This window comes from Neorhizobium populisoli, assembly GCF_019430945.1.
GTDB classification, from domain to species: Bacteria; Pseudomonadota; Alphaproteobacteria; order Rhizobiales; family Rhizobiaceae; genus Neorhizobium; species Neorhizobium populisoli.
The window spans coordinates 1-459,591 of sequence record NZ_JAHYCB010000005.1; the positions used below are offsets into that span (position 1 = coordinate 1).

At 60.9% G+C, this 459,591-nt stretch carries 426 protein-coding genes, 1 tRNA gene, 2 other RNA genes, 2 pseudogenes and 1 riboswitch (1 of these 432 only partly in view); of the genes and pseudogenes, 207 read left to right on the forward strand and 224 right to left on the reverse strand.

The window, feature by feature from the left end:
- Positions 1-282: 282 nt before the first annotated feature.
- The 3 genes from KX729_RS14245 to KX729_RS14255 form a co-directional block, all read right to left on the reverse strand.
- Complete coding sequence (locus KX729_RS14245; RefSeq protein WP_219743148.1) at positions 283-1,200, reverse strand: PhzF family protein; 918 nt, start codon at positions 1,198-1,200, stop codon at positions 283-285.
- A gap of 69 nt (positions 1,201-1,269) precedes the next feature.
- On the reverse strand, positions 1,270-1,941 hold the full coding sequence (locus KX729_RS14250) for an NUDIX hydrolase (protein WP_376775984.1): 672 nt from the start codon (positions 1,939-1,941) through the stop codon (positions 1,270-1,272).
- Between the two features lie 53 nt (positions 1,942-1,994).
- Positions 1,995-3,098 (reverse strand): endonuclease/exonuclease/phosphatase family protein, encoded by a 1,104-nt coding sequence (locus tag KX729_RS14255; protein ID WP_219743150.1) that lies wholly within the window; start codon positions 3,096-3,098, stop codon positions 1,995-1,997.
- 185 nt (positions 3,099-3,283) lie between these two features.
- Here KX729_RS14255 and KX729_RS14260 point away from each other — a divergent pair, with 185 nt between their 5' ends.
- On the forward strand, positions 3,284-3,649 hold the full coding sequence (locus tag KX729_RS14260) for a DUF4189 domain-containing protein (protein WP_219743151.1): 366 nt from the start codon (positions 3,284-3,286) through the stop codon (positions 3,647-3,649).
- Between the two features lie 4 nt (positions 3,650-3,653).
- Here KX729_RS14260 and KX729_RS14265 read toward each other — a convergent pair whose 3' ends face one another.
- The 3 genes from KX729_RS14265 to KX729_RS14275 are packed head-to-tail and all read right to left on the reverse strand — an operon-like array spanning position 3,654 to position 7,360.
- Positions 3,654-4,682, reverse strand: a complete 1,029-nt coding sequence (locus KX729_RS14265; protein ID WP_219743152.1) for an ABC transporter ATP-binding protein — start codon at positions 4,680-4,682, stop codon at positions 3,654-3,656.
- Positions 4,670-6,364, reverse strand: coding sequence for an ABC transporter permease (locus tag KX729_RS14270; protein WP_219743153.1), 1,695 nt, complete (start codon positions 6,362-6,364; stop codon positions 4,670-4,672). The genes KX729_RS14265 and KX729_RS14270 overlap by 13 nt, the downstream gene beginning before the upstream one ends.
- A gap of 12 nt (positions 6,365-6,376) precedes the next feature.
- On the reverse strand, positions 6,377-7,360 hold the full coding sequence (locus KX729_RS14275; RefSeq protein WP_219743154.1) for an ABC transporter substrate-binding protein: 984 nt from the start codon (positions 7,358-7,360) through the stop codon (positions 6,377-6,379).
- A 260-nt stretch (positions 7,361-7,620) separates the two neighbouring features.
- Between KX729_RS14275 and KX729_RS14280 the strand changes: the two genes are divergently transcribed.
- On the forward strand, positions 7,621-9,522 hold the full coding sequence (locus KX729_RS14280) for a CASTOR/POLLUX-related putative ion channel (RefSeq protein ID WP_219743155.1): 1,902 nt from the start codon (positions 7,621-7,623) through the stop codon (positions 9,520-9,522).
- Positions 9,523-9,602: 80 nt separating this feature from the next.
- Here the strand turns inward: KX729_RS14280 and KX729_RS14285 are convergent, their stop codons facing one another.
- A complete protein-coding gene (locus tag KX729_RS14285; RefSeq protein ID WP_219743156.1) occupies positions 9,603-10,832 on the reverse strand; it encodes an aminotransferase-like domain-containing protein in 1,230 nt (409 codons plus the stop codon).
- 1,007 nt (positions 10,833-11,839) lie between these two features.
- Between KX729_RS14285 and KX729_RS14290 the strand changes: the two genes are divergently transcribed.
- Complete coding sequence (locus tag KX729_RS14290; protein ID WP_219743157.1) at positions 11,840-14,866, forward strand: calcium-binding protein; 3,027 nt, start codon at positions 11,840-11,842, stop codon at positions 14,864-14,866.
- A gap of 150 nt (positions 14,867-15,016) precedes the next feature.
- Positions 15,017-15,622 carry a hypothetical protein gene (locus tag KX729_RS14295; RefSeq protein ID WP_219743158.1) on the forward strand — a complete coding sequence of 202 codons (606 nt, stop codon included), beginning with the start codon at positions 15,017-15,019 and terminating at the stop codon, positions 15,620-15,622.
- Positions 15,623-15,666: 44 nt separating this feature from the next.
- Here KX729_RS14295 and ilvC read toward each other — a convergent pair whose 3' ends face one another.
- Together ilvC and KX729_RS14305 are read right to left on the reverse strand one after the other, a co-directional pair.
- Entirely contained in the window at positions 15,667-16,686 is a 1,020-nt protein-coding gene (ilvC, locus tag KX729_RS14300; RefSeq protein ID WP_219743159.1) for a ketol-acid reductoisomerase, read from the reverse strand.
- 36 nt (positions 16,687-16,722) lie between these two features.
- Positions 16,723-17,361: a TetR/AcrR family transcriptional regulator gene (locus KX729_RS14305; RefSeq protein ID WP_219743708.1), complete on the reverse strand. Its 639-nt coding sequence runs from the start codon at positions 17,359-17,361 to the stop codon at positions 16,723-16,725.
- A 176-nt stretch (positions 17,362-17,537) separates the two neighbouring features.
- Between KX729_RS14305 and KX729_RS14310 the strand changes: the two genes are divergently transcribed.
- Positions 17,538-17,897 (forward strand): DUF4087 domain-containing protein, encoded by a 360-nt coding sequence (locus KX729_RS14310; protein ID WP_219743160.1) that lies wholly within the window; start codon positions 17,538-17,540, stop codon positions 17,895-17,897.
- Here the strand turns inward: KX729_RS14310 and KX729_RS14315 are convergent, their stop codons facing one another.
- A complete protein-coding gene (locus KX729_RS14315; RefSeq protein WP_219743161.1) occupies positions 17,898-18,803 on the reverse strand; it encodes an AraC family transcriptional regulator in 906 nt (301 codons plus the stop codon).
- 189 nt (positions 18,804-18,992) lie between these two features.
- Here KX729_RS14315 and KX729_RS14320 point away from each other — a divergent pair, with 189 nt between their 5' ends.
- Positions 18,993-20,036 (forward strand): NAD(P)-dependent alcohol dehydrogenase, encoded by a 1,044-nt coding sequence (locus KX729_RS14320; RefSeq protein ID WP_219743162.1) that lies wholly within the window; start codon positions 18,993-18,995, stop codon positions 20,034-20,036.
- Between the two features lie 27 nt (positions 20,037-20,063).
- Here the strand turns inward: KX729_RS14320 and KX729_RS14325 are convergent, their stop codons facing one another.
- Positions 20,064-20,654, reverse strand: coding sequence for an AAA family ATPase (locus KX729_RS14325; protein WP_219743709.1), 591 nt, complete (start codon positions 20,652-20,654; stop codon positions 20,064-20,066).
- Positions 20,655-20,661: 7 nt separating this feature from the next.
- Entirely contained in the window at positions 20,662-21,057 is a 396-nt protein-coding gene (locus tag KX729_RS14330) for a winged helix-turn-helix transcriptional regulator (protein WP_246617637.1), read from the reverse strand.
- A 161-nt stretch (positions 21,058-21,218) separates the two neighbouring features.
- Between KX729_RS14330 and KX729_RS14335 the strand changes: the two genes are divergently transcribed.
- The 3 genes from KX729_RS14335 to KX729_RS14345 all read left to right on the forward strand — a co-directional run bounded on the left by KX729_RS14335 (position 21,219) and on the right by KX729_RS14345 (position 23,916).
- Positions 21,219-22,103 carry an SDR family oxidoreductase gene (locus tag KX729_RS14335; protein WP_219743164.1) on the forward strand — a complete coding sequence of 295 codons (885 nt, stop codon included), beginning with the start codon at positions 21,219-21,221 and terminating at the stop codon, positions 22,101-22,103.
- Positions 22,104-22,182: 79 nt separating this feature from the next.
- Entirely contained in the window at positions 22,183-22,896 is a 714-nt protein-coding gene (locus KX729_RS14340; RefSeq protein ID WP_219743165.1) for an aspartate/glutamate racemase family protein, read from the forward strand.
- A gap of 66 nt (positions 22,897-22,962) precedes the next feature.
- Positions 22,963-23,916 carry a bifunctional helix-turn-helix transcriptional regulator/GNAT family N-acetyltransferase gene (locus tag KX729_RS14345; protein WP_219743710.1) on the forward strand — a complete coding sequence of 318 codons (954 nt, stop codon included), beginning with the start codon at positions 22,963-22,965 and terminating at the stop codon, positions 23,914-23,916.
- A gap of 9 nt (positions 23,917-23,925) precedes the next feature.
- On the opposite strand, the gene KX729_RS14350 is transcribed toward KX729_RS14345, so the two are convergent.
- On the reverse strand, positions 23,926-25,197 hold the full coding sequence (locus KX729_RS14350; protein ID WP_219743166.1) for an NAD(P)/FAD-dependent oxidoreductase: 1,272 nt from the start codon (positions 25,195-25,197) through the stop codon (positions 23,926-23,928).
- A gap of 68 nt (positions 25,198-25,265) precedes the next feature.
- On the reverse strand, positions 25,266-26,018 hold the full coding sequence (locus KX729_RS14355) for a pyridoxine 5'-phosphate synthase (RefSeq protein WP_219743167.1): 753 nt from the start codon (positions 26,016-26,018) through the stop codon (positions 25,266-25,268).
- A 351-nt stretch (positions 26,019-26,369) separates the two neighbouring features.
- Between KX729_RS14355 and KX729_RS14360 the strand changes: the two genes are divergently transcribed.
- Positions 26,370-27,041 carry a MerR family transcriptional regulator gene (locus KX729_RS14360; protein ID WP_246617613.1) on the forward strand — a complete coding sequence of 224 codons (672 nt, stop codon included), beginning with the start codon at positions 26,370-26,372 and terminating at the stop codon, positions 27,039-27,041.
- Positions 27,042-27,091: 50 nt separating this feature from the next.
- Here KX729_RS14360 and KX729_RS14365 read toward each other — a convergent pair whose 3' ends face one another.
- Complete coding sequence (locus KX729_RS14365) at positions 27,092-28,213, reverse strand: ATP-dependent DNA helicase (protein ID WP_219743169.1); 1,122 nt, start codon at positions 28,211-28,213, stop codon at positions 27,092-27,094.
- Positions 28,214-28,382: 169 nt separating this feature from the next.
- On the opposite strand from KX729_RS14365, the gene KX729_RS14370 reads away from it, so the two are divergent.
- Both KX729_RS14370 and KX729_RS14375 read left to right on the forward strand, forming a co-directional pair.
- Positions 28,383-29,663 carry an SDR family oxidoreductase gene (locus tag KX729_RS14370; RefSeq protein WP_219743711.1) on the forward strand — a complete coding sequence of 427 codons (1,281 nt, stop codon included), beginning with the start codon at positions 28,383-28,385 and terminating at the stop codon, positions 29,661-29,663.
- Positions 29,663-30,163 carry a DUF2269 family protein gene (locus tag KX729_RS14375; RefSeq protein WP_219743170.1) on the forward strand — a complete coding sequence of 167 codons (501 nt, stop codon included), beginning with the start codon at positions 29,663-29,665 and terminating at the stop codon, positions 30,161-30,163. The genes KX729_RS14370 and KX729_RS14375 overlap by 1 nt, the downstream gene beginning before the upstream one ends.
- Here the strand turns inward: KX729_RS14375 and KX729_RS14380 are convergent.
- Positions 30,144-30,620, reverse strand: coding sequence for an SRPBCC family protein (locus tag KX729_RS14380; protein WP_219743171.1), 477 nt, complete (start codon positions 30,618-30,620; stop codon positions 30,144-30,146). The genes KX729_RS14375 and KX729_RS14380 overlap by 20 nt on opposite strands.
- Positions 30,617-30,982, reverse strand: coding sequence for an ArsR/SmtB family transcription factor (locus KX729_RS14385; protein WP_219743172.1), 366 nt, complete (start codon positions 30,980-30,982; stop codon positions 30,617-30,619). Before KX729_RS14385 ends, KX729_RS14380 begins: the two co-directional genes overlap by 4 nt.
- 147 nt (positions 30,983-31,129) lie before the next feature.
- On the opposite strand from KX729_RS14385, the gene KX729_RS14390 reads away from it, so the two are divergent.
- The 3 genes from KX729_RS14390 to KX729_RS14400 are packed head-to-tail and all read left to right on the forward strand — an operon-like array spanning position 31,130 to position 32,842.
- Positions 31,130-31,504: a COG4315 family predicted lipoprotein gene (locus KX729_RS14390; RefSeq protein WP_219743173.1), complete on the forward strand. Its 375-nt coding sequence runs from the start codon at positions 31,130-31,132 to the stop codon at positions 31,502-31,504.
- Between the two features lie 25 nt (positions 31,505-31,529).
- The gene (locus KX729_RS14395) at positions 31,530-32,060 is read left to right on the forward strand and encodes an RNA polymerase sigma factor (RefSeq protein WP_219743712.1); all 531 of its coding nucleotides are present in this window, start codon (positions 31,530-31,532) and stop codon (positions 32,058-32,060) included.
- On the forward strand, positions 32,057-32,842 hold the full coding sequence (locus KX729_RS14400; RefSeq protein WP_219743174.1) for an anti-sigma factor family protein: 786 nt from the start codon (positions 32,057-32,059) through the stop codon (positions 32,840-32,842). The genes KX729_RS14395 and KX729_RS14400 overlap by 4 nt, the downstream gene beginning before the upstream one ends.
- Positions 32,843-32,878: 36 nt before the next feature.
- Here the strand turns inward: KX729_RS14400 and KX729_RS14405 are convergent, their stop codons facing one another.
- The 6 genes from KX729_RS14405 to KX729_RS14430 form a co-directional block, all read right to left on the reverse strand.
- A complete protein-coding gene (locus KX729_RS14405; protein ID WP_219743175.1) occupies positions 32,879-33,664 on the reverse strand; it encodes an IPT/TIG domain-containing protein in 786 nt (261 codons plus the stop codon).
- A 154-nt stretch (positions 33,665-33,818) separates the two neighbouring features.
- Positions 33,819-34,190: a nitrile hydratase accessory protein gene (locus KX729_RS14410; protein WP_219743176.1), complete on the reverse strand. Its 372-nt coding sequence runs from the start codon at positions 34,188-34,190 to the stop codon at positions 33,819-33,821.
- The gene (gene nthB, locus KX729_RS14415; RefSeq protein WP_219743177.1) at positions 34,177-34,836 is read right to left on the reverse strand and encodes a nitrile hydratase subunit beta; all 660 of its coding nucleotides are present in this window, start codon (positions 34,834-34,836) and stop codon (positions 34,177-34,179) included. Before nthB ends, KX729_RS14410 begins: the two co-directional genes overlap by 14 nt.
- Positions 34,833-35,474 (reverse strand): nitrile hydratase subunit alpha, encoded by a 642-nt coding sequence (gene nthA / locus KX729_RS14420; RefSeq protein WP_219743178.1) that lies wholly within the window; start codon positions 35,472-35,474, stop codon positions 34,833-34,835. Before nthA ends, nthB begins: the two co-directional genes overlap by 4 nt.
- 9 nt (positions 35,475-35,483) lie before the next feature.
- Positions 35,484-36,293, reverse strand: coding sequence for a bestrophin-like domain (locus KX729_RS14425; RefSeq protein WP_246617614.1), 810 nt, complete (start codon positions 36,291-36,293; stop codon positions 35,484-35,486).
- A 35-nt stretch (positions 36,294-36,328) separates the two neighbouring features.
- On the reverse strand, positions 36,329-36,922 hold the full coding sequence (locus KX729_RS14430; protein ID WP_219743714.1) for a LysE family translocator: 594 nt from the start codon (positions 36,920-36,922) through the stop codon (positions 36,329-36,331).
- A 168-nt stretch (positions 36,923-37,090) separates the two neighbouring features.
- On the opposite strand from KX729_RS14430, the gene KX729_RS14435 reads away from it, so the two are divergent.
- Positions 37,091-37,933, forward strand: coding sequence for an aldo/keto reductase (locus KX729_RS14435; RefSeq protein ID WP_219743179.1), 843 nt, complete (start codon positions 37,091-37,093; stop codon positions 37,931-37,933).
- On the opposite strand, the gene KX729_RS14440 is transcribed toward KX729_RS14435, so the two are convergent.
- Genes KX729_RS14440 through KX729_RS14450 form a run of 3 tightly spaced genes read right to left on the reverse strand, consistent with a single transcriptional unit; the run spans position 37,930 to position 41,377 of the window.
- A complete protein-coding gene (locus KX729_RS14440) occupies positions 37,930-38,940 on the reverse strand; it encodes a capsular polysaccharide export protein, LipB/KpsS family (RefSeq protein ID WP_312991027.1) in 1,011 nt (336 codons plus the stop codon). The genes KX729_RS14435 and KX729_RS14440 overlap by 4 nt on opposite strands.
- A gap of 18 nt (positions 38,941-38,958) precedes the next feature.
- Entirely contained in the window at positions 38,959-39,531 is a 573-nt protein-coding gene (gene ilvN / locus KX729_RS14445) for an acetolactate synthase small subunit (protein ID WP_219743181.1), read from the reverse strand.
- Positions 39,532-39,580: 49 nt separating this feature from the next.
- Positions 39,581-41,377: an acetolactate synthase 3 large subunit gene (locus tag KX729_RS14450; RefSeq protein ID WP_219743182.1), complete on the reverse strand. Its 1,797-nt coding sequence runs from the start codon at positions 41,375-41,377 to the stop codon at positions 39,581-39,583.
- A 397-nt stretch (positions 41,378-41,774) separates the two neighbouring features.
- On the opposite strand from KX729_RS14450, the gene KX729_RS14455 reads away from it, so the two are divergent.
- Positions 41,775-43,919 carry an ATP-binding protein gene (locus KX729_RS14455; protein WP_219743183.1) on the forward strand — a complete coding sequence of 715 codons (2,145 nt, stop codon included), beginning with the start codon at positions 41,775-41,777 and terminating at the stop codon, positions 43,917-43,919.
- Between the two features lie 3 nt (positions 43,920-43,922).
- On the opposite strand, the gene KX729_RS14460 is transcribed toward KX729_RS14455, so the two are convergent.
- Both KX729_RS14460 and miaA read right to left on the reverse strand, forming a co-directional pair.
- A complete protein-coding gene (locus KX729_RS14460; protein WP_219743184.1) occupies positions 43,923-44,171 on the reverse strand; it encodes a hypothetical protein in 249 nt (82 codons plus the stop codon).
- Between the two features lie 90 nt (positions 44,172-44,261).
- Positions 44,262-45,152, reverse strand: a complete 891-nt coding sequence (gene miaA / locus KX729_RS14465) for a tRNA (adenosine(37)-N6)-dimethylallyltransferase MiaA (protein WP_219743185.1) — start codon at positions 45,150-45,152, stop codon at positions 44,262-44,264.
- Between miaA and serB the strand changes: the two genes are divergently transcribed.
- The 3 genes from serB to KX729_RS14485 are packed head-to-tail and all read left to right on the forward strand — an operon-like array spanning position 45,153 to position 47,248.
- Positions 45,153-46,043 carry a phosphoserine phosphatase SerB gene (gene serB / locus KX729_RS14470; protein WP_219743186.1) on the forward strand — a complete coding sequence of 297 codons (891 nt, stop codon included), beginning with the start codon at positions 45,153-45,155 and terminating at the stop codon, positions 46,041-46,043. It begins immediately after the preceding gene.
- 50 nt (positions 46,044-46,093) lie between these two features.
- Complete coding sequence (locus tag KX729_RS33500; RefSeq protein ID WP_312991029.1) at positions 46,094-46,645, forward strand: BrnA antitoxin family protein; 552 nt, start codon at positions 46,094-46,096, stop codon at positions 46,643-46,645.
- A 15-nt stretch (positions 46,646-46,660) separates the two neighbouring features.
- Positions 46,661-47,248 (forward strand): GNAT family N-acetyltransferase, encoded by a 588-nt coding sequence (locus KX729_RS14485; RefSeq protein ID WP_219743188.1) that lies wholly within the window; start codon positions 46,661-46,663, stop codon positions 47,246-47,248.
- A 63-nt stretch (positions 47,249-47,311) separates the two neighbouring features.
- Here KX729_RS14485 and KX729_RS14490 read toward each other — a convergent pair whose 3' ends face one another.
- From KX729_RS14490 to KX729_RS14520, 7 genes are all read right to left on the reverse strand, one after another.
- The gene (locus tag KX729_RS14490; protein ID WP_219743189.1) at positions 47,312-49,006 is read right to left on the reverse strand and encodes a Do family serine endopeptidase; all 1,695 of its coding nucleotides are present in this window, start codon (positions 49,004-49,006) and stop codon (positions 47,312-47,314) included.
- Between the two features lie 220 nt (positions 49,007-49,226).
- The gene (gene hflC / locus KX729_RS14495) at positions 49,227-50,219 is read right to left on the reverse strand and encodes a protease modulator HflC (RefSeq protein WP_219743190.1); all 993 of its coding nucleotides are present in this window, start codon (positions 50,217-50,219) and stop codon (positions 49,227-49,229) included.
- Complete coding sequence (gene hflK / locus KX729_RS14500; RefSeq protein WP_219743191.1) at positions 50,216-51,331, reverse strand: FtsH protease activity modulator HflK; 1,116 nt, start codon at positions 51,329-51,331, stop codon at positions 50,216-50,218. Before hflK ends, hflC begins: the two co-directional genes overlap by 4 nt.
- 137 nt (positions 51,332-51,468) lie before the next feature.
- Positions 51,469-52,011 carry a dihydrofolate reductase gene (locus KX729_RS14505; protein WP_219743192.1) on the reverse strand — a complete coding sequence of 181 codons (543 nt, stop codon included), beginning with the start codon at positions 52,009-52,011 and terminating at the stop codon, positions 51,469-51,471.
- Positions 52,008-52,802: a thymidylate synthase gene (locus KX729_RS14510; protein ID WP_219743193.1), complete on the reverse strand. Its 795-nt coding sequence runs from the start codon at positions 52,800-52,802 to the stop codon at positions 52,008-52,010. Before KX729_RS14510 ends, KX729_RS14505 begins: the two co-directional genes overlap by 4 nt.
- A 111-nt stretch (positions 52,803-52,913) precedes the next feature.
- A complete protein-coding gene (locus KX729_RS14515) occupies positions 52,914-53,807 on the reverse strand; it encodes an NAD-dependent epimerase/dehydratase family protein (protein WP_219743194.1) in 894 nt (297 codons plus the stop codon).
- A 140-nt stretch (positions 53,808-53,947) separates the two neighbouring features.
- The gene (locus KX729_RS14520; RefSeq protein WP_219743195.1) at positions 53,948-54,256 is read right to left on the reverse strand and encodes a DUF2853 family protein; all 309 of its coding nucleotides are present in this window, start codon (positions 54,254-54,256) and stop codon (positions 53,948-53,950) included.
- Between the two features lie 86 nt (positions 54,257-54,342).
- Here KX729_RS14520 and ssrA point away from each other — a divergent pair.
- The 5 genes from ssrA (at position 54,343) to KX729_RS14545 (ending at position 56,454) form a co-directional block, all read left to right on the forward strand.
- Positions 54,343-54,716: a transfer-messenger RNA gene (gene ssrA / locus KX729_RS14525) on the forward strand.
- A gap of 145 nt (positions 54,717-54,861) precedes the next feature.
- The gene (locus KX729_RS14530) at positions 54,862-55,374 is read left to right on the forward strand and encodes an SspB family protein (RefSeq protein WP_219743196.1); all 513 of its coding nucleotides are present in this window, start codon (positions 54,862-54,864) and stop codon (positions 55,372-55,374) included.
- Positions 55,375-55,389: 15 nt separating this feature from the next.
- Positions 55,390-55,608: a DUF4169 family protein gene (locus KX729_RS14535; RefSeq protein WP_219743197.1), complete on the forward strand. Its 219-nt coding sequence runs from the start codon at positions 55,390-55,392 to the stop codon at positions 55,606-55,608.
- Positions 55,609-55,740: 132 nt separating this feature from the next.
- Entirely contained in the window at positions 55,741-55,950 is a 210-nt protein-coding gene (locus tag KX729_RS14540) for a ribbon-helix-helix domain-containing protein (protein WP_219743198.1), read from the forward strand.
- 153 nt (positions 55,951-56,103) lie between these two features.
- Positions 56,104-56,454: a hypothetical protein gene (locus KX729_RS14545; RefSeq protein ID WP_219743199.1), complete on the forward strand. Its 351-nt coding sequence runs from the start codon at positions 56,104-56,106 to the stop codon at positions 56,452-56,454.
- Between the two features lie 8 nt (positions 56,455-56,462).
- On the opposite strand, the gene KX729_RS14550 is transcribed toward KX729_RS14545, so the two are convergent.
- Together KX729_RS14550 and KX729_RS14555 are read right to left on the reverse strand one after the other, a co-directional pair.
- Positions 56,463-60,170, reverse strand: a complete 3,708-nt coding sequence (locus KX729_RS14550; protein WP_219743200.1) for an AsmA family protein — start codon at positions 60,168-60,170, stop codon at positions 56,463-56,465.
- A 73-nt stretch (positions 60,171-60,243) separates the two neighbouring features.
- Positions 60,244-61,659 (reverse strand): FAD-binding oxidoreductase, encoded by a 1,416-nt coding sequence (locus tag KX729_RS14555; protein WP_219743201.1) that lies wholly within the window; start codon positions 61,657-61,659, stop codon positions 60,244-60,246.
- Between the two features lie 780 nt (positions 61,660-62,439).
- Here KX729_RS14555 and KX729_RS14560 point away from each other — a divergent pair.
- Together KX729_RS14560 and KX729_RS14565 are read left to right on the forward strand one after the other, a co-directional pair.
- Positions 62,440-63,270: an NAD(P)-dependent oxidoreductase gene (locus tag KX729_RS14560; protein WP_219743202.1), complete on the forward strand. Its 831-nt coding sequence runs from the start codon at positions 62,440-62,442 to the stop codon at positions 63,268-63,270.
- Positions 63,271-63,420: 150 nt separating this feature from the next.
- On the forward strand, positions 63,421-64,137 hold the full coding sequence (locus KX729_RS14565; RefSeq protein ID WP_219743203.1) for an FkbM family methyltransferase: 717 nt from the start codon (positions 63,421-63,423) through the stop codon (positions 64,135-64,137).
- Between the two features lie 52 nt (positions 64,138-64,189).
- On the opposite strand, the gene KX729_RS14570 is transcribed toward KX729_RS14565, so the two are convergent.
- Positions 64,190-67,441, reverse strand: coding sequence for an efflux RND transporter permease subunit (locus KX729_RS14570; RefSeq protein WP_219743204.1), 3,252 nt, complete (start codon positions 67,439-67,441; stop codon positions 64,190-64,192).
- The gene (locus tag KX729_RS14575) at positions 67,438-68,718 is read right to left on the reverse strand and encodes an efflux RND transporter periplasmic adaptor subunit (RefSeq protein ID WP_219743205.1); all 1,281 of its coding nucleotides are present in this window, start codon (positions 68,716-68,718) and stop codon (positions 67,438-67,440) included. Before KX729_RS14575 ends, KX729_RS14570 begins: the two co-directional genes overlap by 4 nt.
- Positions 68,719-69,024: 306 nt before the next feature.
- Here KX729_RS14575 and KX729_RS14580 point away from each other — a divergent pair, with 306 nt between their 5' ends.
- From KX729_RS14580 to KX729_RS14595, 4 genes are all read left to right on the forward strand, one after another.
- Positions 69,025-71,550, forward strand: coding sequence for an ATP-dependent helicase (locus KX729_RS14580; protein WP_219743715.1), 2,526 nt, complete (start codon positions 69,025-69,027; stop codon positions 71,548-71,550).
- A gap of 426 nt (positions 71,551-71,976) precedes the next feature.
- Positions 71,977-72,288, forward strand: a complete 312-nt coding sequence (locus KX729_RS14585; RefSeq protein ID WP_219743206.1) for a hypothetical protein — start codon at positions 71,977-71,979, stop codon at positions 72,286-72,288.
- A 105-nt stretch (positions 72,289-72,393) separates the two neighbouring features.
- Positions 72,394-73,395, forward strand: a complete 1,002-nt coding sequence (locus tag KX729_RS14590; RefSeq protein ID WP_219743207.1) for a zinc-dependent alcohol dehydrogenase family protein — start codon at positions 72,394-72,396, stop codon at positions 73,393-73,395.
- 166 nt (positions 73,396-73,561) lie between these two features.
- Positions 73,562-75,037: a pyridoxal phosphate-dependent decarboxylase family protein gene (locus KX729_RS14595; RefSeq protein ID WP_219743208.1), complete on the forward strand. Its 1,476-nt coding sequence runs from the start codon at positions 73,562-73,564 to the stop codon at positions 75,035-75,037.
- Positions 75,038-75,157: 120 nt separating this feature from the next.
- Here the strand turns inward: KX729_RS14595 and KX729_RS14600 are convergent, their stop codons facing one another.
- Entirely contained in the window at positions 75,158-76,198 is a 1,041-nt protein-coding gene (locus KX729_RS14600) for an alpha/beta hydrolase fold domain-containing protein (protein ID WP_219743209.1), read from the reverse strand.
- Between the two features lie 174 nt (positions 76,199-76,372).
- Here KX729_RS14600 and KX729_RS14605 point away from each other — a divergent pair, with 174 nt between their 5' ends.
- From KX729_RS14605 to KX729_RS14620, 4 genes are all read left to right on the forward strand, one after another.
- Positions 76,373-77,518, forward strand: a complete 1,146-nt coding sequence (locus KX729_RS14605) for an amidohydrolase (RefSeq protein WP_219743210.1) — start codon at positions 76,373-76,375, stop codon at positions 77,516-77,518.
- 81 nt (positions 77,519-77,599) lie between these two features.
- Positions 77,600-78,232, forward strand: a complete 633-nt coding sequence (locus KX729_RS14610; protein WP_219743211.1) for a hypothetical protein — start codon at positions 77,600-77,602, stop codon at positions 78,230-78,232.
- The gene (locus tag KX729_RS14615; RefSeq protein WP_219743212.1) at positions 78,229-78,789 is read left to right on the forward strand and encodes a hypothetical protein; all 561 of its coding nucleotides are present in this window, start codon (positions 78,229-78,231) and stop codon (positions 78,787-78,789) included. Before KX729_RS14610 ends, KX729_RS14615 begins: the two co-directional genes overlap by 4 nt.
- Entirely contained in the window at positions 78,782-79,354 is a 573-nt protein-coding gene (locus KX729_RS14620; protein WP_219743213.1) for a hypothetical protein, read from the forward strand. The genes KX729_RS14615 and KX729_RS14620 overlap by 8 nt, the downstream gene beginning before the upstream one ends.
- On the opposite strand, the gene KX729_RS14625 is transcribed toward KX729_RS14620, so the two are convergent.
- The 3 genes from KX729_RS14625 to KX729_RS14635 all read right to left on the reverse strand — a co-directional run bounded on the left by KX729_RS14625 (position 79,351) and on the right by KX729_RS14635 (position 83,476).
- The gene (locus KX729_RS14625; protein WP_219743214.1) at positions 79,351-80,655 is read right to left on the reverse strand and encodes a hypothetical protein; all 1,305 of its coding nucleotides are present in this window, start codon (positions 80,653-80,655) and stop codon (positions 79,351-79,353) included. The genes KX729_RS14620 and KX729_RS14625 overlap by 4 nt on opposite strands.
- A 155-nt stretch (positions 80,656-80,810) precedes the next feature.
- Positions 80,811-82,232, reverse strand: coding sequence for a DUF2778 domain-containing protein (locus tag KX729_RS14630; protein ID WP_219743215.1), 1,422 nt, complete (start codon positions 82,230-82,232; stop codon positions 80,811-80,813).
- Positions 82,233-82,555: 323 nt separating this feature from the next.
- Positions 82,556-83,476 carry a LysR family transcriptional regulator gene (locus KX729_RS14635; RefSeq protein ID WP_219743216.1) on the reverse strand — a complete coding sequence of 307 codons (921 nt, stop codon included), beginning with the start codon at positions 83,474-83,476 and terminating at the stop codon, positions 82,556-82,558.
- Positions 83,477-83,638: 162 nt separating this feature from the next.
- Here KX729_RS14635 and KX729_RS14640 point away from each other — a divergent pair, with 162 nt between their 5' ends.
- Positions 83,639-84,268 (forward strand): cupin domain-containing protein, encoded by a 630-nt coding sequence (locus KX729_RS14640; RefSeq protein WP_219743217.1) that lies wholly within the window; start codon positions 83,639-83,641, stop codon positions 84,266-84,268.
- A gap of 95 nt (positions 84,269-84,363) precedes the next feature.
- On the opposite strand, the gene KX729_RS14645 is transcribed toward KX729_RS14640, so the two are convergent.
- A complete protein-coding gene (locus tag KX729_RS14645) occupies positions 84,364-84,720 on the reverse strand; it encodes a hypothetical protein (protein WP_219743218.1) in 357 nt (118 codons plus the stop codon).
- Positions 84,721-85,174: 454 nt separating this feature from the next.
- Here KX729_RS14645 and pncA point away from each other — a divergent pair, with 454 nt between their 5' ends.
- The 3 genes from pncA (at position 85,175) to KX729_RS14660 (ending at position 86,953) form a co-directional block, all read left to right on the forward strand.
- Positions 85,175-85,801, forward strand: a complete 627-nt coding sequence (pncA, locus tag KX729_RS14650; RefSeq protein ID WP_219743219.1) for a bifunctional nicotinamidase/pyrazinamidase — start codon at positions 85,175-85,177, stop codon at positions 85,799-85,801.
- 116 nt (positions 85,802-85,917) lie between these two features.
- Positions 85,918-86,637, forward strand: a complete 720-nt coding sequence (locus KX729_RS14655) for an AzlC family ABC transporter permease (protein ID WP_219743220.1) — start codon at positions 85,918-85,920, stop codon at positions 86,635-86,637.
- Position 86,638: 1 nt separating this feature from the next.
- Positions 86,639-86,953 carry a branched-chain amino acid transport AzlD family protein gene (locus tag KX729_RS14660; RefSeq protein ID WP_219743221.1) on the forward strand — a complete coding sequence of 105 codons (315 nt, stop codon included), beginning with the start codon at positions 86,639-86,641 and terminating at the stop codon, positions 86,951-86,953.
- Between the two features lie 7 nt (positions 86,954-86,960).
- On the opposite strand, the gene KX729_RS14665 is transcribed toward KX729_RS14660, so the two are convergent.
- The gene (locus KX729_RS14665) at positions 86,961-88,793 is read right to left on the reverse strand and encodes an aminopeptidase P family protein (RefSeq protein WP_219743222.1); all 1,833 of its coding nucleotides are present in this window, start codon (positions 88,791-88,793) and stop codon (positions 86,961-86,963) included.
- Between the two features lie 258 nt (positions 88,794-89,051).
- Between KX729_RS14665 and KX729_RS14670 the strand changes: the two genes are divergently transcribed.
- On the forward strand, positions 89,052-89,225 hold the full coding sequence (locus tag KX729_RS14670) for a hypothetical protein (protein ID WP_219743223.1): 174 nt from the start codon (positions 89,052-89,054) through the stop codon (positions 89,223-89,225).
- A 258-nt stretch (positions 89,226-89,483) separates the two neighbouring features.
- Here the strand turns inward: KX729_RS14670 and KX729_RS14675 are convergent, their stop codons facing one another.
- The 3 genes from KX729_RS14675 to KX729_RS14685 all read right to left on the reverse strand — a co-directional run bounded on the left by KX729_RS14675 (position 89,484) and on the right by KX729_RS14685 (position 91,331).
- Positions 89,484-90,362: a 50S ribosomal protein L11 methyltransferase gene (locus tag KX729_RS14675; RefSeq protein ID WP_219743224.1), complete on the reverse strand. Its 879-nt coding sequence runs from the start codon at positions 90,360-90,362 to the stop codon at positions 89,484-89,486.
- Between the two features lie 70 nt (positions 90,363-90,432).
- Positions 90,433-91,032 (reverse strand): SCO family protein, encoded by a 600-nt coding sequence (locus tag KX729_RS14680; protein WP_219743225.1) that lies wholly within the window; start codon positions 91,030-91,032, stop codon positions 90,433-90,435.
- A 125-nt stretch (positions 91,033-91,157) separates the two neighbouring features.
- Positions 91,158-91,331: a hypothetical protein gene (locus KX729_RS14685; RefSeq protein ID WP_219743751.1), complete on the reverse strand. Its 174-nt coding sequence runs from the start codon at positions 91,329-91,331 to the stop codon at positions 91,158-91,160.
- 301 nt (positions 91,332-91,632) lie between these two features.
- On the opposite strand from KX729_RS14685, the gene KX729_RS14690 reads away from it, so the two are divergent.
- The 5 genes from KX729_RS14690 to KX729_RS14710 all read left to right on the forward strand — a co-directional run bounded on the left by KX729_RS14690 (position 91,633) and on the right by KX729_RS14710 (position 96,946).
- Complete coding sequence (locus KX729_RS14690; RefSeq protein ID WP_219743226.1) at positions 91,633-93,594, forward strand: methyl-accepting chemotaxis protein; 1,962 nt, start codon at positions 91,633-91,635, stop codon at positions 93,592-93,594.
- A gap of 1 nt (position 93,595) precedes the next feature.
- Complete coding sequence (locus KX729_RS14695; RefSeq protein ID WP_219743227.1) at positions 93,596-94,063, forward strand: chemotaxis protein CheW; 468 nt, start codon at positions 93,596-93,598, stop codon at positions 94,061-94,063.
- 203 nt (positions 94,064-94,266) lie between these two features.
- A complete protein-coding gene (locus tag KX729_RS14700; protein WP_219743228.1) occupies positions 94,267-94,581 on the forward strand; it encodes a hypothetical protein in 315 nt (104 codons plus the stop codon).
- Between the two features lie 175 nt (positions 94,582-94,756).
- Positions 94,757-96,409, forward strand: coding sequence for an FAD-binding dehydrogenase (locus KX729_RS14705; protein WP_219743229.1), 1,653 nt, complete (start codon positions 94,757-94,759; stop codon positions 96,407-96,409).
- A gap of 225 nt (positions 96,410-96,634) precedes the next feature.
- Positions 96,635-96,946 carry a hypothetical protein gene (locus tag KX729_RS14710; protein ID WP_219743230.1) on the forward strand — a complete coding sequence of 104 codons (312 nt, stop codon included), beginning with the start codon at positions 96,635-96,637 and terminating at the stop codon, positions 96,944-96,946.
- Between the two features lie 70 nt (positions 96,947-97,016).
- Here KX729_RS14710 and KX729_RS14715 read toward each other — a convergent pair whose 3' ends face one another.
- From KX729_RS14715 to KX729_RS14730, 4 genes are all read right to left on the reverse strand, one after another.
- A complete protein-coding gene (locus KX729_RS14715) occupies positions 97,017-97,514 on the reverse strand; it encodes a CreA family protein (protein ID WP_219743231.1) in 498 nt (165 codons plus the stop codon).
- 89 nt (positions 97,515-97,603) lie between these two features.
- On the reverse strand, positions 97,604-98,194 hold the full coding sequence (locus KX729_RS14720; protein WP_219743232.1) for a 3'-5' exonuclease: 591 nt from the start codon (positions 98,192-98,194) through the stop codon (positions 97,604-97,606).
- 61 nt (positions 98,195-98,255) lie between these two features.
- Positions 98,256-98,636, reverse strand: a complete 381-nt coding sequence (locus KX729_RS14725) for a helix-turn-helix domain-containing protein (RefSeq protein WP_219743233.1) — start codon at positions 98,634-98,636, stop codon at positions 98,256-98,258.
- A complete protein-coding gene (locus KX729_RS14730) occupies positions 98,636-98,932 on the reverse strand; it encodes a type II toxin-antitoxin system HigB family toxin (protein WP_219743716.1) in 297 nt (98 codons plus the stop codon). The genes KX729_RS14725 and KX729_RS14730 overlap by 1 nt, the downstream gene beginning before the upstream one ends.
- Positions 98,933-99,183: 251 nt before the next feature.
- Here KX729_RS14730 and KX729_RS14735 point away from each other — a divergent pair, with 251 nt between their 5' ends.
- Positions 99,184-99,723: a GNAT family N-acetyltransferase gene (locus KX729_RS14735; protein ID WP_219743234.1), complete on the forward strand. Its 540-nt coding sequence runs from the start codon at positions 99,184-99,186 to the stop codon at positions 99,721-99,723.
- A gap of 3 nt (positions 99,724-99,726) precedes the next feature.
- On the opposite strand, the gene ligA is transcribed toward KX729_RS14735, so the two are convergent.
- From ligA to KX729_RS14870, 27 genes are all read right to left on the reverse strand, one after another.
- Positions 99,727-101,883, reverse strand: a complete 2,157-nt coding sequence (gene ligA / locus KX729_RS14740) for an NAD-dependent DNA ligase LigA (protein WP_219743235.1) — start codon at positions 101,881-101,883, stop codon at positions 99,727-99,729.
- A 290-nt stretch (positions 101,884-102,173) separates the two neighbouring features.
- Entirely contained in the window at positions 102,174-103,847 is a 1,674-nt protein-coding gene (recN, locus tag KX729_RS14745) for a DNA repair protein RecN (protein WP_219743236.1), read from the reverse strand.
- Positions 103,848-103,871: 24 nt separating this feature from the next.
- Positions 103,872-104,738: an outer membrane protein assembly factor BamD gene (locus KX729_RS14750; RefSeq protein ID WP_219743237.1), complete on the reverse strand. Its 867-nt coding sequence runs from the start codon at positions 104,736-104,738 to the stop codon at positions 103,872-103,874.
- A gap of 200 nt (positions 104,739-104,938) precedes the next feature.
- Positions 104,939-105,895 carry a UDP-3-O-acyl-N-acetylglucosamine deacetylase gene (gene lpxC, locus KX729_RS14755; RefSeq protein ID WP_219743238.1) on the reverse strand — a complete coding sequence of 319 codons (957 nt, stop codon included), beginning with the start codon at positions 105,893-105,895 and terminating at the stop codon, positions 104,939-104,941.
- A 288-nt stretch (positions 105,896-106,183) separates the two neighbouring features.
- On the reverse strand, positions 106,184-108,010 hold the full coding sequence (ftsZ, locus tag KX729_RS14760; protein WP_219743239.1) for a cell division protein FtsZ: 1,827 nt from the start codon (positions 108,008-108,010) through the stop codon (positions 106,184-106,186).
- Positions 108,011-108,096: 86 nt separating this feature from the next.
- Positions 108,097-109,431: a cell division protein FtsA gene (ftsA, locus tag KX729_RS14765; protein WP_219743240.1), complete on the reverse strand. Its 1,335-nt coding sequence runs from the start codon at positions 109,429-109,431 to the stop codon at positions 108,097-108,099.
- Positions 109,428-110,360, reverse strand: coding sequence for a cell division protein FtsQ/DivIB (locus KX729_RS14770; protein ID WP_312991031.1), 933 nt, complete (start codon positions 110,358-110,360; stop codon positions 109,428-109,430). The genes ftsA and KX729_RS14770 overlap by 4 nt, the downstream gene beginning before the upstream one ends.
- Positions 110,348-111,274: a D-alanine--D-alanine ligase gene (locus KX729_RS14775; RefSeq protein WP_219743241.1), complete on the reverse strand. Its 927-nt coding sequence runs from the start codon at positions 111,272-111,274 to the stop codon at positions 110,348-110,350. The genes KX729_RS14770 and KX729_RS14775 overlap by 13 nt, the downstream gene beginning before the upstream one ends.
- A 332-nt stretch (positions 111,275-111,606) precedes the next feature.
- Positions 111,607-112,326: an aquaporin Z gene (gene aqpZ / locus KX729_RS14780; RefSeq protein WP_219743242.1), complete on the reverse strand. Its 720-nt coding sequence runs from the start codon at positions 112,324-112,326 to the stop codon at positions 111,607-111,609.
- Between the two features lie 252 nt (positions 112,327-112,578).
- Positions 112,579-113,553 (reverse strand): UDP-N-acetylmuramate dehydrogenase, encoded by a 975-nt coding sequence (gene murB, locus KX729_RS14785; protein WP_219743243.1) that lies wholly within the window; start codon positions 113,551-113,553, stop codon positions 112,579-112,581.
- Between the two features lie 2 nt (positions 113,554-113,555).
- Positions 113,556-114,965 carry a UDP-N-acetylmuramate--L-alanine ligase gene (gene murC / locus KX729_RS14790; protein WP_219743244.1) on the reverse strand — a complete coding sequence of 470 codons (1,410 nt, stop codon included), beginning with the start codon at positions 114,963-114,965 and terminating at the stop codon, positions 113,556-113,558.
- Positions 114,962-116,101: an undecaprenyldiphospho-muramoylpentapeptide beta-N-acetylglucosaminyltransferase gene (murG, locus tag KX729_RS14795; RefSeq protein ID WP_219743245.1), complete on the reverse strand. Its 1,140-nt coding sequence runs from the start codon at positions 116,099-116,101 to the stop codon at positions 114,962-114,964. The genes murC and murG overlap by 4 nt, the downstream gene beginning before the upstream one ends.
- Before the next feature lie 5 nt (positions 116,102-116,106).
- Positions 116,107-117,261: a putative lipid II flippase FtsW gene (gene ftsW, locus KX729_RS14800; protein WP_219743246.1), complete on the reverse strand. Its 1,155-nt coding sequence runs from the start codon at positions 117,259-117,261 to the stop codon at positions 116,107-116,109.
- 67 nt (positions 117,262-117,328) lie between these two features.
- Positions 117,329-118,717 (reverse strand): UDP-N-acetylmuramoyl-L-alanine--D-glutamate ligase, encoded by a 1,389-nt coding sequence (murD, locus tag KX729_RS14805; protein ID WP_219743247.1) that lies wholly within the window; start codon positions 118,715-118,717, stop codon positions 117,329-117,331.
- A gap of 6 nt (positions 118,718-118,723) precedes the next feature.
- The gene (gene mraY, locus KX729_RS14810; RefSeq protein WP_219743248.1) at positions 118,724-119,827 is read right to left on the reverse strand and encodes a phospho-N-acetylmuramoyl-pentapeptide-transferase; all 1,104 of its coding nucleotides are present in this window, start codon (positions 119,825-119,827) and stop codon (positions 118,724-118,726) included.
- Positions 119,827-121,290 carry a UDP-N-acetylmuramoylalanyl-D-glutamyl-2,6-diaminopimelate--D-alanyl-D-alanine ligase gene (locus KX729_RS14815; RefSeq protein ID WP_219743249.1) on the reverse strand — a complete coding sequence of 488 codons (1,464 nt, stop codon included), beginning with the start codon at positions 121,288-121,290 and terminating at the stop codon, positions 119,827-119,829. The genes mraY and KX729_RS14815 overlap by 1 nt, the downstream gene beginning before the upstream one ends.
- Positions 121,287-122,747 (reverse strand): UDP-N-acetylmuramoyl-L-alanyl-D-glutamate--2,6-diaminopimelate ligase, encoded by a 1,461-nt coding sequence (locus KX729_RS14820; protein WP_219743250.1) that lies wholly within the window; start codon positions 122,745-122,747, stop codon positions 121,287-121,289. Before KX729_RS14820 ends, KX729_RS14815 begins: the two co-directional genes overlap by 4 nt.
- 58 nt (positions 122,748-122,805) lie before the next feature.
- Positions 122,806-124,548, reverse strand: a complete 1,743-nt coding sequence (locus KX729_RS14825; RefSeq protein WP_219743251.1) for a peptidoglycan D,D-transpeptidase FtsI family protein — start codon at positions 124,546-124,548, stop codon at positions 122,806-122,808.
- Entirely contained in the window at positions 124,548-125,009 is a 462-nt protein-coding gene (gene ftsL, locus KX729_RS14830; RefSeq protein ID WP_219743252.1) for a cell division protein FtsL, read from the reverse strand. Before ftsL ends, KX729_RS14825 begins: the two co-directional genes overlap by 1 nt.
- Positions 125,010-125,014: 5 nt before the next feature.
- On the reverse strand, positions 125,015-126,040 hold the full coding sequence (rsmH, locus tag KX729_RS14835; RefSeq protein WP_219743253.1) for a 16S rRNA (cytosine(1402)-N(4))-methyltransferase RsmH: 1,026 nt from the start codon (positions 126,038-126,040) through the stop codon (positions 125,015-125,017).
- 14 nt (positions 126,041-126,054) lie between these two features.
- Positions 126,055-126,489 carry a division/cell wall cluster transcriptional repressor MraZ gene (gene mraZ, locus KX729_RS14840; RefSeq protein WP_219743718.1) on the reverse strand — a complete coding sequence of 145 codons (435 nt, stop codon included), beginning with the start codon at positions 126,487-126,489 and terminating at the stop codon, positions 126,055-126,057.
- A gap of 477 nt (positions 126,490-126,966) precedes the next feature.
- Entirely contained in the window at positions 126,967-128,061 is a 1,095-nt protein-coding gene (locus tag KX729_RS14845; RefSeq protein ID WP_219743254.1) for an acyltransferase family protein, read from the reverse strand.
- Between the two features lie 164 nt (positions 128,062-128,225).
- An RNA gene (gene rnpB / locus KX729_RS14850) (RNase P RNA component class A) lies at positions 128,226-128,674 on the reverse strand.
- A 33-nt stretch (positions 128,675-128,707) separates the two neighbouring features.
- Positions 128,708-129,904, reverse strand: coding sequence for an FAD-dependent oxidoreductase (locus KX729_RS14855; RefSeq protein WP_219743255.1), 1,197 nt, complete (start codon positions 129,902-129,904; stop codon positions 128,708-128,710).
- Between the two features lie 67 nt (positions 129,905-129,971).
- Positions 129,972-130,691, reverse strand: coding sequence for a lytic transglycosylase domain-containing protein (locus KX729_RS14860; RefSeq protein ID WP_219743256.1), 720 nt, complete (start codon positions 130,689-130,691; stop codon positions 129,972-129,974).
- A gap of 238 nt (positions 130,692-130,929) precedes the next feature.
- Entirely contained in the window at positions 130,930-131,691 is a 762-nt protein-coding gene (locus tag KX729_RS14865; RefSeq protein ID WP_219743257.1) for an N-acetylmuramoyl-L-alanine amidase, read from the reverse strand.
- The gene (locus KX729_RS14870; RefSeq protein ID WP_025603323.1) at positions 131,688-132,437 is read right to left on the reverse strand and encodes a J domain-containing protein; all 750 of its coding nucleotides are present in this window, start codon (positions 132,435-132,437) and stop codon (positions 131,688-131,690) included. The genes KX729_RS14865 and KX729_RS14870 overlap by 4 nt, the downstream gene beginning before the upstream one ends.
- 337 nt (positions 132,438-132,774) lie before the next feature.
- Between KX729_RS14870 and KX729_RS14875 the strand changes: the two genes are divergently transcribed.
- From KX729_RS14875 to KX729_RS14885, 3 genes are all read left to right on the forward strand, one after another.
- Positions 132,775-133,986: a pyrophosphate--fructose-6-phosphate 1-phosphotransferase gene (locus KX729_RS14875; protein ID WP_219743258.1), complete on the forward strand. Its 1,212-nt coding sequence runs from the start codon at positions 132,775-132,777 to the stop codon at positions 133,984-133,986.
- A 47-nt stretch (positions 133,987-134,033) separates the two neighbouring features.
- Positions 134,034-134,669, forward strand: a complete 636-nt coding sequence (locus KX729_RS14880) for a LysE family translocator (RefSeq protein ID WP_219743259.1) — start codon at positions 134,034-134,036, stop codon at positions 134,667-134,669.
- Positions 134,670-134,783: 114 nt separating this feature from the next.
- Positions 134,784-135,962 carry a lytic transglycosylase domain-containing protein gene (locus tag KX729_RS14885; RefSeq protein WP_246617617.1) on the forward strand — a complete coding sequence of 393 codons (1,179 nt, stop codon included), beginning with the start codon at positions 134,784-134,786 and terminating at the stop codon, positions 135,960-135,962.
- A gap of 34 nt (positions 135,963-135,996) precedes the next feature.
- Here KX729_RS14885 and KX729_RS14890 read toward each other — a convergent pair whose 3' ends face one another.
- Positions 135,997-137,340, reverse strand: coding sequence for a serine hydrolase domain-containing protein (locus KX729_RS14890; RefSeq protein ID WP_219743260.1), 1,344 nt, complete (start codon positions 137,338-137,340; stop codon positions 135,997-135,999).
- 172 nt (positions 137,341-137,512) lie between these two features.
- On the opposite strand from KX729_RS14890, the gene KX729_RS14895 reads away from it, so the two are divergent.
- From KX729_RS14895 to KX729_RS14915, 5 genes are all read left to right on the forward strand, one after another.
- Positions 137,513-138,760, forward strand: coding sequence for a BtaA family protein (locus tag KX729_RS14895; protein WP_219743261.1), 1,248 nt, complete (start codon positions 137,513-137,515; stop codon positions 138,758-138,760).
- Positions 138,761-138,770: 10 nt separating this feature from the next.
- The gene (locus KX729_RS14900; RefSeq protein ID WP_219743262.1) at positions 138,771-139,427 is read left to right on the forward strand and encodes a class I SAM-dependent methyltransferase; all 657 of its coding nucleotides are present in this window, start codon (positions 138,771-138,773) and stop codon (positions 139,425-139,427) included.
- 123 nt (positions 139,428-139,550) lie between these two features.
- Complete coding sequence (locus tag KX729_RS14905) at positions 139,551-140,339, forward strand: glycoside hydrolase family 25 protein (RefSeq protein WP_219743263.1); 789 nt, start codon at positions 139,551-139,553, stop codon at positions 140,337-140,339.
- A 151-nt stretch (positions 140,340-140,490) separates the two neighbouring features.
- Entirely contained in the window at positions 140,491-141,717 is a 1,227-nt protein-coding gene (locus KX729_RS14910) for a lytic murein transglycosylase (protein WP_219743264.1), read from the forward strand.
- Between the two features lie 114 nt (positions 141,718-141,831).
- Positions 141,832-142,761 (forward strand): DMT family transporter, encoded by a 930-nt coding sequence (locus tag KX729_RS14915; RefSeq protein WP_219743265.1) that lies wholly within the window; start codon positions 141,832-141,834, stop codon positions 142,759-142,761.
- 434 nt (positions 142,762-143,195) lie between these two features.
- Here the strand turns inward: KX729_RS14915 and metF are convergent, their stop codons facing one another.
- From metF to ettA, 4 genes are all read right to left on the reverse strand, one after another.
- Positions 143,196-144,080, reverse strand: coding sequence for a methylenetetrahydrofolate reductase [NAD(P)H] (gene metF, locus KX729_RS14920; RefSeq protein WP_219743266.1), 885 nt, complete (start codon positions 144,078-144,080; stop codon positions 143,196-143,198).
- A 13-nt stretch (positions 144,081-144,093) separates the two neighbouring features.
- Positions 144,094-145,089, reverse strand: a complete 996-nt coding sequence (locus KX729_RS14925; protein WP_219743267.1) for an ArsR/SmtB family transcription factor — start codon at positions 145,087-145,089, stop codon at positions 144,094-144,096.
- 158 nt (positions 145,090-145,247) lie between these two features.
- Positions 145,248-147,545 (reverse strand): methyl-accepting chemotaxis protein, encoded by a 2,298-nt coding sequence (locus tag KX729_RS14930; protein WP_219743268.1) that lies wholly within the window; start codon positions 147,543-147,545, stop codon positions 145,248-145,250.
- 225 nt (positions 147,546-147,770) lie between these two features.
- Positions 147,771-149,420, reverse strand: coding sequence for an energy-dependent translational throttle protein EttA (gene ettA / locus KX729_RS14935; RefSeq protein ID WP_219743269.1), 1,650 nt, complete (start codon positions 149,418-149,420; stop codon positions 147,771-147,773).
- Between the two features lie 91 nt (positions 149,421-149,511).
- Between ettA and KX729_RS14940 the strand changes: the two genes are divergently transcribed.
- From KX729_RS14940 to KX729_RS14955, 4 genes are all read left to right on the forward strand, one after another.
- Entirely contained in the window at positions 149,512-150,444 is a 933-nt protein-coding gene (locus KX729_RS14940) for an alpha/beta fold hydrolase (protein ID WP_219743270.1), read from the forward strand.
- A 97-nt stretch (positions 150,445-150,541) separates the two neighbouring features.
- On the forward strand, positions 150,542-151,507 hold the full coding sequence (locus KX729_RS14945) for a DMT family transporter (protein WP_219743271.1): 966 nt from the start codon (positions 150,542-150,544) through the stop codon (positions 151,505-151,507).
- Entirely contained in the window at positions 151,504-152,700 is a 1,197-nt protein-coding gene (gene caiB / locus KX729_RS14950) for a succinate--glutarate CoA-transferase (RefSeq protein ID WP_219743272.1), read from the forward strand. Before KX729_RS14945 ends, caiB begins: the two co-directional genes overlap by 4 nt.
- Positions 152,697-154,358: a thiamine pyrophosphate-binding protein gene (locus KX729_RS14955; protein ID WP_219743273.1), complete on the forward strand. Its 1,662-nt coding sequence runs from the start codon at positions 152,697-152,699 to the stop codon at positions 154,356-154,358. The genes caiB and KX729_RS14955 overlap by 4 nt, the downstream gene beginning before the upstream one ends.
- 28 nt (positions 154,359-154,386) lie before the next feature.
- On the opposite strand, the gene KX729_RS14960 is transcribed toward KX729_RS14955, so the two are convergent.
- The 4 genes from KX729_RS14960 to KX729_RS14975 all read right to left on the reverse strand — a co-directional run bounded on the left by KX729_RS14960 (position 154,387) and on the right by KX729_RS14975 (position 156,427).
- Positions 154,387-154,704 carry a hypothetical protein gene (locus KX729_RS14960; protein ID WP_219743274.1) on the reverse strand — a complete coding sequence of 106 codons (318 nt, stop codon included), beginning with the start codon at positions 154,702-154,704 and terminating at the stop codon, positions 154,387-154,389.
- Positions 154,705-154,761: 57 nt separating this feature from the next.
- Positions 154,762-155,103, reverse strand: a complete 342-nt coding sequence (locus KX729_RS14965) for a RidA family protein (RefSeq protein WP_219743275.1) — start codon at positions 155,101-155,103, stop codon at positions 154,762-154,764.
- Positions 155,104-155,169: 66 nt separating this feature from the next.
- Positions 155,170-155,508, reverse strand: a complete 339-nt coding sequence (locus KX729_RS14970; RefSeq protein WP_219743276.1) for a protein tyrosine phosphatase family protein — start codon at positions 155,506-155,508, stop codon at positions 155,170-155,172.
- Between the two features lie 88 nt (positions 155,509-155,596).
- Positions 155,597-156,427, reverse strand: coding sequence for a DUF4432 family protein (locus KX729_RS14975; RefSeq protein ID WP_219743277.1), 831 nt, complete (start codon positions 156,425-156,427; stop codon positions 155,597-155,599).
- A gap of 391 nt (positions 156,428-156,818) precedes the next feature.
- Here KX729_RS14975 and KX729_RS14980 point away from each other — a divergent pair, with 391 nt between their 5' ends.
- Together KX729_RS14980 and KX729_RS14985 are read left to right on the forward strand one after the other, a co-directional pair.
- Positions 156,819-158,123: a L,D-transpeptidase family protein gene (locus tag KX729_RS14980; RefSeq protein ID WP_246617641.1), complete on the forward strand. Its 1,305-nt coding sequence runs from the start codon at positions 156,819-156,821 to the stop codon at positions 158,121-158,123.
- A gap of 125 nt (positions 158,124-158,248) precedes the next feature.
- Positions 158,249-159,478, forward strand: coding sequence for an HWE histidine kinase domain-containing protein (locus KX729_RS14985; protein WP_219743279.1), 1,230 nt, complete (start codon positions 158,249-158,251; stop codon positions 159,476-159,478).
- A 166-nt stretch (positions 159,479-159,644) separates the two neighbouring features.
- Here KX729_RS14985 and KX729_RS14990 read toward each other — a convergent pair whose 3' ends face one another.
- From KX729_RS14990 to KX729_RS15015, 6 genes are all read right to left on the reverse strand, one after another.
- Positions 159,645-160,361: an AAA family ATPase gene (locus KX729_RS14990; protein WP_219743280.1), complete on the reverse strand. Its 717-nt coding sequence runs from the start codon at positions 160,359-160,361 to the stop codon at positions 159,645-159,647.
- Between the two features lie 217 nt (positions 160,362-160,578).
- Positions 160,579-161,724, reverse strand: coding sequence for an iron-containing alcohol dehydrogenase (locus KX729_RS14995; protein WP_219743281.1), 1,146 nt, complete (start codon positions 161,722-161,724; stop codon positions 160,579-160,581).
- Positions 161,721-163,106 carry an aldehyde dehydrogenase family protein gene (locus KX729_RS15000; RefSeq protein WP_219743282.1) on the reverse strand — a complete coding sequence of 462 codons (1,386 nt, stop codon included), beginning with the start codon at positions 163,104-163,106 and terminating at the stop codon, positions 161,721-161,723. The genes KX729_RS14995 and KX729_RS15000 overlap by 4 nt, the downstream gene beginning before the upstream one ends.
- A 41-nt stretch (positions 163,107-163,147) precedes the next feature.
- Entirely contained in the window at positions 163,148-164,518 is a 1,371-nt protein-coding gene (locus KX729_RS15005; RefSeq protein WP_219743283.1) for a glutamine synthetase family protein, read from the reverse strand.
- A gap of 84 nt (positions 164,519-164,602) precedes the next feature.
- Positions 164,603-166,153 (reverse strand): amino acid permease, encoded by a 1,551-nt coding sequence (locus KX729_RS15010; RefSeq protein ID WP_219743284.1) that lies wholly within the window; start codon positions 166,151-166,153, stop codon positions 164,603-164,605.
- A gap of 104 nt (positions 166,154-166,257) precedes the next feature.
- Entirely contained in the window at positions 166,258-167,034 is a 777-nt protein-coding gene (locus KX729_RS15015) for an N-formylglutamate amidohydrolase (protein ID WP_219743285.1), read from the reverse strand.
- Positions 167,035-167,206: 172 nt separating this feature from the next.
- Between KX729_RS15015 and KX729_RS15020 the strand changes: the two genes are divergently transcribed.
- From KX729_RS15020 to KX729_RS15040, 5 genes are all read left to right on the forward strand, one after another.
- Entirely contained in the window at positions 167,207-168,109 is a 903-nt protein-coding gene (locus KX729_RS15020) for a MurR/RpiR family transcriptional regulator (RefSeq protein WP_376775968.1), read from the forward strand.
- A 150-nt stretch (positions 168,110-168,259) separates the two neighbouring features.
- Positions 168,260-169,363, forward strand: a complete 1,104-nt coding sequence (locus tag KX729_RS15025) for an ABC transporter substrate-binding protein (protein ID WP_219743286.1) — start codon at positions 168,260-168,262, stop codon at positions 169,361-169,363.
- 91 nt (positions 169,364-169,454) lie between these two features.
- Positions 169,455-170,330 (forward strand): ABC transporter permease, encoded by an 876-nt coding sequence (locus KX729_RS15030; protein WP_219743287.1) that lies wholly within the window; start codon positions 169,455-169,457, stop codon positions 170,328-170,330.
- 10 nt (positions 170,331-170,340) lie between these two features.
- Positions 170,341-171,129 carry an ABC transporter permease gene (locus KX729_RS15035; RefSeq protein WP_219743288.1) on the forward strand — a complete coding sequence of 263 codons (789 nt, stop codon included), beginning with the start codon at positions 170,341-170,343 and terminating at the stop codon, positions 171,127-171,129.
- 13 nt (positions 171,130-171,142) lie between these two features.
- Positions 171,143-172,204, forward strand: coding sequence for an ABC transporter ATP-binding protein (locus KX729_RS15040; protein ID WP_219743289.1), 1,062 nt, complete (start codon positions 171,143-171,145; stop codon positions 172,202-172,204).
- 82 nt (positions 172,205-172,286) lie between these two features.
- Here the strand turns inward: KX729_RS15040 and metH are convergent, their stop codons facing one another.
- Positions 172,287-176,060 (reverse strand): methionine synthase, encoded by a 3,774-nt coding sequence (metH, locus tag KX729_RS15045; RefSeq protein WP_219743290.1) that lies wholly within the window; start codon positions 176,058-176,060, stop codon positions 172,287-172,289.
- Between the two features lie 192 nt (positions 176,061-176,252).
- Here metH and KX729_RS15050 point away from each other — a divergent pair, with 192 nt between their 5' ends.
- Positions 176,253-177,509 (forward strand): AGE family epimerase/isomerase, encoded by a 1,257-nt coding sequence (locus KX729_RS15050; protein ID WP_219743291.1) that lies wholly within the window; start codon positions 176,253-176,255, stop codon positions 177,507-177,509.
- Positions 177,510-177,595: 86 nt separating this feature from the next.
- Positions 177,596-178,081, forward strand: a complete 486-nt coding sequence (locus KX729_RS15055) for an MgtC/SapB family protein (RefSeq protein ID WP_219743292.1) — start codon at positions 177,596-177,598, stop codon at positions 178,079-178,081.
- Positions 178,082-178,083: 2 nt separating this feature from the next.
- Here KX729_RS15055 and KX729_RS15060 read toward each other — a convergent pair whose 3' ends face one another.
- The 3 genes from KX729_RS15060 to KX729_RS15070 form a co-directional block, all read right to left on the reverse strand.
- Positions 178,084-181,026, reverse strand: coding sequence for a hybrid sensor histidine kinase/response regulator (locus KX729_RS15060; RefSeq protein ID WP_219743293.1), 2,943 nt, complete (start codon positions 181,024-181,026; stop codon positions 178,084-178,086).
- A 189-nt stretch (positions 181,027-181,215) separates the two neighbouring features.
- Positions 181,216-183,396, reverse strand: coding sequence for a putative bifunctional diguanylate cyclase/phosphodiesterase (locus tag KX729_RS15065; protein WP_219743294.1), 2,181 nt, complete (start codon positions 183,394-183,396; stop codon positions 181,216-181,218).
- Positions 183,397-183,610: 214 nt separating this feature from the next.
- Positions 183,611-185,152 carry a UbiD family decarboxylase gene (locus tag KX729_RS15070; protein WP_219743295.1) on the reverse strand — a complete coding sequence of 514 codons (1,542 nt, stop codon included), beginning with the start codon at positions 185,150-185,152 and terminating at the stop codon, positions 183,611-183,613.
- Between the two features lie 154 nt (positions 185,153-185,306).
- Here KX729_RS15070 and KX729_RS15075 point away from each other — a divergent pair, with 154 nt between their 5' ends.
- From KX729_RS15075 to KX729_RS15100, 6 genes are all read left to right on the forward strand, one after another.
- The gene (locus KX729_RS15075; protein WP_219743296.1) at positions 185,307-186,287 is read left to right on the forward strand and encodes a Bug family tripartite tricarboxylate transporter substrate binding protein; all 981 of its coding nucleotides are present in this window, start codon (positions 185,307-185,309) and stop codon (positions 186,285-186,287) included.
- A gap of 265 nt (positions 186,288-186,552) precedes the next feature.
- A complete protein-coding gene (locus KX729_RS15080) occupies positions 186,553-188,070 on the forward strand; it encodes a PAS domain S-box protein (RefSeq protein WP_219743297.1) in 1,518 nt (505 codons plus the stop codon).
- Positions 188,057-188,677: a response regulator FixJ gene (gene fixJ / locus KX729_RS15085; RefSeq protein WP_219743298.1), complete on the forward strand. Its 621-nt coding sequence runs from the start codon at positions 188,057-188,059 to the stop codon at positions 188,675-188,677. The genes KX729_RS15080 and fixJ overlap by 14 nt, the downstream gene beginning before the upstream one ends.
- 119 nt (positions 188,678-188,796) lie before the next feature.
- A complete protein-coding gene (locus KX729_RS15090; RefSeq protein ID WP_219743299.1) occupies positions 188,797-189,141 on the forward strand; it encodes a hypothetical protein in 345 nt (114 codons plus the stop codon).
- Positions 189,142-189,253: 112 nt separating this feature from the next.
- Complete coding sequence (locus KX729_RS15095; RefSeq protein ID WP_219743300.1) at positions 189,254-189,907, forward strand: helix-turn-helix domain-containing protein; 654 nt, start codon at positions 189,254-189,256, stop codon at positions 189,905-189,907.
- A gap of 249 nt (positions 189,908-190,156) precedes the next feature.
- Complete coding sequence (locus KX729_RS15100; protein WP_219743301.1) at positions 190,157-190,828, forward strand: GntR family transcriptional regulator; 672 nt, start codon at positions 190,157-190,159, stop codon at positions 190,826-190,828.
- Positions 190,829-190,840: 12 nt separating this feature from the next.
- Here the strand turns inward: KX729_RS15100 and KX729_RS15105 are convergent, their stop codons facing one another.
- The 5 genes from KX729_RS15105 to KX729_RS15125 form a co-directional block, all read right to left on the reverse strand.
- On the reverse strand, positions 190,841-191,575 hold the full coding sequence (locus KX729_RS15105) for a copper homeostasis protein CutC (protein WP_219743302.1): 735 nt from the start codon (positions 191,573-191,575) through the stop codon (positions 190,841-190,843).
- 1 nt (position 191,576) lies between these two features.
- Positions 191,577-192,590 (reverse strand): ROK family protein, encoded by a 1,014-nt coding sequence (locus tag KX729_RS15110; RefSeq protein ID WP_219743303.1) that lies wholly within the window; start codon positions 192,588-192,590, stop codon positions 191,577-191,579.
- Positions 192,587-193,453: an ABC transporter permease gene (locus KX729_RS15115; protein ID WP_219743304.1), complete on the reverse strand. Its 867-nt coding sequence runs from the start codon at positions 193,451-193,453 to the stop codon at positions 192,587-192,589. The genes KX729_RS15110 and KX729_RS15115 overlap by 4 nt, the downstream gene beginning before the upstream one ends.
- Positions 193,453-194,373, reverse strand: a complete 921-nt coding sequence (locus tag KX729_RS15120) for an ABC transporter permease (RefSeq protein ID WP_219743305.1) — start codon at positions 194,371-194,373, stop codon at positions 193,453-193,455. Before KX729_RS15120 ends, KX729_RS15115 begins: the two co-directional genes overlap by 1 nt.
- An 87-nt stretch (positions 194,374-194,460) precedes the next feature.
- Positions 194,461-195,999: an ABC transporter substrate-binding protein gene (locus tag KX729_RS15125; protein WP_219743306.1), complete on the reverse strand. Its 1,539-nt coding sequence runs from the start codon at positions 195,997-195,999 to the stop codon at positions 194,461-194,463.
- A gap of 166 nt (positions 196,000-196,165) precedes the next feature.
- On the opposite strand from KX729_RS15125, the gene KX729_RS15130 reads away from it, so the two are divergent.
- The 3 genes from KX729_RS15130 (at position 196,166) to KX729_RS15140 (ending at position 200,323) form a co-directional block, all read left to right on the forward strand.
- Positions 196,166-197,299, forward strand: a complete 1,134-nt coding sequence (locus KX729_RS15130) for an ROK family transcriptional regulator (RefSeq protein ID WP_219743722.1) — start codon at positions 196,166-196,168, stop codon at positions 197,297-197,299.
- Positions 197,300-197,323: 24 nt separating this feature from the next.
- Positions 197,324-198,760: a M81 family metallopeptidase gene (locus KX729_RS15135; RefSeq protein ID WP_219743721.1), complete on the forward strand. Its 1,437-nt coding sequence runs from the start codon at positions 197,324-197,326 to the stop codon at positions 198,758-198,760.
- A gap of 177 nt (positions 198,761-198,937) precedes the next feature.
- Positions 198,938-200,323 carry a DHA2 family efflux MFS transporter permease subunit gene (locus tag KX729_RS15140; RefSeq protein ID WP_219743723.1) on the forward strand — a complete coding sequence of 462 codons (1,386 nt, stop codon included), beginning with the start codon at positions 198,938-198,940 and terminating at the stop codon, positions 200,321-200,323.
- Here KX729_RS15140 and KX729_RS15145 read toward each other — a convergent pair whose 3' ends face one another.
- Together KX729_RS15145 and KX729_RS15150 are read right to left on the reverse strand one after the other, a co-directional pair.
- Positions 200,324-201,268 carry a GlxA family transcriptional regulator gene (locus tag KX729_RS15145; RefSeq protein ID WP_219743307.1) on the reverse strand — a complete coding sequence of 315 codons (945 nt, stop codon included), beginning with the start codon at positions 201,266-201,268 and terminating at the stop codon, positions 200,324-200,326.
- A 50-nt stretch (positions 201,269-201,318) separates the two neighbouring features.
- Positions 201,319-202,119 carry an SDR family NAD(P)-dependent oxidoreductase gene (locus KX729_RS15150; RefSeq protein ID WP_219743308.1) on the reverse strand — a complete coding sequence of 267 codons (801 nt, stop codon included), beginning with the start codon at positions 202,117-202,119 and terminating at the stop codon, positions 201,319-201,321.
- 170 nt (positions 202,120-202,289) lie between these two features.
- Between KX729_RS15150 and KX729_RS15155 the strand changes: the two genes are divergently transcribed.
- Positions 202,290-202,475 (forward strand): hypothetical protein, encoded by a 186-nt coding sequence (locus KX729_RS15155; protein WP_219743309.1) that lies wholly within the window; start codon positions 202,290-202,292, stop codon positions 202,473-202,475.
- Here KX729_RS15155 and KX729_RS15160 read toward each other — a convergent pair.
- Positions 202,472-203,404, reverse strand: coding sequence for a LysR family transcriptional regulator (locus KX729_RS15160; RefSeq protein ID WP_219743310.1), 933 nt, complete (start codon positions 203,402-203,404; stop codon positions 202,472-202,474). The genes KX729_RS15155 and KX729_RS15160 overlap by 4 nt on opposite strands.
- 129 nt (positions 203,405-203,533) lie before the next feature.
- Between KX729_RS15160 and mdlC the strand changes: the two genes are divergently transcribed.
- Positions 203,534-206,608: a benzoylformate decarboxylase gene (mdlC, locus tag KX729_RS34260; RefSeq protein WP_281423228.1), complete on the forward strand. Its 3,075-nt coding sequence runs from the start codon at positions 203,534-203,536 to the stop codon at positions 206,606-206,608.
- 298 nt (positions 206,609-206,906) lie between these two features.
- On the opposite strand, the gene KX729_RS15170 is transcribed toward mdlC, so the two are convergent.
- From KX729_RS15170 to KX729_RS15185, 4 genes are all read right to left on the reverse strand, one after another.
- Complete coding sequence (locus KX729_RS15170; protein WP_219743312.1) at positions 206,907-207,374, reverse strand: DUF3237 domain-containing protein; 468 nt, start codon at positions 207,372-207,374, stop codon at positions 206,907-206,909.
- Between the two features lie 25 nt (positions 207,375-207,399).
- A complete protein-coding gene (locus KX729_RS15175; RefSeq protein ID WP_219743313.1) occupies positions 207,400-208,695 on the reverse strand; it encodes a TRAP transporter large permease in 1,296 nt (431 codons plus the stop codon).
- The gene (locus KX729_RS15180) at positions 208,692-209,192 is read right to left on the reverse strand and encodes a TRAP transporter small permease (RefSeq protein ID WP_219743314.1); all 501 of its coding nucleotides are present in this window, start codon (positions 209,190-209,192) and stop codon (positions 208,692-208,694) included. Before KX729_RS15180 ends, KX729_RS15175 begins: the two co-directional genes overlap by 4 nt.
- Positions 209,193-209,255: 63 nt before the next feature.
- Positions 209,256-210,290 (reverse strand): TRAP transporter substrate-binding protein, encoded by a 1,035-nt coding sequence (locus KX729_RS15185; protein ID WP_219743315.1) that lies wholly within the window; start codon positions 210,288-210,290, stop codon positions 209,256-209,258.
- A 659-nt stretch (positions 210,291-210,949) separates the two neighbouring features.
- Here KX729_RS15185 and KX729_RS15190 point away from each other — a divergent pair.
- Positions 210,950-212,341: an FAD-binding oxidoreductase gene (locus tag KX729_RS15190; protein ID WP_219743316.1), complete on the forward strand. Its 1,392-nt coding sequence runs from the start codon at positions 210,950-210,952 to the stop codon at positions 212,339-212,341.
- Positions 212,342-212,434: 93 nt separating this feature from the next.
- Here KX729_RS15190 and KX729_RS15195 read toward each other — a convergent pair whose 3' ends face one another.
- The 6 genes from KX729_RS15195 to KX729_RS15220 form a co-directional block, all read right to left on the reverse strand.
- On the reverse strand, positions 212,435-212,905 hold the full coding sequence (locus KX729_RS15195) for a hypothetical protein (RefSeq protein ID WP_219743317.1): 471 nt from the start codon (positions 212,903-212,905) through the stop codon (positions 212,435-212,437).
- Positions 212,906-212,998: 93 nt separating this feature from the next.
- Complete coding sequence (locus KX729_RS15200; protein ID WP_219743318.1) at positions 212,999-213,406, reverse strand: hypothetical protein; 408 nt, start codon at positions 213,404-213,406, stop codon at positions 212,999-213,001.
- Positions 213,407-213,688: 282 nt separating this feature from the next.
- Positions 213,689-215,095, reverse strand: a complete 1,407-nt coding sequence (gene ligM, locus KX729_RS15205) for a vanillate/3-O-methylgallate O-demethylase (protein WP_446692521.1) — start codon at positions 215,093-215,095, stop codon at positions 213,689-213,691.
- 171 nt (positions 215,096-215,266) lie between these two features.
- Positions 215,267-216,376 (reverse strand): ABC transporter ATP-binding protein, encoded by a 1,110-nt coding sequence (locus tag KX729_RS15210; protein ID WP_219743319.1) that lies wholly within the window; start codon positions 216,374-216,376, stop codon positions 215,267-215,269.
- A 20-nt stretch (positions 216,377-216,396) separates the two neighbouring features.
- On the reverse strand, positions 216,397-218,163 hold the full coding sequence (locus KX729_RS15215) for an ABC transporter permease (RefSeq protein WP_246617619.1): 1,767 nt from the start codon (positions 218,161-218,163) through the stop codon (positions 216,397-216,399).
- 88 nt (positions 218,164-218,251) lie between these two features.
- The gene (locus KX729_RS15220; protein WP_219743320.1) at positions 218,252-219,316 is read right to left on the reverse strand and encodes an ABC transporter substrate-binding protein; all 1,065 of its coding nucleotides are present in this window, start codon (positions 219,314-219,316) and stop codon (positions 218,252-218,254) included.
- Positions 219,317-219,740: 424 nt separating this feature from the next.
- On the opposite strand from KX729_RS15220, the gene KX729_RS15225 reads away from it, so the two are divergent.
- The 7 genes from KX729_RS15225 (at position 219,741) to KX729_RS15255 (ending at position 226,801) form a co-directional block, all read left to right on the forward strand.
- Positions 219,741-220,667, forward strand: coding sequence for a LysR family transcriptional regulator (locus KX729_RS15225; protein WP_219743321.1), 927 nt, complete (start codon positions 219,741-219,743; stop codon positions 220,665-220,667).
- A 225-nt stretch (positions 220,668-220,892) separates the two neighbouring features.
- Positions 220,893-221,960, forward strand: coding sequence for an amidohydrolase family protein (locus KX729_RS15230; protein WP_312991076.1), 1,068 nt, complete (start codon positions 220,893-220,895; stop codon positions 221,958-221,960).
- A 3-nt stretch (positions 221,961-221,963) separates the two neighbouring features.
- Positions 221,964-223,085, forward strand: coding sequence for an amidohydrolase family protein (locus KX729_RS15235; RefSeq protein ID WP_219743323.1), 1,122 nt, complete (start codon positions 221,964-221,966; stop codon positions 223,083-223,085).
- A gap of 15 nt (positions 223,086-223,100) precedes the next feature.
- A complete protein-coding gene (locus KX729_RS15240) occupies positions 223,101-224,225 on the forward strand; it encodes an amidohydrolase family protein (RefSeq protein ID WP_219743324.1) in 1,125 nt (374 codons plus the stop codon).
- Positions 224,222-225,328, forward strand: coding sequence for an amidohydrolase family protein (locus KX729_RS15245; RefSeq protein ID WP_219743325.1), 1,107 nt, complete (start codon positions 224,222-224,224; stop codon positions 225,326-225,328). The genes KX729_RS15240 and KX729_RS15245 overlap by 4 nt, the downstream gene beginning before the upstream one ends.
- Positions 225,329-225,330: 2 nt before the next feature.
- Positions 225,331-225,744 carry a Rieske (2Fe-2S) protein gene (locus tag KX729_RS15250; RefSeq protein ID WP_219743326.1) on the forward strand — a complete coding sequence of 138 codons (414 nt, stop codon included), beginning with the start codon at positions 225,331-225,333 and terminating at the stop codon, positions 225,742-225,744.
- A 37-nt stretch (positions 225,745-225,781) separates the two neighbouring features.
- Complete coding sequence (locus tag KX729_RS15255; protein ID WP_219743327.1) at positions 225,782-226,801, forward strand: extracellular solute-binding protein; 1,020 nt, start codon at positions 225,782-225,784, stop codon at positions 226,799-226,801.
- Positions 226,802-226,896: 95 nt separating this feature from the next.
- Here the strand turns inward: KX729_RS15255 and KX729_RS15260 are convergent, their stop codons facing one another.
- Positions 226,897-228,075, reverse strand: a complete 1,179-nt coding sequence (locus tag KX729_RS15260; protein WP_219743328.1) for a thiolase family protein — start codon at positions 228,073-228,075, stop codon at positions 226,897-226,899.
- A 55-nt stretch (positions 228,076-228,130) separates the two neighbouring features.
- Positions 228,131-229,420, reverse strand: a complete 1,290-nt coding sequence (gene fabF / locus KX729_RS15265; protein ID WP_219743329.1) for a beta-ketoacyl-ACP synthase II — start codon at positions 229,418-229,420, stop codon at positions 228,131-228,133.
- Positions 229,421-229,508: 88 nt separating this feature from the next.
- Between fabF and KX729_RS15270 the strand changes: the two genes are divergently transcribed.
- The 7 genes from KX729_RS15270 to KX729_RS15300 all read left to right on the forward strand — a co-directional run bounded on the left by KX729_RS15270 (position 229,509) and on the right by KX729_RS15300 (position 236,351).
- Entirely contained in the window at positions 229,509-230,081 is a 573-nt protein-coding gene (locus tag KX729_RS15270; RefSeq protein WP_219743330.1) for a TetR/AcrR family transcriptional regulator, read from the forward strand.
- A 145-nt stretch (positions 230,082-230,226) separates the two neighbouring features.
- Positions 230,227-231,837, forward strand: a complete 1,611-nt coding sequence (locus KX729_RS15275; RefSeq protein WP_219743331.1) for an ABC transporter substrate-binding protein — start codon at positions 230,227-230,229, stop codon at positions 231,835-231,837.
- 61 nt (positions 231,838-231,898) lie between these two features.
- Positions 231,899-232,870 carry an ABC transporter permease gene (locus tag KX729_RS15280; RefSeq protein ID WP_246617621.1) on the forward strand — a complete coding sequence of 324 codons (972 nt, stop codon included), beginning with the start codon at positions 231,899-231,901 and terminating at the stop codon, positions 232,868-232,870.
- Entirely contained in the window at positions 232,867-233,697 is an 831-nt protein-coding gene (locus tag KX729_RS15285) for an ABC transporter permease (RefSeq protein WP_219743333.1), read from the forward strand. Before KX729_RS15280 ends, KX729_RS15285 begins: the two co-directional genes overlap by 4 nt.
- Complete coding sequence (locus KX729_RS15290; RefSeq protein WP_219743334.1) at positions 233,694-234,476, forward strand: ABC transporter ATP-binding protein; 783 nt, start codon at positions 233,694-233,696, stop codon at positions 234,474-234,476. The genes KX729_RS15285 and KX729_RS15290 overlap by 4 nt, the downstream gene beginning before the upstream one ends.
- Positions 234,473-235,270 carry an ATP-binding cassette domain-containing protein gene (locus KX729_RS15295; RefSeq protein ID WP_219743335.1) on the forward strand — a complete coding sequence of 266 codons (798 nt, stop codon included), beginning with the start codon at positions 234,473-234,475 and terminating at the stop codon, positions 235,268-235,270. The genes KX729_RS15290 and KX729_RS15295 overlap by 4 nt, the downstream gene beginning before the upstream one ends.
- Positions 235,260-236,351, forward strand: a complete 1,092-nt coding sequence (locus KX729_RS15300; RefSeq protein ID WP_219743336.1) for a pyridoxal-phosphate-dependent aminotransferase family protein — start codon at positions 235,260-235,262, stop codon at positions 236,349-236,351. Before KX729_RS15295 ends, KX729_RS15300 begins: the two co-directional genes overlap by 11 nt.
- Positions 236,352-236,414: 63 nt before the next feature.
- On the opposite strand, the gene KX729_RS15305 is transcribed toward KX729_RS15300, so the two are convergent.
- Positions 236,415-237,971: a VOC family protein gene (locus tag KX729_RS15305; RefSeq protein WP_219743337.1), complete on the reverse strand. Its 1,557-nt coding sequence runs from the start codon at positions 237,969-237,971 to the stop codon at positions 236,415-236,417.
- Between the two features lie 213 nt (positions 237,972-238,184).
- Here KX729_RS15305 and KX729_RS15310 point away from each other — a divergent pair, with 213 nt between their 5' ends.
- Together KX729_RS15310 and KX729_RS15315 are read left to right on the forward strand one after the other, a co-directional pair.
- A complete protein-coding gene (locus tag KX729_RS15310) occupies positions 238,185-240,038 on the forward strand; it encodes an ABC transporter ATP-binding protein (RefSeq protein ID WP_219743338.1) in 1,854 nt (617 codons plus the stop codon).
- Between the two features lie 10 nt (positions 240,039-240,048).
- Entirely contained in the window at positions 240,049-241,950 is a 1,902-nt protein-coding gene (locus tag KX729_RS15315) for an ABC transporter ATP-binding protein (protein ID WP_219743339.1), read from the forward strand.
- Positions 241,951-242,155: 205 nt separating this feature from the next.
- Here KX729_RS15315 and KX729_RS15320 read toward each other — a convergent pair whose 3' ends face one another.
- The 5 genes from KX729_RS15320 to hmgA all read right to left on the reverse strand — a co-directional run bounded on the left by KX729_RS15320 (position 242,156) and on the right by hmgA (position 247,096).
- Complete coding sequence (locus tag KX729_RS15320; protein WP_219743340.1) at positions 242,156-243,304, reverse strand: M20 family metallopeptidase; 1,149 nt, start codon at positions 243,302-243,304, stop codon at positions 242,156-242,158.
- A 133-nt stretch (positions 243,305-243,437) separates the two neighbouring features.
- The gene (locus tag KX729_RS15325) at positions 243,438-243,860 is read right to left on the reverse strand and encodes a GlcG/HbpS family heme-binding protein (protein ID WP_219743341.1); all 423 of its coding nucleotides are present in this window, start codon (positions 243,858-243,860) and stop codon (positions 243,438-243,440) included.
- Between the two features lie 111 nt (positions 243,861-243,971).
- Positions 243,972-244,607 carry a maleylacetoacetate isomerase gene (gene maiA, locus KX729_RS15330; RefSeq protein WP_246617622.1) on the reverse strand — a complete coding sequence of 212 codons (636 nt, stop codon included), beginning with the start codon at positions 244,605-244,607 and terminating at the stop codon, positions 243,972-243,974.
- On the reverse strand, positions 244,607-245,623 hold the full coding sequence (locus KX729_RS15335; protein WP_219743342.1) for a fumarylacetoacetate hydrolase family protein: 1,017 nt from the start codon (positions 245,621-245,623) through the stop codon (positions 244,607-244,609). Before KX729_RS15335 ends, maiA begins: the two co-directional genes overlap by 1 nt.
- Positions 245,624-245,734: 111 nt before the next feature.
- Positions 245,735-247,096, reverse strand: coding sequence for a homogentisate 1,2-dioxygenase (gene hmgA / locus KX729_RS15340; RefSeq protein ID WP_219743343.1), 1,362 nt, complete (start codon positions 247,094-247,096; stop codon positions 245,735-245,737).
- A gap of 73 nt (positions 247,097-247,169) precedes the next feature.
- On the opposite strand from hmgA, the gene KX729_RS15345 reads away from it, so the two are divergent.
- Entirely contained in the window at positions 247,170-247,643 is a 474-nt protein-coding gene (locus KX729_RS15345; RefSeq protein WP_219743344.1) for a MarR family winged helix-turn-helix transcriptional regulator, read from the forward strand.
- Here KX729_RS15345 and KX729_RS15350 read toward each other — a convergent pair whose 3' ends face one another.
- Positions 247,644-248,123 carry an Lrp/AsnC family transcriptional regulator gene (locus KX729_RS15350; RefSeq protein WP_219743345.1) on the reverse strand — a complete coding sequence of 160 codons (480 nt, stop codon included), beginning with the start codon at positions 248,121-248,123 and terminating at the stop codon, positions 247,644-247,646.
- Between the two features lie 125 nt (positions 248,124-248,248).
- Here KX729_RS15350 and hppD point away from each other — a divergent pair, with 125 nt between their 5' ends.
- Entirely contained in the window at positions 248,249-249,364 is a 1,116-nt protein-coding gene (hppD, locus tag KX729_RS15355) for a 4-hydroxyphenylpyruvate dioxygenase (protein WP_219743346.1), read from the forward strand.
- Positions 249,365-249,574: 210 nt separating this feature from the next.
- On the opposite strand, the gene KX729_RS15360 is transcribed toward hppD, so the two are convergent.
- The 3 genes from KX729_RS15360 to KX729_RS15370 all read right to left on the reverse strand — a co-directional run bounded on the left by KX729_RS15360 (position 249,575) and on the right by KX729_RS15370 (position 252,764).
- A complete protein-coding gene (locus tag KX729_RS15360) occupies positions 249,575-250,525 on the reverse strand; it encodes an isoaspartyl peptidase/L-asparaginase family protein (RefSeq protein WP_219743347.1) in 951 nt (316 codons plus the stop codon).
- Positions 250,526-250,608: 83 nt separating this feature from the next.
- Positions 250,609-252,201: an ABC transporter substrate-binding protein gene (locus KX729_RS15365; protein WP_219743348.1), complete on the reverse strand. Its 1,593-nt coding sequence runs from the start codon at positions 252,199-252,201 to the stop codon at positions 250,609-250,611.
- Positions 252,198-252,764, reverse strand: a complete 567-nt coding sequence (locus KX729_RS15370; protein ID WP_246617623.1) for a MarR family winged helix-turn-helix transcriptional regulator — start codon at positions 252,762-252,764, stop codon at positions 252,198-252,200. The genes KX729_RS15365 and KX729_RS15370 overlap by 4 nt, the downstream gene beginning before the upstream one ends.
- 195 nt (positions 252,765-252,959) lie before the next feature.
- Here KX729_RS15370 and KX729_RS15375 point away from each other — a divergent pair, with 195 nt between their 5' ends.
- The 6 genes from KX729_RS15375 (at position 252,960) to KX729_RS15400 (ending at position 258,948) form a co-directional block, all read left to right on the forward strand.
- Positions 252,960-253,661: a creatininase family protein gene (locus KX729_RS15375; protein WP_219743349.1), complete on the forward strand. Its 702-nt coding sequence runs from the start codon at positions 252,960-252,962 to the stop codon at positions 253,659-253,661.
- A gap of 80 nt (positions 253,662-253,741) precedes the next feature.
- Positions 253,742-254,713, forward strand: coding sequence for an ABC transporter permease (locus tag KX729_RS15380; protein WP_219743350.1), 972 nt, complete (start codon positions 253,742-253,744; stop codon positions 254,711-254,713).
- Position 254,714: 1 nt separating this feature from the next.
- On the forward strand, positions 254,715-255,590 hold the full coding sequence (locus tag KX729_RS15385; RefSeq protein WP_219743351.1) for an ABC transporter permease: 876 nt from the start codon (positions 254,715-254,717) through the stop codon (positions 255,588-255,590).
- The gene (locus KX729_RS15390; RefSeq protein WP_219743352.1) at positions 255,587-257,287 is read left to right on the forward strand and encodes a dipeptide ABC transporter ATP-binding protein; all 1,701 of its coding nucleotides are present in this window, start codon (positions 255,587-255,589) and stop codon (positions 257,285-257,287) included. Before KX729_RS15385 ends, KX729_RS15390 begins: the two co-directional genes overlap by 4 nt.
- A gap of 31 nt (positions 257,288-257,318) precedes the next feature.
- Positions 257,319-258,203: a polysaccharide deacetylase family protein gene (locus KX729_RS15395; protein WP_219743353.1), complete on the forward strand. Its 885-nt coding sequence runs from the start codon at positions 257,319-257,321 to the stop codon at positions 258,201-258,203.
- Entirely contained in the window at positions 258,196-258,948 is a 753-nt protein-coding gene (locus KX729_RS15400) for an SDR family NAD(P)-dependent oxidoreductase (protein ID WP_312991078.1), read from the forward strand. Before KX729_RS15395 ends, KX729_RS15400 begins: the two co-directional genes overlap by 8 nt.
- An 18-nt stretch (positions 258,949-258,966) precedes the next feature.
- Here the strand turns inward: KX729_RS15400 and KX729_RS15405 are convergent, their stop codons facing one another.
- The gene (locus KX729_RS15405; RefSeq protein ID WP_219743355.1) at positions 258,967-259,281 is read right to left on the reverse strand and encodes a hypothetical protein; all 315 of its coding nucleotides are present in this window, start codon (positions 259,279-259,281) and stop codon (positions 258,967-258,969) included.
- 69 nt (positions 259,282-259,350) lie between these two features.
- Positions 259,351-260,274 (reverse strand): LysR substrate-binding domain-containing protein, encoded by a 924-nt coding sequence (locus KX729_RS15410; protein WP_219743728.1) that lies wholly within the window; start codon positions 260,272-260,274, stop codon positions 259,351-259,353.
- An 86-nt stretch (positions 260,275-260,360) separates the two neighbouring features.
- On the opposite strand from KX729_RS15410, the gene KX729_RS15415 reads away from it, so the two are divergent.
- Positions 260,361-261,269, forward strand: coding sequence for a DMT family transporter (locus KX729_RS15415; RefSeq protein ID WP_219743356.1), 909 nt, complete (start codon positions 260,361-260,363; stop codon positions 261,267-261,269).
- Positions 261,270-261,300: 31 nt separating this feature from the next.
- On the opposite strand, the gene KX729_RS15420 is transcribed toward KX729_RS15415, so the two are convergent.
- Complete coding sequence (locus KX729_RS15420) at positions 261,301-261,912, reverse strand: DUF922 domain-containing Zn-dependent protease (protein ID WP_312991079.1); 612 nt, start codon at positions 261,910-261,912, stop codon at positions 261,301-261,303.
- 217 nt (positions 261,913-262,129) lie between these two features.
- Between KX729_RS15420 and KX729_RS15425 the strand changes: the two genes are divergently transcribed.
- Positions 262,130-262,441: a hypothetical protein gene (locus KX729_RS15425; protein WP_219743357.1), complete on the forward strand. Its 312-nt coding sequence runs from the start codon at positions 262,130-262,132 to the stop codon at positions 262,439-262,441.
- A gap of 16 nt (positions 262,442-262,457) precedes the next feature.
- Here KX729_RS15425 and KX729_RS15430 read toward each other — a convergent pair whose 3' ends face one another.
- From KX729_RS15430 to KX729_RS15445, 4 genes are all read right to left on the reverse strand, one after another.
- Positions 262,458-263,369, reverse strand: a complete 912-nt coding sequence (locus KX729_RS15430) for a TIGR03571 family LLM class oxidoreductase (RefSeq protein WP_219743358.1) — start codon at positions 263,367-263,369, stop codon at positions 262,458-262,460.
- A 2-nt stretch (positions 263,370-263,371) separates the two neighbouring features.
- The gene (locus KX729_RS15435) at positions 263,372-264,331 is read right to left on the reverse strand and encodes a S1C family serine protease (RefSeq protein WP_219743359.1); all 960 of its coding nucleotides are present in this window, start codon (positions 264,329-264,331) and stop codon (positions 263,372-263,374) included.
- A gap of 192 nt (positions 264,332-264,523) precedes the next feature.
- The gene (locus KX729_RS15440; RefSeq protein ID WP_219743360.1) at positions 264,524-265,603 is read right to left on the reverse strand and encodes a siderophore-interacting protein; all 1,080 of its coding nucleotides are present in this window, start codon (positions 265,601-265,603) and stop codon (positions 264,524-264,526) included.
- A gap of 136 nt (positions 265,604-265,739) precedes the next feature.
- Positions 265,740-266,537, reverse strand: a complete 798-nt coding sequence (locus KX729_RS15445; protein WP_219743361.1) for an NAD-dependent epimerase/dehydratase family protein — start codon at positions 266,535-266,537, stop codon at positions 265,740-265,742.
- 219 nt (positions 266,538-266,756) lie between these two features.
- On the opposite strand from KX729_RS15445, the gene KX729_RS15450 reads away from it, so the two are divergent.
- The 8 genes from KX729_RS15450 to KX729_RS15485 all read left to right on the forward strand — a co-directional run bounded on the left by KX729_RS15450 (position 266,757) and on the right by KX729_RS15485 (position 274,945).
- A complete protein-coding gene (locus tag KX729_RS15450; protein WP_219743362.1) occupies positions 266,757-267,509 on the forward strand; it encodes a FadR/GntR family transcriptional regulator in 753 nt (250 codons plus the stop codon).
- 75 nt (positions 267,510-267,584) lie between these two features.
- Positions 267,585-268,490 (forward strand): 5-dehydro-4-deoxyglucarate dehydratase, encoded by a 906-nt coding sequence (gene kdgD / locus KX729_RS15455; protein ID WP_219743363.1) that lies wholly within the window; start codon positions 267,585-267,587, stop codon positions 268,488-268,490.
- 6 nt (positions 268,491-268,496) lie between these two features.
- Positions 268,497-269,633, forward strand: a complete 1,137-nt coding sequence (locus KX729_RS15460; RefSeq protein WP_219743364.1) for a mandelate racemase/muconate lactonizing enzyme family protein — start codon at positions 268,497-268,499, stop codon at positions 269,631-269,633.
- Positions 269,633-270,499, forward strand: coding sequence for an amidohydrolase family protein (locus KX729_RS15465; RefSeq protein ID WP_219743365.1), 867 nt, complete (start codon positions 269,633-269,635; stop codon positions 270,497-270,499). Before KX729_RS15460 ends, KX729_RS15465 begins: the two co-directional genes overlap by 1 nt.
- Before the next feature lie 76 nt (positions 270,500-270,575).
- Complete coding sequence (locus KX729_RS15470) at positions 270,576-271,547, forward strand: TRAP transporter substrate-binding protein (RefSeq protein WP_219743366.1); 972 nt, start codon at positions 270,576-270,578, stop codon at positions 271,545-271,547.
- A gap of 90 nt (positions 271,548-271,637) precedes the next feature.
- Positions 271,638-272,159, forward strand: a complete 522-nt coding sequence (locus tag KX729_RS15475) for a TRAP transporter small permease (RefSeq protein WP_219743367.1) — start codon at positions 271,638-271,640, stop codon at positions 272,157-272,159.
- Positions 272,159-273,439: a TRAP transporter large permease gene (locus KX729_RS15480; RefSeq protein ID WP_219743368.1), complete on the forward strand. Its 1,281-nt coding sequence runs from the start codon at positions 272,159-272,161 to the stop codon at positions 273,437-273,439. The genes KX729_RS15475 and KX729_RS15480 overlap by 1 nt, the downstream gene beginning before the upstream one ends.
- 72 nt (positions 273,440-273,511) lie before the next feature.
- Positions 273,512-274,945, forward strand: a complete 1,434-nt coding sequence (locus KX729_RS15485) for an aldehyde dehydrogenase family protein (RefSeq protein ID WP_219743369.1) — start codon at positions 273,512-273,514, stop codon at positions 274,943-274,945.
- Between the two features lie 216 nt (positions 274,946-275,161).
- Here the strand turns inward: KX729_RS15485 and KX729_RS15490 are convergent, their stop codons facing one another.
- From KX729_RS15490 to KX729_RS15500, 3 genes are all read right to left on the reverse strand, one after another.
- A complete protein-coding gene (locus KX729_RS15490) occupies positions 275,162-275,938 on the reverse strand; it encodes a molybdopterin-binding protein (RefSeq protein ID WP_219743370.1) in 777 nt (258 codons plus the stop codon).
- A complete protein-coding gene (locus tag KX729_RS15495; RefSeq protein WP_219743371.1) occupies positions 275,935-276,777 on the reverse strand; it encodes a cytochrome b/b6 domain-containing protein in 843 nt (280 codons plus the stop codon). Before KX729_RS15495 ends, KX729_RS15490 begins: the two co-directional genes overlap by 4 nt.
- Positions 276,778-276,858: 81 nt before the next feature.
- The gene (locus KX729_RS15500) at positions 276,859-277,122 is read right to left on the reverse strand and encodes a pentapeptide MXKDX repeat protein (protein WP_219743372.1); all 264 of its coding nucleotides are present in this window, start codon (positions 277,120-277,122) and stop codon (positions 276,859-276,861) included.
- Between the two features lie 186 nt (positions 277,123-277,308).
- Between KX729_RS15500 and KX729_RS15505 the strand changes: the two genes are divergently transcribed.
- Together KX729_RS15505 and KX729_RS15510 are read left to right on the forward strand one after the other, a co-directional pair.
- Positions 277,309-277,857, forward strand: a complete 549-nt coding sequence (locus KX729_RS15505; RefSeq protein ID WP_219743373.1) for a sigma-70 family RNA polymerase sigma factor — start codon at positions 277,309-277,311, stop codon at positions 277,855-277,857.
- Positions 277,854-278,498: an NrsF family protein gene (locus tag KX729_RS15510; RefSeq protein ID WP_219743374.1), complete on the forward strand. Its 645-nt coding sequence runs from the start codon at positions 277,854-277,856 to the stop codon at positions 278,496-278,498. The genes KX729_RS15505 and KX729_RS15510 overlap by 4 nt, the downstream gene beginning before the upstream one ends.
- 64 nt (positions 278,499-278,562) lie before the next feature.
- On the opposite strand, the gene msrA is transcribed toward KX729_RS15510, so the two are convergent.
- From msrA to KX729_RS15555, 9 genes are all read right to left on the reverse strand, one after another.
- Positions 278,563-279,084, reverse strand: coding sequence for a peptide-methionine (S)-S-oxide reductase MsrA (gene msrA, locus KX729_RS15515; protein WP_219743375.1), 522 nt, complete (start codon positions 279,082-279,084; stop codon positions 278,563-278,565).
- Between the two features lie 85 nt (positions 279,085-279,169).
- Positions 279,170-279,919: an amino acid ABC transporter ATP-binding protein gene (locus tag KX729_RS15520; protein WP_246617624.1), complete on the reverse strand. Its 750-nt coding sequence runs from the start codon at positions 279,917-279,919 to the stop codon at positions 279,170-279,172.
- A 34-nt stretch (positions 279,920-279,953) separates the two neighbouring features.
- Entirely contained in the window at positions 279,954-280,973 is a 1,020-nt protein-coding gene (locus KX729_RS15525) for an NAD(P)-dependent oxidoreductase (protein WP_219743376.1), read from the reverse strand.
- Positions 280,974-281,035: 62 nt separating this feature from the next.
- Positions 281,036-281,821 carry a transporter substrate-binding domain-containing protein gene (locus KX729_RS15530; protein WP_219743377.1) on the reverse strand — a complete coding sequence of 262 codons (786 nt, stop codon included), beginning with the start codon at positions 281,819-281,821 and terminating at the stop codon, positions 281,036-281,038.
- 61 nt (positions 281,822-281,882) lie between these two features.
- Entirely contained in the window at positions 281,883-282,542 is a 660-nt protein-coding gene (locus KX729_RS15535) for an amino acid ABC transporter permease (RefSeq protein WP_219743378.1), read from the reverse strand.
- Positions 282,539-283,228 carry an amino acid ABC transporter permease gene (locus tag KX729_RS15540; protein ID WP_219743379.1) on the reverse strand — a complete coding sequence of 230 codons (690 nt, stop codon included), beginning with the start codon at positions 283,226-283,228 and terminating at the stop codon, positions 282,539-282,541. Before KX729_RS15540 ends, KX729_RS15535 begins: the two co-directional genes overlap by 4 nt.
- 205 nt (positions 283,229-283,433) lie before the next feature.
- Positions 283,434-285,125 (reverse strand): dihydroxy-acid dehydratase, encoded by a 1,692-nt coding sequence (locus tag KX729_RS15545; protein ID WP_219743380.1) that lies wholly within the window; start codon positions 285,123-285,125, stop codon positions 283,434-283,436.
- 12 nt (positions 285,126-285,137) lie between these two features.
- Positions 285,138-286,880, reverse strand: a complete 1,743-nt coding sequence (gene araD / locus KX729_RS15550) for an L-arabinonate dehydratase (protein WP_219743381.1) — start codon at positions 286,878-286,880, stop codon at positions 285,138-285,140.
- Between the two features lie 11 nt (positions 286,881-286,891).
- On the reverse strand, positions 286,892-288,331 hold the full coding sequence (locus KX729_RS15555) for an NAD-dependent succinate-semialdehyde dehydrogenase (protein ID WP_219743382.1): 1,440 nt from the start codon (positions 288,329-288,331) through the stop codon (positions 286,892-286,894).
- Between the two features lie 227 nt (positions 288,332-288,558).
- On the opposite strand from KX729_RS15555, the gene KX729_RS15560 reads away from it, so the two are divergent.
- Positions 288,559-289,197 carry a bifunctional 4-hydroxy-2-oxoglutarate aldolase/2-dehydro-3-deoxy-phosphogluconate aldolase gene (locus KX729_RS15560; RefSeq protein WP_219743383.1) on the forward strand — a complete coding sequence of 213 codons (639 nt, stop codon included), beginning with the start codon at positions 288,559-288,561 and terminating at the stop codon, positions 289,195-289,197.
- Here the strand turns inward: KX729_RS15560 and KX729_RS15565 are convergent.
- Positions 289,194-290,072, reverse strand: coding sequence for an SMP-30/gluconolactonase/LRE family protein (locus KX729_RS15565; protein WP_219743384.1), 879 nt, complete (start codon positions 290,070-290,072; stop codon positions 289,194-289,196). The two genes, KX729_RS15560 and KX729_RS15565, sit on opposite strands and share 4 nt — an antisense overlap.
- Positions 290,073-290,208: 136 nt before the next feature.
- Here KX729_RS15565 and KX729_RS15570 point away from each other — a divergent pair, with 136 nt between their 5' ends.
- Positions 290,209-291,393 (forward strand): Gfo/Idh/MocA family protein, encoded by a 1,185-nt coding sequence (locus KX729_RS15570; RefSeq protein ID WP_219743385.1) that lies wholly within the window; start codon positions 290,209-290,211, stop codon positions 291,391-291,393.
- A gap of 23 nt (positions 291,394-291,416) precedes the next feature.
- Here the strand turns inward: KX729_RS15570 and KX729_RS15575 are convergent, their stop codons facing one another.
- The 6 genes from KX729_RS15575 to KX729_RS15600 form a co-directional block, all read right to left on the reverse strand.
- Complete coding sequence (locus KX729_RS15575) at positions 291,417-292,475, reverse strand: sugar phosphate isomerase/epimerase family protein (protein WP_219743386.1); 1,059 nt, start codon at positions 292,473-292,475, stop codon at positions 291,417-291,419.
- Between the two features lie 27 nt (positions 292,476-292,502).
- Positions 292,503-293,294 (reverse strand): HpcH/HpaI aldolase family protein, encoded by a 792-nt coding sequence (locus KX729_RS15580; protein ID WP_219743387.1) that lies wholly within the window; start codon positions 293,292-293,294, stop codon positions 292,503-292,505.
- A 21-nt stretch (positions 293,295-293,315) separates the two neighbouring features.
- Positions 293,316-294,794, reverse strand: a complete 1,479-nt coding sequence (locus KX729_RS15585) for an NAD-dependent succinate-semialdehyde dehydrogenase (RefSeq protein WP_219743388.1) — start codon at positions 294,792-294,794, stop codon at positions 293,316-293,318.
- A 39-nt stretch (positions 294,795-294,833) separates the two neighbouring features.
- Positions 294,834-295,949, reverse strand: a complete 1,116-nt coding sequence (locus KX729_RS15590; protein ID WP_219743731.1) for a tartrate dehydrogenase — start codon at positions 295,947-295,949, stop codon at positions 294,834-294,836.
- Between the two features lie 22 nt (positions 295,950-295,971).
- Positions 295,972-296,736: an SDR family NAD(P)-dependent oxidoreductase gene (locus KX729_RS15595; protein WP_219743389.1), complete on the reverse strand. Its 765-nt coding sequence runs from the start codon at positions 296,734-296,736 to the stop codon at positions 295,972-295,974.
- Between the two features lie 74 nt (positions 296,737-296,810).
- Positions 296,811-297,593, reverse strand: a complete 783-nt coding sequence (locus tag KX729_RS15600; RefSeq protein ID WP_246617625.1) for a GntR family transcriptional regulator — start codon at positions 297,591-297,593, stop codon at positions 296,811-296,813.
- Between the two features lie 108 nt (positions 297,594-297,701).
- Between KX729_RS15600 and KX729_RS15605 the strand changes: the two genes are divergently transcribed.
- The 11 genes from KX729_RS15605 (at position 297,702) to KX729_RS15655 (ending at position 309,011) form a co-directional block, all read left to right on the forward strand.
- Positions 297,702-298,847 (forward strand): mandelate racemase/muconate lactonizing enzyme family protein, encoded by a 1,146-nt coding sequence (locus KX729_RS15605; RefSeq protein ID WP_219743390.1) that lies wholly within the window; start codon positions 297,702-297,704, stop codon positions 298,845-298,847.
- A gap of 64 nt (positions 298,848-298,911) precedes the next feature.
- Positions 298,912-300,051, forward strand: coding sequence for a Gfo/Idh/MocA family protein (locus tag KX729_RS15610; RefSeq protein WP_219743391.1), 1,140 nt, complete (start codon positions 298,912-298,914; stop codon positions 300,049-300,051).
- A 308-nt stretch (positions 300,052-300,359) separates the two neighbouring features.
- Positions 300,360-301,286: a sugar phosphate isomerase/epimerase family protein gene (locus KX729_RS15615; RefSeq protein WP_219743392.1), complete on the forward strand. Its 927-nt coding sequence runs from the start codon at positions 300,360-300,362 to the stop codon at positions 301,284-301,286.
- Between the two features lie 167 nt (positions 301,287-301,453).
- Entirely contained in the window at positions 301,454-302,698 is a 1,245-nt protein-coding gene (locus KX729_RS15620; protein WP_219743393.1) for an ABC transporter substrate-binding protein, read from the forward strand.
- A 110-nt stretch (positions 302,699-302,808) separates the two neighbouring features.
- Complete coding sequence (locus KX729_RS15625) at positions 302,809-303,696, forward strand: carbohydrate ABC transporter permease (protein WP_219743394.1); 888 nt, start codon at positions 302,809-302,811, stop codon at positions 303,694-303,696.
- Entirely contained in the window at positions 303,693-304,622 is a 930-nt protein-coding gene (locus KX729_RS15630) for a carbohydrate ABC transporter permease (RefSeq protein ID WP_219743395.1), read from the forward strand. Before KX729_RS15625 ends, KX729_RS15630 begins: the two co-directional genes overlap by 4 nt.
- Before the next feature lie 3 nt (positions 304,623-304,625).
- Complete coding sequence (locus KX729_RS15635; protein WP_219743396.1) at positions 304,626-305,747, forward strand: ABC transporter ATP-binding protein; 1,122 nt, start codon at positions 304,626-304,628, stop codon at positions 305,745-305,747.
- Positions 305,748-305,854: 107 nt separating this feature from the next.
- A complete protein-coding gene (locus tag KX729_RS15640) occupies positions 305,855-306,547 on the forward strand; it encodes a GntR family transcriptional regulator (RefSeq protein WP_219743397.1) in 693 nt (230 codons plus the stop codon).
- Positions 306,548-306,693: 146 nt separating this feature from the next.
- The gene (locus KX729_RS15645; protein WP_219743398.1) at positions 306,694-307,623 is read left to right on the forward strand and encodes a 2-dehydro-3-deoxygalactonokinase; all 930 of its coding nucleotides are present in this window, start codon (positions 306,694-306,696) and stop codon (positions 307,621-307,623) included.
- A 17-nt stretch (positions 307,624-307,640) separates the two neighbouring features.
- Entirely contained in the window at positions 307,641-308,264 is a 624-nt protein-coding gene (locus tag KX729_RS15650) for a 2-dehydro-3-deoxy-6-phosphogalactonate aldolase (RefSeq protein ID WP_219743399.1), read from the forward strand.
- Positions 308,265-308,360: 96 nt separating this feature from the next.
- Positions 308,361-309,011: a class I SAM-dependent methyltransferase gene (locus KX729_RS15655; RefSeq protein ID WP_219743400.1), complete on the forward strand. Its 651-nt coding sequence runs from the start codon at positions 308,361-308,363 to the stop codon at positions 309,009-309,011.
- A 6-nt stretch (positions 309,012-309,017) separates the two neighbouring features.
- Here KX729_RS15655 and KX729_RS15660 read toward each other — a convergent pair whose 3' ends face one another.
- Positions 309,018-309,869, reverse strand: a complete 852-nt coding sequence (locus KX729_RS15660) for a MurR/RpiR family transcriptional regulator (protein ID WP_219743401.1) — start codon at positions 309,867-309,869, stop codon at positions 309,018-309,020.
- 207 nt (positions 309,870-310,076) lie between these two features.
- On the opposite strand from KX729_RS15660, the gene murA reads away from it, so the two are divergent.
- The 10 genes from murA to KX729_RS15710 all read left to right on the forward strand — a co-directional run bounded on the left by murA (position 310,077) and on the right by KX729_RS15710 (position 321,771).
- Entirely contained in the window at positions 310,077-311,345 is a 1,269-nt protein-coding gene (gene murA / locus KX729_RS15665) for a UDP-N-acetylglucosamine 1-carboxyvinyltransferase (protein ID WP_219743402.1), read from the forward strand.
- Positions 311,342-312,229 carry a glucosamine kinase nucleotide-binding domain-containing protein gene (locus tag KX729_RS15670; RefSeq protein ID WP_219743403.1) on the forward strand — a complete coding sequence of 296 codons (888 nt, stop codon included), beginning with the start codon at positions 311,342-311,344 and terminating at the stop codon, positions 312,227-312,229. Before murA ends, KX729_RS15670 begins: the two co-directional genes overlap by 4 nt.
- A 150-nt stretch (positions 312,230-312,379) precedes the next feature.
- Positions 312,380-313,303 carry an N-acetylmuramic acid 6-phosphate etherase gene (gene murQ, locus KX729_RS15675; RefSeq protein WP_219743404.1) on the forward strand — a complete coding sequence of 308 codons (924 nt, stop codon included), beginning with the start codon at positions 312,380-312,382 and terminating at the stop codon, positions 313,301-313,303.
- A gap of 75 nt (positions 313,304-313,378) precedes the next feature.
- Complete coding sequence (locus KX729_RS15680) at positions 313,379-314,899, forward strand: ABC transporter substrate-binding protein (protein ID WP_219743405.1); 1,521 nt, start codon at positions 313,379-313,381, stop codon at positions 314,897-314,899.
- A gap of 213 nt (positions 314,900-315,112) precedes the next feature.
- Complete coding sequence (locus KX729_RS15685; RefSeq protein WP_219743406.1) at positions 315,113-316,075, forward strand: ABC transporter permease; 963 nt, start codon at positions 315,113-315,115, stop codon at positions 316,073-316,075.
- Positions 316,075-316,914 (forward strand): ABC transporter permease, encoded by an 840-nt coding sequence (locus KX729_RS15690; protein ID WP_219743407.1) that lies wholly within the window; start codon positions 316,075-316,077, stop codon positions 316,912-316,914. Before KX729_RS15685 ends, KX729_RS15690 begins: the two co-directional genes overlap by 1 nt.
- On the forward strand, positions 316,911-318,650 hold the full coding sequence (locus tag KX729_RS15695; RefSeq protein WP_219743408.1) for an ABC transporter ATP-binding protein: 1,740 nt from the start codon (positions 316,911-316,913) through the stop codon (positions 318,648-318,650). Before KX729_RS15690 ends, KX729_RS15695 begins: the two co-directional genes overlap by 4 nt.
- Before the next feature lie 2 nt (positions 318,651-318,652).
- Complete coding sequence (locus tag KX729_RS15700; protein ID WP_219743409.1) at positions 318,653-319,678, forward strand: serine hydrolase domain-containing protein; 1,026 nt, start codon at positions 318,653-318,655, stop codon at positions 319,676-319,678.
- A gap of 11 nt (positions 319,679-319,689) precedes the next feature.
- Positions 319,690-320,805 carry an anhydro-N-acetylmuramic acid kinase gene (locus tag KX729_RS15705; protein ID WP_219743410.1) on the forward strand — a complete coding sequence of 372 codons (1,116 nt, stop codon included), beginning with the start codon at positions 319,690-319,692 and terminating at the stop codon, positions 320,803-320,805.
- Positions 320,806-320,850: 45 nt separating this feature from the next.
- Positions 320,851-321,771 (forward strand): DMT family transporter, encoded by a 921-nt coding sequence (locus KX729_RS15710; protein ID WP_219743411.1) that lies wholly within the window; start codon positions 320,851-320,853, stop codon positions 321,769-321,771.
- A gap of 2 nt (positions 321,772-321,773) precedes the next feature.
- Here the strand turns inward: KX729_RS15710 and KX729_RS15715 are convergent, their stop codons facing one another.
- The 14 genes from KX729_RS15715 to KX729_RS15780 all read right to left on the reverse strand — a co-directional run bounded on the left by KX729_RS15715 (position 321,774) and on the right by KX729_RS15780 (position 335,547).
- On the reverse strand, positions 321,774-322,517 hold the full coding sequence (locus KX729_RS15715) for an ABC transporter permease (RefSeq protein WP_219743412.1): 744 nt from the start codon (positions 322,515-322,517) through the stop codon (positions 321,774-321,776).
- Complete coding sequence (locus KX729_RS15720) at positions 322,514-323,464, reverse strand: ABC transporter ATP-binding protein (RefSeq protein ID WP_219743413.1); 951 nt, start codon at positions 323,462-323,464, stop codon at positions 322,514-322,516. The genes KX729_RS15715 and KX729_RS15720 overlap by 4 nt, the downstream gene beginning before the upstream one ends.
- Complete coding sequence (locus KX729_RS15725) at positions 323,461-324,681, reverse strand: ABC transporter permease (RefSeq protein ID WP_219743414.1); 1,221 nt, start codon at positions 324,679-324,681, stop codon at positions 323,461-323,463. The genes KX729_RS15720 and KX729_RS15725 overlap by 4 nt, the downstream gene beginning before the upstream one ends.
- A gap of 97 nt (positions 324,682-324,778) precedes the next feature.
- Entirely contained in the window at positions 324,779-325,690 is a 912-nt protein-coding gene (gene osmF, locus KX729_RS15730) for a glycine betaine ABC transporter substrate-binding protein OsmF (protein ID WP_219743415.1), read from the reverse strand.
- A gap of 171 nt (positions 325,691-325,861) precedes the next feature.
- Entirely contained in the window at positions 325,862-326,758 is an 897-nt protein-coding gene (locus tag KX729_RS15735) for an aldose epimerase family protein (protein WP_219743416.1), read from the reverse strand.
- A 10-nt stretch (positions 326,759-326,768) separates the two neighbouring features.
- Positions 326,769-327,566, reverse strand: coding sequence for an NAD-dependent epimerase/dehydratase family protein (locus KX729_RS15740; protein ID WP_219743417.1), 798 nt, complete (start codon positions 327,564-327,566; stop codon positions 326,769-326,771).
- A 3-nt stretch (positions 327,567-327,569) separates the two neighbouring features.
- A complete protein-coding gene (locus KX729_RS15745; RefSeq protein ID WP_219743733.1) occupies positions 327,570-328,442 on the reverse strand; it encodes an SMP-30/gluconolactonase/LRE family protein in 873 nt (290 codons plus the stop codon).
- Positions 328,442-329,644: a mandelate racemase/muconate lactonizing enzyme family protein gene (locus tag KX729_RS15750; protein ID WP_219743418.1), complete on the reverse strand. Its 1,203-nt coding sequence runs from the start codon at positions 329,642-329,644 to the stop codon at positions 328,442-328,444. The genes KX729_RS15745 and KX729_RS15750 overlap by 1 nt, the downstream gene beginning before the upstream one ends.
- A gap of 59 nt (positions 329,645-329,703) precedes the next feature.
- On the reverse strand, positions 329,704-330,549 hold the full coding sequence (locus tag KX729_RS15755; RefSeq protein WP_219743419.1) for an ABC transporter permease: 846 nt from the start codon (positions 330,547-330,549) through the stop codon (positions 329,704-329,706).
- A gap of 3 nt (positions 330,550-330,552) precedes the next feature.
- Positions 330,553-331,452 (reverse strand): ABC transporter permease, encoded by a 900-nt coding sequence (locus KX729_RS15760; RefSeq protein WP_219743420.1) that lies wholly within the window; start codon positions 331,450-331,452, stop codon positions 330,553-330,555.
- A gap of 11 nt (positions 331,453-331,463) precedes the next feature.
- The gene (locus KX729_RS15765) at positions 331,464-332,531 is read right to left on the reverse strand and encodes an ABC transporter ATP-binding protein (RefSeq protein WP_219743421.1); all 1,068 of its coding nucleotides are present in this window, start codon (positions 332,529-332,531) and stop codon (positions 331,464-331,466) included.
- 95 nt (positions 332,532-332,626) lie between these two features.
- Entirely contained in the window at positions 332,627-333,817 is a 1,191-nt protein-coding gene (locus KX729_RS15770) for an extracellular solute-binding protein (RefSeq protein ID WP_219743422.1), read from the reverse strand.
- A gap of 130 nt (positions 333,818-333,947) precedes the next feature.
- On the reverse strand, positions 333,948-334,856 hold the full coding sequence (locus KX729_RS15775) for a dihydrodipicolinate synthase family protein (RefSeq protein WP_219743423.1): 909 nt from the start codon (positions 334,854-334,856) through the stop codon (positions 333,948-333,950).
- Between the two features lie 10 nt (positions 334,857-334,866).
- The gene (locus KX729_RS15780; protein ID WP_219743424.1) at positions 334,867-335,547 is read right to left on the reverse strand and encodes a GntR family transcriptional regulator; all 681 of its coding nucleotides are present in this window, start codon (positions 335,545-335,547) and stop codon (positions 334,867-334,869) included.
- Positions 335,548-335,752: 205 nt separating this feature from the next.
- On the opposite strand from KX729_RS15780, the gene araD (KX729_RS15785) reads away from it, so the two are divergent.
- The 8 genes from araD (KX729_RS15785) (at position 335,753) to uxuA (ending at position 344,633) form a co-directional block, all read left to right on the forward strand.
- The gene (gene araD / locus KX729_RS15785) at positions 335,753-337,483 is read left to right on the forward strand and encodes an L-arabinonate dehydratase (protein ID WP_219743425.1); all 1,731 of its coding nucleotides are present in this window, start codon (positions 335,753-335,755) and stop codon (positions 337,481-337,483) included.
- Positions 337,484-337,521: 38 nt separating this feature from the next.
- The gene (locus KX729_RS15790; RefSeq protein WP_219743426.1) at positions 337,522-338,247 is read left to right on the forward strand and encodes a ribonuclease activity regulator RraA; all 726 of its coding nucleotides are present in this window, start codon (positions 337,522-337,524) and stop codon (positions 338,245-338,247) included.
- Between the two features lie 294 nt (positions 338,248-338,541).
- Positions 338,542-339,288 carry a FadR/GntR family transcriptional regulator gene (locus tag KX729_RS15795; protein WP_219743427.1) on the forward strand — a complete coding sequence of 249 codons (747 nt, stop codon included), beginning with the start codon at positions 338,542-338,544 and terminating at the stop codon, positions 339,286-339,288.
- A 37-nt stretch (positions 339,289-339,325) separates the two neighbouring features.
- Positions 339,326-340,300: a sialic acid TRAP transporter substrate-binding protein SiaP gene (locus tag KX729_RS15800; protein WP_219743428.1), complete on the forward strand. Its 975-nt coding sequence runs from the start codon at positions 339,326-339,328 to the stop codon at positions 340,298-340,300.
- A 72-nt stretch (positions 340,301-340,372) separates the two neighbouring features.
- Complete coding sequence (locus tag KX729_RS15805; protein ID WP_219743429.1) at positions 340,373-340,945, forward strand: TRAP transporter small permease; 573 nt, start codon at positions 340,373-340,375, stop codon at positions 340,943-340,945.
- Positions 340,946-340,950: 5 nt separating this feature from the next.
- On the forward strand, positions 340,951-342,363 hold the full coding sequence (locus KX729_RS15810; RefSeq protein WP_219743430.1) for a TRAP transporter large permease: 1,413 nt from the start codon (positions 340,951-340,953) through the stop codon (positions 342,361-342,363).
- A 10-nt stretch (positions 342,364-342,373) separates the two neighbouring features.
- A complete protein-coding gene (locus KX729_RS15815) occupies positions 342,374-343,417 on the forward strand; it encodes an L-idonate 5-dehydrogenase (protein ID WP_219743431.1) in 1,044 nt (347 codons plus the stop codon).
- Positions 343,418-343,436: 19 nt separating this feature from the next.
- Positions 343,437-344,633: a mannonate dehydratase gene (uxuA, locus tag KX729_RS15820; RefSeq protein WP_219743432.1), complete on the forward strand. Its 1,197-nt coding sequence runs from the start codon at positions 343,437-343,439 to the stop codon at positions 344,631-344,633.
- 4 nt (positions 344,634-344,637) lie between these two features.
- Here uxuA and KX729_RS15825 read toward each other — a convergent pair whose 3' ends face one another.
- The 3 genes from KX729_RS15825 to KX729_RS15835 form a co-directional block, all read right to left on the reverse strand.
- Positions 344,638-345,582 (reverse strand): ABC transporter substrate-binding protein, encoded by a 945-nt coding sequence (locus KX729_RS15825; protein ID WP_219743433.1) that lies wholly within the window; start codon positions 345,580-345,582, stop codon positions 344,638-344,640.
- Positions 345,579-346,376 carry an ABC transporter permease gene (locus tag KX729_RS15830; protein ID WP_219743434.1) on the reverse strand — a complete coding sequence of 266 codons (798 nt, stop codon included), beginning with the start codon at positions 346,374-346,376 and terminating at the stop codon, positions 345,579-345,581. Before KX729_RS15830 ends, KX729_RS15825 begins: the two co-directional genes overlap by 4 nt.
- Positions 346,377-346,521: 145 nt before the next feature.
- A riboswitch (TPP riboswitch) is annotated at positions 346,522-346,624 on the reverse strand.
- A 53-nt stretch (positions 346,625-346,677) separates the two neighbouring features.
- Positions 346,678-346,753 (reverse strand) — tRNA-Ile (locus KX729_RS15835).
- Positions 346,754-346,990: 237 nt separating this feature from the next.
- Here KX729_RS15835 and KX729_RS15840 point away from each other — a divergent pair.
- Positions 346,991-347,734: an SIMPL domain-containing protein gene (locus tag KX729_RS15840; protein ID WP_219743435.1), complete on the forward strand. Its 744-nt coding sequence runs from the start codon at positions 346,991-346,993 to the stop codon at positions 347,732-347,734.
- A gap of 86 nt (positions 347,735-347,820) precedes the next feature.
- On the opposite strand, the gene KX729_RS15845 is transcribed toward KX729_RS15840, so the two are convergent.
- From KX729_RS15845 to KX729_RS15880, 8 genes are all read right to left on the reverse strand, one after another.
- Complete coding sequence (locus tag KX729_RS15845) at positions 347,821-348,177, reverse strand: hypothetical protein (RefSeq protein ID WP_219743436.1); 357 nt, start codon at positions 348,175-348,177, stop codon at positions 347,821-347,823.
- Positions 348,178-348,318: 141 nt separating this feature from the next.
- Entirely contained in the window at positions 348,319-348,741 is a 423-nt protein-coding gene (locus KX729_RS15850; protein ID WP_219743437.1) for a secondary thiamine-phosphate synthase enzyme YjbQ, read from the reverse strand.
- Positions 348,742-348,799: 58 nt separating this feature from the next.
- Positions 348,800-349,153: a DUF1428 domain-containing protein gene (locus tag KX729_RS15855; RefSeq protein WP_219743438.1), complete on the reverse strand. Its 354-nt coding sequence runs from the start codon at positions 349,151-349,153 to the stop codon at positions 348,800-348,802.
- An 85-nt stretch (positions 349,154-349,238) separates the two neighbouring features.
- A complete protein-coding gene (locus KX729_RS15860) occupies positions 349,239-350,462 on the reverse strand; it encodes an MFS transporter (protein ID WP_219743439.1) in 1,224 nt (407 codons plus the stop codon).
- Between the two features lie 127 nt (positions 350,463-350,589).
- A complete protein-coding gene (locus KX729_RS15865; protein WP_219743440.1) occupies positions 350,590-350,982 on the reverse strand; it encodes a DUF427 domain-containing protein in 393 nt (130 codons plus the stop codon).
- 107 nt (positions 350,983-351,089) lie between these two features.
- A complete protein-coding gene (locus KX729_RS15870) occupies positions 351,090-352,130 on the reverse strand; it encodes a zinc-dependent alcohol dehydrogenase family protein (protein ID WP_219743441.1) in 1,041 nt (346 codons plus the stop codon).
- 162 nt (positions 352,131-352,292) lie between these two features.
- Positions 352,293-354,149 (reverse strand): DNA helicase RecQ, encoded by a 1,857-nt coding sequence (gene recQ, locus KX729_RS15875; RefSeq protein ID WP_219743442.1) that lies wholly within the window; start codon positions 354,147-354,149, stop codon positions 352,293-352,295.
- A gap of 120 nt (positions 354,150-354,269) precedes the next feature.
- A complete protein-coding gene (locus KX729_RS15880; protein WP_219743443.1) occupies positions 354,270-355,412 on the reverse strand; it encodes a DUF930 domain-containing protein in 1,143 nt (380 codons plus the stop codon).
- A 194-nt stretch (positions 355,413-355,606) separates the two neighbouring features.
- Between KX729_RS15880 and KX729_RS15885 the strand changes: the two genes are divergently transcribed.
- Together KX729_RS15885 and KX729_RS15890 are read left to right on the forward strand one after the other, a co-directional pair.
- Positions 355,607-356,170: a TetR/AcrR family transcriptional regulator gene (locus tag KX729_RS15885; protein WP_219743444.1), complete on the forward strand. Its 564-nt coding sequence runs from the start codon at positions 355,607-355,609 to the stop codon at positions 356,168-356,170.
- 38 nt (positions 356,171-356,208) lie between these two features.
- Positions 356,209-356,553, forward strand: coding sequence for a DMT family transporter (locus tag KX729_RS15890; protein WP_219743445.1), 345 nt, complete (start codon positions 356,209-356,211; stop codon positions 356,551-356,553).
- A 130-nt stretch (positions 356,554-356,683) separates the two neighbouring features.
- Here KX729_RS15890 and rpoD read toward each other — a convergent pair whose 3' ends face one another.
- From rpoD to dnaG, 3 genes are all read right to left on the reverse strand, one after another.
- Positions 356,684-358,747, reverse strand: a complete 2,064-nt coding sequence (gene rpoD, locus KX729_RS15895) for an RNA polymerase sigma factor RpoD (protein WP_219743446.1) — start codon at positions 358,745-358,747, stop codon at positions 356,684-356,686.
- Positions 358,748-359,160: 413 nt separating this feature from the next.
- Positions 359,161-359,508 carry a GFA family protein gene (locus tag KX729_RS15900; RefSeq protein ID WP_219743447.1) on the reverse strand — a complete coding sequence of 116 codons (348 nt, stop codon included), beginning with the start codon at positions 359,506-359,508 and terminating at the stop codon, positions 359,161-359,163.
- An 82-nt stretch (positions 359,509-359,590) separates the two neighbouring features.
- Positions 359,591-361,591, reverse strand: coding sequence for a DNA primase (gene dnaG / locus KX729_RS15905; protein WP_219743448.1), 2,001 nt, complete (start codon positions 361,589-361,591; stop codon positions 359,591-359,593).
- Between the two features lie 597 nt (positions 361,592-362,188).
- Between dnaG and KX729_RS15910 the strand changes: the two genes are divergently transcribed.
- Positions 362,189-362,626: an Ivy family c-type lysozyme inhibitor gene (locus KX729_RS15910; RefSeq protein ID WP_219743449.1), complete on the forward strand. Its 438-nt coding sequence runs from the start codon at positions 362,189-362,191 to the stop codon at positions 362,624-362,626.
- 24 nt (positions 362,627-362,650) lie between these two features.
- On the opposite strand, the gene KX729_RS15915 is transcribed toward KX729_RS15910, so the two are convergent.
- Positions 362,651-363,103 (reverse strand): GatB/YqeY domain-containing protein, encoded by a 453-nt coding sequence (locus KX729_RS15915; protein ID WP_219743450.1) that lies wholly within the window; start codon positions 363,101-363,103, stop codon positions 362,651-362,653.
- 323 nt (positions 363,104-363,426) lie between these two features.
- Between KX729_RS15915 and carA the strand changes: the two genes are divergently transcribed.
- Both carA and KX729_RS15925 read left to right on the forward strand, forming a co-directional pair.
- Entirely contained in the window at positions 363,427-364,650 is a 1,224-nt protein-coding gene (gene carA, locus KX729_RS15920) for a glutamine-hydrolyzing carbamoyl-phosphate synthase small subunit (RefSeq protein ID WP_376775971.1), read from the forward strand.
- A gap of 95 nt (positions 364,651-364,745) precedes the next feature.
- Complete coding sequence (locus tag KX729_RS15925) at positions 364,746-365,096, forward strand: antibiotic biosynthesis monooxygenase family protein (RefSeq protein WP_219743451.1); 351 nt, start codon at positions 364,746-364,748, stop codon at positions 365,094-365,096.
- Positions 365,097-365,114: 18 nt separating this feature from the next.
- Here KX729_RS15925 and KX729_RS15930 read toward each other — a convergent pair whose 3' ends face one another.
- The gene (locus KX729_RS15930; protein WP_219743452.1) at positions 365,115-366,506 is read right to left on the reverse strand and encodes an MATE family efflux transporter; all 1,392 of its coding nucleotides are present in this window, start codon (positions 366,504-366,506) and stop codon (positions 365,115-365,117) included.
- Between the two features lie 227 nt (positions 366,507-366,733).
- Positions 366,734-367,993 (reverse strand): TCR/Tet family MFS transporter, encoded by a 1,260-nt coding sequence (locus KX729_RS15935; RefSeq protein ID WP_219743453.1) that lies wholly within the window; start codon positions 367,991-367,993, stop codon positions 366,734-366,736.
- Between the two features lie 210 nt (positions 367,994-368,203).
- Between KX729_RS15935 and KX729_RS15940 the strand changes: the two genes are divergently transcribed.
- Entirely contained in the window at positions 368,204-368,683 is a 480-nt protein-coding gene (locus tag KX729_RS15940) for a DUF2938 domain-containing protein (protein ID WP_219743454.1), read from the forward strand.
- Here KX729_RS15940 and KX729_RS15945 read toward each other — a convergent pair.
- Positions 368,680-369,003: an ArsR/SmtB family transcription factor gene (locus tag KX729_RS15945; RefSeq protein ID WP_219743455.1), complete on the reverse strand. Its 324-nt coding sequence runs from the start codon at positions 369,001-369,003 to the stop codon at positions 368,680-368,682. The genes KX729_RS15940 and KX729_RS15945 overlap by 4 nt on opposite strands.
- Before the next feature lie 47 nt (positions 369,004-369,050).
- Here KX729_RS15945 and KX729_RS15950 point away from each other — a divergent pair, with 47 nt between their 5' ends.
- Positions 369,051-369,533: an SRPBCC family protein gene (locus KX729_RS15950; protein WP_219743456.1), complete on the forward strand. Its 483-nt coding sequence runs from the start codon at positions 369,051-369,053 to the stop codon at positions 369,531-369,533.
- Positions 369,534-370,334: 801 nt separating this feature from the next.
- Here KX729_RS15950 and ypfJ read toward each other — a convergent pair.
- From ypfJ to KX729_RS15965, 3 genes are all read right to left on the reverse strand, one after another.
- The gene (ypfJ, locus tag KX729_RS15955; protein ID WP_219743457.1) at positions 370,335-371,231 is read right to left on the reverse strand and encodes a KPN_02809 family neutral zinc metallopeptidase; all 897 of its coding nucleotides are present in this window, start codon (positions 371,229-371,231) and stop codon (positions 370,335-370,337) included.
- Between the two features lie 187 nt (positions 371,232-371,418).
- Positions 371,419-372,648, reverse strand: a complete 1,230-nt coding sequence (locus KX729_RS15960; protein ID WP_219743458.1) for an MFS transporter — start codon at positions 372,646-372,648, stop codon at positions 371,419-371,421.
- 134 nt (positions 372,649-372,782) lie between these two features.
- Positions 372,783-373,265, reverse strand: a complete 483-nt coding sequence (locus KX729_RS15965; protein ID WP_219743459.1) for a DUF2306 domain-containing protein — start codon at positions 373,263-373,265, stop codon at positions 372,783-372,785.
- 100 nt (positions 373,266-373,365) lie between these two features.
- Here KX729_RS15965 and KX729_RS15970 point away from each other — a divergent pair, with 100 nt between their 5' ends.
- Together KX729_RS15970 and carB are read left to right on the forward strand one after the other, a co-directional pair.
- Entirely contained in the window at positions 373,366-374,172 is an 807-nt protein-coding gene (locus KX729_RS15970; protein ID WP_219743460.1) for a LytTR family DNA-binding domain-containing protein, read from the forward strand.
- Between the two features lie 165 nt (positions 374,173-374,337).
- The gene (carB, locus tag KX729_RS15975; RefSeq protein WP_219743461.1) at positions 374,338-377,826 is read left to right on the forward strand and encodes a carbamoyl-phosphate synthase large subunit; all 3,489 of its coding nucleotides are present in this window, start codon (positions 374,338-374,340) and stop codon (positions 377,824-377,826) included.
- Positions 377,827-377,986: 160 nt separating this feature from the next.
- Here the strand turns inward: carB and KX729_RS15980 are convergent, their stop codons facing one another.
- Positions 377,987-378,298 (reverse strand): hypothetical protein, encoded by a 312-nt coding sequence (locus KX729_RS15980; RefSeq protein WP_219743462.1) that lies wholly within the window; start codon positions 378,296-378,298, stop codon positions 377,987-377,989.
- 242 nt (positions 378,299-378,540) lie between these two features.
- Between KX729_RS15980 and KX729_RS15985 the strand changes: the two genes are divergently transcribed.
- The gene (locus KX729_RS15985) at positions 378,541-379,653 is read left to right on the forward strand and encodes a helix-turn-helix transcriptional regulator (RefSeq protein ID WP_219743463.1); all 1,113 of its coding nucleotides are present in this window, start codon (positions 378,541-378,543) and stop codon (positions 379,651-379,653) included.
- Between the two features lie 63 nt (positions 379,654-379,716).
- Here KX729_RS15985 and KX729_RS15990 read toward each other — a convergent pair whose 3' ends face one another.
- Both KX729_RS15990 and KX729_RS15995 read right to left on the reverse strand, forming a co-directional pair.
- Entirely contained in the window at positions 379,717-381,171 is a 1,455-nt protein-coding gene (locus tag KX729_RS15990; RefSeq protein ID WP_246617627.1) for a UdgX family uracil-DNA binding protein, read from the reverse strand.
- The gene (locus KX729_RS15995; RefSeq protein ID WP_219743464.1) at positions 381,168-382,400 is read right to left on the reverse strand and encodes a putative DNA modification/repair radical SAM protein; all 1,233 of its coding nucleotides are present in this window, start codon (positions 382,398-382,400) and stop codon (positions 381,168-381,170) included. The genes KX729_RS15990 and KX729_RS15995 overlap by 4 nt, the downstream gene beginning before the upstream one ends.
- Positions 382,401-382,642: 242 nt before the next feature.
- Between KX729_RS15995 and greA the strand changes: the two genes are divergently transcribed.
- Together greA and KX729_RS16005 are read left to right on the forward strand one after the other, a co-directional pair.
- Entirely contained in the window at positions 382,643-383,119 is a 477-nt protein-coding gene (gene greA, locus KX729_RS16000) for a transcription elongation factor GreA (protein ID WP_219743465.1), read from the forward strand.
- 39 nt (positions 383,120-383,158) lie between these two features.
- Positions 383,159-384,217, forward strand: coding sequence for a glycosyltransferase family 4 protein (locus tag KX729_RS16005; RefSeq protein ID WP_219743736.1), 1,059 nt, complete (start codon positions 383,159-383,161; stop codon positions 384,215-384,217).
- On the opposite strand, the gene KX729_RS16010 is transcribed toward KX729_RS16005, so the two are convergent.
- A complete protein-coding gene (locus KX729_RS16010) occupies positions 384,201-385,226 on the reverse strand; it encodes a glycosyltransferase (protein ID WP_219743466.1) in 1,026 nt (341 codons plus the stop codon). The genes KX729_RS16005 and KX729_RS16010 overlap by 17 nt on opposite strands.
- A gap of 203 nt (positions 385,227-385,429) precedes the next feature.
- On the opposite strand from KX729_RS16010, the gene KX729_RS16015 reads away from it, so the two are divergent.
- The 4 genes from KX729_RS16015 (at position 385,430) to KX729_RS16030 (ending at position 389,055) form a co-directional block, all read left to right on the forward strand.
- Positions 385,430-386,284 (forward strand): glycosyltransferase family 25 protein, encoded by an 855-nt coding sequence (locus KX729_RS16015; RefSeq protein ID WP_219743467.1) that lies wholly within the window; start codon positions 385,430-385,432, stop codon positions 386,282-386,284.
- A gap of 78 nt (positions 386,285-386,362) precedes the next feature.
- A complete protein-coding gene (locus KX729_RS16020) occupies positions 386,363-387,289 on the forward strand; it encodes an FkbM family methyltransferase (protein ID WP_219743468.1) in 927 nt (308 codons plus the stop codon).
- Positions 387,290-387,367: 78 nt separating this feature from the next.
- On the forward strand, positions 387,368-388,066 hold the full coding sequence (locus KX729_RS16025) for an FkbM family methyltransferase (protein WP_219743469.1): 699 nt from the start codon (positions 387,368-387,370) through the stop codon (positions 388,064-388,066).
- Positions 388,063-389,055, forward strand: coding sequence for a glycosyltransferase (locus tag KX729_RS16030; protein WP_219743470.1), 993 nt, complete (start codon positions 388,063-388,065; stop codon positions 389,053-389,055). The genes KX729_RS16025 and KX729_RS16030 overlap by 4 nt, the downstream gene beginning before the upstream one ends.
- A 21-nt stretch (positions 389,056-389,076) precedes the next feature.
- Here the strand turns inward: KX729_RS16030 and KX729_RS16035 are convergent, their stop codons facing one another.
- Entirely contained in the window at positions 389,077-389,544 is a 468-nt protein-coding gene (locus KX729_RS16035; RefSeq protein WP_219743471.1) for an Lrp/AsnC family transcriptional regulator, read from the reverse strand.
- A gap of 231 nt (positions 389,545-389,775) precedes the next feature.
- Between KX729_RS16035 and trxB the strand changes: the two genes are divergently transcribed.
- The 4 genes from trxB (at position 389,776) to KX729_RS16055 (ending at position 393,771) form a co-directional block, all read left to right on the forward strand.
- Positions 389,776-390,750 carry a thioredoxin-disulfide reductase gene (gene trxB / locus KX729_RS16040; protein ID WP_219743472.1) on the forward strand — a complete coding sequence of 325 codons (975 nt, stop codon included), beginning with the start codon at positions 389,776-389,778 and terminating at the stop codon, positions 390,748-390,750.
- Positions 390,751-390,759: 9 nt separating this feature from the next.
- On the forward strand, positions 390,760-391,662 hold the full coding sequence (locus KX729_RS16045; RefSeq protein ID WP_219743473.1) for a LysR family transcriptional regulator VtlR: 903 nt from the start codon (positions 390,760-390,762) through the stop codon (positions 391,660-391,662).
- 639 nt (positions 391,663-392,301) lie between these two features.
- Positions 392,302-392,598 carry an ArsR/SmtB family transcription factor gene (locus KX729_RS16050; protein ID WP_219743474.1) on the forward strand — a complete coding sequence of 99 codons (297 nt, stop codon included), beginning with the start codon at positions 392,302-392,304 and terminating at the stop codon, positions 392,596-392,598.
- A gap of 48 nt (positions 392,599-392,646) precedes the next feature.
- Positions 392,647-393,771, forward strand: coding sequence for an alkene reductase (locus tag KX729_RS16055; RefSeq protein WP_219743475.1), 1,125 nt, complete (start codon positions 392,647-392,649; stop codon positions 393,769-393,771).
- Positions 393,772-393,921: 150 nt separating this feature from the next.
- Here the strand turns inward: KX729_RS16055 and KX729_RS16060 are convergent, their stop codons facing one another.
- On the reverse strand, positions 393,922-394,932 hold the full coding sequence (locus tag KX729_RS16060; RefSeq protein ID WP_219743476.1) for an NAD-dependent epimerase/dehydratase family protein: 1,011 nt from the start codon (positions 394,930-394,932) through the stop codon (positions 393,922-393,924).
- A gap of 101 nt (positions 394,933-395,033) precedes the next feature.
- Here KX729_RS16060 and KX729_RS16065 point away from each other — a divergent pair, with 101 nt between their 5' ends.
- Positions 395,034-395,951 (forward strand): LysR family transcriptional regulator, encoded by a 918-nt coding sequence (locus KX729_RS16065; RefSeq protein ID WP_219743477.1) that lies wholly within the window; start codon positions 395,034-395,036, stop codon positions 395,949-395,951.
- 33 nt (positions 395,952-395,984) lie between these two features.
- Here the strand turns inward: KX729_RS16065 and KX729_RS16070 are convergent, their stop codons facing one another.
- Positions 395,985-396,248, reverse strand: a complete 264-nt coding sequence (locus tag KX729_RS16070) for a DUF2188 domain-containing protein (RefSeq protein WP_219743478.1) — start codon at positions 396,246-396,248, stop codon at positions 395,985-395,987.
- A gap of 247 nt (positions 396,249-396,495) precedes the next feature.
- Between KX729_RS16070 and KX729_RS16075 the strand changes: the two genes are divergently transcribed.
- From KX729_RS16075 to KX729_RS16090, 4 genes are all read left to right on the forward strand, one after another.
- Positions 396,496-397,602: a calcium:cation antiporter gene (locus KX729_RS16075; RefSeq protein ID WP_219743479.1), complete on the forward strand. Its 1,107-nt coding sequence runs from the start codon at positions 396,496-396,498 to the stop codon at positions 397,600-397,602.
- Positions 397,603-397,759: 157 nt separating this feature from the next.
- The gene (locus KX729_RS16080) at positions 397,760-398,878 is read left to right on the forward strand and encodes a 5-methyltetrahydropteroyltriglutamate--homocysteine S-methyltransferase (RefSeq protein WP_219743480.1); all 1,119 of its coding nucleotides are present in this window, start codon (positions 397,760-397,762) and stop codon (positions 398,876-398,878) included.
- Between the two features lie 107 nt (positions 398,879-398,985).
- On the forward strand, positions 398,986-399,414 hold the full coding sequence (locus KX729_RS16085; protein ID WP_219743481.1) for a DUF3597 domain-containing protein: 429 nt from the start codon (positions 398,986-398,988) through the stop codon (positions 399,412-399,414).
- A gap of 198 nt (positions 399,415-399,612) precedes the next feature.
- Positions 399,613-400,839 carry a PQQ-dependent sugar dehydrogenase gene (locus tag KX729_RS16090; RefSeq protein WP_219743482.1) on the forward strand — a complete coding sequence of 409 codons (1,227 nt, stop codon included), beginning with the start codon at positions 399,613-399,615 and terminating at the stop codon, positions 400,837-400,839.
- A 3-nt stretch (positions 400,840-400,842) separates the two neighbouring features.
- Here the strand turns inward: KX729_RS16090 and KX729_RS33515 are convergent.
- The 3 genes and pseudogenes from KX729_RS33515 to KX729_RS16100 all read right to left on the reverse strand — a co-directional run.
- Positions 400,843-400,968, reverse strand: a pseudogene (locus KX729_RS33515) (PIN domain nuclease); the annotation flags it as partial.
- Positions 400,967-401,224, reverse strand: a complete 258-nt coding sequence (locus tag KX729_RS16095; RefSeq protein ID WP_219743483.1) for a type II toxin-antitoxin system Phd/YefM family antitoxin — start codon at positions 401,222-401,224, stop codon at positions 400,967-400,969. The pseudogene KX729_RS33515 and the gene KX729_RS16095, both read right to left, overlap by 2 nt.
- A gap of 102 nt (positions 401,225-401,326) precedes the next feature.
- Positions 401,327-402,529 carry a pyridoxal phosphate-dependent aminotransferase gene (locus tag KX729_RS16100; protein WP_219743484.1) on the reverse strand — a complete coding sequence of 401 codons (1,203 nt, stop codon included), beginning with the start codon at positions 402,527-402,529 and terminating at the stop codon, positions 401,327-401,329.
- A gap of 220 nt (positions 402,530-402,749) precedes the next feature.
- Between KX729_RS16100 and KX729_RS16105 the strand changes: the two genes are divergently transcribed.
- Both KX729_RS16105 and KX729_RS16110 read left to right on the forward strand, forming a co-directional pair.
- Positions 402,750-403,676: an EAL domain-containing protein gene (locus KX729_RS16105; protein WP_219743485.1), complete on the forward strand. Its 927-nt coding sequence runs from the start codon at positions 402,750-402,752 to the stop codon at positions 403,674-403,676.
- 485 nt (positions 403,677-404,161) lie between these two features.
- On the forward strand, positions 404,162-404,377 hold the full coding sequence (locus KX729_RS16110; RefSeq protein ID WP_003494703.1) for a cold-shock protein: 216 nt from the start codon (positions 404,162-404,164) through the stop codon (positions 404,375-404,377).
- A gap of 93 nt (positions 404,378-404,470) precedes the next feature.
- Here KX729_RS16110 and KX729_RS16115 read toward each other — a convergent pair whose 3' ends face one another.
- Both KX729_RS16115 and KX729_RS16120 read right to left on the reverse strand, forming a co-directional pair.
- The gene (locus KX729_RS16115; RefSeq protein WP_219743486.1) at positions 404,471-405,118 is read right to left on the reverse strand and encodes an MBL fold metallo-hydrolase; all 648 of its coding nucleotides are present in this window, start codon (positions 405,116-405,118) and stop codon (positions 404,471-404,473) included.
- An 81-nt stretch (positions 405,119-405,199) separates the two neighbouring features.
- Positions 405,200-405,394: a hypothetical protein gene (locus KX729_RS16120; RefSeq protein ID WP_219743487.1), complete on the reverse strand. Its 195-nt coding sequence runs from the start codon at positions 405,392-405,394 to the stop codon at positions 405,200-405,202.
- Between the two features lie 353 nt (positions 405,395-405,747).
- Here KX729_RS16120 and KX729_RS16125 point away from each other — a divergent pair, with 353 nt between their 5' ends.
- The 6 genes from KX729_RS16125 to KX729_RS16150 all read left to right on the forward strand — a co-directional run bounded on the left by KX729_RS16125 (position 405,748) and on the right by KX729_RS16150 (position 410,803).
- Positions 405,748-406,278, forward strand: coding sequence for a MarR family winged helix-turn-helix transcriptional regulator (locus KX729_RS16125; RefSeq protein WP_219743488.1), 531 nt, complete (start codon positions 405,748-405,750; stop codon positions 406,276-406,278).
- Between the two features lie 55 nt (positions 406,279-406,333).
- The gene (locus tag KX729_RS16130) at positions 406,334-407,035 is read left to right on the forward strand and encodes a response regulator (protein WP_219743489.1); all 702 of its coding nucleotides are present in this window, start codon (positions 406,334-406,336) and stop codon (positions 407,033-407,035) included.
- Between the two features lie 26 nt (positions 407,036-407,061).
- On the forward strand, positions 407,062-408,453 hold the full coding sequence (locus tag KX729_RS16135; protein WP_219743490.1) for an ATP-binding protein: 1,392 nt from the start codon (positions 407,062-407,064) through the stop codon (positions 408,451-408,453).
- Between the two features lie 18 nt (positions 408,454-408,471).
- Positions 408,472-409,053 carry a DUF1349 domain-containing protein gene (locus tag KX729_RS16140; RefSeq protein WP_219743491.1) on the forward strand — a complete coding sequence of 194 codons (582 nt, stop codon included), beginning with the start codon at positions 408,472-408,474 and terminating at the stop codon, positions 409,051-409,053.
- Between the two features lie 72 nt (positions 409,054-409,125).
- Positions 409,126-409,590, forward strand: a complete 465-nt coding sequence (locus tag KX729_RS16145) for a MarR family winged helix-turn-helix transcriptional regulator (protein ID WP_219743492.1) — start codon at positions 409,126-409,128, stop codon at positions 409,588-409,590.
- A gap of 1 nt (position 409,591) precedes the next feature.
- On the forward strand, positions 409,592-410,803 hold the full coding sequence (locus KX729_RS16150; RefSeq protein WP_246617628.1) for a multidrug effflux MFS transporter: 1,212 nt from the start codon (positions 409,592-409,594) through the stop codon (positions 410,801-410,803).
- Position 410,804: 1 nt separating this feature from the next.
- On the opposite strand, the gene KX729_RS16155 is transcribed toward KX729_RS16150, so the two are convergent.
- The 4 genes from KX729_RS16155 to KX729_RS16170 all read right to left on the reverse strand — a co-directional run bounded on the left by KX729_RS16155 (position 410,805) and on the right by KX729_RS16170 (position 413,279).
- Positions 410,805-411,155: a tRNA-binding protein gene (locus KX729_RS16155; protein ID WP_219743737.1), complete on the reverse strand. Its 351-nt coding sequence runs from the start codon at positions 411,153-411,155 to the stop codon at positions 410,805-410,807.
- Between the two features lie 21 nt (positions 411,156-411,176).
- Positions 411,177-411,995, reverse strand: coding sequence for a pyrroline-5-carboxylate reductase (gene proC, locus KX729_RS16160; protein WP_219743494.1), 819 nt, complete (start codon positions 411,993-411,995; stop codon positions 411,177-411,179).
- Positions 411,995-412,495 (reverse strand): type III secretion system chaperone family protein, encoded by a 501-nt coding sequence (locus tag KX729_RS16165; protein ID WP_219743495.1) that lies wholly within the window; start codon positions 412,493-412,495, stop codon positions 411,995-411,997. Before KX729_RS16165 ends, proC begins: the two co-directional genes overlap by 1 nt.
- 529 nt (positions 412,496-413,024) lie before the next feature.
- Entirely contained in the window at positions 413,025-413,279 is a 255-nt protein-coding gene (locus KX729_RS16170) for an accessory factor UbiK family protein (protein ID WP_219743496.1), read from the reverse strand.
- Positions 413,280-413,571: 292 nt separating this feature from the next.
- Here KX729_RS16170 and lgt point away from each other — a divergent pair, with 292 nt between their 5' ends.
- The 8 genes and pseudogenes from lgt (at position 413,572) to KX729_RS16210 (ending at position 421,100) form a co-directional block, all read left to right on the forward strand.
- Positions 413,572-414,423, forward strand: coding sequence for a prolipoprotein diacylglyceryl transferase (lgt, locus tag KX729_RS16175; protein ID WP_219743497.1), 852 nt, complete (start codon positions 413,572-413,574; stop codon positions 414,421-414,423).
- A gap of 17 nt (positions 414,424-414,440) precedes the next feature.
- Positions 414,441-415,553 carry a class I SAM-dependent methyltransferase gene (locus KX729_RS16180; protein WP_219743498.1) on the forward strand — a complete coding sequence of 371 codons (1,113 nt, stop codon included), beginning with the start codon at positions 414,441-414,443 and terminating at the stop codon, positions 415,551-415,553.
- A gap of 587 nt (positions 415,554-416,140) precedes the next feature.
- Complete coding sequence (pgeF, locus tag KX729_RS16185; protein WP_219743499.1) at positions 416,141-416,944, forward strand: peptidoglycan editing factor PgeF; 804 nt, start codon at positions 416,141-416,143, stop codon at positions 416,942-416,944.
- Positions 416,945-416,962: 18 nt separating this feature from the next.
- On the forward strand, positions 416,963-418,114 hold the full coding sequence (locus tag KX729_RS16190; protein WP_219743500.1) for a M24 family metallopeptidase: 1,152 nt from the start codon (positions 416,963-416,965) through the stop codon (positions 418,112-418,114).
- Between the two features lie 81 nt (positions 418,115-418,195).
- The gene (locus tag KX729_RS16195) at positions 418,196-418,975 is read left to right on the forward strand and encodes a hypothetical protein (RefSeq protein ID WP_219743501.1); all 780 of its coding nucleotides are present in this window, start codon (positions 418,196-418,198) and stop codon (positions 418,973-418,975) included.
- Between the two features lie 123 nt (positions 418,976-419,098).
- Positions 419,099-420,031 (forward strand): ribose-phosphate pyrophosphokinase, encoded by a 933-nt coding sequence (locus tag KX729_RS16200; RefSeq protein WP_219743502.1) that lies wholly within the window; start codon positions 419,099-419,101, stop codon positions 420,029-420,031.
- A gap of 579 nt (positions 420,032-420,610) precedes the next feature.
- Positions 420,611-420,730, forward strand: a pseudogene (locus KX729_RS34535) (Kazal-type serine protease inhibitor family protein); the annotation flags it as partial.
- A 112-nt stretch (positions 420,731-420,842) separates the two neighbouring features.
- The gene (locus KX729_RS16210) at positions 420,843-421,100 is read left to right on the forward strand and encodes a hypothetical protein (RefSeq protein ID WP_219743503.1); all 258 of its coding nucleotides are present in this window, start codon (positions 420,843-420,845) and stop codon (positions 421,098-421,100) included.
- Positions 421,101-421,155: 55 nt separating this feature from the next.
- Here the strand turns inward: KX729_RS16210 and KX729_RS16215 are convergent, their stop codons facing one another.
- Both KX729_RS16215 and KX729_RS16220 read right to left on the reverse strand, forming a co-directional pair.
- Positions 421,156-423,210 (reverse strand): putative bifunctional diguanylate cyclase/phosphodiesterase, encoded by a 2,055-nt coding sequence (locus tag KX729_RS16215; protein WP_219743504.1) that lies wholly within the window; start codon positions 423,208-423,210, stop codon positions 421,156-421,158.
- A 121-nt stretch (positions 423,211-423,331) separates the two neighbouring features.
- Complete coding sequence (locus KX729_RS16220) at positions 423,332-424,780, reverse strand: hypothetical protein (protein ID WP_219743505.1); 1,449 nt, start codon at positions 424,778-424,780, stop codon at positions 423,332-423,334.
- 242 nt (positions 424,781-425,022) lie between these two features.
- On the opposite strand from KX729_RS16220, the gene KX729_RS16225 reads away from it, so the two are divergent.
- From KX729_RS16225 to prmB, 5 genes are all read left to right on the forward strand, one after another.
- Positions 425,023-425,631 carry a 50S ribosomal protein L25/general stress protein Ctc gene (locus KX729_RS16225; RefSeq protein ID WP_219743506.1) on the forward strand — a complete coding sequence of 203 codons (609 nt, stop codon included), beginning with the start codon at positions 425,023-425,025 and terminating at the stop codon, positions 425,629-425,631.
- A 220-nt stretch (positions 425,632-425,851) separates the two neighbouring features.
- The gene (locus KX729_RS16230; protein ID WP_219743507.1) at positions 425,852-428,230 is read left to right on the forward strand and encodes an EAL domain-containing protein; all 2,379 of its coding nucleotides are present in this window, start codon (positions 425,852-425,854) and stop codon (positions 428,228-428,230) included.
- Between the two features lie 72 nt (positions 428,231-428,302).
- Positions 428,303-429,028 carry a substrate-binding periplasmic protein gene (locus tag KX729_RS16235; protein WP_219743508.1) on the forward strand — a complete coding sequence of 242 codons (726 nt, stop codon included), beginning with the start codon at positions 428,303-428,305 and terminating at the stop codon, positions 429,026-429,028.
- Positions 429,029-429,108: 80 nt separating this feature from the next.
- The gene (gene pth, locus KX729_RS16240) at positions 429,109-429,840 is read left to right on the forward strand and encodes an aminoacyl-tRNA hydrolase (protein ID WP_219743509.1); all 732 of its coding nucleotides are present in this window, start codon (positions 429,109-429,111) and stop codon (positions 429,838-429,840) included.
- 59 nt (positions 429,841-429,899) lie between these two features.
- Positions 429,900-430,826, forward strand: coding sequence for a 50S ribosomal protein L3 N(5)-glutamine methyltransferase (gene prmB / locus KX729_RS16245; RefSeq protein ID WP_219743510.1), 927 nt, complete (start codon positions 429,900-429,902; stop codon positions 430,824-430,826).
- Between the two features lie 42 nt (positions 430,827-430,868).
- Here the strand turns inward: prmB and clpS are convergent, their stop codons facing one another.
- The 3 genes from clpS to KX729_RS16260 form a co-directional block, all read right to left on the reverse strand.
- Complete coding sequence (gene clpS, locus KX729_RS16250) at positions 430,869-431,177, reverse strand: ATP-dependent Clp protease adapter ClpS (RefSeq protein WP_219743511.1); 309 nt, start codon at positions 431,175-431,177, stop codon at positions 430,869-430,871.
- A 94-nt stretch (positions 431,178-431,271) separates the two neighbouring features.
- Complete coding sequence (locus tag KX729_RS16255; protein WP_219743512.1) at positions 431,272-431,670, reverse strand: type II toxin-antitoxin system VapC family toxin; 399 nt, start codon at positions 431,668-431,670, stop codon at positions 431,272-431,274.
- Complete coding sequence (locus KX729_RS16260) at positions 431,660-431,926, reverse strand: AbrB/MazE/SpoVT family DNA-binding domain-containing protein (RefSeq protein WP_219743513.1); 267 nt, start codon at positions 431,924-431,926, stop codon at positions 431,660-431,662. The genes KX729_RS16255 and KX729_RS16260 overlap by 11 nt, the downstream gene beginning before the upstream one ends.
- A 137-nt stretch (positions 431,927-432,063) precedes the next feature.
- On the opposite strand from KX729_RS16260, the gene ychF reads away from it, so the two are divergent.
- The gene (ychF, locus tag KX729_RS16265; RefSeq protein ID WP_219743514.1) at positions 432,064-433,167 is read left to right on the forward strand and encodes a redox-regulated ATPase YchF; all 1,104 of its coding nucleotides are present in this window, start codon (positions 432,064-432,066) and stop codon (positions 433,165-433,167) included.
- A gap of 39 nt (positions 433,168-433,206) precedes the next feature.
- Here ychF and KX729_RS16270 read toward each other — a convergent pair whose 3' ends face one another.
- Positions 433,207-434,301 (reverse strand): hypothetical protein, encoded by a 1,095-nt coding sequence (locus KX729_RS16270; protein ID WP_219743515.1) that lies wholly within the window; start codon positions 434,299-434,301, stop codon positions 433,207-433,209.
- A 186-nt stretch (positions 434,302-434,487) separates the two neighbouring features.
- Between KX729_RS16270 and KX729_RS16275 the strand changes: the two genes are divergently transcribed.
- Together KX729_RS16275 and KX729_RS16280 are read left to right on the forward strand one after the other, a co-directional pair.
- Complete coding sequence (locus KX729_RS16275; RefSeq protein ID WP_219743516.1) at positions 434,488-434,946, forward strand: MaoC family dehydratase; 459 nt, start codon at positions 434,488-434,490, stop codon at positions 434,944-434,946.
- Positions 434,943-435,410 (forward strand): MaoC family dehydratase, encoded by a 468-nt coding sequence (locus KX729_RS16280; protein ID WP_219743517.1) that lies wholly within the window; start codon positions 434,943-434,945, stop codon positions 435,408-435,410. The genes KX729_RS16275 and KX729_RS16280 overlap by 4 nt, the downstream gene beginning before the upstream one ends.
- A 199-nt stretch (positions 435,411-435,609) precedes the next feature.
- Here KX729_RS16280 and KX729_RS16285 read toward each other — a convergent pair whose 3' ends face one another.
- The 4 genes from KX729_RS16285 to petA form a co-directional block, all read right to left on the reverse strand.
- Positions 435,610-436,149 (reverse strand): adenine phosphoribosyltransferase, encoded by a 540-nt coding sequence (locus KX729_RS16285; protein ID WP_219743518.1) that lies wholly within the window; start codon positions 436,147-436,149, stop codon positions 435,610-435,612.
- Between the two features lie 130 nt (positions 436,150-436,279).
- Positions 436,280-437,164 carry a cytochrome c1 gene (locus tag KX729_RS16290; RefSeq protein ID WP_219743519.1) on the reverse strand — a complete coding sequence of 295 codons (885 nt, stop codon included), beginning with the start codon at positions 437,162-437,164 and terminating at the stop codon, positions 436,280-436,282.
- 26 nt (positions 437,165-437,190) lie between these two features.
- Positions 437,191-438,447 (reverse strand): cytochrome b, encoded by a 1,257-nt coding sequence (locus KX729_RS16295; protein ID WP_219743520.1) that lies wholly within the window; start codon positions 438,445-438,447, stop codon positions 437,191-437,193.
- A gap of 13 nt (positions 438,448-438,460) precedes the next feature.
- A complete protein-coding gene (gene petA, locus KX729_RS16300; RefSeq protein ID WP_219743521.1) occupies positions 438,461-439,039 on the reverse strand; it encodes a ubiquinol-cytochrome c reductase iron-sulfur subunit in 579 nt (192 codons plus the stop codon).
- Positions 439,040-439,429: 390 nt separating this feature from the next.
- Here petA and KX729_RS16305 point away from each other — a divergent pair, with 390 nt between their 5' ends.
- Positions 439,430-440,371 carry an endonuclease/exonuclease/phosphatase family protein gene (locus tag KX729_RS16305; protein WP_219743522.1) on the forward strand — a complete coding sequence of 314 codons (942 nt, stop codon included), beginning with the start codon at positions 439,430-439,432 and terminating at the stop codon, positions 440,369-440,371.
- 7 nt (positions 440,372-440,378) lie between these two features.
- Here the strand turns inward: KX729_RS16305 and KX729_RS16310 are convergent, their stop codons facing one another.
- From KX729_RS16310 to KX729_RS16320, 4 genes are all read right to left on the reverse strand, one after another.
- Complete coding sequence (locus KX729_RS16310; RefSeq protein ID WP_219743523.1) at positions 440,379-442,241, reverse strand: ABC transporter ATP-binding protein; 1,863 nt, start codon at positions 442,239-442,241, stop codon at positions 440,379-440,381.
- A gap of 191 nt (positions 442,242-442,432) precedes the next feature.
- The gene (locus KX729_RS34540) at positions 442,433-442,594 is read right to left on the reverse strand and encodes a hypothetical protein (protein WP_376775973.1); all 162 of its coding nucleotides are present in this window, start codon (positions 442,592-442,594) and stop codon (positions 442,433-442,435) included.
- The gene (locus tag KX729_RS16315; protein ID WP_376775987.1) at positions 442,594-444,342 is read right to left on the reverse strand and encodes a HAMP domain-containing methyl-accepting chemotaxis protein; all 1,749 of its coding nucleotides are present in this window, start codon (positions 444,340-444,342) and stop codon (positions 442,594-442,596) included. The genes KX729_RS34540 and KX729_RS16315 overlap by 1 nt, the downstream gene beginning before the upstream one ends.
- 274 nt (positions 444,343-444,616) lie before the next feature.
- Positions 444,617-446,470 carry an ABC transporter ATP-binding protein gene (locus tag KX729_RS16320; protein WP_219743524.1) on the reverse strand — a complete coding sequence of 618 codons (1,854 nt, stop codon included), beginning with the start codon at positions 446,468-446,470 and terminating at the stop codon, positions 444,617-444,619.
- A gap of 396 nt (positions 446,471-446,866) precedes the next feature.
- On the opposite strand from KX729_RS16320, the gene KX729_RS16325 reads away from it, so the two are divergent.
- The 4 genes from KX729_RS16325 (at position 446,867) to KX729_RS16340 (ending at position 450,381) form a co-directional block, all read left to right on the forward strand.
- Positions 446,867-447,355: a tRNA (cytidine(34)-2'-O)-methyltransferase gene (locus KX729_RS16325; RefSeq protein WP_219743525.1), complete on the forward strand. Its 489-nt coding sequence runs from the start codon at positions 446,867-446,869 to the stop codon at positions 447,353-447,355.
- A 205-nt stretch (positions 447,356-447,560) separates the two neighbouring features.
- Positions 447,561-449,213, forward strand: coding sequence for a Na/Pi cotransporter family protein (locus tag KX729_RS16330; RefSeq protein WP_219743526.1), 1,653 nt, complete (start codon positions 447,561-447,563; stop codon positions 449,211-449,213).
- Positions 449,214-449,341: 128 nt separating this feature from the next.
- Complete coding sequence (soxR, locus tag KX729_RS16335) at positions 449,342-449,815, forward strand: redox-sensitive transcriptional activator SoxR (RefSeq protein WP_219743527.1); 474 nt, start codon at positions 449,342-449,344, stop codon at positions 449,813-449,815.
- A 125-nt stretch (positions 449,816-449,940) separates the two neighbouring features.
- Positions 449,941-450,381: a hypothetical protein gene (locus tag KX729_RS16340; protein ID WP_246617630.1), complete on the forward strand. Its 441-nt coding sequence runs from the start codon at positions 449,941-449,943 to the stop codon at positions 450,379-450,381.
- Positions 450,382-450,490: 109 nt separating this feature from the next.
- On the opposite strand, the gene KX729_RS16345 is transcribed toward KX729_RS16340, so the two are convergent.
- Positions 450,491-450,748, reverse strand: coding sequence for a hypothetical protein (locus KX729_RS16345; RefSeq protein ID WP_219743528.1), 258 nt, complete (start codon positions 450,746-450,748; stop codon positions 450,491-450,493).
- A gap of 179 nt (positions 450,749-450,927) precedes the next feature.
- On the opposite strand from KX729_RS16345, the gene hemF reads away from it, so the two are divergent.
- The 3 genes from hemF (at position 450,928) to KX729_RS16360 (ending at position 452,537) form a co-directional block, all read left to right on the forward strand.
- On the forward strand, positions 450,928-451,839 hold the full coding sequence (hemF, locus tag KX729_RS16350) for an oxygen-dependent coproporphyrinogen oxidase (protein WP_219743529.1): 912 nt from the start codon (positions 450,928-450,930) through the stop codon (positions 451,837-451,839).
- Between the two features lie 136 nt (positions 451,840-451,975).
- Entirely contained in the window at positions 451,976-452,242 is a 267-nt protein-coding gene (locus KX729_RS16355) for a hypothetical protein (protein WP_219743530.1), read from the forward strand.
- 103 nt (positions 452,243-452,345) lie between these two features.
- A complete protein-coding gene (locus tag KX729_RS16360; protein WP_219743531.1) occupies positions 452,346-452,537 on the forward strand; it encodes a DUF1059 domain-containing protein in 192 nt (63 codons plus the stop codon).
- 79 nt (positions 452,538-452,616) lie between these two features.
- On the opposite strand, the gene KX729_RS16365 is transcribed toward KX729_RS16360, so the two are convergent.
- The 3 genes from KX729_RS16365 to KX729_RS16375 are packed head-to-tail and all read right to left on the reverse strand — an operon-like array spanning position 452,617 to position 455,161.
- On the reverse strand, positions 452,617-453,891 hold the full coding sequence (locus tag KX729_RS16365) for a CCA tRNA nucleotidyltransferase (protein WP_219743532.1): 1,275 nt from the start codon (positions 453,889-453,891) through the stop codon (positions 452,617-452,619).
- Positions 453,888-454,541, reverse strand: a complete 654-nt coding sequence (locus KX729_RS16370) for a CoA pyrophosphatase (protein ID WP_219743533.1) — start codon at positions 454,539-454,541, stop codon at positions 453,888-453,890. The genes KX729_RS16365 and KX729_RS16370 overlap by 4 nt, the downstream gene beginning before the upstream one ends.
- On the reverse strand, positions 454,538-455,161 hold the full coding sequence (locus tag KX729_RS16375) for a DUF1285 domain-containing protein (protein WP_219743534.1): 624 nt from the start codon (positions 455,159-455,161) through the stop codon (positions 454,538-454,540). Before KX729_RS16375 ends, KX729_RS16370 begins: the two co-directional genes overlap by 4 nt.
- Positions 455,162-455,370: 209 nt before the next feature.
- On the opposite strand from KX729_RS16375, the gene KX729_RS16380 reads away from it, so the two are divergent.
- The 3 genes in view from KX729_RS16380 to KX729_RS16390 are tightly spaced (at most 35 nt apart) and all read left to right on the forward strand, a layout consistent with a single transcriptional unit that may run on beyond the window.
- Positions 455,371-456,384, forward strand: coding sequence for an AAA family ATPase (locus KX729_RS16380; RefSeq protein WP_219743535.1), 1,014 nt, complete (start codon positions 455,371-455,373; stop codon positions 456,382-456,384).
- A gap of 35 nt (positions 456,385-456,419) precedes the next feature.
- Positions 456,420-457,355 (forward strand): DUF58 domain-containing protein, encoded by a 936-nt coding sequence (locus KX729_RS16385; RefSeq protein ID WP_219743536.1) that lies wholly within the window; start codon positions 456,420-456,422, stop codon positions 457,353-457,355.
- A protein-coding gene (locus tag KX729_RS16390; RefSeq protein WP_219743739.1) for a DUF4159 domain-containing protein crosses the window boundary here: on the forward strand, positions 457,355-459,591 show its 5' portion. Its footprint extends 625 nt past the window's final position; the window shows 2,237 of its 2,862 coding nt (coding positions 1-2,237); the start codon lies at positions 457,355-457,357; the stop codon falls past the right edge of the window. The genes KX729_RS16385 and KX729_RS16390 overlap by 1 nt, the downstream gene beginning before the upstream one ends.

The window sequence follows — 459,591 nt, forward strand, 5'->3', positions numbered from 1 at the left end:
CGCGTATGCGAAGATCAACGGAAAGGGCTTTCGACATATCTGCCGACCTCCATCGGCAGATAGCTTGAATCAGAACCAGAGCGATTTGCAAAGCCATTCGATTCAGTCAGACAGGGAACCGCTCTAATCAGCAGATCGTCGGTTCGAGCCCAATCAACCACCATTCAGTATCGGATTGAATGACGCGGAAGAATCAAAGTCGTATCGACTCGATTTGGCTTTCTTTCCTTTGAAAATCAAAAACCAAAAACCTGGGCGGCAAATTGGGCGTCACTCAACGCCTCAAAGCTCCAGCACACCCTCCGCAACCTTCACCGCCTGCCCGCCGATGCGGGCTTTGGCGATGTCGCCGTCCTTGACGTCGATATGCAGGTGAATGAACGAGGCGCGGCCCATCTCGACGCCCTGCTCCACCAGGATCGGATGGTGACCGTCGGGCAGGCCGTCGAAATGGCGGATGGCGCCGGAAAGGGCTGCGACGGCGGCACCTGTTGCGGGGTCCTCGGGGATGCCCATGTCGGGCGAGAACATGCGGGCATGGAACTTGGCCTGATGGTGGACGCCGCCGCGGCAATAGACATAGGCTGAAGCCAGCGATCCTTCGACGAACGGCACCGCCTTCTCCCATAGAAGCGGATCGAATTCGAGGCTTTGCACGGTCGCGAGATTGTGCAGCGGGATCATCAGGAACGGCACACCGGCGCTCCAGATCGACTTGACGTGATTTTCGAAACCAATATCGGTGGATTTGACGGCCAGCGCATCGGCAATGCCCTGCCTGTCGAGCGAGAGATCGATCCGCCATGGCTTTTTGGGAAGGTCGAATTCGGCAAACCCCGCCTCGCCGCTTCTCAGTCGCACGGCACAGCGTACCGGCCCGACATTTTCCTCCAGAACGCAAACGAGATCCATGTCGGTGTTCGAGCCGCCATGATTGCGTTCCGCCAGCGCCACGGCGGTGCCGACGGTCGGGTGGCCGGCAAAGGGCAATTCCTTGCCCGGAGTGAAAATGCGCAGCCGCGCGGCATAGGCGCTGTTGGTTGAGGCCTGCACGAACACGGTCTCGGAAAGGTTCATTTCCCGGGCAATGGCCTGCATGGCGGCATCGGAAAGGTCGTCTGCGTCGTAGATCACTGCCAGCGGATTGCCCGCCAGACGCTTGTCGGTGAAAACGTCGTAGATGTTGTAGCGACGGGCCAATCTTGCCACCTCCCGTGATTTGCTGCGGTCAAACTGCCCGACACATCCGCGCCGCGCAACCCCCGTTTCCTATTCCCTCACACCGAAAAACAGATCGAGAATCGGGAACATCAACGGATTGTAGCGATGAGCTGCGCGATCCGGCGAGCGGATCGCCAGCGCTTCGGCGATCTCCTGCTCCTCATCAAGCGGCATGTGAGCCTGAATGCGCTTCAACATGTCCTCGGCGGTGAGACCGAACCGAAAGAAACGGAACACCACGATCCGTCCGTTGGCATGCGTGGCGAAGGAGCCTGGATCGGCCTGAGCATCATCGAGGTCCAGTCCGGTCTCTTCCAGAACCTCCCGCCGCATATTGCCGAAAAGATCGATCCCGCTCTCCGTAATATCGGAGAGATCGAGCGAGCCTGCGGCGCAATAAACCTGGCCGGGATTGGCTGTGTGGTCGCTCATGCGCACGGCAATGATCGCCCCGTCGGAGGAGATCGGCACGGCAAAACCGAAGAGATGAAAGGCGCCGGCCGGGTCCGGCTGCTTTCGCCACCAGAGCAGCGTCGAATAGGGGATTTCGTGCGCTTCTCCGACGATCCTGCCATCGTCGATGGATAGACGCCGCTGCAACACCATCCGGCCGTTGAAGAGGTGCGGGTTGCGTGCCACCTCGGCACGCCAATTCTCCTCGATATCCGCCTCATGCGCCTCGTAGAGCGGATGGGGACCCGGCAGGAATGAAAGCTCGATGGAGCGAACCGGGAATGCGGTATTCTCCGCCGGCCAGCCGATAGTCTTGCCGTTCATGGAAGCTCCAGTTTGATGACGACAGGGCAATGGTCGGAGGCCTTGGGACGGTCCCAGCCGATGCGGGGAAAGCGCTCGACCTCCTGCCCCGGCGGGAAAGGCGTGCGGAAAGGCTGGCCGTTGCGGATAATGTCCGGAACGCTGTCGCGATTGTGCTCGGCAAGCGAGGGCGAAAGCCAGATATAATCGAGCTGGCAGAGATGCTGCTCCTGCGGCCCGCGGGCATGATAGAGCGTCCAGCGGTCCATGACATCGCGCCTCGTCATCGGGTTCACGGCAAAGCCGTCCCGCGTGAACGTATCGAGCGCACTTGCCGTCTCCTGCCTGGGCTCGAAGCGGAAACCCTCGCGACGGCTGCCGATCACCTGCACCTTTTCTTGATAATCGTTCATGTCGCCGCATATGGCGAAACTGCCGGCATTCCCTTTGCCGAAACGCTGCTCGATGATGTGGCGCACCGCCCGTGTCTCTGCAGTTCGGACCGCCATCGTGCCGGTACGGCCATCGGCATTGTCGCGCGCGTTGCCCATCGATTTGAAATGCACGACGTAAAGCGAAAACGGCTTGCCGCCGATCCTCAGTTCGAGCTCGAGGCAATCCCGCTTGAAGATCTTGTCATGCGGCTGGTTGTTGAGAGCCAGTTCCTCGTTGAAGAGACCGAGGTCGTGATAGGTCAGCATGGCATGACTGCGAACGTCCAGCACCTCGATCTTCTCACCCGTGCGCGTCTCTTCCCGCAAGAGGACGGCGACGTCGATGCCGCGGCTGTCATTGCCCTCGACCAGATATTTCTGGCGATAGCCATTGCCGACCATGCGGTAAAGATAGCCGTATTCGAAGGCCTGCAGTGCCGGCACGTTATCGACTTCCTGCAGGCAGAGGATATCGGCATCCGCGTCGGCAATCGCCAGCGCCGAAAGCTGGCGCGTGTCGTCCGTCTCGGCGATCATGCGCGCCTGTTCCAGCTGCTCGTAGACTTGCCTGTCCTTGACGTCATAGAGCTGCAGGACCCGGTCCTGACGGAGGCGATTGCGCCATCCGGAAAAATCGAACCGGGTCATCAGGTTCTCGATGTTGAAAGTGCCAAGTCGCAGAGACATTCGTCACCCTTTCGATGGCGCCACCCTATCCGTCGCAAGCTGCAGGAAAGATGAACGATTCGGGAAATTTAATAATGGTCAGTCGCCAGGCGGCAAGCCCGATTGAAACGATGCGGCCGTGGTGCCATGCTCCATGTCGGCGGCAGGTATAGGGCGCGGTCGAAAGATCGCAGGGGGTTCATTCCATGAGACGTACATTTCTGAAGACGGCGACGCTGTGTGCGGCGCTTTTCTGCGCGGGCGGAGCCATGGCGGCAGACAGCTTCGGCGCGATCGCCTACTCGCCGGCCACCGGCGCGACGGGCTGGTCGTACGATCATAATTCCCGCCGAAGCGCCGAGCGCACCGCACAGAACAACTGCAACGCCAACGATTGCGAAATCGCGATCTGGTTCAAGAACGGCTGCGGTGCCGTGGCCGTCGGCCAGCAAGGCGGCTGGGGGGCCGATTGGGGTGCCGATATCGATCCCGCCAAATATCTCGCGGTCGAAGCCTGCCGCCAGCATACGACCGGTTGCCGGGTTGTCCGCTGGCAGTGCTCGGGGCTCTGAGCGTTCACAGGCGCCAGGCGGATCGGATGACGATCGCGACCTCGGCTCCGGCATCCACCGGCTGGCGGCTGAACGCCCGCAGCGCCTGCCCGTCTGCAAGCGTCAGACGCAGCGCATAACGCTCGCCTTCGAACAGAACCGACCGGACGGTGGCCTTGATACCGTCCGGAGAAATTTCGACATCCTGCGGACGCACCAAGATATCTGCCTTTTGGCCTTCGACAGGGGCGTCGAAGCCGGCGCGCAACGCCTGCCAGTCGAGAGAGCGCTTGTCACCGGTCGGAGATGGCAATGACAGGATGGCGCCCTGCCCGACCAGACCGCCGACCAGCCGTCCTTCCGGCCTCGCGTAGATTTCCTCAGGCGTCGCGACCTGCAGCAGCCGGCCTTCCGACATGACGGCGACGTCGGTCGCCAGCGCCATGGCCTCGGCCTGATCGTGGGTCACGTAGATCATCGTCGCGCCTGAACGGGCGTGAAACTCCCGGAACGTCTCTTCCATCTCCTGGCGCAGGTGGCGATCGAGATTGGCGAGCGGTTCGTCAAGCAGAACCACATCCGGTTCGGTGACCAGGCAGCGGGCAAGCGCCACGCGCTGGCGCTGGCCGCCGGACAGATCGGCCGGGCGCCGGTCCGCATAGTTTTCGAGACGCACGGAGGCGAGCGCCTCGCGCACCTTCGTCTGCCGTTTCTCACCGGAAATGCCACGCACCTTCAGCGGATAACCGACATTTTCGGCAACGGTCATATGCGGCCACAACGCATAGGACTGAAAGACCATCGCCATGTTGCGATGTTCCGGCGGCACCATTTCGCCTGCATCCGCCAGCACCCGTTCGCCAAGCACGATCGAACCATCGCTCGGCTGCTCGAAACCGGCAATCATCCGGAGCACCGTCGTCTTGCCGCAGCCGGACGGACCGAGCAGCGCCAGGAAACCGCCGTCGCGAACGGTCAGCGACACATCGTGTACCGCGGGCCGGCCGCCGAGATCGAAAGTCTTGGAAAGACGGTTGAGGATCAGCTTCGCCATGGCACCACACCTTTCGGCAGTCTGTTCGCCAGGAGTTCCAGCACCAACATCATCACGATCACCATGATGACCACCAGCACCGAAAGCGCCGAGGCGAGATTGAAACTGCCGCTGTCATCGAGATTGTAGATCGCCACGCCGAGCGTCTGCGTGCCGGCGGACCAGAGCAGCGCCGAGACGGTGAGTTCGTTGCACGCGATCAGGAACACGAGAATAACCGAAGCACCGGCCGCCGGCGCTACCAGCGGCACGATAATATCCGCCATCCGCCGCCCGAACTTGGCACCGGAAAGCCGTGCGGCCTCCTCCAGCGAAGGATCGAGCTGCCGGAAGGCGCTGACCACCGGCTTGAGGCTGACCGCAAGAAAGCTCGAGAAATAGGCGATTAGGATGATCCAGATCGTCCCGTAGATCGAGATGCCGACGATCGGTAAGGGTGCGGCGAAAACGAGAATGAAGGCGACCGCCAGCACGATGCCCGGCAGCGCGTACGGTATCTCCGCAAGAGCTGCAATCAGCGGCGCGAACCGGCTTTTGCCGCGCACAAGGAAATATCCCGTCAGCACAGTCACCACCAGGAGACCGAAGGCGGTGGCGAGCGAAAGCGTGATCGAATTGGTGAAGGCCGTACGGGTGATCGACTGACGGAAGAGGATTTCCTCATAGGCTTTTATGGTCACCGTCGCAGGGCTGAGCGGCACGCCATAGGCCGGCGCCAGCGAGCTTGCGACGAGTGCCGTCAGCGGCATCACGAGGATCGTGAAAATCGTCAGCCACAACAGCAGCTCCGCCAGAATGCGCCAGATGCCAAGCCGGAAGACCGCGACCTGGCCGGAAAGCCCGATGACGCGATAATCGCGGCCCCGCAGCACCCGTTCCTCGATCGTCAGGCCGATCATCGACAGAATGCCGATGATGGCCGAGAGCAGCGAGACATCCGCAAAGGTGCCGGGACCGAAGGTTGCGAATTTCGCATAGATCAAGGTCGGTAGCGTATAGATCGAGGCCGGAATGCCGAGGATCGCCGGAATGCCGAAATTGCCGACGCAGGAGACGAAGGCGATCGCCGCACCCGCGGCAAAACCCGGCAGCGATAGCGGCAGGATGATGTCCTTCAATACCTGCCAGGACGACGCGCCGGCAAGCCGCGCGGCCTCGACGCCGTCGCGCGGCAAAGCCAACAGCCCTGCCCTCAGCGACAGAAACACCAGCGGCGCATTCTGCACGCCATAAAGCAGTGCGATGCCGCTGATGGAATAAAGCGGATTGGGCGTTCCCATCGGCGGCGCCAGCCCGACGGCCTTGAGCAGCGCACTCGACGGGCCGGTCATGCCGATCCAGGAGAGCGCCGTCACCTGCGGCGGGATCATCGTCGGCAGCATGAACAGGAAGCCAAGTGCGGTCTTGCCGCGAATGTCGAACAGCGTCAGCAGCAGTGCGAAACTGCCACCCAGAACGACTGCCGCGATCATGCCGAAGAAGGAGGTCGTCAGCGTATCGTAGACCGATTGCCAAAGCGACGGATCGGACAGCATCTGCCGCGCGTGGCCCTGCAGCGCCGACGCAATACCCGTTGCCGCGAGCCGCCCGAGGGGCAGCACGCTCAAGAGAAAGATCACCGTGACGACAAAAGGAAACAGCCAGCGTGGCTGGCTGTTTCCCCGATTTCCGGATCGTGCCATGAGGCGCTTATATCAACCTTTGATGCCGAAGATATCGGCAAAGGTCTTGACGTCCTTTTCCGAATTCTTGAGCGCTTCGGCAGCGTTGACCGGCAGGACCTTGATGGTGTCGCGGGCCGGGAAGCCCGCAGGAACGGCCATGCCGTTGCGCGCCGGGATGTAGCCGAGCTTCAGGAAGCCTTCCTGGCCCTTCTGGGACAGGACGTAGTCGATGAACTTCTTGGCGGCGTCGGCATGCTTGGTCGAGGACAGGATCGCGGCCGGCTCGGTGACGGCCGATACGCCTTCCTTCGGGAAGACGAACTCGACCGGAGCGCCCTTGGCCTTTTCGCGGATCGGCAGGTAGTCGACAACGAAACCGTAAGCCTTCTCGCCGGTCGCAACCGACTTCAGGATCGCGCCATTGCCGCCGGCGGCAACGGCGCCGTTTGCCTTGAGGTTCTTGTAGTAATCCCAGCCGAGGCCTTCGACACCGGCAAGCGTCTGGGCGTGGATGAGAGCGGCGCCCGAAGCGAGCGGGCTCGGCATGGTGACGAGGCCCTTGGCTTCCGGCTTGGCAAGATCTGCCCAGCTGGTCGGCTTCATGGCGGCCTGGGTATTGTACATGATGCCGGTGGTGATCAGCTTCGTGGAGTAATAGAAGCCGTCGGCGTCATAGAGCGCCTTGTCGTAGTTGGATGCTTCGGCGGACTTGTAGGCCATCAGCTGACCGGCCTGCTTCATGCGCTCGAGCGTCACCACGTCGGCGATCAGTAGCACGTCGGCGACCGGGTTGCCGGCAGCGATCTCGGCATTGAGCTTCGCCATGATCTGCGGCGTTCCGTCACGAACCCACTGGACGTCGAGGCCCGGATTGGCAGCCTTGAAACCGTCGACGGTCGCTTGGGCGTCCTCGTTCGGCTGGCTGGTATAAAGCACGAGGTCGGCAGCGTTGGCCGCGCCGGAGATCATGCCGAAGGCCACGAGGGCAGTGAAGGCGGAAAGCAGTCTGTTCATCTGAAACGTCCCTGTTCGAACTTAAGCTGCGGACGATAAACACTGCCTGCTTGACAGCCATGTGACAGAAGTAAAGCCATGGCATGTTCACGTGCGCAATCGCCGGTCGGTCTTTTAGCAGAGGCATCGCCCAACGTGCGCCGAAATTTACTGTGTGCGGAAAATTACTGTTCCCCGCGCCTGTGTATCCCGTTGCTTTAATTGTTTTCGCATCTGATTTCTGCCATGGGAATCCCCGGGGATATCTGGGGTATACTTACATGAAAAGCCGAGAAAACTGGGGCGCGCGGCTGCGCTATGAGTTCGACAAGAGCATGGCGGGCGGCGCGATCGCGCTGATCGGCTGGCTGGCGCTGATCTCGCTGATCGTCATCATCCTGGCCGGCGCCTTTCTTGCCGTCACGGGCATTGCTCCGGAAAGCGGCGAACCGGTCGGCTTCGTGGAAGGTGCCTGGGAATCGCTGATGCGCACCATGGATGCCGGCACGATGGGCTCCGACATGGGCTGGAGCTTCCGCGGCGTCTCGCTGGTCGTCACGATTGCCGGCATTTTCGTCTTCTCGGCCCTGATCGGCGTCATCAGCTCCGGCCTCGAGGAAAAGCTCGACGAGTTGCGCAAGGGCCGTTCTCTGGTGCTCGAAAAAGAGCATACGATCATCTTCAACTGGTCGCCGTCGGTATTCGACATCATCAACGAGTTGGTCATCGCCAACCAGAGCCGCCGCCATCCGCGTATCGTCATCATGGCGAACAAGGACAAGGTGGAGATGGAAGACGAGATCGCCGCCAAGGTGGTCGATCGCAAGAATTCCAAGATCATCTGCCGCAGCGGCGATCCGACCGATCTCTACGATCTGGCCATCGTCAATCCGCAGACATCCCGCTCGATCATCGTATTGTCCCCGGATGGCACCGACGCCGACAGCCAGGTCATCAAGACCGTGCTCGCCCTCGTCAACGACCCGAACCGCCGTCCGGAAAAATACATGATCGCCGCCGAAATCCGCGACGGCAACAATGCCGATGTGGCACGTATCGTCGGCGGCGGAGAAATGCAGTTGGTGCTCGCCGACGATCTGATCGCCCGCATCGTCGTGCATACCAGCCGTCAGGCCGGCTTGAGCGCCGTCTATTCAGAGCTTTTGGATTTCGACGGCTGCGAAATCTATACGATCGCTCAGCCCGATATCGTCGGCAAATCCTTCGGCAATGCCGTGCTTGCCTATGACAGCAGCACGCTGATCGGCCTGCGTGACAAGGACGGTGCGATCCATCTCAATCCCGATCCGAACCAGGTTATCGTCGCCGGCGATCAGGCCGTCATCATCGCCGAAGACGATGGCGCGATCAAAACCTGGTCCGGCGATATGGGGATCGACAAGACGCTTATCCGTCCGATCTCCAAGCGGCCCAAGACGTCGGAAAAGACGCTGATCCTCGGCTGGAACCGCCGCGGCCCGATCATCGCCACCGAGCTTGCCCGCTATGTCGCGCCTGGATCGCGCCTGACGATCGCCGCCGAGACACCGGAATTTACCGAGGAGGTCGCAGCCCTTCGCCTCGATCCGGCGACCTTGTCGGTGGAGGCCAAGGTGCTCGATACCAGCAGCCGTCCCGCGCTGGACGCGCTGGACATCCCCTCCTACGATCACGTGCTGGTTCTGGGTTATAGCGATCACATGGCGGCACAATCGGCCGACACGCGTACGCTGATCACGCTGCTGCAATTGCGCAAGATCGGTGAAACCGCCGGCAAGCATGTCAGCGTCGTCAGCGAGATGATTGACGTCAGAAACCGCGAACTGGCGGAAGTGACACGCGCCGAGGACTTCGTCGTCAGCAACAAGCTCGTCAGCTTGATGCTTGCCCAGGCCTCCGAGAACGAATCCATGGCGGCCATCTTCGACGAACTGCTCGACGAGGCAGGTTCGGAAATCTACATGCGGCCGATGAGCGACTATGTAGACATTTCCAAGCCGCTCAACTTCTTCACCGTCGGACTGGCCGCGCTGCGGCGCGGCGAAGTGGCGCTCGGCTACCGCCGTCAGCGCGCCGGCGATACCGACCAGCGCAATCTCGGCGGCGTCGTCGTCAATCCCAACCGCTCCGAGGCGATCAGCTACGTGGAAGGTGACATGGTCATCGTTCTCGCTCAGGACTGAGACCGCTCACACCCGCAGACACTAAAAAGCCTGCCGTCGCAAAACGGCAGGCTTTTCTGTTTTCAGGTTCAGGAGACGGATCAGGCTGCGACGGGGATCGCATTGGCGATCAGGCGGCCGAGCCGTTTGATGCCTTCCTCGATCATCACCTCGTTGGCGCAGGAGAAGCTCATGCGCAGCGTATTGGCATTGCTGCCATCGGCAAAGAACGCCTTGCCCGGCACGAAAGCCACCTTCTCCGTCGCGATCGATTTCGCCAGAAGCTCGGCGCCGTCCATGCCCTCCGGCAGCGTCACCCAGACGAACATGCCGCCTTCCGGTTTCGTCCAGCTGGTGTTCTTCGGCATGTATTTGTCCATCGCCGCCAGCATCGCATCGCGGCGCTTGCTGTAGACGGAGCGGATCTTGGCGACCTGCGCATCGAAACCTCGCACCGCGACATGTTCGATGGCGATCTGGTTGATCGTCGAGGAATGCAGGTCAGCCGCCTGTTTCATCAGCACCAGCTTACGGATGACCGGCATGGCGGCAATGACGAAACCAACGCGCAAGCCCGGCGCCAACGTCTTGGAGAAGCTGCCGCTGTAGATGGTGCGGGTTTTCTCGATGTCGCCGCCATTGCGGGCGATGTCGAGCGCCATGATCGGAGCCACCGCTTCGCCGTCGTAACGCAGGTGCTGATACGCGGCATCTTCGAGGATGGCGATATCCAGTTCGGCCGCCAGCGCCAGCAGCTTCTCGCGGCCGGCCAGATCAACCGTCTCGCCGGTCGGGTTGGAGAAGTCCGATGAGAGATAGGCGAACTTGACGTTGCCGCCGGCCTTGGCGGCCGTCTCGCGATAAGCTTCCGGCGTGCGGTTGCCGTTGACCGACAGCTGGTCATAACTCGGCTCATAGGCATTGAAGGCCGAAAGAGCGCCGAGATAGGTCGGCCAGGTGACGAGCGCGGTATCCTTCGGCGACAGGAAGAGCTTGCCCAGATAATCAAGCGCTTGCTGCGAGCCGGAGGTGATGAAGACGTGGTCAGCCGTGCAATCGATGCCGACCTTCGCCACTTCCCCAACGATCCACTCGCGCAGCGGCTTGTAGCCCTCGCTGACCGAATACTGCAGGGCCGCATTCACCTGAGGACCGGAAAAGATATCCGAATAGGCTTCCTTGAAGGCCACGTCCGGAAACAGCGCCGGATCCGGAATGCCGCCGGCAAACGAGATGATGTCGGGCTGATCCAGGAGCTTCAGAAGCTCGCGGATTTCGGAGGCGCGCATGCGGGTAGAGCGCGTCGCGAAGATCTGTTCCCAATTGAGCACGGAATGTTTCCTCTTATTTCAATTTTGTATGGGTGATCTTTACAGAAAGAACGACAGGTCAGCAATACTGACCTATTGGCCTGCGACACATTTTTCGATCACGTTTTGCATCATATCGCTGCGGCGATGCGAAGGAAATCGCTGGACCGCGCGGCTCGAGAGATTGACCAGGAGACTGGGGACCAATCGGCGGCTCTCGCATAAATCGGAAAAAGACTTGAAGAAAGAATTCCGAGTTTCTGAATGCAATTAAGAATTCATATCAAAACCTGGAAACTCACTTAAACAAAAAATTCTTGATGTATGCGAATTATCTGAGAACAAATGAGAATCTTTTCTTATGCAAAAACGGATAATGATTTTTCAGATTTGCAGATTGTAGTTAGAATTTGCCACCACTATCTGATCTGTTGTCGAAGCGAAAGCCGATGATGCGAAACAGTTCTTAAGGCCGAGAGCCGGGGCTGATCGCATAACGGATCAAGCGGTTTAGGAAAGTCTTAGAAAGCTCTCCGCCCGCACTTTTGCAATCGACCTGCGCGGGACGGTGTGACCGGCCAGCGCAGTGAACGCGAACCAGTAGGCGGCAGGAGCCCGTATTAAGATGAGACCCGATTTCAACAAGCCGGAACAGGCAGACGTCCCGCGCCATGCGGCGCCCCGTCTTCGCTTGTCCGCCGATATCGGGACTGACGGGTGCCCAAAATCATCACCGCCTCGGTATGTCGGGCTGGGCTGGCAGCTCTGGCAGCGACGACTGCGGCCCCAATAGCGGGCCTGCCGTCTTCGGCGCGGCGAACGATCAGTATCGCCATCCCTTTCAGCATTTCCATCAGGACATCTGATTGATCCCGATCGGGCCGAGTTTCGGTCCGCCGAGGGAAACCTGTGCCCGGCGTTCGGCGGCAGAGCCGCAAACACCGCGACAGACTGATCACGCCTGGAAAACGGCACACGCATCGGGGGATGCGTGGCCTTCTTCTCAACTCAAAAAATAGGTGAAAATCATGGCTATCCGCAACGGAACAGCTGCATCAGAAACGATCAACGGGGACAACACCGCGGACACTGTCTATGCCGCAGGCGGCAACGACAAGGTCTACGGCAAATTCGGCAGCGATACCCTCAATGGTGATATCGGAAACGACCTGCTCGACGGCGGTTTCCAGGACGATATGATCGACGGTGGAGATGGTAGCGATACGCTCTATGGCCGCTCGGGTGATGACATGTTGACCGGTGGAGCCGGTGCAGACACGCTGTACGGCGAACTCGGCGAAGACAATTTCTCCGACTGGATGTCCACCAACTGGACAGGCGACAAGATCGATGGCGGCATCGGCCGCGACACGGCCACGATCAACCTGATGATGAACACGACAGGCGTCAACTTCACCGCCGCCGACCCGACCAGGAGCACGTCCTTCTTCGGCGCCACGATCACCGGCGTCGAGCAGTTCAACATTACCGGTTCCATGACTGCGGCCGACAACCTGACCGGCGGTCGCTGGAACGATACGTTCAACGGTTTCGGAGGCGATGACCGCCTGAACGGCAACGGCGGCAACGACACTCTCGTCGGCGGCGACGGCAAGGACACCCTGTCCGGCGGACAGGGCAACGACTTCCTGATGGGCGATGCGGGCGACGATCAGTTGATCGGCAGCTACGGCACCGACTTCCTGATGGGCGGCACCGGCAACGACAAGCTCGACGGCGGTAATGGCATCGACATCCTGGATGGCGGTGACGGCAACGATACCCTGCTGGGTGGCAATGGCATTGACATCCTGTCTGGTGGTGCAGGCAACGACACCATCGATGGCGGTGCTGACAACGATATGATCGAAGCCGGCGCAGGCCTCGATAAAGTCATTGCCGGCAGCGGCAACGATACCGTCAGCATGACCATCAACCAGGGCAAGGATACCGTCGATGGCGGTACGGGTACCGACCGTATCGAAATCGAAAACCTGTCCGGCACCTTTACCGCCAAGGCGTCCAACCTCGTCAATACTCTCTCCGACGGCACGACGATCGTCAACATCGAGGAATATACGTTGCACGGCTCGGCCGGAGCCGACAAGTTCACCACACTTGGCGGCACCGATTACCTTTACGGCGAAGGCGGTAACGACACCCTCAAGGCCGGTGCAGGTAACGACTATGTCTATGGTGGTATCGGCAACGATGCGATCTATGGTGAAGACGGCAACGACTATCTCGATGCCGGCAAGGGCAAGGATTTCATTTCGGGCGGTGCAGGTACCGATACCGCGGTGATAGACGCCTCCGATGCGGGCAACACCTCCCTCACCTTCAGCATCACCGGCAACAAGGGCACCCTGTCCAACGGTACGACCGCGACCGACGTCGAGATCTACAAGATCACCACGGCGAGCGGCAACGATATCCTGAAGGCCGGCACGGCCCAGCAGGTCGTCTTCAACACCGGCAAGGGCAATGACCAGCTCTTCGGCGGCAACGGCAGTGACGAGCTCAATGCCGGCGACGGCAATGACAGGATCGACGGTGGCGCCGGCAACGACTCCATCAGCGATACCGGCGGCAACAACACGATCACGGCCGGCGACGGCAATGATACGGTGAGCGTCGACGTGCTGACGGCCTCCACCGGCGGCGACAGGACGACGGTCGACCTCGGCACCGGCAATGACAGGGTCGAGTTCAACGACGGTATCGGCTCGACGGCCGGCATCTTCACCGCCAACGGCGGCACGGGCACCGACCATGCCGTGGTCGACCGCTCCAAGTCGACGGCCAACCTGACCTTCACCCTCGGCACCCATGCCGTCCTGGCAAACGGTAACGTCACCCTCGACAATTTCGAGAGCGTCACCATCAAGGGCGGCTCCGGCAAGGACGTCTTCAAGGGCGGCAATCTCAACGACACGTTCATGGGCAATGCCGGTGACGACGACCTCCAGGGGCTTGGCGGCAACGACCTGCTCTATGGCGGCCTCGGCAAGGACAAGCTGACCGGCGGCGACGGCAATGACAGCATCTGGGCCAATAACGGCACCGACGACAAGGCTGCCGATACGCTCTCCGGCGGTAACGGCAACGACAATCTCTACATCAACAATGGTGATGCGGCGTCCGGCGGAACCGGGACCGACTCGCTCTATCTCGATCTCTCCACCGTCACTACCGGTGTGACGTTCAACTTCAGCACCGGCTTGGTGAAGGTCAACAGCACCACGTCGTTCACGGAAATGGAGCGACTGGACTTCAAGGGCACCACCTCGAACGACACGGTCAAGGGCGGCACGTTGAACGATGTGCTGCGCGGCGGAGCGGGCAATGACGTCCTGGACGGCAATTCCGGTGACGATATCCTCCACGATGGCCGGGGCAACGATACGCTGAAGGGCGGCGACGGCAACGACACGCTGGTTCGGGAAGATTTTACCGGAACCGACAGGTTCGACGGCGGCAGCGGCACCGACACGCTCACCTTCGCCGATGGCGGGGATAGCTCGGTAAAGCTCGACCTGCTCAACAACGCCCTGAACGACGGCATGGCGCTCGGCCTGACCGTCACCTCCGTCGAGAAGGTCATCGGCTCGGACCGGGACGACGAGATTGCCGGCGCCAATGTGGCGGAACAGATCTTCGGCGGTGACGGCGGCGACGACCTCAACGGCCGTGGCGGGGATGACAAGCTGTTCGGTGGCCTCGGCGCCGACAAGCTGACGGGCGGCACCGGCAAGGACACGTTCGTGTTCGACGACTACTCGTCTGCCGGCGACTTCGTCACCGACTTCAAGCGTGGCGAGGACAAGATCGCCATTGATCTTTCCGAGTTCGGTCTTGCGTCGAACTACAAGCTCCTTCTCGTCCAGGGAGCGGATCCGGTCGCCACGACCACCGGCGCGACCTTCTTCTACGAGACGGACACGAACCGCCTCTGGTACGATGCCGACGGCAATGGTGGCGATGAGGAAATGCACCTCGTTGCAACCTTCGACAAGGTCGCGTCGATCAGCACCAGCGACTTCCTGTTCGTCTGATAACGATCCGGTCCCGGCCTTTACGGCCGGGACCGTCCCGAAACGAAGAAGCCGGAGAGGTCACCCTCTCCGGCTTCTTCGCGTAAAATCTTCATAGTTGTCTTTGATAAAATATCGACCCAGGAAAGCACTATTCGTAGAAACAGATAATTGGAATATATTGCGCTCAATGTGTCTCGGACATGCAAACACAGGTTAAAAATGACGTCTAGAGTCCAAAACTTAAATGCCCAATTGTGCAAACATTCTTACAGTGAAGCGGTCATAGCCATCGCCAGACTCGCTTCATATGCAACCTCCCGAAGCCTAAAACACTTGGGCTTTGGCGATTACTTCTGGCTAGCAGAAGAGCTCTGCAAAAAAGATCTTATTCTCTTGTCGATCTCCATTAGGCGCCTTGCAGAGATGACAAAAAGCAGTTCGAATCTCAAGAAGCTAAGACTAAAGGCCGTTTTAACTGACAGCGACAAAAAACGCGAAATTACCCAAGAAAATTGCTGGAATATTGTTGGAAATATAATTCACGGAGTAGAGATAGACGTCTTCAAAGACATTGGTAAATTTGCTGCAAAAGACATATTTGAAGTAATGGAAAATAAAGAGGAAATTGACGCCGCCTTGTCCGTCAAATCGGACACATTTCATCAAAAGACATTTGCGCTGATTGATCTGCTAAGGTGTCTGAACACATATTTGGACGATGCAGACGACATTCTAGCCGAAAACAAGATTTTCGTTGGATCTTTATACGAATAAGGCCGGAGCTTTCGCGCCGGCCTCAAAGAAAATGTAAAGGAAGCTTAGTTGACGGCCTTGTCGACCAGCTTGTTCTTGCCGATCCACGGCATCATGGCGCGCAGCTTGGAGCCGACTTCCTCGATCTGGTGGCTGTCGTTGCTGCGGCGGATGCCCTTGAAGCGGGCCATGCCGGAGCGGTATTCCTGCATCCATTCCGAGGTGAACTTGCCGGTCTGGATGTCCTTCAGGACGCGCTTCATTTCAGCCTTGGTTTCAGCCGTGATGATGCGCGGACCGGTGACGTATTCGCCCCATTCTGCGGTGTTGGAGATCGAGTAGTTCATGTTGGCGATGCCGCCTTCATAGATCAGGTCGACGATCAGCTTCACTTCGTGCAGGCATTCGAAATAGGCCATTTCCGGCGCGTAGCCGGCTTCGGTCAGGGTTTCGAAACCGGCGCGGATCAGCTCGACGAGACCGCCGCACAGAACGACCTGTTCGCCGAAGAGGTCGGTTTCGCACTCTTCGCGGAAGTTGGTTTCGATGATGCCCGAACGGCCGCCGCCGACGCCGCAGGCGTAGGAAAGAGCGAGTTCAAGCGCGTTGCCGGAAGCGTTCTGGTGAACGGCAACGAGGCAGGGAACGCCGCCGCCCTTCTGGTATTCGCCGCGAACCGTGTGGCCCGGGCCCTTCGGCGCGATCATCACGACGTCGACCGATGCCTTCGGCTCGATCAGGCCGAAATGAACGTTAAGGCCGTGTGCGAAGGCGATTGCTGCGCCGTCACGGATGTTGCCGGCGATGTCGGCCTTGTAGATGTCGGCCTGCAGTTCGTCCGGGGTCGCCATCATCATCAGGTCGGCCCACTTGGCGGCTTCGGCAACCGTCATGACCTTGAAGCCGTCGGCTTCGGCCTTCTTGATGGTCGGCGAGCCGGCCTTCAGGCCGATCACGACGTTCTTGGCACCGGAATCCTTGAGGTTCAGCGCATGAGCGCGGCCCTGCGAACCGTAGCCGATAATGGCGACGTTCTTGGCCTTGATGAGGTTGAGATCAGCATCCCGATCGTAATAAACGCGCATCGATTGTTCCTTCCCTATGCGTGGTGTTGTTGGAAATTACCGTCCAGCGGAGACGCGAGGCGCGTCCGCCGATTGCTTCTGCGTGCCGTGCAGGGTCAGGAAGGCATCGACCGCCCTCTCCGCCTGGCGCGCATTGTCCCTGAGGCCCGGTTCACCGAGCAGCATGCGCACATGCAGGTCGGAAACGATCAGGCCGTAAAGCGTATGATAGGCGGCGTCCGCGTTTTCAAAGCGCAGCAGCCCTGCCCGTTTTCCCTGGTCGATCAGCGCCATGGCGCGGCGATCGATCTGCCGGCGGCCATGTTCGAGCAGGAGCTTGCCGAGCTTGCTGCCGCCCGGACCGGATTGCCCGATCGACAGCCGGTTCAGCGCCAGCGAAACATCGCCGGCCAGCACTTCCAGAAGATCGCGGGCAAACAGTTCTAGGTGTTCGCGCAGCAGGTCGGCCGTCAGCCGTTCGCCGGAGCGCTCATGGGTGCGCACCTTGGCCGCCTGATGGGCGATCATCGCCGAGAGAAGCCCCTCGCGATCGCCAAACCACTTGTAGAGGCTCTCCTTCGAGCAGTTGGCGGCGCGCGCCAGGCCGGAGGTCGTCAGCGCCTTTTCCCCGCCTTCCACGAGAAGCCGGAGCGCCTGCTCCAGAACGGCGTTCTGGCGGGGCGTAAACTCGGGCATGTCGTTGGCGTCGGGTCTCACTGTCCTGGCTCTCGTTGGTCAGATTCTTGCGTACCGTACGGTACGGTTCCGTTCGTATAAACGATCCGTCCGCAGCGTCAAGCCTGTTTTCGAGCCATGACCCTGTTGTGGAAAAAGGTTATGCTTGAACCCAGATGATTTGGGGGAATCGAACCATGAAACGCCTGACCGGTCTCGCCGCCGCGCTTGCCCTATGCACCCTTCCGGCCCTCGCGCAGGCCGCCGAAAATCGCTGCGGCTGGATCCAGAACCCGACGCCCGGCAACTGGTGGCTGGTGGATGCGGAAGGCATGTGGCCCATCCGCAGCCAAGGAGCCGAGGACGAGCCGGAAGGCATGGACCTGATCCCGGATATTTCCGAGCGGGACTATGTGCGGACGAACGGCAACTATGGCTATGCCTGCGCCTGCTTACGCGTCGAGACTGACGACGAGCGTATTCTCGAGATCCTGTCGTTCAAGCAGCTGAAGCTGTCGCAATGCAAGAACGACAAGGCGCTCGGCGCGCCTGAGTGATCACTCGGCCGCCACGTCGAGCATTGCGCCGACGTCCCTCAACGGTGACGCGCCGTAAAACCGGCTGTACTCCCGGCTGAACTGCGACGGGCTCTGATAACCCACCCGATGCCCGGCGCTGCCGACATCCAGCCCTTCCAGCAGCATGAGCCGCCGCGCCTCGTGCAGGCGAAGCTTCTTCTGGAACTGCACCGGCGTCATCGCCGTCACTGTCTTGAAATGATGGTGCAGCGAGGATGCGCTCATGCCGACATGCTCGGCAAGATCTTCGATCCTGAGCGTACGATGATAGTTGGCGCGCAGCCAGCAGATCGCCTTGGCAATCCGGTTGCTTCGGCTCTCGGAGGTGGCGATATGGAGAAAGCGCCCGCCATCCGGCCCGCTGAGGACGCGATAAAGAATCTCCTGCTCGATCAGAGGCGCCATGGCCGGGATATCGGCGGGCCGGTCGAGAAGACGAAGAAGCCTTGTCGTCGCGTCGAGCAATTCAGGCGGAGCGACATTGCAGACGATGCCGCGCGAAACGTCGGTATCGGGAAGCGGTCGCGGCAGATCGATCCGCTGCAGCAGGCTCGACAGTCCCTTCATGTCGATCGCCAGGGCAAAACACAGATGCGGCGCATCCGGGCTTGCAACGGTCACCCGTGACGTCACAGGCAATTCCATCGAGGTCAGCAGGTAGTCACCGACCCCGTAGTGAATGACATCGTCGCCGAGTTTCACCACCTTGTTGCCCTGCAGGACGAAGCAGACGCAGGGCCGATAATCCATGTAAAGCGGCGCCGTCGGAACCGAGCGACGGCTGAGCACCAGATTTTCGATGGCCGTGAAGACTTCCCCATCTCCTTCGACATGCCGTGCGGCAATCGAGGCGGCTTCCTGGAATGGATTGAACGGCAAGGTCATGGCGGCTCCGGCAGGATCATGCGATTGTTTTTCCTACGCTGAGATTGGTGCCAATGCCAGCAGGTCAATTTCACTTTTGCAGGATCGTGCAAGAAGATCGCAGGATCGATCTAACGCTCTTGCCTTTCGCCGAAGCATAGTCCGCTCGTCCAATTCCCTCCCACCCAACCAAGTTGAATGGAGCTTTCCATGGCAATTGCCAGAGGCTATGCAGCGACCGACGCGTCGAAACCCCTCACGCCCTTCACCTTCGAACGCCGCGAACCGAACGATGACGACGTCGTCATCGACATCAAGTTCGCCGGCATCTGCCATTCGGACATCCACACCGTCCGCAACGAATGGAAGAATGCCGTCTACCCGATCGTTCCCGGCCACGAGATCGCCGGCGTCGTGAAGGCTGTCGGTTCGAAGGTCACCAAGTTCAAGGTCGGCGACCATGTCGGCGTCGGCTGCTTCGTCGATTCGTGCGTCGGCTGCGCCAGCCGCGACCTCGACAACGAACATTACATGCCGGGTCTGGTTCAGACCTATAACAGCGTCGATGTCGACGGAACGGCCACCCAGGGCGGTTATTCCGACTCGATCGTCGTCAAGGAAGGCTATGTCCTGGCGATCCCGGGCAACCTCCCGCTCGACGCTTCCGCCCCGCTGCTTTGCGCCGGCATCACGCTCTACTCGCCGCTGAAGCACTGGAATGCCGGCCCCGGCAAGAAGGTTGCGATCGTCGGCATGGGCGGCCTCGGCCACATGGGCGTCAAGATCGGCGCCGCCATGGGTGCCGATATCACCGTGCTTTCCCAGACGCTTTCCAAGAAGGAAGACGGCCTGAAGCTCGGCGCCAAGGACTATTACGCTACCAGCGATGCCTCGACCTTCGAAAAGCTCGCCGGCACGTTCGACCTGATCATCTGCACGGTCAGCGCCGAAATCGACTGGAACGCCTATCTTGGCCTCTTGAAGGTCAACGGCTCGATGGTCGTCGTCGGCGCCCCGGAAAATGCGATCCCGGTCCACGCTTTCGCGCTCATCCCGGGCCGCAAGAGTCTCTCCGGCTCGATGATCGGCTCGATCAAGGAAACCCAGGAAATGCTGGATTTCTGCGGCAAGCACGACATCGTCTCGGAGATCGAGACGATCAATATCCAGGACGTCAATGAAGCCTACGAACGCGTTCTGAAGAGCGACGTCCGTTACCGATTCGTCATCGACATCGCCTCGCTGGCCGCCTGATCGGCCGGACACGAAAACGGAGCGGCCTTAAGGGGCCGCTCCGACCAATTCTTTGTAGATGCTTTTTACGGCTGCCGAATCGGCGGTATCGACAAGACGCAAGCCGTGCTCCTTAGCCGCCGCAAAGATTTCGGAATTGTCGCGGAGAGAACGCGCGATAAACTTGTCCATGACGACACGAACCGCCTCATCCGCTTGATCATACCGAGCCTCGGCCCGCATTCTCGAATGCAGGAAATCCGTTTCGGTATAAAGGCAGATTCCGGCTACGGAATCCGAAAGCAGAGGCGCGATAAGTTCCGGTCTTAGCGCCGAGCCCTCCAGCACGAACGGCTTACCCGCCTCGATCTCTTCATCGATCAATCGCCGAATGCCCGGCCACATATTCTCGTGGTGCACCCGCAGGAACCAGTAGATCGTTTCCGGTGTGAGACGCTCATAAAACTCGGCGACCTGAGGCCTTACCACCGGCCAGGGTCGGCCCGGATGCCGCGCGAGACCATCCGTCGAGATCATCCGCCAGCCAAGAGCTTCCGAAAGCCGCGTGGCCAATGTCGTCTTGCCGACATGCGAACTGCCGGCAATCAGGATGACCGACAGGCCGGCACTTCCCGTCATGTCGGGATCAACCAAGATCGCTGTCGTCGAACTTCACCCGTGCTGCCTTGACCGAAGCGTGGTTCTCCCCCGCCCACAACAGCACTTTCGACAGCGGCTCGAACAGCGAGCGGCCAAGCTCCGTCATGCGGTATTCGACGCTCGGCGGCTTGGTCGGGAAAACCTCGCGTTCGATATAACCGTCCCGCTGCAGGTCGCGCAGCGTCTGGGTCAGCATGCGCTGGGAAATATCCGGCACCAGCCGGCGGAGTTCGCCGAAGCGATAAGGCTTGTGCGCCAGCGCCTCCAGAAGCAGCGTCGACCACTTGCCCGCGATCCGGTCGAGCACGTCGCGAACGGGGCAATTGCCCATGTCCCAGGTCTGCGTGTCGCATTCCTGGCCGGCAAGCATACGCTTTTCCATCAGATGGATGACCATGGGGTGGTTCCCTCGAAGTAACGATCTCCCTCAAAACTGCCTCCTTTACAACGGCAAGTCAATTCCTATTCTAGTGCTAGTCTCTTTTTGATACCAACAATCAGGCCGACACTTTGGGTGACGGTTCATCAAGGAAGGATACGACCATGACCAAACTTCTCGTCACCGGCGCTGCAGGCCAGCTCGGCCGCGCCGTGCTGCACCATCTGCTCGAAACCGAAAAGGTTGCTCCGGCGGACCTGATCGCCGCAAGCCGCGACACCGCCAAGCTTGCGGACTTGGCCGCCAAGGGTGTCGAAACCCGTGCCGCCGACTTCGGCGACGAGGAAGGTCTGGTCAAGGCTTTCACGGGCGTCGACCGCGTCCTGATCATCTCCACCGATGACCTCGCCACCCCGGGCAATCGCCTGAAGCAGCACAGGACCGCCGTTGCCGCCGCCCAGAAGGCCGGCGTCAAGCACATCGTCTATACGTCCATGCCGAACCCGGACAAGTCGCTCGTCACCTTCGCGCCCGACCATCTCGGCACCGAAGAGGCGATCAAGGCGAGCGGTATCGGCTACACGATCCTGCGCAATTCCTGGTACCACGACAATTACATGATGAGCATGCCGCACAATCTGCAGGTCGGTAAGTGGTTCACGGCGATGGGCGCCGGCAAGATCACCAATATTTCCCGCGACGACTGCGCCCGCGCCGCCGCCGCCGCGCTCGCCAATCCGCCGGCCGGCAGCCAGGTCCTGACGCTCACCGGCTCCGAATCGCTGACTGCCGAAGAGATCGCCGCCCGCGCCTCCAAGGCCACCGGCAAGCCGCTCGACGTCGTGCATGTCACCGACGAACAGTTGGCCCAAGGCCTCACCGGCGCCGGCCTGCCGGACTTCGTCGTCAAGATGCTGGTCTCCGCCGATGCCAATATCCGCGCCGGCAATTTCGATCTCATCACCGGCGATTTCGAAACCCTGACAGGCCGCAAACAGCAATCGCTTGCCGCTTATTTCGATCACCAGAAGGCAGCCCTCGCCGGCTGAAGATTAGAGAGGATTGCAAATCTCCAAAATCTACGATAATTAGACTGAGTTGCTAATTTCCGTCTGATTTGGAGAAAAAATGCGCAAGATCGGCTTGATTGGTGGGATGAGTTTCGAAAGCACTGCAGTGTATTATCGCCTCATCAACGAGATGGTCCGCAACCGGCTCGGCGGGCTCGCGTCCGCCGACATTCTTCTCCACTCGGTGAACTTCGTCGAGGTTGTCGACATGCAGAAGGCCGGCCGCTGGGATCTGGCGGCCGCCCACCTTGCCAAGAGCGCCGAAGGCCTGAAAAACGCCGGCGCCGAATGCGTGTTGATCTGCACCAACACCATGCATCTCGTCGCGCCGGAAGTGCAGGCCGCGGTCGATATCCCGCTCATCCATATCATCGACGAAACGGCTGAAGCCCTGAAGGCGAAGGGTCTGAAGCGCCCTCTCCTGCTCGCCACCCGCTACACGATGGAACACGGCTTTTATGCCAATCGGATGAAAGCCCAGGGTATCGAGGTCATGGTGCCGGATGCGGACGACCGCACCGACATGCACAACATCATCTTCAGCGAACTCTGCGCCGGCACCGTTCTGGAAGCCTCCTGCACCCGCGTGATGGCGATGATCGAAAAGGCCAAGGCCGCCGGCGCCGACAGCATCATCCTCGGCTGCACCGAAATCTGCCTCCTGCTCGATCCGGACAAGCTCTGCCTGCCGGGCATCGATTCCACAACGGTCCATGCGCAGGCCGCAGTGGATTTCGCCTTTGCCACGGCCACCGACAAGGTCGCCGCCTAATTTTATTGACTCAGTCAAATAAATATTGGACAGAGTCTCCGTAGAGGAGATTCTGCCATGTCTGTTGTGCCCGACACAATCGAGACCATCCGCGCCTTCAACCGGTTCTACACGAACAAGATCGGCGTGCTGGCCAAGGACTATCTTGCGACGCCCTATACGCTTACCGAAGGCCGCATCCTTTACGAGATGGGTGCCCGGCAGCGCGTTTCCGCGACCGAACTCAACCGCGACCTCGGCCTTGATCCCGCCTATCTCAGCCGCCTCCTGAAGAAATTCCGTGAGGCAGGCTTTATCGACAGCGAGCCGGACCCGGCCGACAAGCGCAGCCAGATTCTTTCTGTCACCACCAAGGGACAGGAGATCTTCGAAACCCTCGGCGACCGCTCCCGCCACCAGATCGCCGACGATCTCCAGGGTGTTGACGAGATTGGTCAAGCAAAACTGATCGGCGCGATGCAGACCATCCGCTCCGTACTCGACCCAGCTTCCGCAGCACCGCCTTCCCCCGTTATCCTGCGCCCCCATCGCATCGGCGACATGGGCTGGCTGATCGAAGCGCAAGCGACGGCTTACGCTCGCGAATACCAGCTGAACGAAAAGTTCGAAGGCCTGATCGCCGAAGTCGCCGGCAAGTTCATCGCCAATTTCAATCCGGAACGCGAACGCAGCTGGATCGCGGAACATGGCGGCAGGCGCGTCGGTTCGGTTCTGGTCGCAGACGGCGGCGACAATGTCGCCAAGCTCCGCCTGCTCTATCTCGATCCACAGGCGCGCGGCATGGGGCTTGGCCGCACCCTGGTCGACGAATGCATCCGCTTCTCGGCGGACACCGGTTACAGAAAACTTTCGCTCTGGACCAACGACATGCTGCATGCCGCCATCCGCATCTATCAGAAGGCTGGCTTCAAGCTTGTCTCCGAAGAGAGACATCGCATGTTCGGTCCCGAATGCGTCGGCCAGACCTGGGATCTCGACCTAGACGAATACCGCAGCCGCGCGACGTCTTCCGCCGCTTGACCATCCCGGTCAGGTCTTGTCCCGGATCGTTTCGCGCTGGGTGATCAGCCGGGCGCTGTGCTGGCCGGAAAGATAGATCCACAGCCAGCTCCAGGCGACCGCCAGGCGCGAGCGCGTGCCGATCAGGAAGTAGATATGGGCAAGCCCCCATATCCACCAGGCCAGCCCGCCCTTCAGCTTGAACCTGCCGAAATCGATCACCGCTGCCCGCCGGCCGATGGTGGCGAGACTGCCTTGGTGCCGATACTTGAACGGTCCCGGCACGGATTGTCCTTCAAGCCGCGCCCTGATGACCTTGGCGACGTAACCGCCCTGCTGCTTCGCGGCCGGCGCGATGCCCGGCACCGGCGAACCATCCGCCTGTTTCAATGAAGCGGTGTCGCCGATCACGAATACATTCGGGTCGCCTTCAATCGAGAGGTCCGGGCTGACGATGGCGCGACCCGCGCGGTCGGCCCCGGCTCCCACCCATTGCGCCGCCGGCGAAGCCTTGACGCCTGCCGCCCAGATCACCGTTCCGCAGGGAACGAACGTATCGCCGATCGTCACGCCATCCGACGTGATCGCGGTCACCGCGTGACCGAGCCGGACATCGACCCCGAGTTTCTCCAGCGCGGTCTGCGCATAAGCGGACAGTTCTTGCGTAAACGTCGCCAGCACCCGCGGTCCGGCCTCGATCAGCATCACCTTGGTCTGCCGCGTGTCGATGCTGCGGAACTCTTCCGGCAGGACCTGCTTTGCAAGTTCTGCGATCATTCCCGCCATTTCCACCCCGGTCGGCCCGGCGCCGATGATCGCGAAAGTCAGCAGTTTTTCGCGCTCCACAGTATTGTCCGCCAGTTCGGCACGCTCGAAGGCAAGCAGCATGCGGCGGCGAATCGTTGTCGCGTCTTCCAGCGTCTTGAGACCCGGTGCGGCATCCGCCCATTCGTCATGGCCGAAATAGGCATGCGTCGCACCCGTCGCCAGCACCAGCGTGTCGTAAGCCACCGGCGCGCCGGATTTCAGCAGCACGGTTTTCGCCTGTCGGTCGACGCCAATCACCTCGTCCAGCAGCGTGGCGACGTCCTTGCGCTCGCGGTAGAGATGGCGGATCGGCCAGGCGATCTCGGAGGTCGCCAGCGCCGTCGTCGCGACCTGATAGAGAAGCGGTTGAAAGAGGTGGTGATTGCGCCGGTCGATCAGCGTGATCTTCGCCGACGCGCCCTTCAGGTCATGCACCAGTTGCAAGCCGCCGAAACCTCCGCCGACGACCACGACCCTATGTTCTGTTTCTGCCATGACAACGCTTTCTGCCTAACCGATTGAGCCGAAAAACCGCGCCACCGCGTGCCCGATCCGACCTTGCGTCAGACCTTCTGGCCGCATGCGCGACAGAAGCGGCGCACCGTTTCCGCCATGCCGTATTCCAGCGCATCGGCCGTCAGCCCATGGCCGATCGAGACTTCCGCCAGCCGGGGAATACGCTTCACCAGCGCCGGCAGATTGGCGACCGTCAGATCGTGACCGGCATTGACGTCGAGCCCTTCAACAAGCGCCGCATCCGCCGTTTTCCCAAGTCTTTCAAGGATTTCCGCGCCAAGCTCCGGATTGTCGAAGCAGCCGCCGTAAGGCCCTGTATATAGCTCGATACGATCGGCGCCGGTCGCCTTGGCAAGCTTTACCGCTTCCACGTCGCCATCACCATCGGCAAACAGCGAAACGCGCATACCACCCTTTTTCAACCGCGCCACGATCGGCTTCAGCCATTCGCTCGTCGCGCGGAAATCGAACCCGTGGTCGGATGTCGCCTGGCTCGGATCGTCCGGCACCAATGTCACCTGTTCCGGCTCGGTCTGTTCGCAAAGCGCCAGGAATTCCTCGCTCGGATAACCTTCGATATTGAACTCGGCCTTCGGAAACTCATCGTCGATCAGCGCCCGCAGCACCGGCAGATCGGTGAAGCGAATATGCCGCTGGTCCGGCCGCGGATGCACCGTCAGGCCAGATGCGCCGGCCTGCAGCGCGAGACGCCCCAGCGCCTCGACGCTCGGCCAGGGCAGGTCGCGGCGGTTGCGCAGCATGGCGATGGCATTGACGTTGACGGAGAGCGTGGTCGGCATGGCGGGCCCCTTTATGCGATACGGTCGCCATGCTTTTAGGACAACGCCCGCACAAAGGCCATCCATGATGAAAAATTGCACTTATAGATAGTTTTTGTGGGCAAGAATCCACGGGGCAACCGGGGCTATGAATTTTTAAAATTTTACGTAACGTATAGCTAACAGAATTCGCCAGACGAGCCAAAGGCGGCGGAATATAGGTTTGAATGGCGAATTCTGTTAGCCAATCACATATCGGGTCCGCATCTTCAGTACCGACGGCAATCCGCAGATCAATCGCAGCACTACAACCTGTGGATGATAAATTGTTGACGCCTTTCACAGGAAGGGGACTCGGTGCGAAGTGACATAATGACAGCGATGAACGAAAGCGGCCCCATGGCGGGCAATGCCGGGTACTTCAGTCATCTGCCTCAGGTTTCCCTACCATTCGAAATGCCCAGCCAACCGCTGGCGATCGCCGAGATGGCGGACCTGTTCGGGGTCACCCACCGGACACTGCATTTCTACGAGGAAAAGCACCTGATCGCCGCATCGCGCTCCGGCGGCATGCGGGTCTATGATGCGGAACAGATCCTGCGCATGGCGGTCATCAATGCCTGCCGCGAGATCGGCATTCCGGTCGTAATCATTCAGGAACTGATGGAAGAGCTGACGGGTGCCAATTCTCAAGAAGAGGCCGATGCGATTTTCCATTCCATGCTGTCCCGCCGCAAGCGCGAACTGACGGCCGACATCTCCCATATCCACCGGCAGATGCTTCAGATTGAAACCCTGCTGACAGCGGAAGATGACGGCACGCTGGAAATTGCAAAACCGGCGGTGATCATTCTCAACGATGTGGAAAAGCGGTGCCTCGCGCTGATGGCGGAAGGTTATTCCGCCCCGCGCATCGCCCGATCTCTCGACCTGCCCTTCGAAACCCTGCGCGCCATGGAAGACGGCATCATCCGCAAATTCCAGGCCACCAACCGTTTCCAGGCCGTCGCCAAGGCGGTGTTGCTCGGCATGGTGCCGAATTGACGGCCTTATCCGGCTCATAACAATGCCGGACGCAAAACCCTGGTCCGCTTTTATCGCACGATCGTCAACGTCTCTGCCGCACGGGTGATGGCGGTATAGAGCCAGCGCTCCCGCGTATCGCGAAACGCCCAGCTTTCATCGAACAGCACGACATTGTTCCACTGCGAACCCTGCGCCTTGTGGACAGTCAGCGCATACCCGTAATCGAACTCGTCATAACGCTTGCGCATCGTCCAGGGAATTTCCTCCTCGGTCTCGAAGGCCTGCTTCAAAAGCTTGATCTTCGCCGCACCGCGATCCATGTCGTCGTCTTCCGGCTTGATCATCAGGTTGATGCCGGGCTTGACCGTCTCGCGCGACGAACTCATCACCTGCCAGAGCGAACCGTTCAGCAGGCCCTTGACCTGATCGTTGCGCAGGCAGACCAGCTTATCGCCGGATTGCGGATAATCGGCCGTAAACCCCTTCAGCTCGCGAAGCCGCTGATTGTAGCGCTTGCGGGTCTTATTAGTGCCGACCAGAACCTGGTCCGCCTCCAGCACCAGCGGCTGGGTCACCTCGTTGCGGGAGATCACCTTGGCGGTGCCGTAGTCGCCATACATCAGCTCCTTGCCTTCCCGCACATCCATGGCCAGCCTGATGATCGGGTTGTCGCGTGCCTGCCGGTGAATGTCGGTCAGCAGATAATCCGGCTCCTGCTCGGTGAAGAAACCGCCGCCGGAAACCGGCGGCAGCTGGCCGGGGTCTCCGAGCACCAGGATCGGCGTGCCGAAACTCATCAGGTCCTTGCCGAGCGCCTCGTCCACCATCGAGCATTCGTCGATGATGATCAGCGGTGCTTTCGCAACCGGGCTCTGCCGGTTGATGGAAAACATCGGCGCAATCGAAGTCTTGCCCGCCTCGTCCTCGACGGCCTCTTCGCCGCGCGGCCGGTAGATCAGCGAATGGATAGTCTTGGCATTGCGCGCCCCCTTGGAGCGCAGCACCTGTGCCGCCTTGCCGGTAAAGGCCGCGAACAGAACCTCGCCGTCGACATTTTCGGCGAAATGTTTCGCAAGCGTCGTCTTGCCGGTGCCGGCATAACCAAACAGCCGGAAAACCTGGCTGCGGCCTTCCTTCAGCCACTGCGAAACGGCCTTCAGGGCCTCGTCCTGTTGCGGTGCAAATTGCATGGCCGCGACTTGGCAGGATTCGAGTGGGAGAAGCAACTGAAAAAGAACGAAAGATGAATCGAAGCCGGGGAGCAGTGTCTGCATCACCCCGCATGAATTGCACGCAGTGAGATATGGCCGCTTGCCAATTCACTATACGCTCGCCATCCGCGCCGCCTATGTTGTGGTCATGAAAATTCTGATTCTCGGCGCGACGGGCTTTATCGGTTCCGCGATCCTGCAAAGGCTTGCATCGGACGGTCATGAGATCACCGGACTCGGCCGCGCTCCGGAAAAGGCGCGCCTGAAATGGCCCGTTGCGCGCTGGATCAAGGCAGATCTGGCAAGATTGACGGCCACGGACTGGCAGCCACTGGTCGATAAGCACGATGTCATCCTCAATTGTGCAGGCGCATTGCAGGATGGATTATCCGACGATCTTGTCGCCACCCAGCAAGAGGCAATGCTGACCTTATATGCTGCGGCAAAATCGCTCGGTGGCAGGCTGGTCGTCCAGATTTCGGCCCGAACCGATGGGGCGGCCGGCTCGCAGGCCTTTCTGCGCACCAAACGCCAGGCCGACGATGCGCTTGTCGCAAGTGGCCTGCCATTCGTCATCCTGCGTCCGGCACTAGTGATCGGCCGCAACGCCCATGGCGGCACTGCATTGCTCCGATCGCTGGCGAGTTTTCCTTTCGTATTGCCGCTCGTTCATGCCGAAAGCCCGGTGGCGACAGTCTCGATGAACGACGTTGCCGAGGCGGTATCGCGGGCCGTAAACGGGTCCATTCTGCCGCGTAGCGACCTCGATCTCGCGGCTGAAGAAACTCCTTCGCTTGCGGAACTCGTGCGACTTCACCGCGCCTGGCTGGGCCTTGCCCCGGCACCTGTCGTCACCTTGCCGGCGGCGCTGGCAAAGCCGGTCACCTGGGGAGCCGATCTCGCGGGAAAGCTCGGCTGGCGTTCGCCGCTCCGCTCGACGGCAATAGCAGTGATGTCCGAGGGTGTGTTGGGGAAAAGGCGCGGGCCCGAAGGATTTGAGCCGGCCGGTGCCGCGGCAACGCTTACCGAATGTCCAAGCGGTGTTCAGGACCTGTGGTTTGCACGGCTTTACCTGCTGAAGCCGGTGATGATCCTGACGCTCTCGCTCTTCTGGTTATTGTCCGGACTGGTGCCGCTCGTCGACCCCGGCGCCGCGGCTGCGCATTTTTCTGCCTTCCTGCCGGCCTCGGCAGCGATGGCCGTGACGCTCGCAACATGCCTTGTCGACATCCTGCTTGGGATTACCGTCATTGTCCGGCCGATGGCGCGGAGAGCGCTTCTCGGCATGATGGCCGTCAGTGTCATCTATCTTGCAGGAGGAACACTTTTCGAGGGGCAACTCTGGCTCGATCCTCTTGGGCCGCTCGTCAAGGTCTTGCCTTCGCTGGTGCTGACCCTCATCGCACTCGCCACGCTGGACGAACGCTGATGGATACGGAAAATCTCCTGCGCCTTCTCCATGTTATCGGAGCTGCCGTGCTCCTGGGAACCGGTGCCGGCATCGCTTTTTTCATGGTAATCGCCCGCCGCACCGAAGATCCGAAACTCATCGCCCATACGGCCAATACCGTCGTGCTGGCCGATACGGTCTTCACCGCCACCGCCGTGGTGCTGCAGCCGGTCACCGGTTATCTCCTGGCAAGGACAATCGGCTGGTCATTGACGGATGGCTGGATCGCGCTGTCGCTTGCTCTCTATGTGGTGACAGGACTTTTCTGGCTTCCGGTGGTCTGGATTCAAATTCGCTTGCGCAATATCGCCCGCCTGGCCGACAGCAGCGGATCACCGCTGCCGCCGGAATGGTACAGGCTCTATCGCATCTGGTTTGCCTGCGGCTTTCCCGCCTTCTTCGCGGTTATCTGTATTTTCTGGCTCATGCTGACGAAGCCGGATATTCCGTTGTTCGAGCTCACTGTCTTGTCTCGATAAGCTTTGCGAGCTGCTCGATCACCGTACCCCAACCATCAAAGAAGCCCAGCTCGTCATGCATCTTACGATCATCCGGGCTCTTGTGCATGACATGCGCCAGATATTCCGTGCCCTCCGGATGATCGCTGAAGGTGACGACCGCCGTCATGAACGGCTGTGCCGCCGGGCGCCAGCCGCCGGTTAGCGCGTTGGTGAAGACGATCCGGCTGCCTTCATCAACGGCGAGAAAACAGGCGCTGAGATGCGGACCGAATTCGCCGCCATTCTCGCTCATCCGCGTTTCGAACGCACCGCCCGGCCGCATGTCCATCGCCGCGACCCTGCAGAGCGCCGGCGCGGGGATCCACCATTGCTCGAAACTCGCTTTATCCGCCCAGGCATGCCAGATGGCCGCCCGCGGCGCGCGGATGATCCGCGAAATGCTGAGATCGAGGTCCGGATTGAAATTCTGGATCATTTGTCCTTCTCCTTTTTTTCCTGATCGCGAAGGAATTCCTCCCGCGCCAGAACGAGCGATTCCAACCGGTCCGTGCGCGCCTGCCAGACGGCCCGCTGTTCGGAAAGCCAGCCTTCGACCATCGAAAACCGTGCCCGTTCGAGTGAACAGGTCCTCACCCGGCCTTCCTTCGCTGTGCGGATCAAACCGCTCTCTTCGAGAAAGCGGATGTGCTTCATGAATGACGGCAGCGCCATAGCGAACGGCGCCGCCAGATCGCTGATGCTGGCCGGCCCTGAACCGAGCCGCCCGAGGACCGCCCGCCGGGTCGGATCGGCCAGCGCCTGAAACACGCCGTCGAGATCTTCCGAATAGTTTTCCATAAGGCTAAGTATCAAGATTATAAACTTAGCTCAATGGCTAACTGATGAAATTTTCAATTTTTCCCAAATCCACGGAATAAATCCGTCCCTGCCGGTGTCTTGGCATTGTCGGCTGAGGGAAAGCCGCCATAACCAGGGAGACGATCCATGAAGAAGCTTATTCTCGTATCGGTCGCATTCGCCGCGATGACCGGCGTGGCCTTTGCCGCCGGCCCGTTCAAGACCGTCAAAACCGCCAAGGGCGACGTGCTTGCCGGCGAAAAGAACATGACCCTCTACACGTTCAAGAACGACAAGCCGGGCACCTCTAACTGCTACGACAAATGCGCCACCAACTGGCCGCCGGTCATGGCCGCTTCCGATGCGAAGGCAGAAGGTGCATACTCGCTCGTCACCCGCAAGGACGGGGCAAAGCAGTGGGCGAAGGACGGCATGCCGCTCTATTACTGGGTCAAGGACACCAAGGAAGGCGACATCACCGGCGACGGCGTAAACGGTGTTTGGGATCTTGCAAAACCCTGATCAGCCAGGCGTGAGCCAAACGGATATGAAAGCGCGGGAGACACAGGCTCCCGCGCCCCTCTCCTTCGAGGCGCAGATCCTTGCCCTTCTGCCTCAGCTCCGGCGCTATTCGCGCAGCCTGACGCGATCGGACGTCGAGGGTGAAGACCTTTTGCAGGATTGCGTCGAGAAGGCGCTTGTCAGCCGCAGCCAGTGGCGCGGCGCGAATTTCAAATCCTGGGCCTACAGGATCATGACAAATCTTCATTTGAACGCGCGCCGCTCGGTCGCGCGCCGCCCTTCCGTCGGCATCGAGGAGGCGGAGAACGTCGCGATGAGCGCGGTCTCCGACGATCCGCTGGAAAAGAGCCGTCTCGTCAAGGCGCTCGAAACCTTGCCGAAGGAGGCGCGTGCCGTCTTGATGCTGGTGGTCGTGGAGGGCCACAGCTATCAGGAGGTTGCCGACATGCTCGACGTGCCGATCGGCACCGTCATGTCGCGGCTTTCACGGGCTCGCCAGGCCTTGCGAGAAAAAATGCGGGAGGAGAACGTCATTCCAATGCGGAGACCCCGATGACCGAAGCCCGCTCTATCTCCGAGGCTGACCTGCACGCCTATGCCGACGGCTTCCTCGATGACGCCGATCGCGCCCGCGTGGAACGTTTTCTCGCCGAAAATCCGGACGCAGCAGAACTGGTCGCTGATTGGCAGGCCCAAAACGACGAATTGCGCGCAGCCTTCGCGGCCCACGAAAAATCGAAGCCGACCGATATCCAGCTGATTTCCGGCGCTCATCATCGCACCGCTGCCCGTCCGCCGCGCCGCGCAGCACTTGCCGCAGCAGCCATGGCCATCTTTGCACTCGGCGCCATCGGCGGCCATTACGGCCCGCTTCTTTTCAAGCGCCCGGATATCCAGCTCGCCTATACCGAAATCCTGCCGCGCGAAGCCCGCAACGCCTTCCTCGTCTACGCCAGCGAAGTCCGCCATCCGGTGGAAGTCTTCGCCAACGAGGAAGCCCATCTCGCCACCTGGCTCGGCAAACGCCTGTCGATCGCCAATCTCAAGGTCCCGAACCTTCAGACAATGGGATTCAAGCTCGTCGGCGGCCGCCTGCTGCCCGTCGCCGGCAAGCCGGGCGCCATGTTCATGTACGAGGACCAGGCCGGCCAGCGCGTCACCGTCATGGTTGGCCGCAACAAGGAAAACCGCACGACGAGTTTCCGATTCGCTTCAGCCAGCAATGTGGAGACGTTTTACTGGATCGATGGCGAGCTGGGATATGCCGTAACCGGCGAGATTTCGCGCGACTTGCTGCAGAAGATCGCCGAGGAATGTTATCGGCAATTTCCTTCATGATGACCTGTCACTCAGGTTATCATGAAGGGGTCAGATTTATTTTACGACGAGGTTTACCGGCTTCGAGGAGCTTTGGTTCGAATTTGACACGATAACCGGCAGTGAAGCAGCCTTGGCCAGATCGGCAGCGTCAAGCGTGACTGTCAGCTTTACGTTGGTTTTGCTGGCAATCTTGCGCTCGTTACCGCCCACCTTCACGGTCGGGTTGGAATCGAAATTCTTGCCGTTGATCACGATCTCCAGATTCCCGTCGCCGATGTTTTTTTCCGCCGGATCGATCTTGTCGATCACCGGTTGCGATGCGGTCGCCGCCGGCTTCTCCTGCGGGGTCAGAAATGTATTGAATGCATCCCCAAGTTTGCCAACAGCCTGTCTCGAGAACATACCGCCCAGCATCGCAATGGCTACGAACCCGGCGGGATTGGCATTTTGCGGGGAGCCGTTATTTGGCAACGATATCGAAAACAGTCCCGTCTGAAGAATCACAAAAAGAAGCGCGCCCAGTCCCATCCCGACCACGGGGCTCATCAGATACCACCAATTCCAACTTGCTGCATATCTGTTGGTGCCGCGAAAAGCGGCATAGTTGCGAGCAGAGGCAATCAAACTGCCGAACGCCCCGGCAACCATCGCCAGGACCAGAAATCTTACCTGAGCATTGCCATTGCCAAGTCCGGTCGTGACTTCGGTGAGATTGTCTTTTATCGGCACCGGCCAAGCCAGAACCAGCAACAGCGCCGCGATAAGAGAAAAAACGAAGAGAGCAACTCCTATCCAGTAGTCATCACTCGCTTTGGTTACTTCAAGTGTATCTTCAGACATGGCCATCCCCAGCTTTGCCACCATGAATAATCGCACGTATCCGATGCAATCAAAAGAAGAATCTTGAAGGACCAAGTAAAATTCAAAACCTGAAATATAGCCGATAATAGCTCTAGATCCGAACCTCGCGATGCGAACGGACATCCCAGGCATGTTATCGCAGGGGGTCATTCCCCAGTTCGATCGGCATCCCGTGCGGCGTCGCCTCAGCCGCTCTCTGCCAAGCGCTCTGCAGCGCGAGGATCACACCCGCATCCGCAATGCCCTTTGCCACCAGCAGGCCCGACAGCGCCGCCACCCAGCAGTCGAAATAATCGCTGCCGTCTTCCGCCCGACCCGGCCGGTGAACTTCGATCGATAGCGCTTCTGCCCATTCGCTCCAGCTGAAAAGGCCGTTCTCGTGCAGATGCACGGTCATCGCAAAAGCTTCCGCCGCCCAAGGCTCCGGAAACACGGGGTCACCCTCCGGTGACTTCGGCAGGCCGGGCGATTGCGCGAGCCGAGACGGCACTTCACACACGCTCAAGATAGCTCTCCCAGGCATCGATCGAGACCGTCAGCGTCGGATCGGCACCCTCGCCCCAGATTTCACCGGCGTCGAACACGACCGTATAGACCCATTGCGGGTTCTCGCCTTTGCCATGCGCATTGTCGTCCGGAAAGACGTACGAGCCCTGCACCGCTTCGACCACACCCGTCTTGGCGCGGGCATATCGCGGCAGCCTCGTATGGGTCTCGGGATTGAAATTGCGCGTCCTCACCCTGTCGCCTGGCTGAAACAGCGGCTTGGCTTCGACCGACCGATCACATGGACCGCCACGCGCAAGCACACCCGGCACCATATCCGCTTTCAGAATACGCTTCGGTACCGCCGGTTCGATCTGCTTGACGCCGGCGTCAACCTCCGCCCGGGTGGCAAAGCCGTGACGCTCCAGCAGGACTTCCAGCGCCCGCGTCCAGATCTCGTAATAGCTCGCGGCCAGATAATCCGCCGGCGGCACGTTTTCACGGGCATGCCGGCTTTCGTCGATCGTCCAGGCGCCGAAGGCACCACAAGACAGTGTGATGCCGAGCGCCCGCTTTTCCCATTCCGCATGGAAATAAGGCTCGTCCTTTTCGGGCGCGACCGAGCCGAACCCCATCTGCCCACCGAGATCGTGCGGCCCGTTCATGATGCGGCTCCCGCAATCGCCGATCCGATCATCGCGTCACGGCTGACCAGCCCGGCAAGCTCTTCCTCAGCCAATCCTTCGGTGCCTTCCGGCCTCTCGGGGATGACGAGGTAACGAAGCTCGGCCGTCGAATCCCAGACGCGGATTTTCTTCTCCTCCGGCAGCGTCACGCCGAATTCCGCCAGCACGCCGCGCGGATCGATCACTGCCCGCGACCGATAGGCCGGCGCCTTGTACCAGACCGGCGGCAGGCCGAGCACGGACCATGGGTAACAGGAGCACAGGGTGCAGACGACGAGGTTGTGGGTCTCCGGCGTATTGAACAGGGCGCGCATATGCTCGCCTTGCCGGCCGGTATATCCGAGGCTGGCAATCGCCGCCGTCGCATCCCGCTTCAGCCAGTCGGCGAAATCCGGATCAGTCCAGGCCTTTGCCACCACATGGGCGCCATTGCGCGGGCCGATCTTCGTCTCGTAGGCCTCGACGATCGCGTCGATCGCGCCAGGATCGATCAGGCCCTTCTCGCTCAGCACGGTTTCCAGCGCCCGCACCCGTGCCTGCATGTCGCTATAGCGGTTGTCATGGTGATGATCATGGCCATGATGATCGTGGTGGTGATGGTCGTGATCGTCGTGCATGGCATTTCCTCAAGAGCGTGCCGGCGGCAGGCTTTTGCCGATGTCACCTTCCAGCAGATGCTGGAACGGCCTCGGCTCGAGCTTGCCCGGAGCGGCATAAGGGTTCGAAAAGGCGAAGATAAAGAAAAGAATGACGCCGGAATAGGCCCCGAACAGCGACATCAGCGCAAGATGCGCCCGCGTCGGCCGATAGACGTAGAAAGCGGCAGCCACCAAAGCTAGACCGATCAGGGCAGGTCCCCAGAAAAGGCCCGCGAACCGGCTGACGCTCGTCTCCTCGCGAAGCTGGCGAAACCGCGCCACCGCTGTGATCCTGTCCCTCATGCGTTGGCTGAGAAAACGTTCCCGATCCGTCGTCGGCTGAAGGTTGAGAAGCCGGTCATAGACATCTTCCCACATCTGCCAGGCCTTCGGTGAAAGCCCTGCGTGATTGCCGAGCAACCGCCATTCCTCGTCGACGACAATTGTCAGGTATGTCGCCAGCCCCTGCTGTACCGGCAGGATGATTTCCCCGCCATAACGCCGGGCATCGTTGTAGACGTCCGATATGGCGATCGACTCGTCTGTCAGCACCGAGCGCACACCCTTGTAGTCATCGAGTTCCTGCGCATACACCAGACCGAGGATAAGGCCGTGGAGCGTGGCGATGCGCACCGCGACATTGGCCGCCACGTCATGGGTTCGATCACCCTCGCCACCAGGCTGCAGCAACTGGCGGGCAATGAAATAGCTGACCAGCACCAGCGCAATCGATGCCGATACGAAGAACAGACCGACCAGACCGGAATAGGCGAAATCAGGCAATCCAAAATCGGCCAATACGGGCCCCTCCGGAACCACGCGCCTGAAGACGCTCAGCGCAACATTGGCCAGAGGCTCGCGACAAGCAAGAGCGCCATTGTGATGTTAAACCACTTCAGCCGCACCGGCACCGAAAGCCATTCGCGCAAGGCCGAGCCGAAACCGGCCCAGGTGGAAACGCTCGGCACGTTGACCAGCGCGAAAGCCAATCCGACCATCAGCACCGTGAAGAGGTAATAGTCCGGATTGGTGTAGGTCGCCATCGCCGTCACCGCCATCACCCAGGCCTTCGGGTTGACCCATTGGAAAGCTGCTGCCGAGAGGAATGTCATCGGCTGCGCGCCGGTCTTGCCGTCGGAAAGGCTGCGCGACGTGCCGATCTTCCAGGCGATCCATACGAGATAGGCACCGCCGGCGAATTTCAGGATCGTGTAGACCAATGGCACCGTATGAAGCAGCGCGCCAAGCCCGAAACCGACGGCGAGCAGCAGCGTGAAGAAACCGACGCCGATGCCAAGCATATGCGGAATGGTGCGGGTAAAGCCGAAATTCACGCCCGATGCGAAGAGCATCATGTTGTTCGGCCCCGGCGTGATCGAGGTCGTGAAGGCAAACAGGATGAGAGCCAGAAATGTTTCCAGCGGCATGAAATCTCCCAGAATGCCAAATTGTCCCATATGCCGTCTCTTATGGCGGACGGCCTGTGTCTCCGTGATAGGATCGTTGTGGATGATCTTCAAGCGGAACTTGGAACCTGCGGCAAAAGCCATATCTGTTTACGACATGTCCGCTCCCATGCCACGCGCGAGGTCAATATGCCCGAAATCCCAACCGTCATGCTGCCCTCCGGCATTTCCGTTCCGGCCCTCGGCCTCGGCACCTGGAACATGGGCGAGGATGCCCGCAAGGCGGCGATTGAAATCGAGAGCCTGAAGCGTGGCCTCGATCTCGGCATGACGCTGATCGACACGGCGGAAATGTATGGCGAAGGCGGCGCCGAAAAAGTCACCGGCCAGGCGATCGCCGGCCGCCGCGACGAGGTGTTTCTCGTCAGCAAGGTCTATCCCTGGAATGCCTACCGCAAGGGCGTCATCGAAGCCTGCGAGCGCAGCCTTGGCCGGCTAAAGACCGATCGCCTCGACCTCTACCTTCTCCACTGGCGTGGTGAGCATCCATTGGCGGAAACCGTCGCCGGCTTCGAAGAACTGCGAAAGGCCGGCAAGATCGGCGCCTGGGGCGTCTCGAACTTCGACCTCGACGACATGGAAGAGCTGATGCGGGTGCCGGATGGAGAAAACTGCGCCGCCAACCAGGTCCTCTACAATCTCTCCCGCCGCGGCATCGAATACGATCTCCTGCCCTGGTGCCAGGAGCAAAACATCCCCATCATGGCCTATTCGCCGATCGAACAGGGCCGTATCCTGCGAAATGGCGAACTGATCCGCATCGCCAAGGCTTATCAGGCGACGCCAGCGCAGGTCGCCCTTGCCTTCCTGCTGGAACGCGACGGCGTCATCGCCATCCCGAAATCTGCCAGCCCGGACCGCACCGCGGAAAATGCAGCGGCAGTCGAACTCGACCTGAGCGACGAGGACCTGTCCGCCCTCGATATCGCCTTCCCGCCGCCGGAGCGTAAGCGTTCACTGGAAATGCTTTAGTCGATATCGAGTGCGTGTCGCTCGGCGGCCAGCGTCTCGATCGCCTTGAACACATCGATCTCCTGCCAGTCCGTCGTATCGCGATAAGACGGGTAGAGCGAGAAAGCCGCGGCGACGAGTTGATCGCAGCTTGGCCGAGCCTGGCGGCGCGTCAACATCGCTTTCGAAGCCACGCCAAGCCGGTCTTCGGTGAGTCCCCAGCCGGAATAGAAGGGCGCTCCGTAGCAGCGCACCGGAATGCCGCGCAGCATAGCATCGAGGCCGAACTGGCTGGATACCGTCCAGACCTCGTCGATGACCGACAGAACGGAATCGACGGAGACGGCATCCGACATCAGGATGACGCCTGGCGTCTGCGCCGCTCTTTCGGTGAGGTATCCCTTGCGAAAGCCGGCCATGACATCCGGATGGGTGCGCACCACACATTGCGCGCCGCTCGCCACCGCATCCTCGAGCATCCGCGAAAAGCTTTCCTCGGAACCGCCGGACATCGGTACGGACACATCGCCGAACACCTGGTCGATCAACAGGACGCGCCGGCGTGTCGTCGGTTCAAGTTTTGGCTCGCGATGCGGCAGGTTGTTGTATTTGGACAGCTTTTCGCGCACCAGCGCGTCACGGATATCGGCACCAAGTGCGACTATATCCATCTTGGCCGAGGCCGCGATCAAGCGCTCCAGTCGCGTTTCCCGCGAAGCATTCACCGGCATGCCGAGATCGTCAGCCTGAATGGAAATCGGCAAGGTATTTTCCTTGCCGAGCCCCACCGAACGAAGAAACCCATCCTCCAGAAACCAGGAACGCACCCCCCGCAACGTTGCGATCATCCGCGCAGTTTTGGCGGGAATGCGCCCGCCCCACAGGATGATACCCCGAATGCCTGGCGAAAACGTAGTCTCTAGTTTTTCGATACCAAAATGGTGGCACAGCCAGGGCTGGGACTGACGGACATAGAATGTGGCGCCCAGACGAGCGCCACGGGGCGGAAACCAGTCCTTCTGCAACACCGGCTCCCCTCTAAAGTCCTACATGCCCTGCGGGCCGCGGTTCATCGCGGCAATACCGGTGCGGCAGACTTCAATCAAGCCGAGCGGCTTCATGATCGCCACGAACTGGTCGATCTTGGAGGACTTGCCGGTGATTTCCAGGATGAAATGCTCGACCGTCGCATCGACGACCTTGGCGTGGAAGGCGTCGGCCAGACGCAGCGTCTCGGCGCGGCGGTCGCCGGTACCGACGACCTTTACTAGGGCGACCTCACGTTCGATCGGGCGTTCCTGGCCGAGATCCTTGGCACGAACCGAAAGATCGACGACACGATGCACCGGCACGATGCGCTCCAGCTGCGCCTTGATCTGCTCCAGCACGGTCGGCGTGCCGCGGGTGACGATCGTGATGCGGGATAGGTGAGCTTCGTGTTCCGTTTCCGAGACCGTCAGGCTTTCGATATTGTAGCCGCGGCCGGAGAACAGGCCGATGACGCGGGCGAGAACGCCCGGTTCATTGGCGACGAGAACCGAAAGCGTATGGCTTTCTGCCTTGGCCGTTTCCGGAGCGATGAAATAGGCCGAGCCGGTCGGCTGCTGATGCGCATTCATGGGTTTGGGTCCGTTTCCTCAGAATTCTGTTTAAAAGGAGCAGCCCGTCTCAGACGAGCTGACGGCCCTTCGCGTCGATGGCATTGGCAACCGCTTCGTCGGTCGCTTCGTCCGGCAGCAGCATCTCGTTATGCGCCTTGCCCGACGGGATCATCGGGAAGCAGTTGGCGAGGTTGGCGACACGGCAATCGAAGATGACCGGGCGCTTCACCGCGATCATTTCCTCGATCTTGCCATCCAGCTCCTTCGGATCGTCGCAATACAGGCCGACCGCGCCATAGGCTTCCGCCAGCTTGACGAAGTCAGGCATGGCTTCCGTATAGGAATTCGACAGGCGGTTGCCGTGCAGCAGCTGCTGCCACTGGCGGACCATGCCCATATACTGGTTGTTGAGGATGAAGATCTTGACCGGCAGGTTATGCTGGATGGCGCAGGACATTTCCTGGATGCACATCTGGATCGAAGCATCGCCCGCAACGTCGATAACGAGGGCGTCCGGATGCGCCACCTGCACGCCGATCGCCGCCGGGAAGCCGTAACCCATCGTGCCGAGGCCACCCGACGTCATCCAGCGGTTCGGCTCTTCGAAATCGAGGAACTGCGCGGCCCACATCTGGTGCTGGCCGACTTCGGTGGTGATGTAGGTATTGTGGCCCTTGGTCAACTCGTGCAGACGCTGCAGCGCGTATTGCGGCATGATGACGTCGTTGGAGTTCTTGTAGGAGAACGACTTGCGGGCGCGCCAGCGGGCGATGTTCTGCCACCATTCCTCGGTCTGTGTCTTGGCGGGCTTTGCCGGCAGCGCACGCCACAGGCGAACCATGTCGGACAGGACCTTGGCGACATCGCCGACGATCGGGATATCGACATGCACGTTCTTGTTGATCGACGACGGATCGATATCGATATGGACCTTGCGGGAGTTCGGCGAAAACGCATTGAGGCGGCCGGTAATACGGTCGTCGAAACGGGCGCCGACGCAGATCATCACGTCGCAATCATGCATCGCTATATTGGCTTCGTAGGAACCGTGCATGCCCAGCATGCCGAGCCAGTTCTTGCCGGATGCCGGATAGGCGCCGAGGCCCATCAGCGTCGAGGTGATCGGGAAGTCGGTCAGTTCCACCAGTTCGCGCAGCAGCCGCGAGGCTTCCGGACCGGAATTGATGACGCCGCCGCCGGTATAGAGGATCGGCCTGCGGGCAGACGCCATCAGCTCGACAGCCGCCTGGATGGCATTGATATCGCCCTGCACTTTCGGCTGGTAGCTGACATTGGCAACGGTTTCCGGCTTCGGCGTATAGGTGCCGGTGGCGAACTGGATGTCCTTCGGAACGTCGACGACGACCGGACCCGGACGGCCGGTCTGGGCGATACGGAACGCTTCGTGGATGATGCCGGCCAGCTCGTTGACGTCCTTCACCAGCCAGTTGTGCTTGGTGCAGGGCCGGGTAATGCCGACCGTGTCGCATTCCTGGAACGCGTCGGAGCCGATCAGCGACGTCGGAACCTGACCGGAAATGCAGACGAGCGGAACCGAATCCATCAGCGCGTCCTGCAGCGGGGTGACGGCATTCGTCGCGCCCGGGCCGGACGTTACCAGCATGACGCCGACCTTGCCGGTCGAGCGGGCATAACCTTCGGCCGCATGGCCGGCACCCTGCTCATGGCGCACGAGAATGTGCTGGATATCTTCCTGTTGGAAGATCTCGTCATAGATCGGCAGAACCGCGCCGCCGGGATACCCGAAGATATGCTCGACGCCGTTATCCTTCAGTGCCTTGAGGACGATCTCTGCGCCAGTCATTCGATTGCTGTCTGGCTGTTGGTTGCTGCTGTCCGTCATAGTTCTGGTCCATTCGCTGCTGGATTTTTGACCGGCGGCTCCTCCGAGCCGGTTTGAAGGCATAAAAAAAGGCCCCTTGAGGAGCCTGTCTTTCCGCGCATGGGTGGCTGTCGCCGGACGGTTACACCGTCCTGCCCATGCGCGTTCCCACCACAATAAGAGCGATCGAAATTTTCATGGGTCGGAGTGTTAGCCAGATAAATGTCATTCGTCAACGCGCCCTGCCCCAAAAAACGTCATCCCTCTGATTTTGCTGCATTCAGGCAGCCTGATAAAGGCGTCCCTCCTACACCAGTTGTTAAGCCCCGGTGCATATAGTCTCATCATTTGGTGGGTAGCGACCCGACGGATGAGCCCTATGACCCGATCCGCCACCCCGATGACAGGGGCCTGATGTTTGTTGAATAATGATCTCCACCGTTCAGTGTCCGCCGGAGAGCAGGACCGTCGCGACCTTTACAAGCCGGGAAACCGCAACCTTGGCCGCGTCATCGCCTGCAATGGTTCGCATGCGACGATTTCGGCCGTCGCGGAAAATGGAGAAACCGATCTCACGGAACTCTGGTCCGTCGGCCGCTTGATCTCGATCACCGTCGATGAAAACCGTGTGGTAGCGCTGGCTTACGCCATGAAGACGGGTGAAAAAGGCTGGGACGAAGGCCAGGACACCACGTTTCATATCGAAGTCGAACTGCTCGGCGAAGTCCGCAAGGGCCAGGATGGCCGTGACGAATTCTCCCGCGGCATCTCGCGTTATCCCTATCTCGGCGCTATCGCCCACCGCATCCGCGCCGCCGATCTGCTGCGCATCTACGATACCGGCAAGAGCGATACCTGCGTGGTCGGCAAGCTCACCCAGGACGAAACGATCGATGCGACGATCCATATTCCGTCGATGCTCTCCAAACATTTCGCCATCGTCGGCTCGACCGGCGTCGGCAAATCGACGGCCGTCTCGCTGCTGCTGCACAAGGCTATCGAATCGGATCCGAAACTTCGCGTCCTGATTCTCGATCCGCACAACGAATTTGCCGCCGCCTTTCCGGACCACGCGGTCGTCATCGACACGGATACGCTCGACCTGCCCTTTTGGCTGATGCGGCTCGAAGAATTTTCGGAAGTCGTGTTCCGCGGCCGTCCTGCGGTGGCCGAAGAACTAGACATCCTGCGCGATGTGATCCCGGAAGCCAAACGCGCCTTCCGCGGCAGCGACTCTTCGCTGATGCGCCGCGCGACGGAAAAGAGTTCGATCACCGCCGATACGCCGGTGCCCTATCGCATGGCCGATCTTCTGGCGCTGATCGACGAGCGCATCGGCCGCCTGGAAGGCCGCAGCGACAAACCGTTCCTGCGCTCCTTGAAGATGCGCATCATGTCGGCGATCAACGACCCGCGCTATCATTTCATGTTCTCCAACAACACGATCAACGACACGATCATGGAGACGATCGCCTATATCTTCCGCATTCCGGGCGGCGACCGGCCGATCTCGACCTTCCAGCTCGCCGGCATCCCATCCGAGGTGGTCAACTCGGTCGCCTCGATCCTCTGCCGCATGGCTTTCGAACTGGCGCTCTGGAGCAATGGCGGCATCCATATGCTGGTCGTCTGCGAAGAGGCGCACCGTTATGTGCCCGCCGACCGCGATCTCGGTTTCTTCCCGACCCGCCAGGCGATCTCGCGTATCGCCAAGGAAGGCCGCAAATACGGCGTCTCGCTCGGCGTCATCACCCAGCGCCCCGGCGAACTCGACCAGACGATTCTCTCGCAGTGCTCGACGCTGTTCGCCATGCGTCTTTCCAACGACCGCGACCAGGAAATCATCAAGTCGGCCATTCCGAACTCGTCGATCTCCACCACGAGTTTCCTCTCCTCGATCGGCAATGGTGAGGCGATCGCCTTCGGCGAAGCGATTGCAGTGCCGATGCGCATGAAATTCGCCCGCGTCGAAAAACGCTATCTCCCGATGGCCAATGGCGTGGTCGACAAGGGAACCGAGGAAACACCCGATACGGTCGATCTGCGCACCATAGTGGCCCGCATGCGCGCCGTCAGCGGCCCGGATATCTCCGCCTTCCAGCAAAGCTACGGCACCGCGAATCCGGCCTTTGTCGAAAACGCACCCGAAGCCGAGGAGATGGATGACGACTTCCCTCCGGCAAACGATGCGGAAATGGAACGCTGGAGCCAGGAGCTGCGCACCACCGGCCATGTCTCCTTGAGCTCGGCCGCGACGCCGCCGCTGGCTCAGACCCAGCCGTCCTACGCGCAACCTGCACCGGCCCGGCCGACCCAGCCGGAGCCCTATCGCCCCGATATGCTGCCCCGCACCTCGGCTCCCGAACCGGCAGCGGCACCCCGCCCGGATCGTTTCGCCGATCTTCGCCGCGAACGCTCCATCGACAATCCGCCGCCGACGTTCCAGCGCCCCGCGCCGCCTGCAGACAATGCGCCGCGGCCCAATCCGCTGCTGCGCCGCGAAGGATCGCTGCGTGAAAGCCTGCTCAAGAAGCCGCTCAGCAGCCTTTACGACAAGGATTGAGTGTCATTGCGCTTTCTTGACTGATGCGGCGATAACCCCAAGATGTCGCTCGATCATGACGAGCAAAGCAATCGTGCCGCACACAAGTGCCGCAACGATCAATCCCACGACCCCACCCAAAATGGCCCCCGCCAAGGATGACCCGCCTTGCGCAGAAACCATTTCGGTTCCTGAAAAGGTCGCCAGCGCGATAATGATGATTGCAACGACCGCGTTGATCGAAGCCAAGGTTTTCGCCAGAAAATTATTCATGGAGACTCCCCAACCACCGGATACAGCCCTGAGAGCGATATGCGATTCGCAGGCTTAAATCCCTGATTGTGGGCCTTGAAGCGCCAGGGGCTAGATGCGCTCCCAGCTCTCATCCATCTGATTGCGGAACCAGGTCATCTGCCGCTTGGCATATTGCCGCGTCAGCGCAGAGCCGCGTTCGATGACGTCTTCACGGCTCATGCGGCCTTCGCGCATCTCGGCGATCTGCACGACGCCGATCGCCTTCATGACCGGCACATCGGGAGAGGGGTTAAGCGCCATAAGCGCCCTCACCTCGTCGATCGCGCCGCTCTCCAGCATCTTCTCGAACCGGCTGTCGATCCGCTGATGCAGCACTTTGCGATCCGGCAGCACGACCAGCTTTCTCGCCCGCTGCGGATCGATCACCATCGGCCCCTGCCGGCCTTGAAACTCGGCGATCGAGCGCCCCGTCTCTTCAAGCACTTCCAGCGCCCGGACGATGCGCTGCCCATCCTTGGGCTCGAGGCTCGCGGCCACGGCGCCATCCCGACGGGCAAGTTCCGCATGAAGCGTTTCGGCGCCCTCCTCCTTAAGACGCAGCCGTACACTGCAACGAATGTCCTGCGAGATTTCCGGCATGTCTGAAAGCCCGCCGGTCAGCGCCTTGAAATAAAGCCCCGTGCCGCCGACAAAGACCGGCAGACGCCCCTCGGCCCTCAGCCGGCCAAGCACGTCATGCACGTCGCGAAGCCATTCGCCGGTCGAATAGGCGCGCGTTGCCGGCACATGGCCGTAGAGCAGGTGCGGCACGCCTTCCATCTCGTCTTCGGCCGGCCGCGCGGTCAGCACCCGCAACGTGTCATAAACCTGCATGCTGTCGGCATTGATCACCACGCCGTTGGCTTCCCGCGCCAGACGCACGGCAAGCGCCGACTTGCCGCTGGCCGTCGGCCCGGTTATCAGGATCGCATCGATAGTTTCCACAAGGTCGGTCTTCATATGGCTTTCGTTGCCACGCTCATTGCCCATCCGTCAAACCCTGTTCTCAACACAAAGCTTGGCGAACAATCGGCCGAGGCGGTGAAGGCCTCCGGCCTCTACTGGCTGGCGGACGGCATTGCATGCGATCTGGCGCTGCGCGACGGTGCGGATCCGCTCGCGGCGGAAGCGACCCTGCGCTCTTTGATCGCCGGCGCCCCGGTCGATGTCGTGGTCCAGGAGGTCGAAAACCGCCGCAAGAAATTCCTGATCGCCGACATGGATTCGACCATGATCGGTCAGGAATGCATCGACGAACTCGCCGATGTCGTCGGCCTGAAGGACAAAGTCTCGGCGATCACCGCCCGCGCCATGAACGGCGAGATCGCCTTCGAACCCGCCTTGCGAGAACGCGTTGCCCTCTTGAAGGGCCTGCCGATCACCGTCGTCGACGACGTCATCGCCCAGCGCATCACGCTCACTTCCGGCGGCCCGGAACTGATCGCCACGATGAAGGCCAAAGGCTTCTACAGCGCCCTCGTCTCCGGCGGTTTCACGGTCTTTACGAGCCGCATTGCTGCAACCCTGGGCTTTGACGAAAACCGCGCCAACATCCTGATCGAAAAAGACGGCATTCTGACCGGCGAAGTGGCCGAACCGATCCTCGGCAAGCAGGCCAAGGTGGACGCTCTGGAAGAGATCGCCGCAAGGCTCGGCATCGCGCCCGCCGATACGATTGCCGTAGGTGACGGCGCCAACGATCTCGGCATGCTCGGCATCGCCGGTTCCGGCGTCGCCCTGCACGCCAAGCCGACGGTTGCCGCCGAGGCCAAGATCCGCATCGATCACGGGGATCTGACGGCGTTGCTGTATATCCAGGGGTATCGGAAAACAGATTTTGTGGCGGCTTGAGTGAGGCCATTGCAGATTACAAATCTGTATGTACAATTGAGGCGCCATCCGTGCAATTCGAATGGGACGACGAGAAAGCCAGACTGAACAAGGCAAAGCACGGCGTCTCTTTTGAATTTGCCCGCAACATTTGGAATGACCCGCTGCATATGGTCATCCCCGACACCGTCCACGATGGAGAACAACGCTGGTTGGCCATAGGTTCAGTCAGTACATATCCGTTCTTGTGGCCGCCCATGCCTATCGCGGCAAGGACGGCAGTGAGATCATTCGGATCATCAGCGCCCGGCGGGCAACGCCCCATGAGAGAAAGCGTTATGAGCAGGAAAATTCTTAGCGAAGCGGACCGTCTGGAGCTTGCGGAATTGGAAGCGCGAGCCGATCAGCCTATCGACACCAGCGATATTCCCGAGATTACCGAAGAGCAGTGGCGGCTTGCTCAGCGCGGCAACCTCTATAGACCGATCAAGAAGTCGGTAACGATACGCTTGGATGCCGACGTAGTGGAATGGTTCAAGACGCATGCCTCCGCCGGCTACCAGACGGAAATCAACAGTGTCCTTCGACGCCACGTGACTCGGCAAGACAAGAAATCTGCCTGATATCGAGCGGCCCAAATGACCGAGCCAGCCATCATCCTCGAAACCGAACGCCTGCGCCTTCGCACCTGGCTGGACGGCGACCGTAATCTCTTTCGCGAGATCAATGCGGATCAGAAGGTGATGGAGTTCTTTCCCTTTCGCCGTTCTTATGCGGAGGCCGATGCGCTGATGGCGAAGGTGAACGAAAACATCACCGATACGGGTCTCGGCTTCTATTGCATGGAACTCAAGGCGACACAGGAACCCATGGGCTTCTGCGGCCTATCCTATGCCAATATGCCGGACATCTTCCCGCCCGAGGTTGTGGAGATCGGCTGGCGCCTCGCCACCCGTTTCTGGGGCAATGGCTATGTGACGGAGGCCGCCCATGCGCTGCTCGACTTCGCCTTCGATGAAAGGCAGCTTGAGGCCGTTGTGTCCTTCGCGGTGGCGGAGAATCATCGTTCGACCGCAGTCATGAAGCGGCTTGGCCTTCACCGCATCGCGGACATGGATTTCGACCATCCCCGGGTGCCGGACACCCATCCGCACTTGAAGCCACATGTGGTCTACGCGGTGACGCGGGATGAATGGCTGGCGCAGCAGCAGGCCGCTTTCAGCTGAAACGCAAATCGCCCGCAAGCCTTTGGCTTACGGGCGATCCGGATCTCTCTAAATCGACCCGGACTATTCCAGCGGCAGCGCGATGAAGCGCAAGTTGCCGGAGGCGTCCGACACCATGACATGCGCATTGCGACGTCCTTCGGACTTCAGCATGTTGATGCGCTTGGAAACGTCGGCCGGGTTCTCAACGAAATCCTGAGCCACTTCGACGATCACTTCACCGACCTTCAAGCCCTTCTGGGCTGCCGGCGAGTTCGGTTCGATCGCCGTCACCACCACGCCTTCGACGCTCTCTACGATGCTGAAGCTCTTACGGCGGGCTTCGTCGAGCGGCGCCAGCGTCATGCCGAACAGGGTGGACGGCTCCTGAGCGTTCTGGCCCTTCTGGTCTGCCGGCGGCTTGGCCTGGGGCATGGGCTGGTTATTGCCCTGCTGTCCCTGCGGCGGCTGGGCCGGCTTGTCCTTGTCGTCATCCTCGGCTTCCGCCGCCGTGTCTTCCAGACGGCCGAGCGTGACCTGGACGGTCTGCTGCTTGCTGTCGCGCAGCACGACGACATCCACCGCCTTGCCGACCGGGCTTTCGGCGACGATACGCGGCAGGTCGCGCATTTCGTTGACCGGCTGGCCGTCGAACGTGAGGATCACGTCCCCGGACTTGATCTCGCCACTCTTGATCGGCCCGCCGCTGACGACGCCGGACACCAGCGCACCGCGCGGTTTGTCGAGGCCGAGGCTTGCCGCAACATCCTCAGTCACCGGCTGGATGCGCACGCCGAGCCAGCCGCGGCGGGTCTCGCCGAACTCGATCAGCTGGTGGACGATGTTTTCCGCAAGCTCCGTCGGCACCGCGAAACCGATGCCGATCGAACCGCCCGATGGCGAGATGATCGCGGTGTTGATGCCGATGACCTCGCCGCGCATGTTGAACAGCGGGCCGCCGGAATTGCCCTTGTTGATCGCCGCATCCGTCTGGATGAAGTTGTCATAGGGGCCGGCATTGATGTTGCGGCCGCGGGCCGAGATGATGCCCAGCGTCACCGAACCGCCGAGGCCGAACGGGTTGCCGATCGCCATCACCCAGTCGCCGATGCGCATCTGGCGCGAATTGCCAAACCGCACGGCTTTCAGCGGCGCCTTCGGCTCCACCTTCAGGACCGACAAGTCCGTCTTGGTATCGGTGCCGACCAGCTTCGCCTTCAGCTTGCTGCCGTTCGGGAAGATTACCTCGATATCGTCGGCGCCTTCGATGACGTGGTTGTTGGTGACCACATAACCGGCCGGATCGATGACGAAGCCCGAACCGAGCGACGAAACCTTCTGGTTGGAATTCTGGTTGCCCTGGCCGTCGAAGAAATCCTCGAAGAATTCCTGGAAGGGCGAACCTTCCTGGATCTGCGGCTGCGGGCCGGCGCCGGTATCCTTGACGCTCTGCGAGGTCGAAATGTTGACGACCGCATCGAGCAAGCCTTCCGCCAGATCGGCGATCGAGGCCGGGCCGGCAGCCATCATCGCCGGGCTGCGCGGCGGCGGATTGAGCGTCGGAGACGGGGTCGGCGGTGCGGGCAACATGGCGCCCGGAGCCGGGGGAGCGGCCGGATTGGCATTCTGGGTGGGTGCTGGCGGAGCCGGCGGCGCCGGGGTCTGGGCGAAGGCCTGCCCCGATCCAACCCAAGGACCGCCGAATGGGCCACCCAATATCGCTAGGGCGGCCGTCAGCGTGACGGTGCGCTTGAAGGTCGATCGAACCGAATGGGCCATCTGGCATCCTCGCTATTGGGCTTCCACATCGCCGCGCAGAGCAGGGCTCGCGCGCGGCGTGTCATAGGACCCTTTGAATCGGGCGGAGTTTCGGCAAAGCATAAGGCGGAATGAGGTCGGGGGAAATTACCTTTTCGTGAGGAATTATCCGCCTGCCCGCATACCCTGTGGAAGGTTTTGAACGAAAGAGGGCGGCTCGCGCCGCCCTCGCCTGTCCGGGTCAGTTATTGGCCGGCGCAGTCGGCTGGGCCGGTGAGGCCGGAACCGAACCTGGAGCTGCCGAGCCCGGAACTGTCGAACGGGGAGCTGCCGGCGGAACCGGTGCCAGCGGCGTGCCGCCCGACGAGTTGAAGAACCGGAAGAACTCCGAATCCGGCGACAGCACCATGGTGGTGTTCGCATCGGCCATTGAGGCGACATAGGCGCGCATCGAGCGATAGAACTCGAAGAAGGCCGGGTCGCGCTGGAAGGCTTCGCCGAAGATCTTGTTGCGTTCCGCGTCGCCCTGACCGCGCATGATTTCCGAATCGCGCTGCGCTTCCGACTGCAGTTCGACGACCTGACGGTCGGCGATGGCGCGGCGGCGCTGGCCCTGTTCGTTACCACGGGCGCGGATCAGTTCGGCTTCCGCAAGACGCTCGGCCTTCATGCGCTGGAAGGTCTGCTGCGAGACTTCCTGCGTCAGATCGGTGCGGCGGATGCGGACGTCGCGGATCGACAGACCGAGGGTCTCGGCTGCAGTGTTGAGGTCGGCACGGACCTCCTGCATCATCGCGACACGCTCGTTCGACAGAGCCGCATCGAAGTTCCGCAGACCGTAGACGCGGCGAAGCGCTGCGTCGAGACGGGTGCTGAGACGCGATTCGGCGGATGCGCGATCGCCCGAAACCGTTTCGCGGAAGATGCGCGGATCGTTGATCGAATAGACCACGAAAGCGTCGACCTCATAAAAGGCGCCGCCGCGAACCTGGACGCGGATATTGTCGAGATCGAAGCGGAGCGCACGATCTTCGACATACTGGACGCGGTCGGCGTCCATGAAGGCGAAGGGCAGCTTGAAATAGATGCCCGGTTCGCGTTTGACGTCCTGGATCTGACCGAAACGGACGACGATCGCCTGTTCGCGTTCGTTGACCACGAAGACCGACGAATAGACCAGGAAGAAGATGACGGCGAGGCCGACAAGGAAGACCGGAAGACGAGTGGAGTTCATCGGTTGGCTCCCTGCTGGGTCGGCTGCGGCCGGACCATCTCGTTCAACGGCAGATAGGGAACCACGCCGTCCTTGCTGTCGATAATCACCTTGTGCGAGTTCTTCAGCACCGCTTCCATCGTTTCCAGGAAGATACGACGGCGCGTCACTTCGGGCGCATTGGCATATTCGTTGTAGATCGACACGAAGCGCTGCGCTTCACCGGTTGCCTCGTTGACGACACGATCCTTGTAGGCGGATGCCTCTTCGCGGATCTGAGCCGACTGACCACGCGCCTGACCAAGACGCTGGTTGGCGTACTGGTTGGCTTCTTCGACGAAGCGGTCCTCGTCCTGCTCGGCGCGCTGCACTTCTTCGAATGCGTCGGCGACTTCGCGCGGCGGGGCCGCATCTTCCACCGGCACGGCGTTGATCGATATGCCGGAACCGTAGGTGTCCATCGTGCCCTGAATGATATTGCGCACCTCGGTCGAGATGCCTTCGCGGTTATCGCGGAAGATATCCTGCGCCGGACGACGGCCGACCACTTCGCGCATGGCGCTTTCGGCAACCTGCTGCAGGGTCGCGGCCGGGCTTTCAAGATTGAAAAGATAGGCCTTCGGATCGGTGATGGTGAACAGAACCGAGAACTGCACGTTGACGATGTTCTGGTCGCCCGTCAGCATCCAGCCGGCATTCGACGAGGAATTGCGCGTCGCGCCGATATTCTGCTGCTGTTCGGTGACCTTGACGATCTCTACGGATTCCAGCGGCCAGAAATGGAAATGCAGGCCCGGCATGGAAATTTCGGCCTTCGGACGGCCGAAGCGCAGTTCGACGCCACGCTCGTCCGGCTGGACGGTATAGACCGACTGGAACGCCAGGAACGCGAGGACGACCAGAAGCACGATGACGAATGCACCACCGTTGAACCCGCCGGGCAAAACGCCGCGCAGCCGGTCCTGACTTCTCCTTATGATGTCCTCGAGATCGGGCGGGCCGCCGTTATTGCCGCCACCCCCGCCGCCGCGTGGGCGGTTCGGTCCCTGTCCCCAGGGTCCTTGATTATTACCGCCACCACCGCCGCCGCCCCAAGGGCCGCCGCCGCCACCATTCTGATTGCTCCAGGGCATCAAAACCTCTTTGTTCGTACCACTCCCATGCCGCGACTATGCCGTGTGACGGATGTCGCGCCATGCCGTTATAGGTATGCGGCGACCTGCTTTCAACGCAGGCTTGATAACTTCCAGGTCAACGCTCACGAAATGTTTCAGTTTGCCGCAGTCGGACGCGCGCTTCGGCGCATGTAAGTGGCGAAACGGGTGGCATAACTGTCTTTTTCGCCGGCCGGCACGGCAACCTCTTCGAACTTGTCGAACAAGGCCGGATCGATCGCCGGAAACACGGTGTCGCCGTCTGCAATGTCCGCATCCACATGGGTGATGCGCAACGTATCGGCGATCCCGATCGCCTCGGCATAGATCTGCCCGCCGCCGAGAACATAGATCTCGTCGCTGCCGAGTTCGGCGGCTCTCGTCCCGGCAATCACAATCGCCTCGTCGAGCGACGACGCCACATCGGCGCCGGGGTAGGAAAAATCCGGATTGCGGGTGACGATCACATGCGGCCTCCCAGGCAAAGGCCTGCCGCCGAAACTGTCGAACGTCTTGCGACCGACGATCACGGGCTTGCCCAGCGTCAGCGCCTTGAAGCGCTTCAGGTCGGTCGAGAGTTTCCACGGCATGTCGCCGTCACGGCCGATGACGCCATTGCGGGAGACTGCGGCGATGAGGGAAATGCGGACCTGGGTCAAACTGCTATCGGCGCCTTGATATGGGCGTCCGCCTCATAACCTTCGAGCGTGAAATCCTCGTATTTGAACGAGAAGATATCCTTCACGGCCGGATTGAGCTTCATCGTTGGCAAGGGCTTCGGCGTGCGGGTCATCTGCAGCTTGGCCTGCTCGAAATGGTCCGAATAGATATGCGTGTCGCCGAGCGTGTGGACGAAATCGCCGAGCTTCAGGCCGGTCACCTGCGCCACCATCATCGTCAGAAGCGCGTAGGAGGCGATATTGAAGGGCACGCCGAGGAAGACGTCCGCCGAGCGCTGGTAGAGCTGGCAGGAAAGCCTGCCGTCGGCGACATAGAACTGGAACAGGCAGTGGCAGGGCGGCAGTGCCATTTCATCGACTTCCGCCGGGTTCCAGGCGGAAACGATATGGCGGCGGGAGTTCGGATTGACCTTCAGCCCTTCGATCAGCTGGGCGATCTGGTCGATATGCCGACCGTCCGGTGCCGGCCAGGAGCGCCATTGCGAGCCATAGACCGGTCCGAGGTCGCCGTTCTCGTCGGCCCATTCATTCCAGATCGAAACGCCGTTTTCCGTCAGGTAGCGGATATTCGTCTCGCCCTTCAGAAACCACAGCAGTTCGTGGATGATCGATCTCAGATGCAGCTTTTTCGTCGTGAGGACCGGAAAGCCTTCGTTCAGGTCGAAACGCATCTGGTAGCCGAACACCGAACGCGTGCCCTTGCCGGTGCGGTCGCCACGGTCGAGGCCGGTATCCATCACATGCCGGAGAAGATCGAGATACTGTTTCATGGGTCAGGCCGCCGATTCTGAAATCATCGATCTACATAATAGCATGACATTGCGGGACCAACGTCCCGCCGTCGATGTCCCCGGCTATTTTAGTGATCCTGCGTCGCTGAATCACTTCGAAACATACTTCCGCCAGTCATGTTCCTCGACGAACCCCAACACCTCGCGGGCCTTGCGATTGCTGATCGGCGCCTCGTATTCGCCGATCTCGCCGGTGATCGGCGTACCCGGCGCATATTTCTGCAGAAAAGCCTTGGTCGGCTCATTCGCCGTGATCGTATCGTTCACCGCGTTGAACACCTGATAACCCAGCCCGTCCGTTTCGACGCAGCGATGGACGATCTGGCCGAGGTCTCGGGCGTCGATATAGCTCCAGGCATTGCGCTTGCGCGACGGCGGATCGGCGAGGAAGGCCGGGAAGCGGGCGTAATCTTCCGGCGAAATGACGTTGCCGATCCTCAGCGCATAGATATCGGCGCCGAAGCGCATCGAGAATGCGCGCGCCGTCTTCTCGTTGACCACTTTGGAAAGTCCGTAGCTGTCCATCGGATCGACGTCGTAATCCTCGGTCAGCGGAAAAGAGTGATAGTCCTTGTCGCCTTCGGCGAAGCAGACGCCATAGGTCGTTTCGCTCGAGGCGATGATCACCTTGCGAATGCCGAGCTTCATCGCCGCTTCGATGACATTGTAGGTGGAGACCGTGTTGGCGGCGAAGGTCGTGTTGTCCGGGCGCATCAGGATGCGCGGCACAGCGGCGAAATGCACCACCGCATCGACCGGCGCCGGCCCCTTGCCGGTTTCCAGTCCCTTGAAATTGAAATGCATCGAAAGCGCGTTGAAGGTTTCGCCGCTATCCGTCAGATCGGTGATGAGGGTATTGACGCCCGGATGGTCGAGCGGAACGAGGTCGAGGTTGAACACCTCGTGGCCCTGGCCCGTCAGATAGGGCACCACATGCCTGCCGGCCTTGCCGCTGCCGCCGGTGAATACGATCCGCTTGCCCATCATTCGCCTCCTCGCAAATCCGCCCTGCCCTGCACGGCCGACATCATAGCGGCTCGACAACGGGCGTGGATTAACTAGCGGCGAAAGTCTGCCGTTGCCAGCCACAAAAGGCCGGCAACGGCGAATTGATCGCGAGATCCTCAGAGGGTCTCGAGCTTGCCGAGTTCCTTGGCGACCAGGTAGTAGAAGGTGACGCGCGACTTGGAGCGGTCGGCAGCCATGGCCTTGGCAGCGGCTGCAACGGCGTTTTCGGCGGCTTCGCCGGTGACGCCGAGCTTCTTGCCGCACCAATTGGCGACGACGCGGTCGAGTTCGGTCTTGTCGCTGGCGGCGACATTGGCGGAATCGCGGTTGCGCAGAGCAATCCCGAGATGCTTCACGATCTTGCCCACGATTTCTTCGCTGGCGCCGGCGTCATACTTTTTCACATCATCGAAATATTCGCTCATGAACCCTCTCCTCGTTTGGATCGCTCCCGGAATTTCGGGAACATCGACAAGATCATGTTGTAGAAGCCATTTCGAATATTATGCAACCCCTTTTCATATGGGTTGGAAACGTCTATATGGGGCTTGCCGGACTTCGGTCCGGCTATGGCAATAAACGGCCGGTGTAATAAACCTATTGGACCCGGGGGCGGTACCCGGCGCCTCCACCATAAACCGGTCGGTCGATCTCTTGCGACCGGCTTATGATGGGGGCGAAATAGGATCGACAAGGGCGTAAAGATCGAACTTTTGCTCGGCATGATACCACCGTTATCGGGTCAAACAGTGTAGTTGCAAACGACAACAACGCTAAGGGTTATGCTCTCGCTGCCTAATGGCGGTGCGGGAAATCCGAACTAAGTCCTTACGGTTAGCCCCGTAAGGCGGGGTCCGAAGGCACCTGGCAACAGAAGCCTTCACCTTCCCGCCTCAGTCGAATATTATTGTTGCTGACTCGTGACCGGAAGCAGGGCTTTCCTGCGTCGGGGCGGCATGGCATAACGCGTCTACGAATGGCATAGCCCGTTTGGCGAAAAGACGAGAAGAACTGGGAAAGACAGGATCGCATGGGGCAGGATCACATCCGTTACGACATTCTGGCGCAGGATGCGCTTCGCGGCGTCATCCGCAAGGTCTTGACCGAAGTGGCGGCGACAGGCCGGCTTCCGGGCGACCATCACTTCTTCATCACCTTCCTGACCGGCGCGCCGGGCGTGCGCATTTCGCAGCATCTCAAGTCGAAATATGCCGAGCAGATGACCATCGTCATCCAGCACCAGTTCTGGGATCTGAAGATCACCGAAACGCAGTTCGAAGTCGGCCTTTCCTTCTCCGACACGCCGGAGCGCCTGGTCATCCCGTTCAACGCCATCCGCGGCTTCTACGATCCGTCGGTGAATTTCGAGCTCGAATTCGAAGTGCCGCTGGCCGACGAGGAAGAAGGCACCTCCGCCGAAATCACCGCGATCCCGGTCGAAGCTGTGGCGAAGCCGGCCGAAGGTGACGAAAAGCCGAAGAGCGACGAGGAAAAGAAGCCGGGTTCGGTCGTTTCCCTCGATTCCTTCCGCAAGAAACAATAACGCGGAGCGTCTTGGATGAGCGCCGAGATCGTCAACCTGCGCCAGTTCAAGAAAAGCAAGGCGCGGCTCGACAAGGAGAAGGAGGCGGAACAGAACCGCCTCACCTTCGGCCGCACGAAAGCGGAAAAGTCGCTCACCAAGGCACTGAACGAAAAATCGAAAAAGACGCTTGATCAGGGCAGGCTGGAAAAACCGGGTCATGACGACGGTAAACCGCGTCAGGACGACGAATGACCGGGTCAGCACAGCTGTCCCATTTTTGACGATCGTCAATCTTTTATCAACCAAACCTCCAGTGCCCTGCTTGACGGAACATGCGGCGCGGTTTGAATAGCCGCACTTGTCCAGATGGTCCCGGAGAGTTTCGTGATCCGCAAACATTCCGCGACGTTGCACGGCCATCGCACCAGCTTTTCCCTTGAGGACGAGTTCTGGATGGAACTGAAGGCGATTGCCGCCGCACGTCATATCAGCCTCGCAGCCCTGATCGCTGAAATCGACGACCAGCGCGCTGCCGACAGCAACCTGTCCTCGGCATTGCGCGTGTATGTTCTGAACTGGCTCAAGGCGAATTAAATCTACAATGTCAAAAAGCGCGAATTGACGTCATTATAATCGACGACGGCTGCTGGTTGAAATTTCCTACCAAAAATTAACCGGAGCGACTCAAGACAATCGACTAGCCTCGAAGCCGGGAATTTTCCCGGTTTTCCTTCCAGAGGTCATTTCATGGTCGACGCCGTTTCCTCCTCTTCCGCCGCCTCCACCCTTCTTTCCTCAGCCGGCTCGGGCGCGGCGAGCTCTGCAGATCTCGAAGCGCAGATTTCCTCCATGCAGGATACGCTTGCCAACGAGACCGATGAACAGAAGCGGGCCAAGATCGAAAAGCAGCTTGCAGAGCTCAAGGCGCAGCTGCAGGCAGCGCAGGCTGCCGAAAAGCTGAAGCAGGGCCACGCCCAGGCCGGTGATAAAACCTCCGCCCAGCAGGCCCAATCTTTGCTTTCAGGAGAAAGCGACAAGATCGGCACGAGCAATTTCGATGAAGCGACACCTTTCGGCGACCGCGAAGCCTGGGTCTGATCGGGCCCCTATCGCTGCACGCCCGGCAGGGTCGGCGAACCACCGGGCGCCAGTGGCGAAACGTCCTGGCGGAACGTGTTGTCCGGAATGATCAGCTGCGGCTGACCGGCGGGCGCTGGATTTTGCTGCTGCTGCCGCTGTTCGGCGGCGCGGGTCGCGGCTTCCGTTGCCTGCCGCTGACGCTCCGCCTCGGCCGCCTGCTGTTGGCGCACCCGCTCCTCGGCCGCGGCCTTTTCACGGGCCGCCTGCCGCTCCACAGCCTGGAAATTGTAGAGCGCCACCTCGCGGCGCAGCCGCTGCTTTTCGAGCACGCTCGCCTGCAGCGTCTCGACCCGGCGGCGCTCCTGCTCGAAGGCGCGCTGCGACAGGAAGTTGGTCACGGCCGAAACGTCGATCTGTTCCGCAGGCTTCGAGAGCGCGCCGGAATAATCGAGCCGCACGGTCGGATCGCCGCCCGCCAGGGCCTCTTCGCCGGCATTGTAGGTCAGCGCCACATCGGCACTCATCTGGTCGTCGAAAAGATCGAAACGCCCCTCGCCGGCCAGTTTCGTCGAACCGACGGTGGCCGCGATATTCTGGGCCCGTGCCTCGCCGGCGGTGATCGTCACCGGAATGGTCACGTCACCGATCGCAGCGCTGCCCTGATGGATCAGGCCGGCGACGAGCGGCCGCACCTTCGCCTCGGTAACCTCGCCGCCAAGCTTGTCGACAGCCGCCATCAGCGGCTTCAGCGCATCGCCATTGAGGCCCGCCACCGTCAGCCCCTTCAAGCGTAGCTCCGCCGATCCGCTGGACGCGCCGAGCAGTTCGGCAAAGGTCTTGCCGGTCGATTCCGCCGACATGGTGAAGCCGAGCCGGCCGGAAGCGACAGGCTTGCCCGCCGCGATCCATGAAACCGGCGCCAGATCGGCATCCTCGACCGAAAGCTTCGCCTGCAACAGGTCCGTGCCATTGCCGTTCGACATCATCAGCCGGCCGGCGAGCTTGCCGCCCTGCCAGGTGCCGGCGGCATTTTCGATGGTGATGCCGCTGCTGCGGTAAGCCACCTTGCCGGAAAAGCCGGCAATATTGCCGAGCGACCCGGCATGGAATGTCGCGGCCTTTACATCCAGCCCGACATCGGCGCCACCAAAGATCGGCGCCTGGAAGGGCTTCTTGGAGAAGGCGCCGGTCTGCGGGTCGCCGATCGTGCCGAACACCGCCTCGCCGAGCCAGGCAAGATCGACCGTGTCGACCGAAATCGCTCCGGTGGCCGGCATGCCCGGCGCCTTGCGGTCGACCTTGATGTCGCCGGCAAAGTTATTGCCTTCGGCATTTCCCTTCAGCGCCGAGGCCGTCAGGTCCTGCGCCGTCATGGCGAGATCGGCGTCCAGCGTCAGCGGCAGGCCGGTGCCGAATTGCGGCAGACCGATCCCGTTCATCAGCAGATAGGGCTCGATATCGGCACTCTTCAGCGCCAGATGACCGCGCCCCTCGCCAAAACCCGGATCCATAACGTTGACATCGCCGGTGAACGTCAGTGACGTCTTGTCCGTCTTGAACGACAGGTCGGTCTTCGCCGCACCCTGCGATCCTTGGCGCAGATTGAGTTCCACACGGCCTGCCCCGTCCCCGTCGAACGGCAGCGGGTCGAGTCCCGCCTGCCCCAGCAGAACCTGCGGCTGCGGATTGTCGAGTGTCGCGTGCAGCGACATGTCCGTGTCGCCCGTCAGGTCAAAAAGCCCCGGCAATTTCAGATCCGCATTGACGACGCTGCCGTTCGACTTGCCCTTCAGCCCAAGCTCGATGCCGCCGAGAGTGCCGCCGACCGTCAGGTTGGCATTGAGATCGGTATTGGCAAACCAAGCGGCATTGCGGGCCAGCCGCTGCAGCGCCGGATGCGGCATGAGCCTGTCGCGCAACATGGCGAAGAACGCGCCGGGATCGGCGGAGCGGAAGCTCATCGTGCCGTTGCCGGAATAGGAAAGCAGCGAGCCTTCCACTCTTCCCTTTGCGGAAATCGTCGCGCCCTCGATATTGCCGATCGTCAGCCGTTCCAGGGACAAGACACCGCCGGCCATGGTGAAGGCGGTATCGACATTGTTGGCCGCCACGCCAAAAGCGGTGAAACGATCGGCCTTCAGCGTTGCCGCGACACGATGGTCGAGCAGGTCCTGGCCGGCGTCGTCGCCGGTCACCAGCGAGGCAAGCGACCGCATCGCGTCGATGTCGATCTCGTTGCCGGCAAGGCTCATGGAGAGATTGGGCATCTGCCCCTGCGCCGACTGGCGCTCCAGCCGGCCCTTCAGCGTCGCCGGGCCGATCGCCAGTTCCAGTCCTTCGAACCGCTGCAGGTCCGGTGTCAGGTTGACCTTGGCCGAGAAACCGGCCGAGCGGAGCTGGCGGATTTCCGGCGCGACACGGCCCGACAACCAGTCGGAAAGACCGGACGGCTGGCTGGAAGCGACCAGCATGTCGCCGACGAAAGAGATGCGGTCGCGCAGGACGAGATTGCCCTTGGCTTCCAGCTGGGTGCGACCAGGCAGCGTCGCCACCACATTATCCACCGTCCAGCCGCGGCCGGCAGGACGCACATTCAGAGTGATGTCGCGGATCGTCGTATCCTTGGCGATCAGCGCCGGCAGCTTTAGTGTCGCGCGCCCCGGAACCTGCGGGATCGGGATCGAGGCCGCCATGCGGATGAAATTGTTGAGACGGCGCTGTGCCGACGCGGCCGGATCACGGCCGGTCTTGGCCTGGGCCCCGCCTTCTCCCAGCCGGTTGACGTCGATCTGCTGCCCGTCCGCGGTCAGCAGGAATTCCGGCTTCACGCCGGTATCGAGCGTCGCCTCGCCGGTGACCACATAGGGATTGTCGGTCGCGCCGACCTCCAGCCGGTATTGCGGAATGCGGATGCGCTCGTTGGTAAGCTCGAAACCGCCCTTGACCCGTGGACCGGGCGCCGGCGCCTTGACCGGTTCTTCCGCAGTCTCCTCCTCCAGAAAGTCGAGGGTGAAATTGCCGTTATAGGCAGGCCGGTTGTCGGCGGTCGTCAACTCGCCGTCGAGATTGAGTTCGACGGGCTGCGCATCCGGCCACAGCCGCAGCCGCAGCGGCACCCGCTTGGCCGCGACATCCGCCGTGCCGCTGGTCAGGCTGAACCGCGCCTCATATCCGTCCAGCGTCGCGTTGCCGTCACCGCGCCAGGGGCCGAGCAGCGATGCCGCCGACAGATCGGCGGAAAGGCCGGTAATGCGGCGCGAACGGCCCGTTTCCTCGTCGATCAGATCGACCTGACCGCCGGTGACATGCACATCCTCGATGACGACGGTGCGGGCCGGGATCTCCGCCTTGCTGCCGCGCATCCAGTCGAGCGTGCCGTCCTTCAGGAGACGGATACGCGCCTTGGGGTCTTCGATGCGCATGTCGAAAATGCGCGCCTCGCCTGACAGGAACGGCGCCAGTTCCAGATCCATGGAAAACCGCGCCACCTGCACCAGCGGCTGGCCGTCCGTATCGGCGCCGACACGCACGTCATGCAGGGTGATCGACGGGAATGGCAGGATACGCGCATCGACGGTTCCGTGAACGGAAACCTTCTTGCCGAGGATGCGGCTTGCCTGATCCTCGAAACTCACCCGGAAATTCGACCAGTCGACGAAGAACGGCGCCAGCAGCGCCGAAAACAGCGCTACGACCACCACGCCGCCGATCGTTATCATTATGCGTCCGAGCAAGTCTCTCTCTCCAAAGTCTCGCTAAAAAACTAGTTCCATTGGCTTCACAGGCAAGTCAAGCTTGCGGGAGCGCCTATTCGGTATTTCGGAAGATCTTGCCCGGATTGAAGATGTTTTGCGGGTCGAGGCTCGCCTTGATCGACCGCATCAGGTCCACCGCGCCGCCCAGCTCCTCTTCCAGGAACGCCATCTTGCCCTGGCCGATGCCGTGTTCGCCGGTGCAGGTGCCATCCATGGCCAGCGCCCGCCGGTTCAGCCGCTCGATGAAGGCTTCCACCTTCTCCACCGAGGCGGGCGACTTGCCGTCGAACAGCACGAGGACATGGAAATTGCCGTCACCCGCATGGCCGACGATCGGCGCCAGCAGGCCCTGTTCGGCAATATCGGCTTGCGTCTCGGCGACGCATTCCGCCAGCCGCGAAATCGGCACGCAGACATCGGTCGAAAGCCCGTCCAGTTCCGGCGCCAGCGCCCGGCTTGCCCAATAGGCATTGTGGCGGGCGTTCCACAGCTTGGCGCGCTCCTCGGCATTCGCCGTCCACTGGAATTCGTCGCCGCCACATTCGGACGCGATTTCGGCGAACTGCGCCGATTGCAGCGCAACGGTCTCTTCGGTGCCGTGGAATTCGAGGAAGAGCGTCGGCTTTTCCGGATAGGAGAGTTTCGAATAGGCGTTGCAGGCGCGCATCTGCACGTCGTCGAGCAGTTCGATGCGCGCCACCGGAATGCCCATCTGGATGGTCATGATGACAGCATCGCAGGCCGCCTTGACGCTCGGGAATGCGCAGACACCGCCACCGATCTTTTCCGGAATGCCCTGCAGCTTCAGCGTGACGGAGGTGATGACCCCGAGCGTGCCTTCCGAGCCGACAAAAAGCCGGGTCAGGTCGTAACCGGCGGACGATTTCTTGGCGCGCTGCGCGGTGCGGATTTCCTCACCGTTCGCCGTGACCACCGTCAGCGACAGGACATTGTCCTTCATCGTGCCGTAACGCACCGCATTTGTACCAGAGGCGCGGGTTGCCGCCATGCCGCCGATCGAGGCATTGGCGCCCGGATCGATCGGGAAGAACAGGCCGGTATCGCGCAACTCCCTGTTCAGTTCCTCGCGGGTGATGCCGGGCTCTACCGTTACGTCAAGGTCGGCCGGGCTGACGCGAAGCACCTTGTTCATCCGGCTGAAATCGATGGATATTCCGCCGGACGGCGCATTCACCTGACCTTCCAGCGAAGATCCCACGCCAAACGGAATGATCGGCACGCGATGCTCGGCACAGGCCCTGACGACGGCCGTTACATCTTCGGCGCTTTCGGCAAACACCACACCGTCCGGCAGCTGGGCCGGCAGATAGGTGGTGGTGTGGGCATGCTGTTCGCGAAAGGACTGGCCGGTCTGAAAACGCTCGCCGAGCGCCTGCTTGAGAATGCCGAGCACGGTCTTGATGCCGTCCTCGTTGCGAAGGCCCGCCTTCACGTCCCTGACCGCCATCACCATTCTCCTTCAATCTTTTCAAGGAATTGGTTAGGCGACGCACCGGCTTTTGTCCAGAAATTAAGCGCGTGTCGAAAGACGGATTCCGCCCTTGTTGCCCGTTTGCTTTTGTTCGGACGGGGCGCTGAAAGCTGCCTCGTAAATAAAGTAATAAGTGACACCTCTCAGCGCCCCGTTCGGCTGTTTTTATCCGCGACTTCGATCCCTCTGCGATGACGGGTTTTGTGGGCTATGCGGCGCCTCTCTTTTTGCAAAGAGGATCATGCACGCCATACTCTCCAGTGCCCGGCCATGACCGCCTCTCCCGACGATCGTTGCCGATCGACCGGGGACACCTTCACCACATGCGCCACGCGGCCCGGATCGATCAAGACCCTCGAACGCCGCAGGACGCCGCCCGCCACCCTCCAATGCCTCACAGGCACGCCCGGACGCGCTCTGAGGGAATGACGAGGAGCCGGTCCGACGGCCTTGCCTTGCCATTCCCGGTCGCCGGAGGGAGACCATTTTCCACGGACCCGGATGACGAGGTTTTGCGTCTCACCCTCAACCATCCGCACCGGCTCCGCATGACTGCCACGCCTGGCAGCGTATCCGATGCGGAACGGGAGAATTGTAGGAAGATATCCTCGGGCGGGGATGAAATTTATGAGGCGCCGGCCGGCGTCTGGCATTATCCTCTTGATCGCACTGACAACTATTTCTTCCGACGGCCATATCCGGCCGCCATTCTTCCACCTCTCATGTTTTCGGATTTTCAAGCGCAGGAGTTCAGCAATGTCGGTTATTGCAGTCATCGGAGCAGGCGCCATGGGCAGCGGCGTCGGCAGCCGCCTCGTCGCATGCGGCGCCGAAGTGCCGACCTATCTCGAAGGCCGTTCGGAGGCGACCAAGGCCCGCGCCCGCGCCGCCGGTATGCAGCCGGTCGGAATGGAGGCGATCGTTACGGCAGATATCATCCTGTCGATCATCCCGCCCTCGCAGGCTGTCGCTGTCGCGGGACAGGTGGCGGACGCGGCCCGCAAGCCGGTCACCTTCATCGACTGCAACGCCATCTCGCCGGAGACGATGAAGGACGTGGCGGCGGTATTCGACAACAGCCCGGTCGAGGTGCTGGACGGCTCGATCATCGGCGGCCCGCCGAAACCGGGTGATGCGAGCGCCCGCTTCTACATCAGCGGCGACCCGCAAAACCTGAGCGCTCCGCTTAGCGAGCACGGACTGGTGGTGCGCCGCATCGACGGCGCGATCGGCGCCGCTTCGGCCCTCAAAATGTGTTACGCCGGCATCAACAAGGGCCTCACCGGCCTCGCCACCGCGATGATGCTCGCGGCCATCCGCTCCGGCGCCGAAGAGAGCCTGAAACGCGAAGTGGCCGAAAGCCTGCCGGACCTCGACCGCAAGTTTGCCCACGCGCTGCCCGACATGTATCCGAAGGCCTATCGCTGGGTGGCGGAAATGGAAGAAATCGCAGCCTTCCTGGGCGATGACGATCCCGCCTCGCTGATCTATCGCGGCATGGCCGGGCTCTACAAAAAAATGGCGGATGACCGGGATGCGGGCGGGGAACTGGCAGAGAAGCTGAATGCGCTGCTGGCGCTAAAATAGAGGCCTCCGCCGAAGCATGCATACCCAATTCCGCGAGGCGATGCTCGGCGTCACGCCTCGCGCAAAGGCTTAACCCGCGCGACTTGACGCCCGACGACTGCTACAATAACTCGGGCGAAAAGTTCTCTCGTTCCACGATCATGGTGACTTATGGCGGCACATCTCGGTTTGCGCAGTCTGTTTTCTCGCAAGAAAAAAAGGGATGACGCGGAATTCGAACGTGAAGAAATCGAATTCCTGCGCAAGCGCGGCGTCACCGTCTACCTGGATATCGGCGCCAATACTGGACAGACCGGACAGCGCCTGCGAAAGAAGGGCTGGCAGGGACGCATTTGTTCCTTCGAACCGATCCCCGAATGTTACGAAAAGCTGGCTGTCCTTGCGGCAGCACATTCGGACTGGAAAGCCTTCAACCAGGCTGTCGGCGATGAGGATGGACAGGCCACGATCGGCATATCGGAAAACCGTGTGTCGAGCTCGCTGCGAGCCGCGACCGACCTGCTCGTATCCATCTATGAGCCGATCCGATACGAGGCCAGCGTAGCCGTTCCTCTGGTTCGGCTTGACAGCCTCTTCGATCAGCTTGCTTCGGAGAGTGACGTCGTCCACCTGAAGATCGATACTCAGGGGTATGAACGCAACGTCATCCTGGGCGCTGCGAACGCACTGCAACGCATCGATTCAGTGCGCATGGAAGTCGCGGTTTCCGAAATGTATGCGGGTGAAATGGTGCTTCCGGAGGCAATCACGCTGATGACCAGCATGGGCTTCGTCCTCATCGAAGCCTGGCCGGCCTGGAGACATCCACGCACCAAGGAGGTCGTTCACTTCGACCTTCTGTTCCGCAAGGGAACGATCGAGATCTGAGAATATCGTCAGATGTGCCGAACCGACTTCGGCACATCTCGATCGTTCAGGATCACTCGGCAGCCAAAAGCGGCGGCTCCTTGTCCTTTTCCTTCTCGTCCTCTTCATCCTCGTCCGCCTTCTTCAGGTGCTTGCGGGCCGAGGCATGTGCCAGTTCCTCGTGGAAGCGGGCTTCCTCGTGGACATGCGGCTTGGCGAAGCGGGCGAGCAGGAGATAGGCGACCGGCGTGATGAACAGCGTCACCAGCACGGCGAAGCCGAGGCCACCGACGATGACCCAGCCGAGTGCGACGCGGGCTTCCGCACCGGCGCCCTGGGCGAGTACCAGCGGCACGCCGCCGATGATCGTGGCGATCATCGTCATCATGACCGGACGCAGGCGCATGGCGCAGGCCTTTTCGATCGCCTCGCGCACCCCGGCGCCATGATCGCGCAGCTGGTTGGCGAATTCCACGATCAGGATGCCGTTCTTCGCCATGACCCCGACAAGCAGGACGAGGCCGATCTGGCTGTAGACGTTGAGGCTGGAATCGGTGAGCACCAGCGCGATGGCGGCGCAGGCAAGGCCGAGCGGCACGGTCGACATGATGATGATCGACGACAGCACGCTTTCGAACTGCGCGGCCAGCACCAGGAAGATGATGGCGATCGCGAAACCGAAGGTCATCACCATGGCGTTGGAGTTTTCACCCAGCGTCTTGGCTTCCGCCATCGGCATCAGGCGGACGCCCGGTACCATCAGCGGCTTTGCGAGCGCCGTCATTTCCTTGACCGCATCACCGAGCGCCACGCCGTCGCGCAGACCGGACGAGATCGACACGGAAGCGAGCTGTTCTTCGCGGTTGAGCTGCGGCGCGACCGCGCCTTCCGTCAGCTTGGCGATGGTCGACATCGGCACGATCTTGCCGTCGCCCGTCTTCAGGAAGATGTTTTCGAGATCGGTCGGATCGTCGATCGGGCGTGTGTTGGAAGTGAGCTTCACCGGCAGCGCGTCGCCATCGACGAACACATCCACCAGCGAGCGGCCTTCGAGCAGCGACTGCATGGCGGTCGAAAGGCCGGTAATGTCGATGCCGAGGTCGGACGCGCGCTCGCGGTCGATCGAGACGGAGAGCTGCGCCTGGGTCGGTTCGTTGGTGAGGCGCGGCGTATCGAAGAGCGGGCTGGTTTCCATCTGCGAGACGAGCTTCAGCGCCGTCTCGGTCAGCTTGGTATAGTCGTTGCCGACCAGCGCCATCTGCAGACCGTTGCCGGCGCCGCGGATCTTCAGGCTGTTGGCCTGGTTGATGAAGCCACGCAGGGCCGGAACCCGCATCATCGCCGCATTGACGTCGGTGGCGATCTGGTCCTGGCTGCGGCTACGCTGATCCCAGGGCGCCAGTGTCAGCACCATGAAACCGCTGTTCTTGGAATTGTTGAAGCCGGAGATCGAGAAGATATTGGTGATCTCGCCGGAATCGCGCAGCGGCTTCAGGTTCTCTTCCACCCGCTGCATCTGGTCGCGGGTGAAATCGAGGCTGACGCCCTGCGGCGCGTTCAAACGCAGCATGATCGTCGCGCGATCTTCACGCGGCGTCAGCTCGCTCTTGACGAGGCCGAAGATATTGTAGGCGGCGATCGAGAAGATCACCGAGAAGACGATGACCACCATCGGCGCGTCGAGGCAGAAATGCAGGGCGCGCGCATAGACGCTGGCAAATGCATTGCCGAAGGCGCCGAGCAGGCCGTGATGTTCCTTCATCGGCTTGGTCAGCATGCGCGAGGCCAGCATCGGGCAAAGGGTCAGCGCTGTGATCGACGACAGGCCGACCGAAAACGCCAGCACGAAACCAAATTCCTTGAACAACCCGCCGATCTGGCCGGGCAGGAAGGAGAGCGGAATGAACACGGCGGCCAGTGTCGCGGTCGTGGCGATGACGGCGAAGAACACCTCCTGGGTGCCGAGCACGGCGGCCGCGCGCGGTCCCATGCCTTCGGATCGCCGCCGCACGATGTTTTCGAGCACGACGATCGCGTCGTCCACCACCAGACCGGTGGCGAGCACGATCGCAAGCAGCGTCAGGATATTGATCGAGAAACCGACCAGATAGATCGCCACCAGTGTGCCGATCAGCGCCACCGGCATGGTGATCGCCGGAATGAGCGTCGCGCGGAAGTCGCGCAGGAAGAGGAAGATGACCGCGAAGACGACCGTCGCCGACAGGATCAGCGCGATCTCGACTTCGTGCAGCGCGCCCTGGATGAAGATCGCGTCGTCGCCGGTAATGGCGATATTGGTGCCGGGCGGCAGGGTCTTCGCCATTTCGGCGACGGCCGCCTTGACGCCATCGGAAATGTCGAGCGTGTTGGACTGCGCCTGGCGGATGATGCCGAGGCCGACGCCCTGCACGCCGTTAGACCGCAGCACGGTCGCGCCGTCATCGGGACCGAGCGCCACGGTCGCCACATCGCGGATGCGGATGTTCGGGCCGATCATGACGTTTTCGAAATCCTGCGGCTTCGTCAGGCTGGCGGTGGTGCGCACCACGATGTCCTGCGTCGTGCTTTTCAGCGAGCCGGCCGGAACGTCGAGCGCAGCACTCGCCAGCGCCTTCGACACGTCGGCGACGGTCAACCCGCGACCGGCGAGCGCCGACTGGTTGATATCGACGCGGAACACCTTATCCTGGTCGCCGTAAAGCTGCACGTCGGCCACGCCTTCGACGGCGGCCAGACGGTCGACGATCTCGTTGTTGACGAGCTGCGTCAGGTCTTCCATCGACATCTTGTTCGAGGTGACGGCGAGACGCATGATCGCGTCGGAATCCGCATCCGCCTTGACGATGCGCGGCTCGTCGACCTCATCCGGCAACTGGTTGCGGATACGGCCGACGGCATCGCGCGCATCGTTGGCGGCTTCCGACAGGTTGACCGTGTCGTTGAATTCCATCGTCACGCGGCTGATGCCGAACTGCGACTGCGACGATAGCGCCTTCAGGCCCGAGACGCGGGCGACCGCGCCTTCGATGACCTGGGTGACTTCCTGGTCCATGGTCTGCGGCGAGGCGCCGTCGTAATTGGTGGTGACCGTGATGATCGGCCGGTCGACGTCCGGCAGTTCGCGCACTTCGACCCCGGCAAGCGCCGCAAGGCCCGCAACGACCAGCAGCGTGTTCAGAACGGCAGCAAGGATCGGCCGGCGAACCCAGATGGCCGTGAAGCTGTTCGAGGACTTGTCGTCTGCCACCTTGCCTTCGCCCCCTTTCGCGTCCTGGGGCTTGTTGTCGTTATCGTCGTGACCAAAACCGGGAAGTTCGATCTTCATTGGCTGGCCACCTCTGCCCCTTCCTGAGCACCGAAGACGCGGACCGGCGCGCCTTCGCGCACGCGCTGCAGGCCTTCCGTCACGATCCTGTCGCCTTCATTCAGCTTGGCATCGACAAGCACGGCATCCGGATTGCGCTGGATGATACGCACGCGGGCCTTGACCGACTTGTTGTCCTTGATCTGCCAGACGTAGGAACCTTCGCTGTCCCACTGCACGGCGAGCGGATCGACGGCCGGATATTTCTCGCCGGCAAAACGCATGCCGACGCTGAAGGCCATGCCGGCGCGCAAGACGTCGCCCGGGTTTTCCACCTTGGCGCGGATACGCATCGTGCGGCTGGCCGGATCGATGCGGTTGTCGATCGCGTCCACCTTGCCGGAGAACACCTGGCCGGGACGCGCCACCGAATTCGCCTCAACCGCCTGGCCGGGCAGGATCGCCACGGCGAAACGCTCCGGCGCCCAGAAATCGACGAGGATGGCCGAACGGTCGTCGACCGTGACGATGCTGGTCTGGTTGGTGACGTTGTCGCCCATGTTGATCGCCACGATACCGGCAATGCCTTCGATCGGCGAAACGATGTCGCGGCGCTTCAGGTTGAGTTCGGCGGTGGAGAGCGCCAGCCTGGCGGCCTGTTCGGCGATCTGTGCGTTCAGGACGTCGAGACGCGAGAAGGACTGGAGGTTCTTGTAGGAAGCGGACTTTTCCTGGGCGCTGTTCAATGCGACCTGCGCCTTTTCGCGCTCGATCAACTGCTCGTCATCGTCGAGACGGGCGAGAACCTGGCCCTTGGCGACCCGCTGGCCGGAAACCACCATGATGTCATGGATCGTGCCGGAAGCCTGCGGCATGACGACGACGGACTGGATGGCCTCGCCGCTGCCGATCGCCGACAGGCGGTCGTTGACCGTGCCGATCACCACCGGCTGCGCCACGACCAGCGTCATGCGGTTGCCGCCCTGGCCGCGCTGCTGGCCCTGCCCTGCCTGGCCGCCCTGCCCTGCCTGGCCGCCCTGCCCTGCCTGGCCGCCCTGTCCTGCCTGGCCGCCTGTCTGGGCCTGCTGCCGCTGGCCGCCATTGGCGTTGCCTTGCGCCTGGTTGTTCTGCTGGGCGGCCGCCTTCGGATGGATGACGGCATTCACTTGCGCAATCACATCTTTGGGAACGCCCCATTTGGCCAATGTATCGCCGGCAGTCGGCACCATATAAATCCACAGGCCGAGTGCAGCGGCGAGCAGCACGAGACACAGGAAGAACTGTTTCCAAATCCGCATTCAATTCTCCGGGCCCGTCGTTTAGGGCCAATTTCTCGAGCGAGACACGCGCAGGCCATTTTGCGCCAATTATCCTTTATTTCAGGGTCCCTGCGCAATGGGTGCCGTGCAATCTTACGGATTTGTAATCTCACGAAAATTTCAAAAGAATTTGACAGTCGCTATGCTTTTTGAATGGGCAGTTCTTGCCCTTTTTCCAATCTTTTTGCCCAGAGCATCACACTTTAGCCGCCCCTTGCAAAGACTATGGGAATAAAAGAAGAACATCTTCTGGTCTTTCAGGTCCGAATCATTACATTGACCCGCATGACGAATAGCTTCGACGACATACCGTTTTTTGACGAGGAACCCGATCCGGCATCCCGCAAGACGGCACGTTCCAACAACCCTGCCCCCGCTCCGCAGCCTTCTGCCGGCGGGCATAGTGGGGGTCTGGGCATTGCTGCGCGCGCCATGGCGGCCCGCGATGGCGGGCGCGCCTCGTCCGAATATCTGTCCGGCCTCAACCCGGAACAGCGCGAGGCGGTCGAGACGATCGACGGCCCGGTTCTGGTTCTGGCCGGCGCCGGCACCGGCAAGACCCGTGTGCTCACCACCCGCATCGCCCATATTCTCGCGACCGGAAAAGCGTTTCCGAGCCAGATCCTGGCAGTCACCTTCACCAACAAGGCGGCGCGCGAGATGAAGGAGCGCATCGGCGTCCTCGTCGGCGGCGCGGTCGAAGGCATGCCCTGGCTCGGCACCTTCCACTCGATCGGCGTCAAGCTGTTGCGCCGCCACGCGGAACTGGCCGGAATCCGCTCTGATTTCACCATTCTCGACACTGACGACGTGGTGCGGCTGATCAAACAGCTGATCCAGGCGGAAGGCCTGGACGACAAGCGCTGGCCGGCCAAACAGTTCGCCGGCATGATCGACGGCTGGAAAAACAAGGGCCTGCTGCCCGCCGACATTCCCGAAGGCGACGCCCGCGCCTTCGCCAACGGCAAGGGGCGCGAGCTTTACGCCGCCTATCAGGCACGCCTGCGCACGCTGAACGCCTGCGATTTCGGCGACCTGCTGCTGCACCCGATCGCCATTTTCCGCAAGGCGCCGGACCTGCTGAAGGAGTATCACGGCCGGTTCAAATACATCCTGGTCGACGAATATCAGGACACCAACACCGCCCAATATATGTGGCTGCGGCTGCTTGCCCAGCGGCCGAAGGGCGTGGCCCAGAACGTCTGCTGCGTCGGCGACGACGACCAGTCGATCTATGGCTGGCGCGGCGCGGAAGTGGACAACATTCTGCGCTTCGAAAAGGATTTTCCGGGCGCGAAAGTCATCAAGCTGGAGCGTAATTACCGCTCCACCGAACATATTCTCGGCGCCGCCGGCCATCTGATCGCGCATAACGAAGGTCGGCTTGGCAAGACCCTGTTCACCGACCGGGTAAACCCCGATGACGAAAAGGTGATGGTGCATGCAGCCTGGGATTCCGAAGAGGAAGCCCGCGCCGTCGGTGAGGAAATCGAAAACCTGCAGCGCGGCGGCTCGGATGGCAGGAAACACGCGCTGAACGACATGGCGATCCTGGTGCGCGCCTCCTTCCAGATGCGCGAGTTCGAAGACCGGTTCGTGACGCTTGGCCTCAATTACCGCGTCATCGGCGGCCCGCGCTTCTACGAGCGGCTCGAAATCCGCGATGCGATGGCCTATTTCCGCATGGTCTGCCAGCCGGCCGATGACCTCGCCTTCGAACGGATCATCAACACGCCGAAACGCGGCCTCGGCGACACGACCATGCGTTACCTGCACGATTACGCCCGTGCCCGCGACATCCCCATGCTGCAGGCATCGTCCGACATCATCGAGACGGACGAGCTGAAGCCGAAGGCGCGCAAGGCGCTGTTCGACGTGGTGACGGATTTCAAGCGCTGGCAGGGCCTCTTGGAAAACACCCTGCACACCACGCTGGCCGAGCAGATCCTCGACGAGAGCGGCTACACAGCCATGTGGCAGAACGACAAATCCGCCGAAGCGCCGGGCCGGCTGGAAAACCTCAAGGAACTCGTACGCTCGATGGAAGCCTTCGAGAGCCTGCGCGGTTTCCTCGAACACGTCTCGCTGGTTATGGATGCCGAGAAGAACGAGAACCTCGACGCCGTCTCGATCATGACGCTCCACTCGGCCAAGGGTCTGGAATTCGACACCGTCTTCCTGCCCGGCTGGGAGGAAGGCCTGTTCCCGCATCAGCGGGCGCTCGACGAAGGCGGCCGCTCGGGGCTGGAGGAAGAACGCCGCCTCGCCTATGTCGGCATCACCCGCGCCAAACATCGCTGCCACATCTGGTTCGTCTCGAACCGCCGCATCCACGGCCTGTGGCAATCCACCATGCCGTCACGCTTCCTCGACGAACTGCCGCAGGCGCATGTCGACGTCGCGGTGGGTGAATCGAACTACGGCGGTTACGGCGGCCGCGGCGGCGGTTACGGCCAGTCCCGCTTCGACAAGGCCGATCCCTTCGCCGGCAACAGCTATTCGACCCCCGGCTGGAAACGCGCCCAGGCCAACAAGACCGACGCCACCCGCGACAACTGGGGCACCCGCTCCGGCCACGCCGTCGAACGCATCGGTTATGGCGAAAGCGGGCCAAGGACGCGAACGATCGACGGGGAACTGGTGGCGAAATCGGTGGCGGATACTCCGTCGAAGTTCTTCGTCGGGGATCGGGTGTTCCACGTCAAGTTCGGCAACGGGAATGTCGCCGCGATCGAGGGGAACAAGCTGACGATCGAGTTCGACAAGGCCGGGCAGAAGCGAGTGCTGGACGGGTTTGTGGAGCGAGTTTGATAAAGGCAGAGGATATGCCTATGACCCTTAATCTGGAGGCTCCGGAAGCAGCCAAGGCTATTCTCCGCGAAATGCCAGAGATGTCGAAGCAGCCGGCAAAAAACAACCGCCAGCGAACCCAAATCAGCTAGGCTTTGATATTTATGGGTAGCTCGGCCGCGTGAAATCGCCGAGACCGTGACCACTCCATTGAAAATGGTAGGCACGGTTTCCTCCTAATCGACCTCCGGCATGTTCATCATTTTCAGCCTCCCTGCCACCCGCTACCGTACTACTTGAATTCTACAATTCCACGGGAGGGAATATTATGAAGTGGTCGTTCAAAATGCACGAGTTTATGATGTCTTTGGACCTCGCAGCGGAATGTCATTCCTGACTACAAAGCTCAATTCTAGTATCCAGATTATCTGAAATTTGGATTTTGATATGACTAAAGATGATATACTGTCTTTTTTGAAAATATTGTCTCGTCGCGGTATGTATGTTGACGATCATAATCTCGATGAGTTTTTTGGCTTTGTTGCCGGATTTGATGCAGCGTGCGAGCTTTCTATACTTAAAGATTTTCGGGCATGGTTATTAATTAAATATCCTCAGGCGAATGGTCCGTTCGGTTGGCCAACTCTAGTTCGCCAGATTTTACCCGATGACCTAGAAGGCAAAGAAGCTGTTGACGCTTTCGTTGATATATTGCAGCTTTTTTTAGCTGAGACCCATAAAACTACAGATGTTACATAATACTCTTTTGACGAAGCTTTTAAGTACCGTAAATCTCTCTTGTCAGCCTCCCTGCCACCCGCTACCTCACTCCGTGCATTCCACATTTCCACGGGAGGGAACCTCATGAAAGCCATCGTCACCGCCCCTGGCAGCCTCGACGCCATCAAGCTCGTCGACCTGCCCGATCCCGGCAAACCCGGCCGTGGCGAAATCCGGGTCGCGCTGCATGGCAGTTCGCTGAACTATCATGATCTCGGCGTCGCAAGCGGCCGCACGCCGACCGATGGACGGGTGCTGATGGCGGATGGGGCGGGCACGGTCGAGGAGGTCGGCGAAGGGGTGAGCGAGTTTTCGGCCGGCGATCAGGTCGTGTCCTGTTTCTTCCCCGACTGGCAGGACGGCCCGCCTTTGCCGGGCGGCTTTTCGCGCGTGCCCGGCGATGGCATCGATGGGTTCGCGGTGGAATATGCGGTGCGGCCGGCCACCGCCTTCACGCGGGCGCCAAAGGGTTTCAGCGCCGTGGAAGCGGCGACGATCACCACGGCCGGTCTTACGGCATGGAGAGCGCTGGTCGAGATCGGCCATCTGAAGGCTGGCGATACGGTGCTGGCGCTCGGCACCGGCGGGGTGTCGATCTATGCGCTGCAGCTGGCGAAGGCGATGGGCGCACGCGTGGCGATTACCTCCTCTTCCGATGCGAAGCTGGAACGCGCCAAGGCGCTCGGCGCCGATTTCACCGTCAACTACAAGACCCATCCGGAATGGGCGAAACACATTCTCGACTGGACCAACGGCCGCGGCGTCGATCATGTCGTGGAAGTCGGCGGCCCGGGCACGCTCGGCCAGTCGATACAGGCGACCCGCATGGCCGGCAGCATCGCGATGATCGGCGTGCTCACCGGTGCGCGCGGCGATGTGCCGACCGCAGCTCTTGCGGGCCGCCAGATCACCCTGTCCGGCCTTATCGTCGGCAGCCGCCGCCAGCAGCAGGATTTCGTTCGCGCGCTGGACAACGGCCTGTTCAAGCCGGTGATCGACAAGGTGTTTGCGCTGGAGGAACTGGCCGATGCCTTCCGTTACGAGATGAGCGGAAGCCATTTCGGCAAGATCGGGGTTGCGTGGTAGGCCGATAAAACACGGCTTGCGTGAACTAGGCTCACGCAAGCGACCCGGCGCATCACTGCCGCCGCGGGGCGCTTGCGGGCACCGCTTCAGACCGGTGCCCATCGAGCCTCCCGATCCCTCTGCCCGCCTCCGGCCCCGCGTCGTAACAACGCGATCGGAATAGTTCATGTGGTTGGCGGACAACAGGAAACCGGCATTCGAAGAATCTCGGCCGGATGCATCTTCAAGCCTCGATCCCGCCGATTGGCCCGCCTTCCGGGCACTGGCGCACAAAATGCTCGACGACGTGATCACTCATGTCGAGACGATCGGCCAAGGTCCCGTCTGGCAATCGCAGCCGGAGGAGAACCGCGAGCGTTTCCGGCAATCCCTGCCCGCTGGTCCGTCCGATCTAAGCGCCGTGCTGGACGATGTCCGCACCCATGTCATGCCTTATGCCACCGGCAACCTGCATCCGTTGTTCATGGGCTGGGTGCATGGCGCCGGCACGCCGGTCGGCATGGTCGCGGAAATGATCGCCGCCGGCCTGAACATGAATTGCGGCGGACGAAACCATGTGGGCATCGATATCGAACATCAGGTCGTGCGCTGGATGCGCGAGGCGATGGGTTATCCCGAGACGGCAAGCGGCCTGTTCGTCACCGGTTCGTCCATGGCAAATTTCGTGGCGGTGACGATCGCCAAAACGGAGGCGCTCGGCCTCGAAAGCCGCCGCGACGGCCTCGTCGCCGCCGGCCGCGATCTTATCGCCTATGCCTCCGCCGAAGCGCATGGCTGCATCGCCCAGGCCATGCAACTTTCCGGCATCGGCTCCGCCAACCTGCGCATGGTGCCGGTCGATACGGCCGGCCGGATGATGCCGTCGGCGCTCGGCATGATGATCCGGCAGGACCGCGCCGAGGGCCGCCTGCCCTTCCTCGCGGTCGCTACGGCCGGAACGGTGAATACCGGCGCCATCGATCCGCTCGGAGACATCGCCGAAATCGCCGCCCGAGAAAACCTCTGGTATCATGTCGACGGAGCGATCGGCGCGATCGCCATGCTGTCGGATGAGATGCGGCCGCTGTTTTCCGGCATCGAAAAATCCTCTTCCGTTGCGCTGGATTTCCACAAATGGGGACAGGTGCCTTATGACGCCGGTTTCCTTCTGGTGCGCGAGGGCGAAAAGCAGCGCCGCACCTTTGACCAGCCGGCCGCCTACCTGCAGCGCGCCGACCGCGGCCTTGCCGCCGGCGATACCTGGCCCTGCGATCTCGGCCCGGACCTGTCGCGCGGCCTGAGGGCGCTGAAAACCTGGATGACGATCGAGACGCTCGGGGCAGATCGCATCGGCCAGTCGATCGCCCACACCTGCGCGCTGGCCCGCCATCTCGCTTCCCGGCTGGACGCTCATCCGCTCTTCGAGGTCAAGGCGCCGGTTGCGCTCAACATCGTCTGCTTCGGCATTTGCGGCGGTGGTTCGGACCTCGTGCGGACACTGGTGATCGATCTTCAGGAACAGGGTCTCGCCGCGCCCTCCTGGACGATGATCGACGGCGAACTGGTGGTGCGCTGCGCCATCGTCAATCATCGCACCACGGAAACCGATCTCGACGGGTTCATCGATATCATGACCGCCTATCTGCGAGGATGTGGTTTCTAGAGCAGTTCCGGACGCAAGACCGCCTTGCATTTCTGTTGGAAGTCCCATGCGAGCGCTGCCCATCCGCGCGGAATGGCGCGACAATCGAGGTCGGGCCGCCATCCGAGGGGATCGAGAAGGCTATTTGATACCGATCGACGCGAGGAAGTCGTCCACGTCCCGCGTATAACCGCTGTCCTTGCCGAGCTCGCTATTGACCTGTTCATGGCGCAGCGCGACCGGCAGGACCTGCGCCTTGCCGCCCGCCTTCGCTGCAAATGTCTCCGCCTGGCGACAGGAAAGGCGGCGCAGGCTGGAGCAGACGAGCAGCATCGGCGGCGTACCGCCGGTGATCTGTTGCGTCGGCGAGGCCTTTGCCCAGAAATCCGGATCCTTGCCGAACGCCTTGTCGTAAAGCTTCGGGCGGCGCGGCTGCTGCATGAGGACGGCCACGTCATAGGCGGCGCTGTCCAGTGCCACCGTGCCGGCCCAGGGTTTCAGGCCGGCTTTTTCGCCGATCGACTTATCGGCGGAGACCAGCACGACCAGATGCGCACCGGCGGAATGGCCCATCAGCACGATCCTGGAGGTATCGCCGCCCCAGGAGGCGGCCTTCTGCTGCACGCTGGCGAACGCCGCCGCGACATCCGCCGCCTGTTGCAGCGGATCGGCCTTCGGTAAAAGCTGCGTCTCCACCGAAACGAAAATGAACCCTTTCGGCAGCCAATGGGCGACCTTGTTCTCCACCACGGCGCCAGCCGATTTCGAGCCGCGTGCCCAGCCGCCGCCATGAACCATGACGATGACCGGCGCCTTCTCGGCCTTTTGCGGCAGATAGACATCCATTCGCTGCTCGGGCTCTGAACCGTAAGCGATATCCCGCTCCACCTTCACGCCCGCCGGAATGTCCGTATAACGCCCCTGTCGCGACCGCGCGTCCGAGATTGCCGACCGGCAGCCATCGGAGAGTTCGCCTGCACGATCGCGCAGGCATTGCGCCATCCGCCCGCCGCCGGGCTGTGTATCGGCGCAGAGTGAGCGCAGATCAGCTCGACAGGCCCGCATCACCTCCCGCCTGTCGCTTCGCGCACCGGCCGGTCGGTTGCTCTCCTGTGCCTCGATCGACTGCACCAGCGCCAGAAGCGCACAGGCCGCAATGACGAAGAGACGGACGAATGGCATGGCGCGCTCCTGCTCGATTTCGGCCCGATCGCAAAATCATGAGCCGGCTATTCATTTCACTGATCCGGCCGAGTTGATCCTGATTTCACGACGAAAAAGAGGCGGGATGCGTTGCAAGCGTCGGCGCCGCCCGTTACCTCTTGAGGAAAAGCATCGGATAACGGGAGCGGCCGCATGTATCTCACCAACCAGGACGTGATCGAACTCACCGCATGGCGGCGCAAGCTGCATACCATGCCGGAAGTCTCGCGCGAGGAAGTGGCAACCGCCGCCGAGGTGCAGGCCTTCCTGGCCGATACGAAGCCGGATGGTGTCGTTTCGGGGCTTGGCGGCCATGGCGTGGCGGTGATCTATGACAGCGGCGTATCCGGCCCGACCATCCTGTTTCGCGCCGAGTTGGATGCCCTGCCGATCGCCGAGATCGGCGACCTGGAGCACCGCTCGCAGATATCAGGCAAGGGCCACATGTGCGGCCATGACGGGCACATGACCATGCTCGCCTCGCTTGGCCGCCAGTTCGGTCGTGAGAGACCGAAGCGCGGCCGCGTCATCTTGATGTTCCAGCCGGCCGAAGAAGACGGTTTTGGCGCGGCGGCGGTCGTCGCGGACGAGAAATTTGGAAGCCTGAAGCCGGATTACAGTTTCTCGCTGCACAACATGCCCGGCCTGCCACTCGGCCATGTCTGGCTGAAGGACGGCGTCGTCAACTGCGCCTCGCGCGGCCTGAAGATCATGCTGACCGGCCGTACCGCGCATGCCTCCATGCCGGAAACCGGTATCTCACCCGTGCCGGCAGTCGCAAAACTAATGCCGGCTTTGACGGCCCTGAGCCGCGGCACCATCGCCACCGACGACCTCGTGCTCGCCACCCTCACCCACGCTTCCGTCGGCGAACCGGCCTTCGGCATCGCGCCGGGTTATGCGGAGGTCTGGGTGACGCTGCGCACCATGACCGACGGGCAGATGGATGCGCTGACAGGCGCTGCTGAAACGCTGGTGCGCGAAGCGGCTGCGGAAGGCGGCCTCGAATACGCTCTGGAATATCACGACATCTTCACCCACTCGGAAAACCACCCGGAAGCAGCAGCCTTGCTGCGCGCCGCCCTGAACGCCGAAGGCGTGCGCCATGTAGCGGGCGAGACGATGCGCGGCTCGGAGGATTTCGGCCGTTTCGGCGGCGTGTCGAAGTCGGCGATGTTCTTCCTCGGCGCCGGTGAAAACATCGCCAACCTTCACAATCCGAACTACGATTTTCCCGACGACCTGATCCCGATAGGCTCAAAGGTCTTCATGCGGGTAGCGCGGGATATTCTGGGGTAGCGGACAAACCTTGCAGTCGCTCGCCGGTGAACCAGATAAGGAAAAAGACGCTCCGACGATCCAAGGTCCCGAACGATCCGAATGAAGCCTTCCACGCCAGCCGGTGCCCCGCCGGCCGATCCAGCAAAAGCCAGCAAGAGCTTTTATGCCCGGCTCATCGCCGGCCTCGGCGGTTTTCTGGCTGCTGCCGTGTCGCTTGGCCTGTCGCTTTATGAAGCCCGCACGTCAGGCGAGATCAGCCGAATCCCGGTCGATACCCCGGTCGTGACCGGGCGCTGGAATGTCACCCTGCATTCGGCCGGAATCGCTGCGGAAATGCCGGATGGCTTGCGCATCGCGGCCGGCAAACAGGCGCTGGTCGTGGATCTGACGCTCGAAAACCTCTCCGGCGAAAGCTCCAACATCTTCCGCAAGACCCTGAAGCTGACGAATGTCGAGGCGGTGCCGGAGCCGCAATTTTATCTCGTCCGCGATCGCGCCATTCTCTGGGATCTTCAGCCGAGCATGCCGGAAGCCATCAAGGTCGTCTGGCAATTGCCGGCTGCACAGCCGCTTCCTAATATATTGCATGTCGATTTGACCGGCGAAATCTTCAAGCCGCAAGACAATCTCTATGGTCAGCCCGGCTGGTTCCCGAAGGAGCAGGACGTGGCGCGCATCGACCTGCCGATCGCCAAGCCGACGGCGAGTGCCGGGACGGAGGCAAAACCGTGATGCGCTGGATCGCCTCCTTTCTTCTTGTGGCCTTGGCGGCAGTGGTTCTGTCGGCGTTTCAGTCGACGACGCCACGATACGCGGCGCTGACAGGTCCGATCGTCACCTCGGGCAAGCAGGGCGAAGTTGTCGCGAGCAAGACCTTCAGCGTCGACGTCCTCAAAGTTCTGCGTGCCTATACGATCACGTTCAAAGGCATCGGGCGCCCCGTCGAGCGGCAGACGCAAGGGATCTGGGTCATCGTCACGGCCCGAGCCGAAGCTTTGCGGGAGACAATGCCGCTGCGGATCGCTGCCATTCGCGGCGCATCGGGCCGTCTTTACCAGCAGACCCGCCGAGCCGATGGCGCCGACGGGCGTATCAGCGATTTCGACCTCCAGCCCGGATTGCCGGCAAAAGGCATTTTCGTCTTCGAAATGCCGGAGGAGGAGACGAAAGACATGGTGCTGGTCCTTTCCAGCCAGCTCGGACCGCAGCTCGAATCGGAAATCCACATCAAGCTCGACCAGCAGGGCATCAACACGATCGAGCGGACGGATCTTGCCGGCAATGGATAGACGACGCGAAAGAAAGCTCTGGTGGCTGTCGCTCTGCGCCCTGCCTCTGTTGCTGGCCGCAGTCTATTTCACCGGCGCCTGGCGCAATATTGGCGAATTCATGCGCCGGACCGAATTGTCCGCCCGCCCCATCATGGCCGATCAGGCCTATGCCGGCGCCGTCTGGCAAGTTCAAAAGGTGCGGCTGATCGGCGATGGCCGCGACGCGAACACCAAACTGCCCGGCCAGATGCGCATTCTCATTCTGCGCCTCAATGCCATGGCGAAGGAAGATATCGGCGACCGCTGGACGCAATGCAGCCTGACGCTCACCGACGACAGAGGGCGGCGATGGCAGCCAGTCAATGTCATCCTCTCGGCAAATATCGACCGGCAGCTCGATCCAAAAGCGCCGCGGGTGGATGGCTGCAATGCGATTGCCTACCGGCCGCCGGTAGCGGGAAACACTGTCCTGATGGAGGAAAAGTTCATCGTGCCGGCCGATGCGGCACCATCGCTTGTCGCCCGCCTGAGCTTTGCCTCGACACGTCCGGAAGCCATCACGCTTCCCCTGTCGCTGCCTTAACCGCTTCTGCGCCATTCGCGGCCCTGCGCAAAGCCGATTTCGAGCGTCGCGGCAAGCAGGCAGATCCTGATCGGCATGGTCAGCACGCCGTCGCCCGGCGCGCTGGGGTCGCCGAGCAGAAGCCCGATACCTTGAAAGATCAACTGCCAGAGCGACCGCTCATGCGGCCCGATCCATTGGGCCAGGTAGAACCAGGTCCAGGCCGTTCCCCAGCCCAGGAGCCGGTAGAGAACGATCGCGGCGACCGTCAAGACGATGCCCGAACCGAGCGCCAGGCCGACGCCTTCCGCCAGTGCCCTGTAACGCTTGGCGGTACCGGATATGAAATGCGAGATGAAGTCGCGCAGGGATTTCGGCAAGGCCTCCCAGCGCGATACGGCACGCGACAGACGGCCTCCGACCAGAGGCCGTTCGCCGTTGATATCGTAACCGTAGACAAGTGCGGCCAGCGTCAGCCAGACGACCGGGTAGAGCGCGTAGAAAAACACCTTCTGCGCATCGTCCCACAACGTCGTGGGCAACTGCTCTGCCATCGGCGGCAATACGGTTGCCGCAGCAGCATTCGAGACAGGGTCGATCAGGCCGAAGAATAGTCCCAGCGTCTCCGGCAGATGCGCCACCCAAGCGCGAATCTCGTCTTGCCAGTCCGAGATCACATAGAGACCGATAAACGCCCAGTTTGCCTCGCAGACGACGATGACGATCGGCCAGATGGCGGCCTTCGAGCGCTTGTGCATGGCTTTCGCAAAACGCCGTACGATCCAGGCGATGACGACCGAGACGAAAAGCCAGGCACCGCCGCCGAATTCCAGCGGATTGACCGCCTCTCCGAACATCATCAGGTCGAGCGACAATTGCGAATATTCGCGGATCGTATCGCCGAGAAAACCCCAGGCGGCGTAATAGACGAAAAAGGGAACGAGCGTCAGCGCTAGGATGGACGTGAATTTCGGCGCGGTGGGCTCCGCCTCATCGCTCTTACTCGAATCGCTCCTCCCGGAATGTTCGGCCAGCCTCGAAGCGGCATCGAGCGACGGCAATCCCGGCCGCACCGTCTGGAACAGGGCGACGATGATCACCAGTTTCAGGAGGACGATCAGCGCCAGGCTCGACAATCCGGCGAGCGGATTGAGATGACCGATCATCACCGCGAACTGGTTGATCAGCGAATTGCCGATGATTCCGAGCGTCCAGAGCGCCATCAGCTGCGGCCAGAACCGCCATAACAGCCGGATCGTCAGGACCGGAAGCAGAAACAGGGGGCGGACCGCTGCGGTCGCATCTGCGGACATGAAGGTCATGGCCATACCCTAACCACGGATGTCTGCCGCGCCAAGCTCACAAATCCGGATCGCGGGCAGCGACATGATCTTGAAGACCGCAAACGAAAAATGCCTCCCCGCAGGAAGGCATTTTGGGTTGCTTCGATGAAAGGCCAGTGGTCGAGCCTTGAAGATTAGGCGTCGCTGCCGCTGAACAGTTTGGCGAGGAAGTTGCCATTGTTGCTGCCACCGCCTGGGCGCTTGCCGTCCCACTTGTTGACGATGACCATATGGGTGATCTCGCCGCGCTGGAAGGCCTTCAGGAAGCGGTCGTATTCGGCAAAGGCAACGCAACCGTGGCTGTCCCCGCGAACGCGCAGCAGGAAGCTGTGGGCGAGAAGACCGGTGCGGCCCTGCGGCGCCTTGCCGTCGACCGGCGTCAGGCGGATGGCGGCGACGCCGTGGAACAGCGATTCGCGCATCGACAGCTTGTAGGTGCCGGGCGGGGTCGGGCCGCGCATCTTCACATGGGTGAATTTCGGGTTGTCGCGCATGCCGCCGATGCCGGAATGGGCTTCGAGCTTGGTGCCATTCGGCATGAAGACGGTGGCATTGGTGATGTCGTAGACGGCAACCTTGGCGCCGATACCCGGCCAGCTCGGCATGGTCTGCGACGGCGCCGGTGTATCGCGCATCGGATTGTCGGGCTTGGCAAAGGCAAGCACGGTCGGCTTGCTGTCGTCACCCGAACGATCCGGCTTCTGCGGCGCGACTGCGGCGATTGCTGCGAGAGCGGTCGGCTTGGCCGGCTTTTCGGCGAGTGCCACGGCAGTCGACGGACGGATGACCGGCAGCGGGCCGGCTTTCGGCAGAGCGTAGGCCGGAGCGGCAGGTGCCGGTTCCGGAATGACGGCGACTTCCGGCTGGTCGTCGGCGTCATCCTCAAGTGCGGTATCTTCGAGCGCGGCCATTTCGACCGGCTTCATATCCTTGAGATCGGCAACCGTGGTTGCCGGCTGAACGTCCTGGATCAGATCCGGCATAGCACTGCCGCTGCGCGGCGCGACGACCACGAGATTTTCCATCGCCGGGCCAAGTATGGCGCGGATGGCTTGCGCGTCGGGACGGATCTTCTCGAGCGAGGCGAATTGCTGCTGCGCCTCCGAATGGCGGGAGGCCTTGGCCATCGCCATGTTGAGCATCTGCTTGACGCTGTCTTCGCTCGGCTTGCGGGCTTCGAGCGCTGCAAGCTCGGCACCGGCAAGGCGCTTGCCTTTCGGATTGGCCGGAGCGCTGCCCGGAAGCCTGGAGAATTTCGAAACGTCGATTTCGCGCTCATGAGAGACAGCGGCAACGGCGGTCGGCGCCGGGAGCGCAACCGGCCGGGTCAGCGCCGTCTCGAATTTCACATCCGAGGCCGATTTGACCGCGGTTGCGACCGTCACCATCGAAGCGCCGACAAGGGTCGCCACGGTAAGGCCGATACCAAGGGCAACATTCGACAGAAGAGAGCGGGATTTCTTGCGGCGAACCGGCGCCTTGCGGGTCTGGTTACCCCGGGCCTCCTGGCCACGCGCCTGATTACCTACAAACTGTGTCTGGACCGAACGCGCCATCACTCGTTACCCGAACCGTTACTCACATCAGCCCGCATCGCTTCCGCGATACCGGCTTCACAACCAAGCTGGGAGATGAGCACGGAATGAACCTGCTCACTGCTGCCCAACGACTGCATGTGAGAATGAACGATTATGGTAACCAATGTCTTTACGCCGCCCCGATTTGGTTTTCGGCGTTGCACATAAATGCGCATGCCGCCGGAAGTTTAACGAAATTGCGGCGAATGGATGTCAGTCCTTAAGCGCAATTACGGCAAGTCAAGTCAGTGACCGTTGCTGTGTAGCGGCAAAAGACCGGCCTTTCAAGACGAATCATCACCTTATGCGGGCTCGGCAGCCGTGACCCGGGCAGCCCCGGCGACATATTCGGCAAGCAGGACCTTGGCGATATCCATCACCGCACGGATGCGGGGCGCATGCCGGAGCCGCTCATGCGTCAGCAGCCAGATCTCCGCGGCGGGCGGCATCGGCGGCCTGAAACAGTAAACAAGGTTAGCGTCGCTGGCCCCCAGAAACTCGGAAAACAGACCTATACCCACGCCGCTTCGAATACTTGCAAGCGTTGCCGAAACCGTGTTCTGGCGCACCACGATCGAGCCGTCGGGAAAATTCTTGCGCACCCAGACGGCGGCCGGATGGTCACGGATATGAGGATCGATGGCGATCAGCGAATGGCTGCCGAGATCGCAGATGTCACGCGGCACGCCGTTCTTGTCCGCATAGTCGCGGCTGCAATAAAGCCCCCACACGTCATCGGCGATCCGCAGGCCGACCAGGCTTTCGTCCGTCGGGCGTGGGCCGGCGCGCAAAGCGATATCCGCATCGCCCCGCTCCAGATCGAGCCGATGATCGGACGTCACCACATCGAGGCTGAGCTGCGGATGGGAAGCTTTCAGCCGGGTGATCAGCGAGGGCAGAAAGAAATTGGCGAAGGCCTCATTGGTGGTAAAGCGAACGCTGCCGATCACTTCACGCGAGGCGATCTCCAGCGCATTGCAGAAGGCGGCCATGGCGTTGCGCACAGATTCGGCCGGCCCGACCAGCATGCGGCCGACATCGGTCAGCACATAACCGGTGCGCCGCTTGTCGAACAGCTCGACGCCCATGTCCTCCTCGAGGCCGGCAATCCGGCGCGACACGGTGCTTTGGCTGACATCCAGAATTTCGGCAGCAGAAAGGGTCGAGCCGGTTTCGGCAACGGCGAGCATGAAGCGCAGGTCGTCGTAGTTCAGCTTGTCCATGGTCGTCAGAAATAGCGTTATGCGAAAATGATGAATCCCGCCGCAAAAACGGTGTTTGCGGTTGTCCCGCCACCAATCTACACGCCTTTCAACGTCGGCGGAACGGGGTTTCACTCCCTCCCCGCGCTTTTCCATCAGACAATTGCCGAAGGACCATTCCCCATGCGCACGTCCGTGCAAGACCCGCTGGTGCCTGCCAATACCAGGATCGTCAACCGCTATAACCGCGAGACCTTCATCTTCACCGACCCGGTCGAGGATGAAGCCTTCGCACGTTTCGATGTGCTGCTTGAAAAGGGCGGTTCCGGCGGCGGCAATGCGGTTGCCCATATCCATCCGAATTCCGACGAACATTTCCACATTCACAAGGGCCGTCTGTTGATTTCCATCGATGGTATCGAACACATCGCCGATGCCGGAGAGACGGTGATGGTGCCGCGCGGCAAGCCGCATTTCTTCCGCAACGCCCATGACGGAGACACCCACGCGACCGTTTCTTTCACGCCAGGCCACAAACACCTGCGTTTCTTCATCAATCTCGCGGCGATGACCGTGCTTGAGCCGAAAAGCTTCTCGCCATCTGGGGACGTCAAGCTCCTGCAGATTGCGCTGGCGCTGAATGCCTACCGCGATCACCTCTACATAGCCGGCCCGCCGATCTGGATACAGAAGCTGATGTATGCGGCTCTCAGCCCGATCGCGAGATTGATGGGCTATCGACTGATTGTCGGGCCGACAAACAACAAGCTGAAGTTCGGGGAAACGTTGCGGCTGATAGAGCAAGCGGCATAGACGCAGGTCATGGCATCGACATGATGCATTATTGCCGCCCACGCATAAAAAAGAGCCCGGCATTGCCGAGCTCTCCCATTTGTCTCAACAGAGAATTACTTACCGCAAGCCGGATTGGCCGCAGCGGTATCATTTGCCGGAGCGCTGTTGACGCCGGCACCAGGCGTGCCAGGAGCGCAGTCAGGGTTCGAGCCGGCAGCAGAGCTACCGGAAAGGCCGCCGGCGCCCATGGTGCCGGAATTACCCATCGAGCCGCCTGTCGTGCTGCCGGTGGTGGTACGATCAGCCGGAGCGCCGGTCGTCGTCTGAGTGTCAGTCTTCGGCGCGGACGTGCTCGGGGAAATGGTTGAGGCACCGGAGCCGCCGCTCTGGTTGCTGTTACCACTCTGAGCCAGCGCGGACGTTGCCATGCCGATGGAAAGGGCTGCGACTGCAATAAGTTTAAACGACATTTCTCTCACCTCGATTGGACCCTACAGGTAATTAACAACGTAGTAACCCATTGGTTCCCAAAGAAATCCCGGATCGACCGAAAAGAGCGCAGAAAAAGACCGGCATGCGCCGGCATGTGATGCCGCAGGAGTGTCTGCCCTGTAAGACCCCTTGCCTCACGCGAACAGAAATACCCTCGGAGCGCGGCTTGTAGCTGGCTGAATGAACCGCGCAGAACGGGCTCCGGCAAACCGAAATTTCAGGATGAGAATCAGAGCTTGGAAAATGGCGAATTCTTCCGGTTCAGCCGCATCCTGTTGCCCGTCGGCACCGCCGAGACAAGACATTTGCAACGTAATTTCGGCTGCGCACCTTCTGTCGATGAAAAGCTGAATCAGCGGCCGCACAACAAGAACCTTGATCGCGCCCCCTGCCCTTGGCATCCTCCGGCAAACATGAATCGGAGGACGCCCGATGAAAGCGCTGCTGCTCGTCGATATCCAGAACGGCTTCTGCCCCGGCGGCAACCTGGCCGTCGCCCATGGCGACGAGGTCGTGCCGGTCGCCAACCGGCTGATTGCGGATGGCGGTTACGACGTCATCACCGCCTCGCAGGATTGGCACCCCGCGAACCACGGCAGTTTCGCCTCGCAGCATCCGGGTAAAAAACCGTTCGACATGGGCGAGCTTTCCGGCCAGCCGCAAGTCATGTGGCCGGACCACTGCGTACAGGGCACGCCGGATGCGGAATTCCATCCGGATCTCGACATCGATGCGGTGGATTATATCCAACAGAAGGGCGAGAACCCCGCCGTCGACAGCTATTCCGCCTTCCGCGACAACGACCACGCAGCGCTGACCGGGCTTGCCGGTTATCTGCGCGCACAGCAGGTGACCGAACTCGATGTGTGCGGGTTGGCGACGGATTATTGCGTCAAGTTTTCGGCCCTCGATGCTGTCGACATGCTCCCGGGCGTCAAGGTGCGTTTCGTCGAGGATGCCAGCCGCGGCATCGATCCGGAAGGCATCAAGGCGGCCATCGCCGAGATGAGGGCCAAAGGCGTCGAGATCGTGAAAAGCGCCGATATCCTCGCTGATTGATGCAAAGGCGGTTCGCCTCGCTGCAATAGTTCAGCGAAATCAATCTTTCCATCAGTGCTATTGAATTGCGCCCGTTGCTGCGGGCCTCTAAAGGCATTCCGAAAGGGATGTCTCATATGAATCGCAGCGAATTTCATCGGGGCCTGAAGGGCGGCATCGTCATTGCGCTCTCCTCGGCCCCGTTTGCCGTCCTGTTTGGCGCAGTCGCCGCGGATAACGGCCTGTCGGTCGCGGAAGCGGCCTTGATGAGCGCTACCGTTTATGCCGGCGCCAGCCAGCTGGTCGGCATCGAACTGTTCGGCCACCATGTGGCGCCGTGGCTGGTCATCCTGTCGGTGTTTGCCGTCAACTTTCGCCACATCCTCTATTCGGCAGCACTGGCGAAATACATCGGCCATTTCACGCCGGTGCAAAAATTCTTCACCTTCTTCCTGCTGACCGACCCGCAGTTTGCGGAAAGCGTCAAGACAGGCGAAGCCGGGAAGACCGTCAGCTTCACCTGGTATATCGCCTTCGGCATGGCGGTTTATTTCCCGTGGCTGTTCTTCAGCATTGTCGGCGTCTATTTCGGCAAGATGATCGGCGATCCGAAAACATTCGCGATCGACGTCCTGCTGCCGATCTATTTCCTCGGCCTCGTCATGGGTTTTCGCCGCAAGCCGGGCTTTTATCCGACGGTGATCGCAAGCGCGTTTGGTTCGGTGCTGGGCTATCATTTCGTCGGCTCGCCCTGGCATGTCAGCATCGGCGCAGCTGTTGGCGTGTTGGTCGCCGCCCTGCTGCCTCTGCAATCGACGCCCGTACCCGTAACTGCCGCCAGCGAAGTGGAGAGCTGAGATGGGTTTCGAACTCTCCACCGAGATGACCCTGCTGATCATCGCCGCTGCCATCGCGACCTATATGACGCGTATCGGCGGTTTCTTGCTGATCACAAGGATGAAGACTATCCCGCCGCGCATGGAGCAGGCGCTGAATGCCGTTCCGGCCGCGGTTCTGACCACGCTCGTCGCACCCGCCTTCTTCACCAGCGGCTGGGATGTGAAGATCGCCATGCTGGCCGCCATGCTGGTCGGGCTGCGTTATCCCGGCCTGATCATGCTGGCCGGCGGCTGGGTGGCGGCCATGGCCTGCCGCCACCTTATCGGGCTGTAGTCTCCTCTCAGGCGACCGGCTCGGTCGCCTTCACCAGCCAATCCTGAACCTTCTGGCTGTCGATCAGCGGCATCAGCTTTTCGCGCACGGCCGCATGATAGGCGTTCAGCCAGCCAAGCTCTTCCGCCGTCATCAGCGACGCCACGACAAGCCGCCGGTCGATCGGGCACCAGGTCAGTGTCTCGAAGGCAAGCATCGGCTGGTCGCCACCATCGATATCTTGCGATCCCTTCACATAGATCAGGTTCTCGATGCGGATGCCGAATGAGCCGGGGCGATAATAACCCGGTTCGTTGGAGAGGATCATGCCGGGCAGCAGCTCCTGCGTCGCCAGCCGCGAAATCCGCTGTGGGCCTTCATGCACGGAGAGATAGGAGCCGACGCCGTGGCCGGTACCATGGGCATAGTCAGCTCCGGCCTTCCAGAGCGCGATACGGGCGAGCGGATCGAGATCGCAGCCGCGCGTCCCCTTGGGAAAGCGTGCCAGGCTGATGCCGATCATGCCCTTCAGCACCAGCGTGAAGAACTTCTTCTGCTCTTCCGGCACCGCGCCGACGGCGACCGTGCGGGTGATATCCGTCGTGCCATTAACATATTGCGCACCGGAATCGACGAGGAAGAGTTCTCCGGCTTCCAGCTTGCGGTTGGTTTCCGTCGTCACCCGGTAATGAATAACCGCGCCATGCTCGCCGGCCCCGGAAATCGTGTCGAAGGAAATATCCTTCAGCGGGTTCTGCGAGCTCTGGCCGACCCGGGCGCGCACGGCTTCCAGCGCCTTCACCGCCTCGATCTCGGTGATCGTGCCAGGCGCCTGTTCGTCTAGCCAGCAGAGATATTCCGCCATCGCCGCGCCGTCCTGCAGATGCGCCTTGGCCGAACCATCAAGCTCCGCCTGGTTCTTGCAGGCGCGCGGCAGTTTCGCCGGATCGCCGGATTCGACCACCACACCGCCCGCCATCTCGATTTCCTTCGTCAGGATCAGCGGCGTCAGATCGGGATCGATCAGGATCTTGGCGCCATCCTTTGAATGGGCTGCAAGGCGGGCAAGGAAATCGGCAGGCGATTGCTGCACGGAAATCTGGCCGAGATAGGCTTCCTGCTCGATGCCGGTCTTCTGCTTGTCGAGGAAGATTTCCGCCTTGCCGTCGGCCGGAATGATGGCACGCGACAAGGGATGCGGCGTATGCGGCACGTCATCGCCGCGGATATTGAAGATCCAGGCGACAGACGAGGGGTCGGTGATCAGCACGGCAGCCGCGCCCTTCTCCTTAACACCTGCGGCGATCATGGCGATCTTCTCGCTGGCGAGCGTGCCGGCAAATTCCTGCTTCTGTATCGCGACGGCGCCCATCGGCTCGGCCGGGCGATCGGTCCAGATCGCGTCGAGCGGATTGGCGTCGAGCGGCACCAGAGCGCCGCCGATCTCGGAGAGCGCCCTTGCCAGCCGGCGCACTTCGGCCCCGGCATGCAACCATGGATCGATGCCGAGGCGAAAACCCTTTGGCGCGTTCTTCGGGATCCACAGATGCGGCGGTTCGTTGACGAGGTCGCCGCCAGTGAAGACCGAACCGTCCACCTGCTCGGCAAGCTGGGTCGTATACCGCCCGTCGACATAAACCACCGCCTCACGCTGCGTAATCAGGGCGATGCCGGCAGAACCGGTGAAACCGGTGAGCCATGAGAGCCGCTCGGCAGACGCCGGCACATATTCGCCCTGATATTCGTCGGCCCGCGGCACGAGGAAACCGTCGATGCCGAGGGCTTCGAACTTTGCACGCAGCGCGGTGACGCGCTCGCGGCCAAACTGCGGGGCGGATTTGACGTCGAATGACTGAAACATGTGATGGATACCCGGACTATCTGATTCCGATTGAGAAACTCGGGCGATGTTAGCCGATCTTTGCGCCGGAATGCCAGCTGCGATGCCGATGGCTAATCGATATGCAGCAGAAAGGCCGGATGGCGCAAAATAGTGCGACTTATGCGAAAATCGCATACCACCGATGAGGGAAACCCTCTCACTGTGCAGTGCAGCATTCGCTATATATCAATCATCGAACGGGCGCCGAACAAGGCCCGCTCGCAAAGGATCAAACCCATGGCAGCTTCTTTCTTTCGCAATGCCTTCAACCGCATGGTCGAAGCCCGTGAACGCCAGGTCGCACGCTATGTCAACGGCGCCCTGCTGAACCTCGACGACGAGACTCTGAAGGGCCTCGGCACCAACCGCGAGGAACTGCGCCGCAAGGGCGCTTCCAACTATATTTTCTGAGTAGCGTATTTCGGAAAACAGGCCGGCGCGGAGATCTCCTCCCTCATCCGCTCCAGCTTTTCGAAATCACGGGGGTCCGCTTGAGCTTCTCCTCCCGGCTCGCGGACATGATCAGGCGCGAGCCTGATCGCAAGGCGGCACTTTTAGTGCCGCCTTTTTGCGTTTTGCGCATGAAAATTACGCGCATGACTTGTTGGATGTTTTCTTCTTTCGAGACTTATAGCCATGCGTTAAGCGCAAAGCTGAACCGCGAACGGATCAGCCGTGCTGCAGATGGATGGTCACCCAGCCATTGCGCCAGATGGTGCGCACATGGCGAAGCTTCGCACCGTTATAAGCCGACAGCACCTTCCAGCGCTGCGTCGCCAGGATGCCCGACAGGATGACCGAGCCGCCGGGCGCCAGATGCGTGACCAGCTGCGGCGCCATCTTGATCAGCGGCCGCGCCAGAATGTTGGCGATGATCAGGTCGAACGGACCTTCCTCGCGGAAGGACTTCGAATGGAAGCCCGGCGCTGTTTCCAGCCGAAGACCGGTGGCAATCCCGTTGCGCCGCACATTCTCCTTGGCGACACGCACGGCGACGGGATCGATATCGGTCGCCAGAACCGGCACCGGCTTCAGCTTGCGCACGGCAATCGCCAGAACGCCGCTGCCGGTGCCAAGATCGAGCGCATTGCGCACGGTACGCGCCCGCATCACGTCCTCGATGACTTCCAGGCAACCGGCCGTCGTGCCGTGATGGCCGGTGCCGAACGCCTGGCCGGCATCGATCTCGATGGCGATATCGTTGATCTTCACCTTGTCGCGGTCATGCGAGCCGTGAACGATGAAGCGCCCTGCCCTGACGGGTTTCAGACCCTCCAGCGACTTGGCGATCCAGTCGATATCCGGAATGATTTCGCGCTCGATGAGCATGTTGGGGAATGCGTGAGCAATGCCGGCGGCGATGCGCTCGCGCACCTCGTCCTCTTCGTCGGTCATCATATAGACCGACGCTTCCCAAATATCCTTCTTCTCGTCCACCTCGGTGGTGGCGATCGCAAAATCCTCCTCCCCGAACACTTCCGAGAGAAGATCGAGGATTTCTGCCGCACCCTTTTCGGTGGACGTGACGTAGAGGCGGATTTCGGCCAAGGGACTGTCTTTCGGCTATTCGGAGATCGATGGCGAGGATTGCCACAAAAACCCCGTCCGCTTCAAGGCTTCAGCCCTTGATCAGGTTCTTAAGCTTGGTCTTGGCGACATCCGTGTTTTCGCCGTAAGCGATCGTGCCGGCAAAACGGCCGCCCTTGTCGAGCAGGAAGACGGAAGCCGTGTGGTCCATCGTATAGTCGCCGTTCGGGTTCTTTTCGTCGACCGGCACCTTCTTGGCATAGACCTTGAAGCCCTTGATCATTTCGGCGACCTTTTCCGGCGGACCGGAAATGCCCTTCACCCGGTCGGTGACGTTGGAAATGTACTGGCCGAGCAGTTCCGGCGAATCGCGCTCCGGATCGACGCTGACGAAGAACCCGTTGAGCCTTGTACCGTCAGGATCGACCTCATGCATCCAGCCATTCAGCTCGAATAGCGTCGTCGGGCAGACTTCCGGGCAATGGGTGAAACCGAAGAACAGCGCGGTCGGCTTTTCCTGAAACGCCTTTTCCGTGATCGGCTGGCCATTTTGGGCCACGAGCTGGAAAGGCACGCCGAACGCGCCCTCGGCGAGGTTCTGCTTGGAGCGGGTCACTTCCATCGTTAGCCAGACCAGCACGCCGGCCAGCGCCACGACTGCGACCCAAAGGGCGATACGGAAGGATTTCATCGGCGTCTCATTCGGTTCCTGTCTTTGATCCGAGCGATAGACCCGCGAACCTGAGCGCGCAATTCAAGAAGTCGTTTTAAAGGGGCGTCGCGCTGATTTGTCACAACCGGAGATGGCCGAGAGCCTTACATGCACCAGGAAAGGCCGGTTTCGGCCATGGCAAGGAAGATCGAGGAGCCGTAGGTTATCCAGCCGTAGAATGCGGCGCCGCCTACTGCCAGCAGAATCAGCCCCGCTGCGATAGACAGCGGCAAGTAGAGACTGGCGGAATGATCTGCTTCGACTGGGCTTCGGCTCATGGCACTTAACATATGTCAATCCGGCAGCGCTCGATAGCCTTATTTTCCAGCTGCAACTTTCGAACAAGCTTAGCCGAAGATTAATATCTGTCTGTGATCATACTCGAACGATGGTGGTGTATTCCCCGAGTCGGCGAGCCGAAACAGCATGGATGCAAACAGTGTCCATGCCTTCATGTTATCCGGCCTGCGACCGTTTCACCCCATGACATGATGTCACCGGCCTCCGCCACCGGCTCGCCCTGCTCGCAGTCAAAACCAGATCCCGCCGGCTTCCCGGCGCCGGGAGGAGCCCGAACGCATGACGGTAAAGTCGATCGCCAAGACATTTTCGGTCAACCAGCGCCTCTGGACGCTGGCAGGCTCCGCCTTTGCCGGTATCGGCGCCATGCTGATCGTCGGCTGGTACGAAGGCAAGCAAGTCGATGCCGCACTCGAACGTGCCACCGAAATTCAGCGTCAGGTCGATGTCGCCAACGAGATGCGCATCGCCAACCTTCAGTTGGTTCTGGCCGCGATGGACACGATCATCGATGCGGATGAGAAGCAGGTCGAGCCGAGCCGCCTGAAGAACATCAACGAATCGGTGAAGATGCTCTCCAGCAACGGCTCAGACCTTCGCGCGCTTGCTGTCGAGCTTGGCAAATCCGCCGATCTGGCAACCTATGATGCGGATGTCGCGTCGGTTGCCAAGGCGATCCAGGTCGATCTGAAGAAGCTTGTCGAAAGCGGAGCGCCCGAAGAGGAATACGGCAAGCTCGACGACGCGATCGACGGTGCCGGCGAGCGCCTGACCAATCTCTTTACGACGCTCTCGAATGGCGGCGAAAAGATCGTCAACCAGCGCGTCCGCGAAGCAAACCAGCTTTCCAACATCTCACTTTACGTCCAGCTCGGCTGCGGTCTGCTTGCGATTATCGCCATGGCGATCCTGCAGACGATCCATGGCGGCGCCATTCGCCGCGGCATCGAGGGCGTGCGCAACAGCATGCAGCGCATCATCGGCGGCGATTATGCGACGCCGGTCGTCGGCATCGAACGCGGCGACGAGATCGGCGAGATGGCGCGTGCCACCGATGTCTTCCGCCTCTCCGCCGTCGAACGCCTCGATCTCGAAGCCAATCTCGACACTGAGCGCCGCCAGAGCGAACAGAGCCGCCAGAGCCGTGAAGCAAGCCAGCAGGCCGAGGCCGAGGCTTTGCAGTTTGCGATCGATTCGCTCGCTCAGGCGCTGAACAGGCTTTCGGATGGCGATCTTTCCGCCAATCTCAGCCGTCCTTTCCGCGATGACCTGGAGCGCCTGCGCGGCGACTTCAACCGCGTCGTCGGTCGTCTGCGCGATACGATGAGCGAAGTGGCGACCAGCGCCAGCTCGATCGGCGCCAATGCCAACCAGATGCGCTCGGCTGCCGACGACCTTGCCAAACGTACAGAACAGCAGGCTGCCTCGCTGGAGGAAACGTCTGCCGCGCTCGAGGAAATCACCTCGACGGTGCGCAACGCCACCAGCCGCGCCGAAGAGGCAAGCCGGATGGTGAGCCACGCCAAGGACTATACGGAACAGTCCGCCGGCGTCGTTCGTGACGCGACGGACGCCATGGGCCGCATCGAGGACGCAACGGCAGAGATCGGCAAGATCATCAATGTGGTCGACGAAATCGCCTTCCAGACCAACCTTCTGGCGCTGAATGCCGGCGTCGAGGCGGCCCGCGCCGGTGAGGCCGGCAAAGGCTTTGCTGTCGTCGCCCAGGAAGTCCGCGAGCTGGCCGGCCGTGCCGCCGGCGCCGCCAAGGACATCAAGGCGCTGGTCACCCGATCGAGCCACGAAGTCCAGACCGGCGTCGATCTGGTCAAGGCCACCGGCGAGGCTTTGACCCGCATCGGCGACGACGTCTTGAAAATCAACGACCACGTTCACGCGATCTTCACCTCTTCGCGCGAACAATCCACCGGACTGACAGAGATCAATACCGCAATCGGCCAGATGGACCAGGCAACGCAGCAGAACGCAGCAATGGTGGAAGAGAGCACGGCCGCAAGCCACTCGCTCGCCAGCGATGCCGAAACCCTGAACCGGCTGATGAGCCAGTTCCAGATCCGCGGGGGCAATGGGCCGCGCGTCGTAGACGCAGCGACCGCCGCCACGCCCGCAAAACCCTCACCCGCACATGGCTTGATGAATAAGCTTGCGGGGGCCTTCAACAGCCCGACGACCGCCAAAGCCAAGGCATCGGGTTCTTCAGACAAATGGGAAGAGTTCTGACATGTCCAATGCCATCAAGCAGTCCGGCGCCTATCTCGAAATCGTATCCTTCCACCTCGGCGATCAGGAATTCTGCATCGACATCATGGCGATCCGCGAAATCCGCGGCTGGGCGCCGGTCACCCCGATGCCGCACACCCCGCCTTACGTGCTCGGCCTCATCAACCTGCGCGGCGCGGTGATCCCGGTCATCGACATGGCCTGCCGCCTCGGCATGAAGATGACCGAACCGTCCGAGCGTTCGGCGATCATCGTCACCGACATTGCCGGCAAGCTTGTCGGCCTTCTGGTCGAGCAGGTTTCCGACATGATGACTATCAAGGGTGAAGACCTGCAGCCGGCACCGGAAATCATTCCGGAAGCCCAGCGCGCCTTCTGCCGCGGCATCGTGGCGCTGGAAAAGACCATGGTCTGCTTCCTCAACCTCGACACCGTCATCGCCGACGAACTGGCGCGCGAAGCTGCGTAAGCAGCTCTCTCGAAAACGGCCAAATTTGTGTCAGGTCCTCCGTCACACGCAGATGTGACGGAGGATTAATTCACTGTAATCATTACATTAATTTAAGAATTCGGCCTTGGAATCGCCGCTCGGCAATCCCAGTTCTTCTATCGCAAACGCCCAACCGAACCGCATGAACTCTTCGGCTGGTTTTCGAAAATAGGAGAATGACCATGAACAAGGCTTTTGCTCTCGCAGTCCTGATGTCCGCCGCTGCCATGGGCACCGCCCATGCCCGTGAGATCGTCACGCCCCAGAAGGACGTGAGTGTCGTTTATGTCGATCCCACCGAACACCACGAAAACAAGATGCTCGCCGTTCCGACAGCGAACCTCGATCCCAGCCAGTCGCAGATCAACCAGGCCCAAGCGGCAGTTCGCCACGACCCGGCCCTTCGCGCTGCCCTCCTCAAGGACAATGTCGAACTGAACAATGTCACCGGGGTCGAAAGCGACAATGCCGGTGGCACCACCGTTTACGTCCGCTGAGCTGATCTTTCTAATCGCATGACGAAAAGCCGGGCATCCCAAGGCCCGGCTTTTTGCTGTTTCTTTCCCGGCAAGGCGCTGCCGGGCAGTTGCGATTGACTTCCCGAACACCGCATGACTGAATCGAGATCGCAGCGGCCAACCATCGCCGCACAACGCTTTGGGAGGAGCGCGATTGAGCGAAGCGGCGGATGCGATCGTCATCGGCGCGGGCCTTGCAGGCCTGGTCACTGCTACGGAACTGGCCGATGCCGGCCGCTCGGTGATCATTCTCGATCAGGAACCGGAGCAGAATATCGGCGGCCAGGCCTTCTGGTCGCTCGGCGGATTATTTCTCGTCGATTCGCCCGAACAGCGCCGTTTGGGCATTCGCGATTCGCATGAGCTTGCCTGGCAGGACTGGATCGGAACCGCCGGTTTCGACCGCGAGGAAGACCACTGGCCGCGTCTTTGGGCGCAGGCCTATGTCGCCTTCGCTGCCGGCGAGAAACGCGCCTGGCTGCGGCAGATGGGCCACCGCATCTTTCCCGTGGTCGGATGGGCCGAACGTGGCGGCTGGTCGGCAACCGGCCACGGCAATTCCGTGCCGCGCTTCCACATCACCTGGGGCACCGGCCCTGGCGTCGTCGAGCCGTTTGCCCGCCGCGCCCGAGAGGCGGAGAAGGCGGGCAGTATCAGCTTTCTCTGGCGACACCGGGTCGACCGGCTGGTCAAGACGGGCAATACGGTCACCGGCGTTGCCGGCACGATCCTCGCAGCAAGCGAGGCAGTGCGCGGCGCCGAAACATCCCGTGCGGTGGTGGGCGATTTCGAGCTCAACGCGCCGGTCGTCATCGTCGCCTCCGGCGGCATCGGCGGCGCCCTTGAACTCGTGCGCCGCAACTGGCCGGCACGACTGGGCTCGCCACCCGGCTTCATGGTTTCCGGCGTGCCGAAACACGTGGACGGCCGGATGATCGGCATCACGCAGGCCGCCGGCGGCCGCGTCATCAATCCGGATCGCATGTGGCATTACACCGAAGGGCTGCGAAACTGGAACCCGATCTGGGAAAACCACGGTATCCGCATTCTTCCCGGCCCCTCTTCCCTCTGGTTCGATGCCACCGGCAAACGCCTGCCCGCCCCGTTCTTCCCCGGATACGACACGCTCGGCACGCTGCAGCACCTGATGGCGACCGGTTACGACTACAGCTGGTTCATTCTTGACCAGAGCATCATCCGCAAGGAATTCGCGCTGTCGGGCTCGGAACAGAACCCGGACCTGACCGGCCGTGACTGGAAGCTCACCGCCCGCCGCGCCATCGGCAAAAAGGCAACCGGCCCCGTGGAAGCCTTCAAGGAACATGGCCGCGACTTTGTCGTCGCCGATACCTTGCCGGAACTCGTGGCGGGCATGAACCGGCTGACCGGCGGCGACCTGCTGAAGCTCGACGATATCGAGCGCGAAATCATCGCCCGCGACCGGGAGATGGCGAACCCCTTTTCCAAGGATCTGCAGGTCATGGGCATTCACAATGCCCGCCGCTCGCTGGGCGACAAGCTGGTGCGCACGGCAAAACCGCACCGCATTCTCGATCCCGCCTATGGCCCGCTGATCGCGGTCAAGCTCAACATCCTGACCCGCAAGACGCTGGGCGGGCTGGAGACCGACCTTTCCGGCCGCGTGCTTGGTCAGGACGGCGAAATCATCCCCGGGCTTTATGCGGCGGGCGAAGCGGCCGGCTTCGGCGGTGGCGGCATGCATGGCTACCGCTCGCTGGAGGGCACTTTCCTTGGCGGCTGCCTGTTCTCCGGCCGCAATGCCGGCCGGGCGGCTGCAAAACCTTAGAAAATTCCGGGTATCCGCCTCTCGAATGCCTTTCCAGAGCGGCGAATTCTTTCACGCCGACAACACGGTCGCGTGAAACGCGATCACCATTAAACTTCTGTAATCATTACATTTATTTAAGAAATCCGTCAGGAACCGCACAGTCGGCATCCGCATTCTTCTGCTGCAAAGCCCAACCGAACCGCCACAAACCCTTCGGCTGGTTACCAGATGAGGAGAAAAACCATGAAAACGGCTTTTGCAATCGCAGTCCTGATGTCCGCCACTGCCTTGGGAGGCACCGCCTATGCCCGGGAAATTGGGAGGATGGAACGCCCCACCGGCAACGTCCAGGTCATCTACGAAAACTACAACAATGACGAGGGCCTGTCGGAAGACGAATCCATTTCGCCGAGCAGAACCGTGACGGCTCAGGCCCAGTCCGAAATCCGCCACGATGCCTCGCTTCGCGCCGCTCTGGCGGCAAAGGACGTCGAGATGAAGAACGTCATCGAAATCGACAAGCACGGGACCAATACGATGGTCTACGTCCGCTGATCGGCAATGACTGAACAAAAGGAAAGCCGGGCTCTTCATCGAACCCGGCTTTATGTTTGCCGCCGCCCGCTCAGGGCTGCGGCTTGCCGTTCTTCCAGGTGACGCTCTGGTTATAGAGCGGGATGGTCGAAATCGCCATCTTGGCCGAACCGTCCACCACCTGCCGCGAATGGGCCAGATAGATGAGTGTGTCGTTGGCCTTGTCGTAGATGCGCTTGACGAGCAGGTCCTTCCAGATCAGCGAGCGTCCCTGCCGGAACACTTCCTCGCCACCCTTGCCGAGATCGATCTTGCCGATCTCGATCGGCCCCGTCTGGCGGCAAGCGATCGAATTGTTGGACGGGTCCTCGAACCAGTTGCCGTTCTTCAGCCGGTCGATGATGCCACGCTCGAAGTAGGTCACATGGCAGGTAACGCCCTTGATTTCGGGATCCGGCACCGCTTCGACGATGATGTCGTTGCCGGTCCAGTCCACCCCGACTTCACCGACCACCTGGGCGGACACGGGCGTGACAACAGCGCCGATGGCAAAGGCGGCGGCGGACAACAATGCGGTCAGTCGGTTCATAGGGGGCTCAGCTCCGGTAAACGATCCGTGATCTGAGATAAGATGCGCCGGCGCGGTTACAAGCAGCTGGAAGCCGCCAAACTCAGCACTCACTTCTTGCGAAGTGTACAGGCTGCATATCCGCCGGAATAAAGCCGGCCTGCCTGCATGCCGATCGCCATGGGAATATCGCGCACATGTGCCACGTTGAGCGAGTGGGCGATGGCAATAGACGCCTGCGCGCAGACCGCGGCATCTTCGGCAGCATTATGGTGCATGAAGCTTAGGCCCAGATGCGCCGCCAGCACATTGAGCTTGTGCGATATCAGATGCGGCCAGACCTTCTGGGCCATCTTGACGCTGCAGAGGTAGGAAAGCTCCGGATAGCTCTGCCGGTAGACGTCCAGACAGGCACGCCAGACGCTGAAATCGAAAGCCGCATTATGGGCGATCATCGTCGCCCCGCGAAAATCGTCGAAAAACTCGTCCATGACTTCCGGAAACTCGTCCGCATCCTCGACATGCTCCGGCCGGATGCCGTGAATGGCGATGTTGAAGGATGAAAACCGCATGTCGCGCGGCCGGATCAACCGCTCCTCGACCCGCACCACCTCGTCATCCTCGATCCAGGCGAGACCGACCGAACAGGCGCTGCCACGCTGCTCATTGGCGGTCTCGAAATCGATGGCGATGGTTTTCAAGGTCGGGCTTCCGTCGGGATACTTGCACTCTCTACAGCCGGCAGGCCGATTCGGCAAAGCGTCACGCCACTGCGAGCCTGTACGGTTTGACAAGGCAATCGGCAGGCACGCCCCAGCTCTGCTTCAGCTTGAAGATCATCTCGACGGTCAAGGCCCGCTTTCTGTTGATGATTTCCGATGCGCGCGAACGCGAACCCAACAGCTCTGCAAGGTCGCTCTGAGTGCGCCCCGTCATCTCCATGAAGCCTTGAAGAAAGGCAATCGGCTCGTGATCGACGGGAACGAAATTTCTGTTCTCATAGGCCTCTATGAGATCGGAAAGGACATCAAAACGGTCCGCGTCCTTGCTTCCCTTCTCAGGCGGGTGGTCGAAATAGGGAGTAACCTCAGCAATCGCCCAATCGAAATCGTCCTGGTTCCTGATCGGCCTGATATTATCCATCATATCCTCTCCGGATCGATCCGGTCGTATTCCGAATGAGTGCCGACAAACTTGATGAGAACGCGGCGATATTCATAAGCGACGTGTACAATGAGGCGATATTTATTGCCGCCGATGTCGAATATGATCCGGTTGTCGGCGACGAAATCAACTTTCGAGCCGAACATCCGCTTCACGTCCGCTGGACCGGACCATTCGGCCTTGCTGACCGCAAGGTACCAAAACTCAAGCGGCCCCTTTGCTTGCGGGTGACGCTCCCAGAACGATCTCAGGGTAGATTTTGCAATCACCTGCACGCCGGCAACATATTCCCAATACGGGAACATTTCAAGAGCGCCGATCACTCTTGACGCATGCCCATCTCTCTGGCCTTATCCAACCCATGATCAGCTTTGTCGCCCATGTGCATCTTACCATGACCATTCGCCCTGCAGGGCGCGTGGCGGGTTTGGCGCGTTAGCCGATCATCCGTCCGCCCACCCTGCCGAATGATGGCAGGGATCGGTGTTTCCGCTCTGCCTCGGCAAAAGACCCAAGGAGAGCAGAAATGTCAGATTTGGATAATCCACCTTTAGACCCGGACGCGCGATGGCCTGAAGGCCTGTCGATCCGCGCCCGCACGCCTGCCGATGCCCCCGCGATCGCCGCCCTGCACAACCTGCCCGGCTACCGTTACGGAACGTTGCGCACGCCCCACCACACGCCGGAAGAGATCCGCAAGGGGATAGAAAACACGTCAAGCAATTCCTTCAGCCTCGTCGCCGAATTGGATGGCCGCATCGTTGGTGATTGCGGGCTGACCCGTTTTGCCAATCACCGCCGGGCGCATGCAGGCAGTATCGGCATGGGGGTCCACGACGCCTATCAGGGTCGCGGCATCGGCAGTGCCATGATCGGCGAAGTGCTCGCCGTCGCCGACCGCTGGCTGAACCTGAAACGCGTCGAGCTGACCGTCTATACCGACAACGAGCCGGCACTGGCGCTTTATCGCAAATTCGGCTTCGAGGTCGAAGGCCATCTCAAGACCTTCGGTTTCCGCGACGGCCAATTTGTCGATGCCTATACGATGGCGCGCATCAAGACCTGACGATCACCCGATAAAGACCAGCCACTCGTCCTCGTCCATCACCTCGACGCCGAGTTCCCTTGCCTTGTCGAGCTTGGAGCCGGCGCCGGGGCCCGCGACGACGTAATCGGTCTTTTTCGACACCGATCCGGCCACCTTGGCGCCAAGGCTCTCCGCGCGGGCCTTGGCCTCGTCGCGGGTGAATTTTTCGAGGCTGCCGGTGAAGACCACGGTCTTGCCTGCGATCGGGCTGCCGCTGGCTGCGATCTGCTCGGCTTCCTGCGGCGTCACTTCGGCCAGCAGCCGGTCGATCACCTCGACATTGCGCGGCTCCTTGAAGAATTCGACGATGGCGCGGGCGACGATCTCGCCGATGCCCTCGATATTGTTCAGATCGTTCCAGGCATCGCCGGAAAGCTCCGCCGCTTCCTTCATCGCCTTTTCAAAGGCCTCATAGGTGCCATAGGCACGCGCCAGGAGCTTGGCATTGGTCTCGCCCACATGCCGGATGCCGAGCGCATAGATGAGGCGATGCAGCGCGATAGTGCGCCGCTCGTCGATCGCATCGAACAGTTTCTTGACGCTGACCTTGCCGAAACCGTCGATATTCTCGAGCTTGGTGAGCGTCGAGCCTTCCTGCCGCTTCTTCAGCGTGAAGATGTCCGGCGCGGTGCGCACCCTCAGCGACTCGTCTTCCGCCTCGAAGAAGAAATCGATCTGCTTGGCGCCCAGTCCTTCGATATCGAAGGCGGCGCGCGACACGAAATGTTTCAGATGTTCGATGGCCTGCGCCCGGCAGACGAAACCACCTGTGCAGCGCGTCACCGAATCGAGCTTGCCGGTCTTCTCGTTCTTCTCCCGCACCGCATGGCTGTCGCAGACCGGGCATTTTTTCGGGAATTCATAAGGCACGGCGCCCGAAGGCCGCTTTTCCATCACCACGTCGAGCACTTGCGGGATGACGTCGCCGGCGCGCTGCACGATGACAGTGTCGCCGACGCGGATATCGTGCTCCTCCTCGCGAATGCGCTCGCCGGAATTGCCGATGCCCTTGATGTAATCCTCATTGTGCAGCGTCGCATTGGTGACCACGACGCCGCCGACCGTGACCGGCGTCAGGCGCGCCACGGGCGTCAGCGCGCCGGTGCGGCCGACCTGGATGTCGATCCGCTCCACATGGGTAAATGCCTGCTCAGCCGGGAATTTATGGGCCGTTGCCCAGCGCGGCGAGCGCGAACGAAAGCCGAGACGACCCTGCAGGTCGAGCCGGTCGACCTTGTAGACGACGCCGTCGATCTCGTAATCGAGATCGGGGCGTTTCAGGCCGATATCCTTGTAATGGGCGATAATATCCTCGACCGAGGTCAAACGCTTCATCAGCGGATTGACCGGAAAGCCCCATTCCTTGAATTTCTCCACCATGCTCATCTGGGTATCGGCCGGCATTTCCGACATCTCGCCCCAGGCGTAGGCGAAAAATTTCAGATTGCGGCTGGCAGTCACCTTGGCATCGAGCTGACGCAGCGACCCGGCGGCCGTGTTGCGCGGATTGACATAGGTCTGCTTGCCCTCCGCCTCCATCTTGGCATTGAGCGCCAGGAACTCGCTCTTGGTCATATAGACCTCGCCGCGCACCTCAACGACATCGGGTGCGCCGGCCGGTAGGCGATTGGGGATCTCCTTGATCGTCTTGATGTTTTCCGTGACGTTTTCACCGGTCGTACCGTCGCCGCGGGTGGCGGCATTCACCAGCCTTCCCTGCTCGTAGCGGATCGACATGGAAAGCCCGTCGATCTTCGGCTCGGCGGTGAAGGCAATGGAATCGTCCGGCAACTGGCCGAGGAAGCGATAGACGGAGCCGACGAAATCGCGCACGTCCTCGTCGGAAAAGGTGTTGTCGAGCGACAGCATCGGCCGCGAATGGGTGATCTGCGCGAAGGTCGCGAGCGGCGCTGCACCGACGCGGACCGTCGGGCTGTCGGCGCGGATCAGCTGCGGAAACCGCTTCTCGATCGCATCATTGCGCCGTTTCAGCGCGTCATAGTCAGCGTCGGAAAGCTCCGGTGCGTCATGGCCGTGGTAAAGCTCGTCATTGCGGGCGATCTCGGCCGCGAGGAACGCCAGCTCAGCGGCGGCCTGTTCCTCGGTGAGGTTTTCGACGGGCGTTTTTTCGGCGGACATCTGGCTCTACTCCTCGGAAATCGCGAGTCGTTTTGTAGAGCAAATTTTGGAGATGGGAAGGGTGGGACGAGATGCTGGAGGGATAGGAAGTGCCGTGTCATACCCCCCTCTGCCCTGCCGGGCATCTCCCCCTCAAGGGGGGAGATCGACTTGTGGCAACGTCTCGGCCATCTCCAGCGTTGAGCTTTGGGTGATGTTAGTGCGCCCAGCCAATCTCCCCACCTGAGGGGGAGATGCCCGGCAGGGCAGAGGGGGGTATGACAGGGCGCAGCGTGGAGCGAGACCCCCCCTTACCCCTTACCTGCCAGCAAACTCTTCGCCGCAGCCCTCGCCTCGTCCGTCACCGAAGCACCAGCCAACATCCGCGCAATCTCTTCCGTGCGATGCTCCGGCTCCATCGTCGCAACCCGTGTGGCGATCTTGTCGCTCCCCTCGCCCGCCGGTCCCTTGGAGATCAGAAGATGCGTCGCCGCCCTCGCCGCCACTTGCGGCGCGTGGGTGACGGAGAGCACCTGTACCTTGTCGGAAAGCCGCTTCAGCCGCTGGCCGATCGCATCCGCCACCGCACCACCAACGCCCGTATCGATTTCATCAAAGACCAACGTCGGCGCCGAGCCGCGGTCGGCGAGCGCTACCTTGAGCGCGAGCAGGAAACGCGAGAGTTCGCCACCGGAAGCGACCTTCATGATCGGGCCGGGACGCGTGCCCGGATTGGTCTGGACGTGGAATTCAACCGTGTCGATACCCTCGGCGATCGCCTGTTCGGCATCACTGGTGACATCCACCATGAAACGGGCGCGTTCCAGCTTCAGGGCCGGCAGTTCGGCCATGACGGCAGCAGCAAGCGCCTCGGCGCCGTGACGACGCTTTTCCGAAAGCGCTATGGCAGCCACATCAAAGGACGCCTTGCCGGCAGCCGCGAGCTTTTCGAGTTCGCCGAGCTTTTCCTCGCCGGCATCGAGATCGGCAAGATCGGCGGCCATCTTCTGGGCCAGTGCCGGCAGGTCGGTGACCGGAACCGAATATTTGCGGCCGGCGGCGCGCAATGCAAAAAGCCGCTCCTCGACACGCTCCAGCTCGCGCGGATCGAATTCGGTACGGCGCAGCGCCGTTTCGACTTCCATCTGGGCATTGGAAAGATGGTTGAGCGCCTGATCCAGCAGCTCGACCGTCTCTTCCAGCAGACCCGGCGCCTCATGGCTCTTGCGCTCCAGCCGGCGGACCATGGAGGCGATCAGCGGCACGGGCGAAGCGTTGCCGTTGAGAAATTCGGAAGCCTCGGCGATATCGCCGGCAATCCGCTCGGATTTCTGCATCTGCGAACGTTTTTCGGCGAGCTCATCCTCTTCGCCATCGCGCGGCGAAAGCGTCTCCAGCTCCTCGACGGAGGCGCGGATATAATCGGCCTCACGGGCGGCAGCCTCCACCTTGGCGCGATGCGTCTTGAATGCCCGCTCCGCATCCTTCCAGGACTTGTAGAGGCCGGAAACCTGCAGCACTTCCTCGGATAGACCGGCAAAGGCGTCGAGCAGCATGCGGTGCGCGTCCGTGTCGATCAACGCCCGGTCGTCGTGCTGTCCGTGGATCTCGACGAGAAGCTGGCCGGCCTGGCGCATCAGCTGCACGCTGACGGGCTGGTCGTTGATCGAGGCGCGCGTGCGGCCGTCCGCCGACTGGATGCGGCGGAAAATCAGGTCGCCGTCGTCGTCGAGACCGTTGTCGCGCAGAAGCTTGCGGGCCGCATGGCTGCCGCCGACGTCGAAGACCGCCGTTACCTGCCCCTTGTCCTCGCCATGGCGCACAAGGCCGCCATCGCCGCGGCCGCCGAGCGCCAACGAGAGACTGTCGAGCAGAATGGATTTGCCGGCGCCGGTCTCGCCGGTCAGCACGGAAAGGCCGGTCTCGAATGCCAGATCAAGACGCTCGATCAGAACGATATCGCGGATCGACAACTGGATCAGCATGTTTCCTCGACCTTGCGCCGCAGGTTACGCGCCGATGAGCTTGGCTCCGGCCCGCGAAATCCACGACCCCTTGTTCTCGCGAGGCTCGACGCCTCCCGATTGAAGCAGCTTGTAGGAATCGCCGTACCACTGGCTGTCCGGATAATTGCGTCCGAGAACGGCGGCAGCGGTCTGGGCCTCTTCCACGATGCCCATCGCATAATAGGCCTCGGTGAGTCGCGCCAGCGACTCTTCCACCTGGTTGGTGTTGGAATATTGCTCGACGACGTTGCGGAAGCGCTGGATGGCCGCGAGATATTCCTTGCGTTCCAGGTAATAGCGGCCGATCTGCATTTCCTTGCCGGCCAGCTGGTCGCGGGCAAAGCGGATTTTCGCCTGCGCGTCCTCGACATATTCCGACTTCGGATAATCCTTGACGACCTTGGTCATCGCCTCGATCGTCCGCTGCGACATGCGCTGGTCCTGCGTGACGTCGGAAATCTGCTTGGAATAGGACAAACCGATCAGATACTGCACATAGGCCGAATCTTCCGAGTTCGGATATTGCGACATGTAGCGGTTGCCGGTGGCGATCGCTTCGTCGTTGCGATTGAGGCGGTATTTGGTGAACGTGCTCATCACAAGCGCCTTGCGGCCCCATTCGGTGAACGGGTTCTGCTTGTCGATCGAATCGAACTTGCGGCTCGCTTCCGTGACATTGCCCGCCTTCATGTTGGCAAGGCCCTGATTGTAGAGCACTTCCGGCGAATCGGTCTCCATGCCGAGCTTGGTGATGTCGATGTCCGGGTCCGACTGGCAAGCCGTGACGCCAAGGCCGGCGCCGACCAGTACGAGCGAAACAAGGACAGCCCTTGCCGCTTTACGCATTCCAACAGACCTTACATGGTTCATTCGACAGTTCCTGCTCGTCCCGCGCTTGAAAGCCCGCTAAGCCTCTACCCATAAAAGCAAAGCGAGAGCAACGCAATGATGGCGCTTTAATGCATTTTTGTGGCGAATGCGGTGTCCGAGAGCATCTCTCCAAAAGAAAAGGCCGCTTCCGGGGAAGCGGCCAAGTCGACTGGACCTAAATCTTTCACGCCCCGATACCTTCAAGCAAAGCCCGGTGTCAGCTCAGGCATGCTGACCGGCACGAACTCACGAGCCCGCACCCGCGCCGAGCGCGACGACGGCGCCTCGACGATTTCGTAAGCCGTCGGATCGCTCATCAGCGCCTTCAGCGCGTTGGCGTTCATCTTGTGGCCGCCGCGATAGGAACGGTAGCAGCCGATGAACTGCGCACCGGCAAGCGCCAGGTCGCCGACGGCGTCCAGCGTCTTGTGACGAACGAATTCGTCCACATAGCGCAGGCCTTCGACATTGACGATCGTATCGTCGTCGGAGATGACAACGGAATTCTCAAGCGACGAGCCCAGCGCATAACCGGCGGCCCAGAGACGCTCGACATCGCGCATGAAGCCGAAAGTGCGGGCGCGGGACAATTCCTGCTTGAAGGTCTGCGCGGTCAGCTCACCGTTCCAGCTCTGGCGGCCGATCAGCGGCGAGGTGAAATCGATCTCGACTTCGAAACGCGTGCCGTCATACGGGCGGAACTCGGACCAGGATGCACCGGAATCGATACGAACCGGCTTCAGGACGCGGATATAACGGCGCTTGATGCCGAGATTGACGATACCGACCTGTTCGATCGCCTCGATGAACGGAAACGAGCTGCCGTCCATGATCGGCATTTCGGCGCCATCGACTTCGACCATGACATTGTCGATGCCGAGCGCGTAAAGCGCGGCCATTACATGTTCGATCGTTGCGACCCACTTGGCCGGCGAGGTGCCGAGGATGGTGCAGAGATCGGTCGGGCCGACCTGCGAGGAAACGGCGCGGTATTCGACCGAGCTGCCGTCCTGGAAAACGCGGGAGAAAATCACGCCGCTATTAGCTTCGGCGGGCTGGAAAGTGATGCCGACGGGCGCGCCAGAATGAACACCGATACCCCTGAGCGTTACCGGGGCGGCGATGGTGGTCTGGAAACCGAGCAATCCGATGGTCATACTTACTGCCTTATTCTCATCGTTCTCCCCCTGCCCGACGAAATGGACCAGGGGGATCCGAATGTTATCCGACGCCTGCTATATGCTGCTTGCCTGAATCGGCGAGGTCCCTTGTGGCGTCTTTTCAGCATCCTTCATACGCAGCCATTCCGTACATTCCAAATCACTGTTCGTTTCGGATTGTTACGTTGCTAAGTGCGTAGAGTTACAGGCAAAACGCACAAAGACCCGGATCGTTGACCCGGGCCTTTTACACATTTCGTGACCGCCGTTAATGCGGCTTGCGAATTAGTTGGACTGGCGGCGCAGGAAGGCCGGAATTTCCAACTGATCATCCTCATGATGCGAGGCCTGCGGAGCCTGGCGACCATGATCGTCAAGGTTGCCGCGACGCGGTGCGTAGAGGCTGGCTTCGGCCGAAAGCGGACGGCGCTGCTGGGGTGCCGGAGCAGGGGCCGCGGGCTCGACATGAGCCTGCTCTTCATCGCGACGGCCAAGCGAGTTGCGGATCTTGCTGAGCAGACCCATCGGGCCGCGCTCTTCCTGCACGTGGTGAACCGGCTGGGCGCGATGTTCCATCTCGGCCTTCACGACCGGCGGGAAATCCTCGACCTTCGGCATGCGGACCGGCTCGACAATCTGCGAGACGGACGGTGCGATCGGCTCGCGCTGCATCGGCGGGGCGACCCGCTGTACCGGCTGCTGCATGACCGGGGCCGGCTGCATCTGCATCGGAGCAGGCTGCTGCATGACCGGCTGTGCCGGGCGGCTCATGACCGGAGCCGGAGCTTCCGGAGCGGCTGCAAAGAGACGGCTCTGCGGGCGGAACTCTTCCTGCGGCTGCTGCATGACCGGAGCGGCCTGCTGCATGACCGGCTGCTGGACGGGAGTAATGCGCGGCTCGGCGATCGCCAGTTCACGCTCCATTTCGGCTTCCGCCATGCGGATCGTCTCGGCGATCGGGTCGAACGCCGGCTTCGGAGCAGGTGCGGCCTGCATGACCGGGGCCTGCTGCAGGACCGGAGCGGGCTGCTGCATAACCGGGGCCGGCTGCTGCATGACAGGAGCCGCCGGGATAGCGATCGAAGGACGAATGATCGGCTTGGCAGCCGCACGCATTTCAGCGGAGCGGATATCGAGCGACTGAGCGGCACGATCGATACCGGTTGCCACGACAGACACGCGGATCAGGCCTTCCAGCGCTTCGTCGAAAGTCGCGCCGAGGATGATGTTGGCATCCGGATCGACTTCTTCGCGGATGCGGGTCGCGGCTTCGTCGACTTCAAACAGGGTCAGGTCGCGACCGCCGGTGATGGAGATCAGGAGGCCCTGAGCGCCCTTCATCGAGGTTTCGTCGAGCAGCGGGTTGGCGATCGCGGCTTCGGCGGCCTGCATGGCACGGCCCGGGCCGGATGCTTCGCCGGTGCCCATCATCGCACGGCCCATTTCGCGCATCACCGAGCGGACGTCGGCGAAGTCGAGATTTATCAGACCTTCCTTGACCATCAGGTCGGTGATGCAGGCAACGCCCGAATAGAGAACCTGGTCGGCCATTGCGAAAGCGTCGGCGAAGGTCGTCTTGTCGTTGGCGATGCGGAAGAGGTTCTGGTTCGGGATGACGATCAGCGTGTCGACCGACTTCTGCAGTTCCTGGATGCCCGATTCGGCAAGGCGCATGCGGCGCTGGCCTTCGAAGTGGAACGGCTTGGTGACGACGCCGACGGTCAGGATGCCCTTGGAACGGGCTGCCTGTGCAACGACCGGGGCGGCACCCGTGCCGGTGCCGCCGCCCATGCCGGCGGTGACGAAGCACATATGCGTGCCATGCAGGTGATCGATGATCTCCGGCAGGCATTCTTCAGCGGCGGCGCGACCGACTTCCGGCTGCGAGCCCGCGCCGAGACCTTCGGTGACCTGGACACCCATCTGGATGACCTTTTCGGCCTTGGTCATGGTCAGTGCCTGGGCATCCGTATTGGCGACGACGAAGTCGACACCTTCCAGGCCGGCCGTGATCATGTTGTTGACGGCGTTACCGCCGCCGCCACCAACGCCGAATACGGTGATGCGCGGCTTAAGCTCGTTAATTTCCGGCTTTTGCAGCTTGATGGTCATTGCAGCAGTTCCTTCTTCTTCTGGCCGCATCGCCGCCGGCCAATTCATTTCAACCTTGCTTGACGCTCAGGGCCTTTGCCCAATCGTCAAAAACTTTCCTTCAGCCACTGGCCCACGCGGGCCAGCCTGCCGTTACCGTTGCCGAGCGAGGACATCAGCCCCCCCTGCGCGGCGTGTGTTTCCATGTCCGCCACCTGCGGATAGATCATCAGGCCGACCGCGGTCGAAAATGCGGGGCCCTTGGCCGCCTGCGGCAGGCCCGAGACGCCCATCGGACGGCCGATGCGGACATTGCGCGCCAGAATGCGGCGGGCAGTCTCCGAAAGGCCAGTCAGCTGGCTGGCACCACCGGTCAACACGACGCGCTTGCCGACGATCGGGCTGAAACCCGACTTCTGGATGCGGTCGCGGATCAGCTCGAGGGTTTCCTCAATACGGGCGTTGACGATGCGGGTGACGAGCGAGCGCGGCACCTGGGTCGGCTGGTCGCGGTCGTCCTCGCCGATCGGCGGAACCGAAATTACGTCGCGCTCGTCGGCGCCGTTGGCGACCGACGAACCGTGCACGACCTTCATCCGCTCGGCATCTTCGATACGGGTCGAGAGGCCGCGTGCGAGGTCGGTCGTCACATGATGACCACCGAGGCTGATCGCATCGGTATGAACAAGCTTGCCTTCGGCAAACACGGAGATCGTCGTCGTGCCGCCGCCCATGTCGATCGCCGCGCATCCGAGTTCGACTTCGTCGTCGACGAGCGCTGCAAGGCCGCTGGCATAAGGCGTCGCCACCATGCCTTCGACGGAAAGGTGCGCGCGGTTGATGCAGAGTTCGAGGTTCTTCAGCATCACCCGTTCGGCCGAGACCACGTGCATGTCGACGCCGAGTTCATCGCCGTACATGGAGAGCGGATCGCGGATGCCGCGCTCGCCATCCAGCGAGAAACCGGTCGGCAGAGAATGCAGGATCGCGCGGTCCTGACGCTGCGACTGATGGCTCGCGGCAACCAGAACCTTCTTCAGATCCGACTCTTCGACTTCCTGGCCGCCGAGATCGATCGTCGCGGTGTAGATGTCGCTCGAGAGGCGGCCGGCGGAAACGTTGACGATCAGGCTGTCGACGGTGAGGCCCGCCATGCGCTCGGCCGCATCGACGGCAAGCCGCACGACGCTTTCGGCGGCATCCAGATCGGCGATCACGCCCGACTTCATCCCGCGGGAGCGCTGATGGCCGATGCCGATGATCTCGATGTGATGGGTACGGCCAGGCAGAACCTGGCTTTCCTGGCGCGGGGTCAGCCGGGCGATCATGCAGACCACCTTGGTTGAACCGATGTCCAGAACGGAAACGACATGCGAACGCTTGGAGGAAAGCGGCTTCATGCGGGGCAGACCGAAGTGAGAGGAGGAACCGAACATGCTCACGACTGCTCTCCGAGCTTCTTCAACGCCTTGGCGCGCACTTCAAGTGCGTCCTTGCGTCGATCGACCGCTGCGGGGGTCAGTTGGATTGTGGTGCGATCTTCGAGACGAAGATCGACAGCCGCCACGTCACGCTCCAGCACGCCCTGCTCCTTTTCGAGGCGGGCAAGCACGGTTAGCGCCTTGGCGACATTGTCTTCCGGCAATTTCAGGACGACGCCGTTGTCGAGATGCAGGTCCCAACGGCGGCCGGCGACACGCACATAGGCCTTCACCCGGTTCTTCAGATCGGGCCAGCCGGCCATTTCATGTTCGAACGTCGAAGCGCCCTGCTCTGCATTGCGACCGACGAAGAGCGGCAGCGAGGCGAACTTGTTGTCGCGCAGCGGCGCGATGACGGCGCCGTTCTTTTCGATCAGCGACAGTTCCGAACCGTGCTGCCAGATACCGAAAGCCTGACGTTCTTTGAGCATCACCTCGATCGTGCGCGGATAGATCTTGCGGACCTCGGCATATTCGACCCAGGGAAGAGACGAAAGCTTGCGGCGGGCCGCATCGATATCGAGCGCCACGAGCGAGGTCGTGCCGTCGAGGCCAAGCAGCTGCAGGATGTCGATTTCCGACGTCTGGTCATTGCCGGAGACGCGCACATCCTCGATCGCAAAGCCGATGGTCGCCGTGGTCGCCTGAGCAACATCATGGCCATGGCCGCCGACGGCCATGCCGTAGAGACCGACCGCCGCAAAGAATGCGAAGGAAGCAGCCGTGCCCGTATGGGCCGGGATATGGATACGGCCCGTCGCCAGGCTCACGCAGAAGCGGACAGCCTTGCGAAGCGGACGCGGCAGGACACGGCGCTCTTCGACGCCGAGATAAAGAGCCTGAGAACGGCCGCGCGGTTCACCCGACTTTTTGCCGATCATCGCAAACACGAAGCGTCCTCCACCATCCAACGGACGAGTTCACCAAAGGAGTGACCGGCATGACCGGCCATTTCGGGCACCAGGGAGGTGGGCGTCATACCCGGCTGAGTGTTGATCTCAAGCCAGATCAGTTCGCCATTCTCGGAGAAGCGGTCGTCGTAGCGGAAGTCTGAACGACTGACGCCACGGCAGCCCATCGCCTGATGCGCCTTGAGCGCCAGTGTTTGAATCTTTTGGTAAATATTCGGTGAAATTTGCGCCGGAATGACGTGTTTCGAACCACCGGCCGCGTATTTCGCATCATAATCGTAGAAGGCATGGTTCATGGGTACCACCTCGGTCACGCCGAGCGCCACATTCCCCATCACGCCGCAAGTCAGCTCGCGGCCGTAGACATACCGCTCGACCATGACGCTATCGCCGTAACGCCACTCGGACGAACCGATGATCTGCGGCGGATGCGACTGATTCTCCTGCACGATCACCACGCCGAAGGACGAACCTTCGCGAACCGGCTTGACGACGTAAGGCGGCTTGATCGGGTGCTGATTGCCGATATCAAGGCGATTGAGAACTTTGGCTTCGGCAACCGGAACGCCGGAAGCCTTCGCGACATGCTTTGCCTGCTGCTTGTCCATCGCAAGTGCGGAAGCGAGCACGCCGGAATGAGTGTAGGGGATTTCCAGATATTCAAGAATGCCCTGAATGGTACCGTCTTCACCGAACGGACCGTGCAAAGCATTGAAGGCGACATCCGGCCTCAACTCGGAAAGAACCGCAGCAACGTCGCGACCCACATCGACCCGCGTAACGCGATAGCCCTCGCCTTCCAGCGCATCAGCGCAGGCATTGCCCGACGACAGGCTGACAGGCCGCTCGGAGGAAAAACCTCCCATCAGAACTGCTACATGCTTGTCGGTCATCGGCTCACTCTCGCAAAAAGGATTACACTCTTTACTTCGACGCTTGCCCGAAGCTTTTGCTTGGGTTCCGCGAAGGCCTTTTCGTCAGGGCGATTCCCGATGTGTAAGGCATGCCTGAATTAATGCCCCAATATGGTTAACAAATCGTTTACCTTGATTAATCCCATCGGCCAAAGGCATGAAAACTAACGAAAAAATACTGCCTTGAAAGTTAACGCGCGACCGATGGCGGCAGGCTGCGCGACGGAATCGCCAGTCATGATTCCATGCAAAAAGCCCGCCCGGCACTTGGCCGAGCGGGCTCCGTTGATCGCAACGATCATGCCTGAAGGTCAGGCGACAGCCGGGCCCGTCGTGGCAGCCGTGCTGTCAGGCGTATTCACGACCTTCCACGCCATGGCCCCGGCCGCGGCGCCGAGGATGGGAGCGACCCAGAAGAGCCACAGCTGGCCCAGCGCCCAGCCGCCGGCAATCAGGGCAACGCCAGTCGAACGGGCCGGATTGACGGACGTGTTGGTGACCGGGATCGAGATCAGGTGGATCAGCGTCAGCGCCAGTCCGATCGCGATCGGCGCGAAACCAGCCGGCACTTTCGGGCCTGTCGCGGCCAGAATGATGAAGATGAAGAAACCGGTCAGCACCATTTCGATGATCAGCCCGGATGTCAGCGAATAACCGCCCGGCGAATGTTCGCCGTAACCGTTGGACGCAAAGCCGCCCACCTGGAAATCAGCCTTCCCCGAAGCAACGAGATAAAGCACGAAGGCGGCAACGATCGCGCCGGCGACCTGCGCCACGACGTAATACGGAAGTTCGGACGTCTTAAACCGTCCGGCAAGCGCCAGACCGACCGAGACGGCCGGATTGAAATGACCGCCGGAAATGCCGCCCACCGCATAAGCCATGGTCAGGACGGTCAAGCCGAACGCCAGTGCCACGCCGGTGAAGCCGATACCGAGTTCCGGAAATGCCGCGGCGAGAACCGCACTGCCGCATCCGCCGAAAACCAACCAAAATGTGCCGAGAAATTCGGCTGAAAATTTTCTGAACATTATAATCCCCCTGCTGCCGCACCTGCCGGCCCACTGCCGACCTCCGGTGCACGCGATTGCAGCGCGGGAATATACAACCTTTTCAACTGAACGCACAGTGAACAAGAGAATTCGAAAAAGCCGATGGATGCAGGTTCCGATGAGAGACGCCTGGTGTTTAGACAAAACATAAGAAAATGCCGCCAAGCTTTTGGCTTAGCGGCATTTTCGCATATTCGACAATAAAAATATTGCCCGCATATCCGGCGATCGTTATTCGGTCGTGGCCCCCTGGAACGGACGAACCTCGCGGCCCGGCATGAAAACGCCGAGACGCTTGATTTCCCATTCCAGCTTGATGCCGGCATTTTCGAAAACGCGCTGGCGGACCATTTCGCCGAGATATTCGAGATCGTAACCGGTCGCATGGCCGATATTGATCATGAAATTGCAGTGCAGCGACGACATCTGCGCGCCGCCGTTCATCAATCCGCGGCCGCCGGCCTCGTCGATCAGCTTCCAGGCCGAATGGCCTTCCGGATTCTTGAAGGTCGAACCACCGGTCTTTTCCTTGACCGGCTGCACCGTCTCGCGATGCTGGCGAACCGCATCCATCTCGGCACGGATCTTGGCGCGGTCTTCCGGGTACCCCTCGAAAACCGCATGGGTGAAGATCATGTCGGCCGGTACCGAGGAATGCCGGTAGCTGTAGCCCATGTCCGCATTCGAGAAGACATGCTTCTCACCCTTGCGGTCGATCGCATGCACCTCGACGACGCGGCCGGACGTATCGCCGCCATTGGCGCCGGCATTCATGCGCAGCGCTCCGCCGATCGAGCCGGGAATGCCGTAATAGAAGGCGAAGCCGCCGATGCCGTTGTCCATCGCCATCGCGGCGATATGCTTGTCAGGGCAGATGGCACCGGCCTGGATGCGATTGTCGCCGACAAGGTCGAGACCGCCGAAGCCCTTGGCCGAGAGGCGCAGCACGACACCCGGAATGCCGCCGTCGCGCACGAGCAGGTTGGAGCCGACACCGACCACGGTCAACGGCACCTCTTCAGGCAGGATTTTCAGGAATGCCGAAAGATCGTCGACATCATGAGGCTGGAACATCAGTTCCGCGAGACCACCCGCCTGGAACCAGGTTACGCGATCCATCGGCGCATCAGGCGTCAAGCGCCCGCGCAGCTCATTGACGCCATCCCCAAGTGACGCCAGCAGTTTTTCCCCATTCACCTGCTTCATTCTCACTGTCCCGAAATGCTTTCCAGTTCCCTCGGCAAAGCTGCCGCCCATTGCGTGATATTACCTGCCCCCAGAAGAACCACAAAATCACCCGGTTTCGCAATGCCCGATACTATCGACGCGAGTTCGGTCGGTGATGCCATATAGCGTGCATCCCGATGTCCGCCCGAGCGGATACGCGACACCAGCGTTTCCGAATTCGCCCCTTCGATCGGCTCTTCGCCCGCCGCATAGACCGGCGCGAGGATGATGCTGTCGGCATCGTTGAAGCAGGTCGCGAAGTCTTCGAACAGGCTCGCGAGACGGGTATAACGGTGCGGCTGATGCACGGCGATGATCCGGCCCTTGCAGGCTTCGCGCGCCGCCTTCAGCACCGCCTTGATCTCCACCGGATGGTGACCGTAATCGTCGAAGATAGAAACGCCGTTGACCGTGCCGGTCAGCGTGAAGCGGCGCTTTACGCCGGAGAAGTTCGCCAGCCCCTTGCGAATGCCCTCTTCCGAAATGCCAAGCCGGTTGGCGACGGCGATCGCCGCGGTAGCATTGGAAATATTGTGGCGACCCGGCATCGGCAGCGTCAGGTCGTTGAAATTGAAGACCCGGCCGGTGCGGCGGCGGCGGATTTCCACGTCGAAGATCGATTTGGTGCCTTCGATGCGGACGTTGAAGAATCGCGCGTCGGCCTGCGGGTTTTCGCCATAGGTGACGATCTTGCGGTCTTCGATACGGCCGACCAGTGCCTGGACTTCCGGATGGTCGATGCAGAGCACGCCAAAGCCATAGAACGGAACGTTTTCGACGAACTGCCGGAAAGCCGCGCGCACGGCATCGAAATTGCCGTAATGATCGAGGTGTTCAGGGTCGATATTGGTGACGACGGCGACATCGGCCGGCAGTTTCAGGAAGGTGCCGTCCGATTCGTCGGCCTCGACCACCATCCACTCGCCCTCGCCCATGCGGGCATTGGTGCCGTAGGCATTGATGATGCCGCCATTGATGACGGTTGGGTCGAGCCCACCTGCTTCGAGAAGCGTCGCAACCATCGAGGTCGTCGTCGTCTTGCCATGCGTGCCGCCGATGGCAATCGCATTGCGGAAACGCATGAGTTCGGCCAGCATTTCGGCGCGCCGCACGACCGGCAGCGAGCGTTCGCGGGCGACGATCAGCTCCGGATTGTTCTTCTTGATGGCAGTCGAAACGACCACGACTTCGGCGTCACCAAGATTGTCGGCCTGATGGCCGACGAAAACCGGGATGCCCTTGTCGCGCAGGCGCTGCACGTTGGCGCCGTCCGACTGGTCGGAGCCCTGAACCTTATGGCCAAGATTGTGCAGCACTTCGGCAATGCCGCTCATGCCGATCCCGCCGATGCCGATGAAATGAACGAGCCCGATGGCCTTCGGCATCTTCATGCGCCTGCTCCTGTATTCTTCTGTTTTTTGAATTCCGAAATCGATTTGCGCTCCGCAAGAACCTCCACCATGTCGGCAAGAAGGCTGGCTGCATTGGGACGCCCGGCAGACCTAGCGGCCGCGGCGATCTTTTCAAGCCGGTCCGGCTCCTTCATCGCCGCCGAGATCAGGCCGGAAAGCTTTTCCGGCGAAAGCTCCGACTGCGGCACGACCTGCGCGCCGCCGGTCGCAACGAGTGCGGCGGCATTGGCAGCCTGGTCATGATCCAGCGCATGCGGGTAAGGAACGAGGATCGAAGGACGGCCGATCACGGCGATTTCCGAAACGGTGGAGGCGCCGGAACGGCAGATCACCAGATGTGCCATCGAAAGCCGCTCGGCCATGTCCGAGAAGAACGACGAGATATCCGCCGGCGCCTTCAGCTTGGAAAAGCAGGACATCACCCGGTCCTTGTCTTCCGGCCGCGCCTGCTGCGTCACCACCAGCCGCTCGCGATCCGCCTTGTCGAGCAGGCTCAGCGCCGTCGGCACGGCGGAGGAGAAATATTGCGCGCCCTGGCTGCCGCCGAATACGACAAGCCGGAACGGATCATTGCCGCGCGAGGCGACATAGGGAACGTTTGCTGCGGCCAGCACGGCCGGACGCACCGGATTACCCGTCGTCACCGTCTTGTCCGCATAGGGACCGCTATCTTCCGGAAGAAAGCCGCCGGCAATCGCCTGCACCTTGGCGGCAAGCGCCTTGTTGGCGCGGCCCATCACCGCGTTCTGCTCATGGATCATCGACGGCACACCCATCGAGGTCGCGGCCATCAGCGGCGGCGCGGTCGGATAACCGCCGAAACCGACGACAGCGAGTGGCTTCAGCCGGCTGATCAGCCGGCGCGCGGCGCGCAGACCGGTAAACAGCTTCCAGCCGGTGCGGGCCAAAGCGATCGGGTTCTTCGAAGTGAAGGTTGCGGACGCAACGACATGGATTTCGTCGGCCGGAAACGTGCCGGCGAAACGCTCTGCACGGCTGTCCGTCACCAGATGCACGGAATAGCCGCGCTGCTTGAGCTCATGCCCAAGTGCTTCGGCTGGGAAAACATGGCCGCCGGTTCCCCCGGCGGCAAGCAGGATGATGCCTTTGCTCATCTAAATTACTCCGCCGGCACACCATGGGCGACGCGGAACAGGCTCCGCTCCTGCGCCCGCTTTTCCGGGCGATGGCGCGTCAGCGCCAGAATGAAGCCCGCCGTGATGCAGATCGCGATCATCGACGAACCACCATAGGAGATCAGCGGCAGCGTCATGCCCTTGGCCGGCATAAGTTCGAGGTTCACGCCGATATTGATCATCGACTGCATGCCGATCTGCAGGACGAGGCCCGCGACGGCAAAACGGTTGAAGTCATTGCGCTCCTTGAAGGCGTGGTTCAAGCCGCGCAGCACTATGAAGGCGAAAATCGCCACCATCACCATACAGAAGATAATGCCGAATTCTTCCGCTGCAACGGAGAACACGAAGTCGGTATGGCTGTCTGGTAGGATGCGCTTGACAATGCCCTCGCCCGGACCCTGGCCGAACCAACCGCCCTGCAGGATCGCCTCATGCGCGGTCTCGATCTGGAAACGGTCGCCTTCGCCGGTCAGGAACTTGTCGAAACGCGCCGTCACGTGCGGCAGCATGTAATAGGCCGCCACGATGCCGCCCGCGCCGACGCCTCCAAGCAGCATGATCCACAGCCAGGGCATGCCGGCCATGAAGAACATGCCGCCCCAGACGACGCTGGTCAGAATGGTTTGGCCAAGGTCAGGCTGAGCGACGAGCAACGCCACGACGATGCCGAACAGGATGATGGCGAAGAGATTGCCTGGGATTTCCGGCTGCCGGGCATGTTCGGCGAACAGCCAGGCGCAGACCACCACGAAGGCGGGCTTCATGAATTCCGATGGCTGGATCGAGAACATCCCGACGCCGATCCAGCGCCGCGCGCCCTTGACCTCGACGCCGAAGAAAAGCGCCAGCACCATCAGGGCCAGCGCGACGGCAAGCAGCACGATCGCGGTGCGCCGCACCTGCCGCGGCGTCAGAAACGAAAGCCCGATCATGGTGATCAGCGACGGGATGACGAACAGCGCGTGACGCTCCACGAAGTGGAAGCTGTCGAGCCCGATTCGCTCGGCCACGGCCGGCGAAGCGGCAAACGAGAGCATGAAGCCGATACCCATCAGCATGATGAAGGCGGCGAGGAAGAAACGGTCGATCGTCCAGAACCAGTCTGCGAGCGGCCCACGGTCTGCGCGGCTTACCATCTTTCAGTCTTCCCTTCCGTCCTGATCCACCAAGCGTGAGATCAAACAGTCAAATCAGCCCAAACGGTCAAATGAGCATCGTAACGCCGGCGAGCGCTGCGACATGGCCCACGAATGCATCTCCGCGGACTTCGAAATTCTTGAACTGATCGAAGCTGGCGCAGGCCGGCGACAGCATCACCGCGGATGCCGTCGTGTCGGCTGCAGCATCCGCCGCCGCATGCTCGACCGCCCTTTCGAGCGTGCCCGAAATCTCGTAGGGCACCGCCTCGCCGAGGGTCGCGGCAAACGCCGGAGCTGCCTCTCCGATCAGATAGGCTTTGACGATACGCGGAAAGAGTGGTGCGAGGCTTGCGATCCCGCCTTCCTTGGGAAGACCGCCGGCAATCCAGTAGATCCGGTCGTAGCTGGACAGCGCAGGTGCTGCCGCATCCGCGTTGGTCGCCTTCGAATCGTTGACGAAGACAACCTGATTGCGCTTGCCGACGGGCTGCATGCGATGCTTCAGGCCCGGGAAGGATTTGAGACCCTCACGGATTTCATCCTTCGACACACCAACCGCAAGGCAGGCGGCGATCGCCGCCGCGGCGTTCTGGGCATTGTGGCTGCCCTTCAGCGTCTGGATACCGTCGAGATCAAGGAGCAGAGACGATGCGCCAGCATGCGCCTCGATAATCTTCGAGCCCTCGGCATAAAGACCATTCTCAACGACGCTACGCTTGGAAATGCGCTGCACATTGACGCCGGCCCGTTCGACGCGGTCGGCGATCAGCGTGCAGAACGTATCGTCGACGCCGATCACCGCGGTCTCGGCACCGGCGACAAGGCGCTCCTTGACGTCGGCGTAATGCTGCATCGTGCCGTGACGGTCGAGATGGTCTGGTGTCAGGTTGAGCAGAATGCCGGCGGTCGGATTGAGCGTCGGCGCCAGATCGATCTGGTAGGACGAGCATTCGACGACGAAATAACGTTCGGCCTTCGGCGGGTCGAGGGTGAGGATCGCCGTACCGATATTGCCGCCGAGCTGCGTGTCGCGGCCGGAGGATTTCAGGATATGGGCGATCAGCGCCGTGGTGGTCGACTTGCCGTTGGTACCGGTAATCGCGATGAACGGGCAATCGGGCGCATGCGCCCGGCGCTCGCGCACGAAAAGCTCGACATCACCGATGATCTCGACGCCGGCTGCCCGCGCCAGATCGACGCTCCAATGCGGCTTCGGATGCGTGAGCGGCACGCCCGGCGATAGAACGAAGGCCGCCTGCGCCTGCCAGTCGATCGTGCGCAGGTCCGCGGTCGCAATCCCCTCAGCCGTTGCCTTGGCGACGCTATCCGGATTGTCGTCCCAGGCGGTTACCTTGGCACCCCCCGCAACCAGCGCCCTGGCAGTCGCAAGACCGGAGCCGCCGAGACCGAAAAGCGCGACCTGCTTATCCTTGAAAGTGGTGACCGCGATCATCAACTCTTACCGCAGCTTGAGCGTCGAAAGGCCGAGCAGTGCAAGACCGACCGCGATGATCCAGAAGCGGATGACCACCTGGCTTTCCGTCCAGCCGAGCTTTTCGAAATGGTGGTGGATCGGCGCCATCAGGAAGACGCGCTTGCCGGTCATCTTGAAGAAGCCGACTTGGATGATGACCGACAGCGTCTCCATCACGAACAGGCCGCCGATGATCGCCATGACGATCTCATGCTTGGTGGCAACGGCAACCGAGCCGATCAGGCCGCCGAGCGCCAGCGAACCCGTGTCGCCCATGAAGATGGCGGCAGGCGGCGCATTGAACCACAGGAAGCCAAGGCCTGCCCCGATCACCGCGCCTAGAATGACGGCAAGCTCACCGGTGCCGGGCACGAAATTGATCTGCAGATAACCCGCGAACACGACGTTACCGGCGAGATAGGCAATGACGCCGAAGGATGCGGCGGCGATCATGACAGGCACGATGGCCAGACCGTCGAGGCCGTCCGTCAGGTTGACGGCATTGCCGGCCGCGACGATGACGAAGCCGCCGAACAGCACGAAGAACACGCCGAGATTGATGAAAAGGTCCTTGAAGAACGGAAAGGCGATCGAAGTGCCGAGCGTCGGATTGGTAGTGGCACCGGTCGCAAGCGCCATGCGCATCATGAAGAACACCGCGATACCGGCGATGACGAACTCAAGTCCCAGACGCGCCTTGCCGGAAAAACCCTTATCGGTCTGCTTCGTGACTTTCAGATAATCGTCATAGAAGCCGATCGCGCCGAAACCGAGCGTCACAAGCAGTGTCGCCACCACATAGACGTTGGAAAGGTCGGCCCAGAGCAAAGCCCCGCCGACAATGCCGGCAAGGATCATCAGCCCGCCCATGGTCGGCGTGCCGGCCTTCTTGAAATGCGTCTGCGGCCCGTCGGCCCGGATCGGCTGCCCCTTGCCCTGGCGGACACGCAGCGAATTGATCATCCCCGGCCCGAACAGGAAGACGATGAACGCCGAGGTGAAGAGCGCGGCTCCGGTCCGGAACGTGATATATCGGAACAGGTTGAAAAACTGGACCTTGTCCGACAATTCCACAAGCCACATCAGCATCAAGCGCCCTTTCCAGAAGTCGCATCTTCGGTCGATTGGCGCTCCGTGTCGGAGAATGCCGGGTAGTTGTCAAGCAAAGCTGCAACAATCTTGCCGAAGCCGATGCCGAGCGAGGACTTGACCATGACCACATCCCCGGGGATCACCGAGCGCACCACGAAATCGGCGAGATCGGCCGTTTTTTCGAAATACGTCACTTCGACGCTGTCCGGCAGCGATTCCTTGAGCGCTGCCATTTCTTTTCCTGCAAGCCAGACATGTTCGATGCCGGCGGCAAGCAGCGGGCCGGCAAGTTCCTCGTGAACCTCCTGGGAAAACTCGCCCATTTCCAGCATGTCGCCGAGCACGGCGATGCGCCGGCCATTGATTTCAGGAGCAGAGGAAGCAAGCAGTGCGATGGCCGCACGCATCGAAGCCGGATTAGCGTTGTAGCTTTCGTCGATCAGGGTCAGATGGCCCTCGCCGATGCCGAGCAGATGCCGCTCGCCGCGGCCCTTGACTGCTCTGAGTTCTGCCATAGCCTGCATCGCCTTCGGCATATCCGCGCCGACCAAAAGGCAGGCGCCAAGTACCGCCATGGCATTCTCGGCAATATGGCGGCCGGGCGCACCGATATGGACTTCCGAGGTCTCGCCGTTCAGCACGGCCCAGACGGTCGAGCTTTCGGCATTGCCGTCGAAATCCGCCAGCCGGAAATCCGCCTTGGCATGCTGTCCGAAGGTCCGGACATGCGGGACGCCGACGGCATTGGCCTGAGCTTCGAGGAATTCGAACTGCGGGATATCGCGGTTGAGGATGGCCACGCCGCCCGGCTCCAGGCCTTCGAAAATCTCGGCCTTGGCGGCCGCGATCTCTTCGAGATTCTTGAAATGCCCGAGATGCGCCGCGGCGATCGTGGTGATGATCGCCACATGCGGACGCACCATCTGCACCAACGGACGGATTTCGTCCGCATGGTTCATGCCGATTTCGAAGACGCCAAAATTCGTGTCCGCCGGCATGCGGGCAAGCGTCAGCGGCACGCCCCAGTGATTGTTGAACGAGGCGACGGCCGCATGCACTTTGCCCGACGGCACCAGTGCGTGGCGCAGCATTTCCTTGGTGGTCGTCTTACCGACCGAACCGGTAACGGCGACGATCCGGGCGCGGCTGCGCTCCCGCGAGGCGAGCCCCAGCCGGCCGAGTGCAGCCAGCACGTCGTCGACAACGATCAACGGCGCGCTCAGACGGCCGAGCGCCGGAAGCTTGCCTTCGGAAACGACGATGACGGACGCACCATTGGCGGCCGCCAAGCCGGCAAAGTCATGACCATCGACCCGGTCGCCCTTGATGGCGAAGAAGGCTTCGCCCTGGCCGATGGAACGGCTGTCGATCGAAATGCCGGTAATGCCTTCCGGCAGGTTGCCCACAGGACGGCCGCCCATGGCAGCCGTCATCTCTTCGGAAGTCCACAGCAAGCTCACGACTTCAACTCCTCCAACGCCTTACGTAGTTCGACATGATCCGAGAACGGCAGCACGGTGGTGCCGATCGTCTGCCCCTCTTCATGTCCCTTGCCGGCGACAATCAGCGTATCGCCGGAATGCAGCATCAGCGCTGCAGCGCGGATCGCCTGGGCGCGATCACCAATTTCGATGGCGCCAGGTGCTGCCGCCATGATTTCCGAGCGGACGACGGCCGGCACTTCGGAGCGCGGATTGTCGTCGGTAACGATCACAACGTCGGCAAGCCTTGTCGCCACCTCACCCATGATCGGCCGCTTGCCCTTGTCGCGATCGCCACCGCAGCCGAACACCACGATGACGCGGCCGGTCGTGAAGGGACGAACGGAGGTCAACACGTTTTCCAGCGCATCCGGCTTGTGGGCGTAATCGACATAGGCCGGCGCGCCTTCCAGCGTCTGGCCGACCAGTTCGAGACGGCCCGATGCACCGACCAGCTTTTCAAGCGCGGCCATGGCAACGGGAGCCGGCACGCCGGTGGACATGGCAAGACCTGCCGCAACCAGCGCATTGGAAATCTGGAAATCACCGGCGAGCGGAATATCGACTTCGAAAATCTGGTCCTTGAAATGGATTTCGGCCATCTGCTTGTGACGGAAATGCTCGACCCGCTTCAGCGCGAGATAATCGCCGCGACGGCCGACTGTGCGAACTTCGAGACCCGAAGCCGTTGCTACCCGGATCGCTTCTTCCGACCACGCATCATCGGCAAAGATCACTGCCGGTGCGCCCTTCGGCATCAGCGTATCAAACAGCCGCATCTTGGCGGCCATGTATTCCTCGATCGTCGGATGATAATCCATGTGGTCGCGACCGAGATTGGTGAAGCCGGCGGCGGCCAAACGCACGCCGTCGAGGCGGCTCTGGTCGAGGCCGTGGCTGGACGCCTCCATCGCGGCGTGGGTCACGCCTTCGGCGGCAAGCTCGGACAGCAGTTTCTGCAAGTCGACCGGATCGGGCGTGGTCAGTGAGCCGTAGTCGTTGCGGGTCGGAGAAACGACGCCGGTTGTGCCGATCTGTGCGGCGGGATGGCCGGCATGTGCCCAGATCTGTCGCGTGAAGGACGCAACGGAGGTCTTTCCGGCCGTGCCGGTTACGGCCACCATCGTCTCCGGCTGCGCGCCGTAGAAACGGGCTGCGGCAAGCGCCAGGAGACGGCGCGGATTGGAAACGGAGAGAACCGGAATGCCGACATCGGCGGAATGCCCTGCGATTGCCGCAACCGCACCGCGGGCGGCCGCATCGCCGATATAACCGGCACCGTCGGCCTTCGAGCCTGCCAGTGCGGCAAACAGCATTCCCGGCTTGATCTTGCGGCTGTCGGAAGACAGTCCGGTGATCTCCAGATCGCCAGCCGGCCCGGCCATCAGTTCGGCGATCTCCGGAAAATATCCGGAGACCAGATCGCGTAATTTCATCGGCTCGTTCTTCATATGAGCGTCGTCCCCTCGATTCGTCCGCTCAGGTTGTTACCGCTCAATAAGACACAAGCAGGGCAGAACCGTCATTGCCGAATTTCGGCTTTACACCGAGAATCGGCGCGGCGCGGCTGATGATCTCCTTGACCATCGGCGCTGCCGAAGTTGCAGCCAGTGCCGCGCCATTGCCCTTGTCTGTCTTCGGTTCGTCGGCGAACGACAGGACCACATATTGCGGGTTGTCCATCGGGAATGCGGCGAGGAAGGCGTTGAAGTTCTTGTCGTGCGCATAGCGGCCGTTGACGACCTTGTCAGCCGTGCCGGTCTTGCCGCCGACATTGAAGCCCGCGACGCGCGCATTGCGGCCCGAACCGTTGACGCCGTTCCATTCGAACAGGAAGCGCATGTCCTTGCTGGTCGAAGGCTTCATCACCTGCACGGCAATCTTGTCGGCCTCTTCGCGGGTACGCGGCAGGAAGGTCGGCGCGAGATATTTGCCACCATTGACGAGCGATACGCCGGCCACCGCCGTCTGCAGCGGCGTGGTGGAGACGCCGTGGCCGAATGAGATAGTGATCGAGTTGATCTTCTTCCACACGCGCGGCTGGCTCGGCTGCGCTACTTCCGGCAGCTCGGTCTTCATTCGGGTCAGGAGGCCGAGACGCGTCAGGAAGTCCTTGTGACCTTCGATACCGACGGCATCGGCGATCTTGGCGGTACCGATATTCGACGAATACTGGAAGATTTCCGGAACGCTCAGCACGCGGCCCTTGCCGTGAAAGTCCTTGATGGTGAAACCGCCGATACGGATCGGGAAGCGCGCATCGAACGTGCTGTTCAGGTTCATCTTGCCATCGTCGAGACCCATGGCAAGCGTGAATGACTTGAAGGTCGAGCCCATTTCGAACGTGCCGTTCGACATGCGGTTCATCCAGCCCTGCTCGGCGCCCTCGGCATTCGGTTCGTTCGGATCGAAATCCGGAGCCGATGCCATGCCGAGGATTTCGCCGGTATGGACGTCGATGACGACTGCACCCGCGCCGATCGCCTTGTATTTGCCGATCGCCTCGACGACGACGTCTCGCACGATCGACTGGACGCGCAAGTCGATGGAAAGCCTGACCGGTTCGAGCGGCTGGTTGGATGTCATGCCGACGGCGGCCAGATCGGTCAGCCCCTGGCTGTCGATATAGCGTTCCATGCCGGCAACGCCGCGATTGTCGATATTGACGTAACCGACGACGTGAGCGGCGGTCGGGCCGCCCGGATAGAACCGACGCTTCTCGGGCCGGAAGCCGATGCCCGGAATGCCGAGCGCCAGGATCTGGCTCTGCTGCTTCGGCGAAAGCTGGCGGCGCAGCCACTGGAAGCGGGAACTGGACTTCAGTTTCGAATAGGTCGACTTGACGTCGAGATCGTGCAGAACGGTCGAGAGTTTCTCAATGACTTCGTCCGCATCGACAATCTTGTGCGGCTCGGCAAACAGCGAAACGGTGCGGATGTCGGTGGCCAGAACCGCGCCGTTGCGATCGAGGATATCGGGGCGTGAGGCAAGCAGGCGGTCGGCCGGCAGGATGCTCGACGTGGTCAGAGGCTGCGCGACGCCGTACTGCACAAGGCGTCCGCCGATGACGCAGTAGAAGACGGCAAAACCGGCGATCAGCAGGCCGACGCGGTTCTTGGCCTGGGCAGACTTGCGCTTGCGGCTGCCTTCGAAGGTTGCCTTCTCAATACGAACACGATTGCCGGCGGAGAAATGTGCGCGGCTCTTCAGGACCATGATGCGAGACAGGAAAGACATCAGCGTTTCACCGAACCTGTGGAAATGACTTCAACCGGACCGCGCCGAACCGGCACGGGCACCTTGACGGAAGGCTTGGCCTTGGCGGCAGCGACGCCCTTCAGTGCCGCGGCGACTTCGCTGTTCTTGCCGGCGATGATGTCCTCGATCGTCGTCTCCGGCTGCGGCAGCCGGGCCTTCTGCATCGGCAGCTCCTTCGGCATGGCAAGCTGCGTCGTTTCGGTCGACGCGAGGCCAAGCTCGGAATTGTAGACGTTGATCAGCCGCTGCAGACGGTTCGGCTGGGTCAGCAGCGCCCAGTCGGCCTTCAGAAGGTCGATCGTGTCCTTCTCCAGCTTGATTTCAGCTTCCAGCCGGCGAACCTCAGTCAGTTTCAGGTCGGCACGATGCTTGATCGAGTAGGTGACGACGGCCGCTGCCGTCATCACGCCGATCAGGACAAGATCGAAGCTTCTGAGCATGTGGGTTAGGCTCCCATCTTTGCGAGGCTGGCGAGATCGGGCAGATCGAAGATCGACATGTCGGCGGTACGCGACGCGGCTTCCGTGCGCAGACCGGCGCGCAGCTTGGCGGAACGGGCGCGCGGATTGATCTCCGCCTCCTCTTCGCTCGCCGAAACCATCTGCTTGCCGATCGTCTCGAAGATCACCGGCTTGGCTTCGACCATCGGCAGATGGCGTGAGCCGGAAACCTTGCCGGAACGGTCGGCGAAGAACTGCTTGACGATGCGGTCTTCCAGCGAATGGAAGGTGACGACGACCAGCCGGCCGCCGGGCTTCAGCGCCCGCTCGGCAGCGAACAGCGCTTCGGCGAGCTCGCCAAGCTCGTTATTGACGAAAACGCGCAGCGCCTGGAATACGCGGGTGGCCGGATGGATCTTGTCCTTAGCCTTGCGCGGATTGACGGTCTCGATGAGGTTTGCCAGCTCGCGGGTCGTGGTGAACGGCTCCGTCAGACGGCGTTTCTCGATGGCGCGGGCGATACGGCCAGACTGCTTTTCCTCACCGAGAAAACCGAAGATACGGGTGAGATCACTCACCTTGGCGCGATTGACGACGTCGGCTGCGGAAACGCCGTCCTTCGACATGCGCATGTCGAGCGGCCCGTTCCTCTGGAAGGAAAAGCCGCGATCGGCCTCGTCGATCTGCATGGAGGACACGCCGATATCGAGCACGACTCCGTCAAGCCCGCCTTCGGGCGCATGATCGGCAAGCCGCGAGAACTGCGAATGGATGAGACGAAGATGCGGCTTGTGTTTTTCGACCAGAACCTGACCTGCGGCAATCGCCATCGGATCGCGATCGAGCGCGATGACATCGGCACCGGCGGCAAGGAGGGCGGACGTGTAACCGCCCGCCCCGAATGTGCCGTCGAGGATGATCCTGCCGGATTGAGGCTCGAGCGCCTCGATGACTTCTTTCAGAAGCACTGGAATATGGCGAACAGGTCCGCCATCGGCCTCGGTTATCCCGCTGCCAGAGTTCGCCGCCATTCCGCACTCCCGTTCTAGACGGGACGCGAACCCAAGCGCCCCTCTCTTGCTGCCGCCTGCGCCTCGTGGAACGCCTGCGGCTGCCATAGCTGAAAATGATCCGAGCGCCCGACGAAGGTTACTTCCGTGCTGATTCCCGTGAAGTCCCGGATGAAATCCGTGACCATCAGACGGCCCTCCGCATCGAGCCTCATGAAGACGCCGCCGCCATGAATGAGCAGCGACATCCTGTTCGCTTCCGGCGAAAACGGATCCACGGAGGCGATCTGCCGTTCGTAACGGTCGAGCAGATCCGGCCCTCCGACGCTTACCGCCGGAAAGATGAAATCCTGGAGGCAATAAAGCTCCTGGATCCCGCGCTCCGAAAGGACCGAACGAAAGCCCGCGGGGACGGAGACCCGCCCCTTCGCATCGATCCTGTTCGTCGCATTCGACAGGAAGCGGCTCATCACGCCAAACATCCGCCCTGTTGCCATTAGAGGCGGAAACCCGCCCGTCCACCAGCACCGCGCCAGACAAAGCTTCGCCACCCGGATGGACGGAAATCCGTCCGGTCGGAAGACCGAAACTCTGGGATTGGCGGGCGCTCATTCGCCCTTGTGCAGTGCAGCTTTGGGATACCATGGGACCATATGGGCGTCAATGGGATCGACCCCGCTAGCCGAACCCAAACATGATTTATTTATAAGCTGTTAAGTTTAACAAAGGGTTATTGGCGAGGGCGGAGAAACTGCCTTGGCGAGCCCCTGTAAGTCGGATTTCCGCACCTGCTAACCCGTGGGGGATAAAGGAGCTTTTGAGAACGCTCATATAAGTTTCATCGGCTGGCGGAGCACCTTCCGGGTGACCCAAAGCGATATGCCCGACCTCTTTGGAGGCCGGGCATATCGCTGAGTCCTGACGTAATTGGAAGCCGGTATGTGCCGTCAGATGGCTTCCGGGGCTGCGACAGGGCGGCGCAGCGACTGTAGCTTGCCGACGACGTAGCGGCCGGCCGCAATCGAGGGTTTTTCCACGAACCGGAAGATCAGATAGGAGAAGCCAACCGTTGCGGCGGCGCAGACGAACATGGTCAGGAGATCGCCCGCATCGCCATGCAGCGGCAGCAGCCGGTAGATCGTCACGTTGACGATCCAGTGGAACAGGTAGATCGAGTAGCTGACCCGGCCAAGCCAGGCGAGGATCGCCGATTGCGGGCCGTTGAACTTGATGGCGCTGACGAATACGGCGATCGCCAGCAGATAACCGATCACGATCGGCATCGTCCCGACCAGCACGAAGCCGTCATTGCGCATCAGCGAGAAATCCGACACCGCGAAGACCGCGAGCATCTGATAGACGATGAGATAAGCTGCGCAGGCGCCTGCATATTTCTTCTTCTCCACGAATGCGAGCCTGAGCAGCAGGCCGGAAAACAGGAAGGACAGGTGCAGGCCGATATAGGAAACCGGCAGACCGATGCCGAGATAAACCCGGATCAGGACCGGCAGCGCCGTCGAGGTGACGAGGCCGACCGCGACGATCGCCACCGCCACCGGATTGTAGAGGTAGCGCGTGACGAACAGCGCCGCTGCCATCACGTAGAAGACCAGTTCGATGAACAGCGTCCAGTAGATGCCCGACATCCACCCCTGCCCGAACAACTGCGGCGCCATGGTGAGGTTGGCAAGTTCGGTTGCGACGGAAACCGGTGCGCCGGTGCTCCAGTAGATCAGGCTCAACAGGATGATCGCCACCCAGAAGGCCGGATAGAGCCGGAAGAAGCGGGAAACGGCAAACCGCTTCAAGGGCATGTCGCCGCCGATGCTGAACGGGATCACGAAGCCGCTGATCAGGAAGAACAGTGCGACGCCGAACCGCCCGAGATCGAGCGTATTTTCAGAGGTCATCAGAAACGGATAAAGCACGCCGGATGTCGCGCCATCAGCCCGCGACGCGTCGCCGATGAAATGCTGGACGAAGACGGAAAGTGCTGCGACGGCACGCAAGCCATCGATATTGGACAGTCTCGCTGAAGACATCTCAGCTGCTCCAAAACCCGGAAACCAGCCGATGTCCTACCACCCGCGCAGAGGCGCCGAAACGGCACAGCCCATCACGCCGCGCTCATATTTCAATTCACCATTAACGATAAGGATAAGATTAAAATCCGAACGAATGGCCCAAACGAACGGAAAAACAGGAAAACGCCAGTTGGCCTGTAAGCCGGGTTCTGTATGGCCCCGTTTCCAACATCCGAAGATGCAGGCACCGGAACGTGGCAGCCATTCATCTGGGACGATGTTTGCACATCGCCTCGCGCAACCCACCCGGATGACTGGCCCGGAAACAGGCTGTAGGCGCTTGCGCACCCCGCGTCATCCCTATTCGGTCTTGCTCCCGGTGGGGTTTACCTTGCCGCTCCTGTTACCAGCAGCGCGGTGGGCTCTTACCCCACCCTTTCACCCTTACCCCGCTAGCTCTGCCGCCTTGATCGCAAGGCGGTACAGCAAGCGGGGCGGTTTCCTTTCTGTGGCACTGTCCCTAGGGTCGCCCCCGCCGGACGTTATCCGGCACCGTGTTTCCGTGGAGCCCGGACTTTCCTCCCTCTACCGCCTTTCGGCATTGGTAAAGCGCGGCTGCCCGGCCAACTGGCAGGCGGTGCATAACCGAGATGGATCGCGAATGCTATAGATAATCGGCGCGGAAATCGGTCTCGGCTTTATAGGCGTCGTCGATGATATGACCGTTGAAGATCAGCTCGGCACCAAGCCGGCCGATCTCGTCCGAACTTTTCGCCGCTGCCCCGCAGCCTCCGCTCAGGATGCCGATCCGGTTCGCTTCGGTCATGGCGATGGCCGGATAGCCCGTCGGCGTGAACGAGGTGACGCAGGCCGCCATCGACGAGCGCGACAGATCGAGCCTCGGCATCAGCGTCTGCATGACATCTGTCAGCCGTTTCTTCGTGCTTTCGCGTCCGCCGGTGCGGAACCACGCGCGCACCTCCGGCTCGGTCGGCAGCAACACATCGTCCGGGTCGCCGCCGATCTTCAGATAGAACTTGCCGTCCGGATAGCGCACCGGCGGCAGGAGATAGATGCCGTCCTCGCCTTCCGTCCATTTCCAGATCAGTGACGGAACACTGCCCCAGACATCCATCGCCTTTTCGTCGATCTCGAAAAAGGCGACCGTGCGGGCATAAACATTCAGGTGAAGACGGCGTGGCAACAGATTCTCATTGATGGAGAAACCGCCCGCGGCGACCAGCACCTTTTCAGCCGTATAGCTGTTGCCTTCAGCCGTGGTGACGGTCACCACATCGTCTTCCTGGCGAACGGCCGAGACGGTTTCGCCGATGATCGCCGTACCCTGCCGTTCGGCCAGCAGCGCCTGCGCCTTCACCAGCCGTCGCGGATTGATATAACCGGCATTCCTGGGTTCCCAGACGCCTTCGCTCCCCTTGGGAAAGTCGAAGAACGAAAAACGCGATTCCAGTTCGCTATCCGCAAGCGTCTCCGTGGCAACACCGAGTTTGCCGGCGGCTTCGAGAATATTGCCCACATAAGAAGGATTTTCGGTGCGCTTCGGCCCGACCAGCAGGCTGCCGGATTCGGAATAGAAGTCGATGCCGCTTTCTGCGGCGATGTCGCCGTAACGGGCGATCGAGCGATTGGCGAGACGCGCCCAGGCGGGATCGGGGTCGATCGTCCTGGTAATGCGCGCCTCGTCGTAGTGGCTGGCGAAGACGCCGTCATGGCGTCCGTAGTCCGCCGGCTCACCGGGACCGACCAACGCAACACCGTCGGTCCATTTCGAGAGGTAACGGGCAGCCGTAGCCCCCATCATGCCTCTGCCGATGACGATATATTTGAAGCGCGACGCCATGCCCTGCCCTTTCGATTCCTTCAGCCTATTCGGCTGAAGTTCTAAAGGGTTCGCGGCGTCGCTGGAATCAAAATATCAGTGGCGTCGCCGTCGGATAGGCAAGCGCCGTGGTGCTGAGCGCCAGATCCGGAGATGCCAGGACCGGCGTATCATCCGTATCAAGAATCGCCTCGACGCGTTCGCAATAACGCTTCGAAACCGGGTTCATGCGCTTGGCGGCGTGGCCGGCATTGTATTTGAGGATCGTGCCGCAGGTCTTGCCGTCGCCGCGATCATGCGCGCCGGCGAGATATTTCATGCCGTAACGGATGTTGGTTTCGGGATCGTAGAGCCCGTAATCCGGCCCCTTGTAACCCATCAGCTTGGCCGTTGCCGGCTTGATCTGCATGAGGCCGATTTCCCCGGCAGATCCCCGGACCGTCGGACGAAAGTTGCTTTCGACCTGCACGACGGCATGCGCGAGTTCGACGGGAACGCCGTATTCCTGCGCATATTCGGATATCAAAGCGGTATAGTGCAGCTTGCGGACAAGCCGGCGGTCGCTGGCAGTCGGTGCGGCAAAGCCGGTTTCGCGGGTTTCCCACGGAACGATCAGCGGCTTCGTATAGGTCCTGACGATCTCACCGGTCCCGACATCGGTATCCAGTCCGGAGCCTGCGCCCGGTAGATCGTCAGTGGTGAGACTGGCATAGTCAGTCGTCGAATTGGCGTCCTGAGCGGACACAAGTTCACATCCCGCGATCAGCATAGCAATGCCGGCCGCGGCTGCAGCAACCACATTTTTCATTGAAAAAGAATGTCTCCGGTACAACAGGTTCGCGGAAGTCGATACGCAGACATCCCCCACCGCGTCGCCGGATAGACGGCACGGAGCTTCACGTAACCTGAGCGTTTATCTTGGCAACCCCCGTCCTACATGGTGGCTGCGTTAACACATTCTTTAGAGCCGCCTAATGCGGTCAGGATGTGGCACTGCAAAAAATCGGATTTTTGGAAGGAACAGAAACGCCGCAAGCGCGTTTGGCTCAATTGTACTGCGGCAACGCCTTTAGCAACCTGTGCAACGTATCGATGGTCGAGAAATCGGCAATGCCATCGACCAGTTTCGGCCGGAAATGCCGCTGGAAAGCCTCAACGACGCCCTTGGTGCGCTCGCAGAAATTGCCCGTGATTTCAATTCCGTAACCGTAAAGCGACAGCATCGACTGTAGCGCTTCGATCGGCTGGCCGCTTTCGCCATGCTGGAAAAACCGGCCGCCGGTGATTTGCGTCGGCTCGATCCAATGACCGATCCCGTCAAGGTACAAGTTTTCCCAGAGGAAATTTTCGCCCGGATCCACCTTGCGGATCGGGGCCACATCCGAGTGTCCGACCACCCTTTCGGGCACGATCTTCCACCTTTCGCCACAATCCCGACACAATTCGGCGACCGCTTTCATCTGCTCATCCGGGAATGGCGGAAGCCCGCCCGGATGGCCGGGATTGGCAATCTCGATGCCGATCGAACAGGAATTGATATCGGTCTCGCCGGCCCAGGAGCTTTTGCCTGCATGCCAGGCACGCCGGTCTTCCGGCACGAGCTGCGCGATGCGGCCGTCCTCATGGATAAAATAGTGGCTGGAGACCTGGCTTTCCGGATTGCACAGCCACGACAGCGCCTGATCGGCGCTCGGCATGCCGGTATAATGCAGGATGATCATGTCCGGCTTTCGCCCGTCGACACGTTCGCCATGGTTGGGAGAAGGAATGACTGACGCGCCGGCAAAGTCGGCGGCAAGGGCTGTCATGCGGCGCGGCGCTCTTTCTCGATCGCCGAATAAGCGGCATTCAGCGCAGCCATCCGCTCATTGGCGGCGGCATGCAACGAAACTGGCACACCGCGTGCAATCAGGCGATCCGGGTGATGTTCCGACACCAGGAGGCGATACTGCTTGCGGATCTTGGCAAAGTCGTCCTGCGGCGAAACGCCGAGGATGAGATACGGGTCCGCGCCATCGAGATGCACGTGACGCGCCATGATGCGGCGGAAGTGCGCTTCGTCGATGCGGAAAATCTCTGCGATGCGGCCGAGGAAAACCAGTTCCTTCTCGTGCACCAGGCCATCCGCCTTGGCGATGTGGAACAGGCCGTCGACGACATTCTCCAGCATCGGGCAATTGCAGGCTTCGCCTGCACCCGGGCTGCACAACGCTGCAAGTTTCATCGCATAGGCTTCGTAGCCGGCGACGTCCTGTCGAGCGAGATTATAGAGACGCGCGACATTGCGGGCTTCTTCATCCGGGAAGTCGAAAATCTGCTGGAAAGCCTGCACCTCGGCTTCGGTCACGATACCGTCGGCCTTCGCCATCTTGGCAGAGAGCGCGATGATCGCGACCGAGAAGGATACTTTGCGGCGGGTCTCGGGATCACCCTCGAACATCGTGCGGATCGTTTCGACCACGCGCGAAAGCACATTGCCTGCCGCATCGCCGATGGCGCCGAGGAGCCGTTCCCAGAGGGAGGAGATCTGCAGACAGGAAAAATCGAAAATCATGCCAGCAATAGACCGGATTATCCTTTTTATTGCAAGGCAGCAGACGGCCCATTCCGAATTAAACTATGTTCATGTTTTCCGAACAATCAACACCGCACACCGGTCGGTTATCCCTGCGTGATTGCACAATGATTGGTGATTTCCGACAGGTCGGCGCGGAATTTTTCGCTACCGCGAAAAGTCCTCGTAAGGATTTGAATCGATTGTATTAGCGACCACCTCCGAACCTGTGCGAACCCGTCGTTTTCTTCAGAAGTTCACTTTACAGGAGGCGGCCGCTGTCGCATCCATTCAGACGGCTTTGAATTGAACGCAGCAAATGCGTCGAGGAGGATCGATGGCCAAGCAGAAAGTAGCAATGTTGACCGCCGGTGGTCTCGCACCCTGCCTTTCGTCCGCCGTGGGCGGCCTGATCGGGCGCTACAACGATGTGGCACCGGAACTCGATCTGATCGCCTACAAGTCCGGTTATCAGGGCGTTCTGCTCGGCGACCGGATCGAGATCACGCCCGCCATGCGCGAAAAGGCCCCTCTCCTGCATCGCTACGGCGGCTCGCCGATCGGCAATAGCCGCGTCAAGCTCACCAATGCCGCCGACTGCGTGAAGCGCGGCCTGATCAAGGAAGGCGAAAATCCGCTGCGCGTTGCGGCAGAGCGCCTCGCCGCCGACGGCGTCACCATTCTCCACACGATCGGCGGCGACGATACCAATACGACGGCCGCTGATCTTGCCGCCTATCTCGGTGCCAATGGCTATAACCTCACCGTCGTCGGCCTGCCGAAGACGGTCGATAACGACGTCGTGCCGATTCGCCAGTCGCTCGGCGCCTGGACGGCTGCGGAAGCCGGCGCAAGCTTCTTCGACAACGTTTCGAACGAGCAGACGGCCGCCCCTCGCACATTTGTGATTCACGAAGTCATGGGCCGTCACTGCGGATGGCTTACCGCCGCAACGGCACGGGCCTATATTCAAAAGATCGACGGCGACGAATATGTCGAAGGCTTCATGATGAACGCTCACCTGAAGAGCATCGACGGTCTTTATCTGCCGGAAATGGCGTTCGACCTCGATAAAGAAGCCGCGCGCCTGAAAGAGGTCATGGACAAGCGCGGTCACGTTTCTATCTTCGTTTCCGAAGGCGCCGGTCTGGATGCGATCGTCGCCGAACGCGAGGCGGCGGGCGATACCATCAAGCGGGACGCCTTCGGCCATGTGAAGATCGATACGATCAATGTTGGAGGCTGGTTCCAGAAGCAGTTCGCGGCACTCATCGGCGCAGAACGCTCCATGGTGCAGAAGTCGGGTTATTTCGCCCGCTCCGCACCGGCAAACACCGAGGACCTGCGGCTCATCCACAGCATGGTGGATCTGGCCGTCGAGAGTGCTTTGAACAAGGTTTCGGGTGTCACCGGTCACGACGAAGATCAGAACGGCAAGCTCAGAACGATCGAATTCCCCAGAATCAAGGGTGGAAAACATTTCGATTTGACGACAAAATGGTTTGGCGACGTGATGGACCATATCGGTCAGCCGTTCGCCGAAGCATAAGACTAGAACACTGACGAGCGCGTTGGCGGCGTTCGGGAGGAAATGGGATGACGGTTGATATCTGGATCGCGTTTGCGGCGACGGCGATCTTTTTCGTCCTTCTTCCAAGCCCGCTCGCCTGCCTCACGGCAAGCTTCTCGCTTCAGCGCGGCCGCCGTACCGCTTTTGCCACCGTTCCGGGCGTGGCGGCGGGCCTTTCCGTGGCGCTGGTCTTCGCGATGGTCCCGCTGACGGTCATCGCCTTTTATCTGCCGCGGGTCCTTGACGCGCTCTCCTGGGCAAGCCTTGGCTATCTGATGCTCTACATTCTCTGGTCCTACCAGGACCCGCGGATTTCCGGCCCAGTCGCAGACAACGACAATCTGCCGGAATGTCGGATGGCGCGGATTTTCGGATGCCTTTTCGGCAAGTCCGTTCTCGGGCCGCGTTATGCGGTCGCGCTGGCGGCGGTTTTGGCGCAATTCATCGATCCGAGTCTGCCGCTTCTGCAGCAACTCCTCGAAATGCAGGCGACATTTCTCGTCTGCGCCGTGCTCGGCACGGTTATCCACGTTCTTTTCCCCCGCCGGGTGCTCGGCCGTCGTCGCCGTGCCGCGAACCTGAATTCAGCTTCGCGCAAGCCTCATACGCGATTTATATCGCGACGTGCTGTGAGCGCCGGATATCGGCGAATCGCAGCTTAAGGCTTCCCTGAGAAGGGACCGGCTTGCCGGACGCCGCCCAATAGGTTAATGGAAAATCTCCTTCGGGGGCGTTTGGGCGGACTAGGGTAACCAATTTTTCATGAAAGCGACCCAATGGCGATAATCCGACTGCTCGGCCGCGGCGCGGCTGCTGTATGCGTCGTATCGTCGGCTCTGGCCGGCTGCTCGAGTGTCGAGCGCGAGAACAATCTCGCGACGACGCAGACAAATTCGCCTGGCGCGGCCGCTAGCAATGGCCTCATCGTCCAATACAAGTCGGATCTGCCGGTTAACGGCCAGCAGCAGACGGTAGCATCTCAGCCTTCGGGCGCGCCGATGCAGGGCCCTCAATTGCCCGGCACGCAGCCGACCGTGGCGCTTGCAAAGACTGCCCGCCTGCCGGTGCCCGTACCGACGACCGCGGATGTGGCCCCCGTACAAACCGCTGCGATGGCCTCGCCGGTCATGGCTCCGCAACTGGCTTTCGCGCCTGCTCCCGCAACTGCCGGTCCGGCAATGATGCAGCCGCCTGCAGCCACGACGACCTCGACCCTGGTTGCTTCCGCGACACCGACTGCGCAGTGGAATGCGCCTGCCACCTCCACCATCCTCGCGGCCTCGCGCCAGCAGACCAGCACGACCAAGGTCGGCCGCCTTGTATCGCCAGGCGTCGCGCCTGCCGTTACGGAGGGCAGGATCCAGCCGGCCGCCGCTGCGGCCATCGCGCTCGACGAAGCCGAACTGACGCCGGACATGGTGGCGCTGCAGTCGGTCGTGCCGACGCCTCGCCCGGACCGTCCTGTGATCACCATGGCATCGGCCCCGGCCGCCGCGACTGCAACGCTCGCCTATGCATCGGCCCCGCATGCGGTTGCCGCCTTGAGGGCAATGGAATTCCCGCCTGCTCCCGGCGAACCGATGCCGACGACGGCAGCCAACGCGCCGCCGGAGCTTGCCAAGCTGATCAAGCGTTATGCCGGCATGTACGGCGTGCCGGAATCGCTGGTGCACCGCGTCGTGCACCGCGAAAGCAAATACGACCCCAAGGCCTATCACAAGAACGGCTATTGGGGCCTAATGCAGATCAAGTATTCGACCGCCAAGTCGATGGGTTACGAAGGCCCGCCGTCCGGCCTGCTCGATGCCGAGACCAATCTCAAATACGCGATCAAATATCTGCGCGGCGCCTGGCTCGTCGCCGACAACCAGAACGACAACGCCATCAAGCTTTATGCGCGCGGCTATTATTTCGACGCCAAGCGCAAGGACATGCTGCACGTTCTGGAAAAGTAAGTTCTCGACAGCGTGAACGAATCTGAACGGCGCCTCAGGGCGCCGTCATCGTTTTTGCGACCGCATCGACCAGCGGCGTCGGGCTGTAGCCCGACCAGCTCGGCGTCAAACCGAGCCGCACGACGACGAGATCGAGCGACGGCACGATGATGACGTTCTGCCCGTCATGCCCATCCAGAATGAACGTCCCCTTGCCTGCATCGGCGCGCGGCAGCCAGGTCTGTATCTTCGAATAACGGCCGTTCGACGTTTTGTTGGGCGTCTGCATCTCGGCGACGAAACCTTCCGGCAGTAACCGGTTGCCGTTCCACACGCCATCGCGGCCCAGAAACAGCCCAAGCCGCGCCCAATCGCGCGCTGTCGCATACATATACGAGCTGCCGACGAACGTACCTGCCTCATCGGCCTCCATGACGGCACTCGACATGCCGAGCGGACCGAACAATGCCTTGCCGGGATAGGCCAACGCCGCCGCCCGGTCGCCGACCTTGTCCATCCAGATTTTCGATAACATCACACCCGTGCCGGACGAATAATTGAAACGGCTGCCGGGATCGGCCTCCAGCGGCTGATCGGCGGCAAAATTCGCCATGTCGGGCTCAAGAAAAAGCATGCGGGTAACGTCGGCGACGCTGCCGTAATTCTCGTTAAAGGCAAGTCCGCTTTCCATCGCCAGAAGATCGGCGAGGCGGATATCGCCACGCTGGTCGTTCTTCCATTGCGGGAAAAGCGCCTGGTCCTGCAGCGACATTTTTCCATCACGGATCAGCGTGCCGATGATCGCGGCCGTCACGCTCTTTGTCATCGACCAGCCAAGCAAGGGCGTTTCCCTGGAAAAGCCCGGCGCATAGACTTCGCCGACAATGCGGCCGCGATGCGCGACGACCACCGCGCGCATGCCCGGACCAGTGAGAGCGGGATCTGAAAGAATGCCGGCAACCTTTGGATCGGATTCGATCTTTCCGCCTTCCGGCCAGAGGATATTGGGATCCGCCGGAGCCTGTGGGACCGGCGCCGTCGCGAGAGCCGCCGGCATGGCGCCATCCGGCGCCACGGCACAGCCAAGACCGTCGCGATAGACCGCGTCATTGCCCGCCAGGAACCCAAGCAGCGCCGCATGCACGCGCCTCTGCGGCCGGTCCACCGAGACGTTCATCAGCCTCAGGAGCGGATGGCCGGGTGCCTGCACATCGACGGCCAGCACCTCGTCCGGATCGCGGCCGGCAAGGAAGACATTGGAGCAGACCATCTTCGCCGCATAACCGCTGCCCACCCGCAGGAGCTCGGGCGGAGAGATATAAATCCATGTCACGAGCCCGACGATGCCAAGGACCAGAACGCCCAGAACGATCTTCACAATCCGCGTCAGCAGCCGCATGCAGTCCTCGTGTGCCTGTTACAGGGAGGCCGCATGCAATCAGGATTCTGCGCCGCATGGAAGGCTTATCCGCCGCCGATCACGCTCTCGTGGCCTAGCCACAGGCCGCGTCATCAATCTGTAGCATGACGGGTTTACACGCCCTGAAATTCCAAACGGACGGGACTCGACGATGGCAGAAGTTGCACAGGAAGCCGGTTTCAGGAAAAACCAGAAACTCAAGGATGCGCTGCTGCAGCATAAAGCGCTATCGCGACAGGGTTTTTCGGAAAGGCTTTTCGGCCTGCTTTTCTCCGGCCTCGTCTATCCGCAGATCTGGGAAGACCCGGATGTCGACATGAAGGCCATGGAGCTTTCCGAAGGTCACTCGATCGTCACGATCGGTTCCGGCGGCTGCAACATGCTTGCCTATCTCTCCCGTTCGCCGAAGAAGATCGACGTGGTCGATCTCAACCCGCATCACGTGGCGCTAAACCGCCTCAAGCTTGCCGGCTTCCGCTTTCTCCCGGCTCATGCGGATGTCGTCCGCCAGTTCGGCATGGATGGCGTCACGACCAATACCAAGAGCTACGACACCTTCATCGCCCCGAACCTTGATGCCCGTACCAGGGCCTATTGGGAAAAGCGCTCGATCAGCGGTCGCCGCCGCGTCGAAGTCTTCAACCGCAATATCTACCGCACCGGCCTGCTCGGCCGCTTCATCGGTGCCGGCCATCTGATCGCCCGCCTGCACGGTCTCGACCTCACCGAATTCGCCAAGACCCGCTCGCTGCGCGAACAGCGCACGTTCTTCAACGACCGTATCGCGCCGCTGTTCGACAGGCCGCTGATCAAGTGGATCACCGACCGCAAGAGCTCTCTCTTCGGCCTCGGCATTCCGCCGCAGCAATATGACGAACTGGCCAGCGTTTCAGCCGATGGCTCGATCGCCTCGGTCCTGCGCCAGCGCCTCGAAAAGCTTGCCTGCCAGTTCCCGCTGCAGGACAACTACTTCGCCTGGCAGGCTTTCGTCCGCCGTTATCCGAAGGCCGACGAAGGCACCCTGCCGACCTATCTCAAGGCCGAGAACTACCAGGCGATCCGCGCCAATGCCGAGCGCGTTACGGTTCACCATGCAAGCTTCACCGAACTGCTCGGCCAGAAGGCTGCCGCGACCGTCGATCGCTATGTACTGCTCGACGCGCAGGACTGGATGAACGACCAGCAGCTCAACGACCTCTGGACGGAAATCACCCGCACCGCCGCTCCCGGCGCCCGCGTGATCTTCCGCACCGCAGCCGAAAAGAGCGTGCTTGACGGTCGCCTGTCGCAGGCTCTCCGCGACCAGTGGACCTATCTCGAGACCCGCTCCAACGAGCTGAACCTGCAGGATCGTTCGGCGATCTATGGCGGTTTCCACATTTACGTGAAGAAAGCCTGAGGAGGCGGATATGGCGAATGCTTCCGTTTCCCACGATCACGCGGACCGCATGGACCGCATGTACAAGTACCAGCGCCATATCTACGACATTACCCGCAAATATTACCTCTTCGGTCGCGACCGCGCGATCGAAGGCCTGCATGTCCCGCCTCAGGCTTCGCTTCTGGAAGTCGGTTGCGGTACGGGCCGCAACATGTTGCTCGCCCACAAGCGTTATCCGACGGCGAAACTTTACGGCCTCGATATTTCCGCCGAGATGCTGGTCAGCGCCCGCGCCAATTTCAGCGGCAAGTCGGTTACGCCGGATTTCCGCGTCGCCGATGCCACGAATTTCAGGGCGGAGGAATTCGGCGTCGACGGTTTCGACCGCATTCTGATCTCCTATGCCGTCTCGATGATCCCGGATTGGGAAAGCGCGATCGATGCTGCCCTTGCGGCACTCGCCCCGAACGGCTCGGTGCATATCGTCGATTTCGGCCAGCAGGAGCGCCTGCCCCGCTGGTTCGGCAATATGCTGAAAGCCTGGCTGACGCGTTTTCACGTCATCCCGCGCCCCAACCTGCATGAGGTGCTGGAGGGCAAGCTCGAAGCTGCCAATGCGGATATGATCTTCGAGGAAATCGGCTGGGGCTACGCCTGGCATGCAGTGATCCGCAAGCGCGGCTGAGTTCCCCACGAGCGGCAGCCCCTTGCCATAACCGATTTTTTACCACGTTATGGTGAACATGAGGTTCACACAGGCTTCGACTTGTAAGCATGTGCTAATCTTAGTCACCAACGCGGAACATCCATGTCACGGCTTCTGATCGCCCTTCTTGCAACGGCCGTGCTTGCGGTAACCGGCTGTACGTCGACAAGTTACGACCTGATGGAGACCTCCTCCGTCAAGAAGATGCGCTTCAAGGACAACGATCCGCAGGATTTCGGCCGCAACCATCCCGGCCTCCACGAGGTCCACGGCATCGACCTTTCTAAATGGAACGATACAGATATCGACTGGGCCGCCGTCAAGCGCGCCGGGATCGCCTTTGTCTTCATCAAGGGTACCGAAGGCAAGGACCGCCTCGACCCCGCTTTCCGAACGCATTGGCAGAATGCTGCTGCTGCAGGCATTCCGCACGCTGCCTACCATTTCTATTATTTCTGCTCGTCACCGGAAGAACAGGCGGCCTGGTTCATCGCCAACGTGCCGAAGGAAGCCAACATGCTGCCGCCGGTGCTGGACATGGAATGGAACCATGCCTCGCCGACCTGCAAGCTGAAACCCGATGCGGAAACCGTGCGCGACTCGATGCAGCGCTTCATGGACAAGCTCGAAGCCTATTACGGCAAGCGGCCGATCATCTATACGTCGGTGGATTTCCACCGCGACAACCTGGTCGGCGCCTTCCCGAACTATAATTTCTGGCTGCGGGCGGTGGCGGCTCATCCAAGCAAGATCTACGGCGATCGCCGCTGGGCCTTCTGGCAATATACCTCGACCGGCATCATCCCGGGCATCAAGGGCGAGATGGATATCAACGTTTTCTCCGGCACGACCAAGAACTGGAATAGCTGGGTCGCGGCGACTGCAAAGTAAAACGCTGACAAATCGGCAACCAAACCGCAATTAGTCATCTGGAATTGCGTGGGCGCATGCGATAAAAGCGCGGCAACCTTGCAGCCGCCCACGTTTCGGACACAAATTTCTCGGACATGAGGCGGTACTCTTTGTCCCATAGGAACGCCGAATGTCCGCTGCTCTCGCCCGCCGTCTTGCCCTTGCCGTCGCCTTCACCGGCTGCCTTGCTTCAACTGTCCTCGCGCAGTCACGGCTTCAGGCCGGCCAGTCCACGACCCCGGTGGCCTGCGGCGGCGATTTCAGCGCCTTTCTGGCCGGCGTGAAGGCCGAAGCCGTCTCCAAGGGCGCCTCGGCAAGTGCTGCCGACGAGGCATTGGCCGGCGCCCAGATCGACCAGAAGGTTCTGTCCCGCGACCGCGCCCAGGGCGTTTTCCGCCAGACTTTCCTGGAATTCTCGCAGCGCACCGTCAGCCAGGGCCGCCTCGATATCGGCCGCCAGAAGATGAAGCAGTTCGCCGACGTCTTCGCCCGTGCCGAAAAGGAATTCGGCGTGCCGTCCGGCATCATCACCGCCTTCTGGGCGATGGAAACCGATTTCGGTGCCTTCCAGGGCGATTTCAACACCCGCAACGCTTTGGCCACGCTGTCGCATGACTGCCGCCGCCCGCAGCTTTTCCGCCCGCAGCTGATTTCGCTGATCGAGATGGTCCAGCACGGCGACTTGAACCCGTCGACCAATACCGGCGCATGGGCCGGCGAAATCGGCCAGGTGCAGATGCTGCCGGAAGACATCATCGCCTTCGGCGTCGATGGCGACGGAGACGGCCATGTCAACGTCAAGGGCAGCTCGCCGGACGCCATCCTGACCGCCGCCAAGTTCATCCAGAGCCTCGGCTTCAAGGCCGGCCAGCCGTGGATTCAGGAAGTGGCGCTGCCGGAAAACCTCCCCTGGGAAAAGTCCGGCCTCGGCAACGAAATCCCGGCCAGCGAATGGTTCAAGTATGGTGTCACCCCGCGTGACGGCAACACCAATTCCGGCAACCTGCCGGCAGCCCTCATCCTGCCGCAGGGCCGCAAGGGACCGGCCTTCCTGACCTATCCGAATTTCAATATCTATCTGGAATGGAACCAGTCGTTCATCTACACGACCTCGGCCGCCTATTTCGCAACCCGCCTGTCGGGCGCCCCGACTTATCAGAAGGGCAATCCGGAACAGGGTCTCGACGACACCGGCATGAAGGCGCTGCAGACCAAGCTCGAAGCACGCGGCTACGATATCGGCAAGGTCGACGGCATTCTCGGCTCCGGCACCCGCCAGGCCACCCAGAAGGAACAGGCCCGTCTCGGCATGCCGGCAGACGGCTGGCCGACCCAGGCTCTTCTTTCGGCTCTATGATCTCGCTCTGACACGGCAATCCATGTCGGGTTGCCGTGTCTTTGCCACAAGATTCGGGTGGCGACTCTTCCGGCTTAGGTTTATCCCGCACGTTCAACGTGGGGACATCTTTTCATGACGACCACCAGCCTACCGAAACCGAGCGCCACCGCCTGGGCGCTTATCCTTGTGTTGGGTCTGATCTGGGGCGGCTCCTTCTTTTTTGCACGCATCGCCGTCAAGGAAGTCCCGCCCTTCACGCTGGTCTTCTTCCGCCTCTTCCTCGCGGCGCTTGCCCTGCATATCTATCTGCACGGCCGCCATGGGCTTTATGAAACACTGGCCGCACGCTGGCGCGAATTCGCCGTCATGGGCCTCGTCAACAACGCCCTGCCCCACACATTGATCTTCTTCGGCCAGACAGAAATCGGCGCAGGCCTCGCCTCGATCCTCAATGCCACGACGCCGATTTTCACCGTGCTGATCGCCAACCGGTTCACCACCGACGAGAAGCTGACCACGGCGAAGCTCGCGGGCTGTATCGCAGGCCTTGCCGGCACGGCCGTACTGATCGGCCCGGGATTGACCAATGCCGCCTCCGTGCCGCTCTGGGCGCTTGTCCTGCCGGTGCTAGCGGCGATCTCCTATGGCGTCGCCGGAACCTATGGCAAACGCTTCCGAGGCCTTCCCGCTCCAGTCAGTGCCACCGGCCAGCTCACCGCATCCAGCCTGATGATGCTGCCCGTCAGCCTCATCGCCGACCAGCCCTGGTCACTGCCCATGCCGTCGCTTCACGCAATATCCGCCATTCTCGGTCTGGCGCTGCTCTCGACCGCCTTTGCCTACCTGTTGTTCTTTCGGATTCTCGCCATGGCCGGCGCCACCAATGCCTCGCTGGTCACCCTCGTCGTACCGCCGAGCGCCATTCTGCTCGGGGTGATCTTTCTGGGTGAGCGGCTGGAATCAACCGATCTGGCCGGCATGGCACTCATCGGTTTGGGGCTGATAATCCTCGATGGAAGGCTTCTTCGCAGTCGCAGCAAACAGGCTTCAAACCGCTCTTGAAGCGGCAAAACTATCACGAAATGTGACAGACCTTAACAGCCATACATAGGTTTTTAACCTTCGACCGATTAACATTAACAAGTGGTTTATATTGAAATATCAGCAAGTTGCTGATCTAAGCCCATGCCAATCAGTCGGTTCGACGGCACCGCAGCATGGAATTGCGCTTCCCATCCGCCACAAAACCGACATACACTTTAACCGTCAACGCAAGGAGGCAGACAATGGGACGTACATACTCTCTCAATGTCCTGGCAGTCGGTGTAGCGTTCGTGTTTGTGGCATCCATGCTCTTCATCTGAGCGCCACAGTCGCACTACAGGTCATAGATCTAGCATCCAAGACCGTTTGATAATCAGCACTTCCAATAAGACGCATGCTCCCCAATGGGGAGCATGCGTTTTTTAATGCTTGTCCGGACTTGAGGCCGTCGCTCAGGCAGCGCAGATGCGCGCCGTTTTCGCCTGGCTGCGGCCAAGCCGCTGCATGACGGCATCGACCAGCGGCACACGGTTCATCGTGTAGATGTGGAAATCGTTTATGCCGCGACGGATCAAGTCCTCGATCTGCTCGGCGGCGATATCCGCAGCCACTTCGGCGCGCTCTTCCGGCTTGTCGTCTAGATGTTCCAGACGGGCATCGAGGAAGGACGGAACGGATGAACCGCAGCGACGCGCGAAACGCTTCAGCTGGCTGAGATTCTGGATCGGCATGATGCCCGGCACGATCGGGATATTGATACCCGCCGCGCGCACCTTTTCGAGGTAACGCTCGAAGACGTCGTTATCGAAGAAGAACTGCGTCAGGGCGCGATGAGCGCCGGCATCCGCCTTGCTCTTCAGCGTCTCAATATCCGCATCGATATCGGCGCTTTCCGGATGCTTTTCCGGATAGGAGGAAACAGAGATATCGAAATCACCATATTCGACGAGGCTGCGCACCAGATCGGCGGTGCGCGAAAAACCCTGCGGGTGCGGCGCATAATCCGTGCCGATGCCGCTCGTCGGGTCACCACGCAGCGCCACGATGCGGCGCACGCCGGCAGCACGGAAATCCTCCACCACCGAGCGGACTTCGTCGCGCGAAGCGTCGACGCAGGTCAGGTGAGCCGCGGTCGGCAGGCGCATCTCGCCGGCCATGCGGGTCACGGCGGAAAGCGTCGGCTCCTTGGTCGAACCACCGGCGCCATAGGTCATGGTAACGAAATCCGGATCCCAGGCGGAAAGCTTCTCGACCGTATCCCAGAGCTGCCGTTCCATCTCGTCGGACTTCGGCGGGAAGAATTCAAAGGAAACAGTGAAATCGCGATGGGCGTTCATTGATTCAGCTCCCTTAAAGCACGGTTTGGGATTTGGCAGAGGCATGCGATGCAATCAGCAGGCGGCGGTCACGCGCGAGCCAGACAGTCGCTGTTAGCGCACCTTCCTTGCCCGAACCAAGATCGATCGCCTGTTCGACTTCGAGGCCGAACTTTGCGAACCACTCGGCCATCACCTGATGCGAAAAGCCGAGGCGGACATGCGCATGGTCGTCACGCAGGTATTCGAGCGTATGAGGCGCCAGATCGACGATGATCAGGCGACCACCCGGACGCAGCACGCGGGCGGCTTCCGCAATCGCCAGTTCCGGCTGGTCGAGGAAGTGCAGGACCTGATGGACGGTGATCAGGTCGAAATCCTGGCCTTCCAGCGGCAGGTTGAGAATGTCGCCATGGCGGACGGATGCCTTGACGATGCCGGCCTTGTCGAGATTGGCGCGCGCCACGGTGAGCATGTCGCGGCTCGCATCGATGCCGACGGCGCGGCGGTAGAGATTGGACAGCAGCTGCAGGATCCAGCCGGTGCCGGTGCCGAGGTCGAGCAGCGCATCGACCGGCGCCGTGCCGACCAGCTTGAGCAGCGCTGCCTCGACGGTCGCGTCACTGACATGCAGGCGGCGAAGCTCGTCCCATTCGGAGGCATTGCGGCTGAAATAATCCTGGGCGCGCGCTGCACGGGCACGCTTGACGGTCGCCAGACGCTCGGCGTCGCGCAGCAGGATCGGGTCCTCTTCGGAGGCGGCGGCAAGCAGTGTGCGCACCAAGGTCGCGCCCTTGCCTTCATGGCTCAGACGAAAATAGGCCCAGGCGCCCTCCTGATAGCGATCGATCAGCGATTCTTCGGCGAGCAGCTTGAGGTGACGCGAGATTCGCGGCTGCGACTGCCCGAGGATCTCCGTCAGATCGGTCACCGTCAGGTCGCCGCCTGCAAGCAGCGCAAGCAAACGAAACCGGGTCGGCTCACCGGCCGTCTTCAGAACATCCACAAGGGTATCGAGCGCCAGACCCATTCAACTGAACCTCAATCATCAACATATAAAGATATGTTTATATGATTTTCAACCCGCCCGCAAGCGATAACTGATCAAGCCTGGTGATATGAGACAGCGGCGCAAAACAGAAAAGGCGGCACGAGGCCGCCTTCCATTTGTATCCGATCTTGAAAGGATCAGAATTCCTGCCAGTCATCCGTCGACTGGGCGACAGCGGTATTGCCGCGAGACACAGGCGCGCGGGCCGCAATAGGACGGCTCGGCGCAACGGCAGCTGGGCGAGCCGGGGCGACGGGGGCACGCATGCGCGCAGCCGTATCACGCAGCTGGCTGGATGTACCGCCATTGCCGAACTGGAATTGCGAGAGAAGTTCGCTGAGCTTGGTGCTTTCCTGCGCCAGTCCGGCACCCGCAGCGTTCATCTCCTCGACCATGGCGGCATTCTGCTGGGTCGACTGGTCCATATGGTTGACCGCGGTATTGACCTGCGCAAGACCGACCGACTGTTCCTGAGCGGCGGTCGCGATTGCGTCCATATGCGCGGTAACCGTCTGAACCAGCTTCTCGATGGCGGCAAGCCCCTCGCCCGTATCGCTGACCAGCTTGACGCCTTCGGACACGGCTACGGCCGAGTTCGAGATCAGGCCCTTGATCTCCTTGGCGGCATTTGCCGAACGCTGTGCCAGTTCACGGACTTCCTGAGCGACGACGGCAAACCCCTTGCCGGCCTCACCAGCGCGAGCCGCCTCGACGCCGGCATTCAGCGCAAGAAGGTTAGTCTGGAAGGCAATCTCGTCGATGACGCCGATGATCTGGCCGATCTGCTGCGACGACTTCTCGATGCGCTCCATGGCAACGACCGCGTTGCGGACGACCTGACCGGAATGGTCGGCACGGGTGCGGGCCTCGCGCACCACGTCACGGGCATCGGAAGTCCGCTTGGAGGTGGAGACGACGTTGGAGGTGATCTCCTCCAGTGCCGCGGCAGTCTGTTCGAGCGAGGCAGCCTGCTGCCCGGTGCGCTTCGACAGGTTGTCGGACGCGTCGGAAATCTCCTTCGAGCCGCTGTTTACGGTCGCGACCGAGTTGCCGACGCTGAGCAGCGCATCACGCAACTGCCGGACCGACGTATTGAAGTCGTGACGCAGGCCTTCGAATTGCGGCGCCAGCGCCTCGTGCACTTCGCACGACATATCGCCGGCGGCGAGGCGGCGAAGGTTTGCGGCCAGCGCGCCCGTTGCCTGGTTGAGACGGGTTTCGGCCTCGGCTTCGGTCATCTGCTGCAGCTCGATCCGCTCTGCTTCCGAACGACGACGGGTCGCATCGGCATCCGCTTCGAGCTGCTGGTTGCGGATTGCCGCTTCACGGAACACTTCGACGGAACGGGCCATGTCGCCGATACCATCCTTGCGATCCGCATAGGGAATGGCATCGTTCGTATTGCCGGCAGCAAGGCTCGACATACGCTCGCCAATGCGGCGGATCGAACGGGACAGTGTGGTGGCGACGACGAAGCTGAAGGATGCGGCGACGCAGAGCAGGATCAGCAGTGCGCCGCTGATGAGCATGAGGTTGCTCGACGCGTCGGAAACCATGTTGTCGGCGGAGCGCAGAAGCTCGCGCGACGCTTCGTCGACCAGATCGGCCGCCATCAGCCGCCGCTTCTCCATGGCATTCGTCCACAGATCGTAATCGCCGGCCGCCGGAGTGTAAGGCTTCAGGTCGTCGAAGGTCTTCAAGAGCTTTGCGGCACTGGCGCCATCGCCCGTTGCCCAGAAACCATCTGCCTTGGCCATGATGGAAGGAGCGAGCGAAGCACGCATGTCCTTTTCATAGATACGGACCTGCTGGCGGCCCTGCACGAAGCGGGCAATCTCGTCGGGAGCCAATGTGCCGTTCTTGGCTAACTGCTGGCCCATGCGGGTGACGATCGCATAACCGTTATTGACCTGAACGAGAGCGTGGATGCCATCGACCGCGCGAGCCAGCGCCCGGTCGTCGGTCAGGTTGGCGACGCGCGCGATCGTATCCAGGGTCTGCTGGGAAAGAGGCGTCAGATATTGCGCAGTCAGAAGCGGGTTCTTGTCGCCGCCGTCGATCTTGGCGCGGAACTCACCCATCTTGGTGAAACGGTCCTGAAAACCGGTAATGATCTCTTCCAGACCGCGATCGCCGACGCCCTGCGCTTTGATCTTCGCATAGTTCTCGACAAGCGTCTTCTGGACCGTATCGACACGGCTGCGCGCAGACGTGCGGTCCGCGGGGGTCGAATAGCTTTCTCCGGAGATCGCATTCATCATGCCGGCGGCCGGCGCCACGACATCCATCAATGTCCGCGCCTTGTTAAGCTGCTGGTACGCCTCGCGGGCATCCAATCCCAGAGCGACACCCAAAACGATCATGGCCGAAGTTGGAATGATGGCGACAAGCGCCAGAGATGTCTTGAACGACATGCGCTCGATCAGACGCAACATGACTAAATCCTTGAAGTAGATCCGTCTTCATGACGCCATCCGAGGCCCGCAAGACATGGACCTCCCCCGGAGGGACCCTGCGCCTTCAAGGATTGCGATTGTCTTGATGCCCACGGACAACAAATCCCCCTAAAATTAGGGGAGGCAATTTTATCCTTTGTTAAGACTCCCAAAAAGGAAAAGCCCCGGAAATCCGGGGCTCTTCTTGCATATGGTCTAATATCTTCAGCGAGTCAGGCGCTTGTAGGACTGGCTGCCAGGGTTGAGGGCATCCGGGCCGAGTCTGCGGATCTTGTCCTGCTCGTAATCCTCGAAGTTGCCTTCGAACCACTCCACGTGCCCGTCGCCTTCGAACGCAAGAATATGCGTCGCGAGACGGTCGAGGAACATGCGATCGTGGCTGATGATGATGGCGCAGCCGGCGAAGTTTTCGAGTGCCGTTTCCAGCGCGCCGAGCGTTTCCGTATCGAGGTCGTTGGTCGGTTCGTCGAGCAGGAGAACGTTGCCGCCGGCCTTCAGCATCTTGGCAAGGTGGACGCGGTTACGCTGACCGCCGGACAGGTTGCCGACCTTCTGCTGCTGGTCGCCGCCCTTGAAGTTGAAGGCGCCGCAATAGGCGCGGGAGTTCATGTCGAACTTGCCGAGCTTGATGACTTCGGCACCGCCGGAGATTTCCTCCCAGACGGTCTTCGAACCATCCAGCGCGTCGCGGCTCTGGTCGACATAACCGAGATGTACGGTGTCGCCGATGCGGACCGATCCGGCATCCGGCTTTTCCTGGCCGGTGATCATCTTGAACAACGTCGTCTTGCCGGCGCCGTTCGGGCCGATAATGCCGACGATACCGCCCGGCGGCAGCTTGATCGACAGGTCGTTGATCAGCGTGCGGCCTTCGAAACCCTTGGTGATGCCTTCCATTTCGATGACGACATTGCCAAGGCGCTCGCTGACCGGAATGATGATCTGCGCATCGCCGGGACGGATGCCGTCGGCCGCATCGACCAGCTGTTCGTAAGCTTTGATACGCGCCTTGGACTTGGCCTGGCGTGCCTTCGGGCTGGATGCGATCCATTCCTGTTCGCGCGACAGCGCCTTCTGGCGGCCGGCTTCTTCGCGGTTTTCCTGCAGCATGCGCTTGGCCTTGGCCGTCAGGTATGCCGAGTAGTTGCCTTCGTAAGGAATGCCGCGGCCGCGATCGAGTTCGAGAATCCAGCCGGTGACGTTGTCGAGGAAGTAGCGATCGTGGGTGATCATCATCACGGCGCCCGGGTAATCGCGCAGGTGCTTTTCAAGCCAGGCAATCGTCTCGGCATCGAGATGGTTGGTCGGTTCGTCGAGAAGCAGCAGGTCCGGCTGCGACAGCAGCAGGCGGCAGAGCGCGATACGGCGGCGCTCACCACCCGACAGAAGCGTGACGTCCGAATCTTTCGGCGGGCAGCGCAGGGCTTCCATCGCCATTTCGACCTGCTGTTCCAGGTCCCAGAGGTTCTGGCTGTCGATAATGTCCTGGAGCTTGGCGCCTTCGTCGGCGGTCTCGTCGGAATAGTTCATCATCAGTTCGTTGTAACGGTCGATGATCGCCGTCTTGTCGGCCACGCCGACCATGACGTTTTCGAAAGCGTTCTTGCTCGGATCGAGATGCGGTTCCTGCTCCAGGTAACCGACGGTCGCACCTTCGGCGAGCCAGGCTTCGCCGGTATATTCCTTGTCCTGGCCGGCGATGATGCGCAGCACGGTCGACTTACCGGCGCCGTTCGGGCCGAGGATACCGATCTTGGCATCGGGGTAGAAAGACAGGTTGACGTTTTCAAGGATTTTCTTGGCGCCGTAGGACTTGTTCAGTCCCGACATGTGATAGATGAACTGACGTGCCATGGATAAAGGTGCTCCGCGGGGAATTTCGGTTTGCCGCTATGTAGGCGAATTGGCGGCCGGGAGCAATGCGCGAACGGGCGGGGGAAACGAGATGTTCGAGGAAACACGACGGCTGCAAAGCCCAACCGGCGCGAACATCGCCTTTCACCATGTACCGGCGACAGGCTCGCCCAGAGGCATCCTGCTGATCAGCCACGGTCTCGCCGAACATTCCAGGCGCTACAAGGGCTTTGCCGAAGCCATGGCGATTTCGGGTTTCAACACCTACGCCTTCGATCACCGCGGCCACGGGCAGACGACGGCACCGGACGCCCCGATCGGCCGCTTCGCCCGCCGTGACGGCGCGCGGCTGGTACTGCAGGACGTCAAAGCTATGCGCGACATGGCGGCCGCCGCGCATCCGGGCCTGCCTGTCGTGTTGTTCGGACATTCCATGGGCGGGCTGATCGCGCTCAATGCGGCGGTCGATTATCCCGAGAGCTTCGATGCGCTGGCTGTCTGGAACTCCAACTTCCATCCCGGCCCGGCTGGTCGCGCCGCTCAAGGCATCCTGCTCATTGAAAGAGCGCTGAAGGGCTCGGACGTGCCGAGCGGCCTTCTGCCGAAACTCACCTTCAGCGCCTGGGGCAAATCCATTCCTGGCCACCGCACCGAGTTCGAATGGCTGAGCCACGACCGCGAGATTGTCGACGCCTATATCGACGATCCGCTTTGCGGTTTCGGCGCCAGCGTCTCGCTCTGGCTCGACCTGTTCGAACTGACCTTCCGCGCTCCGAAACTGATCGATAGGCTGCGCAAGGATATGCCGATCCACCTGATCGGCGGCGCCGAAGACCCTGCCACCAATGGCGGGCGCGAAATCCTCTGGTTGTCCGAGCATTTCAAGAAAATCGGTTTCACCAAGGTCACGACAAAAATCTGGCCCGGCACCCGCCACGAGACGCTGAACGACACGGTGCGTGCGCGCGCCTCGGCCGAATTCGCCGCCTGGGCAAGCCATGTCCTGCCGCCAGCCGCACGCTGATCGCACCCGCCCAGGATAAACCGGCTCATCCTAATCGGAATGAGTTCATGACATTTAATCAAGTGCTTCGGGCACGTCGCCCGGTTATAGGTCAATCATGAGTGCGCCATCCGCCAGCCTGTCGAAACCGCAAGCCGAAAGCCGTGTCGTCCACGGTCTTGGATTGATGATCATCGCAATGCTGATCGCGCCGCTGATCGATATCTTTTCCAAGCTTTCGACCGATGTCGCCTCGCCGACCTTCATCACCGCCGCTCGCTTCGTTTTCCAGGCGCTTTTCATGCTGCCCATCGTGCTGTGGAACGGCTCATGGCGGCAGTTCTCCTGGAAGCTCAGCTTCTACCATGCCATCCGCGCCGCGATCATCACGCTGTCGATGATCTGTTTCGTGGCGGCGCTTGCCGTCATGGAAGTCGCCGATACGGTCGCCATCTTCTTCGTCGAGCCGATCATGCTGACCGTGCTGTCCAGCATCTTCCTGAAGGAAGTCATCGGCTGGCGACGTTACACGGCCTGCGCCGTCGGTTTTCTCGGTGCGATGATTGTCATTCGTCCGAGCTTCCAGGAGATCGGCCTCATTGCGCTCCTGCCGATCGTCTCGGCGCTTTGCGTGGCGATCTTCGCCCTGATGACGCGGGCGCTGGCGCATAGGGAAGACCCGTGGGCCATGCAGTTCCAGATGGCTCTCTGGGGCATGCCGATCTGTGCATTGCTTCTGGTGGTCGGCGACGTTACCGATATCGCCTTCATGGCGCCCGTCATTCCGGGCTGGCTGACCTTCACATTCCTGATCGGCGTCGGTGTGGCGGCCTCCGTCTCGGGCATATTGGGCGTCTACGCCTATCGCGCAGCGCCTGCCTCCGTCATCGCGCCGCTGCAATATTTCGAGATCATATCGGCCACCCTGTTCGGCTGGCTGGTCTTTGGCGATTTCCCCGATCCGATCAAATGGCTCGGCATCTCCATCATCATCGGCTCCGGCCTCTACATCATCTGGCGCGAACGCCGCGCGGCTTCGCAGAAGCCGGTGACGAACACCTCCGAGACCTCAGTGACACCATGACCGATACGCCCAAAAAACCGCCGCTCGCCGGCATCCGTGTCCTCGAACTCGCCCGCGTCCTTGCCGGTCCCTGGGCCGGTCAGATGCTGGCGGATATGGGCGCCGATGTCATCAAGGTGGAAAACCCCGATGGCGGCGACGATACCCGCGCCTGGGGTCCGCCCTTCGTCGAAAGCGTGAGCGGCGAGAACCTGTCCGCCGCCTATTACCACTCGACCAATCGCGGCAAGCGCTCGATCGCCGTCGATCTGAAGACCGAGGAAGGCCAGGAGATCGTCCGCCGCCTTGCCGCCACGTCCGATGTGGTCATCGAAAACTTCAAGCTTGGCGGCCTCGTCAAATACGGGCTCGATTATGAGAGCCTGAAGAAGGTCAATCCGAAGCTGATCTATTGCTCGATCACCGGCTTCGGCCAGGACGGACCTTACGCGGCGCTTGCCGGCTATGACTATATCGTCCAGGGCATGTCCGGTTTCATGTCGATTACCGGCGAGCCGGACGGCGAACCGATGAAGGCGGGCGTGGCGATCGCCGACATCTTCACCGGCATCTATGCGGTGACCGCCATCCAGGGCGCTCTGATCCATGTGATGAAAACCGGCGAAGGCCAGCATGTCGATATGGCGTTGCTTGATGTTCAGGCCGGCATTCTCGCCAACCAGAACATGAACTTCCTGATGTCGGGCAAGTCGCCTGTAAAGCTCGGCAACGCCCACCCGAACATCAGTCCTTACGAAGTCATCCCGACCGAAGACGGCCACCTGATCCTCGCCGTCGGCAATGACGGCCAGTTCCGCCGTTTCTGCCGCATTCTCGGCATCGAGACGATCGCAGACGATGAGCGTTTCGGCACCAACAAGGCCCGTGTCGCCAATCGCGTCGAGGTCCGCCGGCTGCTGCTCGCCCAGACCGCGAAGTGGAAAAAGGCCGACCTGCTTGCCGCATGCGGCGAAAACGCCGTGCCGGCCGGCCCGATCAACTCGATTGCCGAGATGTTCGACGATCCGCAGGTGAAAGCGCGCGGCCTTCGCATCGATCTCGAAGCCGCCGACGGCACGGTCATTCCGGGCGTCCGCAACCCGATCGTGTTGTCGGAGACGCCGCTTGTCTATCATCGTCCGAGCCCGGCGCTCGGCGAACATACGGCCGAAGTTCTGGCCGAACTGGAATCCTTGGAGGGGAAAAACAAATGAAGACCGCCAAAAAAACCGGGGGACAGCTCATTGTCGAGGCGCTGAAGGCGAACGGCGTCAAGCGCATCTCCTGCGTTCCGGGCGAAAGCTATCTCGCCGTGCTCGACGCGCTGTATGAAAGCGGCATCGACGTTCTCGTCTGCCGTCAGGAAGGCGGCGCGGCGATGATGGCGGACAGTTGGGGGCGCCTCACCGGCGAGCCGGGCATCTGCATGGTGACCCGCGGACCCGGCGCCACCAACGCTTCCGCCGGCCTGCACATCGCAAAGCAGGATTCGATCCCGATGATCCTCTTCGTCGGCCAGATCGGCCGCGAGATGAAGGAGCGCGAGGCCTTCCAGGAAGTCGAATACCGCCGCGCCTTTACCGAATTCGCCAAATGGGTCGGTGAGATCGATGATGCGCGCCGCATTCCGGAATTCGTCACCCGCGCCTTTGCCGTCGCCACTTCCGGCCGCCCCGGCCCGGTTGTGCTGACGCTGCCGGAAGACATGCTGGTCGATGAGGTCGAGGCGCCTGACGCGCAGGCCTATACACGTGTCGAAAGCCATCCGGGCAAGAGCCAGGTCGCCGAATTCGAGAAAGCACTGAAGGAAGCCAAGCGGCCGATCTTCGTCGTCGGCGGCACCCGCTGGAGCGAAGAAGCGGTCCAGCAGTTCGGTGACTTCGCCAGCCGCTTCAAGGTGCCGGTCGGCTGCTCCTTCCGTCGCCAGATGCTGTTCGATCATCTGCATTCGTCTTATGCGGGCGATGTCGGTATCGGCATCAATCCCACGCTCGCAAAGGAGATCAAGGAAGCCGATCTCGTCGTGCTGCTCGGCAGCCGCATGTCGGAAATCCCCTCCTCCAGCTATACGCTGCTCGACATCCCCTACCCGAAGCAGAAGCTGATCCATATCTTCCCCGATCCGGAAGAGCTTGGCCGCATGTACCGCCCGGATCTGGCGATCTGTGCCGCACCGGCGGAATTCATCTCGGCGATCAGCGAGCTGGAAGCGCCCGCCTCACCCGCTTGGGCAGATCGCACGGCGGCGATGCACGAATCCTATCTGAAATGGTCGACGCCGCCGCAGACCGGTCCCGGCAATGTCCATATGGGTCCGATCATGCAATGGATCGAGGAGAATACGCCGGATACGGCGATCTTCACCAATGGCGCCGGTAACTATGCCACCTGGCTGCACCGCTTCCACCGCTTCCAGAAATACAATACCCAGTCCGCCCCGACCTCCGGCTCGATGGGTTACGGCCTGCCGGCCGCCGTTGCCGCCAAGCAGCTCTTTCCGGAGCGGGAAGTCGTCTGCTTTGCGGGCGACGGCTGCTTCATGATGCACGGCCAGGAATTCATCACCGCCGTCCGTTACGGCCTGCCGATCATCACGGTACTGGTCAATAACGGCACCTATGGCACGATCCGCATGCACCAGGAGCGCGAATATCCCGGCCGTGTCAGCGCCACCGATCTCGTCAACCCGGATTTCGTCGCCTATGCCAAGGCCTTCGGCGGCCATGGCGAACTGGTGGAAAAAACGGAAGATTTTGGCTCGGCTTATCTCAGGGCACGCGCCAGCGGCAAGCCGGCTATCATCGAAGTGAAGCTGGATATGGAAGCGCTGACGCCGGCAAAGACGCTGACGCAGATCAGGAACAAGAGCTGATCTCGAGGTTGTTGGGAAGCGCGAAATTTCAGCGGGAAAGTTCGCGCTTCAACATTCTGGCCAGCCGATCGCAACTCTCAACCGTGTGCTGATTGGCTGCTGTTGCATGGCTAGGCGTCACACCGCGGCGCGCCTCCTTGAAGGCCCGTTCGGTCGCGACTTCCGGATCCTTGAGATCCTTACGCGCAAATTTCAGGAAGAGGTTCTTCGCATCCACGACCATCTGCGGGCGCCGGTGACGCATGTCGCAGACTATTGCGAAAACCATGCTCGTCGATGCGACGCCGAGCCCGGAGCCTTCCGGGATCGGCGGTAGTTCTTTGGCGGAAACCACGGATGCCGTCATGCCGATTGTCATAGACATCGCAAGCAGACGACGTTTCATCATCCGTGGCCTCGATTATTAAAGCGCAGCCGTAACGATGAACTCGACCTTGTACTTCGGCGCTGCGAGCTTGGCTTCGCTGGTCGCACGGGCCGGCGGGTTTGCCGGGTCGATCCAGGCTTCCCAGACGGCGTTCATTTCGCCGAAGGTGGACATGTCGGAGAGGTAGATGATCGTCTGCAGGATCTTCGACTTGTCGGAATCGGCGGCGGCCAGAAGGCGCTCGACGGAAGCCAGCGCGTCCTTGCACTGATCGGTGACGCTCTCGCCATCGCCAACCTGGCCGGCGAGGTAGACGGTGTTGCCGTGGACGACGGCGCCGCTCATGCGGGCGCCCGGCTCGATGCGCTTGATGCTCATGGATATGCTCCTGGGAATTGAGCTGGAAATAGCCCCGCGCTGAAAGCACAGGGCGGCGGGTAAACCTTAGCCGCGCAGATGCTGGCTCTTTTCGTAGATCGCCATCGAGCGGGCGCCGGAACGGCAGAAGCCGAGCATCGGGCGCGGAAACTCTTCGAGAGCGTCGACCATCGCATTCACACCCTGCTCGTCGACGCCCATGCGGCCGACGGGGATGTGGCGGATGTCGAGGCCGAGTTCCTTGGCGCGCGCTTCGATCTCAGCAAAATGCGGCTGGCCGGGCTCTTCCTCGTCCGGACGGTGGCAAACGACCGACTTGAAGCCCATGGCCTTGACCTGGTCGAGATCCTCGACGGTGATCTGGCCGGTGACGGAATACTCGTCGTTGATCTGGCGAATGTCCATGTTGGAACCCTCTTAATGAAACGAGGCGCAAGCATTACGACGGTGCCGCAGAGGCGTCAATCGCAGGAAGAGCCTGACAGGTACGCCGTCAGACGAAAGCGAAACGCAGCCCATAATCGGCGCTTTCGCCCGGCTGCAGAAAGGTGATTTCGCTCGTCGCGATCAGCTCCGCCCGGTTCGCCAGCCGATGCGAAACCGGTTCGATACCAAGCACATGCGCCGGCGCCTTCTGATTGCGCCACATCTGCAGATACGGAAGCGTATCGGTGCGGAACTTGACCTTCAGCGTCAGCCCGCCGATCGCCGCGATCGGACCGAGCGACATCTCGGCCCATTCGCCGCTGACCGGAACGCAAAAGACGCTGCCCGGATCGGCGCCGAAATTCCACGGAAAGCCGCCGCCTTCCAGCATCACGCCGGAAAGCCGAACATTGTCGTCGAACAGCCAGGCACCGATATTTATGTGATACATATGCACCCGTGCGAGCGGCTTGCTGCCGGTATTGGTCAGCCTGTCGGAAAGGCTGACCTCACCCGTCTCTCCATTGATCCGCCAGTGGCGTTCGAGCAGCGCCGTCTCGCCTGTTGCGACCGTCAGCGGTACGCGGGCGCGGCATTCCGCATCCTCACCTTGCACATCCCAGAACAGGATTTCGGCCGGATGCGCCGAATAGGAGCCATGCAGCGGAAACTTCTTGCCGTCGTCGCGTCCCTCGATGAAATCCGGATGGCGGATGTGATCGGGACCACAGGTGAAGAGAAAGCCTTCCAGGGAGTGGTCGATCCGCGGGTCGCCGTCGTCGGGGATAGCCCGGCCGGGAGCCAGATCCGTATCGCCGATGAAACAGCCGCCGATATCGAGAACCGAAGTCTCGTCGAGCATAAGTTTCGGCCCATTGGCAGCGGAAAACGCCTTCATAATCACCCTCTTCACGATTTCTTCAGGAGTTCTAACCGATCGTGATCGGAATTTAACGATGCATTCATGACGAATTCAGTTTTTCCACACTACCGTCAAAATTAACTTGTCTGTGGCGGCAGACACTTAGCGCGTGTAAACGGGTGTGGGAACGATTTGGCCGGTTCCCGATTACGTCCATGCAAGGAACAAGGAAGTCGGTGACATCGTGAAGCGCCTCTTTATCGCCAGCGTCAGCCTCGTCGTTTTGACCGCCATTCAGGGCATTGCCCCTGCGGGCGCGCAGGACCGCTACGGGCGCTACCCTTCGGAAAACGTGCTTGTCGCACCGGATGGCGCCATTCTCGATTACGTCCCGAACAACGGCGATGTCGTCATCAGCCGCGATCGCATGGGTCGTCGCATCTTTATCGATCACTACGGCAACGTCGTGGCAACCGAAATGCGCCAGGAAACCTATCGCCCGACCCGAGTCGATCAGTATCCTCCTGCTCCGGGCGGATATCGTGCCCTGCGTGATGCCGGCGGATATCAGCCGGGCTACGGCGGCGTTCAGGATTATCGCGAATACCGACCGGGCGATCCGCAGCGTCAGGGTGGCGCCAACCAGCAGAACCAGGCTTATGGTCAGCGCCCGGCGCAGGGCCAATATCCCGGCCAGAACCAGGGCTGGAACGAACCCGGCGCGCTGACCGGCACGATCCCCGGCTCCGTCAGCCGTCTGCCTCTGGATAACCAGCAATTGCCGGGCGTCCAGAATACTTATCCGCAGGAAGCCTCGATCGAGCCGAATCAATCGCCTCCGCCCGAAGTCTCGCATCCGCAGAAACCGATCATTACGGTGACCAAGAAACCGCAGGCGGAAATCGCAGCACTTCAGGTCTTCCTGGATCGCGAAGGCATTTCGCCCGGCGTCATCGACGGCCATCTGGGCGATAACGTCAACAAGGCGCTCGCCGCCTGGCAGGAAATGACTGGCGAAACGATCGATCCGAACAATTCGGAAGACATTCTGCAGCGCCTCACCTATTCGGGCGGCCTGCCGATCATCGACTACACGATCACGCCGGCCGATGCGGCAGGCCCATACGTTGCGTCCATTCCCGAAGACTACGCCCACAAGGCGCAGTTGCCGGCCATGTCCTATACATCGGTGACGGAAAAGCTCGGCGAGCAGTTCCACATGGACGAGAATTACCTGAAGGCGCTGAACCCCGGCGTCGATTTCACCATTCCCGGCACGATCATCAAGGTCATCAATCCGGGTCAGCCGAAAACCGGCCAGGTGACCAATATCGTCGCCGACAAGGGCCGCAAACAGGTCTTCGCCTATGGCGCCGACGGCAGGCTCATCGCCGCCTACCCGGCCACGATCGGCTCCAGCGACACGCCGTCGCCAAGCGGCAATCATACTGTCGAACGCATCGCGCTTGATCCAGGCTATACCTACAATCCGAAGATCAACTTCACCCAGGGCAACAACACGCAGATCCTGCAGATTCCGCCGGGCCCGAATGGCCCTGTCGGCTCGGTATGGATCGCGCTTTCCAAGCCCACCTATGGCATCCACGGCACGCCGGAACCGTCGAAGATCGGCAAGACGAACAGCCATGGCTGCGTACGACTGACCAACTGGGATGCGCGCGAACTGGCCAAGATGGTGAAGCCTGGGACGACGGTGGAATTCGTCGAGTAAGCTTAAGCACGTCGCTGAAAATTTTCGACAATGTCGCGGGAACAGATTTGCCGTGAAAGCGTTCTTGCGCGGCTATCTGTGCTCCATCAGATATGCGTGTTCAATTGTTTCCGGCGAGTGCTTCGTTGACCAATCTCCGCATTATCTCCAGCGATCGACCTCTTACCAAGCCCTCCGACGAAGCATCGGATATCGAGTTGCTGCATGCCATCAGTGTTGATCTGATCGGAGAGCAGGACCGGTTGGCGCTTTATGGGAAGATTGTCGACGCCGCCATATCGATAACCCGGTCGCAGTTCGGGACGATGCAGTTGTTGCGCAAGTCCGAAGACGGCTCGGGAACCGGCCTGCATCTTCTGACATCGCGCGGACTGACCCCACAGGACCAGGCAGTCTGGCAGTGGGTCACACCAAGCGCTTTCAGCAGTTGTACCCAGGCGCTCAAATCCGGGCAGCGTGCCATTATCCCCGACTTTGAAACTTGGCCAGACATTGCCGGCACCCCGGATTTGCTGGCCTTTCGCAGAGCCGGTATCCGGTCGGCCCAGACGACGCCGCTAGTTTCGCGCGACGGGTCGTTGCTGGGTATGATCTCCACCCATTGGAGCGAACCGCATCAGCCATCAAATCGTGACCTCCGTCTCCTCGATATTCTCGCACGGCAGGCCGCCGATCTGCTGGACCGCACCATTGCGGAGGAAGCATTGCGAGAGCGCGAGAAGGAACTCGAGGCGAGTGTGACCACGCTCCGCGAGACGCAGGAACTCCAGAAACTTCTGGCAGGAGAACTCGGTCATCGGGTCAAGAACCTGTTCGCCATGGTAACGGCGATCACCTCCCACACGTTAAGAGGTTCAAACGATCAGGCACGGGTGCAAACACTGCAGCAGCGATTGATGACCCTCAGCTCCGCCCATGACATCCTGCTGCAATCGAACTGGAAGGCAGCTCTGCTGGGTGATGTCGTGGCAACGGCTGCCAATAGTGCGGGTGTAGCGGGTCGAATCCGTATCGACGGTCCGGAGGTCGGGATCGGCTCGAAAGCCGCATTGAACGTCGCGCTGATCGTGCACGAATTGACCACCAATGCACTCAAGCATGGTTCCCTGTCGGTCGGTGGCGGCAGCGTGGATCTCAACTGGCGAGTAGATGGCAAGGGCGCCGATGAAACCCTGCGGATAACCTGGCGGGAGACCAAGGGGCCTGTAGTCGTCAAACCTGAACGAAACGGCTTCGGGTCCAGATTGATCAGCGCAGGCCTTACCGGCCCAGGCAGCGTGGTTCTTGCCTATAACAGCACGGGCTTGATGTGCGAAATCAGCGCCCAGCTAAGCGAGCTTCAGGGAGCCGAGTAATCGGACTTAGCTAACCTGAACTTGCTCGTTTTCACCGGCGGACTGCCCGCGGCAGATCCATGCTAGCGCCCGCGCAAATATCAAAACAGAAACGCGGCCAGTCCTTATCGAACCGGCCGCGTCCTGATGAAGCCCTGGGCTGAACAGGGCTCGAAGCGGGTCATCTTCAGGCGGCGTTACGCGTGAAGTTGAAGATGCGCGGCGCGCCGGAGCGGATGACCTTCATCGGCATCATGCGCATGACTTCCTGAGCAAAACCGCGGGCGTTTTCCTTGGCTTTGTCGACATTGCTGACCTTGGCCGGATCGAGCGTGTGCAGCGTGCCGCCGGTCTCGAACAGTTCCTTGAAGGCGATGCGCTCGCCGATAGGCGTATCGAGGACGTGGACGCCGCGGGCGGCCAGCAGGCCCTTGATGGTCAGGAGAGCCTTGGTGGTGACCATCGAGGTAACGCGGGTCAGCACGACCGAATGGGCAATGGTGAGGCCAGCCTTTTCCTTGAGGAAAGAAAGCAGGTCGAGAATCTGTGCTGCACCCTTTGCATCCATCGCCGAACCCTGGACCGGGATCATCACGTGATCGGACAGGCCGATAGCCGTGGTGACGAGAGCATCGCGGGCGCCAGCCAGATCGATGATGAAATAGTCTGTGCGCGGACCCATTTCGCGCAGGTGACACTGCAGCGAGGCAATAGTGACTTCCGAGATGACTTCGATATTGCGAACATTGCCGGAGGTTTCGAACCACTGGCTGATCCAGCGCTGCGGATCGGCGTCGATGACCGTGACGCGATAACCCTGATGGGCAAGTTCGGTAGCGAGCAGCAGCGCGGCAGTCGTCTTACCGGCGCCACCCTTGGCATTGGCAAAAGAAATTACAGGCATTGTAGTCCTCGAAAGTCTGTTGAGCCGCATCGCTCGCGAGGACACCGGGAGCATGGTGTCGTGATCACATCCTTTCCAAACATGGTTAACGAATTGCAAATTTAAGCCCCATGAAAATCAACCGGCAGATTTAACCTCAAGCCCTAAAACGCGGAAAACCCGGAGGTTTTGGCCTCCGGGCCTTCGTTAACGCCAAGGTTTGCGACGGTTGAAACCGTTAAAAGCAGTCCAAGAAAAGTGACTTCGTGTTCTCAAGCGTCATCGGAACCGGGTTGCCGCCGCAGCTCGGATCCTCGATCGCCATCGCAGTCAGCTCATCGATTCGGTCCGGCTTGATTCCCATGGCGGTCAGATTGTCCGGGACGCCGAGCTCGGAACGCAGCGACAGGACATAATCGTAGAAGCCATCAAAGCCGCCGGCAACGCCGAGGTAGGCGGCTGCGCGGCCGATCTTCTCCTCGATTGCCGAACGATTGAAACGCAGTACCGGCGGCATCACGACCGCATTGGTCATGCCGTGATGGGTGTTGTAGACCGCGCCGATCGGATGCGACAGCGAATGGATGGCGCCGAGCCCCTTCTGGAAGGCGACGGCGCCCATGGCGGCTGCCGCCATCATGTTGGTACGGGCTTCGAGATCCTGCCCGTCCTTGAAAGCGCGCGGCAGGAATTCCTTGACGAGCCGCATGCCTTCGAGCGCGATGCCGCCGGACATTGGATGGAAGAACGGCGAGGAATAGGCTTCCAGGCAATGCGCGAAGGCATCCATGCCGGTGCCGGCGGTGATCGCCTTCGGCATGCCCATGGTCAGTTCCGGATCGCAGATCACGACGCCCGGCAGAAGCTTCGGATGAAAGATGATCTTCTTCACATGGGTGACGGAATTGGTGAGAACCCCTGCCCGGCCGACTTCCGAACCGGTGCCGGCCGTGGTCGGCACGGCAACGATCGGCGCGATCTTCGAGGCATCGGCGCGCGTCCACCAGTCGCCGATATCCTCGAAATCCCAGACCGGCCGCGTCTGGCCAGCCATGAAGGCGATCAGCTTGCCGAGATCGAGGCCCGAACCGCCGCCGAAGGCGACGACACCGTCATGGCCGCCATCCTTATAGGCCTGCACGCCGGCTTCGAGATTCTTCTCGTTCGGGTTCGGATCGACGTCGGAAAACATCGCCCGGCCGAGACCGGCCTCGGCCAGAACGTCCAGCGCATGGCCGGTGATCGCCATCGAGGCCAGTCCCCGGTCGGTGACCAGGAGTGGCTTTTTCAGGCCGAGCGTTTTGCAGGCTTCCGCCAGTTCCTTGATGCGGCCCCGGCCGAGCTTGACGGCGGTGGGATAGCTCCAGTTCGCGACGATATTCATTTCGTGACCTTCTTCAGGTGATAGGATTTTGGGCGGGTCAGGTTGTGGAAACCGAGGACCGACAGAGAGCCGCCACGGCCGGTTTCCTTGACGCCGGTCCAGACGAGCGCCGGATCGAGATAATCGGCGCGGTTCATGAACACCGTGCCGGTTTCAAGCTGGCTGCCGATGCGGTTGGCGCGATCGACATCCGGGGTCCAGAGGGAAACAGTCAGGCCGTACTGGCTGTCGTTCATCAGGCCGAGCGCTTCTTCGTCGCTCTTCACCTTCATGATGCCGACGGCTGGGCCAAACGTCTCTTCGCGCATGAACGGCATGGTGTGATCGACATTCACGAGGACCTGCGGTGCCAGATAGGCGCCGTCGTCATCCGCCGGAAAAAGCTTCGGATCGATGAGCGCCTTGGCACCCTTGGAAACAGCGTCGGAAATCTGCTCGCGCACTACTTTGGCGAAACGCTTGTTGGCCATCGGCCCAAGCGTCGTTTCCTTGTCGAGCGGATTGCCGAGCTTGTAGTTCGATACCCAAGCGACCGACTTCTCGACGAACTGGTCGTAAAGCGATTCATGCACATAGATGCGCTCGATACCGCAGCAGCACTGGCCGGAATTGTAGGTGGCGCCGTCCATCAGCACGTCGACTGCCGCGTCGAGATCGGCGTCGTCCATCACGTAACCGGGATCCTTGCCGCCGAGTTCGAGGCCGATGCCGGTAAATGTGCCGGCTGCTGCCCGCTCGATCGACCGGCCGCCTTCGACGGAACCGGTGAAATTGATGAAATTGAACAGGCCCTGCGCGATCAGCTTGGCCGTCGTGTCATGGTCGAGGAAGAGATTCTGGAAGACATCTTCCGGAACGCCCACCTCGACGAAGGCGCGCACCAGCCGCTCGCCGACCAGCAGCGTCTGCGAGGCATGCTTGATGACGACCGTATTGCCGGCCATCAGCGCCGGAGCGATCGTGTTGATCGCCGTCATATAGGGATAATTCCACGGCGCGATGACGAAGACGACGCCATGCGGCTCGCGCTCGATGCGACGCTCGAACGTGGCGCTGTCCTCGATCCGCATCGGCGCCAGGGCATCGGCGGCGATATTGGCGACATAATTGGAGCGCTCGTTGAAGCCCTTGAACTCGCCGCCGTAACGCACCGGCCGGCCCATCATCCAGGCCAGTTCCGGCACCACGTCGTCGACCATCTCATTGAGCCGAGCGACGCCCTTCAGCACCAGCTGGACACGCTCTTCGAGCGGCCGCTTGGCCCAGGCCTTCTGCGCCTTGCGCGAGTGGCCAATGGCTTCCGCCGCCGCCTCAACCGACATCGCCGGGCGTTCGGCATAAACCGAACCGTCCACCGGCGAGATACATTGGATCATCGTCATGATCTGTCTTCCCATTGCTTTTATGATAGGTGCGGAGAGGTCTACACCCTCTCAAATCCGCGCGCCACTTCCCAATCCGTCACACGACGGTCGTATTCTTCCTGCTCCCAGTTTCCAGCGCGCACATAATGGTCGATGACGTCGTCGCCGAAGACCGAGCGCAGGAAGGACGAATCGTTCAAACGCGCTGTCGCATCGCGCAGCGTCTTCGGGATTTCGCTGACGCCGCTCGTCATATAGGCATCCCCCACGAAAGCCGGCTGCAGCGCCATCTTCTTCTCGATCCCGTCGATGCCGGCGGCGATCAGCGCCGCCATGGCAAGATAGGGGTTGAGGTCCGAACCGCCGACGCGGCATTCGACACGGATACCCTTCGTTTCCTCGCCGCAGAGGCGGAATCCGGCCGTGCGATTGTCCTTCGACCATATCGTCTTGGTCGGCGCGAATGTGCCGGCGACGAAGCGCTTGTAGGAATTGATGAACGGCGCCAGGAAATAAGTGATCTCGCCTGCATGGGCCAGAAGCCCGGCCATATAGTGTTTCATAAGCTCGGACATGCCGTATTCGCCGTTTTTGTCGAAGAACAGCGGCGTCTTGCCATCCAAGCTCCACAGCGACTGATGGATATGCGACGAGCTGCCGGCAGCCGAATAATTCCACTTGGCAAGGAAGGTGATAGCCTTGCCCTTCTGCCAGGCGATTTCCTTGGCGGCATTCTTGATGATCGAATGCCGGTCGGCCATGGTCAGCGCGTCGGTGTAACGGACGTTGATCTCTTCCTGCCCGGCTGACGCCTCGCCCTTGGAATTTTCGACCGGAATGCCGGCGCCCTGCAGCCCGGTGCGGATCGCCCGCATCACATCCTCTTCCTTGGTTGTCTGGAAGATGTGGTAGTCTTCGTTGTAACCGCTGGCGAGTTTCAGGTTGCGGTAGCCGCCTTCGCGGGCGCTCTCATAGGTCTGGTCGAACAGGAAGAATTCCAGCTCGGTCGCCATGAAGGCCTTCATGCCCATCGCCTCCAGCCGGGCCACCTGCTTTTTCAGGATGGCGCGAGGCGAGTGCGGCACTTCTTCATGAGTATGGTGATCGTAGACGTCGCAGAGGACGAGTGCGGTGCCTTCGAGCCATGGCAGGGTCCGGAGCGTCGAAAGGTCCGGCTTCATCGTATAGTCGCCGTAACCCTTTTCCCAGCTCGATGCCTTGTAGCCCGGCACCGTCTCCATCTCGAGGTCGGTAGCGAGAAGGTAATTGCAGCTATGGGTTTCGTGGAAGGCGCTTTCGACGAAATATTCCGCCTGGAACCGCTTGCCCATCAGCCGCCCCTGCATGTCGACAAGGGCGCCGATGACTGTATCGATGCGGCCCTCGGCAACATCGCGTTTCAGGTCGTCGAAGGAGTAGGTCGGGGTCATGCATCACATCCGTTGAAAAGGGTGAACCGCCGCAACGGTCAAATGTCACGGCGGCGGGGATTTCGGGCGTCGGCCCCTGTCGTGTTACTTTTCTCCGACAGCCGCTTCCGCTGCCGCGATTTCGGCCTGCCGCTTGGCGATCGCGTCACCGATCGGCGGCCCCATGAAGCGGCGGTTCTCGAAGGCGAACCAGACGATCGCGGTCAGCGCCAGGAATCCGACGGTGATTTCAAGCGCCCAGTCGTTCGGCGGCTGGATGCCGATGAAGAAGATGACGATCATCGAGATGATCACCAGCACGGCGACCAGCTTATAGGCGCCGATCCCCATGTTCCACGGCCCCATGTTCGGCCATTTCGCGGTGCCGATCGTGAAGAGCCCAAGCGCGATCGGAAGCGCGAAGGACAGGAACAGGAAGATGACCGTGCAGGACACGACGATCGAATAGGCCGGCGTACCGGCAATGGTGATCGCCGAGGTGAACCAGACGAACAGCACGGCAAGGGCGGCACCGGTCCAGATCGCCGCAACCGGCGTCCGGTATTTCGGGCTGACCTTGGCGAGGGCCGACGAAGCCGGCAGACCCTTGTCGCGCGAGAAGGCGAAGATCATCCGCGAAACGGAGGTCACGGTCGCAAGGCCGCACAGGAATTGCGAGATGAAGATCAGGAAGTAGAGGACGTTCTTCACCGTCGGGTTCATCTGCGCGTCCATCGCCCAGAAAAACACGTTCCAACCCTGTTTGGAGGCATCTTCCATGCTTGGGATCATCAGCACGAAGGCGCACAGCATGATGTAACCGAAGACGGCCGACCAGACGACGGCGGACACCATGCCGCGCGGAACCGACACGGCGGCCTTGACGGTCTCTTCCGACGTATGTGCCGACGCATCGTAACCGGTGATCGTATAGATCGGCAGCAGCAGACCGAGCAGGAAGGCCATTGTGCCGGAAACGCTGTTCGGCCAGACGAGCGCCGCACCTTCCTGACCCGTATAATTCGCAAAAGTGAAGAGTCTTGCGATATCAAAACCGAGCGCGGCAACAAGGCAGGCGACGGTCAGAAGAATAGCCGTCGCAAAGATCAGGTAACCGGAAAAATCGGTGAGCTTGGCAGTCAGGCCGATGCCGAAATGGTTGATGACGGCCTGCAGGCCGGTGATGACCGCGACGAAGACGACACGATGCGTCAGCGTATCCTCGATGCCGAAAGTCGGCCCGAAGGCGCCGAAGAAGAAGTAGAACGTTCCGACATTGATGGCGCCCAGCACGGTGACGAGGCCGAGCAGGTTGAGCCATGCCGACAGCCAGCCGGTGAAGCGGTTACCCAGGATCGAACCCCAGTGATAGAGACCGCCCGCCGTCGGATAGGCAGAGCCGATCTGCGCCAGTCCAAGCGCGAAAATGCCGGAAATCAGGCAGCCGAGCGGCCAGCCGATGCCGATCGCGGCACCACCGGCGCCAGCGGTCGCTTGACCGAGCGAATTGATGCCGCCGGACAGGATGCAGATGATTGAAAATGAAATTGCAAAATTGGAAAACGAGCTCATGCGCCGCTCAAGTTCCTGCGCATAACCCATGGAATGCAGGATGTGGACATCCTGCTTCTTGTCCAGATCGGTATAATCAGGCATCGACTTCCCCTCTTAGCAGACGGACCGCTTCATGCGGCCTTTCGGTTTCGTCTTCCGCGGCATCAGAGCCGCGGGCATGCGAACAACTGCTCCCCGGGTCTTTTTTATCTTTGGATGTTCGCGAGGCTTTCCCGCAGCAATCCTGTCAGAAAATCGGCCGCGACCCCCTGGCCGATTTCGTCGATTATCAAATCGTTCCTTATCTCGATCATGACATTCAGAAGCCCGCCCGGCAGGGCATGGACCTCCAGCGTATGGGTAACGCCGTCCGCCGGGCCGTATGGCTCGTTGCGCTCGACCCGGTAGATCTTGGTATCGGCCGCTGCCGCCAGCATGCGGTCGGCGAGCCGGCTGTCGCGGTCATGCAGGATACCGATCTCGACTTGCCGCTGCTTGCCGAAATAGACCGGTGTGAAGCTGTGGATCGTCACCAGCGCGGTCGGCTGGCCGCGCCCGGCGCGTGTAACAATCTCGTTTTGGATCCTGTCATAAAACGGAATGTAGAGCGCCGCCGTACGCCGCTCCTTTTCCGCATCGGACAGATTCTCATTACCGGGAATACGGAAGATTTCCGAAACATCCCGCATGGCGTCAGCCGCTTCGGGCGGCCGGTTGCAGTCGTAGATCAGCCGCGAGAACCGCTGGTGGATCAGAGTCGCATCGAGGCTTTTCGACATGCGCTGCGCAACCGCCAGCGCACCCGGATCCCAGGCGATGTGGGAGGCAAGCACATCGTCGGAAAGACCGAGATTCCCATAGCGTACCGGCATGCGCCGGGAGGCATGTTCGCAGACCAGCAGGACCTCGCCCCTGGCGCCGGGATTTTCCACAGCGACGGCCTGCCCGTCCGCTTCCGTGAAAAAATCCGACTGCAGCAACATGAGGCTTCCCGGCAATATCTGATTAAGATTGGATGAAGAAGAGAATTCTTCACTTTCAGCCCGCCGTCAATCCAGTTCTGAAAATTTCTCTTCAAGGGCGTGATTGACAGCTGTCATAAAACTCCTTTTAAGTCGTGTCATAAACCGGCGAAGACCGGAGGGAACAGCTTTCGTGCCAGCCACTGTGCCAACCTCTGCGCGCACCGTATCGGACGTCATTCGTGTTCGTTACGACAGCCTGACGCGCGCGGAAAAACAACTGGCCGACAGCCTATTGGAGAACTATCCGGTGTCCGGCCTCGGCAGCATAACTGTGATCGCGGAAAATGCCGGCGTCTCGACGCCGACCGTCGCGCGCATGGTGCAGAAGCTCGGCTACAAGGGTTATCCGGAATTCCAGTCGCATCTGCACCAGGAACTCGAAGCGACGATCTCGAGCCCGATCGCCAAGCATGACCGCTGGGCCTCCAACGCACCGGGAACGCATATCCTCAACCGCTTCGCAGACGCGATCACCGCCAATCTGCGCGATACACTTTCGGAGCTCGACACCCCGACATTCGAGGGCGCGGCAGCACTTCTTCGTGATCGCAGCCGCGGCATCTACTTCGTCGGCGGCCGTATCACTGGGGCGCTGGCGGAATATTTCTTCACCCATATGCAGGTGATCCGCCCGAAAACGACCCTGATCTCCACCAATTCCAGCTCCTGGCCGCAACATGTCCTGAACATGAGCGCCGGCGACGTGCTGGTGATCTTCGATATCCGCCGTTACGAGCAGGAGATGGCGACGCTGGCGGAGGCCGCACGGGCCAATGGCGTCGTCATCATACTGTTCACCGACGTCTGGGCCTCCCCCGTCGCCAAACATGCCGAACACATGTTCAAGGTCCGCATCGAGGCACCATCCGCCTGGGACAGCTCAGTTATTACGCTGTTTGTCGTCGAAGCGCTGATCGAGGCGGTACAGAGTTCGACCTGGGCGGAAACCCGCGAACGCATCAATTCTCTCGAAGGCTTGTTCGAACGAAGTCGTCTCTTCCGACGACCGGGCCGACAGACACGTCCGGACTAGCAACCCGGGCTACCGAAATATGCCGGCAAACCAATGAGATTATGAGCAAATGCTCACACTCCGGGCTGTCATATACCTTACATAAACTCGCTCTACGAGTCGCGCCGAAACGACCCCTAAAGCACAAGACCCGAACCCTAGGAGGATACCGTGCTCAACAAGACCCAACGTCTTCTTTCGCTGACGACCGCTCTGGTCGTCACCTCGGCCAGCCTGGCTGCTGCCGAGCCGAGCGCCGATCTGATCGCCGCTGCCAAGAAGGAAGGCACGCTCACCACGATCGCGCTTCCGCACGACTGGTGCGGCTACGGCGACGTCATCGCAGGCTTCAAGGCCAAGTACGGCATCGAAGTCAACGAACTGAACCCGGACGCCGGTTCGGGCGACGAAATCGAAGCCATCAAGGCCAACAAGGGCAACAAGGGCCCGCAGGCTCCCGACGTGATCGACGTCGGCCTGTCCTTCGGTCCGTCCGCCAAGGCTGACGGCCTGATCCAGCCGTACAAGGTCTCCACCTGGGATTCGATCCCGGCCGACGCCAAGGATGCCGACGGCTACTGGTACGGCGATTATTACGGCGTTCTTTCGTTCGTCGTGAACACCGATATCGTCAAGAACGTCCCGAAGGACTGGGCCGACCTGAAGAAGTCGGAATTCGCGAACTCGATCGCCCTCGCTGGCGACCCGCGCGCTTCCAACCAGGCCGTTCAGGCTGTTTACGCTGCTGGCGCTGCCACCGGCGAAAAGGATCCGACCAAGATCGGTGCCGCTGGCCTCTCCTACTTCGCCGAGCTCAACAAGGCCGGCAACCTGGTTCCGGTCATCGGCAAGTCCGCTTCGCTCGCACAGGGCTCCACCCCGGTCGTCGTCGCCTGGGACTATAACGGTCTGTCCTGGCGCGACACCCTGAAGGGCAACCCGCCGGTACAGGTCGTCGTCCCGGCAACCGGCGTTGTCGCCGGCGTTTACGTCCAGGCGATCTCCGCCTTTGCCCCGCACCCGAACGCTGCCAAGCTCTGGATGGAATACCTCTATTCCGACGAAGGTCAGCTCGGCTGGCTGAAGGGCTATTGCCACCCGATCCGCTTCAACGATCTTGCCAAGAACAACAAGATCCCGAAGAACCTGCTCGACGCCCTGCCGCCGGCTGAAGGCTACGCAAAGTCGATCTTCCCGACGCTCGACGAACAGGACAAGGGCAAGGCCGCAATCACCACCAAGTGGGATTCGGTCGTCGGCGCCAACGTCAAGTAATTGTCTGAACCGGCCTCTCCGCGCCATGCGCGGGGAGGCCTTTCCTTCTCCGGCAGACGCCGGCATCTCCGAAGCTTAGAGCCCGCCCCTCATGAGCACAGCCTCCACGTCCTTCATCGACCGCCGCACTGTCGTGGATTGGCTCGGCATCGCGCCGTTCATGATCTTCGCGATGATGTTTCTCATCCTGCCGACGCTTTATCTGGTGACCGGCGCGTTCTTCACGCCCGATGGCCAGTTCACCTTCAAGAACATTGCCGACCTTTTCACCCCGTCGATTTTGAGCGCCTACTGGATTTCCATCCGGGTATCGGTCGCCTCCTCGATCGGCGGCGCGGTGATCGGCTTCTTCCTTGCCTGGGCGATCGTCATGGGCGGCCTGCCCGGCTGGATCCGTTCGGGTCTTCTGACTTTTTCGGGCGTCGCATCCAATTTCGCGGGCGTGCCTCTGGCCTTCGCGTTCCTCGCCACCCTCGGCCGCACCGGCCTCGTCACCGTTCTGCTGCGCGACTGGGTCGGCTTCAATCTCTACGGGACCGGTTTCAACATCCTGTCCTTCTTCGGCCTCACCATCACCTACATGTTCTTCCAGATCCCGCTGATGGTGCTGATCCTGACGCCGGCGCTGGACGGCATGAAGAAGGAATGGCGCGAAGCGGCCGAAATCCTCGGCGCCTCGACCTGGCAATACTGGCGCATGGTCGCGCTGCCGATCCTCTGGCCGAGCCTGATGGGCACCACCCTGCTCCTTTTCGCAAACGCCTTCGGCGCCATCGCCACCGCCTACGCGCTGACCGGCTCTTCGCTGAACATCGTTCCGATCCTGCTCTACGCCCAGATCCGCGGCGACGTGCTGCACAACGCCAATCTTGGTTACGCGCTGGCGCTCGGCATGATCGTCATCACCGGTGTTTCGAACATCCTTTATATCCTTCTGCGCATCCGCGCCGAACGCTGGCAGAAGTGAGGGCGCAGACATGAAAGCAAGCAAAGCCCTCGCCTGGTTCGCCATCGCCATCGGTGTCATCTATTTCTTCGTACCGCTGATCGGAACGTTCGAATTCTCGATGCGCATGCGCCGCGGCGCCTATTCCTTCGACGCCTATCAGTCGGTGTTTTCGGACGCACAGTTCCAGTCGACCTTCGGTTTCTCGATGCTGATGGCGCTTTTCACCATCATCTTCGGCATGCTGCTGGTGGTTCCGACAGCCTATTGGGTACGTTTGCGGCTGCCGCAAATGCGTCCGGTCATCGAGTTCCTGACGCTGATGCCGCTGGTCATCCCGGCGATCGTCATCGTCTTCGGTTACCTGCGCCTTTACAATTCCTCGTCCTGGATCCCCTTCACGGGTTCCATCCAGGGCACCAACATGCTGCTCGTCCTCTCCTACATCACGCTGTCGCTCCCCTACATGTACCGTTCGGTCGATACGGCAATGCGTGCAATCGACGTGCGGACGCTGACGGAAGCCGCGGAAATCCTCGGCGCCAAGTGGCCGACCATCATGTTCCGCTGCATCTTCCCGAACGTTATGTCGGGCGTGCTGTCCGGTGCCTTCATCACCTTCGCGATCGTCATGGGTGAATTCACCATGGCCGCCCTTCTCAACCGCCCGGCTTTCGGTCCCTACCTGCAGCTCGTCGGCGCCAATCGCGCCTATGAGCCCTCGGCGCTCGCCATCATCGCCTTCGCCATCACCTGGTTCTCGATGGGCCTCCTGCAGCTTGTCTCCCGTTTCAGCAAAATGGCGCCCTCCAAGGCCTAAGGATTTTTCGACAATGTCGTTCCTCGTTCTCGAACATATCAAAAAAAGCTTCGGCCAGACCCAGGTCGTCAAGGACTTCAACATGTCGATCGAGAAGGGCGAGTTCGTCTCGTTCCTCGGCCCGTCGGGTTGCGGCAAGACGACCGTGCTTCGCATGATCGCCGGTTTCGAAAATCCGAGCGACGGCGCCATTTCGATCAACGGCAAGAACCAGAACAAGCTGAAGACCAACCAGCGCAATATCGGCATGGTCTTCCAGGCCTATGCGCTGTTCCCAAACATGAACGTCTTCGACAACGTCGCCTTCGGCCTGAAGATTGCCGGCATGAACAAGGCCGACATCGACAAGCGGGTTAAGGAGATGCTGAAACTCATCTCTCTCGATCATCTCGCCGACCGTTACCCCTACCAGATGTCCGGCGGCCAGCAGCAGCGCGTGGCACTCGCCCGCGCGCTTGCCCCAAAGCCACAGGTCCTGCTGCTCGACGAACCGCTTTCGGCGCTCGATGCCAAGATCCGTGTTTCGCTGCGCGAGGAAATCCGCCAGATCCAGCGTCAGCTCGGGATCACCACAGTCTTCGTCACCCACGACCAGGAAGAGGCGCTGTCGATCTCCGACCGCATCGTGGTGATGAATGCCGGCCGTGCCGACCAGATCGGCGCGCCGTCCGAAATCTATAACCGCCCGGCAACCCGCTTTGTCGCGTCCTTCGTCGGCACGCTGAACATGATCGACGCGACCGTCGCCGATCCGGCTGCCAATACCGTCAAGGTCGGCGAGAACACCGTCAAGCTCAAGGAATCAATCGGCGCGCTCAAAGGCGGCGACAAGATTTCGATCGCGCTGCGCCCGGAAGCCGGCTCGCTGTCGGAAAGTGCCAAGGGCGATACCTCGATTACCGGCACGGTCGTGCTGTCGCACTTCCTGGGTTCGGTCATCCGCACCAAGATCGATGTGGGCGGCAACCTGATATCATTCGACATGTTCAATTCGCCCGATACGGTCCAGCCACAGCCGGGCGAAACGGTGACGCTGCGCTTCAACGCCAGCGATTTCCTGATCGTCCGCGACTGATAACGCGCGAAACGGGATCGAATAGAAAAGGGCGCCAAGTGGCGCCCTTTTTGCATTGATTCTGTGGGTGTCGGGACGCGGCTCAAGCCGCGTCGTCAACGGCTTCCTGGCCCGACGATGGTATGTAGTTGAGGACCGGGCCGAGCCAACGCTCGACTTCTTCGACCGCCATGCCCTTGCGCTTGGCATAGTCGTTGACCTGATCGCGCTCGACCTTGGCGACCCCGAAATAATAGGATGCCGGATGGCCGATATAGAGGCCGGAAACCGATGAGCCGGGCCACATGGCATAGCTCTCGGTCAGCTCGACACCCGTTGTCGCGGTCGCATCCAGCAACCGGAACAGCGTCGCCTTTTCCGTATGGTCGGGCTGGGCCGGATAGCCCGGTGCCGGGCGGATGCCGGCATAGGCTTCGGTGATCAGCTCATCGGAAGCGAAGTTTTCGTCCGCGGCGTAACCCCAGAATTCCTTGCGGACCCGCTCATGCATCGCCTCGGCAAAGGCTTCCGCAAAACGGTCGGCCAGCGCCTTGACGAGAATGGACGAATAATCGTCGTTCGCCCGCTCGAAACGCTCGGCAATCGCCACTTCCTCGATGCCGGCCGTCACCACGAAACCGCCGACGTAATCGTTGAGGCCGGTCGATTGCGGCGCCACGAAATCCGATAGCGCCACATTCGGGCGGCCATCGCGCTTCGAAAGCTGCTGGCGCAGGGTGAAGAAGGTCGCGAGATCCTCCTTGCGGCTCTCATCGGTAAAGAGACGGATATCGTCACCCACGGCATTGGCCGGCCAGAAGCCGATCACCGCGCGGGGGCGGAACCACTTCTCGGTGATGATCTTTTCAAGCATCGCCTGGGCATCGGCATAAAGCTGGCGCGCAGCCTCGCCCTGCTTCTCGTCCTGGAGGATAGCCGGGAAACGGCCCTTCAGCTCCCAGGTCTGGAAGAACGGCGTCCAGTCGATGTATTTGGCGAGTTCCGCCAGATCGTAGGTCTCGAAGACCTTGGTGCCGGTAAACTGCGGCTTGGTGGGCAGGTATGCCGCCCAGTCGACCTTCTCGGCATTGTCGCGGGCCCGAGCGATCGGCAGCCGGGTCTTTTCCGCTTCGGCGCGGGCATGGGCCGCTGCAACCTTCGCATATTCCGCCTGCACGGTGCTGATATAATTCGGCTTTGCATCTTCCGACAGCAGCGATGACACGACGCCGACCGCGCGGCTGGCATCGGTGATATAGATCGCCTGGCCACGGTCGTAACGCGGATGAATCTTGACGGCCGTATGGACTCGGCTGGTGGTCGCGCCGCCTATCAGCAGCGGAATGTCAAAACCCTGACGCTCCATTTCGGACGCCACATGCACCATCTCGTCGAGCGATGGAGTGATAAGGCCCGACAGGCCGATGATATCGACCTTCTCGGCAATCGCCGTCTCGAGGATCTTCGTCGATGGCACCATGACGCCGAGATCGATGATCTCGTAATTGTTGCAGGCGAGCACGACGCCGACGATGTTCTTGCCGATATCGTGGACATCGCCCTTGACGGTCGCCATCAATATCTTGCCGGCGGATTTCCGCTGGTCGCCGCCATTGAGGCGCTTTTCCTCTTCCATGTAAGGCAGCAGAACGGCGACGGCCTGTTTCATGACGCGGGCGGACTTCACCACCTGCGGCAGGAACATCTTGCCGGAACCGAACAGGTCGCCGACCACGTTCATGCCGGCCATCAGCGGGCCTTCGATGACATGCAGCGGCCGTTCGGCATTCTGCCGCGCCTCTTCGGTATCGGCCTCGATGAATTCGGTATTGCCGTTGACCAGCGCATGCGACAGGCGCTTTTCGACCGGCCATTCGCGCCAGGCGAGGTCCTTTTCCTTGGCTTCCTTGGCCCCGGCACCGCGATAACGCTCGGCAATTTCGAGCATCCGCTCGGTAGCATCGTCGCGGCGGTTCAGCACCACGTCTTCGCAGGCATCGCGCAATTCGGGATCGATGTTCTCATAGATCGCGAGCTGGCCGGCGTTGACGATGCCCATATCCATGCCGACCTGGATCGCATGGTAGAGGAACACGGCATGCATCGCCTCGCGCACCGGCTCGTTGCCACGAAACGAGAAGGACAGGTTCGACACGCCGCCCGAGACATGTACCAGCGGCATCCGCTGGCGGATCGTCTCGGTCGCCTGGATGAAGGCCAGACCGTAGCTGTTATGCTCCTCGATGCCGGTTGCGACCGCAAACACGTTCGGATCGAAGATGATGTCTTCCGGCGGGAAGCCAGCTTCCTCGGTCAGGAGCTTATAGGCGCGTTCGCAGATTGCAACCTTGCGCTCGTAGCTGTCCGCTTGCCCCTGTTCGTCGAAGGCCATGACGACGACCGCCGCACCGTAGTTGCGCAAGAGCTTCGCCTGGGCGATGAACTTCTCCTCGCCCTCCTTCATGGAGATCGAATTGACGACCGGCTTGCCCTGCACGCATTTCAGGCCGGCTTCCATGATCTCAAACTTCGAAGAATCGAGCATGATCGGCACGCGGGCAATATCCGGCTCGGCCGCGATCAGGTTGACGAACTCGACCATAGCCTTTTCGGAATCGATCAGGCCTTCATCCATGTTGATGTCGATGACGGAAGCGCCGTTCTCGACCTGGTCGCGCGCGACAGCCAGTGCCCCTGTGTAGTCGCCTGATGTAATCAGCTTGCGGAATTTCGCCGAACCCGTGACGTTGGTGCGCTCGCCGACGTTCACGAAAGGCACGTCCTTGGTGAAGACGAACGGCTCGAGGCCGGCCAGCGACATGAACGGCTTGTGCTCCGGCACCTCGCGCGGTTTGAACTCGGCTACGGTCTCGGCGATGGCGCGAATATGCTCCGGCGTCGAGCCGCAGCAACCGCCGACCACGTTGACGATGCCCTCTTCGGCAAAGCCGCGGATCTGGCGGGCCATATCATCCGGCGTCTCGTCGTAACCACCGAAGGAATTCGGCAGGCCGGCATTCGGATAGGCCGAGATGAACGTATCGGCGACCGACGACAGCTCCTGCAGGTGCGGCCGCATCGCATCGGCACCCAGCGCGCAATTGAGGCCGATCGTGAACGGGTTGGCGTGACGCACCGAATACCAGAAGGCGGACGGCGTCTGGCCGGAAAGGGTGCGGCCGGAAAGGTCGGTGATCGTGCCGGAGATCATCACCGGCAGGCGCAGGCCCTTCGCCTCGAAACGCTCGGCGCAGGCGAAGATCGCCGCCTTGGCGTTCAGCGTGTCGAAGATGGTCTCGATCAGGATGATATCGGCGCCGCCGTCGATCAGGCCGTCGAGCTGTTCGCTATAGGCAAGGCGCAGGTCGTCGAACGTCACCGCGCGGTAACCGGGATTGTTGACGTCGGGGGAGATCGAGGCCGTCCGGTTGGTCGGGCCGATGGCGCCGGCGACGAAGCGGCGGCGGCCGTCTTCCTTCTGCGCCCGGAACGCCGCGCGCTTTGCCAGCCGCGCACCGTCGCGGTTTAGGTCGTAGACGGCGTGCTCCATCTGGTAGTCGGCCTGGGCGATACGGGTCGACGAGAACGTATTCGTCTCGATGATGTCGGCACCCGCTTTGGCGTAGCGATAATGGATTTCTTCGATCGCCTGCGGCTGCGATAGAATCAGAAGGTCGTTATTGCCCTGCTGGTGGCAGGCGCAGCCGACAAAACGGTCGCCGCGAAAATGGTCTTCGCCGTAACCCAGGCCCTGAATCTCGGTGCCCATGGCGCCGTCGATAACCAGAATACGCTCGCGAGCGGCAGCCTTGAGCGCCGCCAGGATTTCCGCGCCATCGCGCTTTTGAGCTTCGGGACCGAACAGTTCGTCGAACATGGTGCACCCTTCATCGAATTCAAATTAGCTCGATAACGACATAAACATATCTTTATGTCAATATATAACCATAGCGCGCCGGCATATAAACGCCTGCACGATAATCGATTTAAGAATGCCGGTGACAGGCAACCGGCCCGGCGCTATAGGCGTTCTGAGTGACGTACCCGTCCCAACGATTCCGAGGTTTTCATGAGCGACAACGGTCTGAACGGTAGCAACTGGGCAAGCCTTCCCTATCATCGGCGCTGGCTTCTGGATCAGGCAAACGGCCTGTTCGATTTCTTCCAGTATCGCGCCATGAATCCCAAGGGCGGCTTCTTCGATCTCGACGACCAGGGCAACCCGCTCGGCGGCGCCAACCCGACCCGCGGTATCCATGCCTCGGCCCGCATGGTGCATTGTTATTCTATCGGTTACCTGCTTGGCCGTCCCGGTGCCGGCGACATCATCGACCACGGCATGCGCTATCTCTGGGAACGCCACCGCGATACCGAACATGGCGGCTATTTCTGGCAGGTTAATGACGACGGCGCAGCGGACTCCAATAAACAGGGTTACGGCCACGCTTTCGTGCTGCTCGCCGCCTCTTCCGCCAAGATCGCCGGCCACCCGCTGGCCGACCAGATGCTAGCCGATATCACCGAGGTTTTGGAAGCCCGTTTCTGGGAACCGAAGCACGGCGCGATCGCCGAAGAATTCCAGCGCGACTGGTCGCCGATCGACGGTGGCAGCTATCGCGGCCAGAATTCCAACATGCACCTCACCGAAGCGCTGATGGCAGCCTTCGAGGCGACAGGCGAGAAGGCCTATCTCGACAAGGCGGAAAGCATCGCCGATCTGGTCATCCGCCGTCTCGCCGGCAGCGTCGGGTTCCGGGTTGCCGAACATTTCGATCCGAACTGGGTGATCGACAAGGATTATTACCATCCGGATGAGATGTTCCGGCCGGCCGGCACGACGCCCGGCCACTGGCTGGAATGGTCGCGCCTCCTGCTGCAGCTCTGGACGCTCGGCGGCAAGCAGCATGGCTGGATGGCGGAAGCCGCCAAGGCGCTGTTCGTGCAGTCCATGTCACTCGGCTGGGACAAGGCAAAAGGTGGTTTCTTCTACACGCTCGACTGGGCCGACAAGCCGGCCAAGACCAACAAGCTCTGGTGGCCGATGTGCGAAGCTGCGGGTGCGGCCCACTTCCTCAATGAAACGCTACCTTCCGACAGCTTTTACGAAGACAGCTACCGGCTGATCTGGGGCACGATCGCCAACCGCTTCATCGATCACAAAAACGGCGGCTGGCACGAGGAACTGACCGAGGACATGGCCCCGGCGCACACGCTCTTCCCCGGCAAGGGCGATATCTACCACGCCCTGCAGGCCTGCCTCATTCCGCTTTTCCCGGCCACCGGCAGCCTCACCAAGGTGATCGTCGACGCCGAAGGCCGTATCTGACGGCAACCATCACCTTGCGGTGACGGAACCAAGCGAGCTTCGATCGGTTTCCGGTGTCACAATCGAACACCGGAAACCACCAAACCATGCTCAATACATTAGCCGACGAATTTTCCCATGATGCGCCCGTCGCGATCGAGGTGCTGTTCGCTCGCCTCTTCGGCGCTGCTCTTCTCTGCGGTCTGATCGGGCTGGAACGGGAGACCCGCAACAATGCCGCCGGCCTACGCACCAATATGCTGATAGGCCTCGCAGCAGCGGTCTTCACGCTGGTCGGCCTGCAGATCATGCATGAGTTCGGCAACCAGCCCAATACGGTGCAGATCGATCCGCTGCGTCTCATCGAAGCGATCACCGCCGGCATCGCGTTCCTCGCGGCCGGCGTGGTGTTCCAGATGCGCGGCGACGTCAAAGGTTTGACGACCGGGGCGAGCATGTGGCTTTCCGGCGCGATCGGGCTCTGCGTCGGGCTTGGCATGTGGGTTGTCGCTGCGGTCGCAACGGCTGCCGGCATCTTCATCCTCTGGCTGCTGAGGAAGACGCAGGTCGCCGCCGGCATCAAGGAAGAATAGATCTAACCGCGGCCCTGCCTGGGCAGCATGGCTCGGATACGCGAGGCAAGCTGCTCATAGTCATAAGGCTTGGTAATCAGCGCCGTATTGCCAAGCTCCTCCGAGCCCGGCACGTTACGGTCACCGGTCGCGAAGATCACCGGCAGGTCCGGCAGGGTTTCGCGCAGTTTCAACGCAAGCTGCAGCCCGCTCATTTCCGGCAAGTGAACGTCGGTCACGAGAATATCGACCGACCTGCCTGCGACCTCGGAAATCGCTTCCTGCCCCGACCCCGCCTCAACCACATTCATGCCCGCATCCTGCAGGAAATCTGCCGTTGAAATGCGGATGAGCGCCTCGTCTTCCACGAGGAGGATAGTCACGGGCCCGATCGCCGCCGCCACGGGTTCCGGCACAACCGGCGTTTCCGTCGCCGGCACAGGAACGGACAACGGCCGCTCCGGCCAGCGCGGCGGCGCACCTTCGCGGCTAGCATCGATGATCTGGCGGATCTTTCGTGCCAGAGCTTCGCGCGTGTAGGGCTTGCTGAGCAGGTTGACGCCGGGATCCAACCGACCGCCGTGAACGATCGAATTCTCCGTGTAACCGGAAGTGAAAAGCACGCCGAGATGCGGCAGGCGCTCCTTGGCCTTCTTGGCAAGGTCGCGGCTTTTCAGGCGGCCGGGCATCACCACGTCGGTAAACAGGACATCGATCGGCACGCCGCTCTCGATGATCGCAAGGCCGCTATCGGCGTCCCGCGCCCGCAGCACCCGGTAACCGAGCTCCGACAACAGGCTGACAGTGATCTCGCGCACCGCCTCGTCATCTTCGACGACGAGAATGGTCTCGCTGCCGCCGGAAGCAATACCGGCCGTCATCTCGGCAACAGCGTCCTCTTCTTCCATCGTCCGCGGCAGGTAGATGCGCACCGTCGTGCCGTTGCCCGGCTCGCTGTAGATCTTGATATGCCCGCCGGACTGCTTGACGAAGCCATAAACCATCGACAGGCCAAGACCGGTCCCCTTGCCTTCCGGCTTGGTGGTGAAGAACGGGTCGAAGACCTTTTCCAGGATTTCCGGCGTCATGCCGGTGCCGGTATCGGTGACCGCCAGCATGACATATTGACCGCTTTCGACATCGAACGTATGGCGCGCATATTCGTCGTCGAGATAGGCATTGCCGAGCTCGATCGTCAGCTTGCCCTGGCCGTTCATCGCGTCACGGGCGTTGATCGCAAGGTTGAGCAGCGCATTCTCGACATTGCTGGAATCTGCGAGCGTATTCCAAAGCCCGCCGCCGACGATCGTGTCGATCTCGATCGCCTCGCCAAGACTGCGACGCAGAAGATGATCCATTTCGCGGATCAGCCGGCTGAGATTGACCGCTTTAGGCGATAGCGGCTGACGGCGCCCGAAAGCGAGAAGCTGCGAGGCGAGACGCGCCCCGCGCGACGCGCCGGAAAGTGCGCTGGTAATACGTTTCTCCGCCACATCGTTGCCAGCGACTTCGCGGCTCAACAGCTGGAGATTGCCGGTGATGACCTGCAGGAGATTGTTGAAGTCGTGCGCGATACCGCCGGCCAGATTGCCGATCGCCTCCATCTTCTGGCTCTGGCGCAGCACTTCCTGGGTGCGCTCCAGCTCGATCGTCCGTTCCTCAACCCGATGACCCAGCGTCACCGCAAGGTTGGAGAGCTGCGTCTCGGTCTGCTTCTGCTCGTCGATATCGGTATTGGTGGCGACCCACAGGGTGATCTCGCCCTCGGCATTCTTGATCGGTACGGCACGTGTGATGAACCAGCGATAGACGCCGTCATACCGCCTCAGCCGGATCTCGCATTCCAGCCGGCTGCCGCTTCGCAAGGCCTCGCCCCAGGCCCGGGCGATATTCGGAGAATCGTCCGGGTGCAGCATATCCGACCGGCTTTCGCGGTCGAAATAGAAGGATTCCATGCCGCTATAGGCAAAGATCTGATCGTTGCACCACTGCATCCGGCCGTCTGGCGTCGCGGTCCAGACATGGGTCGGAAGCGCCTGCGCCAATGTGCGGAACCGGTCTTCGTTGTCCCGTGCCGCTTCCTGTGCCCGCCGAAGCTCGGTGACATCATGCCCCTGCACGAAGATGCCGCTGACGGCGCCATCACGGCCCCGGATGGGCTGATAGATGAAGTCGAGAAAGCGCTCCTCCACGTCCCGGTCATGAGACGCCTGCAGGAAAATTCGAGCCCCATGAGCACTGTAAGGCTTGCCGCTGCGATAGACCTCGTCGAGAAGCTCGTAGAAACCTTGCCCTGCAATATCCGGCAGTGCCTCACGCACGGTCTTGCCGATCACCTCTTCTCGACTGATAAGGGCGAGATAGGCGCCATTGACAATGCTGAACACATGGTCCGGCCCGCGCAGGATCGCCATGAAACCCGGTGCCTGCTCGAACAGCATCCTGAGATATTCACGTTCTTCTCCAAGCGCGACGTTCTGCCCCTGCACCGCATCGGCGCGGCGCATCAGGTCGCTATGCATCTGCAACGCCCCGCCGCCGGACGACGACCGGCTGCGCAGAAGGTGGAGTTCGGTGACATCGACCGTATGCTGAAGGATAAGGCTGATTTCGCCGCTTGCCTCCCGGAGCGGCGTATGTGTCGCGCTCCAATAGCGATCCTCAAGCTCCCCATCCGGACCGGCGATCGGATATGGAATGAGAGGCAGGTGATCGACTTTGCCGGTCGAAAAAACCTTTGCGAACGACTGGCGCAGAAGACGGTTCGGCTCGGAATCGGGTTCGCTTGGAAAAGCCTCGAACATCGTCAGGCCGACGAGTTCTTCGCGGGTCCGTCCGGTGACGACCAGATAGGCATCATTCATCCCTACAAGCCGTAGCTCCCGGTCAATGATGACATAGGGATTCGGCGAGAGATTGAACAATTGATTCAAGTCGATATCGGAAAGCTCCGTTAGTCGGAACATGCGTCGTCCCTGATGCAAATTCGACATCAGGTTATAGGGCTTCCCCGCGCGTTTACAATTGAAATCAAGCAACGACTGAAAAACTGACAATGCATCGGACGTCGGCGCTAAGAAACACCTAACACTTGGATTTTTCTTCCTGTTCCGGGACGCACGTTGCCGCCGGAGCAATGCAAAAGCGATGGCCTGTTACGCGCGAAGCAGCCGCTGCGGATGAATGCCGGAAAACAGTTCGGCAACCGCATCGGCGGGCATTGCCCGACCGTAGCGATATCCCTGCCCGGCCTCGCATCCCATCGAGCGGAGAGCGGCCTCCTGTTCGGGCGTCTCGATCCCTTCGGCGACGGTCTTCAACCCGAGTTCGCGGCTCAGCATGATGAGGGCGCGGGTGATTGCCGCATCGCGGGGCTTTGCAAGCAGATCACGGACGAAGCTGCGATCGATCTTCAGCGTCGTCAGCGGATAACGCTGCAGCGAGCCGAGCGACGCATAACCGGTCCCAAAATCGTCGAAGGCAACACCGACACCGAGATCGCGCAGCGCCTGGATGGATTCGAGTGACTGGTCGTCGTCGTTGAGCGTGATCGTTTCTGTGATCTCGATTTCGAGGAAACGCGGATCGAGTTCGTAGCGGGCTATGACATCGCCGACGGCGCGGGCGAGGTTGCCGGCGCGAACCTGTGCCGGGAAAAGGTTGACGCCCATCTTGATCGGCGGATATCCGGCGGCGTTCCAGGCCGCCATCTGGCGGGCAGCCTCGTCGAGGACCCAGAAGCCGACATCGAGCGCCACCGAAGACTGTTCGAGAGCCGGCAGAAACGCTGCAGGCGCCAGCAGACCGCGCTCGGGATGCTGCCAGCGGATCAGCGCCTCGACACCGAAAACCTCACCGGTTTCGATGATCACCTGCGGCTGGTAATGAAGCACAAGTTCCTTGCGGTCGAGCGCTCTCAGAAGCTCGTCGCGCAGCGCACGACGGGCGACGCGCTCGGTGCGCATCGTCGGCTCGAACATGCGGACCACACGCCCGCCTGCCTGCTTCGCCCGGTAGAGCGCGAAATCCGCGCTGGCAATCAGTTCCTCGCCATCGGAACCATGGTTTGGCGCAAGCGCAAAACCGACGCTGGCGCCCACACGGAAAGTGTGCCCGGCCACCTCGAACGGAGTTTTGAAAGCATCGATCACCGCATTGGCAGCTTCGTGCGCCGCGCGCGGATCCGCGGCTCCGGGAAGCAGGACCGCAAATTCGTCGCCGCCGAAACGCGACAGCGTCGCATGGCGGTCGAGAACCGCTGGCAACCGAACGGCGATCGCCTGCAGAAGCGCATCGCCGACGGCATGGCCGAGGCGATCATTGACGTCCTTGAAACCGTCGAGATCGAACAGGAGCACGCCGAGCTGGGTTCCCTGTCCCAGTTCCTCGCGCAGCAGATCTTCGAACCGATGCCGGTTGCAAAGTCCGGTCAGCGTATCCTGGCTGGCCAGCCGAAGCAGCCGTACATCACGGTCGCGGCGATCCGAAATGTCCTTGATGATCGCGCCCATACCCATGCCGCGCTCGTCCCGCCAGACGGACAGCGCGATCTCGATTGGAAACTCGGCGCCGTCCTTGCGCAGCGCCGAGACTTCGACCGTCTTACCCTTGAGTTTCGACTGCCCTCCGGCGGCGACGCGCGAAAGGCCGGCATTGTGCGCCGCGCGGAAACGCTCCGGCACGATCATGTCGATCGAACGTCCGATCATCTCATTGCGGCTGAAGCCGAACATGTCGAGGACAGCCTGGTTGACGAACTCGATCCGACCGGTCGGATCGCAGGTGATCATCGAAAGGTCGGTGGCATTGGCAAAGCTCGCCGCCGTCGCATTGGGAATGCCCTCGCGGCGGATTTCCATATGCTCCATGACCATGGCCGCAAGACCGGCCAGGGCGTGCCGCTCACGCTCGGAGAACTGCTCGCGTACCTGCGTATCGGCAATGCAAAGCGCACCCAGCCGATGGCCATCGGATGTGATCAGGGGCGCACCGGCGTAGAAGCGGATGAACGGCTCGCCGGTAACGATCGGAAGATCGGAAAAACGTGCGTCGGCGCGGGCATCCGGCACGACGAGGACGGCATCCGTGCGGATCGTGTGATCGCAGAAGGATTCTCCGCGCGTGGTCTGCTGTATCTCCGTGCCGGAACAAGCCTTGAACCACTGCCGATCCTCTTCGATCAGCGTGACGAAGGCCATGCGTGTCGAAAACAGCTCTGATGCAAAACGGCAGATGCGATCGAAACGATTTTCGGGAGACGTACCGGCAATGCGAAAGCGGTCGAGCGCATCGAGACGCTTGCGCTCCGCAATATCCATGCTGCTGGCGTCAGACATCTTGGCTCCGAACCCTACAATCAGCCGCACGTTAGAAAGTGACGATTAGAGAATGAATAACAGCCCGACCCCAAGAAATGAATGGTACTTGAACAGGGAACAACGGATTCGACAGCCGAAAATCAGGTATTATGTTTCAAAAAGTTAAACCTTCCGAACGGTCGGTTCGGAAGGTCGTATTTTTTGGGAACAATGTTCTAATCTGGGACGGTCTTTACTTCGGCAAATAGTAACGCCCGCGCTCGTCCCGCTCCAATCCCCTTGAACGGAAAGTATCGAGTTCGCGCACCACATCGCGGCCATCACGGCTACCCATAGCAGCCATCAGTTCCTCGAAATGTTTTGGTCCGTCCTTGAGTGCCGCTTCGAGCGACGGAAAGCGGTTGCCTGGATAGGACGGCGCCTGCGGCGTGACCAGTTCCCAGTTCTGGGCATGCTGCATCGGCCAGGTCAGGTCGTATCCGGCCTTGGCGCCGGAGCGGGCGCCGTGCAAGGAAGGATCGAGCGGAGACAGGCGCACGCCCGTCGCGATCACCAGATCGCGGTCCGCCTGAAAGCGTGTGCCAAAAGCCCATTCCATCTGGCTGTCGTCGAAAATGTCGATATCCGGATCGACGACGAAGACGTTCTTGACACCCACAGCACCCAGAACCGCGTAAAGCGCCGAACGCGCTTCGCCCGGATAGGTCTGGCGGATCGAGAAACGCATGCTCATCGAGCCGCCGGCCGCGACCGGGGCATAAACAGCGACTGGCTGGCGCACGACATCGCCGAGCGTCTTCCAGACGTTCATCTCCATACGCAACGCTTCGAGGTTGGATGTGTCGGTATAATCCATCCGGTTGCCGGAGATCGTCGCGGTCTGGAAAAGCGCGTCCTTGCGGTGGGTGATCGCCGTGACGTGGAAGACCGGGTTGGTCTTCACCACGCCGTAATAGCCGAGATATTCGCCATAAGGGCCTTCCTTCTCGACGTAGCCGCGCTCGTCAAAATAGCCCTCGATGACCATCTCGGCATCGGCCGGAACCATGATGTCATTGGTCACGCATTTGACGACCGGCAGCGGTGCGCCACGCAGCGAAGAGATCAGCTCCAGCTCGTCGACCGGTTCCTTCATCGTCGCCGATACCATGTCGATGGGATGGCAACCGACCACATAGGCAACATTCAAGCGTTCGCCGCGACCGGAAGCCGCCATATACATGACGCGCAGATCGCTCGGCGCGATCAGGTCGACACCCGCCTCCTGCGGACCGCGCAACATCAGGCGGCGCATGCCGCAATTATAACGTCCGTCCTTCGGATCGATCGTGTAGTCGATCGTCGCGGAAATGTAGGGCGCGCCGTCAAGCGCATGCTGGACATGCACCGGCAGCGACAGAAGGTCGGCGTCCGTGCCGGTCTTGACGACCTGCTGCACCGGCGCCTCATCCTTGGAGAGCTTGACCAGTTCCGGCTTCAGCGACAGTCGGCGGCGCATTTCGAGCGCTACATCCGCAACCGGCACGCCGAAGGCCTTTGCCAGACGCGACCGACTACCAACCACATTACCCACCAGCTGCTGGCCTTCCGGACCCGCATTCTTGAAAAGAACCGCCTTCGGATTGTTCTGGAGGATTGCTGCGACATCGGCGAGATCGACTTTTTCCTCGCGGATTTCCAGCTCTTCCGGACCAAGCTGTTCGACGAAATTCCTCAACCGGAAACGGTCGAGATCCAGCGTCGCCGTGGATGTGGTGGTGGCGTTGACGGTCATCTCAATTCTCTCCCAAACGCGATTTCAACGTGCCGTGATTTCTAGCCAGAACAGTTGATTAAATCAAATATAATTATACAATGTTTGATTAGATCGCTCTGGGAGGCGCGGTCTGCCGGCTCGGGAGGCCGGGAAAATCAGGGAGGAGAATGTCATGCATAACGTCACACGTCGTTACTTGCTGGGGATGACGGCTGCGCTTGCGGCAACGGCTTTCGGCCTGTCGCCGGCCGCCGCGCAAGCCAATTACCCCGGCCAGACGATCAGCTTCATCTGCGCCTTTCCGGCCGGCAGCGGTGCGGATGTCATCGTCCGCTATTTCGCCGAGAAGATTTCGAAACTGTCCGGCGCAACCATCATTGTCGAAAACAAGCCCGGAGCCGGCGGCAACATTGCCGGCCAGTATGTCGCCCGTGCGAAACCGGACGGCTACACCGTCTTTTTCCATACCGGCAGCGCGGTGGCCGGCAACATGCACATGTTCAAGAACCCGCCTTTTGACGTGGTGAAGGACCTGCAGGTCGCCGCCACCGTCAACAAGCAGCCGCACATGATCGCGGTTCCGGTCTCGAGCCCGATCAAGACCATGAAGGAGCTGACGGAATTCCTGAAGAAGGAGGGCTCCAACGCCAGTTACGCGATCAACAATACGTCCGGCAAGGTTCTGGCGGCGATCTACAAGCAGGAAGCAGGCCTCGAAACGGTCGAGGTCTCCTACAAGAGCAGCGCGGACTCCATGAATGATATCATGAGCGGCGCAATGGCATTCGCGGCGCAAGATCCGGTCTTTTCGCTCTCACAGTTGCGCGAGGGCAGATACCGCTTGCTGGCCGTCTCTTCCGCCAAACGTATTCCCGGCGCGCCCGATGTGCCGACGATGACGGAGGCCGGCTATCCCATGGACCAGGTCGGCTGGTTCGCAATGATGGTTCCGTCGGCGACGCCGAAGGAGATCGTCGACAAGATCAATGGCTGGACCAAGGAGGTGCTCGGCCAGGAAGACGTTAGAAAATTCGTGACCGACCAAGGTGGCGACATCTTCATCTCGACGCCGGCCGAAGGCCAGGAATACCTCAAGAAGGAGGTGGCCGCCTGGGCGGATTACGTCAAGATCGCCAACATTCCGCAGCAATGAGACAAGGCTGTCATATTCGTCGCCTATCGCAACGACCGCGGCGTCTCGGCGCCGCTTTTCTTGATTTCGCGCCGCCGACAGCGATTGATACCAGAAATTGTGTGAACATCTTTTTTAAACCGTATTCAAACTTGAAAATTGTCAATTCCGACATTGGACGGCGCACCGTCTCATGCTAGAAAATGTTCCAGGACAGGGGTGTCAGGTTTCGCATGCGCAATCCGCTGAGGTTTTCCCGCAAGACGATCGGTATCAGGTGGTTGCTATGACACCTCGGACGATCGGCGAAAGGACGGATGAATTCATCCAGTCCTTCCTCAATCGTCGGATTTCCGCCGTCGAGGTTTATTCGATTGCGACCGCCAGCATCCTGATCGCCTTCGTACTTCGCTTCGCGCTGCACGGCTGGCTGGATGACCGCGCCACCTTCACCTTCTTCATTCCGCCGATCCTGATCGCAGCCGTCATCGGCGGCATGCGGGCATCGCTTTTCACCGTCGCGCTGGCCGTACTCGCGTCATACACCATCAAGCAGTTTACCGTCCGCGGCGCCGAACTGACCGAGATGCTGGTGATCGCCATTGTCGGCATCGCCATCGCCTTGATCGGTGAGATGCTGCACTCCGCCCGCAAGGCGATCGCCAAGGCCCAGGCACGCGCCGATTCCCGCGAGGCACATCTGCGCTCCGCTCTCGACACGGTACAGGATGCCAGCATCGTCAGCACCCGCGACGGCACGATTGTCTCGTTCAACGCTGCAGCCGTCCGCCAGTTCGGCTATTCGGAGGACGAGGTCGTTGGCCGCAATCTGCGCATGCTGATGCCGGACCCATATCAGAAGGAGCACGACGGCTATCTGGAGCGCTACCACCGGACCGGCGAAAAGCGCATCATCGGCACGGACCGCGTCGTCGTCGGCAAGCGCAAGGACGGCTCCACTTTTCCCATGCAGCTTGCGGTGGGCGAAAGCCGCTCCGGCAACGAGACCTTCTTCACCGGATTCGTTCGTGACCTGACCGAACGTGAGGAGTCGGCCGCCCGCCTTCAGGAAGTCCAGGGCGAACTCGCCCGCCTCGCCCGCCTCAACGAAATGGGTGAAATGGCGTCGACGCTGGCCCACGAACTGAACCAGCCGCTGTCGGCGATTTCCAACTACGTGCATGGCTGCGCGCGGCTGCTGCGCGACATGGACGAGCCGCTTGCCGTGCGCATGCGCGAAGCACTGCAGGAAACTGCCAACCAATCGCTTCGTGCCGGCCAGATCATCAAGCATCTGCGCGAATTCGTGACCAAGGGCGAGACCGACAAGTCTCCGGAAAATATCCGTCATCTCGTCGAGGAGGCCGGCGCGCTGGCGCTCGTCGGCTCCCGCGAAAAGGGTGTGCGGACGATCTTCGAATTCGCGCCTGCCCCTGAAATTGTCATCGCCGACCGCATCCAGGTCCAGCAGGTGCTGACCAATCTGATGCGCAATGCCATCGAAGCCATGCGCGACAGCAAGCGACGCGAGCTGATCGTACGCACGGTACACGAAGACGCCGATACGATGGCGGTCGTCGTCGCCGACACTGGTCCGGGTATTTCGGAAGAAATTGCTGAACAGCTTTTTAAGCCGTTTGTCACTACAAAGGCAGGTGGCATGGGGATAGGCCTATCCATCTCGAAGCGCATCGTCGAATCGCATGGAGGCGAGATGACGGTTTCCCGCAACGAGGCTGGCGGCGCGACCTTCCGTTTCACTCTTCCCGTAGACAAGGAGGAACGAGAGAATGCAGTCGAGTGACTATACGGTACATATCGTCGATGACGAGGAACCTGTCCGAAAGTCTCTCGCTTTCATGCTGACGATGAACGGCTTTGCCGTTCGTATCCATGAAACGGCTGCTTCCTTCCTGCAGTTCGCGCCAAATGCCCGCAATGCAGTGCTCGTAACCGATCTGCGCATGCCCGATATCAGTGGCCTTGAGCTTATCCGCCGGCTCGCCACGGCCAAGCTGAAAATACCCGCGATCGTCATTACCGGTCACGGCGACGTCCCGCTGGCGGTGGAGGCGATGAAAGCCGGCGCCGTCGATTTCATCGAAAAGCCGTTCGAAGACACCGTGATCATCGATGCGATCCAGCGCGCAGGCGAAAACCTTACGGAAAAATCTACTGAAGTCGACGATATGACGGAAGTGCTTTCAAGGCTTGAAAGCCTGAGCGACCGCGAGCGCCAGGTGCTGGCGGCGGTCGTCGCAGGCCTGCCGAACAAGTCGATCGCCTACGACCTCGACATCAGCCCGCGCACGGTGGAAGTGCATCGCGCCAACGTCATGACCAAGATGAAGGCGAAGAGCCTGCCGCAACTTGTCCGCATGGCGATCTCGGCGGGTTTTACCCTGCATTGAGAGGCCTACCAGAATTTATTGGTAATTTCTTGATCTAGCGCAAAGCGCACCCCCTTCCCGAATGACTACATCTGTGGCTCAAGCGGCTCCGCATGGCCCCCACCCAAACGGGAAGTTCTGTGTTATCACCGTCAAGAACCATCGCCGTCATTGCTCCGGACCTCGGTCTGCGACAGGCTTTGACGTTCGCGCTCGAGGTCGAGGGCTTCACGGTCCACGCCTATGCGGACTGGTGCAGCGACACGATCCTGGCTTCGTCCACATTCTGCTTCGTGGTAGACGATCAGGTGGTGCGGGCATGCGACGATGCCCGACAGGATCTGCTTCACACGACACGTGCTGTGATTCTGTTGACGGATGGCATCTCGGAGCCGCTGAACGAAAGCCCAGGCGTCGCTCTGGCCAAGCCCTTCGAGGGCGCCGAACTGGTACGCATGGTGCGCGACTTCGCGCTTGCCGCGTAATCAAAAAATCCTTTTCTACCAGTCACCTACGTAAATACCCGTAGTGATACAACCGAATTTTCCCGCACCGCGTCTTGAGGCATCTTGAGATCACTGAAGGGGAGATTTCGAGATGCAGACCAGCACCGCCTTTGTCACCGAGAAAGAGCTCGCACCGGCCCGTCCGATGGCGCTTCATTCTCCGAGTGCCGGCTTTGCCCGTCCGCAGCCGATCATCACCTTCAATGCCGGCGCGGAAATCTACGCCCCCGGCGACAAGGCAACTTCTTACTATCATGTAGAATTCGGCGCAGTGCGTATTCATCGCCTGTTGTCGGACGGACGGCGCCAAGTCATCGCCTTCCATCTGGCCGGAGAAACGTTCGGGTTCGAGGCGGACCGCACCCACAGCTTCTTCGCCGAAGCCATTACCCAGGCAGGCCTGCGCACGATCGCCCGTCCGGCGAACGACGAAGCCTCGCCGGAAATGCTCTCCCTGGCGCTGCGCGGCATGATGCGTGCCCAGGAGCATATCATGATGATCGGCCGGCAGACCGCCGTTGAACGGATTGCCGGCTTCCTTCTCGACATGGCGGAACGCCAGGGCGGGCTGGAACACTTTGACCTTCCCATGACCCGGCTGGACATAGCCGACTACCTTGGCCTGACGATCGAAACAGTCTCTCGCGTTTTCGCGAAGCTGCGCGCGTCCGGCCTGATCAAACTGCGGAGCATTCGTTGCGTCGAAATTAGCAAGCACGAAGCGCTCGGCAGCCTCTGCGCATGACATGAAGCAGCAGCAATACCCCGGCGAACCTCCTGTCACCCGCCGGTCTTAGAAGTGCATGCAGATCTCCTATTGATTTTCTCCTCCCCCTGTCAGCGGCAGGTCGTCTCCCCCGACGGCCTGCCGTTGGCATTTCAGCATTATCTGTAGGATTAAGAGCCGCTCGCCAGTACGGAAGCTTGACGATATATCCATTGAGATATATCGATTGTCAGAAGCTGGAATTCCCGGCTGTAGCGAGCAGACCAGATGACCATCCTTGGAATGAACATCGTGCCGGAGACGCTTCTCCGTCAGAAAGTCACCGAAGCCATCCGCGCCTCGATCGCGGCCGGCAATCTGACGCCCGGCCAGAAGCTGGTGGAGCGCGAGATTTGCGGCGAGCTGGGGATCAGCCGCACGGTATTGCGCGAGGCGCTGCAGCATCTGGAGGCGGAAGGCCTGATCGTCAACCGTTCCCGCCGTGGCCGCTCGGTCGTCAACATCGGTCGCCGCGAAGCCAAGGAAATCTATGAGGTACGCCGGACGCTGGAAGGCATGATCGGCAAGGGTTTTGCCGAGAACGCCACCGCCGTACAGATCAACAAGCTGAAATCCTTCCTGCAATCGATGCGCAACCGCGAACCGCGCGACGTCTTCGCCGCCGAAGCTCAGTTCTTCACCATGATGCGCGAGAATTGCGGCAATCAGGTCGCCGCCGATTTCGCCCGCCAGCTGGACGGCCGCGTCATGATCTTGAAGCAAATGTCGAATTTCCAGAACATTTCCTACGCCGAACGGCTCGAAGAACTTGGCGAAATCGTCAAGGCGATCGAAACCTGCAACGGCCTTGTTGCTGGCGAACTCTGCATGAAACGGATCGAACGGCTTGCCGAAGGCGTCGTCAATCTGATCGACGAGCCCGAAGCTCTCGCCTCCTGACGCAACGGGCCTTCAGTGCCCGGAGCCGATCTCGTCGAGAATGCCGCGGATTTTCTGCACGATCTCGCTATCCGTGACATAGGAAAACGGCGCCTGGAAACCGAAATCGATGGCGCGACGGTCGGTGCTTTCCACCTGCTTGCGGCATGAACCGTGGATTTCGTGCACGCCGGTCTCACGCACCATGCGCTCGACATTGCCGAGATTGACGCCACCGCCCGGCATGATGGACATGCGGTCGCCGGCCCGGATCGTCAATTGCTTGATCAGGTCGATGCCTTCTGAACCCGTCACCTTGAGCCCGGACGTCAGGATGCGCTCGACTCCTAGGTCGATTGCCTGCTCCAGCGCGATGAACGGATCGGGCACCAGATCAAAGGCCCGGTGCAGGGTCACTCCGAGCCCTTCGGCCCGCTTCATAAGCCGCTTGAGCATGTTGAGATCAAGCGTCATGTCGGGCCGGCTTGCACCGATCACCACGCCGGCCAGCCCCATCGCCCGCACGGCATCGATATCGGCCAGCATCGCCGCTTCGTTGTCGGCATCGAAGATGAAATTGCCGGCGCGCGGCCGGATGATCGCATAAACAGGAATCGGGGCACGCGCCGCCAGCGCCATCATGCCGGGCGGCGGCGTCAGGCCACCGAGATCGAGCGCGGCGCAAAGCTCGATACGGTTCGCGCCGCCGGCAATCGCCGCAGCAAGTCCTTCCGGACTATCCACGCAGACTTCGAGCAGGATCGACAAATCAAATTCCTCTATGGCCAGCGCCATTTTCACGGCGCTCGATACTCTGATGCCCGAGCACGGCGGCGCCCACAAGGCCGCCATCCTCCTGCCGAAGCGCCGGCGTCACCAACGCGGAATCGAAGCGGTTCAGGATGCGTTTTCTGACGGCTATATCCAATGCTTCGATCAATGGCGTGACAGATGCAAGCCCTCCGCCGACCGGAACGATGGATGCGCCGGTAACATTCACCGACAGCGCCAGCGGATCGGCGATCAGCTCGAGCCAGAGCGCAACAGTTTTCGCTGCCCTCGCCTCGCCCGTCTGCCAGTCTTCCAGGATGCGATAGCTCGTTTCTTCGCAGCCATATAGGAAATGGTGTAGCCGCTCGATGCCGCGCGCGCCGCCCACCGTATCGGCACAGCCGGTCTGGCCGCAACCGCAGGAGAAGCGCGGGATGTGCAGCGTCTCGCCATCGAGCTCGACGGTCGTGTTGATGATCGGCCCATGGCCCCACTCGCCGGTCACGCCGCCGGCGCCGCGCACCAGCCGGCCGTCGATCGCCAGCCCGCCGCCGATACCGGTGCCCATGATGGCGCAGAAGACCACCGAATGGCCTTTGCCCACCCCTTCATTGGCTTCCGCCAGGGTCAGGCAGTCGGCATCGTTTGCAGCCAGAACCGACCGACCGAGAATGGCCGACAACTCTTCGCCGATCCGTCGCCCCGTAATGCAGGGAATATTGGCCGACGTGGCGACACCGTCGCGCGGATCGATCAGGCCGGCAATCGACAGCGCCAGCGGCGAATCCGGATCACCCTTCGATGCATGACGCTCGATCAACATGGCGAGTGAGGAGGCAAGTCCATTCCAATCCCCGGCAGGCGTCGCGACCTTTTCCAGCGTCATCAGCTCGCCCGGCGAAGGCGATACCGCGAATTTCATGAACGAGCCGCCGATATCGACGCAGAAGACCGGCCGCGCAGTTTCGAAGCCAGAAGGGATCGGGCGGGACTGAATAACGGCACCGCTCATCGACGCGGATCCAGGAGGTCACGCAGCCCGTCGCCCAGGATGTTGAAGCCGAGCACGGTGATCATGATCGCCAGCCCCGGAAATAGCGACATCCAGATATTGAGACCGAGATAGTTGCGCCCGTCGCTCATCATCGCCCCCCATTCCGGCAGCGGCGGCTGCGCGCCGAGGCCGAGGAAGGAAAGGCTTGCTGCCGAAAGGATGACGGTACCGGCCGTCAGCGTCGACTGGACGATGATCGGTCCGATCGCGTTGCGCAGTATGTAATGCGTCATGATCCGCCGGCGCGAAATGCCGAGCGAATGGGCCGCCTCGACATATTCCATATTCTTCAAACCGAGCGTCAGGTTGCGGCTGAGGCGGGCATAGACCGGCACCGAAAAGATTGCGATGGCGATCAACAGGTTGATCAGGCTGGTGCCGAGCACGCTGACGATCAGGATGGCGAGTACGATGCCCGGAAAGGCGAACAGGATATCCATCGTCCACATGATCGCCTGGTCGACATAACGGCCGCTCATGCCGGACAGGATGCCGAGCGGCACCCCGACGGCAACCGCGAGCCCGACGGCGAGCACCACCTCCAGCAGCGAGATACGCGCCCCGTAAATGACGCGGGTGAAGATGTCGCGACCGTTGTCATCCGTGCCGAAAGGATGCGCCCAGGATGGCGGCTCCATCGTTGCCAACAAATCCTGTACGTAAGGGTCGGCCGGCGCGATCAGCGGCGCAAAGATCGCCGCTAGTACGATGACGCCGATCAGTAGCCCGCCGAGGGTGATGCTGCGATGAGCGGCGGCCCAGCGCAAACCACGCAGGATGGCGGGCCGGCGCGGCGCGATATCGGTTTCGATCGAGGCCATCAGTCGAACCTTATCTTCGGGTTGAGGACGGCGATCAGCAGTTCCGCCAGGAAATTCATGATTACCACGCCGCTGACGGCGACCAGCGTCACGCCCTGAATGACCGGGTAGTCGCGATAGCGCACCGCATCGACGAGGAAACGCCCGATCCCCGGCCAGTTGAAAACGGATTCGGTCACTACCGCGCCGCCCATCAAACTGCCGAAATTCAAGCCGACAATGGTGATGATCGGGATCAGCGCGTTGCGCAGCGCATGGCTCCAGTAGATGTTGCGCGGCAGGACGCCCTTGGCGTACGCGGTGCGGATATAATCCTGGCTCATCACCTCGATCATGCTGGACCGCGTCATGCGGGCGATGACCGCGGTCGGCAGGACGGCGAGCGTGATCGACGGCAAGATGAAACTCTTCCACGACGTAACACCAAGCAGCGGCAGCCAGCCGAGCTGGACGGAAAACGTATTCATCGCCATCAGCGCCAGCCAGAAATTGGCGATCGAAGCGCCGGCAATGGCGAGGATCATCACCGCCTGATCCGGCCAGCCATGCCGGTAGATGGCAGCGATCATGCCGGCCGGCACGCCGATGCCAATCGCCAGCAGATAGGCGGTGATCGCAAGGCCGATAGTGAACGGCAGTCGCTCGGCAATCTCGGCAGTGACAGGCAGTTTCGACTTGATGGACGTGCCGAGATCACCACGCACCGCGCCATAGGCGAACGAGGCATATTGTTCCGGCAGGCTTCGGTCGAGGCCGAGCCGCGCCGTCATCGCATCGACCGCTTCCTGCGTTGCCTCCGGCCCCGCCATCAGCCGCGCCGGATCGCCCGGCAGCGCGCGGATCGCGACGAAAACCAGCAGCGACACGCCAATCAGGATCAGCGGCAAAGCTAGTATTTTCTTGAGGATATAGGCTTTCATCCGCCGTCTGTCTCTTGGGCCTTGGAGGCCCGGTTCATTCAAAAGAAAACGGCGGGCAGAATCCTCCGCCCGCCGCCGATGACAATCTTACTTCTTCTTGCCGTCCTTGACGACGATGCCACCGCCGGGGATCATCCAGACCCCCGAGACGCCGGCGCGCGTCGCGAAAAGGTCCCGCTTGGTATAGAGCAGCACATGCGGCGCCTGTTCGTTCACTTCCTTCTGGGCGTCGACATAGATCGCATTGCGGGCCTTTTCGTCGAGCGTCGAGGCAGCCTTGTCGATCATGCCGTCGAGCTTCGGATCGGAGAAGAAGCCCAGATTGGCGCCGGCCGGCGATGCGCTCTTCGTATAATAGAGCGGGCGGAACTGCAGATCGGCGCCATTGACACCGGAAGACCAGGAGGCGATCGAAGAACCGATATTGTCCTTCTCCTTGCCGGCCGGATCAAGGAAAGCCGCCTTGGACCAGACGCCACCTTCCATCTTGCGCACTTCAAGCTTTACGCCTGCCTTCGCCCACATGGCCTGCAGCAACTCGCCGATACGGGCTTCCTGTTCCTGCACGATCGTCGACATCGCAAAACCGTCCGGATAACCGGCGTCCTTCAGAAGCTGCTTGGCCTTCTCGACATTGTACGGATAGGGGTTGAGCGTCTTGTCGTAACCGGGCGTCACCGGCGCGAGCGGCGAGTTGGCCGGCGTCGCATAGCCCTGCATGAAGGCCTTCACGAGGCCTTCCTTGTCGGTCGCGTAGTTCAGCGCCTGACGGACGCGGACATCGTCGAGCGGCTTCAGCTTGGTATTGAGCGAGACCCAGAACACGGCCGAACCGTCTGTGGTCGACAGCTTCATCTCCGGGTTGGCCTTCACCTGCGCGGCAAAGGCGGACGGGAACGGGTTGATGACGTCGGCGTCGCCGGTCTGCAAGGCCATGTTCATGACCGAGGGCTCGCTGGTCCAGGTCCACTTGATCTGGTCCTCGCCCTTCGGCGCGCCGCCCCACCAATCGGTGTTCTTGGCCTGAAGGACGTATTCGCCCGATTTGTATTCCTGCAGCTTGTAAGCGCCCGTACCGACCGCTTTGGAGCCGATCGTGCCGGCAGCATCCGCCGCCGGGCTGACCATCAGGCACGGGCCGGTGGTGAGCAGCGCGAGAAACGCCGGATACTGGGTCTTCAGCTTGAACTGCACGGTCATCGGATCGACGGCGGTGACGCTGTCGAGGAAGGTGCGCAAGCGACCGGAAGCGGCAAGGCCACGCTTGGTATCGAGGTGACGGGCGAAATTCTTGACCACGGCATCGGCATCGAAAGCGGTGCCGTCATGGAATTTGACGTCGGGGCGCAGCTTGAAGGTCCAGACGAGGCCGGACGCATCTGCAGACCATTCGGTGGCGAGCGCCGGCTTCAGCGACAGATCGGTATCGCGCTTGACGAGACCCTCGTACATCGGGTCGAGCAGAGCGGCAGTATAGGTCGCCGTCTGGTCGCCCGGATCCATGGAGCGAGGCGCTTCCGTCTGCATCACGGTCAATGTCGCAGCGCTGGCGGCAATCGGAAAAACGAGGCCTGCCGCAACGGCGGAAGCAAGCATGAAACGCCGGCTTTTCAAGAACATGGTCATAATCGTTCACCCTTGGTTTTTGTTGACTGATAAGCGGCCCAAATCTCCCTTGCCGCCTTAGATCACTTTTGTAATTTATTGCCGTTGATTTGTTCATTTTCTGAACTTAGTGTCAAGACACAATCCCAAGCCGCACACCCAACGATAGCGAACCCGCTTGACCGTCATGCTCACCTCCTCCCAGCGCCAGCTCGTGCGCGTCATCAGCGAGTCCGGCCCGCTCAGCCGCACCGAGATGGCGCAACTGCTTGGCCTGAGCAAAGCGGCCATGAGCGGCATTTCCCGTGAATTGATCGATCTCGGCGTGCTGCATGAGACGGAGACGGTTTACGGACAGGGTCGCCCTTCGGTGCGGCTTGATCTTCATCCCGAATGCGCCTATTTCGTCGGCATTTCGCTGCTGGAAGACCCGGCGCCGATGATCCTCTGCGATCTGAACGGCAAGATTATCGCCAGACAGGCCATGCCGCTGTCGCGCGATCCGAACGTCATCGCAGACGCCATCACGCAAGGCCTGCCGAGCCTTTTCGGAACCCATCCGGATGCGAGGGAAAAGCTCTCAGGCATCGGCGTGGCGCTGTCCGGCTTCGTCGATGAAACGCAGTCGAACTGCGTTCAATCCACCCTGTTGAACTGGCAGGACGTGCCGCTCGCCAGGATCATCCGCGAGCGCTCCGGCATCGAAACCTTCATCGAAAACGATGCCAAGGCCGTCGCCGTCAGCGAAAAACTGTTCGGCAGTGCCCGCGAAATCCAGAGTTTTAGCGTCGTCTCCCTGGGTGACGGAATCGGCTGCGCGCATTTCATCGATGGCAAACTCTATCGCGGCAAACATGGCGGCGCCGGCGAGATCGCCCATTGCACCATCGAGCCCGGCGGCTCGCCCTGCCGATGCGGCAAGCGAGGCTGCCTCGATACGGTCGCTTCCATGAAAGCGATCAAGGAGATGTCGCGGGCAGAAGGCATCGAATGCGTCTCGCTGTCCGATATCGAACACGAGGCTTCCACAGGCAATGCGGCGGCGATCCGCGTGCTGCACCGCGCCGGTTCCGCGCTAGGCCTCGCAATCGCCAACCTGATCCAGATCAACGATCCGGGCATGATCTTGATCACCCATGTCGAGGGCTCGTTCGACGGTCTGTTCGGCACGGTCGTCAACCAGGCGGTCGAAACCAATGTTCTTCCCCGTTACGCCGGTCAGACGCCGATCCGCATCAAGCGCGTCGATGGCGATGTCTGGGCGCGGGGTGCGGCCAGCATCGCGGCCCATAATTTTCTGTTAGGTCCCAACTCAAACTGAGGTTCCTCCCCCATGTCCAGGCCTTTGCGCATCGCCGTCGGCGGCATTCATATCGAATGCAGCACCTACAATCCGGTCCTGAACGAGGAGAAGGATTTTCGCGTGACGCGCGGCGAAGAGCTTTCGGCCGCCCCCTACTTCGCCTTCCTCAAGGATTATGACGCGGAATTCCTGCCCACCATCCATTGCCGCGCCATTGCCGGCGGCCCGGTTTCGCGCGCCACATACGACAAGTTCAAGTCGGAATTCGTCGAGCGCCTGAAGCCGTTGTTGCCGCTTGATGGCCTCTACCTCGCCATGCACGGCGCCATGTATGTCGAAGGCATGGAAGACGCGGAAGGCGACTGGATCAGCACAGCCCGCGAGCTGGTCGGCCCGGATTGCCCGATCTCCGCCAGCTACGACCTGCACGGAAACGTCAGCCAGCGCATCATCGATGCGCTCGACATGTACTCCACCTACCGCACCGCGCCGCATATCGACGTCGAAGAAACCATGCGCCGCTCGGTCAAGATGCTGGTCGAAAGCCTGAAGACCGGCGTCAGGCCGATCCTTCTCTGGGCGCCGATCCCGGTCGTCCTGCCCGGCGAGCGCACCTCGACGGTCGATGAACCGGCAAAAAGCCTCTACGACATGATGCCGGAAATCGATGCGATCGACGGTGTCTGGGATGCCTCGCTGATGGTCGGCTACGTCTGGGCCGACGAGCCGCGCGCTACTGCGGCCGCGATCCTCACCGGCACCGACCGTGCCGTGCTGGAACGCGAAGCCAAGCGCATCGCCCAAGCCTACTGGGATGTCCGCGAAGATTTCGTGTTCGGTTGCGAGACCGGCTCCATCGAGGAACTGATCGACAAGGCGATCGCCTCGCAGACCTCACCCGTGGTGCTCGCCGAATCCGGCGACAACCCCACCGGCGGCGGCGTGGGCGATCGTGCTGAAGTGTTGGCCGACCTGATCGCCAAGGGCGCAACCGGCGTCGTCTTCGCCGGCATCGCCGACAAACCGGCTGCTGAGGCCTGCTACGCCTCCGGCATCGGCGCCGAACTGGATCTCTCGATCGGCGCCTGGCTGGATTCGATCAATAGCAAGCCGATCAAGGTCAAAGCCAAGGTCAAGTTCCTGCATGGCACCACCGACCTCGCCGACCGTCAGGCCGTTGTCGCCATCGGCGGCATTGAGCTGGTTCTGTCGGCCAAGCGTCGCCCCTATCACAACATCGTCGATTTCACCCGCCTGGGCCTTGATCCGCACAAGGCCAAGATCATCGTCGTGAAGTCGGGCTATCTCTCGCCGGAACTGGCGCCGATCGCCAATCCGAACCTGATGGCGCTGTCGAACGGCGTCGTCGACCAGTTCGTCGAGCGCATCGGCAACACCCGCCGCAAGCGGCCGGTCTATCCCTTCGACAAGGATTTCACCTTCGAGCCGCAGGTGTTCCTGTCTGCAAGATCCAAGTGATTCCAAGAGCCGCGGCGGCGATCGTTCGCCGCGACCATTTCCGGCTTGACCCCGGTACAAATGTCTAAAATCAAGGGCTTCGTGAAAAAACCTTAACTTGGCAAGGCTCCGGCTCACGCCTAATGTGCCGGCCATCCTTCCTCTGCCGGCCTGCCCCTCATGCCCCGCCTGATGCCGATCATCCTTGCCGTCGCGCTCTTCATGGAGCGGATGGATTCAACAATCATTTCCACCAGCCTGCCGGCGATCGCCGCCGATATCGGCACGTCGCCGATCGCGCTGAAACTCGCCATCACCACCTACCTCGTCTCGCTGGCGATCTTCATCCCGATCAGCGGCTGGGTGGCCGACCGTTTCGGCGCATTGAAGATTTTTCGGCTGGCGATCCTCGTCTTCATGATCGGCTCGATCGGCTGCGCCTATTCCAACTCGCTGGAAGCCTTCGTGCTCTGGCGTTTCGTGCAGGGCGCCGGCGGCTCGATGATGACGCCGGTCAGCCGCCTGCTACTTGTGCGCGGCACACCGCGCAACGAACTGATTGACGCGCTCGCCTGGCTCACCATTCCCGCACTGATCGGGCCGATCATCGGGCCGCCGGTCGGCGGCTTCATCACCACCTATCTCTCCTGGCACTGGATCTTCTGGATCAATGTGCCGATCGGTATTTTCGGCATCCTGATGGTGACGAAATTCCTCGATCCGGTCGAACCGCGTGAACCGAAGCCACTGGATTTCCGCGGCTTTTTCCTGTCCGGCATCGCCTTCAGCGCCTTCACCTTCGGTATCTCGGTACTGAGCCTGCCGGCCGTGCCTTTGACCTATGGCTATATCTCGATCGCGGTCGGCATCGTCAGCGGCATGATCTATATCTGGCACACCTACCGCACGCCGCATCCGCTGCTGGATCCGAAGCTGTTCAGATATCCGCTGTTCCGGATGTCGATCTTCGCCGCCTCGAATTTCCGCATGGGCCTTGGCGCCCTGCCCTTTCTCCTGCCGTTGATGCTGCAGCTGCAATTCGGCCTAACGCCGCTGCAGTCGGGCCTCATCACGTTCGTCACCGCACTCGGTTCGATGGGCTCGAAATTCTTCGCGTCGCGGACCTACAATCTCTTCGGCTTCCGCAACGTGCTGGCTTTGACGACCCTGCTTTCGGCGGTCCTGCTCGGCGCCAACGGCTTCTTCTCACCGGAAACGCCGGTTGCGTTGATCATGTTCTGCCTGCTGGTCGGCGGACTTTTACGCTCCATGGCCTTTTCCGGCGTCAGTGCCATGACCTTCGCCGATGTGCCGGATGACGAAAGCGGCCAGGCGACATCGATCAACGCGGTCGCACAACGCATCTCGATGGCCATGGGTGTGGCGCTTGCCGGCGGCGCACTCGACCTGTCGAGCACGATACGCGGCAGCACGCTGGACCTCACGGATTTCCACATCGCCTTCTTCGTCGTGGCGATTGTTTCCGCGCTCGCAACCGTTTCATTCCTGCGGCTGCCGGCCGATGCGGGCGAAACGCTGATAAAACGGGGCGGCCGCAAACGTCGCGGCCTCGCAGCGGAATAGTCAGGCGAGTGATCGATCTCGCGAATTGCGCCGGATCGCCTGCGGTGGCTGGCCAAGCGTTCTAACAAAGGCTCGCCGCATCCGTTCGCGATCGGCAAAGCCGGTCTCGTCGGCGATCACATCCATCGAATGCCGTCCGTCCTCCATCAGGAGACGCGCGGCCTCGACGCGGATATTTTCAACCGCCTTGGCCGGTGACTGGCCGGTCTCGGAGCGGAAGGCACGGCTGAACTGACGCGGGCTCAGGCCTGCGACATCCGCCAGCTCCTCGACCGACAATTCGTTCTTCAGATGCCCATTGGCATAGATCAGCGCCTTCTGGATGCGGTCCGATTTCGGTTCCAGCTCGAGCAGGCTCGAAAACTGCGATTGCCCGCCGGCGCGGCGGTGATGCACGACCAGCTTGCGGGCGGCAATTCGCGCCACCTCCGTTCCGTGATCCTTCTCGACCATGGCAAGGGCAAGATCGATACCGGCCGTCATGCCGGCGGAGGTCCAGACCGGACCATCGATGATGAAGATGCGGTCTTCCTCGACCTTGACGGTCGGATATCTGGCCTGCAGATCACGGGCATAGGCCCAATGCGTGGTGGCACGGCGACCGGCGAGAACCCCCGCTTCCGCAAGTGTGAAGGCGCCGACACAGGGAGCTGCAAGCCGCCTCGCCGTCTCCACAGAATGCCGCACGAAATCGACAAGCCCGCGGGTAGACGGCCGGATTTCAAAGCCCGCGCCGACGATGACGGTATCGAATTCCGAATTTCCGAAGGCCCGCGTATCGACGTCGAAACCGGCGGAACTGCGAACCAGACCGCCGTTTTCGGAAAGCAGGGTAATCGAATAGGCATTGCCGCCAAGCACCGCATTGGCCACCTCGAAGACAGTGATGGCGGCGAAGCCCAGCACCTGAAAATCCTCGAATATGACGAAACCTATACGATGCATGGCGGCCCCTTTTCCTTCGGCTGGAGAATGGCCGATTTTACTGTGTTTGACTATGCGGCCTTGTAGCGTTCTGCCGGCGTGCTGCGCGACAGGTTCGGCATCATCTTCTGACGCGCAGTCTCATAAGCCCGCCAGTCGGCAGCCTCCGGAAGCGACGGAATGGTGACCAGCTCTCCCTGATCAAGGCCCGAAAGGGCTGCATCCACCAAGTCTTCGGCGCTCATCACGATCTGCTCCGGCAGATGCTCGATCGGCGTGCCGGCGACACCCCAGAAATCGGTTGCGGTCGCGCCCGGCAGGACGGCCTGCACGGTCACACCCTTGTCCGCCAGTTCATGCTTCAGCGACTGTGTGAAGGCCAGCACGAAGGCCTTGCTGCCACCATAGACGCCGTTCAGGATTTCCGGACCGATCGCGACGATCGAGGAAATATTGATGATCGTCCCCTTGCCGCGAGCAACGAAAGCCGGAGCGGCAGCATAAGTCAGGCGCATCAGCGCATTGACGTTGAGCGCCACCATCTCTTCCATCTTGGCGATATCCGAAGCCACGAGCGGCGCTGTTGCACCAAGCCCGGCATTGTTGACCAGAACCGTGATGCTTTGATCGCTACGCAGCACGTCTTCGACGCGAAGGATATCCGCCCTGTCGGAAAGATCGGCGGCGACGACTTCCACCGAGCGGCCGGTTTCATCGGCGATTCGGCGCGCGAGGATATCGAGCTTGTCCCGGCTGCGTGCCACTAGGATAAGATCATGACCACGACGGGCCAGGCGTTGCGCATAGATGGCACCGATACCCGAAGACGCGCCGGTGATAAGGGCAGTGCCCTTGGAAATATTGCCAGACATTGTTTTTTTGCTCCACAGGCGCCCCATGCGCCGTTGGAAAAACAAATAGCCGCAAATTCTCACGTCTTAAATGTCATATACACCACCTTTTAGGACAGGCATCGACTGCATTTGGAACAAGCTCGGGCCGTGCTGGTTTGGTAAGTCCCCAATTGATGGAGGAAAGACCGATGGGCATAGAACAGGCACCCGACGAAAAAGGCCGCGACGCGGCCCGTGGTTTCAAGCAGGAGACCCGCAAGGAAGAAAAGAAGGTCGAGGCCCAGAAGGGCTCTGACCTCGCCAAGGGCGCAGATCGCTTTGAAGAACGCTCCAAGAGTTCGGATGGCAGGAGCGCCGGCTCCAAGCAACACTAGCCTGGGTTGTCGGCAACCTGTCCTGTCCATGTCTCGCTGATGCGGCGGATGGCATGCAGCAGGTTGGCGGTCGGCGGCGTCATCAGCCCCTTCTTGCGGCGGTACACACGGAACGTCCGCTGCCAATCGAGTTCCGGCACGTTGACGCGCGCCAGTTCGCCCCGCTCGACTTCCTGCCGGACCAGAGGCAGCGGCATCCAGCAGAATAGGGACTGCGAGAGGACAGCGGCCTTCAGCACCGGTACGGAGCGGGAGATGATGGAAGGCGCGTGCGGCTCCAGCGCATTGTCGTGAAAGCGGCGGTGCCATTCCCGCACCGTCGGCGTTCCTGGAGGTGGCATGGCCCAAGCGAACCGGGCAGCCTCGGCAAGTGGGATATGATCCCGGCAGATGGACGGATGGTGTGCCCGCGTGAAGACGGAAACCATGTCATGCATGATCGATGGCGTGGCGATGACGATATCGTCGTCCAGGTAAGGCTCCGGTGAAATCGCGATATCGATCGATCCGCCTTTCAGCCCCTCCAGCACCCGGTCCTCAAGATCCTCGACGATCTGGTATTGAACCTCCGGATGCTCTTTTCGCATTTCTCCGATTGCGGCGATCACGAACCCGCTGACCACGCTCGCCACCCCGCCGATGCGCACGACGCCACGGCTGGCGCCGCGCATCTGCCGGATGACATCGGTCGCATTGCCGATTTCGGAAACCACAAGCTTGGCATAGGGCAGCAACGCTTCTCCAAACACGGTTGGCACCACGCCGCGCGTCGTTCTTTCGAACAGCGGTACGCCATAGCTGTCTTCCAGCCGTTTCAACATGCGGGTTATCGCTGGCTGCGTCATGTTCAACGCCGAAGCCGCAGCGCCAAGACTGCCGCGCCTGGCGCATTCGAGCATGATCTGGGCGGAGCGCACATCCAAAGCCATGCCTTTATGTAATGGATTTGGAGAAATTCTTCAATTCCAAGACAAGGCTTCATATGGGACATTGATATCAAGGATACACGCGCGGACTGCAGGTCCGCGAGCCGGGAGGAGGCTCCAGCCGTGAACAAGATGACGCAGGACTTCCTGTCCGGCAGCACGAAGCTGCGCGGCCCAACAGTCGCTGAAGCTGTTTTCGAATTTCTGCGCCAGAAAGGCATCGACCGCATCTTCGGCAACCCCGGCTCGACCGAACTGCCGATGTTCATGAACATCCCGGAAGACTTTTCCTATGTTCTCGGTCTGCAGGAATCGATCGTCGTCGCCATGGCGGATGCCTATGCGCAGGTGAGCCGCGGCCCGGCTTTTGTCAATCTGCATTCGGCCGCCGGCCTTGGCCACGCTCTCGGCAACATCTACACCGCCTATCGCAACCGCGCGCCACTGATCATCACCACAGGCCAGCAGTCCCGCGAACTCCTGCCGCACGATCCGTTCCTGTTCGCCGAAAACCCGACGGAGTTCCCAAAGCCTTACGTAAAATGGGCCTGTGAACCAGCTCGCGCCGAAGACGTGCCGGCGGCGATTGCCCGCGCCTATCATATGGCGATGCAGGCGCCACGTTGCCCGGTCATGGTTTCGGTGCCGCTCAGCGACTGGCAGGCGCAAGCGCGTCCGATCGCCATCCGCGATGTGGAAACGGTCATCAGTGCGCCGGCTTTCGCGCTCGACGAACTGGCTGGCAGGCTGAACGCAGCGAAAGAACCCGTCCTTGTCGTTGGCCCCGGCGTCGACCTCGACAACGCCTGGGATGCGACGGTTCGACTTGCAGAGAAACTGCAGGCAAAGGTCTGGGCCAGCCCGCTCTCGTCGCGTTGCAGTTTCCCGGAGCGGCATCCGCTCTTCACCGGATTCCTGCCAGCCTTTCAGCCGAAGCTGACCCAATGCCTTGGCAACACGGATCTCGTGCTGGTTCTCGGCGCGCCAGCCTTCAACTATCACTTCGCAGGCTCCGGTCCGGATATCCCGGATGGCGCCCAACTCTGGCTGATCACCGACGATCCGGCCCATGCCGCCGGCGCGATCACCGGCAATGCGATGATCTCCAACCTGCGTGTTGCCGCCGAAGGCCTCGTGGAGCGCCTGCATTCGCGGACACAAAGTGCCGGCAACCCTGCCCGCACCATACCGCACATCAAAACCCCGAAGGGCATTACCCAGCCCTTCTTCTATCAGACACTCGCCGAAGTCCGCTCGCCGGACAGCATCGTCTTCGAGGAAGCGCCGGGCGGGCGTGACGCACTGCATGACTTCTTCCCCATCGAACGACCAGGCGGCTTTTTCGCCACGGCCAGCGGCGGCCTCGGTTACGCCCTGCCCGGCTCGGTGGGTGCTGCGCTAACCAAGCCGGATCAGCCCGTGATCGCCGTGATCGGCGACGGATCGAGCCTCTATTCCATCCAGTCGATCTGGTCTGCAGTGGAATATGACGCAAACCTGCTGATCGTGATCCTCAACAACGGCGGCTACAAGGTCCTGAAGGCCATCGCCGAGCGCGCCGGCTCCGGCCGCATCGACGGCGTCGATATCGGACACATGGATTTTGTGCGTATCGCAGAAGCCCAGGGCTGCAAGGCCGTGCGCTGCGAAAAGGGAGAAGAACTGGCATCCTGCCTGCGTTACCTTCTGAGCATGAAGGGGCCGCGTCTTTTGGAAATCATTCTGTCAGAGGAGGAGACTGATATGAACGTTGCCGTCAGAAACGATAAAATAGTCAAGGCGCCTGAGAAATTCTTCATCAATGGCGAATGGGTCGCCCCGACCGGCACCAACAAGCTCGACGTCATTTCGCCGGTGACAGAGGAACTGTTGTTCAGCTATCCGGAAGCGAACAATGGCGATATCGACAAGGCCGTCGCTGCCGCCCGCGAAGCCTTCGACAACGGTCCCTGGCCACGCATGACCTTCAAGGAACGCGCCGGCTATCTGCGCAAGGTCGCCGACCTCTTGACCGCCCGGCTGGACGAGATCGCCAATGCCTGGACAACCCAGGTCGGCGCACCGATCGGCCTCACCAAGAAGCTGGTCGGCCAGAATCCAGGCCTCTACAATTTCTATGCCGACATGATCGAAAACGACGATTTCGTCAGCCACCGCAAACGCTCCGATGGCGGCGAAGTCCGTGTCGTGCGCGAGCCGGTCGGCGTCTGCGCTGCGATCACGCCGTGGAACGCGCCGATGGTTCTTCTGAACTACAAGATCTCGGCCGCACTCGCCGCCGGGTGCACGGTCGTCTCAAAGCCTTCACCGGAAACCCCGCTGGACGCCTATCTGCTCGCCGAATGCATTGAGCAGGCCGGCATTCCAAAGGGCGTCTTCAACCTCGTACCGGCCGGTCGCGAAGGTGGTGATTATCTTGTCCGCCACAAGGGTATCGACAAGGTATCGTTCACCGGCTCGACCGTCGCCGGCCGCACCATCGCCGCCGCCTGCGCCGAAAAGCTCACCCGCGTCAGCCTCGAGCTCGGCGGCAAGTCGGCAGCCGTGTTGCTCGACGATGCCGATTTCAGCAAGGCGATGATGCCGCTGCTGATCTATTCCATGCCGATCACCGGTCAGGTCTGCTTCTCGCTGACCCGCATTCTCGTGCCGGAATCCCGTAAGCAGGAATTCACCGACATGTTCGTCGGCGCGGTGAAGAACATCAAGGTCGGCGATCCGGCTGATCCCACCACCCAGATGGGTCCGCTCACCATGGCCCGCCAGCTTGCCCGCGTCGAAGGCTATATCGCCGCCGGCCGCGAAGGCGGCGCGACGGTTGCCTGCGGCGGCGGTCGCCCGGCCGGCCTCGACAAGGGTTATTTCATCGAGCCGACCGTCTTCACCGGCGTGACGATGGACATGAAGATCGCCCAGGAGGAAATCTTCGGCCCGGTCGTGTCGATCATCAGCTACAAGGATGAGGACGAAGCGGCACGCATCGCCAACGACACGATGTACGGCCTTTCCGGCGCCGTCTTCACCGCAAATCCGGAACGCGGTTATGCCTTCGCCCGCCGCATGCGCACCGGCAGCGTCACCGTGAACGGCATGATTGTCGACATCCAACACCCGTTCGGCGGTTTCAAGCAGTCCGGCATTGGCCGCGAAGGCGGGCCTGAGGGGTTGGAGAACTATTTCGAGACGAAGACGATCCATATGGCGTGATGACTTGAGCCAGCTCTTAGTCATTTAAACGCGATCTTCAGCTCAGAGCCGATGTCGAAGGCAGCCCCTCACCCTAACCCTCTCCCCGTAATGACGGGGAGAGGGAACGTGCCCTACGCGACGGCAAGATTTGAGGAAACGGTGCAACTCGCTTCCTTCTCCCTGGGGGCGGGGAGAAGGTGCCGGCAGGCGGATGAGGGGCACATACTGTCGGAAAATCACACCATCAAACTAAAAGGCCACCGGATGGAACCCCATCCGGTGGCCTTCCCCTCTCCGTGCTCAGGTGGATCGTTTTTCAGAGCACTTCGAAAATGTTGATCCGTACCGCATTTGCCATCCGCTCGCCCGTGCCGATGAACATGGTGCGATTGAGCCAGCTATAACGCGGATCCCCCGTCTGGAACCTCGGATTGGTTCGCATGTAATAGAGCGCCGGGTCAACCGTTTCGCCTGCCGCGAGCTGTGCAAGAACCTCCGGCGGACCATGGCGAAGACCAAAATTACGGATGTCGATCGTCACCCCGTCATGGGTCTCGATCAGGTAGCGCGTATCGAGCTCCGCATAGCCTTCATCATAGATGTTCTGCCAATCCGCGCCGAAATTGATGATCCGGCCGGACAGCCGTTCACCCTCGACGGTGCCTCCGATGATCGGGACGATCCGCCAGCGGCCGCCGGGGCCGCCTCCCTTTTCGATCGGTGCGCCGAGTTCGGCGCGGATTTCGCAGAGCGGCCTCAGGCCGGGAGCTGGAACTTGAGTCATGAAAGACCTTCCTATCGCATCGTCCCTATCTCATCGTCAGGGGCAGCCACAGCGTGATCGCCGGGAAGATCACCAGCAGGATCAACCGGATGATATCTGTCAGGATGAACGGCATGACCCCGCCATAGATCGTCGTGATCTTCACGTCCTTGGCGATCGAGTTGATGACGAAGACATTGATGCCGACCGGCGGCGTAATCATGCCGAGCTGGCAAGACACGACCAGAATGATGCCGAACCAGACCGGATCGAAACCGAGATGCGCGATGACCGGGAAAACGATCGGCACGAGCAGGATCATCATCGCCATCTCGTCCATCAGCGCGCCGGCGATGAAGAAGATCACGAGGATCAGCGCCAGCGTCCCGTGCGGCCCAAAATCCATTGCGACGAGAAACGCCGTCAGCTTCTGCGGCGACTGGGTGATCGCCAGGAAATACCCGAACAGGATCGCCCCAATTAGCACGCTGAACAGCGAGACGGACGTGCGCAGCGACCCCACCAGGCTTGCCATGATCGACTTGAAATTCAGCCGCCCGCGCAGCACGCCGATCACCATGGTCAGAAACGCTCCGACCGCCGCGGCCTCTGTTGCGGTGGCAACGCCCATGTAAATGACGCCGATCACCGCCACGAACAGCAGCATCACCGCCCAGACGCCGCGCAACGACGCGAACGCCTCCCGAAGATCGAACTTTTCGCCGGGTGGCAGCCGCTTGCCATGGGCGATCAGCACGGTGCCCATATACATGAAGGTGGCCATGATGCCCGGAATGATGCCGGCCATCAGCAATTGCCCGACATCGGTCTCGGTGAGAAACGCATAGACCACCATCATCACCGAAGGCGGGATGAGGATGCCAAGCGTGCCACCGGCGGCAATCGCACCGGTCGAGGTGGCATCCGCATATCCCGCCTTGCGCATTTCCGGCAGGGCGATGCGGGTCATCGTCGCGGCGGTGGCAATCGAACTGCCGCAGATCGCCGCAAACCCGGCACAGGCCGCGATCGTCGAAAGCGCCAGTCCGCCGCGGAATTGTCCGAGCCAGGCATTTCCCGTCCGGAAAAGCTCGCGCGACATGCCGGAATTGGTGGCGAACGCGCCCATCAGGATGAAGAACGGCACCAGCGTCAGGTTGAAATCGGTGATAACGCGGATCGGCGATGTTGTCAGCAAATTGAGCGCCGGGTTGATCCCGCGCATCATCGCAAAGCCGAATATGCCGACGAGGCCCATGGCCACGCCCAGCGGTACCCGCAGGCCCATCAGCACGAACATGGCGATGAAACCACCGATGGCGACGAGATCGGCTGTCGTCATACGCCATGCCCTTCCAGCGGATTGGTTTCTTCCGCCTTGCTGCGCAGGAACGGCACGACGGCCGTCGTCACCACAGCAGAGGCGCAGCCGAGCCAAATCAGGCCGATAAAGGGCCAGACGGGAATGCGAAGATCGAACGTCGCTTCATGACTGTTGTAGGCGCTCGCGAGCCTGAAGAACATCTGGTAGGCAAGCATCGCGGTGAACGCCAAAAGCGAACCCCAGGCGATGAAATCCAGCACCCGCCGCCCGCGCGGGCCGAGCGGCTCATAGAGCAGGTCGACCGCGATATGCCCGCCGCGATATCCGAGCGAGGCGAAACCCCACATCATGCAGGCACCGATCAGGTAGCGCGAGATATCGAAGGAATCCGGGATCGCCCAGGAAAAGGCATAACGGCCGATGGTGGAGATGACGATCAGGATCGTGCAGAGCCCGAGAAGCAGGCCGGCGATCGTATCGACCATCTCGGTGAAGCGCTCAAGATATCGGTTCATGACAATGCCTCGACTGAGGGACGGAAGGCGGGCACCGAAGCGCCCGCCATGCACGCTCGCGGCCTATTTGACGTCGGAATTGTATTTCTTGAGCAATTCACCAAAGCTCGCCCAACCGGCCTTGGCATCGATGCCGGCTTTGGTGGCCGCAACCTCCCACTCGCCCTGCAAAGAGCCGGTTGCCTTCTTCCAGAGGGCAACCTCGTCCGGTGTCGGCTTGTACATGGTGTGGCCACCGGCATCGATCATCTTCTGGCGGCCCGCCGCTTCCGCGTCCGCCCATTTGGTCGCGACCTTTTCCGCCCATTCCGGCGTGCAATGATCATCCATGACCTTGCGATCAGCCGGCGAAAGCCCGTCGATCTTGTCCTTGTTCATGACCCACGCGAAGGTCGTGACATAGAATGGCATGTCGAGATGATGTTTCGTGACATCCTGCAGGCCGAATGTGTAGATCGAGTTCCACGGCGACGCGGTCATGTCGGCCGCGCCCTTGGAAATCAGCTCGCGCATTTCCCCGGCCGGCACCTGAACAGAAGCGGCCCCAAGCGAATTGACGAGCCTCGCCATCGTCGCATGCGCCGGGCGAATATTCTTGCCCTTGAGGTCAGCGGGCACCTGAAGAGGCCCCTTGGTGCTGTGCAGCGTGCCCGGATCGTGCAGATGCGTCAGGCAGACATAGACGTCTTTCATCTCCTTGGCCGCATATTGGCGGTACCATTCCGCAAAGGCGCGCGATCCGCCCTTGGCATTGGAGACGAGAAACGGGATTTCCGCCGCCGCGATGATCGGAAAACGGCCCGGCTGGTAACCCGGATTGATGAAGGCGATATCGACGATACCGTCGCGCGCCATGTCGTAATGGTCGGGAGCGGCCCCGAGCTGCGAGGCCGGATAAATGGTGACCTTGATCCGCCCGCCGGAGGCATCGCTGATCGATTTCGCCCACGGTTCCATGCCACCGGGCTGCAGCGCATGTGTTGCCGGCACCCAATGTGAAAGCGTCAGCTCCACCTGCTGCGCCTGCGCCGCAGCTCCCGATGCCGAAACGCTCAGCACGGTGATACCCGCTGTCGCAAGCAATACCTTGATTTTCATGCTGTTCTCCTCCCGTTGAAAAGCAGATGCCGACGATATTGGGAACCTGTGGCTCCCGTTGAGCCAACCGGCAAAGACGGCAGTCAGATCGAGTGGCGGCGCGATGCGCCGGTGATATTCGCTGCGCCATAAAGGCGTGCGCCCGATATCCAGCGATGTCTGAAATGGCTGCCGACGCAAGCCGCGAAAGGATCTGCGAAGACGAGGCCCGGCCTCGCCTTCGCAGCCGAAACCGGATGTGACGGCCTAACAGCCGCCTCAACTGTACTGGACAGTCGTGTATACATCGATTTCCTCCCATGCCCGTTCTCCCAGGACGACAACCCCTCCCAAGGTTGCAATCCACACGGACACTGGAATTTCAGCACATCAAGGCGCGAACGACAAGTTGCGTTTTCATTAAACGGCATAAAAAATCAGGCAACCTGAGATTTTTCGCCGGAGGCCTTCACCAGAGTTGCAAACCGTCTAAGATGATTCCGGCGCTCCGTGCATACATGATAGCGGAACGCCGGAGATCCTTGTGGAGGCTTAGGATCTCGGGAGGTCATAACGGAAGACGCGTGCGCTCAAGAAACTCAGCCTGCTGAAAACGGCCGGGGGGGCGCTTCGCTGCAAACGACTTCGCCACGAACAGACTGTGCAATGGGAGGAATGGCATGGATATCGCGACACCGGTCAGCAAGGTCATCACGGAACTCAAGTCGCTGCTCGGCGACCGTCTGGCGACCTCGAACTCCGTTCGCGAACACCACAGCCACGATACGTCGCGGCTTGCCCCTCACCTGCCCGATGCCGTCGCCTTCCCGCGCACGGAGGAAGAGGTTGCGGCGATCGTCTCCGCCTGCGCCGCGCATGGCGTGCCGGTCGTGCCTTTCGGTGCCGGCTCCTCGATGGAAGGGCACACGATCCCGATCCGTGGCGGCATCACGCTTGATACGCGTGAGATGAACCGCATCGTCGAAATCCGCCCCGAGGATTTGCTCGCGGTGGTTCAGCCCGGCGTCACGCGCAAGCAACTCAATGTCGAACTGCGAGAAACCGGCCTGATGTTCTCGGTCGATCCCGGCGCCGACGCATCAATAGGCGGCATGGCTTCGACCCGCGGCAGCGGCACGACATCAGTGCGCTACGGCACGATGCGCGAAAACGTGCTGGCGCTCCGGGTGGTGACGCCCGACGGCACGGCCATCCAGACCGGCTCCCGCGCCCGCAAATCCTCGACCGGCTACGACCTCACGCATCTCTTCGTCGGCTCCGAAGGCACACTCGGCGTCATCACCGAATTGACGGTGCGCCTGCATCCCATCCCGGAAGCGGTCTCCGTCGCCTTCTGCCCCTTCCCGACCGTGGCACAGGCCGTGGAAGCGGTGATCGCCTGCGTGCAATACGGCATCCCCGTCGCCCGAGTCGAATTCCTCGACGAGGTGGCTATCGCCAGCGTCAACAACTATTCCAAGCTCGACATGCCCGTCGCGCCGACACTTCTGTTCGAATTCCACGGCACGAGCGCATGGGTGGAAGAGCAGGCGAAGCTGGCGGAAGACATCTGCACGGCGCACGACGCCATTTCCTACCGCTGGACCGCCGATACCGATGAGCGCAACAAGCTCTGGCAGGCCCGCCATGATCTCTTCTGGGCCACCAAGGCGATCATTCCGGGCTACGATCTCTATACCGGCGATATCTGCGTGCCGATATCCCGCCTCGCCGAAAGCATCACCGCCGCCCGCGCCGATATCGACGCCTCATCCCTCAAAGGCCAGATCATCGGCCATGTCGGCGACGGCAATTTCCACACCGCCTACCTGATCGATCCGAACAATCCGGTGCATCTGAAGGAAGCAGAAGAGATGGCCGACCGGCTGGTGGAACGGGCTCTGAAAGTGGGCGGCACAGCGAGCGGCGAGCATGGGATCGGCATGGCCAAGCTGAAATTCATGCGCAAGGAGCATGGCAAGGCGGTGGATGTGATGGAGAAGATCAAGGCGGCGCTGGATCCCAAGGGGATCATGAACCCGGGGAAGATGGGTTCGGAATGGTCGGCGTAAGCTGTAGAACGATCCAGCGAGTGGAACAAGTGTCATGCAGTTCACGGGCACTGAAATATGGGCGTTCGCGTCTGTAAATATTCGTTGGATGGATTAAACATCATCCTCACCTGGAGAAACAGACCGGAAGAGAAGGAGGGGAGTAAGTCCGTAAGATGAAGGAGGTCTACCAAGCAAACCACGAACTGGGGCGACTAGGTGTGGAGCTAGCATAAAGCCCGCCATGCTTAGTTTCGATCCAGCAATGACTTGTTTAGCCACTTCGTAAGGAGTGCCATCATCCATAGACGCTTCTATATCTGGCATGGCATCGAGAATGCCGACCATCGCCCATTTTCCTTCAATACTAATACCATGCTTCATGTATAGGTCGGCGGCTGCTATAGTTATGCTATCTTCTCGCAACGTGCACCAAGCCGAAGCGTAATAGGTGCTCACAGCAGCTTGTATTGCATGCGGCAAAACAGGTAGCATTTCAACCATCAACTCAGCGTCATTTGGCGGCTTTGACGCTGGCTTTCCAATCCCGCTTTTGCGCCGATCTTTCCGGTTCAGGCCAGACATAGCAGCAGTCTCGTTCTCTAAAGCTGCGGTTAAAATCTGCTTTTTAACGACCGGGAGGCTCCACATTTTTTGTAGAAGACCAAGATCGAACAGCTACAAATCGCCTTTTATAAGTACTATCTCGCCAATTCGAGATGCTTCGATCTCTCGATTTAGGAGATTTTCTTGTTCAAGATAGTCCAAAAATGCAAGCGCATTCGCCCATCGTGGGTCGTAGCTTTTAGTAACCTGTTTTCCGTACTCAGCTACAGTATCGGTGAAATCTGTAATGCTACCTTTAACCACTGCGGCAGATCCCGCAGCTTGGGTGCTCAGATTTTTCTTTCGGGATCGATGAGCCCGCTCGTTGTTAGTTATGTTGGTGAGGTGACCCGAGGGATCGAATTGGGCTAAAAACGAAGAAATTCTTGTCTGGTCATAGTAGAGAAAATCATAGACTGAACCGTTTTCCGGCTGGTCTTGCTCCACGTCCAAGCTCTCGTTCAGTTCTTCTGACGGCACGCTCAATCTCCTCAGCTTCGCGCTGGATTATTTTTGATCGAACAGCGAAATCGGCAGCAAAAACGGAAAGGACTGCATCAGCGACTGCGGCCTTACGGCGCTCCATTTCGTCCTTTTTGTCCTTTTCCTTTGTCATGGCTTCACCTGCTGTTGCCGCCGTACACTAAGCATGAACAAAAATAGTAAACAAGAGACCCCGTAAAAAGGTGTCGACATGGAAACCTACTAACCAAAACGGCGCCCTCACGGACGCCGCCTCTCATCTTTGCCTGGGAGGGCAAATCAGTCCTTCTTCGTCCGCCAGCTTTCCGCATAATTCTCACGCGCTTCCCGCGCATAAGGCGTCGGTGAAACACGCACACGGATTTCCGCTTGGCGGTGCCCTTGCTCGATCGAGGTCTTGCCAGTGCCGCCGTTCGGCTCGCCCCAGATCAGCGTCAGCACGTCGCCTTCCTGAATGTCCGCATCGACCACGCCGAGCGAGAGCATGCAGCGTTCGTTGTAGCTGTAGCCGTTGAACATCGACATGCCGACGACCTTGTCGCCCTTCATGATGCGGTCGGCGCTGGAGGAGGCGTAGTTCGGCTGCGGCAGGTCGATCCACTTGTAGGGCGTTGCGCCGGGAACGAAGTTGGAGGCAATGACCTTCATCACGTCCTCGGCGTTCCATTCGAAGGTCACCTTCTTGCGGTGCGGCTGGCCCTTCATCGCTTCGAGAGCTGCGCGACCGACGAAGTCATGGTCGAACTTCACATAGATGCCGTAGCCGAGTTCGTAAGGGTTGACGTAATAGTCCTCGATATTGTCCGAGACGAGGCTGCCGCCGATCGAGCCCATCGCCTCGTAGCTGTTTTCATCCAGCCAGTCGCGATAGCCCTTCAGTTCGTCGCCGGTATAGATGCCCGGCAGCGGCGACGGAATCCAGCCGGATTCCAGCGTGTTGGTCGAATAGGCGCGTGCGCCGACGAGATAGAGATCGACGCCGGCATCCTTGGCCGCCTTGACGATGATGTCGCGCACCTCGTCCTTCTCGGCATAGGGACCCCAGACTTCGAGGCCCGGCGCGCCCGCCATGCCGTGGCGCAGCGCTTGAACCTTCTTGTGGCCGATATTGATCCAGTCGACATGGAAGAATTTGATGTCCTGGATCGGAGCACCGTTCATCTTGTCGAAGATCTTGCCGGCATCCGGTCCCTGGATCTGGAAGCGGTAGTGAACGCGGTTGACTTCCTTGCCATCCGGACGCGACGGCGAACGCGGATCATGGGTCAGCTTGACGTCATGTTTGCCGAGCGAAGCGTTGTAGCGCAGCCAGTTGGCGGTCGGCGCGCGGCCGACAAGCACGAACTTGTCCTCGCGTTCGCGAAAAATGATCATGTCGCCGATGACATGGCCGGCCGGGGTCACAGGCACGTAATGCTTGGCGCGGTTGGTGCCGAAATTGGCAAAACTGTTGATCGCCAGGCTTTCGAGGAATTTCGACGCATCCGGACCTTCGACGATCAGTTCGTCCATATGATGCGACTGATCGAAGAGAACGGCGGATTCACGCCATGCGACCTGCTCGGTCCGCCAGTTGGAAAACTCGGGCGCCACGACCGGATAGATATACATGCCGATGCGCGAATTGCGCAGCATCTCAACCGTATTGCCCTTGTCCTTCAGGATCTGGGTCAGATTTTTGGCCAATTCTCGTCCTCCCAACGATAAAATCATGCTGCCCGAGCCTCCACCTCCGGAAGCGCGGCGCGTCGTATGGGCAGCATCTATGCATACATCGAGCAGGTCAAGGCCATTAAAAATCGACGGAAAGCATAATTTCTCCCCGCCGACCGACCAGATATGTACACATGTCGCAGTTTAGTTGCGAACGGCCCAGGCTGCGCTGGAGGGCGCAGCAACCGTCACCGGACGGCCGATGCCGACATCTGCAAGCGACGGCGTTTCCACATGCAGCGTCTGGGCCGGCGTCTTGACCATGATGGAACGATGCGGCCCACGGAAGATCGCCTGCGAAATCTCGCCGGACCATTCAAGACCATTCGGGGACAGCCCGCCATTGACGGCGCCAGCCTCACGGATTTCCAGGTTTTCCGGCCGCACCATCACGGTGACATCCGCACCTTTCGGCATTTCGGTGGCCGCATGACATTCGCCGGACCAGCCCTGCCCCTCGACGTCCAGCTTGTAATACTGGCCGCCATTGGGGCGACAATCCTTGACCGTCGCGTTGAGCAGGTTTGGCGTGCCGAAGAAGGCCGCTACCCGGCGATTTTCTGGCCGGCGATAGATTTCCTCCGGCGCCCCGACCTGGAGGATCTGGCCACCATGCATGACGACGACCCGGTCGGATAGCGCCATGGCTTCCGACTGGTCGTGGGTGACGTAGAGTGCTGTGATCTTCAGGCGCTGCTGCAACTCGCGGAAATCGTCACCCATCTGGGTGCGCAGCCGCGCATCGAGGTTGGACAACGGCTCGTCGAGCAGCAGCACTTCCGGCTCGAATACCAGCGCACGGGCGATCGCCACGCGCTGCTGTTGGCCGCCGGACAGCGCCGGCGACGGACGGTCGGCATATTTCTCCATCTCGACCAGAGTGAGCGCCTTCATGACCCGTTCGCGGATTTCCTGATCCGGCCGGCGGCGGATGCGCAGCGGATAGGCGACGTTGTCGAACACCGTCATATGCGGCCAGATCGCGTAGGACTGGAAGACCATTCCGAGACGGCGACGTTCAGAGGGCACGAAATACCCCTTCTCCGAATCTGAGACGACATTGTCGCCGATCGAGATGCGGCCGCCCGTGTTCTTCTCCAGCCCGGCTACCATGCGCAGCGTCGTCGTCTTGCCGCAGCCGGAAGGACCGAGCAGTGTCACGAACTCACCGCTCTTGATCTTGAGGTTGACGTTGTCGACGGCCGTGATCGCACCATACATGCGGGTGACGTTTTCGAGCGTTACCGAAGCCATGTTGTCTCATCCTTTGAAAATTAAAGCTTGCTCACACGGGCATTGATGAAGGCGAGCTGAACCCAGCGGAACACGATGACCATCAGCATCATCATCAGGCCGATGACGCTGACCTGCTCCGCATTGCCGTTGGCCCAGAGCTTCATCAGCACCACCGCAAGCGTCTCGGAACCGACCGAATACAGCAGGATCGAGGCAGAAAGCTCACGCATGATGCCGAAGAAGGTCAGCACCCAGCCGACCGCGAAAGCCGGCCACGCGAGCGCCACCAGAATGCGCCACATGGTCTGAAACCAGCTTGCGCCATGCACCCGCGAACATTCTTCCAGATCATAGGAAAGCTGGTGATACGAGCCGGTCATCACGCGCACCGCCACCGGCGTGCCGAGCGCGATATAGGCGAGCAGCAGCGCCCAGATGGTGCCGTAGATCGGGATCGGCCCCGGCAGCATCGCAAACGCCCAGAGGAAACCGACGCCGAGCACCATTCCCGGCATCATCCAGGGCAACCAGGCCATGCCGTCGATCAGGCTGCGGCCGCGCCATCTGGTGCGGATCGAGATATAGGCGACGATGGCGCCGAGAACCATCGTGGCGCTGGCACCGAGCAGGCCAAGCACCATCGTGTTGCGCAATGCACGCCAGAACTCGGAATTGGAGAACACCGACCTGTAATGCTCCAGCGTCAGCATGTCGTAGGTGTAGAAACCGAAGAAGCGGAAGAACGAGCCGAGCATCAGCTGGCCGACCGGCAGCACGACGGTGAGCAGGAAGAACAGTACGCAGAACGCAAAGGTCACCCAGCGCCACGGCCCGAGCTCCATTACATTAGGCCGAAACCCCTTGCCGGTGACCGTCTGAAAGCTCTTGCCGCGCAGGATCGCCCATTGCGCGATGACCAACAGCAACATCAGCCCCATGATCGCAAAGGAAAGCGACGTCGCATACTGATAATCCGGCGTGGCGCGGTGGTTGATCGACTCGTAGATATCGGTGGTGATCACCTTGATGCCGGCCGGCAGGCCGAAGAACAGTGCGGATTCGAAGGTCTCGATGCCCTTGATGAAGCTCAGCATGAACGAGCTGGTCAGCACCGGCAACATCAGCAGCAGGGTGATCTTGCGAAAGGTCGTCCAGCGCGAGGCGCCGCACATGCGGCTCGATTCCTCGAGCGACGGGTCCATGGCGCGAAACGCATCGACCATGAACAGGAAGAGGAATGGGATCGAATACTGGCACATGTGCCAGATGACGCCGCCATAGGAATAGATGTTGACCAGCGGATCGGTCCCGCCGCTCATCCAGCGCCAGACCATGTTGATGACGCCGACCTGCGGATTGGCGAGCATGCCCCAGGCCATCGCCGTCAGGATCGGCGGAATGAAGAAGGGCAGCGTGATCAGCACTTCCAGCGTGCCGCGAAACGGTGTGTCGGTGCGGGCGATGATCCAGGCGAGGAATACGGCGATCACCAGCGACGGGATGGTCTTGGCCAGCGAAATGCCAACCGTATTGGCCAGAACGATCAGATTCTGGGTCGTCATGATCGACCGGTAACCGTTCAGATTGAACTCGCCGGCCATGCCGGGCGGGGTCGAATGCAGGCTGCCGTAAAGCAGCATGCCGAGCGGATAAAGGGTCAAGAAAGCGAGGATGAGGATCAGCAGAAGCATACCGATCAGCCGCGGCAGCGAGCCACCGGAAAAGGCGCGCGTGAAAGCGTTGCCGCGCAAGGTCGGCGTGTTTTCGGCAATGTCGTCCAGGGAGCGATTATGGATAATCGTCATGGGATCCTCTCGGCTCCGTCACATGCGGTCATCATGGAAAAACGGTGCCGCCGCCGGACAGCGATATCCGGCGACGGCCCCCAGAGGTTTACTTGAAGATTTCCTTGGACTTGGCGAGCATCTCGTTCTGCCGCGTCGTGTCCGTCGTGCCATAGAGCTTGGCCTCGGAAATGGCCTTCACATCGGCAGGCAGACCCTCGGTCATGCCGGCAAGAACCGGTCCGTAACCGAGGCTCGCATAGATCTTCTGCACGGTCGGGCCCTGCATGAAGTCGAGATAGAGCTTGGCGGCATTCGGATGCGGCGCCTTCTTCAGGAGCACGTTGCCGTAGAGAACGTAAGGAACGCCCTCTTCCGGAATAATGAACTTGACCGGCAGGCCCTTGAGATCGGAAAAGTCGGTCATGATGACCGGCGTATAGATCGAATATTCGCCACGCGCCGTGCGGCGCTGCGACTCGCGCTGGTCACGGGTGAAGACCAGTTTCTGGTCCGCAACCTTCTTCACATAGTCCTCGCCGATCCGCGTATAGGTCGAGAAGAACCAGAGATAACCGGCGCCGATCGCCCGCGGATCGTCGGAGAGAATCTTGCCCTGCCACTTCGGGTCGGCGAGATCCTTCCAGCTCTTCGGCTCATCGGCCGGCTTCACGAGGCCGGTATTGATCATGATGCCGTAGGGAATGGTCATGACCGAAGCCATCGGCACCTTGAGTTTGAATCGGTCGCCGATCTTGGTGGAATTCGGCGTCACCGGCAGCGGATCGACGGACTTGTCTTCCGTGTCGTAGAGCATGGTCTGCCCTTCGCTGGTAAACATCACATCGGCGGCAAAACGACCGGCAGACTGTTCGACGCGGACGCGCTCACGGATTTCGCTGGCGCGCGCTTCCAAAACTTCGACATTGATGCCGTATTCCTTGGTGAAGGCGGCAGCGATCTGCTTGGTGCTCGGCTGGCCGACAAGCGCGGTATAGAGGACGAGCGAGCCCTCCTTTTTGCCGGCGTCGATCACCTTCTGCCACTCGGCATCCTGCGCGTTGGCCGCCGGAACGCCTGCAGCCGCGATGATAGCGGCGCTGCCTGCCGCAGCCAGAAACACCCGGCGTGACCATGAACCCATTGCGGACATGTTGAATTTGCTAGTCGTCACGTTTCTCTCCTCCCTGGAACTGACGATGGACGCGACTTCGGACCTCCGCCTGAGCCTCGCCTAAATTCTGCGGCTTCCGCCACGTCTCCTCATTCGCCGATGACCTCGCTTTCCCGAACGATGTCATCCCTTCCGTTTTCGAAACCCGTCTGCTCAATCAAGCTGGCGCGCATTCCACAGTTTGACAAGGACCCTGATACGCGAGTCGCGATAAAGCGCGCTCGCGGACCTCATCACCACTCAAAAATTCTATTTCCATCAGCCTTGCGGCGGAGAAAATGCCTCCGTTGCTAGATTGACCTTTTCCTGTGCAGTCGAAAAGCACCATTTTTTTACATTCACTTTTCTCGAAAACAGAAAGACAGATCGTGTTACGATTCCGTTGGAGGAGTGCGCTTCGGCGTACATTGGGAGGCATAACGCATTGGATACGCTTATCAATATCCGCACGTTCCTGGCGGTGGCGCGCTCTGGCAGCTTTTCTGCGGCCGGTCGCCATCTCGGTGTGGCGCCTTCGGTGGTGACCAAACGCATCAGCCGGCTGGAAGACGAGATGCGGGTAAAACTCTTCGTCCGCTCTACCCGTCAGCTGATCCTGACCGAGGTCGGCGAACGTTACCTGCCCCGCTACCAGACATTGGTGAAGGAGATCGACGATGCGGTCAGCGGTGCAGCGGCTGTGGCCCAGCGGATCGAGGGCCATCTGCGTATCAAGGCGCCGACCACGGTAACGATCGCCTTCCTCGCCCGCATCCTCAGTGACTTCCAGCAAGAGAATCCGAACGTCACCATGGACCTCGCGCTGGTCGACCGTTCGGTCAACCCGGCTGAGGAAGGCTACGACATCGCGCTCGGCGCCCTGCCCGCCTCCTATTCCAATGTCATCGACGAGCCGCTCTGCCCCTATCCGCGAAAACTCTGCGCTGCGCCTTCCTATCTCGAAAGCCGCGGCCTGCCGAAACACCCGCGCGACCTCGTCAACCACATCTGCCTCACCTTTCACGCGACCGGTTCGACATGGTCGTTTCTGAGTCCCGGCGGGCCGATCGACGTGGAAGTGCGCTCCGCCTTCAGCGCCAACGACACGCAGATCCTGCATGACCTCGCGCTCAGAGGCCGGGGCATCGCCATGGTGGCGAGCTACGTCGCGGAGGAATCGATTCGGTCAGGCAAGCTGATCGAACTCATGCCCGACTTTCCCGTCGCCGAACTCTGGCTCAAGGCGCTGATCCCGCAGACACAGGCACGCAAGCCCAGCGTTCGCGCCGTCATGGACTGGCTGAAAATCCATATGCATGCCTCGCTGGTGAGGGGCGACGAGGCGGCCCGCAAGGAAGCATCTTTGCTTTAGAGGAAAAGCCAGACGGCGTTCAGCTTTCTCGATTTGCGAAAGCCGCTCGGACAAAAAAGAGTATTCTCACTCTCCAACCCGCCCCTTACCCTCCCAGACTGAGGAAGCGCATCGACAGCGCTATGAACGGCACCCTGATAAAGGACCGTTCGGGAGTGGATGACCGGAAACGTCCTGAGGAGGGCCGCCCGGATAACAGGGAGGTTGCGCGCAGTGGATATTGCTGTGACCCAACAACGACCAGTGCTTTCCGGGCTCAATGCCATTGACTGCGATGTCCACCCGGACGTGCCGCGGCGGGAAGACCTGCTCCCCTATTTCGACGACTACTGGAAAGAGATTGTCACTTCCCGCGATGTCGACCGGCTGGAACTGACCGGTTTTCCAACAGGCACAAAACCTTTTTTTCGAGAAGACTGGAAGGCGACCGAAGGCAAGGGCGTCGAGAAACTGCGCCGCAACCTTCTTGATCCCTATGGCCTTAAATATGCGATTCTGAATTCCGTCACCGGCGTCCATGCCCTCTACGATCCTTATCTCTCGACCGCCGTCTGCCGTGCCACCAATGACTGGTTGAAGGCCGAATGGCTGGACCGCGACCCACGTTTGCGCGCCTCGCTGGTGCTGCCTTGGCAAAACCCGGAAGCCTGCGTCGAGGAAATCGAGCGCTTCGCCGACGACAAGCGTTTCGTGCAGATCCTCGCACTCTGCCAAGGCGAAATGCCGCTCGGCCGCCGCCTCTATTGGCCGGTCTACGAAGCCGCCGAAAAGCATGGTTTTGTGCTCGGCGTTCATGCCGGCAGCGCCTATCGCCATGCGCCGAGCCAGAGCGGTTTCCCTTCACATCTGGCGGAAGATTATGTCCACCATGTGCAGGGTTTTGCCGCCCAGGTGGGAAGCTTCGTTGCCGAAGGCGTGCTCGGCAAATTCCCAGGCATGAAGATTGTGCTGATCGAATCCGGCGTCTCCTGGCTGCCCGGTCAGATGTGGCGCATGAGCAAGGACTGGCGCGGCGCCCGCATCGAAATCCCGTGGGTGAAGGAGCCGCCGTCGGCGCTGGTTCGCCGCCAGATCCGGCTCACCACCCAGCCCTTCGATGCGCCCCGCGATCCGGCGGATCTCGAACGCATCGTCGAACATCTCGATGGCGACGACATGCTGCTGTTCTCAACCGACTACCCGCATGCGCAATTCGAAGGCGATGCCGCAATACCGGCCGGCTTCCCGGAACGGCTGCTTGATCGGCTGGTTCGGGAAAACGCGCTCGCCACCTATCCGCGACTGGAGGGCTAAGCCATGAACCAGGCCGTTCTGGAGAAAGACACCAATCTAGAGAAAGATGGGGGAGCCGAAACCAAGCTCGGCATCGTTGACTGCGACATCCATCCTGCATTCAGTTCGCCGGCGGAACTCGCGAAATTCCTGCCGCAGCGCTGGAAACAACATCTCGCAGATTACGGCCCGCGCAGCGCCAACCCGCTCGTCGGCACGCTGCCCTATCCGCGCATGACACCCGGCAACGGCATGCGTCGTGATGCCTGGCCGCCGAATGGCGGGCCGCCGGCCTCCGACCTCGCCTATCTGCAGGAACAGCTGCTCGATCTGCTCGATATCGAATACGGCATCCTTCAGCCGCTTGCTGCCGGCTCCTCGACGCTCAACCAGGACCTCGGTGTCGCCATGTGCGCCGCCGTCAACGACTGGCAGATCGAGAAGTGGATGGACCCCGAGCCGCGTCTCAAGGGCTCGATCTCTGTCACCCAGGAAGACGTGCCCGCCGCCCTGACGGAAATCGAGGCGCGCATCAACGACAAGCGCTTCGTCCAGATCGCCATTCCGCCACGCACGATCGAGCCCGCCGGTCGCCGCCGTTATTGGCCGATCTACGAGGCGGCCGAGCACTACGACATGCCGATCGGCATGCATTCGGCGGCCTATGGCCAGCACACCAATAGCGGCGCCGGCTGGCTCTCCTTCTATATCGAGGAGCACTACGCCTTCTCGCACAGCCTGCAGAGCGTGCTGACCAGCATGATCTTCGAAGGCGTCTTCGAGCGCTTCCCCAAGCTGAAGCTGATCGTCGTCGAAGGCGGTTTCGCCTGGGCGGCACCGCTTGCCTGGCGGCTCGACAAGCAATGGGAGCGGATGCGCTCAGAAGTGCCGCAGGTAAAACGGCCGCCTTCCGAATATCTCAAGGAAAACGTCTGGTTCACCACCCAGCCGATCGAGGAGCCGGAAAACAAACGCCATCTGCTCGATACGCTGCGCTGGGTCGGCACCGACCGGCTGATGTTCTCGACCGACTATCCGCACTGGGATTTCGACGACCCACGCTACGCTTTCAAGGTGCCGCTGTCGCCGACGGAACGCGCCCAGATTTTCCGCGACAACGCCCGCGCCGTCTACCGCCTGCCTTGAGATTGGAGTGCCCGCATGAATGAGATGATCCGATCATTGGACAGCAAACCGGCCCTTTCGACAGTCGGCGCCATCGACTGCGACCTGCACCCGGCTTCGCCTGCCACCGCGGCACTGATGCCGTATCTGGACGAATACTGGCGCGAAACATTCATCATGCGCGGCGTCGACCGGATGAGCCTCGCGATGACTGCCTCGCCGCCACGTTCGCCGATCAACGTGCGTTCGGACTGGAAGGCGAAGAGCGGCTTTGCCGGCGATACGCTGGAGACGGTGCGCGCGCAGGCGCTCGATCCGTTCGGCACCCGGCTGGCGATCTGCAATGTCCTGAACGGCGCAATGATCATGCATTCCGACGACATGGCAGCCGCACTCTGCGGCGCGGTCAACGAATGGCTTGCCCGCGAATGGCTGGACAAGGAGCCGCGCCTGCGCGGCTCGATCATCGTCTCGGCCCAGAATGCCGAACTCGCCGTTGCCGAAATCGAAAAACGCGCTGCCGACAATCGTTTCGTGCAGATCCTGATCCTCGCCCAGAATGACGAACCGCTTGGCCGCCGTCGTTACTGGCCGATTTACGAGGCAGCCGCCCGCAACAGACTTCCCGTCTGTATCCATGCGGGCGGCAGCAACCGTCATGCGCCGACCGCCACCGGCTGGCCGAGCTTCTTCGTCGAAGCCTACGTGGCACAGGGCTCGATCTTCGAAAGCCAGCTCCTGAGCCTCGTTGCCGAAGGCGTCTTTCACAAGATTCCGGACCTGAAAGTGGTCTGCGCCGAAAGCGGCTTCACCTGGCTGCCCTCCTTCTTCTGGCGGGCCGACAAGACCTGGCGTGGAGTGCGGGCCGAAACGCCGTGGGTCACGGAACAGCCGAGCGACATCGTCAAGCGCCATGTCCGCTTCACGCTGCAGCCGGTCGAAGCGCCGCTGGAAACCGATGCACTCACGCGCACGCTCGAGCATATCGACTGCGACGACATCCTGCTCTTCTCGACCGATTATCCGCACGCGCAGTTCGAAGGGCTGAACGCGCTTCCCGCAGCACTCGGCGAAACGCTCGCCCGAAAGATCATGATTGGCAACCCGCTCGCCACGTATCCCCGGATCGCGGCGGATTTCGCAAAGGAGGTCGCGAAATGAGTGAAGCCCAGACATTGGAACGCCCGGTCGAGGCGAAGGCCAAATATAATCTCATCGACTGCGACATCCACCCGTCGATGAAGAGCCCGGCAGAGATACATCCCTATCTGTCGCAGCGCTGGCGGGATCATCTCGCCACTTATGGCGGGCACACCCGCCAGGGACTTTCCGAAACACTCTCGCATCCGCGCATGGTGCCGGAAGTCTCGCGAGTCGATAGCTGGCCGCCGGCTGGCGGACCGCCGGGCTCCGATCTGCCTTTCCTGCGCGAACAACATCTCGACGGTCTCGGCATCGATCTCGGCGTGCTGGTGCCGCTGCGTTTCAATGCCAGCGGCCAGCGGCATCCGGATCTCGCCGTGGCGCTCGCCACTGCCATCAACGACTGGCAGATCGGCAAATTTCTGGAGCCTGAACCACGCCTGCGCGGTTCGATCATCGCCACGCAGGAAGATCCGGCCAGTGCGGTCGCCGAAATAAACCGCCGGGCCTCCGACAAGCGATTCCTGCAGATCCTCCTGCCGCCGCGCTCCATCGAGCCGCTCGGCAAACGCCGCCACTGGCCGATTTTCGAAGCGGCCGTCAGCCATAACCTGCCGATCTCCATGCATGTGGGTGGCGTCGGCGGACATCAGGCGACCGGCGCCGGCTGGCCCTCCTATTATATCGAGGAGCACCACAGCCAGGTTCAGACCATGGAAGCGGTGATTGCCAGCCTGATCTTCGAGGGCGTCTTCGAGCAGTTCCCGCAGCTGAAACTCTCCTTCGTCGAAGGCGGCTTCTCCTGGGTACCGGCATACGGATGGCGCATGGACAAGGCCTGGGCCGCGATGCGCGACGAAGTTCCGCATGTGAAGCGCCAGCCGTCGGAATATCTCAGAGAGAACATCTGGTTCACCACCCAGCCGATGGAAGAGCCCAACCCGGCCAAGAACCTCGCCGACACGCTGCGCTGGATCGGCACCGACCGGCTGATGTTCTCGACCGACTACCCGCATTGGGATTTCGACGATCCCCGCTATGCCTTCAAGGTGCCGCTCACTGCGGACGAAAAGGCGGCGATCTTCGCCGGAAACGCTGTCAACTTTTATGGATTGAACTGAGCATGGCCCGTCACGTCGTCGCCAAGGTCGATGAACTCGATACTGGGAAGTCCAAGCTGGTGAAGGTCGCCGGCCGCGACATCGCCCTTTTCAACGTCAAGGGCGAATTCTTCGCCATCGCCAACCGCTGCCCGCATGAGGGCGCCGATCTTTGCCGCGGGCAGATGGTGGGCTTGGCCGAATCCGACGAGCCCGGCCAGTACCGCATGACGCGGCACGGCGAACTGGTTCGCTGCCCCTGGCATGGCTGGGAATTCGATATCCGCACCGGAAAGTCCTGGTGCGACCCGGCCCGTACCCGTGTCAAAAGTTTCGACGTCTCCGTTTCCAAGGGCGGAGCACTCACCGAAGGCCCTTACCAGGCCGAAACCTTTCCGGTCTCCATCGACGAGGATTATGTGGTCGTGGAGATCTGAAGACCTGAACCCCAAGCGAATACTCTAGGGAGGAGACATGTCGCTGATCAAGAAACTCACCGCATTGGCGCTCGGCGCGATGCTTGCCGGCCCGGCGCTGGCGCAGGATGCCGACTGGAACAAGGTGGTCGAAGCCGCCAAGAAGGAAGGCACCGTCGCCGTCTACAATTCGCAGCTCGGCGCGCCGAATTTCCTGGCTGTCATAGACTCGTTCCAGAAGAAATACGGCATCAAGGTCGAGTCTCTCGATCTGCGTGCCAGCGAACTGACCGAGCGCCTGCGCGCCGAACAGGCCGCCGGCCGTTTCATCGCCGATATCCAGATGCATTCGGCCAATTCCATCGAGACCGGCATCACGCAGGGCACCAATGTCGAGCCGCTCGGCAAGATCCCCAACGTCGCCAATATCCGCGAGGACATGCGCAAGGAAATCACCGACACGCATGTGCCGGGCTTCCTGCAGGCCTATGGCATTCTCGTCAACACCAGCCTCGTGAAACCGGAGGACGAGCCTAAGAGCTGGAAAGACCTCGCCGATCCGAAGTGGAAGGGCAAGCTGCTCTCCGACGACATGCGCCCGCTCGGCTCTGGCGGCACCATGTTCGTGGTCTTCAACAAGGCCTTCGGCCAGGCGTTCAACGAAAAGCTCGCCGAGAACAAACCGGTTTTCAGCCGCGATCTTCGCAACGATGCCAAGCGCGTCGCCCGCGGCGAATATCCGATCTACATGCCGCAGATGTTCGCCTTCGCGAATGACCTGAAAGGCCTGCCGATCAAGGTCGTCGTGCCGCCGGAAGGCGTGCCTTATGTCTCGATCCATTTCGCGATCATGAAGAACGCCCCGCATCCGAACGCCGCAAAGCTCTTCATCAACCATTTCCTCGACATGGAATCGCAGGTCACCTACGCCAAGGCCTGGATGCTGCCGGTCGCCAAGGGCGTCGAAGAGCAGCTCGATCCGGAATCGAAGCGGTTCGCCAGCGCCAAGCTGCTCGGTACGCGCGAGATGAACGAATATGGTCCGATGATGGACCTTGCCAAGAAAATCTATCCGTAAGGGTCAAACCCTTCGGCTCCCTCTGGCCCGGATAGACGAAAGCGCGGCGATCCCTCTCGCCGCGCTTTCTTATGCCTACCGACAGCAGATACGGCTCAGACTATTTCCAGTGCCAGCGCAATGCCCTGACCGCCGCCGATACAGAGCGTCACCACGCCCCGTTTCAGCCCGTCGCGCTGCATGGAATACAAGAGCCGCGTCGTCAGAATCGCACCGGTCGCGCCGATCGGATGACCGTGTGCCACGGCGCCACCCTCTACGTTGACGATATCCTCCGGCAGGCCAAGGTTTCTCAGGACGGCAAGCGGCACCGCCGCATAAGCCTCGTTGACCTCGATCCGCTCGATATCGCCGATCGTCCAGTTCGCCCGCTCCAGCGCCTGTTGAACGGCAGGCACTGGCGCCAGCGCAAACATGCCCGGCTCCATGGCGGCAACGCCGTATGAGACCAGCCGCGCGATCGGCTGCAAGCCCTTCTGTTCAGCAAAATCACGATTGGCGACGATCATTGCGGACGCGCCACTATTGAGGCCCGGCGCGTTGCCGGCCGTAATCGTCCCATCCGGACGAAACGCCGGTTTCAGCTTCCCGAGCCCTTCGACCGTCGTATCCGCGCGGGGCGTCTCATCCATATCGAACGACTTCACACCACCCTTGACCGGAATATCGATATCGACAATCTCGCCGGCAAAACGCCCCTCTGCCTGCGCGGCACTGAACCGTTGTTGCGAACGCGCCGCCCAGCGATCCTGATCTTCCCGACTGATCCGCTCAGAAGAGATCGCATCCTCCGTGTGCCAGCCGGAGTGCTTGTCGGAGAAGGCATCGTGCAATCCGTCCAGCAACATGCTGTCGTATATCTCCGCATGGCCCATGCGATAACCCCAGCGGCCATTGTTCATCAGGTAAGGAGCGCGATCCATATTCTCCATGCCGCCGGCAATCGCGGCTTTCGAATTGCCGAGCCAGATATCCTTGGCGGCACTGGCAATCGCCTCCGCCCCCGATCCGCAGACGCGGTTGACGGTGACGGCCGGAACCGAGACCGGCAATCCGCCATGGATCGCCGCCTGTCGCGCCGGGTTCATCCGGTTGCCGGCCTGGACGACATTGCCCATGGTGACGGATGCGATCTCGCCCTTGTCGAGCCCCGACCGCAACATTGTTCCGCGAATGGCGGCGGCCCCCAATTCGACCGCCGGAATGCCGGCCAGCGAACCGTTATATTTGCCGATCGCGGTACGGACCGGCGCAACGATGACCACGTCTGCCATGGAATTTCTCCTTCGTTTCAGCTCAAAACCACTACCCGCGCCTGCCGTGAATGCTTCAGTTGGCGCTCGCATCCCAGCGGCGCAGGATGACGCTGGCATTGACGCCCCCAAACCCGAAACCGTTGGACAGCGCATATTCGACCTGGGACTTGCGGGCCTGCGGGCCGATCAGATCCAGCCCTTCGGCTATCGAATCTGGGTCTTCCAAATTGAGGGTCGGCGGCAGAATACCGTCGCGAAGCGCAAGCGCCGTGATGATCGCCTCAAGCCCGCCTGCTGCGCCCAGAAGATGCCCGGTCGCCGACTTGGTCGAAGAAATCGCCGGCCCTTTGCCGGTGCCGAAGATCGCCTTGATCGCCGCAAGCTCGCCCGCATCGCCGACCGGCGTCGAGGTTGCGTGGGCGTTCAGGTAACCGATTGCTTCCGGCTCAAGTTCGGCCATCTGCAGCGCGCGGCGGATCGCCCTTTGCGCGCCGGCGCCGTCAGCGGGACCTGCCGTCAGGTGGTAGGCGTCGGCGGCAGTGCCATAACCGACCACTTCGACGAGCGGTGTCGCACCGCGAGCCAGCGCATGTTCCAGCGTCTCAATAACAACAATGCCGGCGCCCTCCCCCATGACGAAACCGTCGCGGCCGCTGTCGAAGGGTCGCGATGCCTTTTCCGGCGTATCGTTGAAGCCGCTCGAAAGCCCACGTGCTGCCGCAAACCCGCCAAGTGCCACGCGGTTGATGCAGGCTTCAGAGCCACCGCAGACGGCCACATCCACCTCGCCGGAACGGATCATCCGCACGCCGTCGCCAATCGCCTGAACGCTCGCCGCGCAGGCCGTGACCGGCGCGCCGATCGGTCCCTTGAAGCCGTAGCGGATCGAGACATGCCCGGCCGCGAGGTTGACGAGGAAGGCCGGCACCGTGAACGGCGAAAGCCGCCCGGCGCCGCGCGTGTCCACCGTCCGCACCGCCTCAGTGATCGTCTGGAAACCGCCGATACCGGAGGCGATCACGGTCGCGGTGCGCTCCTGCTTGTCCTCGTCGTCGGCAACCCAGCCGGACTGGTCCAGCGCCTGCCGTGTCGCTTCCAGCGCAAAGGCGATGAACCGGTCCATCTTCTTGCGGTCCTTTTGCGGCACCGCCTTGTCGATATCGAAACCCAGAGCGTCCTCCTCGACGGAAGGGACAACCCCACCGACCTTGGCGTCGATATCCGGCACCACTTCGTCACCAAGCCGGCGCAGGCCCGAGCGGCCCTCGATCAGCCGTTTCCACATCACCTCGGTTCCGCTGCCGAGTGGCGACACCACGCCCATTCCGGTGATGACAATTCGATCTCTCGCCTGGTTTGGCATGGGCATTCCTTTTAAATGATGATCATCATGTATTTCCCTTTAGATGATGATCGCCATATAAGTGTCAAGAGATGAGAAGGAGCAAAGCATGAGGGTGAGCCGCGAACAGGCCGGAGAAAACCGTTTTCGCGTCATTGCGATGGCGGGCGAACTTTTCCGTGAACGCGGCTTCGACGGCATCGGCATTGCCGACCTGATGAAGGCTGCGGGCCTCACCCATGGCGGCTTTTACGGGCAGTTCAAATCCAAGATGGATCTTGCGGCCGAAGCATCCCGGCAGGCGCTTGCCGCCAATGCCACGCTCTGGCGCGAGACGATCAACCGCACCCGGGACAGGGCGCTCAGCGCCATTACCGGCATGTATCTGGCCCGTCCGAACCTCATCATGCGCGCCAAGGGCTGCACCTTCGCGTCGCTAGGCGCCGACGCCGCCCGCCAGGATGACGAGATCAAGGCGGTCTTTGCCGAAGGCATCGAAACCCATCTGAAACTGCTTCAGGAAATCATCGAGGGTAATGGCGACGAGGACCGCCGGCGCAGAGCGATCGTGGTTCTGTCGCAAATGGTCGGCGCGATGACGCTTGCCCGCGCCGTTGGCGACACGCCATTCGCCGAGGAAATCCTCGCCGCAGTCCGCGACGAACATCAGACCCGCCATTAAGCCTTTCTATCGCAAAGGAAATGCAATTCTCCTGACCGGAGCAATGAGAATTTGTTCCCGAATGCGATGAAGTGAAATTTCCTGCCTGTGCGTCAGGCAATTTCGCTGGCAATATCCTGACCAATAAAAGCATCAGGAGAGACCCATGACGATCGCCCATCTATCCCGACGCACTCTTTTGCAGGCAGGCGCCGCCCTGGCCGCCTCGACCGCGCTCCCGACATTCGCTCATGCCCAGGCAGCGACTGCCGGTGGCCGCCTGATCGTCGCAGCCGATTCCGAACCGAAGAACCTTAACCCGGCGATCGTAGCGTCGAACGGTGTGTTCTTCATCGCCAGCAAAGTCGTGGAGACACTCGCAGAGGCCTCCTTCAGCGGCAAGGACGGCCTGAGCCCCCGCCTCGCCACGTCCTGGGAAGGTTCCGCGGACGGCAAGTCCGTTACCTTCAAGCTTCGCGAAGGCGTGAAATGGCATGACGGCAAGCCGTTCACCTCGGCCGACGTCGCGTTCTCCGCGCTCAAGATCTGGAAGCCGCTTCAAAATCTCGGCCGCCTCGTCTTCGCCAATCTCGAAGACGTCGAGACGCCCGACGATACCACCGCTATCTTCAAATTCTCCAAGCCGACACCGCTGCAGCTCATCCGCAATGCGTTGCCAGTGGTCAGCAGTGTTGTGCCGAAGCATGTCTACGAAGGCTCCGACATCAACGCCAGTCCGGCCAATGTGAAGCTCATCGGCACCGGCCCGTTCAAGTTCACCGAATACAAGCCGGGCGAATATTACCGCCTCACCAGGAATGCCGACTACTGGAACAAGGGCGAACCGAAGCTCGACGAAGTGATCTTCCGCGTCCTGCCCGATCGCGCCGGCGCCGGTGCGGCACTGGAGGCGGAGGAAATCCAGCTCGCAGCCTTCTCGGCCGTGCCGCTCACCGATCTTTCCCGCATTTCCAAGGTGCCGGGCATCAAGGTGATTTCCAAGGGCTACGAGGCGCTCACCTATCAGCTGGTCATCGAGATCAACCATCGCCGCAAGGAACTGGCTGACGTGAAGGTCCGCCAGGCCATCGCCCATGCCATCGACAAGAAATTCGTCGTCGATACGATCTTCCTCGGTTACGCCGCCGCCTCGACCGGTCCGGTGCCGAAAAACGCGCCGGAATTCTACGACCCAACCGTTCCGACCTATGCCTTCGACGTCGCCAAGGCCAATGCCCTTCTCGACGAGGCCGGTTACAAGAAGGGCGCCGACGGCAAGCGCTTCGCGCTGAAACTCCGTCCCGCGCCCTATTTCAACGAAACGAAGCAGTTTGGGGACTATCTGCGCCAGGCACTTTCCGCCGTCGGCATCGACGCTCAGCTCGTCAACGCGGATGCCGCCGCCCACCAGAAAGCGGTCTATACCGACCATGATTTCGACCTTGCCATCGGCCCGCCGGTCTTCCGTGGCGATCCGGCAATTTCGACGACCATCCTCGTCCAGTCCGGCATTCCGGACGGCGTGCCCTTCTCCAACCAGGGCGGATACGCCAGCAAGGAACTGGACGACGTCATCGCCAAGGCTGCCGTGACGGTCGATACGGCTGCCCGCACCGACCTCTACAAGCAGTTCCAGAAGCTTGTCGCGACCGACCTTCCACTGATCAACGTTGCGGAATGGGGATTTATCTCCGTCGCACGCGATACCGTAGTCAACGTCTCCAACAATCCGCGCTGGGCGGTTTCGAACTGGTCGGATACCACGCTGAAATCATGATAGGCTGACGGTTCAGAATCCGAATCTCGAGGCCTTCCGTAGCGTGAACCGTGCCCTTCGAATGATCAGGCGACGCGCGATCAGCAGCATTCCCGTGCTGCTGATCGTCATCATCTTGACCTTTCTTCTGCTTGAATCCGCCTCTGGCGACGCGGTCGATGCCTATCTGCTGTCGATCGGTGGCGGCGATGCGATCGTGGCGAAGTCTCTGCGTCAATCCTACGGCCTCGACCAGTCCATGCTGGCCCGTCTCTGGCTCTATTTCACGTCGCTGGCAAAGCTCGATCTGGGCTGGTCCGTCGCATTCGGCCGCCCTGTTCTCGATCTCATCCTCGAACGATTGCCCAACACGCTCCTTCTGATGGGCAGCGCCACGGCATTGTCCTTCGGCCTCGGTTCCGCGCTCGGCATCGTCGCCGGCGCAAAGCCGGAAAGCATAAGGGACAGAACGCTCTCCGCCGTTTCCCTGATTCTCTACGCGATCCCGAGCTTCTGGCTCGGCCTCGTTCTGTCCATCGTCTTTGCCGTACAGCTGCGCTGGCTGCCGACCTCCGGCATCGAAACGATCGCCTCCGGCAAGGTCGGCCTTGCCCGGGCCGCCGACATTGCCCGTCACCTCGTCCTGCCGGTAGGTACACTTGCCCTTATCTACATGGCATTATTCATCCGTGTAATGCGTGCCGGCATGGCGGAGGCCTGGCAACTCGATTTCGTTCTCTTCGCCCGTTCCAAGGGGCTTTCCCGAACACGGATCGTGCTTCGCCACGTGGCGCGCAACGCGCTTCTACCGCTCGTCACTATGCTCGGCCTGCAATCTGCCGCCATGATCGGCGGCAGTGTCGTGATCGAAAGCATCTTCGCCATTCCGGGTTTCGGCCGATTGGCGCAGGAAGCGGTGAGCGGCCGCGATGCACCGCTCCTGATGGGCATCATCGTCGTCAGCGCCGTGCTGGTGATCTGCGTCAACCTGGTCGTGGACCTTGTCTATACCGCGCTCGACCCGCGCGTCGGCGCGTCGGAGAACCGCGCATGAGGTGGCTTCGCAATGTCGCCGGAACTCCCGAAGGCGCGATAGGCCTCGGTATTCTGCTGCTTCTGGGCCTGATCGCGCTTTTCGCGCCGATCCTGTCGCCGGGCGATCCGTTACGCATTGCCGGCCAACCGCTGCTCGCGCCGTTTACCGATCCAAGCTTCCCGCTCGGCACCGATCGTCTCGGCCGTGACGTATTGGCCGGCATCCTTCACGGAACGCGAACGTCGCTTGCAGTCGGCATTGCTGCGGCACTTGCCGCAATCGCTATCGGCCTCTGCATCGGCCTGACGGCGGGCCTGGCGGGTGGGCTCGTCGATGAGGCCCTGATGCGCGTCGTCGATGCGTTCCAGATCGTCCCGAGCTTCCTGCTGGCGCTCGCCTTCGTCAGCGTCATCGGCGCATCGGTGCCGGTCGTGGTCGTGGCCATTGCGCTGGGCGCCTGGGCCGATCCCGCGCGGCTGACACGGGCACAGGTCTTGTCGATCCGCGAACGAGATTACGTCGCCTCCGCCCGCGTGATCGGCATGCATCCCGCCGAGATCGCCTTCCGGCAGATCCTGCCGAATGCCTTGCCGCCGGTGCTGGCACTCTCGGCGATCATCGTCGCCGCCGCTATCCTCACCGAAGCGGCCCTCTCATTCCTCGGACTCGGCGACCCGAACGTCGTCACCTGGGGCTCGATGATTGCGGAAGGCCGCAATATCCTGCGTTCCTCGCCGTCGCTTTCCATCTTTCCGGGCATCGCACTCGTCATCACCGTGATCGGCGTCTACCTCTTCAGCGAGGGACTGAACAAGGTGCTCGCCGGACGCAGGGGGCGCGTATGAGCATGCTTTGCGAAATCCGCGATCTTGCGGTCACCTATCGAAGCCAGAAGGTTCCGGCGCTAACGGATGTGAACCTTGGCATCGAAGCGGGAAAGAGGCTGGCGATCATCGGTGAAAGCGGTTCGGGCAAAAGCACGCTCGCTCGTACGCTGGCGGGCCTTCTGCCGGCCGGAGCGAAAATCTCCGGCAATATTGAGTGGCAGAGCGGAAAATCACCCGTTGCCGGCCGTGATCTCGGCTTCGTTTTCCAGGACCCGACCTCCAGCCTCAACCCGGTGCTGACGATCGGCGAACAGGTGGCGGAGAGCGCACGGCGCCATCTCGGCCTTTCGTGGAAGGATGCGCAGATCCGCGCCTTGGAAATGCTGGAGCGCGTGCGCATTCCGCAACCGGAAAATGCATCCAGGGCATTCCCCCATCAGCTTTCCGGTGGCCAGCGGCAGCGCGTGGCGATCGCCGCTGCGCTGGCAGCGAGACCAAAAATTCTGATCGCCGACGAAGCGACCAGTGCTCTCGACATGGTCGTACAGGCAGAGATCGTCTCGCTCCTCGACGAACTGGTGCGCGAAGCCGGCATGACGCTGATCTTCATCACGCACGATATCGCGCTCGCATCTGGTTTTACGGATCACATCGCCATATTCAAGGACGGCAGCCTGATCGAATCCGGACCGACAATCGCGATTCTTTCATCCCCTCACGCGACCTATACGAAAACACTCCTCGCCAGCCATCGCGATCTCTCGACTCCACCGCTGATCGCGGAGGCAGTCATATGACCCTGTTGGAAATCGAAAGACTATCGAAACGGTTTTCATCCGGCAGCCGCGATGTGGCCGCATTGAACGACGTCTCGCTGTCGCTCGCTCCCGCCGAAACGCTTGGCCTCGTCGGTGCGTCGGGAAGCGGCAAATCGACCCTCGCCCGTATCCTGATGCGCCTGATCCCGGCAGATGGCGGCGCGATCCGCTTCGAGGGCGAAGACTGGCTTTCGTTGTCGGGCGCCGACCTGCGCCGTCGCCGGGCGCGTATCCAGATGGTCTTTCAGGATGTTTTGGGCGCTTTTAATCCGCGTGCCACCGTCGGCTCGGTGCTCGACGATCCGCTACGCATCCATAACATCGTTCCCAAAGCAGATCGGCGACGGGAAATTGCAGCCCTGCTGGATCGTGTCGGCCTGCCGGCGGATTATGCCGACCGTTCCATACGCGATGTCTCCGGCGGCCAGCGGCAAAGGATCGCCATTGCACGGGCGATCGCGACGCAACCCTCACTGATCGTCCTTGACGAGGCGGTATCCGCCCTCGACGTTTCGATCCGCGGCAAGATCCTTGAACTATTGGTGGAGTTGCAGCGGGAACGCGGCATCGCCTATCTATTCGTATCGCACGATCTTTCCGTGCTGCGCGCCGTCTCGCACCGGATCGCGGTCATGGATGCCGGCCGACTGGTGGAAACGGGAGCCGCCGGCCGGGTGATCGAAAATCCGCATTCCGCAGCCGCACACGCGCTGATCGCCGCCGTGCCGCGCCTCGTGACTGGAATACCGCAAGGACCTTCGCATGACCTCTGACTTCTGGCATCCACTGCACGATACGCCTGCCTTTCCCTCCGCGCGTTACGCTGCGGTTGCCGACCGGCTCGGCAAGGTCCTGAAGACGAAGAACGACATTCTGCTGATCCAGGCGGAAGCAGTCGTCGCGCTTGAGGCTGTCGCCGTAAGCCTTACCCGACCGGATTTGAAAACCGTCAATATTGCCACCAGCATGTATGGCGGCTGGTTTGGCCAATGGATGCGCCGAGGGGGCGCCGACGTCATCGAACTGAAAGCCGAGCCCGCCCGCCCGATCGATACGGCAGCGGTCGAAGCGATATTGAATTCCAATCCGGATACCAAGGTCCTGGCATTCGTCCACGCGGAATCGGCGAGCGGCATCCGCAATCCGCTGGAGGAAATCGTTGCACTCGCTCGCGCCCGCGGCATCGTCACGGTCGTCGATGCGGTCGCTTCGGTCGGTGGCCACGCGCTTGATGTCGATCAGCTCGGCATCGACATCGCGGTGATCGGTCCGCAAAAGGCACTCGCCGGTCCGGCTGGCCTTTCAGCGATCTCGATCAGCCCGGCCGCCTGGAAACTGATTTCTGAAGCAAACGGCCCAAGGGATTCAGTTCTTTCGCTTCTCGACCAGAAGGCGTGGCTCGAGTCAGGCCGCGGCATGCTTCCCGGAACGACCGCGCCGCTGGAATTCTTCGCGCTCGAAGCGGCGCTCGACCGTGCCGAAGCGGAAGGCATCGATCAGGTCGTCGCGCGGCATGTGCGAGCCGCGAGAGCGACCCGGGCAGCTCTTGCCGCCATGCGCGCCGAACTCTGGGTGGAACTGACCAAGGGCTCCAATCTCGTCACGACAGTTAAACTGCCGCAGGGCATCGACCCCGACGCGCTGCTTTCCGTTGCGCCACGCGTCATGGAGCTTTCGGCCGGCGTCGGGCCGGGCGCGGAACGGTTGATCCGGCTGAACCATACCGGCCGGCGCGCGCGCTTCGACAGCGTTCTCGGCAATGTCACGGCCTTCGGCATGGGCTTGCGGCGACTGGGCTTCAAGGCGGACATCTCGGCCGCGGTCGATGCGATTGCGCTGCATTACGGGGATTAGAAAATCGCATCGTAACCTGCGCATCCTCGACACAAGGCCGAGGATGACGATACGGCTAGGTTGTCACGAGAAGCGTTCGACCAACCACTGGCGAGAAATCATCTCGTCTTCATGACCAATGCCGTGGTTGGCATCGAGCTTTTGCGCGGCCACGTCCGCGCCCGCATCCCGTAACCGGCCTTCGATTTCCGCCGCCAGATGACCGTAGAAATCATCCTTCGCGCTGAGCGAGAGAACCTGCGTTCCGGAAAGATCGGCAACAGGCTTCTCCTCCAGGCAATTCATCGAGCGTAAAAGCACCGCCTTGCGGATCACCCCCGGATGAAGCTGCATGACTGCGCCGATCATGTTGCCGCCGTTCGACCAGCCGACAAAGCCGGTCCGCGCCGGATCGATACCATAGGCCGGTACCAGTTCTTCCACGAAAGCGGCGAACGCCTCCGCCTCCGAAACGATCTCCTTCTGATCGAAGGTCGTCCGGCTGAAGCGGCGGAAATAGCGCGGATGCCCTTCGTCGTTGGAGCGCCCGCGCACGCCGATGAGCATGGCATTCGGCATGGTGTTGCGGCCGAAAGGCAGCATCGTTATTTCATTGCCACCGGTGCCGTGTAAAAGGACCAGCGTCGAACCGTCCCATTCCTCCGGCATATGGATGCGATGCACGAAAGGCAGATCGCGATAGATCACGCGCTCTTCGCCCGGCAGGCCGAACTGCGGCAGCATGACCCGCAATATGTCTGGATCCTGCTTGAAATGTTTTGGAATGAAGAGCTGCGTCCCGAGCGTATCCTGCGTCTCGTCCGTCGCAAATCCCGGCCCGTCGCTCGCAAGTTCGATCAGTGTCCCGCCCGGTTCGCGCACATAGAGCGAATAGAAATATTCTCGATCATGCATATTCATCTCGCCCGCATTTTCGGCAGCCAGACCCGCATGCACCTCTTCCACCTTTGCCCGATCGGGCGCACGGAGCGCGATATGATCGATCGTCCCGGTACCGGGCGCCGCCGTCCAGAAACCGCCCGCATCACGCACATCGACGACATCCATCGCATCGGACACCAGCCGCTGGATGGTCCCTTCCTTGGCGCCGAGCCGCAGGCCCATATGCCGGGTCAGAAATTCAGCCGTCTCATCCGGCTTTTCGGAAAGAATAGTCGCGCCGCGCAGCCTGCGGATCGCATCCGGTTCGGCAATGCCGCCACCCTCCCACCAGACCCACGGAGCGATCTCCCCGACACCGACAAGCTTGATGATGATTCCATCCGGATCGGTCAGGCGCAGGACGGGCTCGCCGAATTCCTGCGCCGGCCCGGAAAGCTTGATGTTGTGCTGGAGGGCCCGCGTCAGCCAGAAGCCGATAGCCTCCGGTGAAATAGCAAAACTGATTTCGCTTGGCGCGCCATGCCCGACGCGCCCGAACGACCCGTCTTCCCAGGCAAGGAACGTCACCAGCGAACCGGGTGATGCAGCGCCATCGCCATAGAACAGATGAAGCTGCTGCGCATCTTCGAAACCCGCTGTACGCTTGACAAGCCGCAAGCCCAGGAAACCGACGTAGAAATCCACATTTGCCTGGATTTTACGGGTAATGGCGGTGATGTGGTGGAGGCCGCTTGTCATGAAACTCGCCTGGCTGAACAATCCGATGCGTTTCCTTTGGAAGAAAACCGGCCGGCGCGCAACCGCCGCCGTCATCCAATGAAATTTGCTTTTATCAAATCTGTTGACCGACTCGATCACTTATGTTCGCTAGACATGACCATTCATTCACCTCAGAATGGCCGTCTTCCCGGATTTTTATCCGGTTCATTGATTCATTTTTGGAATAAGACCGTGAGCAGCGATGCAACAGATCGCGTCGCGAAGCCGTTGGCTTCGCTGGCGCTGGTGAATGCAGCGGGTTGGGGCAAGGGCTTCTCGATCCTCACCCGCATTACCGTCATGGCGTTTCGCCATCCCTGGCAATCGAGCTTCGCCATCGGCGCGACACTCGTGGCATCCACCTTCCAGCTGATGATCCCGCGGCTTCTCGGCCAAGCGGTCGATCACACGCAGGTGGCGCTGACCGGCGGCAATGCCGGCCAGATGGCCCAGGACGCGCTGCTCACCACAGCGCTCCTGCTGCTCGGCGCCAGCGTGCTGCGCGGTATCTTCACGCTGATCCAGAACTATTACAGCGAAGCGGTCGGCCACCATATGGGCTACCGGCTGCGGCTGGCCTGTTACGAGAAGATCCAGCGGCTTTCCTTCAGCTTCCACGACAGCATGCATTCGGGCGACCTGATCACCGTTGGCCTGCTCGATCTGGAAGGCGTGCGCATGTATTTCTCGACCGCCCTAGTCCGCATGGTGCTCCTCACCATGTTGATCGGCATCGGCGCCTACATGCTTATTTCGACGGACGTGGTTCTTGGGCTGTTGGCACTCAGCTTTGTGCCCTTCGTCGGCTGGCGCTCGTCGGTCACCCAGTTGCGCCTGCGCGCGACCTGGCTCGATCTGCAGGAGCGCCTTTCGGTCCTCACCCGCGTGATGGAAGAAAATCTCGGCGGCATCCGCGTCGTCCGCGCTTTCGCAGCGCAGGAACACGAGATGGACAAGTTCGAAGTCGCCTCACAGAGCGCGGTCACGCTCGCCCATCAGCGCGTCGGCATCCGCGTCGCCAATACCAGCGCCATGACCCTCTCGTTCTTCGCAGCCATGGGCCTCGTGCTTTGGGTTGGCGGCACCAAGGTCATGGCAGGCCAGATGACGGTCGGCACGCTGACCTCCTTCCTCACCTTCATGACCATCCTGCAAATGCCGGTTCGCCAACTCGGCTTGATGGTCAACGCCTTTGCCCGCGCCTCGACTTGCGGCGCCCGCCTGTTCGAACTGCTCGATCTCGACATCGCCATCAAGGACGGAAAGAACGCCAGCGAACTGAAGGTCACCGACGGCACGCTGCGCTTCGAAAACGTCAACTTCGCCTATCCGAGCGCCGCCAAGAACCAAGTGCTCACCGGCGTCACCTTCGAGGCCAAGCGCGGCGAGACGATCGGCATCGTCGGTCCTCCGGGCAGCGGCAAGTCCACCCTCGCCCACCTGATCCCTCGCTTCTACGACGTCAGTGGCGGCAGGATCACCATCGATGGGCAAGACATCCGCACGGCGACGCTGCAGTCGCTGCGCCGATCGGTCGGCGTCGTGCAGCAGGATTCGTTCCTGTTCACCACGACGATCGAGAACAACATTGCCTATGGTGACCCATGGGCGAAGGAAGCCCGTATCGAGCGCGCCAGCGAAAGCGCCCAGCTGCACAATTACGTACTCGGCCTGCCGACCGGTTACGAGACTGTGGTCGGCGAACGCGGCGTGTCTCTCTCCGGCGGTCAGCGCCAGCGCCTGTCGATCGCCCGCGCCCTGATGTTGCGTCCCGCCGTCATGGTCTTCGACGATTCCACGGCCGCGATCGACGCCGGCACCGAACAGCGCATCCGTTCCGCCATGCGCAAATACGCGGCAGAGCGCGTGACGCTGATCGTCGCGCATCGGCTGAGTTCGCTGATGCATGCCGACCGCATCCTCTTCATGGAGGACGGCCGCATCGTCGAAAGCGGTACCCACGAGGAGCTTCTGGCACTCGGCGGACGATACAAGGCACTTTACGATCTGCAGGTTCGTCCCGGCGACGACATATTGAGCGCCTGAGGAGGACGACATGGCAGAAGAACTGGAAACCGAACGCGCCGACGTCCGCGAAGACGGCCGCCGGCCGCCCCGTGCCGTGGTCGGCTCGCACCGCATCGAAGAGGAAATCTTCGGCAAGGTGTTCGACAGCAATATCATCAAGCGCATCTGGACCTTCGTCGAGCCTTATCGCACGAAGATCTATTGGGCGGTGGCTGCCGTCCTGAGCTTCACGGCGATGCAGCTCCTCATTCCCCTGATCATCCGATATGCGATCGACCACGGCATGCAGCAGGGCAGCGCCGACTGGCACGTACTCACTTGGTCGATCGTCGTTTTCCTCGTGGCAATCATCATCAATTTCGGGGCGAGCTACCTGCAGGAAATGCTGGTCGGCGGCGTCGCTGAAGACGTGCTTTTCGACATCCGCAAGGCGATGTTCAGCCATCTGCAGCGGGTTTCACTTTCCTGGATGGACAAGACGGAAGTCGGCCGGCTGATGTCGCGCCTGCAGGGCGACGTCAACTCCATGCAAGAATTCCTCGAAACCTCCGTGCTTTCGGTCGGCGATATAGCGCTGCTGTTCGGCATCGTCTTCGTAATGCTCTATCTGGACTTCAAGCTCGGACTGCTGACGCTCTGCGCCCTGCCGGTCCTGTTCGTCGTCCGCCTTTTCTGGCTGCCGCGCGCCAGAAAATCGTTCATGGCGGCGCATGAGACCAACTCGATCGCCAATGGCGCCTTGGCCGAAGCCATTCACGGCGTGCGCGCTGTCCAGAGCATGGACCGTGAGCGCGTCAACTTCATGCTTTACGACGACAAGGCGCATGCCAACCTCCGGACCCATCTGACGGCGGCAAAATACGCGCAGGTCATGGTACCGATCGTAGACTCTCTGACCGGTCTCGCGATGGCGCTCGTCATCGTCGTCGGCGGTTCGCGCGTGCTGAACCAGGCGCTCGACGTCGGCGTCATGGTCGCATTCCTCTTCTACATCCAGCGCTTCTTCGACCCGATCCGTTCGCTCACCCTGCAATATTCCGTCATGCAGCGCGCCATGGCATCCGGCCAGCGCCTGACCGAAGTGCTCGACGTGCCGGTAGACATTCAGGATGCGCCGAACGCCAAGGTACTTTCGCCGGATATGGACGGCTCGGTCGAGTTCAAGGACGTGGTCTTCGGCTACAATCCGAAACATCCGGTGTTGAAACATGTCAGCTTCAAGGTGAACCCGGGTGAGACGGTCGCGCTGGTCGGCCCCACCGGCTCCGGCAAGTCGAGCTGCATGTCGCTGATCCATCGCTTCTACGAAGTACAGGGCGGCCAGGTTCTGGTCGGCGGCCACGACGTGCGGGACCTGACCCAGGATTCGCTTGGCCGGCAGATCGCCATGGTTCTGCAGGAGCCCTTCCTGTTCACCGGCACGGTGTTCGACAATATCCGCTATCACAAGACCGATGCGACACGTGAAGAGGTGATCGAGGCGGCCAAGACCGTCGGCGCCCACGACTTCATCATGCGCATGCCCGGCGGCTATGACGGCATTCTCGGCCAGCGCGGCGGCAACCTGTCGCTCGGCCAGCGCCAGCTGATCAGCTTCGCCCGCGCGCTCGTCGCTGACGCCAAAATCCTCGTGCTCGACGAGGCGACAGCCAATATCGACAGCTATACGGAAATGCTGATCCAGAAGGCGCTGGTCAAGCTGCTCGAAGGCCGCACCGGCCTCGTCATCGCTCACCGTCTGGCGACCATCCGCGAGGCCGACCGCATCATCGTGCTGCAGAACGGCGAGCTGATCGAAAGCGGCAACCACACGGAACTGATGCGCAACAGGAAGCTCTACTCGAAGCTCTATAACCTCAACTATGCGTCGTTCGACGACATTCCCGAGGATGTGCTGGACGAGGCGGTGACGACCGGGCAGGCGACTTGAGGATTTAGCGGGCAAACACATAGCTCTGCCCCTCATCCGCCTGCCGGCACCTTCTCCCCGTTTTGACGGGGAGAAGGAAGTATGCCGCACCGGCTTTAAGCTATCTCGACCCAGCTTGGGGCACGTCCCCTCTTCCCGCATGCGGGGAGAGGGTTAGGGTGAGGGGCAAACTCAGGTGCCATCCGCCTCATCGGCGGATGCTCGGTTACTTCGCTTCCAGCTCGATCATCAAATTGGCAAGCAACGCAGTCCGCGGCGCAACGCTGCTGACAAAAATATGCTCGTTGAACGTATGCGGACCGGCGCCATCCGCGCCGAGACCATCGAGCGTCGGTACACCGAGCGCGGCGGTAAAATTGCCGTCCGAACCGCCACCCGTCGCCATGCCTTCCAGCACGATGCCGAGATTGCCGGCGATGCCTGCCGCCACGTCGAACAGGCGCCTGCCCTCGTCCGACTGAGCGAAGGGCGGCCGGTTCATCCGGCCGTCGATCTCGAACGTGATATCCGGATCGATCGGCAGCATCGCCTCAATCTTACCGGTAATTTCTTGGGCAACTGCATCGTTCGGCACCCGCACATCGACCTGCAGCTTGCATTCCGCCGGAACCGTATTGCGACCCGTGCCGCCCTGGATCGTACCGACAGTCACGGTGACGCCACGCTCCGTATCGTTGAGCGCCTCAAGCTCCAGCACCAGTCGGGCCGCCGCGCGGATCGCACTGCGACCATCCTGCGGCCTTGCACCCGCATGTGCCGCACGACCACGCACCACCACGTCATACATCGCAACGCCCTTGCGGGCGACGACCACCTTGCCGCCGTCGCGGGCCGGCTCGACCACCAGCGTGTAACCGGCCTTGCGGGCGGCATCTTCCATGAATGCACGCGAGGAAAGGCTGCCCATCTCCTCATCCGGTACGAAGATCAGGTCGATCGGCATCTTGCTGCCATGCTTCAACGCAATTTTCATTGCTTCCAGCGCCATCAGCGCGCCGGATTTCATGTCGTAGATGCCGGGGCCAAAAAGCTTGTCGCCTTCGAGCCGCATCTTCAGCTGGTCGTTAATAACGCCGACCGCATGAACTGTATCGAGATGCGCGAGAATGAGCACCGTCTTCTCGTTGCTGCCGGCCGGACGCGGCGAGCGCACTGCGAGGATATCGCCGAAGCCGAGCGTACCGGGAAGCCGTTCCGTTTCCAGCTCCGCCGCCTTGGCGATGCCTTCGACACGATCAACCAACCGGTTGACGGCTTCGGCATTCAGCGTCGGCGTCTCCACCTCCACCCACTGTTTCAGCTCTTCGATCAAAGCCTTGTCGTCAATGTCTTGTGCGGAAATGGCAAGCGTCATGGAAATACCTTGAATGCTTCGAAGGGACGGAATGGTTAGGTCCGCCACTATAATGAGCCGGGTACGGATCGCCAGACCTAATGCCGGGAAAATCACTCCGCCCTTCGATAAGGCAATCTCTTGAGAGGAGATCTCAGAACGATTTCAGGAAGAAATCCACACCGGCCTGCGCACATTGCGTGTCCTGCGCCGGCGTGCCGGAGCTGAGTCCAATACCGCCGACCACGTCGCCGTCGACGATGACCGGCAAACCGCCGGCAACCACGAGCAGGCGCCCACCGATCGCCGAATTGATGCCATAGGCCGGGCTGCCGGGCTGGCTGGCGGTGCCATAGCTCTCCGTCGTGCGCTTGGCGCCGGCTGCGGTATAGGCCTTGTCCTGCGCGATGATCGTGCTGGTGATCTTGCCGCCGTCCATGCGCTCGAAAGCGATCAGCTGGCCGGATTCGTCCGTGATGGCGATGCACATCGGCACACCGATCTCTTCCGCCTTGGCACGCGCACCGGCGATCAGCACGCGCGCATCTTCGAGGCTCAAACGCTTAATGGTCAGCATGAAATTCTCCTCCGCAATAAGAATAGGCTATCCAGCCTATGCCAGAAAACCGCGGAGGCGGGTATCGTCTGAAATGCCAATGGACTATTTCCATTCCGGCATGAATGAGGCTCAGCGAGGCGCGTTGTCCGGATGCGCCACAGCAAAGGGCTTCAGGTCGAGGCAGCGCTCGGCGATCTCGACAAGCTTCGGGCAGGCGCTCAAATCCGCTCCCCAGCGCCGTGCATTGTAGACCTGTGGCACAAGGCAGATATCCGCCATGGTCGGCCGGTCACCGTGGCAGAACTGGCCGGTGGAGGACGATTTCAGCAGCTCTTCGAAAGCGACCAACCCCCGTCCGATGAATTTCTGCATCCAGGCGACACGCGCCTCCTCTCCTCCGCCGGTGATCTCCATGACATGCTCGCCGATACTCGAATTGCAGACTGGATGGATCTCCATCGCAATGGCATAGGAAAGCGCCCTCACCCGTTGCCGTCCGACGGAATCGCCCGGCAGGAAGGCGCCGCCGCGCGTTTCATCGAGATATTCGACGATCGCCAGCGACTGGGTGAATGTGTGCCCGTCGATCTCAAGAACCGGCAGCAGCCCCTGCGGGTTGCGGGCCAGATGTTCCTTGGATCGATGATCGTCGGTGAGCATGTTGACCGGAACGGTACGAAACGTTTCCGCCAGCATGTTGAGGGCGATCCTCAGGCGATAACTCGCCGAGGACCGCCAGTAATCGTAAAGAACCGTCTCGTTCATCAAGCCTTCTCGTATTTCGTCACGGTCTGCTCGATGGCGCCGAAGATCGAATGGCCTTTGGCATCCTTCATCTCGATCCGCACCACGTCGCCGAAATGCAGGAAGGGCGTCTTAGGCACGCCGAGATTGATCGTCTCGATCGTGCGGATTTCCGCGATGCAGGAATAACCAGCGCCGCCATCCGCGACCGGCTTGCCGGGTCCACCGTCGAGCTTGTTGGAGACGGTACCCGAACCGATGATCGTGCCGGCAATCAGCGGGCGCGTCTTCGCCGCATGGGCGATCAGTTGCGGGAAATCGAACGTCATGTCGACCCCGGCATTGGCGCGGCCGAACGGCTTGCCGTTCAGATCGACCTTGAGCGGCAAAGTGAGCTTGCCGCCATCCCAGGCATCACCCAACTCATCCGGTGTCACAGCGACCGGAGAGAAGGTCGAAGACGGCTTCGACTGGAAGAAGCCGAACCCCTTGCCGAGTTCCGCCGGGATCAGGCTGCGCAGCGAAACGTCATTGACCAGCATGACGAGACGAATGGCATCGCGTGCGTCTTCGACCGAAGCGCCCATCGGCACGTCATCGACGATGACGGCGATCTCGCCTTCCATGTCGCAACCCCAGGCTTCGTCGGCGAGCATGATCGGATCGCGCGGGCCGAGAAAGGCGTCGGAACCGCCCTGGTACATCAGCGGATCGGTCCAGAAACTATCCGGCATGTCGGCATTGCGTGCCCGACGCACGAGTTCGACGTGATTGAGGTAAGCGGAACCATCCGCCCACTGGAAGGCACGCGGCAGCGGCGACGATGCATCATGTTCGTGAAAACGATGCGTCGGCTGCGCACCGGTCTCGATCCCCTCCGCAACGCGGGCAAGTCTAGGACCGACATGCGCCCAGTCGTCCAGTGCCGCCTGCAGCGAGCGGGCGATATGTCCGACCTCCGAGCAGGTGGTCAGGTCTTTCGACACCACGACCAGACGGCCGTCGCGCGTGGAATCCTTCAGCGTCGCAAGCTTCATGTATCTCCCCTTTGTCTGCCCCTCTCTCCAAGGCAGTATTTTAGAATGTGTGGCGTACGCCCGATAAGGCAACGCCACATGCATCATTGCACCGAATGTCGGCGAAGTCTCTCACTTGATACCCGGCGTTCCGTCGAATTTACGCTCAAGCCCTGTCCAGCAATCGATGTAATTGTCCTGCAGCGTTTCGAGCTCGGCCGCGAACTTCGTAAGCTGTTGCGGAAAGCGCGTCTCGAACATGAAGGCCATGGTGTTCTCAAGCTTGACCGGCTTGAGTTCGCCGTTCGACGCCTTTTCGAAACCGGTGAAATCCGGCCCGTGCGGCAGCATCATGTTGTGCAGGCTCATGCCACCCGGCACAAAACCCTCTTCCTTGGCATCGTATTTGCCGCAGATCAGGCCCATGAACTCGCTCATGATGTTGCGGTGATACCAGGGCGGCCGGAACGTGTGTTCGGCCACCAGCCAGCGCGGCGGGAAGATGACGAAATCGACATTCGCCGTGCCCTCCTCACCCGAGGGAGCGGTCAACACCGTGAAGATAGACGGGTCAGGATGGTCGAAGAGAATGGCGCCGACCGGCGAGAAGGTGCGCAGGTCGTATTTGTAGGGCGCGTAATTGCCGTGCCACGCGACCACATCGAGCGGCGAATGGCCGATCTCGGTGACGTGGAAGCTGCCGCACCATTTCACCTGCACCCGGCAAGGGGTTTCCTTGTCCTCGTAAGCTGCGACCGGCGTTTTGAAATCACGCGGATTGGCAAGGCAGTTGGCGCCGATCGGACCGCGATCCGGCATGGTAAACTTGGCGCCGTAGTTCTCGCAGATATAACCGCGCCAGACCTTTTCCTCTCCGAGACGGGTAACCTTGAACATCATGCCGCGTGGAATGATGCAGATTTCCGACGGCTCCAGATCCATCTTGCCGAGCTCGGTAAAGACACGGATCGAGCCAGCCTCCGGCACGATCATCAGCTCGCCATCGGCATTGAAGAAATAGTCGTCCACCATGTCGGCATTGAACGCATAGACATGCGCCGACATGCCAGTTTGCGTCATCGCATCGCCCGCCGTCGTCATGGTGCGAATGCCCTGCAGGAAATTCGTTTCCTCGGTCGGTGCTGGCAGCGGGCTCCAGCGCAGCTGGCCCAAAGCCAGCGAATGTTCTGCGGCATGCGGCGCTGTCTTCCACAGCGGATAGTCGATCTTGGTGAAGCGGCCGGAATGCCGAACGCTCGGCCGGATGCGGTAAAGCCAGGAGCGCTCGTTGGTGCCGCGTGGCGCGGTGAAAGGCGAGCCGGAGAGCTGTTCGGCATAAAGCCCGTAATTCAATTTCTGCGGGCTGTTCTGTCCCTGTGGCAATGCGCCGGGAAGACTTTCCGCCTCGAAATCATTACCGAATCCCGGCATATAGGCGAGAGCAGCCTTATCGACGGCAAGTTGTGCGGCCTTCGGGTCGATCTTGTCCAGCATGGTATATTCCTCCCATGTCAAAGATATGGTTGCAAATGTAACCATCAATTTTGTAACCATCAACGATAAGACCATGGACAATTTCGAACTCGAACAATTTCTCCCTTATCGGCTGAACCGCGCCGCCGAATTCGTCGGCCTGCGCTTTGCCGCCCATTACAAGGCCAGATACGGCATGACCCGGCCGGAATGGCGCACGCTCGCCGCACTCGGCAGTTCCGGCCGTATGACGGCGAAGGCGATCGGCGTGCATTCCTCGATGCACAAGACCAAGGTGAGCCGCGCGGTGGCGGCACTGGAACAGCGCCGCTGGCTGAAGCGGACGGAGGATGAGGCAGACCGCCGGCTCGAAAATCTCGAACTGACGGCGGCCGGTCAGCAGGCCTACAGGGAGCTCATCGAGCTCGCCCGCCAATACCAGGCCGAGCTGGACGCGGAGATCGGCGAAACCGGCGTTCAAGCGCTTGCGGAAGGTCTGGCGAAAGTCGAGACGGTCATCCGCAAGAGCGCCAGGGGCAAAAAGCTGCCCGAGCCCGACGACCTCTGATCAAGGCTTGGCGTGGTTCCGAACCGGCAATCCGCCAAAATCCTTCAGCACATTGAGTACGATGGACGTCTTGACGTGCTGCACGCTCTCATGCGGCAAAAGCACGTCGTTGACGAAGTGGGAAAGACCCGCGAGATCGCGGGTCACCACTTTCAAATGATAGTCCATCTCGCCGGTCAGCGAAAAGCATTCGAGCACATCCGGCAGGTCTTCGACCAGTTTCTGGAAACGCTTTGCGTTATCGCGGTTATGAGTGGCAAGCGTCACCGCGATGACCACCAGAAGGTCGAGCCCAAGCTTCTGCCGGTCGAGATGCGCCCGGTAGGTCTGGATATAACCCTCGCCCTCCAGCCGCGCCCGCCGCCGCGAACATTGAGACGGTGAGAGCGCGATCAGTTCCGACAATTCGTTGTTCGTCAGCCGCCCGTCATCCTGCAGATGACTCAGGATTTTCAGGTCAAAACCGTCCAACGCTTCCATCATGCATCTCAGCTTTCAAATCTGCACGGATCATGCGCAATCGAAGCAAAAGGCCGTCGAGATTGCAAACACAATGCGTTCAACCTGCATCATTATGGCATGCACCTATTCAGGAGGAGTTTGCCATGGGTCCTTTCCCGCACGATGCACCGGTTTCCGTGATCAGCGCCGACAATCCGGCCGGTACCGATGGGTTCGAGTTCGTCGAATTCGCCCATCCGGAGTCGCAAAAGCTGGAAGAGCTTTTCACCCGCATGGGCTACAAGCCGGTCGCCAAGCACAAGGTGAAGAACATCACCGTCTGGAGACAGGGCGATATCAACTACATCCTCAACGCCGAACCGGGCAGCCATGCCATGCGCTTTGTCGATGAACACGGCCCCTGCGCCCCCGCCATGGCCTGGCGCGTGGTTGACGCCAAGCACGCCTTCGACCATGCCGTCGCCAAGGGCGCAGTACCTTATGAAGGAAACGACAAGACGCTCGACGTGCCGGCCATCGTCGGCATTGGCGGCTCGCTTCTCTATTTCATCGAGACGTATGGCGGCAAGGGCTCCGCTTACGAAGCTGAGTTCGAATGGTTGGGCGCCAAGGACCCGAAGCCTCAGGGCGTCGGCTTCTATTATCTCGACCACCTGACCCACAATGTCTATCGCGGCCAGATGGACAAGTGGTGGGCCTTCTACCGCGAACTCTTCAACTTCAAGCAGATCCACTTCTTCAACATCGACGGCCGCATCACCGGCCTGATGAGCCGGGCGATCACCTCGCCCTGCGGAAAGATCCGCATTCCGCTGAACGAGTCCAAGGACGAGACCAGCCAGATCGAAGAATTCCTGAAGAAGTACAAGGGCGAAGGCATCCAGCACATCGCGGTCGGTACCGACGGCATCTACGAAGCGACCGACAAGCTCGCCGGCAACAGCCTGAAATTCATGCCTGGCCCACCTGACACCTATTACGAAATGTCCGGCGCCCGCGTGAACGGCCATGACGAGCCAATCGAGCGGATGAAGAAACACGGTATCCTGATCGATGGCGAAGGCGTCGTCGACGGCGGCATGACCAAGATCCTGCTGCAGATTTTCTCGAAGACTGTGATCGGCCCGATCTTCTTCGAATTCATCCAGCGCAAGGGCGACGAAGGTTTTGGCGAGGGCAATTTCCGGGCGCTGTTCGAGTCGATCGAGGAGGATCAGATCCGCCGCGGCGTGCTGAAGCCGCAGGAAGCGGCGGAATAAGCGGTTCGGCTAGTTCAATACAGAAAAGCCCGGCGAGTAATCGCCGGGCTTTTGTTTTGAGCGCATACAGCCCCGCATTCGTCACCCTAGGGCTTGTCCCTAGGATCTAAGCCGGTTCAGCAAATTAAACATGGATAGATGCTCGGGAGAGGTCCGAGCATGACGGCGTTTGAAGTTAACGCAGAGGCTCTTATTGGTCCGCTGATCCCCTTACGGCTGGATCTGGAAAATCTCGCCGTGGGTGCCCACAAAGAACTCGCCTTCCGGCGTCACCCAGCCGCGGAACATGCCATCGGTATTATAGGGCGCGGTGATCGAACCATCCGCACCAACGGCAACAAGTCCCGCACCGATATTGTGCTTCTTCAGGTCTTCCTGAATGACCTTCGCTGCCGCCTTCTCCAGGCTTTCACCAAGATATGAAATGCGGGCGCCAACCTCGTGGCCGACCGCATAGCGCATGAAATATTCGCCTTTGCCCGTACCCGAAACCGCACAGGCGCCGTCGCGTGCATAGGTGCCGGCTCCGATGATCGGCGTATCGCCGATACGACCATCCGGTTTGTTGTTGTAGCCACCGGTGGAGGTCGCGGCCGCCAAGTGCCCTTCGCCGTCCAGCGCGACGGCGCCGACCGTGCCATGCTTTTCGGATTCGCTTGCCTTGGCCGCCGTGCCGGCTGCCGCATGTGCCTTCATGGCGGCCAGCGCCTTGATGCGGCGCGGCGTCGTGAAATAGTCGGGTTCGACCATGTCGAGGCCGGCCTTGCGGGCGAACTCGTCCGCCGCAGGACCGCCGAGCAGGATCGCGTCGCCCTTTTCCATGATCTTGCGCGCCGCCTTGATCGGATTGCGGATGCGGCTCACCAGCGTCACTGCACCGGCCTCCAGTGTCCGGCCGTCCATGATCGAAGCGTCGAGCTCATGCTTGCCGTCGGTATTGAGCGCCGCACCATAACCGGCGTTGAAATGCGGCGAATCTTCCATGACGACGACAGCTGCCTGAACCGCATCGAGCGCCGAACCGCCCTTGCTCAAGACTTCCCAGCCGGCTTTCAGCGCGCGGCCGAGATCGACCCGCGATGCTGCCCATTCCTCTTCGGTCAAGTCGAGCTTCGCCATGACGCCGCAGCCGCCATGGATCGCCAGCGCAATCTTTCCCATCGTCTCTCTCCCTGTATCTTCTCAATATGTTTTCAGAAAAAAGGCCGGGCGATTGCCCGGCCAGTTGGCTGCTGCTGGGAGGCTTATTTCGCCGGGCGAATGTTCATCGCCAGCGTGTCTTCGTCGGAGCGCGGAGTGATGACGATACCCTTCTTCATGCCCCAGGCGGACACGGTCGAGGCTATCGCCAGGAGCGGACGGTCGGTAGCGACCAGCGCATTGGCATCCATCAGGAACTTCTCGCGCTTCTTGGCGTCCATTTCGACGGCCGCGTCTTCGATCAGCTTGTCCATGGTCTTGTTGACATAGCCACGCAGGTTGAAGGCGCCGAGCTTGGTCTGCGGATCGTTGGAATGCGCCAACGAAGACAGCGTGTAGTTCGATTCACCCGTCAGCGTGCCCCAGCCGGACATAGTCATCGAATAATCGCCGCGCGTGTTGGCCGGGAAGAACACGGCGCCCGGCTGGGCGTTGGCTTCCACCTGAATGCCGACCGCGGTCAGCATCTGGGCGATCGTCGTGCCGACATCCTTGTCGCCCGGCAGGCGGTCGTTGGTGAAGGAGAACGTCACCTTGAAGCCGTTCGGATAACCGGCTTCAGCCAGCAGCTTCTTCGCCTTGGCCGGATCGGCCTTGGTCGGCTTCACGGCCGGGTTCCAGCCGAAGATGTTCGGCGTGACGAGCTGCGACTGGACGGCGCCCATGCCTTCCATCGAGATTTCCGTCAGCGTTTCGCGATCGATCGCCAGATCGAAAGCTTCACGCACCTTGGGGTCGAGGAAGGGGTTCTTCGGCAGCGGCGAGCCGTCCTTGGCGCTGACCTGCGGCGGCTTATCGCGGAAGTCGAAGGCGATGTTGAACAGGTAAACGCTGTCCGTCTTGGTGATGGTGAGCTTGGAATCCTTTTCCAGCGTCGGAACGTCGGAGGACGGAATGCGAGCGATCAGATCGATCTGGCCGGCCTTCAGCTGAGCGACGCGGGCTGCATCGTTCGGGATTTCCTTACGGGTGACCTTGTCCCACGGCTCCTTCTCACCCCAATAGGCGTCATTCTTGGCGAGAACGAGCTGTTCCTTCGGGGTCCAGGAGACGAACTTGTAAGGGCCGGTGCCGATTGCAGCCTTGCCGGAGTTGAAACCTTCGGCAGCCTTGTCGGCATTGGCGGAGAAATCCTTCGCCGCAATATGCGAGACGATGAACAGGCGGATGAAGTCGGCCGGCAGGTTCGGCGCCGGACCGTCGGTCTTGATACGGATCGTCAGCGGATCGACGATCTCGATGCCGCGCACACGACGGACATAGATGGTCGTCGGGTTCGGGCCGGTGACGGCCGGAATGCGCTCGATCGAGAACTTCACGTCTTCCGCCGTGAAATCGGAACCGTCATGGAATTTTACGCCCGGACGAAGCTTGAATTCCCAGGTATCCGGCGTGATCGCCGTCCAGCTGGTAGCGAGACCCGGCTCCAGTTCGAGTTTGTTGCCGGACTTCACCAGCGAGTCATAGATATGCTTGACCGCTTCGGCATGCGTGCCGGCTGCGGTGAAATGCGGATCGACGGAAAGCGGACCGGCGCGCACGCCGATCGTCAGGTCTGCGGCGAGCGCCATGCCGGACACGCTGGTGGCGAGAGCGGCAGCGAATGCAAATGTACGGAATGCCTTATGGATGGTCATTCTTCGTTCTCCTCTGTGTTTATCATTGGCGGCGAGACAGGTGAATTCACGACGACTTTCGCCAGCAGTTCGGAGAGCATCAGCGTTTCTGCGGGGGTGAGCCCCGACAGCATGGCTTTCTCACGCTCCACCATCGGCTGCATGGCTGAATCGACGATGCGCTTTCCTTCGTCCGTGATATAAAGGACGAAGCTTCTCAGGTCCGCCGGGTCGATTTCGCGACGGATGATGTTCTTGTCGATCAGCTTCTGGATCACCCGGCTGATCGTATTCTTGGGAAAGCCCGATGAGGCACTGATCGCACTTGCCGTCAGCCCGTCAGACAGGCCGAGCGAATACAGCACCACGAATTCGGGCCGCTGCAGGCCGAATTCCTTTTCGATCCAGCGATAGATCGGCACGTTGAATTGCAGCGCCAGGAAATTGATGCGGAAGGAAAGCCAGCAGGGATTTTCCCAAAGCTTGACCGAAACCAGCGCATCGACGGAACCGGCCTCCGGGGACGTCTTGCCGCCTTGGCGAAGGAGTGCGTCGAAGGTTGAAAGTTCCAGTCGCAAAGTCATCTGCCCCCAGAAAACCCGTCACGGATTTTGTTCCGTATGGAACTTGACGATAGATTAATTGGCTGTCAATCTCCTTTTTTAGTTCCGTATGGAACGTTGCACTTGACGAACGCAATGCGCGTCAAGGCACATTTTTTGTGCGCAAGCGCAGGATTTTGGTCGATTTTTGCGCAAGATGCGTGAGTGGGGGATTTTATGAAGATCGCGGACATGAACTGGATCCAGGTCGAGGAACGGGTGGCCGAAGACGACCGCTGCATTCTGCCGATCGGCAGCGTCGAACAGCACGCTTATCTCAGCCTCGCGACCGACATGATTCTGGCCGAGAAGGTTGCGCTCGATGCCGCTGAGCCACTTGGCATCCCGGTCTTCCCGGTCGTGCCCTATGGCCTCGCCTCATCCTTCGCGACCTTCCCGGGCACGTTGACGCTGACGCTTTCGACCTATATCGGCATCATCCGCGACCTGATGGACAGCATCCATCGCTCCGGTTTCCGTCGCATCCTCATCGTCAATGGCCATGGCGGCAACACGCCGATCACCGCTTTCCTGTCCGAATGGATGAACGCTCATCCGGACGCCTCGGTGAAATTCCACGACTGGTGGCGCGCTCCGAAGACGCTCGCCAAGGTTCACGAGATCGACCCGGCCGCCTCGCACGCATCCTGGATGGAAAACTTTCCCTGGACGCGTACCACCGACCAGCGCCAGCCGACGACCTCGAAGCCCAAGGTCGATTTCGCCCGCCTCGCGCGTGTCGGAGCTGCCGCAAAGCGGGAAATGCTTGGCGACGGCAATTATCACGGCCTCTACCAGCGTCCGGACGAGGACATGCTGGCGATCTGGGACGTCGCGGTCACTGAGACCCGCGAGCTTCTCGAAGGCAACTGGCACTAATTGCCCGCGCCAAACGCGCAGGCACAAATTCGGCCCGCCAAGCCCACGCAAGATGGGTAACGGGAGAGAACGGGGAACTTATGTTCGCTTTTATTTTGCAACGCCTCTGGCAGGCGGTCATCGTCGTATTCGCGATGTCCGCGCTCGTCTTCTGTGGCGTCTATGCGGTGGGCAATCCCATCGACGTGTTGATCTCGCCCGACGCGACGCAGGACATCCGCGCCGCCGTCATCGCCCAATACGGCCTCGACCAGCCGCTCTGGCACCAGTATTTCGCGTTTCTCGGACGCCTGTTGCACGGCGATTTCGGCCGCTCGCTGGTCTATAACATGCCGGTCAGCGAACTGATCCTGTCGCGCCTTCCGGCGACGCTCGAGCTGACGCTGATCGCGGTGATCTTCGCCAGCCTCGTCGGCATTCCGATCGGTATGTATGCGGGTTACCGGCCGCATAGCATCATCTCGCGCGCCATCATGGCGATTTCGATCCTCGGTTTCTCGGTCCCTACCTTCTGGTTCGGCCTGATGTTGATCATGGTGTTTGCCGTGCAGTTCGGCATCACGCCGGCCGGCGGTCGCGGCGAGACGGTGAGCCTGTTCGGTGTTGAATTCAGCTTCCTCACTGCAGATGGCTGGGCGCATCTCGTCCTGCCGGCCTTGAACCTGTCGCTCTTCAAGTTCTCGTTGATGATACGGCTTGCACGCGCTGGCACCCGCGAACTGATGCTGAGCGACACGGTGAAATTCGCCCGCGCCGCAGGCCTGTCCGAATTTACGGTGCTCAGCCGCCATGTGCTGCGGCTGATCTCTATTCCGCTCGTCACCGTCTTCGGCCTTGAACTTGCCTCGACGCTCGCGTTTGCGGTCGTCACCGAGACGATCTTCTCCTGGCCCGGCCTCGGCAAGCTCATCATTGACAGCATCACCTCGCTCGACCGTCCGGTCATGGTCGCCTACCTGATGCTGGTCGCCTTCCTGTTCATCGTCATCAACCTCGTGGTTGACCTCACCTATGCGCTGCTCGATCCGCGCTTGAGAAAAGGACGGGCTTAATATGCGCGACACCCTACTCGGCCGTTTTCTGGAAGAATTCTTCCGCAACAAGGTCGCGACTGCCGCCGCGGCCGTCGTCCTGCTCATCGTTCTGACCGCGCTCATCGCCCCGCTGGTGACGCCGCAGGACCCTTACGATCTCACCAGCCTCGTGCTGCGTGATGCCCGCCGTCCGCCGGGCTATATCGGCACCGGCGGTTACACCCATTGGCTCGGCACGGATTCGCAGGGCCGCGACCTCCTGTCCGCCATCATCTATGGCCTGCGCATCTCGCTGCAGATGGGCGTCATCGCCGGCGGCATCGCCTTCACCATTGGCGCCATTGTCGGCTGCTCGGCCGCCTATATCGGCGGGCGCTTCGAAGCCCTCGCCATGCGCATCGTCGACCTGCAGCTTTCGTTCCCGGCGATCCTGCTGGCTTTCGTCATCGCCGCGATGCTCGGTCAGGGGCGTTACCAGCTGATCATGGCGCTGATCTTCGCCCAATATGCCTATTTCGCCCGCACCGCCCATGGAGCGGCCTCGGCGGAACGGCAAAAGGATTATGTGGAGGCGGCACTCTCCATCCCGCTTTCGCCGCTCCGCGTCGTGCTGAAACACATCCTGCCGAACTCGCTGCCGCCTCTCATCGTCGTCGCGACCGTACAGGTGGCGAGCGCGATCTCGCTCGAAGCCACCCTCTCCTTCCTCGGCGTCGGCCTGCCGCCGACCGAACCGTCGCTCGGCATGCTGATCGCCAACGGTTTCCAGTATCTGCTGTCCGGTCGCTACTGGATTTCCATCTATCCCGGCATCGCGCTGATCATCTTCATCGTCTCGCTGAACCTCGTCGGCGACCAGGTGCGTGACCAGCTCAACCCGAGGCTCCGCCGATGAGCGCCCTTCTCGAAGTCACCAACCTCAAGACCTGGTTCCCGACTGCCCGCGGCGAAGTGAAGGCCGTCGATGGCGTCTCCTTTTCGATCACACCGGGCGAAGTGCTTGGCCTGGTCGGTGAATCCGGCTCCGGCAAATCGATTACCGGCTTCTCGATCATCGGCCTGATCGACGAACCCGGCCGCGTTGTCGAAGGCTCGATCAAGCTCGAAGGCCGTGAACTGATCGGCCTGCCCTCGCATGAATTGCGCGCCATCCGCGGCAAGACCATTTCCATGGTCTTCCAGGATCCGATGATGACGCTGAACCCGGTGCTCAGCATCGGCACGCAGATCAAGCTGGCGCTGGAAGCGCATGAAAAGATCAGCGCCGCCGATGCTCGCGAACGGGCGATCAAGGCGCTGGCCCAAGTGCGCATCACCGAACCGGAACAGAAGGTCGATTTTTTCCCGCACCAGTTTTCCGGCGGCATGCGCCAGCGCGTGGCGATCGCCATCGCCCTGCTGCACCGCCCGAAACTGATCATCTGCGACGAACCGACCACGGCGCTCGACGTCTCGGTTCAGGCCGAAATCCTGGCCGAAATGAAGGAACTGGTGGCCGAACTCGGCACCGCGCTGATCTGGATCAGCCACGACCTTGCAGTCGTATCGTCGCTCGCGGATCGCGTCGCGGTGATGCGCCATGGTCATATTGTTGAGATCGGCCCGGCGCTCGGCGTGCTGACCAAACCGCAGCACGACTATACTAGGGCGCTGCTTGATGCCCTGCCGTCGCGCGCCAAGCCCGGTCAGCTTCTGCTGCGCGGGGCTGGCATTGCCGATGCCGCACCGCCGCCGCGTAAATCCGCGACGGCAAACCTGCCGCCGCTCGGCAGTCCCTATCTCGTCATTGAGAATGCCGTGAAGCGCTTCCAGAAACCGGCAGGCTTCTTCCGCAATATCGCCATCAAATCCGGCATCGCCCAGCCGGCGCCGGTGGTGCAGGCGGTGGATGGCGTTTCGATCACCTTGAAGCGCGGCGAAGTGCTCGGCCTCGTCGGCGAATCCGGCTCCGGCAAATCGACGCTCGGCCGCATGGCCGCCGGCATCATGGTGCCGACAGCGGGTGGCGTGCTTCTGAACGGCAAACCGGTCATGAGCGGCGGCCGGAGCGCCCGCAAGATCACCACGCGCATCCAGACGATCTTCCAGGACCCGTTCGCCTCGCTGAACGGCCGTATGCGGATCGGTGATATTCTGGCCGAAGGTCCGCTTGCGCACCGGTTGGTGACGCGCGCCGAGGCGCCGCAATATGTGCAGGAATGGCTGGCCGCGGTCGGCCTCGATCCGACTTTCGCCAACCGTTTCCCGCATCAGTTCTCGGGCGGCCAGCGGCAGCGTATCGCGATTGCCCGCGCACTCGCCATGCAGCCGGATGTCGTCGTCTGCGACGAGCCGGTCGCTTCGCTTGACGTCTCGATCCAGGCGCAGATCATCAACCTGCTGATCCGCCTGCGCTCCGAGCTGGACCTGTCGCTGGTCTTCATCAGCCATGACCTCTCGGTCGTACGCCACCTCTGCGACCGCGTCGCGATCATGTATCGCGGCAAGATCGTCGAGGAGGGCGAAGCCGGTCCGATCTACGACAATCCGCAGCATGACTATACCAAGCGGCTCTTGGCAGCGGTGCCGGTCCTGCCCCAAGCCGCCGAATAATGTCAGCAGAATAACAAAAGGGAGAACCAGCATGGAACCGTGGGAATGGGATGAAGCGACCTGGCGCGGCAAGGTCAACAAGGTGCGCGCCGGACGTTCGCTGAAACCGAAGGCCTGGAAGGATGGCGCGCGCTGTGCGGTCGCGCTTTCCTTCGACAGCGACCACGAGACCAACGAGTTGCGCGACGGCGGCGAATCCATCGGCCGCATGTCGCAGGGACAGTACGGCAACCGCATGGGTGTGCCGCGCATTCTCGAAACCCTGCGCAATGCCAATGTGCCGGCCACCTTTTTCGTGCCGGCCGTCGCCGCCCTGCTTTATCCCGACGAACAGCGGCAAGTGATCGCCGAGGGCCACGAGATCGGCCTGCACGGCTGGATCCATGAAGTGAACACCAAAGTGCCTGCGGACAAGGAGCGCGAACTGCATTTCCGCGCCGCCGACACGCTGGAAAAAATCACCGGCATCCGCCCGGTCGGCATGCGCACCCCATCCTGGGATTTCTCCTACGAGACACTGAAGATCGAACGCGAACTCGGCCTTCTCTACGATTCCTCGCTGATGGCCGACGACGATCCGTATGAACTGGTCGAAGACGGCGAGCCGACCGGCATCGTCGAGATGCCGGTCGAATGGATCCGCGACGACGCGGTCTATTTCAACATGAACCGCTTCACCGCCCATCGTCCCTACACGCCGCCGCCGGCCGTACTCGACATCTTCAAGCGCGAATTCGACCGCGCCTACAAGGAAGGCGGCCTGTTCCTGCTCACCATGCATCCGCATGTGACGGGTTACCGCTCGCGTATCTTCGTACTCGAAGAGCTGATCCAGCATATTCAGGGCCATGAAGGCGTCTGGTTCGGCACCCATGCGGATATCGCCCGCTTCGCAAAGGAGAACGGTGGTGAGTGACGCGCGCAAGGTTGCATTGGTTACCGGCGGCGGACGGGGGATCGGGCGTGGTTGCGCGCTCGATCTTGTCCGCAACGGCTTCAATATCGTCCTCGTCGACATGATCGAGGAAGACCTTGCCCGCACGGCGCAGGAAATCCGCGATCTCGGCGGCGAAGCGCTGACCTTCATCGCCGACGTGCGCGAACACAAGCGTGCAGCGGAAATCGTCGCCGAAGTCGATGCGAAATGGGGCTGCATCGACGTCCTGTTCAACAACGCCGGCAAATCCAATTCGAAAGGCATCGAGGAGATTTCCGAAGAGGAATTCGACACGACGATCGACATCAACCTCAAGGGCGCTTTCAACTACATCCAGGCGACTGTGCCCGTGATGAAGAAGAACGGCGGCGGGCGGATCATCAACATGTCGTCGATGAACGCCCACACGGGCGGCGTGACGAGCGCGGTCAGCAAGTTCTCCTATACCGCGGCCAAGGCCGGCATCATCGGCATGACCAAGGCGCTCGCCAAGGAACTCGGGCCGGAAATCGTCGTCAACGCGATCTGCCCCGGCGTGATCAAAACGGAACGCTCGAACGGGATGATCGATGCCCGCGAGGCACAGCTTGCCGCCGGCATCACGCTGAAGCGCGTCGGCACGCCGCAGGATGTTGCGAGCGTCGTCACCTTCCTCGCGACCTCCGAACCGAATTTCATCACCGGCCAGGATATCGAGATCGACGGCGGCCAGTGGGTGCGTTGAGGCGGGTGCGCTGATCTTCTAACGATCGATCAAAATCGTCATGATCGCCACGTGCTCCGGCAGGGCAATCAAAAACTCCGGGTCCCGGTCGAGGTGATGCACCTTGTCCGGGTCTCCACCGGTAAAGGCCGCCATGGCCTCGAAATCCGGCCAATAGGACGTCGTGATGAATTCTGTCTCGGCGCCCTGCTCTTCCCGGAAAAGCTGCACGGCGAGTGCGGTTTTGACCAGAGGCGGAATGCCTGCCTCTCTCAGATAGGCCTGGTACTCGTCAGCCCGTGACGTTGGTACTTTGCCGCGCCAAATACGGGCGATCTTGGCTTTGGTCTCCATGCTCACTCCTCGTTCCTCTGAACGAGATGAACTAGGAGCAAGGCGTCTCGCGGCAATGGGAACCCGTATCTACTTGCTCCGCCCAGGTGCCACGAAGGCAGCAATCTCCGCGTCGTCCTTGCCGGCATCGTTCAGGAATCGGCGGGCGAATTCAGCTGCGGATCCCTTCAATGCATCGTTCGGGCGGATCAGGTGGAAGGCCACGTGATGCTCTATCGCCCGTTCCGACACCCGAACCACCCTGCCGTCCGCCAATGCCGCATCGGCGAGCGGCGGACGGGCCAGCGCGATCCCGACACCAGCAGCGCAGGCATCGATCACCAGATTATAATCCTCGAAGCGCCGATCCTGGCCGCGCGGCACATAATCGATACCTTCGACCGCCAGCCACCGCCGCCATGCCTCGAGATTGGAATCGTGCAGGATCGGCAATTCCATGATCGACCGCGCATCCGGCCCAAGCAGTTTCCTGGCAAGAGCAGGCGAAGCGATCGGAACAAGGTTCTCCTGCCAGAGCGGCAGGCTGCGCACCCCTGCCCAAGGACCGCGCCCACAGCGGATCGCAAAATCGATCCCTTCGCTGAAATCCGCCAACCGGTGTTCGAGCACCAATTCGAGATGAACATCGCTCGCCTCGAACTTCGGCAGGCGGGGAAAAATCCACAGCGACGCGACCGAAGGCGTCACCGAGAGGCGCACCACCGTCTTGTTGCGGCGGGGCAGCCAGCGTTCGTCGGCATTGCCGAGCAGAGCCAGAGCCTCCTCGGCACGCGCGAAGAACCGCGTGCCCTCCGGTGTCAGTGTCACGCCACGCGCTTCGCGAGAGAAAAGCCGCACGCCCATCCACCGTTCAAGCCGGGAAATCTGCCGCGAGACGGCGCCATGCGTCACGCCGCCCTCCTCCGCAGCAGCCGAAAATGATCCGAGACGCGCGGCCCGGGCAAAGGTCTCGAGCGTATCGAGCGGTGGAAGCATCTGCGAGCTGTGAACCATACGCACATATGATCATCGATTGAGGTGCTTTTCAAGCACGGCTCGCAGGCGTAATCCATGCATCACCAAAGATCAGGAGACGGGTCATGAGCACGGTCGCAATCGGACGAAAGACAATGAATGAACGGCAGGGTTTCGATAAGGTCGCCTTCGCGGCGATCCTAGTCACGATCGTTTTCTGGGCCTCGGCCTTCGCCTTCATCCGTATCGGTCTGACGGCATTGACACCGGTCGAGCTTGCCACCGCTCGTTATGTCGCAGCCGCCGTTATCGCCGGTGCCTATCTCGCCATCGCCCGCCCGGCTCTGCCCGCCCGCAGCGACGTTCTGCGGCTGATCGTTGCCGCCGTCCTCTTCATCGCCGCTTATGCCGTGCTTCTCAATATGGGCGAACGAACGGTTGCCGCCGGGCCGGCAAGCTTCATCATCAACACCATGCCGGTCATGACGGCGCTGATTGCCATGTTCATGCTCGGCGAAAGGTTCGGTCGCTGGGGTTGGATCGGCACGGCGATTTCGTTTGCCGGCGTCACCCTGATCGCGCTCTCCGGCGCCGATGGTTTCGATCTCGATCCGAATGCGATCCTGATCATCGGCGCCGCACTCTGCTCGGCCATCGCCAGCGTGTTACAGAAGCCGATCCTCAGCCGTATGCCCGCACTCGCCGTCACTGCCTGGTTGCTGCTGATCGGCGCCCTGCCGCTCGTGCCGGCCATTCCCTCGACCCTGCAGGCCCTTGCTGTCGCTCCCGCTTCCGTCAACTGGAGCGTCGCTTATCTGGTGATATTCCCGACAGCGATCGGCTACGTCACCTGGGCAATTGCCCTGAAGCGCCTTTCCGCCGCCCGTGCCGCTAACTTTCTCTACGGCGTTCCGCCGACCGCAACACTGATGGGCTTCCTCTGGCTCGGTGAAATCCCGACCTTGATCGGCGCAATCGGCGGTGTGATGGCAATCTTCGGCGTGCTGGTCGTCAATGTGATGCGCAAGCGTTGATCGCAGCTACTCAGCCGTTGAAAGTCTTGAGCTATTTGCCGTTGACCAGTTGGAGAATGAGCTGATGGACATTGCCGCCATTGCTCAGCTCCATCTTGTCGAAATCGGCGCTGCGCTGACGTTGCGCCTTTGAAATCTCGCCGAGCTTCGTCTGAAGATCGGTCCTAAGTCTCGCACATTTCGGATCGTTCGGCGTGCTGATGGCGAGGCTCACCCGCTCGATCTCCCTCACCATATCGGTGATCATCACGCCATGCACCGCCTCGTGCTTACGCACTCCGGCAATGAAGACGTCCCATTTGGTCTTGAGATCGGCCGCAAGTGTCACTGCCGGTTTCGGCAACATGTAGGTGATGATCAGCTTGGGGCGGGCTACCGTGATCCGGCAGGAACCATCCGGTTGCGGTGTGTATTGCCGTGTCCAGGTCAGCTTGAAATCCGTATGCGCGATGGCGCGAACCTGCGCGCCGACCTTGGGGCCTCGCTCGCCGATCGAGGCATAGAGGCTAACAGCGGAATCCCCTGTAATGCCATAGGTCGAAACCTGCTCGACAGGTTGCCAATCGGCGACCTGCGCATGGGCAGAAAGGGGAAGCAACACAAGGAAGGCAGTCCGCCAGAAAGCTCTAATACCCGTCGCCACACATTCCTCCCGCTTTTGCTGCCGGGGAAACTACGGAGAAGAGCTTGTGGTTGCAATCCACCGAATGGCAGTCGTGAATAGTTTCAAACACGTGGCTCGTCAAAGACTACAAGAATGCAATCAGAAATAATGCCACTTGCCATGTTGTCGACAAAATGGATGATGACAGTTATGCGACATTTGCATGACAGAGCCACAAGGGCCGACGGGGAACATGATGGGTGAAAAACGCAAGCTCTATGAAACGCTTGTGGATGGTGCGATGGATGGACTGACCGACAAGGCGCTCCACGACTACGTCACCCAACGCTGCGACAATGCCTCCGGCAAGAAGATCGTGCAGGCAGCCATTCTGGCGCTGCAGGATCCGCATCTGAAAGACCGCAATATCCTCGACACGATCTGCACGTTGGCCATCAAGCATCGTGCCGAAGACAGGGAAAAAGGCGGCTCCAGCAAGCGGGACGCCTGGCCCGCTCCCTTCGCACGCCATCCGGAAGACGAAGCCCAGAGCTCGAGCTCCGCCTGACACTCTCGGCAAATGCCTATCCTTGGAGGAGAGGCAGCACGTCGGAAGCGAGTTCCGCCAGCACATCGCCGGTCGGCCGCGATCCGCGGACGAGATTAAACGCCACATGCTGGACGCCGGCCTCCCGCAATTCCTCCAGAAGGCTGACGAGAGCCAGTCGGCCGGCTTTATATCCGAGACCGGCCGGAATTGCCGGCGCCAGAGGATCGTCGAGCAATTCGAGCACCATCGCCTGGGAGAAGCTGCGAAATTCGTCGGTCGATTTGGCGATCGCATTTTTCCAGAGTGCAATCCGGTCCTTCTGGACCGAAAACTCGCGATGATAAGTTACCCAGCCCTTTGCGTTGCGGGCGATCCATTCCAGCGACTGACCGGAGGAACCGACGGCGATCATCGGCACTTCGCGCTTTTCCACTCTCGGCAACAGCTCGAAATCCGGTTGTCGCTCCCCGGTCTCCCCAAGCACGGAGCGGTCTGCTTGCAGTGCCGCCGCAACCCTTTGCCAGTTATGACGGAACAGCTCCTTGCGCGCCTCAAAATCGCGGCCGAATACGGCATATTCCGGTGGCCGGTCGCCGGAGCCGAGCCCCAGCGTGAAACGTCCGCCGGACAGGTCGTTCATCGACAACGCGCCCTTGGCCACATGCAGCGGATGCCGCAGCGGCAGCACGATCGCGCCGGTGACGATCTCGATGCGCTTCGTCACCGCCGCCAGCGCGCCGGCCAGAACCCACGGGTCAGAATGGCCGACGGGATCGGGATAATCCGGACTGTTCAGCGGCACGTCGCGCAGCCAAAGGGCGGCAAAGCCGAGTTCGTCGGCCTGCCTCGCCAAGGCGAGCTGCGCGGCGAGATCGACATCGCGCTGTTCGCGCGATTGCATCGGCATCACAATGCCAAGCGAGAGCCGGTCGGGCGAAAACAGCATGATCAGCTCTTCGGACGTGCAGCAGGCACGAGCACCCGTTCGGCGATCTGCTGGTCGAGATCGTAGACGGAAATCGGCGTTTCCTTGCCGATCCGGGTACCATCCAGAAGCCGGATCAGATCGTCGGCGCCGGCCACAGGATGCCCGTCGATCGCCAGAATGAAGTCGCCCTCTTTCAGCCCTGCCTTGTCGGCCGGACTGCCGGGATCGATCCGGCGGATACGCACCGTCGTTTCCTGGATCATGCCGGCCTTCAGGGCAACGCGCCGCGGCAGCGCCGTCGTATCGACGACGATGCCGATCAGGGCACGCCGCACATGGCCGAAACGCAGGATTTCCGACACGACGAAATTCGCCGTATTGGAGGCCACCGCAAAAGCAATGCCCTGTGCGCCGCGAATGACCGCGGTGTTGACGCCGACCACCTCGCCCGATGCCGACACCAGTGGCCCGCCGGAATTGCCAGGATTGAGCGCCGCATCCGTCTGCACGACATCGTCGATCAGCCGCCCGTTGGACGCGCGCATGGAGTGCCCGAGCGCCGACACGACACCCGCGGTAACCGACCAGTCGAAGCCGAGCGGATTGCCGATGGCGATGGCGATATGCCCGCGCCTGAGCTTCTGGGAATCGCCGAGCCGCGCCCAGGCCTGCACGTCCATATCGGCGCGCACCAGCGCGATATCCGTATCAGCGTCGCGGCCAAGTACGGCGCCCTGCGCCACGGTACCATTGGCATTGCGGATGCGCACCGTCTTTGCGTCGGCAACGACGTGATGATTGGTAATGATCAGGCCGTCGGGCGAAATGGCAAAGCCCGAACCATGACCTTGATCGCCGAGCCGCTCGATGCGGCTGACGGCGGGACCGACGCGATCAACAGCGCCGGCAACGGTTTGCGAATAGGCGTCGATAAGGACCCCATCCTCAGGGACCGGAGGATTGATATCGATAAATCCCATTGTGAGAACTCCGGAAATCGCCGCTTCGGAAGAAGAGGCGGAGAAGGAGTTGATGTGGGAGGCTAGCAGGACGCAAACAAGGTCTTGAAATTCAGGCCTGAAACCCACGCCTATACCGGCCGCTGCGTCAGAACTGTCGCCTGTGACCGGATCGAAGATCGCAGCCATTTGAAGCCGCGGAAAGATCCTTCGTCACGCAGCTTCGCTTCGCGCCTCGTCCCCCTGCGCGCCACGGCGCCAATAGGCGATCACCAGTTGCCGGTCCCTCGGCACCGCCCATTCCTTGCGAACGATGCGGCGGATTTCCTTGAAATCGTTGAACTCGCAAGCTGCCCAAACGAATGGGTCATCAGGCAGTGACGCGCGATCGAGCTTGCGCAGCGTTTCCGACAGAAGCCCTGCTGTGCCGGCCGGGCGCCCCTTGCGGAATAGCCAGCGGATCGCGGCATTGTCGAACTTCAGCGGTATGACGTCTTCCGGTCCATCGACCTCGATCCAGACGTCTGCCGTGCGATCTTCCGGAAGGTGGCCGAGGATCCGGGAAATCGCAGGGATGGCGGTGTCGTCCCCCAGCATCAGAAGATGTTGCCCATCCGGCAGATATTCGCCACCCGGACCGTACATGCCGATCACATCGCCGGGCTTTGCCGACTGCGCGAATTTCGCGGCCGGCGTATCAAGGCCGGGATGCATGACAAAATCGACGTCGAACCATCCCTCTTCCACGTTGATATCGCGGATCGTGTAGATGCGGACGATCAACGCGTCGTCACCCTGCGGCCATTTGATGAGACCGTCAGGCCCCATCTTCGGCCAGACGGGCTTTCGCCCCTGCGGTGGAAACAGCAGGCGCAGGTGAATGCCGCCATAAGCGAAGCGACCGATATCCCGTGCCGAAAACCGCAGCCGTCGCATGTGTGGCGTCAACTGCTCTGCCGATACGACGCCGACTTCGCGGAAGAAGACGGGTTTCTCCGAGCCACATCCGTCACCGTGCCAGCGGATACACTCGGTCGAGCCGAGATAGCGCTCCATATGGCCCGCAACACCCATCTTCATATAGGACAGCGTCGTCTCGTCCTCGGCGGACACCCGGACCTTCAGTCCTTCATCGCGCCGCTCCAGAATCATCGAGCCGAAATGGACGCGAAACCGCCATTCCCCTTCCCGCTCGCTGGGAAGCCGGAAATCCGCATGCTCGTCGCACATCTTCATGGTCGCTGCGGCAATTTCCGCGTGGCAGATCATGGTTTCGGCAACGAGTTCACGCATCGATCGAATTCCGGTTCCTGCCGGCCTGTAACGACAGCGGCACAAAGAGGATTCAATCTATCAAGTTTCATCATCACCCGGCAACCGGGTGACGACATTTTCTCGAATGTGTGTCTTCCACGTGCGACGCGGAAACTTACTTTTCGGGGAAGATCGGATCTTCGGTGAACTTGCCGCCCTGATAGATCGCCGCTGCGGATGTCGGCGCCGGACGCTCCTGCGTGGCTTCGAGTTCGGCGCGATAAATCTCGGCATTGTCCTTCGGCTTCCAGCCGAGGAAGGACGCATGCGAATTGTCCCACCACTTGCTGTCATTGTCGGAAATGCCCCAGATGATCGGGCAACCGAGCATTGGCGTGCGGAAGACGCAATCGATCAACGAGACGAAATCGTCATAGGACATCCAGCCGGAGAGCATGCGGTGGTTCAGCGGCTTCTCGAAGCAGCTTCCGATGCGCACGAGCGCCGTTTCCTGACCAAACTTTTCGAAATACATGCGGGCCAGCGCTTCGCCGAAGCACTTTGAAACGCCGTAAAGCCCATCCGGCTTCATCGGCGCCTTGATGTCGATATGCTCGTCCTGGCGATAGAAACCGACGACATGGTTGGAGCTGGCGAACAGGATGCGCGGCTGGCCATGAGCACGCGCCGCCTCATAAAGATTGTAGAGGCCCAGCAGATTGGCGTTGAGGATTTTTGAAAACTCGGCTTCGACCGAAATGCCGCCGAGATGCAGGATGCCGTCGCAACCTTCGACCAGCTTCATGACGGCATCCGCGTCACCCAGATCGCACTGGACAAGTTCTTCGTTCGGGCCGGCCTCGCCAAGATCGGAGATATCGGAAAGGCGAAGAATGTCTGCGAAGCCCGCGAGGCGGGTGCGCATGGCGCGGCCGAGGCCACCGGCTGCGCCAGTGATCAAAAGTCTTTTCAAGAATTCATCCTCCAGATGCAGCGCTTCGTGCTGCGTCGTTCCTAGATAACGCGAACTTGTCCGTGACAAGCGTCATCACTTATCATACATCTTGACCATGACCGGTCAATAACACGGAGACCTTACAGGCGCGTAAGGTAAACTTGACATATGAGTTTGCCGCAGATGTGATGGGCCATATCCTGAAAATTGCGCAGGTCTGCGACGGAGGAATGAGAAATGAGCGTTGAAACGAAACTCGATACCGGCAGGGGATCGAGGACGCTTGTTTCGCAATTAGGCGATGCGCTTCGCCAAGCGATCATTGCAGGACAGTTTCCCCCAGGCTCGCGTCTGCCGAGCGAGGCGCAATTGACCGAAACGCACGGCGTCAGCCGCACCGTCGTTCGTGAAGCGATCGCCGCATTGCGCGCCGACCGGCTTGTCGAAGCCCGCCAGGGCGCAGGCGTCTTCGTTCTGGAGCCTCCGGCAGCCAGCCAGGGCACCATGTTGTCGCTCTCTAACATCGATCTGGCCCGTGTTTCATCCATGGTCGAGCTTCTGGAACTCCGAACAGCCGTCGAAGTGGAGGCCGCAGGCCTTGCCGCATTACGCCGTTCGCCTGCACAGGAAGAAGTGATTCTCGACCGTCATTATGCGATCCGCGCCTGTCTGGAGGCCTCGCTGCCGACCAGCGAGGCCGACTTCGCCCTGCACCTCGCCATCGCGGAAGCGACCAACAATCCTCGCTTCCGCGAATTTCTGACGATGATCGGCCGCAGCCTCATTCCCCGTGCAGCCTTGCGCTCGGACGATTCGGAGAACGATCAGTCGGCTTACATCAGCCTGCTCGACGAGGAGCATAATGCCATCGTGGTGGCGATTTCCGAAGGCGACGAGGAAGGCGCGCGCGAGGCGATGCGCCGGCATCTGCGCGGTTCGCAGCTGCGCTATCGCACCCTGCTCCGCGAGATGCGCCAATCTGTAAGATGACTTGTTGACACAAGTCGGCGCGACCTGTACGACAATTCCACTCTCGGAGGAGTTGTTTACAGAGGAATTCGCATGATGTCGCCTGAAGAAATCAAGGCGGTGCTCGGCACCGGCCTGCTGTCTTTTCCTGTCACCCATTTCGACCAGGAAGGTCATTTCCAGCAGGAAAGCTATCAGCGCCATGTCGAATGGCTGTCCGGCTTCGAAGCTCCTGTCCTGTTTGCAGCCGGAGGCACCGGCGAGTTCTTCTCGCTTTCCCCGAATGAAATTCCAGGCATCGTCAAGGCCGCCAAGGAAGCCTCCGGCAAGACCGCGATCGTCTCCGGCTGCGGCTTCGGCACGCATGTCGGCGTCGAGATGGCCAAGGCCGTCGAGAAGTCCGGCGCTGACGGCATCCTGCTCCTGCCGCATTACCTGATCGATGCGCCGCAGGAAGGCCTCTACAAGCACGTCAAGCAGATCTGCCAGTCGGTCGGCATCGGCGTCATGGTTTATAACCGTGACAACTCGGTCCTGCAGGTCGATACGCTGAAGCGCCTTTGCGATGAATGCCCGAACCTGATCGGCTTCAAGGATGGCACCGGCGATATCGGCCTCGTGCGCCAGGTCACCGCCGTCATGGGCGACCGCCTGATGTATCTCGGCGGCATGCCGACCGCGGAGCTCTTCGCCGAAGCCTATCTCGGCGCCGGCTTCACCACCTATTCTTCGGCCGTCTTCAACTTCGTGCCGGGCCTCGCGGTCGAGTTCTACAAGGCTTTGCGCGCCGGCAACCGCACACGGTGCGAAGAAATCCTCAAGGACTTCTTCTATCCGTTCATGGCGCTGCGCAGCCGCCGCAAAGGTTATGCCGTTGCCGCGATCAAGGCCGGCGTGCGTCTTCAGGGCTTCGATGCTGGCAAGGTTCGCCCGCCGCTCGACGACCTGACAGCCGAAGAAGAGCAGATGCTTCTGAAGCTCATCGGCTCTCACAAGCGGTAAGCGACAATGAAGATTGTTTCGGTCCGCACCCATCTCCTCGAGCACAAGCTCGACGTCGCCTTCGAAAGCGCCTCCATGCGCTTCGATCGCCGCGCGCATGTGCTCGTCGAGATCGAGTGCGACGACGGCACGATCGGCTGGGGCGAATGCCTCGGCCCTGCCCGCCCCAACGCGGCGATCGTTGCCGCCTATACGGGCTGGCTGATCGGCCAGGACCCGCTGGAAACCGAAAAGATCTGGGCGACGCTTTACAACGCGCTCCGCGACCAGGGCCAGCGCGGCCTGACGATCACCGCCCTTTCCGGCATCGACATCGCGCTCTGGGATATCAAGGGCAAGCATTTTGGCGTGCCCGTCTCGACCCTGCTCGGCGGCCGTTTCCGCGAAAGCGTCAGGGCCTATGCCACCGGCAGCTTCAAGCGCGACGGCGTCGACCGCGTCGAGGACAATGCGACCGATGTCGCCCGCTATCGCGCCGAAGGTTTCCACGCCACCAAGATCAAGATCGGCTTCGGCGTCGAGGAAGATTTGCGCGTCATTCGTGCCGTGCGCGATGCCGCCGGTTCCGACATGCGGCTGATGATCGACGCCAACCACGGCTACGATGCTGTGGAAGCGATCCGGCTCGGCAATGCCGCCGCCGAATACGGTATCGACTGGTTCGAAGAGCCGGTCGTGCCGGAACAACTTGCAGCCTATCGCGAAGTCCGTGCCAAACAGCCGATCCCGGTTGCCGGTGGCGAAACCTGGCACACCCGCTGGGGCATGCGCGAACCGATCGAGACCCGCTGCATCGACATCGTCCAGCCGGACCTTGCCGGCACCGGCGGGTTTACCGAAGCCAAGCGCATTGCCGATCTCGCGGCGCTGCATGGTATCCGGGTCGTTCCCCATTGCTGGGGCACGGCCGTCCATATCGCTGCCGCCCTGCAGTTCATGGCGGCGATGATCCCGAGCCCGGTCCGTTTGAACCCGATCGATCCGATCCTCGAATTCGACCGCACACATAACCCGTTCCGTCAGGCGGTGATCAAAACCCCGATCGAACATGAGCGTGGCGTGGTTGCCATCCCGAACGGCCCCGGCCTCGGTATCGAAATCAACCGCGACGCACTCAAAGAATTCCGCATGGGAGATAACTGATGCTCGTCCGCACCCTTTCCGGCAACCCTCCCAAGACCAAGCTGCCGAAGGGCGCGGTCGATACGCAGATGCATGCCTATCTGCCGGGTTATCCCTCGCTGCCCGGCGGTCCGGGCCTGCCAGTCGGAGACCTGCCGACACCTGCGCAATATCTCGAATTCATGCGCTGGATCGGCATCGAGCGCGTCATCGTCACCCAGGGCAATGCCCAGCAGCGTGACAATTCCAATCTCAACGCCTGCCTTGCCGAATTCGGCTCGATCGCCCGCGGCGTCTGCATCATCGACACCACGACCTCGGAAGCCGAACTCGATGCGCTTGTCGCCGCCGGCAACGTCGGCGCCCGCATCATGGACCTGCCCGGCGGCGCCGTGAACCTCACCGAACTGGAAGCGGTCGACGCCAAGGCTGCCTCGCGCAACTGGATGGTCGCCGTTCAGTTCGACGGCAGCAACATCCTCGATCACGAAGAGCGCCTGAAGAACCTGAAGTCCCGTTGGGTCTTCGACCATCACGGCAAGTTCTTTGCCGGCGTCACGCCGGACAGCCCGCAGATCGATGCAGTCAAGCGGCTGATCGACGGCGGCAAATGCTGGTTCAAGTTCGCCGGCGTCTATGAATCGGCAAAGCAACCCGGCCCCGACTATGCCGACGTCGCAGCCGTCGCCCGCGAAATCGCAAAATACGCACCGGAACGCATCGTCTGGGGCACCAACTGGCCGCACAACCTCGCCCGCGAACAGAAGGATTATCCGGACGACGTGGCGCTGACGGATACCGTGCTCGGCTGGCTGCCCAACGACGCTGCGCGTGAACTGGCGCTCGTGAAGAACCCGGAAGAGCTTTACGGCCTGTCCGCATTGTAAGCGGCACGTCGGAGGGGACTGAAAATAACACGACCGGAGCACGGAGGCTCCGGCGGTTTCACCTGAGGAGGACAACATGAAACTTACGAAAATCCTCGGCCTCGCATTTGGCATCGCGCTCGGCGCGACCGCTGCCAATGCCCAGGTCACGCTGCGCTCGGCCGACATCCATCCGGATGGCTACCCGACCGTCGATGCCGTCAAGTACATGGGCGAGCTGCTCTCCCAGCGCACCAACGGCAAGCTCAAGATCCAGGTCATGAACAACTCGGTTCTCGGCCAGGAAAAGGACACGATCGAGCAGACCCGTTTCGGCGTCATCGACCTGAACCGCGTCAACGCTGCGCCGTTCAACAACCTCGTGCCGGAGACCACCGTTCTCGGCCTGCCCTTCCTGTTCCGCTCGACCGAGCACATGCACAAGGTCGTCGACGGCCCAATCGGCGACGAAATCCTCGCCGCTTTCGAAAAGCATGGCCTGATCGGTCTCGCTTATTATGACTCCGGCGCCCGTTCGTTCTACACGACCAAGAAGCCGATCACCAAGCTTGCCGACCTGAAGGGCATGAAGATCCGCGTCCAGCAGTCCGACCTGTGGATTGCCATGATGCAGGCCTTCGGCGCCAACCCGACCCCGATGCCGATGGGCGAAGTTTATTCCTCGCTCGAAACCGGCGTCGTTGACGGTGCTGAAAACAACTGGCCGTCCTATGAATCGGCCCGTCACTACGAAGTTGCCAAGAACTACACCCTGACCGAACACTCGCTGAACCCGGAAATCCTGGTCATGTCCAAGATCTCCTGGGACAAGCTGACCCCAGAAGATCAGAAGATCGTCCGTCAGGCCGCCAAGGACTCGGTCGTCAAGATGCGCGAACTCTGGACCGCCCGCGAAAAGTCTTCTGAAGCCAAGGTCCGTGCCGGTGGCGCAAACGTCATCACCGTCAACAAGGACGAGTTCTCGGCTGCCATGAAGCCGGTCTACGACAAGTTCGTCACCGACGCGAAGCAGAAGGCCCTGCTCGAGAAGATCCAGGCCACCAAGTAACCAGAAAAACAATGCGCCGGCCCTCCATTCGAGGGCCGGTTTTTCATTCCGGCGCCAGAGAACGCCTGCCGGATACTGGGGAACAGATCCATGAGAAATTTCATGTTGGCTATCAAGCCAATCCTGGGCGGGATCAGCCGCCTGTCGCTTTATCTTGCCGGTATCGGCATCATCGTCATGACGGCCGTCGTCGGCTGGCAGGTGTTCGGCCGTTATGTGCTGAACGACTCACCGAGCTGGTCGGAGCCCTTGTCGCTCTACCTCATGCTGTGGTTCATCATGCTTGGCGCGGCCGTCGGCGTGCGCGAGAGCGTCCACCTTGGCCTCGACATCGTCCGCTACGTCATGCCGCCCGCCATCCAGAAGGCCATGGACCTGCTCAGCCTCGGCCTCATCGTGCTGTTCGGCATCGGCATGGCCTATTATTCGACCCTGCTGGCCGCCGGCACCTGGTCGGCCACCATTCCGGTCCTCGGCTGGCCGGGCGGCGTCGATTTCATCCCCATGATCGTTGGCGGCGTGATGATCGCCATCTTCGGACTGGAACGCTTTGTTGATGTCGCGATCGGTGAGGAAATCGCCGCAGACGTCGTGGTTCAGGAAGCAGCATAATGGCCTACGCGATCCTTTTCGGTTCCTTCACCTTCCTGATGCTGATCGGCATGCCGATCGCATTCTGCCTCGGCATTGCCTCGTTTGCGACGGTCCTCTATATGGGCCTGCCGCCGGTGGTCATCTTCCAGCAACTGAACTCCGGCATGAACGTCTTCGCCATGATGGCGATCCCTTTCTTCATCTTCGCCGGTGACCTGATGGTGCGCGGCGGCATTGCCGTTCGCCTGATCCGGTTTGCGGCCGGCCTCGTCGGCCACATGCGCGGCGGTCTCGGCCAGGTCAACGTCGTGGCTTCGACCCTCTTCGGCGGCATTTCCGGCTCGGCCGTGGCGGACGCATCCGCTGTCGGCGGCCTGATGATCCCGCAGATGGCGGCACGTGGTTACGACAGGGATTACGCAGTCAACGTGACGGCCAATGCCGCGATCATCGCGCTGATGATCCCGCCGTCGCACAACATGATCCTCTATTCGATCGCAGCCGGCGGCAATGTCTCGGTTGCCGACCTGTTCACCGCCGGCATCATCCCAGGCCTGCTTCTCGCCGCGGCGCTGATGTTCACCGCTTGGTGGGTTGCCGTGAAGCGCGGTTATCCGGCCGATCCGTTCCCGGGTTTCGCCCGCGTCGGCTATTACCTTCTGGCGTCTGTGCCGGGCATCCTGCTGATCGCCATCATCTTCGGCGGCGTTCGTTCGGGTGTCTTCACCGCAACCGAAAGCTCCTGCATCGCGGTCCTCTACGCCCTCCTCGTCGCCTTGTTCGTCTATCGAGAGCTGAACTGGGAAGGTTTCGTCGAGGCCGTCATGGGTGCCGTGCGCACCACCGCCATGGTTCTGCTCGTCATCGGTACCGCAGCCTCCTTCGGCTGGCTGATGGCCTTCCTGCAGGTCCAGACGCTGATCATCGCCGCGATCGGCGCGATCTCGGACAATCCGATCATCGTGCTGCTGATGATCAACATCATCCTGCTGGTGCTCGGCACCTTCATGGACATGGCGCCGATGGTCATCATCTCGACGCCGATCCTGCTGCCGGTCGTCAAGGCTTTCGGCATCGATCCGGTCCATTTCGGCGTCATCATGATCCTCAATGCTGGCATCGGATTGAACACTCCACCAGTTGGAACCGTGCTCTTCGTCAGTTGCGCGGTGGGCGGCATCACGATCCGCGAAGCAATGAAGACAATCTGGCCTTTCTTTGGCGCCAGCCTCGCGGTATTGCTGCTGGTAACCTATATCCCCGCTTTGTCGCTCTGGCTGCCGGGCGTGTTCAAGTAAGCGGCTCACAAAGCTTCATCTACCCGGTCCCGTTTTCCCGAACGGGACCTTTCACATGAAAAGGAGAGGTCCATGACCATCTACCAGAACCTGATCGCCGGCGAATGGGTCGGCACCGAAGCCTCCAAGAACATCAGCCCGTCCGATACCAACGATGTCGTCGGCATGTACGCCCAGGGCTCGGCCGAAGACGCCAAGCAGGCGATCGCCGCCGCCAAGGCCGCCTTCCCGGCCTGGTCGCGTTCCGGCATTCTGGAGCGTCATGCGATCCTGCGCAAAGCTTCCGACGAGATCCTTGCCCGCAAGGAAGAACTCGGTGCCCTCCTCGCCCGCGAAGAAGGCAAGATCCTTCCGGAAGCGATCGGCGAAGTCACCCGCGCCGCCCAGATCTTCGATTTCTTTGCCGGCGAAGCGCTGCGCCTGACCGGTGAAATCGTCCCGTCCGCACGTCCAAACATTGGCGTCGAGATCACCCGCGAGCCGCTCGGCGTCATCGGCATCATCACGCCGTGGAATTTTCCGATCGCCATTCCGGCCTGGAAGGTCGCTCCGGCGCTCTGCTACGGCAATACGGTTGTCCTGAAGCCGGCCGATCTCGTACCGGGCTGCGCCTGGGCAATCGTCGATATCCTGCACCGCGCCGGCCTGCCAAAGGGCGTGCTGAACCTCGTCATGGGCCGTGGCTCGGTCGTCGGTCAGGCCATGCTCGACAGCCCGGACCTCGCCGGTATCACCTTCACCGGCTCGACCGGCACCGGCAAGCGCGTCGCGCTGACCTCCATCGAACATAACCGCAAGTTCCAGCTGGAAATGGGCGGCAAGAACCCGATGGTCGTGCTCGACGACGCCGACCTTAGCGTCGCCGTTGAAGCAGCAGCAAACTCCGGCTTCTTCTCGACCGGCCAGCGCTGCACGGCATCCTCGCGCCTGATCGTCACGGAAGGCATCCACGACAAATTCGTCGCGGCACTCACCGAAAAGCTGAAGACGCTCAATGTCGACAACGCCATGAAGGCCGGCAGCCATATCGGCCCGGTCGTCGACGAAAAGCAGCTGAAGACCGATACCGACTATATCGAGATCGGCAAGACCGAAGGCGCAAAGCTTGCCTTCGGCGGCGAAGTCGTCAAGCGCGACACGCCCGGCTTCTTCCTGCAGCCGACGCTCTTCACCGAAGCCACCAACCAGATGCGCATCTCCCGCGAAGAAATCTTCGGCCCGGTCGTCTCGGTCATTCGCGCCAAGAACTACGAAGAAGCGCTGTCGATTGCCAACGACACCCCATTCGGCCTGTCGGCCGGCATCGCCACGACCAGCCTGAAGCACGCGACCCACTTCAAGCGCAACTCGGAAGCCGGCATGGTCATGGTCAACCTGCCGACCGCCGGTGTGGATTTCCACGTCCCGTTCGGCGGCCGCAAGGGCTCGTCCTTCGGTCCGCGCGAACAGGGCAAATATGCCAACGAGTTCTTCACCGTGGTGAAGACGGCTTACACGCTCGCCTAAGATTGCTCAGGCATCCAAAACAAAATGAGGCCCGGCGGAAACGCCGGGCCTTTTTCGCTGACGGATAGTGCTCCGCCAGAGGAGGTTGTTATCCTTAGCCTTGTGCCGAGGAGCTAAGCCATCTCGACAAATTGGACGTGGATAGATGCTCGGGACAAGCCCAAGCATGACGAAGGAGAGCGGCAGATCTGCACCTGAAGCCTCCGACGCAAAGTCTCAAATGCCTGCATACCACTCATAGCCGCGATCTTCCCAGAAACCGCCATTGCCGCCGTAAAGCTGGCCGAGATCGGCCACCGCCTCGATACGGGTCAGGTATTTCGCCTGCTTGTAACCGAGCTGCCGCTCGACCCGGAGCCTCAACGGGGCTCCGTGCGCCACTTCCAGATCGCGGCCGTTCATCGAATGGGCAAGGATCGTCTGGGGATGAAAGGCATCGACCAGATCGACGCTTTCGTAATACCAGCCAGTTCCATCAAGCGTCTTTTCGTATTCGTCAGCACAGTGGAAGACGATGTAACGCGCCTCAGGCTTCAGCGCGACGGTCTGCAGCAGCGCGCCGAGCGGCACGCCGGTCCATTTGCCTATCGCGCTCCAGCCTTCGACACAGTCGTGCCGGGTGATCTGGGTTCGCGCTGGCATGGCCTTGAGCTGTGCCAGCGAAAACTGTGTCGGTTTCTCGACCAGGCCGCCGACTTCCAGTTTCCACGTCGAGAACTGGCTGTTCATCCAGTCCGCATATTGCGGATTGTCCGGCATACTGGTGCCATTGGCACGAAACACCGGCGACAAGTCGGCCTCGGTGAACTCCCGAGCCAAGGCATTATCGCCAAGCAGGAAGCGCTGGGTCTTCATCGAAAACCCTTCTGCGATCTTCAGAACGGATTTCGTCCGGTCGCTTTCGACCAGCGCATCGCAACCGCTCAACCCGAGCGCGGAGGCGGTCAGCGTCGAACCGATCAGGAAACGGCGGCGGGTGATGAGGCGGCTCACTGTTTTTCCTCCGGTTCGATGGCGTAATAGCCGGTGATCATGGAACGCAGGTTGTTGAAGACGCCCGACAGGATGACCATCGCCACATGCACGATGACGAAGGCGACGAGCGAGAAGGCCGTCAGGAAATGGATGGTGCGGGCCGATTGCCGGCCGCCGAACAGATCCAGCAGCCAGGGCGCCATCGCATCGAAGCCCGGCGACATCGTCAGCCCCGTTCCAATCATCAGCGGCAGAAGCAGGAAGATCACCGCCAGATAAGTTAGCTTCTGCAGCGTGTTGTAATGCCGTGCCTCCGGCCCTTTCGGAAACCGCAGCCGGGCATGGTTGACCACTTCATGGCCAAGATGCGCGGGCGTCAGCTCTTTACCTGCAGGCACCAGATCGCGGCGGAAATGCGGGCTGAGAAAACCATAGGCGAGATAGGCGAAACCGTTGATGACGAACAGCCAGGCGAAGAAAAAGTGCCAGCGCCGCCCGGTTGCGAGATCCTGATAGCTCGGAATGGTCAGCCAGGCCGGAAAACCGCGTGCCGTAGGCTCGCCATCGACATTCGAAACACCGAGAAACCCGGTCGTGTCGAAGGTGAAAGGCCCGACATGCGTCAGACCCTTAGCCTGATCGCCGTCCTGAACCCCTTCCATGGCGATGAAGGACGGATCGTTGTCGGCACCATACTGCCCCCAATAGAGCGAAGGATGCGCGTTGAAAATCTGCAGCCCGCTGAACAGCAGCACGGTCAGGCACAGCACGTTCACCCAATGGGACAGGCGAACGAGAAGGCTGTGTCGGTAGATGAGCGTCCGGCCGGTTTCCATACCGGCATCGATCGTCGCCATGATTGTCTCCGGAATGAATGAGGTCCGTCGAAAGAGAGCACGCGGCCGCCGTTAGAAAAGTTTCAGCGGCCGCGACGAGGATTACTTCATGGCGTCGCAGGATTTCATCATGTCGGACTTCTTCATCGAATCCTTCTCCATGCCGGCCTTGTGCATGCAGTCGGCCTTGGTGCCGCCAGTCTTCATCGCATCCGTCTTCATGCTGTCCTTCGACATGGCACCGCTCTGCATGTTGTCCTTCTTCATCGTGTCGGACTTCATGGCGTCCTGGGCGGAAGCAACGCCGGCCAGCGAAAGGCCGATAACGAAGGTGCAGGCTGCAACGGCGGAAATGATCTTGGTCATGGAGGTTCTCCTCGGATTGTGTATCGTGTCCGCCGACTGGTTGCCGAGGGCTCACATCCAATCATTCGAGGCGAGATGGAAAAGCGTTACAGCTTCACGCCCATGTGATAGACCTGTGATGCCGCTTTTATTTTTACTTCTCCCTGTAACCATTTACGTGCTTCTTCGAATGAACTCCGTAACAGCATGACGACAGCCCATTCGGAAGAAGCCCTGAAAGCTTTGATGCTTCTTTCCCTTGACGGGGACGAGGCAGCCTATCGGCGTTTGCTCACCGCCCTGCGCGTCCTGTTGGTCGGATATTACGGCCGGCGCATGGGCGCGGCGACGAAAGCGGACATGGAAGATTTGGTCCAGGAGACATTGCTGGCATTGCATTCACGCCGGTCGACCTATGACCGCGACCGCCCCTTCACGGCCTGGTTCTTCTCGATTGCCCGCTACAAGCTGATCGACCACCATCGCGGCCGCGGCGGACGCAGGCTGGTCGAGATCGAGCTGAACGAAGAGATCGAAAGCGATTTCAGCGAAGACGCTCTGACGGCGCGCATGGATGTCGAGCGGCTGCTCGACGGCCTCACGCCCAAACAGCAGGAACTGATCCGGCAGGTGAAACTGGAAGGCCAATCGGTCGCCGATACCGCCAGCCGCACCGGCCAGTCGGAATCGGCGGTCAAGGTGAACATTCACCGAGCCCTCAAGGCACTGGGAGAGAAATTGCGAGGCGGATCGTGAGAGACACGGACGATATCATCAACAGCCTGGCAAGCGGCCTGAAGCCCGTGAAGCGCGACGCGCTGCGTGGCCGTTTCCTGATGGGCGTGCTGCCCGCGCTGTTCGTTTCGCTTCTGCTGATGCTGACGATCGTTGGCCTGCGGATAGACATGGCGCAGGCGCTGATGCTGCCGGTTTTCTGGATCAAGTCCGCCTATAACGCCCTGATCGCCATCACCGCGTTGTGGGCGACCTACCATCTGGCGCGGCCGGATGGGTCCCAGGGCCGCTTCTTCAAAACGCTCGCAGCGATCTTCCTTGCCATGGCAATCGTCGCAGCCATCCAGTTGATGGTCGCGCCGCCACAAACCTACAATCATATGATCTTCGGCTCGTCGGCCCTTCATTGCCCGTTCCTGATCTTCGGCTTTGCATTGCCGATCTTTGCGGGCATCAATTGGGTGCTGCGCCGCGGCGCGCCGACCGATCTGCGTCTCACCGGTTTCATCGCCGGCATCGCTGCCGGTGCTGCCGGCGCCTGGGTCTATTCCTGGTTCTGCACCGAAAACGGCATGCCCTTCGTGTTGATCTGGTATTCGGTCGGCATTCTTCTCGTCGGCGGTCTTGGTGCCCTCACCGGCCCCCGCCTGCTGCGCTGGTAGCAGATACGAAAACGCCCGGCGGGCAAAGCCAACCGGGCGCAATATCGGACAATGTCAGCAATCGTTATTCGGCGGCCACATTGGCACGCTTCGGCAGCTTCCAATTCGGACGCGGGAAGTGGCATGTATAACCGTTCGGATAACGGACCAGATAATCCTGGTGCTCCGGCTCCGCTTCCCAGAAATCGCCGACCGGTTCGACTTCCGTGACAACCTTGCCGGGCCACAGGCCGGATGCGTTGACATCGGCGATCGTGTCTTCGGCAACAGCCTTCTGCGCGTCGTTTTCATAATAGATCGCCGAGCGGTAGCTGGTGCCCAGGTCGTTGCCCTGGCGGTTCTTGGTCGACGGATCATGGATCTGGAAAAAGAATTCCAGCAGATCGCGATAGCTCGTCTTGGCCGGATCGAAGATCACTTCGAGGGCTTCCGCATGGGTGCCGTGATTACGATAGGTGGCGTTCTTCACATCGCCGCCGCTATAGCCGACACGGGTGGAGATCACGCCCGGAATGCGGCGGACCAGATCTTCCATGCCCCAGAAGCAACCGCCTGCCAAAACGGCACGTTCGGTGGACGTCGTCATGCTTTCCTCCTTCGGTTTTCGGATGTGACCCTAAAATGGCGATCCGCAGGAGAATATTCAATATGGAAGAATAGCGGCGTTTTCCTCAATGCAGGATCTGACTGAGGAAAAGCTGCAGGCGGGCATGTTTCGGCCGCTGGAAAAATTCGACCGGTTCGTTCTCCTCGATAATCTGTCCTTGATCCATGAAGATCACCCGGTTGGCGACCTGTCGGGCAAAGCCCATTTCGTGGGTGACGCAGATCATCGTCATCCCGTCCTCGGCAAGCGACACCATCGTGTCCAGCACTTCCTTGACCATTTCCGGATCGAGCGCCGAAGTCGGCTCATCGAACAGCATCACCTTGGGGTTCATGCAGAGCGCGCGAGCGATAGCCACACGCTGCTGCTGGCCGCCGGAAAGCTGGATCGGATATTTGTCAGCCTGCTCCGGGATGCGAACACGTTCCAGATATTTCATCGCGAGCGCGCGAGCCGCCGGGCGGTCCATCTTGCGCAGCCAGCGCGGCGCCAGCATGCAGTTTTCCGCCACCGTCAGATGCGGGAAAAGGTTGAACTGCTGGAACACCATGCCGACTTCCCGACGCACCTCGTTCATCCGCCGCGTCTCACCGTTGAGCTCGATACCGTCGACGGTGATCTTGCCGCTTTGGTGTTTTTCCAATTGGTTGATGCATCGGATCAGCGTCGACTTGCCGGAGCCGGAAGGCCCGCAGATGACAATGCGTTCGCCGCGCTTCACCGTCAGGCTGACATCCTTCAGGGCCTGAAAGGCGCCGAACAGCTTGTTGACGTGTTCGAGGACGATGGCGTTTTCGGGCATGGCATTCGTCATGCGGATCTCCGGACTTCGGGATAAAACTGGTGTGTCATCGGTAGCTCGCCGGCTTGCTGCGCATCTTGCCGACGGTCTCCCGGCGAGCCTGCAAAAGCCGCACCGGTGGAAGCCCGGCGAGTATCAGTGCGAGATCGTCGAGGATCATCTCGGCAGCGGTGGAAAGTGCCGCCCGCATGCCGCCGGCGCGATGCGGGGACAGCAGGATTTTCGAGCGGCGGATCGGATCGTCTGCCGGGATCGGCTCCGTCGGAAAGACATCGGTCGCGATCCTCAGCCTTCCCTTGTCCGCCATATCGAGTAGCACGTCGAAATCGGCGATCCCTGCCCGGCCGACCAACACCAAAGCCGCATCCGGCCGCATGAGTTCGAGCGTCGTGCGATCGAGAAGATGCTGGTTTTCGGACGTCACCGCAGCGGAGACGAAAACCGTATCGCAGCGTGAAAGCAGTTCTTCCAGCGCCACAGGCTCGCAGCCCTCCTCGCGGATCGCGCCTGCCGGCAGCCACGGATCGTGGACGAGTATCTTGACTGAAAATCCCGTTAGCAATCTGCGAATGGCCCGGCCGATCGAACCGAAGCCGATAATGCCGATCGTCGAGCGGGTGATCAGCCCCGCATGTGCATTTCCCCGCGAGCCATAGACCTCACCGCCTGTCCTGACACTGGCATCGGCTGAGGTAATTCCGCGCGCCAGATCGAGCGCCAGCCCGATCGCCATTTCCGCAACCGGATACGCGAAAGCCGGCGCGATGGAGAGAACAGAGACCCCCGCCTGAAAACAGTGATCGTAATCGACATTCGGGAAGAAATTCCCTTCGATATTGATGACGGTCCGCAGCTTCCCGGCCCGCCTCAACCGCTCCTCCGCCAAATCCGGCTGACCGATGATCGCAACGGCTCGATCGATCACCGCATCCAGCGAAGCGGGATCGTTGCGACTATCGATCCGCACGATCTCACCCAGCCCTTCCAACCGCGCGAACTGCTGCGTGTCGAACACGGCTTCCACCGTGCGCGGAAAGGGATCGAGAACGATCAGATCTTTCGCCATATCGCATCATCCGCAGGAAGCGGCCGGGCCATCCAGCCCGGCCTTATGATACCAGGACCCGGTCAGAGCGTCGGCAACTGGCCGAGCGTGACCTTGAGGTATTGCTGTGAAATCTCTTCCAGCTTGCCGCTCTGCTTCTGCAGGAACAGGAAAGTGTTGAGATAGTTCAGGAGGTTGGTGCGGCCAGGCGCCACCGCCATCGCCATATAGGGGCTGCTAAGGGTGAATTTCGCCTCGTAGCTCTTGCCGGGATCCATCTGGTTCAGAGCCGGCGGAACGAGCATGCCGGCCCCGAGAAGATCGGCCTGGCCGGTGACGAGCGCCTGCAAAGAGCCGGCATCGTCATCGAAACGCAGGATGGTCGCCTTGGTCGCATTCGCCGTGACGATCTGGTCCTGCGGCGAGCCGCGCGGAACGGCGATCTTCATGCCGGCGGTATCGGCAAAGCCTGCGACTTTCTTCGCTTGCGGCGCGATCAGCACCAGCGCGTTCGGCGCATAAGGGTTTGTGAACCAGACCTGCGCGGCACGTTCGGCGGTGATCGACAGGGTCGAGATGATCACATCGGCGCGGCCGGCAAGCAGCGTCGGAATGCGGGTCGGGCCGGTGACCTGCTCGACCTTCAGCTTGACCTTCAGGCTGTCGGCGAGCTGCTGGCCAAGCGCCACGCCAAAACCGTCCGGCTGCTGCTGGGCATTGAGATAACCCCAGGGCGGCGTCGTCATGTCGACGCCGACGACGATCTCGCCGCGCTTGATGATATCGCTCAAGTCCTGCGCCTCAGCGGTGGCGGCAAGACCGACCGCGCCGAGGCAAACGGAGATAACCATTCCCAATAATCTTTTCATGCCATCCTCCTCCAAGGGTTCTTGTCGGCGACAGGCCTCCTCCGGCCGATCGCCTCTTCGGTCAGGCTCGCTTCTGGCTGCGACCGAGTTTCCTTTCCAGCGACTGGCCCCAGAGCGAGAGCGGCCAGCAAAGAACGAAATAGATACAGGCGACGAAGCCGTAGACGATCAGCGGCCGAAGCGTCGAATTGTTGATGAACTGCCCGGCCCGCACGAGCTCGACGAAGCCGATGATCGCGGCCAGCGAGGTCGTCTTGATCAGCTGCACCAGAAAACCGACCGTCGGCGGCACCGAAATCTTCAGCGCCTGCGGGGCAACGACAAGCAGGATCGTCAGCGGCTCCGGAAAGCTCAGCGCCCGCGAACCCTCCCATTGATGCTTGGGTATCGCCCGGATGCAGCCAATCCAGATGTCGCAGAGATAGGCCGACGAATAGAGCGAGAAGGCTATCAGCGCCGCCGTCCAGGCCTCGAAGCGGATGCCGAACAGGCTGCCGCCATAAAACACCAGAAACAGCTGCATCAAAGGCGGCGTCGCCTGGAAGAACTGCACGTAACCGATCGCCAGCCAGCCCAGCGGGCGAAACGTCACAAGTCGCATTGTCACCAGAAGGAGACCGACGATGGCCCCGCCAACGATCGCGAAGGCGGAGAGCAGCAGCGTCCAGCGGGTTGCCGACAGGATGTAGAGAAAGTCGTTGGGACCGAGCTGATGGATCACAGCACACCCATGCGTTCACGCGGGCCGCGGGCCAGGAAGAGATTGTAGCAGACCGCAAAGAGGATACGGAATGCGAAGACGATGACGAGGTAGATGAAGGTCACCACCACATAGACCTCGATTGTCCGAAAATTCGCCGAGGCGATACTGTTCGCAACCGACGTCAACTCGTTCGCCGAGATCGCCGCCGCCAGGCTCGAACCAAGCAGGATCATCGTGAACTGGCCGGCCAGCGGCGGATAAATGACCTGTAGCGCCGGCACCAGCACGATCAGGAGAAACACCTGGAAAGGCCCGAACCCGAGAGCCGCCCCCGCTTCCGTCTGCCCATGCGGCACGGATTCCACGCCTGCGCGAATAATCTCCGTCGCGTAGGCGCCGAGATTGACGACCATGGCGAGCAGCGCCGTATTGGTCGGCGAAAGATAGATGCCGAGCGTCGGCAGGCCGAAAAAGAAGAAGAAAAGCTGCAACAGGAAGGGCGTGTTGCGGATCACTTCCACATAGACGCCGAAGACGATGCCCAGCCATCTCGGCCCCGAGGACTTAGCCCAAGCACCAATAATGGCGATCAGACAGCCGAGCACGATCGCTTGCAGCGACAGCAGGATCGTCAGCCACGCGCCATCGAGAAGCTGATCGAAAGCCTCCGACAACCAGGCAAAACTGAGCGTCTGCTCGTACATCCTCTCTCCCTTTGAGGTGCGTTGGCGCTTTTCCATCGAGCGCTCTCGCGCTCTACCGACTGCACTGCCAAAGCCGCCAGTCGCCCTTGAGCGACTGCGCTTCTCCGCCCGACGCTCCATCCCAGAATGAAGCATCATAGACGGCATCTATTTTGTCAACAATATTGGCAACATAAATCTACGACAGATATCACCTTCAGGTGACTCAGTAGCCGGCCTTCAGAAAATCCAAGTCGCAGCCTTCTTCAGCCTGCGTGACATGGCGATTGTAAAGCCCGAGCCAGCCACGCTTTTCAGCCGGCGGCGCAGGTGTCGGAACGCGAGCCGCAAGCTCCGCCTCATCCACCAGAAGCTCCAGCCGCCGCTCCTTGACGCTGAGCCGGATCATGTCTCCGGATTGGACCTTCGCCAGCAGACCACCGGCGGCGGCTTCGGGCGAAATATGCAGGATGATCGTGCCGTAAGCCGTGCCGCTCATTCGCGCATCGGAAATGCGCAGCATGTCCTTCACACCCTTGCGGGCGAGCTTGGCGGGGATCGGCAGATAGCCGGATTCCGGCATGCCGCAGGCCTTCGGCCCGGCATTTTTCAAGACAAGAATATCGTCTTCCGTCACATCGAGATCGGGATCGTCGATGCGGTTGGAAAGATCTTCCAGCCCGTCGAACACCACCGCCCGGCCCGTCTTCTCGAACAGGTTTTCATCGGCCGCAGCGCGCTTCAGAATTGCACCCTTCGGCGCCAGATTGCCGAACAGCGAGATCAACCCGCCATCGGCACGGATCGGATTGTCGACCGGCCGGATGACCTTGCTGTCGATCCAGCCGTCTTCACTCGGCACCAGATCGGCAAGTCTCTCACCGGTGACCGTCGTCGTCGTGAGGTCGAGATGATTGCCGAGCCGGCGCAACAGCCCGCCGACGCCGCCGGCGTAAAAGAAGTCCTCCATATAGGCTTCGCCGGTCGGCTTCAGGTCGACCAGAACCGGCGTCGCATCGGAAATGGCGTTCAGCGCATCAAGATCGACCTTGAGGCCAAGCCGCCCGGCGATCGCCGCCAGATGGATGATCGCATTGGTCGAGCCGCTGATCGCCAGCAGCGTTTTCACCGCATTGTCGATCGTCGCCTGAGTGATGATGTCCTTGAAGGTCCGGCCGGATTCGACCAGTTCCATGGCTGCCACGCCGGAAGCCTCGGCAGCACGCAACCGGTCGGCATGCACGGCAGGGATCGCGGCGGTACCCGGCAACATCAGCCCCATGACTTCCAGCATGATCGCCATCGAGCTTGCGGTGCCCATCACCGCGCAGGTGCCGGCCGTGGTGGCAAGCGAACCTTCGACCTGATCGATTTGCTTGTCTTCGATATCCCCAGCCCGATAACGCGCCCAGAAGCGGCGGCAGTCGGTGCAGGCTCCGAGCCTTTCGCCCTGATAACGCGACGTCATCATCGGCCCGGTGGCGAGCACAATCGCCGGCTTGTTGGCGGAAATGCCGCCCATGGTGAGCGCCGGTAGCGTCTTGTCGCAACCACCGACCAGCACGACTGCATCCATCGGCTGAGCGCGGACCATTTCTTCCACATCCATGGCCATCAGATTGCGGAAAACCATGCTGGTCGGATTGAGGAAAACCTCGCCGAGCGACGTAACCGGAAACTCCAGCGGCAGACCACCGGCCGAGAGCACGCCGCGCTTCACGGCTTCGACCAGATCCGGCACACCGCGATGACAATTGTTGAAGCCGCTCGCCGTCCAGGTAATCCCGACGATCGGCTTTTGCAGCATGGTCTTGGAATAGCCCATCGACGATGCGAAAGAGCGCCTGAGATAGGCTGCGAAACGCGGATCGCCGTAGTTTGTCAGTCCGCCTGTTATACCCTGCCCGGTCTTGGCCATGTTGACGGTCCTTTACGAAAAACGAGCTTCGGGATCCGACGTTTCGCCGGATTTCGCCAGGAAATCGAGGTCGCAGCCCTCATCCGCCTGCAGCACATGCTGCGAGAACAGCGCGCCGTAACCCCGTTCGTAATGCGGTGGCGGTGGCACCCATTCGGCTTGGCGTCTGGCGAATTCCTCTTCGGAAACCAGCAGATCGAGACTGCGCGCATCGGTATCGAGGCTGATCATGTCGCCGTCCTGCACGAGCCCCAACGGCCCGCCGACACGGCTTTCGGGACAGACATGCAGGATGCAGGTGCCGTAACTCGTGCCGCTCATGCGCGCATCGGAAATCCGCACCATGTCGCGCACGCCTTTTTCGAGGAGCTTCTTCGGGATCGGCAGCATGCCCCATTCCGGCATGCCCGGCGCTCCGGTCGGCCCTGCATCCTGCAGAACCAGCACGCTGTCCTCGGTGACTTCGAGGTCGGGATCGTCGATCCGCGCCAGCATGTCCTTGAAATTCTTGAACACGACGGCCGGACCGGTGTGCTGCAGAAACTTCTGGCTCGCCGCCGCCCGCTTCAGCACCGCTCCGCGCGGCGCAAGATTGCCCTTCAGAACGACGAGACCACCTGCCGCATAAATTGGATTGCTGACCGGGCGAATGACATCGTCATTGTAAGGCGCAAAACCTTCCAGCTCGTCGCCAAGCGTGCTGCCGGTAATCGTCATGCAAGAGAGATCGAGATGATCCTTGATCACCGAGAGCAAAGCTCTCAACCCGCCGGCATAATAGAAATCCTCCATCAGGAATTTCCCGGACGGCTGCAGATTGCAGATGACCGGCACGGCCTCCGCAGCAGCAGAAAAATCATCCAGCGTCAGCTCAAGCCCGAGCCGCCGCGCCATGGCGATAAGGTGGATCAACGAATTGGTGGAACCTGACAGCGCCATGTCGGTGACGACGGCGTTGAGGAAACTGTTCCGGCTCACGACATCGCGCGGCCGCAGATCCTCCCAGACCATCTCGACGATCCGCCGTCCCGCCATACTCGCCATCTGCGAATGGGTGGAATCGACGGCCGGAATAGAGCTTGCTCCGGGCAGTGACACGCCGAGAACGTCGGCAAGCGAGGTCATGGTCGAGGCCGTGCCCATCGTGTTACATGTGCCGGGCGAACGCGCCGTGCCTTCGCCGAACCCGCGCCAGGTCTTCTCGTCGATCTTGCCCGCCCGGAAATCGGCGAGCGCCGCCCAGGTGCTCGACCCGGTGCCGAGATTGCGCTGGCCGCGGAAATGACCGGAGAGCATCGCGCCGGCCGGCACGAAGATCGCCGGGATGTTCATGCTCGCCGCGCCCATCAGCAGCGCCGGCGTTGTCTTGTCGCAGCCGCCCATCAGCACGGCACCATCGATCGGGTGCGAGCGGAGAATTTCCTCCGTGTCCATGGCGAGCAGGTTGCGATAGATCAGCGTGCTCGGCCGCACATAGGTCTCGCCGACGCTGAGCGCCGGCAGTTCGACCGGAAAACCGCCCGCCTGCCAGATGCCGCGTTTCACCTCCTCCACCCGCTGCGGAAAATGCGTGTGGCACGAGTTAAGGTCGGACCAGGTATTGACGATGCCGATCACCGGCTTGCCCTGAAAATCCTCGCTCGTATAGCCCATCTGCTTGGTGCGGTAGGACTTGTGATTGCCCGGTTGACCAGATGCGCCGAACCAGCGCTGGCTGCGTAGTTCGGCAACGGTGATCTTCTTTTTCTCGGTCATCTGGCTTGCCTTCAGAGCAGACGCGTATGCGTGAACTTGATATTGAGATAGTCGTGGATCGCGGTCGGCCCGCCTTCGCGGCCGTAACCGCTCTGCTTGACGCCGCCGAACGGTCCTTCGGGGATGGCGACGGCGCAGGTATTGATCCCGACCATGCCCGCCTCGATCCGCTCGGACACCATCGTCGCCGAGGTCAGCGAGCGGGTGAAGATATAGGATGCAAGCCCCGCTTCCAGCGCATTCGCATGGCCGATCGCCTCTTCCGTATCGGAAAAGGTCATGATCGGCGCGACCGGCGTAAACGGTTCTTCGATGAGGATTTCGCTCTCCGGATCGACATTGCGCATCACCGTCGGCTCGAAGAAATAACCGGCATTCACACCCTTCGGTCTGCCGCCGCCACAGAGGATTTCGGCACCACGCTTGCGTGCGTCCGCGACGATCGCTTCGGCCCAGTCGCGCTGCCGCGACGTCGTCAGCGGCCCCATCGTGACAGAGCGGTCGAGACCGTCGCCAAGCTTCAGCTTCTTCGCGACCTTGACGAAACCATCCGTGAATTCGTCCGCTAACCGCTCATGCACATAGAAACGGCTCGGTGAAGCGCAGACCTGACCGGCATTGCGGAATTTCGCGAGCGCCGCCGCTTCCGCCGCCTGTGCCACATCCGCATCTTCGAGGACCAGAACCGGCGCATGGCCGCCGAGCTCCATCGTCATCCGCTTGACGGTTGCCGCACTCTGCTGGATCAGGATTTTTCCGACCCGCGTCGAGCCGGTGAAGGAAACCTTGCGCACTGCGGGTTCCGCCATCAACGGCGCGATGACATCCTCCGGCGTACCGAACAGCAGCGTCACCGCCCCCTCCGGCAGGCCCGCATCGACACAGCATTGCACGAGTGCCGCGACACAGGCCGGCGCCTCTTCGGCAGGCCGCACGATCACGCTGCAGCCGGCGGCGAGCGCCATGCAGATCTTGCGGGCAGAAAGATTAATGGGAAAATTCCAGGCCGTCAGCGCCAATACCACGCCGACCGGCTCATGGGTCATCAGGCCGCGACCACCGGGGCCGCGTGAATTGACCGTTTCACCCGTCAGCTGCCGCGCCTGATCGGCCGCCCACTCGAAATGTTCGGCAGCGGAAATCACTTCGAGCTCAGCCTCGACGATCGGCTTGCCCGTTTCCAGCGTCAGCAGCCGCGCAATCTCCGGCATCCGCTCGCGGATCAGTCCAGCGATCTTGCGCAGCATGTCCGAACGCGCCCAAGGCCCGACCTTGCGCCACAGGCCAAAGCCGCGCTCCGCCCAGGCCAGAGCCTCCTTGGCATCCGCGCTGTTGGCAAGCGAAACCGCGCCAAGCACTTCTTCCGTGGCGGGATTGACGACATCAAGCAGCGGCCCGCGGCCCTCACGGCGCGCGTTGCCGAACACCAATGCCGGTGCGTGATAGTTCATACTTTTCCTCCCCGTCGGGCCTGCGTCGCATCTCACCCCTTCCCCAAGACGATGCTTCGAGAAGTGCCGCAAACCGACCTTTCATCCGTCAGCATCAACATCACAACATGATTGTCAACAAAATAGTTGCCGATTTTTTCGCGACGTGGCAGTTTTCCCGCCGACATAAAAATCACTAGGGTGAGCTGACCGCGCACTCGTAACCGCTTCCCAAGGAGCCTGCCGCAATGTCCAAATACCCCGTCGCCGAGATGATCGCCCCACACGCCAAGCTGATCCCGGTCCTGCATGTGGAAAATCCAGACCATGCCGAACCGCTTCTGGAGGCGCTGGTGACGGCGGGCATCAAGATCCTCGAAGTGACGTTGCGCAGTGCCGCCGGCCCGGAAGTCATCCGCCGCATGAAGGCGATGGGCAGCGATGCGGTAATCGGCGCAGGCACGGTTACGAGACCGGAACAGCTGAAGCCGGTCATCGATGCTGGCGCGGTCTTCGGCGTCAGCCCGGCGCTGACGCCCGCGCTGGCCGAAGCCATCAACCACTCCGGCCTGCCCTTCCTGCCGGGTATCTGCACGCCGAGCGAGTCGCTCTTCGCCCGCGAACAGGGTTTTCACGAACAGAAGTTCTTCCCGGCCGATCTCTTCGGCGGCATGAACTTCATCAAACATGTCGAGCCGCTCTGGCCGGACGTGCATTTCTGCCCGACGGGCGGCATTTCCGACCAGAACTCCAGCCAGTATCTGGCACTGCCGACCATCTTCGCCGTCGGCGGTGGCTTCCTCGCGCCCAAGGACCTGATCGACAAGGCCGACTGGAAGACGATCCACGAGCGCGGCAAGGCCTCCGTCGCTGCGGCCGGCCGCTAACCTTCGAACAACGGCTCCGGCAATCCGGCGACATCCAGCTCGATCGCAAAGATGTCGCCGGCATGCGGCTCTGCTGCTCGCTCCTCTGCGCTCATGCCTTCGTGGGCAGTGGTGATGAACAGCGTCCGATAATCCGCCCCGCCAAAGGCGCACATGGTCACCCGGCTGGCAGGCACCTCGATCAGCCGGTCGAGCCGGCCATCCGGCGTAAACCGCGCCACGCAGCCGCCCATCCAGCGGCCACTCCAGTAACAGCCTTCCGCATCCACCGCGCCGCCGTCCGGTCGTCCGGGTGCGGTGCCGTCATCCTGAAAGACACGTCGGTTGGTTGCGGCGCCCTCCTCGCTGTAGTCGAACCGGAAAATCTGTCGCCGCCCGCCATCGACCCAGTACATTGTCCGGCCAGAAATATCGAAGGCAAGCCCGTTCGCAATCGTGCTGTCGTCCATGACTTCGGCGACTGTTCGGTCCCTATCGACCCGCCAGAGCTTTGCCGAAGCTGCATCCCGCGTCAGGTTCATCGAGCCGGCAAGAAATCGTCCTTCGCGATCGCATCGACCGTCGTTGAACCGATGTTTTGAAAGACCGGCCTCCGGTTCGGCTATTTCTTCCAGAAGACCGGCCTCGGGATCGAAGAAGGAAAAGCCGTGTTCCATGGCGATGATCAGCCCGCCGCCTCGTCGGAGAGCAAAGCAGCCGGCCCTTCCCGGCATGTCGAAACTCTCATGCCTGCCGCTTTGCGGATCAAGCCGATGGATTTTCCGGCCCGGGATATCGGTCCACCAGAGACTTTGCCCCGCCTCGTCCCAGACCGGGGACTCACCCGTTTCGCTCTGGGCCGCAAACAGAAGTTCCGCCTTGTCCACCCTCACCATCGGCATTCCTCTCGACTATGCTGGAACGACCGTGGCAACAACCAATCACATCGTCAACAATTTTGTTGATTAAATAGGTGACATTGCCGCCGCGATCGTTAGTGTGCGTCGCGATTACATTCGAGGAGGATTATCCATGTCGCAGGCAGCGGTTTTCAAACATCTCGGTCGCCGGGTGCGGCTCGGGCTTATCGGCGGCGCGCCCGGCTCATTGATCGGACCGGTACACCGCACCGCAGCCCGGCTGGACGATTGCTTCGAGCTTGCCGCTGGCGTTTTCTCGTCAAACCCGGAGCGTTCGCTGGCGGCGGCCAAGGAACTTGGCATCGCCCGCGGCTACGCCGATATCGCCACGATGATCTCGGAAGAGGCAAATCGCCCCGACGGCATCGACGCCGTCGCCATCATGACGCCCAATGACAGCCATTTCGACTATGCCGCCGCGGCCTTGGATGCCGGCCTCGACATCATCTGCGACAAGCCGCTCACCAACGATCTCGACAGCGCGCTCACCCTTGCCCGCAAGGCGCACGACAAAGGCCGCATCCTATCGCTCACCCATAACTATTCCGGTTATCCCATGGTGCGTGAAGCGCGCGCCGCGATCGAAGCCGGCGAAGTCGGCCCGCTGCGCCTCGTCAACGTTCGTTATGTTCAGGGCTCCCTCGCAAAGGCTGTCGAGGCCGAGCCGGAAAAGCTTGCTGCCCGCACCAAATGGCGGCTCGATGCCTCGAAGGGCGGCAAGAGCCACGTGCTCGGCGATATCGGCGTTCATGCCCAACAGTTGATGACCTATGTCACCGGCTTGCGCATCACTTCCGTGTTGGCCGATGTCGGCGCTTCACTGCCCGGCCGCACCGCCCATGACACGGCCCAGATCATCCTGAAATTCGAGGACGGCACGCGCGGCCAGATGCTGGTCAGCAAGGTCGCCACCGGCGCGCAGAATGTCGTCGCCATCGAAGCCTATGGCGAGGAAGGCGGTGTCTATTGGGAACAGGCAGGCGCTAACGACTTGCGCGTCATGCGCGCCAACAAGGCAGACGAAATACGAACCCGCGGCCTGCCTTCGCTGCACCCGCTGGCTCAGCGCGCCACCCGCATTCCGGTAGGCCATCCGGAAGCCTTCTTCGAGGCATTCGCCAATATCTATACGGATTTCGCCGAGCTCGTCGCTGCGCGCATTGCCGGCGCAAAACCGGACCCGATGGCGCTGCTTACGCCTGACGCCTGGATCGGCGTCGATAGCCTCGCGTTTATCGACGCCTGCCTGGAATCGACCGAAACCGGCACCTGGGCGGATGTGAAGCGGTTCGATTGATGGAAGAAAAATGCCGCTGAAACTCAGCGGCCAATCCCCAGGATCGTATTGACTGTCTGCTCGTCGAGCGTTGCCCGCATCTTCGCATCGAACGCCGTTTCAGTCACTGCGATGATGTGATCGCTGATGAATTGGCGGCCTTCGCGGGCGCCGTCATATTTGTTCTTGAAGCAGCATTCCCATTCGAGCGTCGCCCAGCCGTTATAACCGAGGCCCGTCAGCCGTGAGAAGATCGTCTTGAAATCGATCTGGCCATCACCCGGGCTGCGAAAACGGCCCGCCCTGCCCGTCCAGTCGTTGTAACCGCCATAAACGCCGGTACGGGCGGATTTGACAAACTCAGCATCCTTCACATGGAAGGCGCGGATGTAATCAGCGTAGAGATCGATGAAGCCGATATAATCGACATGCTGCAGCAGGAAATGGCTCGGATCGTAGAGCAGCTTGACCCGCTGATGATTGCCGGTGACGTCAAGGAAGCGCTCGAAGGTCGAGCCGTCATGCAAATCCTCGGTCGGATGCAGTTCGTAGCAGATATCGACGCCCTGATCCTCGCAATGATCGAGCACCGGCTTCCAGCGCTTCGCCAGTTCGGCGAAACCGGCGGACACCAGCTCCTGCGGCACCGGCGGATAGGGATAAAGATAAGGCCAGAGCAGCGAGCCGGAAAAGGTCACCATCCTGTCAATGCCGAGCCGCTTGGAGGCGGTCGCGGTCAGCTTCAATTGCTCTTCCGCCCAGGCCTGACGGGCGGCGGGATTGCCGCGCATCTCGGCCGGCGCCATCCCGTCTTGTGTCAGGTCAAAAGCCGGATGCACGGCAAGCAGCTGCCCTTGCCGTTGGCTGGTCAGTTCCGTCAGCTCGAGCCCGTGCTTGGCCAGAACGCCCAAAAAATCATCGACATAAGCCTGGCTCTCCGCCGCCTTTTTCACATCGAAGATGTGCGAAAAGAAGGTCGGCACCTGCAGCGCCTTGAAACCGAGCCCGGCCGCCCATTCGCAGATCCCGTCCAGGGTCGAAAGCTTGGGATCGGCATTGATGAATTGCGCGATGAACAGCGCGGGACCACGAATGGTACGCATGGCAAAACTCCGGTGATGGAATGTGGATCAAGCGCCCGAAGCGATCCGGCGGGCGGTAGCGATGGCGCTGCGGGCACCGGCGCGAATCTGGTTGCTTTCAGCGCCCGCGATCGTCAGGTGGAAGCCGAATTTCAGCATCTCGCCGGCCCGCTCGCCATCTCCGGCAAAAGCGCAGGCGATCTTGCCATGCACCTTGGTGCGGGCAACCGCATGATGCAAAGCCTTGTCGACCTCCGGTGCGTTGGGCGAAAGCGAAGCGCCATTCGAGAGCGCGATCGATAGATCGGACGGGCCGATGAAAATGCCGTCGATGCCCTCGACGCCGAGAATATCGTCGATCGCCTCCAGCGCTGCCCGGGTTTCGATCATGGCGATCGCTACGGTCAGCTCATTGGCGGCCTTCAGGTAATCCCCCGCCGCAAGGCCGGTGTGATTAAGCGCGAATGACGGCCCCCAGCTTCTTTCGCCGATCGGCGGATATTTCGTGGCAATCGCCAACGCCTTCGCATCCGCGACGGAATTGATCATTGGCGCGATGATACCTGATGCACCAGCATCCAGCATGCGAGAGGCAGAGGCGAAATCACCGACCGGAATGCGGCCGATCACCGGCTTGCCGGCAAGCCGGGAGGTCGCAGTCGCAGCCGCAAAGGACGGCAGATCCCACATGCCGTGCTGCATATCGAGCACCACCGCATCGAAGGCCTCCTGCGCCAGATGGCTGACAAGAAGCGGATCGGGCGTGCCGACCCAGGCGGAAATCGCTCCGCCGCCTTCGCGCCGTTTCAATCGTGCGGAAAACTCGTCGATCGCCTGCATATTCCCCTCCACTTTCATATTTCAGTTCGAAAGCCCGCCGAGCGCCAGATATTTGACTTCGAGATATTCCTCGATGCCGTATTTCGAGCCCTCGCGGCCGATACCCGACTGCTTCATGCCGCCAAAAGGCGCCACAACGGTCGAAACCACCCCCTCGTTGACGCCGACGATACCAAACTCCAGCGCCTCGCCGACCCGGAAGATACGCCCGATATCCCGCGCATAGAAATAGGCGGCGAGACCAAAGGGAGTATCGTTTGCCATTTCAATGGCTTCCTCCTCGGTCTTGAATCGGAATAGCGGCGCAACGGGCCCAAAAGTCTCATCGGAGAAAATCTCGGCCTCGCGGGAAACATCGGCAAGAATCGTCGGCTGATAGAAATTACCGCCACGCTCGTGCCGCTTGCCGCCGAGCACGATCTTTGCGCCACGCTTCACCGCATCGGTCACATGCGCTTCGACCTTTTTGACTGCCGCGCCATCGATCAGTGGGCCGAGCGTGACGCCCTCCTCCATGCCGTCGCCGATCTTCATCTTTGCGACGGCAGTAGCGAGTTTTTCGGCAAAGGCGTCATGCACCTTGTCCTGAACCAGAATGCGGTTAGCGCAGACGCAGGTCTGCCCAGTATTGCGGAATTTCGAGCCGATCGCACCCTTCACGGCCTCGTCGAGGTCCGCGTCGTCGAAAACGATGAACGGTGCGTTGCCGCCAAGCTCCATGCTGGTCTTCTTGATCGTCGCGGCGCATTCGGCGAGCAGTTTGGCGCCGACGGCCGTCGAGCCGGTAAAGGTCAGCTTCCTGACCAGCGGATTGCCGGTGATCGCCGGACCGGTTTCGGATGACGGACCGGTGATGATGTTGCAGACGCCTGCCGGAAATCCAGCCTCCTCCGCCAGCACGGCCAGCGCCAGTGCCGAATACGGCGTCTGGCTTGCCGGGCGAATGACGCCTGTGCAGCCCGCGGCCCAGCCTGGGCCTGCCTTGCGGGTGATCATCGCGGATGGGAAATTCCACGGCGTGATCGCTGCGAAGACACCGACCGGCTGCTTGATGACCAACAGCCGACGCCCCGGCACCGGCGTCGGGATCGTATCGCCGTAAATGCGCTTGGCCTCTTCCGCAAACCACTCGATGAAGCTTGCCGAATAGACGATCTCGCCCCTGCTTTCGGACAACGGCTTGCCCTGTTCCAGCGTCATGATGACGGCGAGATCGTCGATATTCGCATGCATCAGGGCCGCAAGTTTCTTCAGATAATTCGAGCGCTGCTCAGCGGTCAGCGCCGCCCAGGCCTTCTGCGCCTTGTGAGCCGCCTCGATCGCCCTCGTCGTCTCCGCCGCGCCCATGGCCGGCACGGTGCCGATCACCGCACCGGTCGATGGGTTGGTTACATCATAGGTGCGACCGCTATCGGCACTCACCCATTTGCCGTCGATATAATTGGCCTGACGGAAAAGATCGCGTCGGCGGAGTTTGATGCCGGAAAGAGGCTGGTCCATGATGAAATGCCCTCTGAATCAATTCAGGAAGATAAAGCTTCAAGCCGCTGAAATCTCTTCATCCTTCGGCGCAAAGTTGGAGCCCCGAAGCGCATCGCACACCGCACGGGTGACATCCGCCGTCGTCGCGTTGCCGCCGAGATCCGGAGTGAGAATGCCGGCCGCACAGACCTGTTCCACCGCTGCCAGCAGAACCTTTGCCGCCGCCGCCTCGCCCAGATGTTCGAGCATCAGCGATGCCGTCCAGAAGCTCGCCACCGGGTTGGCGATACCCTTGCCGGTAATGTCGAAAGCCGAACCGTGGATCGGCTCGAACATCGACGGAAACCGCCGTTCCGGATCGACATTGCCGGTCGGGGCGATACCCAGTGAACCGGCCAGCGCCGCCGCGAGGTCGGAAAGAATATCGGCATGCAGGTTGGTCGCCACCACCGTATCGATGCTCTTCGGCTTGGCAACCATGCGGAAGGTCATGGCATCCACCAGTTCCTTGTCCCAGGTGACATCCGGAAAATCTTTCGACACTTCGGCGGCGATCTGGTCCCAAAGCACCAGTCCGTGGCGCTGCGCATTCGATTTGGTGACGACCGTCAGCAATTTGCGCGGCCGCTTTTGCGCTTCGGAGAATGCAAAACGCATGATCCGCTCGACGCCGCGGCGGGTGAAGATCGAAGTCTCGGTCGCCACTTCTTCCGGCAGGCCGATATGGGCGCGGCCGCCATGGCCGGAATATTCGCCCTCGGAGTTTTCACGGATGATCAGCCAGTCGAGATCACCTTCCTCGACACCGCGCAACGGGCTGGTGACGCCCGGGAAGATGCGGGTCGGGCGGATATTGGCATATTGGTCGAGCCGCTGGCAGATCGGCAGACGCAGACCCCAAAGCGTCACGTGGTCCGGAATATCCGGCGCACCGACCGCACCGAAATAGATGGCATCGAACTTCTTCAAGAGCTCCAGCGCGTCGCCCGGCATGAAGGCCCCGGTCTTGCGATAACGCTCGCTGCCCCAATCGTAGTGCTCGACATCAATCGCAAACGTCCCCGCCCGCTCGGCCAATACTTCGAGAACTTCGAGGCCGGCAGCGATGACTTCGGGACCGATGCCGTCACCCGGCACGGAAGCGATGCGATAGCGGCGCTTGGCGGAAACCATATCGTTCATAAAAAGCGTCCTTTCAGATGATGCCGCCGTTCACCAGCAGCATCTGCTTGGTGATCATGCGGCTGTCGTCGGAAGCGAAAAACAGGCAGGCATTGGCCACGTCGTCCATGCTGATCTCCTCCGGAATGCTCTGCACCTTCAGCCCCTCAGCAATCTTGCTTTCGTCCTGATACCAAAGCTCCCGCTGCCGCGGCGTGATCACCATGCCGGGCGCCAGCGCGTTGACGCGGATACGTTCGGAACCATATTGCCGCGCCATCGAATTGCTGAAACCGACAATCGCCGCCTTGGCGGCCGTATAGGCCTGCAGGCCCGGCACGCCACGCACCCATGCGCCGGACGTCATGTTGATGATCGCGCCCTGACCAAGCTCGCGCATCTGCGGAATGACCGCCTGGCAGGCGAAGAAGACGTGGCGCAGATTGACCGCCATCATCCAGTCGAAATCATCGACCTCCACATCCAGGAATTCGAAACGACGGTCGTTGGCAGCATTGTTGACCAGCACCGCCGCCGGTCCGAACGCAGCCTTGATCTCCACGAAAGCCGCCCTGAGCGCCGCAATATCGGTCAGATCGCATTGAACGAACTTGACCGTTGCGCCGCCGGCCGAAAGTTCGGCGGCAAGTTTCTCGCCGACATCCTTCTGCAAATCCAGAAACGCGACCTTCGAACCATTATGCGCAAAAGCACGCACGATCGCCTCGCCGATGCCCGACGCGCCGCCGGTGATGATCACCGTGCGGCCGGCAAGGCTCGGATATTGTGTCCTCTCCATAAGACTGCCGCTCCTCCCGGCGATATCTCGTATGCCCGCGAAGACGCGAGCGAAAAGGTGGGAACGAACGCGCGTCAGAGACGCCCGATCGCCTTGATGATTTCGCCGCTCGCCCGGGTGCGATGACCTTCTGCAGCAGCGCGCGCGCCGATCTGGTCGCCGGCGCGGATGGCGGAAATGATGATGCGATGCTCCTGAACCGACATGCGCGGCACCGAGCGGAACGGCAGCGTGACGGCGCGGGCGCGCTGCGCCTGATCGATCAACGTCGCCGTCATCTTTGCCAGCCGCCTGTTGCCGCTTTCGTTGACGAGAACCCGGTGGAACTGGTCGTCGGCGCGCGCCCAGCCGCGCAGGTCGTCGGCATCAAGCGCCCGCTCCATCTGGCTGGTCGCATCCTCGAGCATCTGGATAGAGGCCTGCGCCCGATCCGGATCCTTGGCGAGCAGCATGGCCGCCGTGCCTTCCATGGCGACCAGCAGTTGATAGACCTCGATCATGTCGCTCGCCAGGATCGGCAGGACCTGCACGCCGCGGCGCGGCATCACCCGCACCAGACCTTCGTGCTGCAGCCGGATCACCGCTTCATGCACCGGTGTGCGACTCATATTGAGCTGATCGGCGATGCGGTGCTCCACCGCCTGATAACCTGCCGGCAAAGTGCCATCGAGAATGCTCGCCTTCAGAACCTTGTAGGCATCCTCGACCAGCGAATCCTTCTTCTGGATTTTCCGCTCCATCTCGTGCGGATAGACGCGCAGCCGCGCTGAGCCATCATCCACCGCCAGAGGAAGGGTCTTGTCCACCATCAGTTTCTCTGCCGTCACCGCCCAGCCGATCTTGTCTGAAGATTTCATTCGCGAAGTTCATTCACCGGAGTTCCGCTTGACGGAACCTTCAATTTATGCGCTCTTGCATACCAGATAACATTTTATCCGGCAAGCACACATCCCGGCAGTTTTCCCATGAACATCACCGCCATCCACGGCTATCACCTCGCGTTCCAGCTTCCGGGGCCGATCGGCAATTCCACCGGCTTTTTCGACCGGCGCGAGGCATTCGTTTTGCGCGTAGAAGGCGAAGGCGGCATCAGCGGCTGGGGCGAGGCCAGCGCCGTGCAGCAGGCCGTTTCCGGTTACATCCGGCAGAAGCTCGCCAAACTCGTGCTCGGCAAACCGGCGCACGAAACCGGCCGGCGTTATGCCGAAATGACGGAGGGTTTCGGTTACGATCGCCAGGGAACCGCGATGCTCGCCGTTTCGGCCGTCGATATGGCGCTGCACGATGCAGCAGCCCGCGAACAGGGCGTCTCGATCGCCACGCTGCTCGGAGGACGCTTGCGAGACCGGGTTCCGGCCTATGCCAGCGGCCCCTTCTTCCAGCCGCATGGCGATCCCTATCGCGATTTCGAGCACGATGCAGAAGCCCTGTTGAAGCGGAATTTCAAGGCGATCAAGCCGCGTTGCGGCTTCACACCGGAAGCCGATGGCCGCATGGCGCTGGCGCTTCGCCGCCTGCTCGGTTGGGGCAACGCGCTGATGGTCGATATCAACCAGGGCTACACGGTCGCGGCGGCAGTCGAATCGGCCCGCCACATGCAGGATGCCGGCCTGCTCTGGATCGAGGAGCCGGTGCGACCGGACGATATTCCCGGCTATCTGCGCATGGCAGAAGCCAGCTCGACGGCGATCGCCGGCGGCGAGTCGCTTTCGACGCTGGCCGGTTTCCGCGATTTCCTCGCGGCCGGTTGCGTCTCGGTCCTGCAGCCGGATCTCAGCATTTGCGGCGGTTACACCGGTTTCCGTAAGGTCGCAGCATTGGCCGAAGCCTATGGCGTGCCGGTCATGCCGCATGTTTTCGGCACGGTCGTGAACCTGATGAGCTCGCTGCAGATGGCCGCAACGCTGAAGGCCTATCGCGGCGGCGCAATGGCCGCCTACCCGTTCATCGAATGCGACGCCACGCACAATCCGCTGATGACGCTTACCGGCTCCATCGACCCGGAGAAAGACGGCTGCATCGCCGTTCCGGACAGCCCCGGCATCGGGCTCGAGCTGACCGAGGAACAGCTCGCACCTTACGTCACCGAGCACTGGGTCGAGCGGATCTGACCTACAATTTCATTTGAGAATCCGGTGGCGTTTCGCCGCCTCTAAAACCATGGGAGTGAGAGACATGGAACCTGTCAAAATCGGTATTATCGGCACGGGAAATATCAGCGATTGGTACCTGCGGGGCGCACAACGCTCCAGGCTTATCGAGGTAAAGGCGATCGCCGACATTCGCCCGGAAGCGGCACAAGCCAAGGCCGAAGCCTTCGGCACCCGCGCCGTTACCGTCGACGAATTGCTGAAGGACCCGGAAATCGAGATCGTCATGAACCTGACGCTGCCGATGGTTCATGCAGAGGTCAGCCATCAGATCATCGACGCCGGCAAACATGTCTATGTCGAAAAGCCAATCACCGCGCATTTCTCGGAAGCCGCCCCGGTCCTGAAGGCCGCCAAAGCCAAGGGCCTGCGCATCGGCGGCGCGCCGGATACGTTCCTCGGCGCCGCGCACCAGGCCGCTCGCGGCCTCGTTGATGCCGGCACGATCGGCCGTCCGGTCGGCGGCGCGGTCACTTTCATGACCCGCAGCTCCGCGCATCGCTATGCCAATCCGACCTTCTTCATCTTCAAGAAGGGCGGCGGGCCAATGCTCGATATGGGCGCCTATTACCTCACCCAGCTGATCAATATCATGGGACCGATCAAGCGGGTGACGGCCGTCTCCACCAACGGCATTCCGCGCCGCGAGGTCATCCAGGGCCCTCTCACCGGCGAGGTCATCGATGTCGAAGTGCCGACCTTCCACAATGGCGCGATCGAGTTCGCCAGCGGCGCCAATGTGGCGATTTCCTTCTCCTGGGAAGTGCATCGCCACCGCCGCTCGCATACGGAAATCTACGGCACCGAGGGCAGCCTCAGCATGACCGATCCGAACTTCTTCGGCGGCACGCCGCAGGTCACCAATGCCGGTGGCGACTGGCAGGATGTCGATATTTCCGCCTACGCCTTCGGCACGCCGAACCGGGTGATGGACGACGGCCGCTCGGAGGCAGATTACCGCATGATCGGCGTCGTCGACATGGCCATGGCAATCCGCCAGAACCGACCGCACAGGGCCAATGGCGATATGTGCATGCACGTTCTCGAGGCTCTGGAAGGCTTCGAGCGCTCGTCGCTGGAAGGCCGCCACATCACCATCGAAACGCCCTGCGAGCGCCCCGCTGCCGTTCCGAAGGGCAAGGACGAGGAAATCTTCCTCGACTGATTTGACACATTGTTAGACACAATCAGGGCGGGCTCGGCAACGGCTCGCCCTTTTTGCTGAGCGCAATCAAGCACCTCCAGAAAACCACCATACGAACCGATTTAAAAGGATTGACGGGTGCAATCTTTTGTGGCTTCTATGCGCCACGATAAAAATGTTGACAATCATGTTGCCGTCGTTGCATACCACGATACATGCAGATATGAATGATCATTTTCGGTGCCGGCCTGGCACCCTGACGAGATCATTGCGCAGGGAGTAAGTTCCGCATTTTCATCATGGCGGAGCTGTTTGGAGGAAATCGGAAAATGACTGCACTTTCGCCGCGCGTATCCGCAGACGGATACCGGATCGCCATCAACCCCATTCAATGGGTCGCCTCCGACGACGGCCATCTGGACCGCAGCCTGCAGCCACAGCTTCCTGACCTGCTCTCTCAGATCAAGAATGCCGGCTTCCCCGCTGCTGTGGTAACAGCGCCCGGCGTCTCCCTCGAAGACTACAAGAAAGCCTACTCGGACGCCGGCATGCTGCCCGCCCCCGCCTATTTCGGCACGCCAAGCCCGGAAGCGAATATTTCCCTTTCCCAAACGCTCGAAGAAGCCAAGGCCTTCGGCGCCCGCCAGGCGTCGTTGGGCCTCAAGGATACGTTCATCGCCGTCCACATGCCGCCGTCCGTGCGTCCGCGCGTCGACGTCCCGGCGCTGGGCGTTCAGTTCGATCAGGCCCGCCTCAACCAAGTTATCGACGAGCTCGGCAAGGCCGCGGAAGTCATCAAGGCCGAAGGCGTCATGCCGGCCCTGCATCCGCATGTCGGCACCTGGATCGAAACCGAGGACGAAACCCGCCAGACGCTCGATGCGATCGGCGCTTCCACGCTGAATTTCGGCCCGGATAGCGGCCACCTCTCCTGGGCAAAGGCAGACGTCCTCGGCCTCTTCCGGGACTACGCCAAGCGTATCTCGGTCATGCACATCAAGGATATCCGCCTCGACGTTCGCGATGAATCGACGAAGCTCGGCCGAAGCTATCCGGAGGCGGCACTCGCCGGCCTGTGGGCGGAACCGGGCAATGGCAACCTCGATATCGACTCGATGATCGCCGCGCTCGGCGCCGATTTCGACGGCTGGCTGATCGCCGAAGTCGATCGCCCGACCATGAAGCCATACGAAAGCGCCATCGTCAGCGCCAAGTATCTGCGCAACCTGAAGCGCCCCGGCGCCAAGGCCGCCTGAGACCAAAGAACAACTGATCCAAGACTGCGAAAGCGTCCTGACGGTCCGGGGAGCGGACCGGCTGTCGCTATCGGCTTGATCCGGCGCACCGCGCCGGAAAGGGGTGCCCGGAGGAGCGGGCGAACGCGGTTCTCAACACAGGCGAGACCGCAAACGGGAGGAAGGCAATGAAGCATTTTCTGAAAGCGGCGCTGGCAGGCGTCGTCATTTTCGCCGGTGCCGGCGTGGCGCTGGCCCAGGAAGGCCCGAAGGCGGAAGTCATCCACTGGTGGACCTCCGGCGGTGAATCAGCCGCCGTCAAGACCTTCGCCGAGTCCTATTCCAAGGCTGGCGGCGTCTGGGTCGATGCCGCGATCGCCGGCGGCGACAACGCACGCGCAGCCGCCGTCAACCGCATGATCGGCGGCAACCCGCCGGCCGCCGTTCAGTTCAACATCGGCAAGCAGTTCGACGACCTCGTCGACAAGGGCATGCTGCGCAATCTCGATGACGTCGCCGTCGCCAACAAGTGGAAGGAAACCCTTCCCAAGCCGGTTCTCGACGCGATCACCCGCAACGGCCATATCTATGCCGCGCCGATCAATATCCATGGCCAGAACTGGATGTGGTACTCGAAGGGCGCCTTCGAAAAGGCCGGCATCGCCAACCCGCCGAAAAGCTTCGACGAACTGTTCGCCGACCTCGACAAGCTGAAGGCGGCAGGCGTCGTGCCGCTGGCGCTCAACGGCCAGGTCCGCCACATGGCGCTGATCTTCAACTCCCTGCTCGTCTCCCGCGGCGGCCACGACCTCTATATCAAGGTCTACAAGGATCACGACGAAAAGGCCGTCAACTCGCCCGAGTTCAAGAAGGTCGTCGAGGAGTTCGGCAAGTTCCGCGGTTATGTCGATGCCGGCTATTCGAGCCGCCTCTGGAACGATGCGACCTCTATGCTCATCAAGAACACGGCAGGTGTCCAGTTCATGGGCGACTGGGCCAAGGGTGAATTCAATCTCGCCCAGAAGGCGCAGGGCAAGGATTACGGCTGCGTCGTCGGCCCCGGCACCCAGAACTACATCATCGGCGGCGACGTCTTCATCTTCCCGAAGAGCAACGACGCCAAGCAGACCGCGGCCCAGGACCTTCTCGCCAAGACCCTGCTGACGCCGGAAGCATTGATCGCTTTCAACCTGAAGAAGGGCTCCATCCCATCGCGTACCGACGTCGACATGAAGGCCTTCGACCAGTGTGCCCAGGATGCCGCGGCTTATATCAAGAACCCGGCCAACCAGCTTCCCGACTACGGCCTGGTCATGCCGCCGGATGTCGTCGGTAGCATCCAGGACCTGATCGGCGAATACTTCACCGATCCGAAGTTCACGCCCGATGATTTCGTCGAGCGTTTTGCGGATGCCATTTCCGCGGCCGGCTGATCCGGCACGGCTGCCGGCGGGAAACCGAATCCGCCGGCCATCCCTGCCTTCCATCGAAGCGCGCCTGTATCACGGCCCGCTGATCGAGGCCCTCTGACCGAGGATCGTGAATGAAGCGGAAATTCTGGCAAAACATCATGGCCACGCTGAGCCTGCTGCCCGCATGGGCGGTGCTGCTGGTGGCCTATACGGGATCGATGATCTGGTCGATCCAGATCTCCTTCACTTCCTCGCGTGCACTGCCATCGAACAACTTCGTCGGGTTCGATCAATATCGCCGGCTGTTCTCGACCTCGCGCTGGCTGGTGTCGCTGGAAAACCTGGTGATCTTCGGTGTGCTTTTCGTCGTCATCTGCCTGGTGCTTGGCTTCCTTCTGGCAGTGGCGCTCGACCAGCGCATCCGCTTCGAAAACGGTTTCCGCACCATCTTTCTTTATCCGCATGCCATGTCCTTCATCGTCACCGGCCTGATCTGGCAGTGGATGATGAACCCGACGCTCGGCATCCAGAAATCCGTCCGCGATCTCGGCTGGGAAAGCTTCGCCTTCGACTGGATCGGCAGCCGCGATCTCGCCATTTACGCACTGGTCGTGGCCGGTGTCTGGCAGGCTGCGGGCCTCGTCATGGTGCTGATGCTGGCGGGCCTGCGCGGCGTTGATGCCGAACTCTGGAAGGCGACCCGTGTCGACGGCATTCCGGCCTGGCGCGTCTATATTTCGATCGTCCTGCCGCTGATCAAGCCGATGATCGTCACCTCCGTCGTGCTGCTCGGCATCGGCGTGGTCAAGTCCTATGACCTCGTCGTGGCGCTGACCGGCGGTGGCCCGGGCATGGCGTCGGAACTGCCCGGCAAGTTCGTCATGGACTACCTCTTCGAACGCCAGAACATCGCCCTCGCGCAGGCCGCCTCGACGGTCATGCTGATCACCGTCCTCGCCGTGCTGGTACCCTGGCTTTACATGCAATATTTCCGCAAATCCGGAAGGAGCCCGACATGAACGTCTCCGTTTCCGCTCCCAACAGCGCGACGATCGCCGCAAGTGCCGTGCAGCTCGCCCGAGGCCGCAAGCCTCACAGGCTGACGGCAGGTCGCATCGGCCTCTACGCCTTCCTGATCACAGCGGCGATCTTCTTCCTTCTGCCGGCTTACGTCATGCTGATGACCTCGCTGAAGCCGATGGACGAAATTCGCGACGGCGCGATCTTCGCTTTCCCGAGAACGCTCACCTTCGAGGCATGGTGGGCGGCGTGGTCGAGCGCTTGCACCGGGCTCAACTGCAACGGCATCAGCGTCGGCTTCTGGAACTCGATCAAGATCCTCGTGCCGAGCGTCTTCTTCTCGATCGCCGCCGGTGCACTCAACGGCTACGCCATGTCCTTCTGGCGGGTGAAGGGGGCGAACCTGCTGTTTGCAGCGCTGCTGTTCGGCGCCTTCATTCCCTATCAGGTCTTCATGTATCCGCTGGTGATCATGTCGGCGACATTAGGCGTCTACAATTCGATCGCCGGCATCGTCATCGTCCATACGATCTTCGGCATGCCGCTGATGACGCTGCTGTTCCGCAACTACTATGCCGGCCTTCCGATAGAACTCTTCAAGGCGGCGCGCATCGATGGCGCGGGTTTCTGGCGCATCTTCTTCTGGGTCATGCTGCCCACGTCGACGCCGATCATCATCGTCGCGGTCATCCTGCAGGTGACCGGCATCTGGAACGACTTCATGCTGGGCCTGATCTTCGCCGGCCGCGAAAACCAACCGATGACCGTCCAGCTCAACAACATCGTCAATTCAGTGACCGGCGAGCGCGTGTACAACCTCAACATGGCGGCGACCATCCTCACCGCCGCCGTACCGCTGCTCTGCTATTTCCTGTCCGGTCGCTGGTTCGTGCGCGGCATCGCTGCCGGCGCCATCAAGGGGTAATTCATGCAGACTTCAGTTGCGATCAAGGACCTGGCGATCGAGTTCGGCGCCGTCAAGGTGATCGAAAAGCTCGATCTCGATGTCGGCCGCGGCGAATTCGTCGTGCTGCTCGGCCCCTCCGGCTGCGGCAAGTCCACGCTGCTCAATGCCATTGCGGGCCTCATCGACATCGTTGATGGCGAGGTGTGGATTTCCGACAAGAACGTCACCTGGTCGGAGCCCAAGGACCGCGGCATCGGAATGGTCTTCCAGTCCTATGCGCTCTATCCGCAGATGAGCGTGCGCCAGAACCTCTCCTTCGGCCTGAAGGTGGCCGGCCTGCCGCGTGACGAGACGGAAAAACGGGTCGGCAAGGCTGCCGCCATGCTGCAGCTCGAAGCGCTGCTCGATCGCAAGCCCTCCGAACTCTCCGGCGGCCAGCGCCAGCGCGTCGCCATCGGCCGCGCTCTTGTACGCAATGTCGATGTCTTCCTGTTCGACGAACCGCTCTCGAACCTCGACGCCAAGCTGCGCAACGAGCTGCGTGTCGAGATCAAGCGGCTCCACCAGGAGCTGGGCAATACGATGATCTACGTCACCCACGACCAGATCGAGGCGCTGACGCTTGCCGACCGCATCGCCGTCATGCGCAAAGGCATCATCGAACAGTTCTCGACGCCACACGAAATCTATCATCGTCCGGCCAACACGTTCATCGCCGGCTTCATCGGTTCACCGACGATGAATTTCATCGATGGCAAGCTGACCGAAGCCGGCAGCTCTATGACATTTTCCGGCACCGAAGGCGTATCATTCGACGTCTCGCGCCATCCGGAACTTGCCGGGAGCGGCGGCCGCGACGTGATCCTCGGCATCCGCCCAGAACACATGGTGCTCGGCGAAAGTACCGATCCCGAGGCCTATAAGGCCAAAGGCAAAGTCAGCGTCGTAGAGCCGATGGGCGCCGATACGGTCATTTGGGTGGATTTCGCCGGCGGCATGCGGGCGATCCGTATGTCGGGTGATCCGACGGTGTCCGCGGGAGACAGCGTAGACTTCCACTTCCCGCCGGAGCGGGTCGGTTTCTTCGATCAGCAAAGCGGCGTTCGCATCCGGATAACCGCGTATCTGAGGCATCTCTACTAAAACTGACGTTGAAACCTTGCTTCCGGCATCCACATTATCGACAATATTGTTGCGTTGCGCGACTCGCACCTGTAGGCGCAGCGTTTATTGAGATCATGGGCACCGGAATGAACGTACAGGACTTGGTAGAACCGCAGGATGAGACGTCGAGTGGGCCGATCGAGCGGATCGTCCGTTCGCTCGAGGAGGAGATTGTCCTCGGCCGCCTGCGGCCGCGCGAGCGACTTCTCGAAGAAGAGCTTGCCAAGCATTTCGATGCCAAGCGCCATGTTATCCGCGCAGCTCTTGCCGAACTGGAAGCACTCGGCATCGTCGTTCGCCAGCCGAACAAGGGCGCCGCGGTGCGCGACTTCAGCCCGCAGGAGGTCGAGCAGATCTACGACGTCCGCGCCCTTCTCGAAGGTCACGCCGCCGAGATCATCCCCCTGCCCGGCTCGCCGGAACTGCTCGGGCGGCTGAAGGCGATCCATGAACGCCACAGCCAGGCCGTCGATGCCCACGAACCGCGCACTGTTTTCCGCGCCAATCTGGAATTCCATCGGGTCCTGTTCGGCGCCTGCGGCAATCCCTATCTCGCCGAGCAGATCAACCAGCTCGCCTCGCGCGCCCATGCCATCCGCTTCCATGCGATTTCCGACGAAAAGCTCGTCAACCGTGCCCGTGAGGAACATGGCCGGATGATCGAATATCTGGAAAGAGGCGATCGCGAAAAACTCGTCGAGGTCGTCGCGGCGCATATCCAGCCGTCGAAGGAAGCCTATCTCAGGCTTTCCAGCCAGTGGGCGCAACGCTTCCGCTGAGTCAACCGGCGCCTCGTCCGCACCGCCTTCCGTAGAGTCATGCCGCAGCGACAGAAGCACGCGGCCAAATGCGCATGTCGCCCCTCGACATGATGATGTTGCCCGCGCTATCGAGGGTCCGAACATCGTTTCCGGAGGATTCAGACATGCCGACACCGACCTCGATCATCCTCGATTGGGGCACGAGTTCGCTCCGGGCCATGCTGGTGTCCGATACCGGCGAAACGCTCGACGCGAGGGAAACGGCAAGCGGCGGCATCCAGTTCGTCAAGGATGGCGCGTTCGAAGCCGCACTGATGTCGGTCGTCGGAGACTGGTTTGCAGCCCATGGCTCCCTGCCGGTTCTGGCAACCGGCATGATCACCAGCCGCAATGGCTGGGTGGAAGTCGCCTATGTCGATACACCGGGCGGCGTCCCGGAGCTTGCCGCCGGCACGAAGAAACTGACGCTCACCAATGGCGCCGGAATTACCTTCCTGCCCGGCATGCGCAACCCAGCCTCGAAGCCGTTTCCCGATGTCATGCGCGGCGAGGAAACCCAGATCGTCGGCTTCGGCCTCGACAAGGATCGCACGCTCGTCCTGCCCGGCACCCACAGCAAATGGGCGCGCATCAAGGCCGGCCGCATCGATGGCTTCCAGACCTATGCGACGGGCGAAGTCTTTTCGCTGCTGACAAAACATTCCTTCATTGCCAAGGCTCAGGATCCGGTTCCCGGTGCAGAACCGGACTGGCAAAGCTTCGACCGCGGTGCAGAATTCGCGGCGAGCAACGACGTCTCCGCCAACGCTTTCCTGTCGGCGATATTCAGCGCTCGCACCGGCATTCTCGACGGCAAGCTGAAGCCGGAAAACATTCTAGACTACGTCTCCGGCCTCGTGATCGGCTCCGAATTCCGCCAGGCGCGCGCCGCCGGCTGGTTCAAGGCTGGGGACGAGATCGGCATTGTCGGCAACAATGTCTTGAACAGCCGTTACGGCCGCATCGCGCCGCTTTTCGATCTCACCATCGAACCCGCCCCCGACAACGCCGCCAAGCGCGGCATCATGCTGATTGCGGCTGAAGCCGCCAAATAATTGCAAGGAGTTTCCCGATGACCCTCGAAGACGCACTCAAGGCCTGCAATCTTGTCGCCATCCTGCGCGGCATCAAGCCGGAAGAAGCGGAAGCGGTGGGCGAGGCGCTGATCGAAGCCGGCTGGCGGATCATCGAAGTGCCGCTCAATTCGCCCGAGCCGCTGAAGAGCATCGAACTGCTCCAGAAGCGCTTCGGCGACCATGCCCTGATCGGCGCCGGCACGGTTCTCACCCCCGCACAGGTCGCCGATGTCGCTGCGACCGGCGCTAGGGTGATCATCTCGCCCAACGCCAATGTCGAGGTCATCAAGGCAAGCCGCGCCCGTGACATGGTCAGCCTGCCGGGCGTTGCAACGCCGACGGAAGCCTTTGCCGCGATCGAAGCCGGCGCTTCCGGCATCAAGGCCTTCCCGGCCGAAGCCATTCCGCCTTACGTCATCAAGGCGTGGAAGGCCGTTCTGCCGAAGCATATCCCGGTGCTCGCCGTCGGCGGCGTTACGCCTGACAACATGACCGAATACCTGCAGGCCGGCGCGGCAGGTTTCGGCATCGGCTCCTCGCTTTACAAGCCGGGCATGGATGTCGCCTCGATCGCCGAAAAAGCCCGCCAGTTCATCGCCGCCATGCATGCTTCGCGATAACCATCTCAGGGTTGTCGCAAAAGCTTCGTGAAGCAAAACTACCCTGCCCCCCTGAGTTTCCGTTCCGCTTGCGGGACAATTTTCACGGGGGCAAGCTTGGCCGATATCCGGAACACGTCCGAACATCAGCAGAAGGTCTATGAGCGCTGGGCACCGATCTATGACCGGGTCTACAAGGGCTTGCTGCGGGACGGACACCGGACGCTCGCCCGCATGGCCTCGGAAGCCGGCCGCGATATTCTTGAAGTCGGCGTCGGCACCGGCCTGGTACTGCCCTATTACCCCACCCATTGCCGCGTCACCGGCATCGACTTGTCCGAGCACATGATCGCCAAGGCGCGCGAAAAGGTGTCCCGCGAGCATCTCGTGCAGGTGCAGGCACTACAGGTCATGAACGCCCATGCACTCGAATTCGCGGATCGTTCTTTCGACGCCGTTTCCCTGCCCTTCGTGATCACGCTGATCCCCGAACCTGAACGCGCGCTGGACGAATGCGCCCGTGTCACCCGTCCTGGCGGCGAGATCGTCATCGCCAGCAAGCTCGGCGACGGCCGCGGTATCCAGGGGGCGATCGAGGAGGCCGTCGCGCCGCTCGTCCACCGCGTCGGCTGGAGCTCGGCCTTCCGAATTTCCAGGATAACCGAATGGGCCGAACGCCGTGGCGATTTCGAGGTAACGGAAATCCGCGGGGTCTTCCCGAACGGCTTTTTCAAGGTCATGCGCCTGAAGCACAGGCTTGACGGCTGATAGAGATCATTTCATCTTCAAAACTGAGACAGCAAGCTCACTATTGTGAACATATTCATTCGCATCCGGCTGCCGCTGCACCAGCAGGATGAACAACAGGTCGGTCAGCATCAGCTGCGCATCGCGCGCCGTGATCGCCGACGAGCGAACCCGCTCCTCATCCGCTACCGTGTAAAGCCGGATATTCGCCACCTGCCCCAGCGGCCCGCCATTCAGGCCGGTGACGGCAATGACGGTCGCCCCCCGCTCGCGCGCCACTTCGGCAATCCGCAGCGTCTCGATGCTGTTGCCCGAATAGGACAGCGCAAACAGCACGTCGTCCCGGCTGAGCGTAGAGACATTCGCCATCTGCACATGGCTGTCGCTGTCATGCAGAACATTGCGACCGAGCTTCATCAGCTTATAGGAAAAGTCTCGCGCCACCAGTGACGACGCCCCCACACCCGCCATGTGAATACGACGCGCGGTATCGAGCGCCGTCAGCGCCTTCTCGATCTCCGGCTCGCTGTTGACCGAAAGCGTCTGCTGCATCGACAGCATTTTGCTGCCGATCAGCTTCTGCAGGATAGTCAGATAGCTGTCGCCGAGTTCGATCGAACCGTGGATCATGCCGGGCGGCGCATGCCATTCCTGGGCCTTCGCCTCGCTGACGGCGAGCTTCAGCTCCTGATATCCGGCAAAACCGAGCTTCTGGCTGAACTTCACCACGCTTGACTGGCTGCGTCCCGTCTCGGCCGCGAGTGCGGCGGAAGAGAGCTTCAGCATCTGGTCTGGATTGTCGAGGATGAACTGGCCGATCTGTTTGTCGGCCGGCGCCATGTCCTCAAGCTGCGCGGTGATCTTCTTTAAGATAGACATATGGTCCTTTGAAAGCACGGGAGTGCGGAACATAGCATTGCGGCTTCGACCTGCAAGCGCCTCGCCGCAGCATATCATGGACGATCACCCGCGCCACCACGGCATGGAATAAAAAATTCCAGTTGATTGACTTGGACGCCGACAGGGTTAGGTTCTTCAATCGCCCGGAAGGAATCGAGGCCGGGCTCTTTTCGGGCAGGTTTCGATATGGACAGATTGCGGATAGTCGGCGGCCACAAGCTTCAGGGTGGTGTCACCATTTCCGGCGCCAAGAACGCGGCCCTACCCCAGATCGCGGCAACGCTGCTCAGCCCTTACCCGGTCGAGCTCACCAACCTGCCGCAGGTCAGCGATGTCGAGAACATGCTGGGCGTCGTGGCATTGCATGGTGCGGAAGTGACGCGCGCCGCCCATTCGACCATCATCGACGCTCGGAACATCGTCTCGACGGAAACCACGTACGACACCGTGCGAAAGATGCGCGCCACCGTGCTGGTGCTCGGTCCGCTGCTGGCCCGTTTCGGCCAGGCGCGTGTCTCGCTGCCCGGCGGTTGTGCCATCGGCGCCCGCCCCGTCGACATGCATATCAAGGCGCTGGCTGCGCTCGGCGCCACTATCGATATCGAAAACGGCCTGATCGTTGCTTCCACGCCAAATACACCCGGCGGCGGTTTGAAAGGCGGCCGCATTGTGCTTGCCTCGCCCTCGGTCGGCGCCACCGAGACCGCGATGATGGCCGCGACCGCCGCCAAGGGCGAGACGGAAATCCTCAATGCCGCCCGCGAGCCTGAGGTCGCCGATCTTGCTGCCTGCCTGATCGCCATGGGCGCGAAGATCGAAGGCGCCGGCACCCACCGCATCCTGATCGAAGGCTCGACCAGCTGGCAGCCGGCGAAACATCACGGCATTCCGGACCGCATCGAGGCCGGCACCTATGCGGTCGCCGCGGCGATCACCGGCGGCACGCTGGAACTCACCAATGCGCGGCTGGAAAACATGGCCGCAACCGTTCAGATGCTGGAATTCATGGGCGTCAGCGTCTGGCCGAGCGATCGTGGTCTCGTCGTTTCGCGCGATGGCCCATTGCGGCCGACGGATATCACCACCGAACCCTATCCGGGTTTCCCGACCGACATGCAGGCACAGTTCATGGCGCTCGCCACCCAGGCGGACGGCGCCACGCTGATCCGCGAAACGGTGTTCGAAAGCCGCTTCATGCACGTGCCGGAGCTGATCCGGCTCGGCGCCAATATTTCCCTTCAGGGCACCACGGCCGTAGTGCGCGGCGGCCCGCCCCTGCGTGGTGCTCAGGTGATGGCGACGGATTTGCGCGCCTCCGTCTCCCTCGTTCTGGCGGGACTGGTGTCGAGCGGCGAGACCATCGTCAACCGCGTCTACCACCTCGACCGCGGTTACGAACAGCTTGATCGCAAGCTGAGACTTTGCGGGGCCGATATCGAGCGGATCAGCGCATGACGACGACGCAGCAATACTTCCTTGGCGTCGATGGCGGCGGCACCGGCTGCCGCGCCCGCATCGAAGACGAAAGCGGTGCCGTGCTCGGCCAGGGCCTGTCCGGCCCCGCTACCACCCGCCTCGGTATCGAGGAGGCCTGGGCCTCCATCTCCCGCGCCTTCAATGCCGCGCTCGATGAATCGGGCCTCGGCCCGGATGAGATTTCCCGCACCCATGTGGGCATCGGCCTTGCCGGCATCGGCCGCATCGGCGCGATCGAAGCATTGCGCGCTATTCCGCACCCTTTTGCCAGCGTCGATTTCGTCAGTGACGGAATGGGGGCCTGCCTCGGCGCCCATTCGGGCCGCGAAGGCGCAATCGTCATCGCCGGCACGGGCTCGATCGGCCTTGGGTTTGCCGAAGGTCGAAACCTCCGCGTCGGCGGCTACGGCTTTCCGATCTCGGATGAAGGAAGCGGCGCCGATCTTGGACTGAAAGCCGTTCAATTGGCGCTGCGCGCCAATGATGGCCGCATCGAAAAAACCGTCCTTCTGACAGAAGTCATGCAGCGTTTCCAGGGCGATCCAATGGAGGCTGTCGCCTGGATGGACCGCTCTTCGGCGACCGACTATGCAGCACTCGCCCCGATGGTCATGCGCCATGCGGACCACGGCGATTCCGCCGGCCGCCGGATCGTCCAGAGCGCCGCGGAGCACATCGACACGCTAGTGCGCACGCTATTCGATCAGGGCGCTCCCCGCGTCACCCTGCTTGGCGGACTTTCGACCCCGCTCGAAGCCTGGCTGGCGCCGGATGTCCGCCGCCGGCTGAAGCCCGCCGATGGAGACGCCGTTTCCGGCGGCATCATCCTCGCCAGAAAATCCATCGGTGCGCTTCCGGCATGACCAGCGCGGGACATTGGCAATAGGAATAATATATTCCGAATATCGGTTGACTCATGGAATGGTTGATCCTACTTCTTTTGAAAAAGCAGAGGAGCGTTCCGGCCTGTTCCCATGGCCTCCCGAACGCCCATCCGGAGGATAGATCAGGTCATGAGCGACGCACAGTTGATGTCCGAGCTGGAAAGACTGGTTTCCGAAGACCGCAACCCCCGTTCCATGGACATCGATCTTCTGCCGACAATCGACGTGCTCCGGCGCATCAATGAAGAAGACGGCAACGTGCCTACCGCCGTCAGCAAGGTCATTCCGGAAATCGCCGCCGCCGTCGACGAGATCGTCAAAGCGTTTCGCAAGGGCGGCCGGCTTGTCTATTCCGGCGCCGGCACCAGCGGCCGCCTCGGTGTGCTCGACGCATCCGAATGCCCGCCGACCTTCAGCGTGCCGGAAGAAATGGTCGTCGGCCTCATCGCCGGCGGCGACCATGCACTGCGGCATCCGATCGAAGGTGCCGAGGACGATGTCGAACAGGGCCGCAAGGATCTTATCAAGATCAACCTGTCCGCCACCGACGTGCTAGTCGGCATCGCCTCCAGCGGCCGCACACCTTATGTCATCGGTGCGCTGAACTACGCAAAATCGATCGGTGCGAAGACGGTGGCACTGTCCTGCAATCCGGGCTCGGCGATCGGCGACATTGCCGATATCGCTATTTCACCGGTGGTCGGCCCTGAAATTCTGACCGGCTCGACACGCCTGAAATCCGGCACCGCCCAAAAACTGGTTCTCAACATGCTGACGACCGCCAGCATGATCCGCATCGGCAAGACCTATCAGAACCTGATGGTCGACATGAATGCCAGCAACCAGAAGCTTCACGCCCGCGCCGCCCGCATCGTCATGCAGGCAACGGACTGCACGGCCGAGGAGGCGCGCCGGGTGCTCGATCTTACCAATAATGACGTGAAGCTCGCGATCTTGATCGCACTGACCGGAATGGATGTCGACGCGGCACGTGCAGCGCTTCAAAATGCCGGAGGCTTCCTTCGGACCGCGATAAATGGGAAGACAGCGTAAAGCTGCGAAATGACAGGCCGGGCCCAGAGAGCCGACGGCCGAAGGCAAAACGGAACTCAATGAGGGAGAATTGAAATGGGAAGGCACTTTTCGACTAAACTTCTGTCCGGACTGGCGCTTGCAACGGCGCTGACGGCTGCTGCAATCGCCTCGCCGGCCTCAGCCGCCAATCTGAAAATGGCTTGGAAGCAGGACGCAACTGGCCTCGATCCGCACAAGCAGCCGGCATTTTCGTCCATCCGTCTGCTGGAACTGATCTATGAACCGCTCGTCCGCTTCGACAAGAGCCTGACGATCGTACCAGCCGTCGCCGCATCCTGGGAATTTGCGCCCGATGCCAAGCAGCTGACGTTCAAGCTGAACCCGGCCGCCAAGTTCCAGGACGGAAAGCCGGTGACCGCTGCCGACGTGAAGGCTTCCTTCGAGCGCGTGCTCGATGAAAAGACCGCTGCCGTCGCCCGCGCCAACTTCCTGTCGATCGCCTCGATCGAAACCCCGGACGACAAGACCGTCGTCTTCAAGCTTTCGCAGCCGGACGTGCCGCTGCTTGCCGCCATGGCCTCGATCAATGCCGCGATCGTCCCCGCCGCTGAAATCACCGCCGGCACGATCGGCACCAAAGCGCTCGGCTCCGGCCCGTTCAAGCTCGACAAATGGGAGCCGAACTCCAAGGAAACGCTCTCCGCCAACAAGGACTGGGCCGGCGGCAAGGTCAATATCGACGGTATCGACATCAGCGTCCTGCCGGATGAGACCGCGATCCTCGCGGCACTGCGCACCAAGCAGATCGATTTCGCGCTGATCAACGATCCGCTGGTCGCGACCCTCGTGCCGAAGGAAACCAGCCTGATCCTGAACCGCGCGCCGGTTCTCGCTTACCACGTGCTGCAGCTCAACGCCTCGCGCAAGCCGATGGACAATCTCGCTGTGCGCCAGGCGATCTCCTGCGCCGTCGACCGTCAGGACGTGCTCGACACGGCTTCCGTCGGTGAAGGCAAGGTGACGGGCCCGCTGACGATGCCGGGCTATACCAGCGATGCCTCGACGCTGTTCTGCTACAAGAAGGACCTTGCCAAGGCGAAGAAGCTGATGGCCGATGCCGGCTTTGCAAACGGCTTCTCCGCCACCGTCATCGCCGCCAATGGCGAGCCGGCGACCGCTGCCGCGGAAGCCCAGGTTCTCCAGTCGCAGCTCGCCGAAATCGGCGTCAAGCTCAACATCAAGATGATGGAGCTGAACGTCTATGTCGACACCTGGCTGAAGGGCGATTTCGACATGGCGGTGGCGCTGAACGGCGGCCGTGCCGACCCGTACCCGATGTATAACCGCTACTGGACGAAGACCGGCAACCTGCAGAAGGTCGCGGGCTATATCGACGATACGCTGGACAGCCTGATGCAGAAAGGCCGTGTCGAAACCGACGTCGCCAAGCGCAAGGTGATCTTCTCCGACCTGGAAAAGCACCTCGTCGAAGTCTCGCCATGGGTCTGGCTTTACACGTCCTACAGCTATACCGCCCAGCAGAAGACCGTCTCCGGATTTGAACCGACCCCGGAAGGTTCGCTGTTCGGTTTGACGAAGGTGAAGCTGAATTAATTCGGCAATCGCATGGGGGAGATCACGACCGTGAGGCAGCCTCCCCCTTCTCCCCAGCGGGGAGAAGTGCCGAGTAAAACGAGGCGATGAGGGGGCTCCGCTGTATGCCGCTCAATGGCGAGCCCCGAGCACTTGGCCCCTCATCCGACCCTTCGGGCCACCTTCTCCCCGCTGGGGAGAAGGGAAGATTCGACCGCTCACTAAGGAGACCCCATGAGCTACCTCGCCCGAAGGCTGTTGACCTTCCCGCTCGTCATGCTCGGGGTTTCCATCCTCGTGTTCTTCGCCATCCGCATGATCCCGGGCGATGCGATCACCGCCATGCTCGGCACCGAAGCGGGCCTTCTGACCCCCGCCCAGCGTGAATCGCTCGCGGCCTATTTCGGCATCGACCAGCCAATCCTCATCCAATACTGGAAATGGCTGATCGGCGTTTTCCAAGGCAATCTCGGCATTTCCGTCATCCACGGCAAGCCGGTGCTCTCGATCATCCTCGAACGTTTTCCGCTGACCCTGCAACTCGCGCTGATGTCCATGGTCGTCGCGCTCGCCGTCGGCCTGCCGGCCGGCGTGTTTGCTGCGACCCGCAACGAAAAAGCCTCCGACCTCATCGTCCGAGTGCTTGCGATGATCGGCCAGTCGACCCCGAATTTCGTCGTCGGCCTGCTGATCATCTATGCCCTTTCCGCCGGCTTCGGCATCCTGCCGACCATGGGCGAGTTCACACCTTTCCTGACCGATCCGCTGCGCAATCTCGGCCAGATGATCCTGCCGGCGATCACGCTCGGCTTCGCTTTCGCCGCCTCCGTCACCCGCATCTCGCGCTCCGCCATGCTCGACGTGCTCTCCGACGATTACGTCCGAACCGCCCGCTCCAAGGGCGTGCCGAAGCGTAGCGTCATCTGGCGCCACGCGCTGCCGAATGCCCTGATCCCGGTCGTCACGCTCTCCGGCGTCGAATTCGGCTATCTGCTCGGCGGCGCGGTTCTGGTCGAACAGATCTACGCCCTGCCCGGCCTCGGCCGCCTCGTTCTGGAAGCCATCCTGCAGCGCGATTACGCGCTGGTGCAGGGCTGCGTCCTGTTCATCGCCTTCAACTTTCTGGTGGTCAATCTGCTCGTCGATTTGCTTTACGTGACGCTCGATCCGCGCATCCGTCTTGGAGAAGGCGGCTGATGGGTATGCTGCGCGCCATTTTCTCCCATCCGAGCGGTCGCATCGGCGGTACCATCGTGCTGATCTATGTCGTCGTCGCCGTACTCGGCCTGTTCGACCTCACCCCGCATAACCCGCTGCAGCAATACCGCATCGACCGGCTGCATGCGCCAAGCATCGTCTACTGGATGGGCACCGACCTCTTCGGCCGCGATGTCGCGAGCCGCCTTATGAAGGGCGTCGGCCAGTCCTTCCTCGTCGGCGTCTCCGCGGTGGCACTCGCAACCATCGCCGGCACCATTCTCGGGCTGACCGCCGCCTGGTTCGGCAGGCTCTGGGACGGGCTCGTGATGCGCATCATGGACGTGCTGCTCGCCTTCCCGGCCATCCTGCTCGCACTGCTCATTATCGCCATCGCCGGACCCGGCACCTGGACCAGCGTGGCGGCCATCGCCATCGTCTATACGCCGATCTTCACCCGCGTCGTGCGTGGCCCCGCGCTCTCGATCAAGTCGCGCGAATTCGTCGATGCGGCCCGCACCTTCGGCTCGAGCAAGAGCTATATCCTGACCCGCCACCTGCTGCTTAACCTGGTCGCGCCGCTGACGGTGCAGGTGACGCTGGCGCTCGCATGGTCACTTCTGACCGAAGCCGGCCTTTCCTTCCTCGGCCTCGGTACCCAGCCGCCCGCCTCCTCGCTCGGCTTGATGCTGGCCGACAGTCGCAACCTGATGGAAACGGCGCCCTGGCTGCTGATCTTCCCGGCCATCGCGATCATGATCAGCATCCTCGGTTTCAATCTGCTCGGCGACGCATTGCGCGATATCCTCGACCCCAAGACGAGGAGCCGCACCGCATGACCTCGCTTCTTTCCGTATCGAACCTCCGCGTCGGCTTCGGTCACGATCCTGCCAAGAACGAAATCGTCAAGGGCGTCAGCTTCGACCTCGCCGCCGGCGAGACGATGGCGATCGTCGGCGAAAGCGGCTCCGGCAAGTCAGTGACCGCATTGTCCATCAACCGCCTCGTCGATTTCGGTGGCGGCAAGATCATCGGCGGCTCGATCAAGCTGACCCGCGTCGATGGCAGCGTGCTCGACATCACGGAAGCCAAAGAACCGGTGCTGGAAAAAATCCGCGGTTCGGAAATCGGCATGATCTTCCAGGAGCCGATGACTTCGCTCAACCCGGTCCTGTCGATCGGTACCCAGATCGAGGAGAGCTTTCGCCTGCATCGTGGCCTGACCGGCAGGCAGGCCACCGCCGCTGCCAAGGACGCGCTCGACCGCGTGCGCATCCCTGATGCGACCCGCCGCCTGAATTACGCACCGAACCAGCTTTCCGGCGGCATGCTGCAGCGGGTGATGATCGCTACCGCCCTTGCCTGCAATCCCCGCCTGCTGATCGCCGATGAACCGACGACCGCGCTCGACGTCACCGTGCAGGCGCAGATCATGGCGCTGCTCGGCGAATTGAAGCGCGAGACCGGCATGGCGATGATCTTCATCACCCATGACATCGGCCTCGTCGCCGGCATTGCCGACCAGATCATGGTCATGCAGGCAGGCCAGGCGGTCGAACAGGGTGCGCTTTCTGAAGTCCTCGACCGGCCGCAGCACCCCTATACCCAACACCTCCTGAGCGCCGTGCCGCATTTCGAATCCGGTCGCGCCGCCCGCGCCGATTTCTCCCGCAAGGAGAAGGAAACGCCGGCTCTAGACGTCGATGGCCTTGTCGTACGCTTCAAGGTGAAAGGCAGCATGTTCAGCCGCGCCCAGGGCTCCGTCCACGCCGTCGAAAATGTCGGCTTCGACCTGATGCCCGGCGAAACGCTGGCCATCGTCGGCGAAAGCGGTTCCGGCAAATCCACAACCGCCCGCGCCATCCTCGGCCTCGTCAAACCGACCCGCGGCCGCTTCGCGACACACAAGGGCAGCATCACCGATGCGACCGATCCGGCAACGCAGATGGTGTTCCAGAACCCCTATGCCTCGCTCAACCCGCGCCTTCGGATCGACAGCATCCTCGCCGAACCCGTCATCGCCGCCGGTGGCCGAGTGACGAACGAGACGCGCGAAAAGATGAAAGCGCTGCTGAAGCGCGTCGGCCTGCCGGAAGACAGTCTGGAGCGTTACCCGCACCAGTTCTCCGGCGGCCAGCGCCAGCGCCTCTGCATCGCCCGTGCGCTGATGCTCAACCCATCCGTGGTAGTGCTCGACGAAGCCGTCTCCGCGCTCGACGTTTCGGTACAGGCCAAGGTGCTGGAACTGCTGGTCGATCTGCAGAAGGAATATGGCCTCGCCTATCTCTTCGTGTCGCACGACATGGCGGTGGTGGAGCGCATAGCCCATCGCATCGCCGTGCTCTACGCAGGCCAGATCGTCGAGATCGGCAATGCCGCCTCGGTTCTGTCCAACCCGCAACATTCCTATACCAAACGGCTGATTTCCGCCGTGCCGAGCATCGATCGCCGCAACCAGCATTTCGAGATCGACACCCGCCAAGTCCCGTCCCTCGTTCGCCCGCCGGGCTTTGAGCCGCCGGAAGCGCAGTGGCGGGAATTCGGGCCAGATCATCGGGCGAGAGCGGAGGCATGACGATGGAAAACCAGATCGCAGACGCTGAACTGACCAACGTCTTCGACCGCACCTTCAAACCGTTGGAACAGGCGATCACCGCCAAGCGCATCCCCGGCGGCATCCTCGGCATCGTCGATCTGAAACACGGCCGCATGACCCGCGCCATGGGCTCAGCCCAGATCGTCCCGACCGAACGGCCGATGACGCTGGAAACATGGTTCGACCTCGCCTCGCTGACCAAGGTCATCTTCACCACGACGCGCATCCTGAAGCTGGTTGACGATGGCGTCATCGATCTCGACGCCCCGATCGTCACCCATCTGCCGGACTTCCGCCAATACAATGCCGATGCCTGGGAGCGGAAGATCACCTTCCGCCAGTGCCTGGGCCACCAAACGCCCTTCCCCGGTGTCGAGCCGATCTATACCTATGACCGCGACCCGGACTTGCTTCGCGCCTTCATACTGCAGCGTGAATGGCGCGCCGGCCCGCCGGTCTATTCCGATATCAACTTCATCCTGCTCGGTTTCGTGCTGGAACGGCTCGCCAAGGTGAAGACGATCCGCGAACTCGATCCCGGCAAGGGTTTCGCCTGGTCCGCTGATCCGCAAAACACCGCCGCGACGGAAGATTGCGCCTTCCGCCATCGCGTCATCTCGGGCGAGGTGCATGACGAGAACTGCTTTGCCCTGCAAGGCTCCGGCCATGCCGGCCTGTTCGGGACGGTCACTTCGGTCCTCGATTTCGCGACAGGTCTTCTCGATGGCACCGGCGCATCTGCCAACGCCCTGAAGCTGATGCAGACGCCGCTTTCCAACCGCCGCACCCATGGCTGGGAACATCCCTTCACCGACTGGTGGGGCGGTAGCCGCTGCAGCGTCAACACCATCGGCCATACGGGCTTTACCGGCGTCAGCCTGCTGGTCGATTTCGATCGTGGCCGCGCCGTCACCCTGCTCACCAACCGCGTTCACCCGACCCGCCATTTCGACAGCGGCATCCTGCCCTTGCGGCAGGCCGTTTGCGACCTGTTCAATCAAGCCTGAGGATCTCGATCATGCAGCCAATCTGGGCCGTCGGCCTGATGACCGGAACCGTTCTTGACGGCAATATCGATGTGGCGCTCTTGAAGACCGACGGCGAGACGATCGACACCTTCGGTGCTTATACGCTCGCGCCCTACCCGCAGGAAATCCGCGCGCTGCTGGAAGAGACGCTGGCTCAGGCCCGTGTCTGGAATTTCGAAGGCCCCGATCCTGCGATCTTTGCCGAGGCCGAAGAAGCTCTAACCCGCGCCCAGTCGCAAGCCGTCAAGGAACTCGTCGAAAGCGCCGGCCTCGCCATGGCCGATATCGGCATCGTCGGTTTCCACGGCCAGAGCGTGCTGCACCGTGCACCGACCAAGGAGCGCCTTGGTGCTACCCGCCAGCTTGGCGATGGCGAGTTGATGGCCTCGATCCTAGGCTCCAAGGTCGCCTACGATTTCCGTTCGGCGGATGTCGCAGCCGGTGGCCAGGGCGCCCCGCTTGCGCCGACCTACCACGCTGCTCTGCTGCGCAGCCTCGATACATCGGGCGACAGCGCCGTGCTCAATCTCGGCGGCGTCGCCAATGTCAGCTGGTGGGATGGAAAAGAAACCGTCATCGGCTTCGACACCGGCCCGGCCAATGCCCCGCTCAACGATTTCATGAAGGCCCGTGGACTGGGCGACATGGACCGCGGCGGCGTGCTCGGAGCTTCCGGCCAGGTCGAAGAGGAACGCCTCACCAAACTGCTGGAACACCCCTATCTAAGCGCGCCCTACCCGAAATCCCTCGACCGTTTCGACTTTACCGCCGCCATGGCCGATGGCCTCGAAGATGCGACGGGCGCGGCAACGCTTTCCGCCTTCACCGCCTCTGCCGTCGGCAAGGCGCTCGACATTCTGCCGCGCCGTCCGAAACGACTGATCGTTTCCGGCGGTGGCCGGCACAATCCGACCATCATGTCGATGCTGGAAAGCCGGGCCGGCGTCACTGCCGTTTCGGCCGATGAGTTCGGCTGGCGCGGAGATGCGGTCGAGGCCGAATGTTTCGCCTTCCTCGCCGTTCGCGTGCTGCGCGGCAAGCCGATCAGCTTCCCGACAACCACCGGTGCGCCAAAACCCTTGCAAGGCGGCCGTCTGGCGGGGTAAGTCGCAACTTTCAATAATGCGACGGACTCGGAGCGCTCGAAGATCATGAACAAAAGAGCGGCTTACGCAGTCGGCGGCAACGCGGTTCTTCTTGGCGTTCTGCTGATGCTGCTCGGCGATTTCATGTTTGCGCTGAACGACGCCATGGGCAAATGGCTGGTCGCCAGCTTCTCCGTTGGGCAGGTCCTGCTGATCCGCTCGGTCGGCGCCTTTTTCGTGCTCGGCCCGATGCTCGCCCGCCAGCCGCTCTCGGCGCTTTACAAGGTCGAGCAACGGCCTTTGCATGTGCTGCGCATGGTGCTCTGCACCGCCGACACCGCCCTGTTCTATGCGGCCGTTACCTATCTTCCGCTCGCCGACGTCATGACCTTCTACATGGCCGGACCGATCTATGTGGCGGCGCTGTCGCATTTCCTGCTCGGCGAACGGATCGGCTGGCGGCGCTGGCTGGCGGTTCTCATCGGCTTTGCCGGCGTCGTCATCGCACTTCGTCCGTCATCGGAAATGCTCTCGCTGCCGTCGATCTTCGGCCTGGTAGGTTCCCTCTCCTTCGCGCTGACGCTGGTATTGAACCGCAGGCTCCGCTCGGCCACGGACACAACGCTCGTCACCTGGCAGACGCTCGCCGCCCTCGTCGCCGGTGGTTTTCTGACGATCGGGGCCTGGAGCCCGTTCAATACCGGGGAATTGCTTGCTCTCCTGCTGCTCGGCGTCGTCGCCTGCGCTGCGCATCTGCTAATCACCCGCTCGCTGAAGCTTGCTCCCGCCTCCGTGCTAGCACCACTGCAATATACGTTGCTGGTCTGGGCGATCGTGCTCGGCTGGGCTTTCTTCGGGGATTTTCCGGATACCCAGATGCTGGTCGGCGCCGGCATCATCGTGCTTGCCGGCCTGTTCATCTTCCATCGCGGCAATCTGAAACAGGATGTGGAACCGATCGTACCGATCGATTCCAGCCATGGCTGATTTCAGGCGATGCCGAGGCGGCGCGTCAGCATCTTCTCGACCGCCGAAAGTCCGTCATAGATCAGCACCGCCAGCGCCCCGACAATCAATCCGCCCTGCAGGATGAAGGCCAGATTGTTCGACTGCAGCCCGGCGATGATGACCTCGCCGAGCGTCCGGGCCGCAACCGTCGAACCAATCGTCGCCGTCGCGAGACCAATTGTCACCGAAAGCCGGATGCCGGCGACGATGATCGGCAGCGATAGCGGCAGTTCCACCTTCATCAATCGCTGGAAATTCGTCATGCCGGAGCCGCGCGCCGCTTCCATCACCGAGCGCGGCAGATTGGTCAGCGCCGTCAGCGTGTTCTCGAAGATCGGCAGCAGGCCGTAAAGAAACAGCGCAATCAGCGTCGGCTTCTCGCCGAAACCGACCGCCGGCACGGCGAGCGCCAGCACGGCGACGGGCGGAAACGTCTGGCCGATATTCACCAGACTGCGCGACAGCGGCAAAAACTCCGCCCCGAACGGCCGCGTCACCAGAATAGCGAGCAGGATCGCGACGACGATCGCCACCAGCGTCGCGATGAACACCGTGCTCAGATGCTGCAGCGTCAAATCCAACAGGCTGCCCTGATTGTAGATCGCCGGCGCATTCGTATCGACCAATGGCTTAAGCACCGGCTCGAATGTCGTCGGGGACAGCAGGAAGGCGACGAGAACGACAAACAGCAGCCCGCGCAGAATGGTCGGCAGCCAGGCCTTCATCGCGCACTCCCGGAGGGCCGCGTCGCACGCTTCAGCAATGCATCGAGGGTGACGCGCCCCATAGGCGCGCCGCTGGCGGAAACCACCGGCAGCGCGCTCCGACCGGTCCAGAGCAGATCGGCAAGTGCTTCCTGCTGGGTCTTGTCCTCACGGATCGGCTCGCCTTCCGCCTCGCCGGGTTCGGCCGCAGCACCAGCCTTGGCAATCGCCAGCAGCCGGAAAGGCCGCTCCGTATCGCCGATCAGTGTTTCCACGAACGGCGTTTCGGGTGCCCGCACCAGCTCTTCCGGCGGGCCGTATTGCAGCACCCTGCCCTTGTCCATGACGGCAATCTTGTCAGCCAAATGGAAGGCTTCGTTCATGTCATGGGTGACGAGCACGATGGTCGTGCCAAAGTGTTTTTGGATCGCCAAAAGGTCTTCCTGCGCCTTGGCACGGATGATCGGGTCGAGCGCGCCGTATGGCTCGTCCATCAAAAGCACGTTCGGTTCCGCGGCCAGCGCACGGGCAACGCCGACACGCTGCTGTTGGCCGCCGGAAAGCTCGTGCGGATAACGCGGCCCGAAGGTCTTGGGATCGAGCTGGAACAGCGTCAGGAGTTCATCGACCTTTGCGTCGATGCGCGACTTTTCCCAGCCAAGCAAGGTAGGCACGGTCGCGATATTCTGCGCCACCGTCCGGTGCGGGAAAAGCCCATGGCCCTGGATCGCATAACCGATCCGGCGGCGAAGCTCATGGCCCGGAATGGCCCGATTATCCTCGCCATCGAGCTTGATCACGCCGGAGGTCGGCTCGACCAGCCGGTTGATCATCCGGAGCAGCGTCGTCTTGCCGGAACCGGACGTGCCGACGATGACTGTGACCGTGCGCGGCTCGATCACCATCGAGACATTGTCGACCACGGTATTGTCGTCATAGCGCTTGGTGATGGCGTCGATTTCAATCATGCGGCGCTCACTCCGTTCGGAACCCTGGAATTCATTTCGATCAGCGCGTCGAGGACGACGGCTGCCGCGAAGGCGAGCGCCACGGTCGGCACCGCGCCGAGCAACACCAGATCCATCGCCGTCTGGCCGATGCCCTGAAAGACGAAGACGCCGAAACCGCCGCCGCCGATCAGCGCGGCGATCGTTGCCATGCCGATATTCTGGACGAGCACGATGCGGATTGCCGTCAGGATCACCGGCAGCGCCAACGGAAACTCGACCTGAAACAACCGCTGGCGATCGGTCATGCCGATGCCGCGAGCTGCGTCATTCGCCTCGCGCGGCACGCCGGCCAAGCCTACAACGGTGTTGGCGACGATCGGCAACAGCGAATAGAGAAATAGCGCCACGAAGGCGGGCGCCATGCCGATGCCGCGGATGCCGAGCGCGGCGGCTCCGGGCACATTCAAGGCAACCCAGGCCAGCGGCCCGATCAGGATGCCGAACAATGCAATCGACGGAATGGTCTGGACGAGGTTCAGCGTGTTGAGCACACCGGCGCGAAGCGAGGAGACGCGATGGCAGAGAATGCCGAGCGGCAGGCCAACAAGTGCCGCGGCAAACAGCGAGCCGAGTGCCAGCGTCACATGCTTGCCGGCCTCGGTCCAGAACACATCGGCACGGCCGGCATATTCCTTCATGATCGACAGCCCGTTCCAGCTGCCGGAGAAAAGCAGCGCGGCAATACCGATCGCGGTGATGCAGAGAAAAAGCACCCGCATCCAGGGTGGAGGCTGAAGGCGTGTCAACGCGTCGGCAGCAAGCAGCGCAAAGGCGAAAATCAAGATCCAGAAACCAGAGGCCGGCGAGACGCGGGCATAGGTATTTCCGGCCGGAGTGAGGAAACCTGCCGCATAACCGATCGCCAACGCGAGCGCAGTGAGCGATGCAGCGGCCGCGATGAGCTTGATCCAAGGCGAAGTTCGAAAAAGTGCGGCGGCGATGGCCGCGATCAGCAGGATCAGCAGCCCATATCCGGCCCATGCCGGCAGGGCTTCGAGAATAGTCTTCGCCTGCCCCTGCAGAATGCGGTTCGGCTTCAGCACTGCAAACGTGGAAAATACCAGCCCTGACGCCGCGATGATCGCGATGACGATACCGAGTTTGTCGAACCTGATCTTCAAACCGCCTCCAGGGAAAAGGCCGAACGGAAGCCCGGCCTGAAATACTTCCGTCATGCTCGGGCCTGTCCCGAGCATCTGTCCACGTTAACCGTGGTTAGATCCTCGCCACAAGGGCGAGGATGACGTCGAGATTGCGACAACCCGCAACGACTTACTTCAAAAAGCCGTTCTTCTTCAGGAAGTCTTCTGCCACGGCCTTGGCCGGCTCGCCGCCCACCTGCACGCGGCCGTTCAAATCCTGCAGCGTCACCAGATCGAGCTTTTCGAAGACCGGCTTCAGCAGCGTTTCGATCTGCGGGTTCTTCTTCAGGACCTCTTCGCGGATGATCGGCGCCGGCTGGTAGACCGGCTGCACGCCCTTATCGTCCTCGAGGACGACGAGACCCGACGGCGCGATGCCGCCATCCGTGCCGTAGACCATGGCAGCGCTGGCGCCATTGGTCTGGTTGGCGGCAGCGGCGATCGTCGCAGCCGTGTCGCCGCCCGAAAGCGTGATCAGCTGGTCCGGCTTCAGCTTGAAGCCATAGGTCGTCTGGAAGGCCGGCAGAGCCGCAGCCGAATTGACGAACTCGGACGAGGCAGCCAGCACGACCTTGCCGCCGCCGGCGACATATTTGCCGAACTCACTGAAGGTCTTCAGCTTGTTGGTGTCGGCGACATCCTTGCGCAGTGCCACGGCCCAGGTGTTGTTGGCCGAGGACGGCGAAAGCCAGACGATCTTGTTGGCATCGTAGTCGAGCTTCTTGACGGTGTCGAACGCCTTCTTGGCGTCCTTCCAGGCGGGATCGTCGGCCTTGCTGAAGAAGAAGGCGCCGTTGCCGGTATATTCCGGATAAATGTCGATTTCGCCAGCGGTGATCGCCTTGCGCACGACCGGCGTCGCACCGAGCTGGATGCGGTCGGTGGTCTGGATGTTATTGGCCTTCAGCACGGCGAGGATGATGTTGCCGAGAACACCACCTTCGGTGTCGATCTTGGAGGAAACGACGACCTGCGCATTCGCCATCGTCGCCGAGACGCCGAGTGCGAGCGCAATTCCGAAAAACTTGATCTTCAAAGACATGGCAGAAACTTCCTCCGGATCGCGAGCCGATGCCCGCGCGAGTTGGACGGGAATGGATCAAAGCCCTCTCAATGTAGGGCAGTTTGCCGATTGTGCGAGTTCCTGAAGCGACGCGCGAGCAAAAATTTACGCAAGCCTTCAAAGCCCGGAGAAAGCTTGTCTAGCAAAGACTTATAGTAGAGCAACCTTGAGGATCATCGCACCCTCGATGGCCTCGCCGGGAGCAAGCCAAACAAGATCGCCATAGGGTGCGAGACTGCGGCGATTGTGGACGTCCGGTATGTGGCTGACCGGCTCGACGCAGAGGATCGGCAGATTGTCCGGTACATAGATGTGCAGGTTGGTGAGCGCGCCCGTAGAATACAGGTCGAGTTCGACGTTCCGGTCCCGCCACTGGATCAATGCCCGCCGGGATGTCCAGCCGGCAAAATGGCCGTCGAACCAGGGCATGGTCGAAACCTCGATACCATTTGAGAAAGCCGGCCCCTGCGAGGCTGGCCGGGCTTCGGTCATGAAACCGCGTTCATCACGTGCAAAGCCCGTCTCGGCAGCAGCCGTCAGCCAGGTATTGCTCTCCTTGCGGAACCATGGATGAAAACCCATGCCATAAGGAAGCGTTCGCTCTCCGATGTTGGTGAGGTTGAGGGCCAGCGTGACGCCGTTCGCCCCAATCGAAATCGTCTGTGTCAGACGATAATGAAACGCGATGGCATCGTCGGCAAAATCATCCACCAATGTGATGCTGTCTTCTCTCACCTCGACTACCCGCCATGCACGATCACGCGAAAAGCCGTGGGCGGCCATCTGCTGTTCGGGGCGGTTAAGCGGCACCTGAACAGAGCCTTCCGGCGTTTCGAAGCGTCCGCCATGCAGGCGGTTGGTGAAGGGTGCCATAACGAACGAGCCACCGGTGCGCGCCACTTCTGCCGGCGGGCATGGATGCAGAATTTCGAACCATTCGCCGTCCGGCTTCTGCCACTTCAGCGACGTAAGGCTGGCTCCATGGGCAGCATCGACAGAGACTTCATAGCCATGCGCATTCAGTCCGTGGATGTTTTCATCGGTCATAGGGTAGGCCTTAGCGAATAACGGTATCCATGCCGCAGAATATTCCGCCCTGAAATTTTTCGGTGATCGGATCGTTGGTCGGTCCAGACACCTTATCGGCGAATATTTCCGAATTGTCTGCCCGTACGATGCCCAGTCGTTCGGAATCGTCGTTTCTCCACCACGTACGGGTATTGGCGGAAGCTCCCCAGAGGGTGGCGAAATCCGTCCGCTCCGCCTCAATCGACCGGACGATCATCGAGAATAGGTCCGGCAGGGAAAGCCACGTCGAAAGATGACGCTCGTCGAGCGGTTCCGGCAATGCCGAACCAATGCGGATATGCACGCTTTCGACGCCATGCTTGTCGAAATAGACGCTCCCCATGTTCTCGCCGAAAATCTTCGAAATGCCATAGAAGCTGTCCGGCCGCGTCGGCATGTCGGTATCAAGCATGCGGCCACGTTCGTGAAAGCCGATCGTGTGGTTCGAACTGGCGAAGACCACGCGGGCGCCGTTCTTGCGCGCCGCTTCGAAGATGTTGACCACGCCGACAATATTGGCCGGCAGGATGGTTTCAAACGTTTTTTCCGTGCTGATCCCGCCGAAATGCAGAATCACGGCTGCCTCCTCGCAGATCGACATAACGGCGTCCGCATCCGCAACATCGGCACGGATGAAGGTCGCGCCGACAGGAACCGTACCGGGATAATCCACGAGATCCGTCAGCACCACATTGCCGTGGTTCTTGACCAGTTCACCGGCGAGAAAACGGCCGAGATTACCGGATGCACCGGTCAGAACGATCTTGCGGGTCTTGTCGAAAGCCACGGCTCAAAATCCTTTCATGCGATAGATCGGCGTGCCGGCAAACGGCGAGGCCGCCACCAGAACCGCGCCGCAGAGGGGGTTCGCATCCAGCTTTTCCTCAGGAAGATAGCGGTGCGACGTCACGACCATCGTCTTGAGATCAGGGCCGCAGAAGCAGGGCATGGTCGGGCTTGGCACCGGCAGCGCATATTTGCCGACAAGCCGGCCATCCGGCGAGTAGCGATTGAGGCAGCCGGCCGAAACGCCGGAGCTCCAGTAAAAGCCTTCCGTATCGACGGCACTGCCATCCGGTCGGCCATCCGCCTCACCGGGTGTCGCGATCCGGGTACCTTCGCCTATTTCGCCCGTCGCGGGATCGAAATCATGCCGGTCGATCCATTGGCCGCCGGAATCGGAATGGTACATGATGCGGCTGTCTGGCGACCAGGAAAGCCCGTTGGATATAACAAGATCACTCTTTTTCAGAACGGGCTTGCCATCTGCGCCGATACGGTAGAGCGCGCCGACGGGTTTCCGCTCCGCCCGCTGATCCATCGTACCGACCCAGAACGCGCCATCCGGTCCGACTTTGCCATCGTTGAGACGATTGGTCTCCAGCTCACCTTCGATTGTCGCAAGCGTCTCGGAAAGACCGGTATCGGGATCGAAGAGGATCAAGTCCCGTGTCCGCGAAACAATCAGCCGGCCGCTCTCGCAAAGCCCGAGCGAACACACGTTTCCGCCCAGTTCCCATTCGTTGACAAACCCCTCACCCAGCCGGATCGCCAGCAGCCGCCCGGTCGGGATATCGCAGAGGAAGACGAGCCCTCGCCTTTCGTCCCAGACCGGGCTTTCGCCCAGTCCGAGGCGAAAATCGCCGAGCGGCTTGAAATGCATCACAGGTCGCTCGCGGCAGTCGTGCGGCGGATGACGTCCGGATTGCTGAGCACGTAATCGCCGAGTTCGAGGCCGAGGCCCGCACCCTGGAACGGATAGATCTGGCCGTTCTCGATACGCGGCATGACCGTGACGAGATCGCGGTACCAAGTCGAGTAATAGGCGCGCACAGATTCTTGGAAGACGGCATTCGGTGCATTCAGCGACAAATGAATCGAGGCGGCGAAGACGACCGGGCCGGTGCAATCATGCGGCGCAATCGGACGCTGGAAGGCTTCGGCCATCGAGGCGATCTTCTTGGCTTCGGAGAGGCCGCCGCACCAGGAAATGTCGAGCATGACGTAATCGACGGCGTTCTTGCGGAGCAGTTCGACGAATTGCGCTCGGGTCGCCAGCGTCTCGCTGGCGCAGACCGGCAGGCCGGAGCGCTGGGCATAGGTCAGAAGCGCTTCGGTGTCCTGCATCTTGATCGGGTCTTCCATCCAGAACGGCCGGAATTCCTTCATTTCACGGGCGATCGCCAACGCGGACGGCAGGTCCCACATGGAATGCAGCTCGACCATCACTTCCATCTTGTTGCCGACCGCATCACGGATCTTGCGGAAGGCTTCCAGCCCCTTGTCGAGGTCGCCGCGATGAATGAAATTGCCGCCGCTTGCGACCGCATAAGGATCGAGCGGCCAGATCTTCATGGCGGTGATGCCCTCGGACAGCAGGCTTTCTGCCAGTTCGCCGGCATTGTTGGTGAAGGCCACCTGGTCGTCGTAAGGCCCCTGCGGTTTGTCCTTGTCGCCGATGTAACGGCGCGAGCCCTGGCTGTTATACGAGTAACCGGCGCAGGTATTGTAGGTGCGGATCGAAGGCCGCGACAGGCCGCCGAGCAGCTGGTGGATCGGCTGGTTCGTGACCTTGCCGAAAATGTCCCAGAGCGCGATATCGACCGCCGAAGCAGCACGAATTTCGACGCCGGAAGACCGGAAGCCCACATAGGTCTCGGTCAGCATTTTCGAAATGCGATCGATCTCCAGAGGGTTCTTGCCGATCAGCGCCGGCGCCACTTCCTTATGCAGATAGGTCGCGACCGAATCCGCCCCGCGAAAGGTTTCGCCGAGGCCGATAATGCCCTCGTCGGTGTGGATACGCAGCCAGATGATGTTGTTGAGGCTGGGAAGCTGGACGGTTTCGAGCGCGGTGATTTTCATGGGACTATCCGGATGAACCTAAAAAGCAAACCGGCGGACGAGCCGCCGGTCCAGGGAGATCAATGAGCCGCAGCCGACTGGTTGCCGCGGGCGACGATCTGCGTCGGGTTGACGAAGCGCAGCGCCACGAGCAGCCAGACGAGCGTCGAGACCATGTAGATGACCGCCATCGCATCGATCGACTGCACGGCCCGCACGCCTGAGGCAAAGACCGAGTAATAGAGCGAAACGACGAGCGTCTGGCTGGTCGGGCCGGCGGTCAGGAAGGTCAGTTCGAACATCGCGACGGTGCGGACGAGAACGAGCAGCAACGACGCCAGAATGCCCGGGATCAACATCGGCATCAGCACGTAGACAAAGAGCTTGAAGGTGCCGGCACCGAAAACGCGGGCCGCGGCCTCCACCTTCGGATCGATCTGCTCGATGAAGGGGATCATCACCAGAATGACGAAAGGCACCGTCGGCACGAGGTTGGCAAGCACCACGCCCCAGAACGTCCCGCCGACATTGAACTGGTAAAGCACGGTCGCCAGCGGAATGCCGAAAGTGATCGGCGGCACAAGAAGCGGCAGCAGGAAAAGCAGCATGACGAGCTTCTTGCCCGGAAAATCCCGCCGCGCCATGGCATAGGCCGCCGTCACGCCGAGCAGGCCGGACAGCGCCACGACCGTGAACGCGATCTGGAAGGTCACGAACAGGACCGGACCGAGCTGGAATTCACGCCAGGCCGAGGCATACCAATTGAAGGTGAAGGCATTCGGCAGCCAGGTGCCGAGCCAGCGCGTGCCGAGCGACGAGACGATGACGGTCGAGATGATGCCGATCACGTTCAGGACGAAGAAGATCGTGAAGGCCCAGACGGCGGTGATCCAGAGTTTTGCTCCGATGGATGTATCGCGGATCATGGCTTAGCCTTTCCCGCCACTGGTGGCGCCACGGTAGAAGAGATTACGAATGACGAGCACGAGCAACACGATGCAGAGCTGCACGACACCCATGATCATGGCGATCGCCGAAGCCATGGTGAAATCGTATTGTTCGAAGGCTGCCTGGGCCGCGGCAATCGAGATGACGCGCGTAGGTCCTGACGGAGCGCCGAGCAGCACCGCCGATGGGAAGACCGCGAAGGCCTGCACGAAAGTCAGGCAGAAGGCGATTGCCAGACCCGGAACCAGGAGCGGCAGCATGACATGCCGGAACCGCTGCCAGGCCGACGCACCATGGGTCGCCGCCGCCTTTTCAAGCCCGGGATCGATACCGGTCACATAGGACAGCGTCAGCAGGAAGGTGAACGGGAAGACCGTGACAACCAGCGACAGGAAGACGCCCCAATAGTTGTTGGTGAGCTTCACCGGCGAGTCGACGATGTGCAGCAGCATCAGCGTGCGGCTGAACCAGCCCTGCGGGCCGAGATAGTTGAGCATGCCCTGCGCCACCAGAACAGTGCCGAGCGTGATCGGCAGCACGAGAATGGTGGTGAGCAGCCGCTGATGCTTCATCAGGCGGACGCGCATCGCAACGGGCACTGCGAAAGCCACGCAAAGAAGCGTCACGGGAACAGCCAGCCGAAGCGTCGCGCCGATCGTGTTGTAGAGATAGGGATCGGAGAAGAAGGCGATGTAATTGGCGAACATCCCGCCTTCGCGGATCGGCGTGAAGGACAGCATCAGCCCGTAAAAGAACGGGTAGATGAAGATCGCCAGGACGAAGATGACCGATGGCAGCAGGAGCAGCGTCACGCCGTCTATGCCGCGCAGCGCGAGCTTCTTGCGAAGCGAAGTGGGTTCGTGATCTGTGATGACGGACATGGTCATGCCCCTCAGGCCGCGAAGACCAGCGCACGCGCCGGATCGATCGAGAGGTTTACCGCGCTGCCGACGTCGGGAGCACGGTCCGCATGGAAGATGATTTCCACGCCATCGGCGGTGCGGGCGATACCGACATATTCGCGGCCGCGATATTCGATGGCCTCGACGGTGACGGGAACGCCGCCTGTGACGCCATCGGCCAGCAGCACGTCATCCGGACGGCCAGCAAGCACGGCGGACGCGCCGGGCTGCAGGTCACCGACGACAGTGCCGGAGACCGAGAAGGAACCGGCAGAAACGGTGGCGCGATCTCCGTCGCGGGAGACGACCTTGCCGGCAAACCGGTTACGGAAGCCCATGAACTCGGCGACATCGAGATGCGCCGGCTTTTCGTAAAGCTCGTGTGGCGTGCCGACCTGACGGATCTGGCCGTCGCGCAGCACCACGATCCGGTCGGCGAGCGACAGCGCCTCGTCCTGGTCGTGGGTGACGTAAATGGTCGTCGCCTTCATCTGATTGTGGATGCGGCGAATTTCGGCGCGCATTTCGAGACGCAGCTTGGCATCAAGGTTGGAGAGCGGCTCGTCCATCAGAACCAGCGGCGGCTCGATGACGATGGCGCGGGCGATCGCCACGCGCTGCTGCTGACCGCCGGAAAGCTGGCCCGGAAGCTTGTCCGCATGGCCCTGCAGGCGTACCAGCTTGATGGCTTCCTCGACCTTGGTGTCGATCTCCGATTGCGGCCGGCCGCGCATCTTCAGGCCGAAGCCGATATTCTTGCGCACGCTCATATGCGGGAAGAGCGCATAGTTCTGGAAGACCATACCAAAGCCGCGATCCTCGGGCTTGAACTGGTCGATCCTTTTGTCGTCAATAAAGATGCCGCCGCCGGTGGTGGACAGCAGTCCGGCGATGCAGTTGAGCGCCGTGGACTTGCCGCAGCCGGACGGGCCGAGCAGAGCGATGAACTCGCCCTTCTTGATGGAAAGGCTGATCTCGCGCAGCGCATTCAGAGCGCCGAATGCACGGCTCATTTTTTCGAGACGGATTTCATTGAATGGCATGGATGCGAGCTGCATCGATCGACCTCATCATGGGGAAGTAGCATGGCCCGCTGGAACTCCGCGCGTCCGAAAAGACGCGCGAAGACCATGTCTTGGGCAGTTTTAGTTTATTACTTTGCGACGGCCGCGACTTCTTCGTCCCAGCGGCGGAAGGCAGCAACGAGCGCTTCCGGCTCGAGCGGCAGTTCGACCGGGTTGTTGGCGATCCAGCCTTCGTATTCCTTGCGGCCGAATTCTGCGATCGCGTCTTGGCTGGCCTTCGGAGCCATCGAGAGCGGCACGTCCTTCACCGCCGGACCCGGATAGAAATAACCCTGGTCGTAGGTGAAAGCCTGCTGTGCCGGCTGCAGCATGAAGGTGATCATGTCGAGGATGACGGCCAGCTTCTCATCCGAAATACCCTTCGGAACGCTGAGATAATGCGCGTCGCAGACCCAGTGGAAACCTTCGAGCGTGCCGACGGCCGCTTCCTTCGGCACGACGCCGAGAACGCGCGGGTTGATGTCCCAGCCCGTCGTGGTGACGGTCATGTCGCGGGTGCCCTCGCCGAATTCCTTCATCAGAGCGCCGGTGCCGGCCGGGTAATATTCGATGTTCTTGTGCAGTTCCTTGAGGTAGGCCCAGGTCTTGTCCCAGCCCTTGACCGGATCCTTCGGATTGCTGTCCTTCAGGAGGTAGGGCAGGCCCATCAGGAAGGTGCGGCCCGGACCGGAGTTTGCCGGACGTGCGTAGATGAACTTGTTCGGGTTCTGTTTGGTCCAGTCGAGAAGCTGTTCGGCAGTCTTCGGAACGGTCTTCACCTTGGCCGGCATGTAGCCGAGCAGCGGGCCGGACGGGTAGTAGCTGATGGTGACGCCGCGGCCCTTGGACAATTCCTGCATGCGGTAGGCAGGTTCCTGATAGATCGCCTTGAGGTCCGGCAGGCCGGTGTCCTTCATGGACGCGATATCGACCCACATGTCCTGCGCAAGACCGGCCGAAAGAGCGTCCGGGCCGATGATGACGAGATCGATGTCGAGGCGCTTGGCAGCCTGCTGGGCCTTGATCTTGCCCGGCAGTTCCGGCGAGGTCGCCTTGTTGAACGTCATGCGCGAAACGAGGTTCGGCTTGGCGGCGGCATAGGCATCAAAGGCCGGCTGCGTCAGCGCGAGGTTGCCAGCGGCATCGACGATGTTCAGCGTCACCGGCGACTTCGGCAGCGGCAGGCCCGCGGCCATGGCGCGCACGGAAGACAGCGTCATCGCGGCGGTACCGGCAGCGGCTACTCCGAGAAAGCCGCGGCGCGAAAATTTCGGGTTCATTCTAAATCCTCCACAACAAACCTGACTTGAACTTTTCCGGCGCAGGCATGCCGGCATCGATAAACCTCCCCTAGAGCGCCGTGCGTCCTATCGGACGCACAAAAGGTGCTCTAAGTCTTTGAACCTACGCTTATGCGGCGACGGGTTCCCAGCTTGCGAGAAGCTGCTGAAGCTGCTTGCGGTCTGCATCGTCGAGGGCCGGCACGCCCGGCAGACGCACCGGACCGACATCCTCGCCGCGCATCATCAGCGCTTCCTTGACGACGGTGACATTGGCGCCGTTGTTGAACTTGGTGCGCAGCACTTCGAAGCCGGCAATCTTGCTGACCAGAGCGCGGGCCTTGGCATAATCGCCCGCTTCCAGCGCGTTCCAGACGGCCAGCGAACGGCCCGGATCGACATTGACGAGGCCCGACGTGAAGCCCTTGGCGCCGAGCGCGTAGAAAGGTGCCGCCCAACCTTCCGCCAGACCGCAGATCCAGACCGCGTCGGTGCCTTCCGTGGCGCGAACGCATTCGGAAAACAGCATCATGTCGGTCGAGGCGAACTTGACGCCGGCAATGTTCGGATGGGTCGCGATACGGGCAATATCCGCGACGCCGATGGCATTCGAACGGACGTAAGCTACGAGCGGCAGTTCCGAGGCTTCGGCAATCGCGATGAAGTAGTCGGCCTGCGCCTTCGGAGCAGCAAACGGATCGAGTGGGTGATGCACCATCACGCCGTCGCAGCCTTCGCGCTTGGCGGACTTGGCGGTCGCGATCGCCTCGCCGATCGAACGACCGGCAGCAGCCGTCACCACCGTCTTGCCTTCGACGGCAGCGACGCAGATCGCCTGAAGACGCAGCACTTCCTCGTGCTGCAGGCTGTAGAATTCGCCGGTATTGCCGCCGCAGACGATGTTGTGAATGCCGGCATCGGCGATGCGGCGAATGATCCTGCCGGTCAGCTGCGGCTCGATGGCGCCAGCCTGGTCGTAAGCTGTCACATGGACACCAGAAATGCCCGTGAGGACACGTTTGTAATCGCGGATATTCATGTCCGATTTCCTAGTTTTCGGCTTGCACGCGGATGAGATGTTTCTCGCCCGAGCGAATGACGTGATCGCGCATCAACCGTTCGGCGAGTTCCGCGTCGTGGCTGGCGATGGCGTCGGCGATGGCCTCATGTTCCTCGACAGCCTGAAAGCGCTCACGCTCTTCCGACAGCACGATGAGACGGGCCGTTTGAGTGTAGATATTCTGCCCACTCTGGAGACGGCGCAGATATCCGCAGCCGGACGCCTCGTGGATGACATTGTGAAAACGTTCATTGAGAGCGATCAGCTCGAGGACATCCACCGTTTCGAGCCCCGCACGCATCTCGACGATCAGAGTGCGCAATTGGGTGACTTGCGCCTTGGTGACGTGCTTGGCCGCCTGCCGGGCGATCATGCTTTCGATCGCCGCACGCGCCAGCATCATCTCTTCCGCCTGGGCGGCATCGAAGGTGACATAGATGCCGCGACGGGCCTCGGAACGCACAAGCCCTTCCGCCTCCAGCACCCGCAGCGCTTCCTTGAGAGGAGTCGTGCTGATGCCGAGCTGGCTTGCGAGCTGACGTTCGTTGAGCTTGTCGCCACCCTTCAGCTTGCCCGAGATGATCGCATCCCGAACCAGGCCGTAAACGTGGTCGCGCAGGCTCTTCAAAAACACCGGCTCGACGGGCAGAAGCGTGTCCTCGCCTCCCATTCAGTTCCTCCAATTCCCTCTTCTCGGCCGGTGATCTAGCACCTGAAATTTGATATATCAAGCAAGAAATCTGAAATTTGATATATCAATTTGCCGCGAGCATGTTTAAGTTTGCGCTCAGTTGGAAGGAGGTCCAACTCGGCGATCAGCGCGAATATGTGTATGATCGCTGATGCTAGGGCAGGAAAATCTGGAAACATCTTAAATGACAAAAGCAGCAGCCAGTCTCCGCAGCGCGCGTTGGTTCGCGCCGGATGATCTCCGTTCGTCGGGACATCGCTCCCGCATGATGCAGATGGGTTACGACGAGAAGGATTGGGGCAAGAAGCCGATCATCGCGATCCTCAATACCTGGTCGGACCTCAATGCCTGCCATTCCCATTTCAAGGAGCGCGTCGAGCATGTGAAGCGCGGCGTGCTGCAGGCGGGCGGCTTTCCGGTCGAGCTACCGGTCCAGTCGCTGTCCGAAAGCGCGCTGAAGCCGACCTCGATGCTCTACCGCAACTTCCTCGCCATGGAGGCCGAGGAATTGCTGCGCGCGCATCCGGTCGATGGCGCCGTATTGATGGGCGGCTGCGACAAGACCACCCCAGCGCTGGTCATGGGCGCGATCAGCGCCGGTTTCCCGATGATCTTCCTGCCCGCCGGCCCGATGTTGCGCGGCAACTACAAGGGCGAATGGCTGGGCTCCGGCTCCGACGCCTGGAAATACTGGGACGAGCGCCGCGCCGGCAATATTTCCGAAGAGCAATGGACCGGCGTCGAGGAAGGCATTGCCCGTTCCTACGGCCACTGCATGACCTTCGGCACCGCCAGCACGATGACGGCGATCGCCGAGTCGCTCGGTCTCACCCTGCCGGGTGCAAGCTCCATTCCGGCCGCCGACGTCAACCACATGCGCATGAGCACGCGTTGCGGCCGCCGCATCGTCGAAATGGTCTGGGACGACCTGACGCCGGACAAGATCATCACGGCCGACTCCGTCCACAACGCCACAACCGTCGCGATGGCCACCGGCTGTTCCACCAATGCCGTTGTCCACCTGATCGCCATGGCACGGCGTGCCGGCGTGCCGCTGACGCTCGACGATCTCGACAAGGCCGGCCGCACCACCCCCGTTGTCGCCAACATCCGCCCGACCGGCGACAAATACCTGATGGAAGACTTCTATTACGCCGGTGGCCTGCGCGCCCTGATGGCGGAGATCAAGGACCTCCTGAAGCTCGACGCCATGACGGTCAGCGGCTTTCCTCTCGGCGAAACGCTGAAAGGTGCTGAAGTCTACAACAGCGACGTCATCCGGCCGCTGTCGGATCCGATCTATCCGGAAGGCTCGCTCGCCGTCCTCAAGGGCAATCTCGCCCCGGATGGCTGCGTCATGAAACCGTCCGCCTGCGAGCCGCGCCTGCGCGTCCATGAAGGCCCTGCCCTCGTGTTCGACAGCTATCCGGAAATGAAGGCTGCGATCGACCGCGAAGACCTCGACGTCACCGCCGATCACGTGCTGATCCTGCGCGGCGCCGGCCCCAAGGGCGGTCCCGGCATGCCGGAATGGGGCATGCTGCCGATCCCGAAGAAGATCCTCAAGCAGGGCTATCGCGACATGCTGCGCATTTCCGATGCCCGCATGTCCGGCACCAGCTACGGTGCCTGCATCCTGCATGTCGCACCGGAATCGCATGTCGGCGGCCCGCTCTCGCTGGTCCGCACCGGCGACATCATCCGCGTCGACCTGCCGAACCGTTCGATCGACATGCTGGTGGACGAGGCAACGCTCGCAAAGCGTAAAGCCGAATGGAAGGCCCCGGCCGACAAATATGAGCGCGGCTATGGCTGGATGTTCTCCAAACACATCAAGCAGGCCAATGACGGCTGCGATTTCGACTTCCTCGAAAGCCAGTTCGGCAAGACCGCCGGCGAACCAGACATCTTCTAAACCGCCATCTCTGAAAAGTATTCTCCAGGGGAGACCCCATGACCGACTACGTTCTTTCCGACGCCACCCGCCAGAAATACGAGGGCGTCAGCTGCGCGACACTCTGCACCGCGCTGTTCAAGCGCGGCCTGCGCAACCAGTTCATCCAGGGTGTCCAGCCGCTGTCCCACAAGCCGAAGAACATGGTGGGCCAGGCCTTCACGCTGCGTTACATCCCGGCCCGTGAGGACCTGAACCAGCTCACCGTCTTCCAGAACCCGCAGCATCCGCAGCGCGCCGCCGTCGAGCAGTGCCCGCCCGGCCATGTCATGGTGATGGACAGCCGCAAGGATGCCCGCGCCGCTTCGGCCGGCTCCATCCTCGTCTCGCGCCTTATGGTGCGCGGCGTCGCCGGCGTCGTCACCGACGGCGGTTTTCGCGACAGCCCGGAGATCGCAGAACTTGCCATGCGCTCCTACCACAGCCGCCCGTCGGCCCCGACCAACCTGACACTCCATCAGGCGCTCGACATCAACGTGCCGATCGGCTGCGGTGATGTCGCGGTGTGGCCGGGAGACGTAGTGATCGGCGACAATGAAGGCGTCGTCATCGTGCCGGCAAACATTGCCGACGAGATCGCCGACGAGGCCGTCGAAATGACCGCCTTCGAGGATTTCGTTACCGAGGAAGTGCTCAAAGGTCGTTCGATCATCGGCCTCTATCCGCCGACCAAGGAAGAGTCGAAGGCCGATTTCGCCAAATGGCGTCAGGCCAACGGCCGGTAAAACACCATAGTCGGCTAAAAATCTGGGAGTTGCTGATACCCCAGCGTGGCCACACGCCGGGGTATTTGTTTGCCGAACGACCACGGATCGACGGATGCCTGATAAAGCCATCCAACTGTTTCCGCTGCACAATCAGTCCGCGTGCCTATTATTCTTCATAACATTCCCGTCATGCGATCAATGACCAATGCATACCGTTGACATTTCTTTATAGGGATTTATAAATACGCCTTAACTGGTAAGACCAGTTGACCAATGGCGCCCAGGGGAGAACGGGCGCCTGGGAGGGATCAAATGTTTTCGGTCGTCGAACCGCGCCGCCTTTATCGGCAGGCCGCGGAACAGATGCGTGCGCTTATCGAACGGGGCGAATTCGCTGTCGGCGATCGCTTGCCGGCAGAGCGTGACCTTGCCGAAATGCTCGGAGTTTCCCGACCGACCGTGCGTGAAGCGCTGATCGTGCTTGAAGTCGAAGGGCTGATCACCATCCGCATGGGTTCCGGCGTCTATGTCTGCCCGCGCAAATCCGCTCCATCGGCATCCGCCGCACCGGACAATATCGAAGGCCCATTCGAACTGCTGCGCGCCCGCGCATTGGTCGAATGCGCCATCGTTGAGGAAGCAGCCCGGCTCGCCCGGCCTGACCACATTACCATTCTCGACCAGAATCTGGCCGCGATGCGCAACGTGCTGGACGACCGCAGCGAAGCGCTCCGGCTCGACCGCGAGTTTCACACCGCCGTCACCAGCATCGTCGCCAATGCAACCCTCGAACGCCTCGTCGGCGATCTGCATGACCAGCGCCTAACGCCTTACTTCGAGAAGCTCGCCGATCATTTCGAGAACCGCTACACTTGGGGCAGCGCGCTCGACGAGCATCGCCTGATCCGCGACGCCATCGCCGCCGGAGACCCGGCCCGCGCCCGCGAGGCGATGCGCAGCCATCTCGAACTGTCGCAGCAGAGATTTTCCAGAAGCTTCGGAGAGGAGCCCATGGACAAGACGCTTTCGCCAGCCCGCAGGCCGGCAAGAGCGACCTGAACTACCCGCATTTCACGTCAACTGGGAGGATGAAGACATGAAACTGAAACTCACGACAATTCTCGGCGCAACCGCTGCCGTCCTGGTATCGGCCTTCGCCGCACAGGCGCAGACAGCCCTCAAATGGGCGCACGTCTACGAAACCTCCGAGCCCTTCCACACCGAGTCGGTCTGGGCGGCGCAGGAAATCGGCAAGCGCACCAACGGCCGCTACAAGATCGACGTTTTCCCGGCTTCGCAGCTCGGCAAGGAAGCCGATATCAACCAGGGCCTCAAGCTCGGCACGGTCGATATCATCATTTCCGGCTCCAGCTTTGCGGCCCGCGAATATCCGCCGATCGGCGTCACCTACTATCCCTACATCTTCCGCGACGCGAGCCACCTGATCGCCTACACCAAGAGCGACGTCTTCAAGCGTCTCGCCAAGGGTTACGAGGATGCGTCCGGCAACCATATCGCCGCCGTCACCTACTACGGCACGCGCCACACGACGGCCAACAAGCCGATCGCCAAATGCGCTGACCTGAAGGGCGTAAAGATGCGCGTTCCGGACGTTCCGGCCTATCTCGCCATGCCGCGCGCCTGCGGCGCCAACACAACCCCGATCGCTTTCGCCGAAGTCTATCTGGCCCTCCAGAACGGCACCGTCGAAGCGCAGGAAAACCCGCTGACCACGATCGAGGCCAAGAAGTTCTACGAAGTCCAGAAGAACATCATTCTGTCCGGTCACATCGTCGACCACCTGAACACTGTCATCTCCAAGAGCCTGTGGTCGAAGCTGTCCGACGAGGACAAGAAGATCTTCGGCGACGTCATGGCTGAAGCCGCCGAACGCGGCACTAAGCTGATCGAGAAGCGCGAAAACGAACTCGTCGCCCAGTTCAAGAGCCAGGGCATCAATGTGACCGAAGTCGACAAGGCCGACTTCGAGAAGAACGTCGTCGAAAAGGTGAAGATGGAAGACTTCGGCTACAAGAAGGCCGATTGGGAAGCCATCCGCGCCATCAAGTAATTTCAAGACGATAGAGCCGGCCTTCGGCCTGAGGGCCGGCTTTCCTTTCCCGCAATTGCCGGAAGACCGATCATGTCGAAAGAAATCCATACGCAGATTACAGCGGAGGAACTCGCCCATTCCTTCGAGGACACCGCGCCAACCGCGCATGTGTCCGATTATGCCATCGAGGACTGGGTGACCCTCATCATCTTCTGGCTGATGACCGGCTGCGTCTTCCTGCAGTTCTTCACCCGTTACGTCCTGAACGATTCCTATGCCTGGACCGAAGAAATCGCCATCAACTGCCTGATCGGCGTCGTCTTCTTGGGCTCCGTGATGTGCGTGCGCATCTCCCGCCATATCCAGGTGGACGTGCTCTATCACTACCTGCCGCATGGCGTCGCCCGCGCGCTCGCGATCTTCGTCGATCTCGTCCGCATGGCCTTCTTCGCTTACGCCTGCTGGCTGATGTGGCGTTACGTCGAGGTCGTCGCGCATGAGCGCATGGTCACAGTCGACCTGCCGCGCAACATCGTTTTCTACAGCGTGATGGCCGCCTTCGTCCTCATGCTCCTCCGTTCCATCCAGGTCTTCGTCGGCAATCTGCGCCGCGGTTATTCCGTTCTTGAGCGGCCTGAAATGTTCCAGAAAGCCGAGGACTGATCCCCATGCTGCTGCTTGTCGGTGCCTTTCTTGTCCTGATGGTGGTCGGCGTGCCCGTCGCCATCTCCATGGCGACAGCCTCCATCCTCTATCTGATCCTTTACGGCGTCGCGCCGGATATCATCGCCGCCCAGCGCATGATCGCCGGCGTCGAAAGCTTCCCGCTGCTCGCCGTGCCCTTCTTCATTCTGGCCGGTAACCTGATGAACTCCGCCGGCGTCACCGGCCGCATCTATTCCTTCGCCGTCGCCCTCGTCGGCTGGATGAAGGGTGGCCTGGCACAGGTCAACATCATTGGTTCGGTGATCTTCTCCGGCATGTCCGGCACCGCGCTGGCGGACGCTGCCGGTATCGGCACGATCGAGATCAAGGCGATGAAGGACCACGGCTATCCGGTCGAGGCCGCCGTCGGCGTCACCGCCGCCTCCGCAACGCTCGGTCCGATCTTCCCGCCGTCTCTGCCCTTCGTCATCTACGGCATGATGGCCAATGTCTCGATCGGCGCGCTGTTCATGGCCGGCATCCTGCCGGGCGTCGTCATGACTGTGCTGATGATGGTGACGGTTGCGATCTTCGCTTATGTCAAGCGGTGGGGCTCCGATACGCCGTTCGACATGAAGCAGCTGATGTCCGCGTCGCTGGAAGTTGTTGTCGTTTTCGCGGTTCCGGTGCTGATCTGGCTCCTGATGGAAGCCGGGTTGTCGATGAACCTCGCCGCCGGCATCGCGCTCGCCGCCCTGCTCGCGCTCGACTGGTATTTCAACTTCTCCGCCGTCATGGCGCTGATGACCCCGGTCATCCTGATCGGCGGCATGACGATGGGCTGGTTCACGCCGACCGAAGCGGCGGTTGCCGCCGTGCTCTGGTCGCTGTTCCTTGGCCTCGTGCGTTACCGCACCATGACCATGTCGACGCTGGCGCGCGCCACGTTCGACACAATCGAGACCACCGCCTCGGTCCTCTTCATCGTCACCGCCGCCTCGATCTTCGCGTGGCTGCTGACGGTCAGCCAGGCTGCCCAGCTTCTGTCGGATGCGATCCTGTCGATCACCGACAACAAATGGGTGTTCCTGATCCTCGTGAACCTGCTGATGCTCTTCGTCGGCTGCTTCCTGGATACGATCGCGGCGATCACCATCCTCGTGCCGATCCTGCTGCCGATCGTCGCCAAGTTCGGCATCGATCCGGTGCATTTCGGCCTGATTATGACGCTGAACCTGATGATCGGCCTGCTGCATCCGCCGCTCGGCATGGTTCTTTTCGTGCTCTCGCGCGTCGCGAAACTATCGGTCGAACGCACGACAATGGCGATCCTGCCCTGGCTGGTGCCGCTGTTCATCGCGCTGATCCTGATCACCTTCATCCCGGCGATCACACTCTGGCTGCCGACGGAACTCGGCCTGATCCGGGCGAAGTGAGGAGCGTCGCATGCAAACGCGCTTTGCAAGGCTCTATGGCCAAAGAGATCTGAAAATCGAAGAGGGGCCGGTCACGGCCCCTCGCGAAGGCGAGGTTCTCTTGAAGATGGCCGCTGGCGGTATCTGCGGCTCCGACCTGCATTATTATCAGGATGGCGGCTTCGGCCCGATCCGCGTCCGCGAACCGATCATCCCCGGCCATGAAGCTGCCGGATATGTCGAAGGCATCGGCCCCGGCGTTTCTCATCTGAGTTTCGGCCAACTGGTCGCGGTTAACCCCAGCAAGCCCTGCGGCAAATGCCGCTTCTGCCTCGATGGCCTGCCGATCCACTGCCTCGACATGCAGTTCATGGGCAGCGCCATGCGCCTGCCGCATGCACAGGGCATGTTTCGCGACTACCTCGTCGTCCCCGCCATCCAATGCCTGCCCGCGGGCAACGGCATCGGTGCCGGCGAAGCCGCCTGTTCCGAACCGCTCGCCGTCTGCCTGCATGCCGTGTCCCGCGCCGGTGACTTGACGGGCAGGAAGGTTCTCGTGACGGGCGCCGGTCCGATCGGTGCGCTCGTCGCCGCCGCCGCCCGCCATGCAGGTGCCGCGGAAATCATCGTCACCGATCTGACCGATGCGGCACTCGACCGCGCCAAAGCCATGGGCGCCAGCCGCACGATCAACGTTGCAAGCGACGCCGCCTCGCTCGCCGAGTTTGAAGCGGACAAAGGCCAGTTCGACATCGCCTTCGAATGCTCCGCCGCCTCCCCCGCCATCCGCAACGCGATTGCCATCGTCAAACCGCGCGGCACGATCGTCCAGGTCGGCGTCAGCGGCGACACGACCGTGCCGCTCAACGCATTGGTCGGCAAGGAACTGCACTGGATCGGCTCGCAACGCTTCGACACGGAATTTGCCGAAGCCATCAAACTGATCTCGTCGCGCAAGATCGACGTACGCCCGATCATCTCGCACACCTTCCCGATCGACCAGGCCATCAAGGCTTTCGAGACCGCCGGCGACCGCAGCCTCGCCTGCAAGGTGCAGCTGACTTTCCTGAATTGAACACCGCAAGGATATCCCGATGAGACATACATGGCGCTGGTTCGGCCCGATCGACAAGGTGAGCGTTCAGGACGCCGCCCAGGCGGGCGCTGAAGGAATCGTCAGCGCCCTGCATCACATCCCGACCGGCGACGTCTGGCCCGAGGCGGAAATCGCCAAGCGCCATGAAGAGATCAAGGCCGGCGGCCTGTTCTGGGATGTCGTCGAAAGCGTGCCTGTCTCCGAAAGCATCAAGACCCAGACCGGCGACTGGCGCCCCCACATCTCCAACTGGCAGGAGACGCTACGCCGCCTCTCCGCCTCCGGCATCCGCACCGTCTGCTATAATTTCATGCCGGTGCTCGACTGGACCCGCACCGACCTCCGCTGGACTGCCCGCCATGGCGCCAAGGCGATGCGTTTCGACCTCATCGATTTCGTCGCCTTTGACCTCAATCTCCTGAAACGCCCCGGCGCTTCGGAAGATTACGACGAAGCGATCCGCGAGAAGGCAACCAAGCGCTTCGCCGAAATGCCGGAAGAACGCCGCACGGCCCTCTCGAAAAACGTCGGCGCTGGCCTGCCGGGCTCTGCCGACAGTTATACGCTGCCGCAGCTTCTTGAACTGCTCAAAACCTATTCCGGCATCAGCCGTGAAAGACTGCAGCAAAACCTCATCGATTTTCTGTCGGAGGTGACACCGGTCGCTGAACAGGTCGGCATCAACATCTGCGCCCATCCGGACGATCCGCCATGGGCGCTGCTCGGCCTGCCGCGCATCCTGTCGACCGAGGCCGACTATCTCCATATGCTGAACGCGGTCGACAGCCGTGCCAACGGCGTGACCTTCTGCACCGGCTCTCTCGGCGCGCGCGCCGCAAACGATCTTCCGGCCATGGTGAAGCGGCTCGCCCCGCGCATTCACTTCATCCACCTCCGCAACGTTCACCGCGAGGAGGCCGGCACGCCCTGCTCCTTCTTCGAGGACGAACATCTGGAAGGCGACACCGACATGGTCGCCGTCATCGCCGAGCTTCTGTCCGAAGAACGCCGCCGCAAGGCCGAGGGTCGCGCCGATCACCAGATCCCGATGCGACCGGACCACGGACAGGAAATCCTCGACGACCTGAAACGCGGCGCCCAGCCCGGTTATCCGGCGATCGGCCGCCTCAAGGGACTGGCGGAACTGCGCGGCATCGAGCGCGCGCTGTCCCACCGGCAATACGGTCTCCGCTGAAAGCTCAGCGGAGTTCCACCGCTACATCTTCCGGAGCCGGCGCCGCCTTGATCAGCCCCATCTCCTTCATGAAGGCGCCGAACCGAACGTAACGCGCCCGGTCAAGCGCTGCCGGCCGCTTGGCGAAACGCGGCAGCGTGTCGAAAAACGCCGTCTTGTTCAGCTCGTCATCGAGGTTCGGATAGGCCTTGACGAACATCGCCCAGGCCTCCTGCGGATGGTTGGTCATGAAGATCGAAGCCTGCTCGACCGCCGAAAGGAAACGCGGCAGGCGGCTATCAGCAGCCAAATCCTTGCGCGTCACATAGATCAGCTCGTCATAGGCCGGAACGCCATGTTCTTCCGGGAAAAACGCGCGGCCGGGATGTCCTTCCAGCTTCATCTGGGTGAGTTCAAAATTGCGGAAACCGCCAACCGTCGCATCAACCTGGCCGGCGATCAGTGACGGTGACAGCGAAAAATTCACGTTGATCAGCTCGAAATCGCTGTCGGCAAGTGCCTCGGACGCTAGCATCGTCTTCAGCATCACGTCTTCAAAACCGGTGACCGAGAAGCCGATCTTTTTGCCCTTCAGATCCTTGAGGCTCTTGATCGGCCCGTCGGCAAGTACCGTCACCGTGTTGAGCGGCGTTTCGACCAGCGTCCCGAACCGCACCAGCGGCAAGCCGGCATCGTGGTCAAGGAAGAGGTTCGGCTGATAGTGAATGCCGATATCCGCCTGCCCAGTCGAAACCAGCCGCGGCACGACCGATGGATCGGACGGCGGGATAAGTTCAACATCCAGGTTTGCCGTAGCAAACAGCCCCTGCTCCTTGGCGATCACCATCGGCGCATGATCCGGATTGACGAACCATTCGAGCAGCACGGAAAGCTTGTCGGCCGCCTGCGATGGCGCCGGCGCCAGCAGACTGCCCAATGCAATGAGGGAAGCGGTCAGGATACGGATCATGATCGGATGGAACTCCTTGATTGAAATGACGATCGGGAGACAATATCGTCGTCGCGCAACTCGCTCGCCCATGGGGCAAGCCCTGCCGTCAGCACGTCGACGAGAAGCCTCAAGAGAAGGGTAAGAACGGCCAGCACGAACATGGCCACAAAAACGGTATCGGTCTGCATGCGCGCATTGGCCTGAACCATGATGAAGCCAAGCCCGCCCGCCGCACCGACCCACTCACCGACGACCGCTCCGAGCGGCGCAAGAGGTGCTGCAACCCGCAGTCCCGAAATCAGGCTCGGGATCGCCAGCGGCACGCGGATGCCAACCAGCGCCTGCCAATGGGTTGCCCCATCGAGTTCGGCGGCGTCGAGCACATCGCGCTCGGTACGCCGCAAGCCATCGGCAAAGGAAGACGCAACCGGAAAAAAGATGATGATCGTCGTCATCGCCACTTTCGAGGCAAGCCCGAACCCCAGCCAGATGACCAGGATCGGCGCCAGTACGAAGACGGGCAATGCCTGCAGGATCAGCACCATCGGCCAGACCAGCCGACCGATCCTCGGCCAGGCCGCCACGCCGAATGCAGTGGCGGCACCAAGCACGGAACCGACGATCAACCCTGCCGCGATCTCCGTCAGCGTGATGAAACTATGCCAAGCCAGAAACTCAGGCTGCCGCAGAAATGCGGACGTGACTGCAGCCGGCGACGGCAGGATGTAACGAGGTGGCTCGAACACCGAGACCCCGGCCTGCCACAGGAGCAGCAGCACGACGAGCCCGATGACCGCATGGGACATGCGCATAGCTGAGCGCTATCCGGCGCGATCGGACAGTATCGCCGGGTCTCCGGCGGCAAAGGCATGGTATTCAAACATCATCGATCGATCTCCAGATAAACAATCACGGAGATCCAGGTGAAGCGGAGAAGAGAAAGTGTCGTCGCGCGGATGTGACGCCGTTTTCCGTTCCTACGCCGGCATGACCCGGATCAGGTTCAAGGGTCCGGCTCACCGCCATCTCAGCACCGTACGATGCCCCCCTCGGAATGCGGCGAAATTGTCGTGTTTCAGGAAAGATGTCAATGGATGGGATTGTAGAAGAGAATGGTGGGCCCGGAGGGACTCGAACCCCCAACCAAGCGGTTATGAGCCGCCGGCTCTAACCATTGAGCTACAGGCCCTGCCTCAAAGGCATCGGCGGGCGCAATGGTTCGCCCGTCGAAATGTCGCTCTAACGTAAATCATGAAAGCTCACAAGCCATTGCCGCAATAGCTTCACAATCAAACGGCACCTAAACTCCTGGATGCGGCAAACCGTGGTTTCGATTCCTGCCAACCGACCCGCAGCCACAGGAAAAACAGGGCTCGATTGCGCACATCATGCGGCGCGGAGCCTCATAACAATCGGGAGACCGTCCATGCGCCTTGCGCCTTCATCGTCACGTCTTGTCTTAGCTGCCCTCGTTTCCGGCGCGCTTGCCGCTTCCGCAGGGTTTGCAGCTGCGCAGGATATCCGCCCGCGTGATCCGGTCATTAATGTGGCGGGAGAAGGCGACGCTTCGGTCGCGCCTGACATGGCGGTCCTGACACTTGCCGTCGTCCGTAACGGCAAGACGGCGGCCGACGCCCTTTCCGCCAACAGTGCGGCGATGAACGAGGTTCTGCCGGCGCTGAAATCCGGCGGCATTGCCGAGCGGGACATCCAGACCAGCAATTTCTCGATCTATCCGCAATATCGCCACAACGAGCCGAAGAACGGCGTCATGGAGCCGCCGCAGATCGTCGGTTACGAGGTCTCCAACACATTGACGCTGAGGGTGCGGGACCTGGAGAAGCTCGGCGCCATCATCGATCAGTCAGTCAAGCTCGGCGTCAACCAGGGCGGCCAGATCGTCTTCACCAATGACGACCCGAGCAAGACGATGGCTGAAGCCCGCAAGGCCGCCGTCGCCGATGCGCTCGCACGGGCAAAGACCCTGACGGAGGCCGCCGGCGTCAAGCTCGGCCGTATCCTGGAGATCAGCGAAAATGCGTCGCGCTCGATGCCGCCGCAGCCGATGATGCGCATGTCGATGGCGAAGGACATGGAAGCCACTCCGGTCGCAAGCGGCGAAAATACCTATAACGTGACCGTCAACGTCACTTTCGCGCTGGAGCAATAATCAAAGACAAACGCCCCGCCGATCGTTTCTGATCGGCGGGGCGCTTTTTTTCCGTCAACGGGCGATTGGAGACGGAAACGGAAGCTTTAACGGCGAATGACCGGGCAGCCGCGGACATTGGCGAACACGACCCGGTCCGGACCTCGGCGACCGAAGCCGACGACGGTAACGGTGCGCGGCGAGACATCGACCACGCGAGTGCGGCGCAGGCCCATGCGGTCGGCCTTGGCTTCAGCCATCCACGGCGCGCAGCCCGGCCGCGGACGATTGACCGGGCGATCCGGGCGCCAGGGGCGGCCCGGACCCCAATGGCGGTCGTCATGGCGGTACTGGACCTGGATGCTCATATCGGGACCGGCAGCGGACGCGGTCGGGACTGCGGCGGAAAGGCCGGTCAACGCGACAAGGGCGGCGAAACCGGCTTTGACGATCAGGCTGGTCATAAGTGTATCTCCGAAATCGGGGCCAGATCTACCCGGTCCCTGGTTGCGTCTCTCGCTCCCCAGCGATTGCGGCAAACCTAGAACTTCTCGTCTGAACGCATTCCTAATCTCGTATTCACCAATCGTTCAGATGCGTCACGCCTATGCGGAAAGGTGAAGCACAACCTGCCGCACATGCGGCCGGTCGCGGTGTTCGAAAAGATAGATGCCCTGCCAGGTCCCCAGCATCATGCGGCCGCCATTGACGGGAATGCCGATCGAGGTCGCCGTCAGCGCCGCCTTGATATGGGCGGGCATATCGTCCGGCCCTTCGGCGGTGTGAATTGCCCAGCGCATCGACGGATCGTCGGTCGGCGGCACAAGCCTGGAAAAGAAGGTTTTGAGGTCGCGCTGCACATCCGGATCGGCATTTTCCTGGATGAGTAGCGAGGAGGAGGTGTGACGGACAAAGACCGTCAGAAGCCCCTCGTCCACGCTCTGACGACGCAGGAAATCCTGCGCAGCATCGGTGAATTCGTAGAGCCCCTGCCCGCGCGTGGAAATCGAAATGACGGTCTGAGGCATGGGCGGGCGGTCCTTTTGATGGCAATGCGAAAGAACCGCCCTTCTATCACCAGCAGTCTCACAAAGTCAGGAAACTCTGAAAACCGCCATAAATCATCCGCTTTCCGTCGAAGATCTCTTTCCAGTCCTCGCCGGCAACCCGCGGATCGTTCATCACCTTATTGTTGATCTCGTCGCGCCGCGCACGGCTCTCATAGGTGATCCAGGCAAAGATTACCGTCTCCTCGTCGGTCGCATGCACCGCACGGGGAAACGAGGTGAATTCGCCATAGGGCACGTCGTCCGCGACGCATTCCACGTAGCTGAGAGCACCATATTCCTTCCAGATGTCGCCGGCACGCCGTGCGAAGTCCTTGTAGCGCTCGAGATTTGCCTTCGGCACGGCCAGCAGAAAACCATCGACATAGGGCATGTAGCGTCCTCCTTTTTGCTTTGACAATCCAAGGACGTGGGCACCTGGATCGATCCGACAAGCAGGACGGTTGTTTTTTCAGGAATTATCCCTGAAGCGTCTTCACTTTGACAAGCTCCGGAAAAAGCTTGATCCAGAGCAGCACCACGACAAGCGTGCCGATGCCGCCGATCACCCCGGTCATTACGGGACCAAGGAAGCCGGCCAGCAGCCCGGATTCGAATTCGCCGAGCTGGTTGGACGTGCCGATGAACAGCGAGTTGACGGCGCTGACCCGCCCGCGCATCTCGTCCGGCGTCAGCAACTGCACCAGCGAGCTGCGCACCACGACGCTCACCGTATCGGCCGCGCCCAGAATTGCGAGGCAGGCGATCGACAGGGTGATATTGCTCGAGAGCGAAAAGCCGATCGTCGCGACGCCGAAGATCGCGCAGGCGATCATCATCCAGCGGCCGACATCCCGTTTCAGCGGATAACGGGCAAGCATCAGCGCCATGACAAGCGCGCCGATCGCCGGCGCCGCGCGCAGGAAACCGAGCCCCCAGGGCCCGGCATGCAGGATATCCTTGGCAAACATCGGCATCAGCGCGGTCGCGCCGCCGAGCAGAACCGCAAACAGGTCGAGCGAGATCGCCCCGAAGATCACCGGCCGGCTGCGGATGAAGGCGACGCCTGCAAAGGCCGATGTCAATGTTACCGGTTCGCGCACAACGATGCGTTTCTCGACCTTGATCAGTAGGATGTTGACGCTGGCGACCAGCAGGAAGACCGCGGAAGTAATGAACGGCGCGGTGGCGTGAATGCCGTAAAGCAGACCACCGGAGGCCGGTCCGATGATGAACGCCACCTGCTGCAGCGAGGTCGACGTGGCGACCGCCTGCTGCAACATCGAAGGCTGGACGATGTTCGGCAGAAGCGCGGTACTGGTCGGCTGCTGGAATGCCTGGGCCGCACCGAGCAGGGTCACGGCCGCAAAGATGATCTCCGCCGTGATCCACCCTTCGAAGATCGCCAGCGTCAGCACGATCGCGATCAAGGCCTGCGCGAGCTGGCAGACCAGGACGACGATGCGCCGGTCGAAATAATCCGCCACATGGCCGACGACCAGCGTCAGGAAGAAGCGCGGCAGGAACTGGCAGAAACCGACAAAGCCCAGTGCGAAGGCGCTGTGGGTCAGATCGTAGATCATCCAGCCGACAGCGATCGTCATCGACTGCGAAGCAAGGCCGGTCAGAACGCGGGCCGAAGCGAAATTGAGGTAACCCGCATGGCGTAGCACGCTCTGCGGGATCGGTTGCGCACTATCCATTCGAACCGTCACTTGCCGGCTCGCGGAGCCTGCCTATAGGAAATTTATAGGCTCCTGTTCCGCCCGAAACCGCGGCTTGTCAATGCTTTGCGGGACTGGATCGGACCGCTCACGCGAATTTGCCGCCTCACGCCGTAACGCTGGCGGTGATGATCTCGATGGAATCGACACGGTCCGGATAGAAAGCGAGATGCTCTCGGATTTCGGCGACAGCCTCATAGGGGCTCTCGTAAGACCAGACAGCATTGACCGAACGACCGCCGCCAGACGGGATGCTGTAATACGATGCCTCGCCCTTATAGGGGCAATACGTCTTGTGCTCGGTGCGCTCCAGCAGCGCCATGTCCACATCCTTGCGCGGAATATAATAAACCGGCGGATAATTCGCTTCCTGCAGGATCAGCGGATCGGCGCTATAGGCGACCACCTTGTCGCCCAGCCTGACGACGACGCGAACAGGATCATGCTCAATGGTAATCGGGTGGTCGGGTCCCGGTATCTTCTGCACACGCGTATCCATGGCTAGTCCCTTTGACTTTGCTTATTGAGCAAAACATGTAGGGGACCGAATGCCGCAACCCAAGCGGCCGGAACGGAATACAGCGGCCGCCGTTCATGAACAATCGCTCAAAACGTGGTGATCACGCTGATGCCGGGCGTCTCCGCCTTGTCCATGGTCATCAGCGCCGGAATGGCCTCCTCCAGGCTGATCCGTTTCGAGATCAGTTGCTGCGGCTTCATCTTGCCGGTCTGCAACATGGCGAGCATCGCGTCGTACCGCCAGGCTTGCATGCCATGGCTGCCGTAGATTTCCAGCTCATGGCCAATCACCTGTGCCATCGGGATCGAAGGCGTTGCATGTTCGCCGAGCATCAGCCCGACCTGTACATGCCGTCCCCGCCGGCGCAGGTTCTTGATCGAGTTAAAGCAGGTCACCGGATGGCCGAGCGCATCGATCGACACATGCGCGCCACCCTTGGTGATCTCGCGCACCGCCTCCACCACATCCGGCACCGTCTTCGCATTGATCGTCGCCACCGCGCCGCACTGGCGGGCCAGCGCCAGCTTGTCCTCGGCAAGATCGATACCAATCACATTGGCGCCGAGCGCCGTCGCGATCATGATCGCGGACAACCCCACGCCGCCGCAACCGTGTACAGCGACCCAGTCGCCGGGGCCGGTGCGTGCCTGATCTGCGATCGCGCGGAAAGAGGTCGCAAAACGGCAGCCGAGGCTCGCCGCCGTAGCATCGTCGATTTCTTCGGGCAGGGTGACGAGATTGGTGTCGGCATAATCGATCGCCACATATTCCGCGAAAGAACCCCAATGGGTGAAGCCCGGCTGGAACTGGCTGGGGCAAACCTGCTGGTTGCCGGAATGGCATTCGGCGCAATGTCCGCAGCCGGACACGAAGGGCACCGTCACCCGGTCGCCGACCTTGAAGCGCATGACACCCTTGCCGGTCGCCACGACCTTGCCTGCCAATTCATGACCCGGCACATGCGGCAGCTTGATATCGGCATCATGCCCCATCCATCCATGCCAGTCGCTGCGGCAAAGCCCGGTCGCACCGACCTTGATGACGACACCGTCGAATGTCGGCTCCGGATCGGGAAGATTGCGGATTTCCGGCGCCTTTTCAAAGGCATCGTAGAACATGGCTTTCATGGCAGACCCTCGACAAAGTGGCCGAAGCATAGTCGAAAGACCCCGCCGGTCAATTAACAAAGGGTGATGTTTGCATGACCCGAAATGATGCTGATGCCCCTCGATTCGGCTTTGTGAACTGCCATGCGCTTGACGTTATCGGCAGCTCAGAGCGTCGCCTCATCACTCATGCGAGCGGATGACCTCCAGAAACGCATCCCCATATCGCTCAAGTTTCGATTGGCCCACACCGGAAATTCCGAGCAGTGCGTCACGGTTCGTCGGGCGCTCCGTCGCGAATGCGACCAGCGTCGTGTCGGGAAACACCACATAAGGCGGCACCGAAAGCTCCTTGGCGATCGCGAGGCGTGCCTGGCGGAGAGCCTCGAAAAGTTCCGCATCGGCCCCCTCCAGCGCGGATCTGGCGTTTGCCGAACTCGACGACGCGCTTCTCGCAGCCTTGCCGGTCGTCGGCCGGTCCTTGCGGAAACGTACCTCGCGCTCGTGTTTGAAAACGGCCCGTGCCTCCGGTTCCAGCTTCAAGGCCCCAAACGCATTATGATCGACACCGACGAGACCCGCCGCAAGCAACTGGCGGTAAACCGATTGCCAGGTCTTGGAGGCGATATCCTTGCCGGCGCCGAAGACCGGCATGTCCACATGTCCGAACCGCGTCGTCTTTTCGTTGACATTGCCGAGCAGCACATCGATCAGATGCCCGGTACCGAAACGTTCTCCGGTGCGGTAGATCGCCGCCAGCGCCTTGATCGCTGCTTCTGTGCCGTCCCATGTCTCAACGGGTTTCAGGCAGGTATCGCAATTGCCGCATTGGCCGGCATGCGCTTCGCCGAAATGCGCCAGGATCGCCTGCCGACGGCAGCCCGGCGTTTCACAGATGCCGAGCAGCGCGTTGAGCTTGGCGCGCTCGACCCGCTTCACCTCATTTGCCGAATTGCCCTCATCGATCATCCGTCCGCGCTGGATGACATCCGCCATGCCATAGGCCATCCAAACATCCGACGGCAGGCCGTCACGCCCCGCGCGCCCCGTCTCCTGATAATAGGCCTCGACCGAACCCGGCAGGTCGAGATGCGCGACATATCGTACGTTCGGCTTGTCGATGCCCATGCCGAACGCGACGGTTGCGACAAGGCAAAGTTCTTCTTCTTTCAGGAACGCATCCTGATTGGCATCGCGCAGGTGGCGCTCCATGCCGGCATGGTAGGGAAGCGCATAGATGCCCTGCCCGTTCAGCCAGTCGGCCGTGTCCTCCACCTTGGCCCGAGACAGGCAATAGACGATGCCGCTCGAACCCTTGTGGCGCGACAGGAACCGCAGCAATTGCTGGCGCGGCTGGTCGCGTTCGACGATCTCGTAAGCGATGTTCGGCCTGTCGAACGAGGTGGTGAACACTTCCGCCGAATGCAGTCCCAGCTTGTCGATAATGTCTTCGCGCGTATGCGGATCGGCCGTCGCCGTCAGTGCGATACGCGGCACGCCGGGATAATCTTCCGCCAGCCGGCCGAGCTCGCGATATTCCGGCCGGAAATCATGTCCCCACTGGGAAACACAATGCGCCTCGTCGATGGCAAACAGCGCGATACGGGCATTGCCGATCACGTCCCGGAAGCCGGGGGTGACGATGCGCTCCGGCGTCACATACAGAAGATCGAGATCGCCATTGGTGATCGCACGGCGGACATCCATGAACTCCTCGCGGCTCAGCGACGAATTGAGCGCTGCGGCCCGCACGCCGAGTTGCTTTAGCGCCTCCACCTGATCGCGCATCAGCGCGATCAGCGGCGAGATGACGATGCCGACACCGGCCCGGCAAAGCGCGGGAATCTGGAAGCACAGCGATTTGCCCGCGCCCGTCGGAAACAATACGACCGCATCGCCGCCCGACACGACCCGATCAACCACTGCCGCCTGCTTGCCGCGAAAGGCGGGATAACCATAGACGCGCTTCAGCACGTCGAGCGGATTTCTCGCTCCCTCTTTGTCGAACAGGTGATCGATACTGGCTTCAATCTGCGGCATGGAATCGCTTTCGTGGGAAGGCGGCATATTGCACGGCCGGAACGGTCGCGGCCAGCCCGCCGCAATTTTCGCATGTCTGGTCACGGCAATCCCGAAACCGCCGCCGATAAGACCGGTTCACTAAAACACCGGAAAACGCCGCTTCTTCCATTCGCTGCGCGGCACGATACCGCCGACCTTGAAGGCGAATGAAAGCACCTTGGTGGCTCCTTCATCGACCTCGCAACGCAGGCTCACGTCATACCAGTCGCCGCGGGTGCGAAAACTGGTGCTCTTGTCGATCGTCGTTCCGGAGGGCAGTCGCAGCGACGGCAGAAATTCCGGCCAGTAGGAGGCGCTGCGCAGCTGCGCCTTCAATTCCGTCGAGCAAAGCTCGCCGGCCCGCAGGTCTCGCGGCAGGTTGCCCATCGCCGTCATCGCCACCGGATCATTGGTCATATCGCGCGAAAAGAGCTTCTTCGCCTCATCAAGCTTCGGCGCATTGTCCTGCGTCGGTGTCTTCCTGGGCTCTGCCTTTGCAGCCTCAACCGGCGGCGGGGCCGTGATGATTTCCATACGCAACGCATCCGGCGCCGTCCCCTTGACGGGGCCGTTCTGCTGCGGATTGCTGGAAACAATCGCGATTTCCGGCACGTTCACGTCGTCGGGAACGGGATTGGCCGGCGGAGCTTCCGCAACGGCTTCCGGCTTTTCCTCGACGGGTGTGGGCGGCTTGACCTCGGCAACATCGGGCTCGGTCTGCTCCGGCGGGGTGGCGGATTCCTGGGCCGTATCGCCTTCTGCGGATTTCCTCGGCCCCGTATCCTTCTCGCCGAACTGGTGGACCTCGCGCAAGACCGGCACCGGCTGCGGGCGGCCCTCCTTTTCTCCCGGCGCCTCATTCTGCTTCGCCTCTTCCGTCTTCGGCGGCGGAGGGGGTGGAGGCGGCTCCTCCTTTTTGGCCTCTTCCTTTGGAGGCTCAGGCGGCGGAGGCGGCGGTTCTTCCTTCTTCGCTTCTTCAGCCTTGGGCGGTTCCGGCGGCTTCTGTTCTTCGGCCTTCTTTTCCGGCTCCTCTGCCTTTTTCTCTTCCGCCTTCTCTTCTTCAGGCGGTGGAACGATCTCGACGCTGACGCTCTCGTCCTTCTGCGGCTCAGCAACATCGAGCGGCAGATGGAAGAACAGGATGAAGGCGAACACGACATGCAGCAGGATCGAGGCAGAAACGCCCAATCCTATCCCGCGGGCCTTGCCCACGCCGCGATGCTCTTCATGTTCATCCGTCATGCTTGCCGATGTAAGATGGAAACCCGGCCGGATCGAGTCCCGCCTGATCGAAACCGAACAATTTCCCGAAGCTTTGACACCGGGCGTGACCCGCCGGTCATAGCGCGGCCCCTTGAACCAGCCGCCTCTCCCCGGCAACGCAGCCATGCATCGATCGCATTGCAAAGAAACCGACCGTACGGTATGTTTATCTCATGTCAAAAGCTCACAAACGCGAAAAACAGCCAGAACTCGTCCGCCGCTCTCTTCTCGATCACGCGGCGCGCTGCGCCGTGGAAGAAGGTCTGGCACGCCTCACCCTGCAAACGGTAGCCGAGGCGGCTTCCGTCACCAAGGGCGGCTTGCTGCACCATTTTCCCAGCAAACAGGCGCTGATCGAGGCGGTGTTCGAGGACATGCTGGGCAGACTGGACGAGGAAATCGAACGGCTGACCGCGGAAGACGGCATTGAAAAAGGCAGGTTCACCCGCGCCTATATCGATGCATTTTTCCAGGTGACGCGCGACGGGCCGAAAAGCCCCTGGGCGGCTCTCGCCATTTCCTCGATGACCGACGCCGGCCTGCGCGCCCTTTGGTCGGACTGGATGAGCGAACGTTTGGAGCGCCATGCGGCCACCGACAGTCATCCGGCCTTCAAACTGGCACGTTATGCGGCGGATGGCATCTGGCTTGCCAACCTGACCGAAGCAAACGGCATCCCGGCTGAGGAACTGGCCGGGCTCCGCGACCAACTGAAACACATGACCCAAACCGACTGACGCAGACTGCGCATTCAAACACAAGAAGAGGGACCGAAATGAACCCCGCACTCCTCACCTACGGCGCCCTTGGAGCCGCAATCGTGCTCGAAGTCATCGGCACGACCTTCCTGCAACAGAGCCAGCAGTTCACCCGCGCGCTTCCCACCACGCTGATGGTGCTTTGCTACGGCCTAGCCTTCTACCTTCTCTCCATCGCGCTCCGCGCTATGCCCGTCGGCATCGCCTACGCCATCTGGAGCGGCCTCGGCATCGTCCTGATCTCCGCCGTCGGCTTCGTGCTGTTTCGGCAGACGCTCGATACGGCGGCGATGATCGGGTTGGGGTTGATTATTGCGGGAGTTGTGGTGGTGAATGTGTTTTCGAGCTCGGTGTCGCATTGACCTGCTATCATTGACAGCAAATCGACCAAATCTTCGAGGGAATCGCATGAGCGAACCCAAATGAAGACAACAAAAAACCCGGCCTGCTCTTGCAGCCGGGTTTTTCAATAGTCGCTGGCTTATCGTCCGCTCAGCTATCCAGGAAGCTGCGCAGCTTCCTGGAGCGGCTCGGATGCTTCAGCTTGCGCAGCGCCTTCGCTTCGATCTGGCGGATACGTTCGCGGGTAACCGAGAACTGCTGGCCGACTTCTTCGAGCGTATGGTCCGTGTTCATGCCGATGCCGAAGCGCATGCGAAGAACGCGTTCTTCGCGGGGCGTCAGAGAGGCGAGAACGCGGGTCGTCGTTTCGCGCAGGTTCGCCTGAATGGCGGCGTCGATCGGCAGGAGCGCGTTCTTGTCCTCGATGAAATCGCCGAGATGCGAATCCTCTTCGTCACCCACCGGGGTTTCGAGCGAGATCGGCTCCTTGGCGATCTTCAGGACCTTGCGGACCTTTTCGAGCGGCATGGCGAGCTTTTCGGCCAGTTCTTCCGGGGTCGGCTCGCGACCGATCTCGTGCAGCATCTGGCGCGAGGTACGAACGATCTTGTTGATCGTTTCGATCATGTGCACCGGAATACGGATCGTGCGGGCCTGGTCGGCGATCGAGCGGGTAATCGCCTGACGGATCCACCAGGTCGCATAGGTCGAGAACTTGTAACCGCGGCGATATTCGAACTTGTCGACCGCCTTCATCAGGCCGATATTGCCTTCCTGAATGAGATCGAGGAACTGCAGACCGCGGTTCGTGTACTTCTTGGCGATGGAGATGACGAGGCGAAGGTTCGCTTCGACCATTTCCTTCTTGGCGATACGCGCTTCGCGCTCGCCCTTCTGCACCATGGATACGATGCGGCGGAATTCGGCGATGGAAATGCCGGTTTCGGTCGCAAGGTTCTGGATCTCCTGGCGGATATCGCGGATCGTCGTATTTTCGGCGCGCGCGAATTCCTTCCAGCCGCGGGCGGCTAGATTGGCGATCGACTTCATCCAATTCGGATCGAGTTCCGCACCCTGATACTGCTCGAGGAAGCTATCGCGCTTGACGCCGTAGGATTCGGCGAGGCGCAACAGGCGGCCTTCGTTCTGCATCAGGCGTTTGGAGATGTCGTAGAGCTGCTCGACCAGGGAATCGACGCGATTCTGGTTGAGCGACAGCGACTTGACCGCCGTGATCAGCTCGTCCTTCAACTCCTTGTAGCGACGCTCCTGAGCGGACGACAGCGTACCGGTCGCGGCAAGCCGCTGCTCGACCTGCTGGTCCTGCAGCTTGCGCAGCTTCTTGTAGGTGTCGGCGATCGTATCGAGCGTTTCCATGACCTGCGGGCGCAGCTCGGCTTCCATCGCGGCGAGAGACAGGCTCGACTCGTCGTCGTCCTCTTCCTCTTCCTCGAGGTTCATGCCTTCGCCGCCAACCGACGTGATGTCGTCGTCATTGGCCGCAGAGAAGCGCGCCTTGCGGGTCTTTTCTTTCTCTTCGGCAGCCTTGCGGTCGGCCTCGATCTTTTCCGGGCTCTGGAACTGCGGCGCGGCCTTGGCTTCCGGACCCGAATAGGTCGTTTCGAGATCGATGATCTCGCGCAGAAGCGTGGTGCCTTCGTTCAGTTCGTCGCGCCAGATGATCAGCGCCTGGAAGGTCAGCGGGCTCTCACAGAGACCGGCGATCATCGTCTCGCGGCCGGCTTCGATGCGCTTTGCGATGGCGATTTCGCCTTCGCGCGAGAGAAGCTCGACGGAACCCATTTCGCGCAGATACATGCGCACCGGGTCGTCGGTACGGTCAGTCGGCTCTTTCTTCTTCGCAGTCGCCAGCGCCGTGCTCGACGTGGTGGCGATCTCGCCGCCTTCGCTTTCTTCGCCGTCGCTGTCGGAATCGCTATCGTCTTCGCTGGCGGTTGCTTCTTCGGCCTCTTCGTCCTCAACGACATTGATGCCCATGTCGGAGAGCATCGCCATCGTGTCCTCGATCTGCTCGGAGGTGACTTCCTCCGACGGCAGAACCGAATTCAACTCGTCCATCGTGACATAGCCGCGCTTCTTGGCGGCCTTGATCATCTTCTTGACGGCGTCGTCAGAAAGGTCGAGAAGCGGACCGTCGTGCGAGCCTTCGCGTTCGTTCTCAGCTTCTTCGTTTTCTTTGACTTTTGTTGCCATGTACTTCGTCACTTTCCCTGAACGCCACTTTCGCCGCGCTTCGTGGCTACCGGTCTGAGCGGGTGCTACCCGCCTTCACCGCGAATCACTGTCCAACACGTAACGGAATGACCTTTAATTCCCGATTACCATTCGGCGGTCGCTTTTGACGTAGAACCATCCGGTCAGATATCACCGTTCCTGTTCGGTGCTATCGACCCACTCCGCCTAATCTGCCCTGAAATGGTGATTCCCACAAATTAACGTTCCGTCAAGCTTTTCCATAGGTCGTACCCAGGAAAAATCGAAAAACCCGTTAACATCGGGCCTAATAGGGGTATTGTCACCAAATTTAACCGATATGTAGGCGACTGACCTCGAAAGACAAGGGTTTGCGCCGCAATATCAGGGACCTGCCTGGAAACGCTGCTGCCTCAGGCTGCAGCGCCGTCATACTGGGTTACCTTCAGCGCGGAAAGATCGATTTCCGGCACGCAGCGAAGGTTTATCGCGGACATTTCCATACCGTTCGGAGCCGTCGCTTCACTGAAGGGAGCGACACCGCATTTGGCACAGAAATAGTGGGTGATCACATGCTTGTTGAACTTGTACGCGGAAAGGTTTTCGCGCGGCGTCTTCAGTTGCATGTCGGTGCGCGGGACAAAGGCCATCATCATGCCTTTGCGACGGCATATGGAACAGTTGCACTCCATTGCCGACGAGAAATCGCCCTCGGCCTCGAAGGCGATATTGCCGCAATGACAGCTTCCTGAAACACGCATCGGCGTCCCCTTCTTCCGATTCGATACGGCGTAGATTAGTGCGCAGCCGAGGTTCGGCAATACCAGAATTTCACCATGGAAATCAGCCGTGGCTGACGGCGGCGCCCTTCACCCGACCGGACAGAACGCCGAAGCCGTCGATGATCGCTTCCTGGTTTTCCATCCGCAGAATTTCAAGCTGAACCTCGTAAAGGGCCTTGAGCAACGCCTCGATTTCGTCCGCGTCGCTGGCTTCCGTCGCATCTGCAATGGCCCGTTCCAGCTCGCTCTTCTGGACGCGCAGCGCCTTGGTGCGCTTGTGCAGCGACAGCGCCTGGCGATAGCCCTCGCGGGCATCTTCCATCGCAGCCGCTTCCGTCGCAGTCCAGAGGCGGGCATTGCGCACCTGCTGGTCCAGCGCCTTCAACAGCACATCGAAACCCTCGGCGGAAAGCCTCTGCACCAGATAGGCGGGTGAAAGGTTGACCCCGGCGGTCGCGGCCGCCGGCAACATGGCGCCCCAGAAGCGTTGCAGCTCGCGGTTCTCGAAATCGATCGCGGCGATCTCGTCATATTCTTCCAGCAAGAGCTGCGGGTGGTTGACGATGGTCAGGGCCAGCACGCTTTCGCGCAATGCCGGCAGATCGCGATACCCGCGCACCAGGCCGGATTGGCTCAGCCGGTCGGAAATGCCCATGCCACGCGCTGCCGCACGAGGGCCCTGCGGCGGACCATTCTGCCCCGGGCGACCGCCACTGCCACGCTGAAAACCCTGACGGCGATCATTGCCGCCGCCACGTGGCGCAGGAGAGAAAAAGCCGTTCAGCCGGTCGCGGATATCCTGCTGGTAGTGTCGCCGCACATTCTCGTCGGCGATGACTGAGACGATCTGCTTCAGCCGCGCCTCCAGCTCGGCGCGCTTCTCCGGCGTATCGAAGTTCGCGGACGCGGCCTCCCGCTGCCAGATCATCTCCGCCAGCGGCTTGGCATCCGCCATGACCCTGTCGAACGGCGCGCGGCCATCCTGCTTGACGAGGTCGTCCGGATCCTTGCCGTCCGGCAGCAGCGCAAAACGCACGGAACGTCCGGGTTTCAGGAATGGCAGCGCCAGGTCGGCGGCACGGCTTGCAGCACGCAGGCCCGCTCCGTCGCCATCGAAACAAAGCACCGGCAGCGGCGAGATTTTCCAGAGCAGGTCCAGCTGGTTCTCGGTCAGTGCGGTCCCAAGCGGCGCCACGGCATTCTCGACACCCGCCTGATTGAGCGCGATCACATCCATATAGCCTTCAACGGCAATGATCGTGGCTTCGGTCTTCCCCGGCCCTGCCTGCGCTGCCCGCCGGGCGCGCGTAAAATTGTAAAGCACCTGCCCCTTGTGGAAGAGCTCGGTCTCCGGCGAGTTCATGTATTTCGCCATGGCATCCGGCGCCATGGCACGGCCGCCGAAGGCAATCACCTTCTCCCGCGACGACAGGATCGGGAACATGATGCGATCGCGGAAATAGTCGTAGGAGACGGCGATCCCCTCCCCGTGTCGCACCAGGCCGCATGCCTCGATCTGATCTTTCGGGACTTCCTTGCCAGCCAGGAATTCTTTCAGCGCATTGCGGCTTTCCGGCGCATAACCCAGACGGAACGTTTCGATCGTTCGGCCGGTCAGTCCGCGATCACGCAGATAGGCGCGCGCCTTGGCGCCGACAGCGCTTTGCAGCTGCTCTTGGAAGAAGCCGGTCGCCAGCTCCATGACGTCCAGCAGCGTCGTGCGCTCCTTCTCCCGCTTTTCGGCCTGGGGATCGGGCTGCGGCATGGCGATGCCGGCCATGTCAGCGATCTGCTGCACGGCCTCGGGAAAATTCAGGCCTTCGAGATCGGTCAGGAAGCGGAAATGGTCGCCGGAAACGCCACAGCCGAAACAGTGATAGCGCCCCTTGCGGTCCTCACAATGGAAGCTCGGGCTCTTTTCACCGTGAAACGGGCAACAGGCCCAATAATCGCCGCGAGAGACATTGCTCTTCTTCCGGTCCCACGTGACCCGGCGACCGACAACGGCCGAAATCGACACGCGGTCACGAATCTCATCGAGGAAACTGTTGGAAAAGCGCATCTTCACCTCTGGGCCAAGGTTCATATAAGCACGACAACACAGGAACGCCACGCTTAAGAAAAACGCTGCCCGCTATCCACAAGCAGAAATGCGGACAGACTCATCCAGGCCATAGTCGCCCACATCGGGCGAATTTACGGCAGAAGCGGACTGTCGAAGATTATCTTTTTGTAATTTGTAAACAGACATTAACCGCCCTAACCTCCAGTCAAACTCGAAAGCGCCGGTAGCTTCTTATGAAGGATCGGCAGCAAGCGTCGCGATCACAGGACGTCAGGTTCGGGCACACCGTAATTCCAGGTTTTAGTTTGAGTACCGAGTTTCAGTTCCGAGTTTCAGTTCCCTGGGCTCTTCGGAACGGAGCGTGTCGCAATGTATCGCAGCACTCCGTTCTTGGTCTCGCCGGTGGCTTGTCCGCGGTCGGCCGATGAGATGCATCGAAGAGCAAAAAGGCGGGAGACCATGATCGGTCTCCCGCCTTTTGTATTTCATACCATTAGCTTGCGCCGCCGCCGATTTTAGCGGCGAGGATATCTTGTGGTTGGCCGTCGGCCACTATAGCCCTATGGAACGCATTCTGCGGAGATAGGACAAACCATGCGCAAGCTGATCTGGATCGTTGCTTTCGGCATTACCGCTATATCAGCGCTGGCCCCCGCATATGCGGAAATCAGGGTGAGCAAGGAAGACGCCACGAAACCCTATCTTTTCGACGTCACGAAAAAGGACCCTGCCATCCGCAAGGCGCTCACAGCGCTCTTCAAGGGAGAAAAACTGCCGGACTGGACAGCCGAGATCCTGTCGGGCGGAAACTATGTCGCCGGCACCCAGCGCGTCGTCGAAGCACCGATCGCTGGCGCATTTGTCTATGACGCCTGCATGCCGCACGACTGTTTCGACAATCGGCTTGAAATCCTCATCACTGCAGACAAGACCCGGGCCTTCGGCCTTCTCAAGGAAGACGGCAAGTCGCGCTTCCTTGGAAAGCCGGACCAGGATGTCGGTGCCATCCTGAAATCCGTCCAGCCGCAATAGCCGTATATAAACCGACTTAAGCCTTTACTTCAGCAGTTCCTTCACCGAGGCGGATGCCTTGGCGAAATCCATCTGCCCTGGATATTTTTCCTTCAGCACGGCCATGACCTTGCCCATGTCACGTAGCCCTTGAGCACCGGACTCGGCAATCGCGGCCTTGATCAGGTCCTGCGCCTGTTCGTCGGAAATCTGCTCGGGCATGAAGCCCTTGATGATGTCGATTTCCTCGCGCTCCTGCGTCGCAAGCTCCGCACGACCGGCGTCTTCGTAGATCTTCGCCGATTCCTCGCGCTGCTTCACCATCTTCTGCAGGATCTGCAGGATATCGTCGTCGCTCACGGCATCCTTGCCGGCGCCGCGATTGGCGATATCGCGATCCTTGATAGCCGCCTGAACCAGGCGGACGGTCGAAAGCCGGCGCGTGTCCTTGGCCTTCATGGATTCCTTCAGAGCTTCGGAAAGCTTATCGCGCATCATCGTCTTTTACTCCTTCGGAAAGCCCGCCGCAGGCTGCGGGAATTATGGCTTTTCCTTGTCATTTTCGCCGTTGTCATAAACGACGCACGGGTTGCGATCAATTCAATTCCCAGAACCCTTTGAATCCCATGAGCCTATTTTGCCCATGGATTTCTTGGAGCTTACGAGTTGACCGACCCGCCCGCTTTGTTTATTTTTCGGCACCTGCACGAGATTTAAATGTTAGGGCTTGCGCCGGGTTCAACCCGCGCGGCCCTTTTCTGCGACCATAGATGGCCTCCACAGCCTGTCTCTTCAAGGGACGGGATCGGTGGAGCAGAAGGATGAACATGACCGCGACCGCCTCCCCGACCGCACCTTGGACAACCAAGAAGCCAACCGCAGTGCTCGTTCTCGCCGACGGCACGGTGATCGAAGGAACCGGCATCGGCGCGACTGGCAAGGTGCCGGCGGAAGTCGTCTTCAACACGGCGCTGACCGGCTACCAGGAAATCCTCACCGACCCTTCCTATCTCGGCCAGATCGTCACCTTCACCTTCCCGCATATCGGCAATATCGGTACCAATGACGAAGACGTCGAAGACCTGACGCCCGCCGCCCGCCGCGGCGCCGTCGGCACGATCTTCAAGGCCGACATCACCGAACCCTCGAACTACCGCGCCGCCAAACATCTCGACGCATGGCTGAAGGCCCGCGGCGTCATCGGCCTGTCCGGCATCGACACCCGCGCCCTGACCGCCTGGATCCGTACCAATGGCGCTCCGAACGCGGTTATCGCCCACGATCCGAACGGCGTCTTCGACATCGAGGCGCTGAAGGCCGAAGCCAAGGCCTGGAGCGGTCTCGAAGGCCTCGACCTTGCCAAGGAAGCGACATCCGGCCAATCCTCGCAGTGGGGCCAGAAGCCATGGATCTGGAACGAGGGTTTCGACGACCTGAAGCCGGAAGACGCCAAGTATCATATCGTCTGCGTCGACTATGGCGTGAAGCGCAACATCCTGCGCCTCTTCGCCGGCCTCGACTGCAAGGTCACGGTCGTGCCGGCCAGCACCTCTTCGGAAGACATCCTGGCCCTGAAGCCGGACGGTATCTTCCTGTCGAACGGCCCGGGAGACCCGGCCGCGACCGGCGAATATGCAGTTCCGGTCATCCAGGACATCATCAAGACCGACATCCCGACTTTCGGCATCTGCCTCGGCCACCAGATGCTAGGCCTGGCACTCGGTGCCAAGACCGAGAAAATGCACCAGGGCCATCACGGCGCCAACCACCCGGTCAAGGACCATACGACTGGCAAGGTGGAGATCGTCTCGATGAACCACGGCTTCGCGGTCGACTCGAAGTCGCTGCCGCAAGGCGTTGAAGAGACTCACATCTCGCTCTTCGACGGCACCAATTGCGGCCTGCGCCTCGCCGGCAAGCCGGTCTTCTCCGTGCAGCATCACCCGGAAGCTTCGCCGGGTCCGCAGGACAGCCACTACCTCTTCCGCCGTTTCATCAATCTGGTGCGCGAAACGAAGGGCGAAGCGGCTCTCGCCGAGCGCTGAAATTTCGGGCCGAAATTTCCACCCTGACCCTATTGACCTTAACCTTGATTGAGGTCCCATAAAGGCCCCTGTTCAAATCGAGCAGGGGTTTTTCTATGAGTGAAATTCACGAGGGACGCGTCGTCCGCGTCAACAGGTTCCAGGTTCCGGCGGAAGCCCGCGACGAGTTTCTGGAGCTGATCGAGGCCACTCATGAGGTGATCCGCATGCAGCCGGGCTTCATCGACGACATGATCCTCGAACAGCAATCCGGCAGCGGCCTATTCAGCCTGCTGACCGTTCTGCAGTTCGAAGGGGAACACGTACTGCAATCTGTCATCACCGCCGTCGCAAGATTCGACCAGGCATCCGGCATCGACCGGCAGGCGCTGACCCGCCGTCTCGGTGTCGAAGCAAGCGTCGGCTTCTATCGGCACGCCAAGTCTGACGGGCTGGTTTTGGCCTAAACTCGGGAAAACCGGCCCTCAGCGGGCCGGTTTTTCGCGTGTCAACAGCCAGAAGCGTCCGCACAGGAAAATCGCGGCGGCGGCAAGGCCGGTGACGAAACCGAACCAGACGCCCGGCCCCTTGAAGCCGAGCGGGAAGGCGAAAACCCAGGCACAGGCGAAACCGATCGGCCAATAGGCGATCAGCGCCAGGATCATCGGCACGCGCGTGTCCTTGAGGCCACGCAACAATCCGGCGGCGACGGCCTGCAGACCGTCCACCAGCTGGAATGCGCCGGCGATCATGATCAGCGGCACGGCAAGCGTCAGCACTGCACCGGCCTCGCCATGCCGGACATCCAGAAACAGCCCACCAAGCACTCGCGGCACCGCTGCATAAAGAATGCTGCCGACTGCTGTGAAAACGACGCTGATGACCAGCACCGCCACAGCCGCACGCCGGACGCCAACAATGTCGTGACGGCCATTGGCGAGACCAACACGCACCGTCGCCACTTGGGCCAGGCCGAGCGGGATCATGAAGGCGATCGAGGCCAGCTGCAACGCAATGCCGTGGGCTGCAAGCTCCAGCTTGCCGATCGTGCCCATCAGCAGCGATGCCGCCGCAAACAAGGTCGTCTCGGCGAGGATCGTGAAGCTGATCGGCAGGCCGAGCCAGACGATCTCCTTCACCATCAGCCAGTCCGGGCGCCAGAAGCGCACGAAAATCTCGTAGGCCCGCATCTTCGGCTGGCTTTCGACATAAGCGACCGCAATCAGGAAGCCGGTCACATTCGCTACGACGGACGCAATCGCCGCGCCATGCAGGCCGAGCGCCGGTGCGCCGAAATGACCGAAGATCAGGAGATAGGCGACGACCGCATTCATGAAGAACATGCCGATCGTCACGTAAAGCACGATGCCGCCCTTCTCGAGCCCCGTCACGAAGCTGCGGATCGCCATCAGCCCGAGCGCCGGGAAGACGCCCCATTGGGCGATCCGGAGATAACTCTGGGCATTCGCCGCAACGTCCGGCGCCTGGCCGAGCTTCAATAGGATCGGTTCGGAGAACCAGAGAAGCGGCGCGGTCAGCACGCAATAGGCAAGCGTCACCCACAGGCCCATGCGCACGGAACGGCGCACGCCGACGGAATCGCTGCGGCCGAGCGCCTGCGCCACCAGCGGCACGACGGCGCTGGTGAAGCCGGTGCCGAAAATGAAGACGATGAAGAAAATCTGCGTGGCGATGACCACAGAGGCAAGTTCCGTCGTGCCGAGCCAACCGACCAGGATGACGTCGGTCGTATGGATTGCCATCTGGGCGAGCTGCGCGCCGACCAGCGGTACGCCAAGCGCCACGGTGGCCCGCATATGCGAGGACCACAAATTGTCCGTCGTCCCTTCAAAGGCGACCGCTTGGCTCGACATCATGCATCTCCCGGACAGTATCGCACCGAAAGCCGGAACCGGTTTTCGGACTCGTGCTGCAGAATTTCCAACAGACCGGAGCACTCCTCGGACGCCCCAAAGGGCATGCTTGCTCCGGACGAAAAAAGCCGCGCCCAGAAACTGGGAAGCGGCGGATGATGCTGCTTTAAAGTAGCATCATCCGTGCGGCAAGGCTTGCGACCCTTTCAGCAGAATTTTTGGCCCTTGCTTCAAGAAACTTGATGCGAAAGCCCTTCTTCGGCTGAAATTGACTCCGTTTTTCGCGAAATTCGCGTCAGAAACACGATAATCGCGACGCCCATGAAAAATGCCGCCATCAGATAGGGCGCTCCGGCAAACTCCATTTTCGCATGTTCGCCGGTGAACGAACTGAAGAGCTGCGTGAAGATTGCCGGGCCGATAATCGTCGTGAGAGACGTGAGGCTGGTCATTGCACCCTGCAGCTCCCCCTGCGCCGATGGCGGCACCTTGGCTGATGCGATGCTGCGCAGCGCCGGATCGGCAATGTTTTCGATCGTCGTCAAAAGGATGACCGCATAGACCATCCAGCCCTGCCAGGCAAAAGCATAACCGGCAAGACCGAGGCAGGAGAAGCAGAGCCCCACGACCGCCGTTTTCCACTCTCCGAGCACCGGGACGATCTTCGGCAGCAGGACGCCCATGACGAAGGCGGCGCAAATGCCGAACATGCCGAGCGACAGGCCGATCTGCCCTTCGCTCCAGCCATAACGGTAGGCGGAAACGAACGGCCAGACGGACGGATAGACCGCATGGGCCAGCCAGTAGAGGAACATCACCACCAGAACCGGCGCGATGCCCGGATAATGCCGCATCTGGCGCAGCGCGCCGAGCGGATTGGCCCGCTTCCAGTCGAAGATGCGGCGGTTTGCCCGGTCGAGTGTTTCCGGCAGCAGGAACCAGGCGGCAACGAAGTTAGCCATCGACAGCAGACCGGCGCCGAGGAAGGGTACACGCGGTCCAAGTTCACCCAGCAGCCCGCCGATCACCGGCCCGACGGTGAAGCCTACGCCGAAGGCGATGCCGATCAGGCCGAAATTGCGGGCGCGGTTCTCGTCATTGCTGATATCGGCGATATAGGCCGAGCAGGTCGCGAAACTGCCACCGGAAATGCCGGCCAGCACGCGGCCGACGAACAACATCCAGAAGCTTGTTGCGGCGGCGCAGATCAGATTGTCGATCGCAAAGGTGAACACTGCGGCAAGCAGGATCGGCCGGCGCCCGAACCGATCGGAAAGATTGCCGAGCAGTGGTGCGAACAAGAACTGCATCGCCGAATAGATCAACAGCAGCCAGCCGCCATCGACCGCCGCCCCGCTCATGTCGTCGCCCGTCAGCTCGCGCAGAAAGGTCGGTAGGACCGGCATGATGATCGCGATCCCGATCACGTCTAGGAACAGGATCATGAAGACGAGGAAAAGGCCGCGACGGACAAATTTCGGGTCGAGCATCAGATGTCTCTCTAGCTTGCTGTGTTTTCTGGAAAGACGATCTGCTCGCCGGGTTTGCTACATAACCGCAAAAGAAAAAGGAAACAATCCATGAACATCTCAAAGTTTTTGATGAAAGGCATCAACCGAACCGCTTTGCCGTAGACAGACCTCGACAACTTCGGCGGCGTCACGCTAGAAAAAACCTCCCTTATCTTCGGCGGACTTCCCATGATCGACCTCATCTGGCGCGGCATCCTCATCGGCATCGGTGGCACCGTGTTCATGGATATCTGGGCGGTCATCCTCTGGAAGATCTTCAGCCAGCCGAAACCCAATTGGGGGCCGGGCGGCCGCTGGTTCTGGCATGTCTTCCAGGGCAGGGTCTTTCTCGAGAGCATCGCCACAGCGGAACCCTATCGAAACGAGCACCCGCTCGGCTGGGCAGGCCATTACGCCGTCGGCATCCTCTATGGTGTCGTCTTCGGCCTCATCGCCGGCGCCGGCTGGTTTGCCGCCCCGACCTTCATCCCCGCCTGGATCTTCGGCATCGTCACGATCGCGGCGGGCTGGTTCCTGATGCAGCCCGGCATGGGCCTCGGCTGGGCCGCCTCGAAGACACCAAGACCGAACAAGGTGCGCGCCCTCGGCCTTATCGCCCACACGGTTTTTGCGCTCGGGCTTTACGTGACGGCGCTGCTGATCCGCTAACCCTCCAGATCGGATTTCAACCGATCGAGCATATCGACGGCGCGCGCCGCATAAGCGCCGATCCAGCGATCATGGATCGCCTTGATCGGCAGCGGGTTGAGATAATTCCAGCGCTCCCGCCCTTCCCGCTTCACCACGACCAGATCGGCCGCTTCCAGCACTTTCAGATGCTGCATGACGGTGCAGCGGTCGAGCGTATCGAACCGTGCGCAGAGATCGCCGGTCGTTTTCGGGTCATCCTTCAGAGCATCCAGCATCTCGCGGCGAATCGGCGCCGCCAAAGCCTTGAAAATCTTGTCGCTTTTTTCATCGCTTGACATGTTATAATTTTATAACATCATGAAGCCGGAAACAAGGGAGAGAGATCATGGAACTGAAGTTCAAGGTATCGAGCCATATTTCGAAACCGGTCGAAGAAGTGTTCGAGGCCGTCGCCGATCCGAAGAAACTGTCCAGCTATTTCACCACCGCCGGCGCGGTGGGACGTCTGGAAACCGGCAAGACCGTCACCTGGGAATTCGCCGATTTCCCCGGCGCCTTTCCGGTTGAGGTCGTCGAGGTGGAAACCAATCGTCGGATCGTCCTCAAATGGGATGCGACGGACGGTAACGCGGCCGAACAGGGGCCGGACAACATCGTGCTCGCCAATTACCAGACGACGGTGACGATGACCTTCGAACCGCTGGACGGCGACCGCACGCTGGTGACCATATCGGAGGAAGGCTGGCACGAGACCAAGGGCGGGCTTGAAGCGTCCTACGGCAATTGCCAGGGCTGGTCGCAGATGCTGTGCGCGCTGAAGGCCTATATCGAACACGGCATCAACCTGCGCGAGGGGATGTACAAATAGCCCTCTCGCAGAAGGCACACCTATCCGTCCACGCGCGGTCTCCCGTCATGGTCGTGTCAAACATCGGAGAGCCCACACGAATGCGGAACCTCAAGTAGTTTTAGTAATGGTGGCTCCGCATTCGCGTGGCCTTCGGCGTCTTTTCGGGGCTTCCGGCCCCTACAGATGATTGCCTCGCCTTCTCTGCACTCAAGGTTTCCCTTAGCGCTTGCACGGCTCAAACCGAACCCGACCTGGCGGCCAGGGGGATGCTTGATAGGAATGTCTCCGTTCCCGAAAACGCTCCATGGCTTTCACCTCTTCCACCTTTGCCGCACGTTACGGTTCCGATGAAAGCGCCGGCCTCCGCCTGCCCGCGAACGTCTCGCGAAACACTCCGGCGACGGAAGCAGGGGGATTGTAGGCTGAGGTTTGGAGGGTGTGGATGAAGGGCAAGGTAAGTTACTGAAGATGTTAGAGTGATAGCGCTATTTGTCCCCGGTGCAGCAGCATTAGCCGGTGTGCCCCGCCACACCCCCTCTGCCCTGCCGGGCATCTCCCCCTCAAGGGGGGAGATTGACTCGCGGCTCGACCTTTCCGTCACATTGGTTGTTTACGTGGCGCCACCGAAGATACGCCATCGGGTGGCGATGCAGAAGCAATAGCCGCTACCGGCGCTGGGGTTCGTTAGTTGTTTGGGGAAACCGCTGCTCCCAGCCAATCTCCCCCCTTGAGGGGGAGATGTCCGGCAGGGCAGAGGGGGGTATCGAGTAGTACGCCCTTCATTTATCGCGATGAAGGACCGAGTCCCGCACAAGGCCCTCAAATATTCCCCGAAAACGTATCGCACGCCTTCATGTCGCCCGTATCGAACCCGCGTTTGAACCAGCGCATGCGCTGCGCCGATGTGCCGTGGTTGAAGCTTTCCGGGACGACATAGCCCTGGCTACGCTTCTGCAGCGTATCGTCGCCGATCTGCTGGGCGGCGTTCAGGGCTTCCTGCAGGTCGCCCTGTTCGAGAATGCCCTTCTGTTCGGTATATTTGCCCCACACACCGGCGTAACAATCCGCCTGCAGCTCGACGCGCACCGACATTTTGTTGGCATCAGCCTCGCTCATGCGCTGCCGGGCCTGGTTGAATTTCGACATGGTGCCGAGCAGGTTCTGCACATGGTGGCCGACCTCGTGAGCGATGACATAGGCCTGGGCGAAATCGCCTGCCGCATCGAAACGCTGTTCGAGCTCCTTGAAGAAATCCGTGTCGAGATAGACCTTGTGGTCGCCGGGGCAATAAAACGGGCCAGTGGCGGAAGAGGCAAAGCCGCAGGCGGAATTCACCTGACCGGAGAACAGAACCAGCTTCGGCTCCTCGTAGCTCTGGCCATTCGCCTGGAAGATGCCGTTCCAGGTGTCTTCGGTTTCGGCAAGCACGGTGCGGACGAAGGCTGTCGTATCGTCATTGGCAGGTGCGCGGCTCGTCGATTGTTGCGAATAGCCCGAACCGCCGCCAAGATCGATATCGCCGCCGGACAGAAGCGTCAGCGGATTGATGCCGGTAATCCAGCAGATGATCAGCACCACGACGATGCCGCCGATGCCGAGCCCGCCGCCGCCCCGGCCACCACCGCCGATCGGGATGCGGAAACCGCCACCCTGACCGCCGGAGGATTCGCGCTGGTCCTCGATATTGTCCGACTGACGGCGGCCTCTCCATTCCATCGACGCATTCCTCTCAAAGCGATTTCATGACGGCTGCCTTTTGGCAACCGACCGCCGAACGCCAGACGGCGACAGCTTTACCGCCAATATAATGCCGAACATGGCAAAGGCGATCCGTGGAACATCGTCAAATGAAGATTTTGCCCGGGAGTGGCCCGCGCCCTCAAAAAGGGCGCAGGATTGACGGTCAGGCGACGGCCAGCTGCTTCTTGCTGGGCAGGAGCACGGTCAGCAGACCGAGTGCCGGCAGGAACGAGCAGACATTGTAGACAAAGGCGATGCCGTACTGGTCGGCGAAGACGCCGAGCAATGCCGCCGCGATGCCGCCGATGCCGAATGCGATGCCGAAGAAGATGCCGGCGATCATGCCGACCCGGCCCGGAACCAGTTCCTGCGCCATGACGACGATCGCCGGGAAGGACGAGGCCATGATGAAGCCGATGATCGCCGAAAGCCCGATCGTCACCGGCAGGTTGGCATAAGGCATGGCGAGCGTGAAGGGCAGCACGCCGAGGATTGAGAACCAGATCACCACCTTGGAGCCGAACTTGTCGCCGACAAGGCCGCCGATGACCGTGCCGAGCGCCACCGCACCGAGGAAGATGAACAGCATGACCTGCGACTGTTGCACCGAGACCTGGAACCGCTCGATGACGAAGAAGGTATAATAGCTGCTGATCGACGCCATGTAGGCATTCTTGGAGAAGGTCAGGATCGTCAGCACGGTAAGTGCGATGACGACCGTGCGCTTCGACAGGTTATGCGCCTTCAGCACCCGCTTGCGGCCCTGGTTGGCGAGCATATGCGCCTTGTACCAGCGTGCCACGCCGGTGAGGATGACGATGCCGAGAAGCGCGCCGACCGAAACCCAGGCAACACTGCCCTGCCCGTTCGGCACGATGATGAAGGCGGCCAGCAGCGGACCGATCGACTGGCCGAAATTGCCGCCAACCTGGAAGACCGACTGGGCCATGCCGTAACGGCCACCGGAGGCAAGCCGCGCGACGCGTGAGGATTCCGGATGGAAGACGGCCGAACCGATGCCGATCAACGATGCCGAGATGACCAGCACCAGGTAGGAATGCGCATTGGCCAGCATGAACAGGCCGATGAATGTCGAACCCATGCCGACCGGCAGCGAATAGGGGAAGGGCTTTTTGTCGGTGATGATGCCGATCACCGGCTGCAACAGCGAGGCCGTGCACTGGAAGGCGAGCGTCAGGATGCCGATCTGCCAGAAATCGAGCTGATAATCCGTCTTCAGCATCGGATAGATCGCCGAGATCATCGACTGCATGATGTCGTTGATCATGTGGCAGAAACTGACCGCCAGAATGATCGGCAGGATCGTCGCTTCGGCCGAGACTTTCGTTTCCGCTGGGACCGGCGTTATCGGCTTCGAGGTTGCATCGGCCATCTGATATCCTCCGCGCAAGCGGTCGTCGTCTGGGATGGCCGTTGCTGCAATGTCTTCGATATTGGCAGCATTAGTCCCGTAACCCCGCCCTGTCCATGACAGGTTGGCCGCTTCCGGTACGCTTTGATGAAAAATCAGGCACGCTGTGATGCAAGCCGCTGTTGCAGGTAAAGGGCGGCGGCAATGCCGGCCAATGTCAGAAGCAAAATCCAGCTCGGCCCGCCGGTAAACACGACGGCATGCATGATGCGGCCAGGGATGAGGGTGAACAGGCCCGCCACGCCTATGCCGCCGAGATACATGCCGATCACGGTCGCTTTATGTGCCCGGATATTATGCGCCCGCGCCGTCGATATCGCCCGCCAGATGCCCGTCAGCGTGAAGATCGACAGGAGATGGATCGGGCTGAAGCCGTAAAACAGGTTGATCGTGTGGATGAAGAAGCTGGACAGCGCGGTGATCGCCATCAGTACCATCCAGACCTTACCGAGCATCCGATGGGTCGGCGTGCCTTTTCGGTTCAATAGCACGTAGGCGCCGAGAATCGCGGCCGGTAGCACGGCTGCGACATGGATCTGGACGGCGATCGTGGCATCGAGGAGCGGCTGGAGGTTCATGAGAACACCTTGGAAATTCATCGGCGATTGAAGTTGTCGCCGGTTTCCGCCATGACTGGCGTCACCTCAACCGGAATGGCGCAGACGGCGGATAAACTTCGTGATTCACCCGTTTTTGAGCTCCACGCTTCGTGAATTGCAGATCTTCACCCGCTCCTGGCGTTTCTGGGCGACGTTTGCACTGGTCATCCTCCTTTTCGCGGTCAGCGGTCCGTATGGCACCTCGGAACGGATGGCGTTCGGCATACGGCTCGGTTACTGGCTGATCGTCCACACAGTCACCTGGGTGATCGCCATCACCTGCGCCATCATCGCCGAAGTGCTTTTGCGCGGGCGGATCGACCGGACGCTGCTGCGGATGATGATCGGCTCGCTTTTCGCCGCTCTGCCGATCGGCTTCGCGCTCGGCATCATCGACTTCGCCTTTACCGGTCAGTGGACCGAGATGAACAGCGGCCTGCACCGGGCGCTGTTTGCCCTGCCGCTGTGCGCGCTTTTCTGTCTTCTGTCCTATATCGCCATGCACCGGCAGATCCATGAAATTGCCATGCCGGCCGCCACGCCGACCGTTCCGCAAGCGGCAATCTCATCGGAACCGGACATTTTCGCCCGCTTGAAGCCCCAGAACCGCGGACCGCTGGTGCGCCTGTCCGTCGAGGATCATTACACGGATGTGGTGACCACGCGCGGCCACGAACTGATCCTGCTGCGCTTTGCCGACGCCCTGAAGGAACTCGGCGCCACGCCCGGCTTGCAGGTCCACCGCTCCCACTGGGTGGCGGCCGCGCATGTGGAAACATTGAAGCGCGACAACGGCAAGCTTTTCGTCGTCTTGAAGGACGGCACGGAAATCCCCGTCAGCCGCCCCAACCTCAAAGCTGTGCGAAATCGCTTCGCGTCTCTCTGAGGCCGCATGTCGATTCCTGTCGATTTGCTGATTTTCGGGGTTACATTCGCCAAAACATTTGCCTATAAGCCGCGTCTAGCCTGAAAAGAACAGACGCGCGTGACCCGACCCGGTGCCTCCACACCGTGCCGGCTTTTCGCGCAGGAAAAGAAGCGGATAGAACCCATGCCCAAGCGCCAAGACCTCAAATCGATCCTCATCATCGGCGCGGGTCCGATCGTTATCGGCCAGGCATGCGAGTTCGACTATTCCGGCACCCAGGCCTGCAAGGCGCTGAAGGAAGAAGGTTACCGGGTCATCCTGGTCAACTCGAACCCTGCGACGATCATGACCGATCCGGGCCTCGCCGACGCGACCTATGTCGAGCCGATCACGCCGGAAGTCGTCGCCAAGATCATCGCCAAGGAGCGCCCGGACGCGCTGCTTCCGACCATGGGCGGCCAGACCGCACTCAACACCGCTCTCTCCCTGAAGCGCATGGGCGTGCTCGACCGCTACAATGTCGAGATGATCGGCGCCAAGCCGGCCGCCATCGACATGGCCGAGGACCGCGCGCTTTTCCGCGAAGCAATGTCCCGCATCGGGCTCGAAACGCCGAAGTCGATGCTCGCCAACGCCACCGACATCAAGGATGCCGACCGCAAGACCCATGAGGCCGAACGCGCAAAGCTGCGTGAAAGCCTCTCCGGCTCGGACCTGGACAAGGCGCTGGACGAGCTGGAAAACCAGTGGAACCTCGGCGAAAGCGACCGCAAGCAGCGTTATATCAGCCATGCCATGGCGATCGCAGCTCAGGCGATCGACGTCGTCGGCCTGCCCGCCATCATCCGCCCGTCCTTCACCATGGGCGGCACCGGCGGCGGCATTGCCTACAACCGTTCGGAATTCTTCGAAATCATCGGCGGCGGCCTCGATGCCTCGCCGACGACGGAAGTGCTGATCGAGGAATCGGTGCTCGGCTGGAAGGAATATGAAATGGAGGTCGTCCGCGACAAGGCGGACAACTGCATCATCATCTGCTCGATCGAAAACATCGATCCGATGGGCGTCCATACGGGCGACAGCATCACGGTTGCGCCGGCTCTGACGCTGACCGACAAGGAATACCAGATGATGCGCAACGCCTCGATCGCGGTCCTGCGGGAGATCGGCGTTGAAACCGGCGGTTCGAACGTTCAGTTCGCCGTCAATCCGAAGGACGGCCGCCTCGTCGTCATCGAAATGAACCCGCGCGTTTCGCGCTCCTCGGCGCTCGCCTCCAAGGCCACCGGCTTCCCGATCGCCAAGGTCGCGGCCAAGCTCGCCATCGGCTACACGCTGGACGAACTCGACAACGACATCACCGGCGGCGCGACGCCTGCCTCGTTCGAACCGTCGATCGACTATGTCGTTACCAAGATCCCGCGTTTCGCCTTCGAGAAATTCCCGGGCGCCTCGCCGGTCCTGACCACCGCCATGAAGTCGGTCGGCGAAGTCATGGCGATCGGCCGCACCTTTGCAGAATCGCTGCAGAAGGCTCTGCGTGGCCTGGAAACCGGCCTGACCGGCCTCGACGAGATCGAAATCCCGGATGCGGAAGAAGGCGAATCCAGCCAGAACGCCATCCGCGCCGCGATCGGCACGCCCACCCCGGATCGCCTGCGCATGGTCGCCCAGGCGCTGCGCATGGGCATGACCGAGGCGGAAGTCCATGAAGGCTGCAAGATCGACCCGTGGTTCATCGCCCAGCTCAAGGCGATCGTCGACATGGAAGCCCGCATCCGCGAGCACGGCCTGCCGACCGATGCCGAAAACCTGCGCATGCTGAAGGCTATGGGCTTCTCCGATGCCCGCCTCGCCTCGCTCACCAAAAAGCGCCCGAAGGAAGTCGCGGAACTGCGCAACTCTCTGAACGTGAGGCCCGTCTTCAAGCGCATCGACACCTGCGCTGCCGAATTCGCCTCTCCGACCGCCTATATGTACTCGACCTATGAGACGCCCTTCGTCGGCGAACTGCGGTCGGAAGCCGAAATCTCGACTGCGAAAAAGGTCGTCATCCTCGGCGGCGGTCCGAACCGTATCGGCCAGGGCATCGAGTTCGATTATTGCTGCTGCCACGCCGCCTTTGCGCTGAAGGATGCCGGCTATGAAGCGATCATGATCAACTGCAACCCGGAAACCGTGTCGACCGACTACGACACCTCCGACCGCCTGTATTTCGAGCCGCTGACCGCAGAAGACGTCATCGAAATCCTGCGCGCCGAGCAGGAAAAGGGCGAAGTCGTCGGCGTCATCGTCCAGTTCGGCGGCCAGACACCGCTGAAGCTCGCCGAAGCGCTCGAGAAGAACGGCATCCCGATCCTCGGCACCGCACCTGATATGATCGACCTCGCCGAAGACCGCGACCGCTTCCAGAAGCTTCTGATGAAGCTCGACCTGAACCAGCCGAACAATGGCATCGCCTATTCCGTCGAGCAGGCCCGCCTCGTCGCCTCCGAAATCGGCTTCCCGCTGGTCGTTCGCCCGTCCTACGTGCTCGGCGGCCGCGCCATGCAGATCATCCATCAAGAAAGCCAGCTGCAGACCTATCTGCTCGACACGGTCCCGGAGCTGGTTCCGGAAGACATCAAGCAGCGTTACCCGAACGACAAGACCGGCCAGATCAACACGCTGCTCGGCAAGAACCCGTTGTTGTTCGACAGCTACCTGACCAACGCTATCGAAGTCGACGTCGACTGCATGTGCGACGGCACCGACGTCTATGTCGCCGGCATCATGGAGCATATCGAGGAAGCCGGCATCCATTCCGGCGACAGCGCCTGCTCGCTGCCACCGCGCACGCTGTCCAAGGACATGCTCGACGAACTGGAACGCCAGTCGAAAGCCATGGCCAAGGCTCTCCACGTCGTCGGCCTGATGAACGTACAGTTCGCCATCAAAGATGGCACCGTCTACGTGCTGGAAGTTAACCCGCGCGCCTCGCGCACCGTGCCTTTCGTAGCAAAAACCATCGGTGCGCCGATCGCCAAGATCGCCGCCCGCGTCATGGCCGGTGAAAAGCTGGATCCGACCTTTGCCGCTTACGGCACGAAGCCCGATCCGCGCAACCTGAAGCACATCGCCGTCAAGGAAGCCGTCTTCCCATTCGCAAAATTTCCGGGCGTCGACACGCTGCTCGGCCCGGAAATGCGCTCGACGGGCGAAGTCATCGGCCTCGATACGGATTTCGCGCTGGCTTTCGCAAAATCTCAGCTCGGCGCCAATGTCGAACTGCCGCGCAACGGCACCGTGTTCGTCTCCGTCCGTGATGCAGACAAGGAACGCGTCCTGCCAGCAATCCGCATTCTGGTGGAAATCGGCTTCAAGGTTCTGGCGACAGGCGGCACCGCCCGCTTCCTTGCCGAACAGGGCATCGAGTCCACCCGCATCAACAAGGTTCTGGAAGGCCGCCCGCATATCGAGGACGCCATCCGCAACCGTCAGGTCCAGCTCGTAATCAACACCACGGACGGCAACAAGGCGATCTCCGATTCCAAGTCGCTCCGCCGCGCCACGCTGATGCAGAAGGTGCCGTATTACACGACGATGGCGGGCGCGGAAGCGGCGGCCATGGCGATCAAGGCACTGAAGGCTGGCAGCCTCGAAGTTCGGCCACTGCAAAGCTATTTCGCCTGAGACAAGGCAGCAGGGGTCTTTTGACCCCTGCTCGTTCGCCGCTCATCTCGGCCGGCCAAAGGCCTAGATGCCCTCGATGACGGCCCCGCGCCCGATCATCGAATGCGGAAAAGCCCCCGCCGGAAAGGCAGGGGCTAGCTGGGAAAAATCCAGTCGTTGATTAATTGCCGTACGGGTAACGTTCGCCCTGCGAAGTCACCATCGTATATTTTTTCCCGTCTGTGACGATCCTGTCGCAGCGGCCTTTGCCGTCATCGAACTTGATGCAAATCTTTCCTGCGGTAATGGTGTACTTGCCCGGATTTCCGCCGGCGAAGGTATATCGACCTTCCTTTGTATATTTCAGCCTTCCATTCACCGTATTACCGACAGCGATCTTTTCGATTTCTGCTTTGGTAGCGGGTCTTTCATCAGCCGAATAGGCATTTGACGCAAGCAACAAGGAAGCCAGCACGATAATTGAATGTCTCATTAAAATCCCCGAATTGCCGATATTGGCTAGGGAAAAGGCTATGGCGACTCACGAGGCCGCACATCACCCATTTGGGTTGATAAACCTTGCATTGCATTTCGGGATGCAAAAGCGCGCGCCCCTTGAGCAGGCCTTAGTTTTATAGACGTACTATCCGAGAATAAAATCCATAAACGATTGAGATCACTTTGTAATATCGATAACATATGTCTTCTTGGAGGAAGAAACTGTAAGGGCTACTCTTGGAGCTTATTGACGTAGTGGCCAAATTTTATGAGGCCGCAGCCAATCCCGATATATGGCCGGATGCCCTTGAGGCTTTATCCTCAGCAATGGGTTGCCGTGGCGCGTTGCTGACCACGCCGGTGTTTATTCCCGGCGGGCTGGTGCATACCAACAGCCTGCGCGACGCTGTGGGACAGTTCTTCGAAGAAGGGTGGTATCAACACGACGTCCGCAACGCGGCTGTGAGACCTCATCATTATAAAAACGGGTTCTTCAGCGATCACATTCTCTTCTCCGACCGTGAGATGGGGAAAAGCGAATATTATGAGAAATTTGCCAGGAAGGCAGACGTTCCATGGTTTGCCGCAGGTGGCCTGACTGGGGAACTGGGACGCGACTCGGTTGCCATTTCGCTGCAACGGACTTCGAAACAAGGCTTCTTCAGTCTGGACGAACTGTCGACCCTAAACACCTTGCTTCCACGCCTGGCTCCCGTGATGACCATGGCATCCCGGCTTGCGGAGCTGAAGGGCAAGTCCATGATCGACGGCTTGCATCTCGCGAAGCAACCAGCCGTTTTGCTCAACATGAACGGCACCGTGGCATATATGAATCCGGCGGCGGAAGCGTTGATAGGAAGCCGTATCACAATTCGCCATTCACTCCTGTCCGCGCCGAACAGCGTCGAAAACAAACAGCTTCAGGCATTGATCGATCAAGCGTGTGCAGCACAGGCACGGCCTATGTCCGGCGGCCAGGAACTCAGACCGGTCGTCTTGAGCGCATCGGAAACCGGCGCCAGACTTATTGTCAGGGCGGCCCCCATACGTCGCTCCGCCGCAGATATGGTGGCGTTCTCCGGCGTCATCCTGATGATAAGCGCCCTCACCACCGAGGTTCGACTGCCACCCGAAATCCTGCAGCAGGTTTTCGATCTCACCAGAAGAGAGGCTGAAGTCATGTCATTGATCGGCGAAGGCCAGCCTATTCATCAGATAGGCGTCACTCTCGGGATCGCGACCGAAACCGTGCGATATCACGTAAAGTCGGTCTTCATGAAGACAGGCACGACCCGACAAAGCGAACTGGTTGGCCTCTGTTCGCGAATGTCCACCGCCGTGGATTACTGATACTATCGCCATTCCATGGGGATGTCGGCAGAAGGCTGCAGCAGGCGGAATCAATTTCTTTGATCAGGCGGCCAACCGGCTGATCTTGTTCATATCTTCGCGAAAACGGATGAGCTCTTCGGCTTTTCGGCCTTCATCAGGAATACGCAGCAGATACGACGGATGCGCGGTGACGAACATGATCCGCCCGTCCTCCATGGCGATCGGTTCACCGCGCACGTCTTCCAGCTTTTGGCGCATATCCGTCAGCGAGAAGAGTGCCGTCGCCCCCATCGCGACGATCAGTTTCGGCTTTACCAGTTCGATCTCTTGTTCCAGCCACCAGCGGCATTGCCGCACCTCGCCCATGTTCGGCTTCTGGTGGATGCGGCGCTTGCCGCGCGGTTCATATTTGAAATGTTTCACCGCATTCGTGACAAAGAGCGAATGCCGGTCGATGCCGACTTCGGCCAGCGTGTCGCTGAAGAGTTTTCCCGCCGGGCCGACGAACGGTCTGCCGGCCAGATCCTCCTGATCGCCCGGCTGCTCGCCGACGAACATCACTTTTGCATCCGGCGGGCCTTCACCGAAAACAGTCTGCGTTGCGCGGCAATAGATGTCGCAGCGGGTGCAGCCGCGCGCCTCTTCCTTCAGCGCCGCCAGCGTGCCGGCAGCCGGCCTCGGCGGCACCGGCGCATTTGCTGCGGCTTCCTGGATTCGGTGATGGAACGGCAACGGTTCGCTCGCCGCCTTCTTCCCCATCTCGATGACGCTCGCCTCGGCATTGGCGATCAGGCTTGGGATAAGCTCAGCTTCCGGCAGGTTCTTCCAGTATTTCTTCGGCATCTCCTTGGTCATCATCTTCACCTTCAGCCGCGCCGGGTTGAAGATGGACGAATAATAGGTGCGCCAGAGTTCGTCGGTCTCGTCGCGCAGATCGGGCTTTTCCGCTGGATCGTCAGTCGTGCGCAGCGTCTCGCCGTCCCACGAGGCCGAACCCTTGGGCGTCAGGATCAGCCAGTCCATGTCGGTGAAGCGCCGCTGGAAAAACGGCGCCACGCGGGCGATGATGAAATGGTCGGGCTCGAACCAGGAGATGAACCTTCGACGGCCTACCGCACCCTCCGGCAGCGGCAATTCCTTGAAGCGCACGAAGGCCGTCATCTTGTGATAATCGCGGCCGACCGACTTCGCCATCCGCTGCGCTGCGACCACATCCGGATCGGTCGCCACCTGCATCAGATGCCGGCCGTGCAGGATGCGGAACAGCATCCGGTAGAGCAGCGCAAATCGCGTCGGATCGGAGTGGCAGACCACCGCACCGGCCAGCTTGACGAAAGAGGCAGGCACGCTGAGCGGTACATGCGCAGGATCAGGCGGCGGCAGGCGGTTGTCGTCGAAGCCGAACAGTCCGTCCGCATCGTCCATTGTCCGCCATTCAATGATATTCGGCAGGATACCGGCCGCCAGGAAGCCGCGTGCGGCATCGCGCCATTCGGTCAGATCACCCCTGCCCCGCAAGGAATAGCGATAGATCATAGCAATGACAGCTGCTCTGGCTTGGGTTCGAACATGGCCCTGAGATCCGTCCGGTCCACCAACCGGTGCGGTGTCCAGCCCTCGGCGGTGATGAACGGCTGCACTTTCTTCAACGACACGCCGAGCCGCTTCAGGTCTTCGAGCCGGATGCGTCGGAAACGGCGGGATGACAGGATACTCTTCACCGTCTTGGTGCCGAAACCCGGCACACGCAAAAGCTTCTCCTTGTCGGCACGGTTCACGTCGACCGGAAACTGCTCGCGATGGCCGAGCGCCCAGGCAAGTTTCGGATCGAGATCGAGATCGAGCATGCCGTCGGTGCGCGCCGAGGTGATCTCGCCGATGTCGAAACCGTAGAATCGATAAAGCCAGTCCGCCTGATAGAGCCGGTGCTCGCGCATCAGCGGCGGCTTGATCAAGGGCAGGTTCTTCGACGAATCGGGTATCGGGCTGAAAGCAGAGTAATAAACGCGCTTCAGGCTGTAGCTGCCGTAAAGCCGGGCGCTGGTGCCGAGGATCGTCGCGTCGTTTGCGCCATCGGCCCCGACGATCATCTGCGTGCTCTGGCCTGCCGGTGCGAATTTCTGCCGGCGCTTCGTCTGCAGCGTCGGCTCGGCCATCTCCTCGATCTTGAGGCGCAGGCTGCCCATCGACCGGCGGATATTCTCCGGCCGCTTTTCCGGTGCCAGCTTGTCGATACCCGCATCGGTCGGCAGCTCGATATTGATCGACAGGCGATCGGCATAAAGCCCGGCCTCCTCGATCAGCTTGGCGGATGCTTCCGGAATGGTCTTCAGATGAATATATCCACGGAAATTATGCACGGTGCGCAGGTCGCGGGCGATCCGCACCATCTCCTCCATCGTATGGTCCGAGGAGCGGATGATGCCGGACGACAGGAACAGCCCCTCGATATAATTGCGCCGGTAGAATTCCAGCGTCAGCCAGACCACCTCTTCCGGCGTAAACCGCGCCCGCTCGACATTGCTGGACGAACGGTTGATGCAATAGGCGCAGTCGTAGATGCAGAAATTAGTGAGCAGGATTTTCAGAAGCGAGATGCATCGCCCGTCCGGCGCATAGGCGTGGCAGATGCCCGAACCCTCCGTCGACCCCAGCCCGCCAGATGCGGCAGAATCCCGTTTTACCGTACCGCTCGAGGCACATGAGGCATCATATTTGGCCGCGTCCGAAAGGATCGCCAAGCGTTCTTTCAGTGTCTTCTTCATTAGTATGTTCACTATATGTTCCCTTTCCACACGTCAAGTCATTGACAAAATGCCGGCGGTGGATTCAGATGCAGCCGTTGGGGGCAGCTTCGACAGGCATTCGAAATTCCTAGCTTGGACTGTCGAAATTCTGTTATAGTGACCTAAATTCTGACGTTGCGATGGTTCCGAAGTTTTACTCCGGAACCTGTTTCTTTTTGTGTCCGCGGTAACCGCGGGCATGAGACCTGAAGGATAATGAAATGGTTGAAAAGGTACCGATGACGCAAAGCGGTTTTGCCAAGCTGCAGGAAGAACTGCGCTGGCGCCAGCAGGAAGAGCGTCCCCGTATCATCGAGGCAATTGCGGAAGCGCGCGCCCATGGCGACCTTTCGGAAAATGCCGAGTACCACGCCGCCAAGGAAGCCCAGAGCCACAACGAAGGCCGCATCACCGAGCTTGAAGACTACACGACCCGTGCCGAAGTGATCGACCTCTCCAAGATGTCCGGCTCCAAGATCAAGTTCGGCGCCACCGTCAAGCTGGTCGATGAAGACACCGACGAAGAGAAGATCTACCAGATCGTCGGCGACCAGGAAGCCGACGTGAAGGCAGGCCGCATCTCGATCTCCTCGCCGATTGCCCGTGCCATGATCGGCAAGGAAAAGGGTGATTCCATCGAAGTCGTGGCGCCTGGCGGTTCCAAGGCTTACGAGATCCTTGCCGTTTCTTGGGGCTGATCCCTCGTGACCGGTTCGGGCGGGAATAGCAGCTCCTCCATCGTCTATATCCGTGACGTCGAAGTGATCGCACCGAATTTCAAGCGGCGCCTCTCAGGCGTCACGTCGACGATCATCCAGCTCATTCCCGTCCAGAGAGCGCTCGGCCAGAAGGTCGCAGCGCTTGGCCCGGGCCTGCCCGCCGATCTGCCGCATATCCGCTTACGCGATCTTTTCTCGCTGTGGACGCCGCCGCGCGGAAAACATTGTCGCATCTGGCATGCCCGCCGCAATATCGAGATGCTGCCCGCCATCCTGATGCGCGACGTCCTGCGCATGCCGCTGAAAATCATCTTCACCTCCGCCTCCCAACGAAAGCATACCGGCTGGACCAAATGGCTGGTGTCGAAGATGGACGGCGTGATTGCCACCAGCGGCAAGACGGCCGATTACCTGACGGTGCCAAACAGTGTCGTGCTGCACGGCATCGACACCGAACGCTTCTCGCCGCCTGCCGATAAGGCAGAGGCGAAGCGCGCCCGCGGGCTCGATCCGGCCAAGAAAATTGTCGGTTGTTTCGGCCGCGTCCGTCACCAGAAAGGTACCGACCTTTTCGTCGATTCGATGATACGGCTTTTGCCGTCACGCCCGGATTGGTCCGCGATCATCGCCGGCCGCGCCACGTCGAAGCATGTGGAATTCGAAAACGATCTCAAGGCAAAGGTCAAGACGGCCGGCCTTGCCGACCGTATCCTCTTCGTGGGCGAGCACACCGATATCAACGAATGGTATCGCGGGCTCGACCTCTTCATCGCGCCGCAACGCTGGGAAGGGTTCGGCCTGACGCCGCTCGAAGCCATGGCGACGGCGGTGCCGGTCATCGCCACGGATGTCGGCGCCTTCCCGGAACTGCTGGTGACGGGCGAAAACGAAACCGGCCTGATCATCGCCCGCGACAGCGTCGATGCGATGGCGGAGGCCGCCGGTATATTCATGGACGATGACGCACGCCGTCAGGCCGCCTCGCAATGTTCACGCCTGCACGCTATCGGCAATTTCAGCATCGAAGGCGAGGCAAAACGCCTCGGCAATATCTACCGGATCACGGCTTTCGCTTGAAAAGATCGATATAGGCGTTGCAGACGGCGTCCTCGGAAAACTGCCCGACAAGCGTCGCCCGCCCCTTTTCGCCAAGGCTCGCCGCAAGCTGCTTGTCTGCGATGATCTGATTGATGGCCCGCGCGAAACCAGCGGTATCGTCGATATCGACGAGCAGCCCGTTTTCACCATCCTGCATGAACCAGGAAGGCCCTTCCGAGCGGGAGGAAATGACCGGCTTGCCCTGTGCCCAGGCCTCGAAGATCACGTTACCGAGCGGTTCATGGCTGGACGGCATTATGAACATATCGGCCGCCGCCACATAGGGCCGCGCATCCTTCTGCCAGCCCAGGAACCGGACGCGCTCCTCCAGCTTGTGCTCCTTCATCACCGCATGCAGCGCATCGTTTTCCTCGCCTTCGCCGGCGATCCACAAATAGGCATCCGGAACAGACACCATCGCCTCGATCAATAGATGGATACGCTTGCGCTTGACGAAACGCGCCATAGTCATGACCACCGGCACGCCTTCCGGCGTATTGGCGACCGAACGGGAAACCGGCGCGACCGCCTTCGTATCGGTGAAATTGGAGATCACCTCGACGCCGCGCGTCCAGCCGAGATTGTTGCGCACATGGTCGGCAATGCCGGGCGTATTGCAGACAAGAATGTCGGAATTCTTGAAGTAACCGAGATGGGTCGGATAGTCGCCGAGGCGGGAAAGCTTGATGCCGCCCTTATAGGCCGGCATCAGACGAGCGCCGCGGGTCGACCAGGAGATGATCGCATCCGCCTTTTCCTTTTCCGCCAGCATGCGCACGCGGATCGGCAGGAGAAGCCGATCGACGGAGAGATTGCGGAAATTGCTCTCGATAACGCGCGAATGCGCCTCGACTTCCGGCTTCCAGCGGCGATTCCAGCGCATGACGGTGGTCTGCTCGATCCCGCGGCGGTCAAGCGCGCCCACCAGATGCACGAAGAACTTCTCCGCGCCGCCGTCCTTGCCGAAAATATACTGGTGAACCCGCATGTTTCTCTATCCCGCCTGGTTTTCCGCTGCTCGAAACGCCGGAAACCGGCAGAGATAAGCAGCGCCGCCTATATGTTACGGTTGCAGAAACTGTGCAAGTGCTGCAGGCACTGCTTTCGCGGCGCTCTGGCGCTCGCGAAAGAAGCAAAATATATGAACTGCGTGAAAAACCTGCCGCTTGTTTCTAACGGCGGTGTCGCGATATGGCGTACGCGGCCGCCGCAGAACGATCGACCGCCCATGCCGGCGGAAAGGAAAACATGCAATCGCTCAATGTCTACGTCATCAACCTGGATGGCAGCAACGACCGCCTGGAGACTATCAGCCGGCGCCTTGCGGAGTTTGGCATTGCATTCGAACGGGTATCCGCAGTCGATGGCCGTCGTTTCGACCTTGCCACGCTTCCGGACTATGACGCGGACCATGCCGAACGTTACATGGGCCGCAGCCTGGTCGGTGGCGAGATCGGCTGTTATCGCAGCCACCTGAAAGTCGCCGAGGCTTTCCTTGCCTCCGGTGCTCCATACGCTTTGGTTCTCGAAGACGATGCGCTGCCGCTCTGCAATCCGGTCGAACTCCTGGAAAAGGCGCTGCCCGACCTCACCAAGGCCGATCCGGATTGGCGGCTGATCAATATCGGCAACAACAAGCTGAAGATCGCCACACCGATCGAGCGATACCAGGTCGGACATCACGACTGCGAACTCGTCGCTGCACACTATTTCCCGATGACGACCAGCGCCATCGTCTGGTCGAGCGAAGGCGCGAGACTTTTTCTTCAGGAGCACCGGAAGATCTTCGCGCCCGTCGACAACTATTTCCGCCATTGGCTGACCCGCACCGGCCATGGCTACTCCTTCTGGCCTGCGCCGGTAACGACGACGGACGCCGCAAGCCAAATTCTGTCCGGAGCCGGCACGGCCCGGAAGACCAACAAGCGGAAATGGTATTACGGCTTTGCCAAGCAATACCGGCTGTTTCAGGACAAGTTGATTGCTTTCCTCAGTAAAAGCGGACTTCGCCAACCAGCCCGAAATAGACTGAAGCCCCCAAAATAAACTGAGGTCATTGTGTAAAACCGATACAGGCCGAAAATTGCTCTACACGTCTAGCCAAAATGAAGGACGACAATCTCGATGGCTTCACTTCGTAAAATACTCAACAAGGGCCTTCGCTCATTTGGATACCAGATTACGGAGACGGGTTCGAGGCGTTACGCTAAGCTTGAAAACCTTCAAAAGGCGGAAATCTATATCGAGCGTTACCGGGAGATAGTTTCCGATCCGCTCAACCTGCTGATCGAAAAGGACCCGTATGCGGGCTATGTCGACGGGGATCTGGTCACGTTGCACAACGGCAACCGCGTCCCCATTCAGGGCAACCTGGCCTATTACAAGGAATTCAGCGACATCCTGATCATCAACAGAGGCGTCCACGAGCCTCTCGAAGAGTTCTGCTTTCAGCAAGTGCTGAAAAAGCTGAAGGCGCCCTCGCCTCTGATGCTGGAACTGGGAAGCTACTGGGCTCACTATTCGATGTGGCTTTTGAAAACATATGCAGGCGCCAGATGCTATATGGTCGAACCCGACCAGACCAATCTGGACTGCGGCATCAACAATTTCAAAATCAATAAATACAAGGGCGAGTTCATAAAGTCGTTTGTCGGAAGGACCAGCTTCAAGGTCGACGAATTCATGAAGGAAAAGGCTCTTGGCGGCCTCGATATTCTCCATTCGGACATTCAGGGATACGAAGTCGAAATGTTGGAAGGCGCAACCGACCTGCTGTCGAGAAAGGGCGCATCCTACGTGTTCGTGTCTACCCACAGCCAGGATCTGCATAAGACCGTCGAGCAGAAGCTGTCGGGATTTGGCTACCGGATTGAAGTGTCCTCCGATTTTGATCGCGACACGACCAGCAGTGATGGATTTATTCTGGCCTCGTCACCTGACGTCGATCCGGTATTCGGCGATTTCCATCCCCTCGGCAGAACGGAAATCGTTTCTTCGAGCTCATCGGATTTGGCAAGGTTCGTCGCGTCCACGGCTGCCTTGGCGCCATGATTATCCCATCCGCGCGGACGTAGTTGCGTTCCAGCGGTCATTGATTTAATTCGCTGTCGACCGCTTAAGGAGATTGGCATGGGCTTGCGAACATTTCTGGGACTGAAAAAGAAGCGCGCCGAAGTCATGCCGTTCCCCACGCTTGAAGGCTTCTCGCAACTCCATCAGGATAGCTGGGTCGTTTCGGAGACACGCGGCAAGCGAGATGGCTTTTTTGTCGAGATCGGCGCCTTCAACGGCACGACCTTGAGCAACAGCCTGCTGCTGGAACGGGACTACGGGTGGTCTGGAATTCTGGTCGAACCAAGCCCTGCGTTCACTATTCCGATCCTGTCGACCCGGAAGGCCAAGCTCTGCACACAGCCGGTCGATAACCAGTCGGGCAATTCCGTCACCATGCTGTTTGTAACGGAAAAGCCGGAGATTTCATCGATCAACCGCGTCGCCAACAACGACAGGAATGCGGAACAACGCAAAAGGGATCACGTCGAAATTGAAATGCAGACCATCAGCCTCATGGATCTGCTGGTCAAATTCAACGCGCCCAAGGTCATCGACTATATCAGCATCGACACCGAAGGTAACGAGTTCGATATACTTGAAAACTTCGACTTTCAGCGCTTCGATATCCAGCTTTTCAGCATCGAGCACAATTTCACGGAAGCCGAAGCCAAGCTTGATAATCTTCTGAAAAAGAACGGTTACGAGCGCGTCTTCAAAGACGTCACCAAATTCGATGCATGGTATCGCAAGCTCCCTGAAAACGGCAGAACATGAAGCCCAAGCTGCATGTCGTGACATATGGCAAGGACGATAAGCCAAGCGTCCGGCATAGGGTTATCGGTGGGCTGGACTATTTCAGACATTATTTCGAGGTGACCTGGAGCCCGAGTTTTTCCGACGAACGGATTTACTCGCTCGGCAAGGGTGATGTGCTCCTCGTACAAAAGCGAATTCCCAAGCTTTTATGGACATGGTGGACCTCCCGCCGGCTGGGAGCGAAGGTCGTTTATGACTTCGACGACGCCATGTGGACCAGTGCACTCGGTGACTCGTTCGCCCGGCGCTGGCGCACCAGCCTGCGGGTTCGCTCGATCGTACACCGCGCCGATCTTGTGACGGCAGCGAATGCCTATCTGGCAGACTGGGCACGAAACAACGGCAGCGATCCGCTGATCATCCCGATGAGCGTCGAGCTGTCATCCGTAGCCGAACCGGCAAAAACATCTGGCCCAATCCTTTTTGGCTGGGGCGGACATCCCCAAAGCCAGTATCTGCTGCAATCCATCTCTCCCGCGCTGCAGAGGTTTTTTTCGAGCCGGAGCGATTGTCGCTTCGTCGTCATGTCGGGCAAACAGCCGGATCTTCCTTTCGAATTCGACTGGTGGCCTTTCGATGCCGAGAACGAAGACAGGTTCTTCTCATCGATCGATGTCGGTCTGGTTCCCAGCACCCGTTCGGATTTCGATCGAGGCAAGTCGCCGATCAAGATCCTTCAGCACTTCGCCAATGCCCGGCCGGTCATCACCGATGGCGTGGGCGCCACGCGCGAACTTGTCGATCCTTCGACAGGTTGGCTTGTGGACGGAACCGGCGACCTTTCTGCGGGATGGGAGGAAGCACTTGTCGCCGCAGCCATGGATGCCGAAGGGCGTCAGTCCCGCGGTAAAGCAGGAAGACGACGCATCGAAGAGCGGCATTCCAAGGACAATGTCTTCAAAACTTTGACTGCTGCCCTCGTCGCCCTTTCCGAAGAAAGAACGTAAGACGGCTAAATGAAATCTGGGTCAGATCTCGACCAGACCCAACTGCTTGATCTGTCGGATGGTCAGCATGGTGCGCACGGTATCGACATGCTCGTCGGCCGTCAGCACTTCGATGACGAAATCCTGGAAGACCGTGAGGTTCTGGGCGGCGCAGCGCAGCAGGAAATCGCTGTCTCCGTTGACCATCCAGGCTTCGCGCACCAGCGGCCATTCCTGAACCTTGGCGCCGAAGGCCTTGAGGTCGGCATCCGACTGGCGCTTCAGCCCGACCATGCAGAACGCGACGAGGTCGAAGCCGAGTTTTGGGGCGTTCAGAAGCGCGTGATAGCCCTCGATAATGCCGGCCTCCTCAAGCTTGCGGACACGCCGCAGGCATGGCGGCGCGGAAATTCCGACGCGCTCGGCCAGTTCAACGTTGGTCATCCGACCATCCCGTTGAAGTTCTCTCAAAATTTTAATGTCGATTGCATCCAGATCGGCGCGGAACACGGCTTTCCCCTTGTCTCGGGCCCCTTGTCTCGAGAGGCTTTTAGACGAAATCCCGTTGAACGCAAGGATCAGCAATTTCATGCCAACTGATCTGTTATCAACGCAAGGCTGCCCTTGCATTCATGCATGGATCAATCTTAGATGACGCTTTAAAGCGGCAGGCCGGAAAATCACTTCCTATATGTGGAGCGCGCTATAGGTGCGCCGTCCGGTCTTTAAAAGGATTCTGCAATGTCCACCCGTCATACCGAGGTTCTTATCATCGGTTCCGGCCCTGCCGGTTATACCGCGGCGATCTACGCTGCCCGCGCCATGCTGAAGCCGGTCCTGATCGCCGGCATGGAACAGGGCGGCCAGCTGATGATCACCACGGATGTCGAAAACTATCCGGGCTTCGGCGATCCGATCCAGGGCCCGTGGCTGATGGAGCAGATGCTGAAGCAGGCGACGCATGTCGGCGCCGAGATCGTCAACGACCTCGTGACCGAAGTCGAGATGACCCGCCGCCCGTTCACGGTAAAGACGGATTCCGGCGCGGTCTGGACCGCCGACACACTGATCATTTCGACCGGCGCGAAAGCTAAGTGGCTCGGCATTGAAAGCGAACAGGCCTTCCAGGGCTTCGGCGTTTCCGCCTGCGCCACCTGCGACGGCTTCTTCTACCGCAACCGCGATGTGATCGTGGTCGGCGGCGGCAATTCGGCTGTGGAAGAAGCGCTTTACCTGTCGAACATTGCCAAGACGGTCACCGTCGTGCATCGCCGAGATCACTTCCGTTCGGAAAAGATCCTCTCCGAGCGCTTGTTCCAGCGGCCGAATGTCAAGGTTCTCTGGAACACGGAAATCGCCGAGATCACCGGCAAGCCGGCCAAGGCGCCGATGCCGCCGTCGGTCGAAGGCGTCAAGCTGCGCAACACGCAGACGGGTGCTGTAACCGATTTCCCGATTCACGGCGTCTTCGTGGCGATCGGCCATGCACCGGCGACCGAACTCTTCAAGGGCAAGCTGAAGATGAAGCCGAACGGCTATCTTTGGACCGCGCCCGACTCGACCGCCACCGACATTCCCGGCGTCTTCGCCGCGGGCGACGTGACGGACGATATTTTCCGCCAGGCGATCACCGCCGCCGGCATGGGGTGCATGGCAGCCCTCGAAGCCGAACGTTATCTTGCCGGCATCCAGCCGGTCGCCGTGGCCGCGGAGTGACACGATAAGATGGGTGTACCGTTAGACTGGGACAAACTGCGCATTTTTCACGCTGCGGCGGAGGCTGGCTCCTTCACCCACGCGGCCGATAAGCTGCATCTGTCCCAGTCGGCGATCAGCCGCCAGGTCAGCGCGCTGGAACAGGATGTCGGGGTCAAACTCTTCCATCGCCATGCGCGCGGCCTGATCCTCACCGAACAGGGCGAGTTGCTTTACCGCACCGCCCATGACGTGTTGCTGAAGCTCGAAACCGTGAAGATGCAGCTGACCGAGACGACGGAAAAGCCGTCCGGCAAGCTGCGCGTCACCACCACGGTTGGCCTCGGCCAAGGCTGGCTGACCGACAAGGTGCAGGAATTCCTGCAGCTCTATCCGGAAATGACGATCCAGCTGATCCTCGACAATGAGGAAGTGGACGTCAACATGCGCCATGCGGACTGCGCCATCCGCCTGCGCCAGCCGCAGCAGTCCGACCTCATCCAGCGCAAGCTCTTCACCGTGCATATGCACGTCTATGCGGCGCCCTCCTACATCAATCGCTATGGCGAGCCGCAGTCGGTCGAGGATCTCGACAATCACCGGATCATTTCCTTCGGCGAGCCTGCACCGAATTACCTGCTCGACGTCAACTGGCTGGAATATGCCGGCCGCTCGTCGGACAATGTCCGCACGCCGCACCTGCAGATCAACAGCCAGACGTCGATCAAGCGCGCCTGCCTGCTCGGCATCGGCATCGCCTGCCTGCCGGATTATATCGTCGGTCGCGACCCGGGACTGATTCAGCTGGCGATCAACGCCGACATCCCGTCCTTCGACACCTATTTCTGCTACCCGGATGAAATGAAGAACGCGGCCAAGCTGAAAGTTTTTCGTGATTTCATCGTTGGCAAAGCGCGCAACTGGAATTTCTGATCTCAATCATGGCCAGTGGTGCGTTGGCGTAAGCCCTTTGAATATAAAGGGTTTCGCCATCGCAACGATGACTTTTTATCGATAAATCATCCTTAAAATCTAAAGCATTGCATACATTGCATGGCTGGCCTGCACAAAAAGCCATTGTTCACTGCACAAAAAACCACCATATCGCACTCAGCTGATGCACATGGCGGCTTTTCCTCCCAGTTCCGCCGCAGCAGCTGTTCCCCTCTGGAGGTTTTTTAACCTTCACACTTATAGGGCCCTGGAGCGATCCGGTGGCCCTCTTTTTTTGCCTATATGCCAGACGAGCTCCTACCCCAGCTTCCGGCCGGTTCAAGGACCTGTCGCGGCTTGTCATAAACGCTGTCAAAAAGCCCGTTCAATATTCCAGCCACCCCCTTGCCGAACGAATGCCGGCTACCCATATCCAGAGTAGTCGAGGCACAAGACAACCTTCCCCCCGTTGTCCGTCTCGGCTGTTCCCCTCTGGAGGTTTTGACCTTCAAACTGACGGGCCCCGGAGCGATCCGGCGGCCCATTTTTTTGCGATCGCGCCAAACTTTGGAACGCCGATCCTTTAAATCGCCTCCGGACGATCTATATATCGGTAAACTCCGATGTTGGATCTTCACGATGGACAAGACGGAAATCCTCAAGGCGCTGGCTCATCCCGTCCGGGTCGAATTCCTGGAATGGATGAAGGAGCCGGAAAGCCATTTCTCCGATCAGGCGCATCCGCTCTCGATGGGCGTCTGCGCCAGCCAGTTCGAAAAACGCTGCGGCCTCTCTCAATCCACGGTCTCCGCGCATCTTTCGACGCTCGAAAAAGCCGAATTGGTCAGGATAGACCGTGTCGGCCAATGGGCATTCTACAACCGCAATGAACAGACCATTGCGGCCTTCCTAAACGAGCTCCGATCGACGCTCTGATCCAGGCCCGCCTCCTCCCCTCCCAAAAGCTGCAACAAAGGACTTCCGATGACCAGCCTTTTTGACCCTATCAAGTTTGGCGATATCGAACTTGCAAACCGCATCGCCATGGCGCCGTTGACCCGCAACCGCTCGCCGAAGGCGATCCCGAACGACCTCAACACCACCTATTACGAACAGCGCGCTACCGCCGGCCTGATCATCACCGAAGGCACGCCGGTCTCCCAGCAGGGCCAGGGTTATGCTGATGTGCCCGGCCTTTATCTGGACGCTGCTGTTGACGGCTGGAAGAAGGTGACGGAAGCAGTGCATCGCCGCGGCGGCAAGATCGTCACGCAGATCTGGCATGTCGGCCGCGTCTCGCATGTCTCGCTGCAGCCGAACGGCGGTGCGCCGGTTGCGCCCTCTGCCGTCAATGCCGGCGGCAAGACCTACATCATCAATCCGGACGGCTCCGGCGCCTTCGCCGACACCTCTGATCCGCGCGCTCTCGAACTCTCCGAAATCCCGGGCATCGTCGCCGACTTCGCCAAGGGCGCCCGCGCTGCGATTGATGCCGGTTTCGACGGCGTCGAAATTCACGGTGCCAACGGTTACCTGATCGACCAGTTCATGAAGGACGGCGCCAACCAGCGCACAGACGAATATGGCGGCTCGATCGAAAACCGTGCCCGCTTCGTGCTTGAAGTCGTCGATACCGTCACCCGGGAAATCGGCGCCGGCCGCGTCGGCATCCGCCTGTCGCCGGTCACCCCCGGCAACGGCATCAGCGACACCAATCCGCAGGCCGTCTTCAACTACGTCGTCGAGAAGCTGGGCGCCAAAGGCCTCGCCTTCATCCACGTCATCGAAGGCGCCACGGGCGGCGATCGCAACTTCTACCAGGGCGACAAGCCCTTCGATTACCAGGAGCTGAAGGCCATCTACCGCAAGGCCGGCGGCACCGGCGGCTGGCTGGTCAACAACGGCTATGACGGCGACAGCGCCAAGCAGGCGGTCGAAGGCGGTTATGCGGACGCAGTCGCCTTCGGCAAGCTGTTCATCGCCAACCCGGACCTCGTGCAGCGCCTCAAGGATGGCGTGTCAACCTTCAACGATCTGGACAAGGCCACGCTCTATGGCGGCGGCGCCAAGGGTTACACAGACTATCCGGCGCTCGAAGCGGTTGCCTGATTGGCGATACACTCCAATCTCCCCCCTTGCGGGGAGATGACAGAGGGGGGGTGGCTCCGCAAACTCTAACGAAGAGACTGTTGAACCACCACCCTCTGCTTGCCGGCATCTCCCCCGCAAGGGGGGAGAAAGTCTGGAGCTCCCGCCCGCTTAAGCCAGCAGCGCCCGCGGCTTCTCCATTCGCCCCCGATCCGCCTCAAGGCAGCCCAGATCTGTAAGCGTCGCCCGCACCGCCTCATCGATCGGCGTCGAAGGCTCCTCACCGAGAAACGCCACTAACCTGTCATTGCCCATCTGCACCGGCATCTTCCAGAGATACCGCATCTCGGCTATTTCGCGGAACATCGGCACGAAGGGCGAGGCGAGCTTCAGCATCCACCACGGAAACGCTTTCACCTTCGGCTGGCGCCCGACGACCCGGCCGATCGCGGCGATCATTTGCGCGCCGTCTTGATCCCAGAAACCGCGCATCTGGAAGCGGGCGAAGAGCGGCAGGTCGCTGTCCCGGTCGATCAGCCGCAGCATGGTTTCCGCCACATCCGGCAGATAGGCCCATTGATGGCCAACGCCCTTCGCGTTCGGACGGCTGACGGACACGACCGGCCTGCGGGGCTTTATCAGGCCCTGACTGAACCAGCTATTGGCTGCCTCCGGACCGAAGAAATCGCCGGCACGTACGATCAGCACCCGCACGCCGTCGCCCGCCGCTCTTTCGAGCCGGCTTTCCATCTCGACACGGATCTTGCCCTTGCGCGTCACTGGATTCTGCGGGCTGTCCTCCGAAATCTCCGGCAGGACGTCCGGCCCGTAATTATAGACCGTGCCCGGCAGAAGGATGCGGGCACCGACATCGCGGGCTGCGGCGATCGTATTGCCGAGCATCGGCAGGACCAGCTTTTCCCAATCTTTGTAGCCCGGCGGGTTGACGGCATGGTCGATCAGCTTCGCATCCTGTGCGGCGCGACGGACATCGGCGGCATTCATCGCATCCCCCTGCAGCCAATGGAAGCGCGGTTCGCGTTTGGCTGCCTCGTCCGCCTTGCGATTCAGCGCACGAACGGTCCAGCCACGGGCATGAAGACCGCGGGCCACATGTCCACCGACGCCGCCTGTGGCGCCAAGCACGAGAGCGATCGGTTTTGCATTTGTCGTATGGGTCATGGAGATACTCCTTTGGATCTGCCATCAAATTCTTCGGCTGGAATATCGCTCTTTCCGATGATATACGGAATTCGAAGATTTTATTGAGTATCCATACAAAAATGAATGATATCAGCTGGGATTTCTACCGGACCTTTCTGGAGGTGTTGCGCACCGGCTCGCTTTCTGCTGCCGCCCGCGAGCTCGGCTTGACCCAGCCGACGGTCGGCCGGCATATCGATGCGCTGGAACAGGCAGTCGGCCAGCAGCTTTTCACCCGCTCGCAGCAGGGATTGCTGCCGACCGAACAGGCGACCGCCCTGCAGCCCTACGCAGAAAACCTGTCTTCCACGACGGCCGCCATGCAGCGACTGGCATCCGGAGAGTTCGGCAGTATCAAAGGGGCTGTCCGGATCGGCGCCAGCGATGTCGTCGGCGTCGAAGTCCTGCCGGCCATCCTCGCTACGCTACAGGATGAACATCCGGGGCTGGAAATCGAACTGTCGCTGTCGGATACGGTGGAGGATCTTCTCAATCGCGAAGTTGATATCGCCGTCAGAATGATGAGCCCGGCCCAGGAGGCGCTGGTCGCCCGCCATATCGGCGAAATCCCTCTCGGCCTCTTCGCTGATCGCCGTTATCTGGAGAAACACGGCTACCCAACGGAAGCTGGCGACCTGCTGCACCACCGGCTGATCGGTTTCGATCGCCGCACGGCCTATATCCGCATCATGGTGGAACGTTTTCGCACCGTCGCCCCGCAGTTTCCGCGCCTGGAAGACATTCGCTGGGCCTATCGTGCCGACAGCAATATCGCCCAGCTTGCCGCGATCCGGGCCGGTGTGGGGATCGGCATCTGCCAGGTCGGCATCGCCAGACGAGACCCGAACCTCGTCCGGATATTGCCCGACGTGCTCGACCTGCAGCTCGAAACCTGGGTCGCCATGCACGAGAACCTCAAATCCTCACCGCGCTGGCGTGTCACCTTCGACGCACTTGTCAAAGGCCTCCTGGAATATGTTAGGGATGCGCGGCGCTGAGCGTGCCGCGTAAGATTGCAACGGTCTTACCCTTTAGTGGGTCGTTGCGCCTGGGGCGCCGTCATCGACTTCGGCCTCCGGCCGGTCGCCGCCATCGCTGTATTCGGTGTGCCAGACGCCTTTGGCATCCTGCCAGCTGATCTCTTCGGGTTCACCGCCCACCTGCTGCTCGGCCGCGACGATGCGTGCCGCCTGCAGCGCGTCCGAATGGGTCGGAAAGGTTTCCGAATACACATCGCCCTGACGATAGGCCCAGCCGCCATCGTGCGGAACGACTTTGTACACTACCTTGGTCATACTCCCTCCTTGCCTGTTTCATGGCCGCCTTGATCCTTCAGGATCCTCATCGTCGCGCGGCATCGGGTTGAAAAGCAAAAAGGGCGCCGCGAAGTTCCAGGCCACTTCAAGGATTATGTCATCAAAGGTTCGTTGTCGCAAATCATTGAAGTGGAAACGGCAATTGGCTTGATGCCGGCGACGGCCGCGTTAGATTGTCACGACACCGGGCATCAGTGTGCGTAGGCGCGCGGCAAAGGGGACGAATGTGAGCTGGCTGCGCCTTCTGAAACAGGAACGATTTCTGATCGTCGCCGTCATCGGCTGCTTCGTCGCCTATGGTACCGAACACGAGATACTCCACGCCGGCAAGACCGCCTCGATCATCGCCGCAGCGGTGCTGATCGGCGTCATCATTCTCGCCTCCACCCGCGTCGCTCACCATGCGGAAGTGCTCGCCCACAAGGTCGGCGATCCCTATGGCACGATGATCCTGACGCTGTCGGCCGTTGCGGTCGAGGTGCTGATCCTGGCGATCATGATGAGCAACAGCAATTCGCCGACTTTGGTGCGCGATACGATCTATTCGGCCGTCATGCTCGATATCAACGGCATCCTGGGTCTCGCCGCCCTGCTCGGTGGCCTGCGCCATGGCGAGCAACCGTATAACGACGATTCCAGCCGCACCTATAGCGTGATGATCCTGACCGCCATGGGCATTTCGATGATCGTGCCGGAATTCATTCCCATGGACCGCTGGCACTATTATTCTGCCTTCACGATCTGCGCGATGATCGCGCTTTATGCCGTATTCCTGAAGATGCAGGTCGGGCCGCACAGCTATTTCTTCAGCTACAGCTATCCGCGCGTTGCCCGGCCGGCGACCGGCACTCCCGCTCCACATGATGAGGCGGAAGAGGAGCCGGCAGCGATCTCGATCGGCGTCATCCTGTTCGGCGTTCTGGTCATCGGCTTCCTCGCCGAATTCATGTCGGCCTTCATGGATACCGGCCTTGAGGGTGCTGGCGCCCCACCTGCCCTGATGGCCGTCGTGGTCGCGACGATTTCGGCGGCACCGGAAATCCTGACGGCCCTTCGCGCAGCGCTTAAAAACCGCATGCAGTCGGTCGTCAACATCGCCATGGGCGCATCACTTTCGACCGTCATCCTGACCGTGCCGGTGATGGAATCCATCGCGCTTTACTCCGGCCAACCCTTCGTCATGGCCATGACGCCGGTGCAGACGGTGATGGTCGCAATCACGCTCATCGTTGCCGCAATCAATCTCAATGACGGCCAGACGAATGCAATCGAAGGCATGACCCATTTCGTGCTTTTCGCCACTTTCGTTATGCTGACGCTGCTTGGACTTTAGGAAAAACAATTTCAGTTCAATAGTTTGCGGCCACATCCGGAATCGGATTGAAAGGCGATTGAATCAGTTTCTGAAATGTGCATTTTGGGCCACCGAAACCGCCTGCTGTATACATGGCCGAGTCCCAAGCGGCCGCATTGAAAATCGGAGGAATTCTATGTCCACACCCCCATACAGAGCCGACCACGTCGGTTCGCTTCTGCGTCCTGCGGCCGTCAAGGACGCCCGCAAGAAGTTCTACGATGACAAGACCATCTCCGCCGAAGAGCTGAAGGCCGTCGAAGACGAGGGCATTCGCGAGCTCGTCAAGCTGCAGGAAAGCGTCGGCCTGAAGGTCGTCACCGACGGCGAAGCGCGCCGCCACTTCTGGCACTACGATTTCATGGGCATGCTCGACGGCCTGGAATTCGTCACCCGCGAAGCCCACAAGGGTGTCACCTTCCATGGTGTCAAGCTGCCGCCGACCTTCCCGACCATTAACGGCAAGCTCGATTTCCCGGATGATCACCCGCATCTGGAACACTTCAAGTTCCTCGCCGCCAACACCAAGGTCACCCCGAAGATCTCGATCCCCGGCCCGAGCGTCGCGCATTATCGCACGGCCCGCGCCGACGTGACCTATCCGGAATACCAGGACCCGGAAGCGCTGTTCGCAGCGCTGGCCCGCACCTATGCCAAGGCTGTCCAGAAATTCTACGAAGCCGGCTGCCGCTACCTGCAGATGGACGACATCTATTTCGCCTATCTCGGCGACGAGAAGCAGCGCGCCATGAAGCGCGAAGAAGGCTACGATCCGGACTGGCTGATCAACAAGTATGCCGAGACCATGCATGAGGCGATCAAGGATCGTCCGAAGGACATGCTGATCGGCATGCATATGTGCCGCGGCAATTTCCGCTCCACCTGGGCCGCCGAAGGCGGCTATGACGCTGCGGCCGACGCGATCTTCAACAAGACCGGCGTCGACATGTTCTTCATGGAATACGACACCGAGCGTTCGGGTGGCCTGCAGCCGCTCTCACTGCTCCAGAAGGGCTCCAAGCAGCGCGTCTATCCGGGCTTCATCACCACCAAGACCGGTGAATTGGAAAGCCTCGACGACCTGCGCCGTCATTTCGACGAAGCCTCGAAGTTCGTCGATATCGACCAGCTCGGCATTGCGCCGCAATGCGGTTTCGCCTCGACCGAAGAAGGCAACTCGATCACCGAGGACGACCAGAAGCGCAAGCTCGAACTCGTCGTCAAGACCGCCGAAGCCATCTGGGGCACGGCCTGATTGATCATTCGGCCGCAGGCAATTGATTTTACCTGCGGCCGACCTCTTGAGTTTTTACTAATGTGCCCGACGTTGTCCTGAGAGATAAACTCAAGGGAGACCGCAAGATGGGTATTTTCGACAAGATCAAGCACGCGATTTGGGGCGAGGCGAAAGCCGCCGAACCGGCCGCACAGCCCGCAGCATCCCCTGCTCCAACGGCATCTGCGCCGGCAGCTGCAAGCCCTGCACCCAGTTCGACAGCTTCATCAACACCCGCTGCGGCACCGGCCGCGAGCTCGGTGGACGTTGCGCCAATCCTCGACGCTGCAGTGAAGAAAAGCGGAGAGAAACTCGATTGGCGTAAATCGATCGTCGATTTGATGAAGGCTCTCGGCCTGGATTCCAGCCTTGCAGCCCGCAAGGAACTGGCCTCGGAACTCAACTATACCGGTGACACCAACGATTCCGCCACGATGAACGTCTGGCTCCATAAGGCTCTGATGAAAAAACTTTCCGAAAACGGCGGCAAGGTGCCGGCCGATCTTCTCGATTGAGCCTTTCCATTCTTGATATTGGAAGCCCGCCTGACCGGCGGGCTTTTTCATGAGCATTTGCCAATAAAATAATATTGAAGACCGCGTGTTCGGCAATAGCCGATGAACGCCCTAGATGAACTTCATCCGCCGACGCCCGTTCGCCGCGTGCAGCAGGACAGTCGCGCCAGGCTCAAGCCTTATCGAAGGGAGTTCACGATGAAACACCTCACCCTCCTCCAGACCGGCTCGGTCATCGCCGCTATGTTGATCGCGTTACCGGCCTATGCTCAGACCGCCGGCAAACCAGCGGAAACCAAGCGCGCCAACGCCCCCACCCAGAAACCGGCATTCACTGGCCAGACAAGGGCGCCTCAGCCCGCCGAACTGGTGGATATCAAGACGGAAGTGGTCGCCGACGACCTGCCGCATCTCTGGGCCATGGAATTCCTGCCCGACGGCCGCATGCTTGTAACCGCAAAGCAAGGCGCCATGCATATCGTTTCCAAGGAAGGCGAAGCGGGGCCTAGGATCGAAGGCGTGCCGAAAGTGCTGGCCAGCGGCCAGGGCGGCCTGCTGGACGTAGCGCTGGCACCGGATTTCGCCACATCGGGCCTGATCTTCTTCTCATTCTCCGAAGAGCGTGAGGGTGGCAACGGCACGTCGGTCGCTTTGGCAAAGCTCGTTCCCGATCAGCAGGGCGGCGGCAAGCTGGAAAACGTCAAGGTCATTTTCCAGCAGATGCCGAGCTATGACGGCAACAAGCATTTCGGCTCCCGCCTTGTCTTCGGGCCGAACAAGGAACTCTACGTGACCGTCGGCGAACGCTCCGATGCTGAACCGCGGGTCCAGGCACAGGATCTGAATAGCGGCCTCGGCAAGGTCTTCCGCATAGACATGAACGGCAAGGCGCTTCCCGACAATCCATTCGTCAATCGCCAGGATGCAAGACCGGAAATCTGGTCGCTCGGTCACCGCAATCTCCAGTCCGCCACACTGGACGGACAGGGTCGCCTCTGGACCGTCGAACACGGCCCGCGCGGCGGCGACGAGCTAAACCGCCCACAGGCCGGCAAGAATTATGGCTGGCCGGAAGTCACCTACGGTATCGAATATAGCGGCGCGAAGGTGGGCCAGGGCATTACCCAGCGGGCCGAAACCGAACAGCCCGTCTATTATTGGGACCCGGTCATCGCGCCCTCCGGCATGGCCTATTACGACCACGACGCCATTCCGGAATGGAAGGGCGCTTTCCTGATCGGCGGCTTGGTCAGCCAGGGCATCGTGGTGGTCCACATGGATGGCGACGAGGTGCGCCATGAGGAACGCGTCGATCTCGATGAACGTATCCGCGATGTGAAGGTCGGCCCGGACGGCGCGGTCTATGCAGTAACGGAACAGCGCGGCGGCGGGGACTCGACGATCGTGCGGCTGACGAAGAGCTGAGGGCTATAGCCTGAACGCGAGCGGATGATTGATCAAAGCGCGGTCAATCGTCACCAGTTGCAACCCTTCGACTTGGCATTGCGCCAGCAGCAGCCGGTCGAAGGGATCGTGCGTTTTTGGCTGTGGGTCAGGGAAGCGGCCGGAGCAAAAAATCTTCCGGCAACGGATCATCGAAATCGTCGGCGATAAAGCCTTTCGTGCGCACGATCCCCTTGGAGCGAAGATAAGCTTCCCCAGCTTCCCAATCGACACCGCCCTTCTTGTGCGGCACCAGATTGAACACCGGCTTGCCATCCCGCGTCACGACAACCGTCTCCCCCTGCTCCACGTCATGGGCAAGCTCATCGAAACGGTCCTGAACTTCGCGGATGGATACGGTCTTCATGCAGAAAATGTAGCTACACGGCTGTTATTCGTCAACGCGCGGCCCAAAACGAAAAAGCCCGCCGTCACCGGCGGGCTTTTCCGAAATCACAAAGCCGCAAGCTTACTTGAAAGCGTTGCAGAAGCGCTGGATGCGCTTGCAGGCTTCTTCAAGCTGCTCTTCCGAAGCGGCATAGGAAATGCGGAAGTTCGGGCCGAGGCCGAAGGCGGAGCCGTGGACGACGGCCACGCCTTCCGTTTCCAGAAGCTCGGTAACGAAATCCTCGTCTGTCTCGATGACCTTGCCCGACGGCGCGGTCTTGCCGATCAGGCCGGCGCAGGACGGGTAGACGTAGAAGGCGCCTTCCGGGGACGGGCAAACGATGCCCTTCGCCTGGTTCAGCATCGACACTACGAGGTCGCGGCGACCTTCGAAGATCTTCTTGTTGGCCGGGATGAAGTCCTGCGGGCCGTTCAGCGCCTCGACGGCGGCCCACTGGGCAACCGTGCAGGCGCCCGAAGTCTGCTGGCCCTGGATCATGTCCATCGCCTTGATCAGCTCGACCGGGCCGGCAGCATAACCGATACGCCAGCCGGTCATCGCATAGGCCTTGGAAACGCCGTTCATCGTCAACGTGCGGTTATAGAGCTTCGGCTCGATCTCCGCCGGCGAGACGAACTTGAAGTCGCCATAGGTCAGGTGCTCGTACATGTCGTCGGTCAGCACCCAGACATGTTCGTGCTTCAGGAGCACATCGGTGAGCGCCTTCAGTTCTTCATGGGTATAGGCAGCGCCCGTCGGGTTGGACGGCGAGTTGAACAGGAACCACTTGGTCTTCGGCGTGATCGCCGCTTCGAGATCGGCGGCAGTGACCTTGAAGTTATTCGCCTGCTTGGCTTCGATGAAGACCGGGGTACCGCTGCAGATCGACACCATTTCCGGGTAGGAAACCCAGTAAGGCGCAGTGATGATGACTTCATCGCCCGGGTTCAAGGTCGCCATGAAGGCGTTGAACAGGATCTGCTTGCCGCCGGTGCCGACGATCGTCTGGGCAGCCGTATATTCGAGATTGTTCTCGCGCTTGAACTTCTTGACGATCGCTTCGCGCAGCTGCGGAATGCCCGAAACCGGCGGATACTTCGTTTCGCCGCGATTGATTGCGTCGATGGCGGCTTTCTTGATGTTGTCCGGCGTGTCGAAATCCGGCTCGCCTGCGCCGAGACCGATCACGTCACGGCCCTTTGCTTTGAGCTCGCGGGCTTTCTGGGAAACGGCGATGGTGGCGGAGGGCTTTACGCGGGAAAGAGCGTCGGCAAGAAAGGCCATAATCTTCGTCCTGAAGGGCTGTTGAACAAGCGGAATGCGAAGGCGGCGTACGCAGACAAACCGCCCGTAGCTCTATGTCGAAACAATGACAACGTTTCAAGCGCAAAGCTTGAATATGAGCCATCAATGACACTGATTAAAAGCTTCGAAAGCTTCTTTACAGCAGCGTAACCCTTGCCTGCTACAACCATGAGGAAACTAACAACGGACGAGCACGGGCATGACGCCGAGAAGCATCTTCGCCAATCTGGTTCGCAACGACAACGGGGCCTTCTCCGCGGTTTACGGTCCGTTTTCCCTGCAATCGGCCCTGCAGCCGATCTTTCGAAACAAGCTCGAAACCGGATTGCAGATCGAAGCGCTCGAGGGCCTTGTGCGCGTTTCGCGCGACGGAGAGGCCATTGCGCCCGGCGATTTCTTCCGCCTGGTGGCACCGGCCGATATCGCAGACATCGATAGCCTGCTGCGCACGCTGCATATCCTGAACACCGGCAGGCTCAACCGCACGCATGCCCGCATCTTCGTCAAGTTCCATCCCGGCCTATTCCGCACGCCGCAGGAAATGCGCCAGGAAGTCGAGCGCATCAAGCTGACCGGCCATGAAGCGGGCATGGGTCCGGACCGGATCGTTTGCGAAATCTCCGAAAAATCCGGCGCTTCGGACGATATCGTCGTGGCCTTCACCGAACATATGCGGGCAATCGGTTTCCGCATTGCTATCGACGATTACGGCGCAGGCGACGCAGATCTTGCGCGCCTGAAGCGTATCAAGCCGGATTATGTGAAATTCGACGCCTCCTGGATCCGCGACTTCCTCGATAATTCCGCCGGCCACGCCCTGTTGCGGGTGCTCATCGGACAGATGGTGGATGACGGTATCGAGCCGATCTTCGAGGGCCTTGAAGAAGTCTGGCAGCTGGACCTGTGCGAGGAAGTCGGCGTTCCCCTGATGCAGGGTTATGCCCTCGCCCACCCCGAGCTTGCACCCACCACCTTCAACGAGGTTTTCCCGGAAAGCTTCTCGACTGCTCGCGCCCATCAGTTCGCTGCCAATTTCACCACCGATACAAGCCGGGCCAGCGCTGCCGCACCCGTTAAATCGAACTTCGGCAAAGCGACCCGCACCTTTGGTCGCCGGCAAGCCTGACGACAGGCTTCAGCGACAGAATAGGTCGTTGAAGCTTAAGCCCGTATACAAGGTAAATAATTTATTTAATCGTCGCCTGCATCAAAACGGCACAGAAAAACCCTAAAAAAGCATTAGCGGCATCGAAAATCTGCATCTTGGCGATATCTAACCGCCCACAAAGCCTGCATTTTCAGGCATTTTAGCCACTCGCCATATGCGGGAACCGGCCGGATTCAAAAAACTTTTTCTTGCCAATTTCCGATAAACACAGCACTCTGTGCAAGTTCGGGCAATTTACGAGCACGGGAAGACCTATAATGATGCGCTCCGAAGGCGCTAACACTTCGGGCGATAGGTTGGGGGCGGAGATTTCAAAGCTATTCCTTCCAGTTATCGCGGTAAAGACAGGGACCCTTTCTTAAAGATGCCTGCCGCCGCCCTTCGGGGCTATACTATGATGCTGTCCGCCGCTGAACACGGACAGAGAGAAAAGGACCTGCTGCATGGCCGAGACTGGCACTGTAAAATTCTTCAATACCGACAAAGGCTTCGGCTTTATCAAGCCTGATAATGGTGGCGCCGATATCTTTGTTCATATCTCTGCCGTTCAGGCTTCTGGCCTGTCCGGACTTTCAGAAAATCAGAAGGTAAGCTTCGACACGGAGCCGGATCGTCGCGGCAAGGGCCCCAAGGCCGTTAATCTGCAGATCGCCGGTTAAGCCGTAAAAGGCTTTCCATCGAGTTGAGGCCCGGCAGACATGCCGGGTTTTTTTTGCGCGTAATTTCGGCCGGCAAACGCGGGCGAAAAACCTTCAAAGCCCGAGAAGATACGGATTGCTGCGGCGCTCGTCGCCGATGCGGCTACCCGGCCCATGGCCGCAGATGAAACCCACTTCGTCGCCGAGCGGCAGGACCTTGTCGCGGATCGATGCCAGCAGGGTTTCGTGATCGCCGCCAGGCAGATCGGTACGGCCGATCGAGCCGTTGAACAACACGTCGCCGAGATGGGCGAAGTTCTGGGCGCGATTATAGTAGATGACGTGGCCCGGCGCATGGCCAGGGCAATGGAAGATTTCGAAGACATGGTCGCCGAACGAAACCGTGTCGCCTTCGTTCAGCCAGCGATCCGGCACGACGTTGCGCACCGCCATCGTCACACCGAACTTTTCAGCTTGAGTTTCCAGCTGCTCAAGGAGTAGCAGGTCTGCCTCATGCGGGCCGATGACCTTGATGCCGAGCGCCTCGCGTAACTCGTCTGCGCCCCCGGCATGATCGATATGGCCGTGCGTCAGCCATATCTCCGTGAGCGTGATGCCGTTTTCCCGGATGACATCCAGGATCGCCGGCACATCGCCACCGGGATCGATGACGATACCGGTCTTGGTCTCATCGTCGAACAGGATCGTGCAGTTTTGCTGGAATGGCGTGACCGGGATGATTCCGGCCTGTAACTTACCCATGATGCCTCGGCTTGGACGGTGGACGCATTAAAAAGACAAGCCGGGTATAACGAGAAACGAAGGGTATTTCAGCCTGTAAATTCAGTTTGCCGCAGCGACGGTCATGTAACTTGCTTCTGCGGAAACCGGCGGAGCGAGCGAAACGGTTGCAATCAGGAAAGCGGCAACGACGATCTTCAGCGTGAAGACGGTGAGCAGTACGCCCTTCAACGGATTGGCCGGTTGCGCGGCTTCCAAGGTGATCGGCGGGATGGCATCAAAGGTCTGGGCAGTCATTGGATTTCTCCGGTCTGTTTGGTCTCAACAATGGCCGCGGACGGCAAAAGTTCCGCTGTAATCAAGCAATCGTCGCTTTCGGCAGCCTGGAGAATCCATACCTTCATCTGGCACCACCAAAGCGTGCATCTCAAGCAATCTTCCTGGTTCCTTAGCGCTTCCGACATGGCGACGACTGCATGTTTGACGAAGGACGCCAGCAGAACCTTGGGTTTCACCTGCGTGTTTTTCCGCAGGATAACAGCGGCGAAGAAATGCTGTTGATTGTCCGATCCTTTCGCGCTTTATGGCGGGCGGTAGTTTAGACTTCACAGATCAGCGAAAAGAGCTCCGCCCGTCACCGGCCAGGAGCCATGACGGGAAAGGAAACGCGAGTGGCGCGTGCATCGACGGAGAAAGCCGTCAAGAAGACCCTGCCGCCGATGCCGGCGGTCGATGAAGCCCGGATCGATTTCGAGACCATCGAACTCTTCTTCTTCGCCTATCGCGATTTCATATCGGACCCGGATGCGATCCTTGCCAAGATCGGCATGGGCCGCGCCCACCACCGCGTCGTCTATTTTGTCAGCCGCCAGCCGGGCATGATGGTTGCCGATCTGCTCGATACGCTGCAGATCACCAAGCAGAGCCTGGCGCGGGTTCTCAAGCAACTGATCGAATCCGGTTATATCCGCCAGATGGCCGGTGCCAAGGATCGCCGCGAGCGCCGTCTCTATCCAACGCTTGCCGGCCGCGAACTGGCGCTTGCCCTTTCGGAGCCGCAATCGCGCCGTATCGCTCAGGCGATGGAGGGCATGACGCCGGAGACAAGTGCCGCGGTAAAGGATTTCCTGCGCCGCATGCGTGGCCGCGACGAAAATCTCGAGCCGGTTGATCTCGACTGAAATCGATATCGACCTGGACTGATCAAGGTTCGGCCCCGAACCGGTTTGGAGTGGAATGATGACGAAGACGCCCCCGTCCGACGATGCGCCGCATCTCCTCGTGGTCGATGACGATACCCGCATTCGCGACCTTCTGAACCGCTTCCTGATGGAACAGGGGTTTCGCGTCACAGTGGCCGGCGATGCGGCAGAAGCACGCCGCAAGCTCGAAGGCCTGCATTTCGACCTTCTCATTCTCGACGTGATGATGCCGGGCGAATCCGGCCTGTCGCTCACCCAGTCTCTCTATCAGAAGAAGACGGTGCCAATCATTCTGCTGACCGCCCGCGCCGAGGCGGATTCGCGGATTGCCGGGCTGGAAGCAGGCGCCGACGACTATCTTTCCAAACCATTCGATCCGCGCGAACTGGTGCTGCGCATCAACAACATCCTGCGCCGCAACTCGTCGCCGGATACGCCGAAGATCGAGCAGATCATGTTCGGTCCCTTCACCTTCTCGATCCCCCGCAAGGAGTTGCGCAAGGCGGCCGAGACGATCCGCCTGACAGACCGCGAGCAGGAAATCATGCTGCTTTTCGCGTTGCGCGCCGGCGACACCATCCCCCGCCACGAACTGATCGGCGACGATGCGGAAGTCGGCGAACGTACGATCGACGTGCAGATCAACCGTTTGCGGCGTAAGATCGAGGAAGACCCAGCCAACCCCGTCTATCTGCAGACGGTGCGCGGCATTGGTTACCGGCTTAGTATCGACTAGCGCGGCCGGGCGCACGGGAAGGCAGCATGGCACTGTTCGACGGCTTCAAACGCGACATCAAACGTGACATGGACCGGCTGACCCTGCCGGGATGGCGGCCGTTCACCCGCTGGCTGCGCCGCCGCCTGCCGACCGGGCTTTACACGCGCTCGCTGCTGATCGTCATCGTGCCGATGCTGCTTTTGCAGACCGTCGTTGCCGGCCTCTTCATGGAACGGCACTGGCGCATGGTGACGGAACGACTGTCGGAGGCGACCGTCAAGGATATTGCCGGCATCATCCAGACGATCCAGGCCTATCCGCAAGACGCCAACTACGAAAAGATCACCAGGATCGCCGACGACGCTCTCAATCTGACGATTGCGGTGGAAGAGAATGCGCAGCTGCCACCTCCGCGCCCACGGCCGTTCTTCTCCATTCTTGACGGCATCCTGGCCGATCAGATCACTCAACAGATCCAGATGCCCTTCTGGATCGACACGGTCGGCAATAGCCGGCTGGTGGAAATCCGCATCAAGTTCGATACGCGCGTGCTCACCGTTTTCGTGCGCCGTGGCTCCACCTATGCGTCCAACACCCATATCTTCCTGATCTGGATGGTGGGCACCGCGCTTGTTCTGGTGCTGATATCCGTACTTTTCCTGCGCGGTCAGATACGCCCGATCCTGACGCTTGCCGATGCGGCGGAAAGCTTCGGCAAGGGGCAGCGCCTGGAAGGTTTTTCACCACGTGGCGCCGACGAGATCCGCAGGGCCGGCCTCGCCTTCATCCTGATGCGCGAACGCATCGAACGGCAGCTCGAACAGCGCACCGCCATGCTCGCCGGCGTCAGTCACGACCTGCGCACCATCCTGACCCGCTTCAAGCTGCAGCTGGCGCTCGCCGGTGACAAGCCCGAACTGCATGGCATGGGCCAGGATGTGGACGACATGCAGTCCATGCTGGAAGGCTACCTCGCCTTCGCCAAGGGTGACGCCGAAGAGGATCTCGGCACCCTTCACCTCAGCGAGCTTTTGCCGAAACTCCAGTCGGGCTTCGCCGTCCACGGTAAGGAGATGACCTATACGATCGACGGCGAGGACGAGATCGCAGTGCGGCCGAATGCCTTCACGCGTCTGGTCGCCAATCTCGTCGCCAATGCCGAGCGCTACGCCAAGACCCTGCATGTCGATGCCCGCCACAGCGCCAGATGGCTGACGCTGACGCTCGACGACGACGGTCCCGGCATTCCACCGGAAGCCCGCGAGGACGTCTTCAAGCCGTTTTTCCGGCTGGATGAAGCGCGCAACCTGAATGCCTCCGGCACCGGCCTCGGCCTCGCTATTGCCCGCGATATCGCCCGCGGCCATGGCGGCAACGTTACCCTCGGCGAAAGCCCGAAAGGCGGCCTGCGCGCCATCATCCGCATTCCCGCCTGATCCGAACCGGAAACCCGCATGTCGATCGATATCTCCCGCATGACCTGGCTCAATCCACCCCTTGATCTGCGCGAGGAAGGCGGTCGCCTCATCGCGCGTTCGGGCAGAGAGACGGACTTCTGGCAGGGTACTTATTACGGCTTCCATCGCGACAGCGGCCATTTTCTCCACCAGCAGCGGCAAGGCGATTTCACCATGGAGGCCTCTTTTGTCGGCTGCTACGAAGCGCTTTACGATCAGGCCGGCCTGATGATCCGCCATGACGATAAGCACTGGATGAAATGCGGCATCGAATTTACCGACGACGCCCGTCATTTCAGCGTGGTGGTGACCAATGGCAACTCCGACTGGTCGGCCTTCCGCCTCGCCGACGACTTCGAGGAGATGTTCGTCCGCGTCACCCGTATGGGCGATGCGCTGTTCATCCAGTACCGCACCGACACCCAACCTGACTGGCGTATGGCCCGCCTTGCCTATTTCCCGCCAGACCTCGTTGAGCTTTCCGTCGGCATGACCTTCTGCTCGCCGCAACGGGAAGGTTTTGAAGTCGAATTCCGCTCCTTCCATGTCGGCGACGTCACGAACCGCGACATCCACTGATTGACAGAGCTGCTTTACAAACCGCAGTCGCGGCGCAATAGATGTATTGTCATCTATTGAGATATCATCGAATTGCCATCTCCTGCCGATCCGGACCCTCGCGCCAATTTTGGCCGCCTCGTCGCCCATGCTGCCCGCCAATGGCGCCGTGCCGTGGATATCCGTCTGCGCCCCTTCGGACTGACCGAGGCGACCTGGCTTCCTCTCGTCCATGTCTCGCGCGCTGAAAAGCCTATGCGCCAGAAGGATCTAGCCGCCCTGCTTTCGCTCGACAATTCCTCCGTGGTGCGCCTGCTCGATGCGCTGCAGGCGGCAGGTTTTATCGAACGCCGCGAGGAGCCGTCCGACCGCCGTGTCAAGACGATCCATCTGACGCCGGCCGCCCGCTCGGTCCTCGATCAGGTTGAAGCGGTTTCGCTGGCGGTGCGGAGCGAGACGCTGGCCGGTATATCCGACAGCGATCTCGAAACTGCCTCCCATGTGCTGAAGCAGGTCTGCGACGTTCTCGCCGCAACAGGAACCGACGGCGATGAGTGAGATGAGCACACCGCCTCGTATCGATGAAGCCAGTGCCCGGCCGGCGTCGCCGCCGCTCTGGCTGCTGGCGCTGATCACCTTCAGCGGTACCCTCGCCATGCATATCTTCGTGCCGGTTTTGCCGCTCGCGGCAACGTCGCTTGGCGCAACGCCTGGCGAAATGCAGCTGACGATCAGCTTCTACATTTTCGGCCTGGCGATCGGGCAGCTCTTCTATGGTCCCCTCTCGGATCGCTACGGCCGCCGCCCGATCCTGATGATCGGGCTTGCCGTCTATACGATCGCAAGCCTTGCCGCCCTGCTCTCTCCGACGGCCGACATTCTGATCGGCGCCCGCCTTTTCCAGGCACTGGGTGGCTGCGCCGGCCTCGTCATCGGCCGCGCCGTGGTGCGCGACACGTCAGCCACCACCGAAGCGACTAGAAGGCTTGCGATGATGAACCTGATGGTCGTCGTCGGCCCCGGCCTCGCCCCGATCGCCGGCAGCGCGCTTGGCGAGTTCGCCGGCTGGCGGTCGATCTTCGTGCTTCTTTGCCTGCTCGGCGTCTGCAACACGCTTTTCACCTGGCGCCTGTTGCCGGAAACCGCACGGAAATCTGGCGACCAGAGTGCAGCGCTCATACTCAAAAACTACGGCAAGCTCCTGCGCATGCCGGCCTTCCTCGGCTTTGCGATCGGCGGCGGCTGCGCCACCACCTCGTTCTACGCCTTTGTCGGGGCGGCCCCCTTCATCTTCACCATCCAGCTGCATCGCCCGACCGAAGAGATCGGTCTCTATCTCGGCATCATCGTAATGGGTTTCTGGGTGGGAAGCCTGATCACCAGCCGGCTGGCCGGGCGTATTCCTGTCCGCAGGCTTCTGGTGCGCGCCAATATCGTCAGCCTGCTTGCTGCGATCGTGCTTTTTACGGCTGCCGTCACCGGCAATCTCAGCATCGCGCTGATCATCGTCGTGATGTTTGTGTTCACCACCGGCGCAGGCGTCGCCTCGCCCGCGGCACTGGCGGAAGCGATCAGCGTCAACCCGCTCATCGTCGGCTCGGCTTCAGGGCTTTACGGTTTCGTACAGATGGCGATCGGCGCGGTCTGCACCGCGCTTGCCGGCTTCGGCAGCGACCATGCGCTGGTTTCCGCTACCGTGATCATGCTGGCTTGTGTCTTGAGCCAGCTCTGCTTCTTCATTGCCAATCGCGCAGCGAAACTGGCAGCCTGAATTACATCAGCTTCTTGCCGTTCGGCACCGGCTGCTCGACGGCTGCCAGCACGATGGCGCCATTGGCGTCCTCGAAACCGAGCGTCAGCACTTCCGAGCGGACCGGACCAATCTGCCGCGGCGGAAAGTTGACGACGGCCATAACCTGGCGTCCGAGCAACGTTTCCGGCGTATAATGCACGGTGATCTGCGCAGAGGATTTCTTGATGCCGATCTCCGGCCCGAAATCGATCTTCAGCTTGAAGGCCGGCTTGCGCGCTTCCGGAAAAGGCTCGGCCTCGACAATGGTACCGACTCGGATATCGACCTTTTCGAAATCGCCATAAGTGATCTGCTGGGAAGAGCCGCTCATCTTGTCATCAGCCATGACAGGTCAGCTACCGAGCTCTTCGGCACGCTTGCGTGCAGCAGCAATCGCCTTGTCGAACAGCGGCTGCATGCCGTCATCCGCCATCAGCACCGAGAGTGCCGCGGCCGTGGTGCCGTTCGGCGAGGTAACGTTCTGGCGAAGCTTCGCTGCTTCATCGGAAGATTGGTGCAGCAGTTCGCCGGCACCGGAAACGGTCTCGCGGGCAAGCCGCATGGCAAGATCGGCCGGCAGGCCGGCCTTGCGGCCTGATTCCGCCATGCATTCGACGAGATAAAACACATAGGCCGGACCGCTGCCGGAAACGGCGGTCACGGCATCGATATCCGCCTCGCCCTCGACCCATTCAACCGGTCCGCTGACCTTCAGCAGCGACTCTACGGCTTCGCGCTGCGCTTCGGTCACCTTCGGATTGGCATAGGCGCCGGTGACGCCGCGGCCGATCATCGCCGGCGTATTCGGCATGGCGCGCACCATCGCGCCGTCACCGAGTTGGCTCTGGAGATAGGCAAGCGTCTTGCCGGCAGCAACCGAAACGACAACGGTCTCCGGTCCAACGACCGACTTCAGCGGCGGCAGGACGGTATCCATATATTGCGGCTTGACGGCGAGGAACAGAATGTCGGCCTTGAGCCCTTCGGGCCGCTCGACGAAATGCTTGGCACCCGCATCGGCAATCATCTTCTGCATCACAGCCGAGGGCGACGGATCGATGACCGTTACGGATGCGCCGGGCACGCCCTTCTTCAGCCAGCCGGAAAGCATGGCGCCGCCCATATTTCCGGCGCCGATCAGCACGATCGAACCCAACTGCGCCAGAGCCATCAGCATTCGCCCACGGTTTCGAACAGCACGGCATCCATGGCGGCTTTGGCTTCCATGCCCGACCAGACGACGAACTGGAATGCCTGATAATAGGATTCGCAGGCTTCGAGCGCGCTGGAAAGCAGCACTTCGACCTGCTGGTTGGTCGGCTCGGCACCGCCGGCAAGCAGCAGCGACTGACGGAAGATCACCACGTCTTCCTGACGCCACAGGTCGAAATGCCCCATCAGCACCTGTCCGTTCACATAGGACAGAAGGCGGATTACCTCATTGACCCGGATATCCGGAATCTTGATGTCGAACGCGCAGGCCAAATGCAGCGCCTCGAACTCCTCCATCCAGGAGAAGGAAACATGGTAGTCCGCCCAGCGGCCTTCCACGGTCATGGCGATTTCGTCCTCGCCGGACCGTTCGAACGTCCAGTCGTTCGAGGCTGCGACGAACTCGATCATATCGACCGGGTTCGACTGACGCTCGATTTCCATTTCCATAAGGCTCATGCGGCACCTTCTTGACCGGAATGAAAGCGGATTCCTGCGACTAACGCCAAAACACGCGAACAATGACCGGGAACAACATTTAGAATGATCGCCCGACGCTTCCAGAATAACGCAGTGAACCTGTCCGGAGCTTACCAAGGCGTTTCGAATCATCCTTTAAAATCAGTGTAGCTAGACGGAGTCCGGCTGCCAGCCCCCGCCGCTCGTTTTTACCGTTTGTTAAGCTCAAACTTCTTCCTAAGGGAGATCAGAACGGAGTCATAAGCGACTCTGGTTGCTGGCTTTTTTGGCAGTGTCCACAGGGATGGATTTTTTTAAGAAAGCCCTCAAAAAGGCCTCGGAAAACCGGACGGGAAAACTGTATTTTTGGGCTTGAACAGGCCGGAATCGGCCGGGAATCGCATTTTCGGCTGCGAATCTCCGCGGCATCAGCGGTTCATTTCCGGCGGCACTTGCGCAGGCCGAAACGAGAACGGGCCGCCTGCGGTTCGGCAGGCGGCCCGTTAAAAATCGGATCGGAATTTGGCGTCTATTTCGCTGCGAGCTTCGCCTCGAGCGCTTCGATGCGTGCCTTCAAGGCCTCGTTCTCATCGCGGGCACGCGCTGCCATTTCGCGCACGGCCTCGAATTCCTCGCGCTTGACGATATCCATGCCGTTCAGGAAACGCTCTGCCTGAGCATGAAAGGCAGTCTCCACTTCCTTGCGCACACCCTGCGCGGCGCCTGCGGCATCCGTCATCAGCCGTGCAAAATCGTCGAGGATGCGGCTCGTTCCGGTCGACATTGTCTTGAACTCCCGATTGCTGTTGACCGGCATCGTGGCCGGCGAATGTCTGTGAATTTGAAGTAGGGCCTCACCGGCCCTGTTGCAAGCACCAACCACCGCCCGCATTGCCGCAAGATGGCGCATCACCTGCACCGGCTCGCCTGGTGCGTGCAGATCTGGCAGGATTTTTGAGTATGAGCATGCGTTAAGACTACCCTGGATTAATGTGATCAACCACTAGATTCGCCTTGACCGGCGAAGTGCTCAACGCCATGTTCCGCGACGATACAATTAGTTAAGAGCCAGTAACTTGTACCAAGCGCTCCACATCTTCGCCCTGCTGCCCTTTCCGGATATCGATCCGGTCGCCTTTTCCATCGGTCCGCTTGCGGTTCACTGGTACGGGCTGGCCTACGTTGCCGGTATCATGCTCGGCTGGTTCTATGCCCGCCGCCTGGTCGCAAATGCGTCTTTGTGGAAAGACGGGCAGTCGCCGATCACCGCCACGCATCTCGATGATTTTCTCGTCTGGATTGCGGCCGGCATCGTGCTTGGCGGGCGCATCGGTTACGTGCTGTTCTATGATCTGGCAGCCGTTTCGCAAAATCCGTTACGGGCCTTTGAAATCTGGAATGGCGGCATGTCCTTCCATGGCGGCTTCCTCGGCGCGACGATCGCCATGATTTTCTTCGCCCGCAAGAACGGTATTCCGGTCTGGAGCATGTTCGATACGGTTGCAGCCGTCGTTCCCTTCGGTCTGCTCTTCGGCCGTATCGCCAACTTCATCAATGGCGAACTCTGGGGCCGCATCGCGGATGTGCCTTGGGCGGTGGTCTTCCAAAAGACCGGCGGGCCGTTCGCCCGCCATCCGAGCCAGCTTTACGAAGCAGGCCTCGAAGGCATCGTTCTGGTCCTCGTGCTGGCGCTGATGATCTTCCGCTTCAAGGCGCTGAAGGTGCCAGGCACCATTTCAGGCACGTTCGTCATCGGTTATGCGCTCTGCCGCATTTTCGTGGAGTTCTTCCGCGAGCCGGATGCGCAGCTCGGCTACCTGCTCGGCACCAATTGGCTGACAATGGGCATGATCCTGTCGCTGCCGATGATCGCCGCCGGCATCTGGGCAATCCTGCGTGCCCGTGCCGCTGCGACCATGAAGGCGTGATCGGAGGCAAGGCCATCGTGAACACCACGCCCACCACGCCACTCGCAGAGAAAATAAAGACCCTGATCCGGACCAACGGTCCGATTAGCGTGACTGACTATTTCGCGCTTTGCCTCGCAGATCCTGAACACGGTTATTACCGCACCCGCGAACCCTTCGGCCGGCACGGCGATTTCATCACGGCACCGGAAATCAGCCAGCTTTTCGGCGAGATGATCGGCGTCTTCATGGTGCATGCCTGGCAGCGGCACGGCTCGCCCGCGTCCGTCCGTCTCGTCGAAATCGGCCCCGGCCGCGGCACGATGATGACCGACATGCTGAGGGTCATCAAACGGATAGCTCCACCGCTCTTCGAACATATGCACGTGCATCTCGTCGAAACCAGCGAACGCCTGCGCGGCGTCCAGCGCGTGACTCTGGAAGCCTATTCGACCAAGATTTCCTGGCATGACAGTTTCGAAGACGTGCCGGAAGGTTTTACGCTGATCGCGGCGAACGAACTTTTCGACGCCATCCCGATCCGCCAGTTCGTGCGCACCGCAACGGGCTTTCGCGAACGTCTCGTCGGCCTCGATGCCAATGACGACCTGACATATGCCGCCGGCATCGCGACGCTTGATCCCGCCCTCCTGCCCGCGCCGCTTGCCACCATCCCGGAAGGCACGATCTTCGAGCTGGCGCCGGCCCGCCAGGCGGTGATGCAGACGCTCTGCGAACGCCTCAGGACCTTCGGCGGCACAGCCGTCATCATCGACTATGGTCACATGGTCACCGGCTTCGGCGACACACTGCAGGCCGTCCGCAACCATGATTTCGATCCGCCGCTCGCCCATCCCGGCGACGCGGATTTGACGAGCCATGTGGATTTCGAGGACCTTGCCAAGGTCGCGGTCTCCATGGGTGTCCACCTGAATGGTGGCCTACACCAGGGCGACTTCCTCTTCGGCCTCGGCCTCGCTGAACGTTCCAACGCGCTCTCCAAAGACAAGGACCATGCGGAGCAACGGCTGATTTCCGCGGCTGTCGACCGGCTTGCCGGGGAAGGCGCGGGCAAGATGGGCGAACTGTTCAAGGTGATCGCGGTATCGAGCCCGGCATTAAATCTGATGCCGTTCAGGTCGGTGGATTGATTTAAGTTCCGAACGGCCGCGGTCCGGTCCATCCCAAGATGCCCACTGATGGTGGATCGATCGTTGTGATTGTCCAATGCTCCGGATCACGTAAGGCGATAAGTCGAAAACTAGTTTGAAGTTTGCCGCTCTCCTGCCACCAGGTCATCAGGTGGTCCGGCGAATCCATTCCCCACGCCCAGTATCTAAATGGCAGATGCTTCGAATTGAGCTCAGCCAGCTTCTGAAAAAGATCTTCGTTTTCCCAAGGTCTATCAGACGCCGAATACGACACTTCTCTAGCTTGGATTTTAGATTGCCTACCTTGCCCTTCGATAACGATCAGATCGTAGGATGTACGAGCGACATGGAGGGGCGGCGCCTCCCCGGGCGAACAAAAGTACATCTCGAATGGTCTTTTCCGCCCCGGGAACAGCACGTGTCAGGCCTCGCCGATTTTTGCGCCAGTCTCTATCTCACAAGTTTCGAAGTCACTCAATGGATTGACATCCGCCCTTCCCTTGCGCCACTCTCGCCCTAGATCGAAGCAGCGGAAATCTTTCTGACGCCTGCATAAAACCCATTCAAATCAACAGGATAAAACGCCGATGCAGGAACGACCGCAAGAGCGCCCGTTGCCGACGCCGATCGAAAGCTCTCTGCTGAAGCAGGCCGCCGGCAGCCGTATCCGGCACGGTTTCTTCACTCGGCAGGGCGGTGTTTCCGAGGGTCTTTATGCGGGTCTCAATGTCGGCATCGGCTCGGATGACGACCGCGACAACGTCATGGAAAACCGCGCCCGGGTCGCCGGCTGGTTCGGGGTGCCGGCCGAGAAGCTCGCGACAGTGCATCAGGTCCATTCGCCGGACGTGTTTGTGGTAGATACCACCTATGCCGGCGAGCGGCCTCAGGTTGATGCCATGGTCACCAGCGTGCCCGGCGTGGCTCTCGGCGTATTGTCGGCCGATTGCGGCCCGATCCTGTTTGCCGATGGTGAGGCAGGCGTCATCGGCGCCGCCCACGCCGGCTGGAAAGGCGCGCTGACCGGAGTGCTCGAAAATACGATCGAAGCGATGGTCGCGCTCGGTGCCGCCCGGGAAAACATTACAGCCGTGCTTGGCCCTTCGATCGGACCTGCAAGCTACGAGGTCGGGCCGGAATTCGTCGAGCGCTTCCTCGCCCACGATCCGTCCTACGATGCCTTCTTCACGCCTTCGGCGAAGCCCGGCCATTCGATGTTCGACCTGCCGTCGCTCACCATTCGTCGTCTTGGGGCTGCGGGGGTACGCGCCGACAATCTCGGCCTCGACACCTATCCGGATGCAGAACGTTTTTACTCCTATCGCCGTACCACGCATGCGAAGGAACCGGATTACGGCAGACAGATTTCAGCAATCGCTATTCAGCAATAGCAATTTGGGAGGATTGATATGGCGCTGCATTTCGACCGAAGCGAATATGCCGACCGGCTGGCCCGCCTGACCGAGAAGATGAAGGCGGAAAAGCTCGATGCGCTTCTGCTTTTCGCCCAGGAAAGCATGTACTGGCTGACCGGCTACGACACGTTCGGCTACTGCTTTTTCCAGACGCTGGTGGTGAAGGCGGATGGCACGATGACGCTGCTGACCCGCTCCGCCGATCTGCGCCAGGCCCGTCAGACGTCGGTTCTCGAAAACGTCATCGTCTGGGTCGATCGGGTGAACGCAGATCCGACGCTCGACCTGAAGAACCTCCTGAGCGAGATGGACCTGCTCGGCGCCAAGATCGGCATCGAATACGACACGCATGGCATGACCGGCCGCGTCGCGCGGCTGATCGACAACCAGCTCTCCACCTTCGGCCAAATCAGCGACGCTTCCTATCTGGTCAGCGGCCTGCGCCTCGTCAAAAGCCCTGCGGAAGTCGCCTATGCCAAACGTGCGGCCGAGCTTGCCGACGATGCGCTGGATGCCGCGCTGCCGCTGATCAAGGCCGGTGGCGACGAAGCGGAAATCCTGGCCGCCATGCAGGGCGCCGTCTTCCTCGGCGGCGGCGACTATCCCGCCAATGAATTCATCATCGGCTCCGGTGCCGACGCGCTGCTCTGCCGCTACAAGGCCGGCCGCCGCAAGCTTGATGCGACCGACCAACTGACGCTCGAATGGGCCGGCGCCGCCGCCCATTATCACGCAGCGATGATGCGTACGGTGATCATCGGCGAGCCATCCATGCGCCAGCGTGAGCTCTACAACGCTTGCCATGAGACAATTCTCGCAATCGAGGAAGTGCTCAAGCCCGGCCATACGTTCGGCGACGTGTTCGACACGCATGCCCGCATCTTCGATGAACGCGGCCTCGCGCGCCACCGGCTGAATGCCTGCGGATATTCGCTCGGCGCCCGCTTCTCACCGTCCTGGATGGAGCATCAGATGTTCCATGTCGGCAACCCGCAGGAGATCCTGGCCGATATGACGCTCTTCGTGCACATGATCATCATGGATTCCGATAGCGGCGCGGCCATGACGCTCGGTCATACCTACCTCACCACGGAAGGTGACCCGCTGCCGCTTTCGCGTCATGGATTGGACCTGATCCAGCGTTGAGGACAGGAAAATCAGGCAGTTGACAGGTTGTGACCGGCAAATCTAAGCTCTGCCTGAAGAAATCTACGGCAGGAGGCGGCAATGCGGCTTTTCGGAAGGTTGTTTTCCGTCGCCCTTTTTGCTGCCGTCCTCGCCTCCTGCAACACGACCGAAACACTGACGCCGCAGGCTGATGTCGGCGGCGGTCGCGGGTCGACACCCGTTACCCAGGCCGATACCGATCGGATGGCGCAATCTTCCCGGCCGGAAACCTACAATAATGCATCGGGCGGGCAGAGCCGCGCCGGCCCTCAGAGCACGCTGGAAGCGCAAGCTCAGGCGCTTCAATCCGGCAACAGCGTTTCCCCGGCCTCCTCCGGCCCGCCGCCGCAATGGAACGGCCAGGGCCAGCCTCCAGTCCAAGCCCAGCAGCCACAGCAACAGACTTTGGGCACCCAGCCGCAGAACCTTGGCGCAGCTGCTCAGCAAAGCACGTCCCTACCCGCGGCAACGTCTTCCGACAATACGATCCGCTTCCTGCCGATCATCGGCGCCCCGGTGCAGGCCGTCACACCGCTGTCCCGACAGCTCGGCGCCCAGGCCCGCGCCGCAGGCCTCACCATCCGCCCTTCGAGCGATACCACCACACAGCATATCCTGAAGGGCTACTTCTCCGCCTTTGCCGACGGGGGCAAGGTCACTATCGTCTATGTCTGGGATGTTCTTGACAGCTCCGGCGCGCGGCTGCACCGCATGCAGGGGCAGGAAAGCATTGCAGCCCGTGGGTCCGATCCCTGGGCCGCCGTGCCCGCCTCGACCATGGAGGCAATCGCCGGCAAGACAATCCAGGACTATATGAGCTGGCGCCAGTCCCGCGGCTGATGACCGAAAAGCCACGAGTCATAGTTTCTTCATAAAAAACCGTGGTCAGTCGCGAAACGCACTTGCATTCGAGGGCAGCGGCGGTAAAAGGCCGCCATCCAGCTTCAAAACAGGCGGACCGCAATGAAGGTTTTCGCAGGCAATTCGAACCGGCACCTGGCCGACGCGATCTGCAGCTATCTTAATGTTCCAGTCGGAAAAGCCAGTGTAAGGCGTTTTGCAGACCAGGAAATCTTCGTTGAAATTCAGGAAAACGTGCGCGGCGAGGATGTCTTCATCATCCAGTCGACGTCCTTCCCGACCAACGATCACCTGATGGAACTGCTGATCATGATCGATGCGTTCCGCCGCTCGTCGGCAAAGCGTATCACGGCAGTTCTCCCCTATTTCGGTTACGCCCGCCAGGACCGTAAGGCCGGTCCGCGCACGCCGATCTCGGCAAAGCTCGTCGCCAACCTGATCACCGAGGCCGGTGCCGACCGCGTACTGACGCTCGACCTGCATGCCGGCCAGATCCAGGGTTTCTTCGATATCCCGACAGACAATCTCTTCGCCGTGCCGGTCCTCGCCCGCGACGTCAAGGAACACTACGACCTGAACAACGTCATGGTCGTTTCGCCGGACGTCGGTGGCGTGGTGCGCGCTCGTGCGCTCGCCAAGCGTATCGACTGTCAGCTCGCCATCGTCGACAAGCGCCGCGAACGCGCCGGCGAGTCCGAGGTGATGAACGTCATCGGCGACGTGGACGGCAAGGATTGCCTGCTGATCGACGATATCGTCGATTCCGGCGGCACGCTCTGCAACGCGGCCGAAGCGCTTCTGAAGAACGGCGCCACCAGCGTCACCGCCTATATCACCCACGGCGTCCTGTCGGGCGGCGCGGTTGCCCGTATCGCGGCCTCCAAGCTCAAGGAACTGGTGATCACAGACTCGATCCAGCCCACCACGGCGGTCCAGTCGGCGCATAATATTCGCGTCATCACCACGGCCAATCTGCTCGGTGAAGCCATCAACCGCACGGCTATGGAATCCTCCGTTTCCAGCCTGTTCGATTGAGCTTTTTCACCAATCCGTGATCGGATATGGTCCCTCGATCACAACGAGGGGTGAGTCGTCATGTTCTCTATTTCAGGGCAGTTGAAGAAACTGTCCCTTTTGCTTTTGGTCCCGATGCTTTCGGCCTGCGTCGAAGGCGGACCGGGTCCCGGCTATGGCTCCGGCCCTGGCCCAGGTGGCTATTATCCGCCGCCGCGCCCGCAGCAGCCACAAATGTGCACTATGGAATATCGTCCGGTCTGCGCCGAACGCGGCGGTCGGTTCGAAACCTTCAGCAACGGCTGCCAGGCTGATTCCCGCGGCTTCCGCGTCGTCAGCCCGGGCGAATGCCGTGGTCCGGGCCCTGGCCCCGGCTCCTACCCACCTCCGGGCCGGCCTGATCGGCCAGACTGGAACCCGCCCGGCAGGCCGGATCGTCCCGATTGGGATCGCCCGACAAGGCCAGACCGGCCGGACTGGAATGGCCCAGGTCGCCCGTCGAGGCCGGAACCGGACCGTCCCTCGAGGCCGGATCGTCCTGACAGGCCGGACTGGAACCAGCCGGGCCGTCCTGATCGCCCGACGACCGGCGGCGGTGTCTGCACGCGCGAATATCGCCCGGTCTGCGGCGAGCGCGGTGGCCGGACCCAGACCTTCCCGAACTCGTGCGAGGCACGCAACGCCGGATACGGCGTGGTCGCCTCGGGAGAGTGCCGCCGGTAAATCGGCGAAATCATGGGATGACAGATAGAAAACGCCGGGATCGAGGTCCCGGCGTTTTGCATTCGGCTTGGCGGTTGACTAAGTAGGCCTTGTACCAAAGGAGTCCCGCATGGCCGCACGAGACCGTTATTCCCGAAAACTCGAATGCTCCCAATGCGGCAATACCGGCTTTGCCGAGGTCTCTGAGATCGACGACAAGCGCGCCGAAAACCGCGATTTCCGGATGGACGAGCTGCCACGTGGTTTCTTCACGGAATTTGCCTCGAATGATCCGCGCAAATACATGATCCGCTGCGGCGAATGCGGACATAAGTTCCGCTTCGAACAGAAGACGGCCTACGCGCCGGGTGGCGAGCCCCGCCGCTGAACAATCAGCAGCTTGGCTCCCTCAACTGACTCAATATCCGAGCACCAGTGCCGGGTCAGGCCACCTTTGCAACGACGGGAGCGGCGGCCTCTCCGTTGACGATATGCTCGATGCCCGATCGCGGGCCCGGCTTTCCGAACAGATAGCCCTGAACCTGCATGCAGCCTTCCTTGCGCAGGAAATCGATATGTTCGTTCGTCTCGACGCCTTCGGCCAGGACCGGGATATCAAGGCTCGAAGCCAGGATCAGCGTCGAACGTACGATCGCCGCCGATTGCGCATTGGCTTCCAGCCCGTCGATGAAGGTCCGGTCGATCTTGATCTTGTCGAAGGGGAAGGACATCAGCGTCGAAAGAGACGAATAGCCGGTGCCATAATCGTCCATGGCGATCTTGACGCCGAGGCTCTTCAGGTGCCGGATCGTCTGCAACGCGCGCTGATGGTCGGCGATAATGCCGGATTCGGTGATTTCCAGCTCCAGCCTGTTGGCGCTGAGACCCGTCTCGTTGAGGATATTTCGCACCTTGAGCGGCAGTTTAGGATCAGCGAGCTGCTGCGGGGCGACGTTGACGGCAATGCCGATCGGGTTCTTCCAAGTCGCAGCCTCGGCACAGGCCGACCGCAGCACCCACTCGCCGAGTTCATTGATGAAACCGGTCCGTTCGGCAATCGGAATGAATTCGCCCGGCGAGACCAGCCCACGCGTCGGGTGGTTCCAGCGCAACAGCACCTCGAAACCGATCACCTCGCTGGTGAACGTGTGGTTCTGGAGCTGATAATAAAGCTCGAAATGGCCGCTCGCCAGGCCGGAGCGCATGTCCATTGCCAGCGCATTGCGCTCACGGGCTGCCTGGTCCATGGAGCTGTCGTAAAAGCAGATGGCATTGTCGCCGTTTTGCTTGGCGCGGTACATGGCGACATCGGCCTGGGCCACGAGGTCGTCGGTCGTTTTCGCCTCACCGGGATAGATCGCGATACCGACGCTGGAGCCGACCATCAGCGTATTGCCGTTCCATTCGATCGGCTTGGAGATTTCGGAAAGCAGCCGGTTTGCCAGCACCACCGCATCGGAGCGCTTGTAATACATGTGCTTCAGCGCAACGAATTCGTCACCGCCAACGCGGGCGACGAATTCACCTTCACCGACGGTATTGCCAAGCCGGGCGCCGATCGCCCGCAGCACGGCATCACCGGCAGCATGGCCATGCACGTCGTTGATTTCCTTGAAGCGATTGAGGTCGAAAGACAGAACGGCGATGCGAGCGGTCAAATCCACCGGACGCGCCTCGATCTCGGCCAGTTCCTCGTTGAAGGCCGAACGGTTCGCAAGGCCGGTCAACGGATCGTGCAAGGAAAGATGCCTGTACTGTTCAACGGCAGCCTTGGTGGTGCGCGCATCGAGCAGATAGGTGGCAGCGGCAAGCGCAAGAAGGATCAGCATCAGCGAAAGCACGCCGAAGCCGAGCGCGATCGGCGGCACGACTTCCGTCGGCACGATGGCGCGTGGGTCGAGGACGACGTTGACCGCGCCCATCGCGGTGAAATGCGTGGTCGCAATCGCGAGTATCAGCGCCAGAACCGAACCGTATTTGCAGAAGCGCGTCAGGGGCCGCACGACGCGATTGGTCGTCAGCGCGCCGAACACGGCCGCAAAGATGAGCGAAACGATAACATAGCTGCGCTCCCACTGGATCGCGCCCTGCACCTCGTAAGCCGCCATGCCGGTATAATGCATCGCAGCAATGCCGAGGCCGACGATCGCACCACCTGCTTCAACCATCGCACTGCGGCCGCCATAAACCGCGATGCCAAGGCCCGCAGTCGCCGAGATGACCGCGATCGCAAAAGACCAGAATGTCAGCGTGGGTTCATAGCCCGCCTGCCCTCCGCCAAGATATCCCAGCATGGCCAGGAAATGCGTGGTCCAGGTCGTCGCGCCGCCGATAAAGCCTGCGAGGAAAAGCCAGATCGCCTTCTCCAGACCACTCCCGCGTCTCACTCGCGAATAGAGCCTGACCGTCAGGAACGCGCCGATGGCACAGATGAATACCGCGCAGGCGATATAGCGAGGATCGTGCTCAACAAAAATGCAGGAGACAATGCGAAACATGAATCTCTGTTACTTTTCCAACAGGTTAGTTGAGAAGTTTTAGCAGAGAAACATGTTCGAATGGTTCGTGTGGATGGTAAACGGAAGCCTGATATTCACGCTCCCATTTTCCAGCTTCCGCCTATTTCAAGACCTGCCCGTTCACCGTGAGTGAATTGCCATCACTGAACTCGATATCCCAGCGCAAGCGACCGTCCGGCTCCGTCTTGGCCATGCCCTTCGCCATCATCACGCCGAACGAGGCCTGGCTGAGCTGCGGATCGCTTTTGGCCGATTTCTGGAAATATTGGATCAGCTTGTCGATATCGCGCGCATAGACGGTGGTCTCGATCGTATAGCGGTCCTTCTCTTCCGGATATCCGCGGATCTTGCCGGACGCTTCGATATCGTAAAGATCCGATTTGGCGCTGACCTTCGGGAAATCGATCGTCAGCTGCCCGTCATTGAGGAAGGCGCGGCCCAGCTTCTCACCCTCTGCATCCGGCAACGGACCCGGCTTGGAGAAATCCATCGCCATCAACTCGTTGACGAAACGGGTAAAGTTGAGATCGGCAATGCCGACTTCGATATCCGCCACATTCGGGATGAGCTGCTCATAAAGGCGCGGCACGAGGCCTGACGGTGTTGAAATATCTTCGATCCGGGCGCCGATGCCGATGCGGGTCTTGTCCGACGGCTCGGTCATTGCCAGCGTGTAATCGAGCTTGCCGAGGCCGAACTCACCCATCGGCGCCTCGACCTTGAACTGGTTGAAGGAGAGCTTTTCCGACAGCGACGTAAAAAACGGCATCGCGCCGCGAATGAGATCCTTGAGCTTGCCGACATCCGCCTGCGACGGTTTCTCGTCCTTGATCATCTCGATCATCAGGGAGATGAGGTTACGCATCTTCTCCGGCGCAACGCCCTCAACGCTGGCATCGAAATCGAGACTGTCGGCGCGGATCTGGATCGGCGGCGCCTCGGGCGTCACCACCCGCTCGTAGAAGCGCTGGAAGGATCCCTTGCCACTGAAGTTAGTCGCGCCGGCCGTCTTGCTTGCCTCAGAGGTCATGGAATAATTCATGCCGGCAAAGCTCGCCTCGATCTCTTCGGGCCCGCTTTTCGACACCATGCGGATCGGCCCGGAGGTCGCCTGGCCCGAACTCAGATAGCTGATCGCCGGATCGAATATGCCGGAAAACACCATGTCGGTGACGGAATAGGTCAGGTTCGTCTGCTTGCCGTCCGGCAGCTTTCCCCGCACCGCGAAATTCATGTCGCTGTCGCTGTTAAGCTTCCACTGGCCATTGTCCATCGGAGCCGCAAAAACGGAAAACGGCGTGAGACCGGAAACCGTGAAATCCTTCTTCTTGTCAATGCTCGACAGCAGCCGGGCGAAATCATAGGTGATCTCGTAGCGATCGCCGGAAGGTTTGACGGACAGGAAATTATTCTTCTTCACCCGGTCGGGAAGAAAGTAGCTGAGGCTGTCCTTGAGGCTCTTTGCGCCCTGCTCATTGACCTCCGCTGCATAAACCGCACAACTGGAAGACAGAGCCAGAATCCCGGCCGCCAACAAAGTCCTCTTCATGAATCAAGCCCTTCCCTCGTTTCGATTGCGGTGAATTTGGAAAAGCGGCTTGGGAAGTCAAGCGCATACGGGCTTTTACGGCCGAAAAGCTTGCGTATGTCACCTCATTGTATTATAGCCCGCCCGTCCGTGTAGACACCCTTGGAGGCAACGCGGATGAAGCGCATCGGATGGTGCCCTTCAGTTTGACGCAGCGGTCTCGCTGCCGAAAAACTCTCCATATAACCTCGAAAGGATATGCCATGAGCCACGCATCTTACGAGCTCAAGGCCGAGGCGCGCGAACGGGTTGGTAAGGGGTCCTCCCGTGAACTTCGCCGCAACGGTTTGATTCCCGCTGTCATCTATGGTGACAAGCAGGCCCCAATTTCGATCGCACTCTCGACCAACGAAGTGACGAAGCGCATCCACGCCGGCGGTTTCATGACCACGGTTGCGACGATCGACGTCGATGGCCAGAAGATCCAGGTTCTCCCGAAGGATTACCAGCTGGATCCGGTCCGCGACTTCACCATGCATGTCGACTTCCTGCGCGTTTCCGGCGATAGCGAAGTATCGGTCGAAGTTCCGGTTCACTTCGTCAACGAAGACAAGTCCGCGATCAAGATCGGCGGCGTTCTGAACGTCGTTCGTCACGAAGTCGAGCTGTATTGCCCGGCCAGCGACATTCCGGAATTCATCACGGTCGACCTCGCAGGCGCCAAGATCGGCGACAGCCTGCACATCTCGGCCGTCAAGCTGCCGAAGGGCGTTCGTCCGGTCATCGGTGACCGCGACTTCACGATCGCGACGATCGTTGCTCCGGCTGCTGGCGTTGATGAAGCCGCTGAAGAGACCCCGGCTTCTGAATAAGAAGACGGAAAATTAAGTAAAATGCGACCCGCCTTCTCCGGAAGGCGGGTTTTTTATTGCCCGGCGTCATACAATTTTTACGATAATTGCTTCATTCAATCAAATGTTGTGGCACGTGTTTCAGTGAAGTTTAATCAATACGTGAAACGATGCACGCTGCTTCAGCATGACGGGGAACAATCCGGCCCAGCCGGAATAAAATAAACTGCGGGGAAGACGGATGACTCATTCCGTTGAGAGTCGTTTTATTGCGATCATTTCGGGCGCCCTCCTGGTCGTCGTCGCACCGCTGTTTACGCTTTTCCTGGCGCTTTCCTCCCAACAGGCTGCAAAAAACCTTTCCGAACATGTCAATGTGGTGCTGGTCACCAATTCCCAGGCATTGGGAAAGCCCCTCTGGGACCTTGATACCGATAGCATTCACCAGGTCGCCACCATGCTGGTCGCCGATCCCGCCATCAACGGCGTGCAGATCAGCGATACGACCGGCAAGCTCAATATTTCCGAAGTCGACGTCAATCCGGCCGATTTCCGCGGTCTGGAAGCGATCTCCGAACCGATCTACTACAAGTCCCTGCAGGGCACCCGCAATGTCGGGACGATCACCGTCTATGTGCCGCAGCTGGGCTGGTTTTCGGCCCTGCACCAGATGGAAATGGCCTTCATCTCCATCTTCATCATCGCGATCCTGACGGTTTTCGGCGCCTCCATCCTTGGTAACCGTGTGATGGTGATACGGCCGCTGATGCGGCTCACCGCTGCGATCGAGGCTACCCGCCGCCTCGGCTCGCGCCATCATGTCGACTGGCGATCCAATGACGAGATGGGTCGTCTTGCCCGCAGCTTCAACGAGATGCAGACGCTCCTGGAGCGGGAAGAGCGCGAGATCAAGCGCGCCCATCAGCAGACGACGGAAATCTACAACCTCACCCCGGCCATGCTCTTCTCGCTGAACTCCGGCGACGAGATCGCCGCAGTGAGCGATTACTGGCTTCTCGCCACGGGCTACCGCCGCGAAGACGTGCTAGGACATCCGTTTTCCGAACTGGTGGCGCCGGCCGACCGCGAGACTTACGGCAAACGCAAGGAACAATCGAAAGCCGGCGGTGCGGCAGTCGAAGCGACGGTCCGTTTCGTCAAGGCGGACGGCAGCACCATGGACGTGCTGATCGTCGAGACCGAGCTTCGCGCCGCTGGCGGCACGATCCCCGGATCGCTGAGCGTCATGACGGATGTGACGGAACTGCGCCAGTCCGAGCTGCGCAACCACCAGCAGGCGATCTCCGACCACCTGACCGGCCTCCTCAACCGTCAGGGCTTCGAAGCCGTTCTGGACCGGAAGATCGCCGAAGCCGACCGGCAGAAAACCGAAGTCGCCTGCCTTTTCGTCGATCTCGACCGCTTCAAGGCGATCAATGACAATCTTGGCCATGCCGCCGGCGATGCGGTCCTCTGTCAGTTCGTCGAGCGCACCCGGCCGATGCTGCGTGACAAGGATACAGCCTCGCGTCTTGGCGGCGACGAGTTCGCCATCCTGATCACCGGCGAAGGTGCCGAGCGACGCGCAGCCGAGCTTTCGCAACAGATCGTCGATATGTTCGAGGTCCCCTTCCGCGTGCAGGGAACCGGCGTGCGCCTCAGCGCCTCAATCGGCCTTGCCTTCTATCCGAGCCACGCGACGAGCGCTGCCGAACTGCTTCAGAAGTCGGACATGGCCATGTATGCCCGCAAGCGCGACGGCAAGAACGGCGCACAGGTTTATGATTCCGCCATCCTCGACCAGACCCGCGAACGCGCCGAGATCGAAAGCGATATCGAAGACGCCATCGCCGCCAGCTGGTTCGAAGCGCATTTTCAGCCCATCGTCGATATCGACACTGGCGTCCCTTCCGGTTTCGAAGCCCTGATGCGCATGCGCCATCCGCGCAAGGGCCTGATGTCTCCGGCCGGCATTATCAGCGTTGCCGAGGAAACCGGCACGATCGGCCAGATCGGCAACCTGATCCTGGAGGATGCGGTCGCCAACCTCGCGCGGCTTTCCCGCCTTCCCGGCATGGCGGAGACCTATGTCGCCGTCAACTTCTCGCCGCTGCAATTCGAGCTCGGCCTGCCCGCCCGTCTCGCCGGTCTTCTCGGCCGCTACAATATCCGACCGGAACGTCTCGTCATCGAAATCACCGAGGCCGTGCTGATGCACGACAACCCGGAAATCCGCACGATCCTCAACGAAATCCACCACTTCGGCTGCCGCATCGCGCTCGACGACTTCGGCACCGGTTATTCTTCGCTCAGCTACATGAGCCGCTTCCCGGTCGATATCGTCAAGATCGACCAGTCCTTCGTTCGCTCGCTGACCGACAAGGCTGCCGAGATCGGCGACAAAAACAAAATGTTGATCGAGGGGATCAGCGCGATTTCGCATAAGATGAATTGCAAGGTCGTCGCGGAAGGCGTCGAGACGGAAGACCAGCGGGCACTGCTCCGCAACATGGGCATCGATTTTGCTCAAGGGTATCTCTTCTCCAGGCCCCGCGAAATTTCAGATCTGCTTTCGGCCCTATCAACCCAGCAGGCCGAACCGAAGTCCCTGGCGGGTTAGCGATAAGCGACACTCCTCACCGGACGAGTTGCTGGGTCAGGAATGACAACATGCTCGTTTGGAGGGGGACAGATGAAAATCGCGTTGCTGCTTTTCGCCTCTCTCGGCTTCGCGCAAAGCGCCATGGCCGAAGAGCCGATCGTCTTTACCACTGAATCCTATCCGCCGTTCAGCTACCAGGAGCCGGGCGGCAACTACCGGGGCGTCGGCATCGACCAGGTCGATATCGTCATGAAGGAAGCCGGTGCTCCGTATACGCTGGAAATCATGCCTTGGGCCCGCGCCATCACGCTTGCGGAAACCCAATCGCGGCACTGCGTTTTCGCGGCAGCCCGAACGGCCGAACGCGAAGCCCGTTTCAAATGGGTCGTCCCTCTATTCATCGATCGCAACATCCTTGTCCGCCATGCCGGTTCGCCGGTTACCGCATCGACGATCGAGGAGGCAAAGCGTTTCACCGTCGGCACCCATCGCGAGGACTACACCGAGGGCGTGCTGCGCAGCCTCGGCTTTCCGAAGATCGATCTCAGCGCCGATGTCGACACCACACTTCGCAAACTGCTGGGCGATAGGATCGACATGATGCCGATGTCCGAAGGGGTCTACGACAAGCTGAAATCCGACGGGACGCCGATCGAAAAGGTCATGCTGTTTTCCGAACAGCACCTCGGCATCGCCTGCAACAGGGACGTGCCTGATGCGTTGATCGCCAAGATGCAGGCAGGCCTTGACCGGCTGATTAGGGACGGCGTGCAAGCCGCCATCCTCAAGCGCTACGGCATAAACGAGCCGCAATAACCGCGGATATGCCGAAACCGGTTGACTTTGCCGGCGTTTCGCGGTGGTGAAACGACGCTATCAGTAACGGATCTTCGCTCATGCTCATCATCGCGGGTCTTGGCAATCCCGGCGCTCAGTATGCCGGTAACCGCCATAACATTGGCTTCATGGCTGTGGATGCGATCCAGCGCCGCCCGGGCTTTGCACCCTGGTCCAAGAAGTTCAAGGCGCTGATTTCCGAAGGCGAACTCGGCGAAGAGAAGGTCTTGCTGATAAAGCCCCAGACCTTCATGAACCTCTCCGGCGAAGCGGTCGGCGAAGCGATGCGCTTCTACAAGCTCGGCCCGGAAAACGTCATCGCCATCTATGACGAACTTGACCTGCTGCCCGGCAAGGCGCGCATCAAGACCGGCGGCGGCCATGGCGGACATAACGGGGTCAAATCGCTCGACGCCCATTGCGGCAGGGAATATCGCCGGCTGCGCCTCGGCATCGGTCATCCCGGCTCCAAGGAGCAGGTACATAACCACGTGCTCGGCGATTTCGCCAAGATCGATCAGGTCTGGCTCCCTCCGCTTCTCGAGGCGCTCGCCGACAATGCCGAGATGCTGGTCAAGGCGGAAGATTCACAGCTGATGAACAAGCTGGCGCTTGCCGTCGGCGGCAAGCCGGATGATGAGAAGCCAAAAAAGGCAGACAAGCCACAGCAGCCGAAACCGGCGGGCAAGTCCCACATTCACCAGGCTCGCGGCGGCGCCAAGCCGAACATTCCGACGTCCGGCCCGATGGCCGAGATGCTCAAGAAGATGTTCGGCAACAAGGGCGAGTGAGCCGCTTCATTTTCGCAGACAACAAGACAATAAAAGATATCAGCAGGGACAGACAGGCTTTGACCACCGGCGACATCACCCACGAACTCGTCACGCTGCGCGACTACTGGCGCTACGCCATCTCGCGTTTCAATGCTGCGAACCTGAGCTACGGCCACGGCACCACGACGGCCGGCGATGACGCTGCGTTCCTGCTGCTCGACTCGCTCGATCTGCCGATCGATGCGTTGGATCCCTTCCTCGATGCACGCCTGCTTCCACATGAGCGCACACTGCTGGCGGAGCGGATCGAGGCGCGCGTCACCACCCGCAAGCCGTCCGCCTACCTGACCGGCCGTTCCTACATTCAGGGGGTCCGCTTCCATGTCGACGAACGGGTCATCGTACCGCGCTCGCATATCGGCGAAATCCTCTTCTCGGAATATCTAAGCCCTGAGGGCTCCGCTTATCTGCCCGATCCGATGAGCGTTGAGACTGCCGTCGATATCTGCACCGGTTCGGGCTGCCTCGCCGTCCTCGCGGCGCAATTCTTCCCGAATGCCGAAGTCGATGCAGTCGATCTATCGGCAGATGCGCTTGAAGTGGCGAAGCTGAATGTTGCGGAGCACACGGTCGGAAATCAGGTCACGCTGCACCAGGGCAATCTCTTCGCCCCGCTCGGCAAGAAGAAATACGACCTGATCATCACCAACCCGCCCTATGTCGATCACGAGGCGATGGATGGTTTTCCGGCGGAATTCCGTGCCGAACCGGCCATGGCCTTCGACGGCGGCGTCGATGGTCTCGACCTCGTCCGCCAGTTGCTGGCTGATGCGCCGAAACACCTCAATCCGGACGGCGGCATGATCTGCGAGATCGGCTCAGGCCGCGAAATCCTCGAAGAGGAATATCCTCATCTCGATTTCCTGTGGCTGGAAACGGCCGAATCCCAGGACGCGATCTTCTGGATTTCGGCGGAAACGCTCGGCGTGAAGGCAAAGAAATAGGCGGGTGCTGAACCGGCCGTGAGAGACGAACACCGAGCCCGGTTACTCTTCGGGCTCGGTGATGAACATCAGCGGGAACCCCGCCTCCTTGGCGAGATCGACCGCCTCCTTGGCTTTCGTCTCGGCGATATCCTTGGCGCAGACAACAACCACGGCGACACCCATCTTGTGCGCCGTCATCATCACACGGTTTCCCGTTTCCTCGCTCATCCGGAACACGGCCTTCAGGACCATGGTGACGAATTCGCGCGGCGTATAATCGTCGTTGACGAGGATGACCTTGTAGAGCTTCGGCCGCTCCAGCTTGGGCTTGGTGGTCGTCTTAGGTTTTATAGTGGTGTTTTCGGCCATCGGCTTCTCCTGATGACGCGGATGCTCTCGGAAGGCTTGCGGCTATATCGCACCGCAACCGGGATATTTCAAGCAACCGATTGGGGAAGAAGGTTCAGCCGGCGTCTAGCAGCACGGCTTGCCGGCCCTTCGCACGTATGATTGCCGCAGCGCGCTTGTCGAAAGTGACGAATATTTCGCCACCCAACCTGCGGCCTTCAAATTCGATTACCCCATCAGCGAAATCGCCGCCGGCATCGAGGAATGCCAGACCAGCGTCCACGGCCGGACCATCAATGACGATACGCTGGTCGGCGAGCAGGAGCCGAAGTGACTTCGCGATCTCTGCGCGGTTTTGGCGATAAACCTTTCTCGCCACCCAGACGAATTCGCAAAGCGCTGAATTGCCCACGAACACACGCTCAGCAGCCACTATCTGCGCGCGAGCTTGCTTGGCCTGATTTTCATCATCGCCGGCCCAAGCGCGAACAAGAACGTTCGTATCAGCGATCATCATCAAGCCTTATTTCGCCGGCCCAGCCAGCTTCGATGGCATCCTGGATTTCGTCAAGCGTCGCGTGAATGCCATGGGGATTACTGATACTGCCAAAGAATTCCTCGATCGTACCTCTGGGAACGCTGCGGAGCGTTACGCCTTTTTTCGGGCTCAGATCCACATCGATTTCGTCACCCGGCTTCACGCCCAGATGATCGAGCAAGTCTTTCTTCAAGGTAATCTGACCTTTTGCCGTAACTCTCAACCTGACCATCGCCAATCTCCTTCACATCAAAAGTAAGGCAAATCTGCCTTACTTTCAAGCCGCCTCAACATCAGAGCCTTGACCCGCCCGGCACTTTCCCCCATAGCCACACCAACGAAAATCTTTCAGATACAGGGTCCGGACCCATGGGTTTCAAATGCGGTATCGTGGGCCTGCCGAATGTCGGCAAGTCCACCCTTTTCAACGCGCTCACCAAGACGGCGGCGGCGCAGGCAGCCAACTATCCGTTCTGCACGATCGAGCCAAATACCGGCGAAGTGGCCGTGCCCGATCCGCGCATGCAGAAGCTTGCGGCGATCGCCGGCTCGAAGGAAATCATCCCGACCCGCATCTCCTTCGTCGATATCGCCGGCCTGGTGCGCGGCGCATCGAAGGGTGAAGGCCTCGGCAATAAGTTCCTCGCCAATATCCGCGAAGTCGATGCCGTCGTGCATGTTCTGCGCTGCTTCGAAGACGACGACATCACCCATGTCGAAGGCAAGATCAATCCGGTCGGCGATGCCGACACGATAGAGACCGAGCTGATGCTCGCCGACCTCGAAAGCCTGGAACGCCGCGTCGAGCAGACCCGCAAGCGCGCCGCCTCCAAGGATAAGGAATCGGTTGCACAGCTGCCGGTCATGGAAGCCGTCGTCAAACTGCTGAACGAAGGCAAGCCTGCCCGCCTTCTTCTGAAGACGCTGGCCGCAGAAGACATCGAGATCCTCAAGGGTCTTAACCTGCTGACCTCGCATCCGGTTCTCTATGTCTGCAACGTCGCCGAAGCCGATGCCTCGACCGGCAACGCCCATACCGAAGCCGTCGCTGCGATGGCCAGGGAACAAGGCGCCGAATGCGTCGTCATCTCTGCGGCAATCGAATCCGAAGTCGCACAGCTTCCGGAAGAGGAATCCAAGGAATTTCTCTCGGCCCTCGGCCTGGAGGAAGCAGGCCTCGACCGCCTGATCCGCGCGGGCTACCACCTGCTTGACCTGATCACCTATTTCACGGTCGGCCCCAAGGAAACCCGCGCCTGGACAATCGTCCGCGGTACGAAAGCTCCGCAGGCCGCCGGCGTCATTCATACGGATTTTGAACGCGGCTTCATCCGCGCCTTCACGATCGGTTATGACGACTACATCGCTTTCAAGGGTGAAGTTGGCGCCAAGGAAGCCGGCAAGGGTCGTGACGAAGGCAAGGAATATGTCGTCAACGACGGCGACGTCATCCACTTCCGCTTCAACACGTGATCAACCGCTATTTCGACTGGACTACCGAAGCTGCCGCCCTCACCTGAGTGGCGGCAGTTTTGCTTTAAGCGTCTCGGGCAAGGGGCCGAGCGCCAGCCGCCGCAGTTGCGGCCAACCGACGCCGATTACCAGCACGAAGGCGCCGGCGATCGAAAGTGCGATGAAGACCGCGCTGCCCCCACCGATCTCGCCACGGCTCAAGATGCTGCCGATTGCGGCAATCAGCGAGACAAGTCCCGATGTCACGAAGGCACGCCGGTCGATGATCAACCCGATTGCCATCAGCACGACAACGATCGCCAGCACCTTGGCCGCACTGTCATATGTCTGCATGCGCTCGAGTGAAAGAAGCCCATCCACCTGCCCCACGAAGACGAGGCCGAGCATCGCATAGAGCAATGCGGGTGCGGCACCGAGATGCAGCCAGAACGCAATGTCGGAACGCCGCGTGACCCGCCCGGGATCGGAAAGATCGTAGCGCATGGCGACGGCAAAGAGCGCAACGGCGCTGATGGCGAAGATGACGGCCGACACGGCCGGATAGGTTTCGGCAAAATCCTTCGTTCCTGCCGCATACCCCAGGAGATAGAACAGCCCGGTCAGGAGAAAAGCGAAGAACGATAGCAGAAGGATCGAAAGGCCGATCGGAATGCGATAGCGCCAGTAAAATGCCCCCATGACAACGGGAAGCGGCGAGAGCATGGTCAATACCCAAGCGGTGCCGCTGGGGGTGATCCCCTGCCACTCCACCAAGAACATCATCGTGTAAAAGGCCCAGATCACTGTCGCCAGGCTGAGCACCACGGCCGGAAGCGCCAGCCGCTGCCGGACAACCAGTATCTCGGCCAGAATGATGATGACGGGCAGCATCGCCAGGATCGAGCCAAGCCCCCAAACGCCAGCGAGCAGTATCAATACGCCGATGGTGATCAGCACGTCGTGAAAGCCGCGGACGAAACGGGGCGCCTCCGTATCCTCAACGCTCGCCTCCATGGAAGTGGCAGCCTTAACAGCCACCTGCGTCGAAGCCACGAAACCGTTTTGCGACAGATAGGCCTCGAGCGGCCTGACCTGTGCCTCGTTGATCAGCCCACTGCCGGCGGCCCTGTCCAAAACCTGTCTGAGCGTATCCACGAATCTCTCACCCTGCCCACAACTATGACGCATCAACAGAGCACGATTTTTGCTAAAAAGGCAGCCGGTTTGTCGATTGGTGCGAATGCAAAAAATCTGGGCAAAGCGATTGTTACCAAAGGCATGATTGCCTAATGTGACGGCCGTTTTCGCATTTAAGCCCGGACATCAGCCAAGGCCATATCCATGCTCCATTTTGAGGATTTTCTCCCCGGCCGGTCTTATCCGCTTGCCGAAAAGCAGGTGACCGCCGAGGAGATCGTCGAGTTCGCTTCCGAGTTCGACCCCCAGCCGATGCATCTCTCGGAAGAAGCCGGCAAGGCGAGTATTCTCGGCGGGCTGTCAGCTTCTGGCTGGCATACATCCAGCATGTTCATGCGCATGATGTTCGACGGTTGGCTGTACAATTCTTCTTCGGAAGGTTCCCCCGGCATCGAATTCATGGAATGGAAAAAGCCGGTCCTAGCAGGCGATACGCTGTCCGGACGTTCCACAGTCATCGAATCCCGCGCGCTGCGCTCGCGCCCCGGCATCGGCATGGTGAAGTTCCTGCATGAGGTCGAGAACCAGCGCGGCGAACTCGTCATGCGCGGAGAGAACCCGATCATGATGCGGTTCCGCAATGTCGAGGAGAATGCCGCATGAGGCTGTTCGAACTGTCCCCACCCGGCAAGAAAGTCATCACCGGCACGCTCGTTTTCACGGCGGAAGACATCGTCCGTTACGCCAAGAAATACGACCCGCAGCCCTTCCATGTCGACGCGGAAGCGGCCAGGAACTACGTCTTCGGCGGCCTTTGCGCCTCCGGCTGGCATACCTGCGCCGGCTGGATGAAGACCTATATCGCTTACTGGCAGAAGGAAGTGGCGCGGCTCGAAGGCGAAGGCCTTGCTGCGCCGAAGCTCGGACCCTCCGCCGGCTTCAAGAAGCTGCAATGGCTGAAGCCGGTCTATGCCGGCGACAGCGTCACCTATTCGGTCGAACTGGTGGAAACCCGGCCACTGATGTCGCGCGCCGGCACCTTTATCAACATGACCGTCTGCGATGGTGTGAACCAGAATGGCGAGACGGTGATGCGTTACGAGGGTACGGTTCTGGAATTTGCGTGAGGCAATAACGGTAGGCGCTCTGTTCCTTTAAGCCGCTATCCCACTCACCCGGAATATACCCCTCATCCACCTGCCGGCACCTTCACCCCGTTTTACGGGGTGAAGGAAACGCGTAGCGCAGACGTTTACCAAAACCACATGGTTCGGAACGGGGTACGTCCCTTCTCCCCAATAGGCGCAATCTCCTCGTCGCCGAACCTCAGTGCCCCGAAAACTCCATCAGCGTCCTTACCTCGACGCCCAGCGCCTCGAGCTTCTTGCGACCGCCGATATCCGGCAGGTCGATGACGAAACAGGCGGACACGATCTCCGCACCAAGCTGACGCAGCAGCTTGACGGCGCCTTCTGCCGTGCCGCCGGTGGCGATCAGGTCATCGGTCAGGATTACCTTCTCGCCGGGCTTCACGGCGTCCACATGCATCTCCATCTCATCGACGCCGTATTCCAGGCTATAGGCGATCCGCACCGTGTCATGCGGCAGCTTGCCCTTTTTGCGGATCGGCACGAAGCCGGCCTTGAGTTGGTGCGCCAGTGCGCCACCCAGGATGAAGCCGCGCGCCTCGATGCCGGCAACTTTGTCGACGCCAAGGCCGATATAGGGCTTCACCAGTTCATCGACGGCCTGCCGGAAGGCAACGGCGTCGCCGAGCAACGTGGTGATATCGCGAAAAATGATGCCGGGCTTCGGGTAATCCGGAATGGAGCGGACAGCGGCGGCGAGATCGTTTTGGGAAGACATGTGGACCTGAATGATTGAGGAAGAACGCGCGACCCTATCAATTCCGGCTGCGTTCCCAAAACGAAAAAGGCGACCCGAAGGCCGCCTTTTCAAGATCAGGAAATAGGAGCACGGAGCGCTCCAGAGGAACTCAATGTTCCTTGTTTGCGTAGACCGACTTCTTCGTCAGGTAGATGAGGCCAGTGAAGATCAGCAGGAAGATCATGACCATGAAGCCAGTACGCTTGCGCTCTTCGAGATGCGGCTCAGCAGTCCACATCAGGAAGGCGGAAACGTCGCGGGCGTACTGGTCGACCGTCTGTGGCGAGCCGTCTTCATAGGTCACCTGATCGTTGCTGATCGGCTGAGCCATGGCGAGCGAAGCTGCGTTGGCGAAGTACGGGTTGTAATGGCCGCCTTCCGGAACCTGGACGCCTGCCGGCGGCTGTTCGTACCCGGTGATCAGCGAGTGGATATAGTCCGGTCCACCTTCCTGATACTGGGTGAACATGTCGAAGATGAACTGCGGGAAGCCGCGGGTAATGCCGCGTGCCTTGGCGAGCAGCGACATATCCGGCGGGGCCGCACCATTGTTGGCGGCGGCTGCAGCCTGCGCGTTCGGGTAAGGCGACGGGAAGTAGTCCGAAGGCACGGCCTTGCGGGTGAACATCTCGCCTGCGTCGTTCGGACCGTCCTGTACTTCGTATTCGGCAGCGAAGGCCTTTACCTGGGCTTCCGAGTAGCCGAGCTCTTCCAGCGTACGGAAGGCGACGAGCTTCATCGAATGGCAGGCGGAACAGACTTCCTTATAGACCTTCAGACCGCGCTGCAGCTGGCCCTTGTCGTAATGGCCGAACGGACCGGCGAAGCTCCACTCTTCCTGCTTCGGATGCTTGATCGGGTAGTGCGGGGTCGCACCTTCCGCATGCTCTCCACCGGCGGGAGCCGCCGCATGGTCCTGCGCCACCACGACAGTGGTGACGCCGACGCCTGCCACCAGGGCCAGCGAGAAGAGGCTTGCAACGAGCTTTTTCATGTTTTCTATCCCTCTCGGTCGCAGGCTCAGGCCGACTTGCCGCTCTTTTCCAGAACAGCTTCGGTGATGGAGTTCGGAATACGGCGCGGTGTCTCGAACAGGCCAAGCAGCGGCATGATCACGATGAAGAAGCCGAAGTAGTAGACGGTGCCGAGCTGCGACATCAGCGTGAACACGCCTTCCGCAGGCTGAGAACCGAGCCAGCCGAGCATGATGGCATTCGCAACGAACAGCCAGAAGAACAGCTTGTACCACGGACGATAAACGGCGGAACGAACCTTCGAGGTGTCGAGCCAGGGCAGGAAGAACAGGATGATGATCGAGCCGAACATCACCAGAACGCCGCCAAGCTTCGAGTCGATCGGGCCGACATTGAAGGTGATGGCGCGCAGCATCGCGTAGAACGGTAGGTAGTACCATTCCGGAACGATGTGAGCCGGGGTCTTCAGCGCGTCAGCCGGAATGTAGTTGTCCGGATGGCCGAGGAAGTTCGGCATGTAGAAGATGAACCAGGCGTAGAAGATCAGGAAAACCGATACGCCGAGAGCGTCCTTCAGCGTCGCATAAGGCGTGAAGGGAACGGTATCCGTCTTGGTCTTGACTTCGACGCCGGTCGGGTTGGTCTGACCGGTGACGTGCAGCGCCCAGATGTGCAGGACGACGACGCCGGCGATCATGAACGGCAGCAGGTAATGCAGCGAGAAGAAGCGGTTCAGCGTCGGCTGATCGACGGCAAAGCCGCCAAGCAGGAACTGCTGAATCCATTCGCCGACCAGCGGGAAGGCCGAGAAGAAGCCGGTGATGACGGTCGCGCCCCAGAAGGACATCTGACCCCAGGGCAGAACGTAGCCCATGAAGCCGGTCGCCATCATCAGCAGATAGATCACTACGCCGAGAATCCAGAGGATTTCGCGGGGCGCCTTGTAGGAGCCGTAATAGAGGCCGCGGGCGATGTGGAGGTAGACGGCGATGAAAAAGAAGGATGCGCCGTTGGCATGCATGTAGCGCAAGAGCCAGCCGTGATTGACGTCACGCACGATCTTTTCGACGCTGTTGAACGCATCGACGGTCGAAGCGACATAGTGCATGGCGAGCACGACGCCGGTCAGGATCTGCACGATGAGCATGACGGCCAACATCGCACCGAACGTATAGGCATAGTTCAGGTTGCGGGGAACGGGGTAGGAAATGAAGCTGTCATGGACCATGCGCGGCAACGGAAGCCGCGAGTCGATCCATTTTTCGATGCCGGTCGACGGCTGATATGTGGAATGACCGCTCATAAATATTATCCCCTCACCCGATCTGGATCACTGTATCGGACTTGAAACTGAAAGTCGGAATGGCCAGGTTCTCCGGCGCCGGGCCTTTGCGGATGCGGCCGGCCGTGTCGTAGACCGAGCCATGGCAGGGACAGAACCATCCATTGTATTCGCCGGACTGGCCGAGCGGTACGCAGCCGAGATGGGTGCAGGAGCCGATCATGACGATCCAGTTTTCCTTGCCCTTGCCGCCGGAACGATCGACGCCGGTCGCCTGCGCGTCGGCTGCCAGGTTGGCGTTGCGCGCAACCGGGTCCTTGAGTTCCGCCATCGGCACGTCTGCAGCAGCCTTGACTTCTTCCGGCGTGCGGTTGCGGATGAAGACGGGCTTGCCGCGCCACTTGACCGTCAGCGACATGCCCGGCTGCAGCGCTGCAACGTTCACTTCGATCGAAGCGAGCGCCAGCGTCGAGGCGTCCGGACGCATCTGGTCGATGAAAGGCCATGCTACGGATACGGCGCCGACGGCGCCGGCCATGCCAGTCGTCAGGTAGAGGAAATCACGGCGAGTGGGCTCGCCCAGTGTTTCGCTGTGTGTGTCGTGCTCGCTCACGGCTTAATCTTCCTTCTCACGCAATTGCGGAACCGCATGCTCCCGTCCCGGCGAATCTCACTTGAACACAATTCGAACACAGATTCCCCGGCAATTGGGCGCGTTCTATGCTTGATCGCAAAATATGTCCAGTCTTGGCAAGTGCTTGGTAGCCACATTATAGCGGGAAAACACCGGCCGGTTCGACCATCGCAAGAGGGTGCGGCAAAAAGCGCCCGACAGTCCAGACTTTCTCGTCATTCGGCGCCGCCAAAGCCCTTTAATTGCAGCGTGATCCGGATATCTCGGCACCTGCAGCATTAACCCCGTTCGCCATGCCGCATTGCAACAGGCAGGACCCCGTGATAGGCGGATGGCAGCATAGAAGGCGGCCGCTCCGGACTTATCTGAATGAGACAGACACTATCGGTTGCCATCTGCGTCATCGTGTCGCTTGTATTGGGCGCAATCGGCACCCGTTACGTTCATCCGCACTGGTTCTTCGCAACGCTTCAGAGCCTGCATCTGCACGCTGCCGCCGCCTGCGTTTTCGCCATGATCCTGGCGCTCATCCTGAAGCGTCATTTCCTGATCTGGCTATTGTTCGCCGTCTCTTTGCTGTTTACCGGGCATGCGGTGCTGATGGGTTTCGATTTCGCCGACCGGCCCACAGCTGCCGAGGCGAATGCCCCAACATTCAAGCTCTTGTCCTTCAATATCCTCAACGACAATTTCGAGAATTCGGACGCGGTCGTGCAAGCGATCACATCATCAGGCGCCGATCTGGTCAATGTCATGGAAGCCGCCCCGATCCGCGCTCATCTTGATGAGATCGCCAAGGTCTATCCCTACCGCGTCGGCTGCGGCATTCTCATCCCGTTCTGCGACCAGATGATGCTGTCGAAAACTCCGATCGAAACCCCTGTTGTGAAAAGCCTCAGCGAGATTTTCCCGTCGCGCTTCATCATCGCCAAGGTCAATGTTGCCGGCCGCATCATCAATTTCGCCGGCATCCATACGACCAAGCCCTATTTCGACAATTTCCACTCTCTGGAGCTTGGCCGTGCGGCCCTGGCGATCAGCGAAACAACCGGACCGCTTCTGCTGTCGGGTGACTTCAACGCCTCTAGCCTGGCGCCCAACATGCGTCGCTTCCTCACCGTGACGAAACTGAAGACCGGTGGATGGGAGCCTGCGACGTGGCCGATCCGCGCCGGCCTGTTCGGCGTACCGATCGATCACATTTTTGCCCGCGAGCCGCTGAAGATAAAGTCGATAAAACAGCTGCCCGACGCGCTCGGATCGAACCACTACGGCCTGATTGCCGAGATCGCCATCACCGGCCAGCAGTGATCACTGCTTATTGCGCGGCGTCTGCGGCCAGGAAGCCGCCCGACTGCCTTGCCCAGAGTTCCGCATAAAGCCCGCCTGCGGCGATCAGCTCGTTATGCGTCCCCTCTTCGATGATCCGGCCTTTGTCCATGACGATCAGGCGGTCGAGCGTGGCGATGGTCGATAGCCGATGGGCGATCGCCAGAACCGTCTTGCCATGCATCAGCCGTTCGAGATTGGACTGGATCGCCGCTTCGACTTCCGAGTCGAGCGCCGAGGTCGCTTCGTCGAGAACCAGGATCGGTGCATCTTTCAGCATCACCCGCGCAATCGCGATACGCTGGCGCTGGCCGCCGGACAGTTTCACGCCGCGCTCGCCGACATGTGCATCGAAAGCCCTGCGGCCACGCTGATCTTCGAGCGCCAGGATGAACTTGTCGGCCTCCGCCTTGCGCGCCGCATCCAGAAGCTGTTCTTCTGTCGCATCCGGCCGGCCGAACTGGATGTTGTCGCGGATCGAGCGGTGCAGCAGCGAGGTATCCTGCGTCACCATGCCGAGATTGGCCCTCAGCGATTCCTGCGTCACCTGGGCAATGTCCTGACCGTCGATCAGGATGCGCCCGCCTTCGAGATCGTAGAAGCGCAGCAGCAGATTGACCAGCGTCGACTTGCCGGCACCGGAACGTCCGACAATGCCGAGCTTCTCACCCGGTCGGATGATCAGCGACAGATCGTCGATGACGCCCTTCGACTTGCCGTAGTGGAACTTGATATGATCGAACCGGATTTCCGGCTGTTTGACGGTTAACGCAGGCGCATTCGGGACATCCACAAGACCGATCGGCTGGGAAATCAGCTCCGCCGCATTCTGCACCGTGCCGAAATTGCGCATGATGCCGTTGAACTGGGTCATCAGACGGCCGAGCAGAAAGTTCAGCCGCAGCACCAGCGCCAGCGTGAAGGCGACCGCGCCGGAACTGATCAGGCCCGAAAGCCACAGATGGATGCAGAGCGCCGCCATCGTGGTGATCATGATGCCCGAAAGGAGCGCCATCGACGCCCTCACCCCGGTAATGAACCGGGTGAACATGATGAGCGTCGTCTGGTAGGTCTCGAAGCCCCGCTGCATATAGCCGTCATTGGCTTCGTCACGGCCGAAGAGCTTCAGCGTCTGGATATTGCTATAGGCATCGACCATGCGGCCGCTGAGCATTGATGCGGCTTCCGCCGTCTCGCGCGAATGATAGCGGATGCGCGGCACGAAATAGCGCGCCAGCATCGAGAACACGAATACCCAGATGCAGACGACCAAAGCCAGACGCCAGTCCAGGCTGCCGACCAGGAAGAGCATCGAGGCCGAATAGATGCAGACGAACCAGACGCTTTCCATCAGCGAAGTGACGAGATCGCCCGCCGCCTGCCCGCCGGACCAGACCTTGGTGACGATACGGCCGGAAAAATCGTTCTGGAAGAAGGTCAGCGACTGACGCGCCACATGCAGATAGGACTGCCAGCGCATCAGATTGTAGAAGCCGGGCGTGATGATCTGCTGGTCGATCAGCGCGGTAAACATGGTCACCGCGAAACGCACGACCCCAATCAACACCAGCATGGTGAAAAGCTCGGACCCGTGCCGGTCGAGAAGACCGGCCCAGCCCTCGCCAGGCTTCACGGTGGCCAGAATATCGACAAGCCGGCCGACGAACCAGAACAGCGCCGCCTCGATCGCCGCCGTGACACCGCCCATCACGAGCATTCCGACAAACGGCGCCTTGGCCTGGGAAATGTAGAACCAGATGAACGCGAACACGTTCTCCGGCGGCTTCAGGTCATCCCGCCTTGCGAAGGGCTTTACCCAGTTCTCGAATGCGCGGAAGACGGCTGTGATCATGGGATGGATATAGGCGGATTCCCTCAGGCGGCAAAGAAAAAGCCGGCCGATGGAGCTTACAATTTCTTAATGATCCTTGCCGTCATTCGGGTTTGCGAAATCCGGCGATCTGTCGAGCGCAGCATCATCAAAACGCCGGCCTAAACCCAGACCGGCGCTCATCGTTCGAAATCATCGCCAGATGGTCGCCGTCAGAACTCCGACCACCCGTCTGCCGTCTTCGCTCCGCCAAATGCCCCGGCCAGCTTCTGACCAAGCGCCCGGGCCGGAGAGCGGGCCGGTACCGACGTTTCCGAAACGGCGCGAACCGGAGCCCTGCCCTCGCCCAGCTTGAACTGCCCAAGCAACTGCATCAGCGATGCTGCTTTCTTTGCGAGGCTATGAGTGGCGGCCGTAGTCTGCTCGACCATCGCGGCGTTCTTCTGGGTGCCCTGGTCCATCTGGTTGACCGCGACGTTGATTTCTGCAGCCCGGTGGACTGTTCGCGGGAAGTGGTCACGATCGCCGCGACATTTCGGTTGATCTCCTGCACCTCGGCGACAATCGCCTGCAGCGTGCGGCCGGTTTCGTCGACAAGGTTGACACCCTGCCGTACCTGTTCGCCGGACTTGGTGATCAGCGCCTTGATCTCCTTGGCAGCCTGAGCCGAGCGCTGTGCAAGCTCGCGGACTTCCTGCGCGACGACCGCAAAGCCCTTGCCCGCCTCGCCCGCGCGTGCCGCTTCGACACCGGCATTCAGCGCCAGAAGATTGGTCTGGAAGGCGATGTCGTCGATCACCCCGATGATGTTGCTGATCGCGCTGGAAGATTTTTCGATTTCCTGCATCGCCGCCACGGCGTCGCGGACGATCGCACCGGAACGCTCTGCCCCCGCTTTGGTACGCGCGACAAGCTCGCCGGCTTCGTGGGCGCGATGAGCGGCATCCTTGACCGCCGTCGTCACCTCTTCCAGTGCCGCGGCGGTCTCCTCGACGGAGGCGGCCTGTTGTTCGGTGCGTTTGGAGAGGTCTTCAGCAGCCGAACGGATTTCACTGGCGCCTGCATCGATCGAGCGGGCATTCTCGCCGACCGCTGTCAAAGTGGTCTGCAGCGTCTCCAGGGAGGAGTTGAAATTCACCCGCAAAACGTCCAGTTCGCCGTCGAACGCAGTGTGAATGCGATGGGAAATATCGCCCCCTGCCAGGCTGGAGAGCCCCGATGCGATACCGTCTACGGCAGCCTTGACGGAGGCCGCCTCGGCAGTCTTCTGTCGCTCGCGCTCGAGCCGTTCGCGCTCGGACAGGCTGCGGTTCTCGTCCGCCTCCAGCTCCAACCGCACACGCTGCAGCGCATTGTCCCGGAAGACCGCGACGGCGGATGCCATCGAACCGATTTCATCCGCACGGCCGGCAAAGGGAATGGGCCGCTCATTGTCGCCGCCCGCCAGCACTTCCATCGACTGGGTAATCGTCGTGATCGGCTTGACGATGCGGAAATAACTGATGGTCGCGGCACCGACAGCGACCATGGCCGCAAGCCCCAGCGCGATCGACGTGGTAAGGTGGGCCGCGGTATAGCTCGCATCGCTTGCTTTGATCGCGGTATCGGTGATCTCCTGATTGCTGGCAACCATCTCGCCCATGACGGCGACGGCCGCTGCGGCGGCATCGCGCATCTCCCCACGATAGATCAGCTTCGCTTCGTCAAGCCTGCCGGATTGCATCTGTTGCATCAGCTTGTCCGCAGCGCCGGCATAGCTCTTCAGAGAAGCGCTGAGCCGATCGAACTGTTCCTTCGTCTTCGGCGTGGTGATCATCCCTTCAAACGCTTTCATCGCGTCGGTGCGGGTCGAAAGCCGCTTCTCGATCGTCGTGCGCGCCTGATCGAGCTGCTCGGGCGTATCGGCCAGAAGAAGATCGGAATAACCGCGACGCACATCGCTCATCGACTGGTCGATCCTGGCGATCAGCAGCGTTCTCGGCAGCCGCTCGGAGCCGATTACGTTGACTTGTCCTTTAAGAGCACCGAGCGACGTTAGTGCAAGAATGCCTTGGACGACCGCGATCAGTATGACGACGCTGAACAGCGTCGGAAGCAGGAATTTGATTTTCAGACCCAGCATGTTCTTCACGTCGGCCACCTTCGCGTGATTGAAACAGATGAATAACAAGGAGCCTTATATGCATCCCTGTCATCATTAAAGTTGCATACGCGGATCATTTTCCGCATAGACAACACGCTAGGATAGCAAATCTAATAAAACCGTAATTTTTATACTGACAACTCATCCACAATTATTGCCGAGAAATTCCGCATTCTCAGCTCTGAAGATGACAATTGATAATTTGTCAGGTTTTAAAGTCAGGCACCCTCAGATAACTGAGGGCGCCTGACAACTATTCTGCCGCTTCATCTTCCAATGCATCATGTCCGATGAATCCGCCGGACTGGCGGGTCCACAGGTCGGCATAGATGCCATGCGAGGCGACAAGTTCGCGATGCGTGCCCGCTTCGATGATCCGGCCGCGATCGAGCACGATCAGTCGATCCATCTCCGTCAGCGTCGAAAGCCGGTGGGCGATGGCGATTACCGTCTTGCCCTGCATCAGGGCAAACAGGTTCTCCTGGATTGCCGCCTCGACTTCTGAATCGAGCGCCGAGGTCGCTTCGTCCAGCACCAGGATCGGCGCGTCTTTCAGGAAGACACGGGCGATCGCGATGCGCTGGCGCTGGCCGCCGGAAAGCTTGACGCCGCGCTCGCCGACATGCGCATCGAGACCTGTGCGCCCCTGCATGTCGGCAAGACCGTCGATGAAGTCCCAGGCATTCGCACGCTTGGCCGCCTCGATGATATCCGCGTCGCTCGCATCCGGCTTGCCGTAGGCGATGTTGTCGCGGATCGAGCGGTGCAACAGCGACGTATCCTGCGTCACGACACCCACTAGCGAACGCAGGCTATCCTGCGTCACGCCGGCAATGTCCTGACCGTCGATGGTGATGCGGCCGCCTTCCAGATCGTAGAATCGGAGGAGCAGGTTCATCAAGGTTGTCTTGCCTGCGCCCGAGCGTCCGACGAGACCGATCTTCTGGCCCGCGGGAATGTCCAGCGTCAGGCCTTCGATGATGCCCTTGCCCTTGCCATAATGGAAGCCGACATTGTCGTAGACGATGTGGCCCTTGCTTGCGACGAGCTTGCCCGCGCTCGGCCGATCGACAACGTCATGCGCCTTGGTCATCATCGACATGCCGTCATAGACGGTACCGATGTTTTCGAAGAGCGCCGAGACTTCCCACATCACCCATTGCGACATACCGTTGATGCGCATCGCAAGGCCGATGGCGATGGCAATCGCACCGATCGAGATGGCGCTGTCCAGCCAGAACCAGATCGACAGGCCGCCGACGACGAAGAGCGCCGAACAGTTGTAGAAATAGACGAGCACCTGGAAGCCGGTCACCTTGCGCATCTGCGCATGCACCGTCTTCAGGAAGATGTTCATCGCATCCTTGGCATAGGCCTCTTCGCGCCCGGCATGCGAGAACAGCTTGACCGTGGCGATATTGGTGTAGCTGTCAACCACGCGACCGGTCATCATCGAGCGCGCATCCGCCTGCTCGGCAGAGATCTTGCGAAGCCGCGGCACGTAATAGCCGACCGTCACCGAATAGACGGCAACCCAAACGACGAGCGGGACGGCAAGCCGCCAGTCCGCCGCCGCGACCACCGCGATCATCGAGATGAAATAGGTGAAGACGTAGACGAACACGTCGAGCACCTTCATCACCGTCTCGCGCACGGCAAGCGAGGTCTGCATCACCTTGGTCGAGACGCGGCCGGCAAACTCGTTGGCGAAGAACGTCATCGAGTGGCGCAGCAGGAACCGATGCATCTGCCAGCGGGCGATCATCGGGAAATTGCCCATCAGGATCTGGTGCATGATGAGCGAGTTCAGGCCCGCAATCAGCGGCAGCGCGACAAGCACGACCAGCGACATGAAGACGAGCTTCATGCCCTCCCTCTCAAGGAAGGTCGTGCGGTCGGCATGCGACAGCCAGTCGACGATGTCGCCGAGGAACTGGAAGAGCATGACTTCGCCGATGGCGATCAGCATCGTGCAGGTCGACATGATGACGACCCACGGCCAGACGGGCTTGGTATAGTGCCATAGAAAGGCCAGAAGCCCCTTCGGCGGCAACGCGGGCGCCTCGTCCGGATAGGGATTGACGCGATTTTCGAACCACGAAAACATGGTAATGAGCTCCGTAAATCGGGCGACCGCCGAACCCGCTGCGCGCATTGGGTGCCACGGTCGGACGGCAAGTATTCAGTAGAACGCGGCCGCATGCCGGCCACACAACGGGTCAGATATGGGAAGTCTTGCGTGAAACCGCGAAACGCCTAGGCCAGCAGAATGGTCATTCGGCTGGGGAGGCGCGGGAGCACGGTCATATCCATGTAGGCCTCCTTGGGCTGGCGTTGGTAAGTGCCGACCTTCTAGCCTTTCGGACGAAAATTGAAAAGGCCAAATCGGCTGATACGTCCATTCACGACATTGATGTCGCCGAAAATGTTGCCGCCGCGTCACAGCTTGCGCGTGTCCGAAAAGGCCTTGAGGCGCGGCATGCATTTCCCGTAATGACAAGACATGAGCGATCTCCCCACTTCCCTGCCCGCCGGCCTGCGCATTGCCCTTTATCAACCCGATATTCCGGGCAATACCGGCACGATCCTCAGGCTCGCAGCCTGCCTCGGCCTTGGCGTGGACATTATCGAGCCAGCCGGTTTCGATATTTCCGATCGCAATCTCAAACGCTCCGGCATGGATTACCTTTCCGCGGTAACGCTCGTCCGGCACGTCAACTGGCAACGTTTCGACGACTGGCGCCGCAGCGAGAGCCGGCGTCTCGTACTGGCTTCCACCAAGGCGGCCCACCCCTATGCGGATTTCGAGTTTCGGCGGGATGACATTCTGCTTTTCGGCCGGGAGAGCGCTGGTGTGCCAGACAATGTCCACGAAATGGCAGATGCGCGTATCCTGATCCCGATGGTCGCCGGCCAGCGCTCCATCAACGTCGCCATGTCTGCAGCGATGATCGCCGGCGAGGCTCTGCGTCAGACCGGATTTTCGGAATGATCTCTGCAACTTGACGTGATGCTTTCGAGCATCACAAAAAGTGACCGTCCGTTCCATTACCCGATCCGGCATTGCAACGGATCCTATACGAATATTGTCATAAACTGTCGCGATCGGCACTTTGCACGCCTGTGCAATTGAGCTATATTCATTAGCCGGCAACTGAAAATCGCTGCCCGTTCTGTGCCGAATGAGGAGCGCGCGCATGCAATCCACGATCGTCATTATCAACCTGCTCGGTGCCGTCGCCCTGCTGCTATTTGGCCTCGCCCAGGTGAAAGACGGGGTCACTCGCGCCTTCGGGGTCCGCCTCAAAAGCGGCCTCGCCACCGGCACCAAGAGCGGTTTGAGATCGTTCTTTTCCGGCCTGTTTGCCACCATCGCGCTCCAGAGTTCGACTGCCACCGCGCTGACCGTCGCCTCCTTTGCCGAACGAGACCTGATCCGCCCGCGCATGGCGCAGATCGTGCTGCTCGGCGCCAATGTCGGCACGGCCGTCACCGCCTGGCTGGTCGCAACAGGTATCGAATGGCTCTCACCGCTGATCATCCTCGCCGGCCTTGTGCTTTTGCGCGGCCGCTCCTCGGCCCGCCAGGGCGCCGGCACCGCGCTGATCGGCGTCGGCTTGATGCTGCTTTCACTGCATCTTCTGAGCCTCGCCACGGAACCGATGCGCCAGTCGCCGGCGCTTGCCGCCTTTATCGGCCTTCTCGACAATGCCTGGCCGGTCGCGCTGCTCCTTTCTGCCGTGCTCGCCTTCGTTTCGTCGTCCAGCCTTGCTGTCGTCGTGCTGATCCTGTCGCTGGCCTCCACCGGCATCGTGTCCACGGGTCTCGTCATCGTGCTGATCCTCGGCGCCAATCTCGGCGGCGCCATTCCGCCGGTCGTCGCAACCATGTCCGGTCCGGCCGCCGCCCGGCGCATCACGCTCGGTAACCTGATCGTCCGCGGCATCGGCTGCTTCATTGCCCTGCCCTTTGCTGGCTTTGGCGCCGACCTGTTGCAATCCCTGCCGCTGCAGGCCGGAAAACTGCCGGTCGATGCGCATCTTGCCTTCAATATCCTGCTGGCGCTCGCCGCCTGGCCATTCTCCGGCCTGCTCTCACGACTGACGGCCCGCCTCGTCGCCGCCGATGCCCAGGCCGAAACCGGACCGCGCTTCCTCGACGAACAGGCGCTCGGCAACCCCGTTATGGCGCTCGCCAATGCGACGCGCGAGGTGCTGGGCGTCGGCGACGCCATCGAGCGGATGCTGATCCGCGCCGAAAACGCCCTCAAGAACAACGACCTTTCGCCATTGTCGGAGATCAACACGCTGGAAAAGCGCGTCGACCGCCTGCAGCAGGAGGTCAAAATCTATCTGTCGAAGCTCGGCCGCGAGGGCCTTGATAGCGAAAACGCGCGCCGCTCGATCATCATCATCGACTATGCCATCAACCTCGAACATATCGGCGACATCATCGAAAAGGGCATTTGCGACCAGGTTCGCAAGAAGATCACGAACGGCCTCAAATTCTCTGATGACGGGTATGAAGAACTGAAAACGCTGTTCAGCCTCACGATCGATAATCTGCGTTCCGCCCAGACCATTTTCCAGACCGGTGACTTCAACCTCGCCCGCAGGCTGATGGAGATCAAGGTCGATGTGCGCCGGCTGGAAAAGCGCTCCTCGGAGCGCCATCTGGAGCGCCTGCGCGACGGCAAGATGGAGAGCCTGCAGACGAGTTCCCTGCATCTCGACATGCTGCGTGACCTGAAGCGGATCAACGCCCATATCGTCTCGGTCGCCCATCCGATCCTCGACGACAGCGGCGTGCTGGTGGAAAGCCGCCTGCGCCACGCCGAGCCGCGGTCTTAAGCGACGCTCCGCCACCCGGCGATCGCCACTTCTGCGGGCCGTATCTTCCTTCATGCCTGAACTCCCGATTTCTCTTTGAGGGAGCATCTGCTATAAAACCTCAAGCAATATTGAGGTCAACAGCCACCATGAAGAAAAGCGAATTTGGACGGATCGCCCATGAATTGACGGTTGGCGAAGTCGCCGAACGCAGCGGCGTCGCCGTCTCGACGCTGCATTTCTATGAGACCAAAGGCCTAATCCGCAGCTGGCGCAACAGCGGCAACCAGAGGCGCTACCCTCGCTCGATCCTGCGCCGCGTTGCCGTCATCAAGGTGGCTCAGAAGACCGGCATTCCGCTCGCCGATATCGCCGAGGCACTCTCCGTCCTGCCGCATGACAGACCGCTGACCGCAACCGACTGGGAACGCCTCTCCGCCAGCTGGAAACGCCAGCTTGACGAGCGCATAGCCAGCCTTTCGGCGCTTCGCGACCACCTGACAGGCTGCATCGGCTGCGGCTGTCTTTCGATGCGGGACTGTCCGCTCCGCAACCCCGGCGACGAGATGGGCGAAAAAGGCACCGGGCCGCTGCTGCTGGAAACGGATTTCGATGAGAAATAGTCGGTCGGACGAGCCCCGCGCCAACGCCTTGCAGTAGCTTTGCGCACCACTTTGGAATAGACCTAGCACCGGCAGGCAAACATACTTCGACCCGCTCCCTTCTTTTCTTCATCGCAGGAAAACCCATGTCTCCCAGGATCCAGAACCTGTTTTACGCCCTGCCCTTGGCCGCGCTCGCCTTAACCGCCTCTCCGGCAGCAGCCCAAGAAGAATCCGATCACTACGCAGCCGTCAGCAACACGGCGATGAGCATTACCGGCGACATCTGGCTGGACGACGCCGGTATCACCTTCGAAAACGACGAGTACTTGGAGTTTTCGGACCTCGTGGCCGACAAGTTCCGCGTCGATGGCAGGATGGTCCCGGGCTCGGTCTACCGTATTGCCGAACCCGCCGATCCGGTGCTCCTGAACGGCAATAAGCTCTGCGGCTCCGGCAAGGTCACCTATCTGGCGAACTGGGCCTCATCGAAGGGCATGTCGGCGATTGCGGTCTTTACCGGCAAAGCGGCGCCGAAGAGCAGCGCCGAGATGTGCGCGTCCTACACCTATGAGGATCCGCAGTGATGAAGGCTGCCGGCTGGTTCAACCTGCCCGGCATTCTGTTCGGGTTCGCTGTGCTACTATTATTATAAATATATCGGGCCCGTCAGTGTGCCTAAAGCGGCGGGTGAATTCAATCTGCGGTCGGCAACCGCCGCATGGTGAATTCGATCCGGTCGCCTTCGAGCTGGCGCCAGCTTTCGACTTCTGTCCAATAGGCAGCCTTCGGAAATTCGTCGAACCATTCGCGCGCCTTGTCACGCGCATCCTCCCGCGACAGAAGGTAGGTCTCGCGCACGAACATTCCCTGCCGTTCGCCAGCCTTTTCCTGCCGGTGGCGGTCGATCCTGCGCTTCAGCCCGTCAAGCGGCGGGGGTGTGAATTTCGCCATGAAAGCCTCTCATCCGCACCTTTACGAGAATGGAAGGTAATGCGTGGCCGCACGTTTTGCGAGTCTGATTTTCCACTGAAGACAAGCAATGGAATGGCTCGCGAAAGCCATGAGTGGTAGTGGCATTTTCGGAGAAATACGAATCGCGCCAAGTAGATACGGCGAGAGGGAAAGACGATATGGAACGGCCGCAACTGCCCAAAGGGCTGCCCGCAGACATCGAAGACAAGAAAGCCGCCGCGAGAGCGTGGTTCGAGAGCCTTCGTGATACGATCTGCGCCTCCTTTGAGGCGCTCGAGGACGAGCTCGTCGGACCGCTTTCCGACCAGGAGCCCGGCCGCTTCGTCAAGAAGGACTGGCTGCGTGATGGCGGCGCCGGTGGCGGCGGCAAGATGTCGATGATGGAAGGCCGCGTCTTCGAGAAGGTCGGCGTCCACACCTCGACCGTTCATGGCGAATTTTCCCCGGATTTCCGCAGCCAGATCCCCGGCGCCGAAGAAGACCCGAGCTTCTGGGCCTCAGGCATCTCGCTGATCGCGCATCCGGTGAACCCCAATGTGCCGGCCGTGCACATGAACACCCGCATGGTGGTGACGTCGAGCAACTGGTTCGGCGGCGGAGCCGACCTGACGCCGGTGCTAGATCGCCGCCGCACCCAGGAAGACCCGGACAGCCAGCTGTTCCACCGCGTCATGGAAATCACCTGCAAGCGCCATGCAGTGGCCGATTACGACCGCTACAAGGCCTGGTGTGACGACTATTTTTTCCTGAAACATCGCAACGAGGCGCGCGGCGTCGGCGGTATCTTTTTCGACTGGCTGCACTCGGATGAGGAAAAGGGCGGCTGGGACGCCGACTTCGCCTACGTCCAGGACGTCGGCCGCGCCTTTGCCCTCGTCTATCCCAAAATCGTCCGCGCCAACTTCAATCTGGGCTGGACGGAAGAAGATCGCGACGAACAGCTCGTGCGCCGCGGCCGTTATGTCGAATTCAACCTGCTTTACGATCGCGGCACCATCTTCGGCCTGAAGACGGGCGGGAATGTCGAATCCATCCTGTCATCGCTGCCTCCGGTTGTAAGGTGGCCTTAAACCAGACACAGCTCGATCACGGGAACATCAACTTTCAGCTACTGAAGTAGCCCCAACATATCGCCATTAACAAATGCGATATCAGAATCACCGATCAGGTGTTAGCTTCCTCCCGGTTGCAACGGAGGAGACTGCAATGATCGCGTCCACCAGCATGCCCGCGCCGGAGGCGCCTGCCCGCCAGGACCCACCCCGCCTGCTCAACAGCCCTGAACTGATCGAACGTCTCGCGACGGAGATGCGCGCCCGCAGCGGCGGTGAACTTCCGCATTCCTTCTGCGTCGAGCAGGTCAAGCGGCAGCTCGCCGGAAAGAGCGTCGAAACCGGCGCTGCGAATGCGCCGCAGATGCCGCTCAGGCCGGAACAGCGGTCGGTTTTCCACGCCTGGGCGTTTTCCGAATAAGACCCCGGGAACGGTCGAGGACATTTCCGAGTTATCGAACTGAGGCCGGCGGCGTGAGGAGACACTGTCGGCTTCAGCTTCAACGATAGCAGGAGGAAATATCATGCGACTGTTCGAATGCGGCACGCTTGTGCCCGGATGCCAATGGCACACCCGCGCCGAAGAGGATGCGGAAGTGGTCCGCCGTGCGGTGGAGCACATGCGCACCGCGCATGGCGAAGAGACCATTCGTGAAAACATGGTCGACAACATCAAGACCCGCGTTCGCGACGAAGGCAGCCAGCAAGCCGCGTGATCATGTCGGCAGGTTAGACCGCCCAGCCTCGATGACGGGCCACAAACGGCCCGTCAGGACCCAAGGACGGCCTGAACATTTAAAGCGAATTGCGAACCATCGCATCCAGCCGGGCGGAAAGCGCTGCCCGGTCGAGAGCGAAATTGCGCTCCACCCAGAAATCCTCGAGTAGCTTCAGGATTTCCCCCACCCGTTTTCCCGCCGGCACGCCGGCTGAAACGATGTCGGCACCGCTGAGCGGAAAGACCGGCTTCGAATATCCCTCGGCACGCTTCAATAGCACGGAAAACCGCGCCGATTTCCGCATCGCGATCGGATCGCCGTCAGCGCCGCCGCGCGCGCCGGCAAGCGCGATCTTCAGCCGCATGACCATGCCGGCCGGTCCGTGCCGGTAAAGCAGCCGGTCGAAGCCGACATCGGTCACCTCATCTGGCAGGCTCGGTGTCGCGGCCCATCCCGCCATTTGCCCCGTCTCGGCATTCGACATCCGTAGACGTTTCGCCATGGCATCGATACGTGCTGCATCCGGCGGCACGATCGATGCCAGCCGCAGCATCGGATCGGGCTTCCAGCCAAGCGCCTGCTCAGCGGCAACCAGTCCGTGAATGGCGTCGATGCCCCATTTTTCCGTCTCGGGCAGAATTTCTGTCAGCACGCCGACCTGACGCATCCAGAGCAGCGCGCGAGACGGATCAGGAGCGGAAAGCAGCTTCTTCGTCTCAGCCCAGATACGCTCGGCCGAAAGGGTCGAAAGCTTCTCCTTGGCCCGCGCCGAAGCCCGCAATCCGTCGGCATCCGGCCGGCCGACACCGTAATAGGCAAAGAACCGGAAAAACCGCAGGATGCGCAGATAATCCTCCGCAATCCGCTGAGATGCATCACCGATGAAACGGACCGTGCGGCTCTCGATATCCGGAAGACCTTCAACGAGGTCGATGACCGCGCCATCCTTGTCGGCATAAAGCGCATTGATCGTCAGGTCACGCCGTTCGGCATCCGCCTGCCAGTCCGTGCCGAAGGCGACCTTGGCATGCCGGCCGTCCGTCTCGATATCGCGGCGAAGCGTCGTCACCTCGAAAGGATGGCCGTCGATCACCAACGTCACCGTGCCATGCTCGATCCCCGTCGGCACGGCCTTGATGCCAGCCGCGTTGGCCCGCTCCACCACCTTTTGCGGCAGAAGCGTCGTCGCGATGTCCACGTCGGCAACCGGCAATCCCATCAGCGCATTGCGCACCGCGCCGCCTGCCACCCGCGCCTCGCCGCCATCGGCATTCAGGAGCGCCAGCACGCGCGTCAATGCCGGGTCCTGAAACCAGGCTTCGCCGGCAACGCTTTTCGGGGTGGCAGTCATGCATAAAGCCTTTCATAAATCGTCCGCAGAATGCCTGCGGTAATGCCCCAGATATTCCGCTCCTCATAGGGCATCAGGTAGAAATGCCGCTCTGTGCCATTCCACTCGCGGCTGCCGCGTTGATGGTTCGCCTCGTTCATCAGGAAGGACAGCGGCACTTCGAAAACGTCGTCCACCTCGGTCGGATTGAGCTTCAGCGAGAAGCCACGCTTCACCACCGAAAGCACCGGCGTGATGCGAAAACCGGTCGCCGCATAATAGGTCGGCAACCGCGCCAGCGTCTCGACATAGGAACGGTCGAGACCGATCTCTTCCTCCGCTTCACGTAACGCCGCCTGCTCCGGCGAGGTGTCTTCCGGATCGATGCCGCCGCCCGGAAAGGCGATCTGGCCGGAATGTTTCCGTAACGTCGCCGTACGTTGAGTCAGGATGATCTTGGCATCGTTGCCGTCATCAACGACCGGCACCAATACCGCTGCATCGCGAAGCTTCAGCCCGGCAGCAAGATCGACCAGTGTCGGGTTGAGCACATGGTCGCCGTGGTCGCGCCAAGCATGGTCGATCGGCCCGCCATTCTGATGGAGCGCCCGGCGGCGAAAATCGCCCGCGGAATAAAGCGGAAAATCGGTCGATTGGGCTAAGTCATTCATTGGGAAAGCGCTTCCAGTTCTGCTGCCGGCATGACCGGAAACACTTCACCGCCCGAGCGGACGGAAAACATCGGCACATCGTCTATCACGACAGTCTCGCCGAGTTCCACGAGATCATACATCACGGCGCGCGAGACCAGTGCCTCCAACCTGCCGCGAATGAGGAGATAGGGTTTCAGCTCGCGGTTCTCGCCGGCGATCTCGAAACGCAAGGGATGCTCGGGGCCAGCTTCCACCACGTCACCGACATTTGTCCTGAACGTGAGGACCTGAGCCGCTTCACGCTCCGTCACCTGCATCTCGACAGCAAGAAACGGCGCATCCACGACGCGGATGCCGACTTTTTCCACAGGTGTTACGAGATAGGTCTTGCCGTCCTCATCCCTGCGTAGAACGGTCGAGAACAGCCGCACCAGCGGAGCCCGGCCGATCGGCGTGCCCATGTAAAACCATGTGCCGTCGGCCCGAATTTCCATGTCGATATCGCCGCAGAACGGCGGATTCCACTTCTCGACGGGCGGCAAACCGCGCTTTCCCGCCCCCGTCTGCTCGGACGCACGGGAAATCAGGGCTGCGAGCCCTGCTGCATCGGATGCGGAATTAATCGTTTGCGCCGCCATCTTTCAGTCCCGGTTGACCCGTAATCCATGGGAAAGGCAATTGTTCCTCACGAGATAGTCATTCGAAACGTGCTTGTCAGCCATATTTCGGGGAATAAGTTCGATGGGATAAAGCGAGGTGCTGCAATGCGGCGATTCGCTGCCGGACAATGGAAGCCCGGTTTGAAGCCTGCCGGTTCTGGATGCCAAACGGGATGATGGAGAACGACATGGGCATGATGAATTCCACCGAAAACGTCCTCGATGAGAAAGCCATCATCGCCTCTGCCGAAAAGGCCCTTTCCGACATCGCCAGCATCCGCACCGAAATCGCCAAGGTGATCTTCGGTCAGGAGCAGGTTGTCGAGAACACGCTTCTCGCCGTCCTCTCCGGCGGCCATGCGCTGCTCGTCGGCGTCCCGGGCCTCGCCAAGACCAAGCTGGTGACCACGCTCGGCACCGTGCTTGGCCTCGATTCCAATCGTATCCAGTTCACGCCGGACCTGATGCCGTCCGATATCCTTGGCTCCGAAGTCATGGATACCGACGAAGCCGGCCGCCGCTCGTTCCGCTTCATCAAGGGCCCGATCTTCGGCCAGCTGCTGATGGCCGACGAAATCAACCGTGCCTCGCCGCGCACGCAGTCGGCGCTTCTGCAGTCCATGCAGGAATATCACATCACCGTCGCCGGCCGGCGTTACGACCTGCCCGCGCCCTTCCACGTTCTGGCAACCCAGAACCCGCTGGAGCAGGAAGGCACCTACCCTCTCCCCGAAGCGCAGCTCGACCGCTTCCTGCTGCAGGTCGATGTTCTTTACCCGGACCTTGCCGCCGAGCGTCAGATTCTGCTCGACACGACCGGTGTTTCGGAAGCCAAGGCCAGCCGCGTGATCGATTCCGCCCGCCTGCAGGAAATCCAGACCCTGATCCGCCAAATGCCTGTCAGCGATAAAGTGGTAGATGCGATCCTCTCGCTCGTCCGCTCCGCCCGCCCCGGCCATGGCAATGCCAATACCGACAAGAACGTCGCCTGGGGTCCAGGCCCCCGCGCCGGCCAGTCGCTGATGCTGACGGCCCGCGCCCGCGCGCTTTACGAAGGCCGTCTCGCCCCGTCGCTGGACGACGTCTATGCGTTGGCGGAACCAGTTCTCGAGCACCGCATGGCGCTCACCTTCGCGGCCCGTGCCGAAGGCATGTCGGTGCGCGACGTCATTGCCGGCCTGGTAAAGCAGGCTCGCGGCTAAAGAGCTGCCAATCAAAAGGCTAGAAAGGTACCTGCGTGGCATCCATCGGCCAAACCGTCGAGCAGACACCCAGCAGCGAAGTCCTCTTCCGCGCCCAGGCCCGCGCAGCGCTTGTGCCGGATTGCATGGTGGAAGCCAAGCGCATCGCCAACACGGTGATCGCCGGCTGGCACGGCCGCCGCAAGCGCGGCATGGGTGAGAACTTCTGGCAATTCCGTCCTTATGCGGAAGGCGAAAGCCTGTCGCGCATCGACTGGCGCCGCTCTGCCCGCGACGACCATACCTATGTCCGCGACCGGGAATGGGAGGCTGCCCACACTGTCTGGCTCTGGGCCGACATGTCGCCTTCGATGATGTACAAATCGACGTTCGCGATGGTTTCCAAGGAAAGCCGAGCCCTCGTCCTCATGCTGGCGCTTGCCGAAATCCTCGCCCGCTCCGGCGAACGCATCGGCTGCCCCGGCATCATGGAACCGGTTTCCGCCCGTAACGCCGCCGAACGGCTGGCCGCCGCCATCATGCATGCACCGCTGACGACTGGCCTGCCGGACACCGCAATGATACGCGGCCAGAGCGATATCGTGCTGATCGGCGATTTCCTCGACGATGCCGACCGGGTTATGGATCGCATCACGCCGCTCGGCCGTCGCGGCCTTCGTGGCCACGTGGTCGAGATTGCCGATCCGGCTGAAGAGACCTTCCCCTATTCCGGCCGCACCGAGTTTACCGATCCGGAAACCGGCGAAAAACTCGTCTCCGGCCGCGCCGAAACGATCCGCGAGGATTACCAGCGCGCCTATCTCGCCCGCCGCGATGCGCTGGGCGAAGGTTTGCGTCGCCTCGGCTGGAGTTTCGTCTTCCATCGTACCGACAACCTCGCCTCCGAAGCGCTGGTCGCTGTCCACGGCTATCTGTCCGGCATGCCGGCGCCGAAGCCCGGATCACGCGCTCAGGAAGGCGGCCTGGCATGATGAGCGCTCTCGCCTTCACCTATCCCGCCATCCTTTTCGGCCTGATCGCCCTGCCGATCATCTGGTGGCTGCTGCGGCTCACCCCGCCGCGCCCACGTACCGAGGTCTTCCCGCCGCTGAAAATCCTGGCGACCGTGCTGAAGCGCGAGGAGACACCTTCGCAAAGCCCCTGGTGGCTGACGCTGCTGCGCATGCTGCTCGCCGCCGCCGTGATCTTCGCGATCGCCGATCCGGTGATGAACCCGCGCGCCAATTCGCTGAATGCCGGCGGTCCATTGGTTCTCGTCGTCGACAACGGCTGGGCGACCGCCGCCGATTGGGAACGCCGCGTCCAGACCGCCAACCTGCTGATCGATGACGCCGAGAGCGCCGACGTGCCGGTCTCGATCACCTTTACCGCCGACCCCAGCCACGAGGCCGTGCCCGGCACGGCCGCCGCCGCCCGCGAAAAGCTGACTGCCGCCAAACCGAAGCCGCTAGTGCCGGACCGCGCCCGCGCGGCTGAAGCCGTCAGCGAGGCCATGAACGGCACCCGCCCCGGCACACTCGCCATCCTCTCCGACGGCATCGCCGCACCGGACGATAACGAAGCCCTTTCCGCTCTCGCAGGCCTTTCGCCTGCGGATATGCGGCTGATCCAGGGCGATGGCACAAGTGCCGTCGCGATCACCGACGCGGTCAACAACGCCGGCGCCATGTCCGTCACCGCCACCCGCCTTTCAACCGGCGGACAGCAGCAATTCGCTGTCAATGCACTCGATACGCAGGGCCGCTCGCTCGCCTCCGGCGCGTTCGAGTTCGCGCCGGGTGCCGCCACAGCGACCGCCGAAATCACCTCGCCATTCGAACTGCGCAATGATTTCGCCCGTCTGAATATCGATGGCCTTGCTACTGCCGGTGCCGCGCATCTGCTCGACGATGGCTTCAAGCGCCGCCGCATCGCTCTGATCGCCGGCGAAAGCGGCAGCGACTTCCAGCCGCTTCTGCAGCCGCTCTACTACATCAGCCGCGCGCTCTCCCCGTTCGCCGACATCATCCAGCCGAACACCGCCGATCTCGCGGTCTCGATCCCGCAGATCCTCGAAGGCAATCCGTCCGCCATCATCATGGCCGATGTCGGCCGCCTGCCGGCCGAGACCTATGCGCCATTGCAGCAATGGATTGCCCGCGGCGGCACGCTGATCCGTTTCGCCGGCCCGCGCCTTGCCGCGGCCCCCGCTGACGACCCGCTCGTGCCGGTCATCCTGCGCCAAGGCGAACGTGCGCTCGGCGGCGCCATGTCCTGGTCCGAACCGCAATCACTGGCGAACTTCCCGGGCTTCGGCCCCTTTGCCGGCATGCCGCGCGCCGAAGACATCACCGTAACCCGCCAGGTTCTCGCAGAACCGACCCCGGATCTCGCCGAGCGCACCTGGGCAAGCCTTGCAGATGGCACGCCGCTGGTGACCGAAAAGGAAGTCGAAGCCGGTCGTATCGTGCTATTCCATACCAGCGCCGAGGCGACCTGGTCGAACCTGCCGCTATCGGGCAATTTCGTCGAAATGCTCCGTCGCCTTGTGCAGCTTGCCCGCGCCGGTGGTGCGGTCACCTCCGGCCCTGCTGCCGATGGCGCCGCCGCGACGCTTGCACCCTATCGCCTGCTGACGGCCGATGGCATCCTGACGACCGAAACCGGCACCGCCCGCCCGATCGCCATCGCCGCCGGTCAGACGCCGATCGCAAGCTTCGACCATCCACCCGGTCTCTACGGCACCGAGGACGGCTTTACCGCCGTCAACCTGCTGCCGCCAAAGACCGTCATCGCCCCCTTCGATGCAGCGCTGGCCGGCCGGCCGATGCTGCGGGAAGGCCTTGCGGGCGGACTGGCCGTGTCGCTCCGCCCCGCCCTCTTCGCGGCAGCCTTCGCGCTGCTGGTGCTCGACAGCCTCGTGGTGCTTTTCATGAACGGCGCTTTCTCCCGTATTCCCGGCGGCTCCAAAGGACGTTTGGGCGGCCGCGACGCGAGCCGTGGTGCCGCGGCGGCTATCGCCGCCCTCGCCTTCGGTCTTCTGGCATTCGCGCCGGGACAAGGACAGGCGCAGGAAATCGCGCCGGGCGCAGCAACCAAGCCCGGCGACGAGCAGATCCTCGAACGGCTCGACACCACGCACCTCGCCTATGTCCAGACCGGCGAAGCGGATGTTGACCGCATTTCCGAACAGGGCCTCGAAGGCTTGAGCCAGTTCCTGACCTACCG

What these genes read in the sequence shown, in the direction of transcription:
- KX729_RS16235 (WP_219743508.1), top strand. Translation starts at nt 428,303, where the DNA reads ATGAAAATCGCGTTGCTGCTTTTCGCCTCTCTCGGCTTCGCGCAAAGC.
- KX729_RS15610 (WP_219743391.1), top strand. Translation starts at nt 298,912, where the DNA reads ATGGAACCTGTCAAAATCGGTATTATCGGCACGGGAAATATCAGCGAT.
- KX729_RS16095 (WP_219743483.1), bottom strand. Translation starts at nt 401,224, where the DNA reads ATGAAGACCGTATCCATCCGCGAAGTTCAGGACCGTTTCGATGAGCTT.
- KX729_RS14995 (WP_219743281.1), bottom strand. Translation starts at nt 161,724, where the DNA reads ATGAATATCGTCGCGAACTGGAGCTATCCCACCGCCGTCAAGCTCGGC.
- KX729_RS14350 (WP_219743166.1), bottom strand. Translation starts at nt 25,197, where the DNA reads ATGGCAGAAACAGAACATAGGGTCGTGGTCGTCGGCGGAGGTTTCGGC.
- KX729_RS14360 (WP_246617613.1), top strand. Translation starts at nt 26,370, where the DNA reads ATGACAGCGATGAACGAAAGCGGCCCCATGGCGGGCAATGCCGGGTAC.
- KX729_RS14945 (WP_219743271.1), top strand. Translation starts at nt 150,542, where the DNA reads ATGAGTGCGCCATCCGCCAGCCTGTCGAAACCGCAAGCCGAAAGCCGT.
- KX729_RS15070 (WP_219743295.1), bottom strand. Translation starts at nt 185,152, where the DNA reads ATGACCGTCAACGCCACCACCACATCCACGGCGACGCTGGATCTCGAC.
- KX729_RS15415 (WP_219743356.1), top strand. Translation starts at nt 260,361, where the DNA reads ATGAGCACGGTCGCAATCGGACGAAAGACAATGAATGAACGGCAGGGT.
- KX729_RS15150 (WP_219743308.1), bottom strand. Translation starts at nt 202,119, where the DNA reads ATGTCTGGCAATATTTCCAAGGGCACTGCCCTTATCACCGGCGCGTCT.
- KX729_RS14340 (WP_219743165.1), top strand. Translation starts at nt 22,183, where the DNA reads ATGCGCAAGATCGGCTTGATTGGTGGGATGAGTTTCGAAAGCACTGCA.
- KX729_RS15615 (WP_219743392.1), top strand. Translation starts at nt 300,360, where the DNA reads ATGACTGCACTTTCGCCGCGCGTATCCGCAGACGGATACCGGATCGCC.
- KX729_RS15790 (WP_219743426.1), top strand. Translation starts at nt 337,522, where the DNA reads ATGACCGACTACGTTCTTTCCGACGCCACCCGCCAGAAATACGAGGGC.
- KX729_RS16130 (WP_219743489.1), top strand. Translation starts at nt 406,334, where the DNA reads ATGATGACGAAGACGCCCCCGTCCGACGATGCGCCGCATCTCCTCGTG.
- KX729_RS14635 (WP_219743216.1), bottom strand. Translation starts at nt 83,476, where the DNA reads ATGGACAAGCTGAACTACGACGACCTGCGCTTCATGCTCGCCGTTGCC.
- KX729_RS14265 (WP_219743152.1), bottom strand. Translation starts at nt 4,682, where the DNA reads ATGGCGAAGCTGATCCTCAACCGTCTTTCCAAGACTTTCGATCTCGGC.
- murQ (WP_219743404.1), top strand. Translation starts at nt 312,380, where the DNA reads ATGAGCGACGCACAGTTGATGTCCGAGCTGGAAAGACTGGTTTCCGAA.
- aqpZ (WP_219743242.1), bottom strand. Translation starts at nt 112,326, where the DNA reads ATGTTCAGAAAATTTTCAGCCGAATTTCTCGGCACATTTTGGTTGGTT.
- KX729_RS15015 (WP_219743285.1), bottom strand. Translation starts at nt 167,034, where the DNA reads ATGTTGCTGCAGTCGGATTTTTTCACGGAAGCGGACGGGCAGGCCGTC.
- KX729_RS14290 (WP_219743157.1), top strand. Translation starts at nt 11,840, where the DNA reads ATGGCTATCCGCAACGGAACAGCTGCATCAGAAACGATCAACGGGGAC.
- KX729_RS15240 (WP_219743324.1), top strand. Translation starts at nt 223,101, where the DNA reads ATGAATGAGATGATCCGATCATTGGACAGCAAACCGGCCCTTTCGACA.
- KX729_RS15890 (WP_219743445.1), top strand. Translation starts at nt 356,209, where the DNA reads ATGAACCCCGCACTCCTCACCTACGGCGCCCTTGGAGCCGCAATCGTG.
- KX729_RS15630 (WP_219743395.1), top strand. Translation starts at nt 303,693, where the DNA reads ATGAACGTCTCCGTTTCCGCTCCCAACAGCGCGACGATCGCCGCAAGT.
- KX729_RS14910 (WP_219743264.1), top strand. Translation starts at nt 140,491, where the DNA reads ATGTCCGCTGCTCTCGCCCGCCGTCTTGCCCTTGCCGTCGCCTTCACC.
- KX729_RS15765 (WP_219743421.1), bottom strand. Translation starts at nt 332,531, where the DNA reads ATGCAGCTCGCATCCATGCCATTCAATGAAATCCGTCTCGAAAAAATG.
- murB (WP_219743243.1), bottom strand. Translation starts at nt 113,553, where the DNA reads ATGAAGCAGGTGAATGGGGAAAAACTGCTGGCGTCACTTGGGGATGGC.
- KX729_RS15160 (WP_219743310.1), bottom strand. Translation starts at nt 203,404, where the DNA reads ATGGCTTTGGATGTGCGCTCCGCCCAGATCATGCTCGAATGCGCCAGG.
- KX729_RS16285 (WP_219743518.1), bottom strand. Translation starts at nt 436,149, where the DNA reads ATGTCTTCCCAAAACGATCTCGCCGCCGCTGTCCGCTCCATTCCGGAT.
- KX729_RS14305 (WP_219743708.1), bottom strand. Translation starts at nt 17,361, where the DNA reads ATGCCCGAGTTTACGCCCCGCCAGAACGCCGTTCTGGAGCAGGCGCTC.
- KX729_RS15685 (WP_219743406.1), top strand. Translation starts at nt 315,113, where the DNA reads ATGAGCTACCTCGCCCGAAGGCTGTTGACCTTCCCGCTCGTCATGCTC.
- KX729_RS15430 (WP_219743358.1), bottom strand. Translation starts at nt 263,369, where the DNA reads ATGCTGTTTTCGCCCGACCGGCTCTCGCTTGGCATTGTGATGCCGATG.
- KX729_RS15035 (WP_219743288.1), top strand. Translation starts at nt 170,341, where the DNA reads ATGAAAGCAAGCAAAGCCCTCGCCTGGTTCGCCATCGCCATCGGTGTC.
- KX729_RS15095 (WP_219743300.1), top strand. Translation starts at nt 189,254, where the DNA reads ATGCAGACCAGCACCGCCTTTGTCACCGAGAAAGAGCTCGCACCGGCC.
- KX729_RS14875 (WP_219743258.1), top strand. Translation starts at nt 132,775, where the DNA reads ATGGCCAAGCAGAAAGTAGCAATGTTGACCGCCGGTGGTCTCGCACCC.
- KX729_RS15780 (WP_219743424.1), bottom strand. Translation starts at nt 335,547, where the DNA reads ATGGGAGGCGAGGACACGCTTCTGCCCGTCGAGCCGGTGTTTTTGAAG.
- KX729_RS15760 (WP_219743420.1), bottom strand. Translation starts at nt 331,452, where the DNA reads ATGTCCGTCATCACAGATCACGAACCCACTTCGCTTCGCAAGAAGCTC.
- KX729_RS14670 (WP_219743223.1), top strand. Translation starts at nt 89,052, where the DNA reads ATGGCAGCTTCTTTCTTTCGCAATGCCTTCAACCGCATGGTCGAAGCC.
- KX729_RS16340 (WP_246617630.1), top strand. Translation starts at nt 449,941, where the DNA reads ATGTCTCCCAGGATCCAGAACCTGTTTTACGCCCTGCCCTTGGCCGCG.
- KX729_RS14570 (WP_219743204.1), bottom strand. Translation starts at nt 67,441, where the DNA reads ATGAAGATCGAACTTCCCGGTTTTGGTCACGACGATAACGACAACAAG.
- murD (WP_219743247.1), bottom strand. Translation starts at nt 118,717, where the DNA reads ATGATCGCGGTCACCACTTTCAAGGATAAGCAGGTCGCGCTTTTCGGT.
- KX729_RS14645 (WP_219743218.1), bottom strand. Translation starts at nt 84,720, where the DNA reads ATGTCGTTTAAACTTATTGCAGTCGCAGCCCTTTCCATCGGCATGGCA.
- KX729_RS16200 (WP_219743502.1), top strand. Translation starts at nt 419,099, where the DNA reads ATGAAGGTTTTCGCAGGCAATTCGAACCGGCACCTGGCCGACGCGATC.
- KX729_RS16305 (WP_219743522.1), top strand. Translation starts at nt 439,430, where the DNA reads ATGAGACAGACACTATCGGTTGCCATCTGCGTCATCGTGTCGCTTGTA.
- carB (WP_219743461.1), top strand. Translation starts at nt 374,338, where the DNA reads ATGCCCAAGCGCCAAGACCTCAAATCGATCCTCATCATCGGCGCGGGT.
- KX729_RS15060 (WP_219743293.1), bottom strand. Translation starts at nt 181,026, where the DNA reads ATGTTCCGACTAACGGAGCTTTCCGATATCGACTTGAATCAATTGTTC.
- KX729_RS16345 (WP_219743528.1), bottom strand. Translation starts at nt 450,748, where the DNA reads ATGGCGAAATTCACACCCCCGCCGCTTGACGGGCTGAAGCGCAGGATC.
- KX729_RS15130 (WP_219743722.1), top strand. Translation starts at nt 196,166, where the DNA reads ATGCTCACCTCCTCCCAGCGCCAGCTCGTGCGCGTCATCAGCGAGTCC.
- recQ (WP_219743442.1), bottom strand. Translation starts at nt 354,149, where the DNA reads ATGCCGCAGATTGAAGCCAGTATCGATCACCTGTTCGACAAAGAGGGA.
- KX729_RS15775 (WP_219743423.1), bottom strand. Translation starts at nt 334,856, where the DNA reads ATGAATATCCGCGATTACAAACGTGTCCTCACGGGCATTTCTGGTGTC.
- KX729_RS15290 (WP_219743334.1), top strand. Translation starts at nt 233,694, where the DNA reads ATGAGCATGCTTTGCGAAATCCGCGATCTTGCGGTCACCTATCGAAGC.
- KX729_RS14490 (WP_219743189.1), bottom strand. Translation starts at nt 49,006, where the DNA reads ATGGCCCATTCGGTTCGATCGACCTTCAAGCGCACCGTCACGCTGACG.
- KX729_RS15365 (WP_219743348.1), bottom strand. Translation starts at nt 252,201, where the DNA reads ATGACCATCCATAAGGCATTCCGTACATTTGCATTCGCTGCCGCTCTC.
- KX729_RS15930 (WP_219743452.1), bottom strand. Translation starts at nt 366,506, where the DNA reads ATGATGTCGAGCCAAGCGGTCGCCTTTGAAGGGACGACGGACAATTTG.
- KX729_RS15050 (WP_219743291.1), top strand. Translation starts at nt 176,253, where the DNA reads ATGAGCGACAACGGTCTGAACGGTAGCAACTGGGCAAGCCTTCCCTAT.
- rsmH (WP_219743253.1), bottom strand. Translation starts at nt 126,040, where the DNA reads ATGGCGGCGAACTCTGGCAGCGGGATAACCGAGGCCGATGGCGGACCT.
- KX729_RS15295 (WP_219743335.1), top strand. Translation starts at nt 234,473, where the DNA reads ATGACCCTGTTGGAAATCGAAAGACTATCGAAACGGTTTTCATCCGGC.
- KX729_RS16165 (WP_219743495.1), bottom strand. Translation starts at nt 412,495, where the DNA reads ATGAGCCTTATGGAAATGGAAATCGAGCGTCAGTCGAACCCGGTCGAT.
- KX729_RS15680 (WP_219743405.1), top strand. Translation starts at nt 313,379, where the DNA reads ATGGGAAGGCACTTTTCGACTAAACTTCTGTCCGGACTGGCGCTTGCA.
- murA (WP_219743402.1), top strand. Translation starts at nt 310,077, where the DNA reads ATGGACAGATTGCGGATAGTCGGCGGCCACAAGCTTCAGGGTGGTGTC.
- KX729_RS14595 (WP_219743208.1), top strand. Translation starts at nt 73,562, where the DNA reads ATGTGGTTGGCGGACAACAGGAAACCGGCATTCGAAGAATCTCGGCCG.
- KX729_RS14600 (WP_219743209.1), bottom strand. Translation starts at nt 76,198, where the DNA reads ATGCCATTCGTCCGTCTCTTCGTCATTGCGGCCTGTGCGCTTCTGGCG.
- KX729_RS15175 (WP_219743313.1), bottom strand. Translation starts at nt 208,695, where the DNA reads ATGACGACAGCCGATCTCGTCGCCATCGGTGGTTTCATCGCCATGTTC.
- KX729_RS14930 (WP_219743268.1), bottom strand. Translation starts at nt 147,545, where the DNA reads ATGTTGCGTCTGATCGAGCGCATGTCGTTCAAGACATCTCTGGCGCTT.
- soxR (WP_219743527.1), top strand. Translation starts at nt 449,342, where the DNA reads ATGAAGAAAAGCGAATTTGGACGGATCGCCCATGAATTGACGGTTGGC.
- KX729_RS15350 (WP_219743345.1), bottom strand. Translation starts at nt 248,123, where the DNA reads ATGGAAGCGTTGGACGGTTTTGACCTGAAAATCCTGAGTCATCTGCAG.
- KX729_RS16135 (WP_219743490.1), top strand. Translation starts at nt 407,062, where the DNA reads ATGGCACTGTTCGACGGCTTCAAACGCGACATCAAACGTGACATGGAC.
- KX729_RS15525 (WP_219743376.1), bottom strand. Translation starts at nt 280,973, where the DNA reads ATGGCGAAAGATCTGATCGTTCTCGATCCCTTTCCGCGCACGGTGGAA.
- carA (WP_376775971.1), top strand. Translation starts at nt 363,427, where the DNA reads ATGAACATGACCGCGACCGCCTCCCCGACCGCACCTTGGACAACCAAG.
- KX729_RS15945 (WP_219743455.1), bottom strand. Translation starts at nt 369,003, where the DNA reads ATGTCAAGCGATGAAAAAAGCGACAAGATTTTCAAGGCTTTGGCGGCG.
- KX729_RS16210 (WP_219743503.1), top strand. Translation starts at nt 420,843, where the DNA reads ATGGCCGCACGAGACCGTTATTCCCGAAAACTCGAATGCTCCCAATGC.
- KX729_RS14865 (WP_219743257.1), bottom strand. Translation starts at nt 131,691, where the DNA reads ATGACAGCCCTTGCCGCCGACTTTGCCGGCGCGTCAGTCATTCCTTCT.
- KX729_RS14375 (WP_219743170.1), top strand. Translation starts at nt 29,663, where the DNA reads ATGGATACGGAAAATCTCCTGCGCCTTCTCCATGTTATCGGAGCTGCC.
- nthA (WP_219743178.1), bottom strand. Translation starts at nt 35,474, where the DNA reads ATGCACGACGATCACGACCATCACCACCACGATCATCATGGCCATGAT.
- pncA (WP_219743219.1), top strand. Translation starts at nt 85,175, where the DNA reads ATGAAAGCGCTGCTGCTCGTCGATATCCAGAACGGCTTCTGCCCCGGC.
- KX729_RS15580 (WP_219743387.1), bottom strand. Translation starts at nt 293,294, where the DNA reads ATGCAGGCGATCGACGAGTTTTCCGCACGATTGAAACGGCGCGAAGGC.
- KX729_RS15560 (WP_219743383.1), top strand. Translation starts at nt 288,559, where the DNA reads ATGTCCAAATACCCCGTCGCCGAGATGATCGCCCCACACGCCAAGCTG.
- araD (WP_219743381.1), bottom strand. Translation starts at nt 286,880, where the DNA reads ATGACCGAGAAAAAGAAGATCACCGTTGCCGAACTACGCAGCCAGCGC.
- KX729_RS15155 (WP_219743309.1), top strand. Translation starts at nt 202,290, where the DNA reads ATGGGCATAGAACAGGCACCCGACGAAAAAGGCCGCGACGCGGCCCGT.
- KX729_RS15810 (WP_219743430.1), top strand. Translation starts at nt 340,951, where the DNA reads ATGCTGCTGCTTGTCGGTGCCTTTCTTGTCCTGATGGTGGTCGGCGTG.
- metF (WP_219743266.1), bottom strand. Translation starts at nt 144,080, where the DNA reads ATGAACGCCCATCGCGATTTCACTGTTTCCTTTGAATTCTTCCCGCCG.
- KX729_RS15745 (WP_219743733.1), bottom strand. Translation starts at nt 328,442, where the DNA reads ATGCATTTCAAGCCGCTCGGCGATTTTCGCCTCGGACTGGGCGAAAGC.
- KX729_RS15845 (WP_219743436.1), bottom strand. Translation starts at nt 348,177, where the DNA reads ATGACCAGCCTGATCGTCAAAGCCGGTTTCGCCGCCCTTGTCGCGTTG.
- KX729_RS14660 (WP_219743221.1), top strand. Translation starts at nt 86,639, where the DNA reads ATGGGTTTCGAACTCTCCACCGAGATGACCCTGCTGATCATCGCCGCT.
- KX729_RS16020 (WP_219743468.1), top strand. Translation starts at nt 386,363, where the DNA reads ATGGCTTCACTTCGTAAAATACTCAACAAGGGCCTTCGCTCATTTGGA.
- KX729_RS15860 (WP_219743439.1), bottom strand. Translation starts at nt 350,462, where the DNA reads ATGGATAGTGCGCAACCGATCCCGCAGAGCGTGCTACGCCATGCGGGT.
- KX729_RS16375 (WP_219743534.1), bottom strand. Translation starts at nt 455,161, where the DNA reads ATGGCGGCGCAAACGATTAATTCCGCATCCGATGCAGCAGGGCTCGCA.
- KX729_RS16100 (WP_219743484.1), bottom strand. Translation starts at nt 402,529, where the DNA reads ATGGCCTTTCTTGCCGACGCTCTTTCCCGCGTAAAGCCCTCCGCCACC.
- KX729_RS14885 (WP_246617617.1), top strand. Translation starts at nt 134,784, where the DNA reads ATGGCGATAATCCGACTGCTCGGCCGCGGCGCGGCTGCTGTATGCGTC.
- ftsZ (WP_219743239.1), bottom strand. Translation starts at nt 108,010, where the DNA reads ATGACCATCAAGCTGCAAAAGCCGGAAATTAACGAGCTTAAGCCGCGC.
- KX729_RS14535 (WP_219743197.1), top strand. Translation starts at nt 55,390, where the DNA reads ATGAGCGCCGAGATCGTCAACCTGCGCCAGTTCAAGAAAAGCAAGGCG.
- KX729_RS15640 (WP_219743397.1), top strand. Translation starts at nt 305,855, where the DNA reads ATGAACGTACAGGACTTGGTAGAACCGCAGGATGAGACGTCGAGTGGG.
- KX729_RS16080 (WP_219743480.1), top strand. Translation starts at nt 397,760, where the DNA reads ATGTCCACACCCCCATACAGAGCCGACCACGTCGGTTCGCTTCTGCGT.
- KX729_RS15545 (WP_219743380.1), bottom strand. Translation starts at nt 285,125, where the DNA reads ATGGCCAAGACCGGGCAGGGTATAACAGGCGGACTGACAAACTACGGC.
- KX729_RS16190 (WP_219743500.1), top strand. Translation starts at nt 416,963, where the DNA reads ATGGCGCTGCATTTCGACCGAAGCGAATATGCCGACCGGCTGGCCCGC.
- KX729_RS15010 (WP_219743284.1), bottom strand. Translation starts at nt 166,153, where the DNA reads ATGCCTGATTATACCGATCTGGACAAGAAGCAGGATGTCCACATCCTG.
- KX729_RS15980 (WP_219743462.1), bottom strand. Translation starts at nt 378,298, where the DNA reads ATGAGACATTCAATTATCGTGCTGGCTTCCTTGTTGCTTGCGTCAAAT.
- KX729_RS15305 (WP_219743337.1), bottom strand. Translation starts at nt 237,971, where the DNA reads ATGACAAGCGGCCTCCACCACATCACCGCCATTACCCGTAAAATCCAG.
- KX729_RS14685 (WP_219743751.1), bottom strand. Translation starts at nt 91,331, where the DNA reads ATGAGCCGAAGCCCAGTCGAAGCAGATCATTCCGCCAGTCTCTACTTG.
- KX729_RS16230 (WP_219743507.1), top strand. Translation starts at nt 425,852, where the DNA reads ATGACTCATTCCGTTGAGAGTCGTTTTATTGCGATCATTTCGGGCGCC.
- KX729_RS14515 (WP_219743194.1), bottom strand. Translation starts at nt 53,807, where the DNA reads ATGGGCAAGCGGATCGTATTCACCGGCGGCAGCGGCAAGGCCGGCAGG.
- KX729_RS15335 (WP_219743342.1), bottom strand. Translation starts at nt 245,623, where the DNA reads ATGAAGCTTGCGACGCTGAAGGATTCCACGCGCGACGGCCGTCTGGTC.
- KX729_RS15940 (WP_219743454.1), top strand. Translation starts at nt 368,204, where the DNA reads ATGATCGACCTCATCTGGCGCGGCATCCTCATCGGCATCGGTGGCACC.
- KX729_RS14975 (WP_219743277.1), bottom strand. Translation starts at nt 156,427, where the DNA reads ATGAAGGCGTTTTCCGCTGCCAATGGGCCGAAACTTATGCTCGACGAG.
- KX729_RS15405 (WP_219743355.1), bottom strand. Translation starts at nt 259,281, where the DNA reads ATGGAGACCAAAGCCAAGATCGCCCGTATTTGGCGCGGCAAAGTACCA.
- KX729_RS14325 (WP_219743709.1), bottom strand. Translation starts at nt 20,654, where the DNA reads ATGACGGGAAGTGCCGGCCTGTCGGTCATCCTGATTGCCGGCAGTTCG.
- KX729_RS15865 (WP_219743440.1), bottom strand. Translation starts at nt 350,982, where the DNA reads ATGGATACGCGTGTGCAGAAGATACCGGGACCCGACCACCCGATTACC.
- KX729_RS14530 (WP_219743196.1), top strand. Translation starts at nt 54,862, where the DNA reads ATGGGGCAGGATCACATCCGTTACGACATTCTGGCGCAGGATGCGCTT.
- KX729_RS15270 (WP_219743330.1), top strand. Translation starts at nt 229,509, where the DNA reads ATGAGGGTGAGCCGCGAACAGGCCGGAGAAAACCGTTTTCGCGTCATT.
- trxB (WP_219743472.1), top strand. Translation starts at nt 389,776, where the DNA reads ATGTCCACCCGTCATACCGAGGTTCTTATCATCGGTTCCGGCCCTGCC.
- ychF (WP_219743514.1), top strand. Translation starts at nt 432,064, where the DNA reads ATGGGTTTCAAATGCGGTATCGTGGGCCTGCCGAATGTCGGCAAGTCC.
- KX729_RS15145 (WP_219743307.1), bottom strand. Translation starts at nt 201,268, where the DNA reads ATGCATCGTATAGGTTTCGTCATATTCGAGGATTTTCAGGTGCTGGGC.
- KX729_RS15695 (WP_219743408.1), top strand. Translation starts at nt 316,911, where the DNA reads ATGACCTCGCTTCTTTCCGTATCGAACCTCCGCGTCGGCTTCGGTCAC.
- KX729_RS15900 (WP_219743447.1), bottom strand. Translation starts at nt 359,508, where the DNA reads ATGCGTGTTTCAGGAAGCTGTCATTGCGGCAATATCGCCTTCGAGGCC.
- caiB (WP_219743272.1), top strand. Translation starts at nt 151,504, where the DNA reads ATGACCGATACGCCCAAAAAACCGCCGCTCGCCGGCATCCGTGTCCTC.
- KX729_RS15795 (WP_219743427.1), top strand. Translation starts at nt 338,542, where the DNA reads ATGTTTTCGGTCGTCGAACCGCGCCGCCTTTATCGGCAGGCCGCGGAA.
- KX729_RS14695 (WP_219743227.1), top strand. Translation starts at nt 93,596, where the DNA reads ATGTCCAATGCCATCAAGCAGTCCGGCGCCTATCTCGAAATCGTATCC.
- KX729_RS15840 (WP_219743435.1), top strand. Translation starts at nt 346,991, where the DNA reads ATGCGCCTTGCGCCTTCATCGTCACGTCTTGTCTTAGCTGCCCTCGTT.
- KX729_RS14370 (WP_219743711.1), top strand. Translation starts at nt 28,383, where the DNA reads ATGAAAATTCTGATTCTCGGCGCGACGGGCTTTATCGGTTCCGCGATC.
- KX729_RS15830 (WP_219743434.1), bottom strand. Translation starts at nt 346,376, where the DNA reads ATGCGCATGTCCCATGCGGTCATCGGGCTCGTCGTGCTGCTGCTCCTG.
- recN (WP_219743236.1), bottom strand. Translation starts at nt 103,847, where the DNA reads ATGCTGATCCAGTTGTCGATCCGCGATATCGTTCTGATCGAGCGTCTT.
- KX729_RS15540 (WP_219743379.1), bottom strand. Translation starts at nt 283,228, where the DNA reads ATGTACGAGCAGACGCTCAGTTTTGCCTGGTTGTCGGAGGCTTTCGAT.
- mdlC (WP_281423228.1), top strand. Translation starts at nt 203,534, where the DNA reads ATGACGCAGGACTTCCTGTCCGGCAGCACGAAGCTGCGCGGCCCAACA.
- KX729_RS14655 (WP_219743220.1), top strand. Translation starts at nt 85,918, where the DNA reads ATGAATCGCAGCGAATTTCATCGGGGCCTGAAGGGCGGCATCGTCATT.
- KX729_RS15370 (WP_246617623.1), bottom strand. Translation starts at nt 252,764, where the DNA reads ATGACTTTGCGACTGGAACTTTCAACCTTCGACGCACTCCTTCGCCAA.
- KX729_RS15880 (WP_219743443.1), bottom strand. Translation starts at nt 355,412, where the DNA reads ATGACGGATGAACATGAAGAGCATCGCGGCGTGGGCAAGGCCCGCGGG.
- KX729_RS15360 (WP_219743347.1), bottom strand. Translation starts at nt 250,525, where the DNA reads ATGGGAAAGATTGCGCTGGCGATCCATGGCGGCTGCGGCGTCATGGCG.
- KX729_RS14960 (WP_219743274.1), bottom strand. Translation starts at nt 154,704, where the DNA reads ATGACGGCATCCGTGGTTTCCGCCAAAGAACTACCGCCGATCCCGGAA.
- KX729_RS15000 (WP_219743282.1), bottom strand. Translation starts at nt 163,106, where the DNA reads ATGACGATGATCCAATGTATCTCGCCGGTGGACGGTTCGGTTTATGCC.
- KX729_RS15650 (WP_219743399.1), top strand. Translation starts at nt 307,641, where the DNA reads ATGACCCTCGAAGACGCACTCAAGGCCTGCAATCTTGTCGCCATCCTG.
- KX729_RS14895 (WP_219743261.1), top strand. Translation starts at nt 137,513, where the DNA reads ATGGCAGAAGTTGCACAGGAAGCCGGTTTCAGGAAAAACCAGAAACTC.
- KX729_RS14320 (WP_219743162.1), top strand. Translation starts at nt 18,993, where the DNA reads ATGGCAATTGCCAGAGGCTATGCAGCGACCGACGCGTCGAAACCCCTC.
- KX729_RS14860 (WP_219743256.1), bottom strand. Translation starts at nt 130,691, where the DNA reads ATGAAAAATGTGGTTGCTGCAGCCGCGGCCGGCATTGCTATGCTGATC.
- ftsW (WP_219743246.1), bottom strand. Translation starts at nt 117,261, where the DNA reads ATGGTAAGCCGCGCAGACCGTGGGCCGCTCGCAGACTGGTTCTGGACG.
- KX729_RS15755 (WP_219743419.1), bottom strand. Translation starts at nt 330,549, where the DNA reads ATGATCCGCGATACATCCATCGGAGCAAAACTCTGGATCACCGCCGTC.
- KX729_RS15620 (WP_219743393.1), top strand. Translation starts at nt 301,454, where the DNA reads ATGAAGCATTTTCTGAAAGCGGCGCTGGCAGGCGTCGTCATTTTCGCC.
- KX729_RS15250 (WP_219743326.1), top strand. Translation starts at nt 225,331, where the DNA reads ATGGCCCGTCACGTCGTCGCCAAGGTCGATGAACTCGATACTGGGAAG.
- KX729_RS14750 (WP_219743237.1), bottom strand. Translation starts at nt 104,738, where the DNA reads ATGAACCATGTAAGGTCTGTTGGAATGCGTAAAGCGGCAAGGGCTGTC.
- KX729_RS15925 (WP_219743451.1), top strand. Translation starts at nt 364,746, where the DNA reads ATGAGTGAAATTCACGAGGGACGCGTCGTCCGCGTCAACAGGTTCCAG.
- KX729_RS15690 (WP_219743407.1), top strand. Translation starts at nt 316,075, where the DNA reads ATGGGTATGCTGCGCGCCATTTTCTCCCATCCGAGCGGTCGCATCGGC.
- KX729_RS15030 (WP_219743287.1), top strand. Translation starts at nt 169,455, where the DNA reads ATGAGCACAGCCTCCACGTCCTTCATCGACCGCCGCACTGTCGTGGAT.
- KX729_RS16120 (WP_219743487.1), bottom strand. Translation starts at nt 405,394, where the DNA reads ATGACTGCCCAGACCTTTGATGCCATCCCGCCGATCACCTTGGAAGCC.
- KX729_RS14845 (WP_219743254.1), bottom strand. Translation starts at nt 128,061, where the DNA reads ATGTCTTCAGCGAGACTGTCCAATATCGATGGCTTGCGTGCCGTCGCA.
- KX729_RS15500 (WP_219743372.1), bottom strand. Translation starts at nt 277,122, where the DNA reads ATGACCAAGATCATTTCCGCCGTTGCAGCCTGCACCTTCGTTATCGGC.
- KX729_RS15300 (WP_219743336.1), top strand. Translation starts at nt 235,260, where the DNA reads ATGACCTCTGACTTCTGGCATCCACTGCACGATACGCCTGCCTTTCCC.
- KX729_RS14310 (WP_219743160.1), top strand. Translation starts at nt 17,538, where the DNA reads ATGAAACGCCTGACCGGTCTCGCCGCCGCGCTTGCCCTATGCACCCTT.
- KX729_RS15805 (WP_219743429.1), top strand. Translation starts at nt 340,373, where the DNA reads ATGTCGAAAGAAATCCATACGCAGATTACAGCGGAGGAACTCGCCCAT.
- KX729_RS15465 (WP_219743365.1), top strand. Translation starts at nt 269,633, where the DNA reads ATGCTCGTCCGCACCCTTTCCGGCAACCCTCCCAAGACCAAGCTGCCG.
- murG (WP_219743245.1), bottom strand. Translation starts at nt 116,101, where the DNA reads ATGAGCAAAGGCATCATCCTGCTTGCCGCCGGGGGAACCGGCGGCCAT.
- KX729_RS15520 (WP_246617624.1), bottom strand. Translation starts at nt 279,919, where the DNA reads ATGACGAATGCCATGCCCGAAAACGCCATCGTCCTCGAACACGTCAAC.
- KX729_RS16220 (WP_219743505.1), bottom strand. Translation starts at nt 424,780, where the DNA reads ATGAAGAGGACTTTGTTGGCGGCCGGGATTCTGGCTCTGTCTTCCAGT.
- KX729_RS16150 (WP_246617628.1), top strand. Translation starts at nt 409,592, where the DNA reads ATGAGCACACCGCCTCGTATCGATGAAGCCAGTGCCCGGCCGGCGTCG.
- KX729_RS14260 (WP_219743151.1), top strand. Translation starts at nt 3,284, where the DNA reads ATGAGACGTACATTTCTGAAGACGGCGACGCTGTGTGCGGCGCTTTTC.
- KX729_RS15460 (WP_219743364.1), top strand. Translation starts at nt 268,497, where the DNA reads ATGAAGATTGTTTCGGTCCGCACCCATCTCCTCGAGCACAAGCTCGAC.
- KX729_RS16105 (WP_219743485.1), top strand. Translation starts at nt 402,750, where the DNA reads ATGACGCCGAGAAGCATCTTCGCCAATCTGGTTCGCAACGACAACGGG.
- KX729_RS14605 (WP_219743210.1), top strand. Translation starts at nt 76,373, where the DNA reads ATGTATCTCACCAACCAGGACGTGATCGAACTCACCGCATGGCGGCGC.
- KX729_RS16070 (WP_219743478.1), bottom strand. Translation starts at nt 396,248, where the DNA reads ATGACCAAGGTAGTGTACAAAGTCGTTCCGCACGATGGCGGCTGGGCC.
- KX729_RS15325 (WP_219743341.1), bottom strand. Translation starts at nt 243,860, where the DNA reads ATGCTGACCATTAAGCGTTTGAGCCTCGAAGATGCGCGCGTGCTGATC.
- KX729_RS14575 (WP_219743205.1), bottom strand. Translation starts at nt 68,718, where the DNA reads ATGCGGATTTGGAAACAGTTCTTCCTGTGTCTCGTGCTGCTCGCCGCT.
- KX729_RS15735 (WP_219743416.1), bottom strand. Translation starts at nt 326,758, where the DNA reads ATGACCGATGAAAACATCCACGGACTGAATGCGCATGGCTATGAAGTC.
- KX729_RS15585 (WP_219743388.1), bottom strand. Translation starts at nt 294,794, where the DNA reads ATGGACCAGCCTCTTTCCGGCATCAAACTCCGCCGACGCGATCTTTTC.
- KX729_RS14880 (WP_219743259.1), top strand. Translation starts at nt 134,034, where the DNA reads ATGACGGTTGATATCTGGATCGCGTTTGCGGCGACGGCGATCTTTTTC.
- KX729_RS15345 (WP_219743344.1), top strand. Translation starts at nt 247,170, where the DNA reads ATGGACAATTTCGAACTCGAACAATTTCTCCCTTATCGGCTGAACCGC.
- ligA (WP_219743235.1), bottom strand. Translation starts at nt 101,883, where the DNA reads ATGTCCGCCGAAAAAACGCCCGTCGAAAACCTCACCGAGGAACAGGCC.
- kdgD (WP_219743363.1), top strand. Translation starts at nt 267,585, where the DNA reads ATGTCGCCTGAAGAAATCAAGGCGGTGCTCGGCACCGGCCTGCTGTCT.
- KX729_RS15495 (WP_219743371.1), bottom strand. Translation starts at nt 276,777, where the DNA reads ATGGCGACGATCGATGCCGGTATGGAAACCGGCCGGACGCTCATCTAC.
- KX729_RS15750 (WP_219743418.1), bottom strand. Translation starts at nt 329,644, where the DNA reads ATGAAAATCACCGCGCTCGAAACCGTCCAGCTTCCCAGCCTCAACAAC.
- KX729_RS15910 (WP_219743449.1), top strand. Translation starts at nt 362,189, where the DNA reads ATGCGCAAGCTGATCTGGATCGTTGCTTTCGGCATTACCGCTATATCA.
- KX729_RS14970 (WP_219743276.1), bottom strand. Translation starts at nt 155,508, where the DNA reads ATGGACATTCGCCAGATCAACGACGAGTATTCCGTCACCGGCCAGATC.
- msrA (WP_219743375.1), bottom strand. Translation starts at nt 279,084, where the DNA reads ATGACGACGTCCACCGAACGTGCCGTTTTGGCAGGCGGTTGCTTCTGG.
- KX729_RS15110 (WP_219743303.1), bottom strand. Translation starts at nt 192,590, where the DNA reads ATGAGCGGTGCCGTTATTCAGTCCCGCCCGATCCCTTCTGGCTTCGAA.
- KX729_RS16015 (WP_219743467.1), top strand. Translation starts at nt 385,430, where the DNA reads ATGGCGTACGCGGCCGCCGCAGAACGATCGACCGCCCATGCCGGCGGA.
- KX729_RS15625 (WP_219743394.1), top strand. Translation starts at nt 302,809, where the DNA reads ATGAAGCGGAAATTCTGGCAAAACATCATGGCCACGCTGAGCCTGCTG.
- KX729_RS15645 (WP_219743398.1), top strand. Translation starts at nt 306,694, where the DNA reads ATGCCGACACCGACCTCGATCATCCTCGATTGGGGCACGAGTTCGCTC.
- KX729_RS14890 (WP_219743260.1), bottom strand. Translation starts at nt 137,340, where the DNA reads ATGCGGCTGCTGACGCGGATTGTGAAGATCGTTCTGGGCGTTCTGGTC.
- pth (WP_219743509.1), top strand. Translation starts at nt 429,109, where the DNA reads ATGCTCATCATCGCGGGTCTTGGCAATCCCGGCGCTCAGTATGCCGGT.
- KX729_RS16355 (WP_219743530.1), top strand. Translation starts at nt 451,976, where the DNA reads ATGATCGCGTCCACCAGCATGCCCGCGCCGGAGGCGCCTGCCCGCCAG.
- KX729_RS15115 (WP_219743304.1), bottom strand. Translation starts at nt 193,453, where the DNA reads ATGGCCTCGATCGAAACCGATATCGCGCCGCGCCGGCCCGCCATCCTG.
- serB (WP_219743186.1), top strand. Translation starts at nt 45,153, where the DNA reads ATGGCTTTCGTTGCCACGCTCATTGCCCATCCGTCAAACCCTGTTCTC.
- maiA (WP_246617622.1), bottom strand. Translation starts at nt 244,607, where the DNA reads ATGAACGAGACGGTTCTTTACGATTACTGGCGGTCCTCGGCGAGTTAT.
- KX729_RS16055 (WP_219743475.1), top strand. Translation starts at nt 392,647, where the DNA reads ATGACCAGCCTTTTTGACCCTATCAAGTTTGGCGATATCGAACTTGCA.
- KX729_RS15100 (WP_219743301.1), top strand. Translation starts at nt 190,157, where the DNA reads ATGACCATCCTTGGAATGAACATCGTGCCGGAGACGCTTCTCCGTCAG.
- KX729_RS14330 (WP_246617637.1), bottom strand. Translation starts at nt 21,057, where the DNA reads ATGGAAAAGCGTATGCTTGCCGGCCAGGAATGCGACACGCAGACCTGG.
- KX729_RS15385 (WP_219743351.1), top strand. Translation starts at nt 254,715, where the DNA reads ATGCGCGACACCCTACTCGGCCGTTTTCTGGAAGAATTCTTCCGCAAC.
- KX729_RS14690 (WP_219743226.1), top strand. Translation starts at nt 91,633, where the DNA reads ATGACGGTAAAGTCGATCGCCAAGACATTTTCGGTCAACCAGCGCCTC.
- dnaG (WP_219743448.1), bottom strand. Translation starts at nt 361,591, where the DNA reads ATGCGCTTTTCCAACAGTTTCCTCGATGAGATTCGTGACCGCGTGTCG.
- KX729_RS15935 (WP_219743453.1), bottom strand. Translation starts at nt 367,993, where the DNA reads ATGCTCGACCCGAAATTTGTCCGTCGCGGCCTTTTCCTCGTCTTCATG.
- KX729_RS14625 (WP_219743214.1), bottom strand. Translation starts at nt 80,655, where the DNA reads ATGACCTTCATGTCCGCAGATGCGACCGCAGCGGTCCGCCCCCTGTTT.
- KX729_RS14280 (WP_219743155.1), top strand. Translation starts at nt 7,621, where the DNA reads ATGAAAAGCCGAGAAAACTGGGGCGCGCGGCTGCGCTATGAGTTCGAC.
- hmgA (WP_219743343.1), bottom strand. Translation starts at nt 247,096, where the DNA reads ATGCTGGACAAGATCGACCCGAAGGCCGCACAACTTGCCGTCGATAAG.
- KX729_RS14710 (WP_219743230.1), top strand. Translation starts at nt 96,635, where the DNA reads ATGAAAACGGCTTTTGCAATCGCAGTCCTGATGTCCGCCACTGCCTTG.
- KX729_RS14520 (WP_219743195.1), bottom strand. Translation starts at nt 54,256, where the DNA reads ATGAGCGAATATTTCGATGATGTGAAAAAGTATGACGCCGGCGCCAGC.
- KX729_RS16155 (WP_219743737.1), bottom strand. Translation starts at nt 411,155, where the DNA reads ATGAGCGGCTCTTCCCAGCAGATCACTTATGGCGATTTCGAAAAGGTC.
- proC (WP_219743494.1), bottom strand. Translation starts at nt 411,995, where the DNA reads ATGGCTCTGGCGCAGTTGGGTTCGATCGTGCTGATCGGCGCCGGAAAT.
- KX729_RS14955 (WP_219743273.1), top strand. Translation starts at nt 152,697, where the DNA reads ATGAAGACCGCCAAAAAAACCGGGGGACAGCTCATTGTCGAGGCGCTG.
- uxuA (WP_219743432.1), top strand. Translation starts at nt 343,437, where the DNA reads ATGAGACATACATGGCGCTGGTTCGGCCCGATCGACAAGGTGAGCGTT.
- KX729_RS14610 (WP_219743211.1), top strand. Translation starts at nt 77,600, where the DNA reads ATGAAGCCTTCCACGCCAGCCGGTGCCCCGCCGGCCGATCCAGCAAAA.
- KX729_RS15965 (WP_219743459.1), bottom strand. Translation starts at nt 373,265, where the DNA reads ATGAACCTCCAGCCGCTCCTCGATGCCACGATCGCCGTCCAGATCCAT.
- KX729_RS14590 (WP_219743207.1), top strand. Translation starts at nt 72,394, where the DNA reads ATGAAAGCCATCGTCACCGCCCCTGGCAGCCTCGACGCCATCAAGCTC.
- fixJ (WP_219743298.1), top strand. Translation starts at nt 188,057, where the DNA reads ATGCAGTCGAGTGACTATACGGTACATATCGTCGATGACGAGGAACCT.
- KX729_RS15425 (WP_219743357.1), top strand. Translation starts at nt 262,130, where the DNA reads ATGGGTGAAAAACGCAAGCTCTATGAAACGCTTGTGGATGGTGCGATG.
- KX729_RS16090 (WP_219743482.1), top strand. Translation starts at nt 399,613, where the DNA reads ATGAAACACCTCACCCTCCTCCAGACCGGCTCGGTCATCGCCGCTATG.
- KX729_RS14450 (WP_219743182.1), bottom strand. Translation starts at nt 41,377, where the DNA reads ATGACGGACAGCAGCAACCAACAGCCAGACAGCAATCGAATGACTGGC.
- KX729_RS14980 (WP_246617641.1), top strand. Translation starts at nt 156,819, where the DNA reads ATGGGTCGTCGCATCTTTATCGATCACTACGGCAACGTCGTGGCAACC.
- KX729_RS15170 (WP_219743312.1), bottom strand. Translation starts at nt 207,374, where the DNA reads ATGACTCAAGTTCCAGCTCCCGGCCTGAGGCCGCTCTGCGAAATCCGC.
- KX729_RS15410 (WP_219743728.1), bottom strand. Translation starts at nt 260,274, where the DNA reads ATGGTTCACAGCTCGCAGATGCTTCCACCGCTCGATACGCTCGAGACC.
- KX729_RS14485 (WP_219743188.1), top strand. Translation starts at nt 46,661, where the DNA reads ATGACCGAGCCAGCCATCATCCTCGAAACCGAACGCCTGCGCCTTCGC.
- KX729_RS15710 (WP_219743411.1), top strand. Translation starts at nt 320,851, where the DNA reads ATGAACAAAAGAGCGGCTTACGCAGTCGGCGGCAACGCGGTTCTTCTT.
- KX729_RS16255 (WP_219743512.1), bottom strand. Translation starts at nt 431,670, where the DNA reads ATGATCGCTGATACGAACGTTCTTGTTCGCGCTTGGGCCGGCGATGAT.
- mraY (WP_219743248.1), bottom strand. Translation starts at nt 119,827, where the DNA reads ATGCTGATGTGGCTTGTGGAATTGTCGGACAAGGTCCAGTTTTTCAAC.
- KX729_RS14715 (WP_219743231.1), bottom strand. Translation starts at nt 97,514, where the DNA reads ATGAACCGACTGACCGCATTGTTGTCCGCCGCCGCCTTTGCCATCGGC.
- KX729_RS15450 (WP_219743362.1), top strand. Translation starts at nt 266,757, where the DNA reads ATGAGCGTTGAAACGAAACTCGATACCGGCAGGGGATCGAGGACGCTT.
- KX729_RS14545 (WP_219743199.1), top strand. Translation starts at nt 56,104, where the DNA reads ATGGTCGACGCCGTTTCCTCCTCTTCCGCCGCCTCCACCCTTCTTTCC.
- KX729_RS16045 (WP_219743473.1), top strand. Translation starts at nt 390,760, where the DNA reads ATGGGTGTACCGTTAGACTGGGACAAACTGCGCATTTTTCACGCTGCG.
- KX729_RS15005 (WP_219743283.1), bottom strand. Translation starts at nt 164,518, where the DNA reads ATGACCCCGACCTACTCCTTCGACGACCTGAAACGCGATGTTGCCGAG.
- KX729_RS16170 (WP_219743496.1), bottom strand. Translation starts at nt 413,279, where the DNA reads ATGTCGACCGGAACGAGCCGCATCCTCGACGATTTTGCACGGCTGATG.
- ilvN (WP_219743181.1), bottom strand. Translation starts at nt 39,531, where the DNA reads ATGAATGCGCATCAGCAGCCGACCGGCTCGGCCTATTTCATCGCTCCG.
- KX729_RS16360 (WP_219743531.1), top strand. Translation starts at nt 452,346, where the DNA reads ATGCGACTGTTCGAATGCGGCACGCTTGTGCCCGGATGCCAATGGCAC.
- KX729_RS15275 (WP_219743331.1), top strand. Translation starts at nt 230,227, where the DNA reads ATGACGATCGCCCATCTATCCCGACGCACTCTTTTGCAGGCAGGCGCC.
- KX729_RS15480 (WP_219743368.1), top strand. Translation starts at nt 272,159, where the DNA reads ATGGCCTACGCGATCCTTTTCGGTTCCTTCACCTTCCTGATGCTGATC.
- hemF (WP_219743529.1), top strand. Translation starts at nt 450,928, where the DNA reads ATGGAACGGCCGCAACTGCCCAAAGGGCTGCCCGCAGACATCGAAGAC.
- KX729_RS15700 (WP_219743409.1), top strand. Translation starts at nt 318,653, where the DNA reads ATGGAAAACCAGATCGCAGACGCTGAACTGACCAACGTCTTCGACCGC.
- KX729_RS15565 (WP_219743384.1), bottom strand. Translation starts at nt 290,072, where the DNA reads ATGGTGAGGGTGGACAAGGCGGAACTTCTGTTTGCGGCCCAGAGCGAA.
- KX729_RS15470 (WP_219743366.1), top strand. Translation starts at nt 270,576, where the DNA reads ATGAAACTTACGAAAATCCTCGGCCTCGCATTTGGCATCGCGCTCGGC.
- KX729_RS14965 (WP_219743275.1), bottom strand. Translation starts at nt 155,103, where the DNA reads ATGAGCATCAAGCGCATCGAGCCGGGCGCCCGCATGAGCGGCGCCGTC.
- KX729_RS16295 (WP_219743520.1), bottom strand. Translation starts at nt 438,447, where the DNA reads ATGAGCGGTCATTCCACATATCAGCCGTCGACCGGCATCGAAAAATGG.
- KX729_RS14395 (WP_219743712.1), top strand. Translation starts at nt 31,530, where the DNA reads ATGAAAGCGCGGGAGACACAGGCTCCCGCGCCCCTCTCCTTCGAGGCG.
- KX729_RS14820 (WP_219743250.1), bottom strand. Translation starts at nt 122,747, where the DNA reads ATGAAATTACGCGATCTGGTCTCCGGATATTTTCCGGAGATCGCCGAA.
- KX729_RS14940 (WP_219743270.1), top strand. Translation starts at nt 149,512, where the DNA reads ATGTTCGAGGAAACACGACGGCTGCAAAGCCCAACCGGCGCGAACATC.
- miaA (WP_219743185.1), bottom strand. Translation starts at nt 45,152, where the DNA reads ATGAAGACCGACCTTGTGGAAACTATCGATGCGATCCTGATAACCGGG.
- KX729_RS15555 (WP_219743382.1), bottom strand. Translation starts at nt 288,331, where the DNA reads ATGAACTATCACGCACCGGCATTGGTGTTCGGCAACGCGCGCCGTGAG.
- KX729_RS16215 (WP_219743504.1), bottom strand. Translation starts at nt 423,210, where the DNA reads ATGTTTCGCATTGTCTCCTGCATTTTTGTTGAGCACGATCCTCGCTAT.
- KX729_RS15235 (WP_219743323.1), top strand. Translation starts at nt 221,964, where the DNA reads ATGAACCAGGCCGTTCTGGAGAAAGACACCAATCTAGAGAAAGATGGG.
- KX729_RS16310 (WP_219743523.1), bottom strand. Translation starts at nt 442,241, where the DNA reads ATGATCACAGCCGTCTTCCGCGCATTCGAGAACTGGGTAAAGCCCTTC.
- KX729_RS16010 (WP_219743466.1), bottom strand. Translation starts at nt 385,226, where the DNA reads ATGCGGGTTCACCAGTATATTTTCGGCAAGGACGGCGGCGCGGAGAAG.
- KX729_RS15435 (WP_219743359.1), bottom strand. Translation starts at nt 264,331, where the DNA reads ATGGGATTTATCGATATCAATCCTCCGGTCCCTGAGGATGGGGTCCTT.
- greA (WP_219743465.1), top strand. Translation starts at nt 382,643, where the DNA reads ATGGTTGAAAAGGTACCGATGACGCAAAGCGGTTTTGCCAAGCTGCAG.
- KX729_RS14555 (WP_219743201.1), bottom strand. Translation starts at nt 61,659, where the DNA reads ATGGCGGTCAGGGACGTGAAGGCGGGCCTTCGCAACGAGGACGGCATC.
- KX729_RS15210 (WP_219743319.1), bottom strand. Translation starts at nt 216,376, where the DNA reads ATGGCTTCGGTAACGCTCGAAAACGTCACCCGCATGTATGGTGCGATC.
- KX729_RS15125 (WP_219743306.1), bottom strand. Translation starts at nt 195,999, where the DNA reads ATGACCATGTTCTTGAAAAGCCGGCGTTTCATGCTTGCTTCCGCCGTT.
- KX729_RS15395 (WP_219743353.1), top strand. Translation starts at nt 257,319, where the DNA reads ATGGAACCGTGGGAATGGGATGAAGCGACCTGGCGCGGCAAGGTCAAC.
- fabF (WP_219743329.1), bottom strand. Translation starts at nt 229,420, where the DNA reads ATGCCAAACCAGGCGAGAGATCGAATTGTCATCACCGGAATGGGCGTG.
- KX729_RS16260 (WP_219743513.1), bottom strand. Translation starts at nt 431,926, where the DNA reads ATGGTCAGGTTGAGAGTTACGGCAAAAGGTCAGATTACCTTGAAGAAA.
- KX729_RS14735 (WP_219743234.1), top strand. Translation starts at nt 99,184, where the DNA reads ATGTCAGATTTGGATAATCCACCTTTAGACCCGGACGCGCGATGGCCT.
- ettA (WP_219743269.1), bottom strand. Translation starts at nt 149,420, where the DNA reads ATGGCACGTCAGTTCATCTATCACATGTCGGGACTGAACAAGTCCTAC.
- KX729_RS15195 (WP_219743317.1), bottom strand. Translation starts at nt 212,905, where the DNA reads ATGTCTGGCCTGAACCGGAAAGATCGGCGCAAAAGCGGGATTGGAAAG.
- KX729_RS15725 (WP_219743414.1), bottom strand. Translation starts at nt 324,681, where the DNA reads ATGACGGAAGTATTTCAGGCCGGGCTTCCGTTCGGCCTTTTCCCTGGA.
- KX729_RS14510 (WP_219743193.1), bottom strand. Translation starts at nt 52,802, where the DNA reads ATGAAACAGTATCTCGATCTTCTCCGGCATGTGATGGATACCGGCCTC.
- KX729_RS15315 (WP_219743339.1), top strand. Translation starts at nt 240,049, where the DNA reads ATGGCAGAAGAACTGGAAACCGAACGCGCCGACGTCCGCGAAGACGGC.
- KX729_RS15280 (WP_246617621.1), top strand. Translation starts at nt 231,899, where the DNA reads ATGATCAGGCGACGCGCGATCAGCAGCATTCCCGTGCTGCTGATCGTC.
- ftsL (WP_219743252.1), bottom strand. Translation starts at nt 125,009, where the DNA reads ATGCTCAGAAGCTTCGATCTTGTCCTGATCGGCGTGATGACGGCAGCG.
- KX729_RS15475 (WP_219743367.1), top strand. Translation starts at nt 271,638, where the DNA reads ATGAGAAATTTCATGTTGGCTATCAAGCCAATCCTGGGCGGGATCAGC.
- KX729_RS15180 (WP_219743314.1), bottom strand. Translation starts at nt 209,192, where the DNA reads ATGAACCGATATCTTGAGCGCTTCACCGAGATGGTCGATACGATCGCC.
- KX729_RS14725 (WP_219743233.1), bottom strand. Translation starts at nt 98,636, where the DNA reads ATGGATAATATCAGGCCGATCAGGAACCAGGACGATTTCGATTGGGCG.
- KX729_RS15245 (WP_219743325.1), top strand. Translation starts at nt 224,222, where the DNA reads ATGAGTGAAGCCCAGACATTGGAACGCCCGGTCGAGGCGAAGGCCAAA.
- KX729_RS15375 (WP_219743349.1), top strand. Translation starts at nt 252,960, where the DNA reads ATGAAGATCGCGGACATGAACTGGATCCAGGTCGAGGAACGGGTGGCC.
- KX729_RS14460 (WP_219743184.1), bottom strand. Translation starts at nt 44,171, where the DNA reads ATGAATAATTTTCTGGCGAAAACCTTGGCTTCGATCAACGCGGTCGTT.
- KX729_RS15635 (WP_219743396.1), top strand. Translation starts at nt 304,626, where the DNA reads ATGCAGACTTCAGTTGCGATCAAGGACCTGGCGATCGAGTTCGGCGCC.
- KX729_RS14560 (WP_219743202.1), top strand. Translation starts at nt 62,440, where the DNA reads ATGTCGGTTATTGCAGTCATCGGAGCAGGCGCCATGGGCAGCGGCGTC.
- KX729_RS15850 (WP_219743437.1), bottom strand. Translation starts at nt 348,741, where the DNA reads ATGCCTCAGACCGTCATTTCGATTTCCACGCGCGGGCAGGGGCTCTAC.
- KX729_RS15055 (WP_219743292.1), top strand. Translation starts at nt 177,596, where the DNA reads ATGCTCAATACATTAGCCGACGAATTTTCCCATGATGCGCCCGTCGCG.
- KX729_RS15285 (WP_219743333.1), top strand. Translation starts at nt 232,867, where the DNA reads ATGAGGTGGCTTCGCAATGTCGCCGGAACTCCCGAAGGCGCGATAGGC.
- KX729_RS16280 (WP_219743517.1), top strand. Translation starts at nt 434,943, where the DNA reads ATGAGGCTGTTCGAACTGTCCCCACCCGGCAAGAAAGTCATCACCGGC.
- KX729_RS15190 (WP_219743316.1), top strand. Translation starts at nt 210,950, where the DNA reads ATGGATATCGCGACACCGGTCAGCAAGGTCATCACGGAACTCAAGTCG.
- KX729_RS15575 (WP_219743386.1), bottom strand. Translation starts at nt 292,475, where the DNA reads ATGCGTACCATTCGTGGTCCCGCGCTGTTCATCGCGCAATTCATCAAT.
- hflK (WP_219743191.1), bottom strand. Translation starts at nt 51,331, where the DNA reads ATGCCCTGGAGCAATCAGAATGGTGGCGGCGGCGGCCCTTGGGGCGGC.
- pgeF (WP_219743499.1), top strand. Translation starts at nt 416,141, where the DNA reads ATGCAGGAACGACCGCAAGAGCGCCCGTTGCCGACGCCGATCGAAAGC.
- KX729_RS16290 (WP_219743519.1), bottom strand. Translation starts at nt 437,164, where the DNA reads ATGAAAAAGCTCGTTGCAAGCCTCTTCTCGCTGGCCCTGGTGGCAGGC.
- KX729_RS16195 (WP_219743501.1), top strand. Translation starts at nt 418,196, where the DNA reads ATGCGGCTTTTCGGAAGGTTGTTTTCCGTCGCCCTTTTTGCTGCCGTC.
- KX729_RS16315 (WP_376775987.1), bottom strand. Translation starts at nt 444,342, where the DNA reads ATGCTGGGTCTGAAAATCAAATTCCTGCTTCCGACGCTGTTCAGCGTC.
- KX729_RS14385 (WP_219743172.1), bottom strand. Translation starts at nt 30,982, where the DNA reads ATGGAAAACTATTCGGAAGATCTCGACGGCGTGTTTCAGGCGCTGGCC.
- KX729_RS14905 (WP_219743263.1), top strand. Translation starts at nt 139,551, where the DNA reads ATGTCACGGCTTCTGATCGCCCTTCTTGCAACGGCCGTGCTTGCGGTA.
- KX729_RS15485 (WP_219743369.1), top strand. Translation starts at nt 273,512, where the DNA reads ATGACCATCTACCAGAACCTGATCGCCGGCGAATGGGTCGGCACCGAA.
- KX729_RS16225 (WP_219743506.1), top strand. Translation starts at nt 425,023, where the DNA reads ATGAGCCACGCATCTTACGAGCTCAAGGCCGAGGCGCGCGAACGGGTT.
- KX729_RS15815 (WP_219743431.1), top strand. Translation starts at nt 342,374, where the DNA reads ATGCAAACGCGCTTTGCAAGGCTCTATGGCCAAAGAGATCTGAAAATC.
- KX729_RS15670 (WP_219743403.1), top strand. Translation starts at nt 311,342, where the DNA reads ATGACGACGACGCAGCAATACTTCCTTGGCGTCGATGGCGGCGGCACC.
- KX729_RS15075 (WP_219743296.1), top strand. Translation starts at nt 185,307, where the DNA reads ATGCATAACGTCACACGTCGTTACTTGCTGGGGATGACGGCTGCGCTT.
- hppD (WP_219743346.1), top strand. Translation starts at nt 248,249, where the DNA reads ATGGGTCCTTTCCCGCACGATGCACCGGTTTCCGTGATCAGCGCCGAC.
- KX729_RS14435 (WP_219743179.1), top strand. Translation starts at nt 37,091, where the DNA reads ATGCCCGAAATCCCAACCGTCATGCTGCCCTCCGGCATTTCCGTTCCG.
- KX729_RS15255 (WP_219743327.1), top strand. Translation starts at nt 225,782, where the DNA reads ATGTCGCTGATCAAGAAACTCACCGCATTGGCGCTCGGCGCGATGCTT.
- KX729_RS15770 (WP_219743422.1), bottom strand. Translation starts at nt 333,817, where the DNA reads ATGAACCCGAAATTTTCGCGCCGCGGCTTTCTCGGAGTAGCCGCTGCC.
- KX729_RS14620 (WP_219743213.1), top strand. Translation starts at nt 78,782, where the DNA reads ATGGATAGACGACGCGAAAGAAAGCTCTGGTGGCTGTCGCTCTGCGCC.
- KX729_RS16025 (WP_219743469.1), top strand. Translation starts at nt 387,368, where the DNA reads ATGGGCTTGCGAACATTTCTGGGACTGAAAAAGAAGCGCGCCGAAGTC.
- KX729_RS34540 (WP_376775973.1), bottom strand. Translation starts at nt 442,594, where the DNA reads ATGCAGTTGCTTGGGCAGTTCAAGCTGGGCGAGGGCAGGGCTCCGGTT.
- KX729_RS14855 (WP_219743255.1), bottom strand. Translation starts at nt 129,904, where the DNA reads ATGGCGTCGCGCTTCAAATATATCGTCATCGGCAGAGGCATGATGGGG.
- KX729_RS14580 (WP_219743715.1), top strand. Translation starts at nt 69,025, where the DNA reads ATGACGAATAGCTTCGACGACATACCGTTTTTTGACGAGGAACCCGAT.
- KX729_RS14990 (WP_219743280.1), bottom strand. Translation starts at nt 160,361, where the DNA reads ATGCCTGTAATTTCTTTTGCCAATGCCAAGGGTGGCGCCGGTAAGACG.
- KX729_RS15505 (WP_219743373.1), top strand. Translation starts at nt 277,309, where the DNA reads ATGACGACAGCCCATTCGGAAGAAGCCCTGAAAGCTTTGATGCTTCTT.
- KX729_RS14270 (WP_219743153.1), bottom strand. Translation starts at nt 6,364, where the DNA reads ATGGCACGATCCGGAAATCGGGGAAACAGCCAGCCACGCTGGCTGTTT.
- KX729_RS14255 (WP_219743150.1), bottom strand. Translation starts at nt 3,098, where the DNA reads ATGTCTCTGCGACTTGGCACTTTCAACATCGAGAACCTGATGACCCGG.
- KX729_RS15715 (WP_219743412.1), bottom strand. Translation starts at nt 322,517, where the DNA reads ATGAAGGCCTGGCTGCCGACCATTCTGCGCGGGCTGCTGTTTGTCGTT.
- KX729_RS16275 (WP_219743516.1), top strand. Translation starts at nt 434,488, where the DNA reads ATGCTCCATTTTGAGGATTTTCTCCCCGGCCGGTCTTATCCGCTTGCC.
- KX729_RS16085 (WP_219743481.1), top strand. Translation starts at nt 398,986, where the DNA reads ATGGGTATTTTCGACAAGATCAAGCACGCGATTTGGGGCGAGGCGAAA.
- KX729_RS14400 (WP_219743174.1), top strand. Translation starts at nt 32,057, where the DNA reads ATGACCGAAGCCCGCTCTATCTCCGAGGCTGACCTGCACGCCTATGCC.
- KX729_RS15855 (WP_219743438.1), bottom strand. Translation starts at nt 349,153, where the DNA reads ATGCCCTATGTCGATGGTTTTCTGCTGGCCGTGCCGAAGGCAAATCTC.
- metH (WP_219743290.1), bottom strand. Translation starts at nt 176,060, where the DNA reads ATGTTCGACGAACTGTTCGGTCCCGAAGCTCAAAAGCGCGATGGCGCG.
- KX729_RS14405 (WP_219743175.1), bottom strand. Translation starts at nt 33,664, where the DNA reads ATGTCTGAAGATACACTTGAAGTAACCAAAGCGAGTGATGACTACTGG.
- KX729_RS15440 (WP_219743360.1), bottom strand. Translation starts at nt 265,603, where the DNA reads ATGCGTGAACTCGTTGCCGAAACCATGATCTGCCACGCGGAAATTGCC.
- KX729_RS15600 (WP_246617625.1), bottom strand. Translation starts at nt 297,593, where the DNA reads ATGAAATCTTCAGACAAGATCGGCTGGGCGGTGACGGCAGAGAAACTG.
- KX729_RS14430 (WP_219743714.1), bottom strand. Translation starts at nt 36,922, where the DNA reads ATGCCGCTGGAAACATTTCTGGCTCTCATCCTGTTTGCCTTCACGACC.
- KX729_RS14335 (WP_219743164.1), top strand. Translation starts at nt 21,219, where the DNA reads ATGACCAAACTTCTCGTCACCGGCGCTGCAGGCCAGCTCGGCCGCGCC.
- mraZ (WP_219743718.1), bottom strand. Translation starts at nt 126,489, where the DNA reads ATGAGCCGCTTCCTGTCGAATGCGACGAACAGGATCGATGCGAAGGGG.
- KX729_RS15040 (WP_219743289.1), top strand. Translation starts at nt 171,143, where the DNA reads ATGTCGTTCCTCGTTCTCGAACATATCAAAAAAAGCTTCGGCCAGACC.
- KX729_RS16325 (WP_219743525.1), top strand. Translation starts at nt 446,867, where the DNA reads ATGAGCGATCTCCCCACTTCCCTGCCCGCCGGCCTGCGCATTGCCCTT.
- KX729_RS14640 (WP_219743217.1), top strand. Translation starts at nt 83,639, where the DNA reads ATGCGCACGTCCGTGCAAGACCCGCTGGTGCCTGCCAATACCAGGATC.
- KX729_RS15885 (WP_219743444.1), top strand. Translation starts at nt 355,607, where the DNA reads ATGTCAAAAGCTCACAAACGCGAAAAACAGCCAGAACTCGTCCGCCGC.
- KX729_RS15990 (WP_246617627.1), bottom strand. Translation starts at nt 381,171, where the DNA reads ATGATCTATCGCTATTCCTTGCGGGGCAGGGGTGATCTGACCGAATGG.
- KX729_RS15960 (WP_219743458.1), bottom strand. Translation starts at nt 372,648, where the DNA reads ATGGCCGATGCAACCTCGAAGCCGATAACGCCGGTCCCAGCGGAAACG.
- ypfJ (WP_219743457.1), bottom strand. Translation starts at nt 371,231, where the DNA reads ATGGAATGGAGAGGCCGCCGTCAGTCGGACAATATCGAGGACCAGCGC.
- KX729_RS14275 (WP_219743154.1), bottom strand. Translation starts at nt 7,360, where the DNA reads ATGAACAGACTGCTTTCCGCCTTCACTGCCCTCGTGGCCTTCGGCATG.
- KX729_RS14630 (WP_219743215.1), bottom strand. Translation starts at nt 82,232, where the DNA reads ATGGCGCGTTCGGTCCAGACACAGTTTGTAGGTAATCAGGCGCGTGGC.
- KX729_RS15800 (WP_219743428.1), top strand. Translation starts at nt 339,326, where the DNA reads ATGAAACTGAAACTCACGACAATTCTCGGCGCAACCGCTGCCGTCCTG.
- KX729_RS15605 (WP_219743390.1), top strand. Translation starts at nt 297,702, where the DNA reads ATGAACATCACCGCCATCCACGGCTATCACCTCGCGTTCCAGCTTCCG.
- KX729_RS15570 (WP_219743385.1), top strand. Translation starts at nt 290,209, where the DNA reads ATGTCGCAGGCAGCGGTTTTCAAACATCTCGGTCGCCGGGTGCGGCTC.
- KX729_RS15185 (WP_219743315.1), bottom strand. Translation starts at nt 210,290, where the DNA reads ATGAAAATCAAGGTATTGCTTGCGACAGCGGGTATCACCGTGCTGAGC.
- KX729_RS16320 (WP_219743524.1), bottom strand. Translation starts at nt 446,470, where the DNA reads ATGTTTTCGTGGTTCGAAAATCGCGTCAATCCCTATCCGGACGAGGCG.
- clpS (WP_219743511.1), bottom strand. Translation starts at nt 431,177, where the DNA reads ATGGCCGAAAACACCACTATAAAACCTAAGACGACCACCAAGCCCAAG.
- KX729_RS16125 (WP_219743488.1), top strand. Translation starts at nt 405,748, where the DNA reads ATGACGGGAAAGGAAACGCGAGTGGCGCGTGCATCGACGGAGAAAGCC.
- KX729_RS16365 (WP_219743532.1), bottom strand. Translation starts at nt 453,891, where the DNA reads ATGACTGCCACCCCGAAAAGCGTTGCCGGCGAAGCCTGGTTTCAGGAC.
- KX729_RS14355 (WP_219743167.1), bottom strand. Translation starts at nt 26,018, where the DNA reads ATGCCGACCACGCTCTCCGTCAACGTCAATGCCATCGCCATGCTGCGC.
- araD (WP_219743425.1), top strand. Translation starts at nt 335,753, where the DNA reads ATGACAAAAGCAGCAGCCAGTCTCCGCAGCGCGCGTTGGTTCGCGCCG.
- KX729_RS15915 (WP_219743450.1), bottom strand. Translation starts at nt 363,103, where the DNA reads ATGATGCGCGATAAGCTTTCCGAAGCTCTGAAGGAATCCATGAAGGCC.
- KX729_RS14565 (WP_219743203.1), top strand. Translation starts at nt 63,421, where the DNA reads ATGGCGGCACATCTCGGTTTGCGCAGTCTGTTTTCTCGCAAGAAAAAA.
- KX729_RS15720 (WP_219743413.1), bottom strand. Translation starts at nt 323,464, where the DNA reads ATGATTGAAATCGACGCCATCACCAAGCGCTATGACGACAATACCGTG.
- KX729_RS16140 (WP_219743491.1), top strand. Translation starts at nt 408,472, where the DNA reads ATGTCGATCGATATCTCCCGCATGACCTGGCTCAATCCACCCCTTGAT.
- nthB (WP_219743177.1), bottom strand. Translation starts at nt 34,836, where the DNA reads ATGAACGGGCCGCACGATCTCGGTGGGCAGATGGGGTTCGGCTCGGTC.
- KX729_RS15260 (WP_219743328.1), bottom strand. Translation starts at nt 228,075, where the DNA reads ATGGCAGACGTGGTCATCGTTGCGCCGGTCCGTACCGCGATCGGCAAA.
- osmF (WP_219743415.1), bottom strand. Translation starts at nt 325,690, where the DNA reads ATGTCTTTGAAGATCAAGTTTTTCGGAATTGCGCTCGCACTCGGCGTC.
- KX729_RS14825 (WP_219743251.1), bottom strand. Translation starts at nt 124,548, where the DNA reads ATGTCTTTCCTGTCTCGCATCATGGTCCTGAAGAGCCGCGCACATTTC.
- KX729_RS15080 (WP_219743297.1), top strand. Translation starts at nt 186,553, where the DNA reads ATGACACCTCGGACGATCGGCGAAAGGACGGATGAATTCATCCAGTCC.
- KX729_RS14665 (WP_219743222.1), bottom strand. Translation starts at nt 88,793, where the DNA reads ATGTTTCAGTCATTCGACGTCAAATCCGCCCCGCAGTTTGGCCGCGAG.
- KX729_RS14700 (WP_219743228.1), top strand. Translation starts at nt 94,267, where the DNA reads ATGAACAAGGCTTTTGCTCTCGCAGTCCTGATGTCCGCCGCTGCCATG.
- KX729_RS15705 (WP_219743410.1), top strand. Translation starts at nt 319,690, where the DNA reads ATGCAGCCAATCTGGGCCGTCGGCCTGATGACCGGAACCGTTCTTGAC.
- KX729_RS14925 (WP_219743267.1), bottom strand. Translation starts at nt 145,089, where the DNA reads ATGGGTCTGGCGCTCGATACCCTTGTGGATGTTCTGAAGACGGCCGGT.
- hflC (WP_219743190.1), bottom strand. Translation starts at nt 50,219, where the DNA reads ATGAACTCCACTCGTCTTCCGGTCTTCCTTGTCGGCCTCGCCGTCATC.
- KX729_RS15950 (WP_219743456.1), top strand. Translation starts at nt 369,051, where the DNA reads ATGGAACTGAAGTTCAAGGTATCGAGCCATATTTCGAAACCGGTCGAA.
- murC (WP_219743244.1), bottom strand. Translation starts at nt 114,965, where the DNA reads ATGAAGATGCCGAAGGCCATCGGGCTCGTTCATTTCATCGGCATCGGC.
- KX729_RS16115 (WP_219743486.1), bottom strand. Translation starts at nt 405,118, where the DNA reads ATGGGTAAGTTACAGGCCGGAATCATCCCGGTCACGCCATTCCAGCAA.
- KX729_RS15590 (WP_219743731.1), bottom strand. Translation starts at nt 295,949, where the DNA reads ATGGTTTCCGCCAAGCGCCGCTATCGCATCGCTTCCGTGCCGGGTGAC.
- KX729_RS16110 (WP_003494703.1), top strand. Translation starts at nt 404,162, where the DNA reads ATGGCCGAGACTGGCACTGTAAAATTCTTCAATACCGACAAAGGCTTC.
- KX729_RS15120 (WP_219743305.1), bottom strand. Translation starts at nt 194,373, where the DNA reads ATGAAAGCCTATATCCTCAAGAAAATACTAGCTTTGCCGCTGATCCTG.
- KX729_RS15215 (WP_246617619.1), bottom strand. Translation starts at nt 218,163, where the DNA reads ATGACGATTATCCATAATCGCTCCCTGGACGACATTGCCGAAAACACG.
- KX729_RS16065 (WP_219743477.1), top strand. Translation starts at nt 395,034, where the DNA reads ATGAATGATATCAGCTGGGATTTCTACCGGACCTTTCTGGAGGTGTTG.
- KX729_RS15825 (WP_219743433.1), bottom strand. Translation starts at nt 345,582, where the DNA reads ATGATCCGTATCCTGACCGCTTCCCTCATTGCATTGGGCAGTCTGCTG.
- KX729_RS15320 (WP_219743340.1), bottom strand. Translation starts at nt 243,304, where the DNA reads ATGACGCTTGCCATTTCCGCACAAGACATTGACGACAAGGCTTTGATC.
- KX729_RS15390 (WP_219743352.1), top strand. Translation starts at nt 255,587, where the DNA reads ATGAGCGCCCTTCTCGAAGTCACCAACCTCAAGACCTGGTTCCCGACT.
- ilvC (WP_219743159.1), bottom strand. Translation starts at nt 16,686, where the DNA reads ATGCGCGTTTATTACGATCGGGATGCTGATCTCAACCTCATCAAGGCC.
- KX729_RS14390 (WP_219743173.1), top strand. Translation starts at nt 31,130, where the DNA reads ATGAAGAAGCTTATTCTCGTATCGGTCGCATTCGCCGCGATGACCGGC.
- KX729_RS14585 (WP_219743206.1), top strand. Translation starts at nt 71,977, where the DNA reads ATGACTAAAGATGATATACTGTCTTTTTTGAAAATATTGTCTCGTCGC.
- KX729_RS16380 (WP_219743535.1), top strand. Translation starts at nt 455,371, where the DNA reads ATGGGCATGATGAATTCCACCGAAAACGTCCTCGATGAGAAAGCCATC.
- KX729_RS16330 (WP_219743526.1), top strand. Translation starts at nt 447,561, where the DNA reads ATGCAATCCACGATCGTCATTATCAACCTGCTCGGTGCCGTCGCCCTG.
- KX729_RS15065 (WP_219743294.1), bottom strand. Translation starts at nt 183,396, where the DNA reads ATGTCTGACGCCAGCAGCATGGATATTGCGGAGCGCAAGCGTCTCGAT.
- KX729_RS14900 (WP_219743262.1), top strand. Translation starts at nt 138,771, where the DNA reads ATGGCGAATGCTTCCGTTTCCCACGATCACGCGGACCGCATGGACCGC.
- KX729_RS14380 (WP_219743171.1), bottom strand. Translation starts at nt 30,620, where the DNA reads ATGATCCAGAATTTCAATCCGGACCTCGATCTCAGCATTTCGCGGATC.
- KX729_RS15870 (WP_219743441.1), bottom strand. Translation starts at nt 352,130, where the DNA reads ATGAAAGCCATGTTCTACGATGCCTTTGAAAAGGCGCCGGAAATCCGC.
- KX729_RS15380 (WP_219743350.1), top strand. Translation starts at nt 253,742, where the DNA reads ATGTTCGCTTTTATTTTGCAACGCCTCTGGCAGGCGGTCATCGTCGTA.
- KX729_RS14870 (WP_025603323.1), bottom strand. Translation starts at nt 132,437, where the DNA reads ATGATTTTCGATTTTTCCTGTCTGCAGATCTCCTCCCTCTGGGAACGG.
- KX729_RS14680 (WP_219743225.1), bottom strand. Translation starts at nt 91,032, where the DNA reads ATGAAATCCTTCCGTATCGCCCTTTGGGTCGCAGTCGTGGCGCTGGCC.
- KX729_RS14315 (WP_219743161.1), bottom strand. Translation starts at nt 18,803, where the DNA reads ATGACCTTGCCGTTCAATCCATTCCAGGAAGCCGCCTCGATTGCCGCA.
- KX729_RS16060 (WP_219743476.1), bottom strand. Translation starts at nt 394,932, where the DNA reads ATGACCCATACGACAAATGCAAAACCGATCGCTCTCGTGCTTGGCGCC.
- KX729_RS16050 (WP_219743474.1), top strand. Translation starts at nt 392,302, where the DNA reads ATGGACAAGACGGAAATCCTCAAGGCGCTGGCTCATCCCGTCCGGGTC.
- KX729_RS15660 (WP_219743401.1), bottom strand. Translation starts at nt 309,869, where the DNA reads ATGTCTATCTTAAAGAAGATCACCGCGCAGCTTGAGGACATGGCGCCG.
- KX729_RS15530 (WP_219743377.1), bottom strand. Translation starts at nt 281,821, where the DNA reads ATGAAAAGATTATTGGGAATGGTTATCTCCGTTTGCCTCGGCGCGGTC.
- rpoD (WP_219743446.1), bottom strand. Translation starts at nt 358,747, where the DNA reads ATGGCAACAAAAGTCAAAGAAAACGAAGAAGCTGAGAACGAACGCGAA.
- KX729_RS15595 (WP_219743389.1), bottom strand. Translation starts at nt 296,736, where the DNA reads ATGGAGAGGACACAATATCCGAGCCTTGCCGGCCGCACGGTGATCATC.
- KX729_RS16370 (WP_219743533.1), bottom strand. Translation starts at nt 454,541, where the DNA reads ATGAATGACTTAGCCCAATCGACCGATTTTCCGCTTTATTCCGCGGGC.
- KX729_RS14775 (WP_219743241.1), bottom strand. Translation starts at nt 111,274, where the DNA reads ATGACCGACAAGCATGTAGCAGTTCTGATGGGAGGTTTTTCCTCCGAG.
- KX729_RS14365 (WP_219743169.1), bottom strand. Translation starts at nt 28,213, where the DNA reads ATGCAATTTGCACCGCAACAGGACGAGGCCCTGAAGGCCGTTTCGCAG.
- KX729_RS14915 (WP_219743265.1), top strand. Translation starts at nt 141,832, where the DNA reads ATGACGACCACCAGCCTACCGAAACCGAGCGCCACCGCCTGGGCGCTT.
- KX729_RS16030 (WP_219743470.1), top strand. Translation starts at nt 388,063, where the DNA reads ATGAAGCCCAAGCTGCATGTCGTGACATATGGCAAGGACGATAAGCCA.
- KX729_RS15995 (WP_219743464.1), bottom strand. Translation starts at nt 382,400, where the DNA reads ATGAAGAAGACACTGAAAGAACGCTTGGCGATCCTTTCGGACGCGGCC.
- lpxC (WP_219743238.1), bottom strand. Translation starts at nt 105,895, where the DNA reads ATGACCATCGGATTGCTCGGTTTCCAGACCACCATCGCCGCCCCGGTA.